Origin of the sequence: Brevundimonas sp. NPDC007368 (assembly GCF_042869015.1) — a bacterium.
In the GTDB taxonomy this organism is placed as follows: Bacteria; Pseudomonadota; Alphaproteobacteria; order Caulobacterales; family Caulobacteraceae; genus Brevundimonas.
Genome location: NZ_JBIAFA010000005.1, coordinates 115343 through 443091 on the forward strand (window position 1 = coordinate 115343; position 327749 = coordinate 443091).

General features: G+C 68.0%; 313 protein-coding genes, 4 tRNA genes, 1 other RNA gene and 2 pseudogenes. 143 read left to right on the top strand and 177 right to left on the bottom strand.

Going from position 1 to position 327749, the window contains the following annotated elements; translation table 11 throughout:
* Positions 1-17 precede the first annotated feature (17 nt).
* The 6 genes from ACFYLW_RS11900 to flgK form a co-directional block, all read right to left on the bottom strand.
* Positions 18-638, bottom strand: a complete 621-nt coding sequence (locus ACFYLW_RS11900; RefSeq protein ID WP_313104035.1) for an ABC-type transport auxiliary lipoprotein family protein — start codon at positions 636-638, stop codon at positions 18-20.
* Positions 635-1573: an MlaD family protein gene (locus ACFYLW_RS11905; RefSeq protein WP_292082017.1), complete on the bottom strand. Its 939-nt coding sequence runs from the start codon at positions 1571-1573 to the stop codon at positions 635-637. Before ACFYLW_RS11905 ends, ACFYLW_RS11900 begins: the two co-directional genes overlap by 4 nt.
* A 15-nt stretch (positions 1574-1588) precedes the next feature.
* Positions 1589-2356 (bottom strand): ABC transporter ATP-binding protein, encoded by a 768-nt coding sequence (locus tag ACFYLW_RS11910; protein ID WP_313106203.1) that lies wholly within the window; start codon positions 2354-2356, stop codon positions 1589-1591.
* Positions 2357-2376: 20 nt separating this feature from the next.
* A complete protein-coding gene (locus ACFYLW_RS11915) occupies positions 2377-3498 on the bottom strand; it encodes an MlaE family ABC transporter permease (protein WP_390183092.1) in 1122 nt (373 codons plus the stop codon).
* Between the two features lie 194 nt (positions 3499-3692).
* Positions 3693-4634, bottom strand: coding sequence for a flagellin (locus tag ACFYLW_RS11920; protein WP_292082012.1), 942 nt, complete (start codon positions 4632-4634; stop codon positions 3693-3695).
* Positions 4631-6745, bottom strand: a complete 2115-nt coding sequence (gene flgK / locus ACFYLW_RS11925; protein WP_390183093.1) for a flagellar hook-associated protein FlgK — start codon at positions 6743-6745, stop codon at positions 4631-4633. The genes ACFYLW_RS11920 and flgK overlap by 4 nt, the downstream gene beginning before the upstream one ends.
* 411 nt (positions 6746-7156) lie before the next feature.
* On the opposite strand from flgK, the gene ACFYLW_RS11930 reads away from it, so the two are divergent.
* The 5 genes from ACFYLW_RS11930 to mnmA all read left to right on the top strand — a co-directional run bounded on the left by ACFYLW_RS11930 (position 7157) and on the right by mnmA (position 13418).
* Positions 7157-9019 carry a flagellar hook-length control protein FliK gene (locus ACFYLW_RS11930; RefSeq protein WP_390183094.1) on the top strand — a complete coding sequence of 621 codons (1863 nt, stop codon included), beginning with the start codon at positions 7157-7159 and terminating at the stop codon, positions 9017-9019.
* A 3-nt stretch (positions 9020-9022) separates the two neighbouring features.
* Complete coding sequence (locus ACFYLW_RS11935; protein ID WP_313104116.1) at positions 9023-9703, top strand: flagellar hook capping FlgD N-terminal domain-containing protein; 681 nt, start codon at positions 9023-9025, stop codon at positions 9701-9703.
* Between the two features lie 47 nt (positions 9704-9750).
* Positions 9751-11487: a flagellar hook protein FlgE gene (flgE, locus tag ACFYLW_RS11940; protein WP_390183095.1), complete on the top strand. Its 1737-nt coding sequence runs from the start codon at positions 9751-9753 to the stop codon at positions 11485-11487.
* A 186-nt stretch (positions 11488-11673) separates the two neighbouring features.
* On the top strand, positions 11674-11958 hold the full coding sequence (locus ACFYLW_RS11945; RefSeq protein ID WP_105563033.1) for a DUF1153 domain-containing protein: 285 nt from the start codon (positions 11674-11676) through the stop codon (positions 11956-11958).
* Positions 11959-12188: 230 nt separating this feature from the next.
* Complete coding sequence (mnmA, locus tag ACFYLW_RS11950) at positions 12189-13418, top strand: tRNA 2-thiouridine(34) synthase MnmA (protein ID WP_390183096.1); 1230 nt, start codon at positions 12189-12191, stop codon at positions 13416-13418.
* An 18-nt stretch (positions 13419-13436) separates the two neighbouring features.
* On the opposite strand, the gene ACFYLW_RS11955 is transcribed toward mnmA, so the two are convergent.
* Positions 13437-15266 (bottom strand): diguanylate cyclase, encoded by a 1830-nt coding sequence (locus tag ACFYLW_RS11955; RefSeq protein WP_390183097.1) that lies wholly within the window; start codon positions 15264-15266, stop codon positions 13437-13439.
* Between the two features lie 255 nt (positions 15267-15521).
* Here ACFYLW_RS11955 and ACFYLW_RS11960 point away from each other — a divergent pair, with 255 nt between their 5' ends.
* A complete protein-coding gene (locus ACFYLW_RS11960) occupies positions 15522-16766 on the top strand; it encodes a hypothetical protein (protein WP_390183098.1) in 1245 nt (414 codons plus the stop codon).
* Positions 16767-16848: 82 nt separating this feature from the next.
* Here the strand turns inward: ACFYLW_RS11960 and ACFYLW_RS11965 are convergent, their stop codons facing one another.
* On the bottom strand, positions 16849-18030 hold the full coding sequence (locus ACFYLW_RS11965; protein WP_390183099.1) for a DUF1624 domain-containing protein: 1182 nt from the start codon (positions 18028-18030) through the stop codon (positions 16849-16851).
* Positions 18031-18152: 122 nt separating this feature from the next.
* On the bottom strand, positions 18153-18644 hold the full coding sequence (locus tag ACFYLW_RS11970) for a winged helix-turn-helix transcriptional regulator (RefSeq protein ID WP_390183100.1): 492 nt from the start codon (positions 18642-18644) through the stop codon (positions 18153-18155).
* Between the two features lie 177 nt (positions 18645-18821).
* Between ACFYLW_RS11970 and ACFYLW_RS11975 the strand changes: the two genes are divergently transcribed.
* The 4 genes from ACFYLW_RS11975 (at position 18822) to ACFYLW_RS11990 (ending at position 22046) form a co-directional block, all read left to right on the top strand.
* On the top strand, positions 18822-19655 hold the full coding sequence (locus ACFYLW_RS11975) for an acyl-CoA thioesterase (protein WP_390183101.1): 834 nt from the start codon (positions 18822-18824) through the stop codon (positions 19653-19655).
* A gap of 75 nt (positions 19656-19730) precedes the next feature.
* Entirely contained in the window at positions 19731-20921 is a 1191-nt protein-coding gene (locus tag ACFYLW_RS11980; protein WP_390183102.1) for a thiolase family protein, read from the top strand.
* Between the two features lie 49 nt (positions 20922-20970).
* The gene (eco, locus tag ACFYLW_RS11985; RefSeq protein WP_390183103.1) at positions 20971-21492 is read left to right on the top strand and encodes a serine protease inhibitor ecotin; all 522 of its coding nucleotides are present in this window, start codon (positions 20971-20973) and stop codon (positions 21490-21492) included.
* A 221-nt stretch (positions 21493-21713) separates the two neighbouring features.
* Positions 21714-22046, top strand: a complete 333-nt coding sequence (locus ACFYLW_RS11990; protein WP_390183104.1) for a VOC family protein — start codon at positions 21714-21716, stop codon at positions 22044-22046.
* Between the two features lie 9 nt (positions 22047-22055).
* Here the strand turns inward: ACFYLW_RS11990 and ACFYLW_RS11995 are convergent, their stop codons facing one another.
* From ACFYLW_RS11995 to thiE, 3 genes are all read right to left on the bottom strand, one after another.
* Positions 22056-22898, bottom strand: a complete 843-nt coding sequence (locus tag ACFYLW_RS11995) for a hypothetical protein (RefSeq protein WP_390183105.1) — start codon at positions 22896-22898, stop codon at positions 22056-22058.
* Between the two features lie 32 nt (positions 22899-22930).
* Entirely contained in the window at positions 22931-24535 is a 1605-nt protein-coding gene (locus ACFYLW_RS12000) for an ATP-binding protein (RefSeq protein ID WP_390183106.1), read from the bottom strand.
* A 139-nt stretch (positions 24536-24674) separates the two neighbouring features.
* Positions 24675-25334: a thiamine phosphate synthase gene (gene thiE, locus ACFYLW_RS12005; protein ID WP_390183107.1), complete on the bottom strand. Its 660-nt coding sequence runs from the start codon at positions 25332-25334 to the stop codon at positions 24675-24677.
* A gap of 121 nt (positions 25335-25455) precedes the next feature.
* Here thiE and ACFYLW_RS12010 point away from each other — a divergent pair, with 121 nt between their 5' ends.
* Both ACFYLW_RS12010 and bfr read left to right on the top strand, forming a co-directional pair.
* A complete protein-coding gene (locus ACFYLW_RS12010) occupies positions 25456-25641 on the top strand; it encodes a bacterioferritin-associated ferredoxin (protein WP_105563100.1) in 186 nt (61 codons plus the stop codon).
* A gap of 168 nt (positions 25642-25809) precedes the next feature.
* Positions 25810-26310: a bacterioferritin gene (bfr, locus tag ACFYLW_RS12015; RefSeq protein ID WP_105563101.1), complete on the top strand. Its 501-nt coding sequence runs from the start codon at positions 25810-25812 to the stop codon at positions 26308-26310.
* Between the two features lie 64 nt (positions 26311-26374).
* Here the strand turns inward: bfr and ACFYLW_RS12020 are convergent, their stop codons facing one another.
* Positions 26375-27100, bottom strand: coding sequence for an ABC transporter permease (locus ACFYLW_RS12020; RefSeq protein ID WP_390183108.1), 726 nt, complete (start codon positions 27098-27100; stop codon positions 26375-26377).
* Positions 27100-28035, bottom strand: coding sequence for an ABC transporter ATP-binding protein (locus tag ACFYLW_RS12025; protein WP_390183109.1), 936 nt, complete (start codon positions 28033-28035; stop codon positions 27100-27102). Before ACFYLW_RS12025 ends, ACFYLW_RS12020 begins: the two co-directional genes overlap by 1 nt.
* Before the next feature lie 86 nt (positions 28036-28121).
* Between ACFYLW_RS12025 and ACFYLW_RS12030 the strand changes: the two genes are divergently transcribed.
* The 6 genes from ACFYLW_RS12030 (at position 28122) to ACFYLW_RS12055 (ending at position 32339) form a co-directional block, all read left to right on the top strand.
* On the top strand, positions 28122-28619 hold the full coding sequence (locus ACFYLW_RS12030) for a DUF2975 domain-containing protein (protein ID WP_390183110.1): 498 nt from the start codon (positions 28122-28124) through the stop codon (positions 28617-28619).
* Positions 28619-28864, top strand: a complete 246-nt coding sequence (locus ACFYLW_RS12035; protein WP_312065458.1) for a helix-turn-helix transcriptional regulator — start codon at positions 28619-28621, stop codon at positions 28862-28864. Before ACFYLW_RS12030 ends, ACFYLW_RS12035 begins: the two co-directional genes overlap by 1 nt.
* 55 nt (positions 28865-28919) lie before the next feature.
* Positions 28920-29471, top strand: coding sequence for a TspO protein (locus ACFYLW_RS12040; protein ID WP_390183111.1), 552 nt, complete (start codon positions 28920-28922; stop codon positions 29469-29471).
* 126 nt (positions 29472-29597) lie between these two features.
* Entirely contained in the window at positions 29598-30164 is a 567-nt protein-coding gene (gene efp / locus ACFYLW_RS12045) for an elongation factor P (protein WP_292084287.1), read from the top strand.
* A gap of 135 nt (positions 30165-30299) precedes the next feature.
* Complete coding sequence (locus ACFYLW_RS12050) at positions 30300-31106, top strand: inositol monophosphatase family protein (protein WP_292084289.1); 807 nt, start codon at positions 30300-30302, stop codon at positions 31104-31106.
* A gap of 198 nt (positions 31107-31304) precedes the next feature.
* Positions 31305-32339 (top strand): glycerophosphodiester phosphodiesterase, encoded by a 1035-nt coding sequence (locus ACFYLW_RS12055; protein ID WP_390183112.1) that lies wholly within the window; start codon positions 31305-31307, stop codon positions 32337-32339.
* Between the two features lie 3 nt (positions 32340-32342).
* Here the strand turns inward: ACFYLW_RS12055 and ACFYLW_RS12060 are convergent, their stop codons facing one another.
* Positions 32343-34196 (bottom strand): ABC transporter transmembrane domain-containing protein, encoded by a 1854-nt coding sequence (locus ACFYLW_RS12060; protein ID WP_390183113.1) that lies wholly within the window; start codon positions 34194-34196, stop codon positions 32343-32345.
* 133 nt (positions 34197-34329) lie between these two features.
* Here ACFYLW_RS12060 and rpmE point away from each other — a divergent pair, with 133 nt between their 5' ends.
* Both rpmE and ACFYLW_RS12070 read left to right on the top strand, forming a co-directional pair.
* The gene (gene rpmE / locus ACFYLW_RS12065; RefSeq protein WP_292084293.1) at positions 34330-34554 is read left to right on the top strand and encodes a 50S ribosomal protein L31; all 225 of its coding nucleotides are present in this window, start codon (positions 34330-34332) and stop codon (positions 34552-34554) included.
* Between the two features lie 150 nt (positions 34555-34704).
* Complete coding sequence (locus ACFYLW_RS12070; RefSeq protein WP_390183115.1) at positions 34705-36261, top strand: murein L,D-transpeptidase; 1557 nt, start codon at positions 34705-34707, stop codon at positions 36259-36261.
* 26 nt (positions 36262-36287) lie between these two features.
* Here ACFYLW_RS12070 and ACFYLW_RS12075 read toward each other — a convergent pair whose 3' ends face one another.
* Positions 36288-36815 carry a DUF1465 family protein gene (locus tag ACFYLW_RS12075; RefSeq protein WP_390183116.1) on the bottom strand — a complete coding sequence of 176 codons (528 nt, stop codon included), beginning with the start codon at positions 36813-36815 and terminating at the stop codon, positions 36288-36290.
* 103 nt (positions 36816-36918) lie between these two features.
* Complete coding sequence (locus ACFYLW_RS12080) at positions 36919-37122, bottom strand: DUF1192 domain-containing protein (RefSeq protein ID WP_292084295.1); 204 nt, start codon at positions 37120-37122, stop codon at positions 36919-36921.
* Positions 37123-37201: 79 nt separating this feature from the next.
* Here ACFYLW_RS12080 and ACFYLW_RS12085 point away from each other — a divergent pair, with 79 nt between their 5' ends.
* Entirely contained in the window at positions 37202-38173 is a 972-nt protein-coding gene (locus tag ACFYLW_RS12085; protein ID WP_390183191.1) for an NAD(P)H-quinone oxidoreductase, read from the top strand.
* Positions 38174-38219: 46 nt separating this feature from the next.
* On the opposite strand, the gene ACFYLW_RS12090 is transcribed toward ACFYLW_RS12085, so the two are convergent.
* Positions 38220-38852: a beta/gamma crystallin-related protein gene (locus ACFYLW_RS12090; RefSeq protein ID WP_390183118.1), complete on the bottom strand. Its 633-nt coding sequence runs from the start codon at positions 38850-38852 to the stop codon at positions 38220-38222.
* A 217-nt stretch (positions 38853-39069) separates the two neighbouring features.
* On the opposite strand from ACFYLW_RS12090, the gene ACFYLW_RS12095 reads away from it, so the two are divergent.
* Positions 39070-39738, top strand: coding sequence for a DUF1013 domain-containing protein (locus ACFYLW_RS12095; RefSeq protein WP_390183120.1), 669 nt, complete (start codon positions 39070-39072; stop codon positions 39736-39738).
* A 70-nt stretch (positions 39739-39808) separates the two neighbouring features.
* On the opposite strand, the gene ACFYLW_RS12100 is transcribed toward ACFYLW_RS12095, so the two are convergent.
* On the bottom strand, positions 39809-39982 hold the full coding sequence (locus ACFYLW_RS12100; protein WP_292084299.1) for a YdcH family protein: 174 nt from the start codon (positions 39980-39982) through the stop codon (positions 39809-39811).
* Positions 39983-40097: 115 nt separating this feature from the next.
* Between ACFYLW_RS12100 and ACFYLW_RS12105 the strand changes: the two genes are divergently transcribed.
* The 3 genes from ACFYLW_RS12105 to ACFYLW_RS12115 are packed head-to-tail and all read left to right on the top strand — an operon-like array spanning position 40098 to position 41443.
* Positions 40098-40715, top strand: a complete 618-nt coding sequence (locus tag ACFYLW_RS12105; protein WP_292084301.1) for a UbiX family flavin prenyltransferase — start codon at positions 40098-40100, stop codon at positions 40713-40715.
* Complete coding sequence (locus ACFYLW_RS12110) at positions 40712-41179, top strand: TIGR02444 family protein (RefSeq protein ID WP_390183121.1); 468 nt, start codon at positions 40712-40714, stop codon at positions 41177-41179. The genes ACFYLW_RS12105 and ACFYLW_RS12110 overlap by 4 nt, the downstream gene beginning before the upstream one ends.
* Positions 41180-41218: 39 nt before the next feature.
* Positions 41219-41443 (top strand): YdcH family protein, encoded by a 225-nt coding sequence (locus tag ACFYLW_RS12115; RefSeq protein WP_292084303.1) that lies wholly within the window; start codon positions 41219-41221, stop codon positions 41441-41443.
* Between the two features lie 12 nt (positions 41444-41455).
* Here ACFYLW_RS12115 and ACFYLW_RS12120 read toward each other — a convergent pair whose 3' ends face one another.
* Complete coding sequence (locus tag ACFYLW_RS12120) at positions 41456-42022, bottom strand: GGDEF domain-containing protein (protein ID WP_292084502.1); 567 nt, start codon at positions 42020-42022, stop codon at positions 41456-41458.
* A gap of 135 nt (positions 42023-42157) precedes the next feature.
* Here ACFYLW_RS12120 and purE point away from each other — a divergent pair, with 135 nt between their 5' ends.
* From purE to ACFYLW_RS12135, 3 genes are all read left to right on the top strand, one after another.
* Positions 42158-42664 (top strand): 5-(carboxyamino)imidazole ribonucleotide mutase, encoded by a 507-nt coding sequence (gene purE, locus ACFYLW_RS12125; protein WP_390183122.1) that lies wholly within the window; start codon positions 42158-42160, stop codon positions 42662-42664.
* Between the two features lies 1 nt (position 42665).
* Positions 42666-43754 carry a 5-(carboxyamino)imidazole ribonucleotide synthase gene (locus ACFYLW_RS12130; protein ID WP_390183123.1) on the top strand — a complete coding sequence of 363 codons (1089 nt, stop codon included), beginning with the start codon at positions 42666-42668 and terminating at the stop codon, positions 43752-43754.
* 114 nt (positions 43755-43868) lie between these two features.
* Positions 43869-44222 (top strand): endonuclease domain-containing protein, encoded by a 354-nt coding sequence (locus tag ACFYLW_RS12135; RefSeq protein WP_390183192.1) that lies wholly within the window; start codon positions 43869-43871, stop codon positions 44220-44222.
* 81 nt (positions 44223-44303) lie between these two features.
* On the opposite strand, the gene ACFYLW_RS12140 is transcribed toward ACFYLW_RS12135, so the two are convergent.
* Positions 44304-44975, bottom strand: a complete 672-nt coding sequence (locus ACFYLW_RS12140) for a COQ9 family protein (RefSeq protein WP_390183124.1) — start codon at positions 44973-44975, stop codon at positions 44304-44306.
* 189 nt (positions 44976-45164) lie between these two features.
* Between ACFYLW_RS12140 and rpsU the strand changes: the two genes are divergently transcribed.
* Positions 45165-45407, top strand: a complete 243-nt coding sequence (rpsU, locus tag ACFYLW_RS12145; protein WP_105562988.1) for a 30S ribosomal protein S21 — start codon at positions 45165-45167, stop codon at positions 45405-45407.
* A gap of 87 nt (positions 45408-45494) precedes the next feature.
* Here rpsU and ACFYLW_RS12150 read toward each other — a convergent pair whose 3' ends face one another.
* The 8 genes and pseudogenes from ACFYLW_RS12150 to ACFYLW_RS12185 form a co-directional block, all read right to left on the bottom strand.
* Positions 45495-45779, bottom strand: coding sequence for a hypothetical protein (locus tag ACFYLW_RS12150; protein WP_292084308.1), 285 nt, complete (start codon positions 45777-45779; stop codon positions 45495-45497).
* A 79-nt stretch (positions 45780-45858) separates the two neighbouring features.
* A complete protein-coding gene (locus tag ACFYLW_RS12155; protein ID WP_390183125.1) occupies positions 45859-47304 on the bottom strand; it encodes an ABC transporter permease in 1446 nt (481 codons plus the stop codon).
* On the bottom strand, positions 47301-48281 hold the full coding sequence (locus tag ACFYLW_RS12160) for an ATP-binding cassette domain-containing protein (protein WP_313104377.1): 981 nt from the start codon (positions 48279-48281) through the stop codon (positions 47301-47303). The genes ACFYLW_RS12155 and ACFYLW_RS12160 overlap by 4 nt, the downstream gene beginning before the upstream one ends.
* A gap of 98 nt (positions 48282-48379) precedes the next feature.
* Positions 48380-49006: a M23 family metallopeptidase gene (locus ACFYLW_RS12165; protein ID WP_390183126.1), complete on the bottom strand. Its 627-nt coding sequence runs from the start codon at positions 49004-49006 to the stop codon at positions 48380-48382.
* 242 nt (positions 49007-49248) lie between these two features.
* Positions 49249-51051 (bottom strand): autotransporter domain-containing protein, encoded by a 1803-nt coding sequence (locus ACFYLW_RS12170; protein ID WP_390183127.1) that lies wholly within the window; start codon positions 51049-51051, stop codon positions 49249-49251.
* Positions 51052-51148: 97 nt separating this feature from the next.
* Positions 51149-52378: a phosphoglycerate dehydrogenase gene (gene serA / locus ACFYLW_RS12175; RefSeq protein ID WP_390183193.1), complete on the bottom strand. Its 1230-nt coding sequence runs from the start codon at positions 52376-52378 to the stop codon at positions 51149-51151.
* 135 nt (positions 52379-52513) lie between these two features.
* A pseudogene (locus ACFYLW_RS12180) lies at positions 52514-53038 on the bottom strand (HAD-IB family phosphatase); the annotation flags it as partial.
* Positions 53039-53122: 84 nt separating this feature from the next.
* Entirely contained in the window at positions 53123-53662 is a 540-nt protein-coding gene (locus ACFYLW_RS12185) for a hypothetical protein (protein WP_313105054.1), read from the bottom strand.
* A 189-nt stretch (positions 53663-53851) separates the two neighbouring features.
* On the opposite strand from ACFYLW_RS12185, the gene ACFYLW_RS12190 reads away from it, so the two are divergent.
* Positions 53852-54787 (top strand): Hsp33 family molecular chaperone, encoded by a 936-nt coding sequence (locus ACFYLW_RS12190; RefSeq protein ID WP_390183128.1) that lies wholly within the window; start codon positions 53852-53854, stop codon positions 54785-54787.
* On the opposite strand, the gene ACFYLW_RS12195 is transcribed toward ACFYLW_RS12190, so the two are convergent.
* The 7 genes from ACFYLW_RS12195 to ACFYLW_RS12225 form a co-directional block, all read right to left on the bottom strand.
* Positions 54784-55503 (bottom strand): CPBP family intramembrane glutamic endopeptidase, encoded by a 720-nt coding sequence (locus tag ACFYLW_RS12195; RefSeq protein ID WP_390183129.1) that lies wholly within the window; start codon positions 55501-55503, stop codon positions 54784-54786. The genes ACFYLW_RS12190 and ACFYLW_RS12195 overlap by 4 nt on opposite strands.
* A gap of 104 nt (positions 55504-55607) precedes the next feature.
* Positions 55608-56297: a phosphate regulon transcriptional regulator PhoB gene (gene phoB / locus ACFYLW_RS12200; protein ID WP_105562885.1), complete on the bottom strand. Its 690-nt coding sequence runs from the start codon at positions 56295-56297 to the stop codon at positions 55608-55610.
* Between the two features lie 43 nt (positions 56298-56340).
* A complete protein-coding gene (gene phoU, locus ACFYLW_RS12205; RefSeq protein WP_312063332.1) occupies positions 56341-57090 on the bottom strand; it encodes a phosphate signaling complex protein PhoU in 750 nt (249 codons plus the stop codon).
* Positions 57091-57100: 10 nt separating this feature from the next.
* The gene (gene pstB / locus ACFYLW_RS12210) at positions 57101-57967 is read right to left on the bottom strand and encodes a phosphate ABC transporter ATP-binding protein PstB (RefSeq protein WP_390183130.1); all 867 of its coding nucleotides are present in this window, start codon (positions 57965-57967) and stop codon (positions 57101-57103) included.
* A 5-nt stretch (positions 57968-57972) separates the two neighbouring features.
* Positions 57973-59268 (bottom strand): phosphate ABC transporter permease PstA, encoded by a 1296-nt coding sequence (gene pstA, locus ACFYLW_RS12215; RefSeq protein WP_390183132.1) that lies wholly within the window; start codon positions 59266-59268, stop codon positions 57973-57975.
* Positions 59261-60691, bottom strand: coding sequence for a phosphate ABC transporter permease subunit PstC (gene pstC, locus ACFYLW_RS12220; RefSeq protein WP_312063328.1), 1431 nt, complete (start codon positions 60689-60691; stop codon positions 59261-59263). The genes pstA and pstC overlap by 8 nt, the downstream gene beginning before the upstream one ends.
* Before the next feature lie 139 nt (positions 60692-60830).
* A complete protein-coding gene (locus ACFYLW_RS12225) occupies positions 60831-62243 on the bottom strand; it encodes an ATP-binding protein (protein WP_312063327.1) in 1413 nt (470 codons plus the stop codon).
* A 148-nt stretch (positions 62244-62391) separates the two neighbouring features.
* Between ACFYLW_RS12225 and ACFYLW_RS12230 the strand changes: the two genes are divergently transcribed.
* Positions 62392-64674 carry an ATP-binding protein gene (locus ACFYLW_RS12230; protein ID WP_390183133.1) on the top strand — a complete coding sequence of 761 codons (2283 nt, stop codon included), beginning with the start codon at positions 62392-62394 and terminating at the stop codon, positions 64672-64674.
* A gap of 13 nt (positions 64675-64687) precedes the next feature.
* Here ACFYLW_RS12230 and ACFYLW_RS12235 read toward each other — a convergent pair whose 3' ends face one another.
* Together ACFYLW_RS12235 and aceA are read right to left on the bottom strand one after the other, a co-directional pair.
* On the bottom strand, positions 64688-64897 hold the full coding sequence (locus ACFYLW_RS12235) for a hypothetical protein (RefSeq protein ID WP_313102890.1): 210 nt from the start codon (positions 64895-64897) through the stop codon (positions 64688-64690).
* A gap of 29 nt (positions 64898-64926) precedes the next feature.
* On the bottom strand, positions 64927-66204 hold the full coding sequence (gene aceA, locus ACFYLW_RS12240; protein ID WP_390183134.1) for an isocitrate lyase: 1278 nt from the start codon (positions 66202-66204) through the stop codon (positions 64927-64929).
* A 154-nt stretch (positions 66205-66358) separates the two neighbouring features.
* On the opposite strand from aceA, the gene ACFYLW_RS12245 reads away from it, so the two are divergent.
* A complete protein-coding gene (locus ACFYLW_RS12245) occupies positions 66359-67789 on the top strand; it encodes a short-chain fatty acyl-CoA regulator family protein (RefSeq protein ID WP_390183135.1) in 1431 nt (476 codons plus the stop codon).
* 4 nt (positions 67790-67793) lie between these two features.
* Here ACFYLW_RS12245 and ACFYLW_RS12250 read toward each other — a convergent pair whose 3' ends face one another.
* The 3 genes from ACFYLW_RS12250 to ACFYLW_RS12260 form a co-directional block, all read right to left on the bottom strand.
* A complete protein-coding gene (locus ACFYLW_RS12250) occupies positions 67794-68627 on the bottom strand; it encodes a universal stress protein (RefSeq protein ID WP_390183136.1) in 834 nt (277 codons plus the stop codon).
* 77 nt (positions 68628-68704) lie between these two features.
* Positions 68705-70138 carry a hypothetical protein gene (locus tag ACFYLW_RS12255; RefSeq protein WP_390183138.1) on the bottom strand — a complete coding sequence of 478 codons (1434 nt, stop codon included), beginning with the start codon at positions 70136-70138 and terminating at the stop codon, positions 68705-68707.
* A 68-nt stretch (positions 70139-70206) separates the two neighbouring features.
* Entirely contained in the window at positions 70207-71196 is a 990-nt protein-coding gene (locus tag ACFYLW_RS12260) for a helix-turn-helix transcriptional regulator (protein WP_390183139.1), read from the bottom strand.
* Between the two features lie 93 nt (positions 71197-71289).
* Here ACFYLW_RS12260 and ACFYLW_RS12265 point away from each other — a divergent pair, with 93 nt between their 5' ends.
* Entirely contained in the window at positions 71290-71532 is a 243-nt protein-coding gene (locus ACFYLW_RS12265; protein WP_390183140.1) for a hypothetical protein, read from the top strand.
* A gap of 3 nt (positions 71533-71535) precedes the next feature.
* Here ACFYLW_RS12265 and ACFYLW_RS12270 read toward each other — a convergent pair whose 3' ends face one another.
* The 10 genes from ACFYLW_RS12270 to ACFYLW_RS12315 all read right to left on the bottom strand — a co-directional run bounded on the left by ACFYLW_RS12270 (position 71536) and on the right by ACFYLW_RS12315 (position 78717).
* A complete protein-coding gene (locus tag ACFYLW_RS12270) occupies positions 71536-72990 on the bottom strand; it encodes an amidohydrolase family protein (protein WP_390183141.1) in 1455 nt (484 codons plus the stop codon).
* 41 nt (positions 72991-73031) lie between these two features.
* Positions 73032-73445, bottom strand: coding sequence for a DUF1801 domain-containing protein (locus ACFYLW_RS12275; protein ID WP_390183142.1), 414 nt, complete (start codon positions 73443-73445; stop codon positions 73032-73034).
* Positions 73438-73848, bottom strand: a complete 411-nt coding sequence (locus ACFYLW_RS12280) for a cupin domain-containing protein (protein ID WP_390183143.1) — start codon at positions 73846-73848, stop codon at positions 73438-73440. The genes ACFYLW_RS12275 and ACFYLW_RS12280 overlap by 8 nt, the downstream gene beginning before the upstream one ends.
* Before the next feature lie 51 nt (positions 73849-73899).
* Positions 73900-74535, bottom strand: coding sequence for a hypothetical protein (locus ACFYLW_RS12285; protein ID WP_312063307.1), 636 nt, complete (start codon positions 74533-74535; stop codon positions 73900-73902).
* A 113-nt stretch (positions 74536-74648) separates the two neighbouring features.
* On the bottom strand, positions 74649-76067 hold the full coding sequence (locus ACFYLW_RS12290) for an NAD(P)(+) transhydrogenase (Re/Si-specific) subunit beta (protein WP_390183144.1): 1419 nt from the start codon (positions 76065-76067) through the stop codon (positions 74649-74651).
* A gap of 41 nt (positions 76068-76108) precedes the next feature.
* Positions 76109-76486 carry a hypothetical protein gene (locus tag ACFYLW_RS12295; RefSeq protein ID WP_390183145.1) on the bottom strand — a complete coding sequence of 126 codons (378 nt, stop codon included), beginning with the start codon at positions 76484-76486 and terminating at the stop codon, positions 76109-76111.
* An 11-nt stretch (positions 76487-76497) separates the two neighbouring features.
* Positions 76498-76782, bottom strand: a complete 285-nt coding sequence (locus tag ACFYLW_RS12300) for a hypothetical protein (RefSeq protein ID WP_312063301.1) — start codon at positions 76780-76782, stop codon at positions 76498-76500.
* Positions 76779-77105 carry an NAD(P) transhydrogenase subunit alpha gene (locus ACFYLW_RS12305; protein WP_296174830.1) on the bottom strand — a complete coding sequence of 109 codons (327 nt, stop codon included), beginning with the start codon at positions 77103-77105 and terminating at the stop codon, positions 76779-76781. The genes ACFYLW_RS12300 and ACFYLW_RS12305 overlap by 4 nt, the downstream gene beginning before the upstream one ends.
* On the bottom strand, positions 77105-78238 hold the full coding sequence (locus ACFYLW_RS12310; RefSeq protein WP_390183146.1) for a Re/Si-specific NAD(P)(+) transhydrogenase subunit alpha: 1134 nt from the start codon (positions 78236-78238) through the stop codon (positions 77105-77107). The genes ACFYLW_RS12305 and ACFYLW_RS12310 overlap by 1 nt, the downstream gene beginning before the upstream one ends.
* Positions 78239-78468: 230 nt before the next feature.
* Positions 78469-78717 carry an aa3-type cytochrome c oxidase subunit IV gene (locus tag ACFYLW_RS12315; protein WP_390183147.1) on the bottom strand — a complete coding sequence of 83 codons (249 nt, stop codon included), beginning with the start codon at positions 78715-78717 and terminating at the stop codon, positions 78469-78471.
* A 160-nt stretch (positions 78718-78877) separates the two neighbouring features.
* On the opposite strand from ACFYLW_RS12315, the gene ACFYLW_RS12320 reads away from it, so the two are divergent.
* The gene (locus ACFYLW_RS12320) at positions 78878-79696 is read left to right on the top strand and encodes a universal stress protein (RefSeq protein ID WP_390183148.1); all 819 of its coding nucleotides are present in this window, start codon (positions 78878-78880) and stop codon (positions 79694-79696) included.
* Position 79697: 1 nt separating this feature from the next.
* Here the strand turns inward: ACFYLW_RS12320 and ACFYLW_RS12325 are convergent, their stop codons facing one another.
* Positions 79698-81497, bottom strand: a complete 1800-nt coding sequence (locus ACFYLW_RS12325; protein WP_390183194.1) for a M3 family oligoendopeptidase — start codon at positions 81495-81497, stop codon at positions 79698-79700.
* A 288-nt stretch (positions 81498-81785) separates the two neighbouring features.
* Here ACFYLW_RS12325 and ACFYLW_RS12330 point away from each other — a divergent pair, with 288 nt between their 5' ends.
* Together ACFYLW_RS12330 and ACFYLW_RS12335 are read left to right on the top strand one after the other, a co-directional pair.
* On the top strand, positions 81786-83579 hold the full coding sequence (locus ACFYLW_RS12330; protein ID WP_390183149.1) for a DUF4153 domain-containing protein: 1794 nt from the start codon (positions 81786-81788) through the stop codon (positions 83577-83579).
* 113 nt (positions 83580-83692) lie between these two features.
* Complete coding sequence (locus ACFYLW_RS12335; RefSeq protein ID WP_390183150.1) at positions 83693-85144, top strand: sigma-54-dependent transcriptional regulator; 1452 nt, start codon at positions 83693-83695, stop codon at positions 85142-85144.
* A 7-nt stretch (positions 85145-85151) separates the two neighbouring features.
* Here ACFYLW_RS12335 and ACFYLW_RS12340 read toward each other — a convergent pair whose 3' ends face one another.
* A complete protein-coding gene (locus ACFYLW_RS12340) occupies positions 85152-85733 on the bottom strand; it encodes a DUF805 domain-containing protein (RefSeq protein ID WP_390183151.1) in 582 nt (193 codons plus the stop codon).
* An 88-nt stretch (positions 85734-85821) separates the two neighbouring features.
* Between ACFYLW_RS12340 and ACFYLW_RS12345 the strand changes: the two genes are divergently transcribed.
* Positions 85822-86025 carry a hypothetical protein gene (locus ACFYLW_RS12345; RefSeq protein WP_292084360.1) on the top strand — a complete coding sequence of 68 codons (204 nt, stop codon included), beginning with the start codon at positions 85822-85824 and terminating at the stop codon, positions 86023-86025.
* Here ACFYLW_RS12345 and ACFYLW_RS12350 read toward each other — a convergent pair.
* A complete protein-coding gene (locus ACFYLW_RS12350; RefSeq protein WP_312063282.1) occupies positions 85985-86332 on the bottom strand; it encodes a hypothetical protein in 348 nt (115 codons plus the stop codon). The two genes, ACFYLW_RS12345 and ACFYLW_RS12350, sit on opposite strands and share 41 nt — an antisense overlap.
* Before the next feature lie 623 nt (positions 86333-86955).
* Here ACFYLW_RS12350 and ACFYLW_RS12355 point away from each other — a divergent pair.
* Entirely contained in the window at positions 86956-88461 is a 1506-nt protein-coding gene (locus tag ACFYLW_RS12355; RefSeq protein WP_390183152.1) for a serine hydrolase domain-containing protein, read from the top strand.
* A gap of 6 nt (positions 88462-88467) precedes the next feature.
* Here ACFYLW_RS12355 and ACFYLW_RS12360 read toward each other — a convergent pair whose 3' ends face one another.
* Positions 88468-88899, bottom strand: a complete 432-nt coding sequence (locus ACFYLW_RS12360) for a SufE family protein (protein WP_312063357.1) — start codon at positions 88897-88899, stop codon at positions 88468-88470.
* Positions 88900-89045: 146 nt separating this feature from the next.
* Here ACFYLW_RS12360 and ACFYLW_RS12365 point away from each other — a divergent pair, with 146 nt between their 5' ends.
* The 4 genes from ACFYLW_RS12365 (at position 89046) to ACFYLW_RS12380 (ending at position 93241) form a co-directional block, all read left to right on the top strand.
* Positions 89046-90731 carry a sensor histidine kinase gene (locus ACFYLW_RS12365; protein WP_390183154.1) on the top strand — a complete coding sequence of 562 codons (1686 nt, stop codon included), beginning with the start codon at positions 89046-89048 and terminating at the stop codon, positions 90729-90731.
* 207 nt (positions 90732-90938) lie between these two features.
* Positions 90939-91430, top strand: coding sequence for a calcium-binding protein (locus tag ACFYLW_RS12370; RefSeq protein ID WP_390183155.1), 492 nt, complete (start codon positions 90939-90941; stop codon positions 91428-91430).
* Positions 91431-91486: 56 nt separating this feature from the next.
* The gene (locus ACFYLW_RS12375) at positions 91487-92260 is read left to right on the top strand and encodes a hypothetical protein (protein WP_390183156.1); all 774 of its coding nucleotides are present in this window, start codon (positions 91487-91489) and stop codon (positions 92258-92260) included.
* Between the two features lie 18 nt (positions 92261-92278).
* Positions 92279-93241, top strand: a complete 963-nt coding sequence (locus tag ACFYLW_RS12380; RefSeq protein WP_390183157.1) for a hypothetical protein — start codon at positions 92279-92281, stop codon at positions 93239-93241.
* A gap of 142 nt (positions 93242-93383) precedes the next feature.
* On the opposite strand, the gene ACFYLW_RS12385 is transcribed toward ACFYLW_RS12380, so the two are convergent.
* Positions 93384-94214, bottom strand: a complete 831-nt coding sequence (locus tag ACFYLW_RS12385) for a hypothetical protein (RefSeq protein WP_390183158.1) — start codon at positions 94212-94214, stop codon at positions 93384-93386.
* A gap of 92 nt (positions 94215-94306) precedes the next feature.
* On the opposite strand from ACFYLW_RS12385, the gene ACFYLW_RS12390 reads away from it, so the two are divergent.
* From ACFYLW_RS12390 to ACFYLW_RS12400, 3 genes are all read left to right on the top strand, one after another.
* Entirely contained in the window at positions 94307-94639 is a 333-nt protein-coding gene (locus ACFYLW_RS12390) for a DUF1491 family protein (RefSeq protein WP_312065863.1), read from the top strand.
* A gap of 272 nt (positions 94640-94911) precedes the next feature.
* Entirely contained in the window at positions 94912-95292 is a 381-nt protein-coding gene (locus ACFYLW_RS12395) for a hypothetical protein (RefSeq protein WP_390183159.1), read from the top strand.
* A 69-nt stretch (positions 95293-95361) separates the two neighbouring features.
* Positions 95362-96936, top strand: coding sequence for a tetratricopeptide repeat protein (locus tag ACFYLW_RS12400; RefSeq protein WP_390183160.1), 1575 nt, complete (start codon positions 95362-95364; stop codon positions 96934-96936).
* A gap of 13 nt (positions 96937-96949) precedes the next feature.
* Here ACFYLW_RS12400 and ACFYLW_RS12405 read toward each other — a convergent pair whose 3' ends face one another.
* Complete coding sequence (locus ACFYLW_RS12405; protein WP_292084376.1) at positions 96950-97087, bottom strand: hypothetical protein; 138 nt, start codon at positions 97085-97087, stop codon at positions 96950-96952.
* Between the two features lie 144 nt (positions 97088-97231).
* On the opposite strand from ACFYLW_RS12405, the gene ACFYLW_RS12410 reads away from it, so the two are divergent.
* The gene (locus ACFYLW_RS12410) at positions 97232-98878 is read left to right on the top strand and encodes a peptide chain release factor 3 (protein ID WP_312065858.1); all 1647 of its coding nucleotides are present in this window, start codon (positions 97232-97234) and stop codon (positions 98876-98878) included.
* 9 nt (positions 98879-98887) lie between these two features.
* Here the strand turns inward: ACFYLW_RS12410 and ACFYLW_RS12415 are convergent, their stop codons facing one another.
* From ACFYLW_RS12415 to ACFYLW_RS12425, 3 genes are all read right to left on the bottom strand, one after another.
* On the bottom strand, positions 98888-99391 hold the full coding sequence (locus ACFYLW_RS12415; RefSeq protein WP_390183161.1) for a hypothetical protein: 504 nt from the start codon (positions 99389-99391) through the stop codon (positions 98888-98890).
* A gap of 64 nt (positions 99392-99455) precedes the next feature.
* Positions 99456-100220 (bottom strand): SDR family oxidoreductase, encoded by a 765-nt coding sequence (locus tag ACFYLW_RS12420; RefSeq protein ID WP_390183162.1) that lies wholly within the window; start codon positions 100218-100220, stop codon positions 99456-99458.
* Positions 100221-100297: 77 nt separating this feature from the next.
* Positions 100298-100900: a hypothetical protein gene (locus ACFYLW_RS12425; protein WP_312065854.1), complete on the bottom strand. Its 603-nt coding sequence runs from the start codon at positions 100898-100900 to the stop codon at positions 100298-100300.
* Positions 100901-100966: 66 nt separating this feature from the next.
* On the opposite strand from ACFYLW_RS12425, the gene ACFYLW_RS12430 reads away from it, so the two are divergent.
* Complete coding sequence (locus ACFYLW_RS12430) at positions 100967-102418, top strand: PLP-dependent aminotransferase family protein (protein ID WP_390183163.1); 1452 nt, start codon at positions 100967-100969, stop codon at positions 102416-102418.
* On the opposite strand, the gene ACFYLW_RS12435 is transcribed toward ACFYLW_RS12430, so the two are convergent.
* On the bottom strand, positions 102415-103563 hold the full coding sequence (locus ACFYLW_RS12435; protein WP_390183164.1) for an MFS transporter: 1149 nt from the start codon (positions 103561-103563) through the stop codon (positions 102415-102417). The two genes, ACFYLW_RS12430 and ACFYLW_RS12435, sit on opposite strands and share 4 nt — an antisense overlap.
* A gap of 47 nt (positions 103564-103610) precedes the next feature.
* Here ACFYLW_RS12435 and ACFYLW_RS12440 point away from each other — a divergent pair, with 47 nt between their 5' ends.
* From ACFYLW_RS12440 to ACFYLW_RS12465, 6 genes are all read left to right on the top strand, one after another.
* The gene (locus ACFYLW_RS12440; RefSeq protein WP_390183165.1) at positions 103611-104531 is read left to right on the top strand and encodes a LysR family transcriptional regulator; all 921 of its coding nucleotides are present in this window, start codon (positions 103611-103613) and stop codon (positions 104529-104531) included.
* Positions 104532-104643: 112 nt separating this feature from the next.
* Positions 104644-104985, top strand: a complete 342-nt coding sequence (locus tag ACFYLW_RS12445) for a hypothetical protein (protein ID WP_292084387.1) — start codon at positions 104644-104646, stop codon at positions 104983-104985.
* Positions 104986-105116: 131 nt separating this feature from the next.
* Positions 105117-106367, top strand: a complete 1251-nt coding sequence (locus tag ACFYLW_RS12450) for a hypothetical protein (protein ID WP_390183166.1) — start codon at positions 105117-105119, stop codon at positions 106365-106367.
* Between the two features lie 88 nt (positions 106368-106455).
* Positions 106456-106806, top strand: coding sequence for a Grx4 family monothiol glutaredoxin (grxD, locus tag ACFYLW_RS12455; protein WP_390183195.1), 351 nt, complete (start codon positions 106456-106458; stop codon positions 106804-106806).
* A gap of 6 nt (positions 106807-106812) precedes the next feature.
* Positions 106813-107238 carry an acyl-CoA thioesterase gene (locus ACFYLW_RS12460; RefSeq protein WP_390183167.1) on the top strand — a complete coding sequence of 142 codons (426 nt, stop codon included), beginning with the start codon at positions 106813-106815 and terminating at the stop codon, positions 107236-107238.
* A gap of 79 nt (positions 107239-107317) precedes the next feature.
* A complete protein-coding gene (locus tag ACFYLW_RS12465; RefSeq protein ID WP_390183168.1) occupies positions 107318-107674 on the top strand; it encodes an endonuclease domain-containing protein in 357 nt (118 codons plus the stop codon).
* A gap of 65 nt (positions 107675-107739) precedes the next feature.
* Here the strand turns inward: ACFYLW_RS12465 and ACFYLW_RS12470 are convergent, their stop codons facing one another.
* Both ACFYLW_RS12470 and ACFYLW_RS12475 read right to left on the bottom strand, forming a co-directional pair.
* Entirely contained in the window at positions 107740-108132 is a 393-nt protein-coding gene (locus ACFYLW_RS12470; protein ID WP_390183169.1) for a hypothetical protein, read from the bottom strand.
* Complete coding sequence (locus tag ACFYLW_RS12475; protein WP_292032595.1) at positions 108132-108260, bottom strand: hypothetical protein; 129 nt, start codon at positions 108258-108260, stop codon at positions 108132-108134. Before ACFYLW_RS12475 ends, ACFYLW_RS12470 begins: the two co-directional genes overlap by 1 nt.
* Positions 108261-108409: 149 nt before the next feature.
* Between ACFYLW_RS12475 and ACFYLW_RS12480 the strand changes: the two genes are divergently transcribed.
* Positions 108410-109525 (top strand): NADH:flavin oxidoreductase/NADH oxidase, encoded by a 1116-nt coding sequence (locus ACFYLW_RS12480; RefSeq protein ID WP_312065754.1) that lies wholly within the window; start codon positions 108410-108412, stop codon positions 109523-109525.
* Here ACFYLW_RS12480 and ACFYLW_RS12485 read toward each other — a convergent pair.
* From ACFYLW_RS12485 to ACFYLW_RS12500, 4 genes are all read right to left on the bottom strand, one after another.
* Complete coding sequence (locus tag ACFYLW_RS12485; RefSeq protein WP_312065752.1) at positions 109495-111879, bottom strand: EAL domain-containing protein; 2385 nt, start codon at positions 111877-111879, stop codon at positions 109495-109497. The two genes, ACFYLW_RS12480 and ACFYLW_RS12485, sit on opposite strands and share 31 nt — an antisense overlap.
* A gap of 102 nt (positions 111880-111981) precedes the next feature.
* Positions 111982-112377, bottom strand: a complete 396-nt coding sequence (locus tag ACFYLW_RS12490) for a hypothetical protein (RefSeq protein WP_312065750.1) — start codon at positions 112375-112377, stop codon at positions 111982-111984.
* A 139-nt stretch (positions 112378-112516) separates the two neighbouring features.
* The gene (gene rpsD / locus ACFYLW_RS12495; RefSeq protein ID WP_312065748.1) at positions 112517-113134 is read right to left on the bottom strand and encodes a 30S ribosomal protein S4; all 618 of its coding nucleotides are present in this window, start codon (positions 113132-113134) and stop codon (positions 112517-112519) included.
* Positions 113135-113302: 168 nt separating this feature from the next.
* Complete coding sequence (locus ACFYLW_RS12500; protein ID WP_292084397.1) at positions 113303-113914, bottom strand: superoxide dismutase; 612 nt, start codon at positions 113912-113914, stop codon at positions 113303-113305.
* Between the two features lie 194 nt (positions 113915-114108).
* On the opposite strand from ACFYLW_RS12500, the gene ACFYLW_RS12505 reads away from it, so the two are divergent.
* From ACFYLW_RS12505 to ACFYLW_RS12515, 3 genes are all read left to right on the top strand, one after another.
* Positions 114109-114297: a hypothetical protein gene (locus tag ACFYLW_RS12505; RefSeq protein WP_292084398.1), complete on the top strand. Its 189-nt coding sequence runs from the start codon at positions 114109-114111 to the stop codon at positions 114295-114297.
* A 107-nt stretch (positions 114298-114404) separates the two neighbouring features.
* On the top strand, positions 114405-114701 hold the full coding sequence (locus ACFYLW_RS12510; RefSeq protein WP_312065745.1) for a hypothetical protein: 297 nt from the start codon (positions 114405-114407) through the stop codon (positions 114699-114701).
* Between the two features lie 108 nt (positions 114702-114809).
* The gene (locus tag ACFYLW_RS12515) at positions 114810-115307 is read left to right on the top strand and encodes a hypothetical protein (protein ID WP_312065743.1); all 498 of its coding nucleotides are present in this window, start codon (positions 114810-114812) and stop codon (positions 115305-115307) included.
* A 680-nt stretch (positions 115308-115987) separates the two neighbouring features.
* Here ACFYLW_RS12515 and ACFYLW_RS12520 read toward each other — a convergent pair.
* Together ACFYLW_RS12520 and ykgO are read right to left on the bottom strand one after the other, a co-directional pair.
* Positions 115988-116266 (bottom strand): DUF2312 domain-containing protein, encoded by a 279-nt coding sequence (locus tag ACFYLW_RS12520; RefSeq protein WP_292084400.1) that lies wholly within the window; start codon positions 116264-116266, stop codon positions 115988-115990.
* Positions 116267-116488: 222 nt separating this feature from the next.
* The gene (gene ykgO, locus ACFYLW_RS12525; protein ID WP_006274063.1) at positions 116489-116614 is read right to left on the bottom strand and encodes a type B 50S ribosomal protein L36; all 126 of its coding nucleotides are present in this window, start codon (positions 116612-116614) and stop codon (positions 116489-116491) included.
* Between the two features lie 367 nt (positions 116615-116981).
* On the opposite strand from ykgO, the gene ACFYLW_RS12530 reads away from it, so the two are divergent.
* Positions 116982-118268, top strand: coding sequence for a lytic murein transglycosylase (locus tag ACFYLW_RS12530; protein WP_313472332.1), 1287 nt, complete (start codon positions 116982-116984; stop codon positions 118266-118268).
* A 37-nt stretch (positions 118269-118305) separates the two neighbouring features.
* Here ACFYLW_RS12530 and murB read toward each other — a convergent pair whose 3' ends face one another.
* Positions 118306-119214 carry a UDP-N-acetylmuramate dehydrogenase gene (gene murB, locus ACFYLW_RS12535; protein WP_312065629.1) on the bottom strand — a complete coding sequence of 303 codons (909 nt, stop codon included), beginning with the start codon at positions 119212-119214 and terminating at the stop codon, positions 118306-118308.
* Between the two features lie 153 nt (positions 119215-119367).
* Positions 119368-120813: a UDP-N-acetylmuramate--L-alanine ligase gene (gene murC, locus ACFYLW_RS12540; protein ID WP_312065624.1), complete on the bottom strand. Its 1446-nt coding sequence runs from the start codon at positions 120811-120813 to the stop codon at positions 119368-119370.
* A 161-nt stretch (positions 120814-120974) separates the two neighbouring features.
* On the opposite strand from murC, the gene ACFYLW_RS12545 reads away from it, so the two are divergent.
* The 3 genes from ACFYLW_RS12545 to ACFYLW_RS12555 all read left to right on the top strand — a co-directional run bounded on the left by ACFYLW_RS12545 (position 120975) and on the right by ACFYLW_RS12555 (position 125505).
* Complete coding sequence (locus ACFYLW_RS12545; protein ID WP_312065622.1) at positions 120975-122054, top strand: site-specific DNA-methyltransferase; 1080 nt, start codon at positions 120975-120977, stop codon at positions 122052-122054.
* A 110-nt stretch (positions 122055-122164) separates the two neighbouring features.
* A complete protein-coding gene (locus ACFYLW_RS12550; protein WP_312065620.1) occupies positions 122165-123277 on the top strand; it encodes a glycosyltransferase family 4 protein in 1113 nt (370 codons plus the stop codon).
* Between the two features lie 80 nt (positions 123278-123357).
* The gene (locus ACFYLW_RS12555) at positions 123358-125505 is read left to right on the top strand and encodes an amylo-alpha-1,6-glucosidase (protein WP_312065618.1); all 2148 of its coding nucleotides are present in this window, start codon (positions 123358-123360) and stop codon (positions 125503-125505) included.
* Here the strand turns inward: ACFYLW_RS12555 and mutY are convergent.
* Entirely contained in the window at positions 125502-126521 is a 1020-nt protein-coding gene (mutY, locus tag ACFYLW_RS12560; protein WP_312065616.1) for an A/G-specific adenine glycosylase, read from the bottom strand. The genes ACFYLW_RS12555 and mutY overlap by 4 nt on opposite strands.
* 21 nt (positions 126522-126542) lie before the next feature.
* Here mutY and ACFYLW_RS12565 point away from each other — a divergent pair, with 21 nt between their 5' ends.
* From ACFYLW_RS12565 to smc, 5 genes are all read left to right on the top strand, one after another.
* Positions 126543-127106 (top strand): DciA family protein, encoded by a 564-nt coding sequence (locus tag ACFYLW_RS12565; RefSeq protein WP_313472333.1) that lies wholly within the window; start codon positions 126543-126545, stop codon positions 127104-127106.
* Between the two features lie 100 nt (positions 127107-127206).
* Positions 127207-127839 carry a DsbA family protein gene (locus tag ACFYLW_RS12570; RefSeq protein WP_312065612.1) on the top strand — a complete coding sequence of 211 codons (633 nt, stop codon included), beginning with the start codon at positions 127207-127209 and terminating at the stop codon, positions 127837-127839.
* A gap of 24 nt (positions 127840-127863) precedes the next feature.
* Positions 127864-128469 (top strand): DsbA family protein, encoded by a 606-nt coding sequence (locus ACFYLW_RS12575; RefSeq protein ID WP_312065628.1) that lies wholly within the window; start codon positions 127864-127866, stop codon positions 128467-128469.
* On the top strand, positions 128466-129122 hold the full coding sequence (locus tag ACFYLW_RS12580) for a DsbA family protein (RefSeq protein WP_312065609.1): 657 nt from the start codon (positions 128466-128468) through the stop codon (positions 129120-129122). The genes ACFYLW_RS12575 and ACFYLW_RS12580 overlap by 4 nt, the downstream gene beginning before the upstream one ends.
* A 10-nt stretch (positions 129123-129132) precedes the next feature.
* Positions 129133-132573: a chromosome segregation protein SMC gene (gene smc / locus ACFYLW_RS12585; RefSeq protein WP_390183170.1), complete on the top strand. Its 3441-nt coding sequence runs from the start codon at positions 129133-129135 to the stop codon at positions 132571-132573.
* A gap of 223 nt (positions 132574-132796) precedes the next feature.
* On the opposite strand, the gene ACFYLW_RS12590 is transcribed toward smc, so the two are convergent.
* Positions 132797-133657, bottom strand: a complete 861-nt coding sequence (locus ACFYLW_RS12590; RefSeq protein ID WP_312065665.1) for a WecB/TagA/CpsF family glycosyltransferase — start codon at positions 133655-133657, stop codon at positions 132797-132799.
* Positions 133658-133727: 70 nt separating this feature from the next.
* On the opposite strand from ACFYLW_RS12590, the gene ACFYLW_RS12595 reads away from it, so the two are divergent.
* Entirely contained in the window at positions 133728-134183 is a 456-nt protein-coding gene (locus ACFYLW_RS12595; protein ID WP_312065663.1) for a hypothetical protein, read from the top strand.
* A 74-nt stretch (positions 134184-134257) separates the two neighbouring features.
* On the opposite strand, the gene ACFYLW_RS12600 is transcribed toward ACFYLW_RS12595, so the two are convergent.
* The 16 genes from ACFYLW_RS12600 to ACFYLW_RS12675 all read right to left on the bottom strand — a co-directional run bounded on the left by ACFYLW_RS12600 (position 134258) and on the right by ACFYLW_RS12675 (position 151599).
* Positions 134258-135436, bottom strand: coding sequence for a mechanosensitive ion channel family protein (locus ACFYLW_RS12600; RefSeq protein ID WP_312065661.1), 1179 nt, complete (start codon positions 135434-135436; stop codon positions 134258-134260).
* Positions 135437-135485: 49 nt separating this feature from the next.
* Positions 135486-136571: an undecaprenyldiphospho-muramoylpentapeptide beta-N-acetylglucosaminyltransferase gene (gene murG, locus ACFYLW_RS12605; protein WP_312065660.1), complete on the bottom strand. Its 1086-nt coding sequence runs from the start codon at positions 136569-136571 to the stop codon at positions 135486-135488.
* A 12-nt stretch (positions 136572-136583) separates the two neighbouring features.
* Positions 136584-137765 (bottom strand): putative peptidoglycan glycosyltransferase FtsW, encoded by a 1182-nt coding sequence (locus tag ACFYLW_RS12610; protein WP_312065658.1) that lies wholly within the window; start codon positions 137763-137765, stop codon positions 136584-136586.
* Positions 137762-139150: a UDP-N-acetylmuramoyl-L-alanine--D-glutamate ligase gene (gene murD / locus ACFYLW_RS12615; protein WP_312065656.1), complete on the bottom strand. Its 1389-nt coding sequence runs from the start codon at positions 139148-139150 to the stop codon at positions 137762-137764. The genes ACFYLW_RS12610 and murD overlap by 4 nt, the downstream gene beginning before the upstream one ends.
* Before the next feature lie 4 nt (positions 139151-139154).
* Positions 139155-140264 carry a phospho-N-acetylmuramoyl-pentapeptide-transferase gene (mraY, locus tag ACFYLW_RS12620; protein WP_312065654.1) on the bottom strand — a complete coding sequence of 370 codons (1110 nt, stop codon included), beginning with the start codon at positions 140262-140264 and terminating at the stop codon, positions 139155-139157.
* A complete protein-coding gene (gene murF / locus ACFYLW_RS12625) occupies positions 140265-141704 on the bottom strand; it encodes a UDP-N-acetylmuramoyl-tripeptide--D-alanyl-D-alanine ligase (protein WP_312065652.1) in 1440 nt (479 codons plus the stop codon). It lies immediately after the preceding gene.
* A complete protein-coding gene (locus tag ACFYLW_RS12630; RefSeq protein WP_312065650.1) occupies positions 141697-143157 on the bottom strand; it encodes a UDP-N-acetylmuramoyl-L-alanyl-D-glutamate--2,6-diaminopimelate ligase in 1461 nt (486 codons plus the stop codon). The genes murF and ACFYLW_RS12630 overlap by 8 nt, the downstream gene beginning before the upstream one ends.
* Positions 143154-144935 (bottom strand): penicillin-binding protein 2, encoded by a 1782-nt coding sequence (locus ACFYLW_RS12635; RefSeq protein ID WP_313472379.1) that lies wholly within the window; start codon positions 144933-144935, stop codon positions 143154-143156. The genes ACFYLW_RS12630 and ACFYLW_RS12635 overlap by 4 nt, the downstream gene beginning before the upstream one ends.
* Before the next feature lie 20 nt (positions 144936-144955).
* Complete coding sequence (locus tag ACFYLW_RS12640) at positions 144956-145372, bottom strand: cell division protein (RefSeq protein WP_313472336.1); 417 nt, start codon at positions 145370-145372, stop codon at positions 144956-144958.
* On the bottom strand, positions 145369-146331 hold the full coding sequence (gene rsmH / locus ACFYLW_RS12645; RefSeq protein WP_312065398.1) for a 16S rRNA (cytosine(1402)-N(4))-methyltransferase RsmH: 963 nt from the start codon (positions 146329-146331) through the stop codon (positions 145369-145371). The genes ACFYLW_RS12640 and rsmH overlap by 4 nt, the downstream gene beginning before the upstream one ends.
* Positions 146328-146804 (bottom strand): division/cell wall cluster transcriptional repressor MraZ, encoded by a 477-nt coding sequence (locus ACFYLW_RS12650; RefSeq protein ID WP_296176072.1) that lies wholly within the window; start codon positions 146802-146804, stop codon positions 146328-146330. Before ACFYLW_RS12650 ends, rsmH begins: the two co-directional genes overlap by 4 nt.
* Positions 146805-147281: 477 nt before the next feature.
* Positions 147282-147658: RNase P RNA component class A (rnpB, locus tag ACFYLW_RS12655), an RNA gene on the bottom strand.
* Positions 147659-147690: 32 nt separating this feature from the next.
* Positions 147691-148452 (bottom strand): N-acetylmuramoyl-L-alanine amidase, encoded by a 762-nt coding sequence (locus ACFYLW_RS12660; RefSeq protein ID WP_312065399.1) that lies wholly within the window; start codon positions 148450-148452, stop codon positions 147691-147693.
* Between the two features lie 9 nt (positions 148453-148461).
* Positions 148462-148785, bottom strand: a complete 324-nt coding sequence (locus tag ACFYLW_RS12665) for a hypothetical protein (RefSeq protein WP_312065400.1) — start codon at positions 148783-148785, stop codon at positions 148462-148464.
* A gap of 124 nt (positions 148786-148909) precedes the next feature.
* Positions 148910-150697 (bottom strand): signal peptide peptidase SppA, encoded by a 1788-nt coding sequence (gene sppA / locus ACFYLW_RS12670; RefSeq protein ID WP_312065401.1) that lies wholly within the window; start codon positions 150695-150697, stop codon positions 148910-148912.
* Positions 150698-150846: 149 nt separating this feature from the next.
* The gene (locus ACFYLW_RS12675) at positions 150847-151599 is read right to left on the bottom strand and encodes an SIMPL domain-containing protein (protein ID WP_312065402.1); all 753 of its coding nucleotides are present in this window, start codon (positions 151597-151599) and stop codon (positions 150847-150849) included.
* A gap of 187 nt (positions 151600-151786) precedes the next feature.
* On the opposite strand from ACFYLW_RS12675, the gene ACFYLW_RS12680 reads away from it, so the two are divergent.
* The 4 genes from ACFYLW_RS12680 to ACFYLW_RS12695 all read left to right on the top strand — a co-directional run bounded on the left by ACFYLW_RS12680 (position 151787) and on the right by ACFYLW_RS12695 (position 155545).
* A tRNA-Ile gene (locus ACFYLW_RS12680) sits at positions 151787-151862 on the top strand.
* Positions 151863-151957: 95 nt separating this feature from the next.
* Positions 151958-153610, top strand: coding sequence for a site-specific integrase (locus tag ACFYLW_RS12685; RefSeq protein WP_312065403.1), 1653 nt, complete (start codon positions 151958-151960; stop codon positions 153608-153610).
* Complete coding sequence (locus ACFYLW_RS12690; protein WP_312065404.1) at positions 153610-154065, top strand: hypothetical protein; 456 nt, start codon at positions 153610-153612, stop codon at positions 154063-154065. Before ACFYLW_RS12685 ends, ACFYLW_RS12690 begins: the two co-directional genes overlap by 1 nt.
* 34 nt (positions 154066-154099) lie before the next feature.
* Positions 154100-155545: a hypothetical protein gene (locus ACFYLW_RS12695; RefSeq protein ID WP_312065405.1), complete on the top strand. Its 1446-nt coding sequence runs from the start codon at positions 154100-154102 to the stop codon at positions 155543-155545.
* A 309-nt stretch (positions 155546-155854) separates the two neighbouring features.
* Here the strand turns inward: ACFYLW_RS12695 and ACFYLW_RS12700 are convergent, their stop codons facing one another.
* The 3 genes from ACFYLW_RS12700 to ACFYLW_RS12710 form a co-directional block, all read right to left on the bottom strand.
* Positions 155855-156397 (bottom strand): recombinase family protein, encoded by a 543-nt coding sequence (locus ACFYLW_RS12700; protein ID WP_312065406.1) that lies wholly within the window; start codon positions 156395-156397, stop codon positions 155855-155857.
* 291 nt (positions 156398-156688) lie between these two features.
* Positions 156689-156841: a hypothetical protein gene (locus ACFYLW_RS12705; protein ID WP_312065407.1), complete on the bottom strand. Its 153-nt coding sequence runs from the start codon at positions 156839-156841 to the stop codon at positions 156689-156691.
* Positions 156838-157140, bottom strand: coding sequence for a Bro-N domain-containing protein (locus ACFYLW_RS12710; protein ID WP_312065408.1), 303 nt, complete (start codon positions 157138-157140; stop codon positions 156838-156840). Before ACFYLW_RS12710 ends, ACFYLW_RS12705 begins: the two co-directional genes overlap by 4 nt.
* A gap of 328 nt (positions 157141-157468) precedes the next feature.
* Here ACFYLW_RS12710 and hsdR point away from each other — a divergent pair, with 328 nt between their 5' ends.
* The 4 genes from hsdR to ACFYLW_RS12730 are packed head-to-tail and all read left to right on the top strand — an operon-like array spanning position 157469 to position 162934.
* Complete coding sequence (hsdR, locus tag ACFYLW_RS12715) at positions 157469-160852, top strand: type I restriction-modification system endonuclease (RefSeq protein WP_313472339.1); 3384 nt, start codon at positions 157469-157471, stop codon at positions 160850-160852.
* 9 nt (positions 160853-160861) lie between these two features.
* Complete coding sequence (locus ACFYLW_RS12720) at positions 160862-161587, top strand: hypothetical protein (RefSeq protein ID WP_313472340.1); 726 nt, start codon at positions 160862-160864, stop codon at positions 161585-161587.
* The gene (locus tag ACFYLW_RS12725) at positions 161584-162585 is read left to right on the top strand and encodes an N-6 DNA methylase (protein WP_390183171.1); all 1002 of its coding nucleotides are present in this window, start codon (positions 161584-161586) and stop codon (positions 162583-162585) included. Before ACFYLW_RS12720 ends, ACFYLW_RS12725 begins: the two co-directional genes overlap by 4 nt.
* Positions 162569-162934 (top strand): hypothetical protein, encoded by a 366-nt coding sequence (locus ACFYLW_RS12730; RefSeq protein ID WP_390183172.1) that lies wholly within the window; start codon positions 162569-162571, stop codon positions 162932-162934. The genes ACFYLW_RS12725 and ACFYLW_RS12730 overlap by 17 nt, the downstream gene beginning before the upstream one ends.
* A gap of 263 nt (positions 162935-163197) precedes the next feature.
* Here ACFYLW_RS12730 and ACFYLW_RS12735 read toward each other — a convergent pair whose 3' ends face one another.
* From ACFYLW_RS12735 to ACFYLW_RS12745, 3 genes are all read right to left on the bottom strand, one after another.
* A complete protein-coding gene (locus ACFYLW_RS12735; RefSeq protein WP_312065410.1) occupies positions 163198-163455 on the bottom strand; it encodes a hypothetical protein in 258 nt (85 codons plus the stop codon).
* A 76-nt stretch (positions 163456-163531) separates the two neighbouring features.
* On the bottom strand, positions 163532-163732 hold the full coding sequence (locus ACFYLW_RS12740) for a hypothetical protein (protein ID WP_312065411.1): 201 nt from the start codon (positions 163730-163732) through the stop codon (positions 163532-163534).
* Positions 163729-163908 carry a hypothetical protein gene (locus ACFYLW_RS12745; protein ID WP_312065412.1) on the bottom strand — a complete coding sequence of 60 codons (180 nt, stop codon included), beginning with the start codon at positions 163906-163908 and terminating at the stop codon, positions 163729-163731. The genes ACFYLW_RS12740 and ACFYLW_RS12745 overlap by 4 nt, the downstream gene beginning before the upstream one ends.
* A gap of 171 nt (positions 163909-164079) precedes the next feature.
* Here ACFYLW_RS12745 and ACFYLW_RS12750 point away from each other — a divergent pair, with 171 nt between their 5' ends.
* From ACFYLW_RS12750 to ACFYLW_RS12780, 7 genes are all read left to right on the top strand, one after another.
* Entirely contained in the window at positions 164080-164574 is a 495-nt protein-coding gene (locus ACFYLW_RS12750; protein WP_312065413.1) for a GAF domain-containing protein, read from the top strand.
* Complete coding sequence (locus tag ACFYLW_RS12755) at positions 164571-165467, top strand: ROK family protein (RefSeq protein WP_312065415.1); 897 nt, start codon at positions 164571-164573, stop codon at positions 165465-165467. The genes ACFYLW_RS12750 and ACFYLW_RS12755 overlap by 4 nt, the downstream gene beginning before the upstream one ends.
* A gap of 63 nt (positions 165468-165530) precedes the next feature.
* Positions 165531-166208 carry an SDR family NAD(P)-dependent oxidoreductase gene (locus ACFYLW_RS12760; protein ID WP_312065414.1) on the top strand — a complete coding sequence of 226 codons (678 nt, stop codon included), beginning with the start codon at positions 165531-165533 and terminating at the stop codon, positions 166206-166208.
* Positions 166208-167026, top strand: a complete 819-nt coding sequence (locus tag ACFYLW_RS12765; RefSeq protein WP_313472347.1) for a CoA ester lyase — start codon at positions 166208-166210, stop codon at positions 167024-167026. The genes ACFYLW_RS12760 and ACFYLW_RS12765 overlap by 1 nt, the downstream gene beginning before the upstream one ends.
* Positions 167027-167243: 217 nt before the next feature.
* A complete protein-coding gene (locus ACFYLW_RS12770; protein ID WP_312063367.1) occupies positions 167244-169307 on the top strand; it encodes a capsular polysaccharide biosynthesis protein in 2064 nt (687 codons plus the stop codon).
* Between the two features lie 149 nt (positions 169308-169456).
* A complete protein-coding gene (locus ACFYLW_RS12775) occupies positions 169457-170602 on the top strand; it encodes a beta-ketoacyl-ACP synthase III (protein ID WP_312063368.1) in 1146 nt (381 codons plus the stop codon).
* A gap of 100 nt (positions 170603-170702) precedes the next feature.
* Complete coding sequence (locus ACFYLW_RS12780) at positions 170703-170969, top strand: hypothetical protein (RefSeq protein ID WP_292084450.1); 267 nt, start codon at positions 170703-170705, stop codon at positions 170967-170969.
* A gap of 85 nt (positions 170970-171054) precedes the next feature.
* Here ACFYLW_RS12780 and ACFYLW_RS12785 read toward each other — a convergent pair whose 3' ends face one another.
* The 6 genes from ACFYLW_RS12785 to pelA (ACFYLW_RS12810) all read right to left on the bottom strand — a co-directional run bounded on the left by ACFYLW_RS12785 (position 171055) and on the right by pelA (ACFYLW_RS12810) (position 179142).
* Complete coding sequence (locus ACFYLW_RS12785; RefSeq protein ID WP_312063369.1) at positions 171055-171582, bottom strand: porin family protein; 528 nt, start codon at positions 171580-171582, stop codon at positions 171055-171057.
* Positions 171583-171812: 230 nt separating this feature from the next.
* Positions 171813-174503, bottom strand: a complete 2691-nt coding sequence (ppdK, locus tag ACFYLW_RS12790; RefSeq protein WP_312063370.1) for a pyruvate, phosphate dikinase — start codon at positions 174501-174503, stop codon at positions 171813-171815.
* Positions 174504-174652: 149 nt separating this feature from the next.
* Entirely contained in the window at positions 174653-175387 is a 735-nt protein-coding gene (locus tag ACFYLW_RS12795; RefSeq protein ID WP_312063371.1) for a prephenate dehydrogenase, read from the bottom strand.
* The gene (locus ACFYLW_RS12800; protein WP_312063373.1) at positions 175384-176721 is read right to left on the bottom strand and encodes a dihydroorotase; all 1338 of its coding nucleotides are present in this window, start codon (positions 176719-176721) and stop codon (positions 175384-175386) included. Before ACFYLW_RS12800 ends, ACFYLW_RS12795 begins: the two co-directional genes overlap by 4 nt.
* Positions 176722-176786: 65 nt before the next feature.
* Positions 176787-177743 (bottom strand): glycosyltransferase family 9 protein, encoded by a 957-nt coding sequence (locus ACFYLW_RS12805; protein WP_312063375.1) that lies wholly within the window; start codon positions 177741-177743, stop codon positions 176787-176789.
* 91 nt (positions 177744-177834) lie between these two features.
* Positions 177835-179142, bottom strand: a complete 1308-nt coding sequence (gene pelA, locus ACFYLW_RS12810) for a pectate lyase (protein WP_312063376.1) — start codon at positions 179140-179142, stop codon at positions 177835-177837.
* A gap of 139 nt (positions 179143-179281) precedes the next feature.
* Here pelA (ACFYLW_RS12810) and ACFYLW_RS12815 point away from each other — a divergent pair, with 139 nt between their 5' ends.
* The 8 genes from ACFYLW_RS12815 to ACFYLW_RS12850 all read left to right on the top strand — a co-directional run bounded on the left by ACFYLW_RS12815 (position 179282) and on the right by ACFYLW_RS12850 (position 183887).
* Positions 179282-179827: a hypothetical protein gene (locus ACFYLW_RS12815; protein WP_312063379.1), complete on the top strand. Its 546-nt coding sequence runs from the start codon at positions 179282-179284 to the stop codon at positions 179825-179827.
* Between the two features lie 209 nt (positions 179828-180036).
* Positions 180037-180828, top strand: a complete 792-nt coding sequence (locus ACFYLW_RS12820) for a folate-binding protein (protein ID WP_312063380.1) — start codon at positions 180037-180039, stop codon at positions 180826-180828.
* 102 nt (positions 180829-180930) lie between these two features.
* Positions 180931-181383, top strand: a complete 453-nt coding sequence (locus tag ACFYLW_RS12825) for a hypothetical protein (RefSeq protein ID WP_312063382.1) — start codon at positions 180931-180933, stop codon at positions 181381-181383.
* Entirely contained in the window at positions 181380-181580 is a 201-nt protein-coding gene (locus ACFYLW_RS12830) for a helix-turn-helix transcriptional regulator (protein ID WP_312063384.1), read from the top strand. The genes ACFYLW_RS12825 and ACFYLW_RS12830 overlap by 4 nt, the downstream gene beginning before the upstream one ends.
* Before the next feature lie 60 nt (positions 181581-181640).
* A complete protein-coding gene (locus ACFYLW_RS12835) occupies positions 181641-181805 on the top strand; it encodes a hypothetical protein (RefSeq protein ID WP_312063386.1) in 165 nt (54 codons plus the stop codon).
* A 24-nt stretch (positions 181806-181829) separates the two neighbouring features.
* The gene (locus ACFYLW_RS12840; RefSeq protein ID WP_292084468.1) at positions 181830-181976 is read left to right on the top strand and encodes a hypothetical protein; all 147 of its coding nucleotides are present in this window, start codon (positions 181830-181832) and stop codon (positions 181974-181976) included.
* 81 nt (positions 181977-182057) lie between these two features.
* Positions 182058-183038, top strand: a complete 981-nt coding sequence (locus tag ACFYLW_RS12845; RefSeq protein ID WP_390183173.1) for a TraB/GumN family protein — start codon at positions 182058-182060, stop codon at positions 183036-183038.
* Positions 183039-183269: 231 nt separating this feature from the next.
* Complete coding sequence (locus ACFYLW_RS12850; RefSeq protein WP_312063389.1) at positions 183270-183887, top strand: DNA-3-methyladenine glycosylase I; 618 nt, start codon at positions 183270-183272, stop codon at positions 183885-183887.
* 78 nt (positions 183888-183965) lie between these two features.
* On the opposite strand, the gene ACFYLW_RS12855 is transcribed toward ACFYLW_RS12850, so the two are convergent.
* A complete protein-coding gene (locus ACFYLW_RS12855) occupies positions 183966-184451 on the bottom strand; it encodes a hypothetical protein (RefSeq protein WP_390183174.1) in 486 nt (161 codons plus the stop codon).
* Between the two features lie 133 nt (positions 184452-184584).
* Here ACFYLW_RS12855 and ACFYLW_RS12860 point away from each other — a divergent pair, with 133 nt between their 5' ends.
* Positions 184585-185235: a ribonuclease HII gene (locus ACFYLW_RS12860; protein ID WP_390183175.1), complete on the top strand. Its 651-nt coding sequence runs from the start codon at positions 184585-184587 to the stop codon at positions 185233-185235.
* Here ACFYLW_RS12860 and ACFYLW_RS12865 read toward each other — a convergent pair.
* The 5 genes from ACFYLW_RS12865 to ACFYLW_RS12885 form a co-directional block, all read right to left on the bottom strand.
* Positions 185232-185384, bottom strand: a complete 153-nt coding sequence (locus tag ACFYLW_RS12865; RefSeq protein WP_312063391.1) for a hypothetical protein — start codon at positions 185382-185384, stop codon at positions 185232-185234. The genes ACFYLW_RS12860 and ACFYLW_RS12865 overlap by 4 nt on opposite strands.
* Positions 185385-185420: 36 nt before the next feature.
* Entirely contained in the window at positions 185421-186461 is a 1041-nt protein-coding gene (locus tag ACFYLW_RS12870; RefSeq protein ID WP_312063393.1) for a DNA adenine methylase, read from the bottom strand.
* Positions 186462-186470: 9 nt separating this feature from the next.
* The gene (gene pyk, locus ACFYLW_RS12875; RefSeq protein WP_312063394.1) at positions 186471-187925 is read right to left on the bottom strand and encodes a pyruvate kinase; all 1455 of its coding nucleotides are present in this window, start codon (positions 187923-187925) and stop codon (positions 186471-186473) included.
* Between the two features lie 149 nt (positions 187926-188074).
* Positions 188075-189763 (bottom strand): alkaline phosphatase family protein, encoded by a 1689-nt coding sequence (locus tag ACFYLW_RS12880; RefSeq protein WP_312063396.1) that lies wholly within the window; start codon positions 189761-189763, stop codon positions 188075-188077.
* A gap of 108 nt (positions 189764-189871) precedes the next feature.
* Positions 189872-190627, bottom strand: coding sequence for a FadR/GntR family transcriptional regulator (locus ACFYLW_RS12885; protein WP_312063398.1), 756 nt, complete (start codon positions 190625-190627; stop codon positions 189872-189874).
* 115 nt (positions 190628-190742) lie between these two features.
* Between ACFYLW_RS12885 and ACFYLW_RS12890 the strand changes: the two genes are divergently transcribed.
* Positions 190743-192539, top strand: coding sequence for an IlvD/Edd family dehydratase (locus tag ACFYLW_RS12890; protein WP_312063400.1), 1797 nt, complete (start codon positions 190743-190745; stop codon positions 192537-192539).
* A 19-nt stretch (positions 192540-192558) separates the two neighbouring features.
* On the opposite strand, the gene ACFYLW_RS12895 is transcribed toward ACFYLW_RS12890, so the two are convergent.
* The 9 genes from ACFYLW_RS12895 to ACFYLW_RS12935 all read right to left on the bottom strand — a co-directional run bounded on the left by ACFYLW_RS12895 (position 192559) and on the right by ACFYLW_RS12935 (position 204159).
* The gene (locus ACFYLW_RS12895) at positions 192559-193407 is read right to left on the bottom strand and encodes a rhamnogalacturonan acetylesterase (RefSeq protein ID WP_312063401.1); all 849 of its coding nucleotides are present in this window, start codon (positions 193405-193407) and stop codon (positions 192559-192561) included.
* Between the two features lies 1 nt (position 193408).
* Positions 193409-194266: an aldose 1-epimerase gene (locus ACFYLW_RS12900; RefSeq protein WP_312063402.1), complete on the bottom strand. Its 858-nt coding sequence runs from the start codon at positions 194264-194266 to the stop codon at positions 193409-193411.
* Positions 194263-195132 carry an SMP-30/gluconolactonase/LRE family protein gene (locus ACFYLW_RS12905; protein ID WP_312063403.1) on the bottom strand — a complete coding sequence of 290 codons (870 nt, stop codon included), beginning with the start codon at positions 195130-195132 and terminating at the stop codon, positions 194263-194265. The genes ACFYLW_RS12900 and ACFYLW_RS12905 overlap by 4 nt, the downstream gene beginning before the upstream one ends.
* Before the next feature lie 4 nt (positions 195133-195136).
* Complete coding sequence (locus tag ACFYLW_RS12910) at positions 195137-196579, bottom strand: aldehyde dehydrogenase family protein (RefSeq protein WP_312063405.1); 1443 nt, start codon at positions 196577-196579, stop codon at positions 195137-195139.
* 84 nt (positions 196580-196663) lie between these two features.
* Positions 196664-198094, bottom strand: coding sequence for a sugar porter family MFS transporter (locus tag ACFYLW_RS12915; protein ID WP_312063406.1), 1431 nt, complete (start codon positions 198092-198094; stop codon positions 196664-196666).
* 73 nt (positions 198095-198167) lie between these two features.
* Positions 198168-198926, bottom strand: a complete 759-nt coding sequence (locus tag ACFYLW_RS12920) for an SDR family oxidoreductase (RefSeq protein WP_312063407.1) — start codon at positions 198924-198926, stop codon at positions 198168-198170.
* Positions 198923-200068: a fumarylacetoacetate hydrolase family protein gene (locus tag ACFYLW_RS12925; protein WP_312063410.1), complete on the bottom strand. Its 1146-nt coding sequence runs from the start codon at positions 200066-200068 to the stop codon at positions 198923-198925. Before ACFYLW_RS12925 ends, ACFYLW_RS12920 begins: the two co-directional genes overlap by 4 nt.
* A 63-nt stretch (positions 200069-200131) precedes the next feature.
* Positions 200132-201136, bottom strand: coding sequence for a LacI family DNA-binding transcriptional regulator (locus ACFYLW_RS12930; RefSeq protein ID WP_312063411.1), 1005 nt, complete (start codon positions 201134-201136; stop codon positions 200132-200134).
* Between the two features lie 32 nt (positions 201137-201168).
* Positions 201169-204159 carry a DUF6298 domain-containing protein gene (locus tag ACFYLW_RS12935; protein WP_313472350.1) on the bottom strand — a complete coding sequence of 997 codons (2991 nt, stop codon included), beginning with the start codon at positions 204157-204159 and terminating at the stop codon, positions 201169-201171.
* Positions 204160-204282: 123 nt separating this feature from the next.
* Between ACFYLW_RS12935 and ACFYLW_RS12940 the strand changes: the two genes are divergently transcribed.
* From ACFYLW_RS12940 to ACFYLW_RS12950, 3 genes are read left to right on the top strand one after another with little or no spacing between them, the layout of a single operon-like run.
* A complete protein-coding gene (locus tag ACFYLW_RS12940; RefSeq protein ID WP_312063413.1) occupies positions 204283-205875 on the top strand; it encodes a pectate lyase in 1593 nt (530 codons plus the stop codon).
* A complete protein-coding gene (locus tag ACFYLW_RS12945) occupies positions 205872-206942 on the top strand; it encodes a glycoside hydrolase family 43 protein (protein WP_312063415.1) in 1071 nt (356 codons plus the stop codon). The genes ACFYLW_RS12940 and ACFYLW_RS12945 overlap by 4 nt, the downstream gene beginning before the upstream one ends.
* A 45-nt stretch (positions 206943-206987) precedes the next feature.
* Positions 206988-208613, top strand: coding sequence for a family 43 glycosylhydrolase (locus ACFYLW_RS12950; RefSeq protein WP_312063416.1), 1626 nt, complete (start codon positions 206988-206990; stop codon positions 208611-208613).
* A gap of 48 nt (positions 208614-208661) precedes the next feature.
* Here the strand turns inward: ACFYLW_RS12950 and ACFYLW_RS12955 are convergent, their stop codons facing one another.
* Together ACFYLW_RS12955 and ACFYLW_RS12960 are read right to left on the bottom strand one after the other, a co-directional pair.
* A complete protein-coding gene (locus tag ACFYLW_RS12955; protein ID WP_312063417.1) occupies positions 208662-209969 on the bottom strand; it encodes a pectate lyase in 1308 nt (435 codons plus the stop codon).
* Positions 209966-211171: a family 43 glycosylhydrolase gene (locus ACFYLW_RS12960; protein WP_312063418.1), complete on the bottom strand. Its 1206-nt coding sequence runs from the start codon at positions 211169-211171 to the stop codon at positions 209966-209968. The genes ACFYLW_RS12955 and ACFYLW_RS12960 overlap by 4 nt, the downstream gene beginning before the upstream one ends.
* Before the next feature lie 206 nt (positions 211172-211377).
* On the opposite strand from ACFYLW_RS12960, the gene ACFYLW_RS12965 reads away from it, so the two are divergent.
* Together ACFYLW_RS12965 and pelA (ACFYLW_RS12970) are read left to right on the top strand one after the other, a co-directional pair.
* Positions 211378-214788, top strand: a complete 3411-nt coding sequence (locus ACFYLW_RS12965) for a TonB-dependent receptor domain-containing protein (protein ID WP_312063419.1) — start codon at positions 211378-211380, stop codon at positions 214786-214788.
* Positions 214789-214905: 117 nt separating this feature from the next.
* Positions 214906-215949 (top strand): pectate lyase, encoded by a 1044-nt coding sequence (gene pelA, locus ACFYLW_RS12970; RefSeq protein WP_312063420.1) that lies wholly within the window; start codon positions 214906-214908, stop codon positions 215947-215949.
* 34 nt (positions 215950-215983) lie between these two features.
* Here the strand turns inward: pelA (ACFYLW_RS12970) and ACFYLW_RS12975 are convergent.
* The 7 genes from ACFYLW_RS12975 to ACFYLW_RS13005 all read right to left on the bottom strand — a co-directional run bounded on the left by ACFYLW_RS12975 (position 215984) and on the right by ACFYLW_RS13005 (position 221232).
* Positions 215984-216068, bottom strand: a tRNA-Leu gene (locus tag ACFYLW_RS12975).
* Between the two features lie 12 nt (positions 216069-216080).
* Positions 216081-217517, bottom strand: a complete 1437-nt coding sequence (locus ACFYLW_RS12980; protein WP_312063421.1) for a M28 family peptidase — start codon at positions 217515-217517, stop codon at positions 216081-216083.
* 82 nt (positions 217518-217599) lie between these two features.
* A complete protein-coding gene (locus tag ACFYLW_RS12985) occupies positions 217600-217839 on the bottom strand; it encodes a DUF3297 family protein (protein WP_312063422.1) in 240 nt (79 codons plus the stop codon).
* Between the two features lie 78 nt (positions 217840-217917).
* A complete protein-coding gene (locus ACFYLW_RS12990; protein ID WP_313472353.1) occupies positions 217918-218862 on the bottom strand; it encodes a magnesium transporter MgtE N-terminal domain-containing protein in 945 nt (314 codons plus the stop codon).
* A gap of 75 nt (positions 218863-218937) precedes the next feature.
* The gene (locus ACFYLW_RS12995; protein ID WP_313472355.1) at positions 218938-219519 is read right to left on the bottom strand and encodes a DUF6468 domain-containing protein; all 582 of its coding nucleotides are present in this window, start codon (positions 219517-219519) and stop codon (positions 218938-218940) included.
* 1 nt (position 219520) lies between these two features.
* A complete protein-coding gene (fliM, locus tag ACFYLW_RS13000; RefSeq protein WP_292083545.1) occupies positions 219521-220579 on the bottom strand; it encodes a flagellar motor switch protein FliM in 1059 nt (352 codons plus the stop codon).
* Positions 220580-220581: 2 nt separating this feature from the next.
* Entirely contained in the window at positions 220582-221232 is a 651-nt protein-coding gene (locus ACFYLW_RS13005; RefSeq protein ID WP_313472356.1) for a flagellar basal body-associated FliL family protein, read from the bottom strand.
* 179 nt (positions 221233-221411) lie between these two features.
* Here ACFYLW_RS13005 and flgF point away from each other — a divergent pair, with 179 nt between their 5' ends.
* From flgF to ACFYLW_RS13045, 8 genes are all read left to right on the top strand, one after another.
* Positions 221412-222149, top strand: coding sequence for a flagellar basal-body rod protein FlgF (gene flgF, locus ACFYLW_RS13010; RefSeq protein ID WP_292083544.1), 738 nt, complete (start codon positions 221412-221414; stop codon positions 222147-222149).
* 16 nt (positions 222150-222165) lie between these two features.
* On the top strand, positions 222166-222954 hold the full coding sequence (gene flgG / locus ACFYLW_RS13015; protein ID WP_292083543.1) for a flagellar basal-body rod protein FlgG: 789 nt from the start codon (positions 222166-222168) through the stop codon (positions 222952-222954).
* 3 nt (positions 222955-222957) lie between these two features.
* Positions 222958-223731: a flagellar basal body P-ring formation chaperone FlgA gene (flgA, locus tag ACFYLW_RS13020; protein ID WP_313472357.1), complete on the top strand. Its 774-nt coding sequence runs from the start codon at positions 222958-222960 to the stop codon at positions 223729-223731.
* An 11-nt stretch (positions 223732-223742) separates the two neighbouring features.
* Complete coding sequence (gene flgH, locus ACFYLW_RS13025) at positions 223743-224465, top strand: flagellar basal body L-ring protein FlgH (protein WP_292083541.1); 723 nt, start codon at positions 223743-223745, stop codon at positions 224463-224465.
* Positions 224466-224587: 122 nt separating this feature from the next.
* A complete protein-coding gene (locus ACFYLW_RS13030) occupies positions 224588-225055 on the top strand; it encodes a hypothetical protein (RefSeq protein ID WP_292083540.1) in 468 nt (155 codons plus the stop codon).
* 37 nt (positions 225056-225092) lie between these two features.
* A complete protein-coding gene (locus tag ACFYLW_RS13035; RefSeq protein ID WP_312065719.1) occupies positions 225093-225533 on the top strand; it encodes a hypothetical protein in 441 nt (146 codons plus the stop codon).
* 8 nt (positions 225534-225541) lie between these two features.
* The gene (locus ACFYLW_RS13040) at positions 225542-226045 is read left to right on the top strand and encodes a hypothetical protein (RefSeq protein WP_312065717.1); all 504 of its coding nucleotides are present in this window, start codon (positions 225542-225544) and stop codon (positions 226043-226045) included.
* 68 nt (positions 226046-226113) lie between these two features.
* Positions 226114-227925: a DUF885 family protein gene (locus ACFYLW_RS13045; RefSeq protein WP_312065716.1), complete on the top strand. Its 1812-nt coding sequence runs from the start codon at positions 226114-226116 to the stop codon at positions 227923-227925.
* Between the two features lie 3 nt (positions 227926-227928).
* Here the strand turns inward: ACFYLW_RS13045 and ACFYLW_RS13050 are convergent, their stop codons facing one another.
* Positions 227929-228270 (bottom strand): MmcQ/YjbR family DNA-binding protein, encoded by a 342-nt coding sequence (locus ACFYLW_RS13050; RefSeq protein WP_292083536.1) that lies wholly within the window; start codon positions 228268-228270, stop codon positions 227929-227931.
* Positions 228270-228920 (bottom strand): peptide-methionine (S)-S-oxide reductase MsrA, encoded by a 651-nt coding sequence (msrA, locus tag ACFYLW_RS13055; protein ID WP_390183176.1) that lies wholly within the window; start codon positions 228918-228920, stop codon positions 228270-228272. Before msrA ends, ACFYLW_RS13050 begins: the two co-directional genes overlap by 1 nt.
* 147 nt (positions 228921-229067) lie before the next feature.
* Between msrA and ACFYLW_RS13060 the strand changes: the two genes are divergently transcribed.
* Positions 229068-229157 (top strand) — tRNA-Ser (locus ACFYLW_RS13060).
* Between the two features lie 69 nt (positions 229158-229226).
* Positions 229227-230783 (top strand): DUF6538 domain-containing protein, encoded by a 1557-nt coding sequence (locus ACFYLW_RS13065; protein ID WP_390183177.1) that lies wholly within the window; start codon positions 229227-229229, stop codon positions 230781-230783.
* 95 nt (positions 230784-230878) lie between these two features.
* Here ACFYLW_RS13065 and ACFYLW_RS13070 read toward each other — a convergent pair whose 3' ends face one another.
* The 5 genes from ACFYLW_RS13070 to ACFYLW_RS13090 form a co-directional block, all read right to left on the bottom strand.
* Positions 230879-231589 (bottom strand): hypothetical protein, encoded by a 711-nt coding sequence (locus ACFYLW_RS13070; RefSeq protein WP_390183178.1) that lies wholly within the window; start codon positions 231587-231589, stop codon positions 230879-230881.
* The gene (locus ACFYLW_RS13075; RefSeq protein WP_390183179.1) at positions 231586-232080 is read right to left on the bottom strand and encodes a hypothetical protein; all 495 of its coding nucleotides are present in this window, start codon (positions 232078-232080) and stop codon (positions 231586-231588) included. The genes ACFYLW_RS13070 and ACFYLW_RS13075 overlap by 4 nt, the downstream gene beginning before the upstream one ends.
* Entirely contained in the window at positions 232070-232573 is a 504-nt protein-coding gene (locus ACFYLW_RS13080) for a hypothetical protein (RefSeq protein WP_390183180.1), read from the bottom strand. Before ACFYLW_RS13080 ends, ACFYLW_RS13075 begins: the two co-directional genes overlap by 11 nt.
* 79 nt (positions 232574-232652) lie before the next feature.
* The gene (locus ACFYLW_RS13085) at positions 232653-233012 is read right to left on the bottom strand and encodes a hypothetical protein (RefSeq protein WP_390183181.1); all 360 of its coding nucleotides are present in this window, start codon (positions 233010-233012) and stop codon (positions 232653-232655) included.
* Positions 233013-233759: 747 nt separating this feature from the next.
* Positions 233760-234320, bottom strand: coding sequence for a recombinase family protein (locus ACFYLW_RS13090; RefSeq protein WP_390183182.1), 561 nt, complete (start codon positions 234318-234320; stop codon positions 233760-233762).
* A gap of 1642 nt (positions 234321-235962) precedes the next feature.
* On the opposite strand from ACFYLW_RS13090, the gene ACFYLW_RS13095 reads away from it, so the two are divergent.
* Together ACFYLW_RS13095 and ACFYLW_RS13100 are read left to right on the top strand one after the other, a co-directional pair.
* Positions 235963-236136, top strand: coding sequence for a hypothetical protein (locus tag ACFYLW_RS13095; protein ID WP_390183183.1), 174 nt, complete (start codon positions 235963-235965; stop codon positions 236134-236136).
* A complete protein-coding gene (locus ACFYLW_RS13100; RefSeq protein WP_312065191.1) occupies positions 236133-238952 on the top strand; it encodes a M14 family metallopeptidase in 2820 nt (939 codons plus the stop codon). Before ACFYLW_RS13095 ends, ACFYLW_RS13100 begins: the two co-directional genes overlap by 4 nt.
* 269 nt (positions 238953-239221) lie before the next feature.
* Here the strand turns inward: ACFYLW_RS13100 and ACFYLW_RS13105 are convergent, their stop codons facing one another.
* The 4 genes from ACFYLW_RS13105 to ACFYLW_RS13120 all read right to left on the bottom strand — a co-directional run bounded on the left by ACFYLW_RS13105 (position 239222) and on the right by ACFYLW_RS13120 (position 245574).
* Positions 239222-240487, bottom strand: coding sequence for a dicarboxylate/amino acid:cation symporter (locus tag ACFYLW_RS13105; RefSeq protein WP_390183184.1), 1266 nt, complete (start codon positions 240485-240487; stop codon positions 239222-239224).
* A 162-nt stretch (positions 240488-240649) separates the two neighbouring features.
* Positions 240650-243943: a TonB-dependent receptor gene (locus ACFYLW_RS13110; RefSeq protein WP_312064110.1), complete on the bottom strand. Its 3294-nt coding sequence runs from the start codon at positions 243941-243943 to the stop codon at positions 240650-240652.
* 106 nt (positions 243944-244049) lie between these two features.
* Positions 244050-245006, bottom strand: a complete 957-nt coding sequence (locus ACFYLW_RS13115; RefSeq protein WP_312064107.1) for a FecR domain-containing protein — start codon at positions 245004-245006, stop codon at positions 244050-244052.
* Complete coding sequence (locus ACFYLW_RS13120; RefSeq protein WP_312064105.1) at positions 244978-245574, bottom strand: sigma-70 family RNA polymerase sigma factor; 597 nt, start codon at positions 245572-245574, stop codon at positions 244978-244980. Before ACFYLW_RS13120 ends, ACFYLW_RS13115 begins: the two co-directional genes overlap by 29 nt.
* A gap of 125 nt (positions 245575-245699) precedes the next feature.
* On the opposite strand from ACFYLW_RS13120, the gene ACFYLW_RS13125 reads away from it, so the two are divergent.
* The 4 genes from ACFYLW_RS13125 (at position 245700) to ACFYLW_RS13140 (ending at position 250266) form a co-directional block, all read left to right on the top strand.
* Positions 245700-247742 carry an NADPH-dependent 2,4-dienoyl-CoA reductase gene (locus tag ACFYLW_RS13125; protein ID WP_312064103.1) on the top strand — a complete coding sequence of 681 codons (2043 nt, stop codon included), beginning with the start codon at positions 245700-245702 and terminating at the stop codon, positions 247740-247742.
* A 13-nt stretch (positions 247743-247755) separates the two neighbouring features.
* Positions 247756-248187, top strand: coding sequence for a nuclear transport factor 2 family protein (locus ACFYLW_RS13130; RefSeq protein WP_312064100.1), 432 nt, complete (start codon positions 247756-247758; stop codon positions 248185-248187).
* 20 nt (positions 248188-248207) lie between these two features.
* Entirely contained in the window at positions 248208-248741 is a 534-nt protein-coding gene (locus ACFYLW_RS13135; protein ID WP_312064099.1) for a PadR family transcriptional regulator, read from the top strand.
* Between the two features lie 109 nt (positions 248742-248850).
* A complete protein-coding gene (locus tag ACFYLW_RS13140) occupies positions 248851-250266 on the top strand; it encodes an amino acid permease (RefSeq protein WP_312064098.1) in 1416 nt (471 codons plus the stop codon).
* Positions 250267-250276: 10 nt separating this feature from the next.
* Here the strand turns inward: ACFYLW_RS13140 and lldD are convergent, their stop codons facing one another.
* From lldD to ACFYLW_RS13155, 3 genes are read right to left on the bottom strand one after another with little or no spacing between them, the layout of a single operon-like run.
* Positions 250277-251416 (bottom strand): FMN-dependent L-lactate dehydrogenase LldD, encoded by a 1140-nt coding sequence (gene lldD, locus ACFYLW_RS13145; RefSeq protein WP_312064096.1) that lies wholly within the window; start codon positions 251414-251416, stop codon positions 250277-250279.
* Between the two features lie 10 nt (positions 251417-251426).
* Positions 251427-252188 carry an SDR family NAD(P)-dependent oxidoreductase gene (locus ACFYLW_RS13150; protein ID WP_312064094.1) on the bottom strand — a complete coding sequence of 254 codons (762 nt, stop codon included), beginning with the start codon at positions 252186-252188 and terminating at the stop codon, positions 251427-251429.
* A 24-nt stretch (positions 252189-252212) separates the two neighbouring features.
* The gene (locus tag ACFYLW_RS13155) at positions 252213-253010 is read right to left on the bottom strand and encodes an IclR family transcriptional regulator (protein WP_292083516.1); all 798 of its coding nucleotides are present in this window, start codon (positions 253008-253010) and stop codon (positions 252213-252215) included.
* A 150-nt stretch (positions 253011-253160) separates the two neighbouring features.
* Between ACFYLW_RS13155 and rhmD the strand changes: the two genes are divergently transcribed.
* The 8 genes from rhmD to ACFYLW_RS13195 all read left to right on the top strand — a co-directional run bounded on the left by rhmD (position 253161) and on the right by ACFYLW_RS13195 (position 265067).
* Positions 253161-254354, top strand: a complete 1194-nt coding sequence (rhmD, locus tag ACFYLW_RS13160; protein ID WP_312064091.1) for an L-rhamnonate dehydratase — start codon at positions 253161-253163, stop codon at positions 254352-254354.
* A gap of 17 nt (positions 254355-254371) precedes the next feature.
* Positions 254372-255235, top strand: a complete 864-nt coding sequence (locus ACFYLW_RS13165) for a fumarylacetoacetate hydrolase family protein (protein WP_312064089.1) — start codon at positions 254372-254374, stop codon at positions 255233-255235.
* Positions 255232-255984, top strand: a complete 753-nt coding sequence (locus tag ACFYLW_RS13170) for an SDR family NAD(P)-dependent oxidoreductase (RefSeq protein ID WP_312064088.1) — start codon at positions 255232-255234, stop codon at positions 255982-255984. Before ACFYLW_RS13165 ends, ACFYLW_RS13170 begins: the two co-directional genes overlap by 4 nt.
* A 12-nt stretch (positions 255985-255996) precedes the next feature.
* Positions 255997-256899 (top strand): amidohydrolase family protein, encoded by a 903-nt coding sequence (locus ACFYLW_RS13175; RefSeq protein WP_390183186.1) that lies wholly within the window; start codon positions 255997-255999, stop codon positions 256897-256899.
* Positions 256900-256962: 63 nt separating this feature from the next.
* Positions 256963-258225, top strand: a complete 1263-nt coding sequence (locus ACFYLW_RS13180; RefSeq protein WP_312064085.1) for a sugar MFS transporter — start codon at positions 256963-256965, stop codon at positions 258223-258225.
* Positions 258225-260519, top strand: coding sequence for a hypothetical protein (locus ACFYLW_RS13185; protein WP_313471958.1), 2295 nt, complete (start codon positions 258225-258227; stop codon positions 260517-260519). Before ACFYLW_RS13180 ends, ACFYLW_RS13185 begins: the two co-directional genes overlap by 1 nt.
* Positions 260520-260544: 25 nt before the next feature.
* Positions 260545-262020 carry an oligogalacturonate lyase family protein gene (locus tag ACFYLW_RS13190; RefSeq protein ID WP_313471957.1) on the top strand — a complete coding sequence of 492 codons (1476 nt, stop codon included), beginning with the start codon at positions 260545-260547 and terminating at the stop codon, positions 262018-262020.
* A 320-nt stretch (positions 262021-262340) separates the two neighbouring features.
* Positions 262341-265067: a TonB-dependent receptor gene (locus ACFYLW_RS13195; protein WP_312065595.1), complete on the top strand. Its 2727-nt coding sequence runs from the start codon at positions 262341-262343 to the stop codon at positions 265065-265067.
* A gap of 138 nt (positions 265068-265205) precedes the next feature.
* Here ACFYLW_RS13195 and ACFYLW_RS13200 read toward each other — a convergent pair whose 3' ends face one another.
* Positions 265206-266582, bottom strand: coding sequence for a glycosyl hydrolase family 28 protein (locus tag ACFYLW_RS13200; RefSeq protein ID WP_312065597.1), 1377 nt, complete (start codon positions 266580-266582; stop codon positions 265206-265208).
* A gap of 151 nt (positions 266583-266733) precedes the next feature.
* Between ACFYLW_RS13200 and ACFYLW_RS13205 the strand changes: the two genes are divergently transcribed.
* Entirely contained in the window at positions 266734-268983 is a 2250-nt protein-coding gene (locus ACFYLW_RS13205; protein ID WP_313471956.1) for a glycoside hydrolase family 88 protein, read from the top strand.
* Positions 268984-268986: 3 nt separating this feature from the next.
* Here the strand turns inward: ACFYLW_RS13205 and ACFYLW_RS13210 are convergent, their stop codons facing one another.
* On the bottom strand, positions 268987-270414 hold the full coding sequence (locus ACFYLW_RS13210) for a LytTR family DNA-binding domain-containing protein (RefSeq protein WP_312065599.1): 1428 nt from the start codon (positions 270412-270414) through the stop codon (positions 268987-268989).
* A gap of 110 nt (positions 270415-270524) precedes the next feature.
* Between ACFYLW_RS13210 and ACFYLW_RS13215 the strand changes: the two genes are divergently transcribed.
* Positions 270525-271982: an alpha/beta hydrolase gene (locus tag ACFYLW_RS13215; protein WP_312065601.1), complete on the top strand. Its 1458-nt coding sequence runs from the start codon at positions 270525-270527 to the stop codon at positions 271980-271982.
* Between the two features lie 368 nt (positions 271983-272350).
* On the opposite strand, the gene ACFYLW_RS13220 is transcribed toward ACFYLW_RS13215, so the two are convergent.
* The 8 genes and pseudogenes from ACFYLW_RS13220 to ACFYLW_RS13255 form a co-directional block, all read right to left on the bottom strand.
* Positions 272351-273040, bottom strand: coding sequence for a response regulator (locus ACFYLW_RS13220; protein WP_313471955.1), 690 nt, complete (start codon positions 273038-273040; stop codon positions 272351-272353).
* Between the two features lie 10 nt (positions 273041-273050).
* The gene (locus ACFYLW_RS13225) at positions 273051-275720 is read right to left on the bottom strand and encodes a sensor histidine kinase KdpD (RefSeq protein WP_313471954.1); all 2670 of its coding nucleotides are present in this window, start codon (positions 275718-275720) and stop codon (positions 273051-273053) included.
* Positions 275720-276304: a potassium-transporting ATPase subunit KdpC gene (gene kdpC, locus ACFYLW_RS13230; RefSeq protein WP_312065926.1), complete on the bottom strand. Its 585-nt coding sequence runs from the start codon at positions 276302-276304 to the stop codon at positions 275720-275722. The genes ACFYLW_RS13225 and kdpC overlap by 1 nt, the downstream gene beginning before the upstream one ends.
* Positions 276304-277047: a TorF family putative porin gene (locus ACFYLW_RS13235; protein WP_390183187.1), complete on the bottom strand. Its 744-nt coding sequence runs from the start codon at positions 277045-277047 to the stop codon at positions 276304-276306. The genes kdpC and ACFYLW_RS13235 overlap by 1 nt, the downstream gene beginning before the upstream one ends.
* 17 nt (positions 277048-277064) lie before the next feature.
* Positions 277065-279108: pseudogene (kdpB, locus tag ACFYLW_RS13240) on the bottom strand (potassium-transporting ATPase subunit KdpB).
* 31 nt (positions 279109-279139) lie between these two features.
* Positions 279140-280852, bottom strand: a complete 1713-nt coding sequence (gene kdpA, locus ACFYLW_RS13245) for a potassium-transporting ATPase subunit KdpA (protein WP_312065929.1) — start codon at positions 280850-280852, stop codon at positions 279140-279142.
* A 16-nt stretch (positions 280853-280868) separates the two neighbouring features.
* A complete protein-coding gene (locus tag ACFYLW_RS13250; RefSeq protein ID WP_312065930.1) occupies positions 280869-280961 on the bottom strand; it encodes a potassium-transporting ATPase subunit F in 93 nt (30 codons plus the stop codon).
* A gap of 292 nt (positions 280962-281253) precedes the next feature.
* Positions 281254-281330 (bottom strand) — tRNA-Arg (locus ACFYLW_RS13255).
* A gap of 263 nt (positions 281331-281593) precedes the next feature.
* Here ACFYLW_RS13255 and ACFYLW_RS13260 point away from each other — a divergent pair.
* Positions 281594-284092 (top strand): helicase-related protein, encoded by a 2499-nt coding sequence (locus ACFYLW_RS13260; protein WP_313471951.1) that lies wholly within the window; start codon positions 281594-281596, stop codon positions 284090-284092.
* Positions 284089-284376 (top strand): RNA-binding S4 domain-containing protein, encoded by a 288-nt coding sequence (locus ACFYLW_RS13265; protein WP_312063751.1) that lies wholly within the window; start codon positions 284089-284091, stop codon positions 284374-284376. The genes ACFYLW_RS13260 and ACFYLW_RS13265 overlap by 4 nt, the downstream gene beginning before the upstream one ends.
* A gap of 149 nt (positions 284377-284525) precedes the next feature.
* Here the strand turns inward: ACFYLW_RS13265 and ACFYLW_RS13270 are convergent, their stop codons facing one another.
* Positions 284526-285158: a YceI family protein gene (locus ACFYLW_RS13270; protein WP_313471950.1), complete on the bottom strand. Its 633-nt coding sequence runs from the start codon at positions 285156-285158 to the stop codon at positions 284526-284528.
* A gap of 171 nt (positions 285159-285329) precedes the next feature.
* On the opposite strand from ACFYLW_RS13270, the gene fdxA reads away from it, so the two are divergent.
* Positions 285330-285671, top strand: coding sequence for a ferredoxin FdxA (gene fdxA, locus ACFYLW_RS13275; protein ID WP_184270003.1), 342 nt, complete (start codon positions 285330-285332; stop codon positions 285669-285671).
* 312 nt (positions 285672-285983) lie between these two features.
* Positions 285984-286544: a CarD family transcriptional regulator gene (locus ACFYLW_RS13280; protein ID WP_105564399.1), complete on the top strand. Its 561-nt coding sequence runs from the start codon at positions 285984-285986 to the stop codon at positions 286542-286544.
* A gap of 61 nt (positions 286545-286605) precedes the next feature.
* On the opposite strand, the gene ACFYLW_RS13285 is transcribed toward ACFYLW_RS13280, so the two are convergent.
* A complete protein-coding gene (locus ACFYLW_RS13285; RefSeq protein ID WP_312063747.1) occupies positions 286606-287487 on the bottom strand; it encodes a LytTR family DNA-binding domain-containing protein in 882 nt (293 codons plus the stop codon).
* Between ACFYLW_RS13285 and ACFYLW_RS13290 the strand changes: the two genes are divergently transcribed.
* A complete protein-coding gene (locus ACFYLW_RS13290) occupies positions 287486-288115 on the top strand; it encodes a DUF2306 domain-containing protein (protein WP_312063746.1) in 630 nt (209 codons plus the stop codon). The two genes, ACFYLW_RS13285 and ACFYLW_RS13290, sit on opposite strands and share 2 nt — an antisense overlap.
* Here the strand turns inward: ACFYLW_RS13290 and ACFYLW_RS13295 are convergent.
* Complete coding sequence (locus ACFYLW_RS13295) at positions 288112-288588, bottom strand: DUF3617 family protein (RefSeq protein ID WP_313101664.1); 477 nt, start codon at positions 288586-288588, stop codon at positions 288112-288114. The two genes, ACFYLW_RS13290 and ACFYLW_RS13295, sit on opposite strands and share 4 nt — an antisense overlap.
* Positions 288589-288842: 254 nt before the next feature.
* On the opposite strand from ACFYLW_RS13295, the gene rpmB reads away from it, so the two are divergent.
* The gene (rpmB, locus tag ACFYLW_RS13300) at positions 288843-289139 is read left to right on the top strand and encodes a 50S ribosomal protein L28 (protein WP_292083479.1); all 297 of its coding nucleotides are present in this window, start codon (positions 288843-288845) and stop codon (positions 289137-289139) included.
* A 110-nt stretch (positions 289140-289249) separates the two neighbouring features.
* A complete protein-coding gene (locus ACFYLW_RS13305) occupies positions 289250-290950 on the top strand; it encodes a M1 family metallopeptidase (protein WP_312063744.1) in 1701 nt (566 codons plus the stop codon).
* Here ACFYLW_RS13305 and ACFYLW_RS13310 read toward each other — a convergent pair.
* The 10 genes from ACFYLW_RS13310 to ACFYLW_RS13355 all read right to left on the bottom strand — a co-directional run bounded on the left by ACFYLW_RS13310 (position 290947) and on the right by ACFYLW_RS13355 (position 302503).
* Complete coding sequence (locus ACFYLW_RS13310) at positions 290947-291738, bottom strand: hypothetical protein (protein WP_292083477.1); 792 nt, start codon at positions 291736-291738, stop codon at positions 290947-290949. The genes ACFYLW_RS13305 and ACFYLW_RS13310 overlap by 4 nt on opposite strands.
* Positions 291739-291854: 116 nt before the next feature.
* Positions 291855-294866, bottom strand: coding sequence for a TonB-dependent receptor domain-containing protein (locus tag ACFYLW_RS13315; protein ID WP_312063742.1), 3012 nt, complete (start codon positions 294864-294866; stop codon positions 291855-291857).
* A 288-nt stretch (positions 294867-295154) separates the two neighbouring features.
* Positions 295155-296603 (bottom strand): alginate export family protein, encoded by a 1449-nt coding sequence (locus ACFYLW_RS13320; RefSeq protein WP_312063741.1) that lies wholly within the window; start codon positions 296601-296603, stop codon positions 295155-295157.
* 56 nt (positions 296604-296659) lie between these two features.
* Complete coding sequence (maiA, locus tag ACFYLW_RS13325) at positions 296660-297289, bottom strand: maleylacetoacetate isomerase (RefSeq protein WP_312063739.1); 630 nt, start codon at positions 297287-297289, stop codon at positions 296660-296662.
* Between the two features lie 4 nt (positions 297290-297293).
* Positions 297294-298628 (bottom strand): MFS transporter, encoded by a 1335-nt coding sequence (locus ACFYLW_RS13330; protein WP_312063737.1) that lies wholly within the window; start codon positions 298626-298628, stop codon positions 297294-297296.
* A 71-nt stretch (positions 298629-298699) separates the two neighbouring features.
* Complete coding sequence (locus tag ACFYLW_RS13335; protein WP_312063735.1) at positions 298700-299395, bottom strand: fumarylacetoacetate hydrolase family protein; 696 nt, start codon at positions 299393-299395, stop codon at positions 298700-298702.
* On the bottom strand, positions 299392-300447 hold the full coding sequence (gene gtdA, locus ACFYLW_RS13340; protein WP_312063734.1) for a gentisate 1,2-dioxygenase: 1056 nt from the start codon (positions 300445-300447) through the stop codon (positions 299392-299394). Before gtdA ends, ACFYLW_RS13335 begins: the two co-directional genes overlap by 4 nt.
* A 3-nt stretch (positions 300448-300450) precedes the next feature.
* Complete coding sequence (locus tag ACFYLW_RS13345; RefSeq protein ID WP_207826588.1) at positions 300451-300780, bottom strand: non-heme iron oxygenase ferredoxin subunit; 330 nt, start codon at positions 300778-300780, stop codon at positions 300451-300453.
* Positions 300777-301244, bottom strand: a complete 468-nt coding sequence (locus tag ACFYLW_RS13350; protein WP_312063732.1) for a nuclear transport factor 2 family protein — start codon at positions 301242-301244, stop codon at positions 300777-300779. The genes ACFYLW_RS13345 and ACFYLW_RS13350 overlap by 4 nt, the downstream gene beginning before the upstream one ends.
* A gap of 8 nt (positions 301245-301252) precedes the next feature.
* Positions 301253-302503: an aromatic ring-hydroxylating dioxygenase subunit alpha gene (locus ACFYLW_RS13355; RefSeq protein ID WP_312063730.1), complete on the bottom strand. Its 1251-nt coding sequence runs from the start codon at positions 302501-302503 to the stop codon at positions 301253-301255.
* Positions 302504-302626: 123 nt separating this feature from the next.
* Between ACFYLW_RS13355 and ACFYLW_RS13360 the strand changes: the two genes are divergently transcribed.
* Positions 302627-303814, top strand: coding sequence for an FAD-dependent oxidoreductase (locus tag ACFYLW_RS13360; protein ID WP_312063728.1), 1188 nt, complete (start codon positions 302627-302629; stop codon positions 303812-303814).
* A 4-nt stretch (positions 303815-303818) separates the two neighbouring features.
* Here ACFYLW_RS13360 and ACFYLW_RS13365 read toward each other — a convergent pair whose 3' ends face one another.
* The 5 genes from ACFYLW_RS13365 to ACFYLW_RS13385 all read right to left on the bottom strand — a co-directional run bounded on the left by ACFYLW_RS13365 (position 303819) and on the right by ACFYLW_RS13385 (position 307215).
* Entirely contained in the window at positions 303819-304586 is a 768-nt protein-coding gene (locus tag ACFYLW_RS13365) for an IclR family transcriptional regulator (protein WP_312063727.1), read from the bottom strand.
* Positions 304587-304790: 204 nt separating this feature from the next.
* Positions 304791-305366, bottom strand: a complete 576-nt coding sequence (locus ACFYLW_RS13370; protein ID WP_312063753.1) for an HNH endonuclease — start codon at positions 305364-305366, stop codon at positions 304791-304793.
* 136 nt (positions 305367-305502) lie between these two features.
* Positions 305503-305901: an ASCH domain-containing protein gene (locus ACFYLW_RS13375; protein WP_312063725.1), complete on the bottom strand. Its 399-nt coding sequence runs from the start codon at positions 305899-305901 to the stop codon at positions 305503-305505.
* A gap of 10 nt (positions 305902-305911) precedes the next feature.
* A complete protein-coding gene (locus ACFYLW_RS13380; RefSeq protein ID WP_312063724.1) occupies positions 305912-306562 on the bottom strand; it encodes a trimeric intracellular cation channel family protein in 651 nt (216 codons plus the stop codon).
* A complete protein-coding gene (locus ACFYLW_RS13385; RefSeq protein WP_312063723.1) occupies positions 306559-307215 on the bottom strand; it encodes a DNA-3-methyladenine glycosylase in 657 nt (218 codons plus the stop codon). The genes ACFYLW_RS13380 and ACFYLW_RS13385 overlap by 4 nt, the downstream gene beginning before the upstream one ends.
* Positions 307216-307263: 48 nt before the next feature.
* Between ACFYLW_RS13385 and ACFYLW_RS13390 the strand changes: the two genes are divergently transcribed.
* Positions 307264-308397 (top strand): JmjC domain-containing protein, encoded by a 1134-nt coding sequence (locus ACFYLW_RS13390; RefSeq protein ID WP_312063721.1) that lies wholly within the window; start codon positions 307264-307266, stop codon positions 308395-308397.
* A gap of 7 nt (positions 308398-308404) precedes the next feature.
* On the top strand, positions 308405-309253 hold the full coding sequence (gluQRS, locus tag ACFYLW_RS13395) for a tRNA glutamyl-Q(34) synthetase GluQRS (protein ID WP_312063719.1): 849 nt from the start codon (positions 308405-308407) through the stop codon (positions 309251-309253).
* A gap of 163 nt (positions 309254-309416) precedes the next feature.
* Here gluQRS and ACFYLW_RS13400 read toward each other — a convergent pair whose 3' ends face one another.
* The gene (locus ACFYLW_RS13400) at positions 309417-309620 is read right to left on the bottom strand and encodes a cold-shock protein (protein WP_292083547.1); all 204 of its coding nucleotides are present in this window, start codon (positions 309618-309620) and stop codon (positions 309417-309419) included.
* A 307-nt stretch (positions 309621-309927) separates the two neighbouring features.
* On the opposite strand from ACFYLW_RS13400, the gene ppk2 reads away from it, so the two are divergent.
* Positions 309928-310671 (top strand): polyphosphate kinase 2, encoded by a 744-nt coding sequence (gene ppk2, locus ACFYLW_RS13405; RefSeq protein WP_312063752.1) that lies wholly within the window; start codon positions 309928-309930, stop codon positions 310669-310671.
* A 10-nt stretch (positions 310672-310681) separates the two neighbouring features.
* Here ppk2 and ACFYLW_RS13410 read toward each other — a convergent pair whose 3' ends face one another.
* Positions 310682-311326 (bottom strand): hypothetical protein, encoded by a 645-nt coding sequence (locus ACFYLW_RS13410; RefSeq protein WP_312063717.1) that lies wholly within the window; start codon positions 311324-311326, stop codon positions 310682-310684.
* 714 nt (positions 311327-312040) lie between these two features.
* Between ACFYLW_RS13410 and ACFYLW_RS13415 the strand changes: the two genes are divergently transcribed.
* Positions 312041-312697 (top strand): hypothetical protein, encoded by a 657-nt coding sequence (locus ACFYLW_RS13415; RefSeq protein WP_312063715.1) that lies wholly within the window; start codon positions 312041-312043, stop codon positions 312695-312697.
* Between the two features lie 213 nt (positions 312698-312910).
* Here ACFYLW_RS13415 and ACFYLW_RS13420 read toward each other — a convergent pair whose 3' ends face one another.
* Entirely contained in the window at positions 312911-313126 is a 216-nt protein-coding gene (locus tag ACFYLW_RS13420) for a DUF4287 domain-containing protein (RefSeq protein WP_312063714.1), read from the bottom strand.
* Positions 313127-313252: 126 nt separating this feature from the next.
* Between ACFYLW_RS13420 and ACFYLW_RS13425 the strand changes: the two genes are divergently transcribed.
* A complete protein-coding gene (locus tag ACFYLW_RS13425; protein ID WP_312063712.1) occupies positions 313253-314272 on the top strand; it encodes a UbiA family prenyltransferase in 1020 nt (339 codons plus the stop codon).
* Positions 314273-314292: 20 nt separating this feature from the next.
* The gene (locus tag ACFYLW_RS13430; protein ID WP_312063711.1) at positions 314293-315123 is read left to right on the top strand and encodes a DUF3298 domain-containing protein; all 831 of its coding nucleotides are present in this window, start codon (positions 314293-314295) and stop codon (positions 315121-315123) included.
* Between the two features lie 175 nt (positions 315124-315298).
* Here ACFYLW_RS13430 and ACFYLW_RS13435 read toward each other — a convergent pair whose 3' ends face one another.
* The 3 genes from ACFYLW_RS13435 to ACFYLW_RS13445 form a co-directional block, all read right to left on the bottom strand.
* Positions 315299-316225: an alpha/beta fold hydrolase gene (locus tag ACFYLW_RS13435; RefSeq protein WP_292083432.1), complete on the bottom strand. Its 927-nt coding sequence runs from the start codon at positions 316223-316225 to the stop codon at positions 315299-315301.
* Positions 316226-316362: 137 nt separating this feature from the next.
* The gene (locus tag ACFYLW_RS13440) at positions 316363-316560 is read right to left on the bottom strand and encodes a helix-turn-helix transcriptional regulator (RefSeq protein ID WP_207825472.1); all 198 of its coding nucleotides are present in this window, start codon (positions 316558-316560) and stop codon (positions 316363-316365) included.
* Positions 316560-316964 carry a hypothetical protein gene (locus ACFYLW_RS13445; protein WP_312063707.1) on the bottom strand — a complete coding sequence of 135 codons (405 nt, stop codon included), beginning with the start codon at positions 316962-316964 and terminating at the stop codon, positions 316560-316562. Before ACFYLW_RS13445 ends, ACFYLW_RS13440 begins: the two co-directional genes overlap by 1 nt.
* Positions 316965-317190: 226 nt before the next feature.
* On the opposite strand from ACFYLW_RS13445, the gene ACFYLW_RS13450 reads away from it, so the two are divergent.
* Complete coding sequence (locus ACFYLW_RS13450) at positions 317191-317847, top strand: methyltransferase (RefSeq protein WP_312063705.1); 657 nt, start codon at positions 317191-317193, stop codon at positions 317845-317847.
* Here the strand turns inward: ACFYLW_RS13450 and ACFYLW_RS13455 are convergent.
* The 4 genes from ACFYLW_RS13455 to ACFYLW_RS13470 form a co-directional block, all read right to left on the bottom strand.
* Positions 317844-319295 carry a cryptochrome/photolyase family protein gene (locus ACFYLW_RS13455; RefSeq protein ID WP_390183188.1) on the bottom strand — a complete coding sequence of 484 codons (1452 nt, stop codon included), beginning with the start codon at positions 319293-319295 and terminating at the stop codon, positions 317844-317846. The genes ACFYLW_RS13450 and ACFYLW_RS13455 overlap by 4 nt on opposite strands.
* Positions 319296-319349: 54 nt before the next feature.
* On the bottom strand, positions 319350-319922 hold the full coding sequence (locus tag ACFYLW_RS13460) for an NADPH-dependent FMN reductase (protein ID WP_312063701.1): 573 nt from the start codon (positions 319920-319922) through the stop codon (positions 319350-319352).
* Between the two features lie 75 nt (positions 319923-319997).
* Positions 319998-321308 carry a nicotinate phosphoribosyltransferase gene (locus tag ACFYLW_RS13465; RefSeq protein ID WP_312063700.1) on the bottom strand — a complete coding sequence of 437 codons (1311 nt, stop codon included), beginning with the start codon at positions 321306-321308 and terminating at the stop codon, positions 319998-320000.
* A gap of 6 nt (positions 321309-321314) precedes the next feature.
* The gene (locus ACFYLW_RS13470; protein WP_312063698.1) at positions 321315-323171 is read right to left on the bottom strand and encodes a monovalent cation:proton antiporter-2 (CPA2) family protein; all 1857 of its coding nucleotides are present in this window, start codon (positions 323169-323171) and stop codon (positions 321315-321317) included.
* Positions 323172-323308: 137 nt separating this feature from the next.
* On the opposite strand from ACFYLW_RS13470, the gene ACFYLW_RS13475 reads away from it, so the two are divergent.
* The 5 genes from ACFYLW_RS13475 to ACFYLW_RS13495 all read left to right on the top strand — a co-directional run bounded on the left by ACFYLW_RS13475 (position 323309) and on the right by ACFYLW_RS13495 (position 327644).
* On the top strand, positions 323309-323722 hold the full coding sequence (locus tag ACFYLW_RS13475) for a CBS domain-containing protein (protein ID WP_312063697.1): 414 nt from the start codon (positions 323309-323311) through the stop codon (positions 323720-323722).
* An 89-nt stretch (positions 323723-323811) separates the two neighbouring features.
* Positions 323812-324393, top strand: a complete 582-nt coding sequence (locus ACFYLW_RS13480) for a hypothetical protein (RefSeq protein WP_312063695.1) — start codon at positions 323812-323814, stop codon at positions 324391-324393.
* Positions 324394-324506: 113 nt separating this feature from the next.
* On the top strand, positions 324507-326909 hold the full coding sequence (locus ACFYLW_RS13485) for an ATP-binding protein (RefSeq protein ID WP_390183189.1): 2403 nt from the start codon (positions 324507-324509) through the stop codon (positions 326907-326909).
* A 43-nt stretch (positions 326910-326952) separates the two neighbouring features.
* A complete protein-coding gene (locus tag ACFYLW_RS13490) occupies positions 326953-327354 on the top strand; it encodes a hypothetical protein (protein WP_312063692.1) in 402 nt (133 codons plus the stop codon).
* A 119-nt stretch (positions 327355-327473) separates the two neighbouring features.
* Complete coding sequence (locus ACFYLW_RS13495; RefSeq protein ID WP_312063690.1) at positions 327474-327644, top strand: hypothetical protein; 171 nt, start codon at positions 327474-327476, stop codon at positions 327642-327644.
* Positions 327645-327749: the final 105 nt, after the last annotated feature.

A 327749-nucleotide genomic window follows, 5' to 3' on the forward strand; every position in this document is an offset into this window, starting at 1 on the left:
TCCTTGCCTGAATGACGCTAGTTCCGCGTCGCCTGGAAGCCCTGCTGATCCGTCCACAGGACGATCTGGCGGCTGGCCTCGGCGGTGGCGCGGTCGAAGGCTGCGACGATGGCCGACTGCCGGTTCTCGCCGGCGCTCTCACTGACCGTGATACGGTCCTCGACCACAATGGAGCGGTCGCCCGGCCGGATCAGCCGCAGCAGCACGACGATGTTCGCGTCGGGCGCGGCGCCCGGCGCGGCGTAAACGGCCTCAAACCGGCGCACGTCCACGCTCAGCAGCAGCCCGTCGCGCGTCAGCGGTCCCGAACTCAGGACCGTGCAGGTGCCACCGTCCAGAAATGCGTTGCGCAGGGCTTCCTCGAACAGGGTCTCGGCCGGCGACACCCAGCGCGCGCCCTTGATATAGGCGGCCTCGGCCCCGGTCACGGCCAGGATGCGGTCGCCCCGCGCGGCCTCGGGGAAGTCCACCCGGCGCATCGAGACATGGACGTCCGGGCAGGCCGAGGTCGCCCCCGTCCCGGCGAAGGCCGAGGCGCCGCCGAAACGATAGAGCTGTACCGGATCAGGCGAGGCCAGCAGGGCGCAGCCAGACAGAGCAACCGAGGCGGCGGCGATCAGCAGGGTAGAACGGATCACGGTTGCACCTCGATTTCCTTGGACGGCGCCTTGGCGATGAAGTCGCGCGGGCTTTCACGCACATTGTCGATCAGCGACTGCAGCGAGCGCGTCGCCTGATCCAGCTGGCGGATGGTGTCGTTCAGCTGCGGCACCGTCTGGGTTCCAAAGTCGCCCAGCGGCCCTTCCAGCCCCGTGGCCGACCGGTTGATCGAGGCGATGGCGGCCTGGGCTTCGGCTGTCGCCTTGTTGATGTTGGCGATGGCCTGACGACCGTCCGTATCCACCAGTTGCCGCGCCGTGGCGCCCAGTTGCTGATACTCGCCGACGGCGGCGTTAGCCTTGGTGATGGTCTCTTCCAGTTGCTGGAACATGCCCTTGCGGGCCTCCAGCTCGGCGGTCAGGGCCTCAACGCTCTTCACGCTGGACGAGAAGCTGCGGATATTGTCGTCCGACATGACGCGATTGATCCGGTTCAGGGCGTCCACGGTCTGGGCCAGAACCGTGCCCGACCCGCTCAGCAGTTCGGCGATGGGGCTGGGCTGGCTCTGGATCACCGGCACGACATTGTCGGGATACTGGGTCTTCAACAACGCGCTGCTCGGCTCGCCGGCCGTGATCTGGATGTAGTTCAGACCGGTAATGCCCTGCGGCTCCAGTTGGGCGCGCGAGGTGACGCGCACCGGCGTCGTGCCGTTCAGGCGGACGCGGGCGATGACCTGATCCCCCTTCTTGGGGTCCAGGTTCAGGGCCGTGACCTCGCCGACGCGGATGCCGTTGAAATGGACCTCCCCGCCCTCGGACAGGCCTCGCACCGGGCCGTAGAAGACGATGTCATAGACATCGAAGTCATTGTTGAACTGCAGGCGGGCCAGCCAGATCGTGAACACGGCCAAGGCCGCCAGAAGGGCGACGGTGGCGATGCCGACAGCGGCGTAGTGGGCGTCTCTTTCCATCTCGTCCCGCTCTCCTCAGGCGGCGCTCTGGTGGGCGGCGCGTCCGCGCGGCCCCAGGAAGTATTCCTTGATCCACGGATGATCGGAACGCTCCAGTTCCTGAACCGTGGCCTTTTCAACGACATGCTTGTCGGCCAGCACCGCCACCTCGTCACAGATGGCGTACAGGCTGTCGAGGTCGTGAGTGATCATGAAGACCGTCAGGTCCAGATCGTCCGACAGGTCGCGGATCAACTGATCAAACGCAGCAGCGCCGATCGGATCCAGCCCCGCCGTCGGCTCGTCCAGGAAGATCAACTCGGGGTCCAGAGCCAGGGCGCGCGCCAGACCGACGCGCTTGCGCATCCCGCCCGACAGCTCGGCAGGCTTCAGATACAGCGCCTCGGGCTTCAAACCGACCATGGCGATCTTCATCTCGGCCAGTTCGCGAATGGTGTTGCGCGGCAGATTGGTATGCTCGACCAGGGGCGAGGCGACATTGTCCAGCACGGTCAGCGCCGAGAACAGCGCCCCCTGCTGGAACAGGACCCCGGTGCGCCGCTCGACCTCGGCGGCTTCGGCCTTGCTCATCTCGTCCCGGTCATAGCCGAACAGTTTGACTGACCCGCCCTCGGGCTGCTTCAGGCCGATGATGGAATTCAACAGCACCGTCTTGCCGGTGCCGGACCCTCCGACCACGCCGAGAACCTCGCCGCGCCTCACGTCCAGATCGAGGTCCTGATGGATCACCCGATCCCCGAACTGGCTCAGCAGGCCGCGCACCTCGATGACGTTTTCGCGCATCGGCTTTGTCTCGCGGGCCGTCACAGGTTCAGCTCCAGGAACAGCATGGCGAAGACGGCGTCGAGGAAGATGATGGCGAAGATGGCCTGCACCACCGCCGCCGTCACCCGGCGCCCCAGGCTTTCAACGTCGCCGGCCACCGACATCCCCTGACGGCAACCGATGGCCGCCACAACCACGGCGAAGACCGGCGCCTTGATCAGACCGACCATCAGGTGCCGGTCCATCATCGGATCCTCGGTGATGCGCTGGATGAAGAAGGCCGGCCCGTAGGCCAGTTCGCTCCAGGTCACCAGCATGCCGCCGAACAGGCCTGCGATCATGCCGACGAAGGTCAGCAGCGGCAGCATGACCAGCATGGCCGCCAGGCGCGGGATCACCAGGGCCTGGAAGGGATTGACCCCCATGACCTGCATGGCGTCGACCTCCTGGTTCATCCGCATCGATCCGATCTCGGCGGCGAAGGACGAGGCCGAACGGCCCGCCAGCAAGACCGAGGTGATGACCACTGCGAACTCGCGCAGGACCGAAACGGCGACCAACTGCACGGTGAACACGCCCGCCCCGAACTGGGTCAGCAGATTGGCCCCCAGAAAGGCGATGACCGCGCCGATGAAGAAGTTGGTCACGGCGATGATCGGAATGGCGTCCAGCCCGGATCGCTCGGCCTGGCTGAACCAGGCGGGCCAGCGAATGGCGCCGGGGTGTTTCAGCGCCGAGCCCACCGCGACAATCAACCGCCCCAGGAAGGCCAGGGACAACATGGCCTCGGCGAGGAAGTCGTAAACCCCCAGGCCGATCTTGGCGAAGGTGCGGGTCACCGGATGCGAGCGACGCGGCGGCGTGCAGGACTGCCGGTCCAGATGCTCGATCATGGCGTAGATCCGGCCCGCCTCGGGCCGCTCTGACCACGCGGTCTCGGGGATCTGCCGCGACGTCGCCTGGGCGATGGCCAGCGCCCCGGCCGTGTCGAAGCGGCCGAGCTCGGACAGATCCAGTGCGCCCACGTCGCGTCCGGCCAGATCGGTGCTCAGCCGATCGCCTTGACGACCAATGCCCGTCGTCGACCAGTCGCCGGTCAGGCGCAGGATCGCGCCGTCGCCAGCGCCAGTCCGGATTTCGTAATCGGCCTTCCGACTCATTGTTCAGTCATGGACGCTGGCGGCAAGAGGCGCATCGGCGAAGCTTAGACCGAGCGGCGTCGGCGCTGTCAACGCTCGATGACTTTTCGCCATGCCTTGCCTCGTCCTGCCTTGCAAGCTGCGTCCTCCCCGCCACGGCGCAGCTTTCTAACGCCGGCTGCGCGGTTTCGTTCAGCCGCCTCTATTTTTCAGCGTCAGCGAAGATAGTCGAGCAGCGACACCTGCCGGAGTTGGCTGAGCACCTGGGCCGAGGCCTGCAAGGCGATCTGGGCCATCTCCAGCTCGGTCACCGCCTCGGCCATGTTGGCGTCGGTCTTGCCCGACAGCATAGTGTCGACCGAGATCTTCCGTGACTCCTGGGCCTCCAGAAGATTGTCGACCCGCGCCTGCATCGAGCCGTTCTTGGCCTGGATGTTGACCACGTCCTTGGCCGCCGTCTCGAAGCGCGTCATCAGCGTCGTGAGGGCGGTCTTCTGGGTGTCGGTCATCTGCCCGTTCATCGGGTCTGTCTGATGCAGGATCTGCAGATCGCGGAAGACATCGAACAGGGCCTGACCCGCGTCGCTGGCCAGGAAGCCGGTGTCCATGGTGACCGTCTCATCCAGGACCGACGACTGCTTCAGCTGATCGTTCATGAAGGCCCCGCCGACGCCGGGCATGGCGGCCAGCTTTTCCAGGTCGGTGGCGCCAGGCGGCACGTTAGGCAAGACGACCGCCTGCTGGTCCACGGCCCCGCCCGAAAACAGGAACTTGCCCTGGTGCTTCATGTTCAGGCCGTCCTGGGCCATCTTGAAGATGGTCTCCATCTCGGACATCAGCCCGTCCACGCGACCTGCGGCGATGGCGTTGGCGATGGCCTGGCGCCCGGCGGTCGCCGCATCGGCGACGCGCCCCAGCCCGAGGTCCTGCATCGTCAGGCGATCGGCCACCGTCTTGTTGGTGTCGATAAAGCCCTGGATGCGCGTCTGGCTGGACTTGAGCGCGATCACCGTTTCTGACTGCCGCCCGAAGCCGACCAGGCTGGTGGCGTTCTTCTTCGTGTTGACCTTGTTCTGCGCTTCCTCGCCGCGCGCTTGCGCGTTCATCAGGTGCAGCAGGGCCGACTGATAGTTTCCAAAGGTCGAAACGCGGGTCATCGCATCATTCCGATCAGGGTGTCGTACATTTCGGACGCCGCCTGAATAAGACGCGCCGAAGCGTTAAAGGCTTGCTGATAGGTGGTCATCAGCACCAGTTCCTCGTCCATGTTGACGCCTTCGACGGAACTGCGTCGCGCGGCCGCCTCCTGGTACAGGGCCGTGGCGTTGGTCGAGCGGTTCTTGGCGATGGTGGCCTTGCCGCCGATCTCGCCCGAGAATTCGGACGCGTAGCGCGACAGGGACATGGAGACGCTGCCCGCCCCGCCCGCCGCCGAGAAGGCGGTGGCGTTCTGGTCGGCCTTGGCCAGCAGACGCCCGCCGCTGCCGTCGTTCTTGCTCAGCGCCGCCGTGCCCGCCGCCGCGCCCAGGTTCAGTTGGGCCAGGGCCAGCATCGAGGGATCCTTGACGATGTCGGCCCGGACGGTGAACCCGCCGGCGCGGGACGAGCGCGCGCCGCTCAGACCGAACAGGTCGCTCATCGACACACCGGAGGGAACCTGACGGGTTCCGTCCTCGACCACCGACATGGTCGACGGCGGCGAACCATGACCGGTGAAGATCAGTTCGCCCGCGCCGTTCAGACTGAAGCTGCCGTGATTGCCGACGCCGGTTGCGGGATCATTCAGGGCGGTCAGCAGCTCTGACATGGTTCCGGCACCTGCGGGAACCGCCACTGCGATATCGCGAATGCGCGAGCCCGAGGAATCGGTGAAGCGCAACTTGATCGTCTCGCCCGCCGTGAACCCGTGCTGCGAAGCGGGCGTCAGGCCCGTGTCGTAGAGCGCCGGGCGCTCCGTCGACACCAGATCGTTCAGCCCGAAATAGTGCGAGAAGCCGCGTCCGGCCTTGGTGCTGGGGCTGGTCGCGTCATCGGCGATCGCGACGCCCTGCCCTGCAGGGGCCTGGATGCTCAGGCGGCCGTCGACGAAGTTGGCGGTCGCTCCGCCCAGCTGGCCGTTCAGGGTCGCAAGGAAGGTGGCCGGCGTCGCCGCCACGCCGTTGATCGTCATCGTCCCACCCGAGAAGACGATGCGGGCCGAGTTCTGGATCACGCCCTGGGCGTCGACCGTGGTGATAGTGGTGGCGCCGGTAAAGCCCGTCAGCGCCGTCTCCAGCGACTGGCCGACATTGCGGCCGTTCAGCACCTGGGGCGGCGGAACCGCCGACGAAGCGTTGTGCGCACGGTTCAGTTCGTCGGCCAGGCGCGTCATCAACTCACCCAGGCGCTCGGCCGCGGCCGGCGCGTCCACGTCGCGCAGTTCCAGCAGCCCCTTGATCTCGCCCGAGGCCAAGCCGTCGGTCAGCGGTCGGCGCTGACCATTGGGCTCGGTGATCATGATCTGGTTGAAGACGGTCTCGGCCGAGACCGCGCCCGCCCGTTGATACTCAAGCTTGGACGCGCCCTGCCCGGCCAGCAGCATGCCGTTCCCGGTGCGCACCTCGACGCCGCCGACCGAGCGGGTCGTAATCCGCACGTCCAGCAGTTCGGACAGTTCGTTGATCAGAGCGGCCTGGGCCGTCTCGGCCCCGGTCGAGTCCGTGCCGACCACATTGGCCTTGGCGATCTCGACGTTCAGCTTCTCGATCTGCTCGACCAGGCCGTTAACCCGATCCACAGCGGTACGCAGACGTCCATCGGCCTCCTCGCGCGTGCTCTGGATCTCCTTGGCCACGCGCGCGGCCTCGTCGAACATGGCCTGGGTCTTCCAGATCGCGTCCTGGCGCAGCGGCCCCGAGGTGGCGTTCTCGGCCGAGGTCGAGAAGGCCGAGAAGATCTTGTCGATCTGGGCGAAGAAGCCCGTGTCCGCGCCTGGATCGCCGAACTGCGACTGGATGTGATTATAGAGTTCGTACCGCACCGCCTGACGCCCGGCGTCGGCGCCGGCGTTCAGACTGGCGGCCTGAAGGAAGCGGTCGGTGGCCAGACGGATGCGCGCGATCTCGACGCCCGCGCCCGTGCCCTGACTGGCCCAGGACTGCTGATCGGCCACCTTGCGGATATAGCCGGGCGTGTTGACGTTCGAGACGTTGTCGGAAACCACCCTCAGCTGCGTCTGGGCGGTGTTCATGCCCGACGTGGCGATGTGCATGATCGAGTTCAAAGACATCAGAAACGGGCTCCATACAGGGCCGCGCCCGGCAAGCCTTGCTGGCCTGCGCGCAAATCTTGCCCGGCGTTCCGGTTAGCCATTCTAGCCAACTCCCTGAATTTATTAGACATCGGCTTTTCAGCCCCTGTGCGTTCGGCAGGCACGGCGCAATTCGCGGGCCATGACGTCGCCCGGTCAGTTCAGCCCGCCTCCGCCCGGCAAAAAGCGCAAGGTGCGGCAAGATCCGCCGGGCGAATGCGGGGCGAGATCGTTGATCACAGTCAATATATTTCGATATTTTTCAATGAGTTGCATCAACTCGCACAACTTGGCCCGGGCCTTGCGCCAGCGGTTTCGAATAGCCCGAGCGCAGTAGGCGCCGCCCATCCAGCGAAAGCCCCGCCGCCTCTCATGTCCGCGCTCAGCGTCATGTCCCTTATCGCCCCGACCGCCCCGGTCGGCGCGAACGCCGCCTCCGTCGATACGGCGGCGGACGAGGCCCTGTTCGCGGGCCTGGTGGCGGCCGTCTCGGCGCCGATGAAGGGCGCAAGCGAAGGCGAGGCCGCCCCGGATGCCGCGCCCATCGAATCCGACGCTGTGGAGGCGCCTTCGCTCGACGTCGCGGCCGATACGGCCCCGGCCTGGCCTCCCCTGCCGCTGATCGCGCCTGTCGCCCCGTCGGTCGTCTCGCCCATCATCCCTGATGCGGCCGTCGAAAGCGCCGACGCCGCGAACGCCCCTTCGCCCGTCCCGTCCGCGACGCCTGAAGGCGCGGCTCCCGAGGCGCCGCAAACCCCCTCGCCGACGCCGTCCCAGGTCGATAACGCCGCCGCGCCGGCGAACCCGAACCTGAAGATGGCCACGTCCGAGGCCTCGAACTTGGCGCCCGAGATCGCCAAGGCGCCGGCCGCGCCGGTCGCCTCGTCCCTGTCCGACGCCGCTCCGACGGAGCCCCGCGAGACGCCTTCTCGGCCCGTGGCCGCTGCGCTGGAGCCAACAGCGCCTCGGGCGGCTGGCGATGCCCCCGTTGAAGGCGAGTTTAAAGCCCCCACTGCACGTCCGGCGCCGCCGACCGCCGCCGTCACGCCCGCCGCCACGCCCGACGCCCAGACCGCCGTCGTCGCCACGCCTTCGATTTCCAAGGAAGCGGTCGCGCCTCGACAGGCCGAGAGCGCCACGGTCGCGCCCGCCCCTGTGAAGTCCTCAGCCCCCGCTCCTGTCGCCGCCCCGGCCGTCCCGCCGGCGGTTCCGGAGCCCGCCTCGGAACGCCCGGCGCCCGAACCCGCCACCGTCCGGACCGCTGCGGCGGAACCTGCCGCGTCGGCCCCGCCGGCCTCAGTGACGGCCTCGATCACCGCGCCGGCGCCGCGCCCTGCGCTCGCCGTCGCAGCGCAGTTCGCGACGTCCCCGGCCTCGCAACCCGCCACGGCCATCGACGCACCCGAACCGGTTGTCGCCGCCGCTGTCGTCTCGACCGAAGCCGAAACCGAGGCCGCCCCCGCCCCCCCGCCCTCTGCGGTCGCCGCTCCCGCCCCTGCCCCGTCGCGCAACGGTTCGGCCCGTCTGGACGAGCGTCGCTCCAACGCCGCAACGGCCAATGCCCCGGTCGAGGCCAGGACGGAGACGAGCACCGCAGGCCGATCGATCCTGTCGGCCTCGACGCCTTCCGCCGCCCCCGTCGCCGCCGCCACGGCGGCGCTGAACGACGCCGTGACGCCCGCCGCGGTCCCGCCCGCTGACGCTGCGCCGCTGGACGCTTCGGCCGACCTGGCGCCTTCGCAACAGTTGCTCGACGCCCAGACCGCCGCCCCGGCAGGTCAGCGCGACCTGGGCCTGTCGCAGCTGTCGCGCGCCACGGTCGAGACCACGGCGCAACTGGCCGCCCAGATCATCCGGAAGCTGGAAGGCCGCTCGACCCGCTTCGACATGGCCCTGACGCCCGAAGGTCTGGGCCGCGTCGACGTCAGCTTGGAAATCGATTCCGACGGTCGACTGGCCGCCCGCCTGGCCTTCGACAACCCGGCCGCCGCCACCGACCTGCGCGCCCGCGCCGACGAGCTGCGTCGCCAGCTTCAGGACGCCGGTTTCCAGCTGACCCAGGACTCGCTCGAGTTCTCGGAGCGCAATCCCTCCTCCGGCTTCAGCGGCGGCGGCGCCTTCGACCGCGCCCCTGACCGTCGCGCCTTCGCCGGCGCCGCCCGTCTGGCCGCCCAGGCCGACACGGCCCTGCCGCCTCCTGGCCCCTGGGCCTCCCTTTCGCTGACGCCTGACCGCGTCGATATGAAGGTCTGACCGATGGTCACCGCCGTCACAGCCAATACCGCCAACGACAAGATCAACACCGGTTCGACCATGCTGGCGTCGAACTTCGAGACCTTCCTCTCGTTGCTGACCGCCCAGTTGAAGAACCAGGACCCCTTGTCGCCGATGGACTCCAACCAGTTCACCGCCCAGCTGACCCAGATGGCCGGCGTCGAGCAGCAACTGCTTTCCAACCAGCTGCTGACCGCCCTGCTGAACGGCCAGAAGGGCGACGGTCTGGCCAGCGCCTCGAACTATATCGGCAAGGACGCCACCGCTGTCTGGGACGCCACCAAGGCCGCCGACGGCAAGGCCTCGTGGAGCTACGAACTGGGCACGAACGCCTCGGACGTCGAGCTTCAGGTCCTGAACGCCGCCGGTCAGGTCGTCTGGAAGGGCCCTGCGCCGGAAGCCGGCGCCGGCGTCCACGACTTCAACTGGACCGAAGGCCAGGACGGCAGCGTCTATACCCTGAAGGTCACGGCCAAGGACGCCACGGGCGGCAAGGTCGACGCCCAGGTCCTGATGCGCGGCCGCATCACCGGCGTCGAGATGTACGCCGACGAGCCCTACGTCACGATCGGCAGCTCGGTCATGCCGCTCTCCAGCATCATCGCGCTCGACGAGAAAAACGCCAGCGTTCAGCCCCCCATCACGCCGGAGACCGACGCCTGAACGGCGTCCCTCTCCCCTATCCAGTTTCCGCCTAAGGAGCCGATACAATGAGCATCAACAGCGCCATGCAGGCCGGCGTTTCCGGCCTCTCCGCCAACTCCGCCGCCCTGGCCGCGATCTCGCAGAACATCGCGAACGTAAACACCATCGGCTACAAGCGCACCCAGGGCGAGTTCCAGACCCTGGTCAACAGCCAGGCCAAGACCGGCGGCGGCTACGCCGCAGGCGGCGTCATCACCACGGCGCGCCACTTCATCAGCCAGGAAGGCCAGCTGCAGCGCACGACCGAGAGCACCGACCTGGCCATCGACGGCCAGGGCTTCTTCGTCACGACCGAGAAGGCCGAGGGCGTCGGCGCGACCGACAGCCGCCTGTTCACCCGTGCGGGCGCTTTCCGCATCGACAACCTGGGCTATCTGAAGAACAGCGCGGGCCTGTATCTGCAGGGCTGGCCGGTCGACTCCAATGGCGACATCGCCACCGACCCCTCGGACCTGACGCGCCTGCGCTCCATCAACATCGGCACCGTCGGCGGCACGGCTGAAAAGACCACGCGCGCCCAGATCAACGCCAACCTCTATTCCGGCCAGGTCGTCTCGACCGCCGCCAGCCCGCAGAAGTACACCAACGTCGCCGTGGTCCCCGCCGCCTCGGGGCCCAAGGACTTCTCGGTCCGCTACGCCCCCACGGGCGTGGCCGGCGAGTACAATGTGACGGTCAAGTCCGGCGCCCAGACCATCAACGGCGTCGCCACCTATGACGCCGCCGGCGCCCTGACCGGCTTCACGGTCGGCGGCGTGGCCCAGTCCCTGACCGACCTGGACCTGGGCGGCGGCGTCACCGTCGCCATGGGCTCGCCCGGCCTGGGCATCGCCAGCGACAACATCGCCAAGACCAAGTACGATCCGTCGATCAACTCGATGGCCATGTACAACGGCGATGACGAGAACCCGGTCGGCATCAAGCCGGACTTCAAGATCAACATCCCCGTTTCGGACTCCAAGGGCGGCCAGCGCAACGTCGAGATCCGCCTGCTGAAGAGCGACGTGGCCAACCAGTGGTACGCTGAGATCGTCGCGGTTCCGGCCGATGACGTGGTCACCGGCGGCGCCTATTCCAACGGTCAGATCAAGACCGGCCTGATCGCCTTCACCCCCTCGGGCCGCCTCGACGTCTCCACCATGCAGGGCTGGCCCGCCGGCACGGGTCTGTTCGACGACCCCAATAACGCCACCATCAACTTCGAAGCCTCCGATTCCGCCGTCGACCTGACGCTCCCGGCCAACAGCCAGCGGATCAAGTGGGCGGACGGGCTCGGCATTTCCGATCAGGTCCTGACCCTGGACCTGAACACCTCGGCGGGCGGCCTCAGCCAGCTGAACACGGCCTCGATCGTCCAGTCGACGGTCACCAACGGCACCGCCTTCGGCAACCTGTCCGAGATCAAGATCGACGAGAGCGGCTTCGTCACCGCCATCTTCGACAACGGCGTCATGCGCCGAATCGCCCAGGTCGCCCTGGCCACCTTCCCCAGCCCCGACAGCCTGCGTCAGGTGTCCGGCAACGCCTTCCGCGTCAGCCTGGAGAGCGGCACCTTCAACCTGAAGGCCGCAGGCACCGGCGGCGCCGGCATGCTGGCCGCCCAGCAGCTGGAATCCTCGACCGTCGACCTGTCGGCCGAGTTCACCAGCCTGATCACCACCCAGCGCGCCTACTCGGCCTCGTCCAAGATCATCACGACGGCGGACGAGATGCTGGCCGAGCTGCTCAGCATCAAGCGCTGATCGGCTAACAGGAATCGATGAGTAAGCCTCCGTTAGACTCGATGAATCCTTCGTTTCCGGCGCTTTCGATGCGCCGGGGACGGAGGATGCGTCTTAGCCATTCCTTCACCACGACGCTTAAACGCCCCTTAGCCGGGGCGCGCCTAGGGTACGCGTCGATGGTGGTGGTGAAAGAGGCTTAAGCCCATGCTGCAAGAGCGACGCCTTAATAGTAGAGGCGAACAATATGTGGTCGGCCCGACGGGCACGCCGCTGACCCTGCGGGATCTCCCGCCGGCGGAAACCAACCGCTGGGTGATCCGCCGCAAGGCCGAGGTGGTCGCCGCCGTTCGCGGCGGTCTGATCAGCCTGGAAGACGCCCTGACGAAATATCGTCTGACGGCCGAGGAATTCATCGCCTGGCAACAGGCGATCGACAAATGGGGCATGCAAGGCCTGCGCACCACGCGCATCCAGAGCTACCGGGACTAAGGTCTCGCGCCTCGACAAGATCAAAGGCCGCCCCGAAACGGGCGGCCTTTTGCATTTCGCTTCCTTCTCCTCGCCGTCATCCTCGGGCTTGACCCGAGGATCGGGTTGTCCGTCTGCGCAACGTCGAAACCATTAACCCGCCACTTCGCTCGATCCTCGGGTCAAGCCCGAGGATGACGGTGTTCAGGTTTTAACGCCCCCGCCTCGAAATCGAACGCAGGGCCCTCTATATGGCGGCGATGACCCTGGCTGACGATATTTGCCCCGTTCCGACCATCGCCCCCATGTCCGGCGCCGCCGACATGGACGCCGCGATCGAGAGCGCGCGACAGGCTGTCGGCCTGCCGGTCGGATCGCGCGTGGTCGCGGCCATGTCGGGCGGGGTCGATTCCACCGTGGTCGCCGCCCTGCTGCACAAGGCGGGCTATGACGTGGTCGGCGTCACGCTGCAGCTTTACGACCACGGCGCGGCGCTCAAGAAGAAGGGCGCCTGTTGCGCCGGTCAGGACATCCACGACGCCCGCCTGGCCGCCGAACTGATCGGCATCCCCCACTACGTCCTCGACTACGAAAGCCGTTTCAAGGACGCCGTGATCGACCAGTTCGCGGACAGCTATCTGAAGGGTCAGACCCCGGTGCCCTGCATCCGCTGCAATCAGACGGTCAAGTTCCGCGACCTGCTGGACGTCGCCCGCGACCTGGGCGCCGAGGCCATGGCCACCGGCCACTACGTCCGCCGCGCCGCCGTCGGCAACCGCTCGCAGATGCGCAAGGCGATCGACCACTCGCGCGACCAGTCCTACTTCCTGTTCGCCACGACCCAGGATCAGCTCGACTATCTGCGCTTCCCCCTGGCCAATCTGGAAAAACCACAGGTGCGCGGCGTCGCCGCCGCCCTGGGCCTGCGCATCGCCGCCAAGCCGGACAGCCAGGACATCTGCTTCGTCCCGTCCGGCGACTACCGCACCCTGATCGACCGCCTGCGTCCGCAAGGCCGCGAGGCCGGCGAGATCGTCCACATGGACGGCCGGGTTCTGGGCCAGCACGGCGGCATCACCGACTACACCATCGGCCAGCGCCGGGGTCTGAACGTCGCCGTGGGCGAGCCCCTGTTCGTCACCAGACTGGATCCCGACAACCGCCGCGTCATCGTCGGCCCGCGCGAGGCCCTGCTGACCGCCAGCCTGACGCTGGAAGAAACCAACTGGCTGGGCGATCAGGCCACGATCGAGGAAGCCGCCCGCGACGGCGCCCCCGTCCTGGCCCGCGTCCGCTCGACCCGCCAGCCCTCCCTCGCCCGTCTGGCGCTGGATGAAAACAACATCGTCTCGGTCGTCTTCGACGAAGGCGAAGAAGGCGTCGCCCCCGGCCAGGCCTGCGCCCTCTATGACCCCGCCGACGCCGACCGCGTTCTCGGCGGCGGCTTCATCAGCGGCACGACGGCGCTCGCCGCCGGCTGACAAAACGGCGGCCTGCCCTCAGGCCGCTTCCTCGAGGTGAAGGACGGCCCGATTGCGGCCCTCCTTCTTGGCGCGATAGAGGGCCGCATCGGCCGCCTGCAGGGCGGCGCGGCCTTCGCGGTCCATGCCCGGCCGCCAGCAGGCCACGCCGAAGGACATGCTGGTGCTGCCTAGGGCCTGATTGCGATGACGCAGGGAGATGCCGGCGATGGCCTGCCGCACCGTCTCGATGCGTTGCAGCAGGGCTTCGGGCGTCGTGCCGGGGGCGATGACGGTGAACTCCTCGCCGCCATAACGGCATACAATGTCGCCGTCGCGGAAACGGTGGCCCAGTTCGGCGGCGACAGCCTGCAACACCAGGTCCCCGGCGTCGTGGCCGAACTCGTCGTTGAAGCGCTTGAAATGGTCGACGTCGCACATGACAACGCACAGGGGCGCGCCTGAGCGGGCCGACCGCGCCACCTCTAGCGCCAGGGCCTCTTCCATGTAGCGACGATTGAACAGGCCGGTCAGCGGATCACGGATGGTCTGTTCCTTCAGGTCGCGCTGCAGCTGCTGGTTGACCATGGCCGAGGCGATGTTCTCGACGAGAACCTTGATGCGGAAACCGCTCTCGACATCCAGCACCCCGTCCAGATGCAGGACGCCGATAACCTCGCCCGAGGCCAGCAGCGGCTCGCAGTGGTAGGCGTGCTCCGAATGGCCGACGTGGTCGCAGACGATGTCCGTGCCCGGCTCGCTGACGAAATGGCTCTGGCCGCGCCGCAACGCCCAGCACTGATCCGGCCCGAAGGCGTCGCCGTCGCCGTCATGGTCCCCCCAGGTCGAGATCGGGACCAGCAGGTTGCGCGAGTTGTTGTATGCGTAAAGCACCCCCGGCAGGCCCGGCAGGACGCGCGGCACGAAGGCGTGGATGACCTGGGCCAGTTCGGCCTCGGTGCGGGCCGCCTGCATCCGGTGGGCCATGCCGCCCAGCAGCTCGATCACCTCGCCCCGTTCGCGCAACACCTGACTGCTGCTCAGTAGCTCGTCGTGCACCCGCTTCAGCTCTCGCTCGCTGCGCCTCTGGTCATCGGAAGCCGTGGCGAGGCGCTGCACCATGTCGTTATAGCCGTCGGCCAGACGGTCGAACTCACGCGAGCCCATGCGCCCGACAATGCGTTGCTCCAGATCGCCGCCGCCCAGACCGGTCATGGCCCGCGTGATGACCCGCACCGGCTGGCGGATACGGTGGATGACCATGAAGGACACCGACAGCGAGAACAGGGCGATCAGCGGCCCACCGATCAGGGCCAACCGCTTGCCCCATTCGAGACGGCGCTCGGCGGCCTCGATCCGCTCGGTCTGCAGCCTGCGCTCCTCGCTGAGGAACTCCTGCGAGGCCAGCAGAACCTGCCCCATGGAATCCAGCCCGCGCCCCCCGGCGACCGCCGCCTCGGCCTCGTCAAAGCGGCCCTGACGCGCCAGGTCCAGCGGCTGACGCAGCAGTTCGGTCCGCTCCGACATCAGACCGCCGAACGCCTGAACGCGCGCCCGCTGGATCGGATTGTCCTTGGTCAGCTCGACCAGCTTCGAGAAGGACCGCAGCGAGTCCGCCACCCTTCGATCAAAGGACTCCGCATAGCCAGGGTTGCGCGTCAGGACATACCCGCGCTGACCTGACTCGGCGTCCCTCAGCCCCGCCATGGTCTCTTCCATGGCCTCGATCACCTCAGCGGAATGCGTCACCCAGCGGAAGCTCTCGCGACTCTGCCGCGAGGCGTCGACCAGGGAAGCCACCAGGGCCAGCAAAGCAATCACCACCAGGGCGCCGACGGTGGCGATCCTGGACGTCAGGGACAGAAACATGGCCCAAAGGTTAACGGCGGAGGGTTGACGGAAACTGAACGTTTTCCTCGCCCTCGACGGTCACGAGGTCCGGTCCCGACGCCATCTCCATGGCAACGCCCTTTATCGCCGTCGCCTGGTCCAATGCAGATACGGCCCAGACATGGACTCGAGTTCATTGGTTGTCCTTTTCAGGCGTTGCTAGACCAAAACCTGTCGAGTCGTTTTTGGGGGAAACGCATGAGAAGATTTCATCCGGGCCTGTCTGCCGTCTTGATGGCCAGCCTGAGCGCTTTTGCGACCGGCTCGGTCGCCGAGGAGGCGACGCCTTCCTCCTTTACGGCTCGTCTCGCCGGAGTGATCACCCCCCTTAACGTCAGTCCGGAAAGCCTTTCCGGCGCAGGCGCGCCCGTCCTGTCAGAAGCCATCGCCGCCAGCCGCTATGTTCTGATCGGCGAAAGCCACATGACGCGCGAGATCCCGGTCCTGACAACCCAGATCTGCCGTCTTATGGCGCCCTCCGGCCTGACGGCCATGGCCATCGAAACCGGTCCGGAAGCGGCCCGCGTTGTCGATTCCGCCATGCGATCGGAAAATCGTGAAGCCCGGATCGCTGATTTCCTGCGCGGCCATCCGGACGGCATCGCCTTCTTCGGCGGACGGGATGAAGTCCGGATGGCGGGCGATTGCGCCGCCGCCGCCGGACCGGATTTCCAGCTATGGGGTCTCGATCAGGAGTTTCTCGGATCCGGCAGCTATCTGATCGAGGAAATGCTCGCCGCCGAACCCGGTCCTCTCGCCCGGGCCGCCCTGATCGGTCTGGCCGCGCAGGCTCGGGAGGCGACCACTGCTGCACTCGCATCAGCCTCGCCCGGCGACCTCTTCCTGCTCTCGGTCACGCAAGACGACCTCGACCAGGCCGCCGCCGCAGTCTCGCAGGATGGCGGGGAGCGCGTCCGCTATCTGTTTGGCCTGCTGACAGAAACCCGTGCAATCTATCAGGCGTCGCAGGCGCGCAAGGGCGACCCCAACGGACGCCGGGCGCGGTTGATGAAGCGAACCTTCGCCGCCCGCCTTTCTGAAAATCCCGAAGCGAGAGTGCTGATGAAGTTCGGCGCCTGGCATTTCTACAAATCGCTTAACCCGCTGGATCAGCGCGACCTGGGCGCCTATGTGGCCGAACGTGCCGAGGGCGAAGGCGTCACGGCCACGCACATCCTCATCGAGGGCGCAAAGGGCTCCTACGGCAGCTACAACGGCGTCGGCCGCCCCACCGCCGAACGCGCGTTCGACATGGCGACCCAGGAGCCTGATTGGCGCAAGGATGTCGTCCTGGCATCGCCGACTGACGCCGCATCCGGGTCGTGGATACTGGTGGATCTCCGCAAACTCAGGGCCGAGGGCCTGGCCTCCGCACCGCAGGAGTGGCGGGAAATGGCGCTGGGCTACGATATCGCCATTCTGGCTCCGACGTTCACTGCATCCAGCGTGCTCGGTTCAGGCGAGACGACGACGCCTTGATCCGCCACCTCGCCCACGCGGGATGACGCCAGGACGACTGCATCCCTGGGGCTGGCGTTTCGACGCCAGCCCGCGCCGGATTTCAGAGGTACTTCATCCACCACTGCGTGCTGTGGCGCTTGACCTCTCCGAACCACCGGCAAGCGAACCAGCCAGGAACGGCCACCGCCACGGCCAGCAGCCAGATCCAGCCCACGCCGGGAAGGCTGAAAGATTCGCCCTGATTGGGGCCCAACGCCACCAACGCCCCCAGATTAAGCAGGTGCAGGGCGTAGAGGTGGATCAGGTAGAAGAACAAGGGCGCGCCGCCGAAGATCGCCAGCAGACCAACCAGGCGTCGCGGCGCCTGCTCCAGCGCCGCCGCCAGCAAGGCTCCGATGCCGAGCGTCGCCAGAAGAAAATCCGCCGATGGCGGATATTTGGTCAGGTTCAGCACGCTCATGACGGTGTGCAGTAGGTCGGTCTGAGCGGTCCAGGGCTGATCGCCGTAAAGGTTGATCGTGCGCAGCAGGGCGAACAGCGCCAGCATGGCCACGCCCAGCGCAATCAAACGCCGGCGGCGCGATGCCCCTTCTGCGACGAACCAGGGCCCGATGCCATAACCCAGGGCGATGACGCCGATCCACGGCAACAGGGGATAGGAGGTCCGGGCCTGGCCGCCCCAGGGCAGGTCGATATATCCGCGATCATGCAGAACGGCCCAGATCGCATGGCCCGGAGCGCCCTCAGCCACAGTGATCGGGTCCAGCAGATTGTGCCCCAGAACGATGATCAGGCCGAGCGCGATGAGCAGGGGGCGCGGCAGGTGAACCAGGGCCGCCAGAGCCATCATCGACAGGCCGATCACCCAGATGACCTGCAGGAAGACGGTGGTCGGCGTCAACGAGAAGGTCCAGGCGAAGTTGACCAGGGTCAGTTCCAGGAAGATCAGGAAAAGACCCCGCTTGAACAGGAAGGCTGAGGCAGCCGGAGCGCCGCCCTTCTTCGAGGCGTAGAGCCAGGCGCTCAGTCCGGTCAGGGCCACGAACACAGGCGCACACAGATGCGCCGTCAAGCGGGTGAAAAAGAGAGCCGGCGAAGTCGCGGTTACATCCATCGGGTCCGAAACCTGGGCATGGATGAAGAAGAACTCCCGCGCATGGTCGACCAGCATCAGAAGGATCACCAGACCTCGCAACGCGTCGATGGACTCGATGCGTATCCGAGCGGCGGCGGGACGGATGACGTGCAAATTCCCGTTAGCGGCATTGATCGGCTTCAACATGCCGCAGCGATTAGACGATATGTAATAACATTACAAATTTAGCCGAAGTGAAGCACCCACGAGGACGCATCGCGGCGCACAGCGCACGCAACGTCATTCCGGCCAAACCCTGTCCGCGCGCCTTAGGCAGCCTCGTCCTTCGGCAGAACATCGCCCACGGTCGGACGGTTCTCGGCCCAGGTGAGCGCGATGTCGCGGGGTTTGACGATCTCATTGCAATGGCCGCAGGCGATGCGGGGCTTGAGGTTGTGGCCGCAGGTCTTGTGCACCATGGAGATGCCGCTGTCGGCATCGCCATAGACGTGCTTCTCGCCCCAGGCGTGCAGGGTCACCAGCACCCCGTACAGGTCCTTGCCCTTGGCCGTCAGGACATATTCGTTGCGCGGCGGGCGTTCGGAATAAAGCTGCGGCTCCAGCACCCCGTGCTGCACCAGCGACTTCAGCCGCGCGGCCAGCACGTTGCGGGCGACGCCCAGCCGGTCCTGCCACTGTTCGAACCGGCGCACGCCGTTGAAGGCGTCACGGATGACCAGCAGGGTCCACGGGTCGCCGATCACCTCCAGCGTGGCGGCGATCGAGCAGCTCTGGCGGCTATAGTCGGCGGTGCGTCCCATGGGCGGAAAGTGACCCCGCGTCAGGCTTTTGACAAGTGGGTTGCCAATCGGGACGCAGTTTGTCAGTTTCTTTTGGCAACGAACTTGCGACCGGCCTGTCGCGATTTCTGCATTCCTCGACTTGCGGGCGGCGACGCATCAGTCTCCGCCCGCCTCTTTTGCCTGTTGCGTGGACCGATGACCGAAGCCGCCCTGTTGCACGACGCCCTGACCCTGACGCCCTGCGAGGAGGGCCTGTCGGCGCACCTGTCCGGCGAGTTCTCCAACGGCCCGATCAGCGCCCCGCCCGAGGCGGGCTTTCCATTCGGCGGCCTGCTGGCTGCCCTGTGCGCCGGCGCCATGCGTCAGGGGCTGGAGATCAAGGCGCCGCTGCGCAGCCTCAGCGTCCAGTACCTGGCCGCCGCCAGATACGGCCAGCCCATCCAATTCCGCCCACGCCTGCTGCGCGGCGGCCGCAATGTCGCCTATGCCGTGGTCGAGGGCGGCCAGGGCGCGCGTCTGACGCACCACGCCAGCGCCACCTACGGCGCCGACGGCGACACGCCCCAGCCGCTCGGCCCCCTGCTCGCCGTGCCCCCGTCGCTGGACAGCCTCAAGGACGCACCGGGCATCAGCGGCCCCATGGCCCCGCGCTTCTCGCAGCACGTCGACTATCGTTTCGACGGCGGCCCCAACATTCTCGGCGGCAATGAAGGCAAGCCTGTCGTCGAGCGGGTGTGGATGCGGACCAGGGACGGCGCGCCGCTGGACGAACTGCGGCTGGCCTATCTGCTGGACGCCCTCTATCCGCCCGCCTGGACCGCCTTCACCGCCCCGCCGATGATGACGACGGTGGACCTGCGCTACGACTTCCTGGCCGATCCGACGCCCGAAACCGCGCCTGACGGCTGGGCCTTCTTCGAATACCGCCTGCTGGATCACGGCCTCGGCTGGTCAGTGGACGAGGCCGTCGCCTGGGGCGCGGACGGGCGGCCTCTGGCCCTCGCCCGCCAACGCAGGAAGCTCCTCTAGGGCCGCCCCGCTTGCCAGCGGCCCTCCGCCTCCCCTAATCCCCCGCGAAACGATTCATACTGGAAACGCCCCCTCATGACCGCCGCATCTGATTCCGTCGTCATCGTCTCCTTCGCTCGCACGCCCATGGGCGGCTTCCAGGGCGCGCTGTCGCCGGTGAAGGCCACCGATCTGGGCGCCGCCGCCGTCAAGGCCGCCGTCGAGCGCGCCGGCGTGGCGCCTGAGAAGGTCGAGCAGATCTTCATGGGCTGCGTCCTGCCCGCCGGCCTGGGCCAGGCCCCGGCGCGTCAGGCCGCCATCGGCGCGGGCCTCGGCAAGCATGTCGAGGCGACGACCGTGAACAAGATGTGCGGCTCGGGGCTGCAGGCCGCCATGATGGCCCACGACGCGCTTCTGGCCGGCACGGCCGAGGTCATCGTCGCGGGCGGCATGGAGTCGATGACCGGCGCCCCCTATCTGATGAACAAGCATCGCGGCGGCGCCCGCATCGGCCACGACGTCATCGTCGACAGCATGATGATGGACGGCCTGGAAGACGCCTATTCTCCCGGCAAGGCCATGGGTGTCTTCGCCGAGGACGCCGCCGCCCAGTATCAGTTCACCCGTGAAGCGATGGACGAATACGCCATCGAGAGCCTGACCCGCGCCCAGGCCGCCATCGCCTCGGGCGCCTTCAAGGCCGAGATCGTCCCGGTCGAGGTCGCCACCCGCAAGGGTCCTGTCGTGGTCAGCGAGGACGAGCAGCCGGGCAAGGCCGATCCGGCCAAGATCCCGACCCTGCGCCCCGCCTTCGCCAGGGACGGCGCTATCACCGCCGCCAACGCCAGCTCGATTTCGGACGGCGCCGCCGCCCTGGTCATGACGCGCGAAAGCACGGCCAAGGCCCTGGGCCTGCCCATCATCGCCCGCGTGGTCAGCCACGCCGCCCACGCCCATGAGCCGGCCCTTTTCACCACCGCCCCCGTCCCCGCCATGCAGAAGGCCCTGAAGAAGGCCGGCTGGTCGGTCGAGGACGTGGACCTGTGGGAGGTCAACGAGGCCTTCGCCGTCGTCGCCATGATCGCGCAGCAGGAACTGGGCATCGACCGCGCCAAGCTGAACGTCAACGGCGGCGCCACGGCGCTGGGCCACCCCATCGGCGCCTCGGGTGCCCGCATCCTGTCCACCCTGCTGGCGGCGCTTCAGGCGCGCGGCGGCAAAAAGGGCGTGGCCTCGCTCTGCATCGGCGGCGGCGAAGCTGTCGCCATGGCCGTGGAACTGGCCTGATCCATCCGCGTTCCACGGCCAGGCCGAGCTTGGCCGTGGAGGCCCTGCCTTGAAACTGACCCCCGCCCTTCTCGTCGGCGCCGCCCTGGCCCTGCCCCTGACTCTGGCCGCCTGCACCACCACCCAGGCGGAGAGCGCCAGGATCGACAGCACGCCCACGGCCCAGACCGGCGCGGCCGACGCCCTCAAGGCCTTCCCGGCTGCTGCCGCAGGTCAGACGCGCCACGTCATCACCCTGCCGGCCCAGACCGACGAAAGCGCGCTGAAAGTCGAACTGATCCTGGGCAAGACCCAGACGGTGGACTGCAACCGCCAGGTCTTCGGCGGCCGCCTGGAGACCCGCACGGCCGAGGGCTGGGGCTATGACTATTACGTCCTGCCCGCCCTGGGGAACGCCGCCAGCACCCTGATGGGATGCCCGCCCGGCTCGGAGCGCCAGGCCTTCGTAACGACGCAGGAACAGCCGCTGATCCGCTACAACTCGCGTCTGCCGGTCGTGGTCTACGCCCCCTCGGACGTCGAGGTGCGCTATCGCGTCTGGCGCGCGGGCGAGACCCAGACGGCGCGCTGATTCCCGCCGTTCATGGCTATCAGGCGTGGGCGTCGGTCGGTCTCGACCGGCGCCCGTGTCGTATGCGGCGTCGTCTCCGCCTCGCGCATGAGCGCGGCCAGCGAGGCGCATCCGGCGCTCAGGACGATCATGGGACGACTCCTGCATTTGCGAACCAATTGCAGGTTTGCGCAGACTCGTCAGGCGTGCAAGCGTCCGCCTCCATTTTCTGGAGAACCGCCATGCGCGAAGACGGCAAGCTGGACTATCTCGAACTGCCCGCCACCGACATGGTGGCGCACAAGGCCTTCTACGCCGCCGCCTTCGGCTGGGTGTTCCAGGATTACGGCCCTGACTATGCGGCGTTCGGCGAAGGCCTGGACGGGGGCTTCACCACCGAGGCGATGACGCCCAAGCCCCTGCCCATCCTTTACGCCCACGACCTGGAGGCCATGCTGGCCAAGGTCCAGGCGGCGGGTGGCGAAATCACCCACCCGATCTTCGCCTTCCCCGGGGGTCGCCGCTTCCACTTCCGCGACCCCTCCGGCAATGACCTGGCGGTCTGGTCCGAATAGGCTAGAGGCCTACTTGGGATCCAGCGACTGGGCGATCCGCTCGGCGGCGTCGCGATCGGCGCCCTCGAGGCTCATCAGCCAGACATGGATCTCGTTCGGCGCCGTCGGCTGCTGGAACAGGTGCTCCATGGCGATGCGGCGTGTCCCGTCCGGCACGACGACCGACACACGGCCCGCCGCCGTCACCTGCTCGCCGTCATAGATCGGAAACTGCGACGATGACCCGGTGTAGATCATGGCGAAGGTCTTGCCGGCCCTGCGCACCGAATAGACGTGGGAATCCGGCGCGCCGCGGCCCTCAAACAATTGGAAGCCGCTCGGCAGGTCGATCCTGAACGGCAGGGCGGCGACTGCCGCCGCGCTCAACGCGCGGGGAGCCGGCGCCGCGGGCGCACCAGGAGCCGGGGCGGCGCCCGGCGGCGACACGCGCGCGGGGACGACCGGCGTCGCTGCGTCAGACGCGCGGGCGGGCGCGACGGTCGTCGGGGCGGGGGCGGGGCGTGGCACCGGAGCCGGAGCCGGAGCCGGAGCCGATGCGGCTCTGGCCGGCGCGGCGATCGTCGGCGCTGTCGTGGCGGACGAGGATCGCGGAGCCGGCGTTGTTCCGACGGACGCCGGGGCCGCCTGCACAGGCCTCGGCGCAGGGGCGGGCGCCGGCCGACCAGGTGCAGTCGCGGTCGGCGCGGCGGAAGGCGCGGGTGCCGGAGCCAGAGCCGGAGACGGCGCGGGCCGCGCCGCGGCCGGCGGCGCGCCGTTCAGCAGCCGGGTCAGTTCCTCGGCTGTCTGGGATTGAGCATGGGCCGCAAAGGGGGCGGCGATCGACAGGACGGCGACGAGAGACACGGTTTTCATGCCGCGACCTTGGCCCTCGCCCTAGCCGACGGTCAAGCCGCCGCCAGTTCGACCCAGAAGGTCGCGCCCTCGCCCGGCGCCGACACGACGCCGATCTCGCCGCCCTGCAGTTCGGTCAGCCGCTTGGCCAGGGCCAGGCCGATGCCATGACCTTCGATGGCCGAGCGTTCCAGTCCCAGACGGTTGAAGGGTTCGAACAACTGGGCCTGCTTTTCGAGCGACAGCCCCGGGCCGAAGTCGATCACCTCGATGCGCACCCGATGGTCGGCCCAGGCCGTCTTCAGCAGCACCCGGCCGCCGGACGCGCCATACTTGACCGCATTGCCGGCCAGATTTCCGATCACCTGGGCCAGACGCTGCGAGTCCGCCTGGGCGATCAGGGCGTCGCCCTCGACCAGGACTTCGATCGAAAGGCCCTTGGCCTCCGGCTTCAGGATCAGAGCGCGTCGGACGTCCTCCAACAGGCCCGCCACGTCGGTCGGCCGCAGCTCGACCTTCACGGCCCCGGATTCGGCGCGCGCCACGTCCAGCAGATCATGCGCCAGGGTCTCGACCTGACGGGCGGTCTTGACCAGCATCTGCGCCATCTCGACCTGGTCCGACGAGGTCGCGCCGAGCTGGCCGCCGGCCCAGAGCTCGCCTATGCCGATGATGCCGCCGACCGGGCTCTTGATCTCATGGGCGACGTTGGCCAGCAGCCGCGACTTGGCCGCCGAGGCGCGCTCCGCGCGCTCACGCCCGGCGCGGGCCCGCTCGGCCAGACGGTCGCGTTCCTCCAACAGGGCGGCGACCATCAGGATCGGCATATAGCCCAGCAGCACCAGAAGCTGCGCCAGCAAGGCCCGGTTCTCGGCCGGAAACGAATGATAGGGGCCATGGCCCGCCATAGTCCCGCCGATGGCCATGACCGTCACCAGCACCAGGGCGGCCGCGATGCCGGACACGCGGAACCTAACCGCCATCATCAACAGCAGCGGCATCAACAAGAAGCCGTAGGGCAGGCTCAGATGGGAAAAGATCGCATAGCAGGCCGAGCCGATCAGCCCCAGCAAAGTCGCACCTTCGACCAGACGCCCCGGCTGGCGAACGATCAGAAGATGACGCCGCTGAAGGGCCAATCCGAATGCGCCGATGACGGCGAAACCGAGCGCATGGCCGCACCACCAGATGCGCAATCCATCCAGCATGTCGGCGCCGACCATGGCGTCCAGCGCCAGTGCGCTCAGAACGGCGGAAGGCAGGGGCGCGACGGCGCAAATGGCCAGGAACCGGGCCAGCCCCTCCACGGAGTTCACGCTCAAGCCGGGCACGAAACGTCGAGCGAGAACCACCGCCAGAACAATCTCCAGCAGATTCATCGCCATGAACATGATGGACAGGGCCGGACCGTTGCCGACCAGGAACTCGCCTGCCAGCACGCCCGTCACCACCAGGACGCCGAACCCAAGGTCATAGGTCAGACCCCGGCCGCCCCGCAGCCAGACCGCCATCGCCAGGCCGCCTGCGCCCCAGAGGGCCGCGACCAGGCCGTTGGTCCGGGCGAAACTGATGGCCAACACGACCAGAATGGTCACGCCGACCGCCGTCAGGATCGGCGCCAGAGGCTGTCGGAAGAAGGCGGCATTGGGCGGGGACATGACGGCGCCGACGTCCGCGGATACGGCGTCGAGAACGGGTTCAGCCCTGTCGAGCGCTCGGCTCATCGTCATGATCGGGTCCGGAAGAGTACGCGACTAACGCCCCATACTGGCCGAGCTTCCTAAACATCCTCTGAAGTCAGAAGGCTGTCGCCAGAACCGCATTGAACGCTCGAACCGCCGCGGCCGGCCCTTGCGGGTGAGCCCAGACACCCGCGCTAACGGCGACGAAATCGGCCCCGGCGGCGGCGACCTGGGCCGCATTGTCGACCGTGATCCCGCCGATGGCGACGCAGGGCGTCTCCATGGTTTCCTGCCAGATGGTCAGCTCGATCAGTTCGGGCCGATGCGTGGTGGCCTTGGTGTCCGTCGGGAAGAAGGCGCCGAAGGCCACATAGTCCGCGCCCGCTTCAGCCGCCTCCATCGCCAGGTGGCGGCTGTCGTGACAGGTGGCGCCGATCATGGCGTCCGGCCCCATGATGCGCCGCGCCTCGGCCACCGGCGCGTCTTCCTGACCGACGTGAACACCGTCGCAGCCGGTCGCCTTGGCCAGATCAGGCCGATCGTTGAGGATCACCGCCACATCGTGCGCCCGGGCGATCGGCGCCAGCCGCGCCGCGGCGGCCGTGATCTGATCATTCGAGGCGTCCTTGAGCCGGATCTGCAGGGCCGCGACCGGCCCCGCCGACAAGGCCTGATCCAGCAGGCCTGCGAAGGCCTCCAGATCGGCGATGGCCGGCGGCGTGATCAGATACAGCTGACAGGGCGGGCGGGGCGGTGTTGCGGGTTGACGAGCCATGCCCTGCCCTGCCGGTCCCCGCGCCGGGCGTCAATGTCGCAACCCCATGCGAACGATTTGCACTCGCCTTAATAAATGCTATAGCGAGCCATTCTCAGTAACTGTTTCGGGGCTTGTCGCCTTGTACGTCTGCAACTGTAACGGCCTTCGCCAGCGTGACGTCGCCCAGGCCATCGAGGCTGGCGCGACCCGTCCCAAGGATATTTTCGCGTCCAATCAATGCGCTCCGCAATGCGCCAAGTGCGTCTGCGAAATGCGCCAGATGATCCAGGACACCCAGGCGGCCTTCGCCCTGGCGGCGGAATAGAACCCCGCTCCTGAAAGTCGATTTCACTCGCATTATCAATGCAGTGATAAGAACTCGCAAATGATCCACGGCCATCAAGCCGTGCTATGAAAGTCGTCACGGGCGGTCTGAGAACCGCGACGTCATGACGACGTCGTCCAGCGCCGCCGCATCAAGAGGACGACGACCATGAAGGGCGATCCGGCGATCATCCGCACCCTCAACGCGGTGCTGACCAACGAGCTGACGGCGGTCAACCAATACTTCCTGCACGCCCGCATGTTCGAAAGCTGGGGCCTCAGCCATCTCGGCAACGTCATCTACGAAGAATCGATCGGCGAGATGAAGCACGCCGACATGCTGATCAAGCGCATCCTCTTCCTCGACGGCCTGCCCAACCTGCAGGACCTCCACAAGCTGAAGGTCGGCGAGGATCCGATCGAATGCCTGGGCGCCGACCTGAAGCTGGAGATCGACAGCCGCGCCACCACGCGCGACGCCGTGACCCAGTGCGAGGAAGCCCGCGACTACGTCAGCCGCGACCTGCTGATGAAGATCCTGGCCGACACGGAAGAGCACGTCGACTTCCTGGAAAACCAGCACAAGCTGATCGAACTGCTGGGCGCCCAGAACTACCTTCAGTCCGCCATGAGCGAGATCAAGACCGACGGCGCCGCCACCGGCAACTGACCGCCCAAGCCGCGGTCGGAACATTAGAGGGGCGGCCGTTCGTCGGCCGCCCCTTTTGCTTGGGCTACAGCACCTCGCGGCGAGCCAGATGGATCACGGCCAGGATCAGGACGATCAGGCCCAGCCCCCCGCCCAGCGCCAGCGCCGTCTGCATCCGCCAAGCCTCGCCGGCCAGGATATTGACCGGCATCTGCCAAGGCATGAAGACGCCCTGCTTGGCTGACGTCGCGACGACGGCGAAGAAGGTGCCGCCGATGCCCACGATCAGGGCCGGCACGAAGCTGGCGAACCGCATGGCGACCCAGAACTGGATGGCGATCATCAAGGTGCCCGCCACCGCCATCAGCCCCAGCATTCTGGCGTAGTTCGCCAACTCGAAGGCTCCCGTCGGCGCCACGGCAGGTTTGATCTGCGCCGCCAGCGACACCGAGGCCGCCGTCAGCGCCAGCACGCCCGCGCTCATCAGCAGCACGAGGCCGATCACGCAGACCGCCTTGGCCGCGTACAGGCTCCAGCGCGGGGTCGGCAGGGCGCGCAGGTGGTCCCAGGACTTCGGCCCATGCTCCATGTGCGCGACCAGGGCGGTCAGGGCCGTCACGCTCATCGGCATCATGAAGTAGGCCCAGATGGCCGAGCCGCTCATCATCCACATCTCCCATGGCGCGGACGCCTTGGCGCGCAGGGCCATGAAGAAGCCGAACACGGCGATCAGGCTGGGCGCGGCGACAGCCAGCAGCAGGGCTAGCGAACGGTTCAGCTTGCGAACCTCGACAGACAGAACGGACAGCATCACGCGGCCTCCGGCAGGGGGTGGGCGTTTTCGGTGACCTGGCGATAGAGGGCCTCCAGCGAATGGGGGCGCGCGCCGATGGCGAAGACGGCGACGCCCTGCTCGACGAGGCTCCGGTTCAGGCGCGCCGTCACGGCGTCGTGGTCCTGGCCCGCGCGCAATCGCGCCGTCAGGCCCTCGGCGACCTCCGTCACGTCCAGATCGTGCCGGGCCAGCAACGCCGCCGCCCGAATGCGGTCGTCCACGCGCAGATGGATTTCCGGCGCCTCGGCCGCCTTCAGCGCCGCCAGTTCGCCCTCCAGAACCAACCGCCCCTGATGGATCACGCCCACATGGGTGGCGATCTGCTCGATCTCGCCCAGCAGGTGGCTGGAAAGCAGCACCGTCGCTCCGGTCCGGGCGGGCAGGTCACGCAGAAAGCGGCGCATCTCAGCGATGCCGTCGGGGTCCAGGCCGTTGGTCGGCTCGTCCAGCACCAGAACCGGCGGCGCGCCCAGCATGGCCCGCGCCAGACCCAGCCTCTGCCGCATCCCCAGGGAATAGCCTGCGACCCGCCGCCCCGCATCGGCGCGCATCTCGACCACGCCCAGCACCCGGTCGATCTCCGAGGTCGGCAGGCCCATCAAACGGCGGCTGAGATCCAGGTTCTCGCGCCCGGTCAGGTTGCCGTAGAAGCCGTGCGCCTCCAGCAAGGCCCCAACCTTGCGCGCCGCGCCGATGCGGTCGCGCGCCACGTCGACGCCGCCGATCCGCGCCGTCCCGGCCGTCGGCCGGATCAGACCCAGCAGCATCTTCAGCGTCGTCGTCTTGCCCGCGCCGTTACGCCCCAGGAAGCCATAGACCGCCTGATCCGACACCGTCATCGACACCCCGTCCACCGCCGTTCGCGCGCCGAAGCGCCGCGACAGCCCCTCCGCCTCCACCATTCCGGCCATCGCCGCCTCCATTTAACTTTTAGATAAAGTTGCGAAGGCGCAATCTTTAAGTCAAGATTAAAAAAAACGTCAGAATCGAAACTCGCATGACCCGAGACCTCGACCGCTTTCGCCGCCTGTGCGGCCAGTACCGCTGGCTGGCGGTCTTCATGGTGGCCAGCGTGGGGCTGCTGTTGGTCGCGGCCAACCTGATCGCTCCGATCGTCCTGTGGGCGCGCGCTCCCACCCTGGTCAGCGGACGCGCCGTCGCCGCCTCGGTGATCTGGATCACCCCGGCGCTCTGCTACCTGTTCGGCGTCTGGTCGATCGGCGGCGGCATGGGGCAACTGGCCAAGGGACGACTGATACAGCCGACCCTGGCCGCGACCCTGCGTCGGGTCGGCCTGGCCCTCGGCTTCGGCGGCGTGATCAGCGTCTTCGTCGTCACCAACCTGCTGCGCCTGATCGGCTCCACCCAGGGCGGCTATCTGCATTTCGACGTGGCCGGCATGACGCTGGGCATGATCGGCGGCGCCCTTTTCCTGCTGGGCCGCGTCGTGGATCAGGCGGGGGCCGTTCAGGCCGAACTGGACGAGATGATCTGATGGCGGTTCGCGTGACCCTCGACGCCCTGATCGTCGCCAAGGGCATCAAGGCCCGCGATTTGGCCGCTCAGGTCGGGCTCAGCGAGACCCAGTTGTCCCTGTTTCGCTCCGGCAAGGTGAAGGGCATCCGCTTTCGCACCCTCGCCCGGCTATGCGCCGCCCTGGGCTGCCGCCCCGGCGACCTGCTGGACTACGATTTGGACCCGGCCGATATGGAGCCGCCCGGCGGCGACGAGGCGGACTGACGGAACCGCCTTGAGGGCGCGCGACTTGATTTCCTGACCCTTTGCAGGAGCCGCCATGTCCATCGAAAACGCCCTCGACACCGCCCGCGATCAGGCCTCCGGCCTTCTCAACGCCGAGGGGCGCAGCTGGACTCATGTCGGGCTGGGCCTGGCCCTGACCGCCGGTTTCGCCCTGGCGGCCACGACCGCGGCCTCAAAGCTGATCCGCCCCCAGCCGCGCCGAGCGCTGCAGCCGCTGGGCGGCGACGCCCCGATCACCGAACGACCGCGCGGCCCGATCAGCCTGATCCTGCCGGCCATGTTCTCGGCCACCACCCTGTCGGCCGTGCGTGTCTGGAATGCCCCGGCCCGACCCGAACGCCGCAGCGCCATGGCCCTCTGGCTCGCCGCCCAGACGGTCAGCGCCGTCTGGCTGGCCGTGCGTCCGACACGCCTGACGACCCAGGTCCTGGCGGCCATGTCCTCGGCCGGTCTGGCCGCCGCCTTCGCCCACGAGGCGCGCAAACTGGACCCCGGCGCCGGCAAGCTGGCCTCGCCCACCGGCATAGGCGTGCGTCTAGCCAATCGCGCCGAGGCCCGGCTTCGCGACGGGTCGACCGTTCACTGATCCGCAGACCGGCGATCAGCGCCCCCATTGCCCTTTTTCCACTGTTCCTCTACGGCTCGCCGCGATTTCGCGCGCCCGCCTGTGAAGCGGCCGGGCCGCCCCCAGCCCTCAGATCCAGCGGTTTCTATGAAAATCAACGGCAACACCATCAAGCCCGGCATGGTCCTGCAGCACAACGGCGGCCTCTGGGTCGTCACCAAGGCCAGCCACGTCAAGCCCGGCAAGGGCGGCGCCTTCGCCAACGTCGAGGCCAAGAACCTCGAGACCGGCAACAAGCTGAACGAACGCTTCCGTTCGGAAGACAAGGTCGAGCGCGTCACGCTGGAACAGAAGGACTTCTCCTACCTGTTCGACAACGGCGACAGCCTCGTCTTCATGGACGACGCCACCTACGAGCAGATCGAACTGCAAAAGGACTGGGTCGGCGACGAACGCATCCCCTATCTGCAAGAGGGCATGAAGGTCGTCATCGAGATGCATGAAGACCGTCCGATCGGCCTGGAGCTGCCGGAACAGGTCACCTTGGAAGTCGCCGAGACCGAGCCGACCGTGAAGGGCCAGACCGCCTCGTCCTCCTACAAGCCCGCCATCGCCAACAACGGCGTGCGCATCATGATCCCGCCCTACATGTCGGCCGGCGAGCGCATCATCGTCGACACCACGACCGGCGAATACGTCCGCCGCGCGGACTAACAAAGACCGTCTTTCCCGGCCAAGGTCGGGCGCTTAAGACATATCTACAGGGGCGCGGATGGTCCGCGCCCCTTTTGCTTCTCCGTCTCTCCGGGCCGACAGGGCCTTCAAGGACAGCCGGACCAGGAGAACCCCATGGCCCTCGCCTCTGCTCTCGTTCAGGTCATCATCGGCGCCGTGCGCAAGACCGCGCGCCCCATGCTTCGCGATTTCGGCGAAGTCGCCCAACTTCAGGTTTCGCGCAAAGGGCCCGGCGATTTCGTCACGGCCGCCGACCTGAAGGCCGAGGACACCCTCTTTGAACTGCTGATGAAGGCCCGCCCCGGCTACGGCTTCCTCGGCGAGGAACGCGGCCTGATCGAAGGCACCGACAAGTCGCACACCTGGATCGTCGACCCGATCGACGGCACCACCAACTTCATGCACGCCATGCCCCACTTCGCCATCACGGTGGGCCTGGAGCGCAAGCACCCCGACGGCTCGTCCGAGATCGTCGCCGGCGTCACCTACAACCCGGTGATGAACGAGCTGTTCTGGGCCGAAAAGGGCAAGGGCTGCTACCTGAACGACCAGCGCATCCGCGTCTCGGGCCGCCGCGACCTGTCGGAAAGCCTGATCTCGACCGGCCTGCCCTTCATCGGCAAGTCGGGCCACGCCCAGTCGATCAAGGACATCCACGCCGTCGGCCAACGCGTCGCCGGCATCCGTCGCCTGGGCGCCGCCTCGCTGGACTTCGCCTGGGTCGCCGCGGGCCGCTACGACGCCTTCTTCGAGCGTAACCTGCAACCGTGGGACGTGGCGGCGGGCATCCTGTTCGTCACCGAAGCCGGCGGCCTGGTCACCACCATCGACATCGACGGCGACCCGAAGAACGGCAAGCAGATCGTCGCCGCCAACCCGGAACTACAGCCGCAACTGCGCAAGATTCTGCAAGCGGCTTAAGGAAAAATCTCCCTCCCCTTCATGGGGAGGGTGGCCGAGCCGTCAGGCGAGGTCGGGTGGGGGCGGCGCGGTCATTGACCCGCCGCCTTTTGCTTGCCTGGCCCTCCCCACCCGCTCGCCGCTTCGCGACGACCACCCTCCCCATGAAGGGGAGGGAGAAATCACACGCGCGTCACGTCACGCCCCTACCCTCAAGGCATGATCCGCCTCATCCTGACCGCCGCCCTTCTCCTCAGCGGAACCCCGGCCATGTCTGCGCCCGCCCCTCAAGTCATCGCCCATCGCGGCGCTTCCGGCGAACGGCCCGAGCACACGGCCTCAGCCTATCGCCTGGCCATCCAACAGGGTGCAGATGTCACCGAACCCGATCTGGTCATGACCCGCGACGGCCATTTCATGGTCCGTCATGAGAACGAGATCGAGGGCACGACCGACGTGGCCGATCGGCCAGAGTTCGCCGCCCGCCGCACGACCAAGGTCATCGACGGCGTCCAGACCACTGGCTGGTTCACCGAAGACTTCACCCTGGCGGAACTGAAAACCCTGCGCGCCCGCGAGCGCCTGCCCCTGCTGCGCCCCGCCAACACCGCCTGGGACGGTCAGGAGCTCCTCCTGACCTTTGACGAGGTCGTGGCCCTCGCCCGCGAGGAGACCGCCCGCACCGGCCGCATCATCGGCGTCGCGCCGGAACTGAAACACCCGTCCTATTTCGCCAGCATCAACCTGCCGATGGAGGACGCCTTCGTCGCCGCCCTGCAGCGCCACGGCCTGAGCGGGGCCGAGGCTCCCATCCTGATCCAGTGCTTCGAGGTCGGCCCGCTGCAAAGGCTCGAGGCCCGCATCGACGCGCCCCTGTTGCAACTGATGAGCGTCTCCGGCGGCCCCGCCGACCGTCCCGACCTGACCTACGCCGCCATGAGCACGCCTGACGGCCTGCGCGCCGTCGCCGCCTATGCCGACGCCGTCGGGGTCGAGACCGGCATGATCCTGCCGCGCGACGCCACAGGCCGCAGCCTGCCCGCCGCGCCTCTGGTCGCCGACGCCCACGCCGCGGGGCTCAAGGTCGTGGTCTGGACCTTCCGCGCCGAGAACGTCTTCCTGCCGCTGGAACGCCGCCGCGGCGACGCCCCCGCCGACCATGGCGACCTGAGCGGCTATCTGAAGGCCTTCTACGCCCTCGGCGTCGACGCCGTGTTCAGCGATTTTCCAGGCGCGGCGGTCGCTGCGCGCTAGAGCTTACGTCCCCTGGAACTGCAGCTGCGCCAGACGCGCATAGAGGCCGCCGCGCGCCGTCAGTTCCGCGTGGGTGCCTTCTTCGACCACCTTGCCGCCGTCCATGACGACGATGCGGTCGGCGCGCAGGACCGTGGCCAGACGGTGGGCGATGACCAGGGTGGTGCGCGCCTCCATGGCCTGATCCAACGCCGCCTGCACCAGACGCTCGTTCTCGGCGTCCAGAGCGCTGGTGGCCTCGTCCAGCAGCAGGATCGGGGCTTCACGCACAAGCGCCCGCGCGATGGCCAGACGTTGCCGCTGACCGCCCGACAGGCTCTTGCCGCGCTCGCCCAGCGGAGTGTCGAAGGCCTGGGGCAGAGCCTCGATGAAGCCCAGGGCCTGGGCCTCGTCGGCCACGGCGCGAGCCTCGGCCAGGGTCGCGTCCTCGCGGCCGAAGCGGATGTTCTCCAGCGCCGAACCCGAGAACAGGGGCGCCTCCTGCGACACCCAGGCAAAGCGCTCTCGCACCGCAACCGGATCGGCGGCGCGCACATCCACGCCGTCCGCCGAGACCAGACCCGACTGCGGATCATAGAAGCGCAGCAGCAGGCGGAAGACGGTGGACTTGCCCGCGCCAGACGGCCCGACCAGGGCCACGGTCTCGCCCGGACGCACGGTCAGGCTGAAGCCCTTCAGCGCCGGCAGGTCGGGGCGGCCCGGATAGGCGAAGTCCACCGCCGACATCGACACCTCGCCCAACGGCGGCTGCGGCAGGGCCACGGGGTTGGCCGGCGGGGCGATGGCGGGCACGGCGCGCATCAGCTCGTCGATCCGCTCCATGGCCCCGGCGGCCTTCTGCACGTCGCCCCAGCTTTCGCCGAGCGCGCCCACGGCGGCGGCCGAGAAGACCGACAGGAGGACGAACTGCAGCAGGGCGCCCGGCGTCATGTTTCCGGCGAGCACGTCCTGCGCCCCCAGCCACAGCACCAGAGTCACGCCGCCAAACATGACGACGATGATCATGGCGGTCATGACGGCACGCGCCCGCATACGGATCAGGGAGACGCCGAACGCCTCCTCCACCGCCGCGCCAAAGCGGGCGATGGCGCTCTTTTCACGACCGAAGGCTTGCACCGTCTCGATGGCGTCCACGCTCTCGCCGGCGAACCCGACCGCCCCCGCGAAGGTGTCCTGGGACTTGACCGTCAGCTTGCGCACCTGACGTCCGAAGATGAACAGCGGCACGATCAGCACCGGCACGATCAGCAGCACCAGACCGGTCAGCTTGGGGCTGACGAAGAACAGAAGAATCACCCCGCCGATCAACGTCAGGAAGTTTCGCAGGGCGTAGCTGACGGATGTGGTCAGCAGGGTGTCGACCAACTGGATGTCGGTGGTCAGGCGCGACAGCACTTCACCGGTACGCATATGGGCGAAAAAGACCGGGTCCAGCGTCAGGATGCGCTTGAACAAACCGGTGCGCAGATCGGCGATGATCCGCTCGCCGGTCTTGGTGACGTAGAAATAGCGCAGGGCCGTCGCCAGCCCCAGAATCAGGGCGTTCGCGCCCAGAATCAGGAACCAGGTATTGATGTCCCGGCCGCCGTTCTCGAAGCCGTTGTCGATGGCCCCGCGCGCCGTCGCCGTCAGCGCCAGGGAAGCCACGGTCGAGCCGATCAGCCACAGACCCGCGATCGCCGCGTTCAGCCGATGCCGCATCATGAAGGGCAGCAACTGGGCCAGGGGCCTGATGTTGCGGGTCTTGGCGCGCTTGCCGCCCGCCTCCTCCATCTGCTCGGCCAGCAAGGCTCCGGCGCCGGGACGTCCCCGGGCGGCGGCGTCAGGCGAAGCGGAAGGCGAGGAAACTTGGGTCATGCCAGCGCTCTTGCCCCGGAACGCCCCCCGGTGTAAACGCCGCCGCTCATTCCCGCCGTTTAGCCTCGGCGGGTTTCTCTATTTACGCGCACTGACGGTCGGCATCGTCGAAGCGCAGAGACGGATCAGACCCATGAAAGCGGACACGCACCCCGACTACCACTTCATCACGGTTGTGAAGCCGGATGGCAGCACCTTCCAGACCCGTTCGACCTACGGCAAGGAAGGCGCGACGCTGGCCCTCGACATCGATCCGTCGACCCACCCCGCCTGGACCGGCGGCAACGCCCAGATGCTCGACCGCGGCGGCCGCGTTTCGCGCTTCAACAACAAGTTCGGCGGCTTCATCAAGAAGTAAGCCTTACGGCCTGCGACATAGTCGCCACAGAAGCGCCGGTCCGATGGGCCGGCGCTTTTTGTTTGACCGGAACGTCGATAACATGGGGGCGTTCGATCCTTCGGGGCGCAGGCGACGGGTCTGGCGCCGGACCGGACTAAGAGCGTTAGAATGAATCGACGGGAATTGGGCTTTGGCGTCGCGACGACGACCCTGACCCTTGGCGCGACCACCTCCGCACTGGCGCAGAGCCGACCGGTCGATCCCCAGGTCTTCATCGCCGGCTTCGACGCCCAGGCCGCCCGCCTGCCCGAGGCTGTTCAGGCCGACGTGCGTGCGATCTATCAGCTGACCGGCGGCAAGCCGATCTGGACCGCCGACCGCCTGAGGATCCTGCGCGAAGTCGCCGCCGGCGCCGAGCGCCACGCCCTGCCCGCCGGAGACTTCTTCGACTTCGTCGGTCTGGCCGCCGATCCCGCCTCGACCGAAATTCGCACCACCGCCGCCGCCGTGACATACGCCCGGGTTCTGGCCGAGGGCCGCGTCCGTCCCGAGACGGTCGAAGACCTGTGGGAGATGCAGAAGAACAGCGTCGACATCCCGACTGGCCTGACCCAGGCGGTCAGCGCCAATCGTCTGGCCCAGTGGTTTGACAACCTGGCCCCGACCGACATCGGCTACACCAACCTGTCGGCCGGCTACGCTCGCTATCGCCGCATCACGCGCGCCGGCGGCTGGCCCGCGTTCCGCCAGGGCGGCACGATCGAGCCGGGCGCCAGCGACAACCGGATTCCGGCCTTGATCGCCCGTCTGGTGGCCGAGGGCGACCTCAGCGCCGCCGCCGGCGAACGCCTGAAAGGCAATCTGGCCTACGGGACCGAACTGCAGCAGGCGGTCCGCAGCTTCCAGACCCGCCACGGCCTCGGCGCGGACGGCCGCATCGGCCCCGGCACCCAGCGCTCGCTCGGCGCCACGGCCGAGGACCGCGCCCGCCAGATCGCATTGAACCTTGAGCGCCGCCGTTGGCTGAAGCGCGAACTGAATCCCGAGCGGATCGAAGTCAACACCGCCGCGGCCATCATGGTCTACTGGAAGGACGGCAAGCCGGTTCACTCCAACCGCGTCGTGGTCGGCTCGACCGAAAACCAGACGCCCAGTCTCGAGAAGCCCTTCGCCTCGGTCGTGGCCAATCCGCCGTGGACCGTGCCCATGGGCATCGCCCGCCGCGAGATCCTGCCCAAGGGCCCCGGCTATCTGGCCGCCCACGACATGTACATCAACGCCGACGGCTGGGTGGTGCAGCGCGCCGGCCCGCAGTCGTCGCTGGGCTATGTGAAGTTCGAACTGCGCGACAGCTACGCCATCTTCCTGCACGACACCCCGTCCAAGGGCGCCTTCAACCTGTCGGTGCGTCAGCGCAGCCACGGCTGCGTGCGGGTGCAGAACGCAGTCGAGTTCGCCCGCCTGCTGCTGCAGCCCGACCCGACCAAGCTGGCCGACTTCGACGCGGCCCAGGACAGCCGCGAGACCAAACGCGTGACGACCGGCCGCGAGATCGCCGTGCGCCTGCTCTACTGGACTGCCTTCGTTGACGGACAGGGCCGCGTCGCCTTCCGCGAGGACGTCTATCGCCGGGACGAAAAACTGGCCCAGGCCCTGGGCATTGCGGTCAACCTGCCGCGTGTCATCGCCGACGGCCCCAGCGACGCCAACGACGTCGGCCCCTAGGCCTCGCTTGTCCGGGGATCGGGGGCCTAGCCCCCGAAAGCCGCCTGCAGGCGATCCAGCTGGCTCTGCACCGGATTGACCGGCTGCTCCTCGTCGCCGCCCAGATACATCCGCTGGTCCAGATGCAGGACGCGGTCGTACAGCTTCTCGGCGCGCACGGCGTATTCGATCAGAGCGATAGGCAGTTCGCGATGGCTGGGCTCGCTCTCGACCTTGCGATCGGCCAGACGATAGCGCGGCTCGCAGGCGGCGGCGGCGGTCATGTCCTCCTCGCGCACCGCCCGCTGGACCAGCAGCCAGGACGCGATCTGCATCAGCCGCGTGGTCAGCTTCATGCTTTCGCCCGCATAGGCCAGGGCGGCGGCGCGCGACAGCAGCCGCGAATCCTGACGCCCGTCGCCGTCCAGATAGGCGGCGGTCTCCTCGACCAGTTCCATGCCCTCACGGAAGGTCCGATCGAACAGCTCCGACCGCGCGAAATCCAGCACCTCAGCGCTGCGCGAACGCAATCCGACCATGTCAGCGTCGATGGCGGTCAACTCGATCCTACCCATGAAACGTCACGCGCGTCCGTCAAACTCGCGGGTCAGAACGACTCCGCACGGACTGGAACTGCAAACGTCATGCCACGGATTACGAAAGCGCGGGAGAGGCTGATCAGCGGAAATTGAACAGGGCGTCAGCGGCGCTGCGCTTGGAGGACTTGCCGTCGATGGCGGCTTTCGAACGCGCGATCTCGGCCTCCAGCGCGGCGATCCGCTCGTGCAGATCGTCGACGGCGTATAGGTCCAGGTCTTCCCGTCCCAGGGCCTTCAGCGCCTCGCCGGCTCGGGGCCGCGGCTCCAGATCTTCGAACGACATCATCGCCTCCGTGGCCAGCGACCGCACGAACCCGTATGAAAACGCCCCAATGACTAGGATTGCAAGCGGCGGAGGCATCATGCGGGTCATCGAGATCGAAGGCGGAAAGGGCCCCGCCGAGGCCCTGCGTCTGGCCGAACGCCCCTTGCCGGAGCCCGCTCCCGGCGAGATTCGCATTCACGTGCGCGCCGCGGGCGTCAATCGGCCTGATATTGTTCAACGCAACGGCCTCTACCCGGCGCCGCCCGGCGCCTCGGACATTCTGGGCCTCGAAGTCGCGGGCGAGGTCGATGCAGTCGGCGACGGCGTGTCCCGCTGGCGCGTCGGCGACCGGGTCTGCGCCCTGCTGGGTGGCGGCGGTTACGCTGACTGCGCCGTGGTCGACGCCCGCCACGTCCTGCCTGTTCCCGACGGCCTGGACTTCATCCAGGCGGCCGCCCTGCCCGAAACCGCCTTCACCGTCTTCGCCAACGTCTTCGAGGGCGGGGGGCTGAAGGCCGGCGCGACCCTGCTGATCCACGGCGCCACCAGCGGCATCGGCGTCATGGCCATCCAGATGGCCAAGGCGGCGGGCGCGCGCGTCATCGCCACCTCGCGCGGCGCCGCCAAGGCCGAGGCGGCCCGCGCCCTGGGCGCCGACGTCAGCCTGGACGCCACGAACGGCGACCTGCTGGACGCCATCAAGGCGGCAGGCGGCGCCGATGTCGTGCTGGACATGGTCGGCGCGGACTACGCAGAGCTGAATCTGAATGCGCTCAGGCCCGGCGGCCGTTGGGTGGTCATCGCCACCCTGACCGGCGCCCTGGCCCAGATCGACCTGATGCGGGTCATGCTGAAACGGATCGTCCTGACCGGATCGACGCTGCGCAGCCGCCCCGCAGACGAAAAGGCCCGCTTGGCCGCCGCCGTCGAGCAAACCGTCTGGCCATGGGTCGCCTCGGGTCAGGTCAGCGCCCAGGTCGCCGCGACCTTCCCGCTGGCGGAGGCCGCCGCCGCCCATCAGCGACTGGAGGCCGGCGACCATGTCGGCAAGATCGTTCTGACCGTCTGACAGTCCAAGAAAAAACGGGAGGCCGAAGCCTCCCGTTTCATCGTCCTTACCAGTTGCCGCCGCGACGGGCCGGCCGAAGCGATGAAATCCGGTCGTTCAGGCCAGAGCGCCCCAGATCGCGCACGTCGCTGCTGATGATCTGGCAGCGGCCGCGATAGTTGGCGTCCTCGCAGACTTCCCAGCTGCCGCGGCTCAGACGCATCGAGCTGATGGCGTCGTTCAGGCCGCTGTTGCGCAGGTTCGGGATCTCCTCGCGGAAGGTCATCGACTGGCCGCGATAATTGGCGTCGCGATAGACGGTGATGGAGGTGTTGCCCCAACCGCCGCCGTTGCCGCCGCCCGGGCCGCCCGGCCAGCCGCCGTTGCCGCCGCCGGGCCGACCATTGTCCTCATAGTCGCCTCGGTGATTGTAGCAGACCAACAGGCCGTTATCGTTGCCGATGTCGCTGCTGGAGCAGCGGGCCAGCTCGATAGAGGTCTCGCGCATCCGGCCGCGCGTGTCGCGACAATCGGCATAGAGGCGCCCCTGATTGACGTAGGAGCCCGTGCACGACTGGGTGTAGCTGCCGCGCGGGGCGCCGCGCGTCTGCGCCTGAGCCTCGGCCGGACCGGACGGCACGGTGACGGCGCCGCCGAAGGCCATGACTGCGCCGGCGGCGATAATCGCGAACTGTCTCATGAGAGCTGTCCTTCCCTGAAATCCCTCGGCGCACCAACGCGCCACAAGCGAGACTGTTCAACACCCTCCATGAACCTTTGCTGTACGGGCAGTTCGGACAGCGTTTTCTTTTGCCGAAAATGGGCCTATACAGAAGGCCTCAGCGCCCGGCCGAAAGGTCGGGCGCCGTCGATTCAAACGCTCGATTTTCGGGCCGCAAAGCCGGGACGCACGCCCCATGACCGACATCCTGATGCCCAAGGCCACCGCGGTCTGGCTGGTGGACAACACCTCGCTCTCCTTCGAGCAGATCGCGGACTTCTGCGGTCTGCACCCGCTGGAAGTGCGCGGCATTGCCGACGGCGACGTGGCCCGCGACATCCGCGGCGCCGACCCCATCGTCAACGGCCAGCTGACGCGCGAGGAGCTGGAAAAGGCCCAGGCCAACCCCGACTACCGCATGAAGGCTGTGGTCAGCCGCCACGCCGAACTGTTGAAGCCGTCCAAAACCGGTCCGAAATACACGCCCGTGTCGCGTCGTCAGGACCGTCCCGACGCCATCGCCTGGTTCGTGCGCAACCACCCGGAAGTGACCGACGCCCAGATCGCCAAGCTGCTGGGCACCACCAAGTCGACCATCGAGACCGTGCGCAACCGCACTCACTGGAACTCGGCCAACATCAAGCCGGTCGACCCTGTGACCCTGGGCCTGGTCGGCCAGCTGCAACTGGACGAAATCGTCAAGAAGGCCGCCGACAAGAAGGCCAAGGACGACGCCAAGTCCGGCGGAGGCGTGCTGCAAGCCATCGAAGCAGAGCCGGACGAGCCCGAGTTCGTCCCCGAGGAGCGCGTGCGCCCCGGCGCCGAGCCGACCGCAGAATCGGTCTTCGGCCGCAACGACGACTGATCGTTCCGACCTGAAATGGAAACGGCCCCGAAGAGCGATCTTCGGGGCCGTTCTCTTTTCATGGGGAGGCCTAGTGGGTCCTGGCCTCCAGACTAGTGATCTCTTCCTTCAACCTGAGCTTTCGCTGCTTGAGTTCCCTGAGGTGTGTCGGGTCCGCGGTGGGCCGGCGCGTCTCCTGCTGAATGGTCTCATCCAGCGTCCTGTGCCGATTTCCCAGTTCGCGAATACGAGCCTCGATGGTCATGGCTTGCGCCTCCATGTCTAAGGGACCACTACACTGAGCGCCCGGAACGACGGCCTGTGGAATCACATTGCGGTGACCCCTCGTCGCTCCGAACACGGAGACTGTGGAAGTCAAAATGGCCGATGATGTGAACTCGACCATACGGAACCCGAAGCCTTCGCGGTTGGTCGTTGGAATCTCTGGCGCTTCCGGCGTCATCCATGGCGCGCGGGTGCTGGACGCCCTGCGTGAACTGGGCGTGGAGAGCCATCTGGTGGTTACGAAGGCCGCCTTGCTCACATTGTCGCAGGAGACGGATCTGAGCCCCGACGACCTGATGTCGAAGGCGGACGTGACCTACAAGCTGGCCGACGTCGGCGCCGCCATCGCCTCGGGCTCCTTCCGCACCATGGGCATGATCGTCGCGCCCTGTTCGGTGCGGACCATGAGCGAAATCGCCACCGGCGTGACCTCGACCCTGCTGACCCGCGCCGCCGACGTCGTGTTGAAGGAGCGCCGCCCGCTGGTCCTGATGGTGCGTGAGACGCCGCTGCATCTGGGCCACCTGCGCACCATGACGGCGCTGACCGAGATGGGCGCGACCATCGCTCCGCCCTTGCCCGCCTTCTACGCCAAACCCGCCAGCATCGCCGAGATGGTCGATCAATCGGTCGGAAGGGCGCTGGACCTGTTCGGTCTGGACTGGGCCTCGGTGCGACGCTGGGAAGGGCTCAACGCCGGAACCCAGGCATGAGCGACCTCTGGACATGGGCCGTCGCGGCCTATGACGCCCCCGGCGTGGCCGAGGTCTGCCTGAGTCTGCAGGACCACAACGAGCAGAACGTGCCGCTGATGCTCTGGGCCGCCTGGGTCGCCGTCACCGGCCGCCGCCCGGACGAGGAGATGATCGAGGCCGCCTGCGACGCCGCCCGCGCCTATGACACCGTCGTCGTCGCCCCGCTGCGCGCCGTGCGGCGGACGCTGAAGGCGCCCATCCCCGACGTCGACAATGAGCACCGCGAGGCCCTGCGCCAACAGGTCAAGGCGTTGGAGCTGGACGCCGAACGCCGCCTGATGCTGGAGCTTGAAGCCTTGGCGCCCGCCCCGTCGGGCGCCCCACGCCGCGCCCTCGACGGCCTGGCCGAGACCGCGAAACTGTGGGCCCGAGTCGTGCCGCGTCCCGCGTTGACGACTCTGGCGGATCGCCTTCCCGCCTGACCGCCGGTCAGTTATAAGAGGGGGCTTCCGGGGCGAGCCATGAACGACGACCAACCTTTCCTGTCCGACGAGGACCAGCAGCTTCGCGATCAGCTGAAGGCGCTTCTGCAGGAGCATGCCGACCTCGACGCCTCGATCGAGGCGCTCGGCCACATGCCGATCCCCGATCAGCTGCGGATCGCTCGCCTCAAACGCAAGAAGCTGGCCCTGCGCGACGAGATCGTGAAGATCGAAGACCGCATCCTGCCCGACATCATCGCCTAGGCCCGCAAAGGCTCAGCGGGCCTTCTTCCGCAACCACATGGCGGCGTCGGCTTCCGACAGCCAGGCCTCAGGATCGGTCTGCCCCGCATAGGCGCGGACGCCGAATGAACCGCCCAGAGCGACGGTCGCGCCTTCCCAGACGAAGCCTTCGGTTTCCAGCGCGCTCGCCAGACGCTTCGCCTTTTCGCGCCCCTCGTCCGCGCCCGCGTTCATCAGCAGCAGGGCGAACTCGTCGCCGCCCAGACGCCCGACCGCATCAGACTCGCGCACATTGGCCAGCAGCAGGTCCGCCACGGCCATCAGGGCGGCGTCGCCCGCCGCGTGACCCAGGCCATCGTTGACGCCCTTGAACCCGTCCATGTCGAGATAGAGGAGCGCCGCCTCGACCTCATGGCGGCGGCAATAGGCCATGCTGCGGTTCAGCACCGTCATGAAGCCGCGCCGGTTGAGCGCCCGTGTCAGAACGTCGTGGTCCGCCAAGGCTTCGGCCGTCTCGGCGCGAACGGTCAGGGCGGCGACTTCGGCGCGCAGCCGTTCGATCTCGGCGTGCAGATCAATGCCTGCAGTCGGTTCGGCCACGTCGGTCAAGTCAAGCTCCGGTATCGCGAATCGCAGGCGACTCAGGCCCTCGCGACGATGATGATTCTAACGACCTTGGTTGCGGGCGCAACGCGCGTGCTGTAACGGGCCGCTTTCCGTGTGGGGAGCCTTCGCATGACCGCCTCGACGCCGCCCGTTTCGACTCCAGAAATCGCCATCATCATGGGCAGCCGGTCCGACTGGCCGACGATGAAGCTGGCCGCCGAACGCCTGGATCAGCTGGGCGTCGCCTGGGAAGCCAAGGTCGTCAGCGCCCACCGCACGCCGCAGCGCCTCTATGACTTCGCCACCAATGCAAAAGCGATGGGCCACAAGGTCATCATCGCCGGCGCCGGCGGCGCGGCCCACCTGCCCGGCATGGCCGCCTCGATGACCGACCTGCCCGTCCTGGGCGTGCCGGTCCAGTCCAAGGCCCTGAAGGGCATGGACAGCCTGCTTTCCATCGTCCAGATGCCCGGCGGCGTGCCGGTCGCCACCCTGGCCATCGGCGAGGCGGGCGCCGCCAACGCCGGCATCCTGGCGGCGCAGATCCTGGCCCTGTCTGACCCGGCCCTGGCCGATCGCCTCAGCGCCTTCCGCGCCGCCCAGACCGATTCCGTCGCCGAAACCGTCGAGGACTGACTTGCCCCAACTGCCCCTGAGCCCCGGATCGACCCTCGGCATTCTCGGCGGGGGCCAGTTGGGCCGGATGCTGAGCCAGGCCGCCTCGCGCCTCGGGTTCGACGTGGTGATCCTCGACCCGCAGCCCGACTGTCCGGCCGCCCGCGTCTCGCGCGCCCAGATCACCGCCCCCTATGACGACCCTGACGCGCTTCAGGCGCTGGGCCGGCTGTGCGACGTCGTCACCTTCGAGTTCGAGAACGTCCCGGCCTCGTCGGTCGAGACCCTGGCCGAGGCCGGCGCCCTGGTCGCGCCCGGACCGACGGCTCTGGCCGTGGCTCAGGACCGGGTGGACGAGAAGACCTATCTGAACGCCGTCGGCGCCGTGACCGCCGACTTCGCCGCCGTCTCGACTCTGGACGACCTCGTCAAGGCCATCGACAGGCTGGGCCTGCCTGCCGTGCTGAAAACCCGGCGCGAGGGCTATGACGGCAAGGGCCAGGTCTGGATCCGCGACGCCGCCGACGCCGAGGCCGCCTTTGACGCCATCGGCCGCCGTCCCGCCGTGCTGGAAGCCGCCGCCGTCTTCAACCGCGAACTGTCGGTCATCGCCGCGCGCGGCCACGACGGCGCGATCGCCGTCTATCCCCTGGGCGGGAACATCCACGCCAATGGCGTGCTGAAGACCACCCTGGCCCCCGCCGCCGTCGACGCCAAGACGCAGGCGCGCGCCGTCGAGATCGCCTCGGCGGTCCTCGACGGCCTCGACTACGTCGGGGTCATGGGCATCGAGTTGTTCGACATGGGCGCCGATTCTGAAGGAAAGCCCGTCCTGCTGGTGAACGAGGTCGCCCCGCGCGTCCACAATACCGGTCACTGGACCCAGGACGGCTGCGTCTGCGACCAGTTCGAGCAGCACGTCCGCGCCATCGTCGGCTGGCCCCTGGGCCCCACCGAGGCCCATGCTCGCATCGAGATGACCAACCTGCTGGGCGACGAGGTCGATCAATGGCGCGCCCTGGCCGCCGAACCGAACGCTCGCCTGCACCTCTACGGCAAGCACGAGGCCCGCGCCGGTCGCAAGATGGCGCACGTGAACAGGATTCTCTGACCCTCTCCCGATGGGAGAGGGCTTGAGCGCACGAGCGCGTCAGCGATCGTCCTTGCGCGAAAGGGTGAGGGTTCGCGACTTGCCATGCCTGCGCGACGCTCGCACACTTCTTTCATGACGCCCCCGCGAACCGACCGCGCACGCAAGTTGCGCCAATCCTCCGGCCGTGCCGAGGAGCGCGTCTGGTCGGTTCTGCGTGGCGGTCGGATCGACGGCCACAAGTTTCGCCGTCAGCATCCCATCGGAACTTACTTCGTCGACTTCGCCTGCGACCGTCTACGCCTGATCATCGAGATCGACGGCGGTGTGCATCAGCTAGACGAGGTCATGGCGCGTGACCGCCAGCGACAACAGGCGCTTGAGACGTTCGGCTGGACAGTGATCCGAATGACCAATGATAAGATTTTCAGTGCGCCGGAGGTATTGATCGAGGCCGTCATGCAGCACGCCCGGCGTCTTCAAGGCTGACCGTCGCCCCTCACCCTTTCGCGCAAGAGCGGCGACTTCGCCGCCGCGCGCTCAAGCCCTCTCCCATCGGGAGAGGGAGGCTCAAGCTTCCTTCGCCCCATACCTCAGCCGCCCCAGGGCGTCCGTGACGGCCTTGATCGGGGCGTCGAAGTCCTTGCCGGCCTTCCACTTCTCGAAGGCCATGACGTTTTCGATGCGGCGAGCGACGAAGGCTTCGGCGGCCTCGCGTCCCTCGAACCAGCGCATAGTCAGGGCGGGGATCAGGATGCCGCCCAGAATAGCGCGCTTGGAATAGTGGTTCTGGTCCGTCGCCGTGTCCCCGGCCCACCGCCACAGATGATCGGCGCTTTCCCAGGCCAGCTTGAAGCCCAGGTCCACATTGGTCGGGAGGGTCAGAAAACCGGCGCAGCGCTTCGCCGCCTCGATGTCGTGCGCCCCTGCCTCCATTCGCGCCGAGACGGCGGCCGCGATTCGCTCGCGAATCTTCATCGTGGCGGCGGGCGTGGCCTCCAGCGCCTCAAGCGCTCGCGAATCGTGGCGACGCGACAGCAGGACCGCCAGGTCGCGCGCGCCGTTCGGCAGCAGCAGATCTTCGTCGCCGAGCGACAACCCGTTCGCCTCGCAAGCCGCGCGGACCAGGCGGCTGTTCCAGCCCAAGGCGGGCGCGCGCTCTATAGCGGCGTCCAGCACGGCCTGCTCCATACGGGAGGCCCAGTCGGTTTTGGGTGCGGCGGCGTCAGCGGTCTCGGTCATATCCCCAGAATAGTCCTGTCCTCGGGGCTTTTCGACCCATCACGATTGCCTGTGTCGATCTGGACAGGCCCCCGCTCGTCGTGTATCAGCGCGCCTTCATCCGAGAGCCCTGCCTTTCGGGAGAGTTTTTATTTTGTCTGCCCGTCTCCCTTCGAAAGGACGCGGCGGGCGGCCAAAGGAGAGATAACCCTGGTTCAGATTTTCGTTCGCGACAACAATGTCGATCAGGCGCTGAAAGCCCTGAAGAAGAAGATGCAACGTGAAGGCAGCTTCCGTGAAATGAAGCGCCACGTGCACTTCGAGAAGCCCTCGGAAAAGCGCGCTCGCCAAAAGGCTGAAGCCGTTCGCCGCGCTCGCAAGCTGGCCCGCAAGCGCGCCCAGCGCGAAGGCCTGCTGCCGGCTCCGAAGCCCCGCACGCCGGGCGGCCGTTAATACGGCCCCAGCCCCAGGCTGAAAGATCAAGGCCCGCCCCAGGAAACCGGAGCGGGCCTTTTCTTTGTCTTGGTGTCCGCTGAGGCCCTAGAAAACGCCCACGGCGGCATCAGCCCAGATCAGCAGCACAGCGAAGACCAGGGCGCCGCCGATCGCCAGCCGCCAGGCCAGCTTTTTCGTGCGCCAAGCCGCCAGTTCGAAGACCAGGCCCGCTCCGACCAAAAGGGCTCCCGCGAAGGCGAAGTCTGCGGCGTCCCACGCCACCTCACGGGTGAACTGCATGGCGATCAGCGGCAGGAGCAGCAGGGCCGCGATCAGGCCCCACATCGCCAGGCGCCACTGGCCGCCCGTTCTGAATATCGTCGTCGCCATGATCCGCCTCGATGATTGAGCCTCTGCCCGGGTGAACGGACGACGACGCGCTCGGTTTCGCGCCGTCGTCTCGCCCGCTTCAGGCGCCCCCGCGCACCGCGCCGAGGAAGCTTTTCCAGTTCAGTTTCACGTCCGACAGGGCGCCGGCGCGGAAGGCCCGGCCCGCCACCCAGACCATCAGGGCGGCGAAGACGAACATGCCGATCAGGGCGCCGACGATCTCAATCAGCGGCGGGCCGCTGGGCGCGCGGGCGGCCATGACGAAGGGGGTGAAGGGCGGGATCAGGCTCATGATCTTCACCACCGGGGCGTCCGGCGTGCGGATGGCCATCTGCATGACCAGCAGCGGCACGAACAGCACCATCATGATCGGCCCCATCAGGGTCTGGGCGTCGCGCGGCGTCTCGCAGAAGGCGCCGATGGCCGCGAACAGAACCGCGTACATCAGATAGCCGCCGACCATGAACAGCAGGAAGTAGACCAGCAGGCCGTTGCTCATCAGCACTGAGCCTACGTCGCGGGCCATGTCCGGCGCCCCGGCGACCAGGGCGATCCCGCCCAGCCCGCCCCAGGCGATGAGCACCGTCAGCGTCAGCATGGCCACGCCCAGCACCTTGCCCGTCAGGATTTCGGTGGCTGAAGCCGAGGACAGCAGGACCTCCAGAATCTTGTTCGACTTCTCCTCCATCACGCTGTTCAGCAGGATCGAGGCGCCGGTGATGATGAGCGACCACAGGATGAAGCCGACCGCCAGACCGACCACGGTGGGCAGCTTGTCGCGGAACGAGACCTCGCCGCCCGAACGCGCCTTGGGCGAGAAGACGGACAGTTCAGGACGGAACCGATCCGTCTGGGCCACCACGGTCGGGTCGATCCCGCTGGCCGCGAAGACCTGATGACGGTTGGCGTCCTTCAGGGCGTCGCGAACGGCGTCCTCGACCGCGTCGTCGGTGGCGCGCGCCGTCCAGACGCGGGCGCCCGGCTGGCCGTTCGCCTCGGTCAGGAAGACCACCCCGCTCAGCTTCTGCCCCTCGGGCGCGTCATCGCTGACATAGCGCCTCGCCAGGGCGTCGCGCGCCTCGCCGGGGGCGGCGGCGGCGATCTCGGCCGGCGGCGCGACCAGGGTCAGGTTGCGCTTGGGCAGGTCAAAGGCGGCGCCCGCGCGCGGGGCTTCGCGTTTCAAGGCGGCCACGCCGGCGTCAAAGCCTTCGGCTTCGGCGATCTTGCGCACCCGGTCGCCGCCGGCCACGCCCGCCTCCGGGATGGCGGCCATGCGCAGGGCGCTGATGTCGCCCCTCGCCTGCTCGCTCTCCAGAGCCTGCTTCACGGCGGCGGCCAGGCCCGAACCGGCGGGCGCTTCATCGACCAGCGCGACCTGTCGCGTCGGCTCTGCGCTCTTCATCAACAGGGGGATGGCACCGCCCAACACGCCGAACAGCGGGAAGGCCAGCAGCGACAGCCAGAAGCCGACGGTCTTGGCGTAGGCCATGAACTCGCGGCGCGCGATCAGAAGGGTGCGGTTCATCGGGCGGCCTCCGTCTTGAGAGCGTCACGGGCGCCATCGCGGGCGACAGTCTGATCATCGTCCGGATGATCGCCGGTCAGGGCGATGAAGGCGTCGTGCAGGGTCGGCTCCTTGATCTGGAAGCGCCGCACGTCCAGCCCGCTCAAGAAGGCCGACTTCAGCGCCTCCTGCCCGCCCGCGCCCTGCGCCAGTCCGGCGCGCAGCGTGCGTGCTCCGTCCTGCTCGCTCAGAACCTCGACGCCGCTCACCCCCGGCAGGGCCGAAACGGCGGCGACGTCCAGCGCGCCTTCCAACTCCAGGAAGCGCGGCGAGGTCGCCCGCGCCTGATCCACCGTGCCTTCAAAGGCCTTCTTGCCGCGCGCCAGCAGCACGACCTTGTCGCACAGGCGTTCGGCGTGCTGCATGACGTGGGTCGAGAACAGGACGGTCGCGCCGTCCGCGGCCAGGGCCCGGATCATGGCCTCCAGCCCCTGCTGGTTCATCGGGTCGAGGCCGGAAAACGGCTCGTCCAGGATCACGAACTCGGGGCGATGCACGACCGAGGCGATCAACTGGACCTTCTGGGCCATCCCCTTGGACAGCTCCTTCATCTTCTTCTTCTGGGCGTCGCCGAGGCCCATCTGGGTCAGCATCTCGCGGGCGCGCTTGCGCCCCTCGGAAGCGGGCACGCCCTTCAGCCCGCCGAAGAAGGCGATGGCGTCCACCGGGGTCATCTTCTTGTAGAGTCCGCGTTCCTCGGGAAGGAAGCCGATGCGATCACGCACCTTGCGCCCGTCGTCGGCGCCGAGGATCTCGATCCTGCCCGAGGTGGCGGGCTGCAGCCCCAGGATCATGCGCAGGGTCGAGGTCTTGCCCGCGCCGTTGGGACCCAGGAAGCCGCAGATGGTGCCCTTCTCGACCTCGAAGCTCAGGTCGGACACGGCCTGAAAGCCGCCGTATCTTTTGCTGATCCCGTCCAGCGTCAGCGCCGCAACCATGCCGTCCCCCTCGCAATCGTAGAACGCGAATCCTAAAGGTGCGAGGCGGGAAATGGAAAGGGCATTTTACATTACAGATCGGTCATGATCCGTGCCCGCTACTTGGGCGCGATGACCTTCACGTCGAAGCTCTGGCCGACGACCTTGGCAGGGTTCACCTGATCGCCGTTGCGACGGACCTCGAAATGCAGGTGCGGGCCGGTCGAATAGCCGGTCGAGCCGACCAGGCCGATACGCTCGCCCGTCGCCACTGACTGGCCGGTATGGACGTCGATGCGGCTGAGGTGGCCATAGACGCTGCTCATACCGTTGGGGTGCTTCACCTCGATGAAGTTGCCGTAGCCGCCGGCCTGAAAGCCGGCCCGGATCACCTTGCCCTCGGCGGTCGAATAGACGCTGGTGCCCTTGGGCGCGGCGATGTCCACGCCCTTGTGGGCGCGGGCCTTGGCCTCGATGGCCAGCTTGCGCAGACCAAAGGCCGAGTTGATCCGATAGCCCTTTACCGGAGCCTCGAACACGAGCTTGCGCATCAACGGACCGGCGGGCTTTGCCACCGCCATGACCGGCGGCGCGGCGGGCGCGGAAAGGTCCTCGACCTTGTCCGGGGCGGGATTGGCGCCGTTCAGCGGGGCGGCGGCCATGGCCAGAACAGCGGCGCCGGCCAGCAGGGTGATGTGACCGACATGAAGCACGAACGGCCGGGCGGCCGGGGGTACGAAACGCATACTAGAACAACAGCTCCTGACGCTCTTTCAAGCGGGAGGGCCGTCATGATCGCGCAGGGCGCGGATGGCGGAAAACGCTCGCCGACGGCCAGGGTTGTCCTTTTCTGGCATTACACCGGGACCTGAATGGGGCGCCGCCAAGGCGACAAGGGGTCGCGGGTCGGGAACTAAAACGCCCCTGACGAAATGAAAGGGGCCGCGCGATTTACGCCGCGCGGCCCCCTCCCCGTCTGTCTAACGCCTTACAGCGGCAGGGTCAGTTGCACCCCGCCCATGTGGCTGTCGGCCTGATCGCCGAAGCGTCCCTTGTAGCCGATCGAGACCTTGAGCCGCTCCATGATCGTGCCCTCGATGCCCGCCGAAGCCAGGAACTGACCGCCCCAGGGGCTGTCGATGTCGCGCGCCAGGACCTGAGCCGGGTTTCCGGCGATGCCGGTGCGCACCGGGTCGCTGTCGTCGCTCAGGCTGTCGCGATAGCCGCCCTCGGCGAAGAAGTGGAAGCGGTCGATTCCGGCCTCGGCGCGCAGGGCGATCTCGGCGGTCGCGCCCTGAACGGAGCGGTCCTTATAGGCGTATTGCGCCGCCGGGCCCTGCTCGTCTAAGCCGTCCACGTCGCTGTTGATCCAGGCCACGGCCGCGCGCGGCGACAGGGCGATGCCGCCCATGTCGAACCACATCCCGCCCTGCAGACGCGCGCCCGTCGAAACACCGCGCGTCGAGCCTGTGTGTACGACCGGCGCCAGCGAGGTCAGGCGGCTGATGTCGTTGAAATCGTCCTGGGCCACGCCCGCCGCCGCATTGACGAACAGGTCGCCCGAGCGCCAGCCGCCATAGACGTCGAGCCCGAAGCTATCCAGATCGACGTTCAGGCTGCCCCCGTCCACGTCGGCGTTGCGATAGCTGCCGGCCAGACCGAACTTCATCCTCTCCGAACCCGCCTCCAGCGCGATCCGCACGCCGTACCCGTCCGAGGTCGCCTCGCCGATCCGACCGCGCGCGTCGGTCTTGGTCCGGTCCGCCAGGGCCGAGACCGAGATCGCCGTTCCCGTAGTCCAGGCGTCGCGGCCCGACAGGCTGGCGGTCGCGCCGTCCAGCGCATCCTCGCGATGGCGCCAGGCCGTCTCGCCCAGCACGGCGGTCTGCGAGCCCAGATCGCCGTAATACAGGTAGTCATTGGCCAGACGGGCGATCACGGCATGGCCCGTGGCCGTCGGGTGCACCCCGTCGAAGTAGAAGTAGTCGTTGGGGTTGGCGCAGACCGTCACCCCGTTGAAGCAGGGCTGGGTGACGTTCGACACGCCGAAGGCGCCGGGGTTGGCGGCGATGACGTCGCCGATCTTGAACAGGTCCATCATGATGATGTTGGTGCCCGGCCGCGCCGCCGCCGTAGCGTTCAGACCGGTCAGCAGCGCGCCGTTGAAGGTCGTCACCGCGTAATCGGCCAGGGGCGCGGCGGGCGTGGCGCGGAACTGCGGCGTCAGGCTGAGCTTGGGCAGGTTGGTGACCAGGATGGTTCCCGCCCCCGCCTGGGCCACGCTGCCGACGATGAAGTTCATGTCAGCCGCGGCGCCCAGCGCCACCGGCGCAATGCTGCCTTGCGGGTTGGAGGAGGCGCCCGCTGCCGGCAGGCCCTGGAAGATGTTGTTGGCGCCGCCCAATATGCTGACCAGATCACCAGCCCCGAACACGCCGCCCCGCGACTGATACTGGGCCAGTTGGACTCGCATTCCCATCGGGGCGGCCTGGCTGTCAGTGCGCGCGCCGCCGAAGGCGTAGTTGATGCTGCCGCTCACCGGCCCCATGAAGTTGGCGGCGTTGAACCCCAGCCGCTCGGTGAAGACCGGCCCGCTGGAAAAACGCCCCTGGTAATAGGGCGGCGAGGCCGGGGTCGATCCGCCCGTCGCCAGATAGAGGTTGCCATTGTCGGACAGGCTGTCGCCGAAGACGACCAGCCGGTTGTAGCTCTGGGCCCCGGCGGCGCTTGCGGTCGAGACGGCGGCCAGGGTCAGGGCGGCCAGGGCCGCTCCTCGAAGAAGACGAGACATCGATGTTCCTCCCTCGACCGTCCGTATGCGGTCGTTATCCGGAGGATGCGCTGCTTTGCCGTGAGCGCAAGATGCCCCTAGGGAAGCTGAACAGCGATCAGTGAAGCATTCGGAAGCGCACTGTGCCCGGCAGGTCACGCAGGACCTTCAGCACCTCGGGATCATAGTCACGATCCACGTCGGTGATGACGTAGCCGGTGCGCTCGTCCGTCTTCAGGTGCTGGCCCAGGATGTTGAGGCCCGCCGCCGAAAGGGCGCGGTTCAGCTCGGCCAGAACGCCCGGCTGGTTGCGGTGGATGTGCAGCAGGCGGTGGGCGCGCGACACCTCGGCCAGTTGCACGTTCGGCAGGTTGACGCAGAAGGTGGTGTCGCCCCGATTCAGATAGCCCAGCAGACGCTCGGCCGCGAACTCGGCGATGGCTTCCTGGGCCTCCTCGGTCGAGCCGCCGATGTGGGGCGAAAGGATGACGTTCTTCAGACCCTGCAGGGGGCTGGCGAAGGGATCGGCGTTGGTGCGCGGCTCCTCGGGGAAGACGTCCACCGCAGCGCCCGCGATCCGACCGGACTTCACCGCCTCGGCCAGGGCGTCGACATCGACGACGTGGCCGCGCGACAGGTTCAGGAACAGGACGCCCGGCTTCATCTTCGCGAACTGGGCCGCGCCGATGACGTCGGCGTTATCCTTGCGCCCATCGACATGCAGGCTGACCACGTCGGCCTCGGCCAGCAGGGCGTCCAGCGAACGCATCCGCCGGGCGTTGCCCAGGGCCAGACGCTCCGACAGGTCGTGGAAGATGACCCGCATCCCCAGCCCCTCGGCCAGCACCGACAACTGCGAACCGATAGCGCCGTAGCCGACGATGCCGAGCGTCTTGCCGCGCAACTCGCGCGAGCCGGTGGCCGACTTGTTCCACTGGCCCTGATGCATGGCCGCCGACTTGTCGGCCACGTCGCGCATCAGGACGATGGTCAGGCCGATGGCCAGTTCGACCACCGAGCGGGTGTTGGAATAGGGGGCGTTGAACACGGCCACCCCGTGTTCGGCGGCGGCCTCCAGATCGATCTGGTTGGTGCCGATGCAGAAGGCGGCGACGGCCAGCAGGCGGTCGGCATGTTCCAGAACCCGCTTGCTGACATTGGTCTTGGAGCGGATGCCCAGGACGTGCACGCCCTTGATCGCCTCGATCAGGTCGTCCTCGTCCAGCGCGCCCTTCATGGTTTCGACGGTGTAGCCCGCCTCCTCCAACCGCTCGACGGCGGCGGGGTGGATGTTCTCCAGCAGCAGCATGCGGACACGATTGCGCGGATAGGACCAGCGCCCCGCCACGCCCTCGGCGAACAGGACCTCGTCCAGCGAAGCGGCGGTCGCGTCGGCGACCTCGATCACCTTCTGGCGGCTGACGACCTCGGTGAAGGCGTAGAAGCGGTCAGCGGCGCCGGCCAGCTTGACCTCGGCGTCGGTCCAGCCGTCGCCGACCATGACCACGGGTCCGGTCAGGTTCAGGGCCTTGATGACCTCGGGCTTGCCGTTGTCGCGCGACAGGGGGGTGGCGTCGTCCACGCCGGTGACCCGGCCTTCGTCATCATAGATCAGGTCGTTGGCCAGGACGTGATCGGCGGCGATCCCCAGACGCGCGGCCAGGGGCGCGATCACCTCGCGGAAGCCGCCCGACAGGATATAGACCCGCTCGGCGTGGCGCTCGAAAAAGTCGACGTTGCGGCGGATCGAGGCGCTGGCCTCGTCCAGAATGCGATCCGTCAGGGCCTCAACATGCCCGCGGGTCAGGGCCAGAAGCTCCAGACGACGACGCAGGGCCGTGCCGAAGTCCACCTGCCCCGTCATCGCCTGGTCGGTCAGGGCCGCGATCTCGGCCTTTTTCGCCGCCGCGTCGGGCGCGTCGGACAGGGCGATGTCAGCGAGCGCTTCAAGCGTCTCGATGCGCACCAGGGTGGAGTCGAAGTCGAAGATGAAGACGGGCGAAGTCATGCCCCGCACCTAGCCCACCTTCGCACTTGCAGCAATGAAAAGGGGCGCCGAAACGCCCCTTCCCGCACGAATTTTCCAAGAACGTCACAATTTGCCGAAGCCGCCCGACCCCCCGCTTCTGCGACGGCTTTCCAGGGCGGCGGCGCCGATGGCGGCGGCGATGGTGGCCACGGCCAGCAGGGCTCCGCCCTCCTTGGCGTGATCGCGGGCGAAGTCGCCCGCATCCTCGGCGTATCGGCGCGCCTGCTTGGCGTAACGCTTCATCGACTTGCCGGATTTTCCGCCCGAGCGGTGCAGCCAGTGATCGGCCCGCGCCCGCGCCTCTCGGCCAAGGCGGCCGGCGCGATCGCTGGCGTAGTCGCCCAGATCCGCCGCGCGATGTCCCAGGCCGTCGGCGCCGTGCCGCACGCCGCGCGCGATGTCGTCGAAGCGATGGCGCAGGGCCTCGGCGTCGAACCAGCCGCGCGGATCAACCCGCTCGCGGATACGCTCATAGCGCGTCGGGCCGCTGCGCTGGTTCAGCAGCAGGGCGGCGATGCCCACGCCCGCCAGCACGGCGACGACGCCTGCGGCGATCCCGGGATGTTTGCGGACCTCGTCCACGGCGTTGAACTGTCGAACCATGGGCAACCAACCTCTTCTTGTCGAAACACTGTCTTCGGACAGGAGCGAACCGCGCCGCAAGAGGTTCCGCCTTAAACGGCCAAGCTGCAAGCCTGGACGACCGATCACGCCCTCCCCCTTACCAAGCGCCGGTCGCCTCCCTATGTTGCGCCGCTTCCAGACAGTTTCGCCTTTTTCAGGATCTTCGCCGTGACCGATCACGCGCCCGCCGCACAGCCCGTCAATGCCCCGACCGACGACTTCGCCGCCGCCTTCCAGATTGAAGGCTGGCCGGTGCGCGGCCGCCTGGTGCGGCTGGGCGAGGTGGTGGACAAGATCCTGTCGGCACACGACTACCCGGAACCCGTCGCCGCCCTGCTGGGCGAGGCCTGCGTCCTGGCCGCCATCGTCGGCTCGGCGCTGAAGTTCGAAGGCCGCCTGATCGTTCAGGCCCAGGGTGACGGCCCGGTGCGCTATGTCGTGGCCGACTACGATACCTCGGGTCACCTGCGCGGCTTCTGCCGCTTCGATCCGGAAGAAGTGGCCAAGGTCTCCGAGGGCTTCGCACGCCCCGGCGCCCAGACCCTGCTGGGCAAGGGGGTCTTCATCATGACCATCGACCGGGGCGAGGACTTCGAGCGCACTCAGGGCATCACCCCGATCGAGGGCGAGAGCCTGTCGCTGTGCGCCGAGCACTACTTCACCCAGTCAGAGCAGGTTCCGACCAAGGTGCGCCTGGCCGTCGGCGAGGTCATGACCGAGGCCGGAAGCTCGTGGCGTGCGGGCGGAGCCATGATTCAGGTCATCGCCGGCGACGAGGCCCGCGGCTCGACCGAGGAGGTGTGGGAACGCACCCGCGCCCTGTTCAACACCCTGGGCGACGACGAACTGATCGACCCCACGGTCAGCGCCGAGACCCTGCTGTATCGCCTGTTCCACGAGGACGGCGTGCGGCTGGAAGGTGCCCAGGCCCTGGCCGCCGTCTGCCGCTGCTCCAAGGAGCGGCTGGTCACGGTCATGCAGTCCTTCCCGCCCGACGACCGCGCCGCCATGGTCGAGGATGACGGCATGATCCACGCCACCTGCGAATACTGCTCGACCGTCTACAAGATCGACCCCGCCGAGATCGAACAGCCGGCCGCCTAGACCAGCATGAAGATCGCATTGCCGTAGTTGTGCAGGAGGATCGGCAGCAGCACGCTGCCGGTCTTCTCGCGCAGCCAGACCAGCAACAGGGCTGCGCCTCCCGTCGAGGCCATCAGCAGCGGCTCGAAGGTGAAGGCGCCGTCTGAATAGCCCAGGGCATGGGTCAGGCCGAAAGCCAGGGACGACAACACCGCGCCCCACCCCACCCATGCGCCCAGAATGCGAACCGGCCTGCCGAAGGCCTCGTTCAGCATCAGCAACAGCACCCCGCGATAGAAGAGCTCCTCGTCCAGTCCCGGCATGGTCAACTGGAAGGCCAGGCTGTCGAGATCGAAGCCCTGGCCGGGGAAATATAGGGCCAGCCCGAGAAGCAGGGCGACCAGTAGACCCGACAGGGCCAAAGCCCCCGGCAAACCCCGGCGATCATGCTTCAGCGTCAGACCCGCCCGCCTCCAGCCGATGATCGGCAGGCTGGCCACGGCGAGCGACAGCAGGACCGCCATCGCCTTGCCTTCCCAGTTCCAGTTCGAAGCGCCGAACGACAAGGGGATATGGCCGTAGCCGCGCGTCAGCAGCGCGTCATAAATCGCCATCAGCAACAGGGCGGCGATCAGCCAGCCCCACCGCACGCGTCCCTTCATCAGAACCGCCGCCAGCCCTCCGCCCAGGGCGACAGCCCCGACCCAGCCCAGCATTGCAATGATCGCGTCCGGCATCGCCGCCTCTCCCCATGACCTGTCGTCATGAGGCGAGCCAGGCCGTCGGCAGATGCGGATGACCGAAATTTAACGCGCCGGCCATCGCCGGCGACGCCGACGCCCTAGCTGTTCAGGTCCAGCGAATAGCCCGCCGAGCGCACGGTGCGGATCGGGTTGACCGTGCCTTCGACGTTCAGGGCCTTGCGCAGGCGACCGACGTGGACGTCCACGGTGCGCGCCTCGACATAGACGTCCGAACCCCAGACGGCGTCCAGCAACTGCTCGCGGCTGAACACGCGCCCCGGGTGCTTCATAAGGTGATCCAGCAGGCGGAACTCGGTCGGCCCCAGATGGACCTCCTTGCCCGCGCGGCGGACGCGGTGGGCGACGCGGTCGATGACGATGTCGGCGTGGTTGATGCGGTCGTCGGCTAGGCCCGGACGGATGCGACGCAGGACGGCGCGAATGCGGGCCGTCAGCTCGGTCATCGAGAAGGGCTTGGTCATGTAGTCGTCGGCGCCGGTGTCCAGACCGCGCACGCGGTCGGTTTCCTCACCGCGCGCGGTCAGCATGATGATCGGCAGGTTGCGGGTCTCGGCCCGACCGCGCAGACGACGGCAAACCTCGATGCCCGAAAGCTTGGGCAGCATCCAGTCCAGCAGGACCAGATCGGGCAGGCGCTCGTCGACCTGAAGCAGCCCCTCCTCCCCGTCCGCGGCCACGGTCACGTCATAGCCTTCCTTCTCCAGATTGTACTGGAGCAGGGTGGCCAGGGCGTCCTCGTCTTCCATCACCAGGATATAGGGTTGCACGTCAGGCTCTCCGGTCGGTCGAAGTCGTCAGCAGTAAGTAAAGTCAGTCGTCCGTCAGATCGGACGGCAGGGTCGAGACATGCGGCGTGGGTGTCTGTTCCTCGCCCGGACCGGGGACGGCCTTGGGCCGTTCGCCCAACATTTCCTCGCCGGTGATCTCATAGTGGACGGTCTCGGCGATGTTGGTCGCGTGGTCGCCGATCCGTTCCAGGTTTTTGGCCATGAACAGCAGATGAGTGCAGGCCGTGATCGTGCGCGGATCGCCCATCATGTAGGTCAGCAGCTCGCGGAACAGGGCGTTGTAGTGCTCGTCCACCTCGTCGTCGGTGCTCCACACCGACAGGGCGCGCTCGACCTCCGAGGCTGTATAGGCGTCCAGCACGTCCCGCAGGCGGGTCGACACCAGACGGCCCATCCGCTCGATCGAGCGGGTCAGGGGCTGCATCGGCTCGCCCTCTGCCAGGATCAGCGCCCGTTTGGCGATGTTCTTGGCCAGATCGCCGGTGCGCTCCAGATCCGAGGCCAGCTTCATGGCCCCCAGGGTGCGGCGCAGGTCCGAAGCCACAGGCTGACGCAGGGCGATCAGGCGGATGGACTTCTTCTCGATGTCGCGATGCAGGGCGTCCAGGCGGTTGTCGCGCTCGACCACCGCCTTCGCCAGGGCCACGTCGCGGCGGGCGACGGATTCGATGGCGTCCGCCACCTGGGCCTCGGCCAGACCGCCCATGCGGACGACCTCGGCCGTCAGCTGGTTCAGTTCGTCGCCGTAAGCCTTGACCGTATGCTGGTTCATGCTCGCGCCCTTAGCCGAAGCGGCCGGTGATGTAGTCGAGCGTGCGACGCTCGCGCGGGTTGGTGAAGATTTCTTCGGTGTCGCCGGTCTCGACCAGCTTGCCCATGTGGAAGAAGGCCGTGCGTTGCGAGACGCGGGCCGCCTGGGCCATGGAGTGGGTGACGATGACGATGCAGTAGCGCTCGCGCAGTTCGTCGATCAGTTCCTCGATCTTGGCCGTGGCGATCGGGTCCAGCGCCGAGCAGGGCTCATCCATCAGGATGACTTCGGGTTCGACCGCGATGGCGCGGGCGATGACCAGACGCTGCTGCTGCCCGCCCGACAGGCCGGTGCCCGGCGAGTGCAGACGGTCGGCGACCTCGTCCCACAGACCGGCGCGCTTCAGCGCCTTCTGGACGATGTCGTCAAGCTCGCCCTTGGACGAGGCCAGGCCGTGAATCTTCGGCCCATAGGCGACGTTCTCATAGATCGTCTTGGGGAAGGGGTTCGGCTTCTGGAAGACCATGCCGACCTGGGCGCGCAGCAGCACTGGGTCGATCTTGCGGTCGTTGATGTCGCCGCCGTCCATCTCGATCTCGCCGGTGACGCGGCAGCCGGGGATGGTGTCGTTCATGCGGTTCATGGTCCGCAGGAAGGTCGACTTGCCGCAGCCCGACGGGCCGATCAGGGCCGTGACAGTCTTGTCCGGGATGTCCAGCGAGACACCGAACAGGGCCTGCTTCTCGCCGTAGAAGACGGAAACGTCGCGCGCGGCGATCTTGATCGGGCCCAGCGGTGCCGAGGCGTGGGCGCCCACGGCCGGAGCGGTCGACAGGCTGGCCCCGGCGGAGCCGCCGTCGGCCTGACCATCAGGAGCGCGGAAGATATTGGACTTCATAAGACTTACCACCGGCGTTCGAACCGCCGACGCAGCAGGATCGCGGCGGCGTTCATGACGATCATGAAGGCGAGGAGCACAAGGATGGCGGCGGCGGTCCGCTCGTGGAACGCGCGCTCCGAGGCGTTCTCCCAGATGTAGATCAGCGAAGGCAGGGCGCCGACGGGCTCGTCGATGGCGTGAGGCACGCCGGGGACGAAGCTGATCATGCCGATCAGCAGCAGGGGCGCCGTCTCACCCAGGGCGTGGGCCATGGCGATGATCGAACCCGTCATGACGCCCGGCATGGCCAGAGGCAGGACGTGGCCGAACACCGTCTGGGTGCGGCTGGCGCCCATGGCCAGGGCGGCCTCGCGGATCGACGGCGGCACCGCCTTCAGCGACGAGCGCGTGGCGATGATCACCGTCGGCAGGGCCATCAGGGCCAGCACCAGACCCCCGACCAGCGGGCTGGCGCGCGGCAGGTGCATGAAGTTGATGAACAGGGCCAGACCCAGCAGGCCGTAGACGATCGACGGCACGGCGGCCAGGTTGTTGATGTTGACCTCGATGATCGCCGTGATGCGGTTGCGCGGCGAGTATTCTTCCAGCCAGACGGCGGCGCAGACGCCGACCGGAATGGCGATCAGGGCCGTGACCAGCAGCATCAGGGCCGAACCGACCACGGCGCCCAGCAGACCCGCCAGTTCGGGCTGGGTCGAATCCCCCTTGGTGAACAGGGTCGTGTTGACGTGGGCCCGCACCGCGCCCGAGGCCTTCATCTGGTCCAGCCAGGCCATCTGCTCATTGCTGACGCGACGCTGATCCTCGGGCACGGCCCGGGAAATCTCGCCCTTCAGATAGAGGTCGGCGTTGTCCGACAGGGGCGCGGTGACCGGCACGGTCTGGCCCAGCAGGCTGGGCTGACGCGCGATCATGCCCGACGCCTGGAACTTCAGCTCGGACGAGAACAGGGCCTTCATGGCCGCCGCCTTCGAGCCCTGTGCATCATCCTGGACGCCCATACGGCGCAACTGCTGCTCGGCGACGATCTGCTCGAAATTGGCGCCCTGCGGATAACCGCGGTCGATCCGCGCCGGGTCCATATAGACCGGCAGGGTGACGCTGTGAGCGTAGAAGGCGGTGCGGCCCTGCATGATGATGCTGCCCAGCAGGATCACCAGGAAGATCAGGGCGAAGCCGATGGCCGCGCGGCCATACCACTTGAAGCGGGTCTCGCGTGCGTAGCGGCCGCGCAGGCGGGCCTGCAGGCGCTGGGTGCGCGGGCTGACGGCGCTCGGGTTCTGGGCGGCGTCAGTCATACTGTTCCCGATAGGCTTGCACGATGCGCATGGCGACAATGTTGAGCAGCAGGGTGACCACGAACAGGGTCAGGCCCAGACCGAAGGCGGCCAGCGTCTTCGGGCTGTTGAACTCCTGGTCCCCGGTCAGCAGGGTGACGATCTGCACCGTGACGGTCGTGACCGTGTCCAGCGGGTTGAGCGTCAGCTTGGCGGCCAGACCGGCGGCCATGGTCACGATCATGGTCTCGCCGATGGCGCGCGACACCGCCAGCAGGAAGGCCCCGGCGATGCCCGGCAGGGCGGCGGGAAGCAGCACCTTCTTGACCGTTTCCGACTTGGTCGCGCCCATGGCGTAGGAGCCGTCGCGCAGGGACTGCGGAACGGCGTTCATGATGTCGTCCGACAGGGAGCTGACGAAGGGGATGAGCATGATGCCCATGACCGCGCCGGCCACCAGGGCCATCTGGTTCTGCACCAGCAGCAGGTATTGCCCCACCCCGTCCAGCGGTCCGCCGGCCAGCCAGCCGCCGATGGTGTTGAAGAAGACGCGGAAGGCTGGCCCCACCGTCAGGGCGGCAAAGAAGCCGTAGACCACGGTCGGAACCCCGGCCAGAACCTCAAGCAGCGGCTTGACCACGGCGCGGGTGCGACGCCCGGCGTATTCCGACAGATAGATGGCCGAGAACAGGCCGATCGGACCCGCCACCAGCATGGCGATCAGCATGATCAGGAAGGTGCCGGCGAACAGGGGCACGGCCCCGAAGGCGCCCGACGAGCCGATCTGATCGGCGCGGATCGCCATCTGCGGGCTCCACTTGGTTCCGAACAGGAACTCGGTGACCGGCACCGTGGCGAAGAAGCGAAGGCTGTCCCACACCAGGGAGAAGATGATGCCCACGGTGGTCAGCACCGCAACCGCCGAACAGGCGAACAGGACGACGCTGATCCAGCCCTCGACCTTGTTGCGGGCGCGCAGGTCGGGACGAATGCGGACGAAGACGAAGACGCCGCCCAGGACGGCCGCGATCAGGGCCGCAACGCCGCCGCCCCAGCTCAGGGCGGAGGAGATACGGTGGGCGCGACGGCCCTCGGCCGGCAGTTCCTCAGCGTAGGGGGCGGGCCAGATCTGCTGGGCCTCAAGGCCGTCGCCGATGCGGCGCGCGTCCGAGAAGAAGGCCTCGCGACGGAAGGGCTCCAGTTGCGTGACGCTCTCAGGCGCGCCGGCGGCCAGCATCTGGCGCTCCAGCGGCGCAGAGAAGATCGAGGCGGCGGCCAGCACGACCAGGGCGGGCACGCCGACCCAGATCAGGGCGTAGAGGCCATGCTGTCCCGGGCGCGAATGGGCTCTGACGCCCTTGCTGCGACGCACGGCCAGGCTGCGTCCGCCCAGATAGGCGAGCACCGAAAAGCCGATCAGCAGTAACAGGAAAATCCAGATCATCCGGGTCCGTGCACGCGTGAATCATTAACGTGCCGGGTCCGGCGCGTTTCGGCCGGGAAACTGCCTGCGATTGGCGAGCGGATTAAGACGGGCGCGTGACAGTTCTGTTACGGCGCACATCCTTCATGTCGCAGGGCCTTCACGTCGCCGGGTCAGCATCACGCGCCGAAGCCAGCGGGAAGCTGGCGGCGAAGATCGCTCCCTGGCCCAGCGCGCTGTCCACGGTCAGGCCGCCGCGGTGGCGGATGATGATGTGACGCACGATGGCCAGTCCCAGTCCCGTGCCCTGACGCTCGCCGCTCTTCTGGCCCTCCACGCGATAGAAGCGCTCGGTCAGGCGCGGCAGATGCTCGCGCGCCATGCCGGGTCCGTGGTCACGCACAGTGACGACCGCATACTTCTGCCCCGCCTCGCGGTCCGGCGTGACCAGCGACAGGCGCGTGCCCTCGGGCATCCGCGCGGCCATGGCTTCATCCAGGGTCCGGTCACGATTGATCGACAGTTCAACGACGCCGCCGTGACTGGAGTACTTCAAGGCGTTGTCGATCAGATTTTGAATGACCTGAACGATCTCGTCCCGGTCGCCGGTGACCGTCGCCCCGCCCTGCCCCAGGTCGGCCTTGATGGTCACGCCGCGCTCACGCGAGATGACGCTGACGGCGTCCACCACGTCCGAAGCCGCCCGCGCCAGGTCGACCCGGCCCAGGGGCGCAATGTGCTCGTTCAGCTCGATCCGGCTCAGCGACAGCAGATCGGCGACCAGCCGCCCCATGCGGTCGGCCTGGATGGCCATGATGTCGAGAAACTTGTCGCGCGCCTTGGGGTCGTCCTTGGCGTGGCCCTTCAGGGTTTCGATGAAGCCCGACAGCGAGGCCAGGGGCGTGCGCAGTTCGTGGCTGGCGTTGGCCAGGAAGTCGACGCGCATCATTTCCATGCGGCGGGCGTCGGTCTCGTCGCGCAAGGCCAGCAGGGCCAGGGCGCCCGCGCCCCACAGATGGGCGTCCCGCTCGGGCAGGGGCCGGATGAAGGCCCTCCAGTGCCGCTCCTGGGCGCCGCCGCCGACATAGTCGACCGTGCTGCTGAAATCGCCGAACAGGGCCTCGTCCACCGCCTCCAGCACCTTGGGGTCGCGGATCACCGAGACCAGCAGCCCCCCGCCCGTCCCGTTCAAACGAAACAGTTCGCGCGCGGCGGCGTTGGCCAGGGCGATCCGCCGCCCGGCGATATCGTCGGCTTCGCCGCCGCTGATGATCAGGATCGGATCGCCCAGGGCTTCAAAGACATCACCCAGCAGCGCGCCGTCGGGGACCAGATCGACCGGCCCGCCGCGGTCCAGTTCACCGATGCTGACCAGGGCCGGAGGACGGCGATTGACCAGCCATGTCGCCGCCGCGACAGCCACGGCGCCCGCCGCCAGCCAGCCTGACAGCTCTGGCTTCATCACCGCCAGCACCGCCATGACCAGAATCGCCACGCCGCCGCTGGCGCCGGCGGTCCAGAGCCGGGACGAGGCGGTCGGCGCGACCGGCGAAGGCGAATGCTCGTACGGCATGAAGATCGACGTTATCTCATTATTCAGCCACTCACCCTATGATGGTCGCGACTCGAAAGGCGACCAGCAGGGCGAAGATTCTCGCGCATAGCGTAGTTTGTTCACCGATTTGCGGCAGTCTTTTCGACGGGTTGGAGGGGCTTGTGACGTGAATACGATCCTGAACTGCCTGGTTCAGCAACATGACTGGCGAATCCTCCCGTTCGCCCTGCTCGTGTCCGTGTTCAGCCTGCTGATCGCCCTCTCCCTGTTCGACCGCGCCCACAACGTCGCGCGACGTTCGCGGCGCGCCTACCTGATCGCCGCGCCTCTGGTGGCCGGGCTTGGCGTCTGGAGCACCCATTTCATCGCCATGAAGGCCTACGACGCCGGCGTGCCGATGCGCTACGACATATCGGAAACGGTGGTCTCGCTCGGCGTCGTCGTCATCGCCTTCTATGTCGCCATGCAACTGGCCCTCGCGGAAAGCAGTCGGGTCAGTCGCATCGTGGCGAGCCTGACCTGCGGCCTGGGCGTCGCCGCCATGCATTTCATGGGCATGGCGGGATTGCGCCTGTCCGGCGCCACGCTGTCTTGGAACGCCCCTATGGTCATGGTCGCAGTTCTCGGCGGCCTGCTGCTGGTCAGCGCCGTCGCCCTCCTGCCCTGGCGCAGCGGCGCCAAACGGGTTGTCGCCGCCACGGTCCTGGGCGCCGCCAGCGTCTGCTGGCTTCATTTCGTCGCCATGAGCGCGGTGACCGTCACGCCCACGCCCGGCATCCTCCTGCCCGCCGCGGCCGCCGCCGAGACGACCCTGACCTTGTGGATCGGCGCCAGCGTCGCCCTGTTGGCCATCATCGCCGCCTTCCTGACCGGCATGGTCTGGTGGTCGCGACACAGCGCCCTGGGTCAACTGCGCGAAGCCATCGAGGCCATGCCGGACGGCCTGGGCTTCTATGACGCCGACGACCGCCTGGCGATCTGGAACAAGCGCTACAGCGAGATCAATCCCGAGGTGACCGCCGCGCTCAAGGTCGGCGTCACCTTCCGTGAAGTCCTGATGGCAGGCATCAACGCCGGCCTCTATCCCGCCGCTCTGGGGCGGGAAAACGCATGGATCGCCGAACGCATGGCCAACCGCCGTCGCCCCATGGGTGCGATGGAGCAGCAGATCGGCGGGCGCTGGCTGCGCGTTCAGGACCGCAAGACCGCTGAGGGCGGCACGGTCACCGTCTGCTCCGACATCAGCGACATGAAGCGCGACGCGCAGGCCCTGGCCGAGGCCCGGGACGCCGCCGACGCCGCCAACCGGGCCAAGAGCCAGTTCCTGGCCAATATGAGCCATGAGATCCGCACCCCCCTGAACGGAGTCATCGGCGTGGCCCAGGCCCTGGCCCGGACCGACCTGACGCAACAGCAACGCGAAATGCTGGACCTGATCCATTCGTCCAGCCGCACGCTTCAAACCCTGCTCAGCGACATCCTCGACCTGGCCCGCGTCGAGTCCGGTCGCCTGGAACTGGGCGACGAACCCTTCGACCTGACCAAGGCCGTCGAAGAGGCGGGCAAGCTCTACGCCGCCGCCGCCCGCGACAAGGGCTTGCAGTTCTTCGTCGAGGTCGCGCCCGAGGCCCGCATCTGGATGCACGGCGACCCCGTGCGCCTGAAGCAGATCCTGACCAATCTGGTCTCCAACGCCGTCAAGTTCACCGCATCGGGCTTCGTCAGCCTAACCGTCGACGCCGCGCCGCAAGGTCTGCGCTTCGTGGTTCAGGACACCGGCATCGGCTTCGACGCCGAAACGCGCGAACGCCTGTTCAGCCGCTTCGAACAGGCCGACGGCGACATCACCCGTCGTTTCGGCGGCTCGGGCCTGGGCCTGGCCATCAGTCAGGAACTGGCCGCCATGATGGGCGGCGGGCTGGACTGCGAGAGCGAGCCGGGCGGCGGCGCCGCCTTCATCCTGACCCTGCCGCTGCGCCGCGCGGAAGCCCCCGCCGCTCCTACTCTGACCGTCGCCCCGACGGACACGATCTTCGCCGAGACGCGCCGACTGCGCATCCTGGTCGCCGACGACCACCCCACCAACCGGCGTGTGGTCGAACTCATCCTGGATCAGGAAGCCGTCGATCTTGTCTCGGTCGAGGACGGCGCCCAGGCGGTCGAGGCCTGCCGCGCCTCGGTCTTCGATCTGGTGCTGATGGACATGCAGATGCCGGTGATGGACGGCCTGACCGCCACCCGCGAGATCCGCCTGCACGAAGTCGCCATGGGCATGCCGCGCACGCCCATCGTCATGCTGACCGCCAACGCCCTGCCCGAACATATCACGGCGGGGACCGAGGCCGGGGCCGACCGGCATCTGGCCAAGCCCTTCAGCGTCGAGGTCCTGCTGGCCATGGTGGCCGAGCTGACCTCGGACGCGCCTCAGGCCGCGGTTCAGGCGGCCTGAGGGTCTTCTCTTCCTATTCGTAGCCGTGAGCGGCTTCGTTGATGACCTGGCTGGGCATGGACGAGAAGTCCACGCTCAGCGGCCGCGCGGCCTTGGACTGGAAGGTCTTGATGACGTGCTCCAGTCGACGGCGCACTTCGCGTTCGGCCTCGGTCGATCCGTCCAACGCCAGGGGGGCCAGACAGAAGTCGATGATGGCCTGGGGTCTGCTCAGCGGTTCCATGTCATTTCCTTTCCTGTGAAGCGTGGAACTCAGGCGGCGTGGAACTGGGCCGTCTCGGTCGAGTCCTTCAAGGCCGTGGTCGAGGACTGGCCGTTCGAGATGACCGTGGCGACCTGATCGAAGTAGCCGGTGCCGACTTCGCGCTGGTGACGGGTGGCGGTGTAGCCCGCCGCCTCGTTCGAGAACTCGCGCTGCTGCAGCTCGGAATAGGCCGCCATGCCGCGATCGCGATAGCCGTCGGCCAGCTCGAACATGGAGTTGTTCAGGCTGTGGAAGCCCGCTAGGGTCACGAACTGGAACTTGTAGCCCATGGCCCCAAGCTCGCGCTGGAACTTGGCGATCGTGGCGTCGTCCAGCTTGGCCTTCCAGTTGAAGGAGGGCGAGCAGTTGTAGGCCATCAGCTTGCCCGGGTGCTTCTTCTGGATCGCCTCGGCGAACTTCTTGGCGTCGTCCAGATCGGGGTGCGAGGTCTCCCACCACAGCAGGTCGGCGATGTTGGCGTACGAAAGTCCGCGCGCAATGCAGTGGTCAAGACCCGTGCCTTCCTTCAGGCGGAAGAAGCCCTCTGGCGTGCGGTTGTCGCGGTCGATGAAGGGCTGGTCGCGTTCATCGATGTCCGAAGTGATCAGTTGGGCGCTCTCGGCGTCGGTGCGGGCGACGGTGATGGTCGGCGTGCCCATGACGTCGGCGGCCAGACGGGCGGCGACCAGATTGCGCTCATGCGCCTGGGTCGGGATCAGAACCTTGCCGCCCAGGTGGCCGCACTTCTTCTCGGACGCCAGCTGGTCCTCGAAATGGACGCCCGCGGCGCCCGCCTCGATGAAGGCCTTCATGATCTCGAAGCTGTTCAGCGGCCCGCCGAAGCCGGCCTCGGCGTCGGCGACGATGGGGGCGAACCAGTCCCGTTTCGCGCCGCCCTCGGCGTGTTCGATCTGGTCGGCGCGCTGCAGGGTGCGGTTGATGCGGCGGCACAGTTCCGGCGCGGCGTTGGCCGGATACAGCGACTGGTCCGGGTACATGGCGCTGGCCGTATTGGCGTCGGCCGCGACCTGCCAGCCCGACAGGTAGATGGCCTTCAGACCCGCGCGGACCATCTGCATCGCCTGATTGCCGGTCACGGCGCCCAGGGCGTTGATGAAGGGCTCGTCGTGCAGCAGCTCCCACAGGCGGTTGGCGCCCCTCTCGGCCAGGGTGTGGGTGATCGGCACCGAACCGCGCAGACGCAGAACGTCCTCCGGCGTATAGGGGCGTTCGATGCCGTCGAAACGGCCGGCGGGCGAAGGAACCAGATCGGCGAAGGTCGTCATGTTCGTCTCGGCTTTTGAAGGGCGCGGTCATGCCGCCGCTGCCGAAACCAGAACACGCCTCCGTCATGATTGACACAGCACGAGCCACAGCTTTCAAGTCAAACAGTCATATCGTGACACTTGCCAATCAGTCATATCGTGACATCATCGCGTCATGAACGCCGCCGCTGATCGCAAACTCTTCCTCGGTGGCCGCCTGAAACGGCTGCGGCGCGATCTCGGCCTGTCGCAGACGGCCATGGCCGGCGATCTGGGCGTTTCGCCCTCCTACCTGAACCATATCGAGCGCAATCAGCGCCCCGTCTCGGCCCAGCTGCTGCTGCGTCTGGCCGAGACCTATGACGTCGACCTGCGCAACCTCGGCCAGTCCGGCGGCCCAGCCTCCGAGGCCGAACTGGCCGAAGCCTTCGCAGACCCCCTTTTCCAGGGACTGGCCGTGCCGCGCCATGAGATCGTGCAACTGGCCGAGGACCAACCCGCCGCCGCCGACGCCATCCTGAGGCTCTACCGCGCCTTCTCCGACCGCCGCGTGCGCGACCGGGCCGAGGCCGAGGTCGCCGGCGCCGCCTCCCCCGCCGACAGCCCGTCGGAATGGGTGCGCGAATACATCCAGAGCCGCCACAACCACGTCCCGGAGCTCGACGCCCTCGGCGAGGCCCTGCACGACGTCCTCAGGGCTGAAGCGTCTTCGCCGGACGAGAGCGTCGAGGCCCTGGCCCGCGCCCGCCTGTTCGCCCGGCACGGCCTGACGGTGCGCACCCTGCCCGCCGAGGTCATGGTCGAATGGACCCGCCGCTTCGACCCACACCGGGGCCGCCTGCTGCTGTCCGACACCCTCGGCCCGTCATCGCGCGCCTTCGCTGTCGCCAGCCAGCTGGCCCTGATGGAGCACGGGGCCGAGCTTCAGGCCCTGACCGAGGCGGCGAATACGCCCGACGCCCCGACCCGAAACCTGCTCAAGACCTCCCTGACCAACAGCCTGGCCGCCGCCATCCTCATGCCCTACGCCGCCTTCCAGCGCACGGCGGAGGAGACCGGCTATGATCTGGCCCGGCTGCAGGCCCGCTTCGGCGTCGGCTTCGAGCAGGCCGCACACCGGCTCACCACGCTCTCACGACCCACGGCCAGAGGCGTGCCCTTCTTCCTGATGCGGGTGGATCAGGCGGGCAATGTGTCGAAACGCTATGCCTCCGGCGCCTTTCCCTTCTCGCGCTTCGGCGGGGCCTGCCCGCGCTGGCGACTGCACTCGGCCTTCCGCACGCCGGGCCGCATCGTCACCCAGATCATTGAGACGCCTGATGGATCGCGCTGGTTCACCCTGGCCCGCACCGTCGACCGTCAGGGCCAGGACGCCTTCACCGAGGGTCAGGACCTGGCCATCGGCCTGGGCTGCGAGCTGAAACACGCTCACCGCCTCATCTACGCCCGCGGCCTCGACCTGCAAAAGCCCGAGGTCACCCCCATCGGCCCTGCCTGCCGCCTGTGCGAACGCCATCCCTGCGCCGAACGCGCTGCGCCGCCGGTCGGACGCGCGCTGACGGTGGACGACTGGTCGAAGTCGGTCAGCCCCTACCCCTTCGCCTGACGCTTCAGTGCGCCAGCAGGAGGGCCACCGGACTTTCGGTGATCAGGGTCTGGGTCACCCCGCCGAAGATCCACTGACGCATCCGCGCATGACCCCAGGCGCCGCTGACGATGACGCCGGCCTTCATCTCGGCGGCGCAGTCCAGCAGGCGGCGGCCCGCCGAGCGGTCGTCATGGGCGCGGGCCTCGCCCTCCGCCTTGACGCCGTGCCGCTTCAGCCAGGCCGCCACGTCGGCGGTGCGCAGCCGGGCGCCGTCCATGTCCTCGGGATCGCACAGCTCGACCACGCGCACGCTTTCGGCCTCGCGCAGCAGGGGGATGGCCGCCACCGCAGCCAGGCGGCTCTCGCGGCTGTCGGTCCAGGCCAGCAGCACCGGCGCACCCGCCACCGACCGCGCCGGGTTGGGCGGCATGATCAGCACCGAACGCCCCGCCCGCATGGCCAGGTCGGACGGAATGGGCGAGCGCCAGCCGCTGGCGTTGGCGGAATCTCGCCCCACAATCAGCACGTCGGCGGCGCGGGCGTGCTTGACCAGAAGGCTGGTCGGGTCGCCTACGTCGGCGCGCCATTCGCAAGACAGGCCCGCCTTGGTCGCAATCTCGCGGAAGCGAGCCTCGGCGCCCTTCAGCGCGCTCTCGGCCCGCTCGTGCTGGGCGGTCAGCACCTCGCCTAGCAGAATTCCCGCCCCGTAGGCGTCGGCCATCGGCGTCTCCGGCGCGCAGGCCGAGACCCCGATCAGATGAGCGCCGTGCGTCTTGGCCAGGCTGGCGGCCTGCTCGATCCGCTGAATGTTGTCGGGCTCGTCGTCGACGTAGACGATAAGGCTGGACCAGGTCATGGCGACCTCCTCTCGTTCCAGAAGGATAGAACGCCTGAGCTGAAGTTCGGTCCTTGATCCCGATCAAATAACAGCGATCAGATCAGCACGACCTTGCCGTTCTCGACCCGATGCGGAACCCCAGTCCTGCGGAACAGGTCGGCGATCTCGGCCGCCGGATCGACCGCGCCCTGATCCAGCATCCGCCCAATAGTCTGCGCCAGCGACGGATCACCCGACGCCCGCGTCAGGGCCTCCAGCCATTCGGCGCGGCTCAGGACGCCGTCCTTGCGATTGACCGCCAGCACCGGACGCAGGAAGTCGAACCAGTCGCCGCCGTCGCGTCGTTTCTGCGTCCCTTCCGCCGCCATGGCGAAAACGGCCCCGCACGCATAATAGGCCCGGTGCTCGCCCCGGTCGCCAGCCTCGACCACCGACTTGCGGACCAGATCGATGCAGTCGTCCACCTCGGTCTGAAGTTCGGCGCGGGCGTCATAGGCCGGGTCCAGCGCCTTCAGCGCCCGCACCGCCATCAGATCGGCCCCGCCCTCGGTGATCCAGGCGTCGCGGGCGAACTGATAGCGCACCGCCTGCCCCAGCCAGAAGTGCGCGCTCTCATGGCCGATGAACCAGCGCGAGCGTTCCAGCACCTCCTTGCTGGGGTTCAGCACGCCCACACCCTCGAACTTCATGACGATCAGACCGGGCAGGACGCTGCCGCCCATGCTGGACAGGCGCTCGGTCGGACCGTTCCAGCTGACCATGACGGTCGAGGTCTCGCTGCCCACGCCGGGCGCGCCGAGACGCCGCAGGTAGTAGTCGCCGACATGCGGGGCGAAGCTGCGGATCTCCTCGCCGATCCACGGCGGCAGGTTGGGGTCGATGACCGTGGTCAGACCCTCGCCCGGCGTCACCCGCGCCTGCCCCAGCAGGACATAGGAGCGCTCGCCCGTCGTGGTCAGATTGGCCTGCCGCCTGCCGTTGAACAGCACCGGCCCCGCCGTATCGCGCCAGGTGACGGTGGAGGCTCCGCCCTCCAGATCGACGCCGTTCAGGTCGGCAGGCATGGCCTCGGCCGCCTCGACCGACGACAGGGCGAAGACGTCGAACTGACGCGTGGGCAGGGCCACGGCGCCGTCCGAGAAGGTCAGTGTGCCGTATTCCGCCTCCAGATAGACGGCCTTGGGCTTGAGCGAAAAGCGGACGTGACGCGGCACGGGACCGCCGTCCAGACTGCGGATCACGTCATAGTGGCCGCGCCGCTCCATGACGACGCCGGGCGTCTCGACCGTCCACTGCGTGGGCCGCCAGGGCTGACGCACGTCGGTCATCAGGGCCGAGTCCATGAAGGCCCAGACCTGCGCATCCCGGTTAAAGACATAGTCCGCCGTCCACCGGTCGCCGTCGCGCGTGACCTCGACCACCGGCGCAGCGCGCGCGTCCCAGGTTCCCGGCGGCAGGGGCGCGGCGGCGCAGGCGCCCAGCAGGGCCGTGGCCATAACGGTCGAGGCGGCGAAGGCTTTCAGACGCAAAGGTAGAAACTCCGAACTGTTCAGCTTGAGCATAGGCGACAGGGCGCCAGCGTCAGCTTACGGTTTGCTCAGGATTGCGCCCGCTCTAGGGCGCGTCCCGCCGCCGCCAATTCGCCAGCCATGACCGCCTTCAGCCGCTGCGGCGCCTCGATGGTCGCCTGCTCGCCCCAGGTGAACAGGTGCCAGGCCAGTTCGCGCATCCCCGAGGCGCGGAAGCGCACCACGACCGAACCGTCCGGCTGATCCTCGATGGTCTGGGTCGGGTGCCAACGCCAGCCGCGCGCCTCGACCGCGCCCTCGGGGGCGATGCGCAGCACCACCTCCTCGATCTCGTCCTGATAGATGCCGAAGGACTGGCTGGCGAAGGCGGCCAGGTCGAAGTCCGCGGGCGGCCGCGCCGTCCCCTCGCCCGCTTCGACCGAACTCATGCGATCCAGGCGGAAGGTCTGGATACGCCCGCTCTCGCGGTCCGCCGCCACCAGATAGTTGGCGCGCCCGAACATCAGGCCGCAGGGGGCCACGCTGCGGCTGCGCGCCTCGGCCCCGGGCCGAGCGTAGATGAAGCTGAGCGGCCGCTCGGCCAGCACCGCGCCGCGAATCTCGGCCAGCACCGTCTCGTCGGCGGTGGGACGCGGCCCGGCCTGAACGGCGATGGTCTCGGCCCGGACCAGAGCCTCCAGATCAGGGGCCATGCGGTTCAGGGTGGTCGAGCGCATGGCCGCCTTGACCTTGCGCTCCAGCCCCTCCAGCGCCGCCGCCCGCGCAGGCTCGCCCGCCGCGCGCAGAGCGGCGGCGGCCTTGGTCAGCTCCAGCATCTCGGTGGCCGTCGGGGCCTGTTCGAAAGCCGACAGTCCGCCGCGAATGCGCCAGCGCTTGCTCGGCGGATCGCTGATCTCCTCAACCTGCGGGAACAGCATCAGGACCGCGTCGCGCATCCGCTCGGCGGTGCGCCGCCCGACGCGCAACTGCCCGGCCATGTCGTTCAGCGTCAGCCCCTCGGCGCTGGCCGCCATGCCGCGCGCCAGATCGATGACCATCGCCGCCTTGTCGTGCCGCAAGAGACTTCTCCACAGAGATACGTCCGAAACTGACGCAATGCTGTCGCATCCTCTCAACATCAGCAAGAGGCAATCGCTTCAGGAGATCACGACATGGCCTTCGCCCGCACCCCGACGGTCCAAAAGCCCGCCAAGAAGACCTTCGCCGACCGCTACATGATCGTGCCGTGCGAGGCCGAGGGCGACCTGGCCGTCATCTGGGACCGTCAGGAAGAACAGGTCGTGGACGTCATCTCCGCATCGGCCAGCAGCCGCTATTCCGACGAGGACGCCCTGTGGGACGAGTTCCACGCCGCCCCGACCGCAGCAATGCACGACTGGCGCATGGCGGCGTAAGAATCAGCGCAAGGCGGCTTCGTGCGCCGTGACGCGGGCGCGGATCTCGCCGCGCATCCGCTCCAGTTCGCTCGCCTCGATCAGGCGACCGCGCAACACCAGATCGGCGATGCGTCGTGTCGCCGAGACGTCGGTCAGCGGATTGGCCTCCAGAACCAGCAGGTCGGCCGACTTGCCTGCCGCCACCGCACCGTAGCGCTCGCCCTGGTTCAGGAAGCGCGGCCCGTCCACGACCGAGCCCATCAGCGCCTCGCGCGGCGTCAGCCCCAGCTTGACGTACAGCTCCAGCTCGTCGTGCAGCGAGAAGCCCGGATAGTTGAACGAGTTGAGGAAACCCGCGTCCGTCCCGGTCAGGATCACCACGCCCGCATCGCGCAACATGGGCAGGGTGCCCGACGTCACCTCCTTGACGAAATGACGGTCCTCGATCTGCTGCGGCGTGGCCTGGGCCGCGCGCTGGACACGCCAGGCGTAGGTGGCCCGGATGCCCGGCCCGACATAGGCCAGGCCCGCGTCGTGCGAGTGGTCGTCCAGATCCAGATTGGCCAGGGTGGTCGAGCCATAGAGGGTCGGCGACACCGCCGTGCCCAGTTCCCTCAGCCGGGCATAGACCCGCCGCGCCGTCTCGACGTCAAAGGTGTCGGCGTAGCGCCGCATGGTCTGGGCGTAGGTGTATTTGCCCGCCAGATAGTCGGCGGCGATGGCCGCCTCGTCCTTCGAGCCCGCCTTCATGGCGTAGTCGAGGTGTTCGATCGATGACAGGCCCGCCTCGGCGGCCTCCAGCACGGTGATGCTGGCCGGGATGTGGGCCGAGGTCTTCATGCCGCGCTTCTTCGCCTCGCGCACGGCGTAGAGGAAGAGCTCGGGTTTCAGGGTGTTGTCGGTGATCTTGACGAAGTCGACGCGCAGGGCCTGCAGCCGGTCCAGAGCCGCGTCCACGTCCGCCTCGCTGCCGGTCTCGATCACGCCCTTCCACACCGGGGCGATGCCCTCGATCTTGGGACCGGACGTGAAGATGCGCGGGCTGTCGGGCGTCGGCGGGGCGTCGCGCCAGTCCAGCACCTGCTGCGCCAGATCGCCCGCCGCGTCGCGCACCGCGACCACGCCGTTGACGACATAGAGGGGCATCAGCTCGGCGTTTTCCTCGATCAGGGCTTCGCCCCCGCCGAAGTGGACGTGCATGTCCCACAGGCCCGGCATGACATAGCGGTCGCCCAGGTCCGTCGTCCGCGTCGCACGATAGCGGCGGGCCTCGCCTTCCGGCAAAACGGCGACGATGTCCCCGCCGCGCACGGCCACCAGTTGGTCGGGTGTCGTCACGCCCTTCTCGACATCGACCACCGTGGCCGAGGTCAACAGCAGGTCGACCGTCTCGACCGGGGTTTCAACGGCCCTCAGCGGCGCCGTGGCGCAGGCGGACAACAGGGCGGCGGCGGCGACGATCAGGAAGGTGCGCATGGACATCCGCTATAGGCCTCTCATCGCGCCCGGCAAGCGGATCAGGGATAGCGGCGGTTCATCTCGTCCCGGCTGGCGACGCACAGGTCGCGCAGCACGCCCATGTCCACCTGATCCAGCCGCTTGATGTAGAGGCAGGCCACGCTGGTCGCGTGCGGCCCCAGCCGCGCCAGCAGGGCCTCGCTCTCCGGCGCCGAGGCCAGATAGAGGGTTAGAGCCGACTTGCGCGGCGAGAAACCCATGCGCGGCCAGTCGGCTGGCTTCTTCGTCGAGTTGACGTAGGTGTAGCGGCCGAAGCCGACGATGGACGGCCCCCACATGACCGGCGCCTCGCCCGTCACCTCCTGCATCAGAGCGCAGAGAATACGGCCTTCCTCGCGCCGCCGCGCCGGTTCGGCGGCGGAGAGGAAGTCCTCGACCGAGGCGTCGGTGGGCTGGGTCTTCGGCTCAGACATGGGGCGCTTCCACAGCCTCGATGGCCAGTCCCGGCGCCGTCGAACAGGCGGCCAGGGTCCAGTCGCCCTGACTGCGCATCCGCCGCCAGGCCCCGGCGGGCGCCGCGATCTGCCGCTGATCGGGGCCCAGCACCAGAGGCCTCAGCCCCTGATCCGTGACGATCTCCAGCGTCAGCGGCGCGCCCATGTAGAAGGCCCAGATTTCGGTCGCCTCGACCGGACGCCAGTCGTCGGCGTCCTCCGCCGTCAGCAGCCGGTACTCGGTCGCAGCCTCGGACCCGCAGGCCGCCAGCCCCGGATCGCGCGCCATAGGCCGGAAATGCCCGCCCTCGGGATGCGGCGTCAGAGACAGGTTGGCGATGATCTCGTCCGCGCTGAACACGATCTCCCCCTCCTCCGTCATAGCCGCCCTCGTTTCACTGCAGTCGCTTGATGGGACTGTTCGCAGCAGGACTCAACGGCGAGGCACGGAGCCCCCCAAGCGCATAACCCGGTACCATTGGCGACGCCCAGCCTCATCGAACTTGCTAGCGAAAGCCTCGACGCATCCGTCTTCGTACAAAAGCCGACGACCATCCATCGCATGGCGGCTCACCCGGCGATCCCCGCCAGCGTCGGAGACAGCATGATCCACGTCGCTGATAGCTGCCACCCACCCACGCCAATCGCGACGATCAGAGAGCCGCAAAGCCGACAGGCGGATCCAATCTCCGTTCGGCGTCCTTGCATCGTAAATCACGGCGACATGGACGTTGCCTCTGCGGCGGTGGAAGACGCAGCCAGTCTCTACAGCTTCCAGCGACGCATAGGGCACGGAGTATCGCGGCGACAAAAACCCCGGCTGCCGATAGGTCAAACTGCTCGGATACAGAGCCACGCCGCTCCGCGCGTCGTGCAAGAAACTGACGATCACGATAATCGGGACAACGATCAGGCTCCATTTGGCGATCAGTTGCGGGTTCCCCGACCTGGGGATTAGCCACCGCAAAACCAGTGACCAGCCGAGCGTGAACAACATCGACACGACGGCGAAACCGGACGCGAGACTCCACCAGTAAAGCGGCGCCTCGTCCAGTCCGGCACGAAACATCGAGAGTGCGCCAACTTGGCCAACGAAGCCTGCGGCGCCCAGCCCGACAAGCGCTATCAGGCCGACGATGTTGGGGCTATAGCGCGTCCAACTGGCTGGATCATGGATTCGCCTCACAGCGCCTTGACGATCCCCTCGACCATCTTCTTGGCGTCGGCGAACAGCATCATGGTGTTGTCGCGGAAGAAGAGTTCGTTCTCGACGCCCGCATAGCCCGCCGCCATGCCGCGCTTGATGAAGAGGACGGTTCCGGCCTTCTCCACGTCCAGAACCGGCATCCCATAGATGGGCGACTGCGGGTCGGTCTTGGCGGCCGGGTTGGTCACGTCGTTGGCGCCGATGACGAAGGCTACGTCGGCGGAGCTGAACTCACTGTTGATGTCTTCCAGCTCGAACACCTCGTCATAGGGGACATTAGCCTCGGCCAGCAGGACGTTCATGTGGCCCGGCATCCGGCCCGCGACGGGGTGGATGGCGTATTTCACCTCGACGCCCTCTTCCTTGAGGATGTCGGCCATTTCGCGCAGGGCGTGCTGGGCCTGGGCCACGGCCATGCCGTAGCCGGGGACGATGATGACCTTGGACGCGTTCTTCATGATGAAGGCGGCGTCCTCGGCCGAGCCCTGCTTGACGGGGCGCGTCTCGACCACGCCGCCGCCCGCTGCCGCCGCATCGCCGCCGCCGAAGCCGCCCAGGATGACGCTGACGAAGCTGCGGTTCATCCCCTTGCACATGATGTAGCTGAGGATCGCGCCGGACGAGCCCACAAGCGCGCCAGTGATGATCAGAGCGATGTTCTCCAGCGTGAAGCCCAGAGCCGCTGCGGCCCAGCCGGAGTAGGAGTTCAGCATCGACACCACCACCGGCATGTCCGCCCCGCCGATGGGGATGATCAGGGTCGCGCCCAGGATCAGACTGAGGGCGAAGACGCCCCAGAAAGCCCAGATCGCCGTGCCGCCGGTGCCGATCAGCACCCCGATCAGGAAGACCAGAGCCAGAGCCAGGCCGATGTTGATGAGGTGCCGCGCCGGCAGCAGGATCGGCGAACCACTCATGCGACCGTCCAGCTTGGCGAAGGCGATGACCGAGCCGGTGAAGGTGATGGCCCCGATGGCCACGCCCAGGCTCAGCTCGACGATCGACAGGGTCTTGATGCCGCCGCTCGCCGTCATGATGCCGAAGGCGTCGGGCGCATAGACGGCGCCCACCGCCACCAGACAGGCGGCCAGACCGACGAGCGAGTGGAAAGCCGCGACCAGCTGCGGCATGGCCGTCATCGGCACGCGCTTGGCGATCAGGGCCCCGGCCCCGCCGCCGACCACGACGCCGCCGCCGATCAGGGCCAGGGTCAGCAGGTCCAGCGCGCCCGACGTCCCCAGAGTCAGCAGGGTCACGCCGACGGCCAGCGCCATGCCGATCATGCCCAGCGTATTGCCGCGCCGGCTGGTCTCCGGGCTGGACAGGCCCCGAAGGGAGAGGATGAACAGGACCCCCGCGGCCAGATAGGCCAGCGCGGCTATGGATGCGTTCATCAGATCCCCTCCCCCGAGGTCATGTTCAGTCAGGCGTTAAGTCAGAAGACGTTGACGACCGCCGGCTTGGCCGGGTCGTTGGTGCCGGCGGCGGTGGCTGCGCCGTTCTTGACGACGGCCACGCCGACGCCGCCCTGGCCGCCCGTCTTGGTCACGGTGCAGCTGCCGTTGTCGCTGGGCAGACGCCCGGCCATGCGGCCCGTGCCGGTGTGGTTGATGCGGTTCATGTGGATGCCGCGAATGGTCACCGGGGCGAACTGGCACTGCAGCGTCCAGCTGGCGCCCTGCGGCGCGGCGACCGACCAATGCAGGCCGCCGTAGGGGTTCTTGCCCACTTCTTCGGTGTGCTGGGCCAAGGCGGCGCCCGATGCGGCGACGGCGGCGGTCAGGGCGGCGGCGAAAATCAGGGAGGTCTTCATCACGGTTACTCTCAGCGTTTGGTCAGGCTTTGGGTGCGGGTCAGTCGCCACAGCGCGGCGGCGATGAACAGCGGCCCCAGAAATATCATGGCCCAGTCGAAGACGGTCATCTCGCGGTTCTGGATGACGATGCGCGTGAGGACGGCGGCGAAGACCAGGACCACGCCGCAGTCCTGAAACCGCAGCCGACCAATGGGGTCCTTCACCCGCACCCAGCTCCAGATCCACAGGGCCACGCCCAGACCGGTGACGGCCCAGGAGACATAAAAAGCGAACAGGGCAGGCGAGAAAATCACGAGGCCTTGGGCCTTTCCTTCTTCTTGTACATGGCCAGCATCCGTCGCGTGACCATGAAGCCGCCGAAGATGTTGACGCTGGCCAGGGTCACGGCGACCACGCCCGCGCCCTTGGCGATCCAGGCGTTCGGCCCGCCCGCCTGGGCGCTCATCGCCGCAGCCGCGATCAGGCCGCCGACAATGATGACGCTGGAAATGGCGTTGGTCACGGCCATCAGCGGCGTATGCAGGGCGGGCGTCACGCTCCACACCACATAATAGCCGACGAAGATCGCCAGCACGAAGATGGCCAGGCGGAAGACAGTAGGATCAACGTGTTCCATCAGCCCTTCACTCCTTCATGCACCACGGCCCCGCCGTGGGTGACGACGGCGGCCTTGAGGATTTCGTCTTCCAGATCCAGCGCCACGGCGCCGTCCTTGATCATCAACCCGAGGAAGGCGACCAGGTTGCGCGCATAGAGGGCGCTGGCGTCTGCCGCGATGCGGCCCGGCAGGTTGGTCCAGCCGACGATCTTTACGCCGTTGGCCGTGGTCACGATCTCGCCGGGCCTGGAGCCCTCGACATTGCCGCCCGCCTCGACCGCCAGATCGATCAGGACCGAGCCGGGCTTCATCGAAGCCACCTGTTCGGCGCTGACCAGCACCGGCGCCGCGCGGCCGGGGATCAGGGCCGTGGTGATGACGATGTCCTGCTTCTTGATATGCTCGCCGGTCAGGACAGCCTGCTTGGCCTGATACTCAGGGCTCATCGGCTTGGCGTAGCCGCCCGCCGTCTGGGCGTTCTTGAACTCTTCGTCCTCGACCGCCAGGAACTTGGCGCCCAGGCTCTCGACCTGTTCCTTGGTGGCCGGGCGCACATCGGTGGCGGTGACCACCGCGCCGAGCCGCCGCGCCGTGGCGATGGCCTGCAGACCCGCCACGCCCACGCCCATGACGAAGACCTTGGCGGCGGCGACGGTGCCCGCCGCCGTCATCATCATCGGGAAGCCCTTGCCAAAGGCGTAGGCCGCCTCGATCACCGCGCGATAGCCGGCCAGATTGGCCTGGGACGACAGCACGTCCATGACCTGGGCGCGGGTGATGCGCGGCACGAATTCCATGGCGAAGGCGGTGACGTTGGCGCCCTTCAGCGCCTCGACCGTATCCTTTTCACGATAGGCGTCCAGCATGGCGACGACCACGGCGCCGGGCTTGAGCGCGCTGGTCTCCTGCGCCGTCGGGCCGCGCACCTTCAGCACGATGTCGGCGCCTTCCAGCACCGCGCGGGTGTCGGGCTTCACCGTGGCCCCGGCCTCGGCGTAGTCGGCGTCAGGAATGGACGAGCCGAGCCCTGTCCCGGCCTCGACCGAAACGGTCGCGCCCAGGGCGATCAGCTTCTTCACCGTCTCCGGCGTTACAGCGCAACGCGTCTCGCCTTCACGGCGCTCGCGGGTCACGGCGATGGCGACAGCCAAGCGAATCCCTCCCAAGTCCCCCAGAACCGGAACGTTAGGACGAAGCCAAAGCGGGCGTCAAAGCGCAAATTGCCCCCTCGCCTGACAGTTTGTTGCAGCGCGAGAGAAAATTAGCCCCGCAGACGCAAGTTTCGACCTTTTCCCGCGCGCCGCCAGACATGAAAAAGCCCGCCGAACGCGTGTCCGACGGGCCTTTCAGATTTCACTGCGCCGCGAGCGCGGCGCCGAACTCAGTGCGCGGGCTTGGAACGCAGGGCGAAGAAGCCCGCCACGAACACCACCACGCCGCTGATGGCGCCGGCCACGAAGCCCGCGCCCACGGCGAACCAGACCGTCAGCAGGACCAGGATCGCAGCCGTCAGCAGCGAGCCCCACTTGGCCATGAATTTGAACAGCTCCCAGGTCGAGACCTGCTCCGAGATTTCCATCGAGCCGTGCACATAGGCGTGTTCGGCATTGTCTGCGTGCTGGTCGGCCATTCCGGTCTTCCGAAAAAGAGTCAAGATTTCGACGGCTCTTATAGCGGTCGGGGCGCGAGGCTCAAGACCTGAGCACACGCGGTCCAGCTTGTCGCGTTGACGCCGTCCGATCAGCGTTCATGATGCGAGTGCGAACGTCTTGCCGGACCCAGGAGCTCCCATGCCTTCCTCGACCGTTCTCGTCGCCACCGACCTGACCGCGCGCAGCGACCGTCCGTTGGATCGCGCCGCCCTGCTGGCCGATCAGATCGGCGCCGGCGTCACCGTCGCTCATGTCATCGAAGGCCCCGGCTTCGACCGCGAGCAGGACGCAGAGGTGCTTCGCGCCATCCGGGCCTCGTTGCCGCCCGCCTTGGCGAAAGCGGCCGTTGTGTCGGACCACGGCGCCGCACCCACGGTTCTGGCCGAGCTGGCGAACAGCGAGAAAGCGGCCGCCATCGTCACCGGAACCGGCCGCTATAACGGGTTGAGCGACTTCTTCCTGGGCACGGCGGTGGACCATCTGGTGCGCCACGCCGAGCAGCCAGTGCTGGTGGTGAAGCGACGTGCGAGCGGCCCCTATCGCTCGATCCTGGTAGCCACCGACTATTCCGAAGGCGCCCTGCAGGCCTTCCAGACGGCGCTGCAGCTGTTCCCCGACGCTACGTTTGAACTGGTCAACGCCTACAGCGTGCCCTTCGAGACGCGCGCGCCCTCGGCCGACATCACCGAAGCGGCCCGCGAAGAGGCCGAGGCCGGGATGGCCGCCTTCGTCGCCCGCGCCGCCCCGCCTAAGCCCGACGCCGTCCGCACCCTCGTCGCCAAGGGCGACGCCCAGACAGTGATCGAGCAGCGCGTCATCAGGGACGCCCCCGATCTGGTCGTCATCGGCTCGCACGGCCGCAGCGGCTGGGTGCAGGCGACCCTGGGCAGTCAGGCGTCAAACCTGCTGAAACGCCTGCCGTCCGACATTCTCGTAGTGCGTCAGACCCGGGACTGAATCAGCCCAGGGCCTCGAACTGATCGACCAGACGCTCCAGCCGCTTCGTGCCGATGGTCCAGAAGGCCGGGTCACGCGGGTTCAGGCCGAAGGGCTTCAGCGCCTCGACATAGGTGTGCGCCCCGCCGCCAGCCAACAGGTCGCGATAGAGGGGCGTGAAGGCCGTCGGGTCCTTGGCCCTCGTCTCCATCAGGGCCGCGACCAGCAGGTCGCCGAAGGCGTAGGCGTAGACATAGAAGGGCGAGTGGACGAAGTGGCTGACATAGGCCCACCAGTTCTCGTAGCCGGGGTTCAGCGTCACCGCCGGGCCGAGGCTGGCGCCCAGCTCCTCCATCCAGATCTCGCCGATGCGCTCGACCGGGACCTCGCCATTGGCCCGTTCGTCGTGGAAGCGGGTCTCGAAGCGGTGGAAGGCGATCTGGCGCACCACCGTGTTCAGGCCGTCCTCGATGCGACCGGCCAGCAGGGCGCGCTGATCCTGCGGCGTCGCCTCGGCCAGCAGGCGATCGAAGGTCAGCCCCTCGGCGAAGATGGAGGCGGTTTCGGCCAGGGTCAGCGGCGTGTCGGCCAGGAGCGAGCCTTGCGCCGCCGCCAGGGTCTGATGCACCCCATGGCCCAGTTCGTGTGCCAGGGTCAGCAGGTCGCGCCGCTCGCCCATCCAGTTCAGGAAGACATAGGGGTGGCGATCCGCCGTCACCGGGTGAGCATAGGCGCCCGACTGCTTGCCCGGCCGCGCACGCGCATCGATCCACGGCCGGTCGAAGAACCAGCCGGCGCGCTCGGCGAAGTCGCCGCCAAGATCCGCGAAGCTGGCCAGAACCACCTCGCGCGCCTGCGCCCATTCATAGGTGCGCGGCGGCGTCGCCTCGATCGGGGCGTTGCGGTCCCAGTGGTCCAGCGCCGTCTTGCCCATGGCCTTGGCCTTGAGCGCGTAATAGCGGTGCGAGATGCGCGGATAGGCTTCGGCCACCGCCTCGGCCATGGCGTCCACGCTTTCGCCGTCGACCTCGTTGCCCAGGTGGCGACTGTCGGCGGGGCGCTTGAAGCCGCGCCACTTGTCCTCCAGCGCCTTGTCGGCGGCGACGGTGTTCAGGACCATGGCCATGGTCTGGGCCTTGTCGGCGAAGGCTTTGGTCAGGCCCTCGGCGGCTGAGGCGCGCTTGGCGCCGTCGGCGTCGCTGAGGCGGTTCAGGGCTTCGGACAGGGTCAGGCTCTCGCCGTCAGCCTCGGCCCGCAGCGCCGCCAGGGTCTCGTCGAACAGGCGCGGCCACTGGGCCTGAATGGGACCGCGCTCGGCGATGAAGGTTTCCAGTTCGCTCGACAGCTCGTGCGGCTTCATCGCCCGCACCCGGCGCAGCCAGGCCGACCAGCGCGCGGCGACGGGATGGGCGGCCAGGGCGGCCGCGATCTCGGCCTCGTCCAGTTGGTTGATCTCCAGCGTCAGCCAGACGGTCGGGGTGGCGATGACCGTCATCTTCTCGCGGATGTTGGCCTCGAAACCCTGCGCGCCCGCATCGTCGCGCGCCGTCGAGGCCGCCAGGAAGGCGTAGGCGCCCAGACCGCCCATGACGTCCGCCGCCTGTTCGTACAGGGTGATGGCCTGATCCAGCGCCGCGCCCAGGGCCGCCGCCTCGCTGCGCTGGTCGACCAGTTTGCCCTGGAAGGCGTTCATCTGGTCCACCAGGGCCTTGGCGCGATCGAGGTCGGCGCTGATGCGCGCATCCTCGCGCGAGGCGTAGAGGTCGGACAGGTCCCACAGGGGAGCGTCGGCGAAGTCGGTCGTCTGGACGGGCGCGTTCATGCCCTTGGTTGTGGGGGCGCGGACGGGCGGACGCAAGCGCCTCTCCCTTCCTTCTACCGATGGGAGAAGGTGGCCCGAAGGGTCGGATGAGGGTCGTCGGCCGCCGTCGGCGTAAGCCGCCGCGCCACGGCTGACGCCTACTGAAACCGTAGCCCCTCACCCTTTCGCCTGAACCAATCGCTTCGCTCTTGGAGGCTCAAGCCCTCTCCCGCCGGGAGAGGGAGACCCACCATTTGCCTCGCCGCCCAGTCCGGTCCAACCTGCCGGTGAAGCTGAAGGGGCCACGCCATGACCGACCCGTTCCACGACCAGACCGGCCGCGCCTCTCTGGGCGGCGCGCGGGGGTTGGCCGCCGTTCGTCTCGGCATCGGCCTGATCCAGGGCCTGTTGCTCTATGGGCTGTGGCGCAGCGCCATGCAGCCCGACGCCCTGACCTGGCCCGCGAACAACCCGCCGCTGTTCGCGGCCCTAGCCCTGGCCTGCGCCTTCACGCCCGTCATGCTGCTGGCGGGAGTCGGGCGGTTGTCGATCAGAGCGCTGGCGATCTGGGGCCTGGTCGCCGCCGCCGTCCTGGCCCTGCTGGGCTGGCACGACGCCGCGCAGCAGGCCAGCGACTATTTCCGCCCGCCCTATCTGCGTTTCCCCGTAGTCGCTTTCAGCGCCGCCGCCCTGTTCATCGCCCACCATCTGATCGTTCCGGCCGTCGCGAGCCGCCGATGGATCGCCGACTTCGACGACTATTTCGACACGGCGTGGAAGGCGGGGGTGCAACTGGCCCTGTCGCTGGGCTTCACCGGGGCCTTCTGGCTGCTGCTGTTTCTCGGGGCCGCCCTCTTCCATGTCATCGGCCTCAGCTTCCTGTCGGACCTGATCGGCGAGGAGTGGTTCTCGATCCCCGTCACCTGCCTGGTCTTCGCCGTCGCCGTGCCGTTGACCGACGTGCGCGCCAGCCTGATCCGGGGGGTGAGGACCGTGGCCCTGATGCTGCTGTCCTGGCTGTTGCTGGTCATCACGGTGCTGGTGGCGGGCTTCCTGATCGCCCTGCCCTTCACCGGGCTGGACGGCCTGTGGAAGACGGGCAGCGCCACGGCCCTGGTGCTGTCGGCGGCCGCCGCCCTGATCATCCTGATCAACACCGCCTATCAGGACGGACGCGAGGACAACCTGCCGCCCGTCGTGCTGCGTGTGGCCGTGCGGGTGGCGGCGGTTCTTCTGACGCCGCTGATCCTGATCGCCGTCTGGGGTCTGTCCTTACGCATCGGCCAGCACGGCCTGACGCCGGACCGCATCATCGCCTCGGCCTGCGCCCTGGTCGGCGCCGTCTATGCGGCGGGCTACGGCTGGGCCGCGCTGTCGCCGTTCTGGAAGACGACGGCGTGGATGAAGCCGCTGGAGCGGACCAATGTCGCCGCCGCCGTCCTGACGGTCGGGGTCATCCTGGCCCTGTTCAGCCCCCTGCTGGACCCCGCCCGCCTGTCGGTCGGCGATCAGGTCGCCCGGCTGAAGCGCGGCGCCGTCAGCGCGGCAGACTTCGACTACAGCTTCCTGAGGTGGAATGCGGGCCGAACCGGCCAGCGCGCGCTGGCTGACCTGGCCCGGTCCAGGGACGCCGACATCGCCGCTCGCGCCAAGCGGGCACAGGCGTCCACCTCTCGCTACGACGACGAACGGGCCACGCCGCCGGGCAAGCCCCGGATCACCGCCTGGCCCAAGGGCGCCGTCCTGCCTGAAGGTTTCGAAGCCCCTGTCTCCAGCGGCGACCCGCGCTTCGCCTGCAGCGGGACCGAGGACTGCGTGGCGGTCATGCGCGACATGAACGGCGACGGGCGCGACGAAATCCTGCTGGCCGCGCGGTTCCAGATCACCCTGTTCGCGGCCGAGGCCGATGGCTGGAAACCTCAGGCCGATTACCGCGCCAACGGCTGCGCCGGCCCGCGCACTTCCGACCACCGCGAGCTTCTCAAGTCGCCGGACGTCGCCTCCGTGCCGTCGCCCTGGCCGGACCTGAAGCTGGGCGCAGCCACCGCGCATCGCCAGGCCCGCATCGATTGTCCGCCGATCATCTCGCCCGTTAACCCCTGACTCAGTTCTCCGAAACCCGATCTTCACCCCCTTTGGTCTAGGGTGTGCTCGAAGCGAGCCGATCCCGAGCAACGAGGACGGCCGTTCCGGTGATGATTTAGGGTGTGTTTCACATGGCCAAGACCGTTCTGGTCGTCGACGATGATCCCACGCAGCGCCGCCTGATCCAGGCGGTGCTCGACCGCGAAGGCTATGCCGTCGTCCACGCCGAGAGCGGGGGCGAGGCGATCGACCGCCTGACCAAGGGCGGCGGCGCGGACGTGGTTCTGCTGGATCTCGTCATGCCCGGCCTGTCGGGTCTGGAGACCCTGGCGGAGATCCGCACGGCGGGGGTGCCGGTGCCCGTCATCGTCCTGACGGCCAACGGCGGCATCGAGACCGTGGTCAAGGCCATGCAGGCCGGGGCTCAGGACTTCTTCGTCAAGCCGGTGGGGCCCGAGCGCCTGCTGATCGGGGTGCGCAACGCCCTGCAGCTGACCCAGCTGTCGGCGGAGATCGGCCGTCTGAAGAAACACGTTTCGGGCCGGACCTCGTTCGACGACATCGTCGGCGACAGCCCGCCGATGCGCATGGTCAAGGCTCTGGGCGTGCGCGCCGCCAAGTCCGGCATCCCGGTGCTGATCACTGGCGAAAGCGGCGTAGGTAAAGAAGTCATCGCCCGCGCCCTGCACGGCGCCTCGGACCGGGCCGGCAAGCCCTTCGTGGCCGTCAACTGCGGCGCCCTGCCCGCCAATCTGGTCGAGTCGATCCTGTTCGGCCATGAGAAGGGCAGCTTCACCGGCGCCACCGACAAGCACGCCGGCAAGTTCATGGAGGCCAACGGCGGCACCCTGTTCCTCGACGAGATCGGCGAACTGCCGCTGGACATGCAGGTCAAGCTGCTGCGCGCCCTGCAGGAGGGCGAGATCGACCCGGTCGGATCGAAGCGCGCGGTCAAGGTCGATGTCCGCATCGTCTCGGCCACCAATCGCGATCCGGCCCAGCAGGTCAAGGAAGGCGCCTTCCGCGAAGACCTCTTCTATCGCCTGAACGTCTTCCCGATCGAGGCCCCGGCCCTGCGCGAACGGCGCGAGGACATCCCGGCCCTGGTCGAGCACTTCATCGCCCGCTTCAACGTCGAGGAGGGCAAACGCGTCGCCGGATGCGCCGTCGAGACCATGGCACTGCTGCAGGGCTATGACTGGCCCGGCAACGTGCGCCAACTGGAGAACTCGATCTACCGCGCCTTGGTCCTGGCGGATGCGCCCCTGCTGCAGCCGCACGACTTCCCCGCCATTTCGGGCATCGCCATGCCGCTGAACCCGGTCGTCTCGCACGAGCGCGCCGAGGTTCCGGTCAACGACGCGGGCGGCGAGGCCCAGGCCGACAGCCCGGTGCGCATCATCGACGCGCGCGGCCACGTCCGCACCCTGGAAGAGATCGAACGCGACCTGATCCAGCACGCCATCGAGGTCTATTCCGGCCACATGAGCGAGATCGCCCGACGCCTCGGCATCGGCCGCTCGACCCTGTACCGCAAGGTCCGCGAACAGGGGCTGGAAGAGCAGTTGAAGGAAGCGGGCTGAAGCGGCCTCAGCCCGGCTCATGCCCATAGCGGTTAGGACCCGTCGTGCCTTTCAGGCACAAAAGGACCACTAGGCCGATCAGGCTGGCTATGTAGAGCATATTGTTGGCGAACAGCAGGAAGAAGGGGCCGAGCGCCGCCTCGTCCGACTGCATGAAACGCTCCATCACCCAGGGAAACAGGGTGGCTGCGATCGCGCCGAACACCAGCGGCGGCAGCCCCCACCAGCCGGGTCGCCCCGTGTCATGCAGCCGCCGCGTCACCGCCGCCGCCAGCAAGATCCCCGCCGCGGCGAACACCAACCGCACGGCCCAGAACAGCCCACTCATGTCCGGCATCAGTTCGGCCTCGGGATCGTTGATCCGGATCGAGTATTGGCCAGGCCCCGCCGTCACCGCCACCTGCTCCGGGTTCTCGGCGGCGTAGCGCGTCGCCTCCTCGAAGAAGCCGGACATCGTCGGGATCATGGCCGCCGCCATGCCGACATAGAGCAACACAGCCACGACCAGGGCGTAGGGCCAGAAGCGCCCCCGCGTATCCCGCCCGCGGAAATCCGCCAACCGCCTGAACCCGTCCCATACCGCCGACATTTTCCGGCCCCGCGCACTTCCACTGGAAGCACAAGGTTACGTCAGACGTCTTGACGGGTCATCTGCAATGACGTGCTAGACTATGACCATGAACGACAAACGCGACGGCCAGCCCGCCTCCCTCGCCCCCGCGGACGCAGCGCCGACCGAGACCCCGATCCAGCGCGCCCTGCGTGAAAAGCAGGAAGCCATCGCCGCCCGCCCCAAGCCCCCGCGCGGCGGCCGCTTCCAGCGCGAACAGGCCGCCCGCGTCAGAAGCGGCGCCGTAAGGCCCTGGAGCACCAAGGGCTGAGCTTGAAGCGGACGGGCTGGATTTCGGCTAGAAAGGGTGGTTCGCGGACGTTCCAGAAAGACGCGTCCTCGCCTTTAGCCCAAGTCCGCTCGAACTCCTCGACTGATATTTCTTCGAACTCGACGCCGGCAAACCCGTCTGCAAGCGCGGTATCGCTTAGAGAGGGGCACGCCTTGCCGTTCCTCTCCTCAATAGCGATGCTGTTTCTGGTGAGCGTGGCGTCGGCGAAGACCTCGATAGATCGAGTGGCGGCATCAGCTCGCTCGTTCAGTTCGTGAAGCAGCCAAAGAGGTTCGCCTTCGGGCACATCAGGCTCCGGCCACCCGGCGCGAACGTGTTTCAGACCATTCATCCGATGCGTCAGCGCGATGGCGCGTCAGGATGAGCGGGTTAGGCGCTTCAGCCAATCCTCGGCGGCCCCTGTGGATAGTTCATCGGCGGCCAACCGCCTGACACCGGGCGCATTTCCAACATTCATCGACAAAAACCGTTGTTATCCACATTTGCTAACAATTGTTAAGGACTCGGGCTCCGACCGTATGGCTCCGTGATTCGCATGGAACCCATGGGGGAAGCCGATCGCGCGCTGGACGCTCTGTGGCGAGGCCTTTACGGCCAGCCGCTTCCGCTTCTCGGCGCGCCGGAACTGGCCCTCATGGTCATCATCGAAACCGAGAGGCCCCAATGGCTGCAAGAACCCGCCGACGTCGTTCCGCTTGGTCGCTTTCGCCGTTTGAGGCGCTGCTCCTGACGCTGGCCATCGCCGCCTTGATCGGGGCCTTCCTGTCCATCCTCTGACGGCCGGCCGGGCCTGCGCCTCGTCATCCCCCTTCCCTTCCGACATCCGCTTTTCTTCACCTGCAGCATTGACGCGCGCTCCGCATCGCTACAAATGTAGCGCTACACTTGTAGCGAACGAGAAGGCGGTAGATGAGCAGGATGATCAAAGGGCTGGCGCTGGCCGTTCTGATGACGGCGACCGCCGGATCCCATGCCGCCGCCGCAGACAGCGCCGCCGCTTCCGCCCCGGCGTCACAGGCGCAGATCGCACCCCTGTCCAGCGCCCGTCAGGCCGAGATCGACCGCTACGTCCTGGCCGAGATGGCGCGGCAACGCGCGCCCGGCCTCGCGGTCGGCGTCTATCGCCACGGGGTCCCTGTCCTGATGAAGGGCTATGGTCTGGCCGATGTCGAATGGGGCGCCCCGGTCGCCAGCGACACGCGGATGCAGACCGGCTCCCTCGGCAAGCAGTTCGTCGCCGCCGCGATCCTGAAACTGGCCGAGGAAGGCCGGGTGGATCTCGACGCCCCCGTCGCCCGGTACTTCCCCGAGGCGCCGCGCGGATGGGCCGACGTTACCGTGGCCAATCTGCTGTCGCACACCTCCGGCATCGGCGCCTATGACGGGGACAAACTCACCGGGCCGGGCGGGGCGTTCGACTACCGGAAGGACTTCACCGAGGACCAGCTGGCCGCCGCCATCGCCGCCCTGCCGACGGAGTTCGAGCCCGGGACGCGCTGGAGCTACAACAACGCCAACTATGTGCTGCTGGGCATCCTGATCCGCCGGGTCACGGGCCAGCCCTATGGCGACTACCTGAACGCGGTCTTCTTCGCCCCGCTGGGGATGAGCGCCACGCGTGTGATTTCCGACGCCGACATCATCCCGCGCCGGGCCTCGGGCTATGAGATGCGCGACGGCGCCCTGCGCAATCAGGCCTGGGTGTCGCCGACCTTCAACGCCACGGCCGACGGCACCATCTATTCGACGGTCGAGGACATGGCCCGATGGGATCGCGCCCTGTACGGCGACGCCCTGCTGTCCCCGGAATCCATAGCGAAGATGTGGACGCCCTTCGTGCTGAAGGACGGCAAGCCCAACGCCCAGGGCTATGGCTTCGGTTGGAACATCAATATGCTGAACGGCCAGCGGCGCATCATGCACAACGGCGCCTGGCAGGGCTTCACCAGCACCATGACCCGCTATCCCGACCTCGGGCTGACGGTCGTGGTCTTCGCCAATCTGGACTCCAGCTATGGTCGCCCCGACCTGATCGCGCGCGTCGTCGCCGGACTGGTCGAGCCGGAGGTGATGCCGTCCCTGTCCCCCGCCCTGCCGGACGACCCGGCGCGGGCCGAACGCCTACGCGCCTTTCTGGACCGGGCGGCGGCTGGCGAGGACCTGACCCAGGACTTCTCGCCCGGCTCGGGATACCGCCCCGACCCTGGCCACGCCCGCGACCTGACGGCCGCCCTGCCCGAAGGATGGCGCGACGCCCCCATGACCCTGGTGCGGGACCTCAGCCGGCCGGACGGCGGCGGACGCTACAGCTATCGCGTCGGTCCGGTTGGAAACACCCGGCTGTTCACCGTCGCCCTGGCCCCCTCGGGCCGGGTGGCCGGCTACGGCGTGGCGGCGGACCCCGACAACCGGTGAAGCGGCCTAGGCTCCGGCCGCGGCCTCGCGGATGCGGCCGACCATGCTGTTCAGGCCGTTGGCGCGCTGACGCGTCAGGGCCGAGGGCAAGCCCAGACGGTCCAGCGCCGCGCGGGCGTCGAAGGCCAGGATCTCGGCGGGCGTGCGGCCGGAGTAGAGCTTGAGCAGCAGGGCGATATTGCCCTTGGACAGGGCGCTGTCGCTGTCGGCGTCGAAGAACAGCCGCCCGTCGGCGCGGCGCGTCGACAGCCAGACCTGGGCGGCGCAACCCGGGACCTTGTTGGCCTCGATCCGTGCTTCCTCCGGCAAGGGGGCCAGGCCCTTGCCCAGGTCGATGACGTATTCGATCCGTCCCTCCCAGTCGCCCAGCAGGTCGAACTCCTCGACCAGTTCGGCCAGGGTCTCGTCGAGGGTTTGGGTCGGAACAGCGTCGGTCATGCTCATGCGGGCGACATAGGCCCCGCAGCTTGCTGCGCCAAGCCCTGCGCCAGTTTGGGACAATCGCCTGCGAGGCGAGCGACCTAGGGGCGGGCCCGCTTCGGGTCTAGACTGAGGCCCTTGAATCAACCGCGCAAAGCCCCGGATTGACCGCTCCCGCCGCCCCGCCCGCCATGCCTGATCCCGCCGCCGACGACGCGCGCGGCGGATCGGCGCTGGCCGCCTGGCACGCAGGCTGGGCCGCGACGGTCGGGCTGACGGCGCTCGCCGCCGCCGGACTGGGCCAGCCCGCGACCGTTCACGGCTTGAGCGTTCCCGCAGCCCTGACCATGGCGACGCCGGGCCTGCTGGGTCTCATCCTGCTGGGCCGCGACGGGCGGGCGGTGCGCGCCGCCCTGCTGGCCGCCTGGTCGCTGGCGGCGATCGCGGCGTCCAGCCTGTCAGGCGGACTGACCGGACCGCTGGGCGGGTTCGTCTTCATGCCTCTGGCCGCCGCCGTGGCCCTGGGCTCGTCGCGGCTGGCTCCGTTCGGTGCCCTGGGCTCCGCCCTGGCGGCTCTGGCCGGACTGATCGCCGCCGCCGTCCACGGCGCGCCCGAGGCCTCGCCCGGCATGGCGGCGGTCGCCGCCCTGCTGACAGCGGGCGCCGCCGCCCTGGCCCTGCGCCTGAGCGCCGCGCGACAGGGCCGCCGCCTGGCCGCCGTCGAGGGCGCCGTGGCGCGGATCGAGACCGTTCTGGCGGGCCAGCCGGGCCTGACCCTGGTGCTGGACGCTTCGGGCGCCGCCCTGGCCGCTTATGGCGCCGCGCCCGCCGCCCTGCCGGTCGATCCCCTGTTCGACGAGGGGCTCATCGCCGCCGTCCATGCACCCGACCGCCCGGCGGTGCTGGCCGCCCTGACCAAGGCCGCCGCCGGATCCGAGGCCCAGGTCCGCTTCGCCCCGCGCCTGGCGCTGGACCGCCGTCTCCTGCTGGTGCTGCGCCGTCTCGGCGCGGAAGAACCGCCCCGCCTGATCGCCCTGGCCCTGGACGCCACCCTGGCCCACGCCCGCGAGGCCGGGCTGGAGGCCGCCCGCGCCGAGGCCGAGGCCCAGAACGCCGGCAAGTCGCGCTTCCTGGCCAATATGAGCCACGAGCTGCGCACCCCGCTGAACGCCGTGATCGGCTTCTCGGACATCATGCGCCAGCGCCTGTTCGGGCCGGTCCCCAACCGCTACGCCGACTACGCCCAATTGATCCACGAGGCGGGCGGCCACCTGCTGGACCTGATCAACGACGTGCTGGACGTCAGCCGCATCGAAGCCGCCCGCTATGACCTCAGCCTCGAACGCTTCGACATGCGCGAGGTGGTCTCGGCGGCCCTCGCCCTGGTCCGCGTTCAGGCCGACGACAAGGGCGTGGACCTGGCCGCCGTCCTGCCGCCAGAGCCCCTGACCGTCGCCGCCGACCGCCGCGCGCTGAAGCAGATCACGTTGAACCTGCTGTCCAACGCCGTGAAGTTCACGCCGACCGGCGGGTCCGTCACCGTCCGCGCCGAGGCCCTGGGCGCCGATCTGGAACTGACCGTGGCCGACACCGGCGTCGGCGTCGCGCCCGAGGACCTGGCCCGCCTGGGCCGTCCCTTCGAACAGGCCGGCGGCGCGGCTCAGCGCGCCCAGGGGACGGGCCTGGGCCTGTCGCTGGTGCGGTCCCTGGCCGAACTGCACCAGGGCTCCATGAGCATCGACAGCACCCTGGGCGAAGGCACGGCCGTCACCGTCCGCCTGCCGGTCGTGGTCGCGCGCGAGCCGATCCTCGGCGACGCCGAAGTCATCCGCCTGAACCGCAGCGCCTGATTGCAAGGAGCGGTTGCAGCCTGGCCCAGCCGCCGTTATCCGGACGGATCAGTTCAGCGGGGGGCGAATATGATCAGGTATCTTTGGGCGGCGATGGTCGCGCTTGCGGTCGTCGCGCTTGCGCCCTCAGCGATGGCGGGGTGCCTTTATCTCGGCGGCCCGCCAGACACCTTCCAGTGTGAAGGAAGCTCCGGGAGCGCCATGGTGGTGGGGACCTCCGCTTCCGACACCTTCATCATCAAGAGCAATACAACAGGCGACATCCACCTAGTTTCCGGCGGAGGCGCCGATGTCCTGGACTTCTCGGACTTCGCGGGACCTGTGACGGTGGACGTCACGGCGGTCGCCGCCACAGTTGTCGCACCTGGCCTGAATATGACATTTTCCGGCTTTGGGACGGGACCGGGCGTCGTCATCCGGGGCGGCTCGGGCGCCGACATCCTCATCGGCGGGGCCGGAGACGATGTTATCGTCGGCGGGCCCGGCGCCGACACTCTGAACGGAAACGGCGGGGCGGACCGACGCGGAGACACCGTCCCGGCCGACTGCGTCGGCGACACGCTGAACAGCATCGAAAGCGATAGCTGCGCCGTCGCGCCTGCGGCCGTCCCCACCCTATCGGAATGGGCGATGATCCTGCTGGGCGCGGCCCTGGCGGGAGCGGCGGCCTTGACGATCCAGCGGCGCCGCACGGCCTAGCGCCGAACAAGATATCGCTGTTGCGCGATTGGGGACCGCCGCCATAGGGTAGGCCCATGATCTTCTCGATGGTGCATTTCGTGCTGGGCTTGGCCCTGATCCTCCGCCCGCAGTGGTTCGCCGGGATATCGGAGGGCCGTCGTCGGCGTCGGCTGGCGGCGCTGGCGGCCGGCGCCCCGGAAGAGTTTTTCGAAGAGAAGCGGTCGCTGGAGACCTATCCCCCACGCCGGGGCGGCCTGGTTCTGTGGCGGGTGCTGGGCGCGGCGATGATGGTCTGCGCCGTTCTGCTGGGCGCACGCGAGGCCAGGGCCGAGACGACCCTGGGCGACTGCGTCTGGTCGCATCTGTCCGCTACCGAGCAGTCGCAGATCCTGAACGCCTATGGCCGGGGCGTGACCTCGGGAATGAACGCCCTCAACCACCGGGATCTGAAGGTGATGGCCGCCGCGCCTGCGTGCGCGGGCCGCGCCGACCTGCCGGCCATGTGGGTGCGGTCCGCCGTCGCCGCCCATGTCATCCAGACGGGGGCGGCGGCCTCTGTCCTGTCCGAAAAGGGTCTGGATCGCGCGCGGCTGGACGCGGCCTGGGACACTGCGTCGCTCGAGGCGCGCAACTGCACCCTGGCCAACGCCGCCAAGGTGTTCGGCATCGACGGCCCGACCTGCGCGGACCGCCGCGCCCCGCGCGCCTTCGCCGAGAGCCTGGGCCTGACCCATTCGGTCCGCGCCGACCGCAAGGCGGCGGAACAGACCCTGATCTATATGAACGCCAAGGCCCAGGAGCAGATCGCCCTGACCCTGATCGCCCGCATGCCGCCTGCCCGCCAGTGACAAGGAGCCCGACCGGCCATGATGTTCCAAAGGCTGATGCCTCTCGTCCTGATCGCCCTTGCCGCTTCGTCGCCGGGCCAGGCCCAGTCGGTTGAGACCCCGCAGCAGGACGCCGCCGCTTTGCAGGTCGAAGACGTCCTGGTCCAGGGCCTGCGGAACGACCAGATCGCGCAACAGTTCGCATCGACGGTCGGCGCACCGGCGACCGGCAGAAAGCTGGCCGTCTGGCGCATGCCGATCTGCGTCGGGACCGTGGGTATGCGGGGCGAGCCGGCCCGCGCCATGATCGACCGGGTTTCCGACTGGGGGCACAGCCTCGGTCTTCGCATCGGCGCTCCGGGCTGCAGACCGAACATCCTCATCGTGGCCGCGGAGAACGGCGACGAAGCCGCACGATCCATGGCGGTCACGCATCGCCGCGTCTTCCGGACCGGCACCTCGGGCACGACCGCGGGCGCGGTCGCCTTGCGCGCCTTCCAGACCTCCGGTCGCCCGATCCGCTGGTGGCACACGAGCATGCCGATCAACACCGACACCGGCAAACCGGCCGTTCGCGTGCGCGGCCAGGATCCGTTTGGCGCAGGCGAAATACGCACGCCTGCGGACCTCGGCCCCTACGGCATAATCGTACAGCCTTCCCTTATGCGGGATGAAACCCAGGACGACCTTCGCCAGGCTCTAATCATAGTTGAGAACTCGGCTCTGGATCAGGCCGACTTCATGCAGGTCGCCGACTATGTGGCCATGGTCGCCCTGGCCCAGATCAGTGCGGACACTTCGCCACCGACCGCCTCGATCCTGCACCTGTTCGACGCCGCGAGGGCGCCGTCTGAAACCCTCACCGCCTGGGATCAGGCCTATCTTCAAGCCCTTTACGCCAGCGACCAGAGCAAGGCCTCTCAAGGCGCGAATGAAGCGACTATCGCCTCAGCCATGGTCCGCATCGTGGAGCGGAACAACGCCGCGAGCCAGACGGATTAAGCGCCCCGCAAACCCCCGCCGCTTGCGCGACGGGGGCCTACCCGCTGGCTGGCGGGTATGGGCTGACGGGACCTTGGAAACGCCAGCCCGTCTATAGAATCAGCCCCCGCCGCCCCCGGTTCCAAACGGCTCAGGCAGACGTCTAGATTGCGCCCATGGCCAGGAAGGCGCGGCCGGCGGCGAAATCCCCGGCCTCGAAGCGGGCCTCGGCCACGCTGTCGTCGCGGAACAGAAACTGGATGACGAAGGTCTCGCGCGGGTCCAGTTGGGCGATGGCGTCGGCGGCTTCGGTCGAGAAGGTCCAGACCTCGCCCTGACGCGCGCTCTCGGGCAGCAGGCCCGGCGCGGCGGCGCGGGCCGAGGCGGCGAAGAAGGCCCGTCGCACCGATTCCGGCGGCAGCCCCCCGCCCGTCAGCCAGACGCGCGGCGCCTGCTCACGGTCGCGCATGACCAGCCGCGCGGCATAGGGCCGGGGCCGTCCGACGAAGGAGACCACCGCCACCGGCGTCGTCGCCTTCGGGTGCGTCCCCGCCAGACCGAACCGCACCGGCGAGCCCCCGGTGGCGCTGTCCTGCACCAGCCTCCAGCCGATCTCCTTGCTTTCATAGCGGTCGCCGCGCCAGGCGGCGCGGTCGCCGGGGAAGCTCATCCGGGCCGCGCGCGACCAGCCGGCGAAGCCCGCCTCGACCCGCGCCCGCACCCGGCTGAGATCTCCGTCGTCGCAGGCCGTGCGCGAGGCCTTGGACCGGGCCCGCGCCGCCGCCGCCGTCAGGTCCGCCGCAGGCGTCCCCGCGCGCAGGGCCGCGTTGCGCGCCTGCAGGGCGGCCGCGTCCAGAGCGGCGATCAGTTGAGGCTCGAACAGGTCGCACTTCTGATGCGCGGCCAGCATGAAGGCGCGGTCATAGAAGGCGTCGGTCACCGCCGCGCCGACGGGCGTCGCCAGCGTCGTCGCGGCGAGCGTCGCGGCCAGCATTCTGCTGACGAACCGGGGAGAAAGGCCTATCCTCATGTCCATGACCCTAGGGCCGCAAGGTTCCGGTCCCGTGTCCAAGCAGGGTTAGCGAATTGCTTCTTTCCACCGACGTCTGGGCCGGCGCCCTGATCCGCCGCGCCGAACTGGAGGGCGCCTACGCCACCGTGGTGAAGAAGGGCGACGCGCGCGGCGGGGCCGTGATCGTCAAGGCCTACAACACCTCGGACCGCACGGCCCGCCTCTATACCGAGGCGACGGGTCAGGACGGCGAGCCCCTGTGGATCCAGCCCGTCGTCAGCGAGATGGAGAGCGAGCTGGACGCCTATGTGGAACGCCAGCGTCGCTACGACCCCGACCTCTGGGTCGTGGAGATCGAGGACCGCCAGGGACGGCACTTCCTGACGGAGAAGGTGCAGGAGGCGTAATGCGTCCTTCTCCCTCCCCTTCATGGGTAGGGAGGTCGCGCAGCGACCGGGTGGGGAGGGCGAGGCGATGCTGGGCGCGGCGCTTGATTTGCCTTGCCGCCCCCACCCGTCTGACGCTGCGCGTCAGCCACCCTCCCCATGAAGGGGAGGGAGAGACGTCGGCTCATCATCCCTAACCGCGCGTTCACCGCGTTCGTGAACGGGACCGCAAGCGAGTCGCTCGTAATCCTGTCTCATCGGGCCAGAAGGGCCTGGGTAGCGGTGGACGGCCCATGCTGTTTCTCTTGAACGACGTCGTGTTCGATCTGGACGAGGCCTGCCCGGCCCCGAGCCATGACGTGCGGCGCTTCGAGAAGCTGGACTTCGACTATGTGCTGGAGATGGGCTGCGACCTGTTCGCCGAAGACCCCATGCTGCACCGGAACGATCCGGCCCGCGCCCGGCGGCTGGCCTGGCTGATCGCGCACAAGACCGAGGGCGTGAACGCCGCCCTGTTCGCCGCCCCCGACGCGGGTTGCGCCCCCGAACTGGTCGAGCCGCGCTTTTGCGCCCTGCCCGAAATGATCATGCGCCAGCTTCAGGCCCGCGCCGCCCACGGCCGCCTCAGCGCCGTCGCCGCCGACAAGGCGGTCTGGGGTCGAATGGCGGCCTGACGCCGCAGCCCCTTCCTTCAAACAACGTCGTTCGCTATCCCTGAGGCATAGCTATCAGGGACCGTCGACGTGAAATTTTTCAACACCATGCTGCTGCGCCTGAAACGCGGCGCCGCTGTTTCCGTCCTGTCGGCCCTGGCTGCGACCGCAGCCGGCGTCGCCCCCGCCCACGCGGACTGGCTGAAGGCCGAGAGCGAACGCTTCATCGTCTATAGCGACGGCGGCGAGAGCAAGCTGCGCGACTTCGTGCAGGAACTCGAGGCCTATGACCGTTTCCTGCGGCTGCGCATGGGCCTGGACGCGAACGAGACGCCGCCGCGCAAGCTGCCCATCTATCTGGTCGCTTCGCGACGCGGCCTGACCCAGGTGCGTCCCGACCTGCCCGAGAACGTCGCCGGCTTCTACATGGCCACCGACGAGGACATCTTCGGCATCGCCCTGCGCGACCAGACCGTCAACACGCTGAAGCACGAATACGCGCATCACTTCATGATGCAGAACTTCTCCTATCCCTATCCGGGATGGTTCGTGGAGGGGTTCGCCGAGTACTACGCCACGGTCGAGATCGAGAAGTCCCGCATCCTGGTCGGCAAGTACAATGAGAACCGCGCCTACTGGCTGCAGGCGGCGTCGTGGATGCCGATGGCGGAACTGCTGTCCAAGCGGCCGCTGCAGTCCGCGCGCAACCGCGAGACCTACTACCCCCTGGCCTGGCTGCTGACCCACTGGTTCCTGGGCGACGCCGACCGCCAGAAGACGCTGGACGCCTATCTGCGCGACGTCGGCGCCGGCGGCGATCCTGTCGAGGCCATGGAGCGCGCCACCGGCCTGGACCCTACCGAACTGAATCGCACCCTGCGCCGCTACATGAACGGCCGCATTCCCTACCAAGGCGTCATGGTGACCTATCCGGCGGCGCCGATGACGGTGACGCGGCTGCCGCGCTCGGCCGACGACCTGCTGTTGCTGAACCAGAGGCTGAAGATCGGGGTGCCAGACGACAAGCGCGCCGCCACCGCCGAGGAGGTGCGCCGCGCCGCCGCTCGCCATCCCGACGATCCGCTGGCGCTTCTGGCGCTCGGCCACGCCGAACTGCACTTCGGCGACCCCGCCGCCGCCGAGGCGCCGCTGCAACGCCTGCTGGCCCTGGACCCCGACCACGTCGAGGCTCTGCAATATCTGGCGCGCGCCCGCTTGAAGGCCGCCGACGACGCGGACAGCCTGGAGGAGACCGATCGACTGAACGGCGAGGCGCGCGGGTTCCTGCACCGGGCCTATCGCGCCGACGACGCCAACTACGCCACCCTGTTGCTGATCGCCGAGAACCGCAACGCCGGGGAAGGCTATCCCAACGACAACGACGTCGCCGTGCTGGAGCAGGCCTTCGCCCTGGCGCCCCAGTTGGGAGAGGCCCGGATCAACCTGGCCCAAGTGCTGATGATCCGCGACCGCAACGCCGAGGCCGTGCCCTTGCTGGAGCCCCTGGTCAACGACCCGCACAGACCATCGGCGGGCGCCCGCGCCCTGCTGCTGCGCGCCAAGGGCATGACGGAGGCCGAGGCTGAAGCCGAGGAGGCCGAGTTCCTGAAGAAGGGCGAGGCCGAAGGCGAGGACACGCCTTCGGACAGCCCCGCCGGGGACTGACCCAGCGGCGGGCCTAGATCAAGCCGAACAGGATATGGACCGCCGTCGCCGCCAGGGCGATCAGGCCGAAGCCGCAAATCAAGCCGATAACGGGGTGGAGTTCCCTTTCGCTGCGCGCGGGCGGGACCTTGCCCGGATGCACCAGAGCCATGTCGTTTCCTTTCCCTTGCGGCGTCGATCTCATGGACCGGCGTCTCACAGAAACGAGCATGCCTTTAAAAGCCCCGCTTCGCGAAGGGTCTTTCACGGCATCGTGACAATCGACTTTCAGCGCCGCTCGCGCTAGGTCCGCGCCATGTCGAAACTGACCCTGCCCGAAGAAGCTGCGCGCCGTCGCACCTTCGCCATCATCGCCCACCCGGACGCCGGCAAGACGACCCTGACCGAGCACATCCTGCTGGCGGGCGGCGCCGTGCGCGCGGCGGGCGCGGTCAAGGCGCGGGGCGACAACCGGCGCGCGCGCTCGGACTGGATGAAGATCGAGAAGGAGCGGGGCATTTCGGTCACCGCCTCGGTCATGACGTTCGAGCACGACGGCAAGATGTTCAACCTGCTGGACACGCCGGGCCACGAGGACTTCTCGGAAGACACCTATCGCACCCTGACGGCCGCCGACTGCGCCATCATGGTGCTGGACGCCGCCAAGGGCATCGAGCCGCAGACGCTGAAGCTGTTCGAGGTCTGCCGCCTGCGCGACATCCCGATCATCACCTTCATCAACAAGCTGGACCGCGAAGCCCAGGACCCGATGGCCCTGCTGGACGAGATCGCCAACCGTCTGCAGCTGGACCCCTCGCCTGTCTGGTGGCCCGCCGAGAGCGGCAACCGTCTGCGCGGCCTGGCCGAGGTCGGCGGCGACGGCCGCTTCCAGCCCTATGCGAAGAAGCCCGCCGGCTCGACCGAGGACGTCCCCCACCCTGCTCCCCTGCCCCTGGGCGAGGCGGCGCAGTATTTCGAGGGCTCGGAACAGGCCGACCTGACCGACGCCCTGGAACTGGTCGAGGCGGGCTACAAGCCGTTCGACCATCAGGCCTTCCTGGAAGGCCACATGACGCCCGTGCTGTGGGGCTCGGCCCTGCGCCACTTCGGCATCGAGGAGCTGCTGAAGGCCATCGGCGAATGGGCCCCCGCGCCCAAGGTCATGTCGGCCCGCAAGGAGGCCCCGCCCGAGACCCGCAACGCCCCGACGCCGGAAGACATCGTGGTCGAGCCGGGCCGCGACGAGGTCACCGGCTTCGTCTTCAAGGTCCAGGCCAACATGGACCCCAACCACCGCGACCGTATCGCTATGTTCCGCATGGCCTCAGGCAGCTTCAAGCGCGGCATGAAGCTGAAGGTGCAGAACACCGGCAAGCAGTTGTCGGTGAACGCCCCCATCATGTTCTTCGCCAGTGACCGCGAACTGGCCGAGGACGCCTTCGCCGGCGACGTGATCGGCATTCCCAACCACGGCGTGCTGCGCGTCGGCGACAGCCTGTCGGAAACGGGTCTGGTCCGCTTCGCCGGCCTGCCCAACTTCGCCCCGGAAATCCTGCAGCGCGTCCGCGTCAAGGACCCGCTGAAGGCCAAGCACCTGAAGAAGGCGCTGGAAGGTCTGGCCGAGGAAGGCGTGACCCAGCTGTTCCGCCCCGAACTGGGCAGCGACTTCATCGTCGGCGCCGTCGGCCAGCTGCAGTTCGAGGTCATGGCCGACCGTCTGGGCGAGGAATACAACCTCGACGTCGTCTTCGAGCCCAGCCCTTACGCCGAGGCCCGCTGGATCGCCCCGGCCGGCGACGGGACCAGGGCCGACCTGGAAGACTTCGCCAGCAAGTACCGCCCGCAGATGGCGGTCGACATCGACCAGAACCCGGTCTTCCTGGCCAAGTCGGCCTGGGAGACCGGCTACGTCTCCGAACGCTTCCCCAAGATCAGCCTGACCAAGACCAAGGAACGCGGCTGACGGCTCGCGTCAGCCGCCGACGATCAGGGCCTCGGGCACCTCGTAGCGCTCCTTTTTGCCGAGCGCGATCTTGTAGAGGTCCTCGACCTTCTCGACCTTGAAGCCTTGGTCGTCGGGGCCGTCGGCCTGGCTGACGTCCGCGCCGACGGCGCCCGTGCGGTCGAAGAAGAGGTTGCGCATACGGCCGTCGGGCAGAGTGACCCTGACCACCGCCGTACCGTCCGTATTGCGGATCACCCCGGCCTGGCACTGCGCCATCGGTTGCGCGGCAGCGGCGGCGCAGGGGATGACGCTGGTCGCATGGAAGGGCGTCCCTTCCACCAGGGCGTCGACGTCGCCCGAAACAAGCGTCGAAGCCGCACCGCTCGTCGTCGCTGGCGACGACCCGACCGGCGGCGCCTCGACAGATGACGCCTCGACGGGCGCCGTCGCCTGCCCCTGATCGCCCTGACCACAGGCCGCGAGGCCCAGAACCCCGATCACAGCCGCTCCCGATACGAAAACACGCTTCACGTCAGCCTCCTGCTTCAGGTCGGAGACCGGACCCTCTGCCTCCATGCCGGGGCGGTCAAGCGGCTCAGGTCTTGCTGGTCGACACCCCGCCGTCGACCAGCATGGCCGTTCCCGTCATGAAACTGGAGGCGTCGGACGCCAGGAAGAGGGCGGCGCGGGCGATCTCGTCCGGCGTCGCCATCCGCTTGAGCGCGTGCATTCCCTCGACGAAGGCGATGATCTCGGGCGTGTGGGCGAACTCGCGCCCGGCCTCGGTGTCCGTGCCGCCGGGCAGCAGGCAGTTGCTGCGCACGCCCCGCGCGCCGAACTCGGCGGCGATGACCCGCGACAGACCGACCAGACCCGCCTTGGCCGCGCCATAGGCCGCCATGCCCGGCATGCCGATGGCGTGACCGACGAAGGTCGAGGTGAAGATCAGAGAGCCGCCGCCCCGCTCCAGCATGGCCGGAATCTGATGCTTGGCGCCAAGGAAGGCGGCGGTCAGGTTCACGTCCAGCGTATCCCGCCAGCGCTCCAGAGCAATCTCGGGCGTCGGCTCGTTGGCGCCGATGGCGCCCGCATTGTTCAGGGCCACGTCCAGACCGCCGAAGCGCTCGATCGCAGTGCGCACCAGCCGCTCGGCCAGGTCCTCGTCGCGGATGTCGCCCGGCACGGCGACGGCGCGGCCGCCCGCCGCCTCGATTTCCGCGACTAGGGCCGCAAGCTGGGCCTCGCGCCGGGCGGTGACGACCACCGCCGCACCCTCGCGTGCAAACAGGCGGGCGGCGGCGGCGCCTATGCCGGAACTGGCCCCGGTGATGACGGCGACCTTGTCGGTGAGAGCAGGCATGACGACCTCGTGCGTGGTTGAGGCCGCCTTCCTTTCATGGCCCGACGCCGGGGTCTGGCGGTCTTCGGACGCGGCGTTCAGGTCGAGGTTGCCAGACTGACCTCGGCCTTGGGGGCGATCTCGAAGCGGGCCATGAACCACTGGACCAGAGGTCCGTTGGCCAGGGCGTAGAGGACCGTGCCGACCCCGGCCACGCCGCCCAGCAGCCAGCCCATGGCCAGAACAGCGACCTCGATAGCCGTCCTCGCCCAGCCGATGCGCCAGCCGGTGATGCGCACCAGACCCGTGGTCAGGCCGTCGCGCGGACCGGGGCCGAGGCCGGCGCCGATATAGGCCGCCGTCGCCGCCCCGTTCAGCACGATCGCGGCGGTCAGGAAGGCGATCCGCAGCGCCAGTCCCTCGATGGGCGGCAGGGCCCACAGCGCCACGTCCGCCGCCGTGCCGATCAGCAGGACATTGCAGATGGTGCCCACCCCCGGCTTCTGGCGCAGGGGGATCCAGACCAGCAGGACCAGCAGCCCCACCAGGTTGACGACCATGCCGAGGCTGATCCCGGTCCGTTCGGACAGGCCCTGATGCAGGACGCTCCACGGATTGAGGCCCAGATCGGCCCGAACCATGAGGGCCAGTGACGCCCCATAGAGCAGAAGGCCGATCTGAAGCTGGATGAAGCGACGCATGAACATGGGCCCATACAGTCGATAATTGGCCTTGTTTTATAGAGCCGCTTTCGTGACGATGGCCTTATGCGCGACCTCCTCGTCAACCCCGCCTCCCTGTCGCGTCAGCTGAACAACTGGCGCGGGCTGGACGGCGAGCCCGCCTATCGCCGCCTGTCCGAGGCGCTGAAGCTGCTGATCCTCGACGGGCGTCTGTCGCTGAACGCCCGCCTGCCCGGCGAACGTCGGCTGGCCGAGACGCTGGGCGTCAGCCGCATCACCGTCAGCGCGGCGCTGGACCGGCTGCGGAGCGAGGGTTTCGTCGTCAGCCGCACCGGCTCGGGCAGCGTCACCGCCTTGCCCGCCAGCGCCGCCTCGCGGCCCGTGCGGCTGGACGGGCCGATGCAGGGCGACGACACGCCCGGCGTCATCGACATGGCCACCGCCTCCATGCCCGCCGACGAACAGGTCCACGCCGCCTACGCCCGCGCCTTGGAAGCCCTGCCCGCCCATCTGCCGGGCCGGGGCTATGAGCCGGTGGGGATCGAGGCCCTGCGCCGCGTCGTCGCCGACCGCTACGCCGCCGAGGGTCTGGCCACCGCCCCCGATCAGATCGTGGTCACGGCCGGGGCGCTGGGGGCCCTGGCCATCCTGCTGCGGGCGACCACCCGGCCCGGCGACCGGGTCGTGGTCGAGCACCCCGGCTATCCCCACGCCCTGGACGCCCTGGTGCAGGCGGGGCTGGACCTGACGCCGGTGGCCATGACGCCGCAGGGCTGGGACATGGACGGGATGCTGGCGGCCGTCGCCCGCGTCCGGCCCCGGCTGATCTATCTGATCGGGGCACACCAGAACCCGACCGGCCATGTCCTGTCGGCGGCTGACGAGGCCGCCCTCGCAACGGCGGCGGCCCGCGTCGGCGCCCTGCTGGTGCTGGACGACACCCTTCGCGAGTTGTGGTTCGACCGCCCGCCGCCGCCGCCCTTCGATCATGGCCCGCACGTCGTGCGGCTAGGTTCGACCAGCAAGCCCTACTGGGGCGGCCTGCGGGTCGGCTGGCTGCGCGCCCACGCCGACGTCATCGATGTGGTGATCCGCCGCCGCCCGTCGCTGGACCTCGGCGTGCCGGTCATGGAACAGCTGGCCGCCGCCGTCCTGCTGAGCGGCGATCCCGCCCCCCTGGACGCCCGACGCCGGACCATAGCGCGACAGGAGGCCCATCTGCGCGCCCGTCTGGCCGAGGCCCTGCCGGACTGGAAGACGCGCCGTCCCGAGGGCGGCCTGTCCTTGTGGGTCGAACTGCCCCGGGCCGACAGCACCCGTCTGGCCCTGGCCGCGCCGGTCCACGGCGTGCGGATCGCGCCGGGCGTGCGCTTCGGCGCCAACGGCGCCTATGAGCGCTTCCTGCGCCTGCCCTTCAGCCGCCACGAGACCGATCTGGACCGCGCCGTCGAAGGCCTGGCCGCCGCCTGGAATACGCTGGATCGCCGCGCGCCGCGCACGACGACGAAGCGCGTGGACGCCGAGCCGGTGATCTAGGCCCGCCGCTCCAGCCCGAAGGTCATGGCGAACATCAGGACGCAGACCGCGCTGGAGGCCAGCAGCGCCAGCCCGGCCGAGCGGTCCAGAAAGACGCCGTAGCTGAGCGGCGCCGCCGCCTGAAGGAAGCGCGCCGGGGTCAGGATCAGGGCCTGACGGGTGGCGTAGTTGTCCTTGCCGAACAGGTGCAGCGGCAGGACGCCCGAGGCCACTGACAAGAGGCCGTTGCCCGCCCCCTGCCCCAGGGCCACCGCCCCGGCCAACGACTTGCCGCCGAAGAAGGCGACCGCCGCGCCCAGCGGATGCAGCAGGGTGGCGAAGCGCAGGACGAGCACAGGCGAGCCCTTGCCTGACGTCAGGAAGGCCAGTAGCCGCACCGCCACCGCCGCCCCGGCCATCATCGTCGCCGCCAGCGCCGCCTCGGCCGGGTCCAGCCCCAACCGACCCAGCAGACGCGGCAGGTGGGCGCTCATGGCCGTGGCGATCCACCAGGCCCCGGCGAACAGGACCGCCAGCCGGAGCATCCGCCCGTCCCAGCGCACCGGCTCGCCGACCCCCGAGGGGCGCGGCCCGGCGCGCCCGTCCGGCAGCAGGGTCAGATAGAGGGGCAGGCAGACCAGCAGATGCAGCCCCGCCCAACCGAAACAGGCCCCGCGCCAGCCGACCGTCTCGATCATGGCCAGGGTCATGGGCCAGCCCAGCGCCCCGCCAAAGGCCCCGATCAGGGACACCGCCGTGATCGGCTTCTTGGCCTCTTCGCCATGGATGGCGACCACCACCGCGTAGGCCGGGCCATAGAAGCCGACGCCCATGCCCACCCCCAGCATCAGGATCGACGCGACCACGCTGACCGGCCCCTGCGACAAGCCAAGCCCCGCCAGACCGACCGTAAAGACCGCCGAGGCGACGGTCAGCACCTCGCGCCCGCCGCGCCGGTCGACCCAGCGCCCGCCGAAGGGACTGAGCGCCGCCGAGACCAGAAAGGCCCCCGACAGCCCGGCGAACACCAGCGACGGCGTGGTCCCTGCCCCCGCCGCCAGCGGCTCGGCCAGCACCCCCAGCAGATAATAGCTGGAGGCGAAGGCGACGATCAGGCCGAAGCCGAGGACGGGAACGATCAGGCGGTGAGCAGCGGGCGACGACATGGGCCGGTGTCACCGCATTGCCGCCGGAACGAAAGCGACCTATCGGGATGGCTATGTTCGAAAACCTCACACCCGGCGCCGCCCTGCCCTCGCTGAACGCGCTTCGGGCCTTCGAGGCCATGGCGCGGACGGGCAGCGCCACCCTGGCGGCGGCCGAACTGAACGTGACCCACAGCGCCGTCAGCCGTCAGGTCAAGGCGCTGGAGGCCCAGATGGGGGTGCGGCTGTTCGAGGGCCCGCGCCACGCCCTGAGCCTGACGCGGGCGGGCCGGGACCTGCTGCCCGGCCTGACCGCGGCGTTTGACGGCCTCGCCGCCGCCGTGGCGCGGGCGCGCAGCGAGGGTCAGGACCTGCACGTCGCCGTCAACGCCAGCCTGTCGGTGAAGTGGCTGATCCCGCGCCTGGCCGATTTCGGGCGGCTGCACCCCGAGGTCCGGGTGCATCTGGTCGAACTGGCGCCCCATGCGGTCAGCCGGCGCGGCGCCGACGTGGTGCTACGCCTGCTGGACTCCGACCGGATCGAGACGTTGCAAGCCGAGCGGATCATTCCCAACGCCGTCGGTCCGGTCATCGCGCCTTCCCTGGTCGGGGCTCTGACGGGCGATGACCCGCGCGCGGCGGTGCTGAATGCGCCGCGCCTTGTGGCCCGCACCCACCTGAGCGGGTGGAAGGACTGGTCGGCCTTCAGCGGCCGGCAATCCGCCGCGACGTCCGAGCGCCCCGTCGCCCACCTGCATTTCGCGCTGGACGCGGCCCTGGCCGGCTGGGGCGCGGCGGTCCTGCCCTGGGCCCTGGCGGCCGATGCGGTCGCCGACGGACGGCTGCTGGCGCCCTTCGGCTTTCACGCTGACGACGGCGCGGTCGCCGCCATTCCCGGCGCGGGCGAACCGTCGCGGGCGCGCCGCGCCTTCGTTCGCTGGCTGGTCGATCAGGGCCGCGCCATGCCGCCCGCGCCGATCCCGAACTGACCGCAACCTGAAGTTTGGCTGAACGCGTCTTTCATCCGACACACGACCGTGGTTCTCTAGGGGACGTGCGGCGCCGGGTTTTCATCCTCGTCGGGGCGCCGTGGAGCTTTTGATGTTCATCGCTGTCGTCACCGCCGCGCTTGCGGTTCTGGGCCCGCCCCAGACGACCCGGCTCGTCTCCTATGACGAGGCGGTGCGGTGCGCCGGGCTGACCCAGGCGGCGTCTGAACTGGAAGGCGGCGAGAGCCGCTATGGCCGCACCCTCTATGACGCCGCCCTCTACTGGTCGCTGGCGGCCATGCAGGCGGCGACGGCGGCGGGGCGCGACCCGACGGTGGCGGAAAACGACCAGACCCGCGCCCGCCTCGATTCGGTGAAGCGCCTGTCCGCCGGTGAAGCCGAGGCCCGCACCGTATTGCAGCGCTGCCGTCAGAAGACCCCGCGCCTGGGCTGATCCGGCCCGCGCCGGACCCCGCGCGAGGTCGGCGATTATGCTTAAGCCGAACCCATCCGGCGGCGCTGCGTTTGCTTGTGCGTCTGCAGGATCGCCCCCGCGATCCCGAAGCGGGACGACGAAGGTCTGGAATGTTCGAATTCGGCAGAGATCTGCGACGGCTGTTCGAGAAGGCGCGCGACAGCGACGATCTCGGCTGGCTGGAACTGATCGGCGTCGGCCTCGTCGAGGTCGAGGCCCGGCAGCAGTCGATCGAGGCCGGGCGCGTCTCCTGCGCGCGGCCCCATGACGCCGCCCTGCGCGCCTCGGCCCTGTGGCGCGAACACGCCCGCCGCAGCGGCGCCGGCCTGAGCCTCGACAAGGCCGAGGCGGCCGCTCGTGACTCCGTCCGCCACGCCCGCAACGACGACGAAACCATTCGCGCCACGCTGGAACTGGCCCAAAGCGGGATGCTGGCCTTTGACCTGTGCGGCGAGCCGGCGCGGCTCGACGCCGTCCTGGCCCTGCTGGCGGCCCTGCCCGCCGCCCGGCGCGGCGACACCGCCGCCGCCGTCGCCGCCCTGCACGCCCGGCTGCGGGCGCGTCAGGCTTCGCTATCGGGCGAGGCGGCGACGCTGCAGGACGCCGCCGTCATGCTGGACAACGCCCTGCACGGGCTCAAGGGCCAGCAGCGCCCGATCGAGGACGATCTGAGGCTGGATCGCGCCGCCCTGATGCTGGAGGCTGGCCTGGCCGCGCGCGACCCGCGCATGCTGGATCAGGCGGGCGGCGACCTGCGCGCCCTGGTCGAGGCGGCCACGCCGGAGCAGCGCCCGCTCAGCCGCGCCCGCGCCCTGGCCCTGTGCGCCGCCGGCATGGCGGCCCTCGCGGCCATCGCCGACGACGTTCTGGCCCGCGACCAGGCCCACGCCCTGTTCGACGCCGCCGCCGACCAGTTCACCCCCGACCACAGCCCTCTGGACTGGGCCGCCATCCAGGTGCTGCGGGCCGAGCGCGAGACCCTGCCCCTACTGGTCCTGGTCCAGGCCGAAGCCCTGACCGAGGGCGGCGGGCTGGTGCTGGGCGCACTGGCCCATGAACGCCGCGTAGCCCAGGAGGCCTCGCGCGCCGGATCGATCGGCGACCTCTCGGCCCTGCTGGAGATCGAGACGGGCCTGCGCCGCCGTCTCAGCCGCCCCTCGGTGGTCTCGACCCCGCTGGACTGGGCATCCGACCAGATCGGCATGGCGCGCATCGCCCTGGCCCGCGCGCGCTGGACCGGCCAGCCTCCAAGAGAACTAGGGCTGGTCCTGACCGAGGCCGCCGCCACGGCGCGCGAATACGGCGCCCCCGCCCTGGCGCAGCGCGCCGAACGCCTGGCCCGGGCGCCGGAAACCGCCTGAGCTCTTACGCCGCAGCGGCCTTGACCCGGCCCCATTGGGCGCCTAGCTGACGGGCTTCGCTGAAAGGCCCCTTATCGTGACCGATCAAATGACCGCTGACGCCGCCGCCGACCCCGTCCACGCCTTCATCGCCCAGACCGTGGCGGAGCATGACGTGGTCCTGTTCATGAAGGGCACGCCGGATTCGCCGCGCTGCGGCTTCTCCTCGCTGGCGGTGCAGATCCTTGATCACGTGGGTGCCCCCTTCGTCGGCGTCGACGTGCTTCAGGACGAAGCCCTGCGCGACGGCATCAAAAGCTTCACCGACTGGCCGACCATCCCGCAGCTCTATGTGAAGGGCGAGTTCGTGGGCGGTTCGGACATCGTGCGCGAGATGTTCCAGGCCGGCGAACTGCAGGCCCTGATGGTCGAGAAGGGCGTCGCCCTCGGCGAGGCCTAAGCCCGGATGGCCCGGCCGCAACTGACCCCGCGCGAAGACCGCGAGGTCTTTATCGTCCCTCTGGACGTGCGGCCGGAGCACATCGACGAGAACAACCACGTCAACAACGTCGTCTATGTCGGCTGGCTGCAGGACGTCGGCACGGCCCACTGGAACGCGCGCTTCGACGAAGACACGCGGGCGAAGTGGTCCTGGGTCGCCCTGAGACACGAGATCGACTACCTGCGCGCCATCGCACCGGGCGCGACCGGCGTAGTCGCCCGCACCTGGGTCGGCGAGCCGCAAGGCCCGCGCTTCAACCGCTATGTCCGTATCGAGGACGGCGAAGGCCGTCTGTGCGCGCAAGGCGTTTCCGAATGGTGTCTGGTCGACGCCGCCACCTTGCGCCCCGCCCGTATCCCCGCGGAAATGCTGGGGCCGTTTTCGGCGTAACCGCCCTCAAGCTTGCTCTTTCCTCCCTGTTGCGCAGCAATGGGGAGGGGGACCGCGAAGCGGTGGAGGGGGCGACGCTATGGCCGACAGCATAAGTCACGAACGCGCCCGCCAGATGCGACGCGCCCTCACGCCGCCGGAAGCGCAACTCTGGACACAGCTGAAGGGGCGCAAGCTTGAGGGGCTGAAGTTCCGACGCCAGCATCCTGTCGGCCCTTACATCCTGGATTTCTATTGCCCCGAACTGGCGCTGGCCGTCGAAGTCGACGGCATGATCCATGGCGAAGCGGTTCAGGTCCGCCACGACGAGCAGCGCACGGCCTGGCTGGCAACCAAGAGCGTCTCAGTTCTGCGCGTCGCGTCCTGCGACGTGCGCGACGATGTCGAGGGCGTCTTGAACGCGATCAGGAACGTGGCGCTTACACGGAAAGCCTAGCGCCGCCCCCTCCACCGCTTCGCGGTCCCCCTCCCCACGAAGTGGGGAGGAAAGAGTTGCGCTTCTTACAGGCTGATCGGGTTCAGCACGCGAACCTGTTCGCCGGCTTTCACGCCCAGTTCGGCGTAGGTCCAGCTGACGACGACGCCTTCGCGGACCAGGGCCTTGCACAGGTCCGGCGTGCGACGGATCAGGCTGAGCTCGGTCGGATCAGCATCCTTGATCTTGACCTCGAAGCTGGAGGCCTCGGTGCAGCCGTTGGAGCCGACCACGACGGTCAGGCGCTGGCCGTCGAAGTCGACCTTGCGGACAGCTTCCAGAACTTCGGCCTGGACCACGGCCGGGTTGTTGATGTTGACCTTCCGCTCGCCGCCGTCGTTCGAATAGATGACGCAGCCGCCCAGCAGCGGCAGCAGGGCGACGGCCGCGACAGCTGCCCTGATGGTGGCCTGGCGCATCAGTTCGCCTCGGCCGGGGTCGAGTGGATGACGCGGGTGGTTGGCTTGTCGCTGGCGATGATGATGCAGCCCGACAGCATGGGCGCGGCGACGGCGGCGACGGCGAGAGCGATGATGATACGGCGCATAGGTGTTCCCCTTCTTGGCTGGCGGCAAACTGCCAGCGTCGCCGTTCCAGATCACGTGAATAATCGGAAAGGCGGGGGTTGAACGGAACAGCCACAGTCATAGCTACTGTGACCCCGCCTCCCCGGGACATCATCCGAAAGTTCTCTGCATGAGCCTGCTGTTCACCCCGCGCGCCGTCGGCCCGCTGACGCTGAAGAACCGCATCGTCGTCGCCCCCATGTGCCAATATTCGGCCGTGGACGGCGTGCCCCAGCCCTGGCACGCCCAGCACATCGCCCGTCTGGCCCTGTCGGGCGCCGGTCTGGTGGTGATCGAGGCCACCGGCGTCGAGGCGGCGGGCCGCATCTCCTGGGCCGACACCGGCCTGTGGAACGACGAGCAGGAAGCCGCCTTCGCCAAGATCATCCGCGACATCCGCACCTATTCGGACACGCCGATCGGCGTCCAGCTGGCCCACGCCGGGCGCAAGGCCTCGACCAATCCGCCGTGGATCGACCGGGGCGGCCCCGCGCCCGCCGACAAGGCCTGGGAGACGTTTTCGGCGTCAAGCCAGGCCTTCAAGCCCGACTGGCACACGCCGACGGCGCTGGATCGGGAGGGCATGGACCGCGTGGTCGACGCCTTCATCGATTCGGCCAAGCGCGCCGACCGAGCCGGCTTCGATCTGGTCGAGTTGCACGCCGCCCACGGCTATCTGCTGACCCAGTTCCTGTCGCCGCTGTCCAACGAGCGGACGGATGAGTTCGGAGGCTCGCTGGAGAACCGGATGCGCTTCCCGCTGCGCGTGGCCCAGGCCCTGCGCGACGCCTGGCCCCGGACCAAGGCGCTCGGCGTACGCTTCAACGGTTCGGATTGGACCGAGGGCGGCATCACGGTCGAGGAGGCGCAGGTGTTCGGCGCCGCCCTGCACGCCATGGGCTATGACTATCTGCACCTGACCAGCGGCGGCAATATCGCCACGGCCCGCATTCCGGGCGATCAGCCCAACTATCAGGTCGCCTTCGCCGAGGCGGTCAAGGCGGCGGCGCCCGAGGCCAATGTCATGGCCGTCGGCATGATCGTCACGCCGCAGCAGGCCGAAGACCTGCTGGCCGAGGGCAAGGCCGATCTGATCGCCCTGGCCCGCGCCGTGCTGGATGATCCCAACTGGGGCCACCACGCCGCCGTGGCTTTGGGCCAGCCGGAGGGCCTGCCCGTCCAGTACGAACGGGCCGGCGCCGGTCACTGGCCGGGTTATGCGACGGCGCGGGCGGCCTTGGGCTGAGTCTCGCCTGACGGCGTCGTCGCCACTGCGGCGGCGCCGTTGGCCAGGGCGTCAGCCTCCGGCTGGGGCCGGCCCAGCAGATAGCCCTGCACCTCGTTGCAGCCCTGATCGCGCAGGAAGGCCAGCTGTTCGGGGGTTTCGACCCCCTCGGCCAGCACCGGGATCGAAAGGCTCTCGCCGATGGTCAGGACGGCCCGGATGATGGCTCGCGACTGCGGCGCGGCGCCGTCCAGCTCGGTCATGAAGGACCGGTCCAGCTTGATCTTGTCGAAGGGGAAGGCCCGCAGGGTCGACAGCGACGAATAGCCGGTGCCGAAGTCGTCCATGGCGATGGTGACGCCCAGGGCCTTCAGCTGGCGCAGCACATGGGTGGTGCGCTCCATGTCGCTGATCATGGCCGTCTCGGTGATCTCCAGCTCCAGCCGCGAGGGCGCCAGCCCGGTCTCCAGCAGGACCTGGTGCACCAGGCGCGGCAGGTCGACGTGACCCAGTTGCACCGGCGACAGATTGACCGCGATGCGGTGCGGCTCGGGCCAGGCGGCGGCCTGTCGGCAGGCCTGACGCAGCACCCATTCGCCGATCGGCAGGATCAGGCCCGTCTCCTCGGCCACGGGGATGAAGTCCGACGGCGGGATGTTGCGGCCGTTCTCGTCCTTCCAGCGCAGCAGGACTTCGTAGCCGATGGCCTTGCCGGTCTCGACCGAGGCCTGGACCTGATAGTGCAGCTCGAACTTCTCGTTATCCAGGGCCTCGCGCAGGGCCTGGGTGACGCGGCGGCGCGCGCGCACGGCCTGGTCCATGTCCGCCTCGTAGAAGCAGATATCGACCGTCAGCGAGCCCTTGGCGCGGTACATGGCCAGGTCAGCGTTGTTGATCAGGGTCGAGATGTCGTCGGCGTCCTCGGGCCACAGCGACACGCCGATGCTGGCGCCGCACGACAGGTCCGCGTGGTCGATGGTGACGGGCTGGAGGATTGCGGCGCGCAGGCGCTCGGCCACGGCCTGGGCCTCGGCGCGGGACGACACCTGGGCCATGGCCACGAACTCGTCGCCGCCCTGGCGAGCCACGAACTCGCCCTCGTGCAGGGCCTCGCGCAGACGGTCGGCGATGCGGCACAGCAGCAGGTCGCCGACGGCGTGGCCGTACAGGTCGTTGACCTCCTTGAACCGGTTCAGGTCCAGAGCGAACAGGGCCAGGGCCTCACCGGGCTTGATGGTGGCGGTCTGGCGGCTCAGACGCTCCAGGAAGGAGGCGCGGTTGGGCAGACCGGTCAGGCTGTCGTTGCGCGCCAGATGGGCGATGCGGCGTTCCTGGGCCTGGCGGGCGCGCAGGTCGCGCACGGAATAGAGCATGACCTCGCCTTCGCTGACGTGATCGCGCTTGGCCGCCAGTTCGACCGGCAGGACCTCGCCTGAGACGGTCTTCAGCGACGACTGCACCATGTCGCCGTCGGCCAGACGCGCCGCGTCCTCGGCCCAGCGCGACAGGCTCTGGCCGATCGCGGCCTCGCGTTCGGCGCCGAGCAGGGCCAGAAGCGCGCTGTTGACGCCGACGATGACGCCGTCGCGCTCGACCGCCATGCCGTCGACGCTGCCTTCGATCAGATGTTGCAGGCGCACCTCGGCCTGGCCGCGCGATTGGCTGTCCAGCGCATAGCTGGCCGCACCGGCGCCCAGCACCAGCAGGCCCACGCCGGCCACGCCGATGGCCAGGACATGCTTGGCGTCATCGCCGGTCAGGGCCCCGTCCAGCGGCGCGAAGGGCAGGATGGTCATGGCCGACATGGCGGTGAAGTGCAGCACCACAATGCCCAGGACCATGAAGAGGATGGCCAGCCAGCGTCCCTCGACGGTGGGCCACAGCTTGTCGGCTTTGAAGGCCAGGGCCGCGAACACGACCGACCCCACCACAGCGACCACCACATAGGGGACCGACCACTGGATCACGGCGTCGACGGCGAAGGCCCCCATGCCGATGAAGTGCATGGCCGCCACGGCCAGGCCGAACGACACGCCGCCGACCAGGCCCGAACCCGGGAAGCGCTGCGCCGCCAGCAACTGGGCCGCCCCCGAGCCGCAGATAGCGACCAGCAGCGACAGCCCCGTCAGGCCCGGCTCATAAGCGACGGCGATGCCCGGCTCATAGGCGATCATGGCGACGAAGTGGGTGCACCAGACGGTCGCCCCGCCCGCCACCGCGCCCAGGAAGACCCAGGCGGCGCGCGCGCCGGCCCGCGTGCTGCGGACCCGCTTCAACAGGCTGATGGTGATCCAGCTGCCCAGCACGCAGACAAGCGCGGCCAGGGCGACCAGCGCCAGATTGTGGGCGGTGGTCAGACAGTCGACGATACGCATGGAATCCGGGGGGAAGGATACTGAAACGATCCTTTCCCTAGCGGCTCAACTCTTAATCCGACGTCGTCCGAAATGGCTAACGAAGCCTTGCGACGAAACCGGTCAGGAGGCGTCGTGCGGCTTGTCGTTCTGACGCATCAGATAGGGGTTGTTGACCGAGACTTCGGCGCCCGGCGGCAGGCCCAGCTCCTCGAAGCTCCATTGCAGCTGCACCCCGTCGGATTTGGGATTTTCGCAGCGGTCCTCGTCCAGACGACGCAGGGTGATGACGGCGCTGTCACGCAGGCGGGTGATGAAGGGTTTGACGTCCGCCTTGCTGGTGCAGCCGTTCGAGCTGACCCAGAAGACCGCTGTGTCACGCGTGAAGGCGGCGGCGTGGATCGGCTCAAGCTGGCCCGGCATCCCGGCGGTGCGCACGGGCTGATCGCCGGTCCCGGCGCAAGCCCCCGCCAGGGCGGCGACGGCGGCGACAGCGCAAAGAGCGATGATTCGTCTCATCTCGACCTTCCGGGGCGGAGCCTGTCCACCCGGTCAGAATGCGCTGCTTCCTTCCCCAAGGGAACAGCGAATGCTGAATAAGAAAGAAGCCCCGGTTCGCACCGGGGCTTCCATCAACTCTATCGTCGATCGCCTGAAATCAGGACGAGTAGTATTCGACGACCAGGTTCGGTTCCATCTTGACCGGGTACGGCACGTCCGACAGTTCCGGAACGCGGACGTAGCGGACCGAGAAGCCGCGGTCGCCCAGTTCCAGGTAGTCCGGCACGTCACGCTCCGACGACTGCTGGGCTTCGAGCACCAGAGCCATGTTGCGCGACTTTTCCTTGACCTCGATGACCTGGCCCGGCTTGACGCGGTACGAACCGATGTCGACCTTCTTGCCGTCGACGGTCACGTGGCCGTGGCTGACGAACTGGCGAGCGGCCCAGACGGTCGGGACGAACTTGGCGCGGTAGACGATGGCGTCCAGGCGCGATTCCAGCAGACCGATCAGGTTTTCCGAGGTGTTGCCCTTGCGGCGGCCGGCTTCGGCGTAGATGGCCGAGAATTGCTTCTCGGTGATGTTGCCGTAGTAGCCCTTGAGCTTCTGCTTGGCCTTCAGCTGCAGGCCGAAGTCCGAAACCTTCGACTTACGACGCTGGCCGTGCTGGCCCGGGCCGTACGAACGCTTGTTGACCGGCGACTTGGCGCGGCCCCACAGGTTTTCACCCATGGCGCGGTCGATTTTGTACTTGGCGCTATGGCGCTTGGACATAAGTCACTCTTCATGCTGATGCGGCCCGGCCCCTCCCCGATTGGAGCGGCGATCTCAACGGCGGTCCACGCATCGTCCGTAGTCAATTCGCGCCTCGGGCCGAAACCCGATGCGAGAAGGGCGGGCTTATGAAGGCCCGCCCTCCCGGAGTCAAGCCAGACGGGCGTTTCAGCCCTTGGCGGCGGCGTAGAGCTCGTTGACCTTGTTCCAGTTCACGATGGACCAGAAGGCGGCCAGGAACTCGGCGCGGCGGTTCTGGTACTTCAGGTAGTAGGCGTGCTCCCAGACGTCGGCGACGAGCAGGGGCGCGCCCTTCTCCTCGGCGAAGTCCATCAGGGAGTTGTCCTGGTTCGGCGTCGAGATGATCTTCAGCTTGCCGTCCTGCACGATCAGCCAGGCCCAGCCCGAACCGAAGCGGCCCAGACCAGCGGCGTTGAAGGCCTCCTTGAAGGCGTCCATGCCGCCCAGGTCGGCGTCGATGGCGGCGGCCAGTTCAGCCGAGGGCGCGCCGCCCGTGCCGACGGGCGCCAGGCCTTCCCAGAAGAAGGTGTGGTTCCACACGCCGCCAGCGTTGTTGCGCACGGCGACGGGCAGGGTCGACATCTTGGCGAACAGCTCGTCGAACGACTGGCCTTCGACGCCGGCGGCGGCCACGGCCTTGTTCAGGTTGTCGACGTAGGTCTGATGGTGCTTGTCGTAGTGGAAGCCCATCGTCTCCTTGTCGATGACGGGCTCCAGCGCGTCATGGGCGTAGGGCAGCGGGGGCAGGACGAAGGCCATGGGAGGTTCCTCTCGGCGGTTTTGATTCTTCCGGCCCCTATCTAGGGCCGCGCGCTGCATACCCAAGCCTTTACCGCCGAGTTTGTTCAGATTTTCCGCTCAGCAAGGGCCGACTGGGAACCGGACATGCGAAATGTCCGTTTCGCCAAGGTGATTTCAGCGCCCTCAAGCCCCCTCCCGAAAGGAGGATCGCCATGCCCGTCAGATCGCTCCGTCGGCCGGCTCCCCTGACCGACGCCGAGGCGGAAACCCTGCGGCTGCAACTGCTGGAGATCGTTCCCCGCCTGCGCCGTCACCATCTGCTCGACCTGGCCGACACCCTGCACGACGCCGCCCGCGAACGGCGCGACGGCGAACCGCGCCATTTTGACGTGAGGGTGTAGGCGGCCGCTCCTGCTCAAGACAGGCTAGGATGCCAGAGCGGCTGGCTCTTGCGCAGCGCAGTCCTTCAGACAAACTGGCGAGAACGGGAGTGGTGAGGAGCATCGCCATGCTGAAGTCTGGTGCCATTACGGCCGCCGTGCTGGCGACCGTGCTGACCCTGTCCGCCTGCGCCGCCGGTCCGGCGGAGGCAGTGCGGTCAGCGGACGCCGCCAAGGCCCAATGCCGGACCACCTCGCAACCCGGCGGCGGCTCGTCGATGGACTGCACCCTGTGGGAGCGAACCACCACGACAACCACGACGACGACCACCCGGCCCAATGGCGGAACCACCACGACGGTCGAGCCAACCCAGACAGGCGGCGACGCCTGGGCTTTCGGCCCACAGCCAGTGCTTGCGCCTTAAGAGGCCTGAGCGTCGAAAGCGGCAGGCTCGAATGTCCGCGAAGGGTGGAAAGCGGACACTAGCCGCTCAGGCGACAATGCGGCCATCTGCAGAACATAAGGCGGCGATATGCGAACCTCGAAACCGAGTGGAACGCCTTTCACAGCGACTTCTACCGACCACATAGACCAGTGGTCGCGCGATGTGTTCCGCGCACTTTCCGGCTGGGCTGAGACGCTTAATGGTCGCTGGACGCGATGGGATGAAAGCTATCTTCTTTTGGAGATCAACCGGTTGGGCGAGGACGCGATTGAACCCATCCTGATCGACACGGCGGACGAAGAGCTTCACGTCGAGTTTGGCTACTGGGAGACGGACCTTCCCGAGCAGGCCCTAGACGCCGAAGGTGCGGCACAAGAAGCCATCGAGCTTGTGTCTGACTGGCTCTCTGGTGCCATTCGTACGGCGGTGTTCACGAACGACGCTGGGCACTGGTGCGGCAGCATGGTTGTTGAGCGAGACACGACGCGTCCACTTGCGCCTAGCGAGGGAATGCTCAGCTTCAACCCTACCAAAGTGGAGTTGCGGAGCCCGCATAGGCGGCTCTGGGAGACCTATTCAGTCTGACCGTGGCATTGTCCGCAATGGGTCGAAAGCGGACTTCCGTCCTTTCGCCGTCACCACGGACGGCCCGGATGGGCGATCCGGGGCCGAGGCGCCAGGTGCATCGGCATGGACGGAGAAAATAGCAGTCGCCTGGGCTCCGGGTTCGCTGCGCGCCCCGGAATGACGAAAGGGGGCGGCGAGAGCGGTTCCTTATTCCTCCGCCTTCTTCACCTTGCGCATCCAGGGGCGGGTTTCCTCGCCGTTGGCCTTGGCGGTGATTTCCTTGAGCTTGCGGCCCTGCATGGTCGAGAAGGCCTGCCCCGGGGCGCCCTTTTCGGGGTCGGCGAAGGCGCGGCCGTAGGTCTCGATCCGCTCGCCGACCGAATCGAGGAACTCGCCCTCCCATTCGGACAGCGAAACGCCCGCCTTCGCGGCCGAGCGGCGGGCGCGTTTCAGGGCGTTCAGCGCCGAGCGCTTCGCCGCCTCACGCTGCTGATCCCAAGGGCTCAGCAGCGCCTTCTTTTTAGGGACGCTATCGCCCTTCGGGCTACTTGAGCGCAGGCTAGAGGCGTTGCCCTCCTTAGGGCCGCTCTTGAAGCCGCTGGTACGCAGCTTGGACGCGTCGCCGCCCTTCAGGCTGCTGGAGCGTGAAGGGCGGTCGCTGGGGGGCTTGAAGGGCGTGCGCTTCAGGCCCGCCTCCCTCAGACCTCGCCGAGAGCCGACAGGTAGAGGTCCAGAATCGCCTCTTCCTCCTGGCGCTTGGCCTTGTCCTGCTTGCGGATGCGAATGACCTTGCGCAGCGTCTTGACGTCGTAGCCCTCGCCCTTGGCCTCGGCGAAGACCTCCTTCATGTCGACCATGACGGCCTGCTTGTCCTCTTCGAGGCGCTCCAGGCGTTCGATGATCGAGCGCAGACGGCCCTGGGCCGTGGCGGTCAGGACGTCCGAGGCGGCGTCAAAGGCGGGGGCGTCGTCGGCCATGAGGAAAGCTCCGAAACTTGAAATGGCCGGCGGGGCGACCTTGAGACCACTCTCAAGCAGACCGGGGGGCGCGAGGGCAAGAAGGGAATCGCCCGAACGGGCCTCAGGCGCGAATCGCGTCCGATTCCGAAGTCTGAACGTCGGACGCGAAAAAGGCTGCAGGCGAGCCTGCAGCCTTTGAATATCGTAACCGCGGCGCCGTTTCAGGCGCCGACGCGGTTCTTAGCCTTGCTTGGCCTTGAAGCGCGGGTCGGTCTTGTTGATCACATAGACCACGCCCTTGCGGCGAACGATCTTGCAGTCGCGGTGGCGACCCTTGAGCGACTTGAGCGAGCTGCGGACCTTCATGGTCGGACGTCCCGAAGATTGGAGGCCCGTGAGGGCGGTCAAAAACAAATGCGCGAAACCCTGCGAGCAGGACCTTGCGGCGGAGCGGTGCGTATAGAGAGGCCCCGGCCTTTCGTCAACATTCCGCGCGGGGATTCCGCTGGAGGCCTGGCCTCCGAGTTGAACGGAGGGTCTCCGGACATGCACGTCCGGCGCGTCGCCCCTCCGCCACCAGGCCGTGTCCAGGGGAGCTGAAATGTAAAACGCAGTTCGTTAAGGCGCGACTTTCGCAAAGGGTTAGCGGCGACTTAACCCTTTTCACGGAAACCCCTTTTGGCTTCGCGCGCTTGTGATTGGTCGTGGAATTCGGGGGCGTTAGCCTGTGGTCATGCGTATCGCCTATCGTCTTGCCCTGATTGGATCCGTTGCGGCCTGCGCGCCCATGGTTCCGACGCCGCCTCAACCGCAGCCCGCGCCGCCGGCCGTCGTCGAGCCCGCGCCCGCGACGCCCGCGCCGCCGCCGCCCGCCGCCGCCGTCGACCTGTCGGACGCCTATGATCAGGCCAGTTTCGAGTCCTGGAAGCAGAGCTTCCTCGACCGCCTCGGCGGCGCGCGGAAGTGGGAGTATTCGCGCGAGTTGAGCGGCGTCACGCCCAACGCCAGCGTCGTTCGTCTGGACCGCAACCAGCCCGAATTCTCGCGCCCCGCCGGCGCCTATATCCAGAGCGCCACCGCCCCCGCCCGAATCGCCATGGCCCGCCAGCGCGTCGATCGCGTGCCGTGGGAAGTGACCCAGAGATTCGGCGTGCCGACCGAGATCCTGCTGGGCGTCTGGGCGCAGGAAAGCGCCTTCGGCCAGGTCCAGGGCGATTTTGACGTGATCCGCTCGCTGGCGACCCTGGCCTATGACGGCCGTCGCCGCGCCTGGGCCGAGGACCAGCTGAAGAACGCCCTCGACATCGTGGTGGACGGCAAGCGCGCCCGCAGCGGCCTGAAGGGCAGCTGGGCCGGGGCCATGGGCCAGACCCAGTTCATGCCCGACAGCTATCTGAAGCTGGGGGTCGATCAGAACGGCGACGGCAAGGTGGACATCTGGGGCTCGGACGCCGACGCCCTCGCCTCGGCCGCCAACCTGCTGGCCCAGGCCGGATGGAAGCGTGGCCAAGGCTGGGCCTATGAGGTCATCCTGCCCGCCGACTTCGACTACAGCCAGGCCGAGGGGCCCAAGCACGACTGGGCCTTCTGGTCGGGCCGCGGCGTGCGTCTGGCCAACGGCGCGGCGCTGAACGCCGCCGAGGCCGCCGAGGGCGCGACCATCCTGCTGCCGCAGGGCGCCAAGGGGCCGGTCTTCCTGGCCCTGCCCAACCACTATGTGATCCGGCGCTACAACAACTCGGTCAGCTACGCCCTGGCCATCGGCCTGATCGCCGACGGGGTGCAGGGCAAGCCTGCGCTGACGGCGACATGGCCCAACGACGGTCCCCTGACCCGCGAACAGCGCGTCGGCGCCCAGACGGCCCTGACGAAAATGGGCTTCGACACCCAAGGCGTCGACGGCGTTATCGGCTCCAACACCCGCGCCGCCCTGCGCCGCTGGCAGCAGGCCAACGGGCGGACGGCGGACGGCTATCTGACCGACGTGCTGGCCGACGAGCTGATCCGGCGAGCGCGGTAGTCCGCCTCACAACGCGGGCAGGGTAAGGACGTCGCCCTTACTTCCGCCCGATGCGCTTGATTTCCCAGTCCAGCTGGACGCCGGTCTTCTTCAGCACGTCGGCGCGGACGGCTTCGCCCAGGCCTTCGATGTCGGCGGCGGTGGCTTCGCCGGGATTGATCATGAAGTTGGAGTGCAGCTCGCTGAACTTGGCGCCGCCGCCAGTCTCGGCGTGCAGCTTGCCGCGCCAGCCCGCCTCGTCGACCAGCTTCCACGAGGAATGACCCTCGGGGTTCTTGAAGGTCGAGCCGCCGGTCTTTTCGCGGATCGGCTGGGTCGTCTCGCGACGGCTGGTGATCTCGTTGATGCGGGCGGTGACGGCTTCGGGCGCGTCGGGCGCGCCGCGATAGACCGCCTCCATCCAGATAACGCCCGCCGGGGCGTTTGAGTGGCGATAGGTGTAGCCGAAGTCGGCCAGGGCCAGTTCGATCCGCTCACCCTGACGCGTCAGACCCCAGGCCGAGACCAGGACGTCCTTGGTCTCCGACCCATAGCAGCCCGCGTTCATGGCCAGGGCGCCGCCGATGGTGCCGGGAATGCCGGCGTAGAATTCCAGCCCGGCGATGCCTGCCTTGGCCGAAGCCTTGGCCACCATCGAGTCCAACGCGCCCGCGCCGGCGGTGATGGTCTCGCCCTCGGTCGTGATGGCGGCGAAGGCGCGCCCGGCCAGACGGATGACCACCCCCTCGACCCCGCCGTCGCGGACGATCAGGTTGGAGCCGACGCCGATGATGGTGACGGGCACGGATTCCGGCAGGGCCTTGAGGAAGTCGGCCAGGTCCTCGGCGTCCGCCGGGATGAACAGGGCGTCCGCCGCCCCGCCGACCCGGAACCAGGTGTAGGGCCCCAGCGGCTCGTTCAGCAGCAGCTTGCCGCGCACGGTCGGGAGATTATCGCGCCAGGACATCATTATTTCCGCTCATCCCCGCGGAGGCGGGGACCCAGTAAGAGCTACTGCGATGCCCGCTCAGGATTGTCCGCGCAAGACCTTGAGCGTCGCCGCCGAAAGCCAAAGCACTGGGTCCCCGCCTCCGCGGGGATGAGCGGATGGTGGGGAGGCTCAGCCCAGCGCCTCGAGTTGCGCCGGCAGGGCGTAGGCCCAGCTGGTGATGTCGCCGGCGCCCAGCAGGACGACCAGATCGCCCGGCCTGGCCTCGTCCTTGATGACGCGCGGCAGGACGGCGGCGTTTTCCAGGGCGGCGACCTGACGGTGGCCATAGCGGCGGATGCCGTCGGCCAGGGCGTGCTTGTCGACGCCCTCGATCGGCTGTTCGCCCGCCGGATAGACGTCGGCGACCAGAACGCTGTCGGCGTCGGCGAAGCAGGTCGAAAAGTCCTGCATCAGGTCGCGCAGGCGGGTGTAGCGGTGCGGCTGGACCACGGCGATGACGCGGCCGGGGTTGTCAGCCGACTGGACCACCTGACGGGCGGCCTTCAGCACGGCGGCGATTTCAACCGGGTGGTGGCCGTAGTCGTCGATGACGCGCACGCCGTTGACCACGCCCGTGGTGGTGAAGCGGCGCTTGACCCCGCCGAAGCCGGCCAGACCCTGACGGATGGAATCGTCGTCCACGCCCAGCTCGCGCGCCACGGCGATGGCCGCCAGCGAGTTCGACACATTGTGCCAGCCGGCCATGGGCAGATAGAGGCCCTCGATGCGGGTCGGCTCGTCCAGCGCGGCCAGACCCTGGCCCTGGATGACCACGTCGAAGCGCGAGCCGTCGGGCGACATCTGCACGTTCTCGGCGCGAACCATGGCCTGAGGGTTCAGGCCGTAGGTGACCAGACGGCGGTTATCGATCTGGGCCGCCAGCTTCTGCACTTCCGGGTGGTCCAGACAGACCACGCCGAAGCCGTAGAAGGGAATATCCTCGATGAAGTCGCAGAAGGCCTTCTTGACCGCGTCAAAGTCGCCGTAGTGGTCCAGGTGCTCAGGGTCGATGTTGGTGATGACCGCGACCGTGCACTTCAGGCGCAGGAAGGAGCCGTCGCTCTCGTCGGCCTCGACCACGATCCAGTCGCCCTCGCCCACCTTGGCGTTGGTGCCGTAGGCGTTGATGATGCCGCCGTTGACCACCGTCGGGTCCAGCGAACCGGCGTCCAGCAGGGCCGCGACCATCGAGGTCGTCGTCGTCTTGCCGTGGGTGCCGCCGACGCCGACCGAGAACTGCAGACGCATCAGCTCGGCCAGCATCTCGGCGCGGCGCACCAGGGGAATGCGACGCTCGCGCGCCACGACCAGCTCCGGGTTCGTCGCCTTGACCGCGGTCGAATAGACCACCGCCGAGACGCCCTCGGTCACATGGGCGGCGTCGTGGCCGATGTAGATGCGGGCGCCCAGTTTCTCGAGCCGCTCGGTGTTGGCGCTGGCCTTGGCGTCCGAACCGGACACCTGATAGCCGATCTTCAGCATGATCTCGGCGATGCCGCTCATGCCGATGCCGCCGATGCCGACGAAGTGGACAGGCCCAAGGGCGAACGGAACGGGGCGAAGGCGTGCGATCATCCTCGCCTCATAGCTCAGACGGGATGCGATTTGCACCATCTTTGCCTGTCGTCCGCGCGGGCAAAGGATTCTCTCGATCTGTCGGGATCTTAAGTTTGGTTACTCCGCCTTAACCGTAAGGATTCACCATAAGCTCCTCATCTGTCCGGGGCCGCTTTTCCATGTCCGAGTTGAAGACCGACGTCATCCTGCGTGGCGACTGCATCGAGGTGCTGAAGGGCCTGCCGGACAAGTCGGTGGACATGGTCTTCGCCGACCCGCCCTATAATCTGCAGCTGGGCGGCGACCTGCTGCGTCCCGACAACTCCAAGGTGGATGCGGTCGACGACGAGTGGGACAAGTTCGACAGCTTCGCCGCCTACGACGCCTTCACCCGCGCCTGGCTGGGCGAGTGCCGCCGCGTGTTGAAGGACGAGGGCTCGCTCTGGGTCATCGGCAGCTATCACAACATCTTCCGCCTCGGCTCGGCGATGCAGGACCTGGGCTTCTGGGTGCTGAACGACATCATCTGGCGCAAGTCCAACCCAATGCCGAACTTCAAGGGCACGCGCTTCACAAATGCGCACGAGACCCTGATCTGGGCCGCCAAGTCGCGCGAGCAGAAGCGCTACACCTTCAACTACGACGCGCTGAAGGCCTTCAACGAAGACACCCAGATGCGTTCGGACTGGACCCTGGCCCTGTGCACCGGCAACGAGCGCTTGAAGGACGACAACGGCGACAAGGCCCACCCGACCCAGAAGCCCGAGGCCCTGCTGCACCGGGTGCTGCTGTCGGCCAGCCGCGTCGGCGACGTGGTGCTGGACCCCTTCTTCGGCACCGGGACCACGGGCGCCGCGGCCAAGCGCCTGGGCCGCCACTTCATCGGCATCGAACGCGACGAGACCTACGCCAAACTGGCCGAGAAGCGCATCAAGGCGGTCATTCCCGCCGCGCCCGAGGATCTGGTCGTCACCGGCTCCAAGAAGGCCGAGCCCAAGGTGCCCTTCGGCGCCCTGGTCGAGGCCGGCCTGCTGGCCCCCGGCGACAAGCTCTACTGCCCCAAGGGAGATCATGAGGCTCGCGTGCGCGCCGACGGCTCGCTGGTGTCCGGCTCCATGACCGGCTCGATCCACAAGCTGGGTGCCCTGCTGGAAAACGCTCCGGCCTGCAACGGCTGGACCTACTGGCGCTTCAAGACCGACACGGGCCTGCGCCCCATCGACGCCCTGCGCGCCGAGATCCGCGCCGGGATGCAGTAGGCCGCAAAGCCACTGTAAAGCTTGAACTATCGTTCCAGCCACGCTGGAACCGGGTTCCATGACCCGTGTTGACGATTCCAGTGCGCCATCGGGGGCGCGGGAGTCGGATCATGAAGATTGCTCAGGTCACGCCCCTCTATGAGGCGGTGCCGCCGCGCCTTTACGGCGGCACCGAGCGGGTCGTCGCCCACCTGACCGACGCCCTGGTCGAGCTGGGCCATGACGTCACCCTGTTCGCCAGCGCCGAGGCCGAAACGCGGGCGCGGCTGATCCCGGTGCGCGATCAGGCCATCCGGCTGGACCCGGAGCCGCTGAAATCCGATCTCGCCGCGCACATGACCATGCTGGCCGAGGTGCTGGACCGCGCCGACGACTTCGACATCATCCACTTCCACACCGACATGGCCCACTTCCCCTTCTTCCAGGGGCTGGCCGACAAGACCATCACCACGCTGCACGGGCGCCTCGACCTGAAGGACCTGCCCGAGGTCTATGGACGCTGGCCGCAGTTCGGCCTGGTCTCCATTTCCGACGACCAGCGCCGCCCTCTGCCCGGGGCCAACTGGAAGGCGACGGTGCATCACGGCATGCCCGGCGACCTCTATCGCTTCTCGCCCACGCCGCAGGGCTACCTCGCCTTCCTCGGCCGCATCTCGCCCGAGAAACGCCCCGACCGGGCCATCGAGATCGCCACGCGTCTGGGCAAGCCGCTGAAGATGGCGGCCAAGGTCGATGCCGCGGACAGGGCCTATTGGGAGACGGTCATCCAGCCTCTGGTCGAGGGCAATCCGCTGATCGAGTTCGTCGGCGAGATCGGCGACGACCGGAAGTCAGCCTTCCTTGGCGGGGCCGAGGCCCTGCTGTTTCCCATCGACTGGCCCGAGCCCTTCGGCCTGGTGATGATCGAGGCCCTGGCCTGCGGCACGCCCGTCGTGGCCTTCCGCTGCGGCTCGACGCCCGAGATCATCGAGGACGGCGCCACCGGCTTTCTGGTCGACACCATGGATCAGGCGGTGGTCGCCGCCGGACAGGCGCACCGGTTGGATCGCGAGGCCATCCGGGCGCGCTTCGACCTGCGCTTCTCGGCCACAGCCATGGCGAGGCGCTATCTCGACGTCTACAGCGACCTGCTGGCCCGCCGTCCGTTCGCGGCGCACGTTCTGGACAGCGGCCGGGCGTCGCGGATCGCCGACGAAGGTCGCAGCTTCGCCGCCATCGGCTGAGGTTCGGCTGAACCCTTCGGCGCTTCGACCATTTTCCCTAGGGGCGCCTGAACGATTTTCGCGCAGCAGCGAGGCAGACCATGGACGACGCCTATTCGGTCCAGACCACGGCCGCCGACAACAGCGATCAGGACGGCCTCGAGACCCTGATGGCGCTGAAGGACGCCGACACCTTTCTGGTGGCGGACCACTGGGGCGACGTCAAAAGCGGGGCTGACGGCCTGTTCGACCGGGACACGCGCCTGCTGTCGCACTTCGTTCTGACAGTGGGGCGAGCAAGGCCGTCGCGGCTGAGCTCCGGCGTGACCGAGGACAACGTCTTCTTCACCTGCCATTCGACCAACCGCCCCCTGCCGCCGATGGGCGGGCGCTCGGCCCCGGCGGGGGTGCTGCATCTGGAGCGACGGCGCTTCCTCTGGGACAAGAGGCTGTTCGAGCGGGTGCGGATGGTCAACCACGGCGTCGAGGACATCCTGCTGCCGCTGTCGTTCGAATTCGGGGCCGACTTCGCCGACATCTTTCAGGTGCGCGGCACGCCCCGCCTGACGCGCGGCGAGGTCCACGCCCCGATCATGGACGGACGGCGCGTCACCTTCGGTTACACCGGGCTGGACGGCGTGACCCGAACCAGTTGCCTGGCCTTTTCCGAGCCGCCCGCGCGCCTCAGCGCCAACCGGGCGGAGTTCATGTTCAGCCTGCCCAAGGGCAAGCGGCTGGACCTCTATATCGAATGCGGGATCGACGTCTGCGACACCCCGGACCAGGAGCGCTGGCGCTGGAATTCCATCCAGGCCCGTCTGGCCATGCGTCGGCGGATGCGGCGCGGCGCCGGGGTGGCCGCGCCGCGCGATCCGCGCATCAACGACTGGCTGACCCAGTCGCGCACCGATGTTGCGCTGCTGACCACCGACCTGCCGACCGGCCCCTATCCCTATGCCGGGGTCCCGTGGTTCTCGACCCCGTTCGGGCGCGACGGCATCATCACCGCCTGGCAGATGCTGTGGGTGGACCCCAGTCTGGCGCGCGGCGTGCTGACCTATCTGGCGGCGCGTCAGGCGACCGAGGTGGACGCCTTCAAGGACTCCGCGCCCGGCAAGATCATGCATGAGACGCGCGGCGGCGAGATGAGCGTTCTCGGCGAGGTGCCCTTCGGCCTCTATTACGGCGGGGTCGACACCACCTGCCTGTTCATCGCCCTGGCCGGGGCTTACGCCAAACGCACCGGCGACGTGGAGACCATCCGCAATCTGTGGCCCAATCTGATCGCGGCGGCGGGCTGGATGAGCGACTACGGCGACAGCAACGGCGACGGCCTGATCGACTACGCCCGCGCCGCCGAAACCGGCCTGTCCAACCAGGGCTGGAAGGACAGCGAGGACTCCATCTTCGACAGCGACGGCCGCTTTCCCAAGGGCCCGGTCGCCCTGCTGGAGGTGCAAGGCTACGCCTTCGCCGCCTGGACCGCCCTGGCCGAAATGGGCGCGCAGATGGGCGACGAGCGGGCCAGCCAGTGGCAGGCGCAGGCTGTGGCGGTGCGATCCTTGGTCGAGGACCGATTCTGGATGGAGGACCAGCAGTTCTACGCCGTGGCCCTGGACGGCGACGGCAAGCAGATGCAGGCCGTCGGCTCCAACGCCGGGCATCTGCTGTTCAGCGGCCTGCCGTCGCCCGAGCGCGCCCGGCTGGTGACGCGACGGATGCTGACGGCGGAGTTTCGCTCGGGCTGGGGCCTGCGGACCCTGGCCAAGGGGCAGGCCCGCTTCAATCCGATGAGCTATCACAACGGCTCGGTCTGGCCGCACGACACGGCCATGGCGGCGGCGGGCATGGCCCGCTACGGCGAGCGGCGGGCGGTGGCCATGTTGCTGGGCGAGATCTACGGCGCGGCCGCCCATTTCCAGCTGCGCCTGCCCGAACTGTTCTGCGGCTTCATCCGCGAGACGGGCGAGCCGCCGATCGCCTATCCGGTCGCCTGCCTGCCGCAGGCCTGGGCGGCGGGCTCCGTCTTCCTGATGCTGCAGGCCGCGCTGGGCCTGTCGATCGACGCGCCCGAGCAACTGGTCGAGGTCGCCGACCCGACCCTGCCGCCCGGGGTGGACCGGCTGTCGGTGACGCGGCTGCAGGTCGGCGACGGGGTCATCGACCTGCACTTCCAACGGCTGGACGGTCAGGTGGTGGTCATGCCGCGCGAGCGCAGCGGCGTGGTCAATCTGCGAGTGACCGGCTAGGCCGCCAGCCCGCGCTCCAGGGCCTTGCGGAACACGGTCGGCAGGGCTGTCAGGGCCTCGCCGGCCTCGGTCCAGACGAAGTCGCCCGCGCCTTCGCCGACATGGACTGTCAGGGTCAGGCTGAAGTGGGTGAAGACGTGCTCGACCGCCCCTGCTTGCGTCCAGTCAGCGGCGACCGGCAGATCAAAGGCGGGCGAGGCGCTCCAGTCCGAGGTCGGCAGGCCCAGCATCCCGCCCAACAGCCCCTTGTCCGGGCGCTTCACCAGCCCGATCCGGCCTTCGCCGTCGCGCAGGACGAAGGCGTGGCCCAGACGGTGCGGGCGCTCGGCCTTCTTCGTTTTCAGCGGATAGCGCGCGGGGTCGCCGGTCTTCAGCCCCTCGCAGCCGAAGGCCAGGGGGCAGAGATCGCACGAGGGCGACTTGGGCCGACAGACGCCCGAGCCGAGGTCCATCAGGGCCTGGGGCCAGTCGCCGGGGCGATCGTCGCTGACGAAGAGGGCGGCCAGCCGCTTCAGCTCGGGTCGCGCGGCGGGCAGAGGCGCCTCCAGCGCGAACAGCCGGCTCATGACCCGCTCGACATTGCCGTCCACGACATTGGCGGGCCGGTCGAAGGCGATGGCGGCCACGGCGGCGGCGGTATAGGCGCCCACCCCCGGCAGGGCCAGCAGCGCCGTCTCGGTGTCGGGAAAGGCCCCGCCGTGCTGATCCGCCACGGCGCGGGCGCAGGCCAGAAGGTTGCGAGCGCGGGCGTAGTAGCCCAACCCCGCCCAGGCGGCCATCAGCTCGGAATCCTCGACCGCCGCCAGATCACTGACGGTCGGCCAGCGCGTGGTGAAGCGCTCGAAATAGGGGGCGGCGTGCGGCACCGTCGTCTGCTGCAACATGACCTCGGACAGCCAGACCCGGTAGGGCTCGGTGCGCCTGTCCGCCCCCGGCGGCGCGCGCCACGGCAAGGTCCGCGCGTGGGCGTCGTACCAATCAAGCAGGGCGGCGCGGAGGGAGGGGACGTCGGGCATGGGTCGGGCTATATAGGACGAATGCGTCGTCCTCTGCCCACTGAAAGCGAAGCCCGCGAAATCCTGGCGCGGCGCCGGACGCGGCCGCAACTGCGCCCGCCGCCCCCGGCCGGCAAGTCGCTGGCCCCGCTGATCAGGAAGCTGGACGCCCAGTTCGGACGCGGCGCCGGCGCGCTGGAGCCGCGCTGGGTCGAGATCGTCGGCGAACGTCTGGCCCGCGTCACTCGCCCGCAGAAGCTGACCAAGGGTCGCGGCGGCGCGGGCGGCACGCTGGAGCTGCGCGTGGCAGGCCCCGCCGCCCTGCTGGTGCAGCATCAGTCCGAGGACATCATCCAACGCGTGAACCTGTTCCTCGGGGCTGGATCGGTTGAGAAGCTGCGCATCGCCCAGGGACCGGTGAAGCCCCTACCCGTGGCGGGCGCCAAGCCCCGCGCGCGCGGCAAGATGGTCCTGCCGCCCCTGCCCGCCTCGGTCGAAGCCGAACTGGCCAACTCTGTCGAGGACGCCCCCGACAGCTTGAAAGCCGCGCTCAGAAAATTGGGCCGGGCCGTCCTGTCGCAGCCGCCGGAAAACGAGCGCCGTTGACAAACCTTCGCCGCACCTGTTCTCGAAAAGTATGCGGATCGCGCACGCCCTAGGGAATCGCGCCATCCTTTTGAGTCACACTCTCGCCTAAGGACGACCCATGGCTACGTTCCGTTACGCTTCGATGAGCCGCCGCGCGGCCCTGACCGCCGCCGCCCTGGCCGCCATGGCGACTGTCGCCGGCTGCACCGCCAAGACCGGCGGCGCCGCACAGGGCGACATGGGCATGGGCGCGGGCGAAGACGCCAAGGTCACGGTCGTGGAATACGCCTCGGTCACCTGTGGTCACTGCGCCGTCTGGAACGAGGAAGTCTGGCCCGAATTCAAAACGAAATACGTGGACACCAAGAAGGTGCGCTACGTCTTCCGCGAGTTCCCGACCCCGCCGCAGGACATCGCCGTCGCCGGCTTCCTGATCGCGCGCTGCGCCGGCCCGGACAAGTATTTCGACGTCGTCCACGACATCATGGCCAGCCAGAAGGAATGGATGGCGGGCGTGGCCCCGCGCACTACCCTGTTCCGCGCAGCCGCCGCCGCCGGCCTGAGCCAGGAACAGACCGAGGCCTGCATCAGCGACAAGGCCGCCATCGAAGAGATGAGCAACCGCATCAAGGCCGGCATCGACGCCGGCGTGACCGGCACGCCGACCTTCCTCGTCAACGGTACGAAGGTGCTGGACAGCTCGATGTCAGGCCTGTCGGAAGCCATCGACGCGGAACTGGCCAAGAAATAACTTCAACCAGGCGGGGGCGTGGACATGTTGAGGAAGCTGATCGGGGCTGCGGCCCTGAGCGTTGTACTGGCGCTGGCGGCCTGTAGCGGCAAGGACGCGGCCCCCGCCGAGGGCGACATGACTCTGGGCGCCCCCGAAGGCGCCAAGGTGACGGTGGTCGAGTACGCCTCCGTCACCTGCTCCGGCTGCGCCGCCTGGAACGAGCAGGTCTGGCCCCAGTTCAAGGCCAAATACGTGGACACGGGCAAGGTGCGCTACGTCTTCCGCGAGTTCCCCACCCCGCCCCAGGACATGGCCGTCGCCGGTTTCCTGCTGGCGCGCTGCGCGGGCGAGGACAGGTATTTCCATGTCGTCGACCAGATCATGCGGTCCCTGCCCGCACTGCATTCCGGCACCCCGCCGCGCGACATCCTGCTGCGCACCGCGCGCGACGCCGGCCTGAGCGAGGCCCAGTTCCAGACCTGCGTCGCCGATCCCGAGGGCGTCGCGGCCATGGAGAAACGCATCAAGGCCGCGCAGAGCGCGGGCGTGACCGGCACGCCGACCTTCATGATCAACGGCGAGGTCGTGGCTGATCGCTCGCTGGACGGCCTGTCGCAACGGATCGATCCTCTTTTGAGCGCGAAATGACCATGAAGACCCTGTGGCGCACCCTGCCCCTGACGGCGGCCCTGACCTTGGCGGCCCTGCCCGTCGTCGCCGCCGAAGCTTCGCCCACCGCCGCTACCCCGACGCCCGCCGTGGCGGCTGTTCCGGCCGTGACCGCCGCCGACCGCGTCCTGGGCCGCGCCGACGCCCCCGTGACGGTGATCGAATACGCTTCCTTCACCTGCAGCCACTGCGCCGACTGGACCAACGAGGTCCTGCCGACCTTCAAGGCCCGCTATATCGACACCGGCAAGGTCAGGCTGGTGTTCCGCGACATGCCGACCCAGCCCGCCCAGGTCGCCGCCACCGCCGCCGCCATCGGCCGCTGCGCCGCGCCGGGCAGGTTCTTTGACGTGGCCCATCACTTCATGGCCGGTCAGTCCGCCGCCTTCGCCAGCGGCAACGCCCGGCAATGGTACATGGGCGCCATCGGCGTCAGCGGCCGCACCCAGGCCCAGGTCGAAGCCTGTCTGGCTGATCCCGCGACGGGCCAGGCGCTGGAACGCGACATCGAGGCCGCCGTGGCCGCCGGCGTCGACGGCACCCCGACCTTCTTCGTCAACGGCCGCCGCACCCTGGACCATTCTCTGGAAACCCTGTCGGCAGCCATAGACCCGCTGCTCAAGGGGCGCTAAGCCCCCGCCGATGCAGTTCCAGAGACTGAAGCTCGTCGGCTTCAAATCCTTCGTCGACGCGGCGGAAGTTCAAATCGAGTCCGGCCTGACCGGCGTGGTCGGGCCAAACGGCTGCGGCAAATCCAACGTGCTGGAAAGCCTGCGCTGGGTCATGGGCGCCAACTCGGCCAAGGCCATGCGCGGCCAGGGCATGGACGACGTCATCTTCGCCGGGGCGGCGGGCCGTCCGCCGCGCAGCCACGCCGAAGTCGTCCTGACCATCGACAACGCCCAGAAGCGCGCGCCCCAGCCCTTTACCGACAGCCCGGTGCTGGAGGTGTCGCGCCGCATCGACCGGGGTCAGGGCTCGACCTATCGCATCAACGGCAAGGAGGTCCGCGCCCGCGACGTCCAACTGCTGTTCGCCGACGCCTCGACCGGGGCCAACAGCCCGGCCCTGGTGCGCCAGGGCCAGATTTCCGAACTGATCGCCGCCAAGCCGCAGAACCGTCGCCGGATTCTGGAAGAGGCCGGCGGCGTGGCCGGTCTGCACACCCGCCGTCACGAGGCCGAACTGCGCCTGAAGGCCGCCGAGACCAATCTGGACCGGCTGGACGACATCGGCCGCGAGCTGGAGACGGCCCTGAACCGGCTGAAGCGCGAGGCGCGCCAGGCCGAGAAGTACAAGAAGATCTCGGCCGAGATCCGCGCCCTGCAGGCCGCCCTGCTCTATGTGCGCTGGAACGACGCCAAGGCGGCCGCCGAGGTCGCAGCCCAGGAACTGCGCGACGCCGACCGCGCCGTGGCCGAGGCCGGCGCCGCATCGACCAAGGCCGAAGCCGAGGCCCTGAAGGCCCAAGACGCCATGAAGCCCGCGCGCGAGGAAGACGCCGTGGCCGGCGCGCTGCTGCACCGCGCCACGCTGGAACGCGACCGCCTCGACATGGCCGAACAGGCCGCCCGCGCCGAGGTCGACCGGCTGAAGGCCGAGGCGGCCCGCATCGCCGCCGACGTGGAGCGCGAAGAGCGCATGGCCGCCGACGCCCAGCGCGAGCTGGACCGGCTGGATCACGAACTGACCAGGCTGAAGGCCGAGATCGCCGCCGCCCCCGAGCGCGCGCCGGAACTGGAAAAAGCCCTGCTGGCCGCCGAGGATGCGCGCAAGGCCGCCGACGCCGAGGTCGAGCGTCTGGCGGGCACGCTGGCCGCTGTCGAGGCCCGCGCCAACGCCGAGAGCGCCCGCAAACGCGACGCCGAGGCCCGTCTGACCCGCGTCGTCGGCCAGTTCGAACAGGCCAAACGCGAACGCGAGGCGCTCGGCCCGATCGAGACGCCGGAACTGGCCGTCGCCCGCACCACTCTGGAGACGGCGCAGGCCGAACTGACCGCCGCCCGCGAGGCCGTCGAGGCCGCCGCGGCCGCGCGCGGCGACCTGGCCCGCGTCGAGGCCGAAGCCCGCACCCATGCTCGCGCCGCCGAGGACCGGCTGGGCCGCCTGCAGACCGAGGCGCGGGGGCTGGCGCAACTGCTGGTCACCGGCAAGCGCGACCACCCGCCCGCTCTGGACAAGGTGTCGGCGGCCAAGGGCTACGAGGCCGCACTGGCCGCCGCTCTGGGCGACGATCTGGACGCGGCGCTGGACGCTCGCGCCGCCGCCCACTGGGCGGGCGCCGATGCGCCCTCGCCTGTCTGGACTGAAGGCGTCCAGCCCCTGGCCGCTCACGTGACCGCGCCTGTCGAACTGGCCGCGCGTCTGGCCTTCTGCGGCGTCGCGCCCAAGGAGCGGATCGCAGCCCTCGCCAAGGCCCTGCCGACCGGCGCCCGTCTGGTGACGGTCGAGGGCGACCTCTATCGCTGGGACGGCTTCGTCAGCCGCGCCGAGGCCCCGCGTCCCGCCGCCGTGCGTCTGGCCCAGCGCACGCGGCTGGCCGAACTGGAAGCCGAGATCGACACGGGCAAGCCCGCGCTGGAAGCCGCCCAGACCACCCAGAAGGCCGCGACCGAGGCCTTCCGCGCCGCCGAGGAAACGGTGAAGACCGCCCGGCTCAAGCCCTTCGCCGCCGACAAGACCGTGGTCGCCGCGCGCGACCGCGTCGAAAGCCTGATGCGCGACCAGACCCGGCGCGAAGCCCGCGCCCAGGCTCTGGACGAAACCGTCGCCCGGCTGGACGGCGAGGTGGCCGAGGCCAAGGCTGCACTGGAGGCCGCGCAGTCGGTCGAGGCGCCATCCGAGACCATCGCAGGCCTGCGCGACGAACTGGCCGCCGCCCGTGTCGCCGCCGACGCGGCCCGGCAGGCGGCCCAGACCGCCCGCTCGACCCGCGACGAGGAAGCCCGCGACCGCGCCGGGCGCGAACAGCGTCTGGGCAGCCTGACCCACGCCCACGAGGGCTGGGCCGGGCGCTCGAAGGAAAGCGCCGCGCGCGTCGCCGCCCTGGGCAAGGACGCCGACAAGACCGCCGCTCTGCTCAAACAGGCCGAGATCGCGCCCCAGGGCTTCGCCGAACAGCGCGGCGCCCTGATGGACGCCCTGATCGCCGCCGAGACGCGCAAGAGCGCCGCCGCCGAGGCCCTGTCGCTGGCCGAAAGCACGGCGGGCGAGAGCGACCGCGCCAGCCGCGCCGCCGAGGCCGCCGCAGGGGCCGCGCGCGAGGCCCGCGCCGGTCTGGCCGCCCGCGCGGAGGCCGCGACCGAGCGTCTGGCCGAGGCCGAGGCCAACGTCCGCGAAACGGCGCAGATGTCGCCGGACGAGCTGGGCCAGAAGCTGATCGACGACGCCATCGCCCGCCCGCCGGACACGGCCGGCGCCGAGAGCCTGCTGACCGGGCTGGAGCGCGAGCGCGAGGCCCTGGGCGCGGTCAACCTGCGCGCCGAGGAAGAGGCCGCCGAATACGGCGAGCGTCTGGGCGCCATGAAGTCGGAACGGATCGACCTGACCCAGGCGATCGCCAAGCTGCGCGACGGCATCGACGAACTGAACGCCGAGGGTCGCGAGCGGCTGGTGGCGGCGTTCGACGTCATCAACGCCAACTTCAAGGCTCTGTTCGAGGCCCTGTTCGGCGGCGGTCAGGCGGAGCTGAAGCTGGTCGAGAGCGACGACCCGCTGGAAGCCGGTCTGGAGATCTACGCCTGCCCGCCCGGCAAGCGGCTGTCGGTCATGAGCCTGATGAGCGGCGGCGAGCAGGCCCTGACGGCGGCGGCCCTGATCTTCGGCGTCTTCCTGGCCAATCCGGCCCCGGTCTGCGTGCTGGACGAGGTGGACGCGCCGCTGGACGACGCCAACGTCGACCGCTTCTGCCGGATGCTGCACGAGATGCGGTCGCGCACCGACACCCGCTTCATCGTCATCACCCACAACCCGGTGACCATGAGCCGCATGGACCGCCTGTACGGCGTCACCATGCCCGAGCGCGGCATGAGCCAGCTGGTCAGCGTCAACCTGAAACAGGCCGAGCAGATCGTGGCGGCCTGATCGGAGGCGTCCGTTCGATGCCAGACAAAAACAGAGTCCAATTCGTCTGAATCGTCTGAAATCGGCACTGACGCCTCCCCGTCGTCGCGCCAAGGGCCCGGCGCCTCGGCCAGTATGGGGGCACTGAGCGGCCTGTCAGGTCGATTACGTCTGTTTCGAGCGAAGTCGTGGAAATTCAAAGCCTCGGCCAGCGTCATTGCGATGGCTCGACAGTGCCCCTGATTCAGCGCTTCTTACGCCGCATGGCCTCGCGCACGTCGCCCAGGGCCGGGCCGATCAGGAACCAGGGCTCGACGCAGTAGCGGGCCAACAGGCGTTTCGGGTCGGCGAACAGGCGGAACAGCCACTCGACGCCGAGCCGCCCCATCCAGCGGGGCGCCGCCTTCTGGACGCCCGCCTCATAGTCGAAGGCCGCGCCGACCGGCAGGATGACGGCCTGAGGCAGGGCCTCGATGTTGTCGGCGATCCACAGTTCCTGACGCGGCATGCCCATGCCGACGAAGAGGACGTTCGGCTGGAAGTCACGCACGGCGTCGAGGACGGCGGTATTGCCCGCCGATCCCGTCGTGGCGTCGAAATAGCCGGTCAGGCCTTTGATGACAGCGCCGGGATAGCGCGCCGCAAGCCGCTCCGCCGCCGTCGTCGCCACCCCGTCCGCGCCGCCGACATAGAGGACCCGCCAGCCCTTGCGATCGGCCATGCTCCAGAACTGGTCGCGCCAGTCCAGATAGGTGCAGCGGTGGAAGGGTCGGCTGTGCAGGCCCAGCAGCCGGGTGAAGTGGATCAGGGGCGTGGAATCCAGCTCGACCACATCCGCCAGATCATAAAGCCGTCGCATCCCCGGCGTGCGCGGCAGCAGATAGAGGCTGTGCAGGTTGTGGTTGGCGATGATGCTGCGTGCGCCCGCCTCGATGCAGCGCTCGACGTGCAGCAGCACCTCCTCCGGCCGCATCAGATCAACGGTCTCGCCCAGGATGCGGACGCGCTCCTCAGGTCGGCGCGTCTGACGGAACGGACGCCGTTCATGCGCCCGCCGATCAGGCGGGGCGAGGGCGGCGACGACTCCGAGCGGTTCCTGATACATGGCTTGGCTATAGACGCGGCGTCTCAACACGTGGTTTGCGGATGCGGTTAACGAAACACAGGATGCCACGATGACGCGAGCCCTGACGGTCCTAACGGTCGCCCTCGCCCTGTGCGCGACCAGCGCGACGGCCCAGGATCACGCCCTGGTTCTGACCGGCGTGGGACGGTTCGCCATCTTCGCCGACGCCGCCTCGGCCACGCCCGACGGCGAAGGCGTGCGGATGCGGTCCTTGCAGGTCAGCGAGGAGGACATGGTGATCGGCGGCGTCGCCTATGCCGGCGGCTGGTCCTGGTGGCGGTTCGACTGCGCGGCGCAGACGGCGGATCGGCTCGACTTCGCGTCATTGAAAGCCGACGGGTCCGAGGGGCCGATCACGCCGACGAAGTCCGCGCCCTTCGCCATCGCGCCCGGCGGAGACGCGGCGGAACTGGCGGCGGTGGCCTGCGGGGCGGAGACGCGGACGGCGGATGCGGTCAGCACGGCCGACGCCGTGCGCATCGGGCGCGAGCGGATGAAAGACTGACATCGCCTCTCCCTCCCCTTCATGGGGAGGGTGGCTGACGCGAAGCGGCAGACGGGTGGGGGCGCTTTGGCAGATCAATCGCCACGCTCTGTGTCGCCTCGACCTCCCCACCCGGTCGCTTCGCGACCACCCTCCCCATGAAGGGGAGGGAGAAGGCCGCCTACGTTCCGATCCAGGTCCACCCGATCCCTCGGCAGGGCCTGCGGGCATTCGTCCCGCATGAAGGCCAGCATCTTCTCGCGCACCTCGCAGCGCAGGTCGAAGGCGACCGAGGCGTTCCTGGCGCTGGTCAGACAACGGACCTGGGCCACGCGATCGGTTATGTCCGTGACCTGCAGGGACACCACGTCGCCGTCCCACAGGGGCGAGGCGTGGGCGATGGCCTCCAGCTTGACCCGCAGCCGGTCGATCGGCGCCTCGTAGTCCACATAGAGGAAGGCGACGCCGATCAGACGGCTGTCGTCACGGGTCCAGTTCTGGAACGGCTTCTGGATGAAATAGGTCAGCGGCAGGACCATGCGCCGCCAGTCCCACAGCTTGACCACGACATAGGTCGAGGTGATCTCCTCGACCCGGCCCCACTCGCCCTCGACGATGACGGCGTCGTCCAGGCGGATAGGCTGGGCCGTGGCGATCTGGATGCCCGCGATCAGATTGGTCAGGAAGGGTTGCAGCGCCAGACCGGCGACGATGCCCACCACCCCCGCCGAGGCCAGCAGGGACAGCCCCCACTGGCGCACGCCCGGAATGGTCATCAGCGCCAGCCCCAGGGTGATCAGTCCAATCAGGATGGCCGCTACCCGCTGCAGGATGCGCGTCTGGGTGACGTGCTTGCGGGCCAGGAGGTTGTCCTCCGTGTCCATGTTGAACTTCTTGAGGTGGACGACGGCCCCCATGTCCACCGCCCCGGCGATCATCCAGCCGCACACCAGGATGAAGCCGAACAGCAGGGTGCGCCGGATCAGCAGCGACGGCTCGGGGTCCAGCGGCGAGACCGTCACCGCCAGAGCCAGGGCTATGATCATGACGGCGATGCGGACCTTGAGCCGGGCGCGGCCCAGCATCCCCTTCCAGAAGACGTCGCGGTTGCGCACCGCCAGCTTCAGCAGGGCGAAGACCACCTGGTTGGCCGCCCAGCCGATGAAGACAAAGACGACGGTGATGATGGTCACCACGGCCCACTCGGGCAGCCAGTGGAACTGGTTCCACAGGGCGAAGACGTTGTTGGTCAGGTCGAGAACGAACTGGGGCATGGGCGCAGCCTAGCCAGCTTCGCCGCCCGACCCAAGGCCGTGCGGCGCTTCAGCGCGCCGCTGCTTCGACCTGATCCGCCAGGCGGACGGCGGCGTCGGGGATGGCGACGGAGCGGGCGGCGGCGGACATGGCGGCCAGCCGTGCCGGGTCCGACAGAACCTCGGTCAGGGCGGCGGTCAGGCTGTCGACCGTCAGATCGTCCTCGGCGATGACGCAAGCGGCGCCGGCCTCGGAGAGGGCGCGGGCGTTCAGGGTCTGGTGGTCGTCCATGGCGATCTTCAACGGGATCAGGACGGACGGCAGGGCCGCAACCGCCAGTTCCGAACAGGTCGATGCCCCGGCGCGGCCGATGACCAGATGCGCTTTCGACAGGCGGTCGGCCATGTCGCGGAAGAAGGGGGCGACCTCGGCGTTGATGCCGGCCTCCAGATAGATCTGGCGAGCGCTTTCCAGCGTCTCGGGTCGCGACTGCTGCTGGACGTGCAGGCGACTGCGGATCGCCTCGGGCAGGGCCGCGAGCGCGCGGGGCGCGGTCTCGGACAGGATGCGGGCGCCCTGGCTGCCGCCGGTCACGAGGACATGGATCGGACCGTCGCCTGCCGGCGCGACATAGGCGCGGTCGAACAGGGCGCGGATGTCGGGGCGGACCGGGTTGCCGACGACCTGGGCGCGCGTCTTCACCGCCTCGGGCGCGCGGTCGAGCGTCGGGAAGGCCGAGGCCACGCCGCCGACGCGCGGGGCCAACATACGGTTGGTGCGGCCCAGCACCGCATTCTGTTCATGGATCAGGGTCGGACGCTTCTGCAGGATGGCGGCGACCAGGGCCGGGGCCGACGGATAGCCGCCGAAGCCGACGACCACGTCCGCGCCGGTGCGATCAAAGGCCGACTTGGCCTGGCCCACGCCGCGCCAGATGGCCAGACCCGCCTTCAGCATGCCGATCGGGCCGCTGCCGGTGGCGGCGTCCAGCGCCAGACGTTCCTCGGCCGGGAAGGCGTGGGCGTATTGCTCGCCGCGCGCGTCGGTGGCCAGCACCACGCGCCAGCCGCGCGACGCCAGTTCACGGGCCAGAGCCTCGGCGGGGAACATGTGACCGCCGGTGCCCCCGGCGGCGACGACGCAGACCTTGTTCATGGCGATACTCTCTTACGGCAGCAGGCGGCGACGCGGCGGGGAGATGTTGGAGCCCGGCTCATAGGCCCCCGGACGACGGCGGGTCAGGGCGAGCGCAAACCCCATGGTCAGGCCCATGGCCATCATCGACGAGCCGCCATAGCTGATGAAGGGCAGGGTCATGCCCTTGGTCGGGATCAGGTTCAGGTTCACCGCCACGTTGATGCAGGCCTGCAGCCCGATCAGCATGAAGAGGCCCGCCGCCGCCGTCTGCTCGAACGGGTCGTTCAGCTTCATCGCCTTGCGCATCCCGCGGATGACGATGAAGGCGTAGAGGCCGATCATGGTCAGCGACAGGATCAGGCCGAACTCCTCGGCGCCGACCGAGTAGATGAAGTCGGTGTGCAGGTCGGGGACGTGGCGCTTCATCACCCCTTCGCCGATGCCGCGTCCGACCAGACCGCCGGCGCGGATGGCCTCGGAGGCGCGGTCGATCTGGTGGGTGTCGGTCGTCTCGGGCGACAGGAAGCGGCTGAGGCGGTCGCGCATGTGGCTGAAGGTGAAGTAGAGCGACACCACCCCGCCCGCGCCCATGGCGGCGATGACGGCGACCCATTTCAGCGGCACCCCGGCCATGAAGAAGACGGCCATGAAGGTGGTGGTGATGAGCAGGGTCTGGCCGATGTCCGGCTGGATCAGCAGCAGGCCGACGGTCAGGGCCCAGAAGCCGAAGGCGATGCTGACGCCGGGCACCCCCTGCCCTTTCTGCGCCTCGGCGAACATCCAGGCGGCGAAGACGATCAGGCCGGGCTTGGCGAACTCGGACGGCTGCAGGCTGAACGGGCCCAGGTTCACCCAGCGCGCGGCGCCCTTCACCGTGTCGCCGATGAAGGGCAGGGCCGCCATGACCACAATGGCCCCGAACAGGGCCAGGACGGCGATCCGTCGCACGCCGCGCGGCGACAGCAGGGAGGTGGTCAGCATCAGGCCCGTGCCCATGCTGGCCCAGACGATCATCCGCCACGAATAGTGGAAGGGGTCGGTGATGGATTCATCCGCCAGGATGGCGGCGGGGCTGGAGGCGAAGCTGAGCGAGACGCCCAGCGCCACCAGGGTCAGGGCCGCGCCCAGCAGGCCGCGATCCACGGTCCAGAACCAGCGCGCGATCAGGCTCTGGTCATTGCGCGAAAAGGGATGGCTGTAGCTCTGGCTCATGCGGCGGGCTCCGCTTTCGCGCCCAGCGCCAGGACGGCGGCGCGGAAGGCTTCGCCCCGCACCTCGAAGTCGGGGAACTGGTCGAAGCTGGCGCAGGCGGGCGACAGCAGGACGACCTGCTCGCCCCCGGCCTTGGCGGCGTCGGCGGCGGCCAGTTCGACGGCGCGCTCCATGGTGTGGGCCACGACATGCGGCGTGTCGGCCAGGGTGACGGAAAAGGCGTCCGCCGCCTCCCCGATCAGATAGGCCTTGGTCACATGGGAGAAGAGGTCGCGCAAGCTGTCGATGCCGCCCTCCTTGGCCTTGCCGCCCGCGATCCAGAAGACGGAGGGATAGGAGGCGAGGGCCTGACGCGCGGCGTCGGCGTTGGTGCCCTTGGAGTCGTTGATGAAGCGGACGGCGCCGAGACGGCCCACGGCCTCCATCCGGTGCGCCAGTCCGGGGAAGGTCAGCAGCCCCTCGACCGCCGCGTCATGCGACACGCCCAGCGCGCGGGCGGCGGCATAGGCGAAGGCGGCGTTCTGGGCGTTGTGACGGCCGGGGAGAGAGCGGGCGGCGGTGAGGTCGGCGACGGGCTGGCCGTTGCAGGTCAGCAGGCCGGGCGTGGCCAGATAGCCCTCGGCGTCTCCGTTGGTGGAGACGGTCTCGATGCGGTGCCCCTGCGCGCGCAGGTCCGCCGCGATCCCCTGCCCCCAGGCCTCGTCCACGCCGACCAGAGCCAGCGCCTCAGGGCCTTGCGCCTGGAAGATGCGCCGCTTGGCGGCGACATAGCCTTCCATGCCGCCGTGGCGGTCCAGATGGTCGGGGCTGATGTTGGTCAGGATGGCCACGTCGGGCGCGAAGCTCGTGGTCAGGTCCAGCTGATAGGACGAAACCTCGATGACATAGACGGCGTCCGGCGTCGGCGCCGGCAGGGCCAGAACCCCGATGCCGATGTTGCCGCCGATGTGGACGCTCAAACCCGCCGACTTCAGCACCCAGCCGATCAGGGCCGTGGTCGTGGACTTGCCGTTGGTGCCGGTGATGGCCACGACACGGGGGCGCCGGCCCTCAGGCAGGGCGTCCAGAGCGCGGGCGAACAGCTCGACGTCGCCGATGACCGGCACGCCCGCCTGATGGGCGCGCTCGACGGTCCAGTGCGGCTTGGGATGGGTCAGGGGCGCGCCGGGCGACAGGACCAGGGCGGCGAAGCCCGACCAGTCGGCGCGGGTGAGATCCTCGACCACGAAGCCTTCGGCCTCGGCCTGCATTCGGCCCGAGACGCCGTCGTCCCACAGGACCGGAACGGCGCCGCCGGCCTGAAGCGCGCGCGCGGCGGTGATCCCGGACCGGCCCAGGCCGAAGACCGCGACGCGTCTGCCCTCGAAGCCGGGAACCGGGATCATGGGATCAGCGCAGCTTCAGCGTGGCCAGACCGGCCAGGGCCAGCATGGCGGCGACGATCCAGAAGCGGATGACGACGGTCGATTCCGGCCAGCCCATCTTCTCGAAGTGGTGGTGGATGGGCGCCATCAGGAAGATGCGCTTGCCGGTCAGCTTGAAGTAGCCGACCTGGATCATGACCGAGGCCGCCTCGACCACGAACAGGCCGCCGACGATGCCCAGCACCAGTTCGTGCTTGGTCGCGACGGCGATGGAGCCCAGCGCGCCGCCGAGGGCCAGCGAGCCGGTGTCGCCCATGAAGATCTTGGCCGGCGGGGCGTTGTACCAGAGGAAGCCCATGCCGCCGCCGATCATGGCGGCGCAGAAGATGGCCAGCTCGCCCGCGCCGGGCACGTGGTGGACCTGCAGATAGTCGGCGAACAGGAAGTTGCCGACCAGATAGGAGATGATGCCGAAGGCGCCCGCCGCCATCATCACCGGCACGATGGCCAGGCCGTCCAGACCATCGGTCAGGTTCACGGCGTTGGAGAAGCCGATGATGGTGAAGGCCGCGAAGGCCACATAGAACCAGCCGATGTTCAGCAGGATGGCCTTCAGGAAGGGGAAGGCGATCGAGGTTTCCAGCCCCGGCGAGGTCGGGGAATAGGTCATCCAGACGACGGTCAGAACGCCCGCGATCACGGCCACCACGGCCTGGGCCGCCAGCTTCTGCTTGGACGTCAGCCCCGCCGAGGTCTGCTTGGTCACCTTGGCGTAGTCGTCGATGAAGCCCAGCACGCCGAAGGCCGCCGTCACGCCCGAGACAATCCAGATATAGGGGTTGGTCAGGTCGCCCCACAGCAGGACGGCCACGCCGATGCCCGCCAGGATCATCAGACCGCCCATGGTCGGGGTGCCGACCTTGGACAGGTGCGACACCGGGCCGTCCTCGCGGATCGGCTGGCCGCGGCCCTGCTTGGCGCGGATCCAGTTGATGAAGCGGCTGCCCATGGCGACGGCGACGATCATGGCCGTGGCCATGGCCAGGGCGACGCGCACCGTCTGATACTGGATCAGGTGCAGCAGGGGATATTCCTGCGCGATGTCCGCGTAATAGAGATAGAGCAGGTAGAACATTTAAGCGGACTTTCCTTGGTCCCCGGCGGCGTCGCGCGCCTCTTGTTCGGCGGGGCCGAGTTTTGCAAGCGCGGCCGCGACCAGCGCGGCGCGCGACCCGTTCGATCCCTTGACCATGACCACGTCGCCGGGCTGGACCAGGCTGGCGGCCTCGGCGGCCAGTTCGGCGGCGGTTTCGCGCCATTGGCCCCGCAGCGAGGGCGGAAGGATGTCGTAAAGCTGGCGCATCTGCGGTCCGGCCGCATGCACGAGGTCGAGACCCGCCGCCTGTATCGCCGGGGCCAGACCTTCGTGCAGGGCGCGGCTATGATCGCCCAGCTCCAGCATGTCGCTCAGGACGACGACGCGACGACCGCCCTGCCCCACCGGCTTGGCGCCGAGGCTGACGAAGCCCGCCTTCATCGACAGGGGATTGGCGTTGTAGCTCTCGTCGATCAGAGTGAAGGCGCCGCCGGGGATGGCGACCGTCTTCATCTGCCCACGCCCAGCCAGAGGCTGGAAGCCCGCAAGCGCCTGCAGCGCGGTGTCCAGCGACACGTCCAGCGCCTGCAGCATCAGGATGACGCACAGGCTGTTCAGGCCCCAGTGCACGCCGGACTGGGCCAGACGATACTCGATACGCTGACCGTCCAGCTCGGCGACGACGGTCGCGCCCTCGCTGTCGGGGACGAAGTCCAGCAGGCGGGCGTCGCAGCCCGGCTCGCGACCGAAGGTGCGCAAGGTCGCCCCGGCGTCCAGCGCGCCCTGACGCACGATGTCGGCATGGGCGTCGGCGGCGTTGACCACGGCCACGCCGCCGGGGATCAGGCCCTGGAAAATGGCGGCCTTCTCGCGCGCCACGCCCGCCTCGCCGTCGGCGAAGGCTTCAATGTGGACGGGGCCGACCGTGGTGACGCAGGCGGCGTGGGGGCGGACGAAGGCCGACAGCGGGCCGATCTCGCCCGGATGGTTCATGCCGATCTCGAACACGGCGCGGTCGGTGCCGTGCGGCATCCGCGCCAGCGTCAGGGGCACGCCGATGTGGTTGTTGTAGCTCTTGATCGAGGCGTGGCTGGAGCCGGCCAGATCAAGGCCCGCCTTGATCGCCTGGGTCACGCTGGTCTTGCCGACGCTGCCGGTGACGGCGCCGCGCAGGCGCGCGCGATCACGCGCGGCGACGCCCATGGCCTCCAGCCCCTTCAAGGTGTCGTGCACCTGAACATAGGGCCCGCCCTCGACCGGGCGGTCGACCAGTGCCACCGTGGCCCCGGCGGCGAAGGCGGCGGCGGCGAACTCGTGCCCGTCGCGCGCGCCGTGCAGGGCCAGGAAGAGATCGCCCGGCTGGATTTCACGGCTGTTGTAGGTCAGGCCCGAGACAGATGCGTCGGGTCCGTGGAGCTGGCCGCCGGTCGCCGAGGCGATGGCTTCGGCGGTCCAGAGCGGCGTTTGGGTGTCAGGCATGATCGCGCAGGGCTTCGGTCGCTTCGGTGGCGTCGTCGAAGGGATGCACGACCCCGGCGACGATCTGTCCCTGTTCATGCCCTTTTCCGGCGATCACCACCACATCTCCTTCGCGCATCAGCGATACGGCGTGGCGGATGGCTTCGCGGCGGTCGCCGATCTCCAGCGCGTCGGGGCAGCCGGCGCGGACCTGGGCGCGGATGGCGGCGGGGTCTTCCGAGCGCGGATTGTCGTCGGTGACGATGGCCACGTCCGCTAGACGCCCGGCGATCTCGCCCATCATCGGCCGCTTGGCGCGGTCGCGGTCGCCGCCGGCGCCGAAGACGACGATCAGCTTGCCCGTCGCGTGGGGACGCAGGGCGTTCAGCACCGTCTCCAGACCGTCGGGGGTGTGGGCGTAGTCGACATAGACCTCGCCGCCGCGCGCGCCTTCGCCCGGGATGCGCTGCAGACGGCCCTGCGCGCCCTGAATGAACTCCATGGCCGGGATGACGCGGTCGGGGTCTTCGCCGCCCGCGATGCACAGGCCCGCCGCCACCAGGGCGTTCGAGGCCTGGAAGGCGCCGGCCAGAGGCAGCAGGATGTCGTGGATGCGGCCGCGCGCGTCGATGGTCAGCCGCTGGCCTTCCGGCGTCGCCCGGCGCGCCAGCAGGCTCAGATCGCGCCCGCGCTCGCCCACGCCCATGACGCCCAGACCCGCCATGATCGAGGCCGAGGCGAAGGCCGAATAGGCGTCGGAGTCCGCGTTCAGCACGGCGGTGCGGCCGCGCGGCAGCAGGGCCTCGAACAGGCGCAGCTTGGCGGCGCGGTAGTCCTCCATCGTGCCGTGATAGTCGAGGTGGTCCTGGGTCAGGTTGGTGAAACCGGCGGCGCGGATGGCCACCCCGTCCAGACGGCGCTGCTCGATGCCGTGCGACGAGGCCTCGAGCGCCAGGTGGGTCACCTCCTTGGCGGCCAGTTCGGCCAGCAGGCGGGCGGCGTCGGCGGCGTCAGGGCTGGTCAGGCCGGGGCCGGTCAGGGCGTAGGTCTTGTCGCCCTTCTGGCCCACCACGCCGAGCGTGCCCATGCTGGCCGACTTGAGACCGAGGCCCGCCCAGATCTGGCGGCAGAAGTTGGCCACCGAGGTCTTGCCGTTGGTGCCGGTGATGGCGACGCAGGTTTTCGGCTGCGCGCCGTAGAAGCTGCGCGCGGCCAGCGCATAGGCGCGGTACACGTCGCCCGAGGCGACCAGCAGAGGCGCGGCGCCCGCGGGCGTGTCGGCCGGGGCCAGGATGGCGGCGGCGCCTTTGGCCAGGGCTTGCGGAATGAAGGCGCGGCCGTCGGCGCTCGAGCCCGGCAGGGCTACAAAGAGGGCGCCGGGGACCACCTTGCGGCTGTCGGCGGTGACGGCGGTGATCTCGGGGTCCGAGGCGACGTCACGGCGCAGCAATTCTGACAGACGAAGGGCGCTCATCGGCCGTCTCCCTCGACGTCCTCGAACTCGGGGATCTTCTCGCCCAGGGCGGTGGACCAACGGTCGGCCTTGCGCTCGACGCCCAGGAAGGGGGCGATGCGGTCGGCGATCTTGCCGACGGCGGGCGCGGCGACATAGCCGCCGGTGCGCGGATAGGAGGACGGTTCGTCCACCAGGACGAAGATCGTATAGCGCTTGGCCGTCACCGGGCCGTCGGCGGGGAAGACGGCGGCGAAGGAGCCCACGGCGTGGGTCGGGTCGTAGCGGCCGTTGACCAGCTTGTTGGCCGAGCCGGTCTTGCCGCCGACCCGCAGGCCCGGCGCATCGGCGAACCGGCCCGAGCCGCGCGTCACGTTGCGGCGCATCAGGTCCAGCATGGTGGCCGAGGTCTCAGGCGAGACGACCTGACGGGTTCGGGCGTTGGGCAGACCGCCCTTGCGCAGGGTCAGGGGCACATAGCGCCCGCCGTTGGCCAGAGAGGCGTAGGCGGCCACATACTGGATCGGCGTGACCATGATGCCGTAGCCGAAGGACAGCGAGGCCAGGGTGCTGTCGTCCCACTTGCGCACCCGCGACGGGCGGGCCGATTCCTTCAGCTCGATCGGCGCGGCCTCCAGCAGGCCCAGCCGCTGGAAGTAGTCGCGCATCACGTCGCCGCCCATTTCGACGGCCAGACGCGAGGTGCCGATGTTGGACGAGTGCAGATAGACCTCCTCCAGCGTCAGCACCTTGTTGGTGGCGTGGAAGTCCTTGATGCGGCGGTTGCCGATCTGCAGGGCCTGAGAGGCGTCGAACAGGGTGTTCATGTCGGCCCGGCCGGTGTCGATGCCGGCGGCGACGGTGAAGCTCTTGAACACCGAGCCCATTTCATAGTGACCCGAGGTGACGCGGTTCAGCAGGGCCTCTTCCGGGGCGCTGTTGCGGCGGTTGGCGTCGTAGGTCGGCCAGCTGGCCATGGCCAGGACCTCGCCGGTCTGCACGTCGGTGACCACGGCGACCGCGCCCTTGGCCCCGGCGGCCTCGGCGGCGGCGGCCAGTTCGTTCTCGACCACGCCCTGAACGCGCAGGTCGATCGACAGCTGGAAGTCCTCGCCGGCGGCGCCCGCCGCGCGGATTTCCTGATTGAAGGCCAGCTCGGAGCCGGACACGCCCTCGCCGCCCGTGTCGGCGCGACCAATCAGGTGAGCCGCCGAGGTGCCGAGAGGATAGACGCGGCGATCCTCGGGCTCGAATGAAACGCCGCCCAGAGCCAGGGCGTGAACCGCGCTGCGCTCGGACGGGGTCAGGCCGTTCAGCACCAGCAGGCGACGCTCGCCGCCCATAACGCGGTCCAGACGCTTGGCCGAGACGCGCGGCAGAGCGCGACGCAGCTGGGCCCTGGCGCTGGCCGGGTCCCAGATTTCGCGCGGGTCGATGTAGAGGCCGTAGTGGGTGATGTTGGTGGCCAGCAACTGACCGTTGCGGTCCACCAGATCGGCGCGCGTCAGGGCGTTCGGATTGAAGCCCGCGCCCGCCGCGCCACGCGGCGCGAACAGGGCGGCGTGGGCCGCGCCCAGGGCCAGGCAGGCGAAGACAGCGGAAAACACCGCCAGGATCAGGAAGATGCGGACGCGGGTGTCTTCTTCGGGGCGACCATCGGCGCGGGCGCGCTCGAACGAGTGCTCCATCCACCAGACGCAGTTGGCGACCCAGCGCCCCCAGGCGGCGAACAGGCCGCCGACCGACGGGCCTTGCGGGCGCGGCTGCGGGCGGCCCGGCGCGGGGCGGCGATAGTCCATGCCGTGGTGATCATGCACGCTCAATGCAGGCTCTCCCCGGCGACGGGTTCAGCGGCCTGAGCGGCAGGCGCGGCGGCCACGGGCGCGGGCGCCGCGACGACGGCCGGCGGCGGGGCGATGGCGGGCAAGCCCGTCTCGACCGCCTGCTTCTTCACATCAACCGGCCCCAGGCCGATTTCACGCGACAAGGCCTCCAGCCGGGCGGGCTGCTCCAGCCGGGTCGCCTCGGCGCGCAGCAGGCGGACGCGCTGGCGGTTCTCGCGGATCTCGCTCTCGATGCGGCTGATCTCGGCGCTTTCACGGGCGGCGGCGGCCTTGGCGATATAGACCGAGAAGATCAGGGCGGCGACGCAGACCACGCCGATGATCTCAACGCAGCGCACGCCGCGAACCTTCCAGTCGAACAGGCGCTTCACCGGAACGGGAACAGCGATCATGCGCGCCCCCCTCCGATCGTGCCCCAGGCCGGAGCCTCGGTGCGGACGGCGGCGCGCAGTCGGGCGGAGCGCGCGCGGGGGTTGGCGGCCAGCTCGGCCTCGCCCGCCTCGCGTGCGCCCTTGAACATCAGATAGAAGCTGGGCTTGCGGGTTTCCACCGCGACCGGGGCGTGGCGCGAACCGCCCGGCGCATTGCCGGTGCGCTCGGTCAGGAAGGCTTTGACGATGCGGTCTTCCAGCGAATGGAAGGTGACGACGACCAGACGGCCGCCGGGCGCCAGGGTCGCCTCGGCGGCTTCCAGGCCGCGCTCCAGCTGGCCCAACTCGTCGTTGACGGCGATGCGCAGGGCCTGAAACACCCGGGTAGCCGGATGGATGGCCGCGCCGCGACGGCCGCCCAAGGCCTTTTCGACCACTTCAGCCAGATCGAGGGTGCGGCTGAACGGCTGCTCGACGCGGCGGCGCAGGATGGCGGTCGCCACCCGGCCCGACTGACGCTCGTCGCCATACTGTTTGAAGATGTGGGCCAGCGGCCCGTGGTCCCAGGTGTTGACGATGTCGGCGGCGGTCGGCCCCGTATCGCCCATGCGCATGTCCAGCGGCCCGTCGCGCATGAAGGAGAAGCCGCGCTCGGCCTGATCCAACTGCATGGACGAGACGCCGATATCGAAGACGGCGCCGTTCAGCTGGGCCTTGCCGCTCTCGGCGAAGGCCTCGGCCAGACCGGAGAAGGGCGTGCGGATCAGCTGGAACTGGCCGGGCCAGGCGGCGGCGACCGCGTCCGCGTGCGGCTGAACCGTCGGGTCACGATCCAGACCGATGACCTGGGCGCCGCGCTCCAGAATGGCGCGGGTATAGCCGCCGGCGCCGAAGGTGGCGTCGATGATGACGTCGCCGGGCTGAGGCTTCAGCGCCTCGAGGACTTCGGCCAGAAGGACGGGGGCGTGCGGAGACGTCATGCCGCGCCCCCGGTCTTGGCGACCGCAGCCTGACGGCGCATTTCGCCGAACTGCTTCAGACCCTCGCGCGCCATGCGGCGCTGCTCGGCGCGGTGCGCGGCCCACTTGTCCTTGTTCCAGATCTGGAAGCGCTCGCCGACGCCGTAGATGACGACCGTGTCGGACAGATCGACCTCGGCGCACAGGTGCTCAGGCAGGGTGATGCGTCCCGCCGAGTCGTAGGACAGCGGCTTCTGCTCGCCGAAGATCGAGGCTTCCAGCGCCGAACGATAGGGATCGCCGAAGGGCAGGCTTTCGATGACGGCGCGGTATTCGGCGAACAGCTTGTCGCCACCCGCTTCCAGGCAGTCGGCTTCGATGGAGGGGAAGCAGAAGACGCCGTGCTCGGCGCCGTTTTCAGCCGTGCGGAATTCCTGGGGGATCAGGAGACGGCGCTTGCCGTCCAGCTGCTTCTCGTAGGTCGAGAGAAACACGCCCTGCCCCAATCGAGCCCCTCGGCCCGTCCCTGAAATCCGTTGATGACACCACGCGTCGGGCCACAGCCCCTACTCATGAGGTTGTGGGATAGCATGGGATCAGATGGGCCTCAATGGGATTAGTTGACACCCTTTAACCAAATTTGCAGTTCGCCGAACGCTTCAGACAGTCGAAAAAGAGAACATACAAGCAACATCAAGAGTATTCACAGGCTGTGGATGGTGTTTTCCGCCATGTTTTCAACGCAAGGGTTAATGCCCTCCCCTTCCCCGTCATCCTCGGGCTTGACCCGAGGATCGAGCGTGATGGCGCGCCCTTCCTTGCCAAGGTCGTGCAACCAGACAGCCCGATCCTCGGGTCAAGCCCGAGGATGACGGCGGAAGTTGAGCGGAAACGGCCTCAAGCAGCGCGAAGCGCGATAGGCCAGACAACATGGGCCTCAAGTAGCCCAAAGGGCGATAGGCCCAAGAAAATATGCCAGACGGCCTGTAAGCCGGGTTCTGTTCCGCCCGAAGGCGGCGACGATCATTCCTCTGGACCGCCCATTGCTGGACGGTTCTCGCGACCTACCCGGACGCCTCGGGCGGTGAACCCTGCGGCCGAAACCGCGCGACGTCCCTATTCGGTCTTGCTCCAGGCGGGGCTTGCCATGCCGCCGACGTTGCCGCCGACGCGGTGGGCTCTTACCCCACCCTTTCACCCTTCCCCGGGCCGGAGCCCAGGCGGTTTGCTTTCTGTGGCGCTATCCCTCGGGTCGCCCCGGGCGGGAGTTACCCGCCGCCTCTTCACCGTGGAGCCCGGACTTTCCTCGACAAGAGCAAGCTCTCGCCGCGACCGCCCGGCCGTCTGGCGGGGGCTAAGTGCGCGCGAACGCGCCGCGCGTCAATCCAGAACGCCGGTGACGCTCTCTGCGGAGGCCAGTTGCAACAGTCCGACCAGGCGGGCGCGGGTCTCGCCGTCGGCGACGCCGTCGATGCGGTCGGGCCGCCAGTGACGCTGGAAGGCCTCGACGGTCAGGCGGGTTTCGTCGTCGTAGTCGCCGCCCGGCTTCAGACCATAACCCAGCCGATGCAGACCCGAGCGCAGGACGATGACGCCCAGCCCCTCGTCGCCCGGCGACAGGTCAGCGCCCAGGGCGGCGACGCGTTCGGGCGCGGGATCGAACCACAGACCGTGCCCGGCCTCGGCCAGACGCCGCCACGGGAAGAGTTCGCCCGGATCCTGCTTGCGGTCGGGGGCCGTGTCGGAATGGCCGACGATGCGGGCGTCGGGGATGGTCCAGCGCGAGCGGATGTCGGCGACCAGGTCGATGACCGCCGCGATCTGCGCCTCGGGAAAGGCGCGATAGCCGAACTCGTGCCCCGGATTGACGATCTCGACGCCGATGGAGGCGGCGTTGACGTCGGTCTCGCCCTGCCAGGCGCCGCGACCGGCGTGCCAGGCGCGGCGCTCTTCCGGCACCAGACGCAGGACCACGCCGTTCTCGTTGACGACATAGTGGGCCGAGACCTCGGCGGCCGGATCGCGCAGCCGGGCGACGGCTTCGTCAGCCGTCTGCATCCCGGTGTAGTGCAGGACCAGCATGTCCGGCGGGCCGCGCCGGGCGTTGAAATTGGGCGACGGGGCGTCGATGAAGCTCGGCATGGCGCCCGATCAGCGCCCTTCGCGTTCCCAGCCATAGGCGACCCAGGTGTCGCCGACCTTCTGAGCGTCGATCACGCCCTCGTCCTGACGGGCGCGGGCGCTGCGGGCGCGACGGGCGCGGAAGGCGAAGCCGGCGAAAAAGACCACCACCCCCGCGATCAGTGCGATCACCGCCACGGCGGCGGCGGTCAGGACGGCCAGAACCGCGCCCACGGTCACGGCGATGGCCGTGGCGACCAGCCCCCCGAGCCAGACGAAGGGCGCCAGCAGACCGCCGCCGGTGCGGCGTCGGGCATTGAAGCCGATCTGAACAAAGGGGTCGGACTGGATCATGGAACTGCCTTTCGCGGCGCGCCGATAAAGGAACGCCTGAAACCCAATGTCGGTCCATCGACCTGAACGGTCAATGGACTGCGACATCACGCATCAGTCAGGGTCTTTTTCGCGGTTACGGTCATCAAAATGCCGGCTGGTCGGCCAGCACCACCGCGCCGCGGCTGCGCAGGCGCTCGGCCTCGACCCGGTTCAGCATGGCCTGGGCCGCCGGATCGCCCATGACGCGGCCGACCGAGACCATGGCGTCCGCCGCCTGACCGGACGCGCCGAAAGCGCTGGCCAGGGCTTCCCACGGCGACTGCGGCGTGGGGAAGCGCTTGAAGCGCACGGACTCGCTGGTCGGGATATTGGCCAGCTTGCGGGCCTTGATGATGGCTTCGTTCAAGCCGCCCAGCTCGTCGACCAGACCCAGCGCCTTGCCCTGAGCCCCGGTCCAGACCCGGCCCTTGGCGATTTCGCGCACGCGCTCGACCGGCAGCTTGCGGCCCTTGGCAACGCGGGCGACGAACTCTTCGTAGACCCGGTCCATCGAGGCGGCGAAGGCGGCGCGTTGGCCCTGATCGAAGCCCTGCACCGGCGAGAAGGCGTCAGCGTAGTCGCCGCCGACCGACAGGCCGCGCATGTCCAGGCCGAAACGACCCAGGGCGTCGGCCAGGACGAACTTGCCGCCGAAGACGCCGATGGAGCCGGTCAGGGTCGAGGGCTGGGCGACGATCCAGTCGGCTTCAGAACTGATCCAGTAACCGCCCGAGGCCGCATAGGCGCCCATGGACACCACCACCGGCTTGCCCGCCGCCTTGGCCGCGCGCACGGCAGCCAGGATCTGCTCGGAGGCTTCCGGCGAGCCGCCCGGCGAGGAGACGCGGAAGACGATGGCCTTCACGGCCTTGTCCTCGATAGCGTCGTAGATGGCCTTGGCCGTATCGTCCGAGCGGATGTCCGAGCCCGAGCCGAAGGGCGAGGCGCTCTGGCCGCGGCCGGTCATGATCGCGCCCTCGCCGCCGACGATCGCGATGGCCGACTTGCCCGAACCGTTACGCGCGCCCTGCATGGAGGCGTAGTCGCCGAACTTGATGATCTTGGCGTCCTTGCCGGCCTTGGCCTTGGCGGCGGCCTCGGCGTCCTCGACCTGACCGATCTTGTCCACCAGCTTCAGCGACAGGGCCTGTTCGGCCGAATAGGGACCGGCCTCGATAGCCGCCTTCAGCGCCTCGGGCGTGACCTTGCGGTCGTGCGCCGTATTGGCCAGGGCGCTGTCGTAGATGGAGGTCATCCAGGCCAGCATCGCCTCGCGGTGCGGGCCGGTATAGTCGCTCTGCGTGTATTCGTTGACGGCGTTCTTGTACTCGTAGCGCTGCTCGAACTCGGCCTGCACGCCGTACTTCTGGAAGGCGCGGCCCAGGAACAGGCTGTCGCTGGCCAGACCCGTCACCTGGAAGTTGGCGGTGTCCTGCATCCACAGCTGGTCGGCGCTGGCGGCGACCATGTAGCTGGAGACCACCGCGCCGACAGGCATGAAGCCCTGGCTGTGGGCGATGACCGTCTTGCCCGAGGCGCGGAAGCGGTTGATCGCCTGTCTCACCTCGTCGGCGGCGGCGGGGGTCATGCCGCTCTCGGGCGCGCGGACCAGCAGAACCTTGACGCTGTCGTCCTTCTCGGCCTGGGCCAGGGTGTCGACGATGTGGAGCACCGACAGGCCGGATCCTCCGAAGGCCGCGAAGGGATTGGTCGGCTGCTGGTCGGTCAGGCCCTCGCGCAGGTCCAGCTCCAGCACCGAATTGGCCGGCGTGGTCGGCTTGGACGCGCCCGCGGCGGCGGCGAAGAACAGAAGGGCCGCGATCGGCAGGACGATGAAGAAGGCCACGAGCCCGGCGAAGACGCCGAGCATGGTCAGGAAGAACTGTTTCATGAAAAAGGCGGCCGTCCCGTCAGTGGCCACGCGCGGCCTGCCGCGAGCATAAAGCGCGGACGGCAAGCGTCAAATGAAGCCGCGGTAATGGAAATGGAAAAGGGCCCGCCGTCCCCGACAGGCCCTCCCCTCGTCTTGGCTTCAGCTGATCAGCGGCCGATGTCGTAGGTCCCGCTGATGTCGATGCGGACCGTCAGTTCGCCCGCGGAGACCGGGGTCGAGGCTCCGCCGACGTCCATGGCCATGGCGCGCGCGTACATCGGGCGCGGCGGTTCGGGCATATAGCCGCCGCCCTCGGTCAGGGTGCGGACCCCGCCCAACTGGACGCCGAGGGCCTGGGCGTAGAGCCGCGCCTTGTCCTGCAGGGCGCGCACGGCCAGCTGGCGGGCCTGATCCTCGGCCGCCTTGGAATCCTTCAGGCCGAAGGCGATGCCGTCGATCTGGTTGACGCCCGCCGCGACCACCGCGTCGGCGGTCGTGCCGACCTTGGTCAGGTCGTTGATGACCACCGTGACGCGGTTCGTCGCCTGATAGCCGCGCAGCTTGGGCGGCTGGTTCTGCTGATAGTCGTACTGCGCCGACAGGTTCAGACCCGAGGTCTGGATGTCCCGCTCGGCAATCCCTGCGCGACGCAGGGCGGCGACGACGCGGGTCATCTGCTGGGCGTTCTGAGTCATGGCCTCCTGGGCCGTGGCGGCCTCGGTGACGACGCCGAAGTTGATCGTCGCCTGATCCGGCGCGACCTTGACCTCGCCAAAGGCGGACAGGTTGAGGGCGGGTTGTTGCGCCATGGCGTGCACCTGCATCGGAGAAGCGCCCGTAGCCTGGGCGGAGGCGACGGCGGGAACCGCCAGGGTCATCAGGGCCGAGCCCAGCATCAGGGCGCGTGCGGTGCGGGTCATCATCGTCTCCGTCGAAATCCATCGGCCAGGCGTGTTCGCCAGCCACGACCCTACCTTGGCCGTTCCAAGCTGAACGAACGCAAAAGACCCCTGTGCAGGTTCCGTTCATCGGCATGAAAAGCACGACAGGTCAGCGGCGGCTTTGCAGCGCCCCCATCCCCTGCTAGGCACGTCGTCCCTGCTTCGGGGGCCTGTAGCTCAATGGTTAGAGCCGACCGCTCATAACGGTCTGGTTGGGGGTTCGAGTCCCTCCGGGCCTACCACACTCCCTCGGGAGCCAGTAATAGCGGGATTTCCCAGTCTTTTCGGCCTTCTACGACCATGGACTGTGACACAAGACTGTGTCACCAGAACGGGAATGGAAGCCGTGCCTGGATGCAACCACCTCTACCGACGCGGGGCCGTCTATTGGTTCCGCCGCCGTGTCCCAAAGGACGTCGCCAAGGCCCTCGGGGAGACACAATGGCGGATCAGCCTTGGGACCAAGGATTTTGACGAGGCCAAGCGCCGCGCTCGTCTGCGCAGCGTGACCACAGATCAACAGATCGCCGTGGTGCGCGCCCGCAATGCGGGCAAGGTCTCCCCTCCCTTGACCAAGTCAGAAGCTGAGAAGCTCGCCCAAGCCTGGCTCGCCGACGTGCTGGAATGGGACGAAGCCTTCCGGATCGGTCGCCCTGAAGCTGCCGACAACGCGGTCTTGTGGCTGGAGGAGGACGCGGCCGACTACCGCAAAGCCCTGGCGACCCTCGACACCGCCGCAGTCGCCCGAGAGAGCGCCGAGACGCTTGCGAAAGCAGGCCTCTGGTATCCTCAGGGCGACCCGAGCCGCAACCAGTTGGCCCTTGCGCTGTTGAAGGCTCGCGTCCGTCTCGTAGAACTGATGGAGCGTCGCTTGGGCGGCGAGGCGGCAGAGGTCCCGGCCCCTGTCCTGGCGGCCCCCATCCAGTCCCAACCGGTCGGCATGAGCGTCGCGGAACTGATCGCCGCCTTCAAGGCTGAACGCCTCGCGCGACATGGGGAGGAGTCAACCGAGCGGAAGTATTCCCACATCTTCTCCGCCCTGGAGGAGGTCCTGGGGCCCGAAAGGTCTATCCGCGCAGTCACGCGAGCCGACATCCGCGAGGTCCGCAGCCTGCTCCAGCGGGTTCCCAAGTTCGCTACACGTCGCTATCCAGGCCGGACTTTGACGGAGGCGGCTGACCTGGCCGACGAAGACGGCGGCGAGCGCATCGCCCCGACCACCGTCAATACCTACCTCCAGAACCTCGCCGCTGTCTTCAACTGGGCCGTTGGCGAGGAACTGCTGGACCGGAACCCGGCGCAGGGCATGGCGCTAGCGGCCAGTCCGAACGTCAAGCGGCGCGGCTTCACCACCGAGGAACTACAACGCCTGTTCGAGGCCTTGGCCCCTCTGGCGCACGGCGACCAGCCCTGGCGTTTCTGGATACCGGCGCTGGCGCTCTACAGCGGCGCGCGTGCTGGAGAACTGGCTGCGCTGCGAAGGGCCGACCTCATCATGATCGACGGCGTCCAGTGCATGCGGTTTACCGAGTTCGATCAGACGGGACGACGGATCGAGGGCCGCAGGCTGAAGACCGCAGCGAGCGAACGCACCGTTCCGATCCACCGCGCCGTCCTTGACGCCGGGCTGATGAACTATGTCGCCGCGCTGCCCGATAAAACCATTTCGGCCTTTCCATCTCTGCCGCCGGGGCCGAATGGGAAGGCCTCGCACTACCTGTCCAAATGGTTCGGAGAGTTCCGCCAGGACCTCGGTGTCAGCGACCCAGCAACGCCATTCCACAGCTTCAGGCACGGCTTCCGCGACGCCTGCCGGGACGCAGCAATCCCCGGGGAAGTCGCCGATATGCTGGGTGGCTGGACCACCCAAGGAGTCGCGACCCGATACGGTGACAAGGGCCGCGTGGCGCTCCTCAGCCGCGAACTCGCCAAGGTGTCATATGCGCCGTTCACCCTGCCCGATATTACCGCTGCTTCGAGGAAGAGCTAATGGCGCTGATTGTCGAGCCCGCCCAGTTGTTGGCTAGCATCAGGATGCCCAACCTTCGAATGCGGCAAATCACAGGACTGGCCCTGTTGACGGCCCTTTGCGGATGCAGCGAAAGCCCATCAGGTCATTCGGATTGGAGGGATGACGCCGACCGGATCGAGGCCTGGGCGGGGCGCGATAATAAACAGGGATCGGACAGCTCGGCGATCTCGGACGAAGAAGCACTGGAGCGCGCCGTGGCCGACCACGAAGGCGTTACATATGACGACCTCGGCCGCCCCTACGGATGCACCGAGGACTGTTCAGGGCATGAGGCGGGTGTCGCCTGGGCTCAGGACAACGACATCCGCGACCCGCTCGATTGCGGCGGCCGGAGCCGGTCCTTCATCGAGGGTTGCGAGGCCTATGCCGAGTCGATTCAGCAAGCGGCCGGGGATCTCGCCGATGGAGGTTAGAGATGGCCCGCCAACGCCGGATAGCGCCGCGCTTATGCGTCACGAGGACGAAGTCAGCCCGATCCAAGACCGCAGACACCTAACCGACAGCCGCCCGATCCGCTGGGACCGCGAAGCGGCCACTTCCCGGGCGAGCGCGGCCATCGACGCCCTTCTCGACGACCTGGAGGCGTGGGAGCCCAAGCGGGCGCGCAGGCGACGCGCGGCGGACCGTGGGCGGCTACGGGTCATACTGGAGGCCGTAACGCTGGAGCTCTGGCTGGCGCGGCGCGATACGCCGACACGCTGGTTGGCCTACTCACGCGGCGACCTGGGCTATGTCGGACCGGATCGCTACCGACATCCTGAAGCCTCGAAGACCACGGTCACGCTTGTTGCGGACTTCCTGACGAGCACAGGACTGGCTGAAGGCCGTGCCGGGAGTTACCGGCGGGAGGATCATGGCTTCGCGCAGTCCGGCAAGGGCTACCTGTCCCGGCTGCGCGGAACCGACGCGCTTCTCCCCTGGGCCGATGGACAAGGCCTCGCGGATGACGACGTCGCCCTGAACGACAGGTTCGAGTTGATCCGCCTAAAGGGACAAGCAAAGACCCGACGGGGACGCAAGCCGCTCCTGCACTACGACGACACGCCCGACACCACCGCCATGCGGGATCGGCTGCGGTCTTGGGCGGCGATGATGGCTGGCCATGAGGTCACCCTGGGGTCGGACGGGACCAGCGGTGAGAAGGCCTCGGGCGCGCGTCTGGATGACCCCCTGAGCGACGCCGAGGAGTTCCAGGCGCGCGGCGCGGGATCATGCCGCCTCTACCGCATCTTTAACGACGGAAGCTGGGATCGAGGTGGCCGTTTCTATGGGGGCTGGTGGCAGGGCCTGTCCAAGGCGGATCGCGAACGACTTCTGATCGACGGCGAGGAGACGGTCGAGCTGGACTTCGCCAGCCTGCACCCTCGGCTGTGTTACCAGTTGAACGGCGCGCCCCTTGCGGCTGGAGACGACCCCTACGCCGTGCCGGGCGTGCCAGAGGAGCTACGGGACGTCGTGAAGGTCGCCATGATGCAGTTGCTGAACGCCCAGCCCGGGAAGGCGCGCGTGAAGGCCCCGCCGGGAGCGACTGCCAGGCTGAAAGGTCGTATGTCCTACAAGGCGCTGGCGGCCCACCTTGAGGCCCGACATAGCGGCATATCGAACTGGTTCCGTCAGGGACTGCGCGGGCTGGAGTTGCAGGCCATCGACGCCGCCATTGCCGACGTGGTGATGAACTATTTCACTGTGGCGATGAAGCGCCCCGTCCTGCCCGTCCATGACAGCTTCATCGTCGCCCGGCGGGATGAACGGACGCTGGCCGAGACCATGGCCCTGGCCTACCAGGGGCAACTGTCGCGCCTGGTCGCCGCTCCAGCCGCGCCGGTGATCCGTGGCTTCAGCTCCGACGAAGAAGAGGCCGCCTTCCTCGCCTACGTCGCCCGCTGGAGCTGAGCGACCCTGGCTGGAGGGTGGGGGGACGGTCCCCTTCGCCCTCGACGCTGAGGGTCACGCTCGGGTCACCTCAGGTCCCCTAGGCCTATACTAGAGGTCGTAAGGACCTACGGGAGAGGACCGACAAGAAGCCGACAGAACCCCGGTCGCGGACACCCTGGGGCGTTGGGGTCACCTTCGGAGTCCTCTGGCTGTAGGACTGGGAGGGCCTCCCCTTCCTCCCGGCGCTCGGGTCACCTCCGGTCCCCTAGGACTATACTAGAGGTCGTAAGGAGGCGAAAAGAAGCAGGGGTGGGCAAGGGCGTGGCGTCATTCGAGGGCCCGGTAGACGGAGGCGCGGCCGATGCCCAGGCGGCGGGCGATCTCGGCCGGACCCACGCCCTCCGCGCGCAGACGGCGAACGGCCTCGACATCGACGGTGGGCTTGCGGCCCTTGTAGACCCCGGCCGCCTTGGCCTTGGCGATCCCCTCCATCTGGCGCTCGCGGCGCAGGTCGGTCTCGAACTCGGCAAAGGCCGCCAGCATGTTGAGCATGAGCCTGCCGTCGGACCGGGTCGTGTCCATGGCGGCCTGGTTCAGGGCGCGGAAGCCTACGCCCCGTGCCTGGAGCCGGTCGATGATCTGGCGCAGGTCGATGATGGAGCGGGCCAGGCGATCCAGGCGCGTGACCAGCAGGATGTCGCCTTCCCGGACATAGTCGAGCGCGAGCGCCAACTGGTCCCGTTCGGCGGTGGTCGTGCCGGACCGCTTCTCAGCGAAGACCTTGTCGCACCCGGCCGCCTGGAGCTGGTCCAGCTGGATGGTGAGGTCCTGGTCGGTGGTGCTGACGCGGGCGTAGCCGATAAGCGACATGACGATGTCCCAATGAGTTCTAGACCATGAGACGGTGACGTCTCAAAACCTCCAAGTCAACCCATTTGGGACGCTTAAGGTGTCTCGCAGGAATGTCCCGGTGGCGTCTACCCGTTTGGGACGACGGCAGAGCCGGACCCGAAGGCAGGCGAGCTTCCCCTAGCGCTACGTGGCGGCGGCATCAGGCGTGTAGAAAGGTAGAGGACATGCCCCCTCAATCCCTGGGGCACCTCCAGAATGACCGAAGGGGACCCCCACGGGGGGATCTCCGAAGCTTCACGCTTGTATATGTCAGCGCGGATAATCGACCCCAAAAGCGACCGCCTTCTGAAACCACGACTGCAGCTCAGCGATGTCCATGGGCAGCGGCATGGCCTCGCGGCCGTGGTCGGCCAGGGCATACTTGCCGGTCTTGCGGATGGACGGCAGGACCTCGCCGGTCACCCAGCTTTGGAACAGTCGGGCTTCGGGCTTTCTGACCGGATGACGCAGTCGTAGAGGCCCGCCTCGTTCAGGAGGACGACCGGACGACCGCCAGGGAGCCCAAGGCTGGTCCGACCCGCATAGCGTTTCCGGTCTTCGGAGATGCGGGCGTAGGTGTCCGTGGTCGAGCCCTTGGCGATGTTAAGGGCCTGGAGGACATCGGTTCCGAAGAACCACGGCTCCCCGTCAAGGATCACGGTGCGGATGTTCACGACGTCGTCGGCGGCGCGGGTGAAGGAGAAGACGGCGGTGTCGGTCATGGTCAGGTCTCTTGGTTCAGATCAGGGCCTCAACCCGGCCGATCTCGAGGCCTCTCGAATGAACCCGAGGCGCGTGTAGGTCTCCAAGGGTGCGGCTTAATTCAGCCCCCTCCAGGGGCGCTCGAGATGCCTCGCAAGCGCCCAGATCAAACCGACCATAGCTCCCTGCGTCATCCCGAACATTCCCGCCAGCGAGTCTCCTGGGCCACCTACAGCTGACCCTGACATTCGCTCCCTTGAAGCCTGATCTGGCTAAGCCAAGCTACACATTAGTTGCGTGGCCCGCCCCTTTCGTCTCAACTGCGGGCTGGGCGGAAATGGGGATCTGATGCAGCCGATGACAGCCAACTTCGAGTTCCTGCGCAAGCAAGGGCCGCAGCTGGTTCGATTGGCGGCCCAGGCGGAGCACTACTTCCGCACAGACCCGAACACGACCCTGATCAAGCTGCGCCAGTTCGCCGAGTTGATGGCGAAGGAGGTCGCGGCGCGGACGGGATCTCTGCGGTCGCCCGACGAGTCGTTCTCCGACATCCTCGGAGTGCTCGGCCGCGCCGGCTACGCCTCCCGTCAGGCGCTGGATCTGTTCCACTACCTGCGCAAACTCGGCAACGGCGCCGTCCACCAAGGCCATGACGACTTCGCCGCCGCTCTGGCTGGCCTGAAAGTCGCCCGCGAACTCGGAGCGTGGTTTGTCCGGGCCTATTGCGGCGAACCCGAGCTCGCCCTGGACCCGTTCGTGCCGCCACCTCCGCCGGCTGACCCCACGGTCAGCCTGCGGGCCGAGCTGGAGCGGCTGAAGGTCGAGGCCGAAGGCCACAAGAGCGCCGCCGAGATTGCTCAGGCACGCGCCGACGCCCTAGCCCAGGAAAACATCGAAACGGCCGAACGTCTGCGCCGAGAAGCCGAGGAGCGCGAGGTCTGGCGGAAGCTGGCGGAGGAGGCCGAGGCCGCCGCCGACCAGGTCAGGGCCGCTCTGGAGGTCACCCAGAGGCAGGCCGAGAAGGCTGCGCCCGCCGAGCTCGCCAAGTTCGAAAAGGCGGCGGAGGCGGCGGACAGCGTCATCAATCTCGACGAGGCGGCTACCCGCGCCATTATCGACCAGCAACTCCGCGCGGCCGGCTGGGAAGCCGACACCCAGGAGCTTCGCTACGGGAAGGGCGCTCGGCCCACCAAGGGACGAAACCTCGCCATCGCGGAGTGGCCGACGGCAAGCGGTCCCGCCGATTACGCGCTCTTCGCGGGGCTGATCCTCGTCGGCGTCGTCGAGGCCAAGCGGCGAAACCGCAATGTCATGAGTGTGCTGCCCCAGGCCGAGCGCTACGCCGCCGGCATCGCCCCGGGAACCGCGCATCAGCACGCCCGAGGCCCGTGGGGCGAGTTCAAGGCCCCGTTCGCCTTCTCGACTAACGGTCGCCCCTACCTTAAGCAGTTGGAGACGGCGTCCGGAATCTGGCGGAGGGACCTGCGTCGGCCGACCAACGCGGCTTCAGCCTTGATGGCCTGGCCCTCGCCCGGTGGCCTTATGGAGCGCCTTGAGGCCGACCAGGACGCGGCCGAGGCGGCTTTGGAGACCCAAGGCTTCAACTTTGGCTTCGAGCTGCGGCCCTATCAGCGACAGGCCATCGAGGCGGTCGAGAAGGGACTGGCCGAGAACCGGCCGCATATGCTGGTCGGTATGGCCACCGGCACGGGCAAGACCAAGCTCGCTATCGCTATGCTTTACCGATTGATCGCGGCCAAGCGCTTCCGCAGCGTCTGCTTTGTGGTCGACCGCAGCGCGCTCGGGGAACAGACCGAGCGCGAGTTCACCACCACCAAGGTCGTCGGCGGCAAGGGCTTCGCCGAGATCTTCGGGCTCAAGGGCCTAGGCGATGTGACGCCCGATCCCGAGACCCGCATCCACATCTGCACCATCCAGGGCCTCGTGCGGCGCACTCTGTTCGCCGACGACCCCGCCAATGCGCCGACGGTGGACCAATACGACCTGATGGTCATCGACGAGTGCCACCGGGGTTACCTGCTGGACCGCGAGATGTCCGACGCCGAGCTCAGCTTCCGCGACCAGGACGACTACGTCTCAAAATACCGCCGCGTGCTCGACTATTTCGACGCCACCAAGATCGGCCTGACCGCCACCCCCGCTCTGCACACCGTCCAGATCTTTGGCGAGCCGGTGTTCCGCTATTCCTATCGGGAGGCGGTGGTCGACGGCTACCTGGTCGACCATGAGCCGCCGATCCGCATCAAGACCGCTCTGTCCGAAGACGGCATCCACTTCGCAGCTGAGGATGAAGTGACCTTCGTCCACGCGCCCACCGGGCAGGCCGAGCTCTTCAAATTGCCCGACGCCCTCGACTTTGATGTTGAGAGCTTCAACCGCACCGTCATCACCGAGCCCTTCAATCGCGCCGTCGCCGATGAGCTCACCCGCCACATCGACTTGTCTGAGCCCGACAAAACCTTGGTGTTCGCCGCTTCCGACGCGCACGCCGACATCGTGGTCAAAGCGCTGCGCGACGCCTTCCGCGAGGCCCACGGTGAGGTTGAAGACGCGGCGATCCGCAAGATCACCGGCAGCGTCGACCACGCAGGCAAGGTGATCCTGTCCTACCGCAACGACGCCATCCCCAAGATCGCGGTTACGGTCGACCTGCTGACCACGGGCGTCGATGTGCCCAAGATCACCAACCTGGTCTTCCTGCGCCGGGTGAACAGCCGGATCCTCTACGAACAGATGCTGGGCCGGGCGACGCGGCTCTGCCCGGAGATCCACAAGGAGACCTTCAGGATCTTCGACGCCGTCGACCTCTACAGCCGCTTGCAGGAGTTGACGGAGATGCGGCCCGTCGCCGCCGATCCCAAGTTGACCCTGACCCAGTTGCTGGAGGAACTGGCGGCTGTCGAAGACGCCCGCCACCGCGCCGACCTGCGCGACCAGATCATCGTCAGGCTGTCACGCAAGCTGAAGGGACTTTCGGCCGAAGCCAGGGCCAAGGCCGAGCTTGCTGCCGGGGAGCCCCTCGAGGAAACCCTGCGGCGCTTCCGGGCTGGCTCGCCCGACGAACTGGCGGCCTGGGCGAAAGGGCGTCCTGGGCTGGGACCCGCGCTCGACTGGAAGACCGCCGGCGGCGTGCCGATCCTGGTGCCGATCTCCACGCATGAGGATCGCGTCGTCGACGTCAGCCGAGGTTACGGCGAAGGTCAGCGGCCGGAGGACTACCTCGACGCCTTCGCGGCCTTCGTAAAGAACAACGTCAACAAGATCGCCGCTCTGGAGACAGTGGTCCAACGCCCGCGCGATCTGACCCGCGCCGAGCTGCGAGAATTGCGGCTTCAACTCGACGCCCAGGGCTTCACCGACGCCAGCATCCGCCGCGCCTGGTCCGACGCCACAAACGAGGACATCGCCGCCTCAATCATCGGCTACGTCCGCCAGGCCGCCCTCGGCGACCCGCTGATCCCCTATGCCGACCGCGTGAAATCCGCCGTCGACACGGTGGTCCGCAACGGAAGCTGGACCGACGTTCAGAAGCGGTGGCTTCACCGCATCGGCGAACAGTTGCAGAAGGGCATCGTAGTCGACCGCGAGGCGCTGGATGACGAACCCTTCAAGGCCGACGGCGGCTTCCGGGTCATCAACAAGCGCTTTGACGGCAAGTTGGAGTCGGTCCTGTCGGACCTGAATGAGGCGCTATGGCGAACGGCGAGCTGAGGAACACGTATGGCGTGGCCTGATTTTTCAGAGCTTACGTTTGCGTTTGCCTACCTGAGAGAACTCGAAGCTCTCAAGGGCACCTACGACGACCTTCCCGACTTCATCTCTCAGGCGGTTGAGGCGGATGCTGGCTATGATGCCGCCATAGCTCAGGGCGGCATCATCACGTTCATTCAGTTCAAGCGATCCGAGGTGATGACCCGATCCTCTGCCAAGGAACTGGCGAGTGCTGCCTTCGCCACAGCTCCTGTCTTCAGGATGCATCTCCATCGCCGAAACTCATTCGGGCAGCACGTAGCTCTCCAGGCATTAGAAGCGGCCGGGTATCCCGTTTTGTATGTGACCAGCGCTGCGAAAAATCGCTCGCAGCTCGTCAAACAAGCTCAGTCACAGTCCGTCTTAGCCTCAAGCGTGACGTTCTTGCCTAGCGAGATTGTCCTACCGGACTTGACCGACGATCATCACGTTTCCTTTGGTCCAGGAGCGCCATTTAAGATTGTCTACTCAGACCAGGGCCAGCGCTCGCAGCGCAAGATCGATGGGCCAGACGCGCTTTCAAGCTGGCTAGAGCAACACCGGCGCTCTGGGGAAGCCAACAGGCAAATGCTGACGCGCTTTGTCGCGGAACGTATGCCGAAGCACCTCCGTAGCCGAAAATCCGAAAACCTGCTGGCTCAGGCCCGCTTCATAGCGCGCATGCGCTACGATCTAGAATTGGTGCTTTTGAAGTGAAAGTTCGCGCGACCACAGCCGACATCGTCTCCCGCCTCTGGAACCTCTGCCACGTCCTGCGCGACGACGGCGTCAGCTACCAGGAATACGTCACCGAGCTGACCTTCCTGCTGTTCCTGAAGATGATGGAGGAGACGGGTCGCGAGGATCGGATCCTTGACGGCTACCGCTGGAGCGACATTGCCGGCCGCGAGGGCGTTGACCAGCTCGACCACTACAAGCGCGCCCTGCTGGATCTGGGCAAGTCCGGCGCCCCGGTCGTGCAGTCGATATTCACCGACGCCCAGACCAAGCTGCGCAAGCCGGCCAATCTCAAGACCCTGACCACCGCCATTGACGGCCTGGACTGGTTTTCGGCGCGCGAGGAGGGCCTGGGCGAACTCTATGAAGGCCTGTTGGAGAAGAACGCGGCCGAAAAGAAGTCCGGTGCGGGCCAATACTTCACGCCCCGGCCGCTGATCGACTGCATCGTGCGACTGATGAAGCCGCAGGCCGGCGAGGTGATCCAGGACCCGGCCGCCGGCACCGCAGGCTTTTTGGTGGCCGCCGACCGTTACATCAAGGACCACACCGACGACCTCTACGCTCTGACGCCGGCCGAGGCCTTCTTCCAGCGCAACAACGCCTTCGTCGGCATCGAGCTGGTGCCTGACACCCACCGCCTGGCCTTGATGAACCTGATGCTGCACGGCATCGAAGGGCCCATCACCCTGGGCGACAGCCTCACCCCCGATGGCGAGGCCCTGGGTAAGGCCGACCTGATCCTGACCAATCCGCCGTTCGGCACCAAGAAGGGCGGCGGCCGGCCGAGTCGGGCCGACTTCTCGGTCACGGCCGAGACCTCGAACAAGCAGCTCGCCTTCGTCGAGCACATCGTCCGCGCCCTCAAGCCCGGCGGCCGGGCGGCGGTGGTGCTGCCCGACAACGTGCTGTTCGAGGACAACACGGGCAAGCGCCTGCGCCAATGGGCGCTGTCTCTACGTGCTTCAGGTCTGTGATGCTGACCTCGGCCAGGCGCACCTCACCAATTTCCAAGACGGTTTTGCAGCAGCCAAAGACCATGCGGCGGGCTCCCTGAAATTTTCTCGCTTAAACAAGGTCGAGCCATCTCGCGTGTTGTATGTCGGCAGTTCATTGACCCTGCGTTCTCGCATTAAGGAACACCTAGGATACGGCTCCAAGCAAACCTATGCGCTACGGCTCAACAGTTGGGTTCCGGCGTGCGGTATCGATCTTCTGGTGGCCGCCTATGACCGCGATGCTCCGGATGAAACAGTCCTCCTTCTGGAGGACACGCTTTGGCGTCACTTGATGCCCATGTTCGGGCGTTCGGGTTCCGCGCGCTGACCGTTTCGGTCACCATCGCGTCGGCCCAAGGCAGAGTTAAGGGCCTGCTGGGCGAAAGGACATCGTATGCGCCCCGCCAGCTTAGCCTATGTGGCGGGGTGCATCGCCCTCTTGCCTGTGACACCCAGACTGTGACACACGACCTCTCCGAAGGTCGTTAAAGCCTCGGAAATCCGGCACCTTAGGAGCCCCTAGAGGCTCTCCCTCCGGGCCTACCACTCCTCCTCCCTCGCCGCCTCGCGGGTACTGCGAGGGAATCGCGGCTATCCTCGCCGGGTGTTTCGGATGGTCGCGCCCTTGAAGAACATGCCGGCGCAGACGACGCCCTCGACCTTGCGCCCGGTCGGGCCGGTCGCCTTGAACTTGGTTCTCAGGGCGTCGTCCTCGCTGCAACCGAACCAGTCGTAACCGCCGATTTCGATATTGCTGTAGCCCGCATCCAGCAGCACTTCGCGGGACTGGGTCGGCGCGGTGCAGGCGGACAGGGCGAGCGCGGCCGCGACAATGATCGTGCGTTTCATGGTTTCGCCTATCTGTCGGCGGCGTCAGGACGATCAGCGCCGCCGCTCATCTCGGCCGCCGCCTAAAGCTCAGCCTTTACAACGCCAGCCCGGACGCGCCAACAGCTACGCTTGGGCCGTCAGACGCCGCCAACTTGCCCTGGGACGCCGTCCCTCGAATCGCCGCCTGGACCGCGCCTTCGGCCAACCGATGCAGGTCCCGGCCCGAACAGCGCGACCAGTCGACGTCGTCCAGCAGACGCGTCAGTTCCGGCGACACCGGACCTATCCTGGTCATGACGCGGCCGATCCGCCGCGCGTCATGCCCGCGATCAAACCGATCAACAGGCCCACGGCCAGAGCCCGATTGCCGGGCTCGCCGGCGCGCGCCTCCTCGACCCGCAAGGCCAGTTCACGATCCAGCCAGGCCAGTTGCCGCGCGAAGTTCTCGTCCGCTTGCGATGCACCGCTCATTTTGCTCTTCCCAAACACGCCGCTGCGACAGGCATGAGCGAAGCTAGCGCGCGACCTTCGGCTTCCTCAAGTCAATTGTTCGCTTTTTGTTCTAATTTCACCGAGCATCGCCCGCCCCCTTTGTGCCGCGCGGCCGCAGCCTATATGGCGGTCTCAACAAGGAGAGCCGCCATGTCCTATGTCGCCCGCGACGACCGCCCCGCCGACAAGGCCGAACGCTATGCGGAGGTCGAGGCCGAGATTCTGGCGGTGCTGGACGGCGAGCCGAACCGGACGGCGCGCATGGCGACGATCGCTTCCATGCTGGCCGACGCCTTCCCCGTTTTCTTCTGGACCGGCTTCTACGTCGTGGACCCGGCCAAGCCCGAGGAACTGGTGGTCGGCCCCTATCAGGGGACGCTGGGCTGCCTGCGCATTCCCTTCGGACGCGGCGTCTGCGGGGCGGCGGCGAAGACGCGCCAGACCCAGGTGGTCGAGGACGTCCACGCCTTCCCCGGCCACATCGCCTGCGACAGCCGCTCGGCCAGCGAGATCGTGGTTCCGGTGCTGGATGCGGCGGGCGACCTGATCGCCGTTTTGGACGTGGACGCGACTGAAAAGGCCGCCTTTGACGCCGCGGACGCCGAGGCGTTGGAGCGCCTGATGGCCAAGGTGTTTTCCGCCTGATGCGGATCGGAGTCGATTTCGGCGGCACCAAGATCGAGGCCGCCGCGCTGGACGACGCCGGCGCCTTCGCCGCGCGGATCCGCGAACCTAATCCGGGAAGCTATGACGCCGCTCTCGCCCTGGTGTCCGACCTGATCGCGCGTGTCGAGGCCGAGGCGGGTCCGGCGCGCTCGGTTGGCCTGGCCATTCCCGGCTCGCCCTCGCCGCGCACCGGCCTGATCCGCAACGCCAACTCGACCTATCTGAACGGCCGCCGGTTTGGCGAGGATTTGGAGGCCGCGCTGGGCCGCCCGGTGCGGCTGGCCAACGACGCCAACTGCCTGGCCCTGTCGGAAGCCGTGGACGGAGCGGGCGCCGGCGCCGCCAGCGTCTTCGGCGTCATCGTCGGCACGGGCTGCGGCGGCGGGCTGGTGATCGACGGCAGGCTGATCGAGGGCGCGCACGGGGTGGCGGCCGAGATCGGGCATATCTCCCTGCCCTGGCCGTCCGCGGACGAAGCCCCCGGCCCCGCCTGCTGGTGCGGGCTGAACGGCTGCCTGGAGACCTGGGTGTCCGGCACCGGCTTCCAGCGCGATCACGAGACGACGACCGGACGAGCCTGGAAGGCGCAGGCCGTCGTCGAGGCCGCCCGCAGCGGCGACGCGGGCGCGGTGGCGGGGCTGGATCGCTACATCGACCGGCTGGGTCGGATGCTGGCCATGGTGGTCAATCTGGTCGATCCCGAGGTCCTGGTTCTGGGCGGCGGCATGTCGAACGTCGGCGAGTTGTATGAGCGCCTGCCCGAGATCGTGGCCCGCCACGCCTTCGCCGATCATTGGGACGGGCGAATCCTTGCGGCCCATTGGGGCGATTCCTCGGGCGTGCGCGGCGCCGCGCGGCTTTGGTCCGCCTGATCCCCGATTGATCGCGTCACGGGCGCCGCTATGGTCCGCGCCGAACCTTCAGGGAGCGGGACAATGGGCGAACGGGTCGTGGCGATCACCGGCGGGCATGGCGTGCTGGGCAGCGCCGTGGTCGAGGGCGCGCTGGCGCAGGGGCTGAAGGTCGCCGTCATCGACCACGCCAGCGGCCACGCCGTCCCCGAGGGCGTGCTGGAGGTCGGCGGCGTCGACCTGACCGATCCGGCGGCGGCCAAGACGGCTGTCGAGACGGTCGCGGCTCATTTCGGCCATCTGGACGCCCTGCTGAACATCGCCGGCGGCTTCGTCTGGCAGACGGTCGAAGGCGGCGATGACGAGTGGGGCCGGATGTTCGCCCTGAACCTGACCAGCGCCCTGAACGCCAGTCGCGCCGCCCTGCCCCATCTCAAGGCTTCCGACGAAGGCCGGATCGTCAATGTCGGGGCCAACGGCGCGCTGAAGGCCGCGCACGGCATGGGCGCCTATGCCGCGTCGAAGTCGGCGGTGCATCGCCTGACCGAAGCCCTGGCCGAGGAACTGAAGTCGACCTCGGTCACGGTCAACGCCGTCCTGCCCTCCATCATCGACACCCCGGCCAATCGCGCCGACATGCCCGACGCCGATCCGGCCAAGTGGGTCGCGCCGGCCGATCTGGCCGCGGCCATCCTGTTCCTGGCCTCGCCCCAGGCGCGGGCCATCACCGGCGCCCTGCTGCCCGTCACGGGCCGGGTCTGATGCGGGCGCGCAGCGTCCTCTACCTGCCGGCTTCCAATGCTCGCGCGGTGGAGAAGGCGCGCGGGCTGACTTGCGACGTGGCGGTGCTGGACCTCGAGGACGCGGTCGCGCCCGAGATGAAGGCCGACGCCCGCGCGGCGGCGGTCGCCGCGGCGCGCGAGGGCGGCTTCGGCCCGCGCCTGGGCGTGCGAATCAACGGCCTGGACACGCCCTGGGGCGCCGACGACCTGACGGCCCTGCAGGACGCGCCCGTCGACCTGATCGTCGCGCCCAAGGTCGAGAGCGCGGCCATGGTCCGCGCCCTGTCAGAGGGGATGCGTCCCGGCGTCGCCCTGTGGGCCATGATCGAGACGCCGCGCGCCCTGGTGGACCTGCGCGACATCGCCGAAGCGGACGGGGCCCTGAGCGGCCTGATGCTGGGCGTCAACGACCTGGCCAAGGATCTGAAGACCGGCGCCTCGCCCGACCGGGAGCCGCTGAAGCCCTGGCTGGCGGCGGTCGTGGCCCATGCCCGCGCCAACGGCCTGAGCGTCATCGACGGCGTGTTCAACCGCATCCAGGACGAGGCGGGCTTCAAGGCCGAGTGCGCGCAAGGACGGCTCTACGGCTTTGACGGCAAGAGCCTGATCCATCCGTCGCAGATCGAGGGAGCGAACGCCGCGTTCGGCGCCTCGGTCGAAGAGATCGAATGGGCCCGCAAGGTCGTCGCCGCCTTCGCCGCGCCCGAGGCCGAGGGGCTGGGCGTGATCCGCGTCGAGGGCGAGATGGTGGAGCGGCTGCACCTGCAACAAGCGCTGGATTTGCTGGCTGACCTCTAATTTCCTTCTCCCCTTGAGGGAGAAGGTGGCAGGCGGAGCCTGACGGATGAGGGGTGTGAGCGCGCCCTATCCGAAATACGCTGTAAGCGAGGCCGCCAACCATCCACCGCCGCGCCGGCACCCCTCATCCGAGCGCCTCCGGCGCCCACCTTCTCCCTCAAGGGGAGAAGGAAGAGCGGGGTGGCGCCCTGACTCTACAAACCGTAGACACAGCCTCATGACCGCACCGCTTCCGCCCCTGTCCAAAACCCGCGCCTGGGTGTGCGCGCCGGGGGTGCTGAAGGTGCCGTTCCTGTCCGCCTTCCTGCCCGATTACGATCTGTCGGCCCTGCCGGGGGCGCTGACCGAGGCGGTGCTGGGCTGGGGCATGAAGCCGACGGCGGCGGCGGGACGGCGCTGGGCGGAGAAGCACGACAAACCCTATGTGGCGCTGGAGGACGGCTTCCTGCGCTCGGTCGGGATCGGCGAGAGCGGGGCGACCAGTCTCAGCCTGATCGTCGATGATCTGGGCGTCTATTACGACGCGACCCGGCCCAGTCGGCTGGAGCATCTTCTTCAAACCGCGCCCGACTGGTGCGACCCCGCCATGAAGGCCCGCGCGCGCGGCCTGATCGACAGGATCGTGGCCTCGGGCGTGTCCAAGACCAATATGGGCGGGCCGCTGGACGCGGACCTGTTGAAGCCCGGCCGCCGGGTGCTGATCGTGGATCAGACCTTCGGCGACGCCTCGATCGGCTATGGGCTGGCGACCCAGCAGAGCTTCTCGGACATGCTGGCGACCGCGCGGCGCGATGAACCCGACGCCCAGTTGATCGTCAAGCGCCACCCGGCGGTGGCGGCCGGGCGCAAGCAGGGCTGCATCCCGGCCAGCGAACTGGACGGCGTCACCCTGATCGACACCGACGTGCGGCCCGCCGACCTGCTGGCGGCGGTGGACGCGGTCTATGTCGTGACCTCGGCCCTGGGGTTCGAGGCCCTGTTGCGCGGCCTGCCGGTGCGCTGCTTCGGCGCACCCTTCTATTCGGGTTGGGGTCTGACCACGGACGCGGTGCAGACCGGGCGGCGGGGCGTCGCGCGCGAGCTGGAGCAGGTCGCGGCGGCGGCGCTGATCGCCTACACCCGCTATGTCGATCCGGTGACGGGTCAACGCTGCGAAGCCGAGGCGGCGCTGGAACGGCTGATCGCCCTGCGCGACCGGGCGGACCGGCTGGCGGGAGACTGGGCGGCCGTCGGCTTCGCCCCCGCCAAGCGGCCGCCGGTGCGCCGCCTGCTGAACAGCCCCAAGGGCCGCGTCCGCTACTTCTGGCGCGCCGCCGCCGCCGTCGCCCATGCGCGGGCCACGGGCGGCAGGCTGATCTGGTGGGCCGGCAAGGAGACGCCGTCGATCCGCGCCGCCGCCGATGCCTTTGAAGGCCCCGTCGTGCGCATGGAGGACGGCTTCATCCGTTCGCGCGGCCTGGGCTCCGACTTCTTCGGCGCCCTGTCGGTCGCGCTGGACGATCAGGGCGTCTATTACGACCCGACCCGGCCCAGCCGACTGGAGAGCCTGATCGAGGCGGGCGAGCCGTCGCCGGATCAGGCGGCGCGGGCCGAGGCCCTTCGCGCCCGCGTGGTCGAGGCGGGCCTGTCGAAATACAATCTGAAGGGCGCGGGCGTCCCGGCAAGCTGGCCCAAGGACAGACCCATCCTGCTGGTCGTGGGCCAGGTCGAGAACGACCGCTCCATCATGATGGGCTGCGGCCCCGACCTGCGCACCAACTCGGGTCTGGTGAAGGCGGCGCGGGCGGATCACCCCGACGCCTTCCTGATCTATCGCAACCACCCCGACGTGACGGCGGGCAACCGGCCCGGCCTTCTGGACCACGCGGCGATGGAGGAGGTCGACGCCTCGGCCGACGATCTGGACATCATCGACTGCCTGAACGCCTGCGACCGGCTGGCCACCCTGACCTCCCTGACCGGATTTGAGGCCCTGATGCGGGGCAAGCCGGTCAGCGTCTATGGCCGCCCCTTCTATGCGGGCTGGGGCCTGACCGACGACCGCCTGAGCTTCGAGCGCCGCACGCGCCGCGCCAGTTTGCAGAGCCTGATCCACGCCGCCCTGATCGGCTACCCCGTCTATGTCACGCCGGAGGGCTGGCCGTGCGAGGCTGAGGATCTGGTCGAGGCCCTGATCGCGGCGCGCGACCATCCCCTGCCCGCCCCGCCGCGAGGGCGGGTCAATCGCTGGATGCGGGGCGTGAAAGCCAGTCTCGACCGGAGCCTTCCACCGGCCTATTGAGAAGGTTCGTCATCGCAACGGACTGAGTCCGGCCCGCGAGGCGCCCGAACTTCGCCGCGAGGCGCCGACATAAGACTTGTCGAGCGCCGGGGACTCCATGTTCCCTCATGCAGCGAGGCGCCGCGCGCCGAGCGTTAGGGAACTACACTGTGCAAAAAGCCGTCATCTCCGCCACCGGCCTGTTCACGCCGGAGCAGTCGATCTCGAACGAAGAACTGGTCGCCGCCTACAACGCCTGGGCCGAGGCCTGGAACGCCGAGAACGCCGAGGCCATCGCCGCCGGCGAGCTGGAGATGAAAACCCCCTCGTCGGAGGCCTTCATCGAGAAGGCCTCAGGCATCAAGTCGCGCTTTGTCATGGACAAGACGGGCATCATCGACCCCGAACGGATGCTGCCGCACCTGGCGGCGCGCGGCGACGACGAACTGTCCATCCTGGCCGAGATGGCGGTGAAGGCCGCTGAGGACGCCATCAGGGCCTGGGGCAAGCCGGTCAGCGAGATCGGCGCCGTCATCTGCGCCGCATCCAACATGCAGCGTCCCTACCCCGCCATGGCCATCGAGGTGCAGCAGGCCCTGGGCATCGAGGGCTTCGCCTTCGACATGAACGTGGCCTGTTCGTCGGCCACCTTCGGCATCAAGACGGCGGCGGACTTCGTGGCCTCGGGCTCGGTCAAGGCCGTGCTGATGGTGAACCCGGAGATCTGCTCGGCCCACCTGAACTTCAAGGACCGCGACAGCCACTTCATCTTCGGCGACGTGGCCACCGCCGTCATCGTCGAGGCCAAGGATCAGGCCGGACCGGGCGGCTGGGACATTGTCGGAACCAAGCTGAAGACCAGCTTCTCGAACAACATCCGCAACAATTTCGGCTTCCTGAACCGCGCGGCCCTGCCGACGGGGGCCAGCGAGCCCGTGTCGTCCGACGGCCTGAGCGACAAGATGTTCGTCCAGCAGGGCCGCAAGGTCTTCAAGGAGGTGGTGCCCATGGTCTCGGACATGATCCTCGACCACGCCGCCGAGCTGAACCTGGACCCGCACGCCCTGAAGCGGATGTGGCTGCACCAGGCCAACATCAACATGAACACCCTGATCGGCAAGAGGGTGCTGGGCCGCGAACCCGAGCCGGAAGAGAACGTCATCATCCTGGACGACTACGCCAACACCTCGTCGGCCGGATCGATCATCGCCTTCCACCTGAAGCACGACGGCTTTGCACCGGGCGAGACGGGCCTGATCTGCAGCTTCGGCGCTGGCTACTCGGCGGGCACGGTTTTTGTGCAAAAGCGCCCCTGAGGCCAGATAACGGGAATCATTATTTCCGGCGGCGCTTGCACTGTTCGGAAAATTTTGCAAACCGTAACAGGTGTTGAGAGCGAGGGGGGATGGCGCCCGAATGACTCAGACCGTTTCACCGTGGGCAGAAAAGCTCAGCGATCCGTTGGCCCATGACGTGGCCACGGTGCTGAAACATATGGGCGGATCGGCTCATCAAGACATCGTGGTCAACTGCGTGGCGGCGCTGAAACGCCAGCGCGGCGAGTCCGTGACCCAGGACCTGAAGACGAAGATCATCGAGGTCTTCGAACGCTACCGCGACTTCTTCATCAAGCCCTTCGGCGAGAACTCGCTACGCTGGGCCCTCGCCCCGGGCTTGGCATAAACCCCTTCTCAGACGAACGAAAAGGCCCGCTCCTTCCGGAGCGGGCCTTCGTCGTATCCAGCGCCAGACTGGACGTCAGACAGACCTAGAAGCGACGGACGTAGCTGACCGAATAGGCGTCGGCCTCGCCGCCGTTGTCGCGGAAGTCGCGGCGGGTCCAGTCGGCGCGGACGCCGTTCTTGCCGTCGAGGTAGTAGTTGGCGCCCACGCCGTAGTTCCAGCTGTCGCCGCCCACGTCGGTGTTGGCGCCCGGGAACTCCTGCTTCAGCTCGGTGTGGCCGTAGCCGCCGCGGGCGAACAGCTCCAGCTTGTCGCTCACGGGGTACTTGCCGACCACGTAGCCGGCGGCGTCCCATTCGTGCTTGATCGAGCCGTCGACCCCGGCGACGGTGAAGTCGTCATCCTTGACGCCGACCGAAGCCTCGGTCTCGACCGCCAGGTAGCGGTTCAGGTTGACGCCTAGACGGCCGGTCACGGCGCCGGTCGTGGCGTTATCCCCTTCAACATGCGTGTAGCCCAGCGAGCCGTATCCACGGGCGTCCGGACCCGACTGAGCGAAAGCCGGAGCGGCGAGAGCAGAAATGGCGGCGGCAGCGAGAAGAATGTTACGCATTGTTTCTATAACTCCTAGTAAAACTAGATGCGGTGACTTCTGCGGTCACCGACCCCATCCAGCGAGTAGTTAAATGGGCATCCCGCACAGCCGTTCCATATGAGATCGAATACACGGCCCACCCGTGCGCAACTTGACACACACGGCGTTACGCCGATCACGACCTTATTCCGGCACGAAAAAGGCGGCCCCGAGGGACCGCCTTTGCACGCTCAAGCCTGAAGCAGGCTCTAGCGGTCCTTTTCGCGCTCCTCGCCCGAACGCGCCGCCAGAGCGGCCTGGGCCGCCGCCAGACGGGCGATCGGCACGCGGTAGGGCGAGCACGACACGTAGTCGAGGGCCACGCTCTCGCAGAAGGCGATGGACGACGGGTCGCCGCCATGTTCGCCGCAGATGCCCATCTTGATTCCCGGCCGGGCGCCGCGACCGCGCTCGGCGGCGATGCGGATCAGGTCGCCTACGCCGTCCTGATCCAGACGCACGAAGGGATCGGTCTCGAAGATGCCCTTGTCCAGATAGGCCTGCAGGAAGTGGCCGGAATCGTCGCGGCTGATGCCGAAGGTCGTCTGGGTCAGGTCGTTGGTGCCGAAGCTGAAGAACTCGGCGTGCTCGGCCAGATCGGCGGCGCGCAGGGCGGCGCGCGGCAATTCGATCATGGTGCCGACCAGATATTCGACGCTGTCGCCCGCATCGGCGAACACGGCCTTGGCGGTGCGGTCGGTCAGTTCACGCAGGAACTTCATCTCCAGGCCCAGGGCGACCAGCGGGTGCATGATCTCGGGGATCGGGGCGACGCCCGACGCCTTCTTGACCTCCAGCGCCGCCTCGAGGATGGCGCGGACCTGCATCTCGTAGATTTCGGGATAGGCCACGCCCAGGCGGCAGCCGCGGTGGCCGAGCATGGGATTGGTCTCGTGCAGTTCACGCGCGCGACGCTTCAGCTTGGCGGCGTCCAGACCCGAGCCGGCGGCCAGGGCGTCGATGTCGGCGTCGGTGTGCGGGATGAACTCGTGCAGCGGCGGGTCCAGCAGGCGCACCGTCACCGGCAAGCCGCTCATGATGGTGAACAGCTCGGCGAAGTCGGCCTTCTGGAAGGGCGCGATCTTGGCCAGGGCGACGCGGCGGCCCTGCTCGTCGTCGGCCAGGATCATCTCGCGCACGGCGGCGATGCGGGCCTCGTCGAAGAACATGTGCTCGGTGCGCGACAGGCCGATGCCCTCGGCGCCGAAGCCGCGCGCGGTCTTGGCGTCCAGCGGGGTCTCGGCGTTGGCGCGGACCTTCAGGCGGCGCACGCCGTCGGCCCAGGCCATCAGGGTCTGGAAGTCGCCCGTCAGTTCAGGCTCGATCATGGGCACGGCGCCGTCCAGCACCTCGCCCTTGCCGCCGTCGATGGTGATGACTTCGCCCGCCTTGAAGGTGCGGCCGCGCGCGGTGAAGGTCCCGGCCTTCTCGTTGATCGAGATTTCACCGGCGCCGGAGACGCAAGGCCGGCCCATGCCGCGCGCCACCACGGCGGCATGGCTGGTCATGCCGCCGCGCGCGGTGACGATGCCGCGCGCCGCGTGCATGCCGTGGATGTCTTCGGGGCTGGTTTCCTCGCGCACCAGGATGACGGCGTCCCCGACCTGCGACAGGCGCTCGGCCTCGTCGGCGTCAAAGACGATCTTGCCGGTGGCCGCGCCGGGCGAGGCCGGCAGGCCCGCCGCGACGACGGTGCGGGCGGCGTTGGGATCCAGGGTCGGGTGCAGCAGCTGGTCCAGAGCGGCGGGCTCGACCCGGGACACGGCCTCTTCCTGCGAGATCACGCCTTCGGAGGCCAGGTCAACGGCGATCTTCAGCGCCGACTTGGCCGTGCGCTTGCCGTTGCGGGTCTGCAGCATCCACAAACGGCCCTGCTCGACCGTGAACTCGATGTCCTGCATGTCGCGATAGTGGCTTTCCAGCCGGTTCACGACGTCGACGAACTGGCCGAAGACGACCGGCATGGCCTCTTCCATCGAGGGAGCGGTTTCGCCCATCTCCTCGCGGCCGGCCTTGGTCAGGGACTGCGGCGTGCGGATGCCCGCGACCACGTCCTCGCCCTGGGCGTTGATCAGGAACTCGCCGTACAGGCGCGCCTCGCCGGTCGACGGGTTGCGAGTGAAGGCCACGCCGGTGGCCGAGGTCTCGCCCATGTTGCCGAACACCATGGACTGGATGTTGACGGCGGTGCCCCAGCTTTCGGGGATGTCGTGCATGCGGCGATAGAATTTCGCGCGGTCGTTCATCCAGCTGGCGAAGACGGCCGAGACGGCGCCCCACAGCTGGTCATGCGGGTCCTGCGGGAAGGGCTGGCCCAGCTCGCGCTCGACCAAGACCTTGTAGTCGGCGACGACCTTTTCCCAGTTCTCGGCGGTCAGCTCGGTGTCGACCGAGACGCCCAGACGATCCTTGTGGTCGTCCAGAACCTCTTCAAACTGATCGTGGCCGATGCCCAGGACCACATTGGAATACATGGTGATGAAACGACGATAGCTGTCGAAAGCGAAGCGGCGGTCGCCGGACAGTTTGGCCAGACCCTCGACCGTCTGGTCGTTCAGGCCCAGGTTCAACACCGTGTCCATCATGCCCGGCATCGAGGCCCGCGCACCCGAGCGCACCGAGACCAGCAGGGGGTTGGCGGCGTCGCCGAAGGTCTTGCCGACGATGCCCTCGACGGTCTTCAGACCGGCGGCGACCTGATCAGCAAGCTCAGCGGGATAGGACTGACCGTTGGAATAATAGTGGACGCAGGCTTCCGTCGTGATCGTAAAGCCGGGCGGCACCGGAAGGCCCAGCGACGACATTTCCGCGAGGTTCGCGCCCTTGCCGCCGAGAAGGTTCTTCATCGACGCATCGCCGTCAGCGGATCCCCCGCCGAAGCCGTACACCCACTTGGTCATCTTGCAGTCCCTGAGCCGTGGTCGTCGCGGGATCTGGTGAGTCCCGCTTACGGGGGACTTCACTAGCGCGCTGCACCTGCGAAGGCGAGGCCGGGCGCGTAACAATCCGTGAGAGGATGTATCGGAAACGCCTGTTCGCCCCTCTCCGATCAGCCGTCCAGCTCGGCCCGCGCCTGTTCGGCCAGGTCGAAGAAGCGGCGGCGGACCTCGGCGGCGTAGGGGTTGTCGTGCTCGATGGCGCGGAACACCGCCGCGCTGTCGTGGCGGACCATGTCCACGCCCTGCATGACCCGCTCGAAGCTGGTCGTGGTCATCCGCGTCGGCAGGGGCTCCATGGCCAGCAGGACCTTGGCGATCAGGTGGGTCAGGCCCTGCACCGTCGCCGCCTCGCGGTCGTGATCTTCAGGCGTGACGACGAAGACCTTGAGCCCCAGCGCCCGGCGGCAGAAGGCGGCCACGCGCCACGCCGCCTTGTCGCCCCGCACCGGACAGACGGCGATGCGCAGACCGGCGATGCCGTCCTTGCCGCTCTGGGGGCCGAACAGGGGGTGGGTGCCGACGACATCCACGCCCTCGGGCACCCCCTCCAGCATGACCTGCGCCGGCTTCACCTTCACCGATCCGACGTCGAGGATCAGGGCGCCCGGCGTCACGTGCGGCGCAATCGCCGCGACCGTCTCGGCCAGAACCCCGACCGGCACGGCCAGCACCACCGTCGGACAGGCCGCGACCTCCTCCAGCGTCGCCAGCCGCGCCTGCCCCTCGCCGTCGCTGATCGCCGGATCATGGGCAAGGATGTCGAAAAATGGCGACAGATGCCTGGCCGTCAGCCGCCCGAAGGCGCCGAAGCCGATCAGGCCAAGCCGGGGTTTGGCGTTGCTCACCCCGCCAAGGTTTCCTGGAACCTTACCGGCTGGCCGTGGGCCTGACCGATCAGTTCGCCGTCCTTCATCACCACCCGGCCGCGGACGATGGTGGCCACCGGCCAGCCGGTCGTCTCGAAACCGTCGAAGGGGGTCCAGCCGCAGCGGCTGGCTTGCTGGTCGTGGGTGATGGTCTTCTTCGCCTTCAGGTCGACAATGGTCAGGTCGGCGTCGTAGCTGACGGCCATCCGCCCCTTATTGGCCGTGCCGAACACCCGCTGCGCCCCGCCCGAGGTCAGGTCGATGAAGCGTTCCAGCGACAGACGCCCCTCGGCCACATGGGTCAGCATCAGCGGCACCAGGGTCTGCACCCCCGGCATCCCCGACGGCGAGGCCGGATAGGGCTTGGACTTCTCTTCCTTCGTGTGCGGCGCGTGGTCCGAGCCCAGGACGTCGGCCACCCCCTGCTGCATCCCCCACAGCCACAGGGCGTCGACGTGCTCCTGCGACCGGATCGGCGGGTTCATCTGGGCATAGGCGCCGAGCCGCTCATAGGCCTCGGGCGCCACCAGCGTCAGGTGCTGTGGCGTGATCTCGACGGTGGCGACGTCCTTGTGGAAACGCAGGAACTCCATCTCGTCCTTCGTCGTGACGTGCAGGACGTGGATGCGGGCGCCGGTCTCCTTGGCTAGCCCGACCAGACGGCGGGTGGACATGATGGCGCTCTCGGCGTCGCGGACTTCGGGGTGGCTGGTCCAGTCGCCGGTGCGGGCCAGGCTGCGGCGCTCGACCAGTCGGTATTCGTCCTCGGAGTGGAAGGTGGCGCGGCGGCGCACGTTCGACAGGACCTTGCGCACCCCCTCGTCGTCGGCGATCAGCAGGTCGCCGGTCGAGGCGCCCATGAAGACCTTGACCCCGCAGCAGCCCGGCAGGCGCTCCAGATCGGCCAGATGCTCGGCATTCTCGTGCGTGCCGCCGACGTAGAAGGCGTGGTCTGTCCACATCCGGTTGTTGGCCCGGACCAGCTTGTCGGCCATGGTTTCGGGGTCGGTCGTGTTGGGGTTGGTGTTCGGCATCTCGAACACGGCGACGACGCCGCCCAGGGCCGCCGCGCGGCTGCCGGTCTCCAGATCTTCCTTCCATTCCAGACCCGGCTCGCGGAAGTGGACCTGGGTATCGATGACGCCCGGCAAGACCGTCAGGCCCGTCGCGTCGAACACCTCGCCCGCCGAGGCCTGGGACAGGTCGCCGATGAAGGCGATGCGCCCGTCGATGACACCGACGTCGGCCATGCCGCGTCCGGCGTGGTTGGCGACTTCGCCGCCTCGCACGATCAGGTCATAGGTCTGGGTCATGGGCGCATCTCCTGAGGTCGTGCGCTTATGCGCGCCCGACGCCCCAGGGGACAACCCCCGAAGGCTCAGCCGGCCAGTTGCGCCAGCAGCTTCTTCGACGCCTTCAGCACCCGCTCATAGGGCAGGTCCATCATGTGCTGGATATGCTGGTTCAGGCGCGGGTCCAGGTCGATGAACTCCTGCAGGCTGCGCGGCCCGCGCACGGCCACCCCGGTCCAGGGCCGGCGCAGGGCCTCGTCCGAAGGGCCGAACACCCCCACCGCCGGCACGCCCGCCGCGACCGCCAGCTGGGTCCACAGCGAGTCCCCGCCGATATAGAAGTCGGCCCGCGACAGGGCCGCCACCGTCTGCAATCGCGTCAGCCGGCCTTGCAGTTCGATCACCCGCTCGCGCTTGACGGCGAAGCGGATGGAATGGGCCGCGTCGCGGTCCGCTTCCTCGCCGACGATCATCAGCCGCCCGCCGGCCAGTGGGCCGCCCTCGCCCAGCAGCGACAGCGCCACCTTGGCGTAGCGGTCTGCGGGCCAGCGCTTGCCGATCCAGTCCACGCCCGGCCCGATGGCCAGGATCGGACCCTCGCCCGGCGGGATCAGGGCGTCGGCGGCTTCCTGCGCATCGCGCCCGACGAACAGCTTGGGCGCTGGGATCTCATCCAGCTGCAGCACCCGCGCCGCCTGCTCGACCAGATGCACGTCCGGCAGGACCTTGCCCTTCACCGCCCGCTTCTGACGCCGCAGCTTGCCCGATAGGGTCGAGCCGCGCATGTCGACCACCAGGCCCCAGTTGGTCTCGCGCACCTGATTCCACAGGGCAATCCAGTCCCAGCGCCCGTCGCGATCCAGAACGATCAACCGCTCCAGCCGCGGCAGGTCTGCGAACAGCGGCGCGCTGGCCGGCGATCCGACGACGGTGAAGGTGGCGTGCGGAATGGCCTCGACCAGATGGGCGAGCGCCCCCGACGAGAGGACCGCGTCTTCTGCGTCCGCCTCGGCGATATAGAGGATCGGGAAACGCCCGTGCATGGGGCGACCCTAGAGGGATTCTCTACGGAATTCAGTAGATGCGACAGGAGCCGCCATCCGGTTTGGAATGGCGGCCCGTTTGGCTCAAGTTCTAGGGATTCGCCGCCGACCAGGTGGCGTAGAGATCCAGCGCCCGTTGCGGGGCGGCCAGCCACCAGGAATAGCCGTTGCGACGGCCGATGGAGATGCCGTTGACGTCGTCGTGGATGGTCTGGTCCTTGTCGCCGAAGATCGGACGGCCGGTGACCAGGTCGTAGTTGCGCGACCAGATCGGGCCGGCGCCCGGCTTGTCGATCAGCTTGCGGCCGTCGTCAGTCATCTCGAAGGATTTGTCGTAAACGCGCACCGATTCCAGCCAGGCCACGCCGCCACGGATCGCCGCCTTGACCTCGGGCGACGGGTTGGGCTCGCCCATCAGGAACTCGAGAATGTCCGTTGTCTCGCCGCTGGCGATCGAGCGCGGTTCATAGTTGCGAGCGCTGGTGGGGACCAGGCGCATGGGTTCGACCTGCTGGGGCCAGCCCTGAAGCTGGTCGCCCTTGCGCACCTGGGCGGCCAGCGTGACGTCGATGGCCTTCTTCACCGCCTCGGCGGCGCGAACTTCCAGTTCCGGCGGCACGAAGCCGAAGCCTTCCGTGCCGTTGGCCACGTCGCGCAGCACCATGGCGGCCTCGGCCACGGCGTTGTCGTTGAAGGTGATGGAGTCGTGGAAACCGCCTTCCAGCGGCCAGATCTGCGGCCAGCCGCCGTTCGGATACTGGGCGTTCAGCAGGTAGTGGACCCCCTTGATGACGCTGGCCCGCCAGGCGTCGCCTTCACGACCCGGTGCCTGGGCCGCGACCTTGGCCAGGTAGCGCATCTCGGTCCAGGTGGCGTTGTTGTCGAGCGTGCCGACAAAGGTCCAGAAACGGTCCGCCGGAGCGTCGAAGTTGGCGGGGTTCTGCTCCATGGTCTCGGCGTCGTTGGAGAAACGCTGGCCGGGCAAACGCTTGATGCTGCGGTCTTGGTTCTTGCTCCAGCCGCCGGCGGGGGTCTGGAAACTGACCACGGCGTCAGCCACGGCGCGGGCCTCGGCCGAGCCATACCAACGAGCCGGACGATCCAGCGGCATGTGCGAACTGTTGCCGCGAATGGCCAGGGGCGGCGGCGGCGGGGTGGCGCCAGGCGGCAGTTCGGCGGCCAGGGCGGCGCGATCGGCCAGGTGCTGGGCTTGCGACCGCGCCAGATAGTCCGCCCAGGCGCCGCGCTCGGCGTCCGGCAGGGCGCCGATGCGGTCGATGGTCAGACCGACGGCGGGCGTGTTGGCGCGAATGACTTCGGCCTTGACGGCGCCGGCGTGAAGACCAGAGCCCGCCATGGCGGCGAGGGCTGCGAACGAAATGGCGAAGACGTGTCTCACTGGATGCGTTTCCCGACTGCGTTTCGGCTTGAGCGCCGTTCTCATTATGTCAAAAGTTATTCTACATAATGATACGAGCGCAAGACCTCGTCGTCGGCGAGGTCTGCGCTTTTGCCTCCTGATGCGCTAAGGCGGCATGATGAGCCTGCCCCTTCTTCCCGACCGGTCCTGCGGCGGCTGCGTCGAGTGCTGCCGCGTGATCCCGCTGAACCTGCCCGAACTGGCCAAGCCGACGGGCGAGCTGTGCGGCTATTGCGTCGATGGGGCGGGCTGCTCGGTCCATGAGGTCCGGCCCCCGACCTGCCGCGTCTGGTTCTGTCTGTGGCGGGCGGTCGAGTTGTCCGACGACTGGCGGCCCGACCGCAGCGGCGTCATCATCCGCCCCGACGGCGTCGAGCGCGGCGAAATCACCCTCTATGTCGTGCGCCGCTCCGAGTTTCTGGCAGGCATGGACTTCTTCGCCACGGTGGCAGGCTGGATCGCCGAGGGGGTCGAGGTGGCCCTCAGCGTTCCCGGCCCGGTCGGGACCTACCCCGCCCGCGCCGTGGTCACCGACTGGCTGCGTCCCGCCATCGAAGAGGGCGATCCCGAGGACTTCGTCGCCCGCGTCCTCGCCTCGCTGGACAGATTGGCCGAGCATGACTTCCAGCCGGACGGGGTCGTCGCGCGATACGCGGTCGTTTAGTCCCTTCTCCCCTTGTGGGAGAAGGTGGCTCGCGAAGCGAGACGGATGAGGGGTGTCGACGACGCGGCTTGATACCGTGAACGCTCCGTCCAGACTCCGGGCCCAACGTCGCGCTCACACCCCTCATCCGAGCGCCTCCGGCGCCCACCTTCTCCCTCAAGGGGAGAAGGACTGTGGTGTGAAGGCCTCCCCCTCCCTATCTTGGCCGTATGTCCATCGCCCGCCTCGACAGCCGCGCCCTGATCCGCGTCACCGGCCCTGACGCCCGCCCCTTCCTGCACAACCTGCTGACGCAGGACGTGGAGACGCTGGAACCCGGCGCCCTGCGCTTCGGCGCCCTGTTGTCACCGCCCGGTCGGCTGCTGTTCGACCTCTTCCTCTGGGGTGAGGAGAACGGCGTGGTGCTGGACGTGGCGACTGAGCGGCGCGACGCCTTGGTCCAGCGTTTGTCGATGTACAGACTGCGATCCAGCGTCGAGGTCATGCCCATCCCCGACGCGGTCTTCGTCGCCTGGAACGAGACGCCCGAGGGCTTCGTCCCCGACCCCCGCCTGCCCGAACTCGGCGGTCGCCGCTGGGGCGATCAGTGCGAGACGAATGCGACCGAGGCCGACTGGCAGACGCACCGGCTGAGCCTCGGCGTGCCCGACCCCACGGCGGACCCCCTGCTGGACAAGACCTATCCCATCGAGGCCGACTTCGACCTGCTGAACGGCATCGACTTCCATAAGGGCTGCTTCATCGGTCAGGAAACGACCTCGCGCATGAAGCGGCGCGGCACGATCAAGAACCGCATGATGGCCATCGCCTTCGACGGCCCCGCCCCCGAGCGCGGCGCCGAGGTGCTGAACGGCGAACTTCGGGCCGGCGAGGTCATGACCGGCGCTGCTGGTCGCGCCATCGCCCTGATGCGTCTGGACCGTCTGGAGGGCGATCTGAGCGTCGACGGCCGTCCCGTGCGGGTCGAAAAGCCCCGCTGGATCCCTGAATTTCAAGGCTAATTTCGGCAGAACGGAAAATCTGCTTGTCATGATGTAAAAGTCGCTTGACGTAAAACGTGATGTTGGTAAAGTTCACTTGTCACAACGACAGGGGAGCTTGTCATGAACACCGTCACCAAGACCGCCGCCGCCAACAACAAGAAGATGAACGACCTGACCGTGGGCCTGTGCGCTCTGGTGGTAGTCTCCTCCGGCCTGACCGTCGCCGCGCCCTTCTGGCCCGCCCAACTGGGCGACGCCCCGCAACTGGGCGTGGTCCTGCTGGCCGCCGCCGTCGCCGTCTTTTCGGCCATCCACAGCCTCTACTGGTGGCGCGCCCTCGATGAAGCCGCCAAGGAAGCCCACAAGTGGGCCTGGTGGTGGGGCGGCAATCTGGGTCTGGTCGTCGGCGGCGCCGGCGTCGTGGCCGCCACGCTGATGGACGTGAACCTGCTGCCGGCCTTCGTGCAGCGCTCGGACGCGGCCCTGGTCGCCGTCGGCGTCGTCGGCGTCTTCGCCGCCCAGGCCGTCGGCTACGGCGTCGCCTGGTGCGGCTGGTGGATGGCCCGCCGATGACCAGCGATTTCGTCAACCGCCTCAAGGTCTTCCGCGCCGAGCGCAACTGGACCCAGGCTGATCTCGCCGAACAGCTCGGCGTCTCCCGTCAAACCGTCCAGGCGCTGGAAAAGGGCCGCTACGACCCCTCCCTGCCTCTGGCCTTCCGCATCTCCCGCCTTTTCGGCCGACCGATCGAAGCCATCTTCGTTCAGTGATCCCGGCGAGCCCAAGGCTCGCTAACCTTCAAAACACCACGACATTCAGAGGACTAACCAATGACCTGCGCCATCCGCATGGGCCAAGCGGCCAAACACGTCTCCGACTTCGCCCTGGGCGTCTGCGGAGCCCTGCTGATCTGCATCGCCGTGATGCTGATCCCCAGCCCCGGCCAGGCCGCCGCCTGGTTCGACGCCCCCGCCGCCGCCATCGCCGCCCGCTAGCCCCTCTTTTTCAGGATCAGACCCATGTTCAATCTCTACTCCGCCATCGTCGAACGCTTCTCGGGCTTCGCCCTCGGCCTCTGCGGCGCCTTCCTGATCGCCACAGCCGTCGAGGCCGTCCCCACCTTCGGCCAGGCCCAGCCCGCGGCCGCCGTCTCGACCACGCACTGACCTTCCGGCCCTCCGGGCCGACGCCTTCGCCGACCCGATCGGCGCCCTTTCCCGACACCCCGACAATCCAAGGACGATCCAATGACCCTCGCCAACCGCATGGGCCGTACGGCCAATCACGTCTCGCGCATGGCCTTCGGCGCCTGCGCCGCCCTGGCCGCCAGCGCCGCCCTCGCCGCCTTCCCCGGCGCCGCCCACGCTGAGCAAGCCGCCGCCCCCGCTCCCGCTGTCGCCGCCGCCCCCATCCCCCGCGCCGAGGGCGCCGGTCCGCCGCTGTGGGTGGTCAGGGACGCGGACTCCACCGTCTATCTGTTCGGCACCATCCACTATCTGCGCCCCGGCACGGCCTGGGGGTCGGACAAGGTGGACGCGGCCTTCGCCGGCGCCGACCAGTTCTGGGTCGAGGTGGCTGATCAGGACGACCCGACCGTCGCCGCCAAGGTGGCCCAACAGCACGGCGTCACCCCCGACCGCCCCCTGTCGTCCATCCTATCGACCGAGGACTTCGCGGCCTTCGACAAGGCCGCCCAGGGCGTCGGCGCCAGCGGCGCGGCCCTGGACGCCTATCGCCCCTGGCTGGCCGCCTTCATCGTTGCAGGAACCGCCCCCATGCAGGCCGGCTATCGTCCCGACCTGGGGGTCGACAAGACCCTGATGGACCGGGCCCGCGCCGAGGGTAAGACTATCCACGGCTTCGAAACCGCCGACCGCCAGTTGCGCCTGATCGCCGGCATGAGCGAGGAGGCCCAGATCGCCTATCTGAATAACTATGTCCGCAACGGCGGCCAGATCGTGCCCAAGCTGGATCAGACCGTCGCCGCCTGGCTCAAGGGCGACGCCGCCGAGGTCGGCCGCCTCAACCGCCTCGACACCCGCGACATCCACGAAGACGTCCACCGCGCCGCCCTGATCGTGCGCAACGCCGACTGGACCGACCAGATCGAGACGATGATGAAGGGTTCGGGCAGCGCCTTCGTCGCTGTCGGCGTCGCCCACCTGGCCGATCAGGACAGCCTCATCGACATGCTGAAGGCGCGCGGATACTCGGTCGAACGGCTGTAGGTTCCGGCTTCGACCACGCGTGAGGCCCGGTGGAGACGCCGGGCCTTTTCGCATGCCCGCCCCCATCCGTCATCCCGGCCGCAGCCTTGCGCAGCAAGGCGGAGAGCCGGGACCGCCCAGGCCGCCGCCGTCTGCTTTTGTAGCGGTCCCGGATAGCGGCTACGCCGCTTCCGGGATGACGGAGGTTGATGCCCCCCTTGCGCCACCAGAACATTCCAGCAACATCGCGCCATGACGGAATCCGAAAAGGCCGAAGGCCGCTGCGGCTGGTGCGGGACGACCGACCCGCTCTACATCGCCTATCACGACACCGAATGGGGCGTGCCCGAGTACGATCCCCGCGCCCTGTGGGAGAAGCTGGTGCTGGACGGGTTTCAGGCCGGACTGGCCTGGATCACCATCCTGAGAAAGCGCGAGGGGATGCGCGAGGCCTTCGACGGCTTCGATCCCGAGATGATCGCCCGCTATGACGACGCCGACCGCGAGCGCCTGCTGGCCGATCCGCGCATCATCCGCTCACGCGCCAAGATCGAGGCCGCCATCAACGGCGCGCGGATCTGGCTGGACATGAGGGACAGCGGCGAGGACTTCTCCGCCTGGCTCTGGTCCTTCGTCGACGGCCAGCCTCTGGTGAACCAGTGGAGCCACTTCCGCGAGGCCCCGACCCAGACGCCCCAAAGCGTCGCCATGGCCAAGGCTCTGAAGGCGCGCGGCTTCAAATTCTGCGGCCCGGTCATCACCTACGCCTTCATGCAGGCTGTCGGCATGGTCAACGACCATCAGACGACCTGTTTCCGGCATGGGGAGGTCGGCACGATGGGCCGATCGGGCGTGGTCGCCAAGGTCTGATTGCGGGCGTAGAGGGTTTGTCTGCTTTCGACCCGTTGCGGACATCCGAAACGCCCGCTCTCAGGCCGCCCCTGACCACTAGTCGTCTTCGATGACCGCGAACAAGAATGCTGCCTTCTCGTCAAAGCCCATGATTGCCCCGAGCACCCCGCGCCCCTCAATGTAAGGTCCAGAGAAGTGGAGGCTGTATCGACGATCCATCCAAGGACCATCCGCTCGTAACCGTTCCCAGTGCTTCAGCCTTCGCGAAATCTCCCATGCCCCAATCGCCAAAAACTCTGCACTGGGGGAGAGATCGTTCAGAGCTACCTCGATCGTCCTACACAGCAAGCCCGCTTCATCGCGGGAAATGCCACGGGCGGTGCCATGGTTCAGTGATTGCGTTGCCAGCAAACTCAGCCAAGCGGCGGTTTCGGGAGGGCTCAGTGTTTGAACTTCGGCAGGATGGGGCTTCGATGGGAGCTTATCGAGTAGATCCTCGATCTCCCCACCGGGAAGCGGGACGCCGTACCAAGCGACCTGATCAAGTCCGGAGCTAGACAGCTCTTCCACGAGCGCGCGCAAGCGATTCATAGTCAACTATGGCAGAGGTGTTCACGCGCGCAAACCATCCCTAGGCGACTGTCCGCTTTCCACCCATCATGGACATTCAGCACGACCGCTTCCGCCCCGCGCCCGTTCGTGGCACTGACACGCGATGAAGCCGCCCAAAGCCGCCCCCAAGATCGACCGTCCTTTCCCTACCCTCATGCTTGAGCTGGAGGCGCGCGCCGCATGGAACGGTCACGTCTGCGGCGTGGACGAGGCGGGGCGCGGGCCCTGGGCCGGGCCGGTTTCGGCGGCGGCGGTGATCCTGAACCCGGACGACCTGCCGCCGGGCATCGACGACTCCAAGGCGTTGACGGAGAAGCGCCGCGCCTTGCTGGAGCCCGAGATCAAGACCCGCGCCCTGGCCTGGGGCGTCGGCTTCGCCTCGGTCGAGGAGATCGACGAGTTGAACATCCTGCACGCCACCGGCCTGGCCATGCGCCGCGCGGTCGAGGCCCTGGCTCATCCACCGGTTCACGCCCTTGTGGACGGCAACTACCGCTTCAAGCTGCCCTGCGCCGTGACCCCCGTGGTCAAGGGCGACAGCCGCTCGCTGTCCATCGCGGCGGCGTCGATCCTGGCCAAGACGGCGCGCGACCGGCTGATGATCGAAATGGATGTCACCTATCCGGGCTACGGCTTCGCCAGCCACAAGGGCTATAACGCCCCCATCCACCAGCAGGCCCTCAACACCCTCGGCCCCTGCCCGGCACATCGCCGCAGCTGGGCGCCGATCAAGGCCTTGCTGGACGCAGCCTAGCCGACCGTCGCGCCCGCGACCAGCAGGCCCAGGATCACGACCACCGCCGCGACCAGAACGAAGAACAGCCAGTTGGGCAATCCGCTGGACGACCGACGGCGGGGCTCGGAAGACGTGAAAGAGGACGAACGGTCGGTCGAGGCACTCATGCTGCCTGTAACCGGAACCTCGCGGCTTGGTTCCCGTCAGGCGGCGACCGGCAGGCTCAGTGGCTTTTGCGTCACGACGAACAGATGCTCGACGTTGCGCAACCGTCCGACGGCCCCGACCTTCTCGCCCTTCAGGTTATGGATGCCGATGCGGGCGCCGACGTAGCGGGGGCGCGGGATCTCGACCACCTGGACATGGCCGCGCGCCGACAGCATGGCGACCAGGTCATCGCGGCTCAGATAACCCTCGTCGTTAAAGCTGACGATCAGGTTGGGCGTTTTCAGCCGTTCGACCACGGATTGCAGGGCCGGGCCGATGCCGGGGCGGCTGTTGAACGGGCTCTTGCGGGTCTTCACGTCGACCCGCTTGTTGGCCACGCCATAGGTCTCGGGCTTGTCCCACAGCACCAGGCTCTCCCAGCAGTGGTAGTTGGCCAGATAGGAGTGCTGGTTATAGGGCGGGTCCAGATAGACGAGGTCCGCCTCGACCTGATCGGCGATCTCGACCGCGTCGCCCTGGGTCGCCTTGCACGGCCCGGCGGCCACGCCCGGCAGCAGATCCGGCAGCCGCAGTTCCAGCGGTTTCAACGCGCGCGGCGCCCAGCGCTTCATATAGGCCATCTGCAGACCGGCGGTGGAATCCACCCGGTCCGCCGCCTCCATCAGGGCGACCAGAACCACGGCCTTCAGCTCCGGCTCCAGCCCCATGGCCTCGATACGTGTCCGCATGGCGTCGATGCGAGCGCCGTTGTCGGGGTGGAAGAAGCGGGCGTCCTCGCAGAAGGCCTTGGTGAACCAGCCGGCCTCGGGCGTCACTGTCCGCAGCTCGGTCAGGATGCCTTCCGCCTGCGTCGCCCAGCGTTCACGGTCAGCCTGGACATAGGCCGTCGCCAGGGTGTGGGCATAGGCGTTGTGATCATTGGACCAGACGCGGAACCCCTGCCCCTTCAGGGCGTGGCCGACGCGGGACGACCCGGAAAACAGGTCGCACACCGTCCCGCCGTCCGGCAGGGCGGCGCGCACCGCACCCGTGACATGGCCCAGAAGCGCGCGCTTTGAGCCGATGTACTTGATCATTCCGTCCCGTCAGGTCTTCCGGGCGCGCTTCGCCCCTTGCGGAACATGGGCCGGAGCATGGGCCAGACGCAACAGATTCGCGGCCCCCGGCGCGCCGAAAGGCGTTCCCGCGAGGATCAGGATGCGCTGACCGGCCTCGGCCAGGCCATAGGTCATGGCCGCCTCGACCGCGTCGTCGGTCAGGCCTTCCAGCGAGGACGGCTGGTCGCCCAGACGCGGCTCCAGCCCCCAGACCAGGGCCAGACGCCGCGCGGTCTCAGGCTTGGGCGTCAGGGCCAGAACCGGTTGCAGCGGCCGCTCGCGCGACATGCGCCGCGCCGTGCCGCCCAGCGTCGTGAACACCACCATGCAGGCGGTCGAGGCGGCTTCCGCAGCCTTCCTCGCCGCCGCCACCAGGGCGTCAACGTCGTGGATGTCCATGCCCGCGTGCTCGGCGTCCATCAGGCCGGGCCACAGGGGATCGCGCTCCACCCGCTCCATGATGCGATTCATGATGGCGACCGACTCCAGCGGATAGTCGCCCGAAGCGGTCTCGGCCGACAGCATGAGGGCGTCGGCGCCCTCATAGACGGCGTTGGCCACGTCCGACGCCTCGGCCCGGGTCGGGGCGGGCGAACTGGTCATGGATTCCAGCATCTGCGTCGCCACGATGGCGGGCACGCCGCGCTGGCGGGCGGCGCGCAGGATCTTCTTCTGGGCCACCGGCACTTCTTCGGGGTCCATTTCGACGCCCAGGTCGCCGCGCGCGACCATGACCCCGTCGCAGTAGTCGAGGATGCTCTCCAGATCGTTCAAGGCCTGGGGCTTCTCGATCTTGGCCAGACAGGCGGCCTGACCGTTCACGATGCGCTTCAGCTCGGCCATGTCCTCGGCCTTCTGCACGAAGCTGAGGGCCACCCAGTCGACGCCGAGACGAAGGGCGAAGGCCAGGTCCTCGCGGTCCTTGGGCGTCAGGGCGGAGACCGGAATGACCGCCTCCGGCACGGCCACGCCCTTGCGGTCCGACAGCTTGGAGCCGCTCTCAACCGTCACGTCGGCCCATTCGTCGGTGCGCTCGCCGACCCGCAGGCGGATGCGCCCGTCGTCAATCAGCAGCAGCATGCCGGTGCGCAGGGCCTTGAAGATTTCGGGGTGCGGCATCTGCACCCGCGTCTCGTCGCCGAGCGCCGGGTTCAGGTCGAACCGCATCCGGTGGTCCGGCTTGATGGCGATCTCGACGTCGGCGAAGCGGCCCAGCCGCAGCTTGGGCCCCTGCAGGTCGGCCAGAACCCCCAGCGGTCGTTTTAGCGCCAGCTCAGCGCCGCGCACGGCCTTCAAGGCCGCCGCGTGATCTTCATGTGAGCCGTGGCTGAAGTTCAGGCGGAAGACGTCCACCCCGGCCTGGGCCAGCGCCTTGACGGTCGCGGGCGCGCGGCTCGCGGGTCCAAGGGTCGCGACGATGCGCGCGCGGCGGGCTCTGTTCATAGTGTTTCCTCAAGGCGGCTCTGACGGCCATGGCCTCCCCTCAGAGGCCTTGATCCCTTGTGCCAATGAAAAGCCGAGGGCGTAAGACCACGCCCCCGGCCGGAAACACGAGTTTATGAGGCTGAAACACGACGTTACGGCCGTGAGGCCTATTTGGCCTCGCAACGCCCCGTGGCGAACTGCGGCAGGTCCATGCAGCGGCCGTCCACCTCGCCGGTCGGCTTGACGCCGATCAGATGGGCCAGGGTCGGGGCGATGTCGATGGTGCGCATCGGCAGGAAGCGCTCCTGACCATGGGCGCCCGGCCACCAGAAGATGATGGGCACGCGGCGGTCATAGTCCCAGGGCGAGCCATGGCTGGAAATGGCCCCGCCGACGCGTCCCGCCCCGGTCAGGCCCGGCTGGTAGGAGCGCATGATGTCGGGCGAACGCTCAGCCACCGCCGACAGCCGCAGACGCTGGCGCAGGCTCAATTCCTCGGGATTGTCCGAAGCGGGCAGCGGCTCGGCCAGCAGTTCGTCGCGCGACACCGCCAGGGCTACCTGGGGTTCGGCGTTCAGCAGTTCCACGGCGGCGGCCAGGACCTGGCTGCGCAGGGGCTCTGCCAGCGACTTCCTGTCCTTGTCGACCACGATCAAACCGCCCGCCGAGGAGACCAGCGGATTGGCGTCCAGCTTGAACCGGGCCTTCAGCGCGTCATTGACGCGCGGCATCAGGGCGCGATCCACCCGGCCCGCCGCCGGATAGCCCTCGACCGAGGACCGCTCGGGGAAGTCGGAGCCGCCATGGTCGGCGGTCAGGGTGACGATCACCCCGCCCGGAATGGTCGACAGCTTGTCGAGGAAGACGCCCAGGGCCGCGTCGAGGCGCAGCATCTGCTCGCACATCTCCGGCCCCTGCGTGCCATAGCCGTGGCCGATGCGATCGGTGGCCGACAGGCTGACGCCCAGCATGTCGGTGACGCCGCGACGGCCCAGTTGCTGATTGTCCAGCAGTGCGGCGGCGCCCTCCAGCGTCAGTTCGTCCAGCAGGGGCGAACCGTCAATCGAGTCGTCGGCCGGCGGCAGGGTCGAGTTGAAGGTCTGACCGCCGATGACCCACTGGCCTTCCAGACGGCGGCAGGCGTCGTGCCGATAGGTCCAGGTCGGCATCTGGCGCGTGAAGCGATCGATCATCCGCGCATTGATCGCCGCCACCGGCGCCAGCCTGGCCTCGGCAGACTGGCCCGGCTCGACATAGGTGGTGAAGCCGAAATCAGCCGTCAGCCAGAAGGCGCCGTCGGCTTTGTGGCCCGCAAGGTTGATCGCCCCGCGGTCCTTGCCCGAGATGCCGAAGACGCGGCTGGTCGGGCTGACGGTCTTCAGCCAGTCGCCCAGGGTCGAGGCCTTCAGCTGATCCGGGCCGACCGGACCGTTGTCCGTGTTCTTGCCGTGCGCCAGCGTGTTCTGCGGGGCGGCCAGGCAATAGGTCTCCTCGCCCGTCGTGGTGTCGATCCAGTCGTTGGCCGGGATACCGCTATGCGTCGGATGAACGCCGGTCAGGACGGTCGAGTGTCCGGCGCAGGTCACAGTGACGCCGTGGGTCTGATAGCCGTTGATCGAGACCATGCCCTGATCGGCCAGGGTCTTCAGACCCCCGGTGAACTGGCTGCGGTACTGGTTGAACAGGTTGGCGCTCAACTGATCGATCACGAGGGTCACCACCAGGGCCGGGGCCGCACGCTCGGCGGCTGCGGTCGCCGCTGCGGGCTGAGCCGCCTGCTGAGCCATGGCCGGAAGAGCCGCTCCCGCCAGAAGGGCGAGCGCCAGGGTCGGAGCCAGAACGCGGCTGAAGATCATTTTGAACACCGGAAACGCTGAGGATGCAGGTGACTACCCCCCCAGCGTAACGGCGCCAAGACAACGGCCCGGATTGGTTTGGCGCAGGCCGGCCGGCCGCCGCATTTCCTAGCGGCCGGGCGATTGCTCCGCCTCGACCCTCTGATAGCCGGCGTCGATGACGGCCAACATGGCCTGGGCGGCGCCGGCCTCGTCTCCCGCGGCGATGCGCTCGACGATCCGGGCGTGGGCCTCGACGGTTTCATGATGCAGAGCGGGCGCCTGGGTCGGCGGGCTGAGCGTGAAGGCTTCCAGCAGGGCCGTCTCGATGACGCCCGCCACCGAGCGGATCATCGGATTCTGCGACGCGGCGCCGATGGCCAGATGCAGGGCCAGGTCGGCGCGGGCGAACTCGTGGGCGGAGGCGTCCTCGCGGCGCATCCATTCGAGGGCTGCACGCATGGCGGCGAGGTCCGCTTCCGTGCGGTGGCGCGCGGCGAGGGACGCGGCCGTGGGCTCCAGGCTGCGTCTCACCTCGGCCAGATGCTGCCGGAACCGGGCGTCCATGCCGATAGCCACCCGCCAGGTCAGAACCTCCTTGTCGAAGAAGTTCCAGTGGACGCTGTCGCTGACCCGCGTGCCGACGCGGGTCTTCACTTTCAAAAAGCCCTTGGCCGACAGGCTCTTGAGCGCCTCACGCAGGGCTGTGCGCGACACGCCGAACCGCTCCAGCAGGTCGGCCTCCAAGGGCAGCTTGTCGCCAGGCGCCAGCGCGCCCGTGAGGATCTCCTGCGCCAGGGCGCGCACGATCTGGTCGTGGGCCGAGACCACGTGACCGCTCACACGGGTCGAAGCGGTCGAAGAAGCGGGCGAGGACATATCCATATCTGATCCTCTAGCGGTCTGGTCGTTTCGGCGCAAAGGCGCTGGTCAATCATTAGTATTATGATATTCACATTAAAGTCGCCACCGTCGACGACGCACAGCTTCCCCACGCCCCATGACCCAGACCTCGCCCAAGCCGCTGCGCAGCCGGGCCTGGTTCGACAATCCGTCGAACCCCGACATGACCGCCCTCTATCTGGAGCGGTATCTGAACTATGGGTTGACGCTGGAGGAGCTGCGCTCGGGCAAGCCCATCATCGGCATCGCCCAGACGGGATCGGACCTCAGCCCCTGCAACCGCCACCACCTCGAACTGGCCAAACGGGTTCGCGAAGGTATCCGCGAGGCGGGCGGCATCGCCCTGGAATTCCCGGTTCACCCCATTCAGGAAACCGGCAAGCGCCCGACCGCCGGACTGGACCGCAACCTGGCCTACATGGGTCTGGTCGAGCTGCTGTACGGCTATCCGATCGACGGGGTCGTGCTGACCATCGGCTGCGACAAGACCACGCCGGCCTGTCTGATGGCGGCGGCGACCGTGGACATTCCCGCCATCGCCCTGTCGGTCGGCCCCATGCTGAACGGCTGGCACAGGGGCGAGCGCGTCGGCTCGGGCACCATCATCTGGAAGGCCCGCGAAATGATGGCGGCGGGCGAGATCGGCTACGAGGAGTTCATCAATCTGGTCGCCACCTCAGCGCCCTCGGTCGGCTATTGCAACACCATGGGCACGGCGACGACGATGAACGCGCTGGCCGAGGCCCTGGGCATGTCCCTGCCCGGCTCGGCGGCCATCCCGGCCCCCTATCGCGAGCGGCCCCAGGTCGCCTACCTGACCGGCAAGCGCATCGTCGACATGGTCCATGAAGACCTGAAGCCGTCGGATATCCTGACCCGCGAGGCGTTCGAGAACGCCATCGTCGTCAACTCGGCCATCGGCGGCTCGACCAACGCCCCCATCCATCTGACGGCCCTGGCGCGCCACGCGGGCGTCGACCTGCCGCTGCAGGCCTGGGAAGAGGTCGGTCACAAGACGCCGCTGCTGGTGAACCTGCAGCCTGCGGGAAAATACCTGGGCGAGGACTTCCATCAGGCGGGCGGCGTGCCCGCCGTGGTGGCCGAACTGATGCGGCGCGGCCAGATCCACGAGGACGCCCTGACGGTCAACGGCCGGACCATCGGCGACAACTGCCGGGAGGCCGCCGTCGTGCTGCCCGACGTCATCCGCGACTTCGACACGGCCCTGGTGCAGGACGCGGGCTTTTTGGTCCTGTCGGGCAATGTCTTCGACAGCGCCATCATGAAGACCAGCGTCATCAGCGCCGAGTTCCGCGACCGCTACCTGTCCGATCCGGCCAGCCCTGACGCCTTCACCGGCAGCGTCGTCGTCTTCGACGGTCCTGAGGATTATCACCGCCGCATCGACGATCCGGCGGAAGGCATCACGCCCGACAGCATCCTGGTGATGCGCGGCGCGGGTCCGGTCGGCCACCCCGGCGCGGCCGAGGTCGTCAACATGCGGCCGCCCGCCGATTTGATCAAACAGGGGGTCCACGCCCTGCCCTGCATCGGTGACGGGCGCCAGTCCGGCACATCGGGCTCGCCCTCGATCCTGAACGCCTCGCCCGAGGCGGCGACGGGCGGAAATATCGCCCTGCTGAAGACCGGCGACCGGATGCGGATCGACCTCAAGACCCGCCGCGTGGACGTCCTGATCGACGAGACCGAGATGGCCGAGCGCCGCACCGCCTTCGAGGCCGCAGGCGGCTATCAGTATCCGGCGTCACAGACCCCCTGGCAGGAATTCCAGCGCGGCATGATCGGCGAGTTGGAGACGGGCGCCGTGCTGGAGCCCGCCGTCAAATATCACCGCATCGTCGACACCCTGGGCCTGCCCCGCGACAACCACTGACGCGGGGCGCTGAGCCCCTTCAGGGGATCAGCAGCCGCCGCATCGACGGGGCCGCCGCGATCAGGTCGCGGGTCACCAGGGCGGCGAAGAAGTCCGCGCCCTCGCGTCCGACGTGGGTGTAGTCGAACGCGATGCGCGCCTGCCCCAGAGGCTCAACCGCCGCATTGTTCTGAGCGGCTGCGGGCGCGCCCGGCGCGGCGGGGACCCCGGTGCTGGACGCGATGGTCGTGCCGGTCAGCAGGGCGGCGGCGACTTCCAGCGACGGCGCGGCCTGAGCGAATCGCGCCGACATCGCCGGACCCAGCGCCTGCACCGTCTCGGCGCTGGCGCGGTTGAGATCGACCAGAGGCGTCTTGGTCTCAGCCGCCACGGCCCGCACCGCCTCGGCCCAGGGCTCCAGATCGTTCTGCAAGCGCCCATCGACGAACTGGCGGCGGACCAGGGGCGTCAGCAGGATCGGCGTCGCGCCGCGCGCCCGCGTCTCGGCCACATAGCGTTTCAGATTGGCGGGGAACTCGGTCGCCAGATCGGTCGAGCGGCCCGGCTTGCCCGGTTGGTCGTTGTGGCCGAACTGGATCAGGACATAGGTGGAGGCGAACCCCGGCGTCGCCATCTCGGCCAGGGCCAGGTCCCACGAGCCCTCGGCGATATAGCTGCCAGAACTGCGTCCGCCGCGCGCCAGGTTCACGCAGGCCGCGAACGAGGTGACGTGATAGGCGCAGAAGCTCGGTCCCCAGCCGCCGACCACGGCCGTGGTGGAATCGCCCACCAGGATGATCTTGGACGCGCGGATCGGCTGAACGGGCGGCGCTTCGGCCGCAGCGGGCGTCTGAATCAGGGCGGCGGCGACGGTCAGGGCGGCGATCATCTCAGGTCTCCGAGGCGGTGATGCGGGCGGTCAGGGTCAGCAGGCCGCCGGGGGCCAACACGGTCAGGCCGCTGTCCTCGCCCGCCGGGGCGTTGTGGGCGTCGGGGCGATGGGTCACGGGCTCGACGCAGACGAAAGCCTCGCCGCGAGGCGCATAGACCTGGGCCCAGCGGGCGTTCGGCGAGGCGGTCAGATCGACCCGCCAGCCATCGTGCAGCAGCGCCGCCCACCCGTTCCAGTCGGCGAAGGCGTGATCGACGAAGGGGGCCTCGGCCACGGCGGCAGCCTCGCTCCAGTCGATCAGGTCGCCCGCCGCCGCCAGCCGCTCCGGGATTTCACGCGCATCGGTCAGCCAGACCCTGGGCGCCGACAGCTGCAGGCGCGTCGCGGGCTCGACCGCGAAATAGGGATGCAGGCCGAGACCAGCGGGCATGGGGGCGGCGTCCTCGTTGGCGATTGTCAGGCTCATCTCCAGCCCGTCCTCGCTCAGGCTCAGCCGGTGCGAGGCCGTCCAGGCCCAGGGCCATTCCGACCCGGCCTCGGCGGCCAGGACCAGATCAACCGTCCCGCCGTGAACGCGCAGCACGTTCCAAGGCGCGCGCCAACCGACGCCGTGCAGGGCGTGGGGCGCGAACCCCGGCGTGGCGGGCAGGCGCACAGCCCTGCCTTCAAACCCAAAGGCGCCATCGTCGATGCGATTGGCGTAGGGCGCCAGCGGGAAGCTGGAGGCCGCCAGCGGACTGTCGAGGTTGTCCGGCGCCGGGCGCAGCACGTCGCGTCCGCGCCACGTCAGCGACGTGATCGAGGCCCCAAGATCAGGACGCAGGTTCAGGGTCCAGTCGCCGCGTTCGATCTTCACAGGGCGATCCGGTGTTGCGGCAGGCCCGGCGTCTCGACCCGCAGATGATAGAGGCCGCCCAAGGTCGGCTGCGCCGCGCGCTTGTCGATGTTCCCCAGCCAGGCCGTAGTGCAGTAGAGGTCGCGTCCGTCCGCCCCGCCGAAAGCCGCCTTGGTCACCGTCTGGACCGGAAAGCGGATGGCGCCCAGACGACGGCCGTCCGGGGCAAACCGCGCCACGCCCCAGCCGTTGAACAGGCCTACGTGCAGCACCCCATCAGCGTCCATGCTCGGCCCGTCGCAATAGCCGTCCTCGGTCGTTGCAAAGACCCGTCGGTTCGACAACAGGCCGTCCTGATGGTCGAAGGCCAGGACCGTCTTCTCCAGTGTATCGTGGTGATAGAGGGTCCGCCCGTCGGGGCTGAGACAGGGCCCGTTGGTGACGCCGTAGCCGTCGTCGTGGCGGGTCAGCTCGCCCCTGAACCAGCGATAGAGGGCGCCGCTCCGGCCCTGCTCGCTGTCGTCCATCGACCCGAACCACAGAGCGCCATCGGGCGAGACATAGCCGTCATTAAGCCGGTTCTGCGGCCGATCCGCCTCGACCGGCTGGAACAGGGAGAAGTCGCCCATGTCCACGTCGAAACGATAGAGGCCGCCGCGTATGCCGCAGATCAGCGAGCCGTCCTCGGCAGGAAGCGCGAAGCCGATCTGATCCGGCGCGTCCCACGACGCCTTGTCCCCGGTCCTGGGATCTTCAGGCGCAGGCGTATAGCGATGCAGCCGCCGCCCCTTGATGTCGACGAACCACAGGCAGGCGCGGGGCGCGTCCCATGCCGGCCCCTCGCCCAGTTCGGCCTGGACGTCCCAGACGAGGGTCGGCGTGGTCATGCCGTCAGCCCGCCGAGTAGCTGGTCTTGATCTGTGTGTAGAACTCGACGGCGGCGAAGCCCTGTTCGCGGGGGCCGTAGGAGGACTTCTTCGTGCCGCCGAAGGGGACGTGGTAGTCGACGCCGGCAGTGGCCAGGTTGACCATGGTCATGCCGGCCCTGGCGTTCCTCTGGAAGTCGCGGGCGTGTTTCAGCGACCGGGTGACGATGCCCGCCGACAGGCCGAACTCGACGCCGTTGGCGACCGCCAGGGCTTCTTCGTAACTGGCCACGCGGATGGTCGAGGCGACGGGGCCGAAGACCTCCTCGGTGTTGATGCGCGCGTCCGGCAGGGTGTCGGCGATCAGGGTCGGCTGGACGTACCAGCCGGGCTTGTCCAGCTTCAGACGCTCGCCGCCGGTGACGATCCGGCCGCCGCCGTCGCGGGCGATGTCGATGTAGTTGTACGACACATCGCGCTGGGCCTCGGTCACCGCCGGTCCCATCTGGCTGTCGGGATCGAGGGCGTCGCCGACGCGAAGCGCCGCCACCTTCTCGGCCAGCAGGGCGACGAAGCGGTCGTGGATGCCGTCCTGCACGATCAGGCGGCTCGACGCCGTGCAGCGCTGGCCGGTGGCGAAGAAGCTGCCGTCCAGGGCGATGGCGACGGCGCGATCCAGGTCAGCGTCGTCCAGCACGATCAGGGGGTTCTTGCCGCCCATCTCCAGCTGCACGCGGGCCTGACGCTTCATCGCCCCTTCGGCCACGCCCGCGCCGACGCCCTGCGAGCCGGTGAAGCTGATGCCGTCCACGCCGGGGTGGGCGACGATGGCGCGGCCCACGTCGCCGTCGCCGATGACCATGTTGACCACGCCCCTGGGCAGGCCCGCCTCATGCAGGATGGCGATCAGGGCCTCGGCGGTGGCCGGGGTCGGGCCGGCGGGCTTGATGACCACGGTGTTGCCGAAGGCGATGGCCGGCGCGATCTTCCAGGCCGGAATGGCGATGGGGAAGTTCCACGGCGTGATCAGGCCGAACACCCCGACCGCCTGGCGATAGGTCTGGATCTCCACCCCCGGCCGCGTCGAGGCCAGGTTCTGGCCGTGAACGCGCAGGGCCTCGCCGGCGAAATACTTCAGGATGCGGGCCGCGCGCATGGTCTCGCCGATGCCTTCCGGCAGGGTCTTGCCCTCCTCGCGCGACAGCAGGCGGCCGATCTGCGGGGCGCGCTCCATCAGCAGGGACCCGGCCCGGTCCAGCACGTCGAAGCGGACCTCGGGCGAGGCGTCGGCCCAGCCGGGGAAGGCGGCGCGCGCGGCCTGCACCGCCTGATCGACCTCGGTCGCCCCGCCCCTGGGCGTCCGGGCCACGACCTCGCGCGTGTCGGACGGGTTCAGGCTCTCGCCCGACAAGTCCCCGCCCACCTTCTCGCCGCCGATCCAGTGCGAAAGCTCAAGCGTGTCCGTCATGGGATGGTCCTTTCAGAAAGCAGCAGGGCGACGGGGGAGCGCCGCCCCGCCTTCGGGGAGGTCAGGTAGCAGAGCTTGCGGGCGTCAGCCCATGTCTTCCAGTTCGCGGCCGCGCGTCTCCTTCACCCAGGTCTGGACCAGGAAGAAGGAGATCAGGGCGCTGACCGAATAGAAGCCGTAAGTCACGACAAGACCCAGCGACGCCGCCATCCACGGGAAGCTGACGGCGATGGCGAAGTTGGCGATCCACTGGGCGAAGCCGGCGACGGCCAGGGCCGAGCCGCGCATCTGGTTGGGGAACATCTCGCCCAGCATGACCCACATGACCGGCCCCCAGCTGAGGTTGAAGAAGACCACATAGGCGTTGGCGGAAATCAGCGCGGTCAGGCCCGTCTGATCGTCCAGATGCAGCGCCCCATCGACCATGGCTGCGCGCGAGAAACACCAGGCCAGAACGCCCAGGGTCACGAACATCCCAACCGAGCCGATCAGCAGCAGGGGCTTGCGGCCGATCTTGTCGATCATGGCCACGGCGCCCAGGCAGGCCGCGATCGACAGGACGCCGGACAGGATGTTGATCTGCAGGGCGTCGTTTTCGGAGAAGCCGACCGACTGCCACAGTACCGCGCCATAGTAGAAGACGATGTTGATGCCGACCAGTTGCTGGAAGACCGCCAGGATCAAACCGGCCCAGACGATGGGGCGCACCTTGCGGGTCGCCGGGTCCAGCAGGTCGGCGAAGCGCGGCTTGTGGTCCGCCGCCAGCGAGGCGCGGATTTCCTGCACCTTGCGCGCGCCGGCGCCCTGGCCGAACAGCTTGGACAGCACGGCCTCGGCCTGAACGTCCTTCTTCTTGACCACCAGGAAGCGCGGGCTTTCGGGAATGGCCAGCAGGGCCAGGAAGTAGATGCCGGCAGGCACGACCTGCAGCCAGAACATCCAGCGCCAGGCCGGATAGCCCAGCCAGAACTCGGCCGTCGATCCGCCCGCCGTCTTGGCCAGGGCGTAGTTGGCGACGAAGGCGCCCGTCAGACCGGTGATGATCATGATCTGCTGCACCGACGACAGCCGCCCCCGGATCGAGGCCGGGGTCACTTCGGAAATATAGGCCGGCGACAGGACCGAGGCCGCGCCGACGCCCAGGCCGCCGATGAAGCGGGCGAGGATGAAGTGGGCCGAACTGTCCGCCGCCCCGGCCCAGACGGCCGAGATGATGAACATGACGGCGGCGATCTGCATCACCGTGCGGCGGCCGACGGCGTCCGCCAGTCGTCCCGCCGCGAAGGCGCCGAAGGCGCAGCCCAGCAGGATGGCGCCGACGTTGAACCCTGTGCCCAGCGCCGACAGGTTGAAGGCCGCCTCCAGCCCGTCCTGCGTGCCGTTGATGACGCCGGAATCATAGCCGAACATGAAGCCGCCGATGGTGGCCACCGCCACGATCAGGGCGATGAAGGCCATGTTGACCCGATCATTCCCCGCGATATCCGGGCCAGAAGCCCCTGTCGGTCCCGCCATATTCGTCCCTCCCCAGGTCCGAGTGGTTGACCGCCCGTCATTGATCGCGGGCGGTGATGAAATCAGATTTGCGTCAGCGCCAGCCCGCGTCCACGAAATACTCGTGCCCAGTGATGAAACGGGCGTCATCAGAGGCCAGAAACAGGGCCAAGGCCGCCACGTCGCGCGGCTCGATGCGGCCCTTCAGGCACTGGGCGGCGACGATCTCGGCCTCGCCTTCGGGCGTGTACCACTTCATCTGACGCGGGGTTTTGACATTGCCCGGCACGATGCAGGCGACCCGCACGCCGTCCGCGCCCAGCTCCCGCGCCAGGGCCCGCGTCATGCCCTCGATGCCCGCCTTGGCGGTCTCGTAGATGGACAGGTCGGGCAGACCCAGATGCCAGCTGATCGAGCCCAGGTTCAGGATCACGCCCCGGCCCTGCGCGCGCATGGCGGGGGCCACCGACTGGGCCGCGAAATAGAGGTGGCGCAGGTTCACGGCGATCCGCTCGTCCCAATAGGCGGGCGTGACCTCGGCCAGGGCATGACGGTCGTCGCTGGCGGCGTTGTTGATCAGGACGTCGATCGGCCCGTGCCGGGCCATGATCCCGACCAGGGCCGCCTGCAGGGCCTCGACCCGGGTCAGGTCGCAGGTTTCAAAAACCGGCGCCGGGTCCAGTTGCGCCAGCGACGCCTCCAGAGCCCTGGAGTCCGCCTCGGCGATATCGAAGAAGACCACCCGCGCGCCCTGTCGAGCGAAGGCCTCGACCACCCCTGCCCCGATGCCCGAGCCGCCGCCGGTGACGACCACCAGTCGCCCCTTCAGCGAGGGATAGACCGCGCCGCTCACGCCGCGCCGCCCAGAAGGCCGCGCCCGGCCAGATTGCGCATCAGACCACCGACGCCCAGGGTCCAGGGCGGCGCCTGATCGCAGGTCGCGACGATGTTCTCAAGCAGGCCCAGCCTGTCGGACGACACTCGCACCCGGTCGCCGACCTTGTGGGTAAAGCCCTTGCCCGCCTCGCCGCGATCCTCGACGGGGGCGAACATCGTGCCGAGATAGAGGGCGAAGCCGTCGGGGTACTGGTGGGCGCTCAGGGTCTGGGTCGCCAGGTCCTCGGGATCGCGGCTGATCAGGCGCATCGAGCTTTCGCCGGTCATGACGAAGCCGTCCTCGCCCTCGACCTCCAGCCGAACCGTGGCGGCGCGCACGTCATCCATGCTGAAGCCGTGGTCGAACAGGCGGACGAAGGGCCCGACCGCCGCCGAGGCGTTGTTGTCCTTGGCCTTGCCCAGCAGCAGAGCCGAGCGCCCTTCGATGTCACGCAGGTTGACGTCGTTGCCCAGGCTGGCGCCGACCGGGCGACCCGCCGGATCGCAGACGATCACCACCTCCGGCTCCGGGTTGTTCCAAGCCGAGTCGGCCCGCACCCCGACCGCCGCGCCCGCCCCGACCGAGGCCAGCACCGGCGCCTTGGTGAAGATCTCGGCATAGGGGCCGATGGCGACCTCCAGATACTGCGACCACAGGCCGTCGGCGATCAATTGCGCCTTGACCGCCTCAGCCTGAGCCGAGCCCGGCTTCAGGTCCTTCAGTTCGCCGCCGACGCGCTCCAGCAGGCCCTGACGAATGGCGTTGGCGGCGGCGGCGTCGCCACGCGCCCGCTCCTCGATCACCCGCTCCAGCGCCGAAACAGCGAAGGTCACGCCCGAGGCCTTGATGCATTGCAGGTCCAGCGGCGACAGCAGGGCCAGCCCCGCATCGCCCCAAGCCGTCGCGACCTTCAGGTCCTCGACCGCGCCCAGATCGCGCCCCTCGGCGGCGGCGAGATCGGGTCGCGCCAGAGCCATCGCCGTCGTCGGCGCGAAGGCGGAAATGTCGAGCAGCCGGCTGTCCCGCAGCAGCACGGGCGTCGGCCCGTCAGCGGTCTCGATCCGGCCCAGCAGGACAGCCGCGCGCCAGTCGCGCGGCAGAATGGCGGTCATATCCAAGGCGCGTCTCCCACACGATCTGACGTCGTGTTAGCGCTAACATTCTCCACTTGGAAACCGGTGTCAACCGGGTGACGCGGTGCTCTCCCGTTCAATCAGTCGATGTTCGACGAATTGCGTCTCGAGCTGCTCCTTGCCCGCCAGACGCAAGGCCGCGCGGCGGGCCATCTCGGCGACCGGCTGGCGGATGGTGGTCAGGGCGGGCCAGACGCTGGCGGCCAGATAGGTGTCGTCGAATCCGACCACCGAGACGTCGCCGGGCGTCTGCAAACCTTCGGCATGGACGGCGGCCAGGGCGCCCGCGGCCATGTCGTCGTTGCTGGCGAACAGGGCCGTCGGTCGCGGGCGCGCCGCCAATAGCCGGCGCGCCGCCTCAAAGCCGGAGCGATAGGTGAAATCGCCGCGCTCTATCAGCAGTTCAACGCCCGGCGACGCGTCAATCGCGGCCTGCGCGCCTCGGCGTCGGTCGGCGCTGGCGCTCTGATCGGCGCGGCCTTCGATCAGGCCAATGCAGCGGTGGCCCAGGTCGATCAGCCGTCGCGTCATCTCGGCGGCGGCGCCGACGTCATCCACCCGCAGGGCCCCCGTCATGCCCTCGACGGGCGGCGCGGCCAACAGCACCGCCTTCAGACCCGCCGCCCGGATAGCGTCGAGGGTCGCGGCGGATTCACCCAGCGGCGGCGGCACGATCAGCCCCTGCGCCCCGCCGGCGGCCAAGCGCCGCACGGCCTCGGCCTCCTGCGCCGGATCGCCCGCCTGCGACGGCTCGATCATCAGCAACAGCCCCGCCGCCCGCGCCCCAGCCAGGGCGCCGGACAAGACCTCTGCCAGATAGGCGTTGCTGGGGTTGGCGTAGAGCAGGCCGATGCGCCCCGCCCCGGCTCGCGCCAGAATCCGCGCCGCGGGATCGGGCACATAGCCCGCCTCATCGATCACCGTCTGGACCCGCTCGCGCGTCGCCGCGCTGACCCGCGCCCCGCCGTTGATGACGCGCGACACCGTCATGGCCGACACCCCCGCGCGGCGGGCGATGTCGTCGATGGTCGGGTTGCGATCGTCTGCGGCCATGACGCCACTGGTCGCGGCAAGCGCCGCCGTCGTCAAGGCGCGGGCGCGATCCACAGGGCCAGGGGACGGCCCGCCAGCGCGGCGGGCGGCGCCAGCGAACTGGGCCCCTCGGACGCAACCGCGTCGACCACCGCCCCGTCGGCGATCCACCGCAGCGCCTGCCCAGCGGCGACGGACCGGGCCAGTTGGATCGCGGCGCCATCGAGGCTGTAGATCAGAACCCTCCCGTCCGGCGCCGACGACGCCCAGGCCGCGCCGGTAGGCGCCATCAAGGCCGCATCCAGCCGTAGCGAGGCCCGGGCCTCAGCTCCGACCGTCGCCTCAACGGCGCGGCTCAGCCCCGGGAAGGCATCGTCGTCATTGAGCACCACCAGATCGGCGCTGCGGTCGCGATACTCGCGATAGGCGCGGTAGCGCATGGCCGGGGTCGAGCGCCACAGGGCCCGCCGAACCTCGCCCGCGTCGGCGCCGTCGGCCAGATCCTGCGGCCGGGCGATGGCGTCCACCTGTTCGCGGGGCGCCTTGTCCAGCCCGCCCTGCACCGCGAACAGCGAGGTGTCGGGACGATAGACCCAGTGATGGAAGGCGACCGCATCCACCATCTGCGACCGGGCCGGATCATCCAGAATGGCGTCCATCTGATCCTTGGGGATCTCCAGCGCCACCCGCGCGTCCGCGCCGGTCTCGGCCTCCCAGGCGGCGATCTCGTCCAGCCAGAACCGCACGAAGGACAGGGGGCCGGTGTATTCAGGGTCCAGCCCGATCACGACATTGGGCCGCCCCTTCAGCGTCTCCAGGGTATGACGGATATAGCGGCGATGCAGGTCGCGCCGCACCGGGTCAGACACGTCCCAGAAGACCTCCGCCGCCGGCACTTCGTTCGGCATTCCCGTCGCTTGCAAGGCGTTGACGGGCCGCCAGGGGAAGTCAACGTAGTGTGAGCGGCTCTCCAGCAGCCAGTGCTGAAGATAGAGCTTGTGATACAGGACCACGCCCTGCTGCTCGGCCAGATCGGCGAAGCGGGCGACCCGGTCGAAAAACCAGGGATTGAAGCGTTCCAGGTCGAACTTGCTGAGGCCGTCCCAGGCCCGCCCCTGCCCGCTGCGCGCCCAGGGCAGTTCCATGAAGGGCCCCCAGACCTCTCCGTCGCGCTGGTCGGGCGAGCCGTAGAAGTCGTGATCGACGCGGCGGCGGTCGTACCAGAGGCCGTAGTTATGATGCACCACATCGCCGGTCTTCAATCCGGCCGCGAAGGCGTCCAGATCGTCGGTCAGCCCCCACCCCTCCAGCCCCGGCGCAAAACGGGTGATGAAGGGACCGGACGCCTCGGCCAGGGCCGGGACCATCTGGGCCTGAAAGAAGGCGAAGCCGATGCGGCGACGCCAGGCGGGCTGGCCGTCGATGACGAAGCGGCCGTCCGCGATCGTCAGCGGGTGACTGGCGACAGGTTGCGTCGTCACGGTTCGCCACGCTGCGACCTCGGCCTCGGTCAGATGCGGGGCGCCGACCTCAGCCGGATAGGTTGCGGGGTCCAGCGCCGCCAGAGCGCCCGCGCCCATCCTGCGCTCCAGTTGCATCCGATAGAGGCTGGCCGGTTCCTGCGGCTGGGCGCGGTGGAAGTCGCGGCCGGGCATGACGCGCGCGTCTTCCAGCACCCCGTCGCCGGAACGCTCGCCGCGACAGCCGACGGCGACATTGGCGGCGCCCGGCGGACTGCGCACCTCGACCACCGTCGCCTCGCAGTTCCACAGGACCGAGTTGGCCGCCGACCAGCCGACGCCCTGCCCGTCTCGTCCGCGATGGGTCAGGGCCAGGCCCCCGCCGCGCACCTTGACCCCGTCGAACAGGACGCCGGTGGCCCAGCTTTCCTGCGTCCCGCTGTCGCCAAGGGCGTCGGTGGCGGTGCAGTCGAGGAAGACGTTGGGACCGGCGGCGGCATGGCCGACTGAAAAATCGTGGATTCCATCGTTGCTGGCGCAGCGCTGGAACAGGGTCTGCTGGCCCGCCGTGTAAAAGGTGCGCCGACGCAGGCCGCCGATCTCGGACACGGGGCGACTGGCGCTCACATCCTGGGCCGCGACCCGGCGACTGTCGGGCCCGAGGTCGATGGCCGAGCTGACAAAGCCTTCAAAGACAAGGTTCCGTAGCCAGACATCCTCGGCCCGATCCACGGCGATCCCGGTCCAGCTGTGGTCCTCGTCGGCGGGGCGCGACGGGTCGTGACGCGAGACGAGGGTAAGGTTCTCCACCCCCACCTCGCGGAGACGCGACGCCGAAGGACCGCGCCGCACCGTGGCGCCGTCGCCCGCCGCTAGCGCCATGGTCAGGGGTGCGTCCAGAACGACGCTGCGCCCCTCCACGGCGACGACGCGCCGCTGCCAGATCACATCTCGCGAGCCCGGCTTCCAGTTCAGCCGGGTTTCAGGCCGCCAGCCGACGAAGGCGTCCATGCCCAGGGCGGCAATCCATTCGGCGGTGCTGGGACGGCGGATGGTCACCGCGTCGCCAACGCCAAGGCTTTCGGTCGTCTCCAGAGTCAGGCGCACGGTCCCGACCGGCGTCTCGCCCATCACCTGATGCTTTACGCCGGTCGAAGCGTCGGCCGTGCCGCTACGCGCACCGACCGTGATCAGAGCGCGCCGATCCACGCCGGTCGCCACAATGGTCGTCGCCTGCGGGCCCGCGCCACGCAGCACCACCCCGCCGACCTCGAGCCGGATCTGGCCCTGGACCTGATACTCGCCCGCCGCCAGCAGCACCGCGCCGCGCCGCCCCTCGGCGTCGGGCTTCGCCTTCGCCGCGCGATCCAGCGCCGCAAGGATGCGGTCGGTGTCGTCGCCCTCGCCCGGCTCGACCCGGATCAGGACCGGCAGGAGGGGCGCGGCCACGCCCCCGCCGCGATAGCCCGCGTGGGAAAAATCGATGGGCGGCGTCAGGGCGACGAAGTCCGGCTGCGTCTGGGCCAGCGAAGCCCCCGCCAGCGACGCTGCGACTATCAGCCCCGCGATCCAGAACCGGACCATGTCTTCCTCCCCCTAGGCATCACCTGAAAAGTATTATTATATTGATTGATGAGTCCAGCGGTCGCTCAGGCGGCGCGCGTCGACATCAGAGCGGCAGGACCGGGGGAAGGAGAGTTTTCAGGGATGCTGACCCGACGCGCCTGTCTGGCGGCCGCAGCGGCGGCGCCCCTGCTGACCGTCGCCCCTGTCGCTATGGCAAAGGACGTCGATGCGGCACGCGACGCCATGCGCCGGGCCACCCGCTTCATGACCGACAGGGCGGCGGTCAACGGCGGCTATGTCTGGTCCTACCTGTCCGACTTCTCGCGCCGCTGGGGCGAGATGGAGGCCTGGCCCAGCATGATCTGGACCCAGGCACCGGGCACGCCCGAGATGGGCCAGATCTTCCTCGACGCCTGGCGCGCCACCGGCGAGGCCCAGTATCTGGACGCCGCCGTCGCGGCGGGCGACGCCCTGATCCGGGGCCAGCACCCCAGCGGCGGCTGGAACTATGTCATCGACTTCGACGGCGAGGACTCGCTGCGCCGCTGGTACGAAACCATCGGCAGGAACGGCTGGCGGCTGGAGGAATTCCAGCACTACTACGGCAACGCCACCTTCGACGATCACGCCACGGTCGAGTGCGGCCGCTTCCTGCTGCGGCTGGCCCTGACGACGGACCTGCCGCGCGTTCGCGCCGCTGTGGACCGCACCATCGCCTTCGTCCTGGACAGCCAACTGCCCAGCGGCGGCTGGCCCCAGCGCTGGCCGCGCGCGGGTGAGTTCAGCAACCATGGCCGTCCCGACTACACCGGCCTGATCACCCTCAACGACGAGGTGATGGACGAGAACATCGACTTCCTGCTGCTGGTCCAGCAGCAATGGAACCGCCCGGATGTGGAGCAACCGATCCGCCGCGCCATGGCCTGTTACCGCGACCTGCAGCAGCCGGCGCCGACGCCCGGCTGGGCGCTGCAGTACACCCCCGACTTCAAGCCCGCCTGGGGCCGGACCTACGAGCCCGCCGCCGTCTCGCCCCACGTCACCGCCGTCGCCGTGGAGCGGATGCTGGACTTCTATCGCCTGACCGGCGACCGCAGCTTCCTGGCCCGTCTGGACGAGGCGCTGGACTGGCTGGTGCGGGTCGAGGCCCCCGCTGCCGCCCACCACGAAGGCCGCAACCATTTCCGCTATGTCGAGCCGGGAACCAACCGCTTCATCGCCGTGCATCGGCGGGGCTCGAACGCTCGGAACGGCGAATACTACTTCGACTACGACATGACCGGCCAGCGCGGCGAGAAGCATATCGACCTGCCCCGCCTGCGCCGCCGCGTCGAACAGGTCGCCGCCCTGACGCCGGAAGAGGCCGTGCGCCAGTCCGCCCTGATGGGGCGCGGTCCCAGCCTGCTCTCCGACTATGTCATCACGCGGCCGCAGGGCGGGTCCGACCTCAACGTCACGTCCTCGCGTCCGGGAATGACACCGGTTACATTGCTAATCGAGGGGCTGAACGCGGAGGGGTATTGGCCGGTGGAATTGCGCACGACCAGCCATGCCTATCGCGGCGACGGCCCCGCCGAACCGCCGCCCGGCTTCGTCGATCGCGGCCAGGTCGGGGATGAATGGGACACCTCGCCCTTCACCGAGTCCAGCGGACCGATGGGGATTTCGACCGGGGCCTATATCAACAACATGGCCCGGCTGATCGCCCATGTGCGCGAGGCGAGGCCGGCATGAGCCGAAGCCTGATCCTCCTCGGCGCTCTCGCCGCCTTCGCGACCGACGTTGCCGCACAGGATGTCGCGCGCGCCCCTGACGGCCGCGCCTATCGCGCCCAGCCGCTGACGACCGACTTGTTCATCGCCGACCCCTCGGCCCACGTCTTCGACGGGCGAGTCTATGTCTATGGCTCTCATGACATTCAGGGACCGCCCGCCGACGACCAGCCGGGCAAGGGCTTCGTCATGAAGGACTATGTGGTCCTGTCGATGGACCGCGTCGGCGGACCGGTGACCATCCATCCGACCGCCTTCACCCTGGCCGACGTGCCCTGGGCGGATCGCCAGCTTTGGGCGCCCGACGCGGCCTATAAGGACGGGCGCTACTACCTCTACTTCCCGGCCAAGGACCGCGACGGCGTCTTCCGCATCGGCGTAGCCGCCGGAGACCGGCCCGAAGGCCCCTTCACGCCCGAGCCCCAGCCCATCCCCGGCGCCTACAGCATCGACCCCAGCGTCTTCGTGGACGAAGACGGCGCGGCCTATCTCTATGTCGGGGGCATCCACGGCGGACAGCTTCAGCGCTGGGCCAGCGGCCGCTACGATCCCTCAGCCGGCGACACCGACTTGAACCAGCCCGAGGCGGCGTCGCTGATGCCCAAGGTGGCGCGTCTCAGCGACGACATGCTGAGCCTGGCCGAACCGCTCCGTGACGCAGTGATTCTGGACGCGCAAGGCCAGCCCCTGAAGGGCGGCGATCTGGACCGGCGCTTCTTCGAGGCCGCCTGGCTGCATCGCTACAACGGCCTCTACTACCTCAGCTATTCGACCGGCGACACGCACTTCATCGCCTACGCCACGGCGACCACGCCCTATGGCCCCTTTACGTATCGGGGACGGGTCCTGCTGCCGGTTCAGGGCTGGACCACGCACCATTCCATCGTCGAGGTCGAGGGCCAGTGGCGGCTCTTCTATCACGACACGCAGTTGTCGAACCGCACCCATCTGCGCAGCGCCAAGGTGGTCGACCTGCATCACGAGGCCGACGGTTCGATCCGCACCATCGACCCCTTCATCGCGCCCTAGCTCCGCTCAGTTCGCGTCACGCATAGAAGAAAAGAGGAAACGCCCATGAGCCCCATCAATCGTCGCGCCGCCCTGAGCGGCCTGCTCGGCGGCGTCGCCGCCTCGGCCATGCCGGTCGGCGCCGTCTTCGCCCAGACCAACGAAGAGGCCGCGCCTCTGGGCCGTGAATGGGCCGGGATGAAGTGGCGCAAGGGCATCGAAGGCCAGCGCATGGCCGACCTGGGCGACGGCACCTTCCTGAACCCCATCATGTCGGGCGACCACCCGGACCCGTCGATCGTCAAGGACGGCGACGACTACTACATGACCTTCTCGTCGTTCGAGTCGGTGCCGGGCATCCACATCTGGCACTCACGCGACCTGGTGAACTGGCGCCCGATCACGGCGGCCCTGACCACCAACATCGGCTCGGTCTGGGCGCCCGAGCTGATCAAACATGAGGGCCGCTTCTACTGCTACATCCCGGCCCGCTTCCCCAACTACCGCTCCAACTACGTCATCTGGGCGGACAAGATCGAAGGGCCGTGGAGCGAACCGATCGATCTGAAGATCCCCGGCAACATCGACCCCGGCCACATCGTCGGCGAAGACGGCAAGCGCTACCTCTTCCTCAACGGCGGCGACCGGGTGCGGCTGACCGACGACGGCCTGGCCACCGATGGTCCGCTGGAACAGGTCTATGACGCCTGGCGCTATCCCGAGGACTGGATCGTCGAGGGCCACGCCCAGGAAGGGCCCAAGCTGCTGAAGCATGGCGACTACTTCTACATGATCACCGCCATCGGCGGCACGGCGGGTCCGCCCACCGGCCACATGGTCATCGCCGCCCGCTCCAAATCGATCCATGGCCCATGGGAGGAATGCCCGCACAACCCCATCGTCCGCACCCGCAGCGGGGCCGAGAAGTGGTGGTCGCGCGGTCACGCCACCCTGGTCGAGGGCCCCACCGACGGCGACTGGTGGATGGTCTATCACGGCTATGAGAACGCCTACTGGAGCCTGGGCCGCCAGACCCTGCTGGACCCGATCGAGTGGACCGACGACGGCTGGTTCCGCGCCAAGGGCGGCGATCTGTCCAAGCCCATCGCCATGCCGCGCGGCGGTCAGGCCGTGCCGCACGGCATGGCCCTGTCGGACGACTTCACCACCGACAAGTTCGGAACCCAGTGGAGCTTCTACGACCCGCAACCGAATGAGAAGGACCGCTTGCGCCGCGACAACGGCGTCCTGCACATGAAGGCCAAGGGCAAGGCGCCGGTCGACTGTTCCCCGCTGACCTTCGTCCAGGGCGAGCAGGCCTATCAGATCGAATGCGAGATCGAGATTGATCCCGGCGCGGTGGCAGGGCTGATCCTGTTCTACGACCGCGCCCTCTACGCCGGGCTGGGCTTCGACGCGACGCGCTACGTCACCCACCAGTACGGGATCGAGCGCGGACGGCCCGCCAATCCGCACGGCCGACGCATGTTCATGCGTCTGACCAACGCCTATCAGAACGTCTATTTCGACACCTCGGCCGACGGGGTGAACTGGAAACGCTTCGACCGCGGCATGGAGGTGTCCGGCTACAACCAGAACGTTCGCGGCGGCTTCATGATGCTGCGCCCCGGCATCTACGCCGCCGGCGAGGGCGAGGCGCGGTTCAAGAACTTCAAGTTCCGCGCCCTGTGATGCGCCTGTAAGCCACAAAGGGGCGGAGACGAGATGCTCCGCCCTTTCTCAACTGGGCGCGCTGTCCTTGCGCGTCAGGGTCGCCAGATCCCAGTCGGCCTCCACGAAGGGGCGATGCGTCTGAGCCATGACCGGATAGCCGCCGACTTCGCGCTCGTCGTCGATGATGCGGCCGGTTCCGCTGCGCACCTCTTGCAGAATCCGTCGATCCACGGCGTCGCGCGCCCAGGGCCGCGCCCCGGCCTCGGCGAAGACCCAGGCTTCAACCTGATCCGAAGGCCGCGCTCGGAACCCGGCGGGCCAGTGCGACGAGGCGCCCAGCCGTCTGATCTTCGGCTCGCGGTCCGAGATGATCCCAATCTCCTGCATCGCCCGCCCGTCGGCATGGCGCGCCGGATTGTCCAGCGCATAGAGATCCAGATCCCCCTGCCCCTCCACGATCAGGAAGGGCAGATCCGCGCGCGTCGACGGCCCGCCGCGCACGACGTTTCCGACGATGGACAACTGGCCGACCTCCCACGGATGCGCGCCCCATTCCGAGGCGTTCAGCGCATAGTGCATGCAGCGGTTGCCGGGGTTGTAGATCAGGTTGTTGGCGCTGACCGCGTGGACGCCGCCCTTGAACAACTGGTTCCGCTCATGGTCGTGGGCGTAGAGATTGCCGACGATCAGCACCTGGGTCGCATTGTCGTGGATCAGGGTGCCCTTGGAATGCTCGCCCTTGGCATGGCTGGCGTTCGACAGGCCTTCCGACACGATGTTGCGGCTGAAGGTGATGCGGCGCGAGGTGTGCTGACGCCACTGCTCCGCCGTGTCGCCGCCGTCGAAACGCGGGCCGGACGCCGACAGGTTCTCGTCCGTCGCCCAACTGAAGGAGCACTGATCCACGATCACGTCGTGCGCGCCCGAGGTGGTCAGGCCGTCCACCTCCCAGCCGCTTTTCGCCGCCGCCCCGTCCGCGCCGGGCCGGATTCGGATATGGCGCACGATGACGTCATGGGTGCGCAGGCTGACCCCGCCCCGGATCATGGTGATCCCGGGCTCGGGCGCGGTCTGACCGGCGATGGTCAGGAAGGGATTCGCCACCCGGATGTCGCGGCGGTTCAGGTCGATGACGCCGCCCACCTCGAACACCACAAGGCGCGGCCCCTCGGCCTCCAGCGCGGCGCGCAGCGAGCCCGGCCCCTCGCCCGCCAGGGTCGTGACGCGGATGATCCGCCCGCCGCGTCCGCCCGGCGTCGAGGCGGCCCAGCCCATGGCGCCCGGAAAGGCCAGGACCTGGCCTTCCGCCAAGGCCGGCAGGGGCAGAGCCCCGACCGCAACGGCGGTCAGCATCAGGCGACGACGATCGATCATGTCAGCGCCTCCAGCGGCGGCAGGGGTCTGGCGAAGGGCTGGTCCTCGGCGACGACGATGCGGCCCTCGGCGTCGAAGTCCACGCGGATCAGGCCAGGCTTCTCGCGGAAATGGCTCTGTTCGTCGTTGCCGAAGAAGGTGGACCACCACCGCCCCTCGCGGTCCTTGAAGACATTGCCGCCCCCGGCGCAGGGCGCGGCCTCGTGCTTCATCCGATAGGGGCCGAGCAGGTGTTCGGACACGGCGAAGACGAAGGAATAGCGCCCCTCCACATTGCCGACCGCGCCCAGATAATAGAGCCCGTCTTTCTTGAAGAGGGTCGCGCCTTCGTAGCCCAGGGTGTTCTCGCCCCTCAGGCAGCGGGCGCGGTCGCGCGCGACCAGGCACTGGGTGTCAGCGAAGGTCGTGCGCTTCCACTCCTCGGCATAGCCGGACAGGTCGTCCTTCAGCCGCACGATCTCGTCGCCCGAGCCATAGGTCAGATAGACGGCCCCGTCGTCGTCCTGGAACAGGGTGGCGTCGATGCCCCGCCGCAGATGGGCGTCGGGCGAGAAGGCGTATTCATAGGGCCCCTCCGGCCTGCCCGTCGTGCTGCGCAGGATGCCGAGGCCCGCCCGGCTGACGCTGAAGCAGAGGAAGTAACTTCCAGAGACGTAATGGATCTCAGGCGCCCAGATGGCTCGGAAGGGCACGCCCTTGCGCATTCGCCACTCCCGCGCCCAACCGCCTTCACGGTCCAGGCTCCAGACCAGGCCCAGATAGGTCCAGTCGACCAGATCGGTCGAGCGCCACAGTTCGATCCCGTCGTTGAAGGCCCAGATGTTGTCGCCCGTCGAGCCGGTCATGTAGTAGGCGCCGTCGCCGCCGATGCAGATCTGCGTGTCGCGCAAATGCAGTTCCATCAGAGGATGGATCGGCGGCAGCAGCCCCTTGTCCACCGCCGACCCCGTCGCGGCCTCGCCCCAGGGCAGGGTCGGATAGGCCATCGGCCGCGTCCCGCGATAGCGAACCCCCGCCAGACCCGACATCCAGCCGCCGCGCGCATCGGCGAGGGTCGCTGTCGCCCCCGCTCCGCTGACGCCCTTATAGGGATAGGGGTTGCGCTCAGGCGTCGGGATCAGCCGCCCCGAATCGTCCGTCGACTGAGCAAGCGCGCGCGGCGCCATCAGCCCCGTCGCCGCCGCGCCCATAAACGCGAACAATGTTCTGCGATTCTCCACAAACACGGCCCCTCCCCCTTGCGCTTGCGATTCACACATGATCATCAATGACATGACACCGGTATCAGAAATCGCTTGGCGGTCTAAAAATATTATAATACTTTTTTGAAGAAGCCGGGTGCTCGCCCGGCGGCTGGATGATCGACGGAGCCCGCCAAGAGGCTCTGCGATCGAGGAGGAGGGAACCCATGACGAACAACTCAACGCTACAGTTGCGCGCGGCCGCGTCGCCTATCGCGCTCTGTCTGGCCGCCATGCTGGCGGCCGCTCCCGCTGTCGCACAGGAACAGTCGAACGATCAGACCACCACCGTGGACGAGGTCGTGGTCACCGGCCTGCGCGCCTCGCTGGCTAGCGCCCTGAACGAGAAACGACGCTCCAACACCATCGTCGACGTCATCAACGCCGAGGACATCGCCGACTTCCCCGACGCCAACCTGGCGGAATCCCTGCAGCGCATTCCCGGGGTATCGATCGATCGCGAGAACGGCGAGGGCAACAGCATCTCGGTGCGTGGTCTGGGCGGGGACTTCACCCGCGTGCGCCTGAACGGCCTTGAAACCCTGTCGACCTCGGGCGCCAGCAACGCCGACGGCGCCCTGCGCAGGGACCGCGGCTTCGCCTTCAACACCTTCGCCTCGGAGCTGTTCAACTCGCTGAAGGTGCAGAAATCCGCCGACGCCATGACGGACGAGGGCTCGCTGGGCGCGACCGTCGACCTGATCTCGGGCCGTCCCTTCAACTTCAGCGACCGTCGCCTGGCGATGACGCTGCAGGACGCCTACTACGAGAACGGCGAGACCCATAATCCGCGCGTCGCCCTGCTCGCCTCAGACCGCTGGAGCAGCAAGATCGGCGATTTCGGCCTGCTGGCCTCGGCCGCCTACAACAAGCGCGACCAGTCGATCGACAGCTATACGCGCGGCGTCGGCTCCAGCGACTACCTCTATCGCGGCGCGACCTTCAACAACGTGGGCACGGGTTCGGCCGGCGACCATCAGGGCTTTGCCCTGCCGACCGGCACCAATCCGGCGACGGCCCTGCCGCGCGTGACCAACCCCGAGGCCCTGTCCTACCTGATCGGCTCGAACCCGGCGGCCTACGCCCTGCTGAACGGCGGCAACACCAGGGGCTCGCTGGTCCGCATCCCGGCCCTGTCCACCCTGAACCACCGCGAAGTCGAACAGGAACGCCTGGGCGTGACGCTGTCGGGCCAATGGCGGCCGACGGATCGGACCACCATCAGCTTCGACAACCTCTATTCGGAGATGACCCAGGTCTCGACCAACTACCAGATCGGCGCGGTCGGCCTGAACCGGAACAACACCAACGGCAACCGCACCCTGACGTCGCTGAGCTATCAGACCCTGCCGACGACCAGCGCGACCAACAACAGCTACCGCAACCGCCGCGGCATCTACGCCACCTGCACCAGCCAGGAGGCCAATGACTTCCGCGACGCCATCGACTGCGGCCAGAGCCTGTACGGCAACACGCCGGTCTTCACCACGGCGCCGGGCGCCAACGTCAACAACCTGCTGGCGGGAACGGGCAGCTTCAATCCGAACAACCTCGAGGTCTACGACTACTACAACCAGCCCGGTTCGGTCGGCTATGTGCCCCACGCCAACTACATGGCCATGCGCGGCGCCTTCATCGGCCGCCCGTCCGTCCGCGTGCTGGACGCCGCCCTCAGCGAGAACGGCGACAACGCCGCCTATCTGAAGCTGGCCAATGTCGACATGCGCTCCGCCGTCGACCAGGGCGGATACACCACCGAGTTCCGCCAGAACTCGATCAATCTGGAACACGAGTTCACCGACCGGTTCCGCATGTCGGCGCTGATCGGCGACTCCAAATCCACCAATGAGAACACCGGCCTGCTGGCCGACTTCATCCGCCTGGACTCAGGCCAGGGCGTCGCCGGCAACGACTACTTCATCTACGACGAGCGCGGCGGCGGCGACATGCCGTTCATGGACTTCGGCTTCGACGTGGCCGATCCGACCAAGTGGGACTTCGTCAAGGGCTACTCGGCCCTGCGTCACTACAAGACGGTCACCGAGAACGGCTATCGCACCGCCAAGGTCGACTTCGCCTGGGACTACAATGACGACTTCACCTTCCGCTTCGGCGGCGGCGTGCGCGAGTTCGACTTCTTCTACACCCGCTATGAGCGCCTGATCGGCGACACCATGAATCCCAGCCTGCTGGAGGGGGTTCGCTCGGGTCTGGCGCCGGCCACCACCGTCGGCCAGATGGGCAAGGTCGTCAGCTGGGGTCAGGGCCTGAACGTGCCCGACGGCATGCCCTCGCAATTCTTCGTGCCGAACCTGGAAGCCTTCCAGAACCGCTTCGGCTTCGACTGCAACTGCATCAACGAATGGGGCGACTGGCGCCTGTCCGACCTGCGCAACGGCGGCGTCAACACCTTCTGGGTCGACGAGAAGTCCAGCGGCCTCTACGGCCAGGTCGATTTCCGCTTCCCGGTCTTCATGGGCGACCTGCGCGGCAACACCGGCCTGCGTTACGCCAAGACCGAGGTGGATGCGCGCGGCCGCTCGCCCAGCGGACGCCCGGTCGAGAACGCCAACGAGTATGAAGACTGGCTGCCCTCGCTGAACCTGGCCTGGGAGCCGAACGACAAGCTGATCCTGCGCTTCGCCGCCGCCAAGGTCATGGCCCGCCCGCAGATGACCGCCCTGCACCCCGGCGTCACCGCCTTCAACGTGCCCGTCGGCATCGGCACGGCGCCGGCCGAGTTCGACGGCAGCAACGCCGCCATCACCCTGGGCAACACCCAGCTGAAGCCCTTCCGCGCCACCAACCTCGACTTCAACGTCGAATGGTACTTCGCCCGCGACGCCATCCTGTCCTTCGCCTACTTCTGGAAGGAGATCGAGAGCTTCCCGCAGGTGGTGCTGCGCGAGGCCAAGCTGAGCGAGCTGTTCGACGAAACCGCCATCGCCAATCTGCGCGCCACCTGGGACGGTCTGGTCGATGAAGGCTCGGCCAGCCGCCGCGCCTATCTGGACGAGGACCGCCCCTTCCAGATCCGCCAGTACAACGACGCGCCGGGCGGCACCCTGGACGGCTTCGAGATCGCCTATCAGCAGAACTTCACCTTCCTGCCGGGCCTGCTGGAATATACGGGCGTCCAGCTGAACTACACCAAGATCAACTCCGAGATGGAGTACATCCTGGACCCGGCGCGCGGCCTGACCGGCACCGCGCCCTTCCTCGGCGCCTCGCCGGAATCCTTCAACGCCACGATCTTCTACGAGGACCCGAAGTTCAGCGCCCGTGTCTCGACGGCCTATCGCGCCGCCTATCAGACCACCTATCCCCTGGCTTCGGGCGGGTGCGATCCGGGCAACTGCGACTCGCCGCTGATCAACGACTTCATCGGCAGCGACGAGACCCTGAACGTCGACGCCTCGGCCACCTACAAGCTGACCGACAACGTGACCATCACGGTGGAGGCGCTGAACCTGACCAATCAGACGGACAGCCGCTGGGCCTATCAGAACGATCCCGTCGTTCAGAACTACGCCAGCACCGGTCGCCAGTACTTCATCGGCGCCCGGTTCACCTTCTGATTTCCGATCGACAGAGCCTCCTCCCGGAAGAGCTGTCGCACTTGAAGCGCCGTGGAGACACGGCGCTTCCTTTTACCTGCTGACCAGGCCCCCCGATCCGACCAAGGAGTTATCGCCATGATGTCTCGTCCCTGGCTCGGCGCCGTCGCGGCATCGGCCTTGACCTCGGTCCTCGCCCCGGCCGCCCTCGCGGCGGAGGCCCCCGTGCCGTGGAACGCCGCCGTCCTGACCCAGGCGGCGGACTGGTACGCAACCCCCGCCGCCCGGCGTATCGCCGACAATGTCCTGACCCATCAGTCGCCAGAAGGCGGCTGGCCCAAGAACACGCCGCTGAACCTGCCCGCGCGTCCCGACGCCGATCCGGGCCTGGCCAACACCTTCGACAACCAGGCCACCACCCTGCCCCTGGCCTTCCTGGCCCGGATGACGACGGCGACGGGCGACGCCGCCTACGCCGCCGCCTTCCAGCGTGGGCTCGACTACGTCCTGGCCGCCCAGTACCCGAGCGGCGGCTGGCCTCAATATTATCCGCTGCGGGGCGGTTATCACGACCACATCACCTTCAATGACGACGCCATGGTGCGGGTTCTGACCCTGCTGCAGGATGTCGCCGCAGGCCGCCCGCCCTATGGCTTTGTTGATGCGGCGCAACGCGCGCGCGCCGCCGCCGCCGTGTCGCGCGGCGTCGACGTCATCCTGAAGACCCAGGTACGGCAGGACGGCCGCCTGACGGTCTGGTGCGCCCAGCACGACGCCGTCACCCTGGCCCCCGCCTGGGCGCGCAGGTTCGAACCGCCCTCGCTGTCCGGCAGCGAGAGCGTCGGCATCGTCCGCTTCCTAATGAGCCTTGAGCATCCCTCGCCCGAGGTTCACGCCGCCATCGAAGGCGCCCGCGCCTGGTTCGAGCGCTCGGCGATCCGCGACACCCGACTGGAGAGCTACGTCAACGCCGAGGGGCAACCGGACCGACGGCTGGTTCACGTTCCCGGCGCAGATCCGCTCTGGGCGCGCTTCTATGACCTGCAGACCAATGCGCCGATCTACATGGGCCGGGATTCGGTCGCCCACGCCGACCTGGGCGACATCGAGCGCGAACGACGCATGGGCTACACCTATGTCGGCGCCTGGCCCGCCGCCCTTCTGCGCGACCGCACGCCCTGACGAAACCGCGAAGGGCCGGCCGCCGGGCTGACAGTGGTGCGAGCGGCGGGGGTCGAACCCGCAAGACCGAAGTCGGCGGATTTTAAGTCCGCTGCGTCTACCAGTTTCGCCACGCTCGCAAGGTCACGCGCTTAAGGCCTGGCTTGTGTAGCCGCCGAACGCAGGGCGCGGAAGTCCACATCGGAATCGGCGATCAACCGAACCAGGGCGGCCCATGCGGCGACGTTCTGGGTCATCTGCGCCGGGTCGATCTTGTCCAGGGTGTCATCGGCTGTGTGGTGCAGGTCGAAGTAGCGCGTGCCGTCCTGCGCCAGGCCGAAGACCGGAACGCCCGCCCCGGCCAGCGGGCCGATGTCCACGCCGCCGTGCAGTTCCGGCTCGCTCGACGGCAGGACGCCGATGGGACGCAGCACACGCGCGGCGATCCTGGCGAAGTCGGACCCTTGCGCGCCCGGCGGCGTCTTCAGGGCGTAGATACGGTCAGCGCCGAAGTCGCTTTCGCCGGCGATGACGTGCTTCTCCACGCCCGCCGCGCCGATGTTGCGCAGATAGGCGCCGCCGCCGTTGCCGGTGTCGGTCGGCTGGGCCACCTCTTCCGATCCATACAGGACCACGCGCACGGTGCGGCCCGGACGGCCCTGCTCGGCGATCAGCTTGGCCGCGGCCAGGGTGATGGCGCCGCCCGCCGCGTCGTCGATGGCCCCGGTGCCCAGGTCCCAGCTGTCCATGTGCGAGCCCAGGACGATGATCTCGTCCGGACGCGTCGCGCCGACGATGTCGCCGATCACGTTCTGGCTGTGGGTCTGATAGGTATGGGCGGTGGATTTCAGGCGCAGCCGCACCGGCTCGCCCATCTTCACCAGCCGCGCGATCTGGTCGGCGTCAGGCGCGCTCAGCGCAAAGGCCGGCAGCGGCACCTTGCCCTCGACATAGCGGGTGGTGCCGGTGTGCGGCATGCGGTGCTCGTCCGAACCGGCCGAGCGCATGACGAAGGCCACCGCGCCGCGCTTGGCCGCTTCGGTCGGGCCCAGACCGCGAATGCGCGACAGCGAGCCGTAGCCAGAGCCATCCTGCATCCGCACCATCTGGCCGCCGTCGACGACCGCGATCTTGCCGGTCAGCGAGCCGACCGGCGCCGCCAGCAGGGCGTCCAGACCGTCGAAAAAGACCACGTCGGCTTCAATGCCGTTGGCGGGCGTGGCGATGGAATGGCCCAGGGCGGCCGCCACCAGTTTCTGCGGACGGGCGCCCAGCAGTTCGGCGCTCTCCTCGCCCCGTTCCCAGCCCACCAGAGGGAATTGTTCGATGCGGACGTTCTGGAAGCCGTGGGCGCGCATGTAGTCGGCGGCCCAGTCGGCGGCGGCCTGCTCCGAGCGCGAGCCCGCCGGGCGGGCGCCGAAGCGGGTGGTGATCTGGGTGACGTAGTCGAGGGCGATGTTGCCCTGCAGCGCCGTGTCGCGCACCTGTTCGGCGGCGCGAATGGTGGCGGCGTCCTGCGCCAGAACCGGCGTGGCGATCAGGCCGAGCGCGATCGCGCTGACGGCCATCAGACGGGCGTTGAACGACATGGAGCGCCTCCCAGACTCAAAAACGAGGCGGCGACCCTAGCGGCTGGGACCTGCGACCGAAAGCCTCAGGTCCCCGCCAAAATCACTCGCCCTTGAGGAAGGGCTCGACCGGGCCTTGCAGCTTGACGGTCAGGGCCTTGCCGCGACGGTCGACGCGATTGCCGACGGCCAGACGGACCCAGCCTTCCGAGACGCAGTATTCCTCGACGTTGGTCTTTTCCTCGCCCTTGAAGCGGATGCCCACGCCGCGCATCAGCAGGTCGGCGTCGTGGAAGGGGCTGTCGGGATCGACCGAAAGGCGGTCAGGCAGGGCGTCGGACATGGGATGGTCTCGCGAAAATCGAAGCGCGCTGAATAGCGGCGCGCGGCCGCTCTGCCAACCGCGCGTTCGCTGGCGTTCTTACTGGACCGACTGACGGGCCGGGGCCGGAGCCGCCGCCTCGCCCGCAGGGGCATAGGGACGCGGACCGGCTTCGGCCGGCGCAGCAGTCGCAGCGGCGGGACGGGCCGCCGGGCGCGGAGCCGGACGCTGGGCGGCGGGTCGCGGGGCCGGACGGCGCGCGGGTTGGGCCGCGGGTTGGGCGGCAGGCGTCGCCGCGGGCGCGGTCGTCGCCGGGGCCGCCGTCCGTGTCGGCGCAGGCGCGGCGGCCGGCGCCGCAGCGGGGGTCGTCGCGGGCGCGGCGCCCGCCGTGGCGGCGGCCGCACGGGCGGCGAACTGCTGGGCCTGGAAGCGCTTGGCCAGCTTTTCGGTCAGTTCACGGGCGCCGGCGGGCGGCATCTGGGCCATGATGGCGGCGAGGGTGCGCGGACGCATGGCGGCGGCGACCGGCAGGCGCACGCTGTCGTCCAGGGTGTTGAAGACGGCCGCCGCCTCCTTGGGCCGCATGGCGGAATAGACGGCGACCAGACGATCGGTCTCGGCCTTTTCCTTCTCGTCGACCTGACCGACCAGGACGGCGATCTCGCCCTTGAGGGCTTCCAGCGCCTGCAGCTTGGCGTCCAGCTTCTGCTCGGCGGCGACCATCAGCGGCAGGGTGGTGGCGAAGTCGGCGTCGCGGGCGTCCAGGGCGTCGCGACGCTTGGACAGGGACTGGATGATCCGCAGTTCAGCCGGCGAAATCCCCGCCTGCTGGGCCAGTTGCTCCGGCGTCAGGGCGCAGACGGCGGGCGCCGGCTTGGCGGCGGCCGCAGCCCCGCCCTCGCCCGGCGTCTCGGGGGCCACGGCTTCCTGGGCCCAGGCGGTCGCGCCCTGGAACAACTCCGGCGCCACGCCCGCCGCGCGCACGGCCACGACACCGCCGATGGCGATGGCGATCAGGGGCAGAAGGCGGGGCAGCTTGCTCATCGGTCAACTCGGTCAGGCGGTTCAGACTTTTTGCCCCTCAAACCGCCAGACGCGCGTCAGGCATAGGGGCAAGCATCATGCAGCGAAAAGATCTTCGTCCAGGCTACGACGGGCGCGGTTTAGGCTCTGTTGCGCAGCATGGTTAGCGGCCAGGGCCTGACGCACCGGGGCGAGGGCCTCGGTCTGCGCCGCAGCGGGCGCGGCGGGTCGGGCGGCGGGCGCCTTCATCACCGCGCGCGCGCCTTCGATCCGTTCCATCAGCGAGGCCATGCGGCGGGCGCGGGCGTCATCGTCCAGCAAGGGCGCGACCTGCGAGGCCGGAACCGTCAGTTCCAGCGGCGCCTCGGCCGGAACCTCGGCCTGGGCGCGCGGCGGCAGGCCGGCGGGGGCGCGGGCGATCAGCACCTCCAGCTCCTGCTTCACGGCGCGGGCCTTGATGATGCGGTCGTGCAGCAGATCGGTTTCATGGCCCGAGGCGCGCAGGGTCGCCAAGGCCTGTTCGGCGCGCCCGGCGGCCGAGTTCAGCTCGCTGACGGCGCCGGCAAAGGCCAGCTGACCGTCCCGCAGGGCCTTCAGCTTCTTCTCCAGCTTGATGCCGTAGGCGATGGCCGCGACCAGCAGCAGCATCAGGATGGAATCGAGAATGATGCCGGTCATGTCAGCCCTTCCTTCGGCTCAGGTTGGCGGCGATGTCGGGATTGATCGGTCCCTCGACCCGCACGGCGATATGCTGGCCCTTGCGGCCCATCTTGCCGGTCGTCAGCGGAATGGAACCGGCGCGGACCGACACCTCGGAATCCGGCGAGACGTTCAGCATCAGGGTGTCGCCGACCTTGAAGTCCAGCACCTGGGACAGGGGCATCTGCTGCTCGTCCAGCACGCAGCGGACCTCGGTCTCGGTGGTCCAGAGCTCGGTGGCCAGGTGACCTTCCCAGATGTTGTCGCGGCCGAACTTCTCGCCCATGAACTGCTGCAGCAGCATCTTGCGGATCGGCTCCAGCGTCGAATAGGGCAGCAGCAGCTCGACCCGACCGCCGCGATCCTCCATGTCGATGCGCAGCTTGACCAGGATGGCGGCGTTGGCCGGGCGCGCGATGGCGGCGAAGCGCGGATTGGTCTCCAGCCGGTCCAGGGTGAAATGCACCGGGGTCAGCGGCTCGAAGGCGGCGCGGGCGTCGTTCAGGATGACCTCGACCATCCGCTGCACCAGCACCCGCTCGATGGTGGTGTAGGGCCGCCCCTCGATACGCAGGGCCGCCGTGCCGCGACGCCCGCCCAGCAGGACGTCGACGATCGAATAGATCAGGTTGGAATCGACCGTCAGCAGGCCGTAGTTGTCCAGCTCCTCGGCCCGGAACACCGCCAGGATGGCCGGCAAGGGGATCGAGTTCAGATAGTCGCCGAAACGGATCGAGCTGATGGTGTCGAGGCTGACCTCGACGTTGTCCGAGGTGAAGTTGCGCAAGGACGTCGTCATCAACCGCACCAGGCGGTCGAAGACGATCTCGAGCATCGGCAGACGCTCGTAGGACACCAGGGCCGAGTTGATGATGGCGCGGATGCCGCTCCGTTCGGAGTCGTCGCCGTCGCCCATGTCGAAGCCCAGCAGGCTGTCGATCTCGTCCTGGTTCAGCACGCGCTCGGACAGGGCCGCGCCCATGTCCGCTTCGCCGCCGAAGGGATCCAGTTCGTTTTCGGCCGCCAGGGTGTCGGTCATGCCTACTGCACCAGCATTTCTTCGATCAGCACCGCGTCGACCTTGCCGGGGGCGGCGATCAGGTTGACCCGGCGCAGGATCTCGGCGCGCAGCTGATAGGATCCGGCCGAGCCGGCCAGGTCCTCGGGGCGCAGTTCGCGCAGGAAGCCCTGGAACATGTCCTGCATCCGCGGAGCCTCGCCCTGCAGGTGCGACGCCAGCTCGGCGTCCTTCATCTCCAGCGTCAGCTTCAGCTTCAGATAGGTCGGACGACCGTCCGCCGACTGAATGTTCACGATCATGTCGGGCAGGGTGTAGAAGGTCACGCCGTCAGGGCCCTCCGCGATCTTGCCTGCCGCCGGATCGGCCTCGCCGTCCTTGCCGCCGCCGTGATCGCCGCCCTTCTTCTCTTCCTTCTTGCCGTGATCGGCCTTTTTTTCCGCGCCGTGCTCCCCGGCCTCGGCCTCGGCCGGCTTGGGCTTCATCAGGAAGAAGGCCGCGGCCCCGCCGCCGCCCAGGACGACCAGGGCCGCCGGGATGATGATGAACAGCAGGGGCAGCTTCTTCTTGGCGGGCGCGCCATCGGCGCCCTCGCCGTCCGACACGGCGGGCAGGTTGGCGTCGTCGCCGCCCGGCGCCGCATCCTTCTTCTTGCCCAGCTTCAGCTTCAGCATCCGCACGTCGCCCCGATCATCACAGACTTCCTGATGAGGCGATTTTGGTTAACGAGGCGTTTACGATCGGCAAATCCTGCCGGGCGCCACAGGGGCCATTTCGGCTCAAATGCCCGCCCCGCCTGAATTAACCCTGTTGGCACGGTCGTTGCGACGAGATCGGCGAAGGAGCCGCACTCGTGGAAAACGCCGCCTACATCGGATTGTCCCGTCAGATGACGCTTCGCCGCGAGCTCGACATCGTGGCGAACAACGTCGCCAACGCCGACACCACCGGGTTCAAGGTCGAACAGCTGATGGTCGGGACCGAAGTCGGTCAGCGCGCCCGCAACGACAACATCCGCCCCTCGGCCAGCTTCGTGCTGGACAAGGGCGTGGGCCGCGACTTCGGCCAGGGCTCGATGAAGCAGACGGGCCGCGCGCTGGACTTCGCCATCGAGGGCGAAGGCGCCTTCTTCGCGGTCCAGACCGGCACGGGCCAGGCCTACACCCGCGACGGCGGCTTCACGACCAACGCCGAGGGCGTGCTGATGACCAAGCAGGGCCAGCCGGTCCTGGGCGACGGCGGCCCGATCACCCTCGACCCTGAACTCGGCCCCGTCACCGTCGGCCCCGACGGCACCATCAGCCAGCAGGGGCAGCCGGTCGGCCGCCTGAACGCCGTCCGCTTCGACGCCCTGTCGGTGCTGCAAAAGAGCGGCGACGGCCTGTACCGCAACACCTCGAACGCCCAGCCGGTCGACGCCCCGGACGTGCAGATCCGCCAGGGGATGCTGGAAGGTTCGAACGTCAACACGCTTCAGGAAATCACCAACCTGATCGAGATCAACCGCGCCTACGAACGCGTGACCAAGATGATCGAAAACGCCAACGACCTGTCACGCCGCTCGGTCGAGCGGCTGGGCCGGATCAGCTAGTTAGGACGCCCGAACGATGCGCGCTCTTCGAACCGCCACCTCCGGCATGCTGGCCCAACAGCTGAACGTCGAGGTCATCTCCAACAACATCGCCAACATGAACACGGTCGGCTTCAAGCGTCAGCGGGCCGAGTTCCAGGACCTGCTGTACCAGAACGTCGAACGCATGGGGGCCCAGTCCTCGACCCAGGGCACCGTGGTTCCGACCGGCATCCAGATCGGCGCCGGTGTGAAGGCGGGCAGCGTCTATCGCATCACCGAACAGGGCAGCCCGACCCGTACCGGAAACGACTACGACATCGCCATCGAGGGCAAGGGCTACTTCCAGATCAGCATGCCGTCCGGCGAGATCGCCTACACCCGCGCGGGCAACTTCGCCGTCAACGGCGAAGGCCAGTTGGTCACCGACGACGGCTACCCCGTCGAACCGGCCATCAACATCCCCCAGGACATGATCGACATCTCGATCTCCAAATCCGGTCAGGTCCAGGTCACGACCCAGGGCCAGGCCGCGCCGCAGGTGGTCGGACAGCTGGAGCTTGCAACCTTCTTCAACGAGGCGGGCCTGGAAGCCATCGGCGACAACCTGCTGCTGGAGACCGCCGCCTCGGGCGCCGCCACCATCGGCGCGCCGAACGAGCCCGGCTTCGGCCAGTTGCTGCACCGCTACACCGAAGCCTCGAACGTGGACGCCGTCAGCGAGATCACCGCCCTGATCGTCGCCCAGCGCGCCTATGAGATGAACTCCAAGGTCATCACCACCGCCGACGAGATGCTGTCGGTCTCGGCCCAGGTGAAGAGCTAAGTCATGAAGCGCATCCTGATCCTGACCGCCGTTCTCACCGCCTTCGCCGCTCCGGCTCTGGCCGGTCCGGTCAGCCTGCTGGCCGACCCCGTCGACGACGACGGCCGCGTCACCCTGGGCGATCTGTTCGACGACGCGGGCGCCGCCGCCGATGTCGTGGTCGGCCAGCGGCTGGGCGCCACCGCCGTCTTCGAGGCCAGCCAGATCCAGGCCGCGGCCCGCCGCGCCGGTCTGGACTGGGCTAACCCGCAGGGTCTGCGCCGCGTGGTCGTCCGCGAAGGCGGCGCCGCGCCGGCCGAGGCCTCCGCCCGTCCCGCCGCCGCCACCGTGGCCTCGCGCCCCGGCGCCACGGTCGAGGTCCTGACCTACGCCCGCAGCCTGGCCGCCGGCGACATCGTCCAGCCTGCCGACGTGGTCTGGTCCACGGTTCAGGCCCATCAGGCTCCGGCCGGCGGTCCCCAGGACGCCGATCAGGTCGTCGGCCTGTCGGCCAAGCGCGCCCTTCGCGCCGGCGCCGTCGTGACCGGCCGCGACCTGGCCTCGCCTCAGGTCATCGCCCGCAACGACATGGTCGAGGTCGCCTATATCGTAGGCGGCGTCGAGCTGACCGTCACCGGCAAGGCCACCCGCAACGCCTCGGCGGGCGAGCCCGTCCCCGTACTGAACGTCCAGTCGGGCCGCACCATCGACGCCGTGGCCGTGTCGCCGGGTCGCGCCGTCGCCGGTCCCGCCGCCCAGATAGCCCGCGCCAACCCGCAACAGTTCGCCGCCCGCTGAGAGATCCCGTCATGCGTAAAGTTCTGATCCTCGCCGCCGCCGCTTCCGCCCTTTCGCTGGGCGCCTGCTCCACCATCACGGAAACGGTGAAGGGGCCTGAACTGGCCCCCGTCGGCTACCCCGCCGCCCTGGCGCCGATCGAGCAGGCCTATCTGCCGCCGCCCACCCCTGCCTCGCCCAACAGCCTGTGGCGCACCGGCGCCCGTAGCTTCTTCGGCGATCAGCGCGCCCGCCGGGTCGGCGACATCCTGACGGTCAACATCGACATCAACGACCGCGCCCAGACCCAGAACTCGACCCAGCGCGCCCGCTCCAACAGCGCCTCGGGCGGGGTCACCAACTTCTTCGGCCTGGAGAACAGCCTGGGCCGCGCCTTCCCCGGCGGCTTCGACCCGGCCAAGATGGTCGGCACCGAGGGCGAGACCAACGCCTCGGGTTCGGGAAGCGTCAACCGCTCTGAGCGCGTCAACCTGACGGTGGCCGCCGTGGTCACCGCCGTCATGCCCAACGGCAACATGGTCATCCAGGGTCGGCAAGAAGTGCGCACCAACCGTGAGGTCCGCGAACTGACCGTCGCCGGCATCGTGCGCCCCGAGGACATCTCCTCCGCCAACACCATCGCCCACACCCAGATCGCCGAGGCGCGCATCAGCTACGGCGGCCGCGGCGACATCAGCCGGATGCAGGCGACGCCCGCGGCCCAGTCCCTGGTGGAGCGCTTCAGCCCGTTCTGACCCTTGTTCGTCGAGCGTGTTTTTCCGGTGACTCGTCGTCACGGAATCGCGCTCGCACAAGCGGAGCGGTGAACCCTTAACAAGCGACCCGCGTTTGCTCTGTCGAACGCGAGTGATTTGTAATGCTGAAGTCCCTGCTTCCCGCCGCCGCCGCCCTCGGTTTCGTCGCCCTGGCCGGTCAGGCCATGACCACCGCCCCGTCCGCTCCCGGCGAAGGCGCGGCGGGCTGGCACCTGCTGCACGAGGGGTCGATGGCCAAGCTGGCCTACGGTCTGCCGGATTCCGACCAGGTGGCCCTGATGCTGACCTGCACCCCGGGCGACCGCGCCGCCGTCGTCTATGGCGACACCCAACCGCGTAGTCCGGCCCTGACCCTCGCCGCCAACGGCCCGCAGCCGATCGACCCCCTGTCGGACGGCGAAGCCTATGAGGCCCGCCTGCCCCTTTCCGACGCGGCCCTGACCGGCCTGGCGCGCGGCGGTCGCATGGCGGTCCAGAGCGAGGCCGGCGCCCGGCAGATTCGCGCCAGCCGCACCGAACGCCGCCTGGTTCAGGGCTTCCTCAGCTATTGCGCTTCCAGCCACGCCTGATCAAAGTCCCCTAGAACCAATCAGCGGGGGCTGAACCATGACCGCCTTGCTCGGGCTGGCCCAGGCCATGTCGCTGGCTCTGACGTTGCAAGCCACGCCGTCGGCCGAGGCCTGGACCTGGACCCTCTACGCCGACAACGGCCCTCTTGTCCTGGCCAATGAGGTGCCGGACACGCCGCGCCTGCGCACCACGCTGGAATGCGCGCCCGGCTCCAGCATCGTGCGCCTGACCCTCTATGACGCCGCCCCGGCCGAAGGCATCGCCGTCGTCACCTCGGGCGCGGCTTCGGTCAACGCCGAGGCCCAGCCCCGGCGCGGCCAGTTGCAGACCATGCTGCGCGCCGATCACCCGGTCTTCGCCGCCTTCCTGGCCAACGGGAAGCTGCAGATCGCGGTCGGCGAACAATCCTCGGCGATAGAGATCGACCGGGCGAATCTGTCCAAGCTGCGCCGGTTCGCCGAACTCTGCACCGGCTGAGGACCGCCATGCGCCCCATCATCTGGACCGCCCCTGCCCTTGCGGCGCTCGCCCTGTCTGCCTGCGCGCCGACCGTCGGCGCCAACCTGGTCGCCGCCTCCGGCGGCGGCGCCCCGACCCCCGTTGCGGGCTACGACTGGCACCTGAACGAAGATGTCGAGGAAGCCAGCCTGTCCTATGGCATGGCCGAGACCGACGACGTGCCGCTGGACCTGTCGTGCCGTCCGGGTTCGGGCGCCCTGCAGATCCTGCAGACCGTCGCCGAGGGCCACCCGAGGATGATCGCGCTGGAATCCGGCGGCGACACCGAGACCTATCCCGCCAAGGCCGAGCCCTCGGCCATGCACGACGGCCTCGACCTGACCGCCGTCGCCCGCACCACCGACCCGGTCTTCCTGCGCTTCCGTAAGCTGGGATGGCTGGCCACCTACGGCCCCGACTACCGCACCCCGCTGGCGGCCCAGCAGGGAACAGGCAAGCAGATCGACCGCTTCTTCGCCCTGTGCGGCTGATGCCTTCGACATAGCTTGACCGTCAGGCGCTGCACCTGTCTGCTCCCCTCGCTTGAGGGAGGACAGCAATGCACAAGCAAGTTCTGATCGGGGCGGCTCTGGCTGCATTCATGGCGACTACGCCGGCTCTGGCCAACACCGCGTCAACCGCTCCGGCGGAAACCCACGCCCCGGCCGACGCCGCCAGCCTCGCCCTCGCCAGGATCCTGAGCGACTACGAGGCCTGGCTGCGCCGCGTCGATCCGATCAGCGCCGGCATGGAGGGCGACCGCGAGGCCCTGTCACGCCTGCCCGATCCCACCCGCGCGGGCGAACTGGCGCGCGTCGCCCCCCTGACCGCCCTGTTGAACCGTCTGGAAGCGATCAGCCCGTCCGCGCTGAACGACGACGAGCAACTGAACCGATCCTTCGCCGCCTACCTGATCCGCCGCAACCTGGACGCCATCCCGCTGGACGGCGGACGCCTGGCCTTCAGCTCCGAGGGCGGCCCCGGTCAGGGCGTGGCCTATCTGGCCAGCTCGACCCGCATCACCTCGACCGCCGACGCCGAGGCCTGGCTGTCGCGCATGAACGCCATTCCCGGCCTCTACGACGCCGCCATCGCCGACGCCCGGCGCGGCCTGGACACCGGCCTGGTCCAGGCCCGCTCGGTCGTCGACAGCGCCCTGGCCCTGGCCGAAACCGATGTAAAGCCGCGCGAGGGCGGCGACATCCTGATGCAGCCGTTCAAGGTCCTGCCCGCGACCATCCCCGCCGCAGAACAGGCCGCCCTGCGCGCCCGGGCCCAAACCCTGATCGACGGCCCCGTCGCGCAGCGCCGGATCGCCTGGCGCGACATGCTCAAGAACGATTACCGGCCGCGCGCCCCCGTCGAGCCCGGCATGACCCACCGCCCCGGCGGTCGCGAGCTCTACGCCAACGCCGTGCGCAGCTACACCACCACCGACCTGACCCCGGACCAGGTGCATCAGATCGGCCTGGAGGAAGTCGCCCGCATCCGCGCCCGGATGCAGGACGAGATGCGCGCCGCCGGCTGGACCGGCGACTTCGCCGGCTTCCTCAACTTCCTGCGCACCGATCCGCAATTCTACGCGACCAGCCGCGAACAGCTGCTGGAAAAGGCGTCCGAGATCGCCAAGCGCGCCGACGACCGCCTGCCCGCCCTGTTCGGAACCCTGCCGCGCCTGCCCTACGGCGTGCGCCCCGTCCCGCGCGAGATCGAGGAGAGCTACACCACCGGCCGCTACAACCCCGGCTCGATGCAGAACGGCGTGGCCGGCGGCTATATCGTCAACACGTCCAAGCTGGATCAGCGGCCCCTCTATGAACTGCCGGCCCTGACGGTTCACGAGGCCGTCCCCGGCCACCACCTGCAGATCGCCCTGCAACAGGAGGCGGCGGATCAGCCCTACTACCGTCGCGGCGCGGACGTGACCGCCTTCACCGAGGGCTGGGGCCTCTATTCCGAGTTCCTGGGCGAAGAGATGGGCATCTACCGCACCCCCTACGAACGCTTCGGCCGCCTCAGCTACGAGATGTGGCGCGCCTGCCGCCTGGTGGCCGACACCGGCCTGCACTGGCTGGGCTGGTCCGAGGAGCAGGCCCGCGCCTGCTTCCGCGACAACTCTGCCCTCGCCCCGCACAACATCGAGACCGAGTTGCAGCGTTATATCGGTTGGCCCGGTCAGGCCACAGCCTACAAGATCGGCGAGATCCGCCTGCGCCAGATCCGCCAGAAGGCCGAGCGCGAACTGGGCGACCGCTTCGACGTCCGCACCTTCCACGACGCCCTGCTGGTCGACGGCCCCCTGCCGCTGGACCTGCTCGACGCCCGCATGGACCGCTGGATCGCCGAGCAGAAGGCCAAACCCGCAACCTGACGCCTAGAGCCCCAGCTCCGCCCGCGCCTTCTTCGTCAGCTTGCCGACGATGATGGCGTGGGCGGACTTGATGTGGTCCGCCAGCTCCTCGTCCGCCCAGTCGTCGATCTGCGGCAGGTTCACCCATTTGGCGCGCGCCATATAGGGCGCCGGGCGCGCATGGCCGCTCTCGGTCAGCACCTCATAGGCGATGTCCGAAACCTTGAACGACACCCCGCCGGTCGCCCCCACCATGACGAACATCTTGCCGCCGACCTTGTAGGCGTCGTGGTCGTCGCCGAACGGATGGTCCAGCGTCGCTCCCGGCAGCGCCAGACAAACCTTGCCTACCCCCTCCCGGTCCATCAGGCCTCCACGCCCACGCCGATCGGGCAGACCACGCCGGTCCCCCCGATGCCGCAGTATCCCGCCGGATTCTTGGCCAGATAGCCCTGATGATAGTCCTCGGCGAAGTAGTAGGGACCCGCCGGCTCGATCTCGGTCGTGATCGTTCCGCGCCCCGCCGCGCTCAGCGCCACCTGATAGGCGTCACGCGAGGCTTCGGCCTCCGCCTGCTGCGCCGCGTTCAGCGTATAGACCGCCGAGCGGTACTGCGTGCCCTGATCATTGCCCTGACGCATGCCCTGCGTCGGGTCGTGGTTCTCCCAGAAGGCCTTCAGCAGGTCGCCGTAGGAAATGACCTGCGGATCAAACACGACCTGTACCACCTCGGTGTGACCCGTCCGCCCCGAGCAGACCTCCTCATAGGTCGGGTTGGGCGTGATCCCGCCCGCATAGCCCGCCGACGTGACCCAGACGCCTGGCAGTTGCCAGAACACCCGCTCCACACCCCAGAAGCAGCCCATGCCGAACACCGCCGTCTCAAACCCGTCGGGATGCGGTCCCTTCAGCGCATGGCCGAGAACAAAATGGGTCTCATCCGTCGCCAAGGGCGCATCCCGCCCCGGCAGGGCCGTCTCAAGGGTCGGCAGTTCGGCGGTCTTTTGGAACAGCATCTGAAAAATCTCGCAGAAATCAGCGGCAAAATCGACTTCCCCCCATATGGGGCTTCAGACAGCGCTTGCCGAGGGGGTCATGCTGTTCTATCAGCCTCGCTCCGCTGGATCGACCGTCCGGCGGTTGCACGGCGACGTCGTGGAAACGGACAGGTGGCGGAGTGGTCGATCGCGCACGCTTGGAAAGCGTGTGTAGGTGAAAGCCTACCGAGGGTTCGAATCCCTCTCTGTCCGCCACGCTGTTACAAGCTCTTGATCTGAAAGAGTTTGTTGAAAAATCAGTCACTTACAATCGTTAGGGGCCGAATGTCTGCTACACTCGATACGGAGAAAGCAGACGTGTTGACTGGCCTAATCAGGCGCGATGGCGGGCGGTATTCCACACGCCGCATCATCCCCTTGGACCTTCGCCCGGCCTACGGCGGCAAGCGGGAAATCGTCAAAGCCCTAGGGACGGCGGACCCGGCCGAAGCCAAGCGGCTCCATGTCGCCCTGTGGGCCGCTCAGGATCGGGAGTTTGCAGAGGCGCGGGCAGCTATGGCCGCAGCCGACAGGACCCCCGCTGTCGAAGCCAAGGCGGCGGCCAAGCCCATAGACATAGACGCCTATGCGGCGCGGGCGCTGGTCGCCCTGCGGAAGAAGCGGGCGAAATATTTCGCGGCTGGGCGGTTGGAAGACTTCAACCTTGAGGCCCGCGAAGGGCTGGAAACCTATCAGACGATCCTCGACGGCGGCGACACCGTGGGCCTGTCACTGTCTGAGGCCGAGGGGATGCGGGTGGCGACGCTGGCAATCCTCACCGGCGAAGGCGCGGCGGCCCTTGCTGCGGCTCCCGCCGTCAAGCCCACGGCATCCGGCGGTCCCCGCGTCCCGCTCGCTGATGTGCTGGACAAATGGAAGGCCGAGCGGACGCCACAGCCGAGAACGGTGCGGGACCTGACGCGAACGGTTAAGCGGTTCGAGGCCATCGTGGGCAAGCTGGCGGTCCAAGATGTGACCAAGCAGCATGTCATAGCGTTCAAAGACGCGCTGCTTTCCGAAGGTAAATCGCCGGGAAATATCAACGTCATCATCCCCTTCTTGGGGACGCTGTTCAACTACGCCGTGGACAATGACCTGATCCCCGCGAACCCCGCCAAGGGGATCAAGGTTGCCGACAAGAGACGGGCCAAAGACAAGCGCCTGCACTTCGACCGCGACGAACTCAAAGCCATGTTCAGCGGACCCGTTCACACAGATGGCGCTCGTCCAGTCGGCGGCGGTGGCGAAGCGGCGTATTGGCTCCCGCTGCTGGCGCTCTACACAGGCGCGCGCCAAACTGAACTAGGCCAGCTTCATCCCGACGATGTTTACGAAGAAAGCTACGAAGGGCCGGACGGGAACGAACTATCGGCTTGGGTCATGCGCTTCGCAGAAAACGAAGAACGGGGCCAGAAGGTTAAGACCGAGGGGAGCGAGCGGCGCATCCCGATCCACCCCGATCTAATCGCCCTGGGCTTACTAAAGGTCGTGGCGGCTGCGAAGGCTGAACGCCGCGCGCGCGTCTTCCATAAGATCAATCCGACAGCGGCGGGTGAACTCATGGGCAACTGGTCCAAATGGTTCAGTCGTTATCTCCGCAAGGTTTGCGGCGTTGCCGATGAACGGGTCGTGTTCCATTCCTTCCGCCATAGCTTCAAGCATTACGCCCGCGCCTGCGGTCTGGATAAGGCGGTCAATGACGCCATCACAGGCCATGATAGCGGTGATGTTGCCGACGACTACGGCGGCCTCGAATATCCGCTGCGGCCACTGGTCGAGGGCATGGCCCGCTATCGGGTGCCGGGCTTCACCCTGCCACCCCCGCCCGCCTCCCTGAGATAGCCGTGAAGGCCGGATAGTGGGGCGCTGGGGCGGTGGTTGGATCCCGGCCGGGCGGTCGCTCATCCGGGGTGGCGAAGTCCCTCAGCGGGCGTTTCTCAGATAACGGCGGCCGGGCCTGCGGACGCGAAGCCGAACGCTTGAGGCTGGGATTGCGCGGCGCTGCCGTGCGGACCCAGCGCGGAGTAGTCCGACGCCGTGTCGCGGTCGATGCGGGCCTGAGCGCCGGGGGCGATGATGCCCGTGACCGGGACGCCGGGGCTACTGGTCTGGCTGGCGTATAGGTCCTCTGGCCGCATGGCGGCGGGCTGGACCTGCTGGGCTGGGGCCTGACCCTCTGGGAACTCAAAGCCTTCTCGGCCGAGAGCGGCCTTAGCGCCGTCCGACAGGGGCGCGCCGCGTTCCGCCAGTTCGCGGGCGGCGTCCATCTTGGCGGCTTGGGCGTCCGCCGCCGACAGTTCCCCGGCCTGAACGGCTAGGTCGATCTCTGCGGCGAGGACGCTCTCAGCGATGGCGTCAATGGCGGCGTCATCCCCGGTGTCCCGATAGACGTTGAGGGCGTGGTCATAGCGGGCCAAGTCATTAGCCGGGGCTGCTTCCACGATGCGAGCGATGTTGCCCACGACGACGCCAACGTCGGGATGCTGGGCGGCGAACTCATTGAGGGCGATCTCATAGGCCCGGCGCGGCTCATGGATTTGGCGCAGGGCGACGGCGCGTTGGTGGACCGCGAAGGGGTCGAGGCCGTGGGCGTGGATGGTGGCGAAGGCGGCGTTGACCTTCACCCGTTGTTTCATGGTCAGGCTCATTGGCCTTCTCCTTCTGGCTGGGCTTCCTCCAAGGCCGCGTTGACGGCGCAGGAATGGACGAAGTGCTGTGTGCTGTGAATGTGCTTGAGCAGGCCGGGGGAACCGGCGCGCCGATAGGTGGCGACAACCTCGGCGGCGGCAGCGGCCAAGCGGCTGCGCTGCGGGGGCGTCATGTCTTCCGGCAGGGGCTTGGCTTCCCCGAGACGGATGATGTTGTTGGCGTTCCCGGCGGCATAGAGGACACCCCTGCGGCCGAGGGACGTAGTTAGGGCTTGGGTGTCGGGATAACCCTTTGCGACCCAAACGACGGCGGCTCCGTATTCAGCGGCGACGACGGCCTGAGGGCCGAGTGGGCCGCAGCGGTCCCGCAGTTCATCCAAGGTGCTGGCCCGGTGATCCGGCCGGACGTAACGGCTGTTCACATCGGGCACGGCCAGTTCGCCATAGCGCAGGTAAGCCGGGCGCTTGGCCCTGCGATGATTACGCCCCACGGAAATAGCCCCGCTTCTTGCCGCCGAAGTAGGTTTGGAAAGCGGTGCGCGGATCATCGGCCAGCGCCAGAATGGACGCCGGGATGCGCTCAGGATGGCGAAGCAGCCAAGCGTATTCCTCGGGCTTAAGGCTCGTCAGGCCCGTCTTCTCAGCGGTGGTTTCCCAATCGCGCAGCCCGTCATTCCCTGTGCGGGTAACGGCGACGGTGAAGGTGCGGCGGATCAGATTGTCCCGCTGATCGCCCTCCGTGATCCGAACGTCCTTGATGCCTGCAATGAAGGCGTCCTCTTTGGCCTTGTCCTCATCGGCAAAGGCGCGGTCCATCTGGCGCTTGATGGCTTCCAGTTCGGCGGCCAGCGTTTCGGCCTGGGCCTCCGCCATCGACAGGCGGCGCAGGGTTTCAACGTCCTCGCGGGCCTGTTTCAGCAGAGCGCCGACGCGAACGAAGTCCGCTTGCAGTTCGGCCAGCGGCCGGGTGGTGGTCTTGGTCATGAAAGTTGTCCTGAAAAGAAAAAGGCCCGGCGGAATGCCGAGCCTCTGAGGGGAAAGGAGAATGGTTGTGGCGGGGGAGTTAGCCCTGCGTGGCGAACGCCTGCCGGAAGAGGGACGCCTGCCGGGTGATTTCCCGAGCATCCCCGGTCTTGGGCTGGCTGCGGCGCTGTTGCGCGCTGAGGCCCGTTGATGCGGAGCGGCGGGATAGCGTGTCCCCGGTGCGCGGCTGGGGATTGTCCTCAGCGTATTGGCGGGCGATCAGTTTGGTCGTCGTCGGGCGGCCCGTCTCTTTGCGGCGGGCGTATTCCGGCAGGGGAATGGCCAGCATTTCGAGGGCGGCGCGGAAGCCGATAAGAACGCGGCGGTCGGCCTTGGTGGTGAAATACGCCTCGGCCTCGGGGCTATTGAGAACCCCGTCGTCAATGGTGCGAATGGTCATGGGAATATCCTTGGTAATATCGTGGCGGGCCGATGGGGCCTGCGGCTAAGTCAAAGGCGGTTAGTCGAAAGGTGTCCCGCGAAGGCAGAAAGATAGCCCTCGCGTATGCGTCTGTTTCCGCCGTTGTTAAGCGGATGGCATGGCGTCACGGCTCGCTAGGAATGACATGGGCCGCCAATGGCGACTGAGGCTCTATGCTCGTCAGTCTCAGAGGGCAGGTGCAGGGCGGCCGGGTGTATTATCCCAAGGCGTAAGCCCTAATAGGTGTTCTTAGATTGGAGGATTAGAAGGGAGGAACTCTGGCCCCCCTTACCCCCCACAGATCAGTCTGTTTGGCGTAAGGAAAGCAGAGCCTCGACGGTCAATTCCAAGGTGTTCTTGAGTTGTCGGATCGTCGGGATGGCCTCTGGTGATCGCGGCCTTGCGGCCCCCCTTTGCGATCATAGCCGTTGCGTAGGCTCCCCGCCTGAGGCGGACGTTTCGTTGTGCCCGAGGGTATCAATTCAGTCCCGGCCCGCCATCACTGGGTTTGAGGTCGATGGCGCGCCCGTCGGAAATATCCTGTCGGTCCTCAGGTCCAGGCGTTACGCCGTCCCGCTGGGCGAGCCAGAATGTCGCATCCCTTTATTCGCCGCAGAGAAGCCTGAGGAGCGCCGGGAAGGCGTCGGCGCCCCAAGTGCCGAGCGGGCCAAAGGGGGCCGCTGGCGGGCTGGAAATCGGGCCTAGCGCGGCCGCTGCGATCCCGGCCTATGCTGCCGCCTCATTGAGCAGCCGATAGACCGATGCGCGGCCTATGCCGAGGCGCTTGGCGATCTCCGTTGCGCCTAGCCCTTCGGCCTTCAACGCCTTGACCTGATCGCGGGGCAGAGTGACCGGGCGGCCCTTATAGACGCCGCGATCCTTGGCCTTCTCGATGCCCTCGCGCTGGCGCTCTTTCCTCAGGTCCGTCTCAAACTCCGCGAAGGCTGCGAGCATGTTGAGCATCAGTCGGCCGTTAGGCGTGGTGGTGTCCACGGCGGCCTGATCCAGAACACGGAAGCCTACGCCCTTGGCGTCCAGTTGATCGACAATCGTGCGTAGGTCCGACACGGAGCGGGCGAGACGGTCCATCTTTGTGACGATCAGCACGTCACCCCTGCGGACTGCGCGCAACGCGGCTTCCAGTTCCGGCCTATCCTTAGCCGTGGTCCCGCTGCGCTTCTCTGCAAATAGATGATCGGCCTCGACGCCTGCGGCTATCAGCTTCTCCGTTTGAACCTCTAGGCTCTGCCCGGTGCTGCTGACGCGGGCGTATCCAATGGCGGCCATGACTGTCTCCGTGTCTCGATTGGGTCTAGACCGTGAGCGTTAGCCTGTCTCGTAATTGCTGTAAAGACCCGCATGAGACACAAGGCGCGGCCGGATGAGACGCCTTGCATGGGTATAGCCAAGCGAGACGCCCGTTTTTGGCGGCGGCGGAGCCTTTGCATCTTCGGGAGCGGGGTCGCTGGCGGGATCGTGGCGGCAGGCAATGGCTTGGCGGCGCGATGATTGGCGACGAGCCGGGAGGGGGATACCGGGGGAGCCAATGCCTCTTAGGATCGGAGGTCTGCCCTCGCATAGCTAAGCCGGATTTCGGCCGAGGGTTATGCGCTGCGTCCGCGATCACAGATTGATAGGAGGGTCCGTTTCGTTTCCCTCTGCTACGGCTTGTTCAACAAGGTCTATCGCCTTCTTCAACGTCCAAAATGTGTAGCCGTAGCCGAGTATTAAGGCTGGTATGGCGAGTAAACCTAGCATTTCTTCCGCAGCTTGCTGACCTACGAACGCCATTGCAATCATCGCCATAAACGCAAGAGCGAACGCGCTAGCAACTAGGCCAAGGCAGAATGACCGAAAGACCGCTACTCCGCGTCCAAACGCAGTCATCTTTGACCACGGAGTGTTTCCGGTGCTGTTACGGTATCCGCATCTGAGGCATCGAATAATCGGAACACCGATGCGCGATTTCCATCCGCTACTTAGCTGATAACCGCCAGTGAGCGTGGTCCCACATTGCCCGCAACGCCAGTTGGTATACGTTGCCATGAACTAACTCCCCGCCCTGATAGCCGCAGAATGTGTCTCAACGGTCGTGAATATGAAAGAGCCTTCTGAACCGGCCCGTTCGGTGCGCCTCTGTAGCCATAGACACGACTAGAGCAATGCAATGAAGGACGTAATCGCCTCATGAGCCAATCCGGCGAAACTGCCTCAGACAAGATCTGTGCGATTTACTCAGAAAGCGGACCACTTGGCGGCCGTGTCTGGCACGCAACCACCCTTGAGCGGGCAATGCAAATCTCTTGCGATGGTGCGATACGCCCAAATGCTACGCCAACTTATCGCAAAGGATTTTGTCGCTACCTCGGCGGCGTCAGCCTGTTCGATTTCAGGCAGGGAAAGGTCGCTTTTGAATACTTTAATCTCCACGGGAGCGGATGGCTTCCAGACCAAACACAAACTGACATTAGGGTTTGGTTCTCTGTGGACCCGACCAAGACGGATATAAGTATTCCAGCACAAGAGTTATTGGATGTATGGTTTAAATCTGGGCCTAGAGATGCGGACGGCCTTCCAGCAAGCATGTCGCCCATCGCCTGCGAGGGATGTCACAAGGGCCAAATCCAACTGGCTAACTGTGAGTATGCGCTTGTGATCGGGGGCGGGCCTGCCCCCCTTGTCCGAAAGCTAAAGCTAGACGCTAGCCTAACGGAAAACCTCTCAGCGTTTGGCCATTGCGACACCGCAAGGCTTCCCGCGTAAGGCGACTTGCCTCAGCCCCGCGAAATGCTACACTTTCCGCTCAAACCTGTAGCAGTCACGCCCTGCTAAGTGATTGATTTTAAACGACGTGATAGCAGTCCCTCTCTGTCTGCCACCCGCCGACAACTCCACGTAGCTGTCTTTGCTTACCATGCACCGGTCGGCCGTGCTGATGGCCTCCTTTCGACCGCGGCTTAATGCGCCGTGTCATGGCGAAAGCGCGGTGCGCGGCGTGTTCGCCATGGACATCGACCGCAACAACAGCATCGTGGAGGAATCAGCGTTGCCGCAACGTCATGTGTTGAGCGCCCCGCTGCTGCTTTTGACAGGAACGCCATGACAAGTTCGCCTCCCCCCGCCGTCGCGCGGAACCGAGTATCGCGTCACCGCCCTCTGCTGGCCCTCACCGTCGGTTTCGCGGCCCTCGCCCTGAACAGCGCCAGCGCCCTGGCCTATGAGGCCGCGCTGGCCGAGGCGCCGGTCGCCGTCGCCGCCGCGACGCCCCGGCCGAGCATCACCTCGCCTCAGGAGGCGTTCGGTCACGCGATCGGCGCCGACTATCACCTGGTCAACTACACCCAGTGGGAAGCCTATCTGAAGACCCTGGCCGGCCAGTCGGACCGGATGAAGCTGGTCGAGATCGGCAAGTCCTCGGAAGGGCGCACCCAGTATATCGCCATCGTCTCGACGCCGCAGAACCTGGCCAACCTGGACCGCTATCAGGAGATCGCGCGTCGTCTGGCCAAGGCCGAGGGCGTGACCGAGGAACAGGCCCGCGCCATGTCCGCCGAGGGCAAGGCCGTGGTCTGGATCGATGGCGGTCTGCACTCGACCGAGACCGTCCCGCCCCAGGCCCTGATCGCCGCCGTGCATGAATGGCTGACGGCGGAAGACCCCGAGGCCCTGCGCGTCCTGAACGACACCATCATCCTGTTTGCGCCGCTGAACCCGGACGGGATGGAGCTGGTCTCCAACTGGTACATGCGCAACGCGGACCCGCTGAAGCGCGAGTTCGCTTCGATCCCGGTCCTGTACCAAAAGTACGTCGGCCACGATAACAACCGCGACTACTACCTGTCGGCCATGGCCGAGACGACCAACGTCAACCGCCAGTTCTTCCGCGAGTGGTTCCCGCAGATCATCTACAACCACCACCAGACGGCGCCCGCCGGAACGGTGGTCTTCATGCCGCCCTTCCGCGACCCGTTTAACTACAACTACGATCCGCTGGTCATGGGCACCCTGTCGGAAGTCGGCGCGGCCATGCACAGCCGCCTGATCGAGGAAGGCAAGCCCGGCTCGACCATGCGCAGCGGCGCCAGCTATTCGACCTGGAACAACGGGATGGAGCGCTCCATCACCTACTTCCACAATGCGGTCGGCCTGCTGACCGAGATCACCGGCCACCCGACCCCGAGCCAGATCAGCCTGATCCCGCAGAACCAGCTGGCCCGCAACGACCTGCCCATGCCGGTCGCGCCCCAGACCTGGCATTTCGCCCAATCGATCGAATACTCGCAGTCGATCAACCGCGCCGTGCTGAACTACGCCTCGCGCAACAAGGACCGGCTGCTGTTCAACATCTGGCGCATGGGTCAGAACGCCATCGACAAGGGCAATACCGACACCTGGCGCATCACGCCGACCGGGGTCGAGGCTCTGGTCGAGGCGGCGGGAGAGAACGCCACGGGCCGTCGCGGCGTCGATCCCGCCCTTTATGACAAGGTGCTGCGCGATCCGGCGCGTCGCGATCCGCGCGGCTATGTCATCCCGGCGGATCAGGCCGACCTGCCCAACGCGGTGGCCTTCCTGAACAGCCTGATCAAGACCGGCGTGGACGTGGACCGCGCCACGCGCACCTTCACCATCGGCGGCACGACCTATCCGGCCGGTTCCTATGTGGTGAAGACGGCCCAGGCCTATCGCCCGCACGTGCTGGACATGTTCGAGCCGCAGGATCACCCGCACGACCTGCAGTATCCGGGCGGCCCGCCCGCCCTGCCCTATGACGCCACCGGCTATACCCTGGCGCTGCAGATGGGGGTGAAGTTCGACCGCATCCTCGACGGCTTCGAAGCCCCGACCGAGCGCGTCGCCGACGTCATGGCCCCGCCGCCCGGCAAGATCGAAGGCACGGGCCGCGCCGGCTGGCTGATCGATCACGCCCCGATCAACGGATACATCCTGTCCAACCGTCTGCTGAAGGCGGGCGTGCCGGTCTATTGGCAGGAAGGCGAGACTCGCGCGGGTCGCGCCACCCTGGCCCCCGGCGCCCTGTGGATCCCGGCCAGCGACGCGGCCCGTCCCATCGTCGAGGCCGCCGTGCGCGACCTGGGCCTGAACGCCCACGCCGCCGCCCGCGCCCCCGGCGGCGACAAGATCGCGCTGAAGCCCGTCCGCGTGGGTCTGGTCGACCGCTACGGCGGCTCCATGGCCTCGGGCTGGACCCGCTGGATGCTGGAGCAGTTCGAGTACCCGTTCGAGGTGGTCTATCCGCAGCGTCTGGACGCGGGCGATCTGGCCAGGGACTTCGACGTCCTGGTCTTCGCCTCGGACATGATCCCGGCGGACCTGTCGGCGGCCGCCCAGCGCGACCAGCCTGAGCCGGAGTCCATCCCGGCCGAATATCGCGGCTGGCTGGGCCACATCACGGCCGAGAAGTCGGTGCCGCAGATCGACGCCTTCGTGCGCGGCGGCGGCAGCGTGGTGACCATCGGCTCGTCGCACCGTCTGGCTACGGCCTTGGGCGCGCCGGTTCAGGACGTGCTGCTGGGCGCCGACGGCAAGGCCCCGGCCTCGACCGACTTCTTCATCCCCGGCGCGGTCCTGAAGACCGAGGTCGACAATCGTCAGGCGTTGGCCTTCGGCGCCCCGGCCCAGATGAACGTCTTCTTCAACCGCAACTCGGGCTTCCGCCACACCGGCGAGACGGGCTCCATCGTCCGCTACCCGGAACAGGTCGCGGTCGCCAGCGGCTGGGCCATCGGCCCGCAGAAGCTGGCGGGTTCGGACGCGGTTCTGGACCTGCCGCATGGCGAGGGCCGCGTGATCGTGCTCGGCCCCGACGTGGTCAACCGCGCCCAGGCCCGCTCGTCGGTCCGCCTGTTGTTCAACGCCCTCTTCTACGGGCCGGCGGTCAGCGCCGAGGACAAATAGGACTAGCGGCGGCGATCTTCGGATCGCCGCCAGCCTTCCCGCAGCCGAGTTGAATTTATCCGCTCATCCCCGCGGAGGCGGGGACCCAGTGAGAGCGCCGTTCTGAGCGCCATCCATTGAGCGAAGCGCCTCGGAGCCAAAGCACTGGGTCCCCGCCTCCGCGGGGATGAGCGGGCGAATGGGTGCATCACCCACAGTTACCTCGCCACACAGCAAAACGGCCGCCCCATCCCTGGGGCGGCCGTTTCATTTTCAGCGCCTGGAAGGTTTCAGGCGGCGGCGGGCTTGGGCGCATCCGGCCCGCCCTCGGCGATGTCGTCCAGTTCGCCTTCCCACTTGGCGACCACGGCGGCGGCGACGGAGTTGCCGACCACGTTGGTGGCCGAGCGGCCCATGTCGAGCAGGTGGTCGACGCCCAGGACGATGGCGATCCAGGCTTCCGGCAGGCCGAAGTAGGTCAGGGTCGCCATGATGACCACCAGCGAAGCGCGCGGAATGCCGGCGATGCCCTTGGACGTCACCATCAGCAGCAGCAGCATGAAGACCTGCTGCGAGACGCTGAGGTGCACGCCGTGCGCCTGCATGATGAACATGGTGGCGAAGGTGCAGTAGAGCATCGAGCCGTCGAGGTTGAACGAATAGCCCAGCGGCAGGACGAAGCTGACGATGCGGCGACGCACGCCGACGGTGGGCAGGGCGTCGAGGATGCGCGGATAGGCCGCTTCCGAACTGGCGGTCGAGAAGGCCAGCAGGGCCGGGGTGCGGATCACCTTGAACAGGGGCAGGACGCGACGGCCCAACACGGCGGCGCCGGCCAGGAACAGCAGGCCCCACAGGATGCCCATCGAGCCGTAGAAGCCCAGCACGAACTTCGCATAGACGGCCAGCATCTCCAGCCCTTGCGTGGCGATGGTCGAGGCCAGGGCGGCGAAGATGGCCAGGGGGGCCAGCTTCATCACGAACTCGGTCACCTTCAGCATGATGGAGGCGGCCTGTTCGACCAGGTTCAGCACCGCCGGCGCCTTGTCGTCCAGGGCGGCGACCGCCGTGCCGACGAACAGGGAGAAGACCACGATCTGCAGGATCTCGTTCTTGGCCATGGCGTCGAAGATCGAGGTCGGCACCAGGTGGGTGACGAAGCCGTGCAGCGAAAAGGCGTCGGTCGAGGCGGCCGGCGCCGTCGCCAGCGCCGCCTGCGGCAGGTGCATCCCGGCGCCCGGCTGCAGGATCTGCACCATGATCAGGCCCAGCAGCAGCGACACCACCGAGGCGCCGATGAACCAGGTCATGGTCTTGACGCCGATGCGCCCGACCGAGGCGGCGTCCTCCATGTGGGCGATGCCCGCCACCAGGGTGGTGAAGACCAGAGGCGCGATGATCATCTTGATCAGACGCAGGAAGACGTCGGTGATCAGCGACAGATTCTTGGCCGCCGCCGCCGCCTGATCGGCGCTCAGGGACTGGTTGACGCCCCAGCCGACCAGCACGCCCAGGATCATGGCGCCGATGATGAGGTAGGCGAATATTCGGTTCATTTTCAATGTTCCAACTGCACTCGGCCCACCCCGTCGGAACACCGTCCCCCCGACCGTCCGAGCCTTGTCCGTCCATACAAAAACGGGGCGGCGGACGCCCGAAACATCCACCGCCCCGCCTCGTTCACATCTTGCTAAAGCCTAACGGCCCGCACGACTAGATCAGAACGACCTGCGAATCGTCGCGTACCACCAGCGGCCGCGGTTCGAGTGCAGGCGACCGTCGTAGCCGTAGCGCTGGTTGGCCAGCGGCGGCTCCTCGTCCGTGATGTTCTTGGCGCCGATGCGGAAACGCGTCCCCTCCAGCGGGCCTTGCTCGAACTCATACTGAACATAGAGGTTGTGGGTCAGCCATTCGTCCACGACCCAGTAGTCGCCCGTGTCCTTCATGTTGGCCGAGGTGTCGAAGTAGTCGCTGACGTAGCTGGAATAGAAGCCCGTGGTCCACGGCCCCGTGCTCCAGGTCAGGGTGGAGGTCACCTTCCACTCGGGTCGTCCGTTACGACGCACCAGTTCCTCGACCCCGCCGACCGAAACGCCGGCGATCACGCCGTCGCGCAGACCGTCCAGCAACAGCTGATAGTCCTCGTTGGCCTCCTGGTACATCTTCAGCCACTGGCTGGCGTTCAGCGTCCAGGTGAAGTCGCCGAGCGGCGTGCGACGCAGGCTGTAGTGCAGGCGATAGTCCATGCCTTCGGACTCGCGCGGCTGCAGGTTCAGATAGACGTCGCGGATGGACACGATTGTGCCGACCGGGGCCAGACCGGCGGCCTGGGCGTCGGCGATCTGCTCGGCCGTGGGGTCGGCCCGGACGACGTTCTCGTTGAAGCTGCCGACCTGGCGCAGATAGTAGTCCATGATCAACTGGTTGGTGGCGCCGAAGATGCCGACCAGATCGGTCTGGTTGATCTTCCAGTAGTCCGCCGTCGCGGTCAGGACGCCGTACTTCTCGGGCCACAGCTTGGGCTCGAAGACCATGCCGAAGGTCAGGTTCTTCGAATGCTCGGGCTTCAACTCCAGGTTGCCGGCGCGGCTTTCGACGCGTGATTCCGAGGTGCAGTACTCGTTCGAGGTGGTGATCTTGTCGATCGCCCCGATCGCCAGCTGGACCGCGCAGGCGGCGTAGTCGCGCCGCGAGTTCGACCGCTCGAAGTCCGGCTGGTGCAGTTGCATCAGGTTCGGCGCGCGGAAGCCCTTGGACCAGGCCCCGCGGAACATCAGCCAATCGTTCGGACGATAGGCCAGGGCGACCTTGGGCGCCGCGACCGACCCGAACAGGGAATAGTGCTCCACCCGTCCGGCCAGTTGCATGTCGATCGACTTGACAAAGGGAACCTCCATCTCGGGCGAGACGACCGGCACGGCCAGTTCGGCGAAGGCCGAATAGACGTTGCGCGCGCCCGAGCTGTCAGGCGTGAAGGTCACGCCCATGATGTCGCTCTGGAAGGTTTCACCGGTCAGGTCGGTGAAGTTGATCGTGCCGTTCAGGCGGTCGTCCCGCGTCTCCTTGAAGGTCTCTCGGCGCGCTTCCACGCCGGCGGCTAGGCCGACATCGCCGGCCGGCAGCTGGAAGAGGTCGGCCTTGGAGACGTGCAGGTCCCACTGCATCAGCTCGGTTTCGGCCGTGCGGCTGGCCTTGACCATGACGCTTTCGACCGTCTCACGGCTATTGGCGGTGAAGTCGCCGTCCTTGGGGCTGCTCAGGTCGCCGCCGGCGAAGGGGTTGTAGGCGTCCGGCGTGGTGCGGTTGATGGCGGCCTGCAGCTTGGTCATGCTGACCGCGTCCATCACGTCCTCGGTCGTGGCCTGGGAGTAGAGCAGACCGGTTTCCCAGTCGAAGCCGCGCCATTGGCCGCGCAGACCGCCGACCAAGCGGGTCGAGGTGTTCTCGACATCGACATTACGGAAGCCCAGGTCGGCGAAGCGGAAGTCCTGCAGCTCGACCGCCGCCCCCGTCAGCGGCACCGAGGTCAGGCCCGGCAGACGCGCGGTGACGCCCGCGGCGCCCAGCGGGTTCCAGTAGGCCGTCGGCGACATCAGCACGCGCTGATAGCCCAGCGGCGTGTCCTGCTGGCGCTGCGACCAGGTGTTGGCCCAGTAGTAGCCGATCTCGCCGAAGGCCTCGACGCCGTTGTCGAACTCGTGGTTGACGAAGGTGAAAAGGTTGGCGCGGTCGACCGCCGAGCTGATCGTCCGCATGGTGTCCAGGTCGTAGCGCAGGTTGGCGTCTTCATTGGCGCCGCTGAGCGACAGGACGCCGTCGTCGAAGCAGGTGCCCGCGCGGAAGCCGTCGGTGATGCAGCCCGGATTGGTTCCCGGCTGGACATGGAAGGCGCCGGCCGTGCTGGTCAGCCGCTTGCCGTTGACCGAGGCGGCGGTCTTGTCCAGTTGATAGGTGGTCGGATTCAGGCGCAGGCCCTCGGCCCAGGCCGTGATGGAGCTGTAGGTGACGTAGTCCAGCCCCGTGGCGCGATCGCCGAACCGGGCGGCGCGACCTTCGACCGAGGCGTAGGGCCGCTCCCAGATGAACAGGGCGTCGCGGGTCAGGTAGTCGCCCATGACCGAGATGTTGGTGCGACCGTCGTTGAAATCCCTGCCCGCCTGGAAGCTGAAGGAATATTCCTCCATGCCGCCTTCGTCGCGGCCCATGCCGGCCTGGGTGCTGAAGCCGGTGAAGTTGCTCTTCAGAACCGTGTTGACCACGCCGGCCACGGCGTCGGTGCCGAACAGGGCGGCCGCGCCGTCGGCCAGGACCTCGACCCGCTGCACGCCCATGACCGGAATGGCGTTGGTGTTGACCGTGGTGACGGGGACGTAGTTCTCGACCTGGGTGCCGGGGTGGTTCACCAGACGGCGACCGTTCAACAGGGTCAGGGTGTTGCCCGTCCCCAGACCGCGCAGGTCGATCGAGGCCACGTCGCCGCGCGCGTTGTTGATGCCGCCGTTGTCGGTGTCGGCGTCATTGAAGTTGACGTCGCCCGCCTGGGAGATGGACCGGAACAGATCGTCGCCGTCCACGGCGCCCGCCGCGTCGATGTCCTGTGCGCCCAGAACCGTGACCGGCAGGGCTTCATTGATGCGCGTGCCCTTGATGCGGCTGCCGACCACCACGACCTCGTCCACCTGGGTCGCGTCCGCCGCCTTTGGGCGCTGGCGCAAGACGAAGGTGCTTCCCTCCCGGCTGACGATCTCCAGATCCGTGTCCTGGATCAGAAGGTTCACCGCCGCCTCGACGTCCATGACGCCGCTCACCGCGCGGGCGCGAACGCCCGACAGATGCGCCGTCGGCGCCGAGATCTGCACGCCGGCCTGACGGGCCAGCTCCGTAATCGCCTGGCTGATCGGCTGGGCCGGAACGTTGAACGTCCGATCCTGCGCCTGAGCCCCACTCACTGCACACAACAGCGCCAATCCCGCGGCGCTCGCCGCCAGGCCCTGCTTCCAAGACGCTCTCATTACCCCGACCCTTGATTCTTTTTTGGACGTCCGCCGTGCGACGGATCACCTCCAAGACGCGGGGCGCGCCGGAATCCTCCGAAAAAAAGCAATTCGTGGCCTGAAATTAGGCCAGACGACGGCTCAGCCTGATTTCCTCGGCGTTCACGGCCACGTCCAGATCCAGACTTCCGGCCGCCGCGCGGGCGAAGCTGACGGGGTCGTTGGCCACGAACAGGCCGGTGATCTTCATGCCCGCCACCAGGGGATCAGCGGGCACGATCCGGGTGGGATTGTAGCGCGCGAACTCCCGCGCGGCCCGCATCAGGGTCTCGTCTTCCAGCTGGATGCGGCCGTGCCGCCAGGCCAGTTCGCGGTCGGCGTCGATCTCGCCGACATGGACCGGCGGCGCGCCATCGGACAGGAAGGCGCGGGTGTTGGCCGCCAGCTCCAGCCCCTGGCCGTGCGAGCCGTTCAGCTCGACCTCGCCGCCGAAGGAGACGACCTGAAGCGGCGACTTGCCGAGCCGTCGCACCAGGAAGCTGGCCCCGTTGGCGATCACCGCCGCCTCGCCCGAGCGCACCACGAAGGGGCGGCTGGCGTCGGCGACCACGTTGAACAGGGCCTCGCCCGTGGTCAGCACGATTTCGCGCGTCCTGCGGCTGTAGCGGACATCGCCCTCGGACAGGGTGTTCAGCGTCATCACCGAACCGTCGTCCAGCGGCACGACCCGGGTCTCGCCCATGCGGGTCTCGAACGGCTGCGCCCGGCTGCTCAAGGCCGCCAGCGCCCCCGCGCCGCCGACCGCGACCACCGACACCGAGGCCGCGATCAGACCGCGTCGGCTGATGACCGGCTTGGGCGTCGGACGCGTGAACGGAGTGGCCCCGCCCGCCAGCGCGGCCGCCCGGCGGCTGTGCACCGCCACGGCCCGCGCCCGCGCAAAGGCCCCCAGACGCCGCTCGTCGCCCTCCAGCCAGGCGTCCAGTTCCGCCTGATCCGCCGGGGACAGGGGTCCGTCGTCAAGCTTCGCCGCCCAGAGGCAAGCGATGCGCTCAACCTCCTGGCTTGTCTGCCTGACCATGAACCCGTCCGCGTTGTTTCTTCTCAGCCTTAGACGCGACCACCGCGCCAAATCCGCCATTCGCATAGGCCGCCATCAGCAGTCCCAGACCCTTTGCGATGTGCTTTTCGACCGTGCTTTCCGCAATCCCGGTCCGGCGCGAAACTTCCTTCTGCGACAGGCCCGAGACCCGGCTCAAAAGGAAAATCTTTCGCGTTTTCTCCGGCAGCCGGGAAATCATCTCGGCCAGGATCTGAAGCTCGTTGCGGGCCATCACCGTGTCTTCCGGCGTCAGTTCGTCCACCGCCAGCTGAAGGCTCTCGACCTCGGCCAGCGAGCGGATCGAGACCACGCTCTTGCGGCGCACCCGACTGACCAGGACCGAATAGGCGGTGCGGAAGAAATAGGCCCGCACGTTGCGGATCTCGGACACGTCGGCGACCGTCACCAGCTTGGCGTAGGCCTCCTGAATGATGTCGTCGACATCGCACTCGGCCTGACGCCCGCGGCGCAGCCAGCCGCGCACCGCCGGCTCGTGCGGCATCACATGCGTGGCAAGCCACAGCGCTCGTTCGTCAGAAACCCCCATGCAGCGCTTCTGCATGACCGGGGCCGTCCGGTTCAACCGCTATTTTGGATAGGGCCAGCCGCGTCGGCGTCCTTGGCGCTCTCAATCTCAATTCGTTGCATAAACTTTCAACGGCGATAGTATTTATGAAACGGATTGCACAACAGGCCGCCGCCATGCCCTATCCCGAACTGCTCAAGCCGCTCGATCTGGGCTTCACCACCTTGAAGAACCGGGTGCTGATGGGCTCGATGCACGTCGGGCTGGAGGAGGTCGAGAACGGCTTCGAACGCATGGCCGCCTTCTACGCGGAACGCGCGCGCGGCGAGGTCGGGCTGATCGTCACCGGCGGCATTTCACCGAATGAACGCGGCCGCCCCATGCCCTGGGGCGCCAAGCTGAACACCGAGGAAGAGGCCGAACACCACCGCCTGGTCACCGCCGCCGTCCACGCCGAGGGCGGCAAGATCGCCCTGCAGATCCTGCACTTCGGTCGCTACGCCTATCATCCTGATCTGGTCGCGCCCTCGGCCATTCAGGCCCCGATCACCCCCTTCGCGCCCCACGCCCTGACCGGCGCGGAGGTCGAGCAGACCATCGAGGACTTCGTGCGCTGCGCGGCTCTCGCCCAGTCCGCCGGCTATGACGGCGTCGAAGTCATGGGGTCCGAGGGCTATCTGATCAACGAGTTCATCGCCGCCCGCACCAACCAGCGCGACGACGAATGGGGCGGCTCGTACGAGAACCGCATCCGCCTGCCCCTCGAGATCGTGCGCCGCACGCGCGAGAAGGTCGGCCCCGACTTCATCATCATCTATCGCCTGTCGATGCTGGATCTGGTCGAGGGCGGCTCGACGGCGGACGAAGTGGTGCAACTGGCCAAGGCCATAGAGGCGGCGGGGGCCACCATCATCAATACGGGCATCGGCTGGCACGAGGCCCGCATCCCCACCATCGCCACAAGCGTCCCGCGCGCCGCCTTCGCCTGGGTGACCAGGCGGCTGAAGGGCGAGGTCTCCATCCCCCTGGTCGCCACCAACCGGATCAATACGCCGGAGGTGGCCGAGAGCCTGCTGGCCGAGGGCTATTGCGACATGGTGTCGATGGCCCGCCCCCTGCTGGCCGACGCCGCCTTCGTGCAGAAGGCGCGCGAGAACCGCGCCGACGAGATCAACACCTGCATCGGCTGCAACCAGGCCTGCCTGGACCACACCTTCGCGGGCAAGATCACCTCCTGCCTGGTCAATCCGCGCGCCTGCCACGAGACCGAACTGGTCATCGCCCCGGCTGAAGCGCCCAGGAAGATCGCCGTCGTCGGCGCCGGTCCCGCCGGCCTCAGCTTCGCCGTCACCGCCGCAGAGCGCGGTCACGACGTCACCCTGATCGAATCCGCGAACCAAGTCGGCGGTCAGTTCAATATCGCCAGGAAAATCCCCGGCAAGGAGGAGTTCGGCGAGACCCTGCGCTACTTCCGCAGGCAACTTGAGCTGACCGGGGTCAAGGTTCGCCTGAACACCCGCGCCGAGGCGCAAGCCCTGGCCGACGAGGGCTTTGACGAGATCGTCCTGGCCACCGGCGTCAGCCCGCGCACGCCCGAGATCGACGGCATCGAGCACCCCAAAACCCTGTCCTACCTCGACGTCCTGCGCGACGAGGTTCCGGTCGGAAAGTCTGTCGCCGTCATCGGCGCCGGCGGCATCGGTCATGACGTCAGCGAGTATCTGGTCGAGCGGCACGAACCACCTTCCATCGACCGCTTCTTCCGCACCTGGGGCGTCGATCCCGATTACAAGACCGCCGGGGGACGCACCGCGCCGCAGGTCGAACCGGCGGAACGTCAGGTCTTCCTGATGCAGCGCTCGACCGGCAAGGTCGGCGAGCGCCTGGGCCGCACCACCGGCTGGATCCACCGCGCCGCACTCAAGATGCACGGCGTCGTCACCGCCAGCGGCGTCGCCTATCGCCGCATCGACGACGAGGGCCTGCATGTCGTCATCGACGGAACCGACAAGACCCTGCCCGTCGATCACGTCGTCATCTGCGCCGGGCAGGAGCCCCTGCGCGACCTGCACGACGATCTGGTCGCGCGCGGCTGCTCGGTTCATCTGATCGGCGGGGCTGACGTGGCCGCCGAACTGGACGCCAAACGCGCCATCGACCAGGGCGTGCGCCTGGCCGCCGCCATCTAAGGGAGGAATGCTCATGACGACGCTGAACCTGCAACCCGCCGCCGCCGCGTCCCTGGCCAAATGGCACGACATGGTGGCGCGGGCCGACGTGAGCGATCTGCGCGCCATTGTTCACCCGGACGCGACCTTCCGCTCGCCGGTGGCCTTCAAGGCCTATCACAGCGCCGACGCCCTGATCCTGGCGCTCGGCACGGTCATCACCGTGTTTCAGGACTTCGCCTACCACCGTGAAGCCGCCACCGCCGATGGCCTGAACGTGGTGCTGGAGTTCAGCGCCCGCGTCGGCGACAAGGGCGTCAAGGGCATCGACTTCATCCGCTTTGACGAAGACGGCCTGATCACGGACTTCGAGGTCATGATGCGCCCCATGAACGGGGTCCAGGCCCTGGCCGCCGAAATGGGCGCCCGCCTCGGCGCCCTCCTGCCCGCCTTCAAGGCCTCCTGAGGTTCCGCTATTCAACCCCCATGTCCCTGCCCCACGCCCTTCTGACGTCGCTGGCTGAACGCCCCGGATCGGGGTCCGAGCTGGCCAGCCGCTTTGACCGCTCGATCGGCTATTTCTGGCAGGCGACGCATCAGCAGATCTATCGCGAACTGGCCCGCCTCGAAGCCGCCGGTTGGGTCGAGGCGGAACCGGTCGAGGGCGCGCGCGGCGGCAAGCGCCGCTTTCGCATCCTGCCGCCCGGTCGCGAGGAACTGCGGCGCTGGGTCAACGAGCGGCAGGATGCGCCCGCGATCCGAGACGAACTGATGGTGCGCATCCGCGCCGAGGCCGTCGTCGGCCCGACGGACCTGGCCGAGGAACTGGCCGCCGTCGCCGAGCGCCATCAAGGCAAGCTGGCGGCCTATCTGGAGATCGAGGCGCGGGACTTTCCGTCCGACCCCGCCTCGCCCGAACGGCGACTGCAGCACCTGGTGCTGAAGGCGGGGATCGCGTTCGAGCGTCACCGCATCGCCTTCTGCGACGAGGCCCTCGCCATCTTGCAGACGCCGCGCTAGGCGCCCAGTCCGTAAAAACGTCTATTGTCGTCTTTCGCGCCGAGCCCTTGGTTTCATCCCGCCCATGATCCGTGCGAAGAGGTCCGCCCCCTCCCCCTAGGATCGCCAAATGGGCCGCTGGAACGCACGCAAGCGCATCGACGCCGACACTCAGAACACGCATGACGGGCAGGCCCTGCCGCGCACCCTGAGCTGGCCGCATCTGATCGCCATGGGCGTGGGCGCCATCGTCGGCACCGGCATCCTGACCCTGATCGGCATCGGCGCCGACAAGGCGGGTCCCGCCGTCCTGCTGTCCTTCCTGATCGCCGGTTTCGTCTGCGCCTGCGCCGCCCTGGCCTATGCCGAGATGGCCTCGATGATCCCGGCCTCGGGAAGCGCCTATACCTATTCCTATGTGGTCATGGGCGAGGTCTTCGCCTGGATCATCGGCTGGAGCCTGATCCTGGAATACAGCCTGGTGGTCAGCGCCGTGGCCGTCAGCTGGTCCGGCTACGCCGCCCCCCTGCTGAACGGCTGGGCGGGCGTGCCCATGGCCCTGATGCAGGCGCCGCACGCCGGCGGGGTCGCCAACCTGCCCGCCCTCTTCATCATCGCCGTCGTCGCCGCCCTGCTGATCGCCGGCACGCGCAAGAGCGCCAGCCTGACCATGATCCTGGTGGCGGTGAAGCTGTCGGCCCTGGCCGTCTTCGTCTGGTTCGCCCTGCCCCATTTCGACGCCGCCAACCTGGAGCCCTTCAGCCCCTACGGCTTCGCGCGCAACATGGGCGCCGACGGCGTCGAGCGTGGCATCATGGCCGCCGCCGCCATCATCTTCTCGGCCTTCTACGGCTTCGACGCCATCGCCACCGCCGCCGAGGAAACCCGCAATCCCAAGCGCGACCTGGCCATCGGCATCATCGGCTCCATGTTCGCCTGCGCCGCCATCTATACGATCATCGCCCTGGCGGCCCTGGGCGCCACGCCCTTCACCGCCTTCGCCAACAGCCCCGAGCCCCTGGCCCTGATCCTGCGCGAGATCAACCAGCCCGGCGCCGCCCGCTTCCTGGCCGTGACCGCCGTCCTCACCCTGCCGACCGTCATCATGGCCTTCTTCTACGGCCAGAGCCGCATCTTCTTCGTCATGGCGCGCGACGGCCTGCTGCCGCACGGCCTGTCCCGGGTGTCGAAGGGCGGGCGACCGATCCGCATCACCCTGTTCACCGTCGCCATCGTCGGCGCCATCAGCCTCTTCCTGCCGCTGGACGAGATCGTCGCCCTGGCCAACGCCGGGTCGCTGGTCGCCTTCACGGCGGTGGCGGTCTGCATGCTGATCATGCGCCGCCGTGCGCCCGACGCGCCGCGCGGCTTCCGCACGCCCCTGGCCTGGGTGATCGGCCCCATCGCCATCGCCGGCTGTCTCTACCTCTTGGCCAGCCTGCCGCAGAAGACCCACCTGTGGTTCCTGTTCTGGAACCTGGCCGGGATCGCCGTCTATCTGGCCTATGGTCGTCGCCACAGCCTGGCGGGCAAGCCGCCCGCCTAGGCCAGACTGATCAGGCCAGAGCCTTGCGGTCCAGTTGATCGACGCACGTCACGCCGGTCAGGGCCATGGCCACCTTCATCTCGGCGGCCATCAGGTTCAGCACATGGCTGACGCCCGCCTCGCCGCGCGCGGCCAGGGCATAGGCCCAGGCCCGGCCGATCAGCACCCCGTCGGCGCCGAGCGCCAGCATCCGCGCCACGTCCAGACCGCTGCGGATCCCGCCGTCGGCCAGCACGGTCAGCCGGCCCTCGACCGCATCGGCGATCGGCGGCAGTGCGCGGGTCGAGGACAGGACCCCGTCCAGCTGACGCCCGCCGTGGTTCGACACCACCAGGCCGTCCGCTCCCAGATCGGCGACGCGTTTGGCGTCGTCCGCGTCCAGCACGCCCTTGATGATCAGCGGCCCCTTCCAGCGCTCGCGCACCCAGGCCAGATCGTCCCAAGTCACGGTCGGATCGAAGTTGTCGCGCATCCAGGCGAAGAAGTCGTCGATGCCGGTCTTGCCTTTTAGCACCGGCGCGACATTGCCGAGCGAATGCGGCCCGCCCCGGACGCCGACATCCCAGGCCCAGGCCGGACGACCGACCGCCTGCATGGCCCGGCGCATGTCGCCGAAGAAGCCCGAGGCCCCCGCCAGCCCCGAGTGATAATCACGATAGCGCGACCCTGGCACCGGCATGTCGACGGTGAAAATCAGGGCCGGGCATTTCGCCGCCTCGGCCAGATCCAGCAGATCGGCCATGAAGGCGCGGTCACGGATCATGTAGAGCTGGAACCAGAAGGGCGTGGGACTGCCCGCCGCCACCTCGCCGATCGAACAGGCGCCGACGGTGGACAGGGTGAAGGGCACGCCGAAGGCCGCGGCGGCGCGGGCCGCCTGAACCTCGCCGCGCCGGGCGTTCATCCCCGCCAGCCCGACGGGGGCAAGCGCCACCGGCAGGCTTTGCTTCTGACCGAACAGGGTCGCCGACAGGTCGATGTCCGAGACGTCGCGCAGCACCCGCTGACGCAGGGCCACGTCGCGCAGGTCGCTGACGTTTCGCCCCAACGTCGTCTCGGCGTAGGAGCCGCCGTCGATGTATTCGAACAGGAAGCGTGGCAGGCGCCGACGCGCCAGTTCGCGATAGTCGGTGATGGAGGCCGCCTTCACGCCGCTCGACCTATTGCAGGTTCACGAAGGCGCCGCCGTCGACCAGCAGGGCCGCGCCGGTGACATAGGCCGCCATGTCCGAGGCCAGGAAGGCGACGGCGCCGCCGATGTCTTCGGGTTGACCCAGACGGCCCAGCGGGATGCGGCCCTCCATGTATTCGCGCTTGGCCGGATCGGCCAGGTCATCCTTGTTGATGTCGGTCAGGATGGTGCCCGGCAGCACCGAGTTGCAGCGGATGCCGTGCTTGCCCAGGGCGATGGCGCAGGACTGCATCAGGCTGTGCACGCCCGCCTTTGTCGGGGTGTAGTGGGTCTGGAACTCGCCGCCGACCAGGGCCGAGATCGAGCTGATGGCCACGATGGCGCCGCCCTTGCCCTGCTTGACCATCTGGTTCGCCGCCGCCTGGGTCATGAAGTAGGCGCCGTGCAGGTTGACCTCCATCGTCCGCTTCAGCGTCTCGGCCGGCATGTCGAGGAAGGCGTGGAAGGGGCAGATGCCGGCGTTGGAGACGAAGACGTCCACCTTGCCGAAGGCCTCGACCGCGGCGTTGACGAAGGCGGCCGCCGTTTCCGGCAGGGCCACGTCGCCCTCGACCGAGATGCAGCGCCGGCCATATGCCTCGACCGCTGCGATCACTTCGGCGGCGGCGTCGCCGCCCGAGTGGCTGTTAATGGCCACGTCGGCGCCCTGCTTGGCCATTTCCACGGCCACGGCCGCCCCGATGCCTCGCGATCCTCCGGTGATGAGGACGACCTTGTCTTTAAGCAGCATGGGGGCTCCGTACAGTCAGTTACTTCAGGGTTTAGGGGTCCAGCCCAGGTCGCCGCTGATGGCGTTGGCGGCGTCGGTGACCGTCTTGGTCAGTTCGGCCATCCGGGCGTCGGACATATATTGTGCGGCGGAGGAGACGCTGATCGCGGCCACGATATGCCCGTCCACCGAACGGATCGGCGCGGCGACGCAACGGACCTGATCCTCGTTCTCCTCGAGGTCGAAGGCGTAGCCCTTCTCGGCGTAGCCGCGCATCCGCTCCATCCAGACGGCGCGGGCGGCGGAATCGAACGGCGCGCCCTCGGGGGCGTAGAAGTCGCTCCACTCCGGCTCGGACTTGTCGAGGATCAGCGCCTTGCCCAGACCCGTCGAGGCGATGGGATGACGTTCGCCCAGACGCGAACCGATATTCACGCGACGACGCCCCGGCACCTTGTCGAGATAGAGGGCGAAGCGGCCGTCCAGCACGCCCAGGTGCACCGTGTCGTCTGTCGCCGCCGACAGATGCTCCAGCCAGGGGCGCGCCACGCGGGGCAGATGCATCTGCTGGCTGGCGGCGTGGCCCAGCTCCAGCAGTTTCGGGCCGAGGCTGTAGCCTTCGCGCGGGCGGAAGGACAGCAGGCGCCGGTCCACCAAAGCCGAAGCCAGACGGTGGGTGGTGCTGCGCGTCAGCTCCAGCTTCTCGGACAGTTCGGCCAGAGGCAGCGAGCCGTCGATCAACGCGTCGATGACATCCAGACCGCGCAGCAGGGTCTGGCTGCCGGAGGCCTTGACCCCGGTTTCCTCTTCGCCTTCGCCGTGTTCGGTCTTGATTGACGTCATTCGTCCCATCTCGTAATCCTCATTCCCAGAATGTAGCAAAACACGCAAGCGGGCCGCTCAAATGGTTGGCAAGTTTGACGGGTCGCACGGAGGAACGCCAGTGAAATCCCGCATTATGGGAGCGGATTACCGTATCGCGGTGATTTGCCAATGAGCCGCCTGCCGAAAATCAAACACGTCCGCGCATTTGTTGTGAAAAACGACGGCACGGGCGGGGGCGCCGACTATCACGACCAGGGCGACGGCCACTGGATCGACGACCACATCGCCACGCCGATGGCCAAGTACCCCGAGTACCGCCAGAGCCGCCGCAGCTTCGGCATCAATGTGCTGGGCACCCTGGTGGTCGAGATCGAAGCGGACAACGGCGTGGTCGGCTTCGCCGTGACCACCGGCGGCGAACCCGCCGCCTATATCGTCGAAAAGCACCTCGCCCGTTTCCTGGAAGGCCGTGATCCTTCCGAGGTCGAAAAGATCTGGGACCAGATGTATTTCTCGACCCAGTATTATGGCCGCAAGGGTCTGGTGGTGAACGCCATCTCCGGCGTCGATCTGGCCCTTTGGGACCTGCTGGGCCGCCTGCGTCAGGAGCCGGTCTTCGCCATGCTGGGCGGGGCGGTTCGCGACGAACTGACCTTCTACGCCACCGGCGCACGTCCCGACAAAGCCAAGGAACTGGGCTTCATCGGCGGCAAGATGCCCCTGCACCACGGCCCGGCCGAGGGTGAAGAGGGCCTGCGCAAGAACCTGGCCGAGCTTGAGGCCATGCGGAACGCCTGCGGCGACGACTTCTGGCTGATGTTCGACTGCTGGATGGCGCTGGACCTCAACTACGCCACCCGCCTGGCCCACGAGGCCCACAAGCTGGGCCTGAAGTGGATCGAGGAGGCGCTCAGCCCCGACGACTACTGGGGCTATCAGGCGCTGAAGAAGAACGCGCCCAAGGGGATGCTGGTCACCACCGGCGAGCACGAGGCCACCCGCTGGGGCTTCCGCATGCTGCTGGAGATGGAATGCTGCGACATCATCCAGCCCGACGTGGGCTGGTGCGGCGGCGTGACCGAGCTGCAGAAGATCTCGGCCCTGGCCGATTCCAAGGGCGTGCTGATGATCCCCCACGGCTCATCCGTCTATTCCTACCACTTCGTCGTGACGCGCCATAACAGCCCGTTCGCGGAGTTCCTGATGATGGCCCCCGGCGCCGACGAGGTCGTGCCGATGTTCCATCCGCAACTGATCGGCGAGCCCGTTCCGGTGAACGGCAAGCTGAAGGTTCCCGACACCCCCGGCTTCGGCGTCGAGCTGAACCGCGACATCGCCCTGCACCGCCCCTACGCGCGCTAAGACAAGAGTTCCTCCCCATGAAGCTCCTCCGCTACGGCCCCAAGGGTCAGGAAAAGCCCGGCACCCTGGACGCCGAAGGCCGCATCCGCGACCTGTCGGGCGTGGTCGCCGACATCACCCCGGACCACCTGTGGGGCGAAGGCCTCGCCGCGCTGAAGGCCGTTGATCCCGAGACCCTGCCTCTGGTCGAGGGCGCGCCGCGTTACGGCGTGCCGGTCAACGGCGTGCGCAAGTTCATCGCCATCGGCCTGAACTTCGCCGACCATGCCGCCGAGTCCAACCTGCCGATCCCCGCAGAGCCCGTGGTCTTCACCAAGGCGGTCTCCTGTTTGACGGGCCCGAATGATACCGTTGTCATTCCCCGCGGCTCCGAAAAGACCGACTGGGAAGTCGAGCTGGGCATCGTCATCGGCCAGCGCGCCTCCTACGTCGAGCAAGCCGACGCCCTGGACCATGTGGCCGGCTATGTCCTGATCAACGACGTGTCGGAACGCGCCTTCCAGACCGAGCGCGGCGGCACCTGGGACAAGGGCAAGGGTTGTGAGACTTTCGGCCCGGTCGGTCCCTGGATCGTCACCACGGACGAGGTCGGCGACGTGCAGGCGCTCGACATGTGGCTGGATCTCAACGGCAAGCGCATGCAGAGCGGCAACACCAAGACCATGATCTTCGGCGTGGCCGAGATCGTCTCCTACGTCAGCCAGTTCATGACCCTGGAGCCCGGTGACCTGATCACCACCGGCACCCCGCCCGGCGTCGGTCTGGGCCAGAAGCCCGAGCCCTTCTACCTCAAGGCCGGTGACGTCATGGAGCTGGGGATCGAAAAGCTGGGTTCTCAGCGCCAATCGGTCGTCGCCTGGTCGAAGGATGTGGTGGCATGAGCGCTTATCAGGGGCGTTTCACCGGCCGCACCGCCGTCGTCACCGGCGGCGCCTCGGGCCTGGGCAAGGCCTCGGCCGCCCGCATCGTCGCCGAGGGCGGCAAGGTCGTGCTCTGGGATCTTAACGCGGACACGCTGAAGGCCGCCGCCGAGGAAGTGGGCGCCGTCGCCACTGTGGCCCTGGACGTGGCCGACCCGGCCGCCGTAGAGGCCGCCGCCAAGACCTCGCATGAGGCCCTGGGCGGGCGCATCGATATCCTGGTCGCCTCGGCCGGCATTACCGGCGCCACCGTGCCGGTGCACGAGTTCCCGCTCGACAGCTGGAAGCGCGTGGTCGACATCAACCTGAACGGCGTCTTCTACTGCTGCCGCGCCGTCACCCCCTACATGCTGGACAACGGCTATGGCCGCATCGTCAACGTGGCCTCGGTCGCGGGCAAGGAAGGCAACCCCAACGCCAGCGCCTATTCGGCGTCCAAGGCCGGCGTGATCGGCTTCACCAAGTCCCTGGGCAAGGAACTGGCCGGCAAGGGCGTCATCGCCAACAGCCTGACCCCCGCCACCTTCGAAAGCCCCATCCTGGAGCAGCTGCCGCAGAGCCAGGTCGACTACATGCGCTCCAAGATCCCCATGGGCCGCCTGGGCGAGGTCGAGGAAAGCGTCGCCATGGTCTGCTTCATGGCGTCGGAAGAATGCAGCTTCACCACCGCCTCGACGTTCGATACGTCGGGCGGCCGTACGACCTACTAAGGAGCGCCGCAGGTGGGCCGCGACCTTCGCATCGTCGATCCGCACGTCCACCTGTGGGACCTGTCACGCGCCCGCTACGGCTGGTTGCAAGACGATCCCCTGCCGAACAATCCGGCGGGGGACATGTCCCCAATCGCGCACCGCGATTACCTGCTGAAGGACTACCTGGCCGACACGGCGAACTGGCGCGTGGACAAGATCGTCCATGTCGAGGCCGGCCAGCCGCGCGGTCAACAGCTGGCCGAGACCGACTGGCTGCAGGCCATGGCCGACGACTACGGCTATCCGCATGGCGTCGTCGCCGGCGCTGACCTGACCGACCCCGATCTGGACGCCCTGCTGGAAGCCCACGCCGCCCGACCCAACGTCCGGGGCGTGCGCCAGATCGTCTGCTGGCACGCCGATCCGCTGAAGACCTACAATCCCGCCGACCCCCTGCTCGATCCCGCATGGCGCGCGGGATTCGCCAAGCTGGCGCGTCACGGCCTGTCCTTCGACCTGCAGCTCTATCCGTCGCAGATGGCCAACGCGGTCGAACTGGCCGACGCCCATCCCGACATTCCGCTGATCATCAACCACGCCGGTCTGCCGACCGACCGCGACGCCGAGGGCCTGGCGCTCTGGCGCGCCGGGCTGAAGGCCCTGGTCGAGCGCCCCCAGGTGTCGATCAAGATCTCCGGCCTCGGCATCACCGACCGCACCTGGACCCTGCACTCCATCCAGCCAATCGTGTTGACCTGCATCGAGACCTTCGGGACACACCGCGCCATGTTCGCCAGCGACTTTCCGGTCGAGCGCGTTCACGGGACCTTCGACGCCTTCTATTCCGCCTTCGACGCCATCACGCGCCACTTCAGCGCCGATGAACGCGACCGCCTGTTCGCCGCCAACGCCGAGGCGATCTACCGCATCTGACCCATCATTCGCCGAGCCCGCATCAAGACGGCGCCGGCCCCCGAGGAAGCCCGAGAGGACGACATGAGTATCGAAACCGACGCCGCCCACACCCCCGGCGGTCTCGCCGTGCCCGCCGGCAACCTGCGCGGTCCGCTGGCCTTCGCCATCGCCTGCTTCCTGATCTGGGGTCTGGCCTACGGCCTGCTGGACGTTCTGAACAAGCATTTCCAGGACACGCTCAGCATCAGCCACGCCGACAGCGCCTGGCTGCAGATCGCCTATTTCGGCGCCTATCTGCTGCTCAGCGTGCCTGCGGGCATGCTGCTGAACGCGCGCGGGTACAAGTTCGGCATCGTCACCGGCCTGATGGTCGCGGCGGTCGGCGCCCTGCTCTTCATTCCGGCGGCCAGCGCCGGCGCCTTCCTGCCCTTCGTCGGCTCGATGTTCGTTCTGGCGGCGGGTCTCTGCATTCTTGAGACCAGCGCCGACACCTATGTGAACGTGCTGGGCGACCCGGCCAAGGCGCCGCAGCGCCTGAACCTGGCCCAGTCGTTCAATGCGCTTGGCGTCTTCTTCGGCCCCCTGATCGGCGGCGCGGTCTTCTTCAGTCCCACCACGACCGAGGCTCTGGGCGGCGCCACCCGCTCGATCCAGATCGTCTATGGCCTGATCGCCCTGGGCGTCGTGCTGTTCGCCCTGGTGGTGTGGCGCGCCCGCCTGCCCGAAACGGGCCTGGCTGACCACGGCGGCGAGGACGCCGGCGGCGTGGCCAAGCCGCTGTCCAAGCAACCGCACTTCGTCGCGGGCGTCATCACCCAGGCCCTCTACATCGGCGCCCAGGTCGGCATCGGCGCCTTCTTCATCAATCTGGTGACCCAGAACTGGCAGGGCCTGAGCAGCCAGACCGGCGCCTTCATGCTGTCGCTGGCCGCCATCGGCTATCTGGTCGGACGCTTCGCCGCGACCGCCCTTCTGCTCAAGGTCAAGCCGCGCACCCTGCTGACCGCCTATGGCGTCATCAACGTCATCCTGACGCTGATCGTGGCCGCCGGCATCGACAAGGTGTCGCCGATCGCCCTGATCGCCGTCTTCTTCTTCATGTCCACCATGTTCGCCACCATCTTCGCCCTGGGCACCACCGGCCTGGGCGCCGCGACGAAGAAGGCCTCGTCGCTGATGGTCATGGCCATCGGCGGCGGCGTGCTGCTGCCCTGGCCGATGGGCAAGATCTCCGACCTCTACGGGGCCAATGTCGCCTTCCTGCTGCCCGCCGCCTGCTTCGTCGTCGTCGCCTGGTACGGCTGGAAGGGCGCCGGTCTGGGCCTGAAGACGGAGGCCAACTGATGCGTCTGCGTTCCGCCCTGCTCGCCTTCACCCTGCTGGCCGGCCCGGTCGCTCTGCCGCTGGGCGCCTGCGCCCAGACGGTTCAGCCGGCATCGGCGGTCGCCCCGGCGGCCCCGATCAATAGGCAGGCCCTGGCCCAGCGTCATAATGTGACGCTGACCGCCATCGACCGCCACGCCCCGATCATGTTGGGCAATGGCGACCTGGGCTTCACCGCCGACATCACCGGCCTGCAAACCTTCCCCGAGCAGTATTCGGAACTGGCCCCCCTGCTGACCATGGCCCAGTGGGCCTGGCACAGCTTCCCCAATCCCGAGGGCTACACTGAGCAGAACGGGCTGGTGAACGTCCCCGTCCCCGGTCGCGGCGAGCAGCCCTACGCCTGGATGAAGTCCTGGGCCGAGGCCGAAACCAACCCCGCCTTCACCTGGCTGCGGGCCAATCCGCACCGCATCTCGCTCAGCCGCATCGGCCTGAGCTTCAGCGACGGCCGCGCTCTGGACTTCGCCAAGGTGGCGGACACGCGCCAGACCCTGGACCTTTGGTCGGGCGCCCTGACCAGCCGCTTCACCTATGACGGCCAGCCGGTCGAGGTCGTGACCCGCGTCCATCCCGAGCTCGACATGGTCATGGTCGAGATCGTCTCGCCTCTGGTCGCGTCCCAGGGCCTGGGCGTTCAGGTCCGCTATCCCGGCGTGAACCCGGCGATCAATCCCGATCCGACCAGCTTCGAGGCCACGGGCGCACAAAGCCTGGAGGTCGTCGCCTTCGACACCGGCGACGTTCGCATTCGCCGCACCCTGGACGACACCACCTATCATTCCGGCATCATCGCCTCGGGCAAGATCGAGCAGAGCGGGGCTGACCGCTTCAGCGTCGTCGCCAACGGCCGCGACCGGCTGACCGTCATGGTCCGCTTCGATCAGACGGCGGACACGACGAAGGCCCCCGCCTACTCCTCCAGCGTTCAGGCCGTGACCACCCACTGGAACGCCTTCTGGACCGAGGGCGGCGCCGTCGACTTCACCGGCTCGACCGACCCGCGCGCCGCAGAGCTGGAACGCCGCGTGGTGCTGTCGCAATACCTGTCGGCGGTGAACGGCGCGGGCGAACTGCCGCCACAGGAAGAGGGCCTCTTCTCCAACTCCTGGTACGGCAAGTTCCATCTGGAGATGCATCCGTGGCACGCCGGCTGGCAGGCCATGTGGGGCCGCCCCGAACTGCTGGAGCGCAGCCTGCCTTGGTATCTGGGCAATCTCGACAACGCCCGGGCCGAGGCCGCGCGTCACGGGGTCAAGGGCGCCTGGTGGCCGAAGATGGTCGGGCCCGAGGGCCGCAACAGCCCCAGCCTCGTCTCGCCCTTCATCATGTGGCAGCAGCCGCATCCCATCCTGCTGGCCGAACTGGTCTGGCGCTCGGAAAAGGACCCGGCGGTGCTGGGCCGGTACAGCGAACTGGTCGAGACTACCGCCGACCTGCTGGCTTCCTGGCCGATCGAACAGAACGGCCGCCTGAACCTCGGCACGCCCCTGATTCCGGCTCAGGAAAACTATGATCCCCTGACCACGGTGAACCCGACCTTCGAGGTCGAGTATTTCCGCTGGGCGCTGGAAACCGCGCAACAGTGGCGTGTCCGTCAGGGACAGCCCCGTCGCGCCGACTGGGATCAGGCCCTGGCCAAGATCGCCCCACCGGCGATGAAGGACGGCCTCTACCTGCCGGTCGAGAGCGTGCCGGACTTCTGGGAGACGGCCATGTCGGACGCCTGCCGCAAGCACGCCGCGGCTGCCCAGTGCAAGAACCGCGACCACCCCTCCTTCCTGATGGCCTATGGCTTCATTCCCGGCGCGCGGATCGATCCCGCCGCCATGCGCCGAACCTTCGAGGCGGTGGAACAGAACTGGGACGTGCGCCAGACCTGGGGCTGGGACTTCCCCATGATGGCCATGACCGCCGCCCGCCTCGGCGAGCCGGAAAAGGCTGTCGACTGGCTGTTCGCCGACCTGAAGAACAACCAGTGGGGCGTCACCGGCATGACCCCGCGCGTCCACCTGGACGAGCACGCCGACGAGCTGGTGCCGGTGTCCGCCGGCGCCGGCGGCGTGGAGATGTCGGTCAACCCCGACGGGGCCGGCTATCGTCGCGCGGCCGAGACCTACTTCCCGTCCAACGGCTCGTTGCTCATGGCGGTGGGTCTGATGGCCGGCGGCTGGGACGGCTCCACCGGCCATGCGCCCGGCTTCCCGAAAGAAGGCTGGAGCGTGCGGGTCGAAGGCCTGACCCCCGCGCCCTGATGACGATGACCAAGAGGACCGCCCCATGACGACCTCCCGCAGATCCGCCCTCAAAGCCCTGTTGGCCGCCCCCGCCGCCGCGGGCGTCGCCAGCGTCGCCCACGCACAGAGCGCCACGCCGGCGCCGCGCGCGGCGAACGGCCTGCAACCCGCCCTGCCGCCGGCCGGGCAGGTCCCGGCTTGGCCCGCGCCCAACACCGCCCCGCCCTCGACCCAGGAGACGCCGCACCAGCCGCCGCAATGGTCCGGCCCCGTGCCGACGGACTGGATCGATCCGAAGACCGGACACCGCATCCGCCGCCTGACGCCCGACGGCGGCGGCAAGCCCTATTTCTACAAGAACATGTTCCTGCCGGCGAAGGCGGGGGCGCCGGACCTGATGGTCATCTCGACGCCCCAGGGCATTTCGACGGTGGACCTCAAGACCTGGACGCTGAGCGTCCTGGTCCCTGACCGCAACGCCGACCTGATGTTCACCGGGCGCAAGGGCCGCAACGTCTATTACTCGGTCACCGAGCCGGGCGAGGCCCAGTTGATGGACCGCGCCAAGACGATCTATGTCATCGATGTAGACACCAAACGCATGCGCCGGATCGCCCGCGTTCCCAACGGCAACATCAACTCGGTCAACGCCGACGAGACCCTGCTGCTAGGCTTCGTCGCCTATGGGTCGGAACCGCTGCAACCCGGCGTCGGCGACCCGCGCAACCGCCGCTTCGATCAGGCCGAGTACGCCGCCAACGGACCGGACGGAAAGCCCCTGAACTTCGCCCGCGCCAAGGGCGTTCGGATGCTGCAACGCTGGGCCGCCCGCTATCCGATGGAGATCTTCGTCATCGACATGGCGACCGGCGAACGCCGCGTCATCCATTCGACCAACGAATGGATCGGCCACACCCAGTTCTCGCCGACCGATCCCGACCGCATCATCTTCTGCCACGAAGGCCCCTGGCATCGGGTCGATCGGATGTGGACGATGAAGGTCGACGGCTCGGACCTGCGCAAGACCCACACCCGAACCATGAACTTCGAGATCTTCGGCCACGAGTGGTTCAGCCCCGACGGCAAGCAGGTGCTCTATGACCTCCAGACCCCGCGCGGTCAGGTCTTCTGGGTCGCCTCGGTGGATCTGGAGACCGGCAAGCGCGTCTATCGCCGGGTCGAGCAGAACGATTGGTCGGTGCATTTCAACGTCTCGCCGGACGGTCAGATGTTCGCCGGCGACGGCGGCGACGGCGACATGGTGGCCCACGCCCCGGACGGCAAATGGATCGTCCTTCTGCGCCCCGAACCCATCGTCGATGAGGACCCCTCCAGCGACAAGGACGATCAGATCAGCGTCGAATACCTGCGCTCGGAACGGCTGGTCGACCTGTCCAACCACGACTATCGGCTGGAGCCCAACCTGACCTTCACGCCGGACGGCCGCTGGATCGTCTTCGTCTCCAACATGCATGGCCGGAATCACGTCTATGCGGTCGAGGTGGCCCGCGCGGCCTGACCGCCCTGCCGCGCCTCGTGCAAAGAAGGCCCCGGAGCGATCCGGGGCCTTTTTCTTATCTCACACGCCCGACGGGGTACCCGCGTTCCGTAATTCAGAACCCGATCCCATGTGTTTTTGGCGACGACGCGCGCCGCCATCCCTTTGCCTAAAAACACATTTTCGACGTCTTGCGGGCTTCAAAATGCACGGCTGACATCAGTCTGTTGCAAAAGACGGGAAGCTGTTGCAAGAAGTGGCACGCGCTGACGTCCAACTATGCGCGACACCATACCAACAAATGACACCGGTGCCACTGGCTCCGGTGCGGGGAGAGAAACATGGAACGGCCCTTCAGCCACGCCCGGACTCTGTGCATCGCCGGCGTTTCGGCGACCGCCCTGCTGTGGGGCGCCGCCCCCGCCTTCGCCCAGGAGGCCGCGCCGGCTCCCGAGCAGGAAGAAGCCACCACTGTCGACGAGATCGTCGTCACCGGCTTCCGCTCCAGCCTGCAGCAGGCCCTGAACGTCAAGCGCCGCGAAGCCGGCGCCGTGGACGCCATCCTGGCTGAAGACATCGCCGACTTCCCCGATCAGAACCTGGCCGAGGCCATCCAGCGCCTGCCCGGCGTGACCATCGAGCGCGTCAACGGCCAGGGCACGACCATCTCGGTGCGCGGTCTGGGCGCCGACTTCACCCGCACCCGCATCAACGGCCTGGAAGCCCAGGCGGCCTCGGGCGGCAACCGCAACCGCAGCTTCGACTTCTCGATGTTCGCGTCGGAACTGTTCAACAGCATCAAGGTCCGCAAGACCCAGTCGGCCGAGATCGAGGAAGGCTCGCTGGGCTCGACCGTCGACCTGCAGACCGGCCGCCCGCTGGACTTCTCGCGCAGCGGCTTCAACTCCGCCCTGTCGGTCCAGGGATCGTACAACGACCTGTCGGAAAAGACCGTCCCGCGCACGGCCGGCCTGCTGAGCTGGTCGAACGAGGACAAGACCTTCGGCGCCCTGCTGTCGGTGGCCTATTCCGAGCGTTCGCCGATCCTCGAAAGCTTCAACACGACGCGCTGGCAGAAGGGCAACCCGGCCCAAGCCTATGGCGTCGGCCAGAACTTCGGCGGCTGCGTCCCCTGCACCACGACGGCTCAACGCACCGAGCTGCTGAATGCCTTCTATCCGCGCATCCCGCGCTACACCTTCGGCAACACCCAGGAAGATCGCCTGGGTCTGACCGGCGCCCTGCAATGGCGCCCCAGCGACCGCACCGAGGTGGTGCTGGACCTGCTCTGGTCGCGCCTGAACTCAGAGCTGGAAAGCCCCAACGTCGAGGCCTGGGCCTTCAGCCGCGCCGCCGTGAACAACGTCATCGTTCGCGACTACGCCATCGACGCGAACAAGAACGCCCTGTCCTACGGCGTCTTCGACAACATGCTGGTGCGCTCGGAAAACGGCTTCACCCGCAATGAGAGCACCTTCGCCCAGGCCTCGCTGAACGTCCGTCATGACTTCACCGACCGCCTGCGCGGCAACATGAAGCTGGGCCTCAACAAGTCCGAAGCCCGCACGCCGATCAACGTCACCTACGCCTTCGAACAGGCTGGCGTGAACGGCTACACCATCGACTTCCGCGGCAATGACCGCATGCCGATGATCAACTACGGCTACGACATCACCTCGGGCAAGGGCTTCACCCTGGTCCAGGGCACGCGCAGCACCAGCGGCGGCGACTTCGACAACAATGTCGTGGCCGGCGCCCTGGAATACGACTGGAACCCGTCGCTGACCTTCAAGGCCGGCGGTGAATACCGCACCTATGGCTTCAGCACCTGGGGCGTGGCGCGCGCCGCCACCAACACCACCGGGGCCGACCGCATCACCGGCGTGGACGCCCTGGGCAAGATCGTCAGCATCGACGGCAAGATCGGCGTCCCCGCCGGTTCGAGCATGAACTTCATCGTGCCCGATATCTGGAAGATCAACGACTTCCTCAGCACCTATGACGATCCGCTGGTCTCGAACCGTAGCGAGCGCGAAGTCGATGAAACGGACAAGGGCCTCTTCGTCCAGGCCGACTTCAACACCGACGTCGCCAACATGGTGGTGCGCGGCAACGTGGGCGTCCGTTACGCCCAGACCGAAGTTGAATCCAAGGGCTGGCAGACGATCACGGGCGCGGGCGGACCGACCTACGCCTATGTCACGGCCAATAACGACTACGACGACGTCCTGCCGTCGTTCAACCTGGCTATCGAGCCGCGCGACGACCTGGTCGTCCGCCTGGGCGCCGCCAAGGTCATGTCGCGCCCGACCCTGGGCGACCTGACGCCGGGCGGCGGCGTGTCGCCGACCACGCGCACCGTCTCCTACGGCAACCCGCTGCTGGATCCGTTCCGAGCCACCAACTACGACCTGTCGGTGGAGTGGTACTTCCAGAACGAAGGCCTGCTGGCCGCCGCCGTCTTCTACAAGGACATCGACAGCTTCATCACCTCGGTGACCGAGTCGATCGTCTGGAGCGACCTGGGTCTGCCTGACGACCTGCTGCAAGGCGCCGCGCGTCCGACCGACGTCTTCCAGGTCACGCGCAAGCTCAACGGCGAGGGCGGTTCGCTGCACGGTCTGGAAATCCAGTACCAGCAGCCCTTCACCTTCCTGCCCGGCCTGTGGTCGAACTTCGGCTTCATCGGCAACTTCACCTATGTCGACTCCGAGGTCGATTACGGCGCCGCCGGCAAGAACCGTCTGACGGGTCAGTCGAAGAACACCTACAACACGACGCTGTACTATGAGGACGGCCCCTTCCAGGCCCGCGTCTCGGCGGCCTATCGCAGCGGCTACCTGATGTCCTTCCCGGGCGGCAACGGCAACTCGGAAGAGGGCATGAACGCGACGACCTACATCGACGCCTCCATGTCCTACGCCTTCAACGACAACCTGACGGTGTCGCTGGAAGGCATCAACCTGACCGACGAATACAATGATCGCTACGTCGATGTGGCGGACCGCGTGTCCGACTACCGCCACACCGGCCGTGAGGTCGCTATCGGATTGCGCTGGAAATACTGATCTTCCTCCCTGAGCCTTTCAGCGCATCACTTGGCCCGGAGCGTTCTCGCTCCGGGCCTTTTTTTGCCTGCCGCCACGCAGCAAAAAGCCCCGACGCCTGGGGCGCCGGGGCTCTGAGTTCCGAAGCGGCTGGGGCCCCTAGAGGCCGACCACGCCGCGTGACGCCGTCACCTTGGGGCCCGTCCCGTCCAGGGTGTCGATCTTGCAGTCGCTGAAGCGCCAGTTGTCGGCGTTGGCGATGGTCCCCGCCTCGCGCACGTCCCAGTCCAGCCGGTCGAAGGTGAAGTCGCGCAGCGGCGCCTCTTCATAGGCCGCGGCCTCGAAGCCGATCTTGCCGCCGACCGCCTTGATGTCCGACAGGCGCACGTCTCGGATGCGGGGGATGCCCTGCTCGCGCGGCACCGGCGTCGCCAGCGCCCGCCAGTAGTCGGGAATGTCCGTGATCCCCGCCGGGATCTGGGCGTAGGAATAGTTCGGGTACCAGTTCAGATTGACCCGGAACAGGGTCGCCACATCCTGCAGATGGATGTTCTTCAGGGCGATGTTGTTGATCACCCCGCCGCGCGTGTGGCCCGACTTGAAGAAGATGCCCAGCGGCACCGGGTATTCGATCCGCAGGCCCGACACCTCGATGTCCTCGAACCCGCCCGAGGTCTCGCTGCCGAAGGTCATGCCGGCCAGGGCGTCGCGCACGATGCAGTCGCGCACCTTCACCTGACGGCAGGGCCGCGCCACCCGCAGACCGTCCCAGTCGCGCCCGGCCTTGATGCAGATGGCGTCGTCGTTGACCGACAGGTCGCAGCGCTCGACCAGAACCCGCTCCGACGAGTCGATGTCGATGCCGTCCGTCGAGGGGCCGCGTCCGCCCAGATTGTTGCGGATGATCAGGTCCGACACCTTCACGTCGCGCGAATAACAGACATGCACGGTCCAGAAGCCCGACCGCGCCAGGTTCAGGCCCGACACCTCGACCGCCTCGGCGTCATAGACGTGGATCAGACGAGGGCGGCGGCAGTCATAGTCCGCAGCCCAGCGCAGCCCCTTGGGGTCATAGTCGCGGCGCATGGCCCAGTAGGCGTCCCAGAAGACCTTGCCGTCGCCGTCCACCAGACCCTCGCCGGTGATCCTGGCGTTCTTCTGCTGGTAGATGTTCAGCAGCCCAGCAGGCCACTCCATCTCGATCCCGGCCACGCGGGTGCGGACCATGGGATAGGCGGCGATGTCGCGCAGCCCCTTCACCGTGGCGCCGCGTCCGATCAGCAGGGTCACGTTCGACTTCACGAACAACGAGCCGGACAGATAAACGCCGGGCTTCAGCACCACCGTCCCGCCGCCCGCGCCCGCCGCCGCGTCGATGGCGGCCTGGATCGGACGGGTGTTGATCGTCTCGCCGTCGCCGACCGCGCCGAAGTCGGCGGCGTCGAAGGTGCGGCCCGTCGATTGTGCGAAGGCGGGCGGGGCTGCGGTGGCGATGGCCCCGGTCAGGCCGAGTTGCAGCAGGGAGCGGCGATGCATGGGCGTTCCTCAATATGCTGGCCGCCTTGGGCGACGGCGTCTTGTCGCGCGGTGTCATTCCGACTTGCGCTGCTCATCCACCATTTTATGGTACGCATAAGCAAATAGTGAAACCCCAAACCCATCGGGGTTCTTACCGGAGAGAACGCCTGTGACGCTACGCCGCGCCGTGCCGACGATTGCCGCCTTCCTGCTGGCCAGCACCGTCCTGACCTCTCCCGCTCTGGCGCAGTCCGCCGCCGGCCAGCCCTGGGCGCCGCAGTCGAACCCCGGCGTCGAGGCCGAATGGCTGACCGCCAAGCCGCGCCCCGACTTGAACTTCCGCGCCGACGCCCGCCCCTCGCGCGAACAGACCATGGCGGCGGTCGAATATGTCGCCTCGTCGCAGATCAAGGACATGGCGTCGCGTCCGCTCGCCCTGTCGACCGGCAGCAACCTGACGCAGATGTCGTCCAACTGGGTTGCCGCCACCTTCTACATCGGCGCCGCGCGCCTGGCCCGCGTCTCGGACGATCCCGAGACCCTGCGCTTTCTGACGGCGGTGGCCGAGCACTACAACTACAGCCTGCGCGGCGCCCGTTCCGGCCCGACCATGCTGAACGCCGACGACCAGACCATAGGCGACCTTTACCTCGAGCTCTATTCGCGCCGGGGCCAGGACGGGGTGCTGATGCCCCTGCGTCAGCGCCTGGACTATATGGTCCCGCACCTGAACCGCACGACCGAGACCGAGGCCTCGATCTGGTGGTGGGCCGACGCCCTCTACATGGCGCCCCCGGTGCTGGCGCGCATGTCGGCGGTGACCGGCGATCCCAAATACATCCGCGGCATGGACAAGGAGTTCCGGCGCACCATCGACCGCCTGTGGGTGCCCGAGCAGCGCCTCTTCCTGCGCGACCAGCGCTTCGAGGGCCGCACGGAAGCCAACGGCCAGCCCATCTACTGGAGCCGCGCCAACGGCTGGGTCATGGGCGGCCTGGCCCGCACGCTGGAAGCCATGCCCGCCGACTTCGAGGGCCGTCAGGACTACGTCGACATCTTCCAGGCCATGGCCGGGCGCATCCGCGAACTGCAGCAGGACGACGGCCTGTGGCGCGCCAGCCTGCTGGCGCCTGAGCTTTACCCGCAGGCCGAGACCTCGGGTTCGGTCTTCTACGTCTACGCCATGGCCTGGGGCGTCAACCACGGGCTGCTGGACCGGGCCACCTATGAGCCCGCCGTGCTCAAGGGCTGGGCCGCGCTGAACCGCCACGTCCTGCCCAGCGGCCTGATCGGCGCGACGCAGAAGACCGGCGACATGCCCGTGGCGACCGATCCGAACGAAGTCGGCCTCTACACCACCGGCACCTATCTGCTGGCGGGCCTCGAAGTCGCCGATCTGAACGGGCCTCAAAAGAGCCTGCCCCTGGCCGAGCCCGCACGCGACACGCCGCAGGTGATCGCCGCCACCACGCCGACGCCCCCCGCTCCCGTCACCGTCGTCGGCGAGGCCGAGATCAAGCGTCGCGCCGAGGAGATGCACGCCACCCGCGCCCTCTCCTATGACCCCGCCGCTCTGGGGCGTCCCGCCGAGGTCGAGCGCTTGACGCCGCCGCCCGCCGACCAGCAGCAACCGCGCGCCGTGGTCCGCTTCGCGCCAGACCGTCTGGACGACCTGCTGTGGGAGAACGACCGCGTCGCCCACCGCATCTACGGCCCGGCGCTGGAGGCGCGCGAGGCGCCGTCGGGGTCAGGTATCGACGTCTGGGCCAAGCGCGTCCGCTACCCCTACATGGACCGCCAGCTGCGCTTCCCCAACTACCACGTCGATCGCGGCGAGGGTCTGGACTACTACGACGTCGGTCGTGGTCGCGGCTCGGGCGGTCTGGGCGTCTGGTTCGAGAACAAGCTGTGGACCAGCCGCAACTTCTCGACCTATCGCATCGAGGAGACCGGCGGCGACGAGGCCCGCTTCAGCGTCGACTACCGCCCCTGGCCCGTCGATGTGGCCCGCAAGGTCTGGGAGACGCGCGACTTCAGCCTGCCGCTGGGCTCCAACTTCACCCGCATGACCTCGACGCTTAACTCGGACACGTCAGAGCCCCTGATCGTCGGCATCGGCATCTCCAAGCGCCGCAACGCGGCCGGGGCGGGCGCGGTCACCCGCGACGCCGCCAACGGCCGCCTGATGTTCTGGGAGCCCGCCAATCCCGAGCACGGCTCCATCGGCATCGCCATCGCCGTCGATCCCGCCCTGGTCGAAGGCTTCGCTGAGGACGCCGACAACTATCTGATCCTGGTCCGCGTCACCCCTGGCCGGCCCTTCACCTACTACATGGGCTCCGCCTGGGACGGCGGCCTGGACTTCAAGACGCGGGAAAGCTGGGAGACCTTCGCGGCGGGCCAGACCTTCCGGTTCTGACGCTCACACGGGCGGCGCGGCGTTGAGCGCGTCGCGAACGGTCGTAAGACGGTTACGGCTGATGGGCAGGGATGCGCCCTCGTCCATCAGCAAGCGCCCTTGCCCGCCTTCACGCTCAAAACCACGGACGTGGGCCAGGTTGGCGATCACCGAGCGGTGGACCCGCAGGAAGCTGGCGGGTAGTTCCGCTTCAAGTCGATCGAGACGGGCGGCGTGCAGCATTCTGCGTCCGTTCGTCAGGCGCAGTTCCACATAGTCGTCGGCGCCGACCACGGCCAGGATGTCGCCTAGCGGCACCCGCTCGACCCCGCGCGACGAGGCCACCGTCAGACAGTCCGGACGCGCGGCGGCGCGGATCAGCGCCACCTCCCGTTCCTGATCGGCGCGCCCCAGCCGAACGACATCGGCCATCAGAAGGGGAAGCAGAAGGCCCGCGGCGAACAGGAAATAGGACAGGTCGACCAGCAAGCTTGGGAACAGCATGCCCACCGCGATGAAGACGGCGAGATAGGCCAGCATCGGCCGCGCGCCGGGCAGTCGGCGGCGCACGGCGACGCCGGCGACGACGGCGGAAAGCGCCAGGCCGATCATCAGAGCCAACGTCGTCTTCAGGTCGAAACCGGGGGCGAGGCCAGTCGCGGCCACGGCCGCCGCCGCCAGAAGCACCAACCGACCGCGCGCCTGCGGCCAGAACCGCGATACGGCATAGGAAACCAGCAGGATCGCGAACGCGGCGCTCAGCCCCCAGATGCCGACCAGCCGCAGACCGTGGACGGGATAGGCATAGGGAACCAGCGCCCGCAGGCTTTCCAGAATCGCCTGCAGGCCCGCCACCCCGGCCAGGGCCGCCAGCGCCAGGCTCGAACCCGTGCGGCGCAGGCTGTAGATGACCGCAAAGCCGAAGGCGGCGGCGAACAGGGCGCCGGCGGCGATAAAGGCGATCGCCACCGGGATCGTGCGCGACGGCCAAGGATAGGCGGCGACCATGATCCCTCCGACCGGATTGTCCAGACGCACCACCCCGTGAAACGACGACATGTGGACCACGACCAGGTTGTCGGCCGGACGCCACATCCGTTCGGGGATAGGGAAGGATGCTTCATAACGACCAGGCGCTTCCGCCGCTGGCGAGCCGCCCGGTCGTCCGTTCGCGCCCAGCTTCTGCCCATTGAGCCAGACTTCCGAGGAGGCCGCGCCGACGACATAGAGGGCGGCGGGTTCGTCGCCGCTCGGGCGCTGCACGACGGCGCGCAGCCACAACTCGCGCCCTTGCGGATCAACGACGCCTTCGACCGGGCGACAGTCGTGCAGAACGGGCGCCGCCGCGCCCGGTTCGCCCCGACACGCCTGCCAGTCATAGCCCTGATCCTGCGCTCGCGACGCCGTCGGCAGCGAGGTCCAGAGAATCGCGATGAGAAGAATCCGCCACATGGCGCGGACCCTATCGCCATTCGCCGCAAAGCGCTGCCGTTCACCGACGCAGGCCGACCGTTGGCCGAAGCACGCCCCACAGCGCCGAAAAGCCTGCTTCAACCGGGGTCATGAAACACACATCGCTGAACCGCCGCTCCATCCTCGCCGCCGCCGGCCTCTCGCTTCCCGGTCTGGCGCTCTTGTCGAAGACCGCCTGGGCCCAGGACGCCCAGCCCGAAGCCGGACCCTTCCGCTTCAAGGCCGGCAACGGCGAGGAAGTCGACGCCGAACGCGGCTACTTCGACGTGCCCGAGGATCGCCGCGTTCCGGGTTCGCGCCGCATCCACATCGGCTATGTGCGCTTCGCCTCGACCGCGAAGAACCCGGGACCGCCCATCATCTATCTGGCCGGCGGACCGGGCGGTTCGGGCCCGCGCACGGCCATGGGGCCGCGCTTCCCGATCTTCATGGCGCTGAGAGAAGTGGCCGACGTTATCGCCCTCGATCAGCGCGGGGTCGGGATGTCGAACCAGATTCCTGAACGGCAAACCAGCACGCCCTATCCCGCCATGACCCACGCCGCCGTGAGCGCCTGGTACCGCGAGGAAACGCAGAAGGCCTGGGTGGACTGGAAACGCGCCGGCGTGGCCATCGCCGGGTACAATACCGAACAGAACGCCGACGACATCGAGGACCTGCGCCGCCATCTGGGCGTTGACAAGGGCAACCTGTGGGGCATCAGCTACGGCACCCACCTGGCCCTCTCGGTGCTGAAGCGCCACCCGAACTCGATCGGTCGCGTCGCCCTGGCCAGCCTTGAAGGTCAGGATCAGACCGTCAAGCGCCCGGCCCACATCGATATGTTCCTGGACCGCGTGGATCGCCTGATGGGACAGGACCCCGCCGTTCGCGCGGCGATCCCGAACATGCCGGCCCTGATGCGCCGCGTGCATGAGCGGCTCGAAGCCAATCCGGCGACTGTGACCTTCGCCGGTGAAAACGGCCCCATCGACGTGCAGGTGGGCGGTTTCGGGGTCCAGCTTCTGGCCTCCGCCCTGGTCGCCAACCCGCCGCAGCTCTCCATGCTGCCCGGCATCTATCTGAAGCTCGACGCAGGGGATACCGACAGCCTGGCGTCGATCATCCCGCCGCCCCACCGCTACTTCGGCGTCTCCGGCATGTCGACGACGATGGATATGGCCTCGGGCGTCTCGCCCGAACGTCTGGCGCTCATCACCCGGGAGGCGAAGACGGCGGTTCTGGGCGACGCCTTCAACCTGCCCATGCCGCATCTGGTGGCCGCCATCCCCGGCGTCGATCTGGGCGAGGACTTCCGCCAGCCCATCCGCATCGAGACCCCGGCGCTTCTGGTCGCCGGCTCGCTGGACGGCCGCACCCCACTGGAGGAACAGGCCGAGGTCGTCGCCCAGTTCCAGAACAAGACCCAGGTTCTGGTCGAGAACGCCGGCCACAACGTCTTCGAGGCTCACCCCGAGGTGCAGCCCCTGCTGGTGAAGTTCTTCAGCGAACAGCCGGTGAGCGACACCAAACTGGTCCTGCCGCCGCCGACCTTCCCGGTTGCATAGGACGCGATGACAGACCGGCATACCCGGACGGGAATGCCGGTCTGCCCATGCGCCCGATGACCTCGACGCGGATCGGCTCATCCTGGATGCGGCGACCCGAACGGGTCGCCTGAACGATGACGTCCTCGACCTCGGTCGCTTCATCCTGATGGTCGTCGTCGTGGTGACCGGCCTCCTGCGCGAGCGCCGGAGACGCGGCGACCGAAATCAGGGCGGCGACCGACGCCAACAGGACCTGTCGAGCACGAGACGAGACGACGGATGAAGACACACGAGCGCCGAAGCAGACAGGAAGCGGGACCCTTGCCCCTAGCCGAGGCGGCCTCATGCATCCTGTAGCGGCTACAGGGTCAAGCGTTTCGCCACGATCAACCCGCCAGCCGGTAACCCACGCCAGGCTCCGTCAGGATCAGACGCGGCTGGGCCGGGTCGGCCTCCAGCTTCTGGCGCAACTGGCCGATGACCACGCGCAGATACTGGGTGTCGTCGGCGTGGGCCTTGCCCCATACGGCGGTCAGCAGGTCGCGGTGGCCGACGACCTTGCCGGCGTTGCGCGCCAGATGGGCCAGGACGTCGTATTCCTTGGGCGTGACGCGCACGCCCTCGCCCGCGCGGGTGATCAGGCGGCGCTCCATGTCGATGACCACATCCCCCGCCGTCAGCGGGCCGGTCGCCTCGACGCGCGGGGCGGCCTGACGCAGATTGGCCCGGACGCGGGCCAGCAGTTCACCGACGCCGAAGGGCTTTTCGACATAGTCGTCAGCGCCCAGGTCAAGCGCCGCGATCTTCTCGGCCTCCTTGTCGCGCGCCGACAGGATGATGATGGGACCGGCGTAGAACTCACGCGCGCGGGCCAGCACGTCCTTGCCGTCCATGTCGGGCAGGCCGAGGTCCAGCACCACGGCGTCCGGGCTCCACAGGGCGATGCCGCGCAGACCCTCCTGCCCGCTGTCGGCGCGGCGCGGCTCATAGCCGGCGGCGTCCAGCGCCGGGGACAGGAAGCGGTGGATCTGGGGCTCGTCGTCGATGACGAGAATCTGGGGACGGACGGCGGCCATGCAGCGGACCCTAAAGCAGGCTGGGATGGGTGACGACGGCCTTGGGCAGGCTGATCAGGATGCGGGTGCCTTTTCCGTCCTGAATCGGGCTGGCGGCGGCGATGCGGCCGTTCATGGCCTCGACGAAGCCCTTGGCGATGGCCAGGCCCAGCCCGGCCCCCTTGGTGCGATCCGAGGGCTCCTCCATGCGGCGGAACTTGTCGAAAACCCGTTCCAGCTCGGCGGTCGGGATGCCCTTGCCCTCGTCCTCGATGGAGATGACCACCGAACCCCGGTCCTCATAGGCGGCCAGTTCGACGGTCGAGCCGTCGGGGCTGTAGGCCATAGCGTTTTCCAGGATGTTGACCAGGGCCTGTTCCAGCAGGCCCTGATCGACCATGACCAGACTGAGCTGGGCCGGGAAGTCGCGCGTCATCCTGCGCTGGCCGAGACGCCGCGCCACGCGCTTGCCCGCTGCGTTCAGGACGTCGCGCACATCGACCCAGTCTGCGCGGATGTTCAGCCCGCCGCCCTCCAGCCGGGTCATGTCCAAGAGGTCGCCGACATAGCGGCTGAGCCGCTCGGCCTCCTCGCGGATCGACAGCAGCAGGTCGGCGCGGACCTCGGGCTTCAGCTTGTCGCCGAGATCAATCAGGGTGGTCGAGGCCCCCAGGACCGTGGACAGGGGCGTACGCAGATCATGGCTGACCGAGTTCATCAGCGCGCCCCGGAACCGATCCGTGCGGCGCAGGGTCTCGGTCTCGACCGCCTGCCCGGCCAGATCGGCGCGCTCGACCGCCACCGCGCCCTGATCCAGCAGGGCCAGGGCCAGTTTTTCCTCGTCCGAGCCGGGCGACAGGGCGGCGGCCTCGATCCCGGCCACGCCCGCGCGGTCGCGCACGCCTTGCAGGGGGCGGAAGGTCCAGCGCGCCTGCGGCAGGGTGCCGGTGCCGTGTCCGGCGGGCTCGCCCTTCTCCCAGGCCCAGCGGGCGGCGGCCATAGCCTCGGCGCCCAGTTCCGGCTTGCCCGGCGCCCCGGCGATCAGGGTCAGCTCGTCCTCGACCGGCAGCAGGACCACGGCCCCCGCGCCCGCCGCCGCCGCTGTCTGTTCGGCCAGGATGCGGGCGGCCGCCGCTCGGTCGCCCACGCCGGTCAGGCGCTGGCTGGCGGCCAGCAGGGCCGAGACCGCCGAGGCGCGCCGCTGCGCCGCCCGCGCCTGCTCGCGCACCCGGCCGGCCAGGAAGCCCGTGGTCAGGGCCACGGCCCAGAAGACGATCAGGGTCAGGAAATCGGTCGGCGAACCGATGGCGAAACTATATTTCGGCTGAAGGAACAGGAAGTTGTAGGTCAGGAAGGCGACCGTCGCCGCCGCCAGGGCCGGGCGCAGGCCGTACAGCACCCCCGCCGCCAGCACCGCCGACAGATAGATGACGCCCAGATCGACCCGCTCAAACGTCCGATCCAGCAGCAGGGCCAGGCCGGTGGCGGCGATCACGAAGGCCGCGCCCACGGCATAGCCGCGCCAGCCGCCGGGCAGGGACACGCGCGGCTCGCGCAGCGTCTTCTCCTCCAGATCAGCCCCGTCGGTGATGACGTGGACCGCCACGCCGCGCGCCTGACGCAGCAGTTCCGCCGCCAGCGAACGGCCCAGCCATTCCGACAGACGGCTGTCACGACCCTTGGCCAGAACGATCTGGGTGACGTTGTTCTGATGGGCGTGATCCATGACGGCGCGCACCACGTCGTCGCCGGACAGGACCACGGTGCGCCCGCCGAGCTGTTCCGCCAGCTTCAGCGCGTCCGACAGCTTGCCCGCCGAGCCGACGCCGTGCCGCGCGCCCGAGGGGCGGTCGACGTGGGCCACCGTCCAGGGCGCGTCCATCATCATGTCCGACAGCCGCCGCCCGGCGCGGACCAGAGGCCCGGCCATGGCGTCCCCCGCGACCAGGACCAGAATCCTTTCGCCCGCCGCCCACGGCCCGGGCACCCCCTGCTCGCGCAGGCGGGCGATCAGCTGGTCGTCCACCGTCTGGGCCGCGCGGCGCAGGGCCAGCTCGCGCAGAGCCGTCAGATTCTCGACCTTGAAGAAGTTGTCCGAGGCCAGCCGCGCCGTCTCGGGCACATAGACCTTGCCCTCGGCCAGACGCTTGCGCAGCTCCTCGGGGGTGATGTCCACCACCTCGATGTCGTCGGCGCGGGTCAGGACGCTGTCCGGCACGCTCTCGCGCTGGCGCACGCCGGTGATGCGCAGCACCACGTCCGACAGACTTTCCAGATGCTGGACGTTCAGCGTGGTCCAGACGTCGATCCCGGCGTCGAGGATCTCCTCCACGTCCTGCCACCGCTTGGGGTGGCGCGATCCGGGGGCGTTGGAGTGGGCGTATTCGTCGACCAGAAGCAGGCCGGGGCGGCGCGCCACGGCGCCGTCGAGGTCGAACTCCAGCAGGGTCCGGTCGCGGTAGGCGATGGGGTTGCGGGCCATGACCTCCAGCCCGCGCAGCAGGCTCATGGTCTCCTTGCGGCCGTGGGTCTCGACCACGCCGACGACCACGTCGTCGCCCTCGGCCTTGCGCCGACGCGCGGCGCGCAGCATCTCATAGGTCTTGCCGACGCCGGGCGACATGCCCAGAAAAACCTTCAGCCGCCCACGCTTGCGCGGGGCGGCCGGGGCCTTGATCGTCGGGAGGATGGGCGGCGCCATCAGCCCTCTGCGGGACGCGGGAAGCGGGCGTCGAGCGCCATATTGGTCAGCAGCACATTGACGCGCGGCTGGCCCAGAACGCCGAACGTACGGCCCTCCTCATGCTCTCGGATCACCTCGCGCACCTGCGCCTCCCCTACCCCGCGCGCGCTGGCGATGCGGGCGACCTGAAGCTCAGCGTAGGCCGGAGAGATATGCGGGTCGAGGCCCGAGGCCGAGGTTGTCACGGCGTCGGCGGGAATGACCGCCGCCGCCGTTTCGGCCCGCAGCGCATCGGCGTCCGTCTTGACCCGGGCGATCAGGTCCGGGTTCAGCGGGCCGAGGTTGGAGCCGGACGAGGCCGCGGCGTCATAGCCGTCGCCCGCCGCCGAGGGTCGGGGATGCAGATAGCCGGGCTGGTCGAAGCTCTGGCCGACCAGGGCCGAGCCGACCACCAGACCCGCCTTGTCGCGGACCAGGCTGCCGTCAGCCTGGTCGTGGAAGACGGTCTGCGCCACGCCCGTCACCGCGAACGGATAGGCGACGCCCAGAACGCCGGTGAACAGGGCGATCATCACGACCGCCGGACGGATGTGGTTCAGCATCAGAAGGTCGCCTTCACGCTGGCTGCGACGCGACCGTCATAGGCCGAGCCGAAGCCGTGTTCGTCGGTGTCGAAATAGCGGACGTCCAGCGCCAGATGGTCGGTCATCTGATACACCGCGCCCAGGTTCCAGGTGGTGTAGTCGAAGTCGGACGACACCCACTGACGGCCCACCGCCGCCGAGAGCGTCCACTTGTCGGCCGGGCTGATCGCGCCGTTGATCTCGGCATAGGTCGCCTCGTCCTCGGCCGCGCCGAAGAAGTCGGGCGACCAGTAGATCGCAGCCCCCAGGGTGGCCGGGCCGACGGCGCGCGAGGTCGCGGCCTTCAGCTCGACATAGTCATAGTCGGCCCCGTCCGGCTGGCCGGCGTAGAAGTAGCTGACCAGGCCGAAGTCCCAGTTGAAGCCGGCGAACTCGGGCCGGACCCCGGCGTAGAGGTCGATCTCGGCGTCGGTGTCGGCGTCCCCAGCGAAGGAGACGTTGCCGGCCCAGGCCCCGGCGTAGAAGGCTCCTTGCGTCACATCGACCCCGGCCGAAATCGCCGGATCGCCTTCGGTCTGGCTGACGCCCCGGAAGACGTAGTCAGAGGCTGCGGCGGCGTTGAAGACGACGTCGGGGCCGGTGTTTTCCTCGGCCCTGGCCGGGCTGCTGCATAGGCCAAGCGCGATGATGGCGACCAGACAGGCCCCGCCGAACAGGGCGTCGTTCGCGCCCGAAGCTTTGGTGGTGTTGCGTTTACGCATGGTGGTTTCCTTGCGCCTCAGGCCAGGCCGAGGGCGGAGATGACGATGTCGATGAGCTTGATGCCGACGAAGGGGGCGATCAGACCGCCCAGGCCGTAGATCAGCAGGTTGCGGCCCAGCAGCTTGCCCGCCCCGACAGCGCGGTACTTCACCCCGCGCAGCGCCAGCGGGATCAGGGCGATGATGACCAGGGCGTTGAAGATGACCGCCGACAGGATGGCGCTCTCCGGGCTGGACAGCTGCATCACGTTCAGCGCCGCCAGCGACGGCAGGCCGACCACGAACATCGCCGGGATGATGGCGAAATACTTGGCCACGTCGTTGGCGATGGAGAAGGTGGTCAGGGCGCCGCGCGTGATCAGCAGTTGCTTGCCGACCTCGACGATCTCGATGACCTTGGTCGGGTCGCTGTCGAGATCGACCATGTTGCCGGCCTCGCGGGCGGCCTGGGCGCCGGTCTGCATGGCCACGCCGACGTCGGCCTGTGCGAGGGCCGGCGCGTCGTTGGCCCCGTCGCCGCACATGGCGACCAGACGGCCCTTGGCCTGTTCCGCCTTGATCAGGCGCATCTTGTCCTCGGGCGTGGCCTCGGCCAGGAAGTCGTCGACCCCGGCCTCCGACGCGATGGCGGCCGCCGTCACCGGGTTGTCCCCGGTGATCATGACGGTGCGCAGACCCATGCGGCGCAGGTCCGCAAAGCGGGCCTTGACCCCCGGCTTGACCACGTCCTTCAGGTGGATGACGCCGACCAGGGCGTCGTTCTCGACCACCGCCAGAGGCGTGCCGCCCGAGCGGGCGATGCGGTCCACGGCGGCGCGGAACTCGGCGGGCGTGGCGCTTTCGGCAATGCCCAGCGACTTCAGCACGGCGTCCACCGCCCCCTTGCGCCACGACTGGCCGTCGGCTTCGAGGCCCGACTGACGGGTCACGGCGCTGAACGGAATGGTCCTGGCGCCGAAAGGCAGGTCGCCCGTCACGCCGGCGTTGCGGCCCAGTTCGACGATGGAGCGGCCTTCCGGCGTCTCATCGGCCAGCGAGGCCATGACCGCCGCTCGCATCGCCGCCTCGGGACGCACACCCGGAACCGTGATGACCTCGACAGCCATGCGGTTGCCGAAGGTGATGGTGCCGGTCTTGTCGAGCAGCAGGGTGTCGACGTCGCCTGCCGCCTCCACCGCACGGCCCGAGGTGGCCAGCACGTTCACCTTCAGCAGCCGGTCCATGCCGGCGATGCCGACGGCGGACAGCAGTCCCCCGATCGTCGTCGGGATCAGGGTGATGAAGAGCGCGCCCAGGACGATGGGGTCCAGCTTGATCCCCGAATAGGCGCCCAGGCCCAGCAGGCTTGCCACCGCAATCAGGAAGACCAGGGTCAGGCCGGCCAACAGCACCGACAGGGCCAGTTCGTTCGGCGTCTTCCTGCGGTCCGCGCCCTCGACCATGGCGATCATGCGGTCGAGGAAGGTGGCGCCGGGGGCCGAGGTGATGCGCACCTTGATCCAGTCCGAGACGACCGTGGTGCCGCCGGTGACGGCCGAGCGGTCGCCGCCGCTTTCGCGGATGACGGGGGCGCTTTCGCCGGTGATGGCGGCCTCGTTGACCGAGGCGACGCCTTCGATGATCTCGCCGTCCGAGGGGATGACGTCGCCTGCCTCGACCAGGACGATGGAGCCGATCTCCAACTCCCCCGCCGGGGTCGGAACCACGGTGCCCGTCTTGGGATCGACGATCAGCTTGGCCTTGGTGGTGACGCGGGTGGCGCGCAGGCTGTCGGCCGCCGCCTTGCCGCGCCCTTCGGCGATGCTTTCGGCGACATTGGCGAACAGGACCGTGGCCCACAGCCATAGGGCCAGCTGGATGGCGAAGCCCGCCGCCTGGCCGCTGACCACCGCCACGACCCCCGAAGCGGTCGCCAGCAGGGCGACGATCCAGGTGGCGAAGATCACCGGGTTCTTGAGCAGTTTGGTCGGGTTCAGCTTGGCGACGGCGTCGCCGAGCGCCCGCCGAGCATGGCCCCAGTCAGTCCGTCCGCGACGGGCGAAGACCGGGTGCTCGATGGATCGAGCGTGACTTGAGTCATGGGATTATCCGATCAGAACCGGGCCACGACCTGGAGCATGTCGAAATGCTCCACGATCGGACCCAGGGAGAGGGCGGGGAAGAACTGCAGGCCGCCGAGGATCAGGATCACCCCGATCAGCAGGCCGATGAACAGCGGGCCGTGCGTGGGCAAAGTCCCGGTCGAGGGCGCCAGCCTGGGCTTGGCGACCAGGGCGCCGGCGACGGCCAGAACCGCGACGGCGGGAACAAACCGGCCCAGCAGCATGGCCAGGCCCAGGGTGGTGTTCCACCAGGGGGCGTTGGCGGTCAGACCGGCGAAGGCCGAGCCGTTGTTGCCGGTCGCCGAGGTATAGGCGTAGAGGACCTCGGACAGGCCGTGCGGCCCCTTGTTCAGCAGTCCAGCCAGGGCTTCGGGCAGGACGGCGGCGACCGCCGAGAAGCCCAGCACCGACAGGGGCACGACGAGGACCGCCAGCATGGCGAACTGGATCTCGCGCGCCTCGATCTTCTTGCCCAGATACTCAGGCGTGCGACCGACCATCAGGCCCGCGACAAAGACCGACAGCATGGCCATCAGCACCATGACCGCGACGCCGGAGCCGATCCCGCCGGGCAGGATCTCGCCCAGTTGCATCAGGAACATGGTCACCGCCCCGCCCAGCGGCATGTAGCTGGCGTGCATGGAGTTGACCGAGCCGTTCGAGGCGCCCGTCGTCTGGGCCGCCCAGGCGACCGAGGACGGCACGCCGAAGCGGACTTCCTTGCCCTCCATATTGCCGACCGAAGTGTCGACGCTGGCGGCGATGGCGGCCGGCGCCGGCTGGCTTTCGATGACGTAGAGCGCCGAAGCCGCAGCCCCCAGCAGGATGACCGCCGCCACCACCAGGGCGCGCACGTCCTTCCTGGCCAGAACGCTGCGGCCAAAGGCGAAGAAGGCCGCCCAGCCCATGACGTTGATGCAGATCGCCGTGATCAGGGTGGTCAGCGGCGTCGGGTTTTCCAGCGGGTGGGCCGAGTTGACGTTGAACACGCCGCCGCCGTTGATGCCCAGTTGCTTGATGGCCAACTGGCTGGCGGTCGGGAACAGGCTGATCGTCTGTTGGCCGCCTTCCAGCGTCGTCGCCTGGGCCGAGGCCGCCAGCGACTGCACCACGCCCAGCCCGGCCAGAACCACGGCCACGATGAAGGCGATGGGCAGCAGGACATAGAGGCTGGTGCGCGTCAGGTCGGCCCAGAAGTTGCCGACGCCCTCGCCGCGATTGGCGATAAAGGCGCGAGCCAGAGCCGCCGCGATGGTCGCGCCGGTCGCCGCCGAGACGAAGTTCTGCACCGTCAGGCCGACCATCTGGGTGAAGGTCGAGACAGTGGTTTCGCCGCCATAGCTCTGCCAGTTGGTGTTGGTGACGAAGCTGACGGCGGTGTTGAAGGCCAGATGCGGGCTGAGGCCGTCAAACCCCTGCGGGTTCATCGGCAGGACGCCTTGCAGACGCAGCATGGCGTAGAGCAACAGGAAGCCCGCCAGATTAAAGGCCAGCAGGGCGCCGGCGTAACCCAGCCAGCCCTGGCTGCGGCTCGGATCGACCCCGGCGGCGCGATAGAACAGGCCCTCGACCGGCTTCAGCACCGGGTCCAGCCAGGTGCGCTCCCCGTTCCAGACGCGCGACATATAGACCCCGATCGGCCAGCCGAGCACGACGGCCAGACCGAGGGTCAGGGCGATCTCCGCCCATCCTTGAATGTTCATGAGAAGGCGGCTCCGCTCAGAACCGCTCGGGGCGCAGCAGGGCCGCGACCATGTAGCCGGCGATGACGAGGGCGCCGCCGCCCCACAGGAGGTTCAGCCACATCGTCACAACCTCTTCAACGCAACAGCGAGGGCGGCGAAAACCAGAAAGGCCCCGCCGCCGATCGCCAGAAAGATCACATCGGCCATGCCGAAGCCTCCAGCTCAGTTAGAGCCGGAAAAGACGCCCTAGGGGCCTAAGGGGGCCATGCGGAACTCGGCGCTCCGCATAAGGCGCGCGTAAAGACCTTATGCGTTCGGCGCGCGGCGACGGGTCACCCGGCAGGCAAGCTCCCCAAATCGGGGAAAGCTATCGAAAAATATGAAGCAACTTCAACGACGCGTCGCACAGCTAGAAGCAGTGGCGACCCCGGAGGGACTCCAACCCCCGACCTCGGCTTTAGGAAAGCCTTGCTCTATGCAGCTGAGCTACGGGGCCGTTGCCGTCGTCCCTAGCGGCTCAAGGCGATCAGGGAAAGACGCCGCGCCCGACTTATCCACCCGGCAAGAAAGTCCTAGCGATTAATCCGCGTTAAGCTACAATATCTTGTAGGGAACAAATCCCGAATCGGGCCGTGTCGCTGATTCGGTCATGATTCGTTTCGCGCCCGTTCCAGGCGCTGGAAAGCTTCTGTTCATTCTTGCCCTCGATCTGCGGTTTCGCTTGAGAAACCCAGGACGCTTCTCCACCTTGAACGCGACATGAGTGATCGTTCCGCAGGTCTGGCCCCATCGCGCGTTACGGCGATCCTGGGCCCCACCAACACCGGCAAGACCCACCTGGCGGTCGAGCGGATGCTGGGTCACGCCTCGGGCATGATCGGCCTGCCGCTGCGCCTGCTGGCGCGCGAGATCTATGAGCGGATCGTCAAGCAGCGCGGAGCCGCCGCCGTCGCCCTGATCACCGGCGAGGAGAAGATCGTCCCGCCGCGCCCGGCCTATTTCGTCTGCACCGTCGAGGCCATGCCGCTGGAACGCCAGGTCGAGTTCCTGGCCGTCGACGAGATCCAGCTGGTCGCCGACCCCGAGCGCGGCCACGTCTTCACCCAACGCCTGCTGCACGCGCGCGGCCGGTTCGAGACCATGTTCCTGGGGGCCGGGACCATGGCCCCGCTGATCCGCGCCCTGGTCCCAGACGCCGAGATCGTCACCCGCGAGCGCCTGTCCACCCTGTCCTACGCCGGGTCCAAGAAGCTGACCCGCCTGCCCCGGCGCAGCGCCGTCGTCGCCTTCTCGACGGAGCAGGTCTACGCCATCGCCGAGCTGCTGCGTCGCCAACGCGGCGGCGCCGCCGTGGTCATGGGCTCGCTGTCGCCGCGCACCCGCAACGCCCAGGTCGAGCTGTTCCAGTCGGGCGAGGTGGACTTCCTGGTCGCCACCGACGCCATCGGCATGGGGCTGAACATGGACGTCGACCATGTGGCCTTCGCGGGATTGAGGAAGTTCGACGGTCGCCGAACCCGCTGGCTGCACGCGCCCGAGATCGGCCAGATCGCCGGGCGCGCGGGTCGCCACCTGCGCGACGGCACCTTTGGCGTCACGGGCGAGGCCGAGGAGCTGGACGAGGACATTCTCGAACAGGTGGTCAGCCACCGCTTCGATCCGGTCGAGGCCGCCGAGTGGCGCCACGGGCGGCTGGACTTCGACACCCTGCCCGACCTGCTGCGCTCGCTGACCGTCTCGCCCGAACGCTTCGGCCTGCGGCTGACCGCCCAGGCTCTGGACGAGACCCTGCTGCGGCGGTTCGCGGCGGATGACGACATCAAGAAGATCGCCCGCTCGCGCGGCGCCCTGATGCGTCTGTGGGAGACATGCCAGCTGCCGGACTTCCAGAAGACCACCTTGGACGAGCACGCCCGCCTGTCGAAGGAGATCTTCACCGCCCTGACCAGTCGGCGCGGGCGTCTGACCGAGGACTGGGTCGCCCCGCGCTTCAATGATCTGGACCGCGACGACGGCCAGATCGACCAGTTGTCGGCGCGCCTCGCCGGGGTGCGGACCCTGGCCTATATCGCCAACCGCCCCGACTGGATGGATCAGGCGCAAGGCTGGCGCGACCAGACCAAGGCCCTGGAGGAGCGGCTGTCCGACGTCCTGCACGAACGGCTGACGGCCCGCTTCGTCGACCGGCGCACCACCGCCCTGATGCGCGCGCTGAACGTGCGTTCCGACACCGTCGCGGGCGTGGGCGACGACGGCGAGGTCACGGTCGAGGGCGAGGTGGTCGGCCATCTGGAGGGGGTCCACTTCACCCCCGACGCCGGCGGCTCGGCCCTGGCCGACCGGGCGCTGCGGCAGGCCGCGACCCGCGCCGTAGGACCCGAGATCGCGCGTCGCCTCGGCAAGCTGGCGGCCGAGGCCGACGAGGCCTTCAGCCTCATTCCCAACCCGCGTTCGGGGGGCGGCGACGTCCTGTGGAACGGCGCCCTGACGGCCCGCATCCTCAACGACGATCCCTTCGCCCCGCGCGTGCGCCTGCTGGGCGATCTCGGCCCGGTCCCGGCGCGCGAGCGGGCCCAGCGCCGCATCGAGGCCTGGCTGGCGTCGGAGGCCGGCCGCGCCCTTCGCGAGCTGCGCCGCCTGCGTCAGGCGGTCGACAGCGGCGCCCTGACCGGCCTGCCGCGCGGCCTGGCCTTCCGCCTGATCGAGGCGGGCGGCGTCATCCCCCGCGCCGACGTCGAGCGCGATCTGGCGGCGCTCAGCCAGCACGAACGCCGCACGGTCAAGACCTTCGCCATCCGGGTCGGCGCACACTCCGTCTGGCTGCCCGGCACGCTCAAGCCCCGCGCCCGGCTTCTGGCGCAGGCCTTTGTGACCGAGGCCTTCCGCCCGGGCGGCGAGGCCCTGCTGGCTCTGCCCGGTCCCGCGCCATCGCCGCGCGCGCTGTCCGCCTTCGGTCGCCGCGCGGTCGGATCATGGACCGCTCCGGTCGAGGCCCTGGAACGCTTCGCCGAGCTGTCGCGCGCGGCGGGCAAGGCTCCGCTGGCCGACGAAGCCCTGACCGAACTGGGCTGGACCGCCGAACAGGCGAAACAGGTTCAGGCGGCCCTGCGCCTGCCTCGCGCCGACAAGGCCCCGCGCCCGGGCAAGCCGACGCCCCCTCCCAAGGATTCGCCCTTCGCGGCCCTGGCCCAGTTGACCCAAGCCCCCGCGGCCCCGCGCCGCAAGCGCCGCCCGAGGCGCAAGGCCGCCGGTTCGTGAAGGCGGAAAGCTGCCGCATCGACCTCTGGCTGTGGCGGGCGCGGTTCGCCAAGACCCGCGGTCTGGCCGCCGACATGGTCGAGCGCGGCGCCATCCGCCTGACCCACCACGGGGTTCAGACCCGCCTCGACAAGCCCAGTCGCAGCGTCCACCCCGGCGACGACATTCTGTTCGCCCAGGGCGGGCGGCTGATCGCCGTGCGCGTGTTGCAATTGGGCGAAAGGCGCGGCCCTCCCGAGGAAGCCCGCGCCCTTTATGCGGCGCTCGACGCGCCGGAAACCTAACCTCTTTCCTCCCTGTCGCGCAGCGATGGGGAAGTGGATCGACGCCGAAAGCGACGAGACGGAGGGGGCGTCTCGACGGCTGAAGTTTGCGTCGCCCCCTCCACCACTCCGTGGTCCCCCTCCCCATTTCATGGGGAGGAAAAAGCCCTCTACTGCTTCACGAACTCGCCTTCGATGTGCAGCTCGACCTCATCCCCCAGCGCCGGCAGGCCGAAGGTGATGCCGAAGTCCGACCGCTTGATCTTGGCCTCGCCGTCGAAGCCGGCCTTGTAACCGCCGCGCGTCTGGCCCGCCTGATTGAACTCGACCTCCATGGTCACCGGCTTGGTCACGCCGCGCAGGGTCAGCTCGCCATGCACCATGGCCTCGTTCGGTTCCGACGGGTCCAGCATGATGTGGGTCGAGCGGAAGGTGGCCACCGGGTGATTGGCGGTGTCGAAGAAGTCCGCCGTCTGCAGGTGACGGTTTAGCCCGTCCGAGTTCGACGCCACATCCGTCAGCGGAATAGTCGCCGTCAGGCTGCTGGCCGAAGGATTGGCCGGGTCGAGCTTGAGCTCGGCCTGAACGTTCACGAACTGGCCGACATAGGTCGAGAAGCCGAGGTGATCGACCGACCAGGTGATCTTGCCGTGGGCGGGATCCAGCTTGTAGTCGCCGGCCTGGACCTCGGAGGGCACGCGGGTCAGGGCCGCCTGGGCGACGACCGCGCCCCCGGCCAGAAGGCTGAGAGCCAGGGCCCCGGCGCCGATGCGGACGACTGCGGAACGGGTGACGAAACGCATGGGCGAACCTCCTTTTGAGCCATGATCTGTAATCGTATGGGATGCAGACGTGACCCAGCCCCGTCAAGCGCCGCACGCACTCGCGACAGCGCCCTCGGTTGACAGTTGGTTCCGACGGGGCCATTTGCCCGCCCTCGACCCTGATTGCGCCAGAGAGCCCGCCCGACCGCCATGACCTACATCGTCACCGACGCCTGCGTGAAATGTAAGTTCATGGACTGTGTCGAGGTCTGCCCGGTGGACTGCTTCTACGAGGGCGAGAACTTCCTGGTCATCGCTCCTGACGAGTGCATCGACTGCGGCGTGTGCGAGCCGGAGTGCCCCGTCGACGCCATCGTCCCCGACACCGAGGACGAGCCGGACGGCAAGTGGCTACAGGTCAACGCCGAGTACGCCAAGGTCTGGCCCAACATCACCGTCAAGGGCACGCCGCCCGCCGACCGCGAACAGTACGAGCGCGAAACCGGCAAGTTCGAGAAATACTTCAGCACCAAACCGGGCAAGGGCTCCTAAGGCCTCGACACAATCCGGTCACAAAGTGCCGGAACCGCTCAGTCGTCCTGTGGATGTTTTGAGATTTCCTAATTTTATGATAGGTTCCTCCCTATTCGAAACGGGCGGTTCCGCAGTCATGCGCGCCGCCCGCGTTTGCGACAGTCCCCCGCCGAACAGACGGGGTCGGCCAGAGGTTCGGTGATCCGCTTTCGCTTCTGATGTGTGACCTGACCGCCCAACCGACGGGACCAGTTTCCGGCGGCGGGGTTGTTTTCGCCCATCGGCTGCGTTCAGCGCCTCGCTTCGCCCCTGTTCCGGGAAAGGAATGACATGACGAGCAAGACCGGTCTGGAATTCAAGGTTGGCGATGCGGTGGTCTATCCCGCCCATGGCGTCGGCAAGGTGGCCGCCATCGAGACTCAGGAAGTCGCCGGCATGTCGCTGGAGGTCTATGTCGTGACCTTCGACCATGAAAAAATGACCCTGCGCGTCCCGACCAAGAAGGCCAAGACCGCCGGTCTGCGCACCCTGGCCGCCGACGACACCGTCACCAAGGCCCTGACGACCCTCAAGGGCCGCGCCCGCGTCAAGCGCACCATGTGGTCGCGTCGCGCCCAGGAATACGAAGCCAAGATCAACTCGGGCGACCTGATCTCGATCGCCGAAGTGGTCCGCGACCTGCACCGCGCCGACACCCAGCCGGAACAGTCCTATTCGGAGCGTCAGCTCTACGAATCGGCCCTGGACCGCATGGCTCGTGAAGTCGCCGCCGCCAACCGCATCGACAAGGACGCCGCCGTCGCCCTTCTCGCCAAGTCGCTGAGCGCCAAGAAGCCGGTTCCGACCGCCGCCGAACTGGCCGCCGCCGAGGCCGAGGCCGAGGCCGCCTGATCCACGGCGACAGACGGATACGACAAAGGCCCGGCGGAAACGCCGGGCCTTTTCTTTAGCCCTAGAACCAGCCCGCCTCTTTCAGCACAGGGCCGTAGGTCCGGCTCACCGGCGCCGTCAGGCCGCCGACCAGACGCAGCTCGCCGACGCCGCGCCGCCAGCGCACATCCTCCACCGCATCGGCCGCCACCCACCATGACCGGTGAACGCGCCAGCCGTGCGCGCCGCCCAGTTCCTCCAGGGCGTCGCCGAAACGCAGGGCGACCAGTTCGACCCCCGCATCCGTGTGGACCTTCAGATAATGGTCGTGGGCCTCGATCGCGATCAGCCGCGCCGCGCGCCGTTTCGCCGACAGGCGCCGCCTGAACGCGGCCTCGGCCTCGGGCAAGGGCGGGGCGATGATGGTCCGCGTCTCGACGCGCGCCGGCGAACGCCGCCAGACCAGGGCTCGCACCGCCATCACCGCCAGCAGGATGGGCCAGACCTGCCAGAGAAGGCGCCCGAAGCCCTGCCAGTCGAGCCGCCCGCCCATGAGAAGGTGCTCGGTGCTCAACACCAGCAGCGACACCGCCGGCGTCATCAGCACCGAAACGGCCGCGACCCGTCGCCAGCCCGAAGCCATGCGACGGCTCAGCAGCTCATCGGCCGTAATCCCGATCACCCCGCCGCCGACCATGCAGATCATCCAGTAGATATAGCGATAGGCGTCCGGGATGCGGTCCGAGCCGAACGGCCCCAGGAAGCCCATCAGCAGGCCGATCGCGATCAGCATGGCCAGGTCGACGCCCCACCGCCGCGCCATGGCCGACGCCCCCGTCCTTGTCGCCTCTCCGCTCATGCCGCCCCGTTCGCGCAACCCTGGCGCCGCTCGCGAAGCAAGGCCTAGCGAGCCGCCGCCCGTCCGGCAATGGCGTTCGGCGAAACCGCCAACGAGGCCCTGCATGACCATCGCCGCCCCGCCTTCGACCCGCCGCACGTCCTGGCGCTTCCACATCGGCTGGGCGCTGCTCGCCCTCCTCTGCCTGGGGATCGTCGCCTACTCCGCGCGCTATCTGCTGCAACCGCCGCAAACGCCCGCCCAGGCCCTGGGCAACCCGCTCGGAGTTCCGTGGCTCTTCGTCCACGTCGCAGGCTCCGTCACGGCCCTGGCGCTGGGTTCGCTCCAGTTCCTGCCAGTCCTGCGCCGCACAGCCGGCCCGCCCCACCGCTGGATCGGGAGGGTCTATGGCGCGGGATGCCTGGTCGGCGGCTTGGCGGGTCTGATTCTGGCCCCCGGCTCCCACGCAGGACCCATCGCCTCGGCAGGTTTCGGCGCCCTCGCCGTCCTCTGGATCGCCACAACACTCCTAGGCTGGCGCGCCGCCGTGCAGGGCCGCCTCGACGAGCACCGCCGCTGGATGATCCGCTCCTGGGCCCTGACCCTGGCCGCCGTGACCCTGCGGCTCTACCTGCCGCTGGTCATGATCCTGGATCTGCCCTTCCTGCCCTGGTACCGCGCCATCTCATTCCTGGCCTGGGTTCCCAACCTGATCGCGGCGGAGCTTTGGCTGCGCCGCTCAGGAAGGGCTTAGAAATACTCGGCGTTCGCCGGGCACTGGGCGCTGAGACGACGCGCGGTGATGCTGGCGGGGATATAGGGGGTGCCCCGCATCAGCTGGGCGCCGCCGTTGAAGTGGAAGCTCTCGGTTTGATAGGTGCCGTTCAGGCGCACGCTGACGCGACGGCCCTTCTTGTCCTGGCAGGTGCCTTCGAAACGCGCCCGCCCGTCGCCGACCTGACGCGTCGGATAGGTGCATTTCCAGCGGTTGGTCGACAGCCCGCCGAAGAAGCGGTTGATCTCGCTGGGGCGCACGCACTTCTGCTCGGTGTCGCGGCTGCCCAGTGCGCTGGTGGTGTATTCCCAGTAGCCCGGCAGAACCGGCTGGGCCGGGGCCGCCGTCTGGGCCTGGGGGGCCGCCGCAGGCGCGCCCAGCATGACGGCGCCGGCGACAACGGGGGCGGCCAGGGCCAGGACTCGAGCGAACGAAACAGGCAGCGTCTTCATGGGGAACGGCTTCCAATGGGTCTTCATGCTATCCTCTGTATAGCAGGTCGTTGAACGCTGGCTGAACGAAGGCGATCCCGCGCGCCGGACAGCCTCGATCCCCGCCAGAATCCCTGGCCTGACTCGACTCCAGCCTTGACGGCCTCCGAGTCATTCCTCTATACGGCCCCCTCTCTCGCAGGGGTCCGCCCGCTGCGTGCACCTGTTTCATGCGTCCGCACACGTCTCGCGGATGTGACCTTGAGGATCTTAAGATGTCGCGTCGTTGCGAACTCACGGGTATCGGCCCGATGGTCGGCCACAATGTGAGCCACTCGAACATCAAGACCAAGCGCCGCTTCCTGCCGTCGCTGAAGACGGTCAAGGTGGCCTCGGAATCGCTGGGCCAAACCTTCTCGCTGCGTATCTCGAACGCCGCCCTGCGCACCCTCGACTACAAGGGCGGCCTGGACGCCTTCATCGTCAAGGCTCGCGACGAAAAGCTGTCGGTCGCCGCCCAGCGCATCAAGCGCCAGGTCAAGGCCAAGCTGGCCGAGCAGACCGCCGCTTAATCAGCGCCGTCTGACAAGATTTGAAGAGGCCGGTGGAAACACCGGCCTTTTTCTTTGCGCCCTCGTCGCCCCCCGCTACGGTCATCGCGACCTCTGCCGGAGCCGAAGCCTTGCGCCTGACCGCCGCCCTCTGCCTGACCACCGCCCTGATCAGCGCCCCGGCGCTGGCCCAGGAGGCCGCCCCCGCTCGCGATTCGACGGCCTTCACCCTGTCCAGCGGCACGCCCCGCACATTGGAACAACTGGCCCTGCGCTTCGACAAGGCGGACCTGTCGTTCAAGCTTCTGCCCGAGACCCAGTCGATCGAGGGCGTCGCCATTCTCGACTTCACCGCTGCGGCCCCGGCAAGCGCCGTCGTGGTCGAACTGGACACCCTGTTCGCCATCACCTCGGTCACCGTGGACGGCCAGGCGGTCACCGGCTGGTCCAATCCCGAGGGCCGCCTGACCATCCCCCTGCCGCGGCCGCTGGCGGCCGGCGAGCGCGCCTCGGTCCGCATCGCCTACGCGGGCCGCCCGCATCAGGCCAAGCGCGCGCCCTGGGACGGCGGCTTCGTCTGGGCCAAGACGCCCGATGGTCAGCCCTGGATCGCCAGCGCGGTTCAGGGCGAAGGCTGCGACCTGTTCTGGCCCTGCGTCGACCACCCGAAGGGCGAGCCCGACCGCGTCGATCTGCACATCACCGTCCCGACCGCCCTCAGCGCCCCGGCCAACGGCCGCTTCCTGGGCAAGACCGACAACGGCGACGGCACGACCACCTGGAACTGGACCGCGCGCCAGCCCGACACCTACGCCATCAGCCTGAACGTCGGCCCCTTCGTCGAGATGGCCGCCGACTACCCCAGCCGCTTCGGCAATGTGATTCCCCTGCGCTTCTGGCGCCTGGCGTCGGACGATCCGGCCAAGGCCGCCGCCCTGTTCGCCGAGTTCCCCAAGCAGCTCGACTTCTATGAGGCGACCATCGGCCCCTTCCCCTTCGGCGACGAGAAGATGGGCGTGGTCGAGACTCCGCACCTGGGCATGGAGCACCAGACCATCAACGCCTACGGCAACGGCTACAAGCTGGACGGCAAGGGCTACGACTGGCTGCTGCAGCACGAACTGGCGCACGAATGGTTCGGCAATCAGCTGACCAACGCCGACTGGGACGACATGTGGCTGCACGAGGGCTTCGGCACCTATATGCAGCCCCTCTACGCCCGCTGGCTGAACGGCGAGCGCGCCATGCAGTCCGAACTGCAGACCATGCGGCTGACGCTGGCCAATCGTTTCCCCGTGGTCTCGGGCAAGCCCCAGGACGCGGGCACGGTCTACAACGGCGAGACCGGGCCGGGGCTGGACCTCTATTACAAGGGCGCCCTGATCGCCCACACCCTGCGCCTCTACATCGGCGACGAGGCCTTCTACGAATCCCTGCGCCGACTGGTCTATGGCCGCCCGGATCCCAAGCCGGGGAACTTCGCCCCGCGCTACGCCACGACGCCCGAGTTCATCGCCATCGTCAATCAGGTGACCGGCCGCGATCTGGGCTGGTTCTTCGACGCCTACCTCTATCAGGCCGCCCTGCCCGATCTGGTCATGACCCGCGACGGCGAGCGCGTCACCCTGGAGTGGAAGACCGGAAACGGCCGCCCCTTCCCCCTGCCTGTCGAGGTCGAGGTGGACGGCCGTCTGCGCGCCCTGCCCATGACCGACGGTCGCGCCGTCTTCACGGCGCCCTCCAGCGCCCACATCCTGCTGGACCCCGGTTCAAAGGTGCTGCGCCGCCTGGAGTACCTCGAGGTCTGGAAGGCGTCTCAGAGCGCCGGCTAGGCGTAGCCCAGCAGGCTGCGCAGGCCGGGCGCGTGGAAGTCCACCAGCCGCTTTTGCTGCTCTGGCAGTTCCGACGGGAAGGTCATGCCTTCCGGCAACATCAGGTTCTCGCGCGCCGTCCGGCTCAGCTTGCGGTCCGAGCCGATCCGCACGCGCGCCTTCCAGTCTTCCGGCAAGGCGATGCCGCAGGCGTCCAGAAGCGCGCGGAAATAGGCCTCTGACGACGGCGCATCCAGATCGCCCAGCGCCGCCAGAATATCCTCGTAACGGACCAGATAGACCCCCGTCCCAAGCCAGGAGGCGGCATTGTGCGTGTAGATGTCGGCCAGGGCCGGCGTCTTCCCATGCAGGCCGAAGATCATGAAGTTCATCAGCATGTCGGCGTTGAACACGCCGGACTTCAGATGCTCCAAATTCTCCTGATGGAAGGTGTCCGAGACAAAGAACCGGGCGCGCGCCAGCACCCAGTCGTAGGGGTCGCGCACCAGCAGGACATGACGGGCGGTGCGGACATTGGCGGCGGCCTGGTCGCTGAACAGCAGGTGCGCGGCGCTGAGCCGGGGCGCGTGCGGATTGAAGGCCTCCAGGTGCAGATGCATGTTGGGGATCTGCACGAAGTCGCGATCGTAGTGCTGCTCGACGGGCACGAACATCCTGACGATGTTGCGCAACAGATGGGTGCCGCCCTTGGGCACGCTGTTAAGCAGGACCGGCTGCGCCAGCGGCGTCTGTGAGAACCGCGCCACCTCGGCGTCCAGCGTGTCCTTGATCCCGGTGATGATAGCCATGCTTCCCCCTAAGCCTCAGCCATGGATAAGGCAGGGTCCGCCTCGCCGCACAGCACAAAAATGGAAAGGGCGGCGAGAAGCCTCGCCGCCCTCCCGGAACACAGATGTTCTTTCGATCAGAAGGACTTGCTGATCCGAACGAAGACGCGACGGCCGTAATAGGCCTCGGTGTACTGCGACGCGAGGATCGAGTTCCCCGTCGTCGAGTACTCGCCGATGATGGTCGAGGCTGCGGGCGGCTTCTCGTCGAAGATGTTGGCCACGCCGCCGATCAGCTTCCAGTCGTCGAACTGATAGGCCAGCGAGGCGCTGTGGAAGCCGGTGAACTCGGCGTCGGCCTTCACTTCGACGCGACGGCCGTCGATGGTCGTGAAGAGCGAGCCATTGCTTTCCAGATACTCGCCCGCGCTGGACTGGTTGCCGATCCAGTCGAAGCCCCAGTAGGCCGTCCACGGACCGCGCGAGAAGCTGGCGTTGATATTGCCGACCAGTTCAGGATAGCCGACCTCGCCCAGGGGATCGACCGAGCTGTCCGCGAACACCGCCGTGTAGTTCTCCAGGGTCCAGGTCGTCTGGCTGTCCAGCGTCAGCTCACCCCAGGGCGTCTCGGTGATGAAGCGGAAGGTGAAGTCCAGGCCGCGGTTCGTCTGCTCGGCGATGTTGATGAAGCTGTCGCGCACCTGGGTGATCCCCAGGGTCGGATCGCGGTCGAACTGGTTGCAGATCGGATCGGTCGGGAAGTTGTCCGACAGATAGCAGGCCGTCAGGATCCCGCCGGCGCCCAGGTTGGTCACCTGGTTGTTGATGTTGATGTCGAAGTAATCGACCGCCAGGCTGATGCCGGTTTCGGGCGGGGTGATGATGACGCCCACCACCGTCGCCTTCGAGGTTTCCGGCGTCAGAACGCCCAGACCGCCGCCGGTGACCACCTCGGCCGAGGCGTTGCCCCCGGTGAAGTCGCCGGCCACGCCGCCGCCCGGACCCGCCGCATTGCGGCAGTTGTCATAGAGCTTCTGCGTCACGGCGCCGTCGGCCAGACGCGTGTCCAGGTTCAGGCAGGGGTCGATATTGCGCTGTCCGGCGAAGCTGGTCTGGTCCGCCAGATACAGTTCGAACAGGGCCGGAGCGCGGAACGAGGTGCCGTGGGTCGCGCGGAAGCGCACGGCGTCGTTCACCGCCCAGTTCAGACCCACCTTGTAGGTCGAGGCGTCGCCGGAGGTCTTGGTGTCGGTGTAGCGTCCCGACAGCGACAGATCGAGCCCTTGGACGAAGGGGAAGTCCTTGAGCAGGGGCACGGCCAGCTCGGCATAGGCTTCGCGGGTGTCTTCGCTGCCCTGGGTGATGCCGGCGCCCGACAGACCCCAGCTGTTGTCGGCCAGGGTCACTTCGCCGGGCGTATCATTGATCTCGTCACGACGGATGTGGAAACCCAGCGCCAAGCCCAGAGGTCCGGCCGGCAGTTCAAACAGATTGCCGCCGATCGAGCCTTCCACATAGGTCTGCTCGTAGAGGGTGTTGCCGGTTTCCGTGTCGAACAGGAAGGCCCGCTCTTCGGCGCTCAGATCCCCGCGCAGCACGCGAGGATCGGTGAAGTCCATGTCGATGCACTTGCGGCCGCTGACCGGCAGGTTGCTGCCGACGCAGCTCGACGTCTTGAAGTTGGTCGACGCCACGGCGTCGTCCAGGATCACGTCCGAGGTGTAGTCGCCGTCAGAACGGCTGTACTGGGCGAAGACGTCCCATTTCCAGGTGTTGGAGAACAGGTTCAGATCGCCGCGAACGCCGGCCACGCCGCGGATGTAGTCCACGCGTTGCGACTGATCGAAGTGGTCCGTGATCGGCGTCGCGCTCAGATAGTAGTCGCCGCTGAAGCCGGTGACGGGATCCCCGCCATAGCCCAGCCCCGTCGAGGTGTAGGTGTAGTTCCAGAACTGCCGATAGCTGTCGGTGCGGCTCTCGCGACGGTTCAGCAGGAACTCGCCATAGACTTCCACGCCGCCGCCGACGTCATAGGCGCCATCGACGAAGGCCGTGTAGCGCTCGATCTCGGGGACGATGGACTCTTCGCGTGCGAAGGGGTGGCTGGCGTTGACGACCGCGCGCGAGGCGGCGTCGTAGTTGACCAGATAGAAGCCGTTGGGCGCCACCGGATACTGGGCGCTGGTGGCCGGATTGGTCGGACGGGCCGGGATGTATTTGCCCAGGTCGCCGTCGTAATCGTATTGGAAGCGACCCGCGCGGCCGGTGAAGCCGGGGCCATAGACATAGACCTGTCCCCACAGGGTGTCGTTACAGGTCGGCTCGCCGGTGCGCGGGTCGATCCGGTCGGCGCGATTGCGGGTGCCCGGCTCGAACACATACTGGTTCTTGCAGATCAGGAAGTCGCGGTCGCCGGCGCGCAGCGCCTCCTGGCGATAGTAGTCGGCCGACAGGTTGATGTAGCCCCGGTCGAACTTCTTCCCGAAGGAGCCGGAGATGTTGTACTGCTCGCCGCCGCCGTCCAGGGGCGCTGTGGCGAAGACGCCCATCTCCCCGCCATCGCGACCGCGATTGGTGATCAGGTTGACCACCCCGGCCACGGCGTCCGAGCCATAGATGGACGAGGCGCCGTCCTTCAGCACGTCGACGCGATTGATCGCCGACTGCGGAATGACGTTCAGGTCGAAGGCGGACACGCCGCCGCGCGTGCCGGCCGGGCCGGCGCGACGCCCGTTGAGCAGGACCAGGGTCCGGTTGGCGCCCAGACCGCGCAACGAGATCGTCGAGGCGCCGGGGCCGCCATCGGTCACGAAGGCGCTGGAAATCGTGCTGTTCACCTGCGGCGAACCGGCGGCGACGGTGGACGACTGCAGCATCTGAGCCGTGTCGCTCAGGCCCCGCGCCTGGGCGCGTTCGCTGGTGATCACCTGCACCGGCGAGGCGCTGGTGAACTCATTCTTCGGAATGCGCGACCCGGTGACGATGACTTCTTCAACCTGGGTGGCCTGGTCGTCCACGGCGGCCGGCGGCGTCGTTTGAGCGAAGGCTGGGCTCGTCGCCAGCAGCGCCGCTACAGCGCCGCCGAAGAGCGAGGAGGAATAGCGCAGACGATTTTGCGGCGTCATCTTGATCACTGTGTCCTTTTTCAACCCGTCCCTCCCGTTTCTCAACGAGTCCGAACAGCAACATTTTCATTACGACAAGTTCATCAAACTTCGCCAAAACCGCCGCAATTGCACCACCGCAACCGCAATGAAGACGCTTTTGACGTAACGCCGTTGCAGTATCGCCACAGCCTCGAGCATCGATGGAACGCCCGCCGCACCCGTGCTGACGCCGTGGCGCCGAGCCCTCGGATCGTCTCTGGCGCAAAAAGAAAGAGCCCCGTCGCGGCGACGGGGCTCCTCATTTGTAACGCCAGGCTCAGAGCCGAATGGTCAGAAGCGGAAGGTCAGGAAGGTCCCGAGATAGGACTGGTCTTCCGCCGTCCCGGTCTCCTTCAGGAAGTCGCCGGCCTTGGTGTAGTTGGCGACGCCCATCAGCGAGACATAGGGGGTCAAGGCGTAGCGGGCGAAGACGCCGGTGCGCCAGCCGACATAGGACGACTGTCCTTCATTGGCGCCGCGCAGAACCATGCCGGACAGGGCGTAGAGGCCGTCGTCCTTGCTCTGACGCCACAGGCCGGCGGTGTTGGCGCCCAGGGTCAGCTTGGGCGACGGGCGCACCGTCACCTCGGGCTGCAGCAGCACCATGTTGGCGAAACCCAGATCGGTGCGCAGGGCCGCCGGCTGCGGGAACAGGGGGTTGAAGCTGTTCAGCTTGCCGTCGTTAGGGTCCTTGTCGCCCGAGCCGACGTCCAGACGCACGGCCAGGCGCGGCGACCACTTCACGCTCGAGAAGGTGCGCCCGCCGACCGCCGAGACGAACCAGGCGTCGATGTCGAGATCGCGGAACGAGCCCCACTGTTTGACCGCCTCGATCTCATAGTCCCAAGGCGCGACCTTGCCCGACAGGCGCACCGACAGGGTGTCGCGGTCGTCGCGCCCCGCGACCTGACCGTAAAACGGCGTCGTCAGGCGGTCGGTGTTGGCGTAGAGCAGCTCCAGTTTCGGCGCCGTCGCCCCATGCCCCAGCGTCTTCGCCGCCGTCGCGCCATAGAGGCGATAATCGAAGTTCGTCGCGTCGTCCCACGAGGCCTTGCCTTCACGCAGGGCGTAGCCGGCGAAGGCGCCGCCGCTCCAGCCGGTCGGGCTGTCATACAGGACCCGCACCATGTCCAGGGCCACGCGGGCGTTGGCGCCCTCGCGCATGTCGAACAGGCGGAAGCCGCCCTGGCCGAACTCCTGACGGCCCGCGCGGACGCGCACCGTGCCTCCGCCGAGACCAGTCTTCGCTTCAACGAAGGCCTGATGCAGGTCCGTGCGGTTTTCCTCGATCACCGGCTCGCCGCTGGCCAGGCCCGAGGTGCGGGCGTCCTGCACGTCGACGAAGGCCCGCAGCGAAGAGCCCAGGTTCAGTTCACCCCACAGGCGGGCGCGGGTCTGGAAGTCGCCGCCGGTATCCTGAGCCCCGCGACCGAAGCGCTCGTTGTCGCGGTGCTCGGCGCGGAAGCGCAGCTCGCCGCCGAAGCTGGCCCAGACGGGGCTGCCCTCGCCGCCGACCGGCACATATTTGAACTTCGACCAGGTCGAGGTGCGCCTGGCCGGATCAGCCAGATAAGCGTAGTTCTCGTCGTGATTGATCAGCTTGAACGGCGGCGGCGCGGCCGGGGCGGCAGGCGCGGCGACCGGAACCGCAGCGGGCGCGGTCTGGATCGCCGCCTCGGCGTCGGCGGGCATGGGGGCGTGCGAAAGCAATGCGGCGGCGGCCGCAGCGGCGATACTCATGGATGTCCTCCGGGAAAGGGCGCGGTTGGCTCCGCGCTCGGTTCGATTGGGGTGATTTATTCGGCGTCGGGCTGTCGGCCCGGGGCGGCGTTCTGGAAGGCGGGCAGTTCGAGACAGGCGGCTTCAATGGCCAGTAGACGCGGCCAGCGCAGCTCGACGCCGAAACGGCGGGCGTTGCCCAGCTGCGGCACGATGCACAGGTCGGCCAGGGTCGGAGCGTCGCCGAAGGCGAAGGGTCCCGGCTGGTCGGCCAGCAGCTTGTCGACCGCATCGAGGCCTTCCTCGATGACCGTGGCGGCCCAGGCCTGAACCACGTCTTCGCCCAGACCGAGGTCGCGCAGGCGTTGCAGCACCTTGAGGTTCTGCACCGGGTGGATGTCGCAGGCGACGGCCTGGGCCACGGCCCGGACCCTGGCCTTCTGCACCGGATCGGCGGGCAGCAGCGACGGCTCGGGCGAGGTCTCGTCGAGGTACTCGATGATAACCAGCGACTGGGTCAGGACCGCGCCGTCGTCGGTGACGAAGGCGGGCAGCAGGCCCTGCGGGTTGAGCGCCAGATATTCCGGCGCCCGCTGCTCGCCCTTGCGCAGGTGATGGATGACCTGCACGGCCTCCAGTCCCTTGAGGCCCAGGGCGATACGAACCCGCCAGGAGGCCGTGGAGCGGAAATAACCGTGCAGGATCATGGGGTCAGACTCCGGCGCGACGGCGCACGCCGCCGAGGGTGAAGACCGCGATCGAGGCGATCACGGCGGGGATGACCGCCAGCAGGATCAGGTTCTGCGGGCTCCAGCCGGCGGCCAGCAGCACGCCGCCGACCAGCGGGCCGACGATGGCGCCGATCCGGCCCACGCCCAGGGCCCAGCCCACGCCGGTGGCGCGGATGGCGGTCGGATAGACGGCCGCCGTCAGGGCGTTGCAGCCGATCTGGGCGCCGACGACGCCGAAGCCGGACAGGGCCGCGCCGACCAGCAGGACCGTCAGGTTCGTGCCGCCGAAGGCCAGCAGGGCGATGAAGGCGGCCGAGGCGGCGTAGGCCGAACCCAGGACGACATAGGGGCTGATCTTGTCGATCATCCGGCCCAGGACGATGGCGCCGACGACGCCGCCCAGGTTCAGGGTGGCGGTGGACAGGATGGCCATGCCGAGCGGCAGACCGGCGCCCTTCAGCAGGGTCGGCAGCCAGTTCACCAGGAAGTACATGACCAGCAGGTTCATGAAGAAGGCGACCCACAGCAGCAGGGTCACCGGGGCGCGGCCTTCACGGAACAGCTGGAAGACCGAGAAGCCCTTGGCCGCCGACGTCTGCTCGTGCTTCAGGCCGGCGATGAATTCGCTGACCGAGGCGTCAGCGTCGATCTTCTTCACGATCGGGGCGATCTTGTGCTCCGGCGCGCCCTTGGCGACCAGGAAACGCACCGATTCCGGCAGCATGAAATAGAGCACCGGCAGCAGCAGCAGCGGCAAGACGCCGCCGACGACGAAGACCGAATGCCAGTCCCAAGTGGCGATTAACCAGGTCGAGATCAGACCGCCGATGGTCGAGCCCAGCGGGAAGCCGCAGAACATGACCGTCACCAGGGTCGCGCGCAGTCGGGCCGGGCCGTATTCGCTGGTCAGGGCGATGATGTTGGGCATGGCGGCGCCCAGACCGACGCCGGTGATGAAGCGATAGATCAGCAGTTCGTTCATCGAGGTCGAGAAGGCCGTCAGCAGGGCGAACAGGCCGAAGATGAAGGTCGAGATCAGGATGACCGTCTTGCGGCCGAACTTGTCCGCCGCCGGGCTCAGGGTGAAGGCGCCGACCGTCAGGCCCAGAAGGCCGATGGCGAAGATCGGGCCGAAGGCCGACGGGGCCAGGCCCCAGTCCTCGGCGATCTTGGGCGCGACGAAGGCGATCGACTGGGTGTCGAAGCCGTCGAGCATGGCGATGATGAAGCACAGCGCCGTGACGCCGAACTGTAGCGGGCCGAACTTGGCCCGGTCGATGACGGCGTTTCCGCCCCCCTCACCCATGGCTGCCATTTGTGTCGTCCTCCTGGGAGGGCGCGTCTGTCGCGCGCCTCTCCTTGTGTTGATGATGTTGGAAAAAAGGATCAGGCGGCGGGCGGGCCGACCTTGATGTTGAGGGGGGTCAGGCCGTCGATGGTCACGGTCATGGCGTCGCCTTCGACGACGGCGCCGACGCCGGCGGGGGTGCCGGTATAGATCAGGTCGCCGGGCTGGATCTCCCACAGACCCGACAGGTAGGCGACGATGTCCGCCACCGGCCAGATCAGATCGGCCAGATCCGCCGACTGCTTGACCTCGCCGTTGACGGTCAGCTCGATCTTGCCGTTCTCGGGATCAAAGCCCTCGCCCGCCTTGTGGATCAGGCCCAGCGGCGACGACTGCTCGACGTTCTTGCCGGTGTCCCACGGACGGCCTTGCGCGCGGGCTTCCAGCTGCAGGTCGCGGCGCGTCATGTCCAGGCCGGTGGCGTAGCCCCAGACGTGGTCCAGCGCGTCCCGGGCGGCGATGTCGCGACCGCCCTTGCCGATGGCGACCACCAGCTCGGCCTCATAGTGGAAGTTCTCGGTCTTGGACGGATAGGCGATGGTCGTGCCGTCCGGCACGACGGTCTCGGCCCAGGCGGTGAAGAAGAAGGGCGGCTCGCGGTCCGGGTCGCGGCCCATTTCGCGGGCGTGAGCGGCATAGTTGCGGCCGACGCAGAAGATGCGGCGGACCGGGAATTCGTCCCCGGTGTTGGTCGGGGCAAGCACGGGCGCTTGCGGTTGGAACAGCAGGCTCATGCGTTCTCTTCCTTGTAGAGGTTCAGTTTTTCCTGACAGGCCTTGTCGGAGTATCCGAACAGGACCAGCCGGCTGGCCGCCTTGAAGGCGACCGATTTCCACGACGGCACGACCACGATGTCGCGCGGCTTCAGGGCGATTGTCTCGCCCTCGACGACCGCCTCGCCCGTCCCTTCGACGACCACGAAGATGGTGCCGTCGGTCGAGCGGCGCGGCTTGCTTTCAAAGCCTTCCGGCAGCAGGCGGACATGGGCCGAGATGGTGGCCATGATCGGCCCGCCGTTGATCGGGTTCATGAACTCCAGCGCGTGACCCAGATGCGGGTCGATCTCGGCGCCGCTCTCGGCCATGGCGTCCAGCGCCGGACGCCACTCGGCGTAGGGATAGTGGAACAGCGGCTGATGCGCCGGGCGGCGATCCGCCGTGTGGCCTTTCAGCGGACGCATGTTGCGGCCATAGCGGTTCAGGCTGTCGCCGGCCGGGGCCTGTTCGGGGAACTGGTCTTCCGAATAGCCCTCGGCGAAGCTGGCGTCGAAGTGACGGACGGTGGGGATGTCCAGACCGTCCAGCCAGATCATCGGCGTCTCGGTCGGATTGCCGTGGTCGTGCCACTGGCCGCCCGGCGTCAGCACCAGGTCGAAGGGCTGCATCACCGCCTTCTCGCCGTCCACCGAGGTATAGGCGCCGCCGCCCTCCATGACGAAGCGCAGGGCGCACTGGGCATGGCGGTGGGCCGGAGCGATCTCGCCAGGCAGGATCAGTTGCAGACCGGCGTAGAGGCTGGGCGTGATGCCCGAATGGCCCGGCAGGCCGGGGTTCTCCAGGATCAGCACGCGGCGCTCGGCCTGTTTGGCGCTGATCAGGTCGCCCGCCCGCATCAGGTAGTCGCGCGCATTGTCATAGGACCACTTGTGCACCTTGGCGGGAGAATCCGGCTTGGGCAGGACCAGGGCCGACAGCTTTTCCCACAGGGGATAGAGGCCTTCGGGCTCCATCTGCTCATAGAGGGCGTTCAGCTGGGACTGCTGGTCGTTGGACAGGACCTCGTGCATGGCTCAGCCCTCCATGCCGACGTGCAGCAGGCCGTCCTGCAGCTTGACCGGGAAGCTGCGCACGGCGACCGAGCAAGGCGCATCGACCGGCGCGCCGGTCTTCACATTGAAGGTGCCCTGATGCAGCGGGCACTCGATCAGCTCGCCGTCCAGGAAGCCGTCGGACAGGCTGGCGGCGCCGTGGGTGCACAGGTCGGCGGTGGCGAAATACTCGCCGTCCACGACATAGAGGGCGACGTTCAGGCCGTTGGCGCTGGCCTTGGCCACGCCGTGCTCTTCGAGGGCCGAGGGCGGCAAGGTCGCCACCCACGACAGGGTCGCGGCTTCGGTCATGCGGGGTACACCAGACTGTTGGGGATCATTTCGGAATCGAAGACGACGATACGCTCGACAAAGCGCAGGCGGTCGCCGTCGCGGACGATGCGGTCGTGGCAGACGGCGGACAGGATGATGTCCGACTGCTTGTCGACCAGGGTCTGCACCACCAGCAGGTTGTGGCGTAAACGCACGCCCTCTTCGGTCTGCTCGACCACGCGCGGCGCGGTGGGAAAGCGACGGTAATATCGCGGCGCATACATCTGGGTCCGCGTCAGGCCGGTCACCCGGTCCTTCAGCATGCCCCGGCTCTCGGCCTGCATGGTGCTGAGCGTATAGCCGGCCTCGTAGTTCTCGCGCGGGATCACCCGATACAGGCAGTCCTCGGTGAAGAAGTCGGGCCAGGCGTGCAGATCGACATCGTCCAGCACGCCGTAATAGGCGTCATACAGGTCGCGGATCTCGTCACGAGCAATAGTCATGGTCTCGCTCACAGGCCCATCACCTTGCGCCAGTAGCGGTACATGCCGCGCACGGCGGTTTCCGTGACCTGGTGATCCGTCGGTGCGATCTCGCGGCCGCCCATCTGCAGGATGAAGTGCTCGTCCGGCGAACCGGCGGCGCCTTGCTGCGTCATTTCCAGAACCTCGCCGTCGTCGGCCGAGACGAAGCCCGCCGGGCCGAACAGGTTGGCCTGACGCGTGCGGCGCAGGCGCATCTCCGGCGTGTCGTCGGCGTAGCACCAGTGGGTCCAGTGGAAGTCAAAGCCACCGACGCCCTTGGGCACGATCTGGCGCGTGGTCAGGCTGTTGACCTGCTGTTGCAGGATCACGCTGGGGAAGATGGTGATCATCCCGACGGTTTCCTCGCCGGGGAACTCCTGCACCACGTCCATGACGCGAGGGTCTTCCAGCACCAGATCGCCCTGGAAGTTGCGGATGTCGGCCATGGCCTCGGTCTTTTCCTGCTCGCCCTTGCGCGAGATCAGGATGCCGTGGCGGCCCTCGTCGTCGATGTCGACGGCGGACTTCTGGTCGGCGCGGAACAGGCCGAAGGTGGCGAAGAACACATGCAGAAGGCCCGCGTGATAGGGGTCCTTGATGTTCTCCTGCATCTGCTTCCAGTTGGCGGGGATGTGCTGACGGTTGTAGCCCAGCACCTCCAGCTTCCGGCCGTCATAGACGCGGGTGTAGTGCTTCCAGAACTTCTCGCCGAGATACTCGCAGAAGGGCGGCGTCTCGTCCGAGAAGGTGGCCCAGACCACGCCGTTGACCACCTCGACGCGCAGCTTGTTCAGGCTGTGGTCCTTGGGATCGAAGTCCGACGGCATGCCGCCCTGGCGCTTGACGCCGCGGCGGAAGGGCACGCCCTGCAGGTCGCCGTTCAGCGCATAGGACCACTGGTGATAGGGGCAGATCAGCTCCTTGGAGTGGCCGGTGCGGGTCTGGCAGAACTTGACGCCCTTGTGGGCGCAGCGGTTCTCGACGACCGAGATCTCGTCCTCGCCCGAGCGGACCATGACGCAGGGCTTTTCGCCCAGGGTCGTCGTCTTCCAGTCGCCGACCTCGGTCAGTTCGCACTCCAGGCCGACATAGAGCCAGTGCGGCCCGTACCAGATCTTCTGCAGTTCCTCGGCGTAGATCGCGGGGTCCGTATAGACCCAGTAGGGCACGGCGGCGTCGACGTCGGCCGGCCATGCGCGGCTGTTCTCGCCCTCCGGCGGGCGTACGGGGATGTTCACTGAAAGCTCCCGGACAAGAATTCGAAGCGGCGATCTCATGTCGCCGTTGACCGCATTGGTGTCGTGGTTTTTGATCTATGTCAAACGCGTTGCATCTAGTGCAACGACGAATGGAGATCACAAATGGCTGAACGCATCGTCATCCTGGGCGCCGGACACGCCGGCGGCGCGACCGCTATCGCCTTGCGTGAGCTGGGTTTTTCGGGATCGATCCTGGTCGTGGGCGACGAGGCCCACCCCCCCTACGAACGTCCAAGCCTGTCCAAGGAATACCTGTCGGGCGCCGAGGCCGATCCGGTCTGGCTGGCGCCCGTTGAACGTTGGGCCGAGCTGGACGTGGCTCTGAAACTGGGCGCCGAGGCCGTCACCATCGATCGTGACGCGGGACAGATTCGACTGGCCGACGGTTCGGTCGAACCCTACGACAAACTGGTCCTGGCCATGGGCGGTCGCGTGCGCCGCCTGCCCCTGCCCGACCATGCCGCCGTCCGTTACCTGCGCACCGCCGACGACGCCCGCGCCATCGCGGCGGCGTCCAAACCCGGCGCCCGCGCCCTGGTGATCGGCGGCGGCGTGATCGGTCTGGAGGCGGCTTCGACCCTGCGCGGTCTGGGCCTGAGCGCCGTGGTGATCGAGGCGGGCCAGCGTCTGCTGGGCCGCAACGTCCCGGCCGAGGCCGCCGAATGGCTGGCCGCCGCCCACGCCCGCATCGGCGTCGAGGTGAAGCTGGGCCGGTCGCTGCAATCATTGGAAGACGCCGCCGACGGCTCGGTTCTGGCGCGGCTGGATGACGGCTCAGCCATCGAGGCCGACCTGATCGTCGTCGGCATCGGCATCATCCCCTCGACCGGGATGGCGGAGACCGCGGGCCTGCCCGTCGCCGGCGGGGTTCTGGTCGGCGACGACTACCGTTCGCCCGCCGACGACCGCATCTTCGCCGTCGGTGATCTGGCCGCGCGCGTCCGCGACGGCGCCGCCGCCCGCATGGAGACCTGGGCCCACGCCCAGACCTCGGCCCGCGCCGCCGCCCTCGCCATCCTGGGCCAACCCGCCGAGGCCGAACCCACGCCCTGGTTCTGGACCGCCCAGTGCGGCCACAACCTGCAGATTCTCGGCGACCCGGTGGCCGGCGACGCCGTCGTGGCGCGGGGCGAGGCGGTGCGTCTCTATCTGCGCGACGGCGTGCTGGTCGGCGCGGTCTGTCTGGATCAGCCCCGCGACTTCGCCACGGCGCGCCGCCTGATGGGCAAGACTTTGATCGCGGAAACGGCCGGCGATCCGGCGACCGACCTGCGCAAGGCGGCCGCCTGAGCCGTCAGATCGACGGGCGCACCCCGCCCGTCGCCAAGGTGATCTGGTCGCACACTTCGATCAGGCGCTCGCGCGCCTGATCGTCGTACTCGGTCTTGAACACATCAGTGGCCAACACCGTAGCGGTGAAGACCGCCTCCCCCTGCAGGTCGAAGATCGGCACGGCGGTGGCGCGCAGCCCCGGGATCAGATCGCCCCGGACCGCTGAGTAGCCGTCGCGTTGCACACGGGCGCGCAGACCCTCGACATCGACCGGCTGGAACTGCGGCTGGGTCTCGCGCTCGACCATCTGCCGCGTCGCCGCCTCGGGGCGGAAGGCCAGGAAAACGTGGCCCGTGGCGGAACTCAGCAATGGCAGGGGCGAGCCGACCATCAGCGAGGTCGAGATCGCGGGCGTGCCCATGATCCAGCGCACCACGATGGGGCCGGACGGCCCCAGGGCGCCCATCTGCACCGTGCGCCCCGTCTCGCGCACATAGTCGGTCAGGGCGATCGCCGCCTCGCGAAAACTGTCCATCCGCGACAGCGCCGCCAACCCCAGACGCAGCGCCCCCGGCCCCAGCTCATAGCGCCCGGTCGCCGCATCCTGCCGCGCCATGCCCGCCGCAATCAGACTGGCCAGATACCGGTGCGCCTGCGACGCCGACAGGTCCGACGCCTGGGCGATCGCGCCCAGCGCCGCCGCCCCGTTCAGCGACGCCAGGACGTCCAGCACGCGCAGCCCGATGCCCACGGACTGAATGCCCTGCCGCCGGTCGCCTGTCTCGCTCATCGTGTCACCACCCCAATACGAACGCCAAGGTACAGCTTTTCGCGACCGCGCAACCCATTCCTTTCCAGTTCGCCGCCTTGCCCGCAAGACTTGTCGGCATGCGCCGCCGCTAGGCGCCGCCAAGGACTCCCGCGGAACGGCGCAAGCAGAGCATCTTCACGGAGCGCCCGACATCCAGCCGCTCGTGTGACGACGGACGCCGCCCTAGGGCTCCAGCTCGATGTCCCAGTAGAGGTAGTCCAGCCAGCTCTGGTGCAGGTAGTGGGGCGGGAAGCGGCGACCGGCTTCCTGAAGTTCCCACGAGTTCGGCTGATGGGCGGTGCGGCGCAGCAGGGGCATGCCGGCCTGCTGGGGCGTGCGTCCGCCCTTCCTCAGGTTGCAGGGGCCGCAGGCGGCGACGATGTTCTGCCAGGTGGTGCGGCCGCCGCGCGAGCGGGGGATGACGTGGTCGAAGGTCAGGTCCTGGGCCAGGCCGCTCTCGCCGCAATACTGGCAGGCGAAACCGTCGCGCAGGAAGACGTTGAAGCGGGTGAAGGCGGGCTTGCGGTCCTGATCGACATAGGACTTCAGCGAGATGACGCTGGGCAGCTGCATCTCCATCGACGGGCTGCGCACCATCTTGTCATAGGTGGCGACCACATCGACGCGCTCCTGCCAGACGGCCTTGACCACTTCTTCCCAGGGCCAGATCGACAGGGGATAATAGGACAGAGGACGAAAATCGGCGTTCAGCACCAGGGCCGGAAAGCCGGACGGGGGGCGGGTCAGGACCTGCATCAGGCCCTCCCGCTCATACGGGGGGATACCGAGGCGACAGGAGTGAGGACACGTCTCCTTCCCTAGTCTGACGACCTGAGCCTACGCCCGATTCTCCCTCATCGCCATGACCGAGATGCAGCGTTTTCGTGACGCCGCCTCAGAAGACCTCGACCAGTTCGAAGCGCTCGCAGACCACCTTCATGCCCGGCGCCCAGGTGCCTTCGCGGCGGTAATAGGCCTCGTGCGCGCCGCGCCACCATTCATAGGTCAGGTCGCCCTCTCCCTCGGCGCGGGCGAAGTCCTCGCTGACCTGCTCGAAGGGCATGATCTCGACCTCGGTGGTGCGGATGGCGCAGCGCGGAACGCCGGCGCCGTCGAGAATGACGCTGATCTCGCCCACCGTCGGCATGATGTCGGCCTCGCACGCCGCCAGCGACGAACAGGTGGCCTTCTTGCCGCCCGTCAGCACCAGGGCCAGCAGTTCGTCGGCCAGTTCAGGGCTGTCGCCGAACGGCCAGCGCGGCGCGTCGCGATAGACGGCGGGAACCTCGGTCATGGCTCAGTCCTCAGTTTCGGGTTGGGGCGCTGGGGAAGGCCGGCAGGCTCCACCCCCACTTCAGGGCGCCGGCGCGCAGGGCGAAGCCCGCCAGGACCGCCACCCCCACCGCCGGCCAGGTCGGCACGCTCACGGCCTTCAGGCTGACGAACAGGCCCGCCGACAGAAGCGCGGCGGTGATGTTCAGCTCGCGCCGCAGCAGGATCGACGGCTGGCCCGCCAGGACGTCACGCACCACCCCGCCGAAACAGGCCGTCAGCACCCCCATGACGACGCAGATCAGAGGCGCCACGCCATAGGAGGCCGCCTTGGCCGCCCCCATGACGCCATAGGCCGCCAGACCCACGGCATCCAGCCACAGCAGGGCCCGGAAGCGCCAGGTCCGCGCCCCCAGCATCCAGAAGGCCGCCGCCGCCAGCAGGCAGACGGCGATGTAGCGCCAGTCCTGGACCCAGAAGACCGGCGCCCCGATCAGCAGATCGCGCAGCGTCCCGCCCCCGACTCCGGTGATGGCCCCGAAGAAGGCGAAGGTCACCAGGTCGTGCTTCTCGCGCGCGGCGGCCAGGGCGCCCGTCGCCGCGAAGACGGCCACCCCCGCAAAATCCAGCAGCGGCAGGACGGTCTCGGGCCGGGTCAGGTCGGCGTCGGTCAGCGGATTCAAGTCTTCAAGTCCTCCAGCGCGATATCGCCGCGCTTGACTCCTCCATACCATCCCCAGAGCAGATGCGCCGCCACCCCGCGATGCGGCCGCCAGATTTCGGCCCGGGCATAGGCCTGTTTCTCATTCGGCCGCGCCTCGCCCGCATCGGCCCAACGCATCGCCTCCTGCAGGGCCACGTCGCCGCCGGGAAAGACGTCGAGACGTCCTTCACAGAACATCAGGAAGGTCTCGGCCGTCCACCTGCCCACCCCCTTGATGGCCACCAGCGCCGCGATGGCTTCCACGTCGTCCAGCCGCTCCAGGTGGTCGAAGTCGATGCGACCTTCGGTGTGGGCCAATGCAATCTCGTGGCCGTACTTCGCCTTCTGCCCCGACAGGCCGAAGGTGCGCAGGGTCTCGACGTCCAGCGCCAGCACGGCCTCCGGCGACACCACGCCGCCCAGCCCCTCGACCGTCCGCTTCCAGATCGAGGCGGCGGCGGCGACCGAGACCTGCTGCTCCACGATCATGCGGAACAGCCCCTCATAGCCGCCGGGCCGCAGCCGCCACTCAAACACCGGCGTCGAGGCGTGCGCCCGCGCCAGCGCCGGATCAGCGGCGGCCAGGGCCTCTCGGGCGGCGGCGATGGAGGATGCGGAGGGAGCTGTGGCCATGAGGGTCCGTATCGACAGGGGAACGGCGCCGCTCTAGCGTCGCGGCCGATGCACAGTCTGGACGAACTTCTTAACCCGATCACCCCCGATCGTTTCTTCGCCGAGTTTCACGGCCGGAAACCGCTGCACATTCCCGCCGGGGAAGGCGCAGCCAAGCGGACCCTGCTGGACTGGGACGGTTTCAACGCCCTGTTGAACCAGTCGTCGATCTGGACCGCCCAGAGCCTGAAGCTGGTGCGCGACACGGTCGCCGTGACGCCGGACCAGTATTGCCGTCCGGTGCAGACTCAGTCCGGCTCGGCGATGCGTCCCGACCCGGCCAAGGTGGCCGTCTTCCTGGCCACCGGGGCCAGCCTCGTCGCCGGGGACGCGCAGGAACTGACTCCGCGCATGGCCGACGCCTCGGCCATGCTGGGCCGCGCCTTCGCCGCCGCCATCGGGGTCAACCTCTACTGCTCGTTCAAGGGCGTTCAGGCGTTCGGAACCCACTATGATCTGCACGATGTCTTCGCCCTGCAGGTCGAGGGCGAGAAGGTCTGGCGCCTGTATGAGAACCGGGCCGAGAACCCCGTCGACTTCCCCCCTGACACGCCCGATACCCGCCGCTGGCTGGAGCAGAGCCGCGGCCGGCTGATGGCCGAGGTGCGGATGCGCCCCGGCGACGTCCTCTACCTGCCGCGCGGCTGGTATCACGACGCCCTGGCCCAGGACGGCGCCTCCCTGCACGTCACCTTCTCGGTCACGCCGCTTTATGGACGGATCCTCTTCTCCCTGCTGGATCGGATCGCCATGCAGGACCCGGCCTTCCGCGCCTTCATGCCGCCGGCCGGTCAAGACGGCGGTCAGGCCCTGCAGGACCACCTCGCCGATCTCGGCCAGCGCCTGGCCCGCCTGATCGCCCTGCCCGCCTTCCGCGACGAGGTGGCGATGACGCAGGAAAAACTGGTCCCCCGCCCGGCCCGCTTCGCCCTGCCCCAGCCGTTGACGCTCACCGCCTATCGCCCGACCGGGTTGCTCGGCCCCGCCGTCACCGGCCCTGCGGCCCACGCCATGCGCTGGGCCCTGTCCCAGCCGGACTTCGCCATCGAGGAGTTGATCGCCCAGTTCGACTTCGTGGCCGAGGCCGATATTCGCGCCGCCGTTGATCAGGCGGAAAAGGCCGGGGCGCTCAAGCGCTTCTGATCGGCCGATGTTCGCCACCCGCTTCGCCCCATCACCCACCGGCCGTCTGCATAAGGGCCACGCCTTTTCGGCCCTGACCGCCTGGAGCGCGGCCAAGGCGACGGGCGGTCGCTTCGTTCTGCGCATCGAGGACATCGACCCGACGCGGTGCAAACCGGAGTTCGAGACGGCCATCTTCGAGGACCTGGCCTGGCTGGGTCTCGACTGGGAGACGCCGGTGCGGCGTCAGTCCGAGCATCTTGCCGACTACGCCGCCGTCATCGACGCCCTGAACGCGCGCGGCCTGCTGTACCGCTGCTTCCGCACCCGCAAGGAGATCCTCGACGCCATCGGCGACGCGCCGCACGGCCCGGCCGAGGCCGTCCGCCCCGGCCCGCACGCGCCCGACGATGAAGCCCGTCTGCTTGCCGAAGGCCGCCCCTACGCCTGGCGGCTGTCGCTGGATCGGGCGCGCGAGGCGCTCGGCGACGAGGCCTGGAATGCGCTGTCCTTTGTCGAGGAGGGCGAAGGCCCGGACGGTGAAACCGGCGTCATTCGTGCGCGCCCCGAGACGGCGGGCGACGTGGTGCTGGCGCGCAAGGACGCCGGGACCGCCTATCATCTGGCCGTCACCCACGACGACGCCCTGCAAGGCGTCACCCATGTCGTTCGCGGTCAGGACCTGTTCGAGGCCACCCATATCCAGCGCCTGATCCAGACCCTGATGGGCTGGCCCGCTCCCGTCTATCGCCACCACCGCCTGCTGACCGGCCCCGACGGCCGCCGCTACGCCAAGCGCGACCAGTCGGTGACCCTGGCCGAACTGCGCGCCGGCGGCCTGACGCCCGAGGCCCTACGGGCGGAGCTGGGGTTCTAGGGCGCGCTCGGCCTTTCAGAAGGACCGCTTTTCTTCTGCGCTCAAGCAGCGCGGCTCCGCGAGCCGCGCGTTAGCGCCCTTCTCTTCACCCAAGAAAGAAAGGCGCGGAACCCTTCGGTCCCGCGCCCTTCAATCGTCTGAACCCGTTTCGGGTTCGTCGGCCTTAGAGAACCTTGAGGTCCACAGCCGAGGTCTTGCCACGCTGGTTTTCCAGCTCGTACTCGACCTTGGCGTTTTCATCGAGGCCTTGCAGGCCAGCCTTCTGAACAGCGGTGATGTGGACGAAAACGTCCGAACCGCCGTTGTCGGGCTGGATGAAGCCGTAGCCCTTGGTGGGGTTGAACCACTTGACCGTGCCGGTCGCCATATCTGCGTCTCCGTAAACGCGCTTTGCCAGGCGGATTTCCATGCAGGAGAATCCGTCAGCCCATCTGGACAAGCTCGTTCAGGCGAAGGAGCGAGACGCGGGTTTGGACCCCACGTGAAATCCGGACTGCGGCGATGTTGTCACCCGACTATCCACAGCACGTCAACTGTAAAGCGAACGCCCCAATGCGAGGGATTGGTAAACGCCGAACGCGAGTCACCCGATGTGGGCCATCCTCAGCGCGGGCTGGCGCCGGGCCTCAAATGGTCGCAAGGTCCGTTCATCGCGCGGCACAGGACTGACCACCATGGCCAAGGACAACTACGAAGACACCCTGGAAGCCCTGCAGATTCAGCTGGTCGAGACCCAGGCCTGGGCCATCGAACAGGGGCTCAAGGTGGTGATCGTCTTCGAGGGCCGCGACGCCGCCGGCAAGGACGGGGCCATCAAGCGCATGACCGAGTTCATGGCCCCGCGCCAGACCCGCGTCGTCGCCCTGCCCAAGCCCAACGACCGCGAACTGACCCAGTGGTATTTCCAGCGCTACGCCGCCCATCTGCCCGCCGCCGGGGAAACCGTCTTCTTCAACCGCTCCTGGTACAACCGCGCGGGCGTCGAGGCGGTCATGGGCTTCTGCACCCCCGCCCAGCATGATCGCTTTCTGCACGACGCCCCGCATTTCGAGCGGATGCTGACCCAGTCGGGCACGACCCTGATCAAGCTGTGGCTGGACATCAGCCGCGAGGAGCAGGACCGGCGGCTGGAAGAACGCACCACCCACCCGCTGAAACGCTTCAAGGTCTCGCCGCTGGACGCCGAGGCCCAGAAGCGCTGGGCCGACTATTCGGCCGCCCGCGACCAGATGCTGGAACGCACCCATTTCGACTATGCGCCGTGGACCGTGGTGGCCACCGACAACAAGAAGAAGGCGCGGCTCAACATCATCCGCCACGTCTTGCACCAGCTGAACTGCCCGGGACTGGAGGCCGGCAAGCCCGATCCCGACATCGTCTTCCCCGCCGACAAGGCCAAGGGGCGACTGGCCAAGTAGCCCTGACGCCTCAGTCGTCGCCGAACAGGCGGCGGTTCTTGTCGACAAAGGCGTGGATGGCCTGGGTCAGCGGCCCGTTCTGACGTCCCTTGAGATAGGCCCAGCCCGCGCCCGCGCCGATCAGGGCGCCGACCGCGTCCACGATCAGGTCCCACATGGTGTCGACCAGGCCGGACTTCTGGGTGTTCAGGCCGAACAACTGATCCAGGGTGAACTCCCAGATCTCCCACACCGCGCCGATCATGACGGCGAAGCAGAAGGCGAAGAAGGCCACGGTGAAGGGCGCCGCCGTTAGCCGGTTCCCCTTGACCAGCATCAGCATCAGCAAGGACCCGACCAAACCAAAGGCCACCGCCGACCCGCCGTGCAGCACCACGTCCCACCACCAGTAGCGCTCATAGAAGTCCCCGACCTCGCCCAGCAGCAGCGTGGCGCACAGGAAGGCGGCGATGGCGCTGACGAAAGCGGTCGGCAGGGTCACTCCCACCTTCTCGCCCACCCAGACCGGAACCAGCGACAGCAGCAAGGTCCCCGCCGCGACGAAGGTGATGCTGAACGCCTCGCTCAGAAACCCGCCCACCGCCGCCCCGATCAGGATCAGCCAGGTCAGATACAGGATGATGGGCGGACGGCCCCCGCGCGGACGAAACGTCATGAACAGCCTCCGATCGGCCGCCGACAAGCTTCAGCGACGCGCCGTCGTACCACGCCGTCGTCCATCCGGCCTCGGAAAGCAGACGCGCGGAAGCCCGGCGGCCGGGACAGTCCGGCACGGGACCGGACCGAACCCAAGGTTCGACCTAAGTCCGAGCGTCAGGGAAGACGATTTTCGCCGAAAGAGCGCTGGATTGCGGCGTTATGCTGAGCTATTCAGATGCAAACGACTCGCATTAACAACGGGGGAGGCAATGGGTCGATTTGGCTTAATGGTGTGTGCAGCGTGGTGTATTCCCACGTTTGCTCTTGCGGGCCCGTTCAATCTTACCGGACTCTCCCGTGCTAACTGTGGCGGGTTCAATGAAAGCGTGACCTGGATGGGATCAACGCTGATCGGCGCTTTCAATAAAGTCCAAATGGAGACTCAGTCCGTCCATACTTTTGGTGCGAGCGACACCAGTCGAATATTTGTCGATTCTTGGCGCAAGACATGGAGATCATACGCGGGGTGCCAGTTTTGCGGAAGTTCAGGCTGGACTGTCGATGGCGAGCATTACGTGACCTCTGGCGTCGGCCCAGACCATGAACTCTATGATTATATCGATTTGGTGTGCAGTGCCGAGGGGTGGGGTTACGTGGATATAGGGGCGTCCAGTTACACTCCATGCTTCGTAACACAAGCAATTGACTGCAATCTTTCGGAGTGGTGAGAATGTTGTTGTGGTCTGTGGTCGGAATAATTGTTGCGCAGTTGCAGTCGACGGAACTTGTGTCCGCGTATCAACTGCAGCGATCAGAAAAGTTCGCTCGTGCGGATCAAAGTCAAGAGATCGAGAGCCGTCGTACAGGAGATCCAGCGAACCCGCTTAACCGCAACCTCCCGTCAGCCAAGGCTTATGTGGACAGCATGGCGGCGCAAGCGGAATCTGCTCGGCAGATCGCGCCAGAAACATTTATAGCGGCTGCTTCTGCACAAATACTCAATAGGGAAGGTTGCTCTACGATTATAGAGGGAGCCTCGGGCGTGGCTCGGTCGGATGGACGCTTAAATGGGTATAGAGTTGTTTCAAAATGCGGGGATTATGTCCTCGACATACAGGAAAACGACTACCGCCAACCACTTACCCAAACTGTGCGTGTCAGAATTCCCGATTCAGCCGTTAATGCTGACTTCGGTCCTGGAAAGGCTCTCGCCAGATACTATATCGGCGGTGACGGCGAGCGAACCACGGCGTTGAGTTGGTATAATGGCGAGCAGGAAGTTCGCTTGTATGCTGTTGGGCGTTCAGAAACTCGGATCGATGTTTGGAATGATCACCTTGCCCGGATCATGCGGGAGGTGGTCGCGCGTCGCTTAGAAGCAAGATAGCGTGAGATCGCGCTCGGGCGCTGAGGCTCATCTGCTCGAGCGCTGTTTGAAGTTGCAAGCCGACATGCGGACAGATTGCGCACCAAGAGCCGCGGAGCCCTATTCAGTCGCTCTTTATAGGGTTGGCTGAGGCCGCCGATGAAGGTCCGCAACGGGTCGCGAGCAGACCTCAAGTCCCTGCCCGTTTCCAGACTTCTGCCTAGGCCGCCTCGTCTATCTCAGCCCGTCTTCCGCCAGGGTGTGCGCCACGATGGCGTTGGCGTGGCCGTGGCCCATGTCGTGCTCGTCCTTGAGCAGGGTCACCAGCTCCATGTGCTTGGCGGGATAGCGGGCGCGGACCTCGGCCTTCCACTCGGCGATGGGCCGCCCGTACTTCTTCTCGATGGAGGGGAAATAGGACGCAGGGCCCTTGATCGGCGCGTCAGTCATCGGCGGCTCCCTCCAGTTTGAAGCGCCACTAAACGCGCGACGGCGGCGCTCCGCAATGCCCCTCGCATGACGCCGGTCGGACACAGCCCCTTCACCCGCGCCCGCCTCAGGGTCTAAGACCCCTGCATGAGCACAGCCCCGCTTCCCGACGCCGCCCGCCAGAACTGGGTGGACCGCTACGCCCCCGAGGGGCTGAAGCCGTGGCTGAAGCTGGGCCGCTTCGACCGCCCCATCGGCACCTGGCTGCTGCTGCTGCCGGGCTGGCAGGGCATCATGCTGGCGCTGAACCAGTACGACCGGCCCTTCGGCGGCTATGAGCTGTGGCTGATCGTCGGCTTCGCCATCGGGGCCTGCCTGATGCGCGGCGCCGGCTGCGCGGTGAACGACATCGTCGACCGCGACTTCGACGCCCAGGTCGCCCGCACCGCCCTGCGCCCCATTCCGGCCGGTCAGATCAGCGTCAAACAGGCCTGGGCCTTCGTCGCGGGCCTCAGCCTGATCAGCCTGTGCATCCTGCTGACGATGAACCTGACATCCGTCCTGCTCGGCGCCCTGTCTCTGGGTCTGGTGGCGGCCTACCCCTTCATGAAGCGCATCACCTGGTGGCCCCAGGCCTGGCTGGGCCTGACCTTCAACTGGGGCGCCCTGCTGGGCTTCGCCGCGGCGACCGGCGGCCTGTTCTCGCTCGGCTGGCTCTATGTGCTGGAGGTCCGCGCCAGCGGCGACGCCTACTGGATGGCCGAGAGCCTGAACCGGATGGGTCATGTCGCCCTGTCTGCCTTGCTGCTCTATGCGGGCGGTCTGTTCTGGACCCTCGGCTACGACACCATCTACGCGCTGCAGGACATCGAGGACGACGCCATGGCCGGCATCAAGTCCTCGGCCCGTCGGCTGGGCGCGCAGGTCAGGCCGGGCGTGGCCGTCTTCTACGTCCTGGCCGTCCTGCTGGCGGGGGCGGCCGGTTTCGCCGCAAACCTCGGCCCAATCTTCTATGTCGGTCTGGCCGCCTACGCCCTGCATCTGGCCTGGCAGGTCAAGACGCTGAAACCCGAGGACGGCGTCCTGGCCCTGCGCCTGTTCAAATCAAATCGCGAGGCGGGGTTGATCCTTCTGGCCGCCATCGCGTTCAACGGCCTAGCTTTCTGATCTCTCCCTAGGAGTCCGGCATGATCCCCTCGCGTTCCGCTCGCATTCTTCTCCTCACCGTCGCCGTCGCGGCCTCGCTCGCCGCCTGCCAGCGCAACGAGCAGAAGGCGCCCGAGGCGTCCAAGGCCGCGACCGCCGTCGCCGCCGACGGCCCGCTGAAGTACGAGAGCGCGACGCCCTACGCCAAGACCAGCCTGACCCTGCCCGAGGCCATCAAGACCCAGCCCGAGCTCTACGCCAGCCTCTATCGTCAGGAGGTCGCCGACCTGGCCAAGTACGCCGAGGGCGCCCAGGCCGACCGCACCGAGGCCGGCGGCGAGAGCGCCATGGGGCCTTATGAGAAGACCATCGTCTATGGCGATCCGGTTCAGACCGGCCGCCTGTTCAGCGCCATGCGCACCGACTTCGACTATTCGGGCGGCGCCCACCCGAACACGGTGGCCACCGCCCTGCTGTGGGACAAGACCGAGAAGCGCCGCATCACCCCCGCCGACCTCTTCGCCAAGGGCGCCGACACGGCGTCGCTGGAACGCGCCCTGTGCGACGCCGTCAACACCGCCAAGAAAGCCCGCCCCGGCGCCACCCCGGTCAAGGTCGGCGGCGACACCTGGTCCTGCCCCAGGCTGAAGGACGTGGCCATCGTCCTCGCTCCCGGCGATGCGCCGGGCAAGGCTGGCGGCCTGACCTTCCTGCTCGACGCCTATGCGGTCGGCCCCTACGTCGAAGGCGCCTACTACCTGACCCTGCCCGCCTCGACCTTCCAGACCCTGCTGGCCCCGGCCTATGCGTCGGAGTTCGGCGGCAAGCCGCTGAAGACCGGCGACGTCACCAACGACCTGCGCCCGAAGTAAGAGGCTGGCGGCGCGCCGAATTCGGGCGCGCCCCTCTCATCCGCTCATCCCCGCGGAGGCGGGGACCCAGTGCTTTGGCTACAAGCGTAACCGATCACAGCTGGCGGCGCTCATCCACAGGCGGCGCATGAGGCTCTCACTGGGTCCCCGCCTCCGCGGGGATGAGCGGGTATGGTCAGTCCGCCAGGAACTCATCCACCAGCACGCCCAGCCGCTCGGGCTGGTCCGTCATGATGAAGTGGCGGCTGTCGTCCACCCGGACCAGCTTCACCCCCGACAGGGCGGCGTATTCGCGGCTCCACATGGCGTCGGCCATGGCGCTCGGCACGCCGCCATTCGCATCCGCCGCATAGACGGCCCAGACGGGCGTGGTCATGGCCGCCAGTCCCAGGCGGGCGTCGGTGGTCATGACGTCGCGGATGGCCGAGGCCATGGCCTGACGGTCCGAGGCCATAGACCATTCGACCATGGCGGCGCGCCCCGCTTCGTTGCGCATCATGCCGCCCGCCGTACGCTCTTGCTGGACGCGGTATCCGGCGGCGTCGGCGTTCAGGATGCCCGCCGCCGCCTGCTCGGCGAAGGGGCGGGCGGTCTCGGCGGTCGCGGTCGGCCCGTAGAGGGCGCTGAAGAAGGGCAGGCTGTCGACGCTCATCAGCCTGCCGACGACCTCGGGATGCTGCTGCGCCAGCATCAGCCCGGTCAGGGCGCCCATGGAATGGCCGATGACGGCAGGCTTGTTCAAGGTCTTGGCGTAGCGAGCCAGATCATTCACCGCCGGCTGGACGAAGGCCCCGTCGCCATGGCTCCACGGCTCGCCCGCAAACCCGGCCAGTTGCACCAGATGCACCCGGTGCGTCGCCGACAGGCGCTCGGCCAGCGGCCGCCACACGTCGCGCGACGAGGCGAAGCCGGGGATCAGGATGACGTCGGGCCCCTGCCCCATCACCTCGATCGACAGGCGGTCCGAAGCGAAGGCGGGCGCCTCGACGCGGGTCGGTTCGGCAGCCTGCGCCGGGGAGAAGATGCTCCCGGCGGCCCATCCGACGGCGACGGCCAGGGCGAAGGCGCGAAGGGTCTTGGCGGGAGCGGAGATCTTGGACATGGCGTTTCCTTTCGGTTTGAGATGGACCCGCCGTCGTCGCCCTGGGTTCGGGGCGTGCGAGGTCGCTTTCCGGGACGGATCCGGAAATGACGGCGGAAAAACGAGGCAGAAAAAGTAAGGTTAAACTGACAGGGATGTCAGGCGTGGGGGTTTTCGAAGACCTCTTCCACCGGCCGTTCGAACAGGGCGGCGATGCGGTAGGCCAGGTCCAGCGAGGGGTCGTGCTTCTCGGTCTCCAGGGCGTTGACGGCCTGACGCGAGACCCCCAGCGCCTGACCCAGCTGCTCCTGGGTCCAGTTGCGCTCGACGCGCAGCAGTTTCAGCTTGTTCTTCATCAGTTCGACGACCGGATGAAGGGCGAGACGACGCCGAACACCGCCCAGAACAGCGGATAGATCAGCCAGCCCTCGGCGTGCGGCGCGCCGGCGAAGCTCTCGCCGAAGCCCCAGGCGCTGAAGGCCGCCATGGCCACGCCCGCCGCGACGATGAACTGCTTGGCCGTCACGGCGCGGACGAACTCGTCGCTGTCGCGCATGAAGCTCAGGGTGGCCCAGATCTGACCGGCGATCGGGGCCGCCACTGTCAGGGCCAGAGCCCAGGCGGCGGGGGTGTTCTGGATGGTGTCGAAAGCCCCGCCGATGGTGGCCAGCATGACCGCGACATAGCCGCCCATGAAGGCCATGGTGCGGACCACGTAGCGGCGGCCGGCGGGGGTGTTCTGTTTGGACAGGCTCAACATGGAAGGCGCTCCTGACTGAATGTAAGGACCACCTTACACCACGATCATGTCACGTCAACCTGACTTTTTGTCATGCCAGCATGATTTTTGGATCCCGGCCCAGCCTCGCATCGCGAGGCGCAGAGCCGGGACCGCCCAAGACGCCGCCGTTTGCCTGTGCTGCGGTCCCGGATAGCCTTGCGGGCTTCCGGGATGACAAACAATTGCCTGCGTCCTAGACACCCCCATGCGCCTCACACCCGCCAACGCCCCCGACTTCATCGCCGCCAACACCCGGCTGCAGGCCGTGCCGCACGCGCCGGAGATTTCGCTGTGGCTGGCGGACGAGATCACGCCCCTGTGGCGCCTGACCGAGGAAGAGCTGGGCGCCATGGGCCTGCCGCCGCCCTTCTGGGCCTTCGCCTGGGCCGGGGGTCAGGCCCTGGCGCGCTGGCTGCTGGATCACCCGGATCAGGTCGCGGGCCAGCGGGTCATCGATCTGGCGACTGGCTCGGGCCTCGTCGCCGTCGCCGCCATGAAGGCGGGCGCAGCCTCGGTGCTGGCCGCCGACATCGACCCCTTCTGCGCCGCCGCCGTGGCCGCCAACGCCCGGTCCAACTCTGTCGAGATCGCCTTCACCGACGCCAACCTGCTGGACGCCCCGCCGCCGCCCGTCGACCTGATCTGCGCTGGCGACGTCTTCTATGAAAGACCCATGGCCGAGGCGGTCCTGGCCTGGCTGAAACAGGCGCAGGCCAACGGAACCCGCGTCATCGTCGGCGACCCCGGCCGCACCTATTTCCCGAAATCCGGCCTGACCCTGCTGGCCGAATACACCGTCCCCACCACTCGCGAGCTGGAGGACCAGGAGGTCAAACGCTCGCGCGTCTGGTCGCTGGACTAGTCGCCCTCGCCGCGACTGGCGCTGACCGTCTTCAACGCCGCCAAGGCCCGCTCGCGGCCCTCGACATGATCGACGATGGGACGGGGATAGGTGGCGCCCAGCCTCACCCCCGCCTCGCTCAGCACCATGGGCGGCGCCGTCCATGGCGCGTGCAGCCAGCGATCCGGCAGCCGCGCCACCTCGGGAACCCAGCGCCGCACATAGCGCCCCGTCGGATCGAACTTCTCGCCTTGGGCAACCGGATTAAAGATGCGGAAATAGGGGGCGGCGTCCGCCCCTGACCCGGCCACCCACTGCCAGTTCTGCACATTGCTGGCCAGATCCGCGTCGGTCAGGCAGTCCCAGAACCAGGCTTCGCCCTCGCGCCAGTCGATCAGCAGGTGCTTGATCAGGAAGGAGGCGACCACCATCCGCACCCGGTTGTGCATGGTCCCCGTCGCCCACAGCTGGCGCATCCCGGCGTCGACCAGGGGATAGCCCGTCCGCCCCGCCTTCCACGCCGTCAGCCCCGCCGGATCGTCGCGCCACGGCATGGCGTCGTACTCGGGCCTGAACGCCCGCTCGGGCAGATAGGGGAAGTGATGCAGCAGATGGGCCGAGAACTCGCGCCAGCCGATCTCGGCGACGAACTTCTCCGCCTCCGTCGCCGGAACCCGTCCCTCAGCCGCCGCCGCCCGCACCGTCTGAATGGCCCGCCACGGACCGATCTCGCCCCAGTGCAGATGCGCCGCCAGACCGCTGGTCCCCGCCCGATCCGGCCGGTCGCGATCGGTGGCGTAGGTCTTCAGGCCTCCGGCGACGAAGGCGTCCAGCGCCGCCTTCGCCCCCGCCTCTCCCGGCGTCCCGACAAAATCCGTCGACCCGTCGGGCCGGGTCGGATGCAGGCCCCAGTCCTCCACCGTCTCGCTGACCACCCCATCCGGGACCGCGATGGCCTCGGGCGCCTCCAGTCCCGCCGGGGCCCCGGCGACGCTCAGCAGCGCCTTCAAGAAGGGCGTGAACACCTTGTAGGGCTGGCCCGAACCGTTCAGCACCGCGCCCGGGCGACACATCAGGCTGGCGTTGAAGCCCCGGCATTCGACCCCGTCCGCCTTCAGGTCATGAGCGATGTCGGCGTCGCGAGCGAAGGCCTCGGGCTCGAACAGCCGGTTCATGAAGACCTGATCGGCGCCCGTCTCCTCGATCAGGCGGCGCAGCTCGGCCTCGGCGTCCCCGCTGCGCAGGATCAGCCGCCCGCCTCGCGTCCTCAGATCCGCGTCCAGCGCCCGCAAGCTCTTGTCCAGCCACCAGCGCGAGGCGGCGCCGATGGGGCGCCCCTCCAGCCGCTCGTCCCGCACATAGAGCGGCAACACCGACCGCCCCGTCGCAAGAGCGTGGTGCAAGGCCGGATTGTCGGCCAGCCGCAGATCGCGACGGAACCAAAGGATGACGGGCGGGGAAGCAGGCAAGCGGCGGTCCTGACTCGGGATGGAACCTGAATACGGTCCCGCCTCCCTGATGGATCAGGCGTCGCGCGGCAAGACCGTCAGCACCCGCGCCATGAACTGATGAAAGGCCTCCATGTAGTCGCGCAGGAACTGCTCGGTCTCGGGCACGCTGACATTGCCGTCGTCGTCGATCAGGCCCGGCTTGAACTGGATATAGGCTTCGGGCGCGTTCATCTGCGGCGCCTGCAGGAAGCCCAGAATCGGACGCAGCACCTGCTGCCCCACCGCCGTGCCGATGGCGCCCGGCGACGTCCCGATCACCGCTGTCGGCTTGTTGGCGAAGCTGTTGGCGCCATAGGGGCGACTGGCCCAGTCGATGGCGTTCTTCAGCCCGCCGGGGATGGAGCGATTATACTCCGGCGTCACGAACAGGATGGCGTCCGAACCCTTGATCGCCGCCTTGAAATCCGTCGCCACCGCCGGATAGTCGGCGTCATAGTCGTAGGAATAGAGCGGCAGTTCCGCGAACGAGATCTCGTGGAAATGCAGCTTCTCGGGCGCCAGCTTGATCAGCGCCTTGGCCAGCTTGCGGTTGATCGAGCCCTTGGCCAGGCTGCCGACGATATAGCCGACGTTATAGGTGGTCATGACGCGCATCCCGTTGGGTGAGACGACGCCGTCCGTCGCCTCTGGCGAAATGCGCCACCAAGCTTGGCGGTTCCCTCAGACGAGGACCGTCTGACGCCCCCGTCCCGCCTCGCCGAAGACACGGATGTAGCGCTCAATCTCGCCCCGGTCGCCGGTCGCCTTCTCGACATTGTCCGACAGCTTGACCGCAGAACGCCCGCCCGCCCGCGTCACCTTGCAGACCAGGGAGATGGGCGTCAGCTCCGGCATGGGCGCCGGCGCGCAGTCGCGGAAGTCATTGGTCAGATTGGTGCCCCAACCGAAGCTGGTCCGCACCCGGCCCTTGAAGTGGGCGTGGGTCGCTTCGATCGCAGCCACGTCCATGCCGTCGGCGAAGACCAGCAGCCGTTCGCGCGGGTCGCGTCCCTGCCCCTTCCACCAGCTCAGGATCTCCTCCCCGCCCTCGATCGGCGGCGCCGAGTCCGGCCGGAACCCCTTCCAGTCGGCCAGCCAGTCCGGCGCATCGGCGAGAAAGGCCCGCGTCCCGAAGGCGTCCGGCAGGGCGATCAACAGATTGCCGTCGTAGGTCGCCCGCCATTCCTCCAGCACCTGCCAGGGCGCGCGCCGCAGCGCCGCGTCGTCATCCCCCGCAAGCGCCGCCAGCACCATGGGCAGCTCATGCCCGTTGGTGCCCACCGCCTCCAGGTCGTTGTTCATGGCCAGCAGGACATTGGACGTGCCGATGAAGGCCTTGCCCAACCCCTCCTTCAGCGCCTCGACGCACCAGCCCTGCCACAGGAAGCCGTGCCGCCGCCGCGTGCCGAAATCCGAGATAGCCAGCGGCTCCAGCTTCCGAAGCCGCTCGACCTTGCCCCACAGCTTGGTCTTGGCCCGCGCATAGAGAACGTCCAGCTCGAACCGGCCCAGACGCCGAAGAGCCTTGCGGCTGCGCAGCTCATTCAGGATCGACAGGGCCGGGATCTCCCACAGAGTGACGTCCGCCCAACCGCCCGAGAACTCCAGCCGGAACTGCCCGTCCGCCCCGCGCGACAGGTCGTACTCGGGCAGGCGATACTCGGCCAGCCAGGCCAGGAAATCGGGGCTGAAGATCGACTTCACCCCATAGAAGGTGTTGCCGCCCAGCCAGATCAGCTCGCGGTTCGAGAACCGCAGGGTCCGCGCGTGATCCAGCTGCGCCCGCAGCTCCGCCTCGTCCACCTCCTCGGCCAGCCGCACGCTGGTCGTGCGGTTGATGACGCTGAACGTCACCGGCACATCGCGATGCTTGCGCCAGATCAGCTGCAGCATCAGCAGCTTGTAGAAGTCGGTGTCCAGCAGGCTGCGGACGATGGGGTCCAGTCGCCAACCGTGGTCATAGGCCCGCTTGGCCAGATCGACGCTCGCCATGCCCGGTCAGTCCGCTGCTTGCTCGATCACCGCCTCGGGCGGAGCCTCGCTCTCGTTGACCAGCCGCCCTTCGCGCGCCGGCTTGATGTAGGGCTCGGGCTCGGGCGTCACGGCGTTGCCGCGCATCATCGACCGCCCGGCGGTCAGTCCGCCCGTGACCTGCAGGTCCAGTCGCGCCGCGTCGCGCCGGCGCACGTCGGCGATGGTCTCGGCCGCCTCGTCCTCGGACACCCCCAGGTCGACCAGCACCGCCTCGCCGAACGCCAGCGCCGACTCGAAGGTCTCGCGGATGTGGTAATCGACGCCCGCCGCGATCAGGCGCAGCGAATGGCCCCGGTCGAAGGCGCGCACGAACAGCTTCACGCCCGGGAACTCCGACTTCACCAGCTGCACGATCTTGTCGGCCGCCTCCGGCTTGTCGACGCAGACCAGCACCGCCTCGGCCTTGCCCGCGCCCGAGGCCCGCAGCGTGTCCAGCCGGGTGCCGTCGCCGTAATAGACCTTGAAGCCGAAATTGCCGGCCGCCTGGATCATCTCCACGTCGTTCTCGATGATCGACACGTCCACGTCGCGCGCCAGCAGGGGCTGCGACACCACCTGGGCGAAGCGGCCGAAACCGATGATCAGCACCTGACCGCGCAGCCCCTCGGCCGCGTCCACGCCCTCGGCGTCTTCCGGCGACAGGCCCGCCTCCTTCGGCAGCCAGCGCTTCATCGCCAGGGTCGTCAACGGCGTCAGGGCCATGGACAGGATGACGATGGCCGTCAGGGCCGCACTGGCCTGACCGTCGATCACTCCGCCCGCCGCCGCGGCGCCGTACAGAACGAAGGCGAACTCTCCGCCCTGGGCGAACAGGGCCGCCCGCTCGATCGCCTCGTGATGGCGCGCCTTGAACAGACGGGCGACGACATAGATCACCAGGGCCTTGACCACCATGAAGGCCAGCAGGCCCGCGACCACGATGCGCCAGTCGGAAATCACCACCCCGATGTCCAGCGCCATGCCGACCGACAGGAAGAAGAGCCCCAGCAGGATGGCGCGGAACGGCTCCACGTCCGCCTCCAGCTGATGCCTGAAGGTCGAGTCCGACAGCAGAACGCCCGCCAGGAAGGCGCCCATGGCCATCGACAGGCCGACCTGATCCATGATCCAGGCCGTGCCCGCCACCACCAGCAGGGCGGCGGCTGTCATCACCTCGCGCCCGCCGTTGCGCGCCAGGAAACGAAAGGCGGGATTGATCGCATAGCGTCCGGCGACCAGAACCCCGGCCACCGCCGCGACCGCCAGACCGATGGTCTGCCACAGGGGCGTGGCGCTCTCGCTCGCCGTCCCGACCGAGGCCGCCAGAATGGCGACGATGGCCAGCAGCGGCACGATGGCCAGGTCCTCGAACAGCAGGATGGACACCGCCCTCTGTCCCTGCGGCGTCGGCAGGTCGCCCCGCTCCTCCAGCATCTGCACGATGACGGCGGTCGAGGACATGACGAAGCCCATGGCCCCGACGAAGGCCACCGGCGCCGAAACCCCCGCGGCCATGGCAACCAGCGTCAGGGCCAGACCCGCCAGTCCGACCTGGGCCGCGCCCAGACCGAAGATCTCCTTCCTCATCCCCCACAGCCGCTTGGGCCGCATCTCCAGACCGATGATGAACAGGAAGATGACCACGCCGAACTCGGCGACGTGCAGGATGGTTTCCGGCTCGCGGAACAGGGCCAGACCGAACGGTCCGATGGCCGCCCCCGCCGCCAGATAGCCCAGCACGGAGCCCAGCCCGATCTTGCGAAAGACCGGCACCGCCACGACCCCCGCCGCCAGCAGAACGACCCCATGGCCCAGATTCAGTCCTGTCGCCGCGTCGGCCATCGCTCACCCTTGTCTCAAACCTGAGCCGCCATTGTGGAGACGAAGCGTCGCGATTGCGAGCCTTGTCCCGCCCGCGCCGGAACCGCACCCGCCGCCGGGGGTTCCCAAGGCCAAGTCAGAACCTCCTGGAGAACCCCATGAAGATCCGCGACGTGATGAGCAAGGACGTGCAGGTGGCCCGTCCCAACGACACCCTTCAGGAAGTGGCCGCCCGGATGGCGGCGGGCGACTTCGGCTTCATCCCCGTGGCCGACGGCGAGAACCTGGTGGGTGCCCTCACCGACCGCGACATCACGGTGCGCGCCGTGGCCGCCGGGGCCGCCCCCAATGCCCGCGTGGTCGAGTTCCTCAGCCGCGACGCCCTGGTCGTGCGCGCCGACGACGACCTGAAGATCGCCCTGGACCTGATGAGCTCGCGTCAGGTGCGCCGTCTGCCGGTCGTGGACAAGGACGGACGCCTGGTCGGCGTGGTCTCTCTGGGCGACCTGTCGACGCGGGTGAAGGAGAAGTACGCCGGCGAAGCCCTCGAAGAGATCTCCCGCTCGGCCTGATCGATCCTTACCGCGCGCTAACCACGTCGCGGAACCCGACGATAACGGCTGGCGCGCCATGCTGCCTCCCTGCATTCGGGGAGAGGTCCATGGCGCGCGCGCAGTTCCAGAAAGGCCAGAAGGTCTGGGTCGAGAGCGTCGGCGCCTGGGCCCAGATCGAGAAGGTCCTGCCCGTCTGGGCCAAGGGCTTCGACGAACCTGTCCGCATCACCTATGAGGTCGGCCTAGGCCGTGAGTTCCAGGCCGCCGAGTTGCAGTTGCCGGCCGAAGACAATGTGGCCGTCACCGCCCTGGGCGACTGGCGCGTCCTGCGCGCACGCAACAAGTGGCAGGAGCCGGCCGACTGCGCCCACCACCCCTTCCCCGGCTCCTATCCCGTCGTCGTCACCGACAAGGCCGACTGGGGCGGATGGCGCGTGCCGGGCGCGGAATACGACCGCGATCCCGAGCGCATCGAGTTCCAGTCCCGCCTGATCGCCGCCGCGCCCGACCTGATGAACCTGGCCCGTGAACTGGTCGAGACGGTGTCAGAAGCCCCCGACGACGCCCCGCCGGAAAGCCTGCGTCTCGCCCGCCGCGCCCGCGATGTCCTGCGTCAGATCACCGACGTTCTGGCCGCGCCCGGCGACGCCCCGCGCGCCACGACGAACGCCGCTGACGAGGCGGCCTGAGTCTTTCCTGCACCGGTTCGCCTTCCAGGTGAAAAGCCTTTCGCTCCGGGCCTCGACAGGAATCCGCGACGCAGCCTAGATTCCCGCCTGCTGTTCAGCATGAGAGGGTCGGCTTGCAGGGCAAGGAGCGCCGCAGCTATCAGCCGGGCCGCCGGGCCACGGACCAGATCACGCGCGGTCATATGCCGTGGGTGCGCGCCCTGCTGCTCGCCATCGCCCTGGTCATCACCGCCTACGCCCTGCTGGTCATCCGCGACGACAGCCGCCCCCGCCGCGAGGCGGAGGCGGTCCGCTTCGAGGCCCTGAGGCTCGAAGCCCAGCGCGCCGCTGGCCTGATCGACGCCCGCCTGGCCCTGACCGACCGCGCGCTCGATCTCATCGCCCGCGATCTGGCCGAACGTCCGGCGCTCGCCGTCGAGGCCCTGGACCGCGCCCGCCTCGTCGCGCCCGAAGCCGGCTTCGTCGTCGTGGACGCCGAAGGACGCGTCCTCGCCGCTGTGGGCGGCAAGACCGACGCCGCCTCGGCCCGGTCCGCGTCGTCCGCCTCCGCCCATGCCCTGCACGACGACGGCCTGGTGACGCGTCGCGCGCTCAGGGACGGCCGCGCCGTCGTCGCCCGCACGCCCCTGCCCCCGCTCAAGGCCGAACTCGGCGGCGCCGACCTCAGCCTCACCCCCGCCGGTCAGGCTCCCGCCGACGCGGGACGTCCGGTCAAGGACGCCGACGGTCGGCTCCGGCTGACGGCCTCAGCTCCGCTCGGGGCCGCCGGTCAGGCGGTCGTGGCCTCCCTGCCCATCGCCGGCGGCCTGTCCGCCTGGCTGGACGACGCCTGGATGCTGGCCGCGCCCCTGCTGCTGGTCCTGCTGATGCTGGCCCTCCTCGCCGTGCAGAACTGGCGCCAGGCCCGCGCGAGCCGACAGTGGGCCGACACAGAGCGCCGCTTCCGCGTCGCCGTCGAGGCCGCCCGCTGCGGCGTCTGGGAATGGGATCTGGCGCGCGGCGAGGTGGTCCTGTCCGACTACATGGCCGCCATGCTGGAGGCCGAGCCCGGCCAGATCCTGACCACCCAGGCCCTGATCGACCGGGTCCACCCGCGCTATCGCGAAACCCTGATCGACGCCATCGACCGCGCCGCCGCCGAGGGCGTCTTCGACGTCACCTTCCCCGTACCGCTGAAGTCGGGCGGGGTGCGCTGGATCGACGCTCGCGGCCAGTCGCGCCAGCCGCGCAACAGCGGCGCCTTCTCCAGCCTGCTGGGCGTGGCGCTGGACATCACCGAGGCCCGCCGCTCCAAGGCCCAGGCCCAGGCCGCCGAGAACTGCCTGCGCGACGGCATCGAAAGCGTGTCCGACGCCTTCGTCCTGTTCGACCGCCAGGGTCGTCTGATCCTGTGGAACCAGGCCTTCCAGGACGCCTTCGCCTTCCCCGCCGGCGTCGTGGTGCGCGGGGCCCAGAAGGACGCCCTGAACCGCATCGCCGCCGGGGCCATCAAGGCCGAGCACCCCTCGGCCAGCGGCCGCGCCGGCGTGCGCGAGGTCGAGTTGAAGGACGGCCGCTGGCTGCAGATGGCCGAACGCTTCACCGGCGACGGCGGCACCGTGGTCATCTGCACGGACATCACCGTCATCCGCCGTCAGGAGGCCGAGCGCCGTCGCGCCGCCGACGAACTGCGCGGCATGGTCGAGGAGCTTGAGGACCGCGAGGTCAAACTGTCTCTGCTGGCGCGCAAGTACGAGGTCGCCATGACCCGCGCCGAGGCCGCCAACCAGGCCAAGTCCGAGTTCCTGGCCAATATGAGCCACGAACTGCGCACCCCGCTGAACGCCATCAACGGCTTCTCGGAAATCATGGCCGGCGAGATGTTCGGCCCCTTGGGCGACCGCCGCTACAAGGGCTACGCCGCCGACATTCACCAGTCGGGCCAGCACCTGCTCAGCCTGATCAACGACATCCTCGACATGGCCAAGATCGAGGCCGGCAAGCTGACCTTGCACTACGAGGCCGTGTCGCTGAACGCCCTGTGCAACGACGCCATCCGCCTGATGCGCGGCAAGGCGATGGAGGCGGGCCTGACCCTCGGCCTCGTCGCCCCCGAAACCCTGCAGGTCGAGGCCGACCATCGCGGCCTGAAGCAGGTGATGCTGAACCTCATCTCCAACGCGGTGAAGTTCACGCCCGAGGGCGGCGCGGTCACCGTCACCATCGCGCCCCACGACGCCGATCATGTCCGCGTCTCAGTGACCGACACCGGCATCGGCATCGCCGCCGCCGACCTGGAGCGCCTGGCTCAGCCGTTTGAACAGGTCGAGGGCCAGCATTCCAAGACCACGCAAGGCACCGGCCTCGGCCTGGCCCTGACCAAGTCGCTGATCGAACTGCACCGCGGCCGCATGACCATCGAAAGCGAACCCGGCCACGGCACCACCGTCTGGTTCGACCTGCCCCTGCGCGCCCCCGAAGGCGCCATGGCCCCGGCCGGCGCACCAGTTCAGCGGGTTCAGTCGCAGGCGGCTTGATGCGCCGTCCACGACCGACCCAGGATGCACTTGAGGACGTTCGATGCTGATGATCGCCATGGCCTTCGCCGCCCAGACGACCGTATTGCCCGAGTTGCCACGGACCTATGTCTCCGCTGAAGCGGCCCGCCAGACGCCCTGCCCGGTCGCCGTCTCAGCGCCGCCCCATCCCGAGCGATTTCCGAACAGCCTGCTTGTCGGTGCCTGGATGATGCGCACCGAGCGGGGCACACTGAGCTGCCGTTTCCATCAGACCGAGGCCGGTCATTGCAACCTCCGCGACCCCGGACGCCTCGTGGTCGAGCAAGGGGATGCGACGACCATCTACGACATCCCGAACGGCGCGGATGTCGAATTCGAGGCCCGCGATGGCCGCTACGCCTGCCGCATCGGCCGACGGATCAGAACCCACGGCGACACCATCGTCCCAAATCGCGAGCGATGACCGCATCCGACCCGCCACGGTCGCATTCACGGTCGATAGCCAGACCAATTCCGACCCGTTACGAACATCGCCTGACGGGCTACCCTGTGGCTATGCGCGAACACCGAGACGACTCAGCCATGACAGTCAACGAAAGGTTGATCGAGGCTGGCCTTCTGGAGGCCTTCGATATTGCTGCAAAAGCGCGCAACCGTGAAGCCATGCTGGGCCTGCTAGTGGAGATAGCTGTTCCCAATCCAGCCTCGACCGTTGATCCCATCCTCAATGACCCGAAGCGTTACGGCTACTGACTTCCGCTTACGACCGAGGCCGTGTAAAAACCTGTTGGGCCACGGGGAGACGGTAGTGGCGACGAGGCGCGGAGCGCCTCCTTCTCAGGCTCTGATCGCTTCCAT

What these genes read in the sequence shown, in the direction of transcription:
- ACFYLW_RS13445 (WP_312063707.1), bottom strand. Translation starts at nt 316,964, where the DNA reads ATGTTGAGCCTGTCCAAACAGAACACCCCCGCCGGCCGCCGCTACGTG.
- ACFYLW_RS12085 (WP_390183191.1), top strand. Translation starts at nt 37,202, where the DNA reads ATGCGGGTCATCGAGATCGAAGGCGGAAAGGGCCCCGCCGAGGCCCTG.
- ACFYLW_RS12170 (WP_390183127.1), bottom strand. Translation starts at nt 51,051, where the DNA reads ATGTCTCGTCTTCTTCGAGGAGCGGCCCTGGCCGCCCTGACCCTGGCC.
- ACFYLW_RS13460 (WP_312063701.1), bottom strand. Translation starts at nt 319,922, where the DNA reads ATGACCACCTATAACGTCGGCTATATCGTCGGCAGCCTGGCCAAGGGC.
- ACFYLW_RS11935 (WP_313104116.1), top strand. Translation starts at nt 9,023, where the DNA reads ATGGTCACCGCCGTCACAGCCAATACCGCCAACGACAAGATCAACACC.
- ACFYLW_RS12280 (WP_390183143.1), bottom strand. Translation starts at nt 73,848, where the DNA reads ATGACGGAGGAGGGGGAGATCGTGTTCAGCGCGGACGAGATCATCGCC.
- ykgO (WP_006274063.1), bottom strand. Translation starts at nt 116,614, where the DNA reads ATGAAGGTCCGCAGCTCGCTCAAGTCGCTCAAGGGTCGCCACCGCGAC.
- ACFYLW_RS12665 (WP_312065400.1), bottom strand. Translation starts at nt 148,785, where the DNA reads ATGATCCAGTCCGACCCCTTTGTTCAGATCGGCTTCAATGCCCGACGC.
- ACFYLW_RS12375 (WP_390183156.1), top strand. Translation starts at nt 91,487, where the DNA reads ATGATCTTCTCGATGGTGCATTTCGTGCTGGGCTTGGCCCTGATCCTC.
- ACFYLW_RS12545 (WP_312065622.1), top strand. Translation starts at nt 120,975, where the DNA reads ATGTCCGAGTTGAAGACCGACGTCATCCTGCGTGGCGACTGCATCGAG.
- ACFYLW_RS12575 (WP_312065628.1), top strand. Translation starts at nt 127,864, where the DNA reads ATGTTGAGGAAGCTGATCGGGGCTGCGGCCCTGAGCGTTGTACTGGCG.
- ACFYLW_RS12040 (WP_390183111.1), top strand. Translation starts at nt 28,920, where the DNA reads ATGTCCATCGAAAACGCCCTCGACACCGCCCGCGATCAGGCCTCCGGC.
- ACFYLW_RS13390 (WP_312063721.1), top strand. Translation starts at nt 307,264, where the DNA reads ATGCACAGTCTGGACGAACTTCTTAACCCGATCACCCCCGATCGTTTC.
- ACFYLW_RS12860 (WP_390183175.1), top strand. Translation starts at nt 184,585, where the DNA reads ATGAAGCCGCCCAAAGCCGCCCCCAAGATCGACCGTCCTTTCCCTACC.
- ACFYLW_RS12360 (WP_312063357.1), bottom strand. Translation starts at nt 88,899, where the DNA reads ATGACCGACGCTGTTCCGACCCAAACCCTCGACGAGACCCTGGCCGAA.
- ACFYLW_RS13295 (WP_313101664.1), bottom strand. Translation starts at nt 288,588, where the DNA reads ATGAAGACGCTGCCTGTTTCGTTCGCTCGAGTCCTGGCCCTGGCCGCC.
- ACFYLW_RS12520 (WP_292084400.1), bottom strand. Translation starts at nt 116,266, where the DNA reads ATGGCCGACGACGCCCCCGCCTTTGACGCCGCCTCGGACGTCCTGACC.
- ACFYLW_RS11910 (WP_313106203.1), bottom strand. Translation starts at nt 2,356, where the DNA reads ATGCGCGAAAACGTCATCGAGGTGCGCGGCCTGCTGAGCCAGTTCGGG.
- ACFYLW_RS12095 (WP_390183120.1), top strand. Translation starts at nt 39,070, where the DNA reads ATGACCGACATCCTGATGCCCAAGGCCACCGCGGTCTGGCTGGTGGAC.
- ACFYLW_RS12745 (WP_312065412.1), bottom strand. Translation starts at nt 163,908, where the DNA reads ATGAGCGGTGCATCGCAAGCGGACGAGAACTTCGCGCGGCAACTGGCC.
- ACFYLW_RS13185 (WP_313471958.1), top strand. Translation starts at nt 258,225, where the DNA reads ATGCGTCTGCGTTCCGCCCTGCTCGCCTTCACCCTGCTGGCCGGCCCG.
- ACFYLW_RS13080 (WP_390183180.1), bottom strand. Translation starts at nt 232,573, where the DNA reads ATGACCAAGACCACCACCCGGCCGCTGGCCGAACTGCAAGCGGACTTC.
- fliM (WP_292083545.1), bottom strand. Translation starts at nt 220,579, where the DNA reads ATGACCGACACCCTGGCGGCCGAAAACGAACTGGATCCCTTCGGCGGC.
- ACFYLW_RS11970 (WP_390183100.1), bottom strand. Translation starts at nt 18,644, where the DNA reads ATGGGACGCACCGCCGACTATAGCCGCCAGAGCTGCTCGATCGCCGCC.
- ACFYLW_RS12595 (WP_312065663.1), top strand. Translation starts at nt 133,728, where the DNA reads ATGACGCGAGCCCTGACGGTCCTAACGGTCGCCCTCGCCCTGTGCGCG.
- ACFYLW_RS12000 (WP_390183106.1), bottom strand. Translation starts at nt 24,535, where the DNA reads ATGTCCCCGCCCAATGCCGCCTTCTTCCGACAGCCTCTGGCGCCGATC.
- ACFYLW_RS11905 (WP_292082017.1), bottom strand. Translation starts at nt 1,573, where the DNA reads ATGGAAAGAGACGCCCACTACGCCGCTGTCGGCATCGCCACCGTCGCC.
- ACFYLW_RS12785 (WP_312063369.1), bottom strand. Translation starts at nt 171,582, where the DNA reads ATGCGTAACATTCTTCTCGCTGCCGCCGCCATTTCTGCTCTCGCCGCT.
- ACFYLW_RS12815 (WP_312063379.1), top strand. Translation starts at nt 179,282, where the DNA reads ATGAGCCTGCCCCTTCTTCCCGACCGGTCCTGCGGCGGCTGCGTCGAG.
- ACFYLW_RS11990 (WP_390183104.1), top strand. Translation starts at nt 21,714, where the DNA reads ATGCGCGAAGACGGCAAGCTGGACTATCTCGAACTGCCCGCCACCGAC.
- ACFYLW_RS11995 (WP_390183105.1), bottom strand. Translation starts at nt 22,898, where the DNA reads ATGAAAACCGTGTCTCTCGTCGCCGTCCTGTCGATCGCCGCCCCCTTT.
- ACFYLW_RS12485 (WP_312065752.1), bottom strand. Translation starts at nt 111,879, where the DNA reads ATGCGTATCGTCGACTGTCTGACCACCGCCCACAATCTGGCGCTGGTC.
- ACFYLW_RS12515 (WP_312065743.1), top strand. Translation starts at nt 114,810, where the DNA reads ATGCGAACCTCGAAACCGAGTGGAACGCCTTTCACAGCGACTTCTACC.
- ACFYLW_RS12355 (WP_390183152.1), top strand. Translation starts at nt 86,956, where the DNA reads ATGAGCAGGATGATCAAAGGGCTGGCGCTGGCCGTTCTGATGACGGCG.
- ACFYLW_RS12825 (WP_312063382.1), top strand. Translation starts at nt 180,931, where the DNA reads ATGAACACCGTCACCAAGACCGCCGCCGCCAACAACAAGAAGATGAAC.
- ACFYLW_RS13450 (WP_312063705.1), top strand. Translation starts at nt 317,191, where the DNA reads ATGCGCCTCACACCCGCCAACGCCCCCGACTTCATCGCCGCCAACACC.
- murG (WP_312065660.1), bottom strand. Translation starts at nt 136,571, where the DNA reads ATGAACAAGGTCTGCGTCGTCGCCGCCGGGGGCACCGGCGGTCACATG.
- ACFYLW_RS12425 (WP_312065854.1), bottom strand. Translation starts at nt 100,900, where the DNA reads ATGCGTCGCTTCATCCAGCTTCAGATCGGCCTTCTGCTCTATGGGGCG.
- ACFYLW_RS13490 (WP_312063692.1), top strand. Translation starts at nt 326,953, where the DNA reads ATGCTGATGATCGCCATGGCCTTCGCCGCCCAGACGACCGTATTGCCC.
- ACFYLW_RS13100 (WP_312065191.1), top strand. Translation starts at nt 236,133, where the DNA reads ATGACAAGTTCGCCTCCCCCCGCCGTCGCGCGGAACCGAGTATCGCGT.
- ACFYLW_RS13110 (WP_312064110.1), bottom strand. Translation starts at nt 243,943, where the DNA reads ATGAGAGCGTCTTGGAAGCAGGGCCTGGCGGCGAGCGCCGCGGGATTG.
- thiE (WP_390183107.1), bottom strand. Translation starts at nt 25,334, where the DNA reads ATGGCTCGTCAACCCGCAACACCGCCCCGCCCGCCCTGTCAGCTGTAT.
- ACFYLW_RS11945 (WP_105563033.1), top strand. Translation starts at nt 11,674, where the DNA reads ATGCTGCAAGAGCGACGCCTTAATAGTAGAGGCGAACAATATGTGGTC.
- ACFYLW_RS13345 (WP_207826588.1), bottom strand. Translation starts at nt 300,780, where the DNA reads ATGACCGAAGCCGCGACCCTGTCGTGGGTGGCGACCTTGCCGCCCTCG.
- ACFYLW_RS12990 (WP_313472353.1), bottom strand. Translation starts at nt 218,862, where the DNA reads ATGAGCAAGCTGCCCCGCCTTCTGCCCCTGATCGCCATCGCCATCGGC.
- ACFYLW_RS12245 (WP_390183135.1), top strand. Translation starts at nt 66,359, where the DNA reads ATGAACGCCGCCGCTGATCGCAAACTCTTCCTCGGTGGCCGCCTGAAA.
- msrA (WP_390183176.1), bottom strand. Translation starts at nt 228,920, where the DNA reads ATGCTGTTCCAAAAGACCGCCGAACTGCCGACCCTTGAGACGGCCCTG.
- ACFYLW_RS12105 (WP_292084301.1), top strand. Translation starts at nt 40,098, where the DNA reads ATGGCCGATGATGTGAACTCGACCATACGGAACCCGAAGCCTTCGCGG.
- ACFYLW_RS12160 (WP_313104377.1), bottom strand. Translation starts at nt 48,281, where the DNA reads ATGGTTGCGGCGCTGACGCTGGACGGGATCAGCAAAAGATACGGCGGC.
- ACFYLW_RS13440 (WP_207825472.1), bottom strand. Translation starts at nt 316,560, where the DNA reads ATGAAGAACAAGCTGAAACTGCTGCGCGTCGAGCGCAACTGGACCCAG.
- mnmA (WP_390183096.1), top strand. Translation starts at nt 12,189, where the DNA reads ATGGCGGCGATGACCCTGGCTGACGATATTTGCCCCGTTCCGACCATC.
- sppA (WP_312065401.1), bottom strand. Translation starts at nt 150,697, where the DNA reads ATGAAACAGTTCTTCCTGACCATGCTCGGCGTCTTCGCCGGGCTCGTG.
- ACFYLW_RS13065 (WP_390183177.1), top strand. Translation starts at nt 229,227, where the DNA reads ATGTCTGCTACACTCGATACGGAGAAAGCAGACGTGTTGACTGGCCTA.
- ACFYLW_RS12880 (WP_312063396.1), bottom strand. Translation starts at nt 189,763, where the DNA reads ATGATCTTCAGCCGCGTTCTGGCTCCGACCCTGGCGCTCGCCCTTCTG.
- ACFYLW_RS13115 (WP_312064107.1), bottom strand. Translation starts at nt 245,006, where the DNA reads ATGGTCAGGCAGACAAGCCAGGAGGTTGAGCGCATCGCTTGCCTCTGG.
- ACFYLW_RS12470 (WP_390183169.1), bottom strand. Translation starts at nt 108,132, where the DNA reads ATGCGCCAGGCCACCATCAGGGCAGCTGTCGCGGCCGTCGCCCTGCTG.
- ACFYLW_RS12530 (WP_313472332.1), top strand. Translation starts at nt 116,982, where the DNA reads ATGCGTATCGCCTATCGTCTTGCCCTGATTGGATCCGTTGCGGCCTGC.
- ACFYLW_RS12610 (WP_312065658.1), bottom strand. Translation starts at nt 137,765, where the DNA reads ATGAGCCAGAGCTACAGCCATCCCTTTTCGCGCAATGACCAGAGCCTG.
- ACFYLW_RS13225 (WP_313471954.1), bottom strand. Translation starts at nt 275,720, where the DNA reads ATGGCGCCGCCCATCCTCCCGACGATCAAGGCCCCGGCCGCCCCGCGC.
- ACFYLW_RS13165 (WP_312064089.1), top strand. Translation starts at nt 254,372, where the DNA reads ATGAAGCTCCTCCGCTACGGCCCCAAGGGTCAGGAAAAGCCCGGCACC.
- ACFYLW_RS12090 (WP_390183118.1), bottom strand. Translation starts at nt 38,852, where the DNA reads ATGAGACAGTTCGCGATTATCGCCGCCGGCGCAGTCATGGCCTTCGGC.
- ACFYLW_RS13335 (WP_312063735.1), bottom strand. Translation starts at nt 299,395, where the DNA reads ATGAGCCTGCTGTTCCAACCGCAAGCGCCCGTGCTTGCCCCGACCAAC.
- ACFYLW_RS12440 (WP_390183165.1), top strand. Translation starts at nt 103,611, where the DNA reads ATGGCTATGTTCGAAAACCTCACACCCGGCGCCGCCCTGCCCTCGCTG.
- ACFYLW_RS12905 (WP_312063403.1), bottom strand. Translation starts at nt 195,132, where the DNA reads ATGACCACGCCGACCCTCGTCTGGGACGTCCAGGCCGAACTGGGCGAG.
- ACFYLW_RS12690 (WP_312065404.1), top strand. Translation starts at nt 153,610, where the DNA reads ATGGCGCTGATTGTCGAGCCCGCCCAGTTGTTGGCTAGCATCAGGATG.
- ACFYLW_RS13235 (WP_390183187.1), bottom strand. Translation starts at nt 277,047, where the DNA reads ATGCGTAAACGCAACACCACCAAAGCTTCGGGCGCGAACGACGCCCTG.
- ACFYLW_RS12340 (WP_390183151.1), bottom strand. Translation starts at nt 85,733, where the DNA reads ATGTCGGCGGTATGGGACGGGTTCAGGCGGTTGGCGGATTTCCGCGGG.
- ACFYLW_RS12675 (WP_312065402.1), bottom strand. Translation starts at nt 151,599, where the DNA reads ATGACCCGCACCGCACGCGCCCTGATGCTGGGCTCGGCCCTGATGACC.
- ACFYLW_RS12165 (WP_390183126.1), bottom strand. Translation starts at nt 49,006, where the DNA reads ATGCGTTTCGTACCCCCGGCCGCCCGGCCGTTCGTGCTTCATGTCGGT.
- pstC (WP_312063328.1), bottom strand. Translation starts at nt 60,691, where the DNA reads ATGATCTGGATTTTCCTGTTACTGCTGATCGGCTTTTCGGTGCTCGCC.
- ACFYLW_RS12475 (WP_292032595.1), bottom strand. Translation starts at nt 108,260, where the DNA reads ATGCGCCGTATCATCATCGCTCTCGCCGTCGCCGCCGTCGCCGCGCCC.
- ACFYLW_RS13270 (WP_313471950.1), bottom strand. Translation starts at nt 285,158, where the DNA reads ATGCGTTTCGTCACCCGTTCCGCAGTCGTCCGCATCGGCGCCGGGGCC.
- ACFYLW_RS11955 (WP_390183097.1), bottom strand. Translation starts at nt 15,266, where the DNA reads ATGTTTCTGTCCCTGACGTCCAGGATCGCCACCGTCGGCGCCCTGGTG.
- pelA (WP_312063420.1), top strand. Translation starts at nt 214,906, where the DNA reads ATGATGTCTCGTCCCTGGCTCGGCGCCGTCGCGGCATCGGCCTTGACC.
- aceA (WP_390183134.1), bottom strand. Translation starts at nt 66,204, where the DNA reads ATGACGACCTTCGCCGATCTGGTTCCTTCGCCCGCCGGCCGTTTCGAC.
- ACFYLW_RS13170 (WP_312064088.1), top strand. Translation starts at nt 255,232, where the DNA reads ATGAGCGCTTATCAGGGGCGTTTCACCGGCCGCACCGCCGTCGTCACC.
- ACFYLW_RS12320 (WP_390183148.1), top strand. Translation starts at nt 78,878, where the DNA reads ATGCCTTCCTCGACCGTTCTCGTCGCCACCGACCTGACCGCGCGCAGC.
- ACFYLW_RS12500 (WP_292084397.1), bottom strand. Translation starts at nt 113,914, where the DNA reads ATGGCCTTCGTCCTGCCCCCGCTGCCCTACGCCCATGACGCGCTGGAG.
- mutY (WP_312065616.1), bottom strand. Translation starts at nt 126,521, where the DNA reads ATGCCCGACGTCCCCTCCCTCCGCGCCGCCCTGCTTGATTGGTACGAC.
- ACFYLW_RS12225 (WP_312063327.1), bottom strand. Translation starts at nt 62,243, where the DNA reads ATGCCGTACGAGCATTCGCCTTCGCCGGTCGCGCCGACCGCCTCGTCC.
- ACFYLW_RS13435 (WP_292083432.1), bottom strand. Translation starts at nt 316,225, where the DNA reads ATGTCCAAGATCTCCGCTCCCGCCAAGACCCTTCGCGCCTTCGCCCTG.
- ACFYLW_RS12285 (WP_312063307.1), bottom strand. Translation starts at nt 74,535, where the DNA reads ATGTTTCGTGCCGGACTGGACGAGGCGCCGCTTTACTGGTGGAGTCTC.
- ACFYLW_RS12555 (WP_312065618.1), top strand. Translation starts at nt 123,358, where the DNA reads ATGGACGACGCCTATTCGGTCCAGACCACGGCCGCCGACAACAGCGAT.
- ACFYLW_RS12080 (WP_292084295.1), bottom strand. Translation starts at nt 37,122, where the DNA reads ATGTCGTTCGAAGATCTGGAGCCGCGGCCCCGAGCCGGCGAGGCGCTG.
- ACFYLW_RS13375 (WP_312063725.1), bottom strand. Translation starts at nt 305,901, where the DNA reads ATGACCGAGGTTCCCGCCGTCTATCGCGACGCGCCGCGCTGGCCGTTC.
- ACFYLW_RS12505 (WP_292084398.1), top strand. Translation starts at nt 114,109, where the DNA reads ATGCCCGTCAGATCGCTCCGTCGGCCGGCTCCCCTGACCGACGCCGAG.
- ACFYLW_RS12075 (WP_390183116.1), bottom strand. Translation starts at nt 36,815, where the DNA reads ATGGGTAGGATCGAGTTGACCGCCATCGACGCTGACATGGTCGGATTG.
- flgE (WP_390183095.1), top strand. Translation starts at nt 9,751, where the DNA reads ATGAGCATCAACAGCGCCATGCAGGCCGGCGTTTCCGGCCTCTCCGCC.
- ACFYLW_RS13470 (WP_312063698.1), bottom strand. Translation starts at nt 323,171, where the DNA reads ATGGCCGACGCGGCGACAGGACTGAATCTGGGCCATGGGGTCGTTCTG.
- ACFYLW_RS12030 (WP_390183110.1), top strand. Translation starts at nt 28,122, where the DNA reads ATGACCCGAGACCTCGACCGCTTTCGCCGCCTGTGCGGCCAGTACCGC.
- mraY (WP_312065654.1), bottom strand. Translation starts at nt 140,264, where the DNA reads ATGTTCTACCTGCTCTATCTCTATTACGCGGACATCGCGCAGGAATAT.
- ACFYLW_RS12965 (WP_312063419.1), top strand. Translation starts at nt 211,378, where the DNA reads ATGACGAACAACTCAACGCTACAGTTGCGCGCGGCCGCGTCGCCTATC.
- gluQRS (WP_312063719.1), top strand. Translation starts at nt 308,405, where the DNA reads ATGTTCGCCACCCGCTTCGCCCCATCACCCACCGGCCGTCTGCATAAG.
- ACFYLW_RS13085 (WP_390183181.1), bottom strand. Translation starts at nt 233,012, where the DNA reads ATGACCATTCGCACCATTGACGACGGGGTTCTCAATAGCCCCGAGGCC.
- ACFYLW_RS12870 (WP_312063393.1), bottom strand. Translation starts at nt 186,461, where the DNA reads ATGATCAAGTACATCGGCTCAAAGCGCGCGCTTCTGGGCCATGTCACG.
- ACFYLW_RS12930 (WP_312063411.1), bottom strand. Translation starts at nt 201,136, where the DNA reads ATGGCCGCAGACGATCGCAACCCGACCATCGACGACATCGCCCGCCGC.
- ACFYLW_RS12335 (WP_390183150.1), top strand. Translation starts at nt 83,693, where the DNA reads ATGGCCAAGACCGTTCTGGTCGTCGACGATGATCCCACGCAGCGCCGC.
- ACFYLW_RS13385 (WP_312063723.1), bottom strand. Translation starts at nt 307,215, where the DNA reads ATGGCCACAGCTCCCTCCGCATCCTCCATCGCCGCCGCCCGAGAGGCC.
- ACFYLW_RS13040 (WP_312065717.1), top strand. Translation starts at nt 225,542, where the DNA reads ATGCGCCCCATCATCTGGACCGCCCCTGCCCTTGCGGCGCTCGCCCTG.
- ACFYLW_RS13180 (WP_312064085.1), top strand. Translation starts at nt 256,963, where the DNA reads ATGAGTATCGAAACCGACGCCGCCCACACCCCCGGCGGTCTCGCCGTG.
- ACFYLW_RS12035 (WP_312065458.1), top strand. Translation starts at nt 28,619, where the DNA reads ATGGCGGTTCGCGTGACCCTCGACGCCCTGATCGTCGCCAAGGGCATC.
- ACFYLW_RS12710 (WP_312065408.1), bottom strand. Translation starts at nt 157,140, where the DNA reads ATGACCGACACCGCCGTCTTCTCCTTCACCCGCGCCGCCGACGACGTC.
- ACFYLW_RS12100 (WP_292084299.1), bottom strand. Translation starts at nt 39,982, where the DNA reads ATGACCATCGAGGCTCGTATTCGCGAACTGGGAAATCGGCACAGGACG.
- ACFYLW_RS12385 (WP_390183158.1), bottom strand. Translation starts at nt 94,214, where the DNA reads ATGCTGGCCGCGACGCTCGCCGCGACGACGCTGGCGACGCCCGTCGGC.
- ACFYLW_RS13120 (WP_312064105.1), bottom strand. Translation starts at nt 245,574, where the DNA reads ATGGGGGTTTCTGACGAACGAGCGCTGTGGCTTGCCACGCATGTGATG.
- ACFYLW_RS13425 (WP_312063712.1), top strand. Translation starts at nt 313,253, where the DNA reads ATGAGCACAGCCCCGCTTCCCGACGCCGCCCGCCAGAACTGGGTGGAC.
- ACFYLW_RS12845 (WP_390183173.1), top strand. Translation starts at nt 182,058, where the DNA reads ATGACCCTCGCCAACCGCATGGGCCGTACGGCCAATCACGTCTCGCGC.
- ACFYLW_RS13320 (WP_312063741.1), bottom strand. Translation starts at nt 296,603, where the DNA reads ATGAGTATCGCCGCTGCGGCCGCCGCCGCATTGCTTTCGCACGCCCCC.
- ACFYLW_RS12155 (WP_390183125.1), bottom strand. Translation starts at nt 47,304, where the DNA reads ATGAACCGCACCCTTCTGATCGCGCGCCGCGAGTTCATGGCCTACGCC.
- pstA (WP_390183132.1), bottom strand. Translation starts at nt 59,268, where the DNA reads ATGACTGACGCCGCCCAGAACCCGAGCGCCGTCAGCCCGCGCACCCAG.
- ACFYLW_RS12550 (WP_312065620.1), top strand. Translation starts at nt 122,165, where the DNA reads ATGAAGATTGCTCAGGTCACGCCCCTCTATGAGGCGGTGCCGCCGCGC.
- ACFYLW_RS12070 (WP_390183115.1), top strand. Translation starts at nt 34,705, where the DNA reads ATGAATCGACGGGAATTGGGCTTTGGCGTCGCGACGACGACCCTGACC.
- ACFYLW_RS12345 (WP_292084360.1), top strand. Translation starts at nt 85,822, where the DNA reads ATGAACGACAAACGCGACGGCCAGCCCGCCTCCCTCGCCCCCGCGGAC.
- rpsD (WP_312065748.1), bottom strand. Translation starts at nt 113,134, where the DNA reads ATGTCCAAGCGCCATAGCGCCAAGTACAAAATCGACCGCGCCATGGGT.
- ACFYLW_RS13105 (WP_390183184.1), bottom strand. Translation starts at nt 240,487, where the DNA reads ATGAACCGAATATTCGCCTACCTCATCATCGGCGCCATGATCCTGGGC.
- ACFYLW_RS12435 (WP_390183164.1), bottom strand. Translation starts at nt 103,563, where the DNA reads ATGTCGTCGCCCGCTGCTCACCGCCTGATCGTTCCCGTCCTCGGCTTC.
- rhmD (WP_312064091.1), top strand. Translation starts at nt 253,161, where the DNA reads ATGAGCCGCCTGCCGAAAATCAAACACGTCCGCGCATTTGTTGTGAAA.
- ACFYLW_RS13365 (WP_312063727.1), bottom strand. Translation starts at nt 304,586, where the DNA reads ATGAGCGAGACAGGCGACCGGCGGCAGGGCATTCAGTCCGTGGGCATC.
- ACFYLW_RS12800 (WP_312063373.1), bottom strand. Translation starts at nt 176,721, where the DNA reads ATGACCCAGACCTATGACCTGATCGTGCGAGGCGGCGAAGTCGCCAAC.
- ACFYLW_RS12570 (WP_312065612.1), top strand. Translation starts at nt 127,207, where the DNA reads ATGGCTACGTTCCGTTACGCTTCGATGAGCCGCCGCGCGGCCCTGACC.
- ACFYLW_RS12935 (WP_313472350.1), bottom strand. Translation starts at nt 204,159, where the DNA reads ATGGTCCGGTTCTGGATCGCGGGGCTGATAGTCGCAGCGTCGCTGGCG.
- ACFYLW_RS12250 (WP_390183136.1), bottom strand. Translation starts at nt 68,627, where the DNA reads ATGACCTGGTCCAGCCTTATCGTCTACGTCGACGACGAGCCCGACAAC.
- ACFYLW_RS12830 (WP_312063384.1), top strand. Translation starts at nt 181,380, where the DNA reads ATGACCAGCGATTTCGTCAACCGCCTCAAGGTCTTCCGCGCCGAGCGC.
- ACFYLW_RS12290 (WP_390183144.1), bottom strand. Translation starts at nt 76,067, where the DNA reads ATGAACGCATCCATAGCCGCGCTGGCCTATCTGGCCGCGGGGGTCCTG.
- ACFYLW_RS12265 (WP_390183140.1), top strand. Translation starts at nt 71,290, where the DNA reads ATGGCCTTCGCCCGCACCCCGACGGTCCAAAAGCCCGCCAAGAAGACC.
- murB (WP_312065629.1), bottom strand. Translation starts at nt 119,214, where the DNA reads ATGTCCTGGCGCGATAATCTCCCGACCGTGCGCGGCAAGCTGCTGCTG.
- ACFYLW_RS12885 (WP_312063398.1), bottom strand. Translation starts at nt 190,627, where the DNA reads ATGGATATGTCCTCGCCCGCTTCTTCGACCGCTTCGACCCGTGTGAGC.
- smc (WP_390183170.1), top strand. Translation starts at nt 129,133, where the DNA reads ATGCAGTTCCAGAGACTGAAGCTCGTCGGCTTCAAATCCTTCGTCGAC.
- ACFYLW_RS11975 (WP_390183101.1), top strand. Translation starts at nt 18,822, where the DNA reads ATGACCGAAGCCGCCCTGTTGCACGACGCCCTGACCCTGACGCCCTGC.
- ACFYLW_RS13030 (WP_292083540.1), top strand. Translation starts at nt 224,588, where the DNA reads ATGCTGAAGTCCCTGCTTCCCGCCGCCGCCGCCCTCGGTTTCGTCGCC.
- ACFYLW_RS13465 (WP_312063700.1), bottom strand. Translation starts at nt 321,308, where the DNA reads ATGGCGAGCGTCGATCTGGCCAAGCGGGCCTATGACCACGGTTGGCGA.
- ACFYLW_RS12135 (WP_390183192.1), top strand. Translation starts at nt 43,869, where the DNA reads ATGACGCCCCCGCGAACCGACCGCGCACGCAAGTTGCGCCAATCCTCC.
- ACFYLW_RS13035 (WP_312065719.1), top strand. Translation starts at nt 225,093, where the DNA reads ATGACCGCCTTGCTCGGGCTGGCCCAGGCCATGTCGCTGGCTCTGACG.
- ACFYLW_RS12720 (WP_313472340.1), top strand. Translation starts at nt 160,862, where the DNA reads ATGGCGTGGCCTGATTTTTCAGAGCTTACGTTTGCGTTTGCCTACCTG.
- ACFYLW_RS12395 (WP_390183159.1), top strand. Translation starts at nt 94,912, where the DNA reads ATGCTGTTTCTCTTGAACGACGTCGTGTTCGATCTGGACGAGGCCTGC.
- ACFYLW_RS12910 (WP_312063405.1), bottom strand. Translation starts at nt 196,579, where the DNA reads ATGACGGACACGCTTGAGCTTTCGCACTGGATCGGCGGCGAGAAGGTG.
- ACFYLW_RS12750 (WP_312065413.1), top strand. Translation starts at nt 164,080, where the DNA reads ATGTCCTATGTCGCCCGCGACGACCGCCCCGCCGACAAGGCCGAACGC.
- pstB (WP_390183130.1), bottom strand. Translation starts at nt 57,967, where the DNA reads ATGAAGTCCAATATCTTCCGCGCTCCTGATGGTCAGGCCGACGGCGGC.
- ACFYLW_RS12565 (WP_313472333.1), top strand. Translation starts at nt 126,543, where the DNA reads ATGCGTCGTCCTCTGCCCACTGAAAGCGAAGCCCGCGAAATCCTGGCG.
- ACFYLW_RS12780 (WP_292084450.1), top strand. Translation starts at nt 170,703, where the DNA reads ATGACTCAGACCGTTTCACCGTGGGCAGAAAAGCTCAGCGATCCGTTG.
- rsmH (WP_312065398.1), bottom strand. Translation starts at nt 146,331, where the DNA reads ATGACGTCTCCGCACGCCCCCGTCCTTCTGGCCGAAGTCCTCGAGGCG.
- ACFYLW_RS12985 (WP_312063422.1), bottom strand. Translation starts at nt 217,839, where the DNA reads ATGTCCGACGCCCTGCCTGACCGCCTTTCGGTCGATCCCGACAGCCCC.
- kdpA (WP_312065929.1), bottom strand. Translation starts at nt 280,852, where the DNA reads ATGAACATTCAAGGATGGGCGGAGATCGCCCTGACCCTCGGTCTGGCC.
- ACFYLW_RS13260 (WP_313471951.1), top strand. Translation starts at nt 281,594, where the DNA reads ATGAGTGATCGTTCCGCAGGTCTGGCCCCATCGCGCGTTACGGCGATC.
- ACFYLW_RS12060 (WP_390183113.1), bottom strand. Translation starts at nt 34,196, where the DNA reads ATGACCCAAGTTTCCTCGCCTTCCGCTTCGCCTGACGCCGCCGCCCGG.
- ACFYLW_RS13150 (WP_312064094.1), bottom strand. Translation starts at nt 252,188, where the DNA reads ATGCTGCTTAAAGACAAGGTCGTCCTCATCACCGGAGGATCGCGAGGC.
- ACFYLW_RS12685 (WP_312065403.1), top strand. Translation starts at nt 151,958, where the DNA reads ATGGAAGCCGTGCCTGGATGCAACCACCTCTACCGACGCGGGGCCGTC.
- ACFYLW_RS12915 (WP_312063406.1), bottom strand. Translation starts at nt 198,094, where the DNA reads ATGGCGGGACCGACAGGGGCTTCTGGCCCGGATATCGCGGGGAATGAT.
- ACFYLW_RS12405 (WP_292084376.1), bottom strand. Translation starts at nt 97,087, where the DNA reads ATGGCTCTGGTGCATCCGGGCAAGGTCCCGCCCGCGCGCAGCGAAAGG.
- ACFYLW_RS13280 (WP_105564399.1), top strand. Translation starts at nt 285,984, where the DNA reads ATGACGAGCAAGACCGGTCTGGAATTCAAGGTTGGCGATGCGGTGGTC.
- ACFYLW_RS13045 (WP_312065716.1), top strand. Translation starts at nt 226,114, where the DNA reads ATGCACAAGCAAGTTCTGATCGGGGCGGCTCTGGCTGCATTCATGGCG.
- ACFYLW_RS13310 (WP_292083477.1), bottom strand. Translation starts at nt 291,738, where the DNA reads ATGGCTATCATCACCGGGATCAAGGACACGCTGGACGCCGAGGTGGCG.
- ACFYLW_RS12630 (WP_312065650.1), bottom strand. Translation starts at nt 143,157, where the DNA reads ATGAGCGCCCTTCGTCTGTCAGAATTGCTGCGCCGTGACGTCGCCTCG.
- ACFYLW_RS12820 (WP_312063380.1), top strand. Translation starts at nt 180,037, where the DNA reads ATGTCCATCGCCCGCCTCGACAGCCGCGCCCTGATCCGCGTCACCGGC.
- kdpC (WP_312065926.1), bottom strand. Translation starts at nt 276,304, where the DNA reads ATGCTGAACCACATCCGTCCGGCGGTCGTGATGATCGCCCTGTTCACC.
- purE (WP_390183122.1), top strand. Translation starts at nt 42,158, where the DNA reads ATGACCGCCTCGACGCCGCCCGTTTCGACTCCAGAAATCGCCATCATC.
- ACFYLW_RS12195 (WP_390183129.1), bottom strand. Translation starts at nt 55,503, where the DNA reads ATGCCGGACGCGATCATTGCAATGCTGGGCTGGGTCGGGGCTGTCGCC.
- ACFYLW_RS12980 (WP_312063421.1), bottom strand. Translation starts at nt 217,517, where the DNA reads ATGTCGTTCAACGCCCGTCTGATGGCCGTCAGCGCGATCGCGCTCGGC.
- ACFYLW_RS12430 (WP_390183163.1), top strand. Translation starts at nt 100,967, where the DNA reads ATGCGCGACCTCCTCGTCAACCCCGCCTCCCTGTCGCGTCAGCTGAAC.
- murC (WP_312065624.1), bottom strand. Translation starts at nt 120,813, where the DNA reads ATGATCGCACGCCTTCGCCCCGTTCCGTTCGCCCTTGGGCCTGTCCAC.
- pyk (WP_312063394.1), bottom strand. Translation starts at nt 187,925, where the DNA reads ATGAACAGAGCCCGCCGCGCGCGCATCGTCGCGACCCTTGGACCCGCG.
- ACFYLW_RS13140 (WP_312064098.1), top strand. Translation starts at nt 248,851, where the DNA reads ATGGGCCGCTGGAACGCACGCAAGCGCATCGACGCCGACACTCAGAAC.
- ACFYLW_RS12295 (WP_390183145.1), bottom strand. Translation starts at nt 76,486, where the DNA reads ATGAAGACCTCCCTGATTTTCGCCGCCGCCCTGACCGCCGCCGTCGCC.
- ACFYLW_RS12735 (WP_312065410.1), bottom strand. Translation starts at nt 163,455, where the DNA reads ATGAAACGCACGATCATTGTCGCGGCCGCGCTCGCCCTGTCCGCCTGC.
- ACFYLW_RS12050 (WP_292084289.1), top strand. Translation starts at nt 30,300, where the DNA reads ATGGCCCTCGCCTCTGCTCTCGTTCAGGTCATCATCGGCGCCGTGCGC.
- ACFYLW_RS13125 (WP_312064103.1), top strand. Translation starts at nt 245,700, where the DNA reads ATGAAACGGATTGCACAACAGGCCGCCGCCATGCCCTATCCCGAACTG.
- ACFYLW_RS12510 (WP_312065745.1), top strand. Translation starts at nt 114,405, where the DNA reads ATGCTGAAGTCTGGTGCCATTACGGCCGCCGTGCTGGCGACCGTGCTG.
- ACFYLW_RS12640 (WP_313472336.1), bottom strand. Translation starts at nt 145,372, where the DNA reads ATGATCGCTGTTCCCGTTCCGGTGAAGCGCCTGTTCGACTGGAAGGTT.
- ACFYLW_RS12760 (WP_312065414.1), top strand. Translation starts at nt 165,531, where the DNA reads ATGGGCGAACGGGTCGTGGCGATCACCGGCGGGCATGGCGTGCTGGGC.
- ACFYLW_RS11930 (WP_390183094.1), top strand. Translation starts at nt 7,157, where the DNA reads ATGTCCCTTATCGCCCCGACCGCCCCGGTCGGCGCGAACGCCGCCTCC.
- ACFYLW_RS13410 (WP_312063717.1), bottom strand. Translation starts at nt 311,326, where the DNA reads ATGACGTTTCGTCCGCGCGGGGGCCGTCCGCCCATCATCCTGTATCTG.
- ACFYLW_RS13130 (WP_312064100.1), top strand. Translation starts at nt 247,756, where the DNA reads ATGACGACGCTGAACCTGCAACCCGCCGCCGCCGCGTCCCTGGCCAAA.
- ACFYLW_RS11965 (WP_390183099.1), bottom strand. Translation starts at nt 18,030, where the DNA reads ATGTTGAAGCCGATCAATGCCGCTAACGGGAATTTGCACGTCATCCGT.
- ACFYLW_RS12025 (WP_390183109.1), bottom strand. Translation starts at nt 28,035, where the DNA reads ATGGCCGGAATGGTGGAGGCGGAGGGGCTGTCGCGGCGCTTCGGCGCG.
- ACFYLW_RS12460 (WP_390183167.1), top strand. Translation starts at nt 106,813, where the DNA reads ATGGCCCGGCCGCAACTGACCCCGCGCGAAGACCGCGAGGTCTTTATC.
- ACFYLW_RS13330 (WP_312063737.1), bottom strand. Translation starts at nt 298,628, where the DNA reads ATGGCAGCCATGGGTGAGGGGGGCGGAAACGCCGTCATCGACCGGGCC.
- ACFYLW_RS13155 (WP_292083516.1), bottom strand. Translation starts at nt 253,010, where the DNA reads ATGACGTCAATCAAGACCGAACACGGCGAAGGCGAAGAGGAAACCGGG.
- ACFYLW_RS12055 (WP_390183112.1), top strand. Translation starts at nt 31,305, where the DNA reads ATGATCCGCCTCATCCTGACCGCCGCCCTTCTCCTCAGCGGAACCCCG.
- ACFYLW_RS13495 (WP_312063690.1), top strand. Translation starts at nt 327,474, where the DNA reads ATGACAGTCAACGAAAGGTTGATCGAGGCTGGCCTTCTGGAGGCCTTC.
- ACFYLW_RS13195 (WP_312065595.1), top strand. Translation starts at nt 262,341, where the DNA reads ATGGAACGGCCCTTCAGCCACGCCCGGACTCTGTGCATCGCCGGCGTT.
- ACFYLW_RS11920 (WP_292082012.1), bottom strand. Translation starts at nt 4,634, where the DNA reads ATGACCCGCGTTTCGACCTTTGGAAACTATCAGTCGGCCCTGCTGCAC.
- ACFYLW_RS12945 (WP_312063415.1), top strand. Translation starts at nt 205,872, where the DNA reads ATGAGCCGAAGCCTGATCCTCCTCGGCGCTCTCGCCGCCTTCGCGACC.
- rpmE (WP_292084293.1), top strand. Translation starts at nt 34,330, where the DNA reads ATGAAAGCGGACACGCACCCCGACTACCACTTCATCACGGTTGTGAAG.
- ACFYLW_RS12850 (WP_312063389.1), top strand. Translation starts at nt 183,270, where the DNA reads ATGACGGAATCCGAAAAGGCCGAAGGCCGCTGCGGCTGGTGCGGGACG.
- ACFYLW_RS13475 (WP_312063697.1), top strand. Translation starts at nt 323,309, where the DNA reads ATGAAGATCCGCGACGTGATGAGCAAGGACGTGCAGGTGGCCCGTCCC.
- ACFYLW_RS13090 (WP_390183182.1), bottom strand. Translation starts at nt 234,320, where the DNA reads ATGGCCGCCATTGGATACGCCCGCGTCAGCAGCACCGGGCAGAGCCTA.
- grxD (WP_390183195.1), top strand. Translation starts at nt 106,456, where the DNA reads ATGACCGCTGACGCCGCCGCCGACCCCGTCCACGCCTTCATCGCCCAG.
- ACFYLW_RS12140 (WP_390183124.1), bottom strand. Translation starts at nt 44,975, where the DNA reads ATGACCGAGACCGCTGACGCCGCCGCACCCAAAACCGACTGGGCCTCC.
- ACFYLW_RS13070 (WP_390183178.1), bottom strand. Translation starts at nt 231,589, where the DNA reads ATGAGCCTGACCATGAAACAACGGGTGAAGGTCAACGCCGCCTTCGCC.
- ACFYLW_RS12865 (WP_312063391.1), bottom strand. Translation starts at nt 185,384, where the DNA reads ATGAGTGCCTCGACCGACCGTTCGTCCTCTTTCACGTCTTCCGAGCCC.
- ACFYLW_RS12315 (WP_390183147.1), bottom strand. Translation starts at nt 78,717, where the DNA reads ATGGCCGACCAGCACGCAGACAATGCCGAACACGCCTATGTGCACGGC.
- ACFYLW_RS12805 (WP_312063375.1), bottom strand. Translation starts at nt 177,743, where the DNA reads ATGCACGGGCGTTTCCCGATCCTCTATATCGCCGAGGCGGACGCAGAA.
- efp (WP_292084287.1), top strand. Translation starts at nt 29,598, where the DNA reads ATGAAAATCAACGGCAACACCATCAAGCCCGGCATGGTCCTGCAGCAC.
- ppk2 (WP_312063752.1), top strand. Translation starts at nt 309,928, where the DNA reads ATGGCCAAGGACAACTACGAAGACACCCTGGAAGCCCTGCAGATTCAG.
- ACFYLW_RS12700 (WP_312065406.1), bottom strand. Translation starts at nt 156,397, where the DNA reads ATGTCGCTTATCGGCTACGCCCGCGTCAGCACCACCGACCAGGACCTC.
- maiA (WP_312063739.1), bottom strand. Translation starts at nt 297,289, where the DNA reads ATGATCCTGCACGGTTATTTCCGCTCCACGGCCTCCTGGCGGGTTCGT.
- ACFYLW_RS12450 (WP_390183166.1), top strand. Translation starts at nt 105,117, where the DNA reads ATGTTCGAATTCGGCAGAGATCTGCGACGGCTGTTCGAGAAGGCGCGC.
- ACFYLW_RS11980 (WP_390183102.1), top strand. Translation starts at nt 19,731, where the DNA reads ATGACCGCCGCATCTGATTCCGTCGTCATCGTCTCCTTCGCTCGCACG.
- flgG (WP_292083543.1), top strand. Translation starts at nt 222,166, where the DNA reads ATGCGCGCTCTTCGAACCGCCACCTCCGGCATGCTGGCCCAACAGCTG.
- ACFYLW_RS12325 (WP_390183194.1), bottom strand. Translation starts at nt 81,497, where the DNA reads ATGAACGCGCCCGTCCAGACGACCGACTTCGCCGACGCTCCCCTGTGG.
- ACFYLW_RS13350 (WP_312063732.1), bottom strand. Translation starts at nt 301,244, where the DNA reads ATGACTATTGCTCGTGACGAGATCCGCGACCTGTATGACGCCTATTAC.
- gtdA (WP_312063734.1), bottom strand. Translation starts at nt 300,447, where the DNA reads ATGCACGAGGTCCTGTCCAACGACCAGCAGTCCCAGCTGAACGCCCTC.
- bfr (WP_105563101.1), top strand. Translation starts at nt 25,810, where the DNA reads ATGAAGGGCGATCCGGCGATCATCCGCACCCTCAACGCGGTGCTGACC.
- ACFYLW_RS13360 (WP_312063728.1), top strand. Translation starts at nt 302,627, where the DNA reads ATGGCTGAACGCATCGTCATCCTGGGCGCCGGACACGCCGGCGGCGCG.
- ACFYLW_RS13290 (WP_312063746.1), top strand. Translation starts at nt 287,486, where the DNA reads ATGACCATCGCCGCCCCGCCTTCGACCCGCCGCACGTCCTGGCGCTTC.
- ACFYLW_RS13190 (WP_313471957.1), top strand. Translation starts at nt 260,545, where the DNA reads ATGACGACCTCCCGCAGATCCGCCCTCAAAGCCCTGTTGGCCGCCCCC.
- ACFYLW_RS12305 (WP_296174830.1), bottom strand. Translation starts at nt 77,105, where the DNA reads ATGGAACACGTTGATCCTACTGTCTTCCGCCTGGCCATCTTCGTGCTG.
- ACFYLW_RS13210 (WP_312065599.1), bottom strand. Translation starts at nt 270,414, where the DNA reads ATGTGGCGGATTCTTCTCATCGCGATTCTCTGGACCTCGCTGCCGACG.
- ACFYLW_RS12235 (WP_313102890.1), bottom strand. Translation starts at nt 64,897, where the DNA reads ATGGAACCGCTGAGCAGACCCCAGGCCATCATCGACTTCTGTCTGGCC.
- ACFYLW_RS12465 (WP_390183168.1), top strand. Translation starts at nt 107,318, where the DNA reads ATGGCCGACAGCATAAGTCACGAACGCGCCCGCCAGATGCGACGCGCC.
- ACFYLW_RS12895 (WP_312063401.1), bottom strand. Translation starts at nt 193,407, where the DNA reads ATGATCGCCGCCCTGACCGTCGCCGCCGCCCTGATTCAGACGCCCGCT.
- ACFYLW_RS12110 (WP_390183121.1), top strand. Translation starts at nt 40,712, where the DNA reads ATGAGCGACCTCTGGACATGGGCCGTCGCGGCCTATGACGCCCCCGGC.
- ACFYLW_RS12445 (WP_292084387.1), top strand. Translation starts at nt 104,644, where the DNA reads ATGTTCATCGCTGTCGTCACCGCCGCGCTTGCGGTTCTGGGCCCGCCC.
- ACFYLW_RS12115 (WP_292084303.1), top strand. Translation starts at nt 41,219, where the DNA reads ATGAACGACGACCAACCTTTCCTGTCCGACGAGGACCAGCAGCTTCGC.
- ACFYLW_RS13050 (WP_292083536.1), bottom strand. Translation starts at nt 228,270, where the DNA reads ATGGACCGGGAGGGGGTAGGCAAGGTTTGTCTGGCGCTGCCGGGAGCG.
- ACFYLW_RS12835 (WP_312063386.1), top strand. Translation starts at nt 181,641, where the DNA reads ATGACCTGCGCCATCCGCATGGGCCAAGCGGCCAAACACGTCTCCGAC.
- ACFYLW_RS13420 (WP_312063714.1), bottom strand. Translation starts at nt 313,126, where the DNA reads ATGACTGACGCGCCGATCAAGGGCCCTGCGTCCTATTTCCCCTCCATC.
- ACFYLW_RS13215 (WP_312065601.1), top strand. Translation starts at nt 270,525, where the DNA reads ATGAAACACACATCGCTGAACCGCCGCTCCATCCTCGCCGCCGCCGGC.
- ACFYLW_RS13005 (WP_313472356.1), bottom strand. Translation starts at nt 221,232, where the DNA reads ATGCTGAAGCTGAAGCTGGGCAAGAAGAAGGATGCGGCGCCGGGCGGC.
- ACFYLW_RS12635 (WP_313472379.1), bottom strand. Translation starts at nt 144,935, where the DNA reads ATGGACTATCGCCGCCCCGCGCCGGGCCGCCCGCAGCCGCGCCCGCAA.
- hsdR (WP_313472339.1), top strand. Translation starts at nt 157,469, where the DNA reads ATGCAGCCGATGACAGCCAACTTCGAGTTCCTGCGCAAGCAAGGGCCG.
- ACFYLW_RS13220 (WP_313471955.1), bottom strand. Translation starts at nt 273,040, where the DNA reads ATGGCCGCCGTCCGTCCCCAGATTCTCGTCATCGACGACGAGCCCCAG.
- ACFYLW_RS12770 (WP_312063367.1), top strand. Translation starts at nt 167,244, where the DNA reads ATGACCGCACCGCTTCCGCCCCTGTCCAAAACCCGCGCCTGGGTGTGC.
- ACFYLW_RS11915 (WP_390183092.1), bottom strand. Translation starts at nt 3,498, where the DNA reads ATGAGTCGGAAGGCCGATTACGAAATCCGGACTGGCGCTGGCGACGGC.
- ACFYLW_RS13415 (WP_312063715.1), top strand. Translation starts at nt 312,041, where the DNA reads ATGTTGTTGTGGTCTGTGGTCGGAATAATTGTTGCGCAGTTGCAGTCG.
- ACFYLW_RS12185 (WP_313105054.1), bottom strand. Translation starts at nt 53,662, where the DNA reads ATGGTTCGACAGTTCAACGCCGTGGACGAGGTCCGCAAACATCCCGGG.
- ACFYLW_RS13200 (WP_312065597.1), bottom strand. Translation starts at nt 266,582, where the DNA reads ATGCATCGCCGCTCCCTGCTGCAACTCGGCCTGACCGGGGCCATCGCC.
- ACFYLW_RS11960 (WP_390183098.1), top strand. Translation starts at nt 15,522, where the DNA reads ATGGCCAGCCTGAGCGCTTTTGCGACCGGCTCGGTCGCCGAGGAGGCG.
- ACFYLW_RS13480 (WP_312063695.1), top strand. Translation starts at nt 323,812, where the DNA reads ATGGCGCGCGCGCAGTTCCAGAAAGGCCAGAAGGTCTGGGTCGAGAGC.
- phoU (WP_312063332.1), bottom strand. Translation starts at nt 57,090, where the DNA reads ATGAACCAGCATACGGTCAAGGCTTACGGCGACGAACTGAACCAGCTG.
- ACFYLW_RS12840 (WP_292084468.1), top strand. Translation starts at nt 181,830, where the DNA reads ATGTTCAATCTCTACTCCGCCATCGTCGAACGCTTCTCGGGCTTCGCC.
- ACFYLW_RS12890 (WP_312063400.1), top strand. Translation starts at nt 190,743, where the DNA reads ATGACCCAGACCTCGCCCAAGCCGCTGCGCAGCCGGGCCTGGTTCGAC.
- ACFYLW_RS12420 (WP_390183162.1), bottom strand. Translation starts at nt 100,220, where the DNA reads ATGCCTGCTCTCACCGACAAGGTCGCCGTCATCACCGGGGCCAGTTCC.
- ACFYLW_RS13400 (WP_292083547.1), bottom strand. Translation starts at nt 309,620, where the DNA reads ATGGCGACCGGCACGGTCAAGTGGTTCAACCCCACCAAGGGCTACGGC.
- ACFYLW_RS13135 (WP_312064099.1), top strand. Translation starts at nt 248,208, where the DNA reads ATGTCCCTGCCCCACGCCCTTCTGACGTCGCTGGCTGAACGCCCCGGA.
- ACFYLW_RS12740 (WP_312065411.1), bottom strand. Translation starts at nt 163,732, where the DNA reads ATGACCAGGATAGGTCCGGTGTCGCCGGAACTGACGCGTCTGCTGGAC.
- ACFYLW_RS12020 (WP_390183108.1), bottom strand. Translation starts at nt 27,100, where the DNA reads ATGCTGTCCGTTCTGTCTGTCGAGGTTCGCAAGCTGAACCGTTCGCTA.
- ACFYLW_RS12590 (WP_312065665.1), bottom strand. Translation starts at nt 133,657, where the DNA reads ATGTATCAGGAACCGCTCGGAGTCGTCGCCGCCCTCGCCCCGCCTGAT.
- ACFYLW_RS12490 (WP_312065750.1), bottom strand. Translation starts at nt 112,377, where the DNA reads ATGAGACGAATCATCGCTCTTTGCGCTGTCGCCGCCGTCGCCGCCCTG.
- ACFYLW_RS12150 (WP_292084308.1), bottom strand. Translation starts at nt 45,779, where the DNA reads ATGGCGACGACGATATTCAGAACGGGCGGCCAGTGGCGCCTGGCGATG.
- ACFYLW_RS12600 (WP_312065661.1), bottom strand. Translation starts at nt 135,436, where the DNA reads ATGCCCCAGTTCGTTCTCGACCTGACCAACAACGTCTTCGCCCTGTGG.
- ppdK (WP_312063370.1), bottom strand. Translation starts at nt 174,503, where the DNA reads ATGACCAAGTGGGTGTACGGCTTCGGCGGGGGATCCGCTGACGGCGAT.
- fdxA (WP_184270003.1), top strand. Translation starts at nt 285,330, where the DNA reads ATGACCTACATCGTCACCGACGCCTGCGTGAAATGTAAGTTCATGGAC.
- ACFYLW_RS12380 (WP_390183157.1), top strand. Translation starts at nt 92,279, where the DNA reads ATGATGTTCCAAAGGCTGATGCCTCTCGTCCTGATCGCCCTTGCCGCT.
- ACFYLW_RS12765 (WP_313472347.1), top strand. Translation starts at nt 166,208, where the DNA reads ATGCGGGCGCGCAGCGTCCTCTACCTGCCGGCTTCCAATGCTCGCGCG.
- ACFYLW_RS12695 (WP_312065405.1), top strand. Translation starts at nt 154,100, where the DNA reads ATGCGTCACGAGGACGAAGTCAGCCCGATCCAAGACCGCAGACACCTA.
- ACFYLW_RS13285 (WP_312063747.1), bottom strand. Translation starts at nt 287,487, where the DNA reads ATGCAGGGCCTCGTTGGCGGTTTCGCCGAACGCCATTGCCGGACGGGC.
- rpmB (WP_292083479.1), top strand. Translation starts at nt 288,843, where the DNA reads ATGTCGCGTCGTTGCGAACTCACGGGTATCGGCCCGATGGTCGGCCAC.
- ACFYLW_RS12275 (WP_390183142.1), bottom strand. Translation starts at nt 73,445, where the DNA reads ATGTCTGAGCCGAAGACCCAGCCCACCGACGCCTCGGTCGAGGACTTC.
- ACFYLW_RS12940 (WP_312063413.1), top strand. Translation starts at nt 204,283, where the DNA reads ATGCTGACCCGACGCGCCTGTCTGGCGGCCGCAGCGGCGGCGCCCCTG.
- ACFYLW_RS12580 (WP_312065609.1), top strand. Translation starts at nt 128,466, where the DNA reads ATGACCATGAAGACCCTGTGGCGCACCCTGCCCCTGACGGCGGCCCTG.
- murF (WP_312065652.1), bottom strand. Translation starts at nt 141,704, where the DNA reads ATGCCTGACACCCAAACGCCGCTCTGGACCGCCGAAGCCATCGCCTCG.
- ACFYLW_RS12330 (WP_390183149.1), top strand. Translation starts at nt 81,786, where the DNA reads ATGACCGACCCGTTCCACGACCAGACCGGCCGCGCCTCTCTGGGCGGC.
- ACFYLW_RS12995 (WP_313472355.1), bottom strand. Translation starts at nt 219,519, where the DNA reads ATGACCGGCATCATTCTCGATTCCATCCTGATGCTGCTGCTGGTCGCG.
- ACFYLW_RS12955 (WP_312063417.1), bottom strand. Translation starts at nt 209,969, where the DNA reads ATGATCGATCGTCGTCGCCTGATGCTGACCGCCGTTGCGGTCGGGGCT.
- flgA (WP_313472357.1), top strand. Translation starts at nt 222,958, where the DNA reads ATGAAGCGCATCCTGATCCTGACCGCCGTTCTCACCGCCTTCGCCGCT.
- flgK (WP_390183093.1), bottom strand. Translation starts at nt 6,745, where the DNA reads ATGTCTTTGAACTCGATCATGCACATCGCCACGTCGGGCATGAACACC.
- ACFYLW_RS12950 (WP_312063416.1), top strand. Translation starts at nt 206,988, where the DNA reads ATGAGCCCCATCAATCGTCGCGCCGCCCTGAGCGGCCTGCTCGGCGGC.
- ACFYLW_RS12660 (WP_312065399.1), bottom strand. Translation starts at nt 148,452, where the DNA reads ATGCCGAGCTTCATCGACGCCCCGTCGCCCAATTTCAACGCCCGGCGC.
- ACFYLW_RS13430 (WP_312063711.1), top strand. Translation starts at nt 314,293, where the DNA reads ATGATCCCCTCGCGTTCCGCTCGCATTCTTCTCCTCACCGTCGCCGTC.
- murD (WP_312065656.1), bottom strand. Translation starts at nt 139,150, where the DNA reads ATGATCCCGGTTCCCGGCTTCGAGGGCAGACGCGTCGCGGTCTTCGGC.
- ACFYLW_RS12270 (WP_390183141.1), bottom strand. Translation starts at nt 72,990, where the DNA reads ATGCGCACCTTCCTGATCGTCGCCGCCGCCGCCCTGTTGTCCGCCTGC.
- flgH (WP_292083541.1), top strand. Translation starts at nt 223,743, where the DNA reads ATGCGTAAAGTTCTGATCCTCGCCGCCGCCGCTTCCGCCCTTTCGCTG.
- ACFYLW_RS12480 (WP_312065754.1), top strand. Translation starts at nt 108,410, where the DNA reads ATGAGCCTGCTGTTCACCCCGCGCGCCGTCGGCCCGCTGACGCTGAAG.
- ACFYLW_RS12410 (WP_312065858.1), top strand. Translation starts at nt 97,232, where the DNA reads ATGTCGAAACTGACCCTGCCCGAAGAAGCTGCGCGCCGTCGCACCTTC.